Origin of the sequence: Flavobacterium sp. TMP13, assembly GCF_050847115.1 — a bacterium.
GTDB lineage: Bacteria > Bacteroidota > Bacteroidia > Flavobacteriales > Flavobacteriaceae > Flavobacterium.
Genome location: NZ_CP193656.1, coordinates 2,842,916 through 3,187,500 on the forward strand (window position 1 = coordinate 2,842,916; position 344,585 = coordinate 3,187,500).

The 344,585-nt window shown below is 33.9% G+C and carries 275 protein-coding genes, 4 tRNA genes, 2 rRNA genes, 2 pseudogenes and 1 riboswitch (1 of these 284 cut by a window edge); of the genes and pseudogenes, 151 read left to right on the top strand and 132 right to left on the bottom strand.

The features are described 5' to 3' along the window. Both ACRASX_RS12375 and rrf read left to right on the top strand, forming a co-directional pair. Window positions 1-1,829, top strand: a 23S ribosomal RNA gene (locus ACRASX_RS12375) (it extends 1,057 nt beyond the left edge of the window). A 173-nt stretch (window positions 1,830-2,002) separates the two neighbouring features. Further along, a 5S ribosomal RNA gene (gene rrf / locus ACRASX_RS12380) occupies window positions 2,003-2,112 on the top strand. A 96-nt stretch (window positions 2,113-2,208) separates the two neighbouring features. On the opposite strand, the gene ACRASX_RS12385 is transcribed toward rrf, so the two are convergent. The 9 genes from ACRASX_RS12385 to ACRASX_RS12425 form a co-directional block, all read right to left on the bottom strand. Further along, window positions 2,209-3,675, bottom strand: a complete 1,467-nt coding sequence (locus ACRASX_RS12385; RefSeq protein ID WP_432221445.1) for a glycoside hydrolase family 130 protein — start codon at window positions 3,673-3,675, stop codon at window positions 2,209-2,211. A gap of 324 nt (window positions 3,676-3,999) precedes the next feature. Then, on the bottom strand, window positions 4,000-4,719 hold the full coding sequence (gene pgl / locus ACRASX_RS12390) for a 6-phosphogluconolactonase (RefSeq protein WP_432221446.1): 720 nt from the start codon (window positions 4,717-4,719) through the stop codon (window positions 4,000-4,002). A gap of 6 nt (window positions 4,720-4,725) precedes the next feature. After that, the gene (gene zwf / locus ACRASX_RS12395) at window positions 4,726-6,234 is read right to left on the bottom strand and encodes a glucose-6-phosphate dehydrogenase (protein ID WP_432221447.1); all 1,509 of its coding nucleotides are present in this window, start codon (window positions 6,232-6,234) and stop codon (window positions 4,726-4,728) included. Window positions 6,235-6,241: 7 nt separating this feature from the next. After that, window positions 6,242-7,672: an NADP-dependent phosphogluconate dehydrogenase gene (gndA, locus tag ACRASX_RS12400; RefSeq protein WP_432221448.1), complete on the bottom strand. Its 1,431-nt coding sequence runs from the start codon at window positions 7,670-7,672 to the stop codon at window positions 6,242-6,244. 55 nt (window positions 7,673-7,727) lie between these two features. Beyond that, window positions 7,728-8,825 (bottom strand): transaldolase, encoded by a 1,098-nt coding sequence (tal, locus tag ACRASX_RS12405; protein ID WP_432221449.1) that lies wholly within the window; start codon window positions 8,823-8,825, stop codon window positions 7,728-7,730. Window positions 8,826-8,837: 12 nt separating this feature from the next. Next, window positions 8,838-9,320, bottom strand: coding sequence for an RpiB/LacA/LacB family sugar-phosphate isomerase (locus ACRASX_RS12410; protein WP_231739467.1), 483 nt, complete (start codon window positions 9,318-9,320; stop codon window positions 8,838-8,840). Window positions 9,321-9,425: 105 nt separating this feature from the next. After that, complete coding sequence (locus tag ACRASX_RS12415; protein ID WP_157492578.1) at window positions 9,426-9,578, bottom strand: hypothetical protein; 153 nt, start codon at window positions 9,576-9,578, stop codon at window positions 9,426-9,428. A gap of 51 nt (window positions 9,579-9,629) precedes the next feature. Further along, window positions 9,630-11,636, bottom strand: a complete 2,007-nt coding sequence (tkt, locus tag ACRASX_RS12420) for a transketolase (RefSeq protein WP_432221450.1) — start codon at window positions 11,634-11,636, stop codon at window positions 9,630-9,632. A gap of 59 nt (window positions 11,637-11,695) precedes the next feature. Next, window positions 11,696-12,409, bottom strand: a complete 714-nt coding sequence (locus tag ACRASX_RS12425) for an ROK family protein (RefSeq protein WP_432221451.1) — start codon at window positions 12,407-12,409, stop codon at window positions 11,696-11,698. A gap of 473 nt (window positions 12,410-12,882) precedes the next feature. On the opposite strand from ACRASX_RS12425, the gene pnuC reads away from it, so the two are divergent. The 9 genes from pnuC to ACRASX_RS12470 all read left to right on the top strand — a co-directional run bounded on the left by pnuC (window position 12,883) and on the right by ACRASX_RS12470 (window position 23,990). Further along, a complete protein-coding gene (gene pnuC / locus ACRASX_RS12430; protein WP_432221452.1) occupies window positions 12,883-13,461 on the top strand; it encodes a nicotinamide riboside transporter PnuC in 579 nt (192 codons plus the stop codon). Continuing rightward, complete coding sequence (locus ACRASX_RS12435; RefSeq protein WP_432221453.1) at window positions 13,430-14,443, top strand: AAA family ATPase; 1,014 nt, start codon at window positions 13,430-13,432, stop codon at window positions 14,441-14,443. The genes pnuC and ACRASX_RS12435 overlap by 32 nt, the downstream gene beginning before the upstream one ends. A gap of 90 nt (window positions 14,444-14,533) precedes the next feature. Continuing rightward, a complete protein-coding gene (locus ACRASX_RS12440) occupies window positions 14,534-16,126 on the top strand; it encodes an AAA family ATPase (RefSeq protein ID WP_432221454.1) in 1,593 nt (530 codons plus the stop codon). Next, window positions 16,114-17,082 carry a hypothetical protein gene (locus ACRASX_RS12445; protein ID WP_432221455.1) on the top strand — a complete coding sequence of 323 codons (969 nt, stop codon included), beginning with the start codon at window positions 16,114-16,116 and terminating at the stop codon, window positions 17,080-17,082. Before ACRASX_RS12440 ends, ACRASX_RS12445 begins: the two co-directional genes overlap by 13 nt. Further along, complete coding sequence (locus ACRASX_RS12450; protein ID WP_432221456.1) at window positions 17,075-18,823, top strand: hypothetical protein; 1,749 nt, start codon at window positions 17,075-17,077, stop codon at window positions 18,821-18,823. The genes ACRASX_RS12445 and ACRASX_RS12450 overlap by 8 nt, the downstream gene beginning before the upstream one ends. After that, window positions 18,816-19,397, top strand: coding sequence for a hypothetical protein (locus ACRASX_RS12455; protein ID WP_432221457.1), 582 nt, complete (start codon window positions 18,816-18,818; stop codon window positions 19,395-19,397). Before ACRASX_RS12450 ends, ACRASX_RS12455 begins: the two co-directional genes overlap by 8 nt. Then, window positions 19,384-20,742 carry an AMP-binding protein gene (locus ACRASX_RS12460; protein ID WP_432221458.1) on the top strand — a complete coding sequence of 453 codons (1,359 nt, stop codon included), beginning with the start codon at window positions 19,384-19,386 and terminating at the stop codon, window positions 20,740-20,742. Before ACRASX_RS12455 ends, ACRASX_RS12460 begins: the two co-directional genes overlap by 14 nt. Before the next feature lie 209 nt (window positions 20,743-20,951). After that, entirely contained in the window at window positions 20,952-22,871 is a 1,920-nt protein-coding gene (bilR, locus tag ACRASX_RS12465) for a bilirubin reductase, long form (protein WP_432221459.1), read from the top strand. Window positions 22,872-23,069: 198 nt separating this feature from the next. Then, on the top strand, window positions 23,070-23,990 hold the full coding sequence (locus ACRASX_RS12470; RefSeq protein ID WP_432221460.1) for a bestrophin family protein: 921 nt from the start codon (window positions 23,070-23,072) through the stop codon (window positions 23,988-23,990). Between the two features lie 93 nt (window positions 23,991-24,083). Here the strand turns inward: ACRASX_RS12470 and ACRASX_RS12475 are convergent, their stop codons facing one another. Next, window positions 24,084-25,526 (bottom strand): FAD-dependent oxidoreductase, encoded by a 1,443-nt coding sequence (locus tag ACRASX_RS12475; protein ID WP_432221461.1) that lies wholly within the window; start codon window positions 25,524-25,526, stop codon window positions 24,084-24,086. 307 nt (window positions 25,527-25,833) lie between these two features. Here ACRASX_RS12475 and ACRASX_RS12480 point away from each other — a divergent pair, with 307 nt between their 5' ends. The 8 genes from ACRASX_RS12480 to ACRASX_RS12515 all read left to right on the top strand — a co-directional run bounded on the left by ACRASX_RS12480 (window position 25,834) and on the right by ACRASX_RS12515 (window position 37,901). Then, complete coding sequence (locus ACRASX_RS12480; RefSeq protein ID WP_066306079.1) at window positions 25,834-26,028, top strand: hypothetical protein; 195 nt, start codon at window positions 25,834-25,836, stop codon at window positions 26,026-26,028. 281 nt (window positions 26,029-26,309) lie between these two features. After that, complete coding sequence (locus tag ACRASX_RS12485; protein ID WP_432221462.1) at window positions 26,310-27,542, top strand: ROK family protein; 1,233 nt, start codon at window positions 26,310-26,312, stop codon at window positions 27,540-27,542. 452 nt (window positions 27,543-27,994) lie between these two features. After that, window positions 27,995-31,429 carry a SusC/RagA family TonB-linked outer membrane protein gene (locus ACRASX_RS12490; protein WP_432221463.1) on the top strand — a complete coding sequence of 1,145 codons (3,435 nt, stop codon included), beginning with the start codon at window positions 27,995-27,997 and terminating at the stop codon, window positions 31,427-31,429. Window positions 31,430-31,447: 18 nt separating this feature from the next. Further along, a complete protein-coding gene (locus ACRASX_RS12495; protein WP_432221464.1) occupies window positions 31,448-32,899 on the top strand; it encodes a RagB/SusD family nutrient uptake outer membrane protein in 1,452 nt (483 codons plus the stop codon). Window positions 32,900-32,972: 73 nt separating this feature from the next. Continuing rightward, window positions 32,973-33,893: a dihydrodipicolinate synthase family protein gene (locus tag ACRASX_RS12500; protein WP_432221465.1), complete on the top strand. Its 921-nt coding sequence runs from the start codon at window positions 32,973-32,975 to the stop codon at window positions 33,891-33,893. 33 nt (window positions 33,894-33,926) lie between these two features. Beyond that, window positions 33,927-35,102: a galactose oxidase gene (locus ACRASX_RS12505; RefSeq protein ID WP_432221466.1), complete on the top strand. Its 1,176-nt coding sequence runs from the start codon at window positions 33,927-33,929 to the stop codon at window positions 35,100-35,102. A gap of 62 nt (window positions 35,103-35,164) precedes the next feature. Then, window positions 35,165-36,409: an MFS transporter gene (locus ACRASX_RS12510; protein ID WP_066306061.1), complete on the top strand. Its 1,245-nt coding sequence runs from the start codon at window positions 35,165-35,167 to the stop codon at window positions 36,407-36,409. 304 nt (window positions 36,410-36,713) lie between these two features. Further along, complete coding sequence (locus ACRASX_RS12515; RefSeq protein WP_432221467.1) at window positions 36,714-37,901, top strand: AGE family epimerase/isomerase; 1,188 nt, start codon at window positions 36,714-36,716, stop codon at window positions 37,899-37,901. 170 nt (window positions 37,902-38,071) lie between these two features. On the opposite strand, the gene ACRASX_RS12520 is transcribed toward ACRASX_RS12515, so the two are convergent. Then, the gene (locus ACRASX_RS12520; protein WP_066306056.1) at window positions 38,072-39,481 is read right to left on the bottom strand and encodes a glycosyltransferase; all 1,410 of its coding nucleotides are present in this window, start codon (window positions 39,479-39,481) and stop codon (window positions 38,072-38,074) included. A 422-nt stretch (window positions 39,482-39,903) separates the two neighbouring features. Between ACRASX_RS12520 and ACRASX_RS12525 the strand changes: the two genes are divergently transcribed. Beyond that, window positions 39,904-42,918 carry a hypothetical protein gene (locus ACRASX_RS12525; protein WP_432221468.1) on the top strand — a complete coding sequence of 1,005 codons (3,015 nt, stop codon included), beginning with the start codon at window positions 39,904-39,906 and terminating at the stop codon, window positions 42,916-42,918. 64 nt (window positions 42,919-42,982) lie between these two features. Here the strand turns inward: ACRASX_RS12525 and ACRASX_RS12530 are convergent, their stop codons facing one another. Together ACRASX_RS12530 and ACRASX_RS12535 are read right to left on the bottom strand one after the other, a co-directional pair. Further along, entirely contained in the window at window positions 42,983-44,248 is a 1,266-nt protein-coding gene (locus tag ACRASX_RS12530) for a sensor histidine kinase (protein WP_432221469.1), read from the bottom strand. Window positions 44,249-44,318: 70 nt separating this feature from the next. Next, on the bottom strand, window positions 44,319-45,668 hold the full coding sequence (locus tag ACRASX_RS12535; protein ID WP_432221470.1) for a sigma-54-dependent transcriptional regulator: 1,350 nt from the start codon (window positions 45,666-45,668) through the stop codon (window positions 44,319-44,321). Window positions 45,669-45,861: 193 nt separating this feature from the next. Between ACRASX_RS12535 and ACRASX_RS12540 the strand changes: the two genes are divergently transcribed. The 16 genes from ACRASX_RS12540 (at window position 45,862) to ACRASX_RS12615 (ending at window position 65,865) form a co-directional block, all read left to right on the top strand. Next, on the top strand, window positions 45,862-47,100 hold the full coding sequence (locus ACRASX_RS12540) for an efflux RND transporter periplasmic adaptor subunit (RefSeq protein WP_432221471.1): 1,239 nt from the start codon (window positions 45,862-45,864) through the stop codon (window positions 47,098-47,100). Window positions 47,101-47,168: 68 nt separating this feature from the next. Continuing rightward, entirely contained in the window at window positions 47,169-47,873 is a 705-nt protein-coding gene (locus tag ACRASX_RS12545; protein ID WP_432221472.1) for an ABC transporter ATP-binding protein, read from the top strand. An 11-nt stretch (window positions 47,874-47,884) separates the two neighbouring features. Then, window positions 47,885-50,314 (top strand): ABC transporter permease, encoded by a 2,430-nt coding sequence (locus tag ACRASX_RS12550; RefSeq protein WP_432221473.1) that lies wholly within the window; start codon window positions 47,885-47,887, stop codon window positions 50,312-50,314. Window positions 50,315-50,316: 2 nt separating this feature from the next. After that, on the top strand, window positions 50,317-52,734 hold the full coding sequence (locus ACRASX_RS12555; RefSeq protein WP_432221474.1) for an ABC transporter permease: 2,418 nt from the start codon (window positions 50,317-50,319) through the stop codon (window positions 52,732-52,734). Beyond that, window positions 52,727-54,022: a TolC family protein gene (locus tag ACRASX_RS12560; RefSeq protein ID WP_432221475.1), complete on the top strand. Its 1,296-nt coding sequence runs from the start codon at window positions 52,727-52,729 to the stop codon at window positions 54,020-54,022. Before ACRASX_RS12555 ends, ACRASX_RS12560 begins: the two co-directional genes overlap by 8 nt. 124 nt (window positions 54,023-54,146) lie before the next feature. Then, on the top strand, window positions 54,147-55,490 hold the full coding sequence (locus ACRASX_RS12565) for a sigma-54-dependent transcriptional regulator (RefSeq protein ID WP_432223092.1): 1,344 nt from the start codon (window positions 54,147-54,149) through the stop codon (window positions 55,488-55,490). 159 nt (window positions 55,491-55,649) lie between these two features. Then, window positions 55,650-55,922, top strand: coding sequence for a DUF7674 family protein (locus tag ACRASX_RS12570; protein ID WP_066309530.1), 273 nt, complete (start codon window positions 55,650-55,652; stop codon window positions 55,920-55,922). Between the two features lie 157 nt (window positions 55,923-56,079). Beyond that, window positions 56,080-56,439 carry a DUF7674 family protein gene (locus ACRASX_RS12575; protein ID WP_066309528.1) on the top strand — a complete coding sequence of 120 codons (360 nt, stop codon included), beginning with the start codon at window positions 56,080-56,082 and terminating at the stop codon, window positions 56,437-56,439. Window positions 56,440-56,445: 6 nt separating this feature from the next. Then, complete coding sequence (kdpF, locus tag ACRASX_RS12580; protein ID WP_072992107.1) at window positions 56,446-56,523, top strand: K(+)-transporting ATPase subunit F; 78 nt, start codon at window positions 56,446-56,448, stop codon at window positions 56,521-56,523. Between the two features lie 35 nt (window positions 56,524-56,558). Next, window positions 56,559-58,247: a potassium-transporting ATPase subunit KdpA gene (gene kdpA / locus ACRASX_RS12585; RefSeq protein ID WP_432221476.1), complete on the top strand. Its 1,689-nt coding sequence runs from the start codon at window positions 56,559-56,561 to the stop codon at window positions 58,245-58,247. 12 nt (window positions 58,248-58,259) lie between these two features. Next, window positions 58,260-60,269 carry a potassium-transporting ATPase subunit KdpB gene (gene kdpB, locus ACRASX_RS12590; RefSeq protein ID WP_432221477.1) on the top strand — a complete coding sequence of 670 codons (2,010 nt, stop codon included), beginning with the start codon at window positions 58,260-58,262 and terminating at the stop codon, window positions 60,267-60,269. Window positions 60,270-60,481: 212 nt separating this feature from the next. Further along, the gene (locus ACRASX_RS12595; RefSeq protein ID WP_432221478.1) at window positions 60,482-61,042 is read left to right on the top strand and encodes a K(+)-transporting ATPase subunit C; all 561 of its coding nucleotides are present in this window, start codon (window positions 60,482-60,484) and stop codon (window positions 61,040-61,042) included. Window positions 61,043-61,108: 66 nt separating this feature from the next. Then, window positions 61,109-62,191 (top strand): porin, encoded by a 1,083-nt coding sequence (locus ACRASX_RS12600; protein ID WP_432221479.1) that lies wholly within the window; start codon window positions 61,109-61,111, stop codon window positions 62,189-62,191. A gap of 126 nt (window positions 62,192-62,317) precedes the next feature. Continuing rightward, on the top strand, window positions 62,318-62,869 hold the full coding sequence (locus tag ACRASX_RS12605; RefSeq protein ID WP_432221480.1) for a potassium-transporting ATPase subunit C: 552 nt from the start codon (window positions 62,318-62,320) through the stop codon (window positions 62,867-62,869). Window positions 62,870-62,998: 129 nt separating this feature from the next. After that, the gene (locus ACRASX_RS12610) at window positions 62,999-64,126 is read left to right on the top strand and encodes a sensor protein KdpD (protein ID WP_432221481.1); all 1,128 of its coding nucleotides are present in this window, start codon (window positions 62,999-63,001) and stop codon (window positions 64,124-64,126) included. Further along, window positions 64,126-65,865 (top strand): ATP-binding protein, encoded by a 1,740-nt coding sequence (locus ACRASX_RS12615; protein WP_432221482.1) that lies wholly within the window; start codon window positions 64,126-64,128, stop codon window positions 65,863-65,865. The genes ACRASX_RS12610 and ACRASX_RS12615 overlap by 1 nt, the downstream gene beginning before the upstream one ends. Before the next feature lie 319 nt (window positions 65,866-66,184). Here the strand turns inward: ACRASX_RS12615 and ACRASX_RS12620 are convergent, their stop codons facing one another. The 3 genes from ACRASX_RS12620 to ACRASX_RS12630 all read right to left on the bottom strand — a co-directional run bounded on the left by ACRASX_RS12620 (window position 66,185) and on the right by ACRASX_RS12630 (window position 68,018). Further along, on the bottom strand, window positions 66,185-66,673 hold the full coding sequence (locus tag ACRASX_RS12620; RefSeq protein ID WP_066309502.1) for a hypothetical protein: 489 nt from the start codon (window positions 66,671-66,673) through the stop codon (window positions 66,185-66,187). Window positions 66,674-66,715: 42 nt separating this feature from the next. Next, complete coding sequence (locus ACRASX_RS12625; RefSeq protein WP_082706618.1) at window positions 66,716-67,207, bottom strand: BON domain-containing protein; 492 nt, start codon at window positions 67,205-67,207, stop codon at window positions 66,716-66,718. 232 nt (window positions 67,208-67,439) lie between these two features. Then, window positions 67,440-68,018 (bottom strand): hypothetical protein, encoded by a 579-nt coding sequence (locus ACRASX_RS12630; RefSeq protein ID WP_066309500.1) that lies wholly within the window; start codon window positions 68,016-68,018, stop codon window positions 67,440-67,442. Between the two features lie 331 nt (window positions 68,019-68,349). Between ACRASX_RS12630 and ACRASX_RS12635 the strand changes: the two genes are divergently transcribed. Next, window positions 68,350-69,534 carry a PAS domain-containing sensor histidine kinase gene (locus tag ACRASX_RS12635; RefSeq protein WP_432221483.1) on the top strand — a complete coding sequence of 395 codons (1,185 nt, stop codon included), beginning with the start codon at window positions 68,350-68,352 and terminating at the stop codon, window positions 69,532-69,534. Continuing rightward, window positions 69,531-70,580 (top strand): response regulator, encoded by a 1,050-nt coding sequence (locus ACRASX_RS12640; RefSeq protein WP_432221484.1) that lies wholly within the window; start codon window positions 69,531-69,533, stop codon window positions 70,578-70,580. Before ACRASX_RS12635 ends, ACRASX_RS12640 begins: the two co-directional genes overlap by 4 nt. Window positions 70,581-71,134: 554 nt before the next feature. Here the strand turns inward: ACRASX_RS12640 and ACRASX_RS12645 are convergent. The 4 genes from ACRASX_RS12645 to ACRASX_RS12660 all read right to left on the bottom strand — a co-directional run bounded on the left by ACRASX_RS12645 (window position 71,135) and on the right by ACRASX_RS12660 (window position 76,745). Further along, window positions 71,135-72,295, bottom strand: coding sequence for a glycoside hydrolase 100 family protein (locus tag ACRASX_RS12645; protein WP_432221485.1), 1,161 nt, complete (start codon window positions 72,293-72,295; stop codon window positions 71,135-71,137). A 12-nt stretch (window positions 72,296-72,307) separates the two neighbouring features. Next, complete coding sequence (locus ACRASX_RS12650) at window positions 72,308-73,450, bottom strand: glycosyltransferase family 4 protein (protein ID WP_432221486.1); 1,143 nt, start codon at window positions 73,448-73,450, stop codon at window positions 72,308-72,310. After that, window positions 73,447-74,079, bottom strand: a complete 633-nt coding sequence (locus ACRASX_RS12655) for a PIG-L deacetylase family protein (protein WP_432221487.1) — start codon at window positions 74,077-74,079, stop codon at window positions 73,447-73,449. The genes ACRASX_RS12650 and ACRASX_RS12655 overlap by 4 nt, the downstream gene beginning before the upstream one ends. Window positions 74,080-74,222: 143 nt before the next feature. Next, window positions 74,223-76,745: a cation-translocating P-type ATPase gene (locus ACRASX_RS12660; protein WP_432221488.1), complete on the bottom strand. Its 2,523-nt coding sequence runs from the start codon at window positions 76,743-76,745 to the stop codon at window positions 74,223-74,225. A 179-nt stretch (window positions 76,746-76,924) separates the two neighbouring features. On the opposite strand from ACRASX_RS12660, the gene ACRASX_RS12665 reads away from it, so the two are divergent. Beyond that, window positions 76,925-77,530, top strand: coding sequence for a 2,3-bisphosphoglycerate-dependent phosphoglycerate mutase (locus tag ACRASX_RS12665; RefSeq protein ID WP_432221490.1), 606 nt, complete (start codon window positions 76,925-76,927; stop codon window positions 77,528-77,530). Window positions 77,531-77,628: 98 nt separating this feature from the next. Here ACRASX_RS12665 and ACRASX_RS12670 read toward each other — a convergent pair whose 3' ends face one another. Together ACRASX_RS12670 and ACRASX_RS12675 are read right to left on the bottom strand one after the other, a co-directional pair. Beyond that, window positions 77,629-81,003, bottom strand: a complete 3,375-nt coding sequence (locus ACRASX_RS12670; protein WP_432221491.1) for a CheR family methyltransferase — start codon at window positions 81,001-81,003, stop codon at window positions 77,629-77,631. Window positions 81,004-81,073: 70 nt separating this feature from the next. Then, a complete protein-coding gene (locus ACRASX_RS12675; RefSeq protein WP_066309461.1) occupies window positions 81,074-81,526 on the bottom strand; it encodes a response regulator in 453 nt (150 codons plus the stop codon). A gap of 593 nt (window positions 81,527-82,119) precedes the next feature. On the opposite strand from ACRASX_RS12675, the gene ACRASX_RS12680 reads away from it, so the two are divergent. The 9 genes from ACRASX_RS12680 (at window position 82,120) to ACRASX_RS12720 (ending at window position 96,734) form a co-directional block, all read left to right on the top strand. Further along, entirely contained in the window at window positions 82,120-82,494 is a 375-nt protein-coding gene (locus ACRASX_RS12680; protein ID WP_432221492.1) for a hypothetical protein, read from the top strand. A gap of 682 nt (window positions 82,495-83,176) precedes the next feature. Then, window positions 83,177-86,350, top strand: coding sequence for a SusC/RagA family TonB-linked outer membrane protein (locus ACRASX_RS12685; protein ID WP_432221493.1), 3,174 nt, complete (start codon window positions 83,177-83,179; stop codon window positions 86,348-86,350). Window positions 86,351-86,362: 12 nt separating this feature from the next. Next, the gene (locus tag ACRASX_RS12690; protein WP_432221494.1) at window positions 86,363-87,958 is read left to right on the top strand and encodes a RagB/SusD family nutrient uptake outer membrane protein; all 1,596 of its coding nucleotides are present in this window, start codon (window positions 86,363-86,365) and stop codon (window positions 87,956-87,958) included. A 258-nt stretch (window positions 87,959-88,216) separates the two neighbouring features. Then, window positions 88,217-88,783 carry a hypothetical protein gene (locus ACRASX_RS12695; RefSeq protein ID WP_082706616.1) on the top strand — a complete coding sequence of 189 codons (567 nt, stop codon included), beginning with the start codon at window positions 88,217-88,219 and terminating at the stop codon, window positions 88,781-88,783. A gap of 514 nt (window positions 88,784-89,297) precedes the next feature. Beyond that, window positions 89,298-89,675 carry a GreA/GreB family elongation factor gene (locus ACRASX_RS12700; RefSeq protein WP_066309613.1) on the top strand — a complete coding sequence of 126 codons (378 nt, stop codon included), beginning with the start codon at window positions 89,298-89,300 and terminating at the stop codon, window positions 89,673-89,675. Between the two features lie 385 nt (window positions 89,676-90,060). Further along, window positions 90,061-91,125: a pesticidal protein Cry7Aa gene (locus tag ACRASX_RS12705; RefSeq protein ID WP_432221495.1), complete on the top strand. Its 1,065-nt coding sequence runs from the start codon at window positions 90,061-90,063 to the stop codon at window positions 91,123-91,125. Then, window positions 91,106-93,508: a glycosyltransferase gene (locus tag ACRASX_RS12710; RefSeq protein WP_432221496.1), complete on the top strand. Its 2,403-nt coding sequence runs from the start codon at window positions 91,106-91,108 to the stop codon at window positions 93,506-93,508. The genes ACRASX_RS12705 and ACRASX_RS12710 overlap by 20 nt, the downstream gene beginning before the upstream one ends. A 270-nt stretch (window positions 93,509-93,778) precedes the next feature. Next, window positions 93,779-96,040: an acyl-CoA dehydrogenase gene (locus ACRASX_RS12715; protein ID WP_432221497.1), complete on the top strand. Its 2,262-nt coding sequence runs from the start codon at window positions 93,779-93,781 to the stop codon at window positions 96,038-96,040. 34 nt (window positions 96,041-96,074) lie between these two features. Continuing rightward, complete coding sequence (locus ACRASX_RS12720; RefSeq protein WP_432221498.1) at window positions 96,075-96,734, top strand: M15 family metallopeptidase; 660 nt, start codon at window positions 96,075-96,077, stop codon at window positions 96,732-96,734. Here ACRASX_RS12720 and ACRASX_RS12725 read toward each other — a convergent pair. From ACRASX_RS12725 to tsaD, 7 genes are all read right to left on the bottom strand, one after another. Continuing rightward, window positions 96,717-97,283, bottom strand: coding sequence for a hypothetical protein (locus ACRASX_RS12725; RefSeq protein WP_432221499.1), 567 nt, complete (start codon window positions 97,281-97,283; stop codon window positions 96,717-96,719). The two genes, ACRASX_RS12720 and ACRASX_RS12725, sit on opposite strands and share 18 nt — an antisense overlap. A 5-nt stretch (window positions 97,284-97,288) precedes the next feature. Next, a complete protein-coding gene (locus ACRASX_RS12730) occupies window positions 97,289-98,467 on the bottom strand; it encodes a THUMP-like domain-containing protein (protein WP_432221500.1) in 1,179 nt (392 codons plus the stop codon). A gap of 2 nt (window positions 98,468-98,469) precedes the next feature. Beyond that, window positions 98,470-99,561: an AI-2E family transporter gene (locus ACRASX_RS12735; RefSeq protein WP_432221501.1), complete on the bottom strand. Its 1,092-nt coding sequence runs from the start codon at window positions 99,559-99,561 to the stop codon at window positions 98,470-98,472. A 63-nt stretch (window positions 99,562-99,624) separates the two neighbouring features. Next, complete coding sequence (locus tag ACRASX_RS12740; protein WP_432221502.1) at window positions 99,625-100,137, bottom strand: TrmH family RNA methyltransferase; 513 nt, start codon at window positions 100,135-100,137, stop codon at window positions 99,625-99,627. Between the two features lie 3 nt (window positions 100,138-100,140). Further along, window positions 100,141-100,779, bottom strand: a complete 639-nt coding sequence (locus ACRASX_RS12745) for a DUF4159 domain-containing protein (protein WP_066309436.1) — start codon at window positions 100,777-100,779, stop codon at window positions 100,141-100,143. 23 nt (window positions 100,780-100,802) lie between these two features. Further along, window positions 100,803-101,513 carry a 16S rRNA (uracil(1498)-N(3))-methyltransferase gene (locus ACRASX_RS12750; protein WP_432221503.1) on the bottom strand — a complete coding sequence of 237 codons (711 nt, stop codon included), beginning with the start codon at window positions 101,511-101,513 and terminating at the stop codon, window positions 100,803-100,805. Between the two features lie 2 nt (window positions 101,514-101,515). After that, the gene (tsaD, locus tag ACRASX_RS12755) at window positions 101,516-102,538 is read right to left on the bottom strand and encodes a tRNA (adenosine(37)-N6)-threonylcarbamoyltransferase complex transferase subunit TsaD (protein ID WP_066309427.1); all 1,023 of its coding nucleotides are present in this window, start codon (window positions 102,536-102,538) and stop codon (window positions 101,516-101,518) included. A 204-nt stretch (window positions 102,539-102,742) separates the two neighbouring features. Here tsaD and ACRASX_RS12760 point away from each other — a divergent pair, with 204 nt between their 5' ends. The 4 genes from ACRASX_RS12760 (at window position 102,743) to ACRASX_RS12775 (ending at window position 110,548) form a co-directional block, all read left to right on the top strand. Beyond that, a complete protein-coding gene (locus tag ACRASX_RS12760; protein WP_432221504.1) occupies window positions 102,743-107,218 on the top strand; it encodes a translocation/assembly module TamB domain-containing protein in 4,476 nt (1,491 codons plus the stop codon). Window positions 107,219-107,496: 278 nt separating this feature from the next. Beyond that, window positions 107,497-108,483, top strand: coding sequence for a 6-phosphofructokinase (gene pfkA, locus ACRASX_RS12765; RefSeq protein WP_066309423.1), 987 nt, complete (start codon window positions 107,497-107,499; stop codon window positions 108,481-108,483). An 82-nt stretch (window positions 108,484-108,565) separates the two neighbouring features. Then, window positions 108,566-109,570 (top strand): type I glyceraldehyde-3-phosphate dehydrogenase, encoded by a 1,005-nt coding sequence (gene gap, locus ACRASX_RS12770; RefSeq protein ID WP_066309421.1) that lies wholly within the window; start codon window positions 108,566-108,568, stop codon window positions 109,568-109,570. Between the two features lie 126 nt (window positions 109,571-109,696). Then, window positions 109,697-110,548, top strand: a complete 852-nt coding sequence (locus tag ACRASX_RS12775; protein WP_066309419.1) for an N-acetylglucosamine kinase — start codon at window positions 109,697-109,699, stop codon at window positions 110,546-110,548. 107 nt (window positions 110,549-110,655) lie between these two features. Here the strand turns inward: ACRASX_RS12775 and ACRASX_RS12780 are convergent, their stop codons facing one another. Both ACRASX_RS12780 and ACRASX_RS12785 read right to left on the bottom strand, forming a co-directional pair. Next, on the bottom strand, window positions 110,656-111,036 hold the full coding sequence (locus tag ACRASX_RS12780) for a RidA family protein (protein ID WP_432221505.1): 381 nt from the start codon (window positions 111,034-111,036) through the stop codon (window positions 110,656-110,658). Window positions 111,037-111,064: 28 nt separating this feature from the next. Continuing rightward, window positions 111,065-113,704 (bottom strand): putative LPS assembly protein LptD, encoded by a 2,640-nt coding sequence (locus tag ACRASX_RS12785; RefSeq protein ID WP_432221506.1) that lies wholly within the window; start codon window positions 113,702-113,704, stop codon window positions 111,065-111,067. Window positions 113,705-113,832: 128 nt separating this feature from the next. On the opposite strand from ACRASX_RS12785, the gene ACRASX_RS12790 reads away from it, so the two are divergent. The 6 genes from ACRASX_RS12790 to ACRASX_RS12815 all read left to right on the top strand — a co-directional run bounded on the left by ACRASX_RS12790 (window position 113,833) and on the right by ACRASX_RS12815 (window position 119,888). Continuing rightward, complete coding sequence (locus tag ACRASX_RS12790) at window positions 113,833-114,921, top strand: N-acetylmuramoyl-L-alanine amidase family protein (protein WP_432221507.1); 1,089 nt, start codon at window positions 113,833-113,835, stop codon at window positions 114,919-114,921. Window positions 114,922-114,995: 74 nt separating this feature from the next. Next, window positions 114,996-116,105: an N-acetylmuramoyl-L-alanine amidase family protein gene (locus tag ACRASX_RS12795; protein WP_432221508.1), complete on the top strand. Its 1,110-nt coding sequence runs from the start codon at window positions 114,996-114,998 to the stop codon at window positions 116,103-116,105. A 50-nt stretch (window positions 116,106-116,155) separates the two neighbouring features. Next, window positions 116,156-117,118 carry an MlaD family protein gene (locus ACRASX_RS12800; protein ID WP_066309406.1) on the top strand — a complete coding sequence of 321 codons (963 nt, stop codon included), beginning with the start codon at window positions 116,156-116,158 and terminating at the stop codon, window positions 117,116-117,118. Between the two features lie 12 nt (window positions 117,119-117,130). Further along, window positions 117,131-118,465 (top strand): 4Fe-4S dicluster domain-containing protein, encoded by a 1,335-nt coding sequence (locus ACRASX_RS12805; protein WP_432221509.1) that lies wholly within the window; start codon window positions 117,131-117,133, stop codon window positions 118,463-118,465. A gap of 105 nt (window positions 118,466-118,570) precedes the next feature. After that, a complete protein-coding gene (locus tag ACRASX_RS12810) occupies window positions 118,571-119,362 on the top strand; it encodes a (Fe-S)-binding protein (protein ID WP_066309395.1) in 792 nt (263 codons plus the stop codon). A gap of 43 nt (window positions 119,363-119,405) precedes the next feature. Next, window positions 119,406-119,888 carry an ABC transporter ATPase gene (locus tag ACRASX_RS12815; protein ID WP_066309392.1) on the top strand — a complete coding sequence of 161 codons (483 nt, stop codon included), beginning with the start codon at window positions 119,406-119,408 and terminating at the stop codon, window positions 119,886-119,888. A 65-nt stretch (window positions 119,889-119,953) separates the two neighbouring features. Here ACRASX_RS12815 and ACRASX_RS12820 read toward each other — a convergent pair whose 3' ends face one another. Further along, window positions 119,954-120,652 (bottom strand): carbohydrate-binding family 9-like protein, encoded by a 699-nt coding sequence (locus ACRASX_RS12820; RefSeq protein WP_432221510.1) that lies wholly within the window; start codon window positions 120,650-120,652, stop codon window positions 119,954-119,956. A gap of 155 nt (window positions 120,653-120,807) precedes the next feature. On the opposite strand from ACRASX_RS12820, the gene ACRASX_RS12825 reads away from it, so the two are divergent. Next, window positions 120,808-122,463: a M1 family metallopeptidase gene (locus ACRASX_RS12825; protein WP_432221511.1), complete on the top strand. Its 1,656-nt coding sequence runs from the start codon at window positions 120,808-120,810 to the stop codon at window positions 122,461-122,463. Window positions 122,464-122,744: 281 nt separating this feature from the next. On the opposite strand, the gene ACRASX_RS12830 is transcribed toward ACRASX_RS12825, so the two are convergent. Next, complete coding sequence (locus ACRASX_RS12830) at window positions 122,745-123,998, bottom strand: OmpA family protein (protein ID WP_432221512.1); 1,254 nt, start codon at window positions 123,996-123,998, stop codon at window positions 122,745-122,747. A 607-nt stretch (window positions 123,999-124,605) separates the two neighbouring features. On the opposite strand from ACRASX_RS12830, the gene ACRASX_RS12835 reads away from it, so the two are divergent. Then, window positions 124,606-125,646: an agmatine deiminase family protein gene (locus tag ACRASX_RS12835; protein ID WP_432221513.1), complete on the top strand. Its 1,041-nt coding sequence runs from the start codon at window positions 124,606-124,608 to the stop codon at window positions 125,644-125,646. A gap of 77 nt (window positions 125,647-125,723) precedes the next feature. On the opposite strand, the gene ACRASX_RS12840 is transcribed toward ACRASX_RS12835, so the two are convergent. From ACRASX_RS12840 to ACRASX_RS12850, 3 genes are all read right to left on the bottom strand, one after another. Next, a complete protein-coding gene (locus ACRASX_RS12840; protein ID WP_066309375.1) occupies window positions 125,724-126,995 on the bottom strand; it encodes a DUF2130 domain-containing protein in 1,272 nt (423 codons plus the stop codon). Window positions 126,996-127,239: 244 nt separating this feature from the next. Beyond that, on the bottom strand, window positions 127,240-128,001 hold the full coding sequence (locus tag ACRASX_RS12845; RefSeq protein WP_432221515.1) for an NlpC/P60 family protein: 762 nt from the start codon (window positions 127,999-128,001) through the stop codon (window positions 127,240-127,242). A 66-nt stretch (window positions 128,002-128,067) separates the two neighbouring features. Further along, complete coding sequence (locus tag ACRASX_RS12850; RefSeq protein ID WP_432221516.1) at window positions 128,068-129,246, bottom strand: acetyl-CoA C-acyltransferase; 1,179 nt, start codon at window positions 129,244-129,246, stop codon at window positions 128,068-128,070. Window positions 129,247-129,485: 239 nt separating this feature from the next. On the opposite strand from ACRASX_RS12850, the gene ACRASX_RS12855 reads away from it, so the two are divergent. From ACRASX_RS12855 to ACRASX_RS12865, 3 genes are all read left to right on the top strand, one after another. Then, a tRNA-Ser gene (locus ACRASX_RS12855) sits at window positions 129,486-129,572 on the top strand. A gap of 19 nt (window positions 129,573-129,591) precedes the next feature. Then, a tRNA-Pro gene (locus tag ACRASX_RS12860) sits at window positions 129,592-129,666 on the top strand. A gap of 40 nt (window positions 129,667-129,706) precedes the next feature. Next, a tRNA-Arg gene (locus ACRASX_RS12865) sits at window positions 129,707-129,780 on the top strand. A gap of 434 nt (window positions 129,781-130,214) precedes the next feature. Here ACRASX_RS12865 and ACRASX_RS12870 read toward each other — a convergent pair. Continuing rightward, on the bottom strand, window positions 130,215-131,759 hold the full coding sequence (locus ACRASX_RS12870) for a hypothetical protein (protein WP_432221517.1): 1,545 nt from the start codon (window positions 131,757-131,759) through the stop codon (window positions 130,215-130,217). A 155-nt stretch (window positions 131,760-131,914) separates the two neighbouring features. On the opposite strand from ACRASX_RS12870, the gene ACRASX_RS12875 reads away from it, so the two are divergent. From ACRASX_RS12875 to ACRASX_RS12910, 8 genes are all read left to right on the top strand, one after another. Beyond that, a complete protein-coding gene (locus tag ACRASX_RS12875) occupies window positions 131,915-133,081 on the top strand; it encodes a 2-isopropylmalate synthase (RefSeq protein ID WP_082706621.1) in 1,167 nt (388 codons plus the stop codon). A 23-nt stretch (window positions 133,082-133,104) separates the two neighbouring features. After that, the gene (gene leuB, locus ACRASX_RS12880; RefSeq protein WP_432221518.1) at window positions 133,105-134,223 is read left to right on the top strand and encodes a 3-isopropylmalate dehydrogenase; all 1,119 of its coding nucleotides are present in this window, start codon (window positions 133,105-133,107) and stop codon (window positions 134,221-134,223) included. A gap of 273 nt (window positions 134,224-134,496) precedes the next feature. Continuing rightward, the gene (gene ilvD, locus ACRASX_RS12885) at window positions 134,497-136,170 is read left to right on the top strand and encodes a dihydroxy-acid dehydratase (RefSeq protein ID WP_432221519.1); all 1,674 of its coding nucleotides are present in this window, start codon (window positions 134,497-134,499) and stop codon (window positions 136,168-136,170) included. Window positions 136,171-136,240: 70 nt separating this feature from the next. Next, window positions 136,241-137,938: a biosynthetic-type acetolactate synthase large subunit gene (gene ilvB, locus ACRASX_RS12890; RefSeq protein WP_432221520.1), complete on the top strand. Its 1,698-nt coding sequence runs from the start codon at window positions 136,241-136,243 to the stop codon at window positions 137,936-137,938. A gap of 5 nt (window positions 137,939-137,943) precedes the next feature. Continuing rightward, complete coding sequence (ilvN, locus tag ACRASX_RS12895) at window positions 137,944-138,471, top strand: acetolactate synthase small subunit (RefSeq protein ID WP_066309360.1); 528 nt, start codon at window positions 137,944-137,946, stop codon at window positions 138,469-138,471. A 39-nt stretch (window positions 138,472-138,510) separates the two neighbouring features. Further along, the gene (gene ilvC, locus ACRASX_RS12900) at window positions 138,511-139,980 is read left to right on the top strand and encodes a ketol-acid reductoisomerase (protein WP_432221521.1); all 1,470 of its coding nucleotides are present in this window, start codon (window positions 138,511-138,513) and stop codon (window positions 139,978-139,980) included. A 461-nt stretch (window positions 139,981-140,441) separates the two neighbouring features. Then, window positions 140,442-142,349 (top strand): acetate--CoA ligase, encoded by a 1,908-nt coding sequence (gene acs, locus ACRASX_RS12905; RefSeq protein ID WP_432221522.1) that lies wholly within the window; start codon window positions 140,442-140,444, stop codon window positions 142,347-142,349. A gap of 61 nt (window positions 142,350-142,410) precedes the next feature. Beyond that, window positions 142,411-142,731: a 2Fe-2S iron-sulfur cluster-binding protein gene (locus ACRASX_RS12910; protein WP_432221523.1), complete on the top strand. Its 321-nt coding sequence runs from the start codon at window positions 142,411-142,413 to the stop codon at window positions 142,729-142,731. Window positions 142,732-142,780: 49 nt separating this feature from the next. Here ACRASX_RS12910 and ACRASX_RS12915 read toward each other — a convergent pair whose 3' ends face one another. Beyond that, complete coding sequence (locus ACRASX_RS12915; RefSeq protein ID WP_066309348.1) at window positions 142,781-143,194, bottom strand: thiol-disulfide oxidoreductase DCC family protein; 414 nt, start codon at window positions 143,192-143,194, stop codon at window positions 142,781-142,783. A 99-nt stretch (window positions 143,195-143,293) separates the two neighbouring features. Next, on the bottom strand, window positions 143,294-145,459 hold the full coding sequence (locus ACRASX_RS12920) for an endonuclease MutS2 (protein WP_432221524.1): 2,166 nt from the start codon (window positions 145,457-145,459) through the stop codon (window positions 143,294-143,296). A 113-nt stretch (window positions 145,460-145,572) separates the two neighbouring features. Between ACRASX_RS12920 and ung the strand changes: the two genes are divergently transcribed. Further along, on the top strand, window positions 145,573-146,244 hold the full coding sequence (ung, locus tag ACRASX_RS12925) for a uracil-DNA glycosylase (RefSeq protein ID WP_432221525.1): 672 nt from the start codon (window positions 145,573-145,575) through the stop codon (window positions 146,242-146,244). On the opposite strand, the gene ACRASX_RS12930 is transcribed toward ung, so the two are convergent. From ACRASX_RS12930 to ACRASX_RS12945, 4 genes are all read right to left on the bottom strand, one after another. Continuing rightward, on the bottom strand, window positions 146,241-146,618 hold the full coding sequence (locus ACRASX_RS12930; protein ID WP_066309339.1) for a DUF4258 domain-containing protein: 378 nt from the start codon (window positions 146,616-146,618) through the stop codon (window positions 146,241-146,243). The two genes, ung and ACRASX_RS12930, sit on opposite strands and share 4 nt — an antisense overlap. 36 nt (window positions 146,619-146,654) lie before the next feature. After that, window positions 146,655-147,854: an alanine dehydrogenase gene (locus tag ACRASX_RS12935; protein ID WP_066309336.1), complete on the bottom strand. Its 1,200-nt coding sequence runs from the start codon at window positions 147,852-147,854 to the stop codon at window positions 146,655-146,657. Between the two features lie 79 nt (window positions 147,855-147,933). Next, entirely contained in the window at window positions 147,934-148,350 is a 417-nt protein-coding gene (gene tsaE, locus ACRASX_RS12940; RefSeq protein WP_432221526.1) for a tRNA (adenosine(37)-N6)-threonylcarbamoyltransferase complex ATPase subunit type 1 TsaE, read from the bottom strand. Between the two features lie 76 nt (window positions 148,351-148,426). Further along, window positions 148,427-149,980, bottom strand: coding sequence for a bifunctional response regulator/alkaline phosphatase family protein (locus ACRASX_RS12945; protein ID WP_066309331.1), 1,554 nt, complete (start codon window positions 149,978-149,980; stop codon window positions 148,427-148,429). A gap of 294 nt (window positions 149,981-150,274) precedes the next feature. Between ACRASX_RS12945 and blaOXA the strand changes: the two genes are divergently transcribed. From blaOXA to ACRASX_RS12960, 3 genes are all read left to right on the top strand, one after another. Beyond that, a complete protein-coding gene (gene blaOXA, locus ACRASX_RS12950; protein ID WP_432221527.1) occupies window positions 150,275-151,099 on the top strand; it encodes a class D beta-lactamase in 825 nt (274 codons plus the stop codon). A gap of 291 nt (window positions 151,100-151,390) precedes the next feature. Further along, the gene (locus ACRASX_RS12955) at window positions 151,391-151,810 is read left to right on the top strand and encodes a MarR family winged helix-turn-helix transcriptional regulator (protein ID WP_432221528.1); all 420 of its coding nucleotides are present in this window, start codon (window positions 151,391-151,393) and stop codon (window positions 151,808-151,810) included. A gap of 9 nt (window positions 151,811-151,819) precedes the next feature. Continuing rightward, window positions 151,820-152,455, top strand: a complete 636-nt coding sequence (locus ACRASX_RS12960; protein WP_066309323.1) for a nitroreductase family protein — start codon at window positions 151,820-151,822, stop codon at window positions 152,453-152,455. Window positions 152,456-152,703: 248 nt separating this feature from the next. On the opposite strand, the gene ACRASX_RS12965 is transcribed toward ACRASX_RS12960, so the two are convergent. From ACRASX_RS12965 to ACRASX_RS12980, 4 genes are read right to left on the bottom strand one after another with little or no spacing between them, the layout of a single operon-like run. Continuing rightward, window positions 152,704-154,104, bottom strand: coding sequence for an efflux transporter outer membrane subunit (locus ACRASX_RS12965; RefSeq protein ID WP_432221529.1), 1,401 nt, complete (start codon window positions 154,102-154,104; stop codon window positions 152,704-152,706). Further along, on the bottom strand, window positions 154,094-157,264 hold the full coding sequence (locus ACRASX_RS12970; RefSeq protein ID WP_432221530.1) for an efflux RND transporter permease subunit: 3,171 nt from the start codon (window positions 157,262-157,264) through the stop codon (window positions 154,094-154,096). Before ACRASX_RS12970 ends, ACRASX_RS12965 begins: the two co-directional genes overlap by 11 nt. Window positions 157,265-157,303: 39 nt before the next feature. Then, complete coding sequence (locus ACRASX_RS12975) at window positions 157,304-158,404, bottom strand: efflux RND transporter periplasmic adaptor subunit (protein ID WP_066309318.1); 1,101 nt, start codon at window positions 158,402-158,404, stop codon at window positions 157,304-157,306. A 15-nt stretch (window positions 158,405-158,419) separates the two neighbouring features. Next, on the bottom strand, window positions 158,420-158,905 hold the full coding sequence (locus tag ACRASX_RS12980; RefSeq protein WP_066309315.1) for a GbsR/MarR family transcriptional regulator: 486 nt from the start codon (window positions 158,903-158,905) through the stop codon (window positions 158,420-158,422). A 237-nt stretch (window positions 158,906-159,142) separates the two neighbouring features. Between ACRASX_RS12980 and ACRASX_RS12985 the strand changes: the two genes are divergently transcribed. From ACRASX_RS12985 to ACRASX_RS13030, 10 genes are all read left to right on the top strand, one after another. Further along, window positions 159,143-160,372, top strand: a complete 1,230-nt coding sequence (locus ACRASX_RS12985) for an HD domain-containing protein (protein WP_082706620.1) — start codon at window positions 159,143-159,145, stop codon at window positions 160,370-160,372. 134 nt (window positions 160,373-160,506) lie between these two features. Then, complete coding sequence (gene lpxD / locus ACRASX_RS12990) at window positions 160,507-161,550, top strand: UDP-3-O-(3-hydroxymyristoyl)glucosamine N-acyltransferase (protein WP_432221531.1); 1,044 nt, start codon at window positions 160,507-160,509, stop codon at window positions 161,548-161,550. After that, a complete protein-coding gene (locus ACRASX_RS12995) occupies window positions 161,543-162,931 on the top strand; it encodes a bifunctional UDP-3-O-[3-hydroxymyristoyl] N-acetylglucosamine deacetylase/3-hydroxyacyl-ACP dehydratase (protein WP_066309601.1) in 1,389 nt (462 codons plus the stop codon). The genes lpxD and ACRASX_RS12995 overlap by 8 nt, the downstream gene beginning before the upstream one ends. 71 nt (window positions 162,932-163,002) lie before the next feature. Then, window positions 163,003-163,788 (top strand): acyl-ACP--UDP-N-acetylglucosamine O-acyltransferase, encoded by a 786-nt coding sequence (gene lpxA, locus ACRASX_RS13000; protein ID WP_066309309.1) that lies wholly within the window; start codon window positions 163,003-163,005, stop codon window positions 163,786-163,788. Between the two features lie 104 nt (window positions 163,789-163,892). Then, on the top strand, window positions 163,893-164,459 hold the full coding sequence (gene efp / locus ACRASX_RS13005; RefSeq protein ID WP_432221532.1) for an elongation factor P: 567 nt from the start codon (window positions 163,893-163,895) through the stop codon (window positions 164,457-164,459). A 102-nt stretch (window positions 164,460-164,561) separates the two neighbouring features. Next, window positions 164,562-165,491, top strand: a complete 930-nt coding sequence (locus tag ACRASX_RS13010; protein ID WP_432221533.1) for a UDP-3-O-(3-hydroxymyristoyl)glucosamine N-acyltransferase — start codon at window positions 164,562-164,564, stop codon at window positions 165,489-165,491. 2 nt (window positions 165,492-165,493) lie between these two features. After that, entirely contained in the window at window positions 165,494-165,856 is a 363-nt protein-coding gene (locus ACRASX_RS13015; protein WP_066309295.1) for a nuclear transport factor 2 family protein, read from the top strand. Window positions 165,857-165,943: 87 nt separating this feature from the next. Further along, window positions 165,944-166,816 carry a succinate--CoA ligase subunit alpha gene (gene sucD, locus ACRASX_RS13020; RefSeq protein ID WP_066309294.1) on the top strand — a complete coding sequence of 291 codons (873 nt, stop codon included), beginning with the start codon at window positions 165,944-165,946 and terminating at the stop codon, window positions 166,814-166,816. Between the two features lie 68 nt (window positions 166,817-166,884). Beyond that, the gene (locus ACRASX_RS13025; RefSeq protein ID WP_066309598.1) at window positions 166,885-167,313 is read left to right on the top strand and encodes a hypothetical protein; all 429 of its coding nucleotides are present in this window, start codon (window positions 166,885-166,887) and stop codon (window positions 167,311-167,313) included. A gap of 112 nt (window positions 167,314-167,425) precedes the next feature. Further along, a riboswitch (SAM-I-IV-variant riboswitch) is annotated at window positions 167,426-167,522 on the top strand. 57 nt (window positions 167,523-167,579) lie between these two features. After that, window positions 167,580-168,896: a Na+/H+ antiporter NhaC family protein gene (locus tag ACRASX_RS13030; protein ID WP_432221534.1), complete on the top strand. Its 1,317-nt coding sequence runs from the start codon at window positions 167,580-167,582 to the stop codon at window positions 168,894-168,896. A 92-nt stretch (window positions 168,897-168,988) separates the two neighbouring features. Here ACRASX_RS13030 and ACRASX_RS13035 read toward each other — a convergent pair whose 3' ends face one another. After that, entirely contained in the window at window positions 168,989-169,723 is a 735-nt protein-coding gene (locus ACRASX_RS13035; protein WP_432221535.1) for a diphthine--ammonia ligase, read from the bottom strand. A 93-nt stretch (window positions 169,724-169,816) separates the two neighbouring features. Here ACRASX_RS13035 and ACRASX_RS13040 point away from each other — a divergent pair, with 93 nt between their 5' ends. Together ACRASX_RS13040 and ACRASX_RS13045 are read left to right on the top strand one after the other, a co-directional pair. Further along, on the top strand, window positions 169,817-171,880 hold the full coding sequence (locus ACRASX_RS13040; protein ID WP_432221536.1) for a M1 family metallopeptidase: 2,064 nt from the start codon (window positions 169,817-169,819) through the stop codon (window positions 171,878-171,880). A gap of 103 nt (window positions 171,881-171,983) precedes the next feature. Next, the gene (locus ACRASX_RS13045; protein ID WP_432221537.1) at window positions 171,984-172,889 is read left to right on the top strand and encodes a patatin-like phospholipase family protein; all 906 of its coding nucleotides are present in this window, start codon (window positions 171,984-171,986) and stop codon (window positions 172,887-172,889) included. A gap of 59 nt (window positions 172,890-172,948) precedes the next feature. On the opposite strand, the gene ACRASX_RS13050 is transcribed toward ACRASX_RS13045, so the two are convergent. Further along, window positions 172,949-173,470 carry a hypothetical protein gene (locus ACRASX_RS13050; protein WP_432221538.1) on the bottom strand — a complete coding sequence of 174 codons (522 nt, stop codon included), beginning with the start codon at window positions 173,468-173,470 and terminating at the stop codon, window positions 172,949-172,951. Window positions 173,471-173,593: 123 nt separating this feature from the next. On the opposite strand from ACRASX_RS13050, the gene ACRASX_RS13055 reads away from it, so the two are divergent. The 3 genes from ACRASX_RS13055 to ACRASX_RS13065 all read left to right on the top strand — a co-directional run bounded on the left by ACRASX_RS13055 (window position 173,594) and on the right by ACRASX_RS13065 (window position 177,549). Continuing rightward, window positions 173,594-174,361: a sulfite exporter TauE/SafE family protein gene (locus tag ACRASX_RS13055; protein WP_432221539.1), complete on the top strand. Its 768-nt coding sequence runs from the start codon at window positions 173,594-173,596 to the stop codon at window positions 174,359-174,361. Between the two features lie 91 nt (window positions 174,362-174,452). After that, window positions 174,453-176,786 carry an ATP-dependent helicase gene (locus tag ACRASX_RS13060; protein WP_432221540.1) on the top strand — a complete coding sequence of 778 codons (2,334 nt, stop codon included), beginning with the start codon at window positions 174,453-174,455 and terminating at the stop codon, window positions 176,784-176,786. Between the two features lie 142 nt (window positions 176,787-176,928). Beyond that, the gene (locus ACRASX_RS13065) at window positions 176,929-177,549 is read left to right on the top strand and encodes an L-threonylcarbamoyladenylate synthase (RefSeq protein WP_066309270.1); all 621 of its coding nucleotides are present in this window, start codon (window positions 176,929-176,931) and stop codon (window positions 177,547-177,549) included. A 105-nt stretch (window positions 177,550-177,654) separates the two neighbouring features. Here the strand turns inward: ACRASX_RS13065 and ACRASX_RS13070 are convergent, their stop codons facing one another. The 3 genes from ACRASX_RS13070 to ACRASX_RS13080 are packed head-to-tail and all read right to left on the bottom strand — an operon-like array spanning window position 177,655 to window position 180,013. Further along, window positions 177,655-178,488, bottom strand: a complete 834-nt coding sequence (locus ACRASX_RS13070) for an OmpA/MotB family protein (RefSeq protein ID WP_432221541.1) — start codon at window positions 178,486-178,488, stop codon at window positions 177,655-177,657. Between the two features lie 38 nt (window positions 178,489-178,526). After that, window positions 178,527-179,546 (bottom strand): glycosyltransferase family 2 protein, encoded by a 1,020-nt coding sequence (locus ACRASX_RS13075; protein ID WP_432221542.1) that lies wholly within the window; start codon window positions 179,544-179,546, stop codon window positions 178,527-178,529. Window positions 179,547-179,563: 17 nt separating this feature from the next. Further along, window positions 179,564-180,013: a type I restriction enzyme HsdR N-terminal domain-containing protein gene (locus tag ACRASX_RS13080; RefSeq protein WP_066309262.1), complete on the bottom strand. Its 450-nt coding sequence runs from the start codon at window positions 180,011-180,013 to the stop codon at window positions 179,564-179,566. A 94-nt stretch (window positions 180,014-180,107) separates the two neighbouring features. Between ACRASX_RS13080 and holA the strand changes: the two genes are divergently transcribed. From holA to ettA, 3 genes are read left to right on the top strand one after another with little or no spacing between them, the layout of a single operon-like run. Further along, complete coding sequence (gene holA, locus ACRASX_RS13085) at window positions 180,108-181,112, top strand: DNA polymerase III subunit delta (RefSeq protein WP_432221543.1); 1,005 nt, start codon at window positions 180,108-180,110, stop codon at window positions 181,110-181,112. Between the two features lie 45 nt (window positions 181,113-181,157). Continuing rightward, a complete protein-coding gene (locus tag ACRASX_RS13090; protein WP_432221544.1) occupies window positions 181,158-181,340 on the top strand; it encodes a CAL67264 family membrane protein in 183 nt (60 codons plus the stop codon). A gap of 36 nt (window positions 181,341-181,376) precedes the next feature. Further along, window positions 181,377-183,071: an energy-dependent translational throttle protein EttA gene (gene ettA, locus ACRASX_RS13095; protein ID WP_432221545.1), complete on the top strand. Its 1,695-nt coding sequence runs from the start codon at window positions 181,377-181,379 to the stop codon at window positions 183,069-183,071. A gap of 252 nt (window positions 183,072-183,323) precedes the next feature. Here the strand turns inward: ettA and ACRASX_RS13100 are convergent, their stop codons facing one another. The 3 genes from ACRASX_RS13100 to ACRASX_RS13110 are packed head-to-tail and all read right to left on the bottom strand — an operon-like array spanning window position 183,324 to window position 185,155. Continuing rightward, window positions 183,324-183,806, bottom strand: coding sequence for a hypothetical protein (locus ACRASX_RS13100; protein ID WP_066309255.1), 483 nt, complete (start codon window positions 183,804-183,806; stop codon window positions 183,324-183,326). Between the two features lie 4 nt (window positions 183,807-183,810). Next, entirely contained in the window at window positions 183,811-184,482 is a 672-nt protein-coding gene (locus ACRASX_RS13105) for a peptidoglycan DD-metalloendopeptidase family protein (protein WP_066309253.1), read from the bottom strand. Window positions 184,483-184,489: 7 nt separating this feature from the next. Next, window positions 184,490-185,155, bottom strand: a complete 666-nt coding sequence (locus tag ACRASX_RS13110; protein WP_066309250.1) for a spermidine synthase — start codon at window positions 185,153-185,155, stop codon at window positions 184,490-184,492. 62 nt (window positions 185,156-185,217) lie between these two features. On the opposite strand from ACRASX_RS13110, the gene ACRASX_RS13115 reads away from it, so the two are divergent. Beyond that, window positions 185,218-185,769, top strand: a complete 552-nt coding sequence (locus ACRASX_RS13115; protein ID WP_432221546.1) for a 1-acyl-sn-glycerol-3-phosphate acyltransferase — start codon at window positions 185,218-185,220, stop codon at window positions 185,767-185,769. An 85-nt stretch (window positions 185,770-185,854) separates the two neighbouring features. Here the strand turns inward: ACRASX_RS13115 and ACRASX_RS13120 are convergent, their stop codons facing one another. Beyond that, window positions 185,855-186,325: a helix-turn-helix transcriptional regulator gene (locus ACRASX_RS13120; RefSeq protein WP_432221547.1), complete on the bottom strand. Its 471-nt coding sequence runs from the start codon at window positions 186,323-186,325 to the stop codon at window positions 185,855-185,857. Between the two features lie 311 nt (window positions 186,326-186,636). Here ACRASX_RS13120 and ACRASX_RS13125 point away from each other — a divergent pair, with 311 nt between their 5' ends. The 4 genes from ACRASX_RS13125 (at window position 186,637) to ACRASX_RS13140 (ending at window position 191,556) form a co-directional block, all read left to right on the top strand. Beyond that, window positions 186,637-187,791, top strand: a complete 1,155-nt coding sequence (locus tag ACRASX_RS13125; RefSeq protein ID WP_432221548.1) for a M14 family metallopeptidase — start codon at window positions 186,637-186,639, stop codon at window positions 187,789-187,791. 77 nt (window positions 187,792-187,868) lie between these two features. Beyond that, window positions 187,869-188,348 (top strand): Lrp/AsnC family transcriptional regulator, encoded by a 480-nt coding sequence (locus tag ACRASX_RS13130; protein WP_007805990.1) that lies wholly within the window; start codon window positions 187,869-187,871, stop codon window positions 188,346-188,348. Window positions 188,349-188,444: 96 nt separating this feature from the next. Continuing rightward, complete coding sequence (locus tag ACRASX_RS13135; protein WP_432221549.1) at window positions 188,445-191,030, top strand: phosphoenolpyruvate carboxylase; 2,586 nt, start codon at window positions 188,445-188,447, stop codon at window positions 191,028-191,030. A gap of 10 nt (window positions 191,031-191,040) precedes the next feature. After that, on the top strand, window positions 191,041-191,556 hold the full coding sequence (locus ACRASX_RS13140; protein WP_432221550.1) for a DinB family protein: 516 nt from the start codon (window positions 191,041-191,043) through the stop codon (window positions 191,554-191,556). 50 nt (window positions 191,557-191,606) lie between these two features. Here the strand turns inward: ACRASX_RS13140 and recQ are convergent, their stop codons facing one another. From recQ to ACRASX_RS13190, 10 genes are all read right to left on the bottom strand, one after another. Beyond that, window positions 191,607-193,916 carry a DNA helicase RecQ gene (gene recQ / locus ACRASX_RS13145; RefSeq protein WP_432221551.1) on the bottom strand — a complete coding sequence of 770 codons (2,310 nt, stop codon included), beginning with the start codon at window positions 193,914-193,916 and terminating at the stop codon, window positions 191,607-191,609. Window positions 193,917-194,011: 95 nt separating this feature from the next. After that, the gene (locus ACRASX_RS13150) at window positions 194,012-194,944 is read right to left on the bottom strand and encodes a transglutaminase (protein WP_066309235.1); all 933 of its coding nucleotides are present in this window, start codon (window positions 194,942-194,944) and stop codon (window positions 194,012-194,014) included. An 18-nt stretch (window positions 194,945-194,962) separates the two neighbouring features. After that, entirely contained in the window at window positions 194,963-195,814 is an 852-nt protein-coding gene (locus ACRASX_RS13155) for a substrate-binding domain-containing protein (RefSeq protein ID WP_432221552.1), read from the bottom strand. 14 nt (window positions 195,815-195,828) lie between these two features. Beyond that, entirely contained in the window at window positions 195,829-196,302 is a 474-nt protein-coding gene (locus tag ACRASX_RS13160; RefSeq protein ID WP_432221553.1) for a DUF4265 domain-containing protein, read from the bottom strand. A 3-nt stretch (window positions 196,303-196,305) separates the two neighbouring features. Next, a complete protein-coding gene (locus ACRASX_RS13165) occupies window positions 196,306-197,175 on the bottom strand; it encodes a nucleoside phosphorylase (protein WP_432221554.1) in 870 nt (289 codons plus the stop codon). A 131-nt stretch (window positions 197,176-197,306) separates the two neighbouring features. Continuing rightward, window positions 197,307-197,636, bottom strand: coding sequence for a translation initiation factor (locus ACRASX_RS13170; RefSeq protein ID WP_432221555.1), 330 nt, complete (start codon window positions 197,634-197,636; stop codon window positions 197,307-197,309). Between the two features lie 86 nt (window positions 197,637-197,722). Then, complete coding sequence (locus tag ACRASX_RS13175) at window positions 197,723-198,673, bottom strand: isopenicillin N synthase family dioxygenase (protein WP_066309225.1); 951 nt, start codon at window positions 198,671-198,673, stop codon at window positions 197,723-197,725. Between the two features lie 102 nt (window positions 198,674-198,775). Beyond that, window positions 198,776-199,177: a glyoxalase gene (locus ACRASX_RS13180; protein ID WP_066309222.1), complete on the bottom strand. Its 402-nt coding sequence runs from the start codon at window positions 199,175-199,177 to the stop codon at window positions 198,776-198,778. Between the two features lie 183 nt (window positions 199,178-199,360). Then, a complete protein-coding gene (locus tag ACRASX_RS13185) occupies window positions 199,361-200,566 on the bottom strand; it encodes a mechanosensitive ion channel family protein (protein WP_066309592.1) in 1,206 nt (401 codons plus the stop codon). A gap of 52 nt (window positions 200,567-200,618) precedes the next feature. After that, the gene (locus ACRASX_RS13190) at window positions 200,619-200,903 is read right to left on the bottom strand and encodes a DUF3817 domain-containing protein (protein WP_066309220.1); all 285 of its coding nucleotides are present in this window, start codon (window positions 200,901-200,903) and stop codon (window positions 200,619-200,621) included. Between the two features lie 101 nt (window positions 200,904-201,004). Between ACRASX_RS13190 and ACRASX_RS13195 the strand changes: the two genes are divergently transcribed. The 4 genes from ACRASX_RS13195 to ACRASX_RS13210 all read left to right on the top strand — a co-directional run bounded on the left by ACRASX_RS13195 (window position 201,005) and on the right by ACRASX_RS13210 (window position 206,146). Beyond that, window positions 201,005-201,529, top strand: coding sequence for a DUF6155 family protein (locus ACRASX_RS13195; RefSeq protein WP_432221556.1), 525 nt, complete (start codon window positions 201,005-201,007; stop codon window positions 201,527-201,529). Window positions 201,530-201,635: 106 nt separating this feature from the next. Next, entirely contained in the window at window positions 201,636-203,180 is a 1,545-nt protein-coding gene (locus ACRASX_RS13200; RefSeq protein WP_066309214.1) for a DEAD/DEAH box helicase, read from the top strand. A 207-nt stretch (window positions 203,181-203,387) separates the two neighbouring features. Next, the gene (locus ACRASX_RS13205; RefSeq protein WP_432221557.1) at window positions 203,388-204,725 is read left to right on the top strand and encodes a DEAD/DEAH box helicase; all 1,338 of its coding nucleotides are present in this window, start codon (window positions 203,388-203,390) and stop codon (window positions 204,723-204,725) included. A 152-nt stretch (window positions 204,726-204,877) separates the two neighbouring features. Further along, a complete protein-coding gene (locus ACRASX_RS13210; protein WP_066309212.1) occupies window positions 204,878-206,146 on the top strand; it encodes an NAD(P)/FAD-dependent oxidoreductase in 1,269 nt (422 codons plus the stop codon). A 77-nt stretch (window positions 206,147-206,223) separates the two neighbouring features. Here ACRASX_RS13210 and ACRASX_RS13215 read toward each other — a convergent pair whose 3' ends face one another. Further along, complete coding sequence (locus ACRASX_RS13215) at window positions 206,224-207,417, bottom strand: multidrug effflux MFS transporter (RefSeq protein ID WP_066309207.1); 1,194 nt, start codon at window positions 207,415-207,417, stop codon at window positions 206,224-206,226. 125 nt (window positions 207,418-207,542) lie between these two features. Between ACRASX_RS13215 and ACRASX_RS13220 the strand changes: the two genes are divergently transcribed. From ACRASX_RS13220 to ACRASX_RS13230, 3 genes are all read left to right on the top strand, one after another. After that, window positions 207,543-207,947 (top strand): hypothetical protein, encoded by a 405-nt coding sequence (locus ACRASX_RS13220; protein WP_432221558.1) that lies wholly within the window; start codon window positions 207,543-207,545, stop codon window positions 207,945-207,947. Between the two features lie 378 nt (window positions 207,948-208,325). Further along, window positions 208,326-210,242, top strand: a complete 1,917-nt coding sequence (locus tag ACRASX_RS13225) for a DUF294 nucleotidyltransferase-like domain-containing protein (RefSeq protein WP_432221559.1) — start codon at window positions 208,326-208,328, stop codon at window positions 210,240-210,242. Window position 210,243: 1 nt separating this feature from the next. Continuing rightward, complete coding sequence (locus ACRASX_RS13230; protein ID WP_066309201.1) at window positions 210,244-210,840, top strand: 3'-5' exonuclease; 597 nt, start codon at window positions 210,244-210,246, stop codon at window positions 210,838-210,840. 81 nt (window positions 210,841-210,921) lie between these two features. Here ACRASX_RS13230 and ACRASX_RS13235 read toward each other — a convergent pair whose 3' ends face one another. Continuing rightward, window positions 210,922-211,797, bottom strand: a complete 876-nt coding sequence (locus ACRASX_RS13235) for a hypothetical protein (protein WP_432221560.1) — start codon at window positions 211,795-211,797, stop codon at window positions 210,922-210,924. 94 nt (window positions 211,798-211,891) lie between these two features. On the opposite strand from ACRASX_RS13235, the gene ACRASX_RS13240 reads away from it, so the two are divergent. Further along, entirely contained in the window at window positions 211,892-212,923 is a 1,032-nt protein-coding gene (locus tag ACRASX_RS13240) for a formimidoylglutamase (RefSeq protein ID WP_066309197.1), read from the top strand. Window positions 212,924-213,017: 94 nt separating this feature from the next. Further along, window positions 213,018-214,265 carry a DEAD/DEAH box helicase gene (locus ACRASX_RS13245; protein WP_432221561.1) on the top strand — a complete coding sequence of 416 codons (1,248 nt, stop codon included), beginning with the start codon at window positions 213,018-213,020 and terminating at the stop codon, window positions 214,263-214,265. Window positions 214,266-214,587: 322 nt separating this feature from the next. Here ACRASX_RS13245 and rpsA read toward each other — a convergent pair whose 3' ends face one another. The 5 genes from rpsA to lon all read right to left on the bottom strand — a co-directional run bounded on the left by rpsA (window position 214,588) and on the right by lon (window position 222,555). After that, a complete protein-coding gene (rpsA, locus tag ACRASX_RS13250; protein WP_066309190.1) occupies window positions 214,588-216,366 on the bottom strand; it encodes a 30S ribosomal protein S1 in 1,779 nt (592 codons plus the stop codon). A 400-nt stretch (window positions 216,367-216,766) separates the two neighbouring features. Beyond that, on the bottom strand, window positions 216,767-218,143 hold the full coding sequence (locus ACRASX_RS13255; RefSeq protein WP_432221562.1) for a nucleoside permease: 1,377 nt from the start codon (window positions 218,141-218,143) through the stop codon (window positions 216,767-216,769). A gap of 68 nt (window positions 218,144-218,211) precedes the next feature. Then, entirely contained in the window at window positions 218,212-218,904 is a 693-nt protein-coding gene (gene cmk, locus ACRASX_RS13260) for a (d)CMP kinase (RefSeq protein WP_066309183.1), read from the bottom strand. Window positions 218,905-218,930: 26 nt separating this feature from the next. Next, window positions 218,931-219,950, bottom strand: coding sequence for a type IX secretion system protein PorQ (porQ, locus tag ACRASX_RS13265; protein ID WP_432221563.1), 1,020 nt, complete (start codon window positions 219,948-219,950; stop codon window positions 218,931-218,933). A 151-nt stretch (window positions 219,951-220,101) separates the two neighbouring features. Next, window positions 220,102-222,555, bottom strand: coding sequence for an endopeptidase La (lon, locus tag ACRASX_RS13270; protein ID WP_432221564.1), 2,454 nt, complete (start codon window positions 222,553-222,555; stop codon window positions 220,102-220,104). Window positions 222,556-222,870: 315 nt separating this feature from the next. Here lon and ACRASX_RS13275 point away from each other — a divergent pair, with 315 nt between their 5' ends. The 4 genes from ACRASX_RS13275 (at window position 222,871) to ACRASX_RS13290 (ending at window position 225,845) form a co-directional block, all read left to right on the top strand. Continuing rightward, window positions 222,871-223,449 (top strand): RNA polymerase sigma factor, encoded by a 579-nt coding sequence (locus ACRASX_RS13275; RefSeq protein WP_432221565.1) that lies wholly within the window; start codon window positions 222,871-222,873, stop codon window positions 223,447-223,449. A 64-nt stretch (window positions 223,450-223,513) separates the two neighbouring features. Continuing rightward, window positions 223,514-224,050: an anti-sigma factor gene (locus tag ACRASX_RS13280; protein ID WP_432221566.1), complete on the top strand. Its 537-nt coding sequence runs from the start codon at window positions 223,514-223,516 to the stop codon at window positions 224,048-224,050. Beyond that, window positions 224,034-225,095, top strand: a complete 1,062-nt coding sequence (locus tag ACRASX_RS13285) for a hypothetical protein (RefSeq protein ID WP_432221567.1) — start codon at window positions 224,034-224,036, stop codon at window positions 225,093-225,095. The genes ACRASX_RS13280 and ACRASX_RS13285 overlap by 17 nt, the downstream gene beginning before the upstream one ends. Window positions 225,096-225,110: 15 nt before the next feature. Then, window positions 225,111-225,845: a head GIN domain-containing protein gene (locus ACRASX_RS13290; protein ID WP_432221568.1), complete on the top strand. Its 735-nt coding sequence runs from the start codon at window positions 225,111-225,113 to the stop codon at window positions 225,843-225,845. A 32-nt stretch (window positions 225,846-225,877) separates the two neighbouring features. On the opposite strand, the gene ACRASX_RS13295 is transcribed toward ACRASX_RS13290, so the two are convergent. The 3 genes from ACRASX_RS13295 to gyrA form a co-directional block, all read right to left on the bottom strand. Then, complete coding sequence (locus tag ACRASX_RS13295; RefSeq protein ID WP_432221569.1) at window positions 225,878-227,203, bottom strand: MFS transporter; 1,326 nt, start codon at window positions 227,201-227,203, stop codon at window positions 225,878-225,880. A gap of 110 nt (window positions 227,204-227,313) precedes the next feature. Continuing rightward, entirely contained in the window at window positions 227,314-228,585 is a 1,272-nt protein-coding gene (locus ACRASX_RS13300; protein WP_432221570.1) for a tetratricopeptide repeat protein, read from the bottom strand. A gap of 36 nt (window positions 228,586-228,621) precedes the next feature. Then, window positions 228,622-231,204, bottom strand: coding sequence for a DNA gyrase subunit A (gene gyrA / locus ACRASX_RS13305; RefSeq protein ID WP_432221571.1), 2,583 nt, complete (start codon window positions 231,202-231,204; stop codon window positions 228,622-228,624). 257 nt (window positions 231,205-231,461) lie between these two features. Between gyrA and ACRASX_RS13310 the strand changes: the two genes are divergently transcribed. From ACRASX_RS13310 to ACRASX_RS13340, 7 genes are all read left to right on the top strand, one after another. Beyond that, entirely contained in the window at window positions 231,462-234,008 is a 2,547-nt protein-coding gene (locus ACRASX_RS13310) for an ATP-dependent Clp protease ATP-binding subunit (protein WP_432221572.1), read from the top strand. Between the two features lie 139 nt (window positions 234,009-234,147). Next, window positions 234,148-235,518 carry a 30S ribosomal protein S6--L-glutamate ligase gene (gene rimK, locus ACRASX_RS13315; protein WP_066309155.1) on the top strand — a complete coding sequence of 457 codons (1,371 nt, stop codon included), beginning with the start codon at window positions 234,148-234,150 and terminating at the stop codon, window positions 235,516-235,518. Window positions 235,519-235,606: 88 nt separating this feature from the next. Continuing rightward, on the top strand, window positions 235,607-236,131 hold the full coding sequence (locus ACRASX_RS13320) for a hypothetical protein (protein WP_432221573.1): 525 nt from the start codon (window positions 235,607-235,609) through the stop codon (window positions 236,129-236,131). A gap of 43 nt (window positions 236,132-236,174) precedes the next feature. Beyond that, entirely contained in the window at window positions 236,175-236,645 is a 471-nt protein-coding gene (locus ACRASX_RS13325; protein ID WP_432221574.1) for a nuclear transport factor 2 family protein, read from the top strand. 267 nt (window positions 236,646-236,912) lie between these two features. Beyond that, window positions 236,913-238,655, top strand: a complete 1,743-nt coding sequence (locus tag ACRASX_RS13330; protein ID WP_432221575.1) for an APC family permease — start codon at window positions 236,913-236,915, stop codon at window positions 238,653-238,655. A gap of 47 nt (window positions 238,656-238,702) precedes the next feature. Further along, window positions 238,703-239,599 carry a mechanosensitive ion channel family protein gene (locus ACRASX_RS13335; protein WP_432221576.1) on the top strand — a complete coding sequence of 299 codons (897 nt, stop codon included), beginning with the start codon at window positions 238,703-238,705 and terminating at the stop codon, window positions 239,597-239,599. Window positions 239,600-239,604: 5 nt separating this feature from the next. Continuing rightward, on the top strand, window positions 239,605-240,837 hold the full coding sequence (locus ACRASX_RS13340; RefSeq protein WP_432221577.1) for a cation:proton antiporter: 1,233 nt from the start codon (window positions 239,605-239,607) through the stop codon (window positions 240,835-240,837). A 60-nt stretch (window positions 240,838-240,897) separates the two neighbouring features. Here the strand turns inward: ACRASX_RS13340 and ACRASX_RS13345 are convergent, their stop codons facing one another. After that, the gene (locus ACRASX_RS13345; protein ID WP_432221578.1) at window positions 240,898-242,385 is read right to left on the bottom strand and encodes an aminotransferase class V-fold PLP-dependent enzyme; all 1,488 of its coding nucleotides are present in this window, start codon (window positions 242,383-242,385) and stop codon (window positions 240,898-240,900) included. 409 nt (window positions 242,386-242,794) lie between these two features. On the opposite strand from ACRASX_RS13345, the gene msrA reads away from it, so the two are divergent. Both msrA and ACRASX_RS13355 read left to right on the top strand, forming a co-directional pair. Next, window positions 242,795-243,325, top strand: a complete 531-nt coding sequence (gene msrA / locus ACRASX_RS13350; RefSeq protein ID WP_066309140.1) for a peptide-methionine (S)-S-oxide reductase MsrA — start codon at window positions 242,795-242,797, stop codon at window positions 243,323-243,325. Window positions 243,326-243,330: 5 nt separating this feature from the next. After that, window positions 243,331-244,899, top strand: a complete 1,569-nt coding sequence (locus ACRASX_RS13355) for a protein adenylyltransferase SelO (protein ID WP_432221579.1) — start codon at window positions 243,331-243,333, stop codon at window positions 244,897-244,899. 61 nt (window positions 244,900-244,960) lie between these two features. Here ACRASX_RS13355 and ACRASX_RS13360 read toward each other — a convergent pair whose 3' ends face one another. The 6 genes from ACRASX_RS13360 to ACRASX_RS13385 all read right to left on the bottom strand — a co-directional run bounded on the left by ACRASX_RS13360 (window position 244,961) and on the right by ACRASX_RS13385 (window position 249,054). Further along, on the bottom strand, window positions 244,961-246,424 hold the full coding sequence (locus tag ACRASX_RS13360) for a magnesium chelatase (RefSeq protein ID WP_432221580.1): 1,464 nt from the start codon (window positions 246,422-246,424) through the stop codon (window positions 244,961-244,963). Window positions 246,425-246,535: 111 nt separating this feature from the next. Beyond that, window positions 246,536-247,654 (bottom strand): vWA domain-containing protein, encoded by a 1,119-nt coding sequence (locus tag ACRASX_RS13365; RefSeq protein WP_432221581.1) that lies wholly within the window; start codon window positions 247,652-247,654, stop codon window positions 246,536-246,538. 94 nt (window positions 247,655-247,748) lie between these two features. Next, window positions 247,749-248,141, bottom strand: a complete 393-nt coding sequence (locus ACRASX_RS13370) for a YchJ family protein (protein WP_432221582.1) — start codon at window positions 248,139-248,141, stop codon at window positions 247,749-247,751. Beyond that, on the bottom strand, window positions 248,128-248,349 hold the full coding sequence (locus ACRASX_RS13375; RefSeq protein ID WP_432221583.1) for a hypothetical protein: 222 nt from the start codon (window positions 248,347-248,349) through the stop codon (window positions 248,128-248,130). The genes ACRASX_RS13370 and ACRASX_RS13375 overlap by 14 nt, the downstream gene beginning before the upstream one ends. A 10-nt stretch (window positions 248,350-248,359) precedes the next feature. Further along, a complete protein-coding gene (locus ACRASX_RS13380; protein ID WP_157492658.1) occupies window positions 248,360-248,512 on the bottom strand; it encodes a hypothetical protein in 153 nt (50 codons plus the stop codon). Further along, window positions 248,512-249,054, bottom strand: a complete 543-nt coding sequence (locus ACRASX_RS13385) for a hypothetical protein (protein ID WP_432221584.1) — start codon at window positions 249,052-249,054, stop codon at window positions 248,512-248,514. The genes ACRASX_RS13380 and ACRASX_RS13385 overlap by 1 nt, the downstream gene beginning before the upstream one ends. An 85-nt stretch (window positions 249,055-249,139) precedes the next feature. On the opposite strand from ACRASX_RS13385, the gene ACRASX_RS13390 reads away from it, so the two are divergent. The 5 genes and pseudogenes from ACRASX_RS13390 to ACRASX_RS13410 all read left to right on the top strand — a co-directional run bounded on the left by ACRASX_RS13390 (window position 249,140) and on the right by ACRASX_RS13410 (window position 252,049). Then, on the top strand, window positions 249,140-249,388 hold the full coding sequence (locus ACRASX_RS13390) for a hypothetical protein (protein ID WP_066309124.1): 249 nt from the start codon (window positions 249,140-249,142) through the stop codon (window positions 249,386-249,388). Window positions 249,389-249,541: 153 nt separating this feature from the next. Beyond that, the gene (locus tag ACRASX_RS13395; protein WP_066309123.1) at window positions 249,542-249,982 is read left to right on the top strand and encodes a KTSC domain-containing protein; all 441 of its coding nucleotides are present in this window, start codon (window positions 249,542-249,544) and stop codon (window positions 249,980-249,982) included. A 246-nt stretch (window positions 249,983-250,228) separates the two neighbouring features. Continuing rightward, window positions 250,229-250,990 (top strand): DUF4369 domain-containing protein, encoded by a 762-nt coding sequence (locus ACRASX_RS13400; protein WP_066309122.1) that lies wholly within the window; start codon window positions 250,229-250,231, stop codon window positions 250,988-250,990. Between the two features lie 18 nt (window positions 250,991-251,008). Beyond that, window positions 251,009-251,395: pseudogene (locus ACRASX_RS13405) on the top strand (peroxiredoxin family protein); the annotation flags it as partial. Between the two features lie 84 nt (window positions 251,396-251,479). Then, the gene (locus tag ACRASX_RS13410) at window positions 251,480-252,049 is read left to right on the top strand and encodes a pentapeptide repeat-containing protein (RefSeq protein ID WP_432221585.1); all 570 of its coding nucleotides are present in this window, start codon (window positions 251,480-251,482) and stop codon (window positions 252,047-252,049) included. Here the strand turns inward: ACRASX_RS13410 and ACRASX_RS13415 are convergent. The 9 genes from ACRASX_RS13415 to dnaK form a co-directional block, all read right to left on the bottom strand. Beyond that, window positions 252,046-252,585, bottom strand: a complete 540-nt coding sequence (locus tag ACRASX_RS13415) for a chemotaxis protein CheB (protein WP_432221586.1) — start codon at window positions 252,583-252,585, stop codon at window positions 252,046-252,048. The genes ACRASX_RS13410 and ACRASX_RS13415 overlap by 4 nt on opposite strands. 23 nt (window positions 252,586-252,608) lie before the next feature. Next, entirely contained in the window at window positions 252,609-253,418 is an 810-nt protein-coding gene (locus tag ACRASX_RS13420) for a CheR family methyltransferase (RefSeq protein ID WP_432221587.1), read from the bottom strand. A gap of 1 nt (window position 253,419) precedes the next feature. Then, window positions 253,420-253,785, bottom strand: a complete 366-nt coding sequence (locus tag ACRASX_RS13425; protein WP_432221588.1) for a response regulator — start codon at window positions 253,783-253,785, stop codon at window positions 253,420-253,422. 14 nt (window positions 253,786-253,799) lie between these two features. Next, on the bottom strand, window positions 253,800-257,360 hold the full coding sequence (locus ACRASX_RS13430; protein WP_432221589.1) for a response regulator: 3,561 nt from the start codon (window positions 257,358-257,360) through the stop codon (window positions 253,800-253,802). Between the two features lie 21 nt (window positions 257,361-257,381). After that, window positions 257,382-258,605, bottom strand: coding sequence for a sensor histidine kinase (locus tag ACRASX_RS13435; protein ID WP_066309109.1), 1,224 nt, complete (start codon window positions 258,603-258,605; stop codon window positions 257,382-257,384). A gap of 355 nt (window positions 258,606-258,960) precedes the next feature. After that, window positions 258,961-259,992, bottom strand: a complete 1,032-nt coding sequence (locus ACRASX_RS13440) for a helix-turn-helix domain-containing protein (protein WP_432221590.1) — start codon at window positions 259,990-259,992, stop codon at window positions 258,961-258,963. A 223-nt stretch (window positions 259,993-260,215) separates the two neighbouring features. Then, complete coding sequence (locus ACRASX_RS13445; protein WP_432221591.1) at window positions 260,216-260,770, bottom strand: fasciclin domain-containing protein; 555 nt, start codon at window positions 260,768-260,770, stop codon at window positions 260,216-260,218. A gap of 207 nt (window positions 260,771-260,977) precedes the next feature. Further along, window positions 260,978-261,493 (bottom strand): adenine phosphoribosyltransferase, encoded by a 516-nt coding sequence (locus ACRASX_RS13450; RefSeq protein ID WP_432221592.1) that lies wholly within the window; start codon window positions 261,491-261,493, stop codon window positions 260,978-260,980. Between the two features lie 78 nt (window positions 261,494-261,571). After that, window positions 261,572-263,458 (bottom strand): molecular chaperone DnaK, encoded by a 1,887-nt coding sequence (gene dnaK / locus ACRASX_RS13455; RefSeq protein ID WP_066309095.1) that lies wholly within the window; start codon window positions 263,456-263,458, stop codon window positions 261,572-261,574. A gap of 367 nt (window positions 263,459-263,825) precedes the next feature. On the opposite strand from dnaK, the gene ACRASX_RS13460 reads away from it, so the two are divergent. The 3 genes from ACRASX_RS13460 (at window position 263,826) to ACRASX_RS13470 (ending at window position 266,138) form a co-directional block, all read left to right on the top strand. Beyond that, entirely contained in the window at window positions 263,826-264,260 is a 435-nt protein-coding gene (locus ACRASX_RS13460) for an acyl-CoA thioesterase (RefSeq protein ID WP_432221593.1), read from the top strand. A gap of 241 nt (window positions 264,261-264,501) precedes the next feature. After that, window positions 264,502-264,891, top strand: a complete 390-nt coding sequence (locus ACRASX_RS13465) for a DUF1398 domain-containing protein (RefSeq protein WP_432221594.1) — start codon at window positions 264,502-264,504, stop codon at window positions 264,889-264,891. A gap of 14 nt (window positions 264,892-264,905) precedes the next feature. After that, window positions 264,906-266,138, top strand: coding sequence for an ATP-binding cassette domain-containing protein (locus ACRASX_RS13470; RefSeq protein WP_432221595.1), 1,233 nt, complete (start codon window positions 264,906-264,908; stop codon window positions 266,136-266,138). A 36-nt stretch (window positions 266,139-266,174) separates the two neighbouring features. Here the strand turns inward: ACRASX_RS13470 and ACRASX_RS13475 are convergent, their stop codons facing one another. After that, the gene (locus ACRASX_RS13475) at window positions 266,175-267,707 is read right to left on the bottom strand and encodes a SulP family inorganic anion transporter (RefSeq protein ID WP_432221596.1); all 1,533 of its coding nucleotides are present in this window, start codon (window positions 267,705-267,707) and stop codon (window positions 266,175-266,177) included. Window positions 267,708-268,021: 314 nt separating this feature from the next. On the opposite strand from ACRASX_RS13475, the gene ACRASX_RS13480 reads away from it, so the two are divergent. The 4 genes from ACRASX_RS13480 to rlmH all read left to right on the top strand — a co-directional run bounded on the left by ACRASX_RS13480 (window position 268,022) and on the right by rlmH (window position 271,755). Next, window positions 268,022-269,248 carry a cation:proton antiporter gene (locus ACRASX_RS13480; RefSeq protein WP_432221597.1) on the top strand — a complete coding sequence of 409 codons (1,227 nt, stop codon included), beginning with the start codon at window positions 268,022-268,024 and terminating at the stop codon, window positions 269,246-269,248. A gap of 305 nt (window positions 269,249-269,553) precedes the next feature. Continuing rightward, on the top strand, window positions 269,554-270,969 hold the full coding sequence (locus ACRASX_RS13485; RefSeq protein ID WP_432221598.1) for an adenosine deaminase: 1,416 nt from the start codon (window positions 269,554-269,556) through the stop codon (window positions 270,967-270,969). Window positions 270,970-270,972: 3 nt separating this feature from the next. Beyond that, window positions 270,973-271,275 (top strand): antibiotic biosynthesis monooxygenase family protein, encoded by a 303-nt coding sequence (locus ACRASX_RS13490; protein WP_432221599.1) that lies wholly within the window; start codon window positions 270,973-270,975, stop codon window positions 271,273-271,275. Window positions 271,276-271,281: 6 nt separating this feature from the next. After that, window positions 271,282-271,755: a 23S rRNA (pseudouridine(1915)-N(3))-methyltransferase RlmH gene (gene rlmH, locus ACRASX_RS13495; RefSeq protein ID WP_432221600.1), complete on the top strand. Its 474-nt coding sequence runs from the start codon at window positions 271,282-271,284 to the stop codon at window positions 271,753-271,755. A gap of 109 nt (window positions 271,756-271,864) precedes the next feature. Here the strand turns inward: rlmH and clpB are convergent, their stop codons facing one another. After that, window positions 271,865-274,465 carry an ATP-dependent chaperone ClpB gene (clpB, locus tag ACRASX_RS13500; protein WP_432221601.1) on the bottom strand — a complete coding sequence of 867 codons (2,601 nt, stop codon included), beginning with the start codon at window positions 274,463-274,465 and terminating at the stop codon, window positions 271,865-271,867. Between the two features lie 154 nt (window positions 274,466-274,619). On the opposite strand from clpB, the gene ytxJ reads away from it, so the two are divergent. Then, on the top strand, window positions 274,620-275,009 hold the full coding sequence (gene ytxJ / locus ACRASX_RS13505; RefSeq protein ID WP_066309062.1) for a bacillithiol system redox-active protein YtxJ: 390 nt from the start codon (window positions 274,620-274,622) through the stop codon (window positions 275,007-275,009). A gap of 67 nt (window positions 275,010-275,076) precedes the next feature. Here ytxJ and ACRASX_RS13510 read toward each other — a convergent pair whose 3' ends face one another. From ACRASX_RS13510 to ACRASX_RS13570, 13 genes are all read right to left on the bottom strand, one after another. Beyond that, window positions 275,077-276,237 (bottom strand): hypothetical protein, encoded by a 1,161-nt coding sequence (locus ACRASX_RS13510; RefSeq protein ID WP_432221602.1) that lies wholly within the window; start codon window positions 276,235-276,237, stop codon window positions 275,077-275,079. Beyond that, window positions 276,237-277,229, bottom strand: coding sequence for a DUF2157 domain-containing protein (locus ACRASX_RS13515; RefSeq protein ID WP_432221603.1), 993 nt, complete (start codon window positions 277,227-277,229; stop codon window positions 276,237-276,239). The genes ACRASX_RS13510 and ACRASX_RS13515 overlap by 1 nt, the downstream gene beginning before the upstream one ends. A gap of 116 nt (window positions 277,230-277,345) precedes the next feature. After that, window positions 277,346-278,626: an argininosuccinate lyase gene (argH, locus tag ACRASX_RS13520; protein WP_432221604.1), complete on the bottom strand. Its 1,281-nt coding sequence runs from the start codon at window positions 278,624-278,626 to the stop codon at window positions 277,346-277,348. A gap of 184 nt (window positions 278,627-278,810) precedes the next feature. Next, window positions 278,811-279,881, bottom strand: coding sequence for a M20 family metallo-hydrolase (locus ACRASX_RS13525; protein ID WP_432221605.1), 1,071 nt, complete (start codon window positions 279,879-279,881; stop codon window positions 278,811-278,813). A gap of 46 nt (window positions 279,882-279,927) precedes the next feature. Further along, window positions 279,928-280,704, bottom strand: coding sequence for an acetylglutamate kinase (gene argB / locus ACRASX_RS13530; RefSeq protein WP_432221606.1), 777 nt, complete (start codon window positions 280,702-280,704; stop codon window positions 279,928-279,930). A 100-nt stretch (window positions 280,705-280,804) separates the two neighbouring features. After that, entirely contained in the window at window positions 280,805-281,752 is a 948-nt protein-coding gene (locus ACRASX_RS13535; protein WP_432221607.1) for an N-acetylornithine carbamoyltransferase, read from the bottom strand. A 2-nt stretch (window positions 281,753-281,754) separates the two neighbouring features. Beyond that, complete coding sequence (gene proB, locus ACRASX_RS13540; RefSeq protein WP_432221608.1) at window positions 281,755-282,516, bottom strand: glutamate 5-kinase; 762 nt, start codon at window positions 282,514-282,516, stop codon at window positions 281,755-281,757. 95 nt (window positions 282,517-282,611) lie between these two features. Next, window positions 282,612-283,808 carry a glutamate-5-semialdehyde dehydrogenase gene (locus ACRASX_RS13545; RefSeq protein WP_432221609.1) on the bottom strand — a complete coding sequence of 399 codons (1,197 nt, stop codon included), beginning with the start codon at window positions 283,806-283,808 and terminating at the stop codon, window positions 282,612-282,614. A gap of 232 nt (window positions 283,809-284,040) precedes the next feature. Next, the gene (locus tag ACRASX_RS13550) at window positions 284,041-285,177 is read right to left on the bottom strand and encodes an aspartate aminotransferase family protein (RefSeq protein ID WP_432221610.1); all 1,137 of its coding nucleotides are present in this window, start codon (window positions 285,175-285,177) and stop codon (window positions 284,041-284,043) included. Window positions 285,178-285,315: 138 nt separating this feature from the next. Beyond that, complete coding sequence (gene argC, locus ACRASX_RS13555) at window positions 285,316-286,293, bottom strand: N-acetyl-gamma-glutamyl-phosphate reductase (protein WP_432221611.1); 978 nt, start codon at window positions 286,291-286,293, stop codon at window positions 285,316-285,318. 98 nt (window positions 286,294-286,391) lie between these two features. Further along, a complete protein-coding gene (locus tag ACRASX_RS13560) occupies window positions 286,392-287,585 on the bottom strand; it encodes an argininosuccinate synthase (protein ID WP_432221612.1) in 1,194 nt (397 codons plus the stop codon). A gap of 64 nt (window positions 287,586-287,649) precedes the next feature. After that, a complete protein-coding gene (locus ACRASX_RS13565) occupies window positions 287,650-288,291 on the bottom strand; it encodes a GNAT family N-acetyltransferase (RefSeq protein WP_432221613.1) in 642 nt (213 codons plus the stop codon). Window positions 288,292-288,746: 455 nt separating this feature from the next. Then, the gene (locus ACRASX_RS13570; protein WP_432221614.1) at window positions 288,747-291,014 is read right to left on the bottom strand and encodes a M1 family metallopeptidase; all 2,268 of its coding nucleotides are present in this window, start codon (window positions 291,012-291,014) and stop codon (window positions 288,747-288,749) included. A gap of 176 nt (window positions 291,015-291,190) precedes the next feature. On the opposite strand from ACRASX_RS13570, the gene ACRASX_RS13575 reads away from it, so the two are divergent. The 3 genes from ACRASX_RS13575 to ACRASX_RS13585 all read left to right on the top strand — a co-directional run bounded on the left by ACRASX_RS13575 (window position 291,191) and on the right by ACRASX_RS13585 (window position 293,281). Beyond that, complete coding sequence (locus ACRASX_RS13575; RefSeq protein ID WP_432221615.1) at window positions 291,191-292,042, top strand: aldose 1-epimerase family protein; 852 nt, start codon at window positions 291,191-291,193, stop codon at window positions 292,040-292,042. A 1-nt stretch (window position 292,043) separates the two neighbouring features. Continuing rightward, complete coding sequence (locus ACRASX_RS13580) at window positions 292,044-292,592, top strand: GNAT family N-acetyltransferase (RefSeq protein ID WP_432221616.1); 549 nt, start codon at window positions 292,044-292,046, stop codon at window positions 292,590-292,592. 131 nt (window positions 292,593-292,723) lie between these two features. Further along, window positions 292,724-293,281, top strand: coding sequence for a DUF3575 domain-containing protein (locus ACRASX_RS13585; protein ID WP_432221617.1), 558 nt, complete (start codon window positions 292,724-292,726; stop codon window positions 293,279-293,281). Here ACRASX_RS13585 and ACRASX_RS13590 read toward each other — a convergent pair. Beyond that, window positions 293,278-293,502, bottom strand: a complete 225-nt coding sequence (locus tag ACRASX_RS13590; protein ID WP_432221618.1) for a VF530 family DNA-binding protein — start codon at window positions 293,500-293,502, stop codon at window positions 293,278-293,280. The genes ACRASX_RS13585 and ACRASX_RS13590 overlap by 4 nt on opposite strands. Window positions 293,503-293,572: 70 nt before the next feature. Here ACRASX_RS13590 and smpB point away from each other — a divergent pair, with 70 nt between their 5' ends. Next, on the top strand, window positions 293,573-294,028 hold the full coding sequence (gene smpB, locus ACRASX_RS13595) for an SsrA-binding protein SmpB (RefSeq protein WP_066309003.1): 456 nt from the start codon (window positions 293,573-293,575) through the stop codon (window positions 294,026-294,028). 107 nt (window positions 294,029-294,135) lie between these two features. Continuing rightward, window positions 294,136-295,137: a helix-turn-helix domain-containing protein gene (locus ACRASX_RS13600; RefSeq protein WP_432221619.1), complete on the top strand. Its 1,002-nt coding sequence runs from the start codon at window positions 294,136-294,138 to the stop codon at window positions 295,135-295,137. Window positions 295,138-295,365: 228 nt separating this feature from the next. Here ACRASX_RS13600 and ACRASX_RS13605 read toward each other — a convergent pair whose 3' ends face one another. Next, the gene (locus ACRASX_RS13605; RefSeq protein WP_432221620.1) at window positions 295,366-296,010 is read right to left on the bottom strand and encodes a protein-L-isoaspartate(D-aspartate) O-methyltransferase; all 645 of its coding nucleotides are present in this window, start codon (window positions 296,008-296,010) and stop codon (window positions 295,366-295,368) included. A 122-nt stretch (window positions 296,011-296,132) separates the two neighbouring features. Here ACRASX_RS13605 and ACRASX_RS13610 point away from each other — a divergent pair, with 122 nt between their 5' ends. The 8 genes from ACRASX_RS13610 to ACRASX_RS13645 all read left to right on the top strand — a co-directional run bounded on the left by ACRASX_RS13610 (window position 296,133) and on the right by ACRASX_RS13645 (window position 303,270). Further along, the gene (locus ACRASX_RS13610; protein WP_066309000.1) at window positions 296,133-297,098 is read left to right on the top strand and encodes a Gfo/Idh/MocA family protein; all 966 of its coding nucleotides are present in this window, start codon (window positions 296,133-296,135) and stop codon (window positions 297,096-297,098) included. An 87-nt stretch (window positions 297,099-297,185) separates the two neighbouring features. After that, the gene (locus ACRASX_RS13615) at window positions 297,186-298,079 is read left to right on the top strand and encodes a 3-hydroxyacyl-CoA dehydrogenase family protein (protein ID WP_432221621.1); all 894 of its coding nucleotides are present in this window, start codon (window positions 297,186-297,188) and stop codon (window positions 298,077-298,079) included. An 11-nt stretch (window positions 298,080-298,090) separates the two neighbouring features. Next, window positions 298,091-298,753 carry a YggS family pyridoxal phosphate-dependent enzyme gene (locus tag ACRASX_RS13620; RefSeq protein ID WP_432221622.1) on the top strand — a complete coding sequence of 221 codons (663 nt, stop codon included), beginning with the start codon at window positions 298,091-298,093 and terminating at the stop codon, window positions 298,751-298,753. A 55-nt stretch (window positions 298,754-298,808) separates the two neighbouring features. Continuing rightward, window positions 298,809-300,170 carry an exonuclease domain-containing protein gene (locus ACRASX_RS13625; RefSeq protein WP_066308990.1) on the top strand — a complete coding sequence of 454 codons (1,362 nt, stop codon included), beginning with the start codon at window positions 298,809-298,811 and terminating at the stop codon, window positions 300,168-300,170. Between the two features lie 25 nt (window positions 300,171-300,195). Continuing rightward, on the top strand, window positions 300,196-301,035 hold the full coding sequence (locus ACRASX_RS13630) for an ion transporter (RefSeq protein ID WP_066308984.1): 840 nt from the start codon (window positions 300,196-300,198) through the stop codon (window positions 301,033-301,035). Between the two features lie 183 nt (window positions 301,036-301,218). Further along, window positions 301,219-302,142 carry a tRNA (adenosine(37)-N6)-dimethylallyltransferase MiaA gene (miaA, locus tag ACRASX_RS13635; protein ID WP_432221623.1) on the top strand — a complete coding sequence of 308 codons (924 nt, stop codon included), beginning with the start codon at window positions 301,219-301,221 and terminating at the stop codon, window positions 302,140-302,142. 124 nt (window positions 302,143-302,266) lie between these two features. Beyond that, window positions 302,267-303,010: an acyl-[acyl-carrier-protein] thioesterase gene (locus ACRASX_RS13640; protein WP_432221624.1), complete on the top strand. Its 744-nt coding sequence runs from the start codon at window positions 302,267-302,269 to the stop codon at window positions 303,008-303,010. Window positions 303,011-303,188: 178 nt separating this feature from the next. Beyond that, window positions 303,189-303,270, top strand: a tRNA-Tyr gene (locus ACRASX_RS13645). A gap of 1,166 nt (window positions 303,271-304,436) precedes the next feature. On the opposite strand, the gene ACRASX_RS13650 is transcribed toward ACRASX_RS13645, so the two are convergent. The 3 genes from ACRASX_RS13650 to ACRASX_RS13660 all read right to left on the bottom strand — a co-directional run bounded on the left by ACRASX_RS13650 (window position 304,437) and on the right by ACRASX_RS13660 (window position 309,338). Then, window positions 304,437-304,649 (bottom strand): hypothetical protein, encoded by a 213-nt coding sequence (locus ACRASX_RS13650; RefSeq protein WP_432221625.1) that lies wholly within the window; start codon window positions 304,647-304,649, stop codon window positions 304,437-304,439. 133 nt (window positions 304,650-304,782) lie between these two features. Next, window positions 304,783-306,495, bottom strand: a complete 1,713-nt coding sequence (locus ACRASX_RS13655; RefSeq protein WP_432221626.1) for a beta-N-acetylhexosaminidase — start codon at window positions 306,493-306,495, stop codon at window positions 304,783-304,785. Between the two features lie 263 nt (window positions 306,496-306,758). Beyond that, window positions 306,759-309,338, bottom strand: a complete 2,580-nt coding sequence (locus tag ACRASX_RS13660) for a LamG-like jellyroll fold domain-containing protein (RefSeq protein WP_432221627.1) — start codon at window positions 309,336-309,338, stop codon at window positions 306,759-306,761. 878 nt (window positions 309,339-310,216) lie between these two features. Here ACRASX_RS13660 and ACRASX_RS13665 point away from each other — a divergent pair. Further along, window positions 310,217-311,869, top strand: a complete 1,653-nt coding sequence (locus ACRASX_RS13665; protein ID WP_432221628.1) for a beta-N-acetylhexosaminidase — start codon at window positions 310,217-310,219, stop codon at window positions 311,867-311,869. A gap of 124 nt (window positions 311,870-311,993) precedes the next feature. Here the strand turns inward: ACRASX_RS13665 and ACRASX_RS13670 are convergent, their stop codons facing one another. Then, a complete protein-coding gene (locus ACRASX_RS13670; protein WP_432221629.1) occupies window positions 311,994-314,993 on the bottom strand; it encodes a ligand-binding sensor domain-containing protein in 3,000 nt (999 codons plus the stop codon). Window positions 314,994-315,492: 499 nt separating this feature from the next. Between ACRASX_RS13670 and ACRASX_RS13675 the strand changes: the two genes are divergently transcribed. Beyond that, complete coding sequence (locus tag ACRASX_RS13675; RefSeq protein ID WP_432221630.1) at window positions 315,493-318,651, top strand: SusC/RagA family TonB-linked outer membrane protein; 3,159 nt, start codon at window positions 315,493-315,495, stop codon at window positions 318,649-318,651. A 9-nt stretch (window positions 318,652-318,660) separates the two neighbouring features. Next, window positions 318,661-320,418 carry a RagB/SusD family nutrient uptake outer membrane protein gene (locus ACRASX_RS13680; protein ID WP_432221631.1) on the top strand — a complete coding sequence of 586 codons (1,758 nt, stop codon included), beginning with the start codon at window positions 318,661-318,663 and terminating at the stop codon, window positions 320,416-320,418. Window positions 320,419-320,838: 420 nt separating this feature from the next. Here the strand turns inward: ACRASX_RS13680 and ACRASX_RS13685 are convergent, their stop codons facing one another. The 17 genes and pseudogenes from ACRASX_RS13685 to fucP all read right to left on the bottom strand — a co-directional run bounded on the left by ACRASX_RS13685 (window position 320,839) and on the right by fucP (window position 340,086). Beyond that, complete coding sequence (locus ACRASX_RS13685; RefSeq protein ID WP_432221632.1) at window positions 320,839-322,278, bottom strand: dihydrolipoyl dehydrogenase family protein; 1,440 nt, start codon at window positions 322,276-322,278, stop codon at window positions 320,839-320,841. Between the two features lie 274 nt (window positions 322,279-322,552). Continuing rightward, window positions 322,553-323,332 (bottom strand): glucose 1-dehydrogenase, encoded by a 780-nt coding sequence (locus tag ACRASX_RS13690; RefSeq protein ID WP_066305666.1) that lies wholly within the window; start codon window positions 323,330-323,332, stop codon window positions 322,553-322,555. Between the two features lie 255 nt (window positions 323,333-323,587). Continuing rightward, on the bottom strand, window positions 323,588-324,046 hold the full coding sequence (locus ACRASX_RS13695; protein WP_432221633.1) for a hypothetical protein: 459 nt from the start codon (window positions 324,044-324,046) through the stop codon (window positions 323,588-323,590). 540 nt (window positions 324,047-324,586) lie between these two features. Further along, on the bottom strand, window positions 324,587-325,381 hold the full coding sequence (locus ACRASX_RS13700; RefSeq protein WP_432221634.1) for an SDR family NAD(P)-dependent oxidoreductase: 795 nt from the start codon (window positions 325,379-325,381) through the stop codon (window positions 324,587-324,589). Between the two features lie 624 nt (window positions 325,382-326,005). Then, window positions 326,006-328,003, bottom strand: coding sequence for a BCCT family transporter (locus ACRASX_RS13705; protein WP_432221635.1), 1,998 nt, complete (start codon window positions 328,001-328,003; stop codon window positions 326,006-326,008). A gap of 279 nt (window positions 328,004-328,282) precedes the next feature. Continuing rightward, window positions 328,283-328,762: pseudogene (locus ACRASX_RS13710) on the bottom strand (zinc-binding dehydrogenase). A gap of 255 nt (window positions 328,763-329,017) precedes the next feature. Beyond that, the gene (locus ACRASX_RS13715; protein WP_066305661.1) at window positions 329,018-329,797 is read right to left on the bottom strand and encodes an SDR family oxidoreductase; all 780 of its coding nucleotides are present in this window, start codon (window positions 329,795-329,797) and stop codon (window positions 329,018-329,020) included. Between the two features lie 12 nt (window positions 329,798-329,809). Further along, window positions 329,810-330,637 (bottom strand): amidohydrolase family protein, encoded by an 828-nt coding sequence (locus ACRASX_RS13720; protein WP_066305660.1) that lies wholly within the window; start codon window positions 330,635-330,637, stop codon window positions 329,810-329,812. Further along, window positions 330,634-330,972 (bottom strand): L-rhamnose mutarotase, encoded by a 339-nt coding sequence (locus ACRASX_RS13725; protein ID WP_066305657.1) that lies wholly within the window; start codon window positions 330,970-330,972, stop codon window positions 330,634-330,636. The genes ACRASX_RS13720 and ACRASX_RS13725 overlap by 4 nt, the downstream gene beginning before the upstream one ends. Before the next feature lie 3 nt (window positions 330,973-330,975). Beyond that, on the bottom strand, window positions 330,976-331,830 hold the full coding sequence (locus ACRASX_RS13730) for a fumarylacetoacetate hydrolase family protein (protein WP_432221636.1): 855 nt from the start codon (window positions 331,828-331,830) through the stop codon (window positions 330,976-330,978). Between the two features lie 80 nt (window positions 331,831-331,910). Beyond that, entirely contained in the window at window positions 331,911-333,434 is a 1,524-nt protein-coding gene (locus tag ACRASX_RS13735) for an alpha-L-fucosidase (protein WP_432221637.1), read from the bottom strand. A gap of 112 nt (window positions 333,435-333,546) precedes the next feature. Beyond that, the gene (locus ACRASX_RS13740) at window positions 333,547-334,128 is read right to left on the bottom strand and encodes a LutC/YkgG family protein (RefSeq protein ID WP_432221638.1); all 582 of its coding nucleotides are present in this window, start codon (window positions 334,126-334,128) and stop codon (window positions 333,547-333,549) included. A gap of 4 nt (window positions 334,129-334,132) precedes the next feature. After that, a complete protein-coding gene (locus ACRASX_RS13745) occupies window positions 334,133-335,509 on the bottom strand; it encodes a lactate utilization protein B (RefSeq protein ID WP_432221639.1) in 1,377 nt (458 codons plus the stop codon). Between the two features lie 4 nt (window positions 335,510-335,513). Beyond that, on the bottom strand, window positions 335,514-336,251 hold the full coding sequence (locus tag ACRASX_RS13750) for a (Fe-S)-binding protein (protein WP_432221640.1): 738 nt from the start codon (window positions 336,249-336,251) through the stop codon (window positions 335,514-335,516). Beyond that, window positions 336,251-337,015 (bottom strand): SDR family NAD(P)-dependent oxidoreductase, encoded by a 765-nt coding sequence (locus ACRASX_RS13755; protein ID WP_432221641.1) that lies wholly within the window; start codon window positions 337,013-337,015, stop codon window positions 336,251-336,253. The genes ACRASX_RS13750 and ACRASX_RS13755 overlap by 1 nt, the downstream gene beginning before the upstream one ends. 45 nt (window positions 337,016-337,060) lie before the next feature. Then, window positions 337,061-338,716, bottom strand: a complete 1,656-nt coding sequence (locus ACRASX_RS13760; RefSeq protein WP_432221642.1) for a UxaA family hydrolase — start codon at window positions 338,714-338,716, stop codon at window positions 337,061-337,063. A 17-nt stretch (window positions 338,717-338,733) separates the two neighbouring features. Further along, window positions 338,734-340,086 carry an L-fucose:H+ symporter permease gene (gene fucP, locus ACRASX_RS13765; protein ID WP_432221643.1) on the bottom strand — a complete coding sequence of 451 codons (1,353 nt, stop codon included), beginning with the start codon at window positions 340,084-340,086 and terminating at the stop codon, window positions 338,734-338,736. 114 nt (window positions 340,087-340,200) lie between these two features. Here fucP and ACRASX_RS13770 point away from each other — a divergent pair, with 114 nt between their 5' ends. Beyond that, the gene (locus ACRASX_RS13770; protein WP_432221644.1) at window positions 340,201-341,067 is read left to right on the top strand and encodes an AraC family transcriptional regulator; all 867 of its coding nucleotides are present in this window, start codon (window positions 340,201-340,203) and stop codon (window positions 341,065-341,067) included. A gap of 284 nt (window positions 341,068-341,351) precedes the next feature. After that, window positions 341,352-342,731: an exonuclease domain-containing protein gene (locus tag ACRASX_RS13775; RefSeq protein ID WP_432221645.1), complete on the top strand. Its 1,380-nt coding sequence runs from the start codon at window positions 341,352-341,354 to the stop codon at window positions 342,729-342,731. 585 nt (window positions 342,732-343,316) lie between these two features. Here ACRASX_RS13775 and ACRASX_RS13780 read toward each other — a convergent pair. Next, the gene (locus ACRASX_RS13780; protein ID WP_432221646.1) at window positions 343,317-343,652 is read right to left on the bottom strand and encodes a DUF3891 family protein; all 336 of its coding nucleotides are present in this window, start codon (window positions 343,650-343,652) and stop codon (window positions 343,317-343,319) included. Window positions 343,653-344,137: 485 nt separating this feature from the next. Then, the gene (locus ACRASX_RS13785) at window positions 344,138-344,395 is read right to left on the bottom strand and encodes a hypothetical protein (protein WP_066305623.1); all 258 of its coding nucleotides are present in this window, start codon (window positions 344,393-344,395) and stop codon (window positions 344,138-344,140) included. Window positions 344,396-344,585: the final 190 nt, after the last annotated feature.

The window sequence follows — 344,585 nt, forward strand, 5'->3', positions numbered from 1 at the left end:
AGAACGAGGTTCGTCTGCCCAGACAGCTAGGATGTTGGCTTGGAAGCAGCCATTCATTTAAAGAGTGCGTAACAGCTCACTAGTCGAGCGGACGAGCATGGATAATAATCGGGCATAAGTATATTACCGAAGCTATGGATTTACAATTTATTGTAAGTGGTAGGGGAGCATTCTAACAGGGTTGAAGGTGTGTCGTTAGGCATGCTGGACTGGTTAGAAAAGAAAATGTAGGCATAAGTAACGATAATGCGGGCGAGAAACCCGCACACCGAAAGACTAAGGTTTCCACAGCTATGCTAATCAGCTGTGGGTTAGTCGGGACCTAAGGCGAACCCGAAAGGGACAGTCGATGGCCAACGGGTTAATATTCCCGTACTACTGATTACTGTGATGGGGTGACGGAGTGATGAAAGCGCCGCGAACTGACGGAATAGTTCGTTGAAGTACCTACCTATAAGCTGCGCAGGCAAATCCACGCGGCTTGGGGAAATACGATAGTACTAGGAGTCTTCGGACAAATAGATAGTGCGCCTAAGGGCTTCCAAGAAAAACCTCTAAACTTCAGGTAATTAGTACCCGTACCGCAAACCGACACAGGTAGTCGAGGAGAGAATCCTAAGGTGCTCGAGAGATTCATGGCTAAGGAATTAGGCAAAATAGACCTGTAACTTCGGGAGAAAGGTCGCCAGCAGCAATGCTGGCCGCAGTGAAGAGGTCCAGGCGACTGTTTATCAAAAACACAGGGCTCTGCAAAATCGTAAGATGAAGTATAGGGCCTGACACCTGCCCGGTGCTGGAAGGTTAAGTGGAGATGTTATTCGCAAGAAGAAGCATTGAAATGAAGCCCCAGTAAACGGCGGCCGTAACTATAACGGTCCTAAGGTAGCGAAATTCCTTGTCGGGTAAGTTCCGACCTGCACGAATGGTGTAACGATCTGGACACTGTCTCAGCCATGAGCTCGGTGAAATTGTAGTAACGGTGAAGATGCCGTTTACCCGCAGTGGGACGAAAAGACCCTGTGCACCTTTACTATAGCTTAGTATTGACCTTGGACAAATGATGTGTAGGATAGGTTGGAGACTGTGAAGTGGCGTCGCTAGGCGTTGTGGAGTCATTGTTGAAATACAACCCTTTGTTTGTCTGAGGCCTAACCCCGTAATACGGGGGACATTGCTTGGTGGGTAGTTTGACTGGGGTGGTCGCCTCCAAAAGAGTAACGGAGGCTTCTAAAGGTTCCCTCAGTACGCTTGGTAACCGTGCGTAGAGTGCAATGGCATAAGGGAGCTTGACTGAGAGACATACAGGTCGATCAGGTACGAAAGTAGAGCATAGTGATCCGGTGGTTCCGCATGGAAGGGCCATCGCTCAAAGGATAAAAGGTACGCCGGGGATAACAGGCTGATCTCCCCCAAGAGCTCATATCGACGGGGGGGTTTGGCACCTCGATGTCGGCTCGTCACATCCTGGGGCTGGAGAAGGTCCCAAGGGTTGGGCTGTTCGCCCATTAAAGTGGCACGCGAGCTGGGTTCAGAACGTCGTGAGACAGTTCGGTCTCTATCTACTGTGGGCGCAAGAAATTTGAGTGGATCTGATTCTAGTACGAGAGGACCGAATTGGACAAACCTCTAGTGTATCTGTTGTTCCGCCAGGAGCATCGCAGAGTAGCTACGTTTGGAAGGGATAAGCGCTGAAAGCATATAAGCGCGAAACCCACCACAAGATGAGATTTCTTTTAAGGATCGTGGGAGATGACCACGTTGATAGGCTATAGATGTAAAGGCAGTAATGTCATAGTCGAGTAGTACTAATAATCCGTAAGCTTATGTACACTTTTCCCCCGATGCAAGTCGGGGGAGGAACCTTTCTAATACTATTTACGTTTCTTTATCTCAGTATGTTAAGATATTGTTTAATTGATAATTAACAATTTATAATTGATAATTAACAATTTATAATTGATAATTAATAATTAAGTTATTGCCCAAAGCAATTATAACTCCTTAAGGTGGTTATTGCGGCGGGGCTCACCTCTTCCCTTCCCGAACAGAGTAGTTAAGCCCGCCTGCGCAGATGGTACTGCAGTTATGTGGGAGAGTATGTCGTCGCCTTTCTTTTTAAAACCCTAATTCTAACGAATTAGGGTTTTTTCGTTTCTAAAGGTCATACTATTTATGAGATAATGATTGTGTTTGGTTATAAAAAACAACTTACTTGCTTCTACGCAAAGCATCCAGTAGCTCAATCATATCTACTACACCGTAGGTAGAAGAGTAATCCGACACCGCATAAGGTAGTATAAGACTATTGTTATGTACAATTGAACCGCAGGAGTACACCACATTTGGTACATATCCTTCGCGTTCACCTTCTAGGGGAGAAAGCAAAGGCTCTTTTAATCTTCCTATTTCTTTTGTAGGATGATCCAAATCAAAGAGCGAAGCACCAATGCAATATCGTCGCATGGCACCTACACCGTGTGTTATTACCAACCAACCTTCTTCAGTCCATATTGGAGATCCACAATTTCCAATTTGCGTAAATTCCCATGGATATTTCGGTTCCTGTATGCGAATAGGGTTGTCCCATTGCGTTTGTCTATCAGAAAACATAACGTAATTATTTACACCATCTATTCTAGACAGCATCGCATATTTACCATTGATTTTTCTAGGAAAGAGCGCTAAATTTTTATTTTGTGCACCGATCCCATATAAAGGCATTACGCGAAAATTATAAAAATCCTCTGTAGATATAAGTTTTGGAATAATAGCATGACCATTGTAAGCAGTATACGTACCGAGGATTTTTTCAGATTGATCGTCATCTGTAAAGCGGACAAAACGAGCATCTTCGATACCACGGCTTTCTGAATCTGAGATAGGAAAGATTACTCGTTCAGCGATATCGGAATCATGCTTGAATTGTAGATCATAGAAAGAGTCTGCTAACCACATAACTTCTTCTAGAGCAGTCCTTCTTTCTTGACGGATAGTGTCATCACTCAAAGCTTTATTAATTAAGTTTTTTAAAGCATAGTACTCAAAGTGATCGGGTAATTCCTGCATTATTTCTGAAGCATATTTGTCAGAAGTATGCATTTCTGATAATTTCGTGAGAAATCTTACTTTATTGTAGAGGGTTTTATGAACAATTTCGGCTTTGTCAATGTTTTTTCCAATTTTCATTACCTGAAGATCATTATTTTTGTCCAAAATAGCTCTTCTAAAAACAATTGAAGAAATATGACCTTCTCCAGTAGCCCGAAAAGAAATAATTATTCGCTTTTCTCCCACTTCAAGATCAGATTGGTCAAAATCTTCCACCATCGAAGGGTTAAAAAATGCAGCTGATTCGATCGAATATTCCATTGTACAATAGGAACCGATTAGCATTTTTCGTTCGTAAGAGAGACCATCGTAATTGATTTGCATTGCCTCAATTAATCCTTTAATTTTTTCACAATGCTTAAAAAATATTTTCGATATATTTCGATGGCGTCTTGCAAATTCACGTAGAGTTTGTTCTAATGTGTTATACACTTGCTTTTCGTCTAGCATCATTATATTACTGACCATTTTCTGTGTGCGTTCATCGCCATTCATAAAATAGCGGGCAACAACTCTACTTGAATCGGGAGAAAATATTATATTTTTTCGAACTACGGTAACTTTCATAGTGGTATTTAAATTAGTGAAGGGGTTAGAATTATCTGTAGTTTAAATCATATCATAATCAAGTTCTTCTAACTGTTTAGAAAAAGGTCAATTTGTGGTACTTAAATTTAATAAACTTTATTTTAAAATTACATTGTTGTTCAAAAAAGTAAGGCAAATTCCTTTTTAAAAATTTGGAAAGTTAAAGAGCGGAATTTTAATATTGTAACAATTAATAGTATTGGTCTTTCTTGACTAAAAATATTTGGGAATTATTTAGTACGGAAAAATGGTGATGTTCAATTATCCGAATGCTACTTATAGATCAAATTTTAGTAAATTTGTTTAGAGTAAAGCTGCAGATTCAACATCTAGAAACCACTGTGTTTCTCCGTTCTCGAGCTGAATAAGTTGTGCAGGATACTTTTCGATATCCTGCTCTCCTTTCAATACATTATAAATGGCTTTTCGTTTACTTTCTCCATAGACAAGAAAGGCAACATTCTTAGCTTTATTAATTAGTGGAGCGGTCATTGTTATGCGATGTCTATTTTCATTTTCTAAATAGACTTCTTTAACTATAGAATTTTTTTCCGTTAGCACTTCATTGTAAGGAAAAAGTGACGCTGTGTGCGAATTTTCGCCAAGTCCCAAAATTATTAAGTCAAAGCTGGGCAAATTTCTTTGAAAATGATTTTTTATTTGCTCAGAATATTTTGCTGCGGCCTCACTTGGACCTACGGAAGTGTCAATTTTAAAGATTTTGGTTGATGAGATTTTTAACGGACTGAAAAATAGTTTTTGTACCATCAGTCCATTGTTTGCATCATCATCAGCGGGAACGCATCTTTCATCTCCAAAGAAAAAAAACAATTTTTCCCATTCAATTTTGTCCTTGAATAGAGGAGATGCAAGTAATTCGTACAGTTTTTTTGGAGAGGTACCTCCTGCTAAAACCAAATTAAATACGCCGTTTTTTGAAATATACTTTTGTGCTATTTCGATAAAATATTTAGCAAAAGCAGTTAAGAGAGCTTCTTCTGTTTTATAAATATTAGTTTTCATTATAGTTTATAATTTATTTTTGATAGGAAGTGTGAACCAATGAAATCCGTCTTGGGCGATTAAGGCTTCTGCAATTTCAGGTCCTTGGGAATCGGCTGAGTAATTTGGAAAACTTAAACTTTTCTTAGAATCCCAAGAATTCAACAAAGGCATCAATAATTCCCAAGCAAATCCTACCTGATCCGCTCTCATAAATAGTGTTTGATCGCCTGTAATAATATCAAGCAAAAGTGTTTCATAAGCTTCAGGAGTTTCAGTAGCTTCCTCATACTTAAATATCATATCTACGGGATTAAGCACCATTTCTAAACCTGGGCGTTTTGCCTGTACTTGCAATCGTATACTCATCTCGGGCTGAATGCTAATTATGAGTCTATTTTGCTGCCAGTTATCGGTAGAATCAGCTTGAAAAACACAATGTGGAACATCGCGAAATTGGATGGAGATAACCGAGGCTGTTTGATGCATTCTCTTGCCTGTTCGTACATAAAATGGTACGTCATGCCATCTCCAATTATCGACGAAAAATTTTATAGCTGCAAATGTTTCGGTATTTGAGTTGGGATCAACATCATTTTCGTTACGATAACCTGGAACTTGCTTTCCTTCAACCCAGCCCGGACCGTATTGTCCGCGCACCGCGACTTTTTTTATTTCTTCTGGCTTAAATCTTCTCATCGCTCGCAGCACATCGACTTTTCTATTTCGCACTTCGTCAGCACTAAAATTAATTGGTGTTTCCATTGCAATAAGGCAGACCAATTGTAGCAGGTGATTTTGAATCATATCTCTTAAGGCACCAGCAGTTTCATAGTATTCACCTCGCTCTTCTACGCCTAATTTCTCTGAAACTGAAATCTGCACGTGATCAATATAATTTCGGTTCCAAATAGGTTCAAGTATCGCATTAGAGAATCGAAACGCCAAGATGTTTTGCACCGCTTCTTTTCCCAAATAATGGTCAATTCGATAAATTTGCTTTTCATCAAAAATGGTAGCTAATAATTCATTTAATGATTTCGCAGACTCAAGATCGTGACCAAATGGTTTTTCAATAACAATTCGGGTATAATCGCTTTCTTCCGCCAAGTTGTTCTTAGCAATATGTTCCCCTATAATTGGAAATAAATTGGGCGAGACAGCCAAGTAATAAATAATTACCGGTTTCTGTTTCCATTCCGTCTCATACTTTTCAATCGTTTCTTTAAAATGCTTATAGCTCTTGTCATCGCTCACATTAGCACTTTGATAAAATATCTTGGAAGCAAATTCATCCCATTGCTTTTTTACCACTTTCCCCTTCCGCGAGAATTCGTTGGTACCTTCTAATAATTTTTTTCTATATGCTGTATCGGTCAATTCTGAACGCCCGTTTCCTATAATTGCAAATTTTTCAGGCAACCAATTATCTAAAAATAAGTTATAAAGTGCGGGCGTTATTTTTCGTTTGTTCAGGTCTCCTGTTCCTCCGAAAATAAAAAAGAGTACTGGTTGTGATTTTATACTTGAATCCATTTTAAAATTATTTGTTAGTTTGAGTAAGCCAATCTGTGTGAAAAATTCCTTCAGTTGCAATGCGTTCGTACGTATGCGCGCCAAAATAATCCCGCTGAGCCTGAATCAGATTGGCCGGCATATTGTCATTTCGTAGTCCATCAAAATAGCTTAAAGATGCAGAGAACGCAGGGACAGCAATACCGTTTTGTACAGCATCTGATACGATTGTTCGAATGGCTGGAATGCTTTTTGTAAGACTTTCTTTAATTGAATTATCTAGAAACAAATGTTCTAATTTCGGATTCTTTTTATAAGCAGCATAAATATCCTTTAAAAATACAGCTCTTATAATGCAGCCGCCACGCCATATTTTTGCAATCAACTCTAAGTTTAATTCATATTTATAAGTAATGTTCGCTTGGTACAGCAGATGCATTCCTTGAGAATAGGCCGAAACCATCGAGAAGTAAAAAGCTTCTTCTAGGTGAGAAAGATATTCCTGCGCGATACCCGGATATTTTACTTCTTTTAAATTAGGATACAATTTTGATGTTTCTATTCGTAACGACTTGTACTTTGATAAATCGCGAAATGCAACAGCTATGTCTATTATAGGTATGGGAACAGTTAAGTCCATAGCAGTTTGGGAAGTCCATTTACCAGTACCTTTAGCTTTAGCTTCATCTTTAATATCGTTAAGAAGCAGCGTAGATTCTCCTGTACTTTTAAATGCAAAAATATCTGTTGTAATTTCTAGTAAGTACGATTGCAACCTTCCTTCATTCCAGTTTTTAAACACATTATGAATTTCGTCATCATGAAGCTGCAGTCCTTTTTTTAAAAGTTCATAGGTTTCAGATATAAGTTGCATCATGGCATATTCTATTCCATTATGCACCATTTTAACAAAATGTCCAGCAGATCCTAAGCCCATAAAAGCAACTGTAGGTTCAGCATTTACGTGTGCAGCAATTTTTCTCAAAATCGGAGCAATCGTTTCATAAGCTTTTTTATCGCCACCTGGCATCATACTTGGTCCTTTTCGAGCACCTTCTTCGCCACCCGAAACACCCATTCCAATAAAATGAAAACCTTTTTGTTCTAAGTCTTTGTACCGACGTTCGGTATCAGTAAAATGCGAATTTCCTCCATCAATGATTATGTCACCTTTATTTAAGAGCGGAAGCAATTCTGATAAAACAGCATCGACTATTTTTCCAGCAGGCACTAAAAGCATTATAGTTCGAATACCTGAAAAACTTTGAGTAAACGCTGTAATATTACTGAAACCTTTTGTTAACCCAGTTAAATCTTCTTGGTAAAGTGCCTGAACCTGCTTGGTGTTTTTGTCATAACCCGCAACAGCAAATTCATGATCTGCCATATTAAGAAGCATATTTCTCCCCATTGTACCTAATCCAATTATTCCGAATGAAAGTTGTTTATCACTTATCATGTTCTTTTTTTTTAATTCTTATTTTTAATTCTGATCATCGCTCTCTACTAAAATATCAATTCGTTTTTTTCTTTTGTCTCTCAATGGCATCGAGTAATTTATCGTAAGGCTTGTTGAATTTTTCGATGCCTTCGTCTTCTAGCTTTTGGGTTATCTTGTCAATGTCAATTCCGCTTTCTTTTAGTTGATCCAACTCACTTATTGCTCGATCTAGATTTTTTTCCAACTGATTTTCCACTTTTCCATGATCTCGAAATGCATCTATAGTATCTAATGGAACGGTATTTATAGTTTCTGGTCCGATCAAAGCTTCGACATATTTAGTGTCACTAAAAGAAGGGTCTTTACTGCTGGTACTGGCCCACAAAACCCGCTGCTTTTTTGCTCCTTTTTCTTCAAGCTTTTTAAAACGATCACTATAGAAAACTTCTTTATAGATTTGATAAGCTTTTTTTGCAGAAGCAATTGCTATTTCACCTTTCAATTTTCCTAGTCCCTTTTCTTCTAACATTGGATCTATCATAACATCAATTCGACTTAAAAAAAAGCTCGCAACCGAAACAACAGTATCAATAGGAAGGTCTAATTGTACTCGGTCTTCTAGCCCAGAAACATAAGCTTCGGTCACTTCTTTGTATCTTGGTAAACCAAATAATAAGGTAACATTAACATTAATTCCTTCAGCAGTGCATTTGCGAATTGCTGTCAGTCCTTCGACAGTTCCAGGAATTTTAATCATTACGTTTTTCCGATCTACGGCTTTCCATAATTCCTTTGCTTGCCTAATCGTTTCTTCACTATCGCGCGCTAGGTGGGGAGAGACTTCGAGACTTACGAAACCGTCTTCGGCATTACTCTTTTCATAGATTTTTTTAAAAAAATCCGTAGCTCTTTGTATGTCTTTAACAGCAAGACCATAAAAAATAGCATCGTTGGATTTTTCATTTTTAGAAAAGGCAGTAATGTCTTCATTATAATCAGAACTGCTGCTAATTGCTTTTTCAAAAATTGCAGGGTTAGAAGTGACACCTGTAATACCATCTTCATCAATCAGCTTTTGTAATTCTCCATTATTCATGATTTTTCTGTCAAAAAAATCAAGCCAAATGCTTTGACCTAAACCGTGACTTTGCTTTACTTTATTTGTTTCCATGATGTGTTTTATTTATCTTTTTTCTACTGCTTTAACTTTTTCTAATCTTCGTAAGTGTCTTTCTGCACCAGAGAATTCGGCTCTTAAAAACGCATTGACATATTCTTGTGCTACCGCAAAACCCGTGATTCGACCGCCAAGACAAATTAAATTCATATCATCATCTTCAACTCCTTGGTGCGCAGAAAAACAATCATTAACTAATGCAGCCCGTACACCCACAATTTTGTTGGAAACAATTGCAGCGCCAACACCGCTGCCGCATATTGCGATGCCACGATTTACTGTATTTGTAGCAATTGCTCTCGCAAGCGGAATTATGAAGTCAGGATAGTCGTCGTTTTCATCTAAATGACTGTTACCAAAATCAACTACTTCATAATTCGATTCCAGCAGCATTTTTACTATTGTTTTTTTTAATTTAAATCCGCCATGGTCAGCTGCTATGCCTACTGTCATTTTTCTAGGAGTTATTGTTTTCTGATTAATAATCATTATAATTTAATTTGAAAAATTAAAATCTTAAAGCTTCACTAGTAGTGGGAAATTTGAATACAATTTTGCTAAATTCTATTTACTCATTTACGAGCTTCAATAACGTTAGCTTTTCTTATCTTTTTCAAGAGGTTGTGATTTCATGCGAAGAGCACTGTTTTCTTGTTCTTCATATTCCTGTGGAAAATCTGGATTGCTACTTTTTAACTTTGTAGGTTGATTTTTTTTAAGCGTTTTGTCGTTGCATTCATTTTTCATCGTACTGTATTTTAAATAAACTTTTTCTTAACAATTCAATTTTAAATAGTGTCAAAGCATTGCTTTTGCTCTCTTCACTATATTTTCTACTGTAAAGCCATATTCGGCCATTACCTCATCGCCAGGTGCAGATTCTCCAAACGTATTAATGCCAATGGAATCTCCTTGATCGGTCACATATTTCAACCAACCTATAGTCGATCCTGCTTCTACGGATAAACGTTTTCTGATTGATTTTGGAAGTATTTTCTCCTTATACGCATCACTTTGCTTGTCAAATAAACTCCATGAAGGCATACTTACAACTCGGGCTTCAATGTCTTTTTCTTTTAGTTTGACTTGTGCTTCTAAGATTAAATGAACTTCAGAACCCGTAGCCATTAGTATAAGATCAGGCACTCCTTCAGCATCTGAAAGAATATAAGCTCCTCTTTCAACTTCGGTCGCTTTGGTATATTTTTCTTGATCGATAATCGTAATTCCTTGACGCGTTAAGACCAGTATTACTGGTCCATCACTATGCTCCAGTGCAACGCGCCACGCTTGAGCCGTTTCATTGGCATCAGCTGGGCGTATCAATGTCACATTCGGAATAGCACGTAAGCAAATCAATTGCTCTACAGGTTGATGGGTTGTACCATCTTCACCCAGTGCAATACTGTCATGTGTATAAATAAAAATGGGGCGAATTTTCATTATAGCCGCCAGACGAATAGGCTGCCGCATGTATTCTGAAAAAATTAAAAATGTCGCACCATAAGAAGTAATTCCTTTGGTAAGTGCCATTCCGTTTAAGACAGCACCCATCGCATGTTCTCGTACTCCAAAATGAAAATTACGTCCGTCATGTCTATTGGGAGAAAAATAATCATACTTGGTAAGTTCGGTATCTGTAGAGGGAGACAAATCAGCAGACCCTCCCATTAAATTCGGCAGGTAATCAGCAATTGCGTTAAGCACTTTTCCTGACGCTTTTCGGGTTGCCATTTTTTCATCTCCTGCTTTAAAAATCGGTAAATTATCTTTCCAACCTTCGGGTAAGTTTCCATTGGTTGCCAGTTCATATTCAGAAGCAAGCTCTGGATATTTTTCTTTGTATGTATTATATAAGCTATTCCATTTCTCTTCTTTTACACTCCCTTTGCGTCCTGCTTCAGTGTACAATTTTGCTACCTCATCGGGAACCACAAATGATTTTTCAGGATCAAAGCCAAAGAACTTTTTAACTAACTTCAATTCTTCTTCACCAAGAGGGGAACCATGTGCAGCAGCAGTATCAACTTTATTAGGGCTGCCGTAACCAATATGTGTTCTCACTTTTATAAGTGAAGGCTTATTTTTTTCTGCTTTGGCGTTTTTAATTGCCTTTAAAATAGCGTTAATGTCATTACCATCGTCTACATTTTGTACATGCCAATTATATGATTCAAAACGTTTTGCAACATCTTCTGTAAAAGAAATGTCGGTATCTCCTTCAATAGAGATATGATTGTCATCATACAAATAAATCATGTTACCTAATTGTAAATGACCAGCAAGCGAAGCAGCTTCTGCAGTTACGCCTTCCATCATATCACCATCGCTGCAAATAGCATAAATTGTGTAGTCAAAGAGATAAAAATCAGGCTTATTGTAACGGGCTGCCATATGTTTTTGCGCAATGGCAAATCCGACACCGTTTGCAAAACCTTGACCCAGCGGACCAGTAGTTACCTCGATGCCTGGCATAAGTCCGTACTCTGGATGTCCCGCTGCTTTACTGTGTAATTGTCTGAAATCTTTAAGATCATCTAACGAGACATCATAGCCGGTTAAATGCAAAAAACTATATTGTAGCATGCACGCATGACCGTTGGAAAGTATAAATCGGTCTCGATTAGCCCATTTCGGATTTTTTGGATTATACTGCATAATTGCTGTCCATAAAGCATGTCCGATTGGCGCTAATGCCATTGGAGTGCCAGGATGTCCAGAATTCGCTTTTTGTACCGCGTCAGCAGCGAGTATTCTGACCGTATTTATTGCAGTTTGTTCTAATTTATTTATTGGAATACTCATTTTAATTAAGATTTATCTAAAAGAGTTTAATGTGAATTCTTATGTTTGAAAAGGGTAGTCTAGTTCTGTTGCCATAATTTAGCACCACCATCTATTCCGTCTTTGTTCGTCACTACTTTAATATTAGCATCAAGTTCAAAGTTTATGTGCTTTGCATTTCCGCCACCTATGTATAGAGTATCATAATTAAATACTGTTTTTAAAATAGAAATAATTTTTTTCAATCGTATATTCCATTTTTTTTTACCCACATCATCGTAGGCATTATCACCAATATATTCGTCATACGATTTCTTAGTTGTGATTGGATGATGCGCGAGCTCTAAGTGCGGTAGAAGTTTACCATCTAGCGCAAATGCGGTTCCAAATCCAGTACCAAGAGTAACCATCATTTCCAGCCCACTTCCGCTGATCACGCCTAGTGCTAACATATCTGCGTCATTAATTACTTTAGCAGGTTTACCAAGCAGTTTACTTAACTGTTCGCTAAAATTAATATTAGACCACGTTTCTTGGTCAAGATTGGGAGCGGTACGTACTATGCCATTTTTGATGTATCCTGGAAAACCAACTGAAATTTTATCAAAACCTTTAAAGTTTTGTACTAAAGTTTGAATGGCTTCTAGTGACGCAGAAAGAGTAGCGGGTTGCGGCGTTTTAATGGATTGAAAATCAGTTAATAGCTTGCCTTCTTCATTTAAAATTGCTGTTTTAATATGCGAGCCGCCAAAATCGATAGAAAGTATTTTTTCTGTTGTTTTAGTATGATCCATGTTTACTTCTTTGCTTTTAGAATTTATATAATTTAATCCTTTTGTTCATCAGGGGGATGATGCATTAATACAGCAGTTGCTCTTTAAAGCTATTTTTAAGTGTAGGAATTATTTCAAATGAATGAAAATATTTTTTAGAAGTTCTAACTGACTTTTCTAAAACTGCTGAATCTCAAATTTCGCGATTATTCACTAAAAGTGTATTATACAATTACAGGTAAATTTTTCATAATTCGTTAAATTTCAATTGGTTCAATGAATTATTTAAAAATTACAGCATCTTAGTCGGAACATAAACATATTATTGATCTATCATATTTAGCATAGAAAACTGCAATTAAAAAGAAGGGTTAATTTTTGAGTTAAGCAAATAGTTTCAATAAAGACTAGAAAATACTACTACTAATCATTCAAAACTTACTTCTTAATGATTTTAAAGTTTCACACATTATCCTATCTTTAGCATCGAAATTATGGATACAACTATAGAGGTTTTCGGCTCAATTTTCGGTTTTTTGGCCGTCTATTTTACAATTAAGCAAAATATTTGGTGTTGGTATTTTGGATTAATTCAAGTGATATTATTTTGTTTTGTCTTTTATACCTCAAAATTATATTCAGATCTTATTTTGCATATGATTTATATATTTTTACAAGCATTTGGTTGGTATAATTGGAAGTACGGTGGAGAAAATCAAACAAATTTACGGGTCACATTGATTACAAAAGTAAGTGTATGGCTTAGCGTAACGATTTTTGCAACGGTGCTTTTAGGATATACGATGCAAAACAATACCGATGCATCCTATCCTTACGCAGATGCTTTTACTACGGTTGCAAGCTTAGTGGCGCAATACTTAATGATTAAAAAAGTGTTGGGATCTTGGCTATTTTGGATCGTAGTTGACGTGGTCGCAATAGGTATCTATTTTTATAAAGGCTTATATTTTACAACGGGCTTGTATGTGCTTTTTTTGATTATGGCAATAATTGGTTACTTGGAATGGAAAAAAGCATACAATGAAGAATTTGCATACAGAATACAAATATAAGGCTGGCCTGACCTTGGGCAAATTTGCTCCTTTTCACAAAGGACATCAACTACTTATTGAAACTGCGATGAAGGAGGTTGACGAATTAATAGTGCTCATTTATGATGATCCTATTAGTACTATTCCTTTGAAAATTAGAGCCAATTGGATACGAGAATTATATCCGAGCATTACGGTTATTGAAGGAGTGAATTCTCCTAACGATTCGGGTTATACAGCTGAAATTATGAAAATTCAGGAAGATTATGTATCTAGTGTTTTAGGTGACAGAAGAATTTCACATTTTTATTCGAGTGAGCCTTATGGAGTACACATGAGTTCGTCCTTAAATGCTATTAATAGACAAGTGGATGAGCGTCGAAATACCATCCCTATTTCTGCAACAAAAATAAGAAACGAACCCTTTAAATACAAAGATTTTGTTCATCCAACGGTGTATACAGACCTAATTACCAAAGTAGTTTTACTTGGTGCGCCTTCTACAGGAAAAACTACTTTAGCGGAACAATTGGCAATTCACTTTGATACACAATGGATGCCAGAATATGGTAGAGAATACTGGGAGAAGCATCACATAAACAAAAGACTAACACTAGAAGATCTCTTAAAAATAGCCGAAATTCATATAGAAAGAGAAGACGCTTTGGTATTGCAATCCAATCAATTTTTGTTTTCCGATACCAATGCGATCACTACGTATTTATTTTCATTGGATTATCACGGAGAAGCTCTTGCCGAATTAGAGAAACTGGCAAAATTGGCTGAAAGTAGACACGATATTATTTTTGTTTGTGATACCGACATTCCTTACGATGATACTTGGGATCGATCTGGCGATGTAAAAAGAAAAGAATTTCAACAAAAAATAATTGATGACTTACGAGCTAGAAATCTTACGTACTACATGCTTAAAGGCACTATAAATGAGCGAGTTGAACAAGTTTCAAATATTTTAGGAGAGAGCGAGAACAGTAAGTTTTAAGCGAATTAATGCTATTTTAACAATAGAAACACACCCGAATGCAATAAGCAATAAATTAATTTTTAAGTATCTTAGAAACAAAATAAAACCATGTCTGACTTAATAAATAAAACGATGGGATTTTTTAAAAAAGTTCCAGAATCGCCTACCAATCCGCAAGATACCTCAAACAATAGTAAATTCAAAATAGAAGATCTGTACTCAAGTGAAACTGTGCAAACTGACTCGAACACTGCAATTGCATTAGACGAAAAATTGCGTCAGGCGTATTTTTGGATCACCAACACGGCTATCATTAGTCCGTATTATGATATCGAATTCAATGATGGTGATCCTAAAAAGTTTTTGTTTGGAGACAGTAAGGTACCTGTTACTTTACCCACCGATCAAAGTTATTCTAGTTTCGTATTAATGCCGCTATTGAACTTAGCCGCAAGAGGTAAATGCCTCATAGTTGGCGGACCAGGTCGCGGAAAAACAGCAACATCAGTATTGATGGGTTTGTTGGCGGGATATGACAAAAAAGATGTGATGCGCGCCATTCAACACGGACAACCGCAAATGACAATTTCTGATTTATTAGGTCATCCATTACCTTCAGATCTGGTGAAGGCAGAAAAAACATCAGATATTCGAATTGCTTGGCGGAAGTGGTTGGGCATGCGTGTAAAAATTATAGATGAATACAATCGAATTCCGACTCGAACACAGTCGGCCTTATTAACCGTTTTGGCTGATAATTATGCTGAAATTTTCGATCAAATTTATGAGTGTCCAGAAGGGGCTTGGTACTTAACTGCTAATGATGATGCGGGCGGAGGAACCTATCAAGTAATTGAAGCTTTAAAAGACAGAATTGATATTGTGATTAGAGCAATGCATTTTAATACGCGATTTATTGACGACTTATTACAGCGTATTGAACTCAATTTTAAACCGGAAGCCATTATCCCTGAAGAAATTATCTTTACAGAAGAAGAACTGGATACGGTTAATAAACAGATTAGAGGTATTACGATAGAACCCGAATTGCGCAAGCGTATTGAGTTTTTTTGCCGACAATTTGAGTTTTTCGAACCTGCGTCCAATCGGTTGGAGTACATGACCAAAGACACGGCAAAATTATCGGGCATGGACATGCGTTCTCTTTTTAGAAAAGAAACAGGAAAGGATCCGATTAAAGATTTAGGTTCTCAAGCAAAAAATGGCTTATCGGTTCGCAAAATCATGACCTTATTGATGTTTTCTAAGTCATTGGCCTATTTTAGAGGAAATAAAAAAGTAGAATTAGAAGATATAAGACAAGTTTTACCCTTTGTTTTGCATGACAGTTTAACACCACATTTAGAATCACCATTTTTTGATCAAGTAGGTAATGAAGTTTATCGAGTCGATCGAATTGTATGGTTGCGAAACCTCTTCGATTTATCTTGTGATGAATATGTAATTCAAGATTTAGATCGAAATGATCCAGTCGATCAGTTTGAAGTCGAGTTTAAAAAAGGACTTGAAAACATATCCTCTAAAGAAATTGACAACCGTCTTTTGAATATTGAAAAACAGTTAAAGAAGTGGTCTGAGGAGAAAAAACTTTATGGCTATCGAGCCGATGATATTTTAAAATTGAAATATTTGCACCAACGCTATACTAATTACAAAAGATGGCTGCAATGGAAAAAATAAACTTTCCTCCACTTATCGCCGAATTAACTGCTAATAGCGCTTTGTACAATCAATGGTACAATGATGCCGAATTGAAGTACGGTCCTTTATCGACTCTAATTCTCATGAGCTGGATGGTGGAAGTGGTACAGCCTATTGTCCTAGAGACTTCTGCATTAAATTCGGCTCCCGAAAAAGTGCATGAAGTCGTAAAGGCACTTTATCTCGAATCATTAAAATTAATTGGAAGTGGTCTAGCCATGCGCTATAAAGAGGAGTACAAAAGTGCTTGGCTGTTACTAATGCAATTGCCCCATTTAGTATTAAAATTTCCAGTAAAAATAAGTTCACTATTGCACGATGTTCTCAGTAATCTTCATACGTACGCACCAGCAAAAACAGTAGTATGGTGTCAACTCATGAAAAACAGTAGTTTTGACATTAAAACCATTGAAGATTTTAAAATTGCAGGAAGGATATATGCGTGGAAGTGCGGTTTGGCACATTTAAGAGGTCGTTTAAAAGAGGATTTTCAAACGCTTTCTGAAGAACTTAAACATACGATTTTAAAGAATCTGAGTGAAGAGGCTACTGGTCAAGTATTTGAATTTCGATGGTCTACCCATACGATCAAATTTGAAGGCATGCATGGTGGTTTTAAGGGATCTGAAGGTTTTTTTGAACATCCACCAAAGCTGGCGCAAATCGATGAATATCTATTTGCAACCGATTCCATAAACAATTACGCTCTTTTTGCAGACCAATTTGGTAAAGTGCTACTTCCAGCTAATACGGTAGATTCCAACTATATTTTATCCAATTCGAAGCCATTCGATTCTGTAGAAAAATGGCTGGGAAAAGGTAAGGAACAAATTGATGCTCATAAGATATCATCTATAGTGACAACCAAAGACACGCTTGCTTTTACGCTTCAAAACTCCTATTTCATATATTTATTCAGTATTGCAAATGAGTAATCAATTCGAAATAGAAAAAACGTTAGCTTTATGGAAATCACATTGGCAACAGGCAAAGTTAGAATGGAATCCATTTTTACGATTGCAAGAACCTATTTATTGTTTGTCGCATCAAGCCGCGCAAAAGGAAGGACTTACAGGCAGTTTTGCAATGATTCGACTAAACGATCATCGCATTGTGATTAATTTACAAGAAATTGTAGAACGTGGACTTACGAAATATGCGGTCGAAATATTAGCGCATGAAATTGGACACCATATTTTCACACCAGCCAATTTATACGACAATGCCATTTTATTAAATAGAATTCGGTTTGCGCTGCCAGGTATTGAGGATAGAGCACCGATGGTTTCTAATTTATATGCCGATTTCTTGATTAATGATAAGTTGCAACGCATTACTAAATTAAGAATGTCAGAAGTGTACCAAGCTATTAATTCAGAAGATAATTTTTCTGAGTTTTGGACTTTAATGATGCGTACTTATGAATATTTGTGGCGTTTAAATCGGGGTGACTTAGCTACTAATTTATCTTTTCATAATAAAAAAATAGATGCCGATGCATCATTATTAGCCTCTCTGTTAAGAAGTTATTCAAAAAACTGGATCCATGGTGGTGGTCGCTTTGCCGTATTGCTCTATCCGTATTTAATGGAGGACAACACTTTTGAAGATGCCCGAAAAAAGATCCTCATACTGTTAGATGCAGAAGATGCAGGTTTGGGGGCTATTGCCATCTCAGGTATGACCGAACTCGATTTAGAGGGCTATGATCAAGTAATTGACATGCGAAAAGAAGCTCTCGGTTTAAAAGAGCAGGAGAAAGATGGTTTACAGACAGACAGAAATAAATTAGGAGGACAAGGACCAAGAAATGGATATATGGGACCTGGAAATTACATTGATTTGATGAAGCAAGTCAATTCCAAAGCAAACGAACAACTTTTAGTAAACACGTATTATAAAGAAATTGCTTTGCCTTATTTAATTGATTTTCCGGTAGAAATTTCTGAAAACATAACTTTAGATTTACCTGAAGGATTAGAAACTTGGGATATTGGCGACGCTATAGAAGAGGTAGACTGGTTGCAATCGGCCATTTTATCACCCACAGTTATTCCGGGATTGACCACTCAAAAGAGAACGTACGGATCCGATTCTGATAACGAGGTAAAAGAAAATCCGTTAAATGTATACATTGGTATCGACTGTTCGGGTTCGATGGTGAATCCAATACAAAATTTTTCATGGCCTGTATTAGCAGCGACAATCATTAGTTTGTCTGCTCTGCGAGCTGGAGCTTCTGTTATGGGATGTCTTTCTGGTGAGCCCGGAGAGTATTTAGAAACGAAGGGCTTTATTACTGACGAAGTAGATCTATTGACTACTTTAACTTCGTATTTAGGTACGGGATATGCGTATGGAATTGAGCGATTGCGAAAACCATTTGAAGAAAAGCCAAGTGTAAAGTCACACATCATTATTGTTACCGACAATGATATTTTTAGTATGCTAGATGCGGACACACAAACATCTCAAACCTATTGGGAGCTAGCCGAAATAGCATTAAAAAATGCAGGCGGTCACGGGACAATGGTGCTACATTCGCAGCCCGATTACAATAAAGACTTAGTTATTCGATTGCAAAAAATGGGATGGAACGTGTACTATGTAACAAATGAAGATGAACTTTTAAAATTTGCCTTAGAATTTTCACAACAAAATTATGCTTATGTCTAAATATGATGTTTTTGAGCTGGTTACGCATTTAAGAAAATGTCCAGAAATATATTTAGAACCTTCTTTTTTTTTGAAGCTTGAAGGATTAAATTCGGTTGCGTTGATTTGTGACACCTATAGAATTGTGTGCAATGATTTTTTAAAGACGGAATTTAAGATACCCAGTGATTATACGCTAGCACATCTCGAAGATGATCATTGGAGAGCAATTCATATTTCAATTTGGTTACTGAGTCACCCTAATTTTATAAATAATTCTGCTATAGAAGACAAACTCTATAATTTTTGGTTTGAGGAATTGAGTGAAGCTTCACTATACGTAAAATTCAAAGAGTGGATTAGTGAAGATGAACGTGCTGAAGAAATGGTACGATTGTTATTGAAGTGGTGTGAAATTACACCAAATGGCGAAAACCGTGATGAAGCCGCTGATAAATTATCATCGTTAAGTAGCGCAGATCGGCATAAAGTTCTGCAGGAATCGTACCATGCACATGAAAGAATAATGAAAATTAAAAGAGAAATGGCAGAAAAAAAAGCCCGTGAAGCGGCAAATACCTATGGACGCGAGTAGTGACCCACAAATAGCTTTAACAGATGCAGAACGTTTTCCTTTGCTTAAAGATTTAAGTTTTTTAAATGAACTTCGACAGGATGAGTTTGCCCCAAAATTTAATTTTAAAAGCGGCGATCGGCTCAACGCGGCTCAACTCTTAAAAGTGAAGTCATACCAAAAGAAACAGTACGGTAAAAAGTTATTCTGGACAGAAATGCAACCTCCAATGTGGCTAAATGATTATCTAAAATGGTGTGTTACGACAGTGCCATTTTATCGAAAGCAGGGAGCTACTATAGCTGATTTTTCAACTATCTGCCGAGACGATATTAGAAAATACCCTCATTTATTTGTTTCTGATTCTGCCAATTTAGACGAGCTTTTGGTCTATTATACTTCTGGCTCTACAGGAGCAAAATTAGATGTACTGTTTGATGCTGTTTCTCAGGCCAACTGGTTGCCACAAATAGAATCTGTACTTGAAGATTTTAATGTTTCTATAACAAGAGGCGCGACTTCGACAGCAATTGCGTTGATATGTGCACAAGAAAAAACAGTAACCTATGCCTCTTTATCAACCTATTTGGAAGGAGCTGGCATATTAAAAATTAATTTAAATCCGACAGATTGGAATAAAAGCGGTGATGCTCAAAAATACTTAGAAAAGTACAATCCAGAAATTCTTACTGGTGATCCACTCGCGTTTATGACATTACTAGATTTGAAAGTTGAATTAACGCCCAAAGCATTAATTTCTTCTGCCATGAAGCTCACAGATGGCACGAAACAAAAGTTAGAAAATTATTTTAAATGTCCAGTAATCGATCTTTATTCGATGACGGAATGTCGAAATATAGCCTACGCTACTGCAATCGGTCACCAAGTAATTCGACCCGATTTGTATTTAGAGATTTTTGACCCATACAAAGATATGGCGCTACCTTATGGAGAAAGAGGTGAATTAGTAGTCACAGGCGGTAGCAATCCTTTTCTGCCGTTAATTCGGTATCGAACAGGCGATTTTTGCAGTTTAAAAATAGAAAATGGTATTCCGTTTTTAGTTGGATTGGAAGCAAGAAAGCCAGTTCTTTTTTTTACAAAATCAGGCGAGAAAATCAATACTATAGATATCTCTAATCGGTTGTCTCATTTGCCTTTGGCAGGTTTTAAAATCCATCAAACAAAAGCTAAACGAATTGAGTTTGTTGGTTATTGTAATGAAATTGATACTAAAATAATTACCGAACTATTACTAATTATTTTTAAAAATGACATTGATTTACAAGTTGATATTCAGAAAATATCTCAAAACAATACCGTAGAAAAAACGCAATACTCTTCGGAATTGCAATCATTTCAGTAGTTGCTACAATACTTTCGTTTTAAATCAGATCCTTTTCCAAGTGATTTTATAACTTTCAATTTTTGTTTTTAAGATTAAATCAGGAACTATAAAGTTCTTGTTAAACTTAGTATTCGATCAAAGTATTTAAAGAGCATTTAAGATGATTAATATCATTTATCGATCTAAAAATTAAAGGTATTTTTACTGTTAATTCTAAATTAGTTGTCTTGAAAATATTGGAACCAATCACCATTCGTACAATGACTTTCAAAAACCGAATTATGTTTCCACCCTTAACTACAGGGTACGAAGCAAAGGACGGTAGTATCAGCAGTCAAAGTCGAGCATTTTACACCCGTTTGGCTAAAGGAGGTGTTGGCTATATTGTTCTTGGTGATGTAGCACCAATTCGCAGTTTTGCGCCAACGCCTAAGTTATTTGATGACAGTCAAATTGAAAGTTTTCGTGAGCTTGCGGATAGTGTGCATGCGTACGGGGCAAAATTAGGAATTCAGATATTTCATCCAGAATACGACTGCGATGCAATTAATACGTTATTCGACAATGGAGAAATGGATAAAGTACGCAGTAGACTTCATCATGACATGCAGTTTTTTGTCAATGAAGTAACGGAAGAAAGCTTAGTTGAAATTATAGAAAAAATGTGTTCTTGTGCGGTACGCGGGCAAAAAGCAGGAGTAGACGTAATTCAAATACACGGTGACCGATTAGTGGGAGCATTGTGCAGCACGAAAATGAATACTCGAACCGATAAATTTGGCGGTTCACTTGAAAATCGAACGCGATTTGCACTCATGCTAGTTCGTGCACTTAAAGAGAAAGTGCCTGAAATGATCTTAGAATATAAATTTCCGGTGGTTACTGCAATTCGTGGAAAGGGAGGTATTGATGAGGTTGACGCTCCAAAATTTGCTAAATGGTTAGAGGACGCTGGCGTGGATATGTTGCATGTCGCACAGGCAAACCATACGGGGAATTTAGCAGATACTATTCCACCAATGGGTGTCCAGCCCTATTGCTTTTTTGTAGATATTGCTGCCGCTGTCAAACAAGCAGTTTCTATTCCTGTGAGTACTGTAGGCCGCATCATCGATCCAGATATGGCGGAACAGGTTTTAGAAAGTGGAAAAGCAGATATGATTGGTTTAGGAAGACCCTTACTTGCAGATCCCGATTGGATAAATAAAACAATTGCAGGTCGGGCTTGTGACATTCGTCGCTGCATATCTTGCAATAGAGGCTGTACGGATAACATTCAAAATCGTGCCTTTGTTGCTTGTGTACTTAACGCTGAGAACGGATTTGAAGAAACTCGAGATATTACTTTAGCTGAGGTCAAAAAAAATGTTGTGGTTATTGGTGGTGGTCCAGCAGGTCTGGAAGCCGCACGCGTAGCTGCAAAAAAAGGACACCGAGTTACTTTGTTTGAAAAAGAAGGTCGTCTTGGAGGTCAGTTGAATATAGCCGACGTACCTCCGCGAAAGAGAGAAATGTACCGCGCAGTACAAGATCTTGTTCATGCTATAACAGTGGAAGGAGTGGTAGTTCGAATGGGAGAAACAGCAACTAACGAGAAAATCGTAGCACTAAATCCCCACACTGTAATCGTGGCAGTTGGTGCTTTAAGTTTCACTCCGACAATTAAAGGTGTAGATGGACCGAACGTTTGCGACGCTTGGAAAATACTTTCTGGAGAACAAAAAGTATATGGTAGTATAGCGGTTATTGGTGGAGGATTGGTAGGTTGTGAGACAGCCGAATATCTTGCTGAGCAAGGTTGTAATGTTGCTATTATAGAAAAAAGAGATAAGATTGCAGAAGGAATTAGCAATACTGTTTTACCTACATTGCTAGAGAATTTTAGAACCTATGGTGTTGGACAATTCACAGAGCATGAAGTAAAAAGCATTTCTATTAGTGGATTAGATTGTGAAGATAAACAAGGGATTAGCGTAAAAATTCCATGTGACCATGTTGTTATGGCAATTGGTTCTCGGTCTGCAACATTCGAAACTGTAGCACTTACCGATAATGAAATTAACGTAGTTAGAGTGGGAGATTGCATTGAAGTTTCTGATATTTCGCATGCTATTAAAACGGGATACGATGCTGCGAATAGTATTTAAAACAAAATTGTTTGCGTTAATTGACTTTAAGATCGCTACTAAGTAATTTAAGCGAAAAATGGTTTGTAAAAATGGTTTCAATTTGGCTACGATATTCTCACGAAAAGACTACAGAATTCAGGTAAGTAAAATGTTTTTTCTCATTTAAATCAAAGCAAGATACAGTGGTTGTGTAAATAAAAATATTAATTTTACTTTATGATTATAAAGCAAAAAACAAACTGGTTCAGCATGCTGTTTGAATGGGATGGTTCGGTTCTTCCTAAATTAATACCACGATTAACTATACTTTTTCTATACACAATTGCTATTGTTTACTTTAGAAATTATTTGAGCGACTATCAGCTTTACGTTAATCCGTCCATTTTTACTTTATTTGGAATAGCGTTAGCCATTTTTCTAGGATTTAGAAATACAGTGAGTTACGATCGTTTTTGGGAAGGCAGAAAACTATGGGGCGCGCTTTTAAACGATACGCGCTCCCTCGCGCGCCAGTCGCATACGCTTATAGATGGAACGGATTACGCCGAACAACGCACTCATTTTATACAAATGCTAAAGGCTGTTGTTCATGCCTTAAAACATCAATTGAGAGAAACTAATCCAGATTACGACATGCAACGATTGTTAGCGAATTCGTATAATCAGCAATTACAAACGGCTGTTTTTAAACCTATTATTATTTTAAAAGAATTGGGTTTATGGATTAATAGAGCAAAACAAGATGGTAAATTAGACAGCATCACTCAAGTTGCTTTTGATGAAAATCTTAATAAATTATCAGATATTATAGGAGGTTGCGAACGAATCGCTAGTACACCTATTCCGTACACGTATAGTGTTTTATTACATAGAACGGTTTACCTCTATTGCTTTCTACTTCCGTTTGGTTTTGGCGAAAGTATGTTGTGGACATTACCTTTTATCATCGTTTTTATTGCGTATACTTTTGTAGCGCTCGAGGCCATTGCAGACGAACTCGAGGATCCATTTGGAATTGAACCAAACGATTTGGCACTAAATGCTATGTCAGAAATGATTGAGAACACGCTAGCTGAACTTGACAATCAATACATTGAAACTGCCAAAATTGATAAAGGATATTATTATATTACTTAGTTTTTTGGCGAAACGGCACGAGCTAAACAATAAAATAGAACGTAAGTAGTAATTAGGTATAATTGTAAAAAACTAAAAGTAAAGTAGATTTGTTTATTCTTTATGTAGAGAACTTCCTCTGGGCGAATCTCGTTCATCAAGCACAATTTTAGAATGTAAGAATTGCGCAGCTGCGGCCGAATCTTTTACTTTTGTAGCACTTCGTTCGAGCATTTCTAACTCAAAAACATTCAATATACGTTCTCTAATATCAAAAGAATTAAAATTTGATTCAGAGTTACATTCACTGTAGATAGTTCGTGCTAGTGCAATTGCATCCAACAAGGCTTGATTTGCTCCTTGGCCTTTAAATGGACTCATTGGGTGAGCCGCGTCTCCAAGCAATGTGACTTGCCCACTTTTTTTAAGCAATTCAAAATCGAGTAGCTCTCGGTCATAAACAGGATAACCCGAAATTTGATTTTCTAATGTAGCTGCTAAAATTTGCGGAATCGGATCGTGCCATTGGGTTCTAAGACACGCTTCTTGCTTTAGGGCCTGCGTTCCTTTTACACTTAATTCTTTGGCTTCTTGCTCCGTCATAGGAAAGCTAAGCTGCCACATCACCGATTCAGAATCGTACGGCATAATATAAATGCGCTCAGTGCCATTTGCGGTTTGAAAAACAGTAGCAGAATCTAGTAATGTACTATTTAATTCCTCTAAAGCTTTCAAGGAACAAATGCCTAATATTACAATGCAACCTAGATACTTTAGTGGAGTAACATTTTCGCCAACTAGCAATCTTCGTACTGAACTACGGATGCCATCAGCTCCTACCACAAGATCTGCTTTGGTACTTTTTACTTTGCCTTCAACTATAAATTTTAGCGTAAATTTTTTATTTTCATCTTCCTTTAAATCCACCAATTGATGGTCCCATTGCACGTTTGTGGTTCCACCAAGTTGTTCCAATAAAGCAAAGCGCAACGATTGTCTTGCGATATGTATGTTAGAATTTTTATTGGTGTTTTTTAAATCGGATGGAATCCATTTTCTCATTCCCCATTCGCCGATCATCTTTCCATCTGTAGTATGCACTACATGTCTTGTTGACACAATACCTGCATCTAATGATAAAATACCAAGTGCTTTCATTGCCTTATTGGCCTGCTGTAAAGTTAGGCCGTACCCTTGAGAGCGAGCATCGAAATTGAGATCGCGTTCATAAAGAGTAAAAGGAATTGCTCGATGTAAACAAGCTACTGCTAAAGCCACTCCACCGATACCACCGCCAATAATAGCAACATGTGGATATTTTTCTTGATCTGGAAGTGGTGGAATATTCGAATGAACTAACCCAGATCCCGAACACTTTAAACAAGAGTGTAAGTGAGCTTTAGGAAGTGTAGGAACAATGATTTTATCGCTCGTCTGTTCAAATACGGCCAACGCCATTTGATACTGAAGTCGTACTTTCTTGCTCAAACCTTTGCTCTTTTTTCCTCGACCTTTACATTCGGGACAAACAACCCAGCTTGATTTTCCGTTTTTCACTTTTTTTGAATTCTTTTTGATTAAGCGGCAATTTGATTACTTAATAAAATAAGAAACTGATAGTAGACAATTAATAGAATAAATTTTTCTAGTGCTGTAGCTTATAGTATTGGTGCAAATTTAAATCAAAAGAATTTCAGTACAAAACCACTGTTGGATTTTCCTGAAGCAATAACATTAATAAATGGAATACTGATAGAATAAACTTTTTACTTCGATTTAGAATCTTATAACTTTTGCAAAAAATTCTATAACGAAAAATACGGCTGCTGTCTGTACTTTTATTAAAACTTTAAAATTTATAATTATGAGCACAAATAATCAAACTCCGCAAAACAATAAAAACAGTGGATCAGACAATAGAAGTGACATGAGAAAACATCAATATAAAGATCATGATCAAGTTTTAACGAATGATGAAAATTATGATGTCGATACGCAGAAATTTAAAGGAGAGAAACCTGATTTCGATGATAAACTGAATAACGAAGAAAAAAAATAATAATTAGCTAAACGTCTCAAATTAAATTTTGAGGCGTTTTTTTTTTTAACATTATTTTCCAATAAAAGTTGGTTGCTACTTTTTCTGCAAACTATATCTACACATAAAAGAAGAAGTCAAATAAATAAATAGCGATCTTACTTTCTGAAAATTTCGAAATAAAACTGCAACTTTACATCCTATAATTTCAAAACTTTTTAACCTTCCAAATTAAATGTCTTTCGATATTTAAAAAATACAGTAAGTTTGTGTAGACTTTTTCCACTTAATATAGCATTATTATGAGTTTAAAAAATTTATTAGACACCAGTACAGACAGTAGCCTTTCTGGACAAAAATGGCATATATTAAGACAATCTATTGTAAAACATTTATTATCTAGTGGCAATGCAACCATTGCAGAGTTAAGTGCAGAGCTACAATCTAGCATTCCTACTGTTACCAAAGCGGTAAACGAATTACTTTCGGAGGCGTATGTGGTAGATATGGGAAAAATTACCAACAGTAGCGGAAGACGCCCTTCCTTATATAGTGTAAATCCAACGTCTGCTTATTTCCTAGGAGTCAATGTCAATCGATCAAGTATGTCTATCGGATTGCAAAATATTAAAAATGAATTTGTAAGTATAGAACTTGACTCGTCTTTTAAACTTGAGAATACGCCAGAATCACTTCAAGAATTATGCAATTTAATTAATTCTTTTATAGAAGATACTTCAGTAGAAAAAAAGATGATCGTGGGTGTTTGCATCAACTTGTCTGGTCGTATCAATTCGATGGAAGGATTTAGTTATAATTATTTCTTCACGGAGAACAGACCATTAGCCGAAATTATTTCAGAACAATTGGGACTACCAGTACATCTAGAAAATGATACTAGAGCAATGACTTTTGGTGAGTATAGAGAAGGTGTGGTCGATGGAGAACAAAACATTATCTTTTTAAACTACAGTTGGGGTGTCGCTATTGGTATGATTACCGATGGGAAGTTGTATTACGGTAAGTCGGGGTACGCTGGAGAATTTGGACACAGTACAATTTTTAATAATGAAATTATGTGTCAATGCGGTAAATTAGGTTGTTTAGAAACTGAAATATCAGGCTGGGCGTTAATTGATCAATTTAAAAGTGCGATAAAAGAAGGAAAACAGTCTAAAGTAACATTGGATGAAAAAGGTGTCGCTACACAACACAACGCGATAATAAATGGGGCAGTAAATTTAGAAGATACACTTTGCATCGATCTTATTACAAAACAAAGTGAGCAAATGGGTCGATACTTGTCGATTATACTCAACATCTTTAATCCAGATCTTTTGGTAATTGGTGGTGATTTTGCTCAACTAGGTGATTACGCATTATTACCAATTCAAGCCGCCTTAAAAAAATATTCTTTAGGACTGGTAAACAGAGATATGAAACTTAAAAAATCTGTTTTAGGTCGTCGTGCCGGAGTCATCGGGGCTTGCTGCGTGATTAAAGAAAAAATGCTGTCCCCTTTAATGAACGTCTAGTTTCTTTTTTTTGCTTAATTAATAAAATATTTTAATAAATAGATATTGTATATTAAATTAATTTATATATTTACAACGTAATAGTAAAACAATTGAGCTAGAATGCGTTTTTCATCAGTAAAAATACTGCTAAAAAATTTATAAAAAATAGATTGAATTCCAGAGAAATTAAAAATTTGTCTGTAGAGCATCGCAACTAAAATATATATTACTGTTGTTTAGAGTACAGATCTTTAGGTAAGAATAATAACCACATCACTAGAGGTTTTAATAATAAAATTTTATATGCCTACTATATAGTACGCAGCTTAAATAAAAAGATTGATTTGTTAAATAAAAAAAACCAGCAGTTTTTGAAGAAGTAGCTGGTTTAATTTTCTTCTTAGAAGAAAAATTTAGTTAGCAAATAAATAACCATGAATGAAGTATTAATAACTAACCATTACAAAAGTATGAATTTATTAACAAAATCCAAACCAACAAATCTTTGGTTAACAGCGAAGGTATTAGATGTTATGAAATTAACATCGGTATGTTTATTGGCATTGGCAACGCACGAAGCTTCTGCTGCGACAACTGAAAATCCCTCAAAAAGGTCAGAGAAAAATGTTACTTCAAAAAACTATTTTCAAAGAACTATTACAGGAGTAGTAAAAAATGAGCAAGGCGAAGTTTTACCAGGAGTAAATATTCTTGCAAAAGGATCTAAAATTACAGCACAAACCGATTTTGATGGTAATTTTAGTATTGACGTTCCCGACAATGTTACAACATTGGTTGTATCTTATATCGGTCTTGAGGAGCAAGAAGTGCTTATCGGTAAATCACCGCTTACTATTGTTTTAAAAGAGGTAGGTCAACAAATGAACGAAGTTATTGTTGTGGGTTACGGACAACAAAACAGAAGAACTTTAAGTACATCAGTATCTAAACTAGATAAAAAAGTTTTAGAAAATGTACCGTATTCTAACGTAACGCAGGCATTGCAAGGAAACGTAACTGGTTTAGTGGTACGCACTGCATCAGGACAACCAGGTAAAGCATCTAATATCTTAGTTCGTGGAGGAACATCTATCGACAATCCTTCGGGAGCAACTCCTATGTATATAGTTGATGGCGTAATTCGTACTCAAATTGACGATATTAACTCGGCGGATATTGCATCGCTTCAGGTTTTAAAAGATGCTGCAGCTACCTCTATATACGGAGCGCGTGCTTCTAACGGAGTTATTATCATTACAACTTCTACTGGAAAAGCAGGAAAAACAAAAATTACGTACAATGTTTCTACGCAAAACAGTCAAGTAGGTAAAAAATACGATTTCTTAGAAGGTGGAGATTACATTAGACTACAGCGTTTAGGTCTGTATAATGCTGCAGAAATTGCAGGTCTTTCTACTACTACAGGTATCGCTAGACTAGGACAATTAACCGGCGCGAGTCCAGCAGGAACAGGAAATAACTTACTATCAAACACCCCTTTTGCTACTTTATTAAAATCAAACTTATCACCAACAACGATTGGAGAGTTGCAAGCTAAAGGATGGCAAGAAATGGCAGATCCGTTAAATGCTGCTAATACTATTATGTACAAAAGTACAGACTGGAATGACGTTTTGTTTCAATCGGCAATTACTCAAAACCATACTTTAGGATTTAGTGGTGGTAGTGATAAAGGTGTTTTCGATTTAAGTCTTGGATATTTAAAAGGAGATGGTATTACTATATTTACTGGTTACGAGCGTTTTACAAGTAAATTTAATGCTTCATTAAAAGTGGCTGATAATTTTACCTTAAACGGTCGCGTGTTATACAGTAAAGCTAGCAACAATCAGGTTGTGGCCAATAGCGTGGTTTTTAACCGTTATTTAGGAAATTCACCTACTACAAAATTGTACTTAGAAGATGGTACACTAGCTCCAGGACAAAACAACATTAATGGAAATCCTTTATACCAAATGGGTAAAGTGAAAGGAATTAATGAAAATAATAAATTGCAAATGAGTGTTGACGGTGATTTAAAACTTACTGATGCATTTACATTTACACCTTCGCTTTCTCTTTATAATGAAAATGAAAATGGCAACACTTTTCAACAAGCTTTTTTAAGCGGAAGTAATGGTTTGGTAGATAATACAAGAACTGCTACTCGTTTAAGCAATCAAATTACGCAGTACCAATATGAAGGAGTTTTCACGTATGTGAAAAACTTAGAAAGCATTGGTGATTTTGAAGCAAAATTAGGAGCTTCAAAATTTGATAAAACAATCAATACATTCAATGCATCTGGAAAAGGAAGTCCGTCCGATCTTGCACAAACGTTAGATTCATCTCCAATACCAGTTTCAGTATTTAGTAATAACACCAAATTAGTTCTAAATAGTGTTTTTGGACGTGTAAATTACGATTACAAAAGCAAGTATTTTGCAACAGCATCTTTTAGATATGATGGAGCTTCTAGCTTAGGACCAGATAATAAATATGGTTTTTTTCCAGGTGTATCTGTAGGGTGGAATATCCAAGAAGAAAACTTTTGGACGGTAATGCCAGAAATGGTTTCTTCATTAAAACTTCGTGGAAGCTTTGGTGTTAACGGGAACTTAGGTACTTTGGGAGATTTTCAAGCTGGAGGTTTATATGCAGGTTCTTCAAACGGATTTGCTAATAGCTACAACGGACAGTCTGCCATTATCAATTCGCAAATTGCTAATCCAGGTTTAAAATGGGAGCAATCACAAACGTATAATGCTGGTTTCGACTTAGGATTTAATGGGGATAGAATTAGATTAATCGGAGATTTCTACAATAAATTAACTTCAGATTTATTAACAAACTTGACACTTCCTTCCAATAGTGGTTTCTCTACTGTACTGACCAACTTAGGTGGATTGAGAAGCAAAGGTTTCGAATTAGAACTGAATGCCAATGTGTACAATCAAAATGACTTTAAACTTAATATTGGTGCCAATGTTTCTCATAACAGTAATGTGATCGAAAAACTTCCATTTAACGGAAATGTAAACAACAGAATTGGTGGAACTGAAATTTGGGATGCTGCATCTGGCGCGTACAAATTTGTTGGAGGATTGCAAGAAGGTCAAAAAATTGGTGATTTTTATGCACACAAACAATTATACATTCTTTCTACTCAAGCAGAAGCAGATGCGTATAATTTGACTACAAAAGATAATTATGTTTCAAAAACAGCTGCAGATGGTGGAAACCCAACAGGAAAGAAATTTGCGGGAGATGCAGTATTTGAAGATACCGATAACAATGGTGTAATTGACAGTAGAGATAGAACTTTTATGGGAAATATGTTTCCTAAATTTACAGGAGGTTTTAGTTTAAATGCTGATTATAAAGGATTTGCATTGGCTGTTAGAACTGATTATTCTCTTGGTGCAACAGTTTACAACGAAGCAAGAGCTCGTTTTGTAGGTCAATTTCAAGGAAACTATGGCTTATTGGCTGAAAGTTTACAATCTTGGCAAAAAGAAGGAGACATTACTGATGTACCTCGCTACCGTTGGGCAGATCAAACCAATCAAAATAATTTATTTAGATCTGAAGCAGGTGGTGCAGCGTATAATACAAATATGTTTCAAGGAAATAGCCGTTATTACGAAAGTGGAGATTACTTGTGTTTAAGAGAAATTACAGTTAGCTATACTATTCCAAAATCAATGATCGAAAGAGTACGATTGACTAATGTACGTGTGTACGTTACTGGAAGCAATTTATATTACTTTACTAATTACAAAGGTTTAAGTCCAGAAGTACAAGGTATAGATGGTGGTTCAAGTCTAGGATTAAATGATGCTGGTGCAAAAGGAACGTATCCTGTGCCTAGAAACATTACCCTTGGTTTAAATATTGGTTTGTAAATTTTAATAAAAAACATCATGAAAAAGAAAATTCTCTTATATACAATACTTTTTGCAAGTTTCTCAGTACTGAACTCGTGTCAGGATGAACTAAATGTAACATCAGACAGTGTAATCACATCGGCCAGCTTTTGGAAAACGGAAGATGACGCGAAAGCAGGTGTAAACGGTATGTACTTTAATTTTAGAACCCAAACCCAACAAAATTATTATTTGTTGGGCGGAGCAAGAAGTGCAGAAATTAGAAGTGGCGTTCAGTCACCACTTAATTTAGCCAACTATTACAACAATAACTTAACGGTACAAAATATAGACGTAGATTGGGCTGGTTTATTTACAGTAGTACATCAAGCTAATTTAATTTTAAAATATGTTCCTACTATTCAGTTCAGTCCAACAACTGTAAATGAGCAAAAGAGATATTTGGCTCAAGCCTATTCGATGCGTGCTTTATCGTATTTTATTATGGCGCGTTCTTGGGGCGGCGTACCAATTGTTACTACACCTACAGAAAACACGAATCAATCAGAATACATTGTTCCTAGAAATACAATCGAAGAAGTTTTTACGTTTATCAAATCAGATATTGAGTTAGCTCTGGCTAATTTTCCTGATGCAAATAATAATAAAACGCAACTATCAGTGGCCTCTGTAAATGCATTAAAAGCAGATGTAAATTTGTGGACTGCAAAACAATTGGGTGGAGGAGCAACAGACTTAAATGCGGCTTTGGCTGCGATTAACGCCATTCCTGCTGGACCAGCTTTGTTGCCTAATTTTAAAGATGCATTTAGCTATGCAAATAAAGGAAATAACGAAGTTCTTTTTGCAGTTCGATATTCTCTAGCAGATGTTCCTTCTTCTTTGTCAGACAACTGGAACTCGTTTATGTTTGTAGGACCAAGTGATTTTGCACCCTTAACTGCTGCTACCGCTACGGCGACATTTGGTACTATTGGAGTTGGTACAGGAAATGCGGGAATTTCTAGAGCGCAACCAGACATTACACGATTTAATTACGCGGCTACAGATACTAGAAAAGAGGCAACCTATTTAACATTAATGAATGGTTCTACGCCTGTAGTTACAGGATTAGTAAAATATAACGGAACAGTAGACGGAACGACGAGACGTTTTGTAAGCGACATAATTATTTACCGTTGGGCAGATATTTTATTAATGAAAGCTGAAATTAAAAATGCGTTAATGCAAGATCCAACTACAGAAATGAACTTGGTGATGCAAAGAGCAGATGCAACGGCTTCGTTTATAAATGGTTCTCAAGCCGCAAACGATGACGCAATTTTAAGAGAGCGTTTGCATGAGTTGGCATTTGAAGGAAAAGCATGGTGGGATTTAGTTCGTTTTGGAAAAACGGCAAATGTACCGTCAATGGCTGGTAAAAAGATTTTGTTTCCAATATCTCAAAACACCATTAACTTCAATCCTAAAATTACTCAGAATCCATAAATTAAAGGTTTAAAAGTACTAAGCCGGAATCACTATAAATTTCCGGCTTATTTAATAATATAAAAAAGATCGTATGAAAATTGAACATTTACAAGGACTTATTGCAGCTCCATTTACACCATTTGATAGCAATGGCAAATTAGATGTGAGTTTGATTCCCCCTTATTATACTTTTCTAAAGCAAAACGGAATAACGGGTGCTTTTATTAATGGATCTACAGGTGAAGGTGTTTCGACAACCGTAGCAGAAAAGAAAGCAGTTGCTCAAGCTTGGGCTGATTGTAGTAATCATGATGCCGATTTTAAAGTGATGGCATTTTTGGCAGGAACTTGTTTGGCTGATTGTATTGAATTAGCAAAACATGCACAGGAAATAGGATTGTATGCGGTTTCTTTAACCGGACCTTTTTATTTTAAACCAGCGAATGTTGAGGTTTTAGCTCAAATATGTATTGAGGTAGGAAAAGAAGTGCCGACCATGCCTTTTTATTATTACCATATTCCCGTATTGACCGGTGTAAACTTACCGATGTTTGATTTAGTTAAAGCATTGGATGGAAAATTATCCAATTTTGCTGGAGTAAAATATACGCATGAAGATTTTATGGACTTTCAAAGTTGCATGAGTTATGAAAATGGAAAATACGATATGCTTTGGGGACGTGACGAGAATATGTTGTCTGCTTTAGTTTTAGGTGCTAAAGGTGCTGTAGGAAGTACATTTAATTATGCCGCTCCTTTATATTATGATTTGATTGATGCATTCAACAACAATGATTTAGTAAAAGCACGAGTTTTACAACAAAAATCAATAAACATGATTCGCCTTTTAGGTAAATATGGCGGGATTTCAGTAGGTAAAGCCTATATGAAAGTAGTTGGTCATGATTTAGGACAATTTAGATTGCCTGTCAAAAACATGAGTGACGAACAATTTGAATTATTCAAAAAAGATGTAGCGAGTTTAAATTTTGACGAATTTAAATCAAAATAATGCAATCGGCCGTTTTATTATAAAATAATAACGATGAACAAATCTATTTTTCCTTTTCTTTTTATATCTCTAATTATGGCAACAACTGAAACATTTTCTCAAAAAAATGAGGTAAGTCAAGTAAATTGGTCGACAGCTGCACAAGTACAAAATAACGACGGTAGTCTTTCGTTAGGCTTTGCAGGAGTCATTAATGGCATCAGCAATGACGTTCTAATTGTAACTGGTGGAGCCAATTTTCCGGATAAAATGCCTTGGGAAGGAGGGAAAAAAGAGTATTCAAAAACCATTCATGTGTTGCAAAAATGCAAAGATCAATTTAATTGGATTGCAGCAGTAAAAAGTGAATTGCCAGAAGCAATTGCGTACTCAGGGTCTACCTCTACAAAACTTGGTGTAGTATATGTGGGAGGAGAAAATGAAAATGGACTTTCTAATAAATCGTACCTATTAAAATGGAATGCTGATACAAAAGAAGTAGAGACAAAATCCTTACCCGATTTTCCTATAGCTATTGCAAACATTGCTTTAACTCACATTGATACTGTCGTTTATGCAGTTGGTGGCGATGAAGCAGGACAATCTTCTGACTTTTTTGCAAGTCTTGATTTAAACGACGCGAATGCAAAGTGGATACTTTTACCAAAATTACCAATTGCCTTAGCGAACTCGGTAGTAATCGCTCAAAAAGGAAAAGATGGCACTAATATATATGTCGTTGGTGGAAGAACCAAAACAGCTTCTGGTATAAGCGATTTACACAACACCACTTTGGTCTTTAACCTGCAAAAGCAGAAGTGGGAAACTGCCGCTACCATATCTGATGGAAAAAATACCACAAATTTTTCAGCAGGTACAGGAGTTGCTTTCGGATCACATTCTATTTTAATTCTTGGAGGAGATAATGGTGTTATTTTTCATCAAATTGAAACCTTTTTGTCCCAAATTGCTCAAGCAGAATCTCCAGAAAAGAAAACTGATCTCATCACCCAAAAAAATAAATTGGTAACCAATCATCCCGGATTTTATAATGGAATTTTACTGTATAATACGCTAACTGATCAGTGGTCAAAAATAGGAGAGTTGCCCTTTTTACCTCATGTTACTACGCCAGCCGTAGTATGGAATAAAAAAATAATACTATCCAACGGAGAAATTAAACCAGGTATTCGCACGCCTAATGTAATGTTGGGAACAATCAAAAAATAAATAGTTTTAATCGAGGCCGCACTTAAATAGCAGATTTAAAACTAAAAAAAATAGACCATAATATGAAAGAATCAAAATATTATCCGTGGATAGTAGTAGCATTGCTATGGATTGTCGCTTTGTTGAACTACATGGATAGACAAATGTTGGCGACAATGCGTCCATCGATGGAAACCGATATTCCAGAATTATTATCGGGAGAAAATTTTGGTCGATTAATGGCTATATTCCTGTGGATTTATGCTTTAATGAGTCCGGTGTCGGGCATTATTGCCGACAAAATGAATAGAAAATGGTTAATTGTTGGTAGCCTTTTTGTTTGGTCTGCAGTGACTTATGCCATGGGATTAGCTACAACATACAATCAGTTGTATTGGTTAAGAGCACTTATGGGAGTTAGTGAGGCATTATACATTCCGGCAGGATTGTCACTAATTGCTGATTACCATCAAAAAAAGACACGATCATTGGCCATTGGTATTCACATGACTGGATTGTATATGGGTTCGGCCATCGGGGGTTTTGGAGCTACAATAGCTGCTTCATTTTCATGGCATACTACTTTTCATTATTTTGGTTTAATCGGAATTGTATATTCTATAGTTTTAGTTTTTCTGTTAAAAGAATTTAAACATCAAAACGTAGAACCGCAAATTACAGCTGCTGCTCCAAAAAAGGAAAAAGAAAGTGTACTAAAGGGACTGAGTATATTGTTTACAAATATGTCATTTTGGATTATTTTATTTTATTTTGCGATTCCTAGTTTACCGGGTTGGGCCACCAAAAACTGGCTGCCAACTTTGTTTTCTCAAAATCTAAATATCCCTATGGAACAAGCGGGACCGTTAGCCACAATTACCATTTCGGTATCTGCTTTTATAGGTGTTATTTTTGGCGGAATTTTATCAGATAAATGGGTTCAAAAAAATATAAAAGGTCGCGTCTACACTAGTGCCATTGGTATTGCCTTAACTATTCCTGCCTTATTACTTATTGGTTTTGGACATTCTTTATTCAATGTAGTAGGAGCGGCGCTTTGTTTTGGTGTTGGTTACGGTATGTTTGATGCAAATAATATGCCTATACTGTGCCAATTTGTATCTTCAAAATACAGAGCAACTGCTTATGGCGTGTTAAATATGACTGGAGTGGGTTGTGGCGCATTAGTAACTTCTTTATTAGGTAAATATTCAGACAGCGGAACTCTGGGTAATGGATTTGCTTTTATGGCAGGCATTGTCTTGATTGCTTTAATAGTTCAAATTACTTTTCTACGTCCAAAAGTAAATGATTTTGTAGACGATTAATATTTGAATGTGCAATCAAATGTTCGCTACAGATTCAATAATTGATTTTTCATTAATTTTTTTTTTGTTTTTATTTATTTGTTGAGGTGAATTTAACTTTCACCTCAGCATTTATTTATGATGGTTTAAGAAAAATGTTTTAATTATAAATTTTGTACGTCTTTTAAAAAATAAAACGCAGCTGTAAAGCAATTTTTGATAATCAATGCATTCTAACAATAGATTAGTGGATGATTTCGAAAACATAAAAAAATTAAATCAAGCAGATGGGTTTCAAAAATCCAACTAAAAATACTTTTAAAAGATGAATTACTCAACGACAGATCTACGAGATTTAAAAGATTTTTATCAGAATCAGTTACTAAATGACACCGTTCCATTTTGGTTTCCACGCTCTTTAGACACTGAATTTGGTGGCTATTTGCTAATGCGAGATCAAGACGGCAGTTTATTAGATGATGATAAAGCAGTATGGATTCAAGGTCGCGCTGCTTGGCTTTTGGCTACCTTGTATAATACAATTGAGCCCAAGCAAGAATGGCTTGATGGAGCTAAGTCTGGAATTGATTTTTTAAACAAGCATTGTTTCGACACGGATGGACAAATGTTTTTTCACGTAACTCGTGAAGGGCAACCCATTCGCAAGCGACGTTATTATTTTTCAGAAACTTTTGCAGTTATTGCAATGGCTTCGTACGCAAAAGCAAGCGGAGATGAAGCTGTGGCCGAAAAAGCACGTCATTTATTTGGGAAATGTATTGAATATTCAAGCACACCCGGTTTATTAGAACCTAAATTCACATCCACTCGTCCCAGTAAAGGTATCGGAGTGCCGATGATTATGATGAATACCGCACAGCAATTGAGAGAAACTATTGGCGATCCTCGGTGTGACGCATACATTGATAAATGGATCAATGAAATAGAGATTGATTTTGTAAAAGACGACATTAAATGTGTCATGGAACAAGTCGCGCCAGACGGATCAATTATCGATCATATTGACGGACGTACTTTAAATCCTGGCCATGCGATTGAAGGCGCTTGGTTTATTTTGCACGAAGCAAAGTATAGAAATAATGATGCGAGGTTAATTGCTCTAGGCTGCAAAATGCTAGATTACATGTGGGAACGCGGCTGGGACAAAGAACATGGCGGAATTTTATATTACCGTGATGTTTATGATAAACCTGTACAAGAATATTGGCAAGACATGAAGTTTTGGTGGCCTCATAATGAGGTAATCATAGCCACTCTTTTGGCTTATACCATGACCGGTGACGAAAAATATGCTAAATGGCACAAAATGGTCCACGAGTATGCGTATAGTAAATTTCACGATGCAGCAAACGGAGAATGGTTCGGCTATTTGCATAAAGATGGTACGATTGCACAAACTGCCAAAGGAAATATGTTTAAAGGTCCCTTTCATTTACCAAGACAAGAATGGTATTGCATGCAAATATTAAAGGATCACTTAGCAAAAATATAGCCGGTAAAGAATGAGATTATAAAGCTACAGTACTAAGCATAACACAAGAAAATAAATCAAACAACAAGCGTCTCCAATTAATTTTTGAGACGTTTTTTTATAGCTTATTGCAAAATTCAAGAGCCACTTAAAAAAGTGGCTCTTGAGGGAAATATAGTTAGTTTGTAGTTTTATTTCTGAGGTAGTTCGCGGGTTAACCAACCACTACGTCCTGCAGTTGCAATCGCATAAGGCGGAATCCAGAACAATCCAAAAGTGTATAGAACACTATAAGCGTATGCCCATAAAGATTCGGAAGCACTGTATCTTTTGGCATAAAACAATACTGGAAAACTAGATACAATTAAAATTCCTAATAGGGTAGAACTTAAAAATAGCAATGGATGCACGACAATAAAGTACAACATAAAAAGTAAGAAAGGATACGTCATTAAAATGCTTAAAAACTGATTTGTAAACAATAGTCTCGTGCCAACTTTAGACTCTTTCTTGAAATCTGTGAATACATATTTGGCCATAACCAAATTTTCACGAACGTTACTTCTTCCCCAACGGATGAACATTTTGTACAATCCCTTATATTTTTCTGGCACGTCAGTTAAAACTAAAGCATTTCTTTGAAAAAGCACTTTTTTACCTTGTTTTAAAATCATATTGGTCATTGCTCGATCTTCACCAATGTCTGAAGCTTCTCCCATAAAGGTTTGATTAATCCAATCTGGAAGACATTTAAATACAGAAGAACTTCTGTATGCTGCCAAAGCACCAGGCGTGCACAATACACTTCCTAATTGGCTTTCAACTGATCTTACAAATTCAAAACTCATTACAAAACTTACGTTTAACATTTTAGGTAAAATAGCAGTCTTGTTGTTTAATACACGAACATTTCCTGCTACAGCACCACAATTTTTATCAGTCACAAACGGACTTACTAAGTTTCTTAATGTGTCTGGTTTAATAATAGAATCACTGTCGATGGTTACAAAAACTTCACCAGTTCCTAAATTAAAACCACGGTAAAGTGCATGTCTTTTTCCTTTGTTTTCAGGTTGTTGAAAAACCACTATTTGGTCACCTAATTCTTGTTTGGCTTTATTCATCCAATACCAAGTGTCATCTTTACTTCCATCATCAATTGCTAAAATTTGTAATTTATGTTTTGGAAAATCACTATTGGCAATACTCAATAAGGTGTCATATACTAAATTTCCTTCGTTGTACGCGGGAACGATTATCGTACAAGTTGGCAACAATTCATCGGTTACAGATGCAATTGGTTTGTATTGAAAGTATAAATAAACATTGTACAATAAAAACGAAACTTTAAATAGTAGCAACGCTGATGTTACTGCAAGAAAAGTTAAGCCAATTGGCGAATTGATCCTGCTTTCGTTAAAATTGTAAAAATGAGGTTGCAAAAAATATACTAGTGCAGCACCACCAAATAACAATAACATCGTTGCTGTTAAAACGATTCGGTTAGCAATAACGCTTTTAGAATGATCTGTTGCGTTTATAGGACCTGTTTGTTCAGTATCCAATAAAATGTCTGTAGGAGTGAGGGTTTGTGTTTTCATATAAAGAACTAAAAATGATGTGTAATTGTTTTCAAACAACTAAGCAAGTTTTGTTCCGAAGTTAGTTCTAGCTGTAAATCAGATCTTTGTGTTTGGTGCCAGATTTTTAAAGTGTGTAAAAATTACCCACTTTGTACCAATTACCCACTTTTAGAGTATTTTTATTGCCCTAAAAATTTTAAATTTTGGCCGTAGAATTTTCTGAGTTTTAAGTTCTGCCAAATTAATTATTATTTGAATTTTAAAAATTATTTTTTATGCCACCGCTTCAAGTCGATCTGCGTCAACGAAATAAAAAGATTTGTTACGCTTTTGCTGAAAATAGTGTTGACCAGCATTTGTTTTATCAAAAACATTAAGACAAATTTTTAAATGTATTTCGACAAAGAATTATATTTTTATAATAATAGAATAAAAAAACAATGAAGGAAGCGGGAAAATTAAGGGGTTGGAAGAAGTGGCTAAAAATAGCTGTATGTACCGTTTTTAGTATATTTCTAATAGTAATTTTGGCTATTGGAGCGCTTGTTAACTTTGTCTTTACTCCAGAAAAACTGACTCCAGAGTTAGTTAAAATTGTCAACGAAAATATCGAAGGGAAGTTTTACTGTGAAAGTGCCGAATTTACTTTTTTCTCTTCTTTTCCTAATTTTGGAGTCGAAATAAAAAAGGGAAAACTAACTAATAAGCAGGATACTTTACTGCTTTTAAATTCTTGTAATGCCGAGTTTAACGTTAGAAAGCTGTTGCTAAATAAAATTATAGACATCAAAAACATAGCACTTCGCCAAGCATCTGTCAACGTGTTAATTGATAAAAACGGCAAACTCAACTGGGATATACTGAAAACAAAAAATATAGAGGACAAAAAAGTAGAGAACCCGGAGTCAGATTTTAAAATTAACGAGCTCTATATTAAAAAATTAAATCTCAATCGAATACAAGTTAAATATGCCAATCAAGTAACCAACGATTTACTTAGTATTGATAGCCTTTCTACCAATTTTAAAATGAGTTATGAGAAAGAAAAGATAGCTTGCACGTTAAATGCAGATATAAAGAAAATTAAATTTGTAAAAGAAGGTTTCAAGCTCTTACAAAATTCTAAAGGCGGAATTAATACCGAATTGACGTTTTTGCGAAAAGAACACAAGCTTTTATTTACCAAGGGAGGAATCAATATTAATGGTGTCGATTTATTGGTAAATGGCTTTATTAAGAGGGACATGGTGGGTAAAAAATTCGCCACAGATTTAACTTTGCGACTAAAAGTTCCCGATTTGAAATCGGTATTAGATTTGATTCCTGAAAAAATTGTTCAGAAAGAAAAAATAAACGTGAAAGGCGAAGTAACTTTTCTTGCTACAATAAAGGGGTTTTATGGCAAAAATGTTTATCCGCTTACCCAACTTCATGCGAGTATTAAAAACGGAGAATTTCAGTATGTCGATTATCCAGGATCCATCAATCATATTGCCACCGATGTAAAGTTGAGGCTTGACTTTAAAGACAAAAAAAGTTCTCATCTTACTATTAGCAACCTAGACTTAAAAGGTTTTGGGATTAATTTGCAAGGAAATTTAGCAGTCGAAAATTTAATGGTAAATCCGTTTCTAAAAACTATCTTAAAAGGAAACGTAGACATTACAAAACTCAATAAAGTAATCCCGTTTAGTCCTGATGTGACCGCTCAAGGAAACATAAATATTGATATGCAAACCTCTTTTAATATCAATGATATTAAGGAACAAGACATCAGTTCACTGCAAATAAAAGGGAAAGCTTTAGTAAATAATCTTACTATAACCATTCGCAAAGATTCGCTTTCGCTGAAAGTAAAACAACTCGATTTTAACAGTGCATTAAAAAGCGAGCAAGTACTTTCTGGCTTTATTGGTATCAAAGCAATGGAGTTGAAAAAATCAGCAAATCACTATGTAAAGGCCGATCAACTTAAAATGAATTTTAGTATAGATCGTACGCTCGCTGACAAATCAGTACTTAAAGCAGATGTACAAACAGGAACAATTACATTTCAGGCAGGTTTGAATAAAAAAGCAGAACTAAAAGGCGGAAAAATAGCAGTAAACGTACAAGGGAATCGCACCGATAAATCCAAAGCCTCTATAAGTTCTAATTTTAAATTAGACAGTTTGGGTATTTACGTCGATAAACATTTTGCAGGTATCAAAGGCGGAAAGTACACCGTAAAATTACAACGCAACAGTCAGAAAAAATGGATTCCATACGGAATTGTTCAGTTTGAACAAATGATGGCTTACGCACCAGGTTTGGGAATGCCCATAAAAATAGAAAACACCACGCTTACGCTGAAAGAAAAATTGCTGGAATTAAGAAATGCCAAGTTAACTTTTGGTAAATCAGATGTAACTCTTACAGGGTCTATTGACAATGTAAAAGGGCTACTGTCAGACAAATATAAAGACGAAAAAGTAACGGCTCGATTGTCTCTCTATTCAAAATTTATTGATACCAATCAATTGATGACCGCTTTCAATCAAGCATCACAAAAAGTAGTAAAAGACGAAAAAGAACCAATAGCATCTTCGCCAGCTGAAATTTTAAATGCGCCAGTGCCGCAAACTTCAGAAGAGAAAAAGATTATTCAAATTCCTAAAAATATTGATTTTGTTTTTGACAGCCACATTAACAAGTTGAAGTTTGGAACAATGGACATTGACGATATTCGGGGAAATATAATAGTAAAAGAAGGAAAGGTAAAACTCTCTAATGCCAAAATGAAAACGCTCGCTGCTGAATTGTCCACTAATGTAAGCTACACTTATCTCAACGAAAAAGAGGCAAATGTAAACCTTGATTTTAATTTGAATAAAGTAGAAATGTCACGTTTGGCCGAAATGCTTCCGGTGTTGGACTCGCTATTTCCAGTGATCAAATCTTTTGAAGGTTTGGTCGATTTTAGAATTAAAGGACTCGCAAAAGTAGACAAGAATATGGAAATGAAAAGCGAGACTATAAAAGGTGTCGCTGGATTACAAGCCACTAATATAATGGCTTTTGACAGTGAGACGTTTAGGGAATTGGCGAAGACATTTATGTTTAAGTCAAAAGAGAAAAACCCAATAGAATCGCTACATGCCGAAATGATTATTAGTGACAGCAAGTTAGAATTATTGCCTTCGCTTATTGCAATCGATCGATACGAATTTGCAATTGGCGGAATTCAGAACTTAGATTTGAGTTATAATTATCATATTTCTGTACTCAAATCACCGATTCCGTTTAAAACAGGAGTAGATGTAAAAGGGAGTAATTTTGATGATTTTAAGATCAAACTATCAAAAGCGAAATATAAATTCTATTTTACAGACTACGAACGCCTACAGAAAAAATCGGATAGTACTGTGATCAAAAAGAAAGCCGCAATATTAAAATTACTTGATTTTAAAGAGTAGCAAAATATAAATTATAAAATTTTAAAACCTTCAAAAGTATCCGATTTTGCTGTTTTTTTTAATGTTACAAATCAACTAAGCAAATTACAAAAGTAGTTTTGTTGTTCTCATTTCGATAAGCCAAATATCCGCCGTGTGACTCGATTATGTTTTTGGATAAAGTCAAGCCAATTCCAGCTCCCTCTTTACGAGTAGTAAAAAAAGGTAAGAATATTTTATTTTCAATTTCTTTTTCGATACCGTTTCCATTATCTGAAATGTATATAAAAACTCTATTTTCTTTAGCTTCAGCCGAAATATAGATTTGCTTGTGTGCTACTTCTTTTAACGCGTACCTACAATTGGTAAATAAATTAATTAAAACTTGTTCTATCTGCTGGAGATCAACATTCAAGTTCTGGTTTAAAGAAATGGTGTTGATTACTTCAATTTGTTCTTGTTTAAAAAGTGGTGCCATCAACTGCAGACTATTGTCCATCAGTTGCTGAAGCTTAATTTTTTCTTTCTTAGGCGACGGCAACATCGCTAATTTGCGATAACTTTCTACAAACTGCTGCAAATGATCACTTCGTCTAAGCATCGCCGCGACGCTATTTTTCATGTCGTCTAAATCTTCTGTAGAAATAGTTTCTTGCTGTACTACATCTTGTAAATTTTGCGAAAGCGATCGAATTGGCGTAATGGAATTTAAAAGTTCATGCGAAATCACTTTCATCAAATTAATCCACGCTTCTTTTTCTTTTTTCTCAATTACATTCTGTATGGAGTCCAATAAAACAATGAAATAATCTTGATTGTAAATTTCATTTCTTGCCGTTTGCAACGCAAAAGTTTGGTTCTCTTGCTGATTGACACGAATTTCTAATGAAGTTTTAAGTTCCTGAAAATGATGATCTTCGATGATCTGGCATAAAGACGGCAATTGATTTTTAAGGTATTTCCATTTGGATACTTTAGGAACTTGAAAATGTTTAGAAAAGTAATCATTCATCAAAAATATTTTCCAATCGGTTTCTTCTTTTTGCAGAATAATTATACCACTTTCTATATTATTTAAAATCGAGCGATACACGATGTCTTTGGAAGTTTCTTCCTTTTCCTTGCTTTTTAAACGTTCATATAATTGAAACAATTCTACATAGTTTTTATAGCCGCTATAGGTTGAATAGTCAGCAGTAAAATCATTTTTTAAGATGGAAGTAATAGTTCTGTCGTAAATAGAAAATACATTTTTAACATGAAAATAAAGTTCTACAATAAGCAGAAACACTACAAAAGCTATAAAAATAGAAGTAAAAATAAGCTCTTTCTCAATTAAAAAAATAGACATTGAACTGATTAAAAGAATCAGAATCAATCTAGCAAAAAGCAAATTGTAAATTTTGAAAGATGTTAACATATTAAGTGTTACTAATATTATGTTTCTCTAAACGGCGGTACAATGCACCTCTTGATAATCCTAAGTCTTCTGCCGTTTTACTGATATTATTATTGTTTTTTAGGAGCGCTTTTTCAACGGTGTTTTTTTCAATTGACCAAAGTTGATGATCCGTTGCATTTATTTCGTAAGTGATTAGTTGTTCTAAATCTAAGTCAGAAACAGTAATTGTATTGTTCTCACATAAAATTACTGCACGTTCTATTCTGTTTTCCATTTCTCGAATATTACCATTCCAGGCGTGTTTTTCGATTGCTGCGAATACTTTTTCGTCAAAAGTAATGGCTTCTCGCTGGTATTTAATACTCATTTTTTGCAGAAGATAGTCAGCTAATGGTATTTTGTCAGCCTCTCTTTCTCGCAAAGGCGGTAAGATAATTTCCATCGTGTTAATGCGGTAATACAAATCTTCTCTGAAATTTTTTTGGGCTACTTCTTCCTTCAAATTCAAATTTGTCGCAGTAATAATCCTTACATTCAAAGGTCTAGGTTTCGCTTCGCCCAATCGAGTGACTGTTTTGGTTTGAATAACTTGCAGCAATTTTGATTGTAAATGAAGCGGCACATTTCCGATTTCGTCTAAAAAAATCGTTCCATTTTGCGCCATTTCAAAACGTCCGGGTGTATCTACTTTAGCATCCGTAAAAGCGCCTTTGGCATAACCAAATAGTTCACTTTCAAAAATAGAACTGTTTAAAGAACCTAAATCAACATGAATGAATGGACTTTCCTTTCGTTCGGATTGACTGAAAATATAATGAGATAAAACAAACTTTCCTGTTCCGTTTTCGCCTAAAATTAAAACGTTTGCATCGGTTTTGGCTACTTTATCTGCCACAGCATAAACTTTTTTTATTTCGTCTGAAGTTCCTGTAAAAAAATCAAGAGCGGGGTTATTAGTATCGCATTTTTTTTGCTCTTTGCGGGATTTGTGTACGGCTTGCTTGACCACTTCGAGCAATTTTTCATTTTCCCACGGTTTCAAAATATAATCAAATGCGCCCGATTTTAAGCCTTCGACAGCGGTTTCTACTTTACCAAAAGCCGTCATTAAAATAACTACTGTTCGTGGCGAAAGTGTTTTTATCTCTTTCAATAAATACAAACCTTCTTTACCATCTTCAAAACCTATGCGATAATTCATGTCTAATAAAACCACATCAATCGTATTTTGAGCTAATAAATCGACTACATTTTTTGGATTGCTGAGTGTAAAAATAGTTTCAAAATATTTTTTCAAGAACATTTTTGAAGCAAAAAGTATGTCTTCTTGGTCGTCGATTATTAAAATGGAGGCATTTGTTTTTTTCATTTTAGGCTGATATTTTATTTTCTGAAGCGTTAATTAAAACACATGCTAATGTATAGTGTTCGGTTCCGATCAAAAGGTGTTCATTAATGAACAGTTAAAAAAATTAATTTATTTTAATTTACTCATAATCAGTTAGTTGTTGTTTTTAAATCAGTGGCACGAAAATCCCTTTATACACAACAAATAAGTAGCAATGGACACCGTCATTAAAAGTAAAAGTAACAAAAATAAGTACGTATTAATCGCATTAGCAATTATCTTGATTTTAGGATATGTCGTTTTTACATCGGCAACAAAAAAGAGAAGTCTTACCATAAAAAGAAATGAAATTTCGATAAAATCAGTCGAAGGTAATTATTTTGAAGATTTTATGTCTTTTCAAGCAAAGGCAGTTCCGCTAAACTCGATGTTGATTAATATTATTGAAGGCGGATCTGTTCAGGAAATTTTTGTCGAAAATGGTGATGAAGTAAGCAAAGGACAACCGTTAGCAAAATTGTACAATCCTAATTCAGAATTGGCCTACATGCAACAAGAAACCGCTATTATTGAGCAAATTAATAATTTGAATAAAGCGAAACTCGATTTGAGAAACCAAGAATTAAATCTTAGTAAAGATTTGATTGCAATAGAACACGATTATCTAGACGCCAAAAATTTATTTGATTTGAATAAAAATTTATTTGAACAAGAAATTTTAGCTAAAAGTGAGTGGAACAAAACCAAAGAAAATTTTCGTTTTCAACAAGAGCGAATGGGAATTATAAAACAGAGTGTAAGTAAAGAAAAGCAAGCCAATTTAGTACAAATTGCACAATTCAATCAAGCAATTGGAGTAATGAATAAAAGTCTTGAAATTTTAAGAACTAACAAAAAAAACTTTCTGGTTACGGCGCCACTTACCGGAAGATTGTCTTCATTTGAACCTATTCTTGGAAAAAATTATTCTCAAAATTCTACGATCGGAATTATAGATGACCGTAAAGGGTACAAATTGGTAGCAGATGTGGATGAGTTTTATTTGGATCGTATTTCCGAGCAGCAAAAAGGAACGGTTATTTTTGACAATAAAAACATAGCAGTTCAAATAACTAAAGTAATTCCAGAAATAAAAAACGGAAGATTTTTAGTCGAACTGGATTTCATATCAAAAGAAAAATTGGATTTAAAGCAAGGATTGAGTTTTGGTGTAAAACTAAATTTATCTGAAAAATCGAAAACAATTGTCGTTTCAAAGGGAAGTTTTAATGAAGAAACGGGAGGAAAATGGATTTTTGTGCTTAAAGGAAACAAAGCAGAAAGAAGAGCCATTAAATTAGGAAGAGAAAATCCGTTGTATTATGAAGTTTTGGAAGGGTTAAAACCGGGAGAAAAAGTCATTACATCCTCTTATAAAGATTACAAGCAAGTTGAAGTTTTAAATTTAGAATAAGCAGAAGTAAGTAGTACTTAGTTCTTAGTGAATATTAAAAAAATAACAGCAATCAAAAAACGAATAGTATGATCAAAATCAAAAACCTTTCAAAAGTATTTAGAACCGAAGAAATTGAAACCAAAGCTTTAAGCGACGTATCATTAACCATTAATCAAGGTGATTTTATTTCGATTATGGGCGCTTCAGGAAGTGGAAAGTCGACTTTGCTGAATATTGTGGGATTATTAGATAGCGCCTCTAGCGGAAGTTACCAATTACTCGATCAGGAAATGGTGGGTTTGAAAGAAAAGCAAAAATCGAAGGTGAGAAAAGAAAATATCGGATTTATTTTTCAAAACTTCAATTTAATCGATGAATTATCAGTGTATGATAATATTGAATTACCGTTGATTTATAGCAAAATTCCTTCAGCAGAAAGAAAACAAAAAGTAGCAGCAATTGCCGAAAAACTAAATATTTCGCACCGGTTGAAACATTATCCGCAACAACTTTCTGGAGGACAACAGCAGCGCGTTGCAGTAGCAAGAGCATTAATTAATGATCCGAAAATTATTCTTGCCGATGAACCTACAGGAAATCTTGATAGTAAAAACGGAAATGAAGTAATGGAATTATTGACCGATTTGCATGCCAATGGCGCTACCATTTTGATGGTTACACACTCTGATTATGATGCTTCTTTTTCGCAAAAAACAATTTTGATGAAAGACGGAATTGTACTTTCTGAAAAAACGAATAGTCGTAATGTTGATGTACTAATCACTCCATAAATTTGAGAATCATGCTAAAAAATTGGACAAATATATTTTTCTATCACATCAAAAACAATAAGCTTTTTACAGTCTTAAATGTTTTGGGTTTAGCAATAGGAATAGCAGGATTAATTTTTGCCACGCTCTATTGGAACGACGAGCAAAGTTATAACGAATGGAACCCGAATAAAGATACTGTTTTTCAAGTCTTAGTAGATATGGAAGACGGCAAAGTATGGAACAATATTCCAGTTACAATGGCACCATTTGTAAAAGATGATTCCAACATCGAAGAAATGATGTACTCTGAAAACTGGTACCAATCACTACTTTACAAATACAATGGCAAGAAAATATTTGTTGACAAAGTCTTTAATGCCGAAAATAATTTTTTTAATTTTTTCCCTTTTGAGTTTATTAAAGGAAATCAAAAAACGGCTTTACAAAATGAGAACAGCATCGCACTAACACAAAAAACGGCAGCACTTTTTTTTGGCACAGAAAACCCAATTGGCAAACTAATTCAGTACGAAGATCAAATTCTTACGGTAACAGCAGTTTACAAAGTTAATGGCAATTCCGCAGTTGCTCCAGATGCGGTGGTCAATAGAATGAAAGCTAAAATAAATGCTGATAAAGACGAATGGGGAAATTTTAATAATGGTTGGTATATCAAATTAAAAGATCCATCAAAAAAGGGGGATCTTGAAGCAAAAATTAAAACGATTTTTTATAAAAATAAAATAGCAAAAGAAGCCAAAGAAGAAGGGATTACCATAAAGCAATATGAAGCACAATACGGAGCTTTTAATTTTTCTTTAGAATCTCTAGCTATGTCTCGAATGGATACCAAAGGACCAGGGTCTCCAGAGGGAAAAGGCAACAATCAATTTTTATTGATCATGATAGGTTTGTCTGTTTTAATTTTGATTTTATCCATTGTTAATTACGTAAATCTAGCCACAGCAAATGCATTACGTAGAGCAAAAGAAGTGGGTGTTAGAAAAATTGTGGGCGCATCAAAATCTAATATTGTAAAGCAATTTTTGTTTGAAACTATAATGACAGTGATCGTTGCAATTTCGCTAGCATTAGTTATAGTCGAACTTTCATTGCCCTATTATAATGAATTTTTAGACAAGCAATTAATTATTTATGGAAGTCAATTTTTCCTGGAAATCATAGTGATTTTTGTGGTGACCGTAATTTTTGCAGGTATTTTTCCCGCTTTTTATGTATCTAATTTTGAGACTTTAAAAGTGTTAAAAGGAAATTTTGGAAGAAACAAAAGCGGCGTTTGGCTGCGAAATACGATGCTAATTTTGCAGTTTGCAATTGCTTCTTTCTTTATTATTGGTTCTTATATCGTTTTTCAACAGGTACAGTATTTAGGAAATAAAGATCTAGGATTTTCCGGTGAGCAAGTTTTAGAAATTTTTTACTTTAAACCAGATGCGATTCGGAATGATAAAAATTCAGTACAACTCATATTTGATCGGTACACAACGACTAAAAATGAAGTTTCAAAAATAAAAGGAGTAGAGCAAGTAGCTACAGCAGCCTTACGATTTGGTGGCGGTAACGACTCTTCTTCGAGTTTTAATTATAAAGGCTCCAACATTCAAGGGCAGAATATTGCTGTTGATTTTGGTTTTCTAGAGATGATGAAAATAGAGATGATTCAAGGGCGTTATTTGGATCCTAAAATTGCATCAGACACCATAAATTCTATGATGGTTAATGAAACTGCTTTAAAAATGATGAAGGAGAAAGATCCCATTGGTAAAACTGTAGATTGGAACGGTAATAAACTTAAAATTGTAGGAGTAGTAAAGGATTTTAGTCTTTTTAGCCCACAAGGAAAAGTGCCTCCAATGGTTTTCTTTCACTTTAAAACCATCGACTGGACGATTGGTAATTTAAATTATCTCTATGTAAAAGTAAATACCGAAAATACAGCGCAAACCATTGCAGATATTGAAAAATTTTGGATGAAAAATGTCGATTCCGATTATCCATTTCAGTATGATTTTATAGATAAAAGTTACAAGAGAACCTATCAAACGTATGTGAAACAAAAAAATCTCTTCTCTTTATTAAACGTAGTTGTTATTGTCATTGCGCTGTTTGGTTTATTCGCTCTGGCATCCTACTCGATAGAAAGGCGCATGAAAGAGATTGCCATTAGAAAAACGCTTGGTGCCGAAACCAATGTTTTACTATTAGAACTCTCGAAACAATACATTCTTTTTTGCATTATTGGGTTTTTAATCGCCTTATTTCCCGTGTATTATTTATTGAATAAATGGCTGGAAAATTTTGCTAACCGAATCGAAATTTCAGTGTATCCATTTATAATAGGATTTGTTGCTTTGCTATTTCTAACGCTAATAGTAGTGCTATCAAGAGCGTATCAAGCCACTAGAGTTGATGTGTTAAAATATTTAAAATACGAATAACAATGCTTAAAAACTATATAAAAATATTCATTTATCATTTAAATCAAAACAAACTGTTTTCATTTCTGAATGTTTTCGGATTGGCCATTGGAATTGCGGGCTTAATTTTTTCGTTATTGTATTGGAATGACGAACAAAGTTATAATGACTGGAATCCTGAAAAAGACAAGGTGTATCAGGTTTTAGTGCAGTTAACAGGAATGCCTGTTTTTTCTGATTGTTCTTTATTTCTAAGACCTGTTCTAGCTAAGGATCCCAATGTAGAAAATGTAGTTTATGCTGACAGCTGGTATCAAAAGGATAAAATTGTCTATAAAGACAAGAAAATACTAGTCGATAAAATTATAAATGTTGAAACTGATTTCTTTGCTCTTTTTCCATTCAAAATTATCAAAGGCGATGCTATTTCGGCACTAAAAGATGATGCAAGTATTGCTATATCCGATGCTATTGCTAAACGCGTTTTTGGTGAAGAAAATCCAATTGGTAAACAAATAACATGCTTTGATCAAATGTTTGTAGTGCGCGCTGTGTATCAAACTCCAACAAACTCTTCGATTGCTCCAGATGTTGTAATGAATAAAATGAAAGAATTGATAAGAGATAATGCGACAGGGCTTTTTGTTTTTAAATTACTTCTGAAAGTTAAAGACCCTTCAAAAATTGAGACCACACGTGCGAGCTTAGAACAAGTATATAATATTGATTTCATTAAAAGAGAGGCCCAGCAAGAAGGTTTTACTTTCGAAGATATGGCTAATAAAATAGGTCATTTTGAGGTTTTTATTGAGCCACTTTCAAAAGCAAGATTGCACTCTGTTGCAGATGGATATCCAGAGGGGAGAGGTAATTATCAGTTTTTGTTGATTATGGTAGGGTTATCCGTTTTAATACTCATTCTTTCGATTGTAAACTATATCAATTTGGCTACAGCTAATGCGGTTAAACGCGCTAAAGAAGTGGGTGTTCGTAAAGTTGTGGGTGCTTCAAAAAGTACTATTGTTATTCAATTTATTTTAGAAACGGTTCTAATAAGTTTATTATCTATTTTGCTGGCATTAGTAATTGTCGAAATAACATTACCGTATTACAATGATTTTTTAAACAAGAGTTTGCGGATAATGGGTAGTCAGTTTTACCTTCAATTAATTCTGATTGTAGTTTTAATTGTTTTGTTTGCAGGAATACTTCCAGCCATTTATGTGGCTAATTTTGAAACACTAAAAGTGTTGAAAGGAAATTTTTCTAGAAGTAAAAGTGGAATTTGGCTGCGCAACGGAATGCTGATTTTTCAGTTTACAATAGCTACTTTTTTTATTGTTGGTTCTTATATTGTCTACCAGCAAATTGATTATCTATCAAATAAAGATTTAGGTTTTAAAGGAGATCAAGTGATTGCAATTAATTTAAATTTTCCTAAATCAGATTATGAGGTTGCAAACGTTGGACAAAATATCTACAAGAAATACAGTACAATTAAACAAGAACTCTCTAAAATAAAAGGTGTTGATCAGGTTTCTACAGGCTTGCTTTCATTTGACGGTTTTGATAACTCATTAGGCGGCGTATTGTATAATGGTGAACTTTTTAAAGAACGAACAATTGCAGTTGATTTTGGTCTGTTCGAAATGATGAAAATAGAAGTAGTTCAAGGAAGGTCTCTTAACCAAAAATATGCCTCGGATACTATTAATTCTGTGGTGATTAATGAAAAAGCACAAAAATTGATGAACATGAAAGAACCGATAGGAAAAGAATTAATCATCAAACAACGAAAATTAAAAATTATAGGAGTTGTTAAAGATTTTAACCTGTTGAGTCCCGAAGTTGATGTCTCTGGCATGTATTTTTATCATTTTAAAACTGTTGATATTGCACAGAATATAGGTACCGTTTTTGTGAAATTAAAATCCGATAATATTGAAAATACTGTTGCAGATATTGAAAAATTATGGGCGAAACTGGATACTGAGTATCCTTTTAAATATGATTTTATTAATAAACAATATGCCAGGAGCTATGAGTCGTATGTCAAGCAAAAAAATCTATTTTCACTGTTAAATGTCGTGGTAATTCTAATTGCTCTTTTCGGATTGTTCGCGTTGGCCTCGTATTCCATTCAAAGACGAATGAAAGAAATTGCAATCAGAAAAACCCTTGGAGCCGGAACAAATTTTTTATTGATCGAACTGTCTAAACAATATATTTTGTACTGCATAATAGGTTTTTTAATCGCCTTGTTTCCAATATATTATTTACTTAATAGATGGCTAGAAAATTTTGCTTACAGAATTGAAATTTCTATTTTTCCATTTATAATTGGATTTGCTGCATTACTGTCTTTAACGCTATTAGTAGTGCTTTCAAGAGCGTATCAAGCGACCAAAGTTGACGTTTTAAAATACCTTAAATATGAATAATAAACTCTTTTTAACGGTCCTTTTTGTTGCTTTTACAGCAGTAGTAAATGGTCAAGAAAATTCTTGGTCGGTTACCAAATGTATTTCGGTAGGTTTACAAAATAACATCGAAATTAAAATAAGACAATTAGAAATAAAGCGCACTGAAAAATTACAAAACTCCGTTTTAAACCGAATGTTGCCCGCTGTTACTTTGTATGGAGATCAAAGTTATAATTTTGGTTCTACGATCGATCCTTCTACCAACGGGAGAGTGAGTTCTAACATTCAAAATGATAATTTTTATTTGAATGCAAAAATGAATCTAATTGATTTTAGTGCTTTTGCAAATGCTCAAAAAGATAAAATAAATATTGAGTTGGCGAAAGCAGATGCAGCAGTGATCGAAAATGAGTATAAACTTCAGATTTTAGAAAGTTATTACCAATCGCTTTACACCCAAGAATTAGTAAAAATTCAGAAAGCGCAATTCAAACAAAGTGAATTCAACTTAGAGCGAATAACCAAAGAAGTAAATATTGGTAGCAAACCGCAAAGCGACTTATACGACATGCAATTAAGTTTTTCTGAAGATGAAATTCGGAACATGCAAACCGAACAATTGTACGGAATTCAAAAAATACAGTTATTTCAGTTGTTAAATTTCAATGACGTTGCAATAGATCAAATTGAATTGGAACCTGAGGTTTTATCAGGAAAAGATCAAACTACGCTTTACAATCCAAAAGTAAAAAGAGCAGAACTTCAATTTGCAAATAGTTTAAAAACGATAAATCTAGAACGAGCTGCAAATTTACCGATAGTATCTGCCTTTTATGGGTATGCTACTTTTTACTATAAAAATTTAAAATTGGAAGATCCGAATGCTCCTGTTTTTTTTAGTCAGTTGCAAGACAATAAAAGTCAGCAAGCAGGATTACAGTTGGCTGTTCCTGTTTTTAATGGATTTCGCACTACTAAAAAGATTAGCGCAGCTAAAATAGAGCGTGAAAAAACGAAGCAATTTATTCAGCAAGAGGAAGAAGACTTAGAAAAACAAATTGTTCTAGAAGAACAAAATACTCAAAATTATCTAAAACTTCAGCAGAAATTAGTCGAAAAGCAGCGCTACGCAAGAGCTTCGTTAGCCACGACACAGGCCAAATTTGATAACGGAAAAATAGAAGCTATTTTATATTCTACAATAAAAAACCAATTGCTTATGGCCGAATATGAAGTATTGAAAAATAAACTTCAAATACAATTTACAGGTTTAAAGATTGATTTGCTAAAATTTAACAGCTTCTAGAATACTACAGGATTATATTTTTAAAGCCTTCAAAAGTATTCTATTTTGAAGGCTTTTTTGTTTCATAAAAAACTATCGGAGCAAACGGTAATAAACCTAAATTTGCATTTATATAAACAGCACTATTTTGAGAAAAGTTTTAATTATAGACGACGAAGAAAAATTAAGAAGCCTTATGGCTCGAATTATAACTTTAGAAGGATTCGAAGTTTTTCAGGAGGCAGACTGCAAGTCGGCTTTAAAAAAATTAGAACAAACTGAAATTGATGTAGTTTTTTGTGATGTAAAATTACCAGATGGCAATGGCGTTGCACTTTCTAAAAAAATAAAAGAACACAGTCCTTACACTGAAATAATTTTGCTAACGGCTTACGGAAATATTCCAGACGGCGTTCAAGCCATCAAAAACGGTGCTTTTGATTATATTACTAAGGGCGACGACAACAATAAGATTATTCCGCTATTGTATCGCGCCATCGAAAAAGTAGACTTGACTCAAAAAGTGTCTTCTCTCGAGAAACGAATTAAAGACAAGTATTCTTTTGAAGCTATTATCGGAAAATCAAAAGCGTTATTGCAAGTCATTGATTTGGCAAAAAAAGTAGCCAAAACCGATTCAACCGTTTTATTAACTGGAGAAACGGGTACAGGAAAAGAAGTTTTTGCGCAAGCAATTCACGAAAATAGCAATCGTACAGGAAAATCTTTTGTAGCGCTAAACTGCAGTACTTTTAGTGCCGCAATTCTTGAAAGCGAACTTTTTGGACACAAGCAAGGTGCGTTTACAGGAGCTGTAAAGGATAAAAAAGGTTTTATAGAAGAGGCCAATGGCGGTACTTTATTTTTGGATGAAATTGGAGAAATGCCAATTGAATTGCAAGCTAAATTGTTACGCGTTTTAGAAACCAGCGAGTACATTCCTATTGGTGATACTTGTCCTAAAAAATCAAATTTCCGATTAATTGCCGCCACCAATCGTAATTTGAAAATTGAAAGTGAAGAACATCGTTTTCGTTCTGACTTGTATTTTCGATTGAATATTTTCGAAATTAACATCCCACCGCTGAGAGAAAGACTGAAAGATATTGCGCCATTAACAATTTCATTTGTAAATCAGTTTTCTGAAAAAATGAATAAAAAAAGCTTAGTAATTTCAGATGAATTTCTTCAAAAATTAGAAAATTATTCCTGGCCGGGAAACATTCGAGAATTAAAGAATATTATTGAGCGTTCGATTATCTTAAGCAATGATGCTGTTTTGACTGCCGATGTCCTGCCTTATGAAATGCAACATCAGAGCGAGAAATCCACCAAAACGATGTCTGCCTTTTCAATGCAAAGTATAGAGAAGCTTCATATTCAAAAAGTTTTAAATTACACGAAAGGAAATAAAGCAGAAACCGCACGTTTGCTAGAAATTGGAATTGCAACTTTATATCGAAAATTAGAAGAATACAGCATTCAGTAAAAACCTATCATTTCAATAAAAGCCTATCATTATGATAGGCTTTTTTTATGCCTTTTTTTTATAGATAACATTTAAAGTAAACAGCAGCAGCACTTTACGAAGATCGATACTTATTGGAACATATTTTGGCATAAGGCAAACAAACAAAATAGAATTCTAATGAAAAATAAAGTCAATAGCCTATACAATCGCGCTGAACGTTTTGCTGAAATTACTAAAAAAGCGCTAATTGCTGGAAATGTAGTACGCGCCAAAAATTGCTTAAACCTAGCCGAACGTTTATTTATTAACGGCAGCACAGAAACAAAGGGAATGATCGCCAATGTTTATCTCTATTCGCTCTGTTCCTTTATGAAATTAAAAAACTGTACTATTTCCAATCTTTTTCCTCAAAATTTAAAATTGGAGTACAACAGACAGCTCATTCTTTAAACGTATGATAACCTTTTTGCCTCCGTTTAAATCTAAAATCTAAATTTTATTAACCTTTAAATCAATTTGTTATGCTAACAATTATGCTCTTCGTACTCGGTTTATTATGTTTTTGGTTGCTCTACAGCGCTATTAATTTTTTTGACAACATCTAAAAATGAAAACAAAAATCTACGAGGCCATCCAGCAATGGATTCCCGATTCAAAAAACTGGTTTGATTTTCCATCTACAAACGATGAGACCATTAATCAATATGCACTTTTAAAAAGCGTCGCTAGATTTTGTAACGAGAAAATGGATTCGACGGATGAAGAAGAAGCTGAATCAGCGAAAGAAGTTATCAGAGTAATTAATATGCTATATGAAAGTGGCAATCAATATACTCGAAATGCAATCGAGAATGAATTTTTTACTGAATTGAGTACTCAAGAAAATCCTGCAAGTTTAAAGAAGCATTTGAGTCTTCTTTCGAAAGAATCAAAACAAGGATATTTAAAAACCTTATTAGAAAACTAACAAATTATGACCGCACTTTTTATAATAGCAATTGCAGTATTTATCTACATCTGCTACGTACTGCTAAAACCTGAAAAATTCTAAAACAAAAAGAATTAATAAACCCTTAATACAAAAAAATGAATACAGAAATATTAGGAATTGTAGCAATGTTCTTGCTGACTTTAGCCCTCGCTATTCCGTTAGGAAAATATATTTCCAAGGTTTACGGAATGGAGAAAACGTGGCTGGATTTTATATTTAATCCGCTTGAAAAGTTATTTTTCAAATTGAGTGGTGTCAATCCAGCTGTAGAAATGAACTGGAAGCAACACATGAAAGCTTTACTAACCATAAACATTATATGGTTTGTGTTGGGAATGATTATCATGATGACTATGGGAAGTTTACCGTTGAATCCGGATGGAAATCCAAGTATGTCCGCAGATTTAGCTTTTAATACAGTGATTTCTTTTGTTGTAAACTGCAATTTGCAGCATTATTCGGGCGAGACAGGAATTAGTTATTTAGGTCAGTTTTATTTGATGTTCTTACAATTCGTAAGTGCAGCAACAGGAATGGCCGCGGCAGTGGTTGTATTTAGAGCTTTTCGAGATAAAACAACTACTGAGTTAGGTAACTTTTACACGTACTTCATGAAATCTTGCACGCGCATCTTGTTACCACTTTCTCTAGTTGTAGCGGCTCTTTTGGCATTCCAAGGTACACCAATGACATTTGAAGGAAAAGACAGCATTACTACACTACAAGGAGATGTACAAGAGGTTTCTCGCGGACCTGCAGCTGGATTTGTTGCCATAAAACATATTGGTACAAACGGTGGAGGATTTTTTGGTACAAACGGTGCGCATCCTCTAGAGAATCCGACTTACTTCACTAATATGTTAGAGATGTGGGCTCAAATGATTATTCCTTTTGCAATGATATTTGCGTTTGGATATTTTATTAAAAGAAAAAAATTCTCTTGGATGATCTTCGGGGTAATGACCATTGGATTCTTGGCATTAGCCATTCCTAATATTATAGGAGAAATGCACGGAAACCCAATGATCGAGAAAATGGGAATTGATACTTCGCTTGGCGCGATGGAAGGCAAAGAAACAAGAATTGGTGCAGCAGCAACGGGTTATTGGAGTATTGCTACTACGGTAATTTCAACTGGATCTGTAAACTCCATGCACGATAGTACGATGCCACTTTCGGGTATGAACGAATTGCTTGCCATGATGATTAACAGTTTCTATGGAGGTGTTGGCGTTGGAATTCTGAACTTTTTCATCTTTATCATTTTGGCTGTTTTCATTAGTGGACTAATGGTAGGAAGAACACCCGAATTTTTTGGTAAGAAGGTCGAAGCTCGAGAAATGAAAATAGCGATGATTATCGCCTTGCTGCACCCTTTTTTAATATTAGTTGGTACTGCATTAACAGCTGCAATGCCAGAATATGGAACAGCAACCTTAAATAATCCTGGATATCATGGTCTTAGCGAAATGTTATATGAATTTACGTCGGCATCAGCAAATAATGGAAGTGGATTTGAAGGTTTAGGAGACAATACGGTTTGGTGGAATATTTCGACAGGAATAGTATTGATTCTTGCACGTTTCCTTCCAATCATAGGACCTGTAGCTATTGCTGGATTATTAGCAGCAAAGAAATTTATACCAGAAGGCGATGGAACGTTAAAAACGGATACAGCAACCTTTGGTTTAGTAACCTTGACTGTGATTATAATTATAGCTGCATTAGCTTTCTTCCCAGTACTAGCTTTAGGACCGATAGCTGAATATTTTACCATTTACTAAAAAGAATCTAAAATGAATAAAGATCAATCATTATTTCAAAAAGACATTATGAAGCCAGCTTTGCTGCAGTCTTTTGTGAAATTGAATCCGAAATTAATGTTTAAAAATCCCGTAATGTTTACGGTAGAGATCGGAACAATCGTGATGCTGTTTGTCTCTATTTGGACATTGACAGGCGAAACGTCACAAGGTAGTTTTGGGTATAATTTTGTTGTATTCATCGTATTATTATTTACGCTGCTGTTTGCTAATTTTGCCGAAGCCATTGCCGAAGCAAGAGGAAAAGCACAAGCGGACAGTTTGAGAAAAACGAGAGAAGAAACACCTGCAACTTTAAAAAGTGGAGCGCAAGTTTCTTCATCTCAACTCAAAAAAGGAGATTTATTTGTTTGCGAAGCTGGTGACACGATTCCAACTGATGGAGAAATTGTAGAAGGTTTAGCAACTATAGATGAAAGCGCAATTACAGGGGAATCAGCACCAGTAATCAGAGAATCAGGTGGAGACAAAAGTTCGGTTACCGGTGGTACAAAAGTATTGTCAGACCGAATTGTAGTTGAAGTTACAAATGAACCAGGCGAAAGTTTTTTAGATAAAATGATTGCTTTGGTAGAAGGTGCTTCACGCCAAAAAACACCAAACGAAATTGCCTTAACCATATTACTTGCTGGATTTACTTTAGTATTTATAATTGTTTGTGTGACCTTAAAACCATTTGCTGATTATTCGAATGTTAACATTACAATAGCTTCTTTTATTGCCTTATTTGTTTGTTTGATTCCAACGACCATTGGAGGATTATTATCCGCCATTGGAATTGCAGGAATGGACAGGGCTTTGAGAGCCAATGTAATTACGAAAAGTGGTAGAGCAGTTGAAACAGCTGGAGACATTGATGTATTGTTATTGGATAAAACGGGAACCATTACTATTGGTAATAGAAAAGCAACTCATTTTTATCCAGCTCCTGGAATTTCAGAAGCACAACTAATTAAAGCTGCGGTTTTAAGCTCTATGTCTGATGAAACACCAGAAGGGAAGTCTATCGTTGAATTAGCAAAAATAGATCCTCTTAGCTTTCAAGTAAATAATGCACAATTTATAAAGTTTACAGCCGAAACGAGAAGTTCGGGAATCAATTTTGACAACACGCGAATTAGAAAAGGAGCTACAGATGCTATAAAAAACATCGTTATAAATGCAGGAAATCCTTTTCCAGCAGAATTATTAAAGCAAGTGACGACTATTGCTGAAAATGGTGGAACTCCTTTAGTAGTTTCTGAAAACGAAGTGGCATTGGGAGTCATCGAACTGCAAGATATTATTAAAGCGGGAATGTTTGAACGTTTTGAACGCCTTCGCAAAATGGGTATCAAAACCGTAATGGTGACTGGTGACAACCCATTGACTGCCAAATTTATAGCTGAAAAAGCAGGCGTTGATGACTTTATTGCCGAAGCCAAACCTGAGGATAAAATGAACTACATCAAGCAAGAACAAATGGCAGGTCGTTTGGTTGCCATGATGGGAGATGGTACGAATGACGCACCGGCCTTGGCGCAAGCAGATGTTGGTGTAGCAATGAACAGCGGAACGCAAGCTGCAAAAGAAGCTGGAAACATGGTCGATTTAGACAATGATCCAACCAAGTTAATAGAGATTGTTGAAATTGGAAAACAATTATTAATGACTCGCGGAACGCTTACCACGTTTAGTATCGCGAACGATGTTGCTAAATATTTTGCCATCATTCCTGCCTTGTTCATCACAGCCATTCCTGCGCTTCAAGGTTTAAATATTATGAATTTACACAGTCCAGAAAGCGCGATTCTTTCAGCAGTAATCTTCAACGCGATTATTATTCCGTTCTTGATTCCACTCGCTTTAAAAGGAGTGAGTTACAAACCAATTGGTGCAAGTGCTTTATTGAGAAGAAACCTGTTACTTTTTGGTGTAGGTGGAATTATAGTTCCTTTTATTGGTATCAAAGTGATTGATATTGTAGTTGCGTTGTTTATGTAATCCCCACCCCAACCCTCCCCAAAGGGGAGGGAGATGATTGCAGGAAAATAAGGCACACATTAAAATAGGAGAACGACGAAAGAGAAAAGAATAGGCAATTTAAATTTTACGATTAAGATTTTAATGCAAATATAAAAACAAACAAATTCCAAGCTCTGCTTGCCCTCTCCTTTGGAGAGGGGTCAGAGGTAAGGATAAAATAAATAGAAATTATGAAAAATAATTTAATAAAAGGTATTAGAATGACCATCGTGTTACTAGTGCTTTTCATGGTGATTTATCCACTATCAGTTTGGGCAATTGCTCAGTTAGCACCAAACAATGGTAAAGGTGACGTGGTATCTTACAATCAGAATAAAGGATATGCGAACATTGGTCAAAGCTTTACGGATGACAAGTTTTTTTGGGGAAGACCGTCTGCTGTTGATTACAACGCTGCTGGATCGGGAGCAAGTAACAAAGGAGCTTCTAATGACGAATATTTGGCGGTAGTTCAAGGCCGAATTGATACGTTCCTCCTTAAAAATCCAACAGTACAAAAATCACAAATACCAGTTGATTTAGTGACGGCAAGCGGAAGTGGTTTGGATCCGAATATATCTGTTACCAGCGCAAAAGTACAAATTGCAAGAGTTCAAAAAGCGAGAAATGTAAGCGAAGAAAAATTGAATTCGTTAATCGATTCGAATACAGAACAGCCTTTCCTAGGTGTATTTGGACCTACAAAAGTGAATGTTTTAAAATTAAATATTGCCCTAGATCAACTTAAATAACTTGTAGAAAAATTTGGGAGGTTGACCACTACCTCCCTTTTTGAATAAACATTAACTACTATCAAAATGAATACAAAAATAATAACAGCTGCATTATCACTCGCTTTTTCAGGTGCAGCATTTGCACAGGAAGTAGAAAAAAAGCCATTAACGTTTTCTGGTTATGCAGAAACTTATATTCAATATGATGCTAATAATCCAGACAATAATATGCGTCCAGGATTTATTTACAGTCACAGCCGCAACAATGAGGTTAGTTTAAACTTAGGATTTGTAAAAGCAAGCTATGAAACTGAAAATGTACGTGCCAATTTAGCTTTGGCAGCAGGATCGTACATGAACGCAAATTATGCAGCTGAACCAGGTGTTTTTAAAAATATTTATGAAGCAAACGTAGGATTTAAAGTGACTAAGAATCAAAATCTTTGGATATCAGCTGGAATCTTACCTTCGCATATTGGTTATGAAAGTGCTGTTGGAGCAGATTGCTTCACCTTGACAAGAAGTATCATGGCCGAAAATTCTCCCTATTTTGAAGCTGGAGCCAAAATAACGTACATTTCTCCAAGCGGACAATGGGAATTAACAGGGTTGTATTTAAACGGATGGCAACGCATACAGCGTGTTGATGGCAATACAACACCAGGTTTTGGTCATCAAATTGTTTACAGACCATCAGCACAATTCTCATTGAACAGCAGTTCCTTTATAGGAAATGACAAGCCAGACAATGTCCGTCAAAAACGTTATTTCCATGACCTTTATGCTGCTTTTGAAGTGACAACAAAAGTGAAATTTTTAGCAGGTTTTGATATGGGTTGGGAACAAGAAGCACCGGAAAGCGATAAGTACAATAAGTGGTATGGCGTATCCGTAATGGCACAATTGATGGCAACTGAAAAATTGAATTTTGCAATAAGAGGTGAATATTATCAAGATAAAAGTGGAGTAATAATAGCCTCAGGAACGCCAAATGGATTTGAAACTTATGGTGTTTCGGTGAATGCTGATTATAAAATTACACCCAACTTAGTTTGGAGAACGGAAATTAAAAATTACAGTAGCAGAGATGCAGTATTCGCAAAAAATACAGCTGAAACGTCTGACAATAGTTTATCAGTAGTTACTTCGTTGGCTATAAAATTTTAAGATTTTAACTATTTAAGGACACAAAGTTTTCTATTTAAATTGATAGATGATTTTGTGTCTTTAATAGTTTTGATTAGTTGCTACTTAAATTTTTGTATTCTTCTAAAAAACTAAAATGAAACTGAAATGAAAAAAATAATTCTCATAGTAGTTTGTACGTTTTTTATCGGAATTTTATTTGGAATTCGATATCCATTTATACTTTCGGTATTTGATGCATTTAATTCAGATCAAAAACTAGACACAGTAGTTTTACAAGAAGGAAAATCAGCTAAGCAAATTGCCGATAATTCAAACTTTAATCAAGACATATATTTTTGGAAACATCCATCTTTAAGTGATTGTAGATCAGTTAACTTAGAAAATAATACTATTTACTTAGTTAAGACAGACTCATTAGAAGAAGTAGATTCTAGAATAAAGGCTGCTTTACTAAACAGAACGACACAAAAGATACAACATAATGCACTTACAAAATCTCAAAATAAATTAGATTGTGACATTTCAATTGAAGATGCAATGATACAAGTCCCAAGAATTGCAAAAACTAGAAATATAAATGTAAATCGAATTGATTCGTTAGTTCTTGAATATTCCAGAACCAGAATAATAGGGATTTTGGGACCAAAACAAATAAATATGATGTTTTTAAATACAGAATTGGATAAATTGAAATGATGCAGCAAAGGTACTTTTTAGAGTCAAAAAATTTATTAAAAAGCCTGAATTATTAAATACAAATTAATTTCGCAAAACAATAATTGCTATAGTAGTACATAAATTGGCTCTGAAACAAATTCAGCATAAATGGATCAAGAAAAACAAAACAACGCGCAACATTTTCTAGACTTAATTCAGAAATCTCGCAGAGGTAAATTTAAAATTTACATCGGTATGAGCGCTGGTGTCGGTAAAACGTATCGCATGCTGCAAGAAACACAGACCTTATTAAAAAAAGGAATTGATGTTAAGATTGGTTATATTGAAACGCACAACCGCAAAGAAACACATGAACTAGTAAACGGTTTACCCGTTATTCCGCGTCGTTCTATTTTTTATAAAGGCAAAAATCTCGAGGAGATGGATGTTCAAGCCATTATTAATTTGCGTCCTGAAGTGGTTATTGTAGATGAACTGGCACACACCAATATTGAAGGAAGTAAGAATGAAAAACGATGGCAAGATGTTTTAGAGATTTTAGATGCGGGAATTAATGTGATTTCGGCAGTAAATATTCAACATATTGAGAGTTTAAATGAAGATGTAAAACGCATTACAGGTATTGATGTTAAAGAGCGAATTCCTGATAATGTATTGCGTTTGGCAGATGAGGTTGTAAATATTGACTTAACTTCCGAAGAACTGATCAATCGATTAAAGGAAGGTAAAATTTATACTGAAGATAAAATTCAGCGCGCGCTCAATAATTTTTTTAAGGCAGATCAAATATTACAATTAAGAGAGCTAGCTTTAAAAGAAGTGGCTAGTCAAGTTTTTCGAAAAGTAGAAAATGAAGTACCTAAGAACCCCAATGCGCGACATGAAAAACTGTTGGCCTGCATTAGCAGTAACGATAAAACCGCAAAAATAGTTATCAGAAAAACGGCAAGACTGGCGAGTTATTATAACAGTGTTTGGTTCGTTTTGTATGTGGAAACGCCAAAGGAAAGTAATACCAAAATTCCGTTGGACAAACAGCGCCATTTAATTAATAATTTTAAATTGGCTACACAGTTGGGTGCCGAAGTCATCAAGAAAAAAGAAAGTAAAATTACAGAGGCCATTTTAGAGTTAGTGGAGCAAAAACAAATTACCACGGTTTGCATCGGAAAACCACATTTAAATTTATTTAAGGTAATTTTGTCAACCACTATTTTCAATAAATTATTAAACAAATTGTCATCTTCAAAAGTTGACCTTATCATTTTATCCTAATGAGAATTAAAACCAAATTAAATCTGGGTGTAGGTTTGCTATTTGTGCTGATAATTGTCCTTTCAATTGTGAGCGTTTATTGTATCAATTCAATTAAAAAAGACACTCAAAACATTCTAAACGCTAATTACGATTCTTTAGAATATACGCGAAATATGCTGTTGGCTTTGGACATTTATGAAGATGATGAAATTAAATCTATTACTCTTTTCGAAAAAAATTTAAACAAACAATTAAAAAACATTACTGAAGTTGGCGAAAACAAAGCGACTTACACACTGCTATCTAATTTTAAGTTATTAAAAGAAAATAAAGTTACCGATAGTTTGCAGTCTCATATTCATCAGAACATTTTTGAGATTATGAAACACAACATGAACGCGATTAAGTTAAAAAGTGATGTGGCCAAGCAGACTGCAGAAAATACTAGCTTTTCGATTATGATTTTAGGAAGCTTGTGTTTTTTAATAGCATTTAACTTGTTGGTTAATTTACCAAACAACATCGCCAATCCGATTAAGGAATTGACGGCAAGTATTCAAGAAATTGCAAATAAAAACTATTCAGAACGTGTTCATTTTTTAAGTCATAATGAGTATGGCGATTTGGCGCGCTCTTTTAATACGATGGCCGAAAAGCTACAAGAATACCACAGCAGCAATTTGTACAAATTATCATTTGAGAAAAAGCGACTGGAAACGTTAATCAATAAAATGCACGATCCAATAATTGGTCTGGACAGCGAAAATATTATATTATTTGCCAACGATGAAACCTTAAAAATTGTTGGTTTAAAGAAGGAAGAAGTAATTGGTAAATTGGCTAATTCTTTAGCAGAAAAAAACGATTTGATCAAGTGCTTGATTGATGTAAATCAAACTACAAAGTCGGAACCGATGAAGATCTTCGCAGATGGCAAAGAAAGTTATTTTGAAAAAGAAGTAGTAGAAATTACCATAATACCTACTGGAGAAGATAAAGTTATTGCTATTGGCGATGTAATTATTCTTAGAAATATAACTGTATTTAAAGAATTGGATTTTGCGAAAACGAATTTTATAGCGACAGTTTCGCATGAGCTAAAAACACCAATTGCTTCTATTAAATTTAGTTTGCAATTGCTAGAACGAGCAGAAACTGGAAGCATTAATGACGATCAAAAACAACTGATGGAAAGTATAAAAGAAGACAGCCAGCGCCTTTTGAAAATAACAGGCGAATTGCTGGATCTTTCTCAACTGGAAACGGGAAAAATTCAATTGCAAATAGAAAAAACAAGTCCGTACAAAATTGTGTATCAAGCAGTAGAAGCTGTAAAAATGCAATCCGAAAACAAAAATATTGAAATTTCTGTCGACGCTGAAGAAGATTTACCAGAGATCATAGCTGACAGCGAAAAAACAGCTTGGGTTTTAATAAATTTTTTAACCAATGCAATCGCTTATTCTTCAGAGCAGAGCAAAATTATAATTCGTGTCAAAAGAGATGTAGAGCAAATTGTGTTTGAAGTAATTGATAACGGCAAAGGAATCGACTCAAGATATAAGAATAAAGTTTTTGATAAATATTTTCAAATTCCTGGTAGCAGCAAATCAGGTACTGGTTTGGGACTGGCAATTAGTAAAGAGTTTATCGAAGCACAAAATGGAAAAATTGCTTTAGAAAGTGAGCTCGGTTTTGGAAGTACGTTTAGTATAAGAATGAATGTTTTTGATAGTACCAAGAACTTTAGCTCGTAACGCAAAAGTTGAATTGTTTTTTTAAGCGCCGTAATTTCGCCAATATAATTGAAGAGAATAACTTTAAAACCTCATCACTTACCGTTTTGTAGTTGTATCAGCTAAAACTCAAGAAAGTGGTTACAATAATGGGGCTTGTAACATTTACTTTGATTTACTAGCTGTGCTAGACGAGCTGCCTGTATTTACAACTCCAAATTTTTTTACAGGTAAAACGCAGTTGCTGAATATAAGCTTTTACAGCTCATCTGTTTCCGTAATTAGTTCTTCTTTTAAATTTAATTTTTTAGCTTTTTTGTTTGCTTTTTTCTCTCATTTTTTATTCAAAGTTGGACTGCGGTAAGTTCATTTCATTAATGTTGAGGTCTACTTTTTGCCATTTTGTTTGATCAAGGTTTGAAGTGTCAATATCAGTTGTCCAATCAATAAGAGGCATTACTTTTAAGCGTTCGATGATGCGTTTTCTATATCCGAAAGCGAACCTACTAGCTTTAAGTTGCTGCTCAATAGTATTGTTTCCATTTTGCATATTCTTATAAACAACAGTTTGTGTTTTCCAGTCGCCTTCCCAAGTAAAAAAAGCTTTTCCAAAACAAAGAATTCCGATGATTAAAAAAGTAAGTAGAATTGATTTGTTGCTTTTAAGTTTTCCTAACAAGTGGCCCACAATTATGACAAAAGAACTTGCGGCAATAAATAATACGATAAAATGGAGCACCGAATTATTAATGTAAAGAGGCGTGTAGCGATTTAGTAACACTAATGTAGCGGTTAAGACAAATAGAATGTAGATTATGCTGTTTTTCATGGTAGTAGTTTCGTACGAAAGTAGGTTTTTTTTATTTAAAATTTATTTAGATGAAACTATATCTGTATCGACAGTTAATTGATTGTCTACTTTTAAAACTCCTGGAGTGCTCCATGCAATTCGAGTTGGTTCTTCTTTTTGGTGCAAAGAATCGAACATATCAATTAACGTGATCTTATTGGCAGGAGCAACCGTTATCGTAATATCATTATGATCAATGGTCACGTTCCGCCAGAGTGCCCGTTCTATATTTTTAATGGTACAGGCAGCTTTCTTTAGCTTTTGTAAAATAGTAATGTTGTTTGCAATTTCTTTTACACCTAAAAAATTACTAACAGTTAATTTTGCAGCTTGTTTTTGTTTGTTCCATTCAATTTCGCTCGTTACTATTAAGCAGCCATTTTTAGCGTGTAGTTTTATATTTTCATCGGGAATGTCCCAGTGCCATTTGAATGCGTGCCGAATTTCCGCAGCAATTTCAGTATCGTTTTTTTTATCAATACTCTCAAAACAGCCTTCAATATTTGGTACCACTGCTTTTACACGACGTTACAAATTTTACCGCTTCTTCTGCTTTTTCCTTCCTGATCTAACTATCCAACTGTTCCCAAAAGAGTAATCATTCCTTCTAGATCCGTTACAGCAATGTTTGCATTAAAAAGAATAGGCTCCCATTTTAAGACACTTTTACATCTTTATGCAATTCTTTATTACTTTTCATTTCGGTTGTGCTTTGCAATACATTAAAAATACCTACTGAAACACTTCAGTCAAAATCGTTTTTTACTTTGTTCATGCTTTTACGACCCGGTAAATAAATTTGAAAACCAAAAGAAAGATTTAAGTTATTTTGATAGGGAGTGCTTCCAAAACCCACCAATCCATTGTATTTCAGCAAGGCTTCTAAGCCAATATTTGGTGTTATAAAATAGGAGAAACCTGGGCCGACACTTAAATTTAGTCCGTTAGTATTATCAGCATCACTCACATTTACACCACCTAGACCTACGGTCGCTTCTGCAAAAAACCGACTGTGTTTTACCAGTTCTCCTTCAGCTCCTGCATAATAGCGGCCCAATGCGCCAATTCCGTAATTGGTAGTGGTATTCGAATGTTTTGCCGTTTCAATACCAAAGTTTAAATAACCTCCCAATGCAATATTGTCTTTAATAAACCAGGCCACTTTTGGGCTGATGTCGATACTTATGACATTCGGATCATTTAGTCCTAAACTAATATTGGCAAGATTACCTCCAATAAGCACATTACCTTTTTCGATTTGTGCATTTGCAATAAAACCAAGGGTAAGTAGTGCTACCAGTGTTAATTTTTTTTTTGTTTTCATTGTATTGGTTTTAAGTTATTTTATGTTTTAAACAAAGTTGCTGTATAAGCTAAAGTCACGAAATGATTCAGGTCACTTATAAAAATGTTCCGCATCAGTTTATTTACACTTTGCTGATAGTTTAATATTGATACCTCAAATTTAAATGGATTGAATAAGTAGTAAAAATTGTAAAATGCTGTATAAAAATTAGAGTTTTATGATACTTTTAAGTAAGAAAAGTATTTATTTTTTGTTTCTATTGTATTGTTTTTAAATGAGTTAAATTATTATTTGAAATTTAATTTGGTATATTTGTTATGGTGATTGCTATACGATCATTGCAACGCGCATGGAGAATAGTGCCTTACTTAAAGCCGTAATACAAAATGCTATTGATGGTATTTTAACGATTGATGAGTATGGTACCATTGAATCGATCAATCCATCAGCTTGTGCCTTATTTGGTTATTTAGAGCAGCAATTGATCGGTAAAAATATCTCGATATTAATTCCTTCCTCTTGTAAAAAAGAGTCCCATATGTATATTAACAGTTATAACAAAAGCTTTAAATCTAGTATAGGTACTGGACGGCAATCGATTGGTGTTCGTAAAAACGGCAATTTGTTTCCGTTGCATTTGGAAGTGAGTGAAGTACAGTTTTTAGACAGAAGCATATACTGCGGATTTATACACGATTTAAGTCAGCAAAAAGAAGCGGAAGACCGCCTGCAGCAATATGCGTCTCATCTGGAAGAATTGGTTGAGGATCGAACGGAATCGCTAAACAGTACAATTGCCGATTTGCAGCTGGCAAAAGAAAAAATTAGTCAATCGCTAGTAAAAGAGAAACAACTTAATAAGTTAAAAAGCCAATTTTTATCGATGGCTTCGCATGAATTTAGAACGCCATTAAGTAACATACAGTTGTCGGCATCTTTGATCAGTAAGTATGCGCAAGAGTACAGCAATCCTAATATAGAAAAACATGTAAAAAAAATTAAATGCGCGGTAAGCAATCTCACCTCCATTTTAAATGATTTTTTATATACCGAAAAGAAGGGCATCAATAATGTAAAACCAGTTTATACTATTTTCAATCTTGTAGAATTGGGAACAGAGATTGCGGAAGAACTGCAACTTCTTGTAAAACAAGGACAATTTATAAAGTACAGTCATTACGGAGCTAGTGTAACAGTTAGTCTAGATAAAAATCTCATTAAAAACAGTATTATAAATTTGATTGTAAATGCCATAAAATATTCAGAAGAATGTACTGTAATTGAATTTAAAACAAGCATTGATGAAAGCCAATGCATCATTAGTATAAAAGACGATGGCATCGGAATTCCCGAGCAAGATCAGAAGCATTTATTTGAACCTTTCTTTAGAGCACAAAATGCAGGGAATGTATCTGGTACGGGTTTAGGACTTACTATTGTAGCCCGTTATACCAGCTTAATGAATGGAACAATTTCCTTTAAGAGTACGCCACATCAGGGTACAGTATTCACTCTTTTATTTCCCATGCAATGAGCAAAGTTTTAGTAATTGAAGATAATAATACTGTTCGTGACAACATTGTTGAAATTTTAGAATTAGCAAAGTACACTGTGTCTGAGGCAGCTAATGGAAAGGCTGGAATTGAATTAGCTTTAAAAATCATACCCGACATTATTCTATGTGACATTATGATGGCAGAACTGGATGGTTATGGTGTTCTATATGTGCTTAAAAAACATTTAGAAACCAGTACCATTCCATTTATATTTATAACAGCGAAAGCCGATAGAATGGATGTAAGGAGAGGAATGGATATGGGAGCAGATGATTACCTCACCAAGCCTTTTGATGACTTAGAGCTTCTAAATGCTATCGAAAGCCGCCTAAAAAAGAAAGATGTGCAAAATGCGTTTTATGGTAGCGCTCTAGATAAATTAGATCAACAGCTTTCTAATATCGAAAGTTTGACTGAATTTAAGAAAATTATAGAGCAGCAAAAATGCCGACACTACAAAAAAAAGCAAGTCATTCATCATGAAGGCGACAAAGCTTTAGGCATATACATGGTCATTAGCGGAAAGATTAAAACGATTAGATTAGCAGAAGATGGTCGTGAATTAATGACAGGAATATTTGAAGCCGATGATTTTCTGGACATTAATGTGATGTTGTCTACCGAAACGTACACGAATACAGCAACTGCAATCGACGATAGCACGTTGTGCTTTATGCCAAAAGAACAGTTAGACGAACTGTTATACCAATATCCTGATCTTGCAGCAAAATTTATCAGTATACTGTGTCAAGACATCAGAGAAAAAGAAGAGCATTTATTACAACTGGCCTATCAAAGTGTACGAAAGCGTATTGCCAAAGCTATTATTAGATTGTTTAAAATACATCATGCAGACGGTGATTGTCTTAAAATTACCCGAAATGATCTTGCTGCGATGTCGGGAACTGCATCAGAAACGGTGAGTCGTACTTTAACTGATTTTAAAAATGAAGGTTTAATTGAAAAAACAGAAAAAGGCATCAAGATGCTCGATATAAGTCGATTGATTAATCTTAAAAATTAATCGAATGAAGATTAAGAAGTTTCTAAATTGCACTCAAATTCTGTGTACTTAAAATATTGATAGCGTTTGTCTATTGTTTTCAAATTCCTTAGATTAGTTAGAAATCACATTTTCTTTGTAGCGTTTATTTTAAAGCTAAAAGATGAGAAATAGTATGCTCGAACAAAATATGAATATAGTAACACAATGTTTTAGCTCTTTATTTTAGCAATGCTACTAGATTTTAGTAACTGCACAGTAACGCATAAACAGGTATGTAAGGAACCACGCGATCATTGCAGCAATTTGCATTGATCGAAATACTAACGGACGTAGTATTTTTGAAAATAAATATTGTCTTTTTACCTGCGAAAATTGCTTCAGCCATTATGTGACTTTATATTACTTCCTACTTATCAGTTGTTGCTTACCGATTCGAGAGGCATTATAATACCTGAGTTTGCTGTTATGTTTTTTTTGTATTGATGCGTCAAGCCATTTAGAAATAAAAAATAAATATCTGATAAAAGAAGCAGATTAATTTATTTCTCAAGATAATCAAATTACTGATGAACTTAAAAATCGAAAAAATGCGGTTTTTTATCTGCTACGCATTGCGCAGCGTACAAGTACATTGCAGCCGACCACGTTTGCCAATCCTGTCCCATAGGCATTGCATCTTGTGCCTTGTACCACTCGTTAAAACCATATTCTAACTCTTTATTGTGCGAAATTTTTACCAGATTGGTTAGTGTATCCAATTTCTCTCTAGCCAACTTATGCTTTCCTGCGGCCGTCAGTGCAGCAATTTGAAAACCAGAAACAAAAGGCCAAATACCGCCGTTATGATAATCTCCCGGTTTATTGAAGGTTTCGTATCTTGGCAACCAATCCGAATCTTCAGGTAATATAAACGGAAATAGATTGGGAGCAATAGGTAATGCTAGGTCTCCATTCTCCATCATTTTATGGCATTGGTCTTCAATCCAAGCGATCATATGTTCGGCTCGATCGGGAGCAGCTAGTCCAGATAGTATTGCAATACTATTTCCCAAAAGATCAAAGCGTTCGCTGCTGTATATTTTATACGACCATAAAGCATAATACGGTTTTTTTTTCACCACCATTCCTTCATGTAAATGGGTGTCGTTAGAGTTGCTTGTAATTGTAAAATGCTGCATTGCGCTTTGTAGTTTTTGCGCACGCTCATCATAACCAAGCATTTTTAAATAACTGTAAGTTAGTGTGTTTACAAAAAGTCCGAATCCGAGAACCCATTGCTCGTCTCGCCAATCACTGGTAGGCAACTGGGCGATTAGGTATTCATCAGAAGGACTTTGGTATTCCATCCACTTAAGCGCTTTTTGAACTGCTTCTTCTAGAAAATCGGCTCTGCCAGTATACTTTCTAAAAATACCAACGGCGAGTAGAAAAAGTGGTGTGGTGTCGCTCGCGCCTCGGTTGCCACTATCATGAACAAACGAAGGTATGTGTCCTCTTTCAGATTGATTTTTAGAAAGGATTTGCAATGTTTTTTCCATAGCGACAGTCAACTTTTCATTTCCAGAAACAGCTATACCTAATATCGAAATCATTAAATCTCGAGTGTAGGGTTCGGGATAGCCCCATGCGGCCGTTCTTGGCAGACCGTGAAACGGACCTTTTGCATTGTGCAAGAGTACTTCTAAAGCGGCATTTTTTGCTTTGTCAATTTCTTGCCAGTTTCTATTATCCATAATTTCTTGACTTTAATATATTCCTAAGCGTTCATTAATGATGCGTACAAATTGTGCTGCCACAACTCTATAATCAAAATGCTCTATCACTCTCTTTCTTGCTGCTTTTCCCATTTTATTTCGTAATTCTTCGCTACTCATCAGTTGTACTAAAGCCTCTTTTATATCGGTCACATCGGCACGATAATCTACGGTTCTCGGTTTTTCAAATACAATTCTTCTATTCTCTTCGTATCCAGATTCGGTACCAAGCGTCACTTCATTAACCACTATTTTTTGTCCTATTCCTGCCAAAAGAGACGTTTCTCCTTGCACTAAGGTGTCTAACATTCCCATCGCGTTGATACCAATAACGGGCTTTTCGCAAGCGCCAGCTTCTACCTGTGGCATTCCAAAACCTTCAAGCCTGGATGGGGCAGCATAAATGTCACAAGCATTAATTAAATACGGTACAAAATCTCTTGAGATTATACTAGTTTGAAAAGCAACTTTCCGACTGATCCCTAATTGCTCAGCGAGCTTTAAGTCGAGATTATTTTGCAATGATGTTCTAGGCTGTGGCCAAACTTTGCAAATGTATTTCCAGGGCGGTAACTCCTTGCCCGCCAAAGCAAGTGCTTCCATTACTTCTCTTGCTCCTTTACTAGCGGCGTCTCCACCAATAGTCAAAATCATTAGTTCCTCTGCGCTAATTCCCAATGCCTTTCGTACCGCTAGTATTTTTTCATCGTTTTTTGCAAAAGGTTTAAAACTATCGGTATCACAACCTACAGGCAATACTTCAATATTGTCTGCGCTAATACCATCTCGAACATACATTTCTTTTACCCAATGCGAGGTAACCAAGATAAGAGGGAGGTCGTTTAGTACTTTTTGGTAGTTGGCAATATATCCATCGGCTACAAGCCAAGGGATACCGCGCATGCCAAACTTTTGCGGATGCAATACCAGTTGAGGTGTGTTTCCCCAATAACCCGTACCCACAACAACGTCTGGTTTAAACCAGTTGTAGTACCATTCTTTTTCCATGGCCGATTCAATGTGTGCTGCATGCGCATCTACGCCGTTGGCTAATAAACCTTTGTAGAGCAGATCACCTTGAGTAGCTAGTCCACCTGGAGTTGGCGGATAATCGTATAGCACTAAAACCTTCATATGTTTAATTTTTCGTCAAGCCATGTAACGGCCTGCTGTTTGTTCGTTAATCTCCAAAAAGCTTCAATTTTAGGGGTTACTCGTGCTTCCCAGCTGTCTGTAGCAAATTCGTAGATTGTAGTAATGAGCTGATATTTTCTCAGCCATAGATTCTCCGGAAGTATAAAATAGAGATCTGCGGAAGTAATGGCTTTTGGATAACATTTTTTGTTATCGTCTTCGTAAGCAAATAGCAAAAGTTCCGTAGCTGTTATTTTATTTTGTATCCAAAGATCTAGCACGGCTTTGCTCACCTCTTCGTGACGTAAATGTCTGGTATATTCGCCTGCAGGACTGTGAGTTATTATTAAGTCGAAGTGGAGGAGAGGCAATAAATTTAGCAATAATTGCTGTACGTTTTCTTTTTTTTGCGGTTTTTGATCAGGACCATCGTCCAAATTTCCCATAAGCCCGTTGGCATTTAAAGCCTCTACTGTTTTGTAAAACTTAGGTGCTCTATCGAGATCATGCTTACGGCATAAGGATACAATTATACATTTCCACTGGGGATTGTCCAATACAATTCCTGCAGCCCATAAAGTTTCATCGTCGGGGTGTGCTACTATAATAGCGACAATTTTCTTATTCATACTTTTTAGTAGAAAGGTTATTGCCAATTTACTATTTAGTTTACTGAATTATAATGATGTAGGTTATTTAAAAATGTGATGAGAATCACGTTTCAGAAAACATGTATAGCAAAATTATTAGTGTAAAGACACAAATTTCAACTTTACTGTTCACTTTCAGATTTGCGACGTTTGGCTATTTTAACAAATTCGTACCAAAGAACGCTGACGCAGCCTACACTAATTGGAAGTAACAATTGTTTAAGATCTAATTGTTCGAATCTAAAAAAAGCAGTAATTGGTGGTACATATAATAGTAAAGCGGTCAAGAATACAGTGACCATTATAATGACTAAGACCAAATTATTTTTATACCTCAAAGTAGTTAATATTGAATAATAGAACGAACGATTAATTAATGTTAGCAGAATATTTGCGGTTACCAAAACCAAAAAAACCATCGTTCTCGTGAGGGATTCATTATAGTCTTGTGCAATGGCATACTGATAAACGGCTAAAGTCCCGGCAGTTATTACCACTCCTTGCACTATGCTTGTAGACAATTCTTTCCAACTAAAAAACGAAGTAGTGTACGATCTTGGTTTTAAATTCATTGTGTTTTTTTCCAACGGTTCATTTTCATAAACAATAGAACAAGTAGGAGCCATAATGAGTTCGAGAAAAATAATATGAATAGGAGAGAAGATGTTGGGATACGTCCAGCCCAGAGCAAGTGGTAAAAAAACCGTAAGTATTATTGGAATATGAATTGAAATGATAAATTGAATTGCTTTTTTAAGGTTGGCATAAATTTTTCTTCCCATGGCAATGGCATGGACCATTTTTGAAAGATCATCATCTATTAAGATTAATGAAGCTGCTTGTTTAGCAATTTCAGTTCCTTTTTTGCCCATCGCTATACCAATGTGAGCAGCCTTTAAAGCTGGACCGTCGTTTACGCCGTCGCCCGTCATGGCAACAATTTCATTATTTGATTTTAGTGCATTGATAATTCTGAGTTTCGCTTCGGGAAACATGCGCGTAAATAAATTAATTTCTGAAACTACTTTTTTCAATTCCTCTTCCGACAAGAGCACTAATTCTTTTCCAGACATACTTTTATCATATCCACTAAAACCAATTTGTTTTGCTATAGATGAAGTAGTTTCGGCATTGTCTCCCGTAATAATTTTCACTTCAATTCCTGCCGTGTAAAAATGTTCTAATACGGTACGGATATTTTCTTTGGGAGGGTCGTAGAAAGCCAATAATCCTATAAATTGAAAAAGGAACTCTTGCTGTGTTTTGGGATAAGTGGTTGCTTCAAAATGACTCTCACCAACCGCAAGCACGCGATAACCTTGAGAAGATAAAGTCTTAATGGTATTTTCGATTTCTACCTTTTCATCTGTCGTTACATTAGAAACTGCTATAATGGCTTCGGCCGCACCTTTTGCAGCTATGATTCTGGTACCCAAATTATTTTCGAAAATGTGCGTCATCATCGGCGGAGTACCAGACAGCGGATATTCATGTACCATTTTAAAATTAGAACGTTCGTCTTTTCCTGAAATAGTCATATATTCTTGATGGAGCGCAATTTCCATGGGGTCAAATGGTATTGGTTCGCTCGCCCACATCGATAGTTTAATCAGTTCTTTTTCGTCTGACGTTAGCTTCTCATCTAAAGCCGTTAAATTGGTAATCTGTCTTGATTTTAAAGAGTAAATTTTGGCTAAACTCATTTCGTTCTTGGTAATTGTACCAGTTTTGTCAATACAAATTACCGTCGCACTGCCCAGTGTTTCGACCGTCTTCATCTGCTTTACAATTATCCCTTCTTTCATCATGCGCCAAGCCCCAAGTGCCATAAACGTCGTAAAAGCAATCGGAATTTCTTCCGGTAAAATACTCATTGCCAAAGTAAGTGCTTGTAACAAACTGTCTAAAAGGTTATAGGACATAAAATAATTGATCATCCAGACGATCAAGAATATTATGAAACCTGCAATGGCCATTTTTTTGACAAAATTGCCAATCTGAATTTCTAATGGCGTTTTCTCTTCTTTGATGGCCTCCAAACTTTTACCAATTTTTCCTAATTGGGTTTTTGCTCCAATCTGGGTAACGGTTGCAATTGCCAATCCGCCAACTACATTTGTGCCTTGATAAATCATTTTATCTACGGCTGTTTTGTCTTTACTTACGGCCATAGATTCTCCGGTCAATATCGATTCATTTACCGAAAAATCATTGGAGTGAATTATAATTCCGTCTGCCGAGATAAAAGCACCTTCTTCTACTAATAAACAGTCGCCTAATACAATATCTTCGGTCTTAATTTCAACCACAACACCATTTCTAATGACTTTACAATGTGGTTTTGTAAAGTTTTTTAGTTTTTTTAATGCGTTCCGACTTCTGTTATTTTGAAAAGTTGAAATCAAAGAAATCAGAAGTATCGCTGATGCTAGAAAAATTCCGTCGGCAGTTTTTCCGCTAATAAAGTAAATGGTAGAAGCCACCAACAATAAAATTGTCATGGGTTCCTTAATAATACCGACTATTAGATCAAGGTAGCTATCCTTTTTATAGTCCATTCTATTTGAACCATTTTTTGCCCTAGACGCAATTACTTGGGCATCATTCAATCCGTTAGTTTCCGCATCAAATCCGGTTAGTTGCATTCCTCTAAGTTATCTAAAAGGATTGTAAAAACTCTTTTTTATTTTGTAAGTTTTTAAGTAAAGATGTTTTATTGTAAAAGCGTCAAAAATGACTGCAAACATCTGATTTTGTGATCACGGTCATTTTTTATAATAGTTTTTATTCTTACCTTTTCTACTATTCGTTAATTTAAAAAATTATGTCAATTTTAATCGTGGTTCGCCACGGACAATCTGTTTACAATTTAGAAAATCGTTTTACAGGAAATCTCGATATCGAATTGACTTCGTTGGGTAGAGAAGAAGCACGAAAAAGCGGCGTGAAATTAAAAGGCTATCATTTTGATATGGCCTTCACTTCTAAACTAAAAAGAGCTTGTGAAAGTTTGACTATTATTCTAAAAGTAATAAACCAAAGTGAAATTCCGATTCATGAAAGTAGTGCTTTAAATGAGCGCATGTACGGAAGTTTACAAGGTCTAAACAAGGCAGAAACCGCAGTAAAATACGGAGCTGATCAAGTTGAGGTTTGGAGAAGAAGCTACGACATTTGTCCGCCAGAAGGCGAAAGTTTAGCAGCAACTTTTAAAAGAGCGGTTCACTATTATAAAACAGAAATCGAGCCTTTGCTGCGAGCGGATAAAAATGTTTTAATTGTAGCGCACGGTAATAGTCTAAGAGCGCTAATGATGTATTTAGAACATATAAGTCCTGCAGATATTGCCCAGGTTACTATTCCGACAGGAATCACTAAAATTTATGTTTTAGATAAGCACGTAAAGATTCTTGAAACTAAATACTTATAGTACAGAATACTCTTAATTTTATTCAAATTAGTGTGCTCCATAAATTTAAAGCTATGAATAGAAAAGCATTAATTTGCTATTCATAGCTTCACATAACCTTAAAAAGAATTAACGGGTAAGATGACATGAAATTCGGCACCACTATTTTCTTGCGATTTAGAAAAAATAAGACCTTTATGGTTTTCTACAATTTTTTTACCAATAGTTAAACCAATTCCAGTTCCAGAATACACGTCGTTGTTATGTAGTCGTTGAAAAATGGTAAAAATTTTACTTTCATAAATTTGGTTAAAACCAATTCCATTGTCTTTTATTATAATTTCATAATACGTTAAATTTATATTTAATGTAGCATGTTTTTTTACTTGATTGAGAGTCATTTTGCGCGAACTGATCTGTAGTTTTGGCATTGATCCGTCATTTTTATGAAACTTTAGCGCATTGCTTATTAAATTATAAAATAGCTGATTCATTTGTAAGGGAACCGCCTGAATAATGGGCAATTTTCCTAATTTAATTTCAGGTTTATTTTCGTCGATAAGCAATTCAAAATCAACCAAAATGTTATTAATAATTACATTTAAATCAGTGCTTTCTACTTTTCTCTCAGTGTTATTCAGATAAGAGTACGCAAGCAAATCTCTAATTAACGTATTCATTCGGGTAGATGATTTACTAATTTTTTCAAGTAAAACCAAGGCTTCGGCAGAAATATTTTCTTGCATACCTAAAAGTCTGCTAATGAACATTAATATTTTTCGCAACGGCTCTTGCAAGTCATGACTGGCAACATAAGCGTATTCTTGCAGCTGAAGATTTGCAGTGTATAAATTTTTCACTGTACTTTCTAATTCGGTATTCGAGGTTAGTAAATCTTTGGTGCGTTCTTGGACTTTACTTTCAAAACCATCAGATAAAACTTGAAGTCTTTTTTCGATAATGCGACGTTCGGTAATGTCTTCGATAGCAAGCAAAATGAGCTGTTCTTTACTAGTTTCATTCGTAACCTGTCGGGCATTTAGCAGCATAATACTTTCGCCGTAAGGCATCAGATTAACTGAAATTTGATAGTCGTCGAGCTGCGTTTTCTCTGGCAGTACTTTTTCAAGCATGGCGCGCATCGAATTATTGTCAAAAAGATGATTTTGAATTTCATAAATCAATTTTCCAGCTGCTTCGTCTTTAGCAATATTATATTTTTTAGCAAAAGCTCTGTTTACATTCTTTATTCTTAAATTAGTATCTAGTACCACAATTGGCTCTCTAAGAGTCGCCACGATTGCTTCGGTATAATTTTTAGAAATATTAATTTCTTGCTGTTTTGTTAAAAGTTCCTGATTGATTTGCAAAAGCTCTTCGTTGGTCGATTGCAGCTCTTCTTTTGAAGTTTCTAATTCTTCGTTTAGACTTTGAAGTTCTTCGCTACCACTTAGTAATTCCTCATTTGCACTTTGCAACTCTTCGTTGGATGCATCTTGTTCTTCGTTTATGGCATTGACGTCAACATGAATTTTTGCTAATTCTCTTTCTAGCTGGGTAACTCGCTTTAAATTGATATTGTCTCGAACTTCTTCAGCCGAAAGATCGCTTTCAGAAACATCTATTTTTTTTAAGATCGTTTGATAAAATACTATTAAAAAATGGGGTTGGACGGTGTTTAATAAAGGTTGTATTTCGATGGTTACTTCACTTACAATTCCTTTTTTTACAATCTGAATTCCGTCTTTTACAATGAGTAATCCCGTTTCCTTGGCCTTATGGTACGCGTTACGCAGTTCAAAAGCCAACCCATTGCGAGCCATTTTTAGCAAATTAAAGGTAGGTTTACCAGTTGCGAGTTCGATAAATTCGGCAATCGTTCCGTTAATATGCACAATATCCATTTGCTCGTTTACGATTACACTTGCTGGCGTATATCTCGAAAGAAGAACTGCTTCGGCACTTATTCTAAAATCGTCTTTGCTGCTTTCTTGTCGTGCTATAGCATCTTTTGGAGTGGTAGATGTGGCGTTATTGGTCATTGCGGAATGTACAAATCTGCCAGAAATTTGTTTGCGCGTATACACTTTGCCTGCTTTGTCAAACGGTTGAAAAAGATCGCCTGCAGGCACATTTGTTTCTGATTTTCCTAATAGTAAAAAGCCGTTTTCTTTTAATGCATAATGAAAAGTGGTAAGCGATTTTTTTTGCAGAAACGAATCCATATATATAAATACATTTCTACAAGAAATTAAATCCATTTTGGCAAAAGGTGGATCGATTAAAAAATTATGAACTGCAAAAACGCACATATTCCTAATTCTAGTTTTAATTTTATAACCATTAGTGTTGGAGGTAAAATATTTGGCCAATAAAGCTTTTGGAACATTCTTAAGTTGCGATTTTCGGTAAAAACCAATTCTTGCTTTCGCAATAGCTAGTTCAGAAATATCAGAGGCAAAAATTTGAATTTCTTTCCCATCCAAATTTTCTCCCAAATAATCATGAAGCAAAATAGCTAAGGTATACGCTTCCTCTCCAGTAGAACATCCCGCTATCCAAAAACGTATTGTATTTTCTTCGCTCGCTTTTGTGCAAATTAGGGGCAATACTTTTTCTCGAATAGTTTGAAATATTTTTACATCTCTAAAAAATTCCGTTACTGGAATGAGCATGTCGTTGAACAAATCTTCAGTTGCCAGTTTATCTCCTTGCAGAATTCGTAGATAATCTTTTAACGTTATAATTTTATTTAAGGCCATCCTTCTGGCAATACGGCGGCGTATCGTAGTTTGTTTATAAGAGGTAAAATCTACTCCGCTATGGTGACGTAAAACCTTAATTATTTCCTGAAATAAGATTTCTTCACTGGCATTGTTCTGGGTATTAATTGCTTCTTTAACTTTAAAAAGCTCAATAAGTTTTGCTACAATTTTTTCAGGTGGAAATACATAATCAACAACTCCCGCATTAATTGCATTTTGTGGCATTTCAGTAAAAGACGCATTGGAATCTTGTGCAAAAGTAGTTCCGCCATGTTTTTTAATAACTTCTAGACCAATTGTTCCATCAGATCCAGTGCCCGATAGTAAAACGCCATACGCAAGGTCAAGATGAACTTCGGCAAGCGAGCTAAAGAATATATCTATAGCTTGATTTCTGGTGTTTTTTAATCGCGGGTCTAATTTTAAAACACCGTCAAAAGAGGTAAGAATTTTATTTTCGGGAATTACATAAATGTTATTGGGTGCCAGATGAATGTCATCGGTAATTTCATTAATTGGAATTTTGGCAACGCGCGACAGCAGTTCTGTAAGCATACTGTCGTGCTGCGGATGCAGGTGCTGCACAAAAACATAAGCCATGCCAGAATCAGCGGGAATTGCATCAATAAATTGTGTAAAAGCTTCTAGACCTCCTGCCGAAGCACCAATACCAATTATTGGAAAGTCTTGGCGCGATGCCAGAGGTAACTTGTTTTGCGTTGTCTGCATGATTTCTATTGTTAATTCAATTTAGGTAATAAGAAGTATAAATCAGTGCCACAAATACAATTCTCTTAATTTAAAGCTTGATGATAAAAGATTTGATTTCTGAAGATTTTACTTGTTCTTCCCAATCCATACTGATTACTTTTTTTAATAATTTTTTTAAATCATCAAATCCGTCTGGTTTTACAATGTAAGCGTTCGCTCCTAATCCAAATGTAAGCTTGATACAGTCTTCGGATGTCGATGTGGAATAAATAGCTATCACTGGAATATCTTTGAAGTTAGAGTTGTCTCTAATTTTTTCTAACGTTTCAAAACCCGAAAGAATAGGCATATTTAGATCTAAAAAAATAATGTCTGGAGTTTCACAATTTTCGTCGTTCAAGCGACTAATTAACTCAACACCATTTTTACAATATTCAATAGGATAATTAAGATCGAAATCTTCTGTTGCTTCAGCAAAAAAGTAACGGTCATCTTCATCATCATCAGTAAGTATAATTCTTAAATTTTTTTTAGTAGGCATGGGCTGAATTAATTTAATCAAATGTAGTGTTTAAATATATTGTAAGAATTTATTTGGAGGCATTTGATTCGTATTTTATCCATAAATCGTGATCAATATTAGATAAGTACTATGGAAAAGCCACTTTCAGTAGTTTGTATGAACTTACTTTTTTTATAGATATTAAGATTTAGTAATCGTTTAACTACTTTTTAATGAAGCAAATTATATAATCTTAAATTATAATTGTGTAACCAGAAAATAAGAAAAAAATTTAAACTTTAGAGCTTTAACAAATCTTAGGCAACGTTATGATGAAGGTGCTTTCATTAACAAGACCTATTTACTTTTTGATAAAGAATTAAAGGTACAAACGCTACAGAAAAGTAATTGCTGTAAAAACATCAAAATGCTAAACGAACTAGGCTACTCAGAGTCTATCTAAAAAATGCCATACGTGGCAGTACATTTTCAAAAAATCTATTATATTATTCATATTATCAATGGAATATGGTTTGAATTGCTGGAAAAAGTCCAATACTGTTTTTTAGAAGCCACTAAAATAGGACTTTCCAAAAAGCCAGAAGTTTTAGAACGAATTAAATACAACAATAATGGAAACACACAAAAATTTAGGAATATGGATGGATCATGTTGCAGCCGATCTTATTGATATAAGCAGCGGAACAAACGACCACATTATAGTATCCGATTTTACTTTTGAGCACAAGGATGAAGCTTTAAATAAGAGCGAAAAAATCATGCACAATAAGCAAAGACAAATGCAAGAGCAGTATTATAAAAAAATTGCAGATGTAGTGTTAAAGTATCAACACATACTTTTATTCGGACCCACAGATGCAAAAATAGAATTACATAATTATTTGAAGTCTGATGTGCATTTTAAGGATATTAAAATGGATGTAAAAGAAACGGATAAAATGACTGATCCTGAAAAAGAAGCTTACGTAAAAAATCATTTTAAATAATTTGTCGCGCACTGCTCGCAGATTTATTAACACTCGTTAGCACTAAAAAAACCTCCAGACTCATTTGCCTTTGGAGGTTTTTTTATGCGTACTTATCAACGAATATAACCGTTCTTAAATTTGAAAATAATTCGATCTAAATAAGGATGAATTTTATCAACTTAATACTGTTAAATTTAGAACGAGTGTAAGAACAACAGTTAAGCAATTTACAGTTAATTTAAAAATACAGTTTAGCCTACTTTTTACTTTATTCTTTTAAAGCAACGTACTAAATTGATATTCAGTATGTAATGATTTGTTCTGTATTTTATTATAGATCTATAAATTTTAAATTCCTTTTACCAACGATAAAAAGGATTTAAAATTATTTGAATAATAGTGCAAAATTTAGCAGAATAAAAGTACTCTCTCTATTTTTATGTGCTCGAAAACAAATTAAATATGTGTTCGTGCACATTTTCATTGCATTTTCTTTGTTTTTTAAAATTAAATTTATAGTTTAGTAAAGAATTAAGAAATTACATCTGTAAGTTATGTTAAATGGATTTTGTTTCTAGTCTATTTTTATAGAAGAAAATACTTTCAAAAACTACAATTGCCTCAATTATCAATGAGCAATTAATTTAAGAATAATACAAACTAAATAACACTTTTTATTAACTACTAACCAAACGAACTTATGAAACAAAGTTTATACTCGCTAGAGTTTAAAATGTTTAATGATAAGAACAGATTGCTTCCGCGAATTTTAAAAAGTTCAACGATGCTAGGCGTTGTATTCTGTTCTTTATCTGCTTTTGCAAACACAGACGGCTTTGACCCTGCTTCTTTAAGAGGTGCAACTAACAAAATCTATTACAATTTTAATCTGCAACAAAATCAAGTAAAAGGTACGGTTACCGATAGCAATGGTGCGCCAATACCAGGAGCGAATATTTTAGAAAAAGGTACTACAAATGGCGTGCAAACTGATTTTGATGGAAACTTTGTTCTTTCGGTAAGCAACAATAATGCTGTTTTGGTAGTCTCTTATGTTGGCTTTACGAGCAAAGAAATTTCTGTTAACGGACAAACATCCATAAACGTGCAGCTGCAAGAAGATGCTGCTCGATTAGAGGAAGTAGTTGTTGTAGGATTTGGGGTTCAGAAAAAAGTAAACCTTACAGGATCTGTTGCTACAGTTAGTGGTGAAATGCTCGAAAGCAGACCAATAACGAGTGTATCTGCGGGACTTTCGGGTTTGTTGCCAGGTGTAGCGGTAAATCAATCTTCGGGTCAACCTGGATCTGATGGCGGATCCATTAGAATTCGTGGTACAGGCACCTTAAATCAAGCTTCGCCAATGGTATTGATCGATGGGGTAGAAGGATCATTAAACGATGTACAAGCAAACGATATTGCTAGTATTTCTGTTCTTAAAGATGCTGCATCGGCTGCAATTTACGGTTCGAAAGCGGCTAATGGAGTCATTTTAATTACAACCAAATCAGGTAAGTCTGGCGAACCTGTGGTTAGCATTACCAGCGATGTAGGCTGGCAATCGCCGACAACGTTGCCTGAATATCTAGGGTCTTATGACTATGCAACTTTGTATAATGAAGCATTAGGGAACATGGGTAAAGCACCAAAGTTTACCGCCAATGATTTAGAGCTGTTTCGTAACGGTTCTGATCCTTATGGACATCCGGATACAGATTGGCAAGATTTGCTTTATCAAGGTTCGGGATTTGTAATGACAAATAATGTTGGTATTTCTGGAGGATCAGAGACTACTAAATATAGAGGTTCTGTGAATCATCAAAAACAGGATGGAATTATTAAGCATACGGGGAAAAATGAGTACAACGGCCGATTGAATCTTACGGTTACTCCTCGTAAATGGTTAACTACCAACATGAACTTATCGTATACGCAAATGGATCGCATTGCTCCAAACAATGCGTACACAGGAGGGGGAGACGAGCACGACGGTTTGGATCAAATTATCAGACAAACTAACAGAATTGCGCCATGGATTCCATACAAAAATGAAGACGGCACATATGGAACAATCTCAGATGGTAACCCAATCGCATGGTTGGATATGGGACCTCAAATTAATTACCAACGTAAAACATTTGTAGGAATTGGTTCGGTACAAGTTGATTTGTTTAAAGGATTTAATGTAAAAGCCTTGGTTTCGCACAGAAATATCCAAGAAGGCTTTTCAGAAATGAATAAAGAAATTCAATACAATGCGTCAAAATACCAAGGTCCTACAAAATTAACCGAAGATTTAAGATCAAGTACACGTAATACATTTGATTTAACGGCAAATTACTTCAATACCTTCAATGAGGTTCACAATGTATCTGCTTTAGCAGGCTATCATACTGAAGCTTATGACTATAAAAAAACGACAGCGTATCGCGAAAATTTCCCAAGTACAGAACTTCCTAATTTAGATGCGGGATCTACGAACGGAATGAAAAACACTGGATTTACAAGAGAACTAAATATGGTTTCTTGGTTCGGACGTATTAATTACGATTACATGGGCCGTTATTTGTTTGAAGCTAATTTAAGATCAGATGCTTCGTCTCGTTTTGCAAAAGAAAACAGAGTAGGTACGTTCCCGTCGTTTTCAGCAGGATGGCGTATCTCTGAAGAGGCGTTCTTTGAAGGTGCTAAAAATTCGGTAAATGATTTGAAAGTTAGAGTTTCATGGGGACAATTGGGTAACCAAGATGCATTATCAAATGATGGTCAAGATTCTTATTATCCTACTATTCCAACTTTAGGACTCGGTCAAGATTATCCGTTTAATAGCATCATAAATTCTGGAGCAGCGATTGTAAATGCTAAAAATGGAGCATTAATTTGGGAAAAAACAACAAGTTATGGTGTCGGTTTAGATGCTAGATTTTTCCGCAAGTTAGATTTAACTGTTGACTGGTATAAAAAAAGTACCGAAGGTATTATCATGCAAGTACCAGCGCCCAATGAGTTTGCTTTAGAGAAATTCTACGACAACGTTGGTAAACTAGATAATCAAGGTATTGAAGTGAGTCTTAATTATTCAGATAAATTTGGCGAAGTAGATTTTGGCTTTGGTGGAAATATCGCATATAATAAAAATGAATTAGTAGAACTTGCAGGAACAGACATGATTATTGCTGGGCGTAAAATTCGTCAATTAGGACAATCTGTTGACTCTTGGTACGGTTATAAAACAGATGGTTTGCATCAAAGTCAAGCTGATATTGATGCGTATCCGACCAACACATTATATGGCAATCAAATTAAACCAGGAGATTTACGTTATGTAGATTCAAACGGTGACGGTAAAGTTGATGCTGATGATCGAGTTTTATTAGGCAATTCAATACCTTCTTTAAATTTCGGTTTTAATTTAACGGCTGGCTATAAAAACTTTGACTTCATGGCTCTTTTTCAAGGTGCAACGGGAGGTTATGGATATATGGATTTTGATGCAGTGGGTGCGGTAAATGGAGACGGTCAGAAACCATCAGCATTATGGATGAATCGTTGGACTCCAGAAAATCCAAATACAAGTGTGCCAAGGCTTATTGACAACAATTATGGTCCAAGTATGCCACAGAATTCAACAACAAGCTACTGGTTAAGAAGTACCGATTATTTGAGAATGAAAAATCTGCAAATTGGATACAATGTTCCATCAGAAATATTAAGTAACTGGAAAATTGCGCGCCTTAGAGTGTACTATAGTGCCGATAATTTATTTACCGTTACAGATTATTTAAAAGGATGGGATCCAGAAGCTCCTTCGGGACGTGGTAGCGGTTATCCAGTTGTAATGACAAATTCAATCGGACTTAATTTAACTTTTTAATTTACATAAAAGATGAAAAAATTAATATACTTATTAGCAATAGTTTTTATATTCAGCGCTTGCAGTGAGTCTTTTTTAGAAACAGCACCAGACGATGCTCTTTCTCCTTCTACTTTCTGGAAAAGCAAGAAAGATTTAGATTTAGCACTAACAGGATGCTACAGCGGCTTTGAAGATGGAGGTACATTGATGTACCGTGATTGTGGTTCAGACAATGGTTATAATAATTTTCCGTGGGAAGGATGGACTGCTGTAGGAAATGGTAATTTGTCACCAGCAGATCCCGGAGCTTCTTATTACGGTTTTGGCACAATTAACAGATGTAACGAATTTCTTTTAAATGCTGATAATGCTACTACAGTTCCAGAAGGAGATAGAGCAATTTACAAAGCTCAAGCTCGTTTTATTCGCGCTTATAAGTATTATTCGTTAACTACAAATTATGGTGATGTGCCGTTAATTACAGAAAATTTTTCAACGCCAGAAGATGCGAAAGTTCCAAGAGATTCGCAAGAGGTGATTCGCAAATTTATTGAAGATGAATTGACAGCTGTGATTGCTATTTTACCAGCATCTTATTCGGGAGCAGAATATGGCAAAGCAACAAAAGGAGCGGCTCAAGCACTTTTGATGCGATACTATTTGTATTTTAAAGATTATCCAAAGGCATTAGCGACTGCAAACAGTATTAGCGGGTATTCTTTAAATCCAACATTTACAGGACTTTTTGATCCAGCCAATGAACAAAACAGTGAGATTATCTTATCAGTGCAACAAACAGCCGATTTGTCTGCAATTGATTTTACTCCATTTTTACCAAACGGTATCGGTGGATGGTCCTCTGTTGTGCCAACACAATCTTTAGTTGATGCTTTTGAAATGGCAAACGGAAAGACAATTCAAGAAGCAGAAAGTGCAGGCGAATATGATCCTGCAAATCCATTTGTAAACAGAGATCCACGTTTAAGAGCAACTGTAGTTTATCCAGGCCAAGTTTTTGGAGATAAAATATACCGCTCAGTAGAAGTGGGTAGTAATGATTATTACAACAAAGCGGACAATGCGTCTAAAACAGGTTATAATTTTAAAAAGTACACTTCATTTATGGAGTTAGATTCTGGAGCTCCGTATTGGAATATGGGTAGCGACATCTTTATTTTCCGTTATGCAGAAGTACTGTTAACAATTGCTGAAGCTAAAATCGAATTGGCTCAAATAGATGCAGCACTTTATACTGCTTTAAATACCGTACGTCTTAGAGCAGGAATGCCTGCTGTAGATCAAACAAAGTATGCAGACCAATCCAGTTTAAGAAAACTACTAAGAAACGAGCGCAGAGTAGAATTTGCTATGGAAGGTTTACGTCGAGATGATATTATTCGTTGGAATATCGCGACTGATGTGCTTAATGGTAATTTAATGGGAGCAAAGAGAGGAACTGTTTTGGCGACAACGCAACCAAACGGAGACTACAATGTGTCAATGACCTTGCCAGCCAACTTAATTGAAAGCAGATCATTTGTAGCGCCTAAAAACAATCTTTTGCCTATTCCACAAAATGCGATCGATAAAAATCCAAAACTTTCGCCAAACAATCAAGGCTATTAGGTAGAGGATAAAATAATGGAATTATTAAAGTTAGTTTGGTTTTTATATTGAAACTAAAAGTCCCGTCAAGTCATTTAAAGACTGACGGGATTTTTTTATGGTAATATTTACGATATTCCAACGCCTAATAATTTTAAATTTATCAGTAAAATATATTATTAAATGTAAATTTCAAAAATAGAAGAAAACCGTAAATTTGTTTCTTTCAAAAGCAACTTGAAACGCAATTGATCTCACGAAATCTGAAATCGAAGTTCTATGTATAACTATCAATCTAAAACGAGCATGCAAAAAGATAAAAAAGAAAGAGTACTTATAGTATCTGATTTGTGGGGCAAAGAAAAATCAAATTGGATTAACTTTTACCTTTCAGTTTTAGAAGATCAATTTGACGTTCAGTATTATGACAGTTGTGTTTTAGGCGAAATCGATACCAGTGAGTACGCTAAAGATAAATTGCACGCTCAATTTATTAATGGAGGTATTGACAAAGCAGTCGAAAATCTTTTGCTTCAAGAGAATGAAAACTGCATGGTGCTAGGTTTCAGTATCGGTGGCTGTATTGCTTGGAAAGCGGCTAATTTGGGATTAAAAGTTGAAAGTTTAATAGCTGTATCTTCGACAAGATTGCGATACGAAATTAAAAAGCCAGCGGTAAAAATTAAATTAATTTACGGGCAGGAAGACGCAAATAAGCCAGATGGAAATTGGTTTTCAAACATGCAAATTAGCGCAAATTTTTATCAAAACGAAGATCACGAATTATACAGGAAAAAAGAATGTGCAGATAAAATTTGTAAAACCATTATAGATCACAAATTTTAATTGGACTTATTTATAGGCGCACTTAAATTATCTTTTAGAAAGAAACATTTTAGTAGTTAAAAAGCATTTAGAGCAATGGATAGGTAAAAGTTATCCCTATTAAACGTCAATTGTTAATTCTTTTTTAAAAAAAGCTGCTACAGCAGCTTCTATAGTTAGAATTTGTTAAAAGCTTTTGAAGGTTGTTATATTTTTGTATCTTGTCACTTTATGTAGAAAAACAATGACAATCCATTTATTTTTTCTTGTGAATACCGTTGCGCTAGGTCTTTTATTCTTACTGACCTACTTGCACGACGACTCGTTTTTAAACTGCTCGAAAGACTTTATAAATTAATCCCTGTCAAACCCATGACAGGGAAATCTTCTGATTCCTTTATATACAATTTAAACCGTCAATCGTTTATTGATGCCGATTTTTCATTAAACCTCATTTGCACAAAGGTAATGAGTTTTAATGTGTGGGTATTTTATAAAAAAAGCATCAAAGCAATTGGTACAAAACACAGAAAAAATGGAGCAAGAAATCACATTAACAACAGGAATTTACGACTTAATTAAAGATCATATTAGAAGAAAGAAATCAACTCCAGAGGAGGAAGAAATCTTAAAATTACAGTTAAAAAGAGCCAAACAAGTTAACCGTAAATTACTACCGTTAGATGTTGTAACGGTTGATGCAAAAGTGACAATTAAAGATTTGACAAGTCAAGAAGAGCATGTTCATACATTTGTTGCGCCAGACAAAGCAAAGCAAAGAAACAAAACCGAATCGATTTTAAGTACTATGGGTCTTGCTTTGGTAGGATGTAAAATAGGAGACATCATCAATTGGAGTTTTGACGAAGAGCCAAAGCAGTTCGAAATTATGAACGTAGAAAGACTAGCATAATAAATGCGATAAAAACACAGTATTTCGTTAGCAGAATGCTGATTTTTAATTATCTATTAGGCGTTTGACTCAAAATTTAGTAGATACAAGTAATAGATCAAACCATAATATAAAACCTTCAAAGTCATTGATTTTGAAGGTTTTTTTTGTATCTAGGAGTCATGCAAGCTTGCATTTATTTAGTGTGAATTGTTTACTATTTCAGTATTCAATGCCCTTATGTTAAAAAGTTTTAATGGCTTTCTTTCAAAACAGTTTCAAAAACAAGTAAAACATCCCTGTATGCTTCTTTCAAGTTAACTGCAACATATTGAGCTAATCAAAATTTCGATTGAGTTAAGTTTTTCGTCTTTAGAGGAGTAACTTTATAAATAAATTGATTGATATGGATTCTCTTGTTAAACATGGCGTTATTTTAAAACCAACAGACTTAGAATTTGAAAATTTAGGCGTGTTAAATCCCGCAGTTTATCAAGAAGGAAATACAGTCCATATGTTTTATCGTGCCGCACACGTTGGTAATTTTTCGAGCATCGGGTACTGTCAATTTAATGGTCCGTTAGATCTGGTTCAGAGAGATAAAAAACCCATTATTTTTCCTGAATTTATTTATGAGTGTCACGGAGTCGAAGATCCAAGATTGACTAAAATAGAAGATACCTATTATTTGTCGTATGTGGCGTACGATGGAGTTAACGCATTTGGCGCTTTAGCGGTATCTAAAGATTTAAAAAAGTGGAAGAAAAAAGGGATTATTACACCAAGGTTTTCGGCTTTGGCTTATAATAATTTATTACATGAAAAAAAGATAAAAGAATCCGATCCAAACGCGCTATATGTGAAGCACAATAATGAGAGTAAGCATCACTTTAATCCTATTACCAAAGACGACGCTTATGTTTGGGATAAAAATGTAGTTTTTTTTCCGAGAAAAATAAATGGTAAGTATGCGTTTTTGCATCGTTTATTACCCGCAATTCAATTTGCCAGTTATGAAAACTTATCCGATTTGAATGCGGAATTCTGGTCAAATTACATACGAAGCCTAGACCAGCACACAGTTTTGTGTCCAAAATATAAACATGAATCGAGTCATATTGGTTCTGGTTGTCCACCGATAGAAACAGCCGATGGTTGGCTACTTATTTACCATGCTACCGAAAAGAGCGAAAAAGGGTTAATATATCATGCTTGTGCGGCTTTATTAGATTTAGAAAATCCTTTGAAAGTGATTGCACGTTTAAAGGAACCAATAGTTTCTCCAAGTGAGACTTACGAAAAGCAAGGCTATGTTAATTTTGTAGTATTCCCAACCGGAACTGCGATTTTTGACGGTCGATTATATATTTATTATGGCGCTGCCGATGACGAGATTGCAGTAGCTTCTGTGGATTTTAATGAATTAATGAACAATTTAAAAAATCAGAGTGATGAAAACGATATCTCCTAAATCGAAAATAATTTTTATGTCAACGTATCCGCCGACACAGTGCGGAATAGCTACGTTTACAGAAGACACTGTTAATGCAATTCAAAAAATATATGGTAAAAGTATCAGCTGTGAAATTTGCGAAATTACTTTTAAAGGAGAGACAGATAAAAGCTCAACTTATCATTTACCATCTAAAAATAGAGAAGCTTATGCTGCAGTAGCCAATGCTATTAATAAGGACGATGCTGTTAAACTAGTTCATATTCAGCACGAATTCGGTTTATTTGGTGGTGAGTTTGGCAATTATTTGTTGGATTTTTTAGAGGTAATAAAAAAGCCAATTGCTTATACTTTTCATAGCGTAATTCCGAATCCAGATAAAAAATTAAAAGCTATTGTACGTTTGCTGTGCAGTTATAGTGAAGCCATTTTTGTAATGACCAATCAGTCCAAAAAAATCTTGATGGAAGAGTACGGTATCAATGAAAAGGATATTGCATTGGTGGAACACGGAACACATTTGGTTCGTTACGAAAGTACTGATCAAGCAAAGAAGAAATTAGCATTAGAGGACCGATTGATACTTTCTACTTTTGGATTATTAGGAGAAGGAAAAAGTATTGAAACAGGTTTGAAAGCGCTTCCTCAAATTGTAGCACAATTTCCGAATGTTCTGTATTTAATTCTAGGTAAAACACATCCAAACACTATCGTCGATAATGTAGATCACTACCGCAATTCGTTGGAAGCAATTGTTAAAGAATTACATCTCGAAAAAAATGTTCGCTTTGTCAATGAGTATTTGGAAGTACATGAATTATTGGATTATCTTAAAGCAACGGATGTGTATTTGTTTACGTCCAAAGATCCAAATCAAGCAGTAAGTGGAACTTTTTCATATGCAATGAGCTGTTCTTGTCCAATTGTGGCAAGTAAGATTCCGCACACTTTAGAAAGCTTGACTTCTGATATTGGTATTTTAGCTGATATTCAGGATTCAGATCAGTTTGCAAAAGCGACTTTGAAACTTTTAAGCGATTCTGAATTAAGAACGCATATGGCACTGAATGCTTACGCAAAAACGACTAAAACATCTTGGGAAAATACCGCTCTTAAACACATTAAGACGTACCAGAAAATTGCAACGGATTTATCGAAAATAAAAATAAATTATCCTGAGATCAACATGGACCATCAAAAAGCGATGACTTCGGATCTTGGAATCTTTCAGTTCTGTAAAATTTCAGAGCCCGATTTAGATGCTGGATATACCATAGATGACAACGCAAGAGCATTAATTGCGATGTGCAAGCACTATAAGTTAAAAGGAGAAGAAACGGACATTCCGTACATTAAAATTTATCTTGATTTTATTGTAAGATGTCAGTTGAAAAAAGGAAACTTTATAAACTACGTCGATCAATTTAATGTAGTAGAGCCAAAAAATAGCAACGAAAACTTAGAAGATTCTAACGGTCGTGCAATTTGGGCGTTGGGTTATTTGCTAAGTTTAGAAAATGGAACATTGCCAGCATCAATTGTTTATAAAGCTACTTTAAGCATTAATAAAACGCTGACTTTTGCCAAAGCGTTGCATTCGCCTAGAGCGATTGCGTTTGCTGTAAAGGGATTGTATCAGCTTTATTTAGTAACACCAACCGAGCGAGTATTAAATCTACTCAATCATTTGTCAAAGAAATTAGAAAAAACGTACCTTAATACAGCATCAAAAAACTGGAATTGGTTTGAAGAAAAACTGACTTACGCAAATAGTGTTTTACCCGAAGCGTTGCTAATTTCTTTTGTTGTAACTGGAAATGAAGCTCATAAAAAAATAGCATTGGAGTCGATGGATTTTCTAATATCCAAAATGTTTTTTAATGACAAATTTAAAATCATTAGCAACCAAGGGTGGCATGAAAAAGGAGCAATTCCTCATGAATACGGAGAGCAACCAATTGAAGCATGCTACATGATGTACGGTTTGGACTTATTTTATCAAACATTTGGTGACCCGATGTATAAAAAGAATTTGAAGTTAGCATTTGATTGGTTTTTAGGAAAGAACCACTTAAATCACATCATTTACAATCCCATTACAGGAGGTTGCTATGATGGTTTAGAGAAAGGAAATGTAAATTTAAACCAAGGAGCAGAGTCTACTGTTTGTTATTTATCTGCACGACTTTTAGTTGAAAGCTATACATCAAAAGGAAAAATTATAGAGTTGCCAACGGGTAAAAAAATCAATGCAAAAAACGCTGCTTTTCTACGTTTTAATGAAGCTAAGTCGGCTACAGGAACCGATAATTCAGTAAACGAATCATTAGGTTTTAATTTCAAAAAGAAAGATATTACTTTGACGACTCTCGGAAAAAAGAGAGAAGTTACATTAAAATAGATATAAAGGTTTTTTGAGTGTATTTTAGGCTATAAAAAAAGAGAGTTTGTACGTGCAAGCTCTCTTTTTGCATTTCATAAATTTACTGTAGAGGACGAAAAACACATAAAGATACTTTCTGATTTCCTTCGACACTATTTGAATTACAGAGTATTTTTCCACATACTAAAGAAATTAAGGATTTAACTTTTTAGGAGTAAGAGAACTTAAAATTTTTGAGTACTTTACAGTATCATTAAATTTCATGCCCAACTTTATTATAATTTTATTATGAATAATGCCAAACTGCAAGCTTTTACACCGCTTTTTTACTTAGTATGGTCTGATGACCTTTTAACACAGAAAGAGTTTCAAACATTACAAGATTTTATAACTGCTCAAACTTGGCTTTTGCCAGAAGAACAGCAATTTTTACTTTCAAAAATAACAATATCAAATCCACCATCACGTCAAAATTTGTACGAATGGAAATCGGAATTAGAAAAAATTGTACAAGCTAATCCCTCCATTAATTCTATTTTTGATATTGTAAAAGCGCTTTCAAATAACGATGCGAATATTAACGGCTTGGAACCATATTTTACTAAATTAGAAAATGATTTAGGCTATTTAGGAGAAGAGGTCATTAGTACTTTCAAAACAACTGTAAATTCAATTACTTCAAGAACGCATACCGATAGTAGCTTTGATATTTCAAAATTAACTGCGCTATTGGATGGCGACCAAGCAGATATAATCAATAAGGTAAAAGCGGTTATTTCTAAACCAGAATTTGCTTACGAAACATCCACAGACACTACAGTTTATAGAACTAAAGTGTATGAATGGTGTCGCATTTTAGCCAAAGAAAATTTTGGAAATATGGCCTATCCAAAAGAATATGGCGGCGGCGAGAATATTGCGGATTATTTTGCCATTATGGAAACATTAAGTTACCACGATCTAAGTTTGGTAATTAAATTTGGGGTGCAATTTGGTTTGTGGGGAATGAGTGTGCAGTTGTTAGGGACAGCCAAACACCACGAGAAATACTTGCAAGCAATTGGCTCTTTGCAGCTGCCAGGCTGTTTTGCCATGACAGAGACCAATCACGGCTCGAATGTAAAAGGACTGGAAACGACAGCGACTTATAATCATGAAAACAAGACTTTTACGATTCAAACACCAAACAAAAATGCACAAAAAGAATACATTGGTAATGCTGCAATGCACGGACAAATGGCGACCGTTTTTGCCAAATTAATTATAGACGATCACGATTACGGAGTCAACGCCTTTATTGTTCCTTTAAGAGATGCTGATGCTACTGTTTTAAACGGAATTACAATTGGTGATTGCGGATTAAAGATGGGACTAAATGGTGTAGATAACGGAACAATTAGTTTTAATAATGTGGTTATTCCGAAAGAAAATATGTTAGATCGATTTGCTTCGGTAAATGAAAATGGAGAATTTGAAAGTCCAATTCCGAGCGACAACAGACGTTTTTTTACGATGTTAGGAACCTTGGTAGGTGGACGAATCGGAATTCCTCGTTCTGCCTTGGCTGCAGCTAAATCAGGTTTAACTATTGCAATTAAATATGGAGATCAACGCCGTCAATTTGGTCCAGACGGAGGATCTGAAGTTCCCGTTTTAAACTATAGAATCCATCAACGACGCTTACTTCCTCACGTGGCTAAAACCTATGCAATGCATTTTGGTTTACAATATCTTACCAATCGATTTTTAGCACGAACCGACGAAGAAATGCAAGAAATTGAAGCCTTGGCTGCAGGAATGAAATCGTATTCAACTTGGAGTACCAGAGATATTTTGCAAGAATGTAGAGAAGCGTGTGGCGGTAAAGGATATATGTCAGAAAACAGAATTGATGCATTGAAAAATGACACCGAAGTCTATACTACTTTTGAAGGAGACAATACCGTTTTGATGCAATTGGTCGCCAAGAACAGACTATCTGAATTTAGAAAGTCGTTTGGTGAAATGGGATCGATGGGAATCATTAATTACGTTTATGAGAATGCAAGAACAGCAATAGCAGAAAAAAATCCGATTGTAACCAGAAAAACTGATGCCGATCATTTACTAGACCGTCAGTTTCATTTACAAGCTTTTGAGCATAGAGAAAAAAGTATTCTAGCTTCTGCTGCTAAGCGAATCAAAAAATTAATTGACAGTGGTTTAGAGCCTTATGATGCTTTTAATGTCGTGCAGCATCAAATGATAGATGTGGCACAAGCCTATTTGGAACGTGTGACCTTAGAACAATTTCAGATTGCCGTAGCAACAGTAAAAGACGAATCGGTAAAAGCAATTCTAAATAAATTAGAGCAATTGTATGCGCTTTCACTAATTGAAAAAAATAAAGGATGGTTTTTAGAAGATGGCTACATGGAAGCAGTGAAGACGAAAGCAATTCGGAAAATGGTCAATCAATTGTGTTGGGATATTCGTCCAGATGCAGTTCCTTTGATGGATGCATTTAACATTCCAGACAGCTGTTTGGCAGCCCCAATTATATTTCAATAAACTTTAATTTGACTTCTAATCTAATTTTATTTCAATGAAACTTGTAAAAAATATTTGCTCTATTGCCATTACAGTTATTTTTAGCGCGTCTGTTTTTGGACAAATACAAGCTGAAAATCAAATGGTTGCAGATACTACATTTGTGAATTTAAAAGACTACAGTTCTGATTTTATTTATGATATGAAATATGCTACTGACGACAATTTCTTAAAAGCTAAAGTGTACGATTGCGATGAATGTTATTTGCGACTACAAACCGTAAGAGCTCTGGTAGAAGCAAACAGAGAATTTGTAAAAAAGGGATATAAAATAAAATTATTCGATTGTTATAGACCACTTTCTATTCAGAAAAAAATGTGGAAAATAGTTTCTAATCCAAAATATGTAGCTGATCCTAAAAAAGGCTCCATCCACAATAGAGGAGGAGCCGTTGATATTACTTTGGTAGATGAAAATTGTATTGAATTGCTAATGGGAACTCAGTTCGACCATTTTGGAATTGAAGCGAGTCACAAATATACTAAGTTGTCCAAAGAGATTTTAAACAACAGAAAATTGCTAAAAACAGTGATGCAAAAGCACGGTTTCAATGCTTTTGATTCGGAATGGTGGCACTACAATTTAAAAGCAGGTTTAAATGAAAAAGTGTCTAACACTAATTGGAATTGCAATTTGTTACTCGATGCATTTTAGCGTATTAATAAAAAATGTATCTGGTTCGTATTTTTGACCATCCATTTCAGAAATTAATTCGTTTCCTACCACAAAATCTTCAGAACCATTTAGGTACTTAATACGCATCATTGTAACAGGAGATTTTTTCAGCTCTTCGATGCTTCCTTTTATGAACATAAAAATGCCAGTATTGATGCGATTGTTTGAACTGTTTTCGCCGCGAATTAACGTTCCGCAACTTTCTTGATCGATGTGATACATAGTCACTATTTTTCCATTAGCCAGTTGCAAAATCAAACGAGAATTCTTGTCAAAACAGTTGGCACTAATAAAATTTTTACTCTTTTTAATCAATTGTAAGTTTAAGGTAGGCATATCATCGGTAGAAATCAACGAAAAGAAAACGTAACTGGAACTGCTGTCCATACTCTTTTCGCTCATAATATAGCCTTTGGTTGCTTTATAAGTTCCAATAGAATCGGTAACGTTCGCACTATATTCGCAAGGTTTTTGTGAAAATGAATTAAAAGTAAAAAGTAAAAAAGTAAGTAGAAATAGATTTTTCATCGCAATTATAATTTTGTGCAAATTAATACAATTTTGTTATCATTTACATCCGTTGTAAAAAAACAATAACTAGTTCCTCCGTCTTTTATTTTCCATTTTTTTCGAATGATTTCGACCGTATCCGGAAAATTTCTAGTAGTAATGTTGGCTTTTTTATTAGACAAATGAAGTTTCATTTCCGTTTTATTGTAAGGAATTGCGTTTTGTATTTCAAAACGTCTCCCGGGAAATTCAATTGCTTCTTCTGAAGTATATAAATGAGAATGTTTATGTAATTTATTGATTTTAAATTGTGAACTAACGGATTCGAAACCTCCAGATTTCATTATCGCACTATTAGCTTCATATAAATATTTTTGTGGCAAATGGTACGTTGCAAATTCGTTGTTGGTGTTTAAAACATATTCAAAAGTTTGATTTTTCTCCTTCGAAATATTTACTGTTTTAATAGTAATTACATCCGTATAGTCATGGTGAATTTCCCAGAGTACTTCTTTTACTTCATTTTCTAGCGCAACGATATGGACGTTTTTTACATTTTTAAGTTCGTCCAATCCTGCAGCAATATCTAGCAATGGCGCTGTTTTTAATAGTATGCAGTTAGAATACTTAAAATAAGAGTCTAAATTTTCAGGTACATTTGGCAAGCAATCGGTCAGCATGAATACTTTTCCTTTAGCATCATTTCTGCGAGACGGATCAATATATATCCAATCAAAATGTTGCTTTAATTCTTTTAAAATAAGTGTACTATCACCTGCATAACATTTGATGTTTGAAGCATTCATTTGCTCAAAATTATGCGCTACAATTTCAGAAAGAGAAGCATCAAGTTCGCAATGAACTACCGTCTTAAAAATGGTTGAAAAAAAATAATCATCTATACCAAAACCGCCAGTTAAATCTATTATTGAATTTCCAGAAAGTAAGGAAGTTTTGTAGGCTGCCGTTTTTTCTGAAGAAGTTTGTTCAACAGAAATCTTGCTCGGATAAATGATGCTATTGGTCTTAAACCAAGTGGGTAATTTGTCTTTTGCTTTACTTTTTGCTTCAATTTGATTCAAAATAGAAATCCATTCTACATTTGGAAACGGATTTTTTTGCAAAGCCAATCGTGCTATTGGTTTACCTATTTGTTTATTGATAAAGTCTTGAATTTCAGCTTGTAAAATGGGGATTTTCAATATTATATTCTTTCGGTTAAAACCATTACAATTTTATTATTCGGAAAAAATTCTTTTAAAATTACTTTGATCATTGTAAAGACTGGAATTGCAACAATCATTCCGACAATACCAAAAGAAATTCCACTAATAAGAATGACTAAAAATATTTCTAAAGGATGAGAGTTCACACTTTTAGACGATATAATTGGCTGACTGATGTTGTTGTCTATGGCTTGAACCAAGAAAAAACCAATAACAATGTAAATCGTAGTGGGTAAGATTTCACTTTGAAAATCTTGGCCAATTAAACTTAACATCGTTAATAGTGCTGCTAAAACGGTTCCAATAATTGGTCCGATGTACGGAATAATATTGAGGAGCGCGCACAAAAACGCAATTATAAAAGCATTCTGACTTCCAAAAATTAATAAAACAATTAAGTAGAGAATAAAAACTACGGTTAGTTGCATGAGCAGACCCACAAAATAACGAGTCAATAAATAATTTATTTTTGAAACGGAATTTATAATTTTATCTTCATTATTATCTGGTAAAAGGCGTCTCGCATTTTCTTTAAATAATAATTGATCTTTAACAAAGAAAAAAGTGATAAAGAAGACCGACGCTACTCCCATTCCAAAATTTGCGAGGAAATTTAGAACTGCGTTAATAAAGTTAGTAAAAAAGCCAAAATTTATTTTAGAAGTTAGATCGGCATTTTGTGCTAAAGTACTAAAATCCAAATGCTCGAGGTTAAAATATTTTTCGACGGACTTTTCGATGGTCATAAATTGAGTTTGCAAACTATCTGTATCTAAAAGTGCCAAATTGTTTGCTTGTGAGATGATTAATGGAACAAACAGTAATATAAATCCCGCAACAGCCAACGAAAATAAAATTAGTGTCACTATAGCAGCAAACGTCGGACTGAATTTAAGTTTATTTTCTAAAAATTGTACCATCGGATTCGCAATAAGCGTCAAAATTAAAGCAACTATTAGGTATACAATTACAGTTTGAATCACGTACAAAAAGTACAAAACCAGACCTATAATTAGGATAGTTGCAAGTGCTCGCAAAAGGCCGTTAGAAATTATTTTAGATGTTATCATTGTAGTTTTATTTAAAGGATAAATATAGAAAAATACTGCTTAAATAATTAAAGTAAATTAATTTTACTTTAACTGCAGCAATTGATTAGTTATTTCATACAAACATATACTTGCGGCTTGTGCTACGTTCATGCTACTATTGGCTCCGAACATATCGATGTGCACGACTTGATTTGCAATTTCTAACAAAGATTCAGAAACGCCATTAATTTCGCTACCGATAAGCAAAGCTATTTTTTTATTTCTTTCGATACTCACTTTTTGAAGAGCCTGACTATTATGCGCAATTTCTAAAGCAATTATTTCATACTTATTTGCTAGTAAATATTCTTTAATTTCTAATTCGGTTTCTACAATCGTATAAGGAACGTGCAAATGCGTGCTTCTAGACGTTTTATTAATTTTTCGTGGTGTTAAAGGGATGTCTTTGCCTAAAAAAATTATAGCTTCGACACCAAAAGCTTCCGATATACGGAATATCGAGCCAATGTTTTGCTGAAAATAGATATGATCGCAAATTATAGTAATTGGAAAAGTTTTGCGTTCAAACTGCGTTTCTTCGTGTGAAAGTTGCATTTTTTAATTCGTAAATATGTAATTAATAATATTTGCGCCCATTTTTAACGCTTTTTCACGTACAGCAAGAGGATCATTGTGCACTTCGGCATCTTCCCAACCGTTTCCTAGATCACATTGATAAGTGTATAACAAAACCAATTTGTTGTCAATAAAAATTCCAAAAGCTTGCGGTCTTTTATTATCGTGTTCGTGAATTTTGGGCAAACCCGCAGGAAAAGAAAATGGCTTTTGAAAAATAGCGTGACTTGCGGGTAATTCTACTAACTCGCTAGCAGGAAATATTTTTTTAATTTGAGGACGAATGTAGGGGTCCATTCCGTAATTGTCATCAATATGTAAAAAACCACCGCCGTTCATATAATTACGCAGATTTGCAATATCAGCTTCACTAAAAACAACATTTCCATGTCCAGTCATGTGCGCAAATGGATACGATAGTAAATAGGGATCACTTGGCGTTACAGTAACTGGTTTTGCTATAATTTTTGTATTTATATTGGCGTTGCAAAATAAAATAAGATTGGGTAAAGAGGTTGGATTTGCATACCAATCGCCACCGCCACTGTATTTTAAAAGTGCGAATTCTTGCGAAAAAACAAAACTAGAAAACAAAAGAAATAGAAAAGTTATTTTTTTCATATTGTTATTTTCAAAAGAGTGTACTAACTTTCATTAAAAAACGCAACACTATGGCACGCTACAACAGCGGCTGTTTCTGTTCTCAAACGCGTGTTACCTAAAGATACCGGTTGAAACTTATTATCAAAAGCCAGATCAATTTCTTTTTCAGAAAAATCACCTTCAGGACCAATTAAAATAGTGACATCGGTACTCGGTTCTAAAACAGATTTCAAGGTCTTTTTATCGGTTTCCTCGCAATGTGCGATCAGTTGTAAACCGCTGTTTTTATTTTGTTTAACAAATTCTTTAAAAGAAATCGCAGGATTTAATTTGGGTAAATAAACTTCATTGGATTGTTTTAAAGCCGATAAAATTATTTTTTCGTACCGATCAACATTAATAACTTTTCGTTCGGAACGATCACAAATGATAGGCGTAATTTCATAAACTCCAATTTCAGTAGCTTTCTCTAAAAACCATTCGTAACGATCGTTCATTTTGGTAGGAGAAACTGCCAAATGCAATTTGAAATTTGGTAGTGGTTTTTTCTCGAACGAAAGAATTTTAACCGTACATTTTGTATCTGAAGCCAAAACAACTTGCGTTTCAAATAATAAACCTTGACCGTTGGTCACATGTAAAATATCTCCGTCGTTTTTGCGTAGCACTTTTATAATGTGACGACTTTCTTCTTTGTCAAAAGAAAATTCTTGTACATTTTCGTCAATAGATGGATTGTAAAATAATTGCATAATTAAAATTGGATTCTTGCTTTTGAAACAACAGCTGAAGTTTCAAATTGTTCTGATAAATATTTTTGATAACCCACAATGCCAATCATAGCAGCATTATCGGTAGTGTATTCAAATTTTGGAATGTAGGTTTTCCAACCGTATTTTTCTTCCGTCTCTTTTAGTCGAGCTCTAATTCCTGAATTGGCAGAAACTCCGCCACCAATAGCAATTCTATTAATTTTGGTTTCTTTAACGGCTAATTTTAATTTGTCCATTAAAATTTCTATAATCGTATGCTGTATCGAAGCACAAATATCATCTATATTTTCACCTACGAAATTCGGATTTTCTACTTTTTTCTTTTGAATGAAATATAAAATAGCTGTTTTTAATCCTGAAAAGCTAAAGTTTAATCCAGGTACTCTAGGTTTAGTAAATGCAAATGCTTTTGGGTTTCCCAGTTGCGCATGTTTGTCGACCAAAGGTCCGCCAGGATAGGGAAGTCCCAAAATTTTGGCACTTTTATCAAAAGCTTCACCAACGGCATCATCGGTCGTTTCGCCAATTATTTCCATTTCAAAAAAACTACTCACTTTTACAATTTGCGTATGTCCGCCACTAATTGTTAATGCCAAGAACGGAAAAATGGGTTTGTCGTATCCCTCTTCATCTATAAAATGAGCCAAAATATGAGCGTGCATGTGGTTTACAGCAATTAAAGGAATGTCTAACGCCAAGGCCAACGATTTACTAAAAGAGCTGCCAACCAAAAGTGAACCCATAAGTCCGGGTCCTTGGGTAAAAGCAATTGCAGTTAGTTGTTCTTTTTGTACATTTGCCTTACGAAGCGCGGCATCAATCACTGGAACAATATTTTGTTGGTGCGCTCTCGAAGCTAATTCAGGAACAACGCCGCCGTATTGGTTGTGAATAAGCTGATTGGCTACAACATTTGAGAGTACTTTGTCGTTATGTAAGACAGCAGCTGCTGTATCGTCACAAGAACTTTCAATGGCAAGTATAAAAACCTCAGATTTTTGCATATAAAAGCACGAATTTTGAATTATATTTGACCAAAATTATGGTTCAATTAAGTGTTTAGAACGAGTTGCCAAAATTAAAGAATTTTTATCAAAAGAACTTTGATTTGAACCATCAATATTAAAATTAAAAAGTAAAGTAAACCTATCAAAAAGTTTAGCAAAATATTTCTTCGATCGATACTCGGATTAATCCTTCTTTTGTTGGTGTTGGCAACTCTATTGGCGGTACCTACGGTGCAAACCAAAATAGCTAATTATTACACCGAAAAAATTAACAAAAATTTTAAAATAGACATTCACGTAAGTAAAGTCGCTGTGAGTGTTTTTGGTGGTGTAAAATTAAAAGACGTTCTTATTAGAGACCATCATAAAGACACTTTAATTTATTCGGCTATTTTACAAACGAATATCTTAGGCGGAAAAAGAATTTTAGATGGTGATTTAATGTTTGGCGACATTAGATTGACCAAATTACTTTTTAATCTAAAAACATATAAAAACGAGAAAGAAAACAACTTAGACGTTTTTATTCGTGCTTTCGACTCTGACAAACCGCCTACAAAACAAAGCAGACCTTTTTTAATGACTACAAAGAATGCCTATATCAATAAAGGTCATTTTATTTTAACAGATGAAAACCGAGCTGTCCCAAAAGATGTAGACTTTACGAATTTAAATGCTTTTATAAGCGATTTTAAAATCTCAGGTCCAAATGTAAATACCAAAATTCATCGTTTGTCTTTTAAGGACCATCGTGGTTTGTATGTCACTAATTTTACTTCTGTTTTTAGCTACAGCAAAGAGCAAATTAAATTGGATAAATTGGGAATTACAACCCGTGAATCGCAGTTAAATGGTGCCGCTTCATTAAATTATAAAATTGAAGATTTTGCTTCATTTACTGATAAAGTTCGTTTTGATGTAACAATTGATTCCGCTTCTTTAGCTTCCAATGACGTTCGTTATTTTTATACTGAAATGGGTAAAAACATAAAGTTTAAACTACGTTCGACGATTAAAGGAACATTAAATAATTTGACTTTATCTAAATTAAAATTAATCGATAGTAATCAATCAGAAATTGTCGGTAAAATAAATTTTAAAAATTTATTTGGTAAAGACGATCAAGAATTTGCAATGATCGGAGACTTTAAATTGCTGTCGACATCGCACGCAAATTTGGTTAAAGTATTGCCCAACGTCTTAGGAAAAAGTTTGCCCAAAGAAATTGAACGTCTAGGACGTGTAAATTTAATTGGAAATGCACGGGTTTCTAAAAAGGAACTGCAAACTAACTTTACGATAGTCACCGATATTGGAAATGGAAATGCTGATTTGCAAATTTCTGATTTGGATTTTATCGATCGTGCCTCTTATAGTGGAGCTGTAGTTTTACAAGATTTTAATATTGGAACGTTGTTAGACTTAAAAAGTCTCGGAAAAACTACTGCAAACTTAACGATAGATGGTAAGGGTTTTACGCAAAAATACTTGAATACTGCCGTAAAAGGAACGATTAGTAATTTATTTTACAATAATTACAATTACCAAAATATTACAGTGGACGGAAATTTTAAACTTCCCAATTATAAAGGAGAGATTAAAATAAAAGATCCAAACTTGATTTTAAATTTTGATGGATTAGTCGATTTAAGTAAAAGAGAAAACAAATACGATTTTCACATTAATGTCGAAAAAGCCGATTTGCACAAATTGAAGATTGTACATGATACGCTGTCAACTTTCCAGGGCGACGCAATTGTTGCTGTTACGGGTAATAATATTGAAAATTTATACGGGACTATTTATTTGAGCAATGCCGTTTATGTCAATTCAAAATCAATCTATCCATTTGATGAAGTAACTATTAATTCTGAATTTGATGCCAATCGCGTGCGAACCATTACTATAAATTCGAGTGATGTGGTCGAAGGTCAAATTGTTGGAAAATTTAGATTTGATCAGTTGTATGATTTAGCAGCCAACTCTGTACTAAGTTTATATGCAAATTACAAACCAACAAAAGTCACCAAAGGACAATTTTTAAAGTTCAATTTTAATATATATAATAAAGTAGTGGAGCTCTTTTATCCAGAAATTAATATTGGCACGAATACGATGATGCGTGGCCAGATTGATTCTGATAAAAAAGAATTCAAGTTCCGTTTAAATTCAGAAAAAATAACACTTGGAACGAATACATTAGACAATATAAATTTTCGTCTAGATAATAAAAATCCGCTATACAATGCTTATGTAGAAGTAGATAGTATTAAAACGAAGTACTATAAAGTGAGTGATTTCAGTTTGATTAATGTGACGATGAAAGACACTCTTTTTGTTCGTTCAGAATTTAAAGGAGGTAAAAAAGCCGAAGATTATTTTAATTTAAATTTATATCACACGATAAATAAAGACAAAAAGAATGTTATTGGATTTCATAAATCAGAAATGAGATTTAAGGAAAACATGTGGTATTTGAATGAAAAAGGAGAAAGCAACAACCAAGTTGTTTTTGACAAAGAATTAAAAAATTTCACCATTGATAATTTTATTTTATCGCACGAAGATCAAAAAATCGATCTATTTGGAGAAATAAAAGGAGATTCTTATAAAGATATTAATCTGAAGTTTAACAATGTTGATATTAATAAAGTCACGCCCGAAAACGATAAATTCACCTTTAAAGGAAATTTAGTGGGAGGTGTTCATTTTAAACAGAATAAGAATGTTTATCAACCAACTGCATCGATAAAAATTAACGACTTAAATATTAATGACACTGAACTTGGCGTCTTAAATTTTGATATTGCTGGAGATGAAAATTTTAAAAAATTTACTATAGATTCTTCGGTAAAAAATAATTTTGCAGAATCCTTTAGTGCCACAGGAGATTTTGAAATTGTAAATAAAGAAACCGTTTTAGACATGAATCTAAAAATGGAAGATTTTAACTTGGGAATTTTAAGAAACTTAGGAGGCGATGTGTTGTCAAACATTAGAGGTTTTGTTTCGGGAAATGCTTCTATAGCTGGAAATTTAAAAACGCCAGATGTAAATGGCCGATTGTATGTAAGCAAGGCTGGACTGACAATTCCGTACTTAAATGTCGATTACGCTTTAAGCGAACGTACGATTATTGATGTCACCGATGAGAAATTTTTGTTAAGAAATAACAGTTTAACAGACACGAAATACGATACAAAAGGTTCTTTAAACGGAACGATAGAACATCAGAATTTTGGAGATTGGAAATTAAATTTAGATATAAATACAAAGAAATTATTGGTTCTTGATACAAAAGATAGCGATGATGCGGGTTATTTTGGAACCGCATTTATCAATGGTTCAGCATCAATTAAAGGTCCAGTTGAATCACTTTTTATTAAAGTAGCCGCAAAATCTGAGAAAGGAACAGCTATTAAAATTCCGATTAATTATGCTGAAAGTGTGGGTGAAAGCAGCTTTATCCATTTTGTAACTCCGAAAGAAAAATACAATTTAGCTAACGGAATTGTTGAGAATACCCGAAATTATAATGGTTTAGAATTGGAATTCGATTTTGATATAACACCAGATGCAGAAGTAGAGGTGATTTTAGATCGTAGTTCCGGTCACGGAATTAAAGGAAAAGGATATGGTTCGTTATTATTTAAGATTAATACTTTAGGTAAATTTAATATGTGGGGCGATTTTCAGGCCTACGAAGGAACCTATAATTTTAAATATGGTGGTTTAATTGACAAAAAATTTGCAGTAAAAAAAGGAGGACAAATTATTTGGGAAGGAAACCCAATGAAAGCACAATTAAATATCGAAGCAGTATATCGAACTACTGCTAATCCATCGGTATTGTTAGAAAGTTCCTCATTTAATAAAAAAGTACCTGTGGACGTGGTTATCGGTTTACGCGGTGATTTGGCAAGTCCAGAACCTGTTTTTAATATCGAATTCCCTACGGTCAGCAGTGTCATGAAATCTGAAATTCAGTATAAATTAGATGACAAAGATGTACGACAAACCCAAGCTTTGTATCTACTTTCTTCAGGCGCATTTTTAAGTCCAGAAGGAGTAAATCAGTCTGATTTCTCGGGTAGTTTGTTTGAAACAGCGACTAATTTATTGGGTAATATTATTAAGACAGACAATGATAAATTTGCTGTAAACTTAAATTATATTGCAGCCGATCGAAGAGTGGGACAAGAGGCAGACGGTCAGTTTGTAGCAAATATTTCGTCTCAAGTAAATGAGAGGATAACTATAAACGGTAAGGTTGGTGTGCCAGTTGGCGGGATCAACGAATCTGCGATTGTAGGCGACGTAGAAGTACAATATAGAGTTAGCGAAGACGGTTCGCTTAATTTGCGCTTGTTTAATCGTGAAAATGACATTAATTATGTAGGTCAAGGGATTGGTTATACACAAGGAGTCGGTGTGAGTTACGAGGTCGATTTTGATACCTTTAAAGAATTGGTCAATAAAATTTTTAAAGATCAGAAACTAGAACGTGCTATAAAATCTAATGATGATTTTCAAGATTCTTCTTTGAATCCAGATTACATTCGTTTTAACGAAGCCAAAAAGAAAGAGGACAAAAAGAAGGAAGAAGAAAAGAAAAATGCAGAGCGTCCCCCTTCAGAAAAGCAAAATAATCAAGGGAGAATTCCAGAGGAAGATTAAAGCTATGTCAATTTATAATCAAAAATAAAATTATATACTTCATTTATTTTTGGTTTGATCCTTCAATTTTATGTATCATTTTATAACTTTTGCTTCTATTATTGTTGCGATTTACGCGATTTAATGAAAATAGATCGCATTAATTTTCTTTTATTTTCAGGGCTTTCCGAAAACTTATTAACGAAAACGTTTGAATTTAACACAATTCTTTATTTAATAATAATATTGGTCGCTTAAGTGGTTCGCGTTTGCTAATTTTACGCTTTAATACTTAAATAATGCCAAAAACAATAAAAAAAGTGGGTGTTCTTACCTCTGGAGGAGATTCACCTGGAATGAATGCAGCCATTCGATCTGTAGTTCGAACGTGTGCTTATCATAATATTGAATGTATCGGAATTTATAGAGGATATCAAGGAATGATTGAAGGTGACTTCAAGGAAATGGGACCTCGTTCTGTAAATAATATTGTAAACAAGGGAGGAACAATTTTAAAATCAGCGCGTTCTGCAGACTTTAAAACTCCTGAAGGAAGAAAAAAAGCACACGAAAACCTTATAAAATCAGGTATTGATGCTTTGGTTGTTATTGGTGGTGATGGAAGTTTTACAGGAGGATTGCTTTTTAATTCTGAATATAATTTCCCAATTATGGGAATTCCAGGAACAATCGATAATGATATTTTTGGTACAAGCTATACTTTAGGCTACGATACCGCTTTAAATACAGTTGTAGATTGTATTGATAAAATTCGCGATACAGCAAGTTCACACAACCGCCTGTTTTTTGTAGAGGTTATGGGTAGAGATGCTGGTCATATCGCTTTGAATGCAGGTATTGGAGCTGGAGCGGAAGAAATTCTTATTCCAGAAGAAGATTTGGGTTTAGAACGCTTATTAGAATCATTGCAAAAAAGTAAAGCTTCAGGAAAATCATCTAGTATAGTTGTAATTGCTGAAGGAGATAAAATTGGTAAAAACGTTTTTGAATTGAAAGATTACGTGGAAACTAATTTACCAGAATATGATGTGCGTGTATCGGTTTTAGGACACATGCAAAGAGGAGGATCACCGTCTTGTTTTGATCGCGTATTAGCAAGTAGATTAGGAGTGAAAGCCGTTGAATCTTTATTAGAAGGTAAATCTAACTATATGGTTGGCTTATTGGCAGATAAGGTAACATTAACGCCATTAGAGCAAGCGATCAAAGGTAAATCGGTGATTGATAGAGATTTATTACGTGTTTCTGAAATAATGTCGACGTAAAGGAATAAAATTTTGAAGTTTATTGTGAGGAAATTAAACTTTATAGAAGTTAAATAAAAAACAAAAACAAAAATCAAGTAAAATGTCAAAAGTTAAATTAGGAATAAACGGATTTGGAAGAATTGGAAGAATAGTTTTTAGAGAATCATTTAACCGCGATAATGTTGAAGTTGTAGCAATTAATGATTTGTTAGATGTAGACCATTTAGCTTACTTATTAAAATATGATTCTGTACACGGACGTTTCAACGGTACTGTTGAAGTGAAAGAAGGAAAACTATATGTAAACGGAAAAAACATTCGTATTACTGCCGAAAGAAACCCAGCCGATTTAAAATGGAATGAAGTTGACGTTGATGTTGTTGCTGAATGTACTGGTTTCTTCACTACTCTTGAAACTGCAAACGAACACATTAAAGGTGGCGCAAAAAAAGTAATTATTTCTGCACCATCTGCTGATGCACCAATGTTTGTAATGGGAGTAAACCATGAAACTGCAAAAGCTTCAGATTTGATCGTATCTAATGCATCTTGTACGACAAACTGTTTAGCACCATTAGCTAAAGTTATCAATGATAATTTTGGAATTGTTGAAGCGTTAATGACTACTGTTCATGCAACGACTTCTACTCAAATGACGACTGATGGACCTTCAAGAAAAGACTGGAGAGGTGGACGTGCTGCATCATGTAACATTATTCCTTCTTCTACGGGAGCTGCTAAAGCTGTTGGTAAAGTAATTCCTGAATTGAATGGAAAATTAACTGGTATGGCTTTCCGTGTTCCTACAACAGATGTATCTGCAGTAGATTTAACGGTAAAAGTAGCTAAAGAGACTTCTTACGAAGAAATAATGGCTGTCTTGAAAAAAGCGTCTGAAACTACAATGAAAGGTGTCTTAGGATTTACAGAAGATTTAGTAGTATCTCAAGATTTCGTTTCTGATTCAAGAACTTCAATCATTGATGCTAATGCAGGAATTGGATTAAACTCTACATTCTTCAAAATCATCTCTTGGTATGATAATGAATATGGATATTCTAGTAAATTAATCGATTTATCGGTTCACATTTCTAGTTTAAAATAATAAAATACTTTGTAAAATCCCGTTATTGCATAATAGCGGGATTTTATTTTTTAGAATTCAATAGGACTTAGGTTTTTAAAACTACTTTTGAATCTTAAAACGATATTTAACTAACACACCAAAAAAATGAAATTAATAGTTGATAGTGGATCTACAAAAGCAGATTGGATTGCGATTGATGATAATGGTAAAGTATTATTTACAACTCAAACTTTAGGTTTAAATCCAGAAATTTTGAATGGTAACGAAATTCTGGCCCGTTTAAATGATCGTTTTGATATCTTACAAAATAAAACTAATGCTACTCATTTGTTCTTTTATGGAGCAGGTTGTGGAACAGATCGAATGAGATTATCGTTATCTCAGATATTTCAAGATTACTTTACAAATGCAATTGTAGAAGTACACGAAGACACGTATGCAGCAGTTTATGCAACAACGCCTCCAGGGCAACAAGCAATTGTAAGTATTCTAGGAACAGGCTCAAATTGCAGTTACTTTGATGGAAAGGTATTGCATCAAAAAGTACAATCTTTGGGTTATATTGTAATGGATGACTGTAGTGGAAATGTGTTTGGAAAAGAGTTAATTCGCAAATATTATTTCAATAAAATGCCTCAAGAATTGGCAATTGAGTTCGAAAAGGAATACAATGTAGATCCTGATTTTATTAAAAGTAAATTATACAAAGAGCCCAATCCAAATGCTTATTTGGCAACTTTTGCAAAGTTTTTAATCAAGCATAAAGATTCTGAATTTTGTAGAAAAATAATTTTTAAAGGAATGAAATCTTTTGTGAAAAATTATATTAAGCAATTTGATAATTGTAAAGAAGTACCTAATCATTTTGTAGGTTCTATCGCTTTTTATCTAAAAGACGAATTGCAAGAAACTTTTGACAAGTACGATTTACAGTTAGGTAATGTTTTAAGAAGACCAATTGATGGCTTAATTGCTTATCACGTTGCTAACAAATAAAATGCTATAGAAATAGTTGTTTTAGCGCAATGATCAAAAAGTGTTTGTTAAAGCATACGATGTGCCAATAACTACAAATGAAGTATTGGCACTATTGCTACTGAATGCTATTGTACGGCAATTATAGAAATTTCTACATTAACGTTTTTTGGCAAACAAGCCACTTGAACCGTTTCACGAGCTGGAGCGGTTTTTTCGTTAAAATAAGAACCGTAAACAGTATTGATGGCACCAAAATCATTCATGTCCATAATGAAAATCGAAGTTTTTACTACATTTTCAAAGGTCATATTTGCTGATTCTAAAACTGCCTGAATGTTTTGCATTACTTGTTTGGTTTCGTCAGAGATGTTGGCTGTAACGAGCTCTCCGCTTGCCGGATTAATAGCAATTTGTCCAGAAGCATATAGCGTGTTTCCAGAAAGAACGGCTTGGTTATAAGGTCCGATCGGAGCAGGCGCTTTCTCGGTAAAGATTATTTTTTTCATAGTGAAAACAATTTATATAAGGTTATTTTTAGAAATTGGTATTGCTTCTTTTATTGTACTTAATGTCGCTTAAAATTCCAGATTTTATTCCAATAAAGAAATTCCAGTTTGAATATTCTCCAAGTGGCGTCCAATTAAAATCCATTCTCCAACTCAATAAATCTCTTTCAAAACGCAATTGCGTAAAGGTAATTCCCTTCTGAACAAAATCATAGCCGCTCGAGATTCCACCTTTCCATTTAGGAGTAATATCTGTGTTTATAGATATCATAACTGAATTTCCAATAATCTCATTTTCACGACGTGCATTTCCATAGGTTAATGAATAAGCTAGCGTCATGTCCCAAGGAAGTTTGGCTCTAAAAAACTCCGAAATCACATCAGTAGAGTCATCTTCTTCATCAAACTGACTTCTACGAGAATCAGTTAAGTCTACATTACTTCCAAACAAATCATCTTCACGACCACCATTTCGTTCGCTTTGTTTATTGTCTTTTTCGCCAAATTCTTTACTAGAAATAGAATAATTCATCGTTAAATTTGCGCTTGTCAATCGAAATAAGCTTCCTCCGTTATTAATATTAAAGACATCAATAACATTCCCAGAATTGTCAATTGCATACGGATTTAAAGTTGCTCCGAAATTGACACTCATTTTATTATCTAAAATTTGCGTTCCACCACTAACTCGAACTGGTTGCCAAGCTAGTGTGTTTTTCCCGTCTGCATCAAAGTTATAACTGGTCGAAAAGTTAAGATTATTCAAAAGCATCATCTTTTTCGGATCTGTTTTTGTACTGTCTTTATCGGTCACTTTCGCTTCAAAAGTGTTACTCAAATCAAAACCTACGATGTTGGAATTTGTTTTTCCTGGTGAACCGTAAATTCCGTTTTCAAAACGGGTGTAGTCTCCTAATTTTCCAGTAGCATCAATGGCGTAGGTATCGTAATATTTTTCGAAACTAGGCGTATAGCTGTAGCTTACAGATGGACGCATAACGTGGCGAATGGCTTGAATTTTTTTAGTTTCACCAAAGTTAAAAGTTCCGTAAACTGTTGTACCCAAACTAGATGATAACGAATAGGTTCTGTAGGCATCAAAGCCATTAACCACTTCATCAATTACTGCACTTTCTTCTGGATCGTAGTATTTTTTTCTAGTTTTATTATACCAAATTTCATCGTAATTCGCACTTGCACTCGCACTAAAATATTTAAAAACTTTAAAGTTAGTACTAATCGGAATGCTGTGTTTGAAGCCTAACTGCGCATCGTCGAACATCGCTGATTTAAAAAACAATGAATCTGTTGTTTTAATACTGTTTTTACCGCTTAAATTATACTGTAGATTGATATTTTTAATCAATCCGCGCTTCACACCATCTTTACCAACAAAAGGATAAATTCGGTCCACACTGGCTTCTAGTGACGGCAAAGTCATGTTTATTTCTTCTGTTTGTGTATTTTGCGAATGTGTAGCAGTCAATGCTGTGCGTATTTGCGGAACTGTATTGAATGTTTTACTATACGAAACCGAAGAACTCAATGTGTTGTTCAAATTTGATCCAACATTCACTTGGTTGATCGATTGTTGAAAGTACTTACTGCTTCCCATATTTACCGAAGCAGAGAAATTAGAATTCGGACTTGATTTGGTATCTCTAGAATGCGACCATTGAATATTATAAATGGATTGTTTAGAGTAATCTGGGTACCCTCTTTCACTTTGAATTAAATTCTCGTAACGCAAATTTAAGTTTCCGCGGTAGCGATATCTCTTGGCATACGATGACTCAAAACGCATTGCATAACTACCATTAGTATAATAATCGGCTAAGGCAGTTAAGTCGTAATTGTCACTTAAGGCAAAATAGTAACCTAAATTTTGTAATGAAAAGCCACGAGTATTGGAGTCATTATAACTCGGAATAATAATTCCAGAATGGCTTTCTTCGGTCATCGGAAAGTAAGCAAAAGGAAGTGCTAAAGGAGTAGGTACGTCAGCAATTACCATATTGGTAAAGCCAACGATTACTTTTTTTCCTGGAATAAATTTTACCTTATTGGTCTGAAAATAATATTCAGGATTGTCAATGTCTTTCGATGTTGTAAATCGTGCTCCCTTTAAAAAGTACACCGAATCATTTTCTTTTTTTGTAATGGCCGCTTTAATTCTAAAATCGCTTTGCTCAGTTCTAGAATTCCAGATTAGAGCCTTTTTTGTTTTAAAATTAAATCGAATAGAGTCTGGTTGTACTACGTTTGCACCTTGTTTAAAATTTGGATATTGAATAAAGGCTCCAGTAGAATCTTTAATACGTCCGGCATACACTTCATCTTTACCATAATCTAGCACTATTAAGCCAGATTTTAATTCGATATCATTATAATACAATTCGGCTTCATTATATAAAGTGATTTGTTTTTTTTTCTGATCGATTCGCGCGTAATCTTTGGCAACATAGCGCACTTTTCCATCTAAAAATGTTTTCTTAGTTTTTACAGTATCTAGCTTTATAGTGTCTGTAACAGATTTACTTAAGCTATCTTCCTGTACAACAGCAGGAATGCTAACTTTTTTTTTCTTTATATCCTGCGAATAAATAGAACCACCTCCTAAAGTAAGGAAAAATGATGCTAAAACGATATTAAATAAGTTTGTATGCAAAGGTTTTAATGCTATTTTTGTAAAAATGTGGCTTATTTTTTGAAGTGTCAGACTTACAAATTATTTTTTGTCAAAAATAGGCAAATAAAAATTATAGCTACAGTGTTTAATTAAATTAACTTTTAAAAATGAAATTCAATTCTAAGAAATTTATTTTAATTGCGATAGTATTATTGTTTTCAAATAGTTATCTCTTTTCTCAAAACAAGCATACATTTACTATTGTACTTGATGCGGGACATGGCGGTAAAGACCCAGGAAATTCCTATCATGGTTTTGTAGAAAAAGAAATTGCACTTAAAACTACTTTAAAAGTAGGGCAATTATTAGAAAAAGATAAAGATGTCAAAATAATTTACACACGTACTTCGGATGTATTTATTGAATTAGCAAATAGACCAAAGGTTGCTAATAAGGAGAATGCAAATCTATTTGTTTCTATTCACTGCAATTCAGTTAAAAATTTAGCTCCTTTTGGTACCGAAACTTTTGTAATGGGATTGTCGCGACATGATATGAATCTGGAAGTGGCTAAAAGTGAGAACTCTGTGATTTTATTAGAAGACAATTACAAGCAAAAATACCAAGGTTTTGATCCCAACAAACCAGAGTCATTAATTGGACTTACGATGATGCAAGAGGAAAATTTAAACAGCAGTATTAATTTAGCAACTAATATTCAGGATAATTTTACCAATAATCTAAAAAGAAATTCGAGAGGTGTAAAACAACAGCCTTTATGGGTATTAGATGCTGCTTACATGCCAAGTGTTTTAATTGAGTTAGGCTTTTTATCAAATAAAGAAGAAGGTAAGTTTTTAAATTCCGATGATGGACAAAATAAAATGGCAAAACAAATTGCCGATGCTATTTTAAATTATAAAAGTAAATATTACGGTGAAAAGTTTATTGCTGCTTTAGAGCCTTCATCAAGAGAAGAGGTAACCAAAAGTAAAAAAGTAGACGAGTATTCAACCGTGAAACAAGTTAGTTCTCCGGGTGGTGTTATTTATAAAGTGCAACTTGCTGCAAGTTCTCAGAAATTAGCCTTGAAACCAGAAAATTTTAAAGGATTAAAAAACATATCTTGTTTGGTTTCTAATAAATTGTATAAATACATGTACGGTGAGACTTCAAATATCGATGAAGCACGAAAAATGCAACAAGAAGCTAGAAAAGCTGGATTTGCCCAAGCGTATGTAGTTGAATTTAACTAATACAAACTAACGTATTAAAGAGGTAGTTGGTTACTACGTGAAAAATAAAAAGGAACTATAAAATTTTAATATTGATGAATAAAATTAAAAAGTATTTTTTTAACTCATTATTGTTTGTACTGTTGCTAGCTTACAGTTCTGCTTATAGTCAAAACAATAGTTTCAAAGTAACTTTAGACGCAGGTCACGGCGCTCACGATTTTGGAGCTGTCTATAGTGGTCGAATCGAGAAAAATATAGCTTTGGCCATCGTTTTAAAAGTAGGAGTACTATTAGAATCGTATGCTAATGTAGACGTTTCGTACACACGTAAAACAGATGTATTTATAGATTTGGTTGAGCGAGCAAACATAGCCAATCGGGCCAATGCTAATATTTTTGTATCCATACATTGCAATGCGAGCAAAAATACCACTGCCTTTGGTACAGAAACCTATGTAATGGGATTAAGTAAAACGGCATCAAACTTAGAAGCAGCAAAAAAGGAAAACTCTGTTATTACTTTAGAGCAAGATTACAAACGTAAATATGAAGGTTTTGATCCTAATTCGCCAGAATCAATGATCGGAATGACTTTAATGCAAGAGGAATATTTAGAGTATAGTATTTCTTTGGCTAGTAAAGTAGAGAATGAATTTGATAAATTAGGAAAAAAATTGCGCGGTGGTGGAGTAAAACAAGCGCCATTTATGGTTTTGCATAAAGCTTACATGCCTAGAGTATTAATAGAAACAGGCTTTATTTCTAATCCTGAGGAAGGAGATTTATTAAACTCTGAACATGGACAAAATGAAGTAGCAAAGGCGATTGCAGACGCAATTATTAGTTATAAAAAAGAATATTTTGGCAGTGGAACTGCTGAAAATATTGAAATTAAACCAGTTGTAAGAGAAAATGCTCCAGCACCTCTTCCAGCGGTGACGGTTGTTGATGGCGTCTTTTTTAAAGTTCAGTTGATGGCGAGCACAAAAAAGTCGGCCTTGAATCCTAAGAATTTCAATGGATTAAGTCCAGTTTCTGTAGTATACGAATCTAATGTTTACAAGTATACGTACCAGCAAACTGCTGATTATGAAAAAGCAAAGTCATTTTTGAATGAGGCAAAAAGCAAAGGATACCCTTCAGCGTTCTTGGTTGCGTTTAAGAATGGTCAGCGAATCAACATCCAAGATGCGATTAAATAATCGCATAAATTCGATTAATTTATATTAAATTTGTACAAAATTCAGATATTTTGAAAGTAACAAGAGAGATCAAAACGGCAGTTTTAGTAATTGCATCAATATTATTATTTATTTGGGGTTATAGTTTTTTAAAAGGAAAAGAATTATTTACTAGCTACACTACTTTGTACGTTGTTTACGATAATGTAGAAGGCCTTTCTGCGTCAGCACCAGTAACATTAAATGGGTTAACGATTGGTAAAATAAGTGGAATAACAATCGACGAAACTACAGGCAAGCTGAAAGTAAGCATGCAAATTAAAACAGACTTTCCAATTTCGAGAACAAGTACTGCTACTATGTACTCACCAAGTCTGATCAGCGGCAAGCAAATCGCAATTCATCCTAATTTTGAAGATAAAGAATTAATAGAAGACAATCAGTTTTTAGCTAGTTCTGTAGAGTTAGGTTTGACAGATTCATTAGGAGAAAAGATCGAACCGATACAAAAAAAGCTGCAAAAATTAATGTCTAATATCGATTCACTTGTCACAGGTTTAAATAATGTTCTAGATAAAGATGGACAAGACCATTTAAAGAGAAGCTTAGCAGAATTGAGTCATACTGTACAGCAATTTCACAGAGCATCGACTAGTATTAATTCGTTGTTGGACCAAAACAAGTCTCAGATTAATGGAATGGTAACGAACTTCAATAAAGTGTCAAGTAACTTTTCTAAGATTTCAGATTCTATAAATAAAGCAGATTTAGGAAAAACAGTCAGAAACTTAAACTATACTTTAGGAAAAGTTGACGTTTTAATGGGTAATTTACAATCTGGTAAAGGAACTGCTGGCAAATTATTAAATGATGAAGCTTTGTATAATAATCTCAATTCGACTTCGCAAGAATTAGAGTTACTTTTACAAGACCTTAGGTTAAACCCAACCCGTTATGTAAATGTTTCTTTATTCGGAAAGAAAAATAAACCGTATGTTGCTCCAGTTACAGATTCAATTTCTACAAACAATTAATTTTATTTAAATATGAATTACCTAGATAATATTTTGTTTGCTATTTTATTAATTATTGGTTTTGGTTATTTTGCTTTTAACGTAAAAAAACTAATCAGAAATATTAATTTGGGAGCAGCTGTCGATCGAAAAGATAATCCCAAAGCAAGATGGGCCAACATGGCTCTGATTGCATTAGGCCAATCGAAAATGGTCAAAAAGCCAATTGCAGGCGCATTGCATATTATAGTTTACGTTGGTTTTGTAATTATTAATATCGAATTATTAGAAATTATTATTGACGGACTGTTTGACACACATCGTGTTTTTGCTCCGTTAGGAGTTGTTTACGATGTTTTAATTGCCTCGTTCGAAATACTAGCATTTTTAGTGTTAGTGGCTGTAATAGTTTTTTGGATTAGAAGAAATATCATTAAAATCAAAAGATTATTCAATAAAGATTTAGAAGGATTTCCAAAAAATGATGCCAATTATATTTTATACTTTGAAATTGTTTTGATGTCATTGTTTTTATTAATGAATGCATCCGATTATCACTTGCAAAATCTTCCCGAACAATTTTCTCATTTTATCAAAGCAGGAAGTTTTCCAATAAGTCAGTTTATTACTCCAATTTTTAACGGAATGAGTAACGAATCTGTGCTGATGTTAACTGAATTATTTTGGTGGATGCACATTATTGGTATTTTAATTTTTCTGAACTACTTGTATTTTTCTAAACACTTACACATTTTATTAGCTTTTCCCAATACATATTTTGCAAATTTAAAACCGATGGGACAGTTTGATAATTTAGAATCTGTAACCAAGGAAGTAAAGTTAATGATGGACCCAAATGCAGATCCTTTTGCTGCGGCAGCGCCGGTTGAAGGTGAAGCGCCAGCTAAATTTGGTGCAAGCGATGTTCAAGATTTAAATTGGGTACAGTTAATGAATGCATACACATGTACCGAATGTGGACGTTGTACATCAGCTTGTCCTGCTAATCAAACGGGTAAAAAATTGTCTCCTCGAAAAATTATGATGGATACTAGAGATCGATTAGAAGAGGTAGGTAAAAATATAGATACTAATAAAGGTGTTTTTGTGCCAGATAATAAAGCGTTATTAAACGATTATATTACTCCAGAGGAACTATGGGCGTGTACGTCTTGTAACGCTTGTGTTGAAGAATGTCCAGTAAATATCAATCCACTTTCTATTATTATAGATATGCGTAGATATTTAGTAATGGAGCAAAGTGCTGCTCCAATGCCATTAAACACAATGATGAGCAATATTGAAAATAACGGTGCACCTTGGCAGTACAATCAGCAGGACCGATTGAACTGGAAAGACGAAAATTAGATAGCGTAATCTCAATCAAAGTTAATTTTCAAATTGAAATGAATTTCTAAAAGAGAATTATTTTTTTATTTTAAACAAATAGCCCTAACCTATAAATATCACACCATGTCAGAAAATTTAGTAGTACCCACAATGGCAGAAATGCTGGCTCAAGGCAAACAACCAGACGTATTGTTTTGGGTAGGATGTGCGGGAAGTTTTGATGATAGAGCAAAAAAAATAACGAAAGCATTTGTAAAGATTTTAAATCATGCTAATGTATCATTCGCCGTTTTAGGAACAGAGGAAAGCTGTACAGGTGATCCTGCAAAAAGAGCCGGTAATGAATTTTTGTTTCAAATGCAAGCCATGATGAACATTGAAGTTCTGAACGGCTACGAAGCTAAGAAAATTGTTACTGCTTGTCCGCATTGCTTTAATACGATAAAAAATGAATATCCAGAATTAGGCGGAACTTACGAAGTGGTTCACCATACGGAGTTTCTTAAATCGCTTTTAGATGAGGGAAAATTAACAATCGAAGGTGGACAATTTAAAGGTAAAAAGATAACTTTTCATGATCCTTGTTATTTGGGTAGAGCAAATAATATTTATGAAGCACCGAGAGATTTAATTCAGAAATTGGACGCCGAGTTATTAGAAATGAAACGTTCTAAAGCTAATGGTCTTTGTTGTGGAGCAGGAGGAGCGCAAATGTTTAAGGATGCAGAACCTGGTACGAAAGAAATAAATATTGAAAGAACTGAAGATGCTTTAGAAGTTCAACCAGATATTATTGCTGCTGGCTGTCCGTTTTGCAACACCATGTTGACCGATGGTATAAAAAATAAAGAAAGAGAAAGTGATGTAAAAGTGATGGACATCGCTGAATTAATTGCTACAGCAAACGATTTGTAATTGTATTATAAACCGTGGAATTTCAATTTTAAAACAATAAGTTATGTACGTACCTTTTGACGATTTACCCGAGGATTCTAGAATTTGGATTTACCAATCGAATAGAAAATTTTCTGATGAAGAATTTTCAGCTATTGAACTAGATTTACAAGATTTTTTGAAGGACTGGGCCGCACACGGAACAAGTTTAGAATCGTCCTATTTATTAAAGTACAATCGATTTATAATTATTGCTGTAAATCAAGAGGTTCAAGCTGCTACAGGTTGTTCAATTGACAGTTCGGTAGAATTTATACAAAGTTTAGAGCGAAAGTATGAAGTTGATTTGTTGGATAAAATGAATGTAACTTTTAAACAAGGCGAACACATCGCACACAAACCTTTAATTGATTTCAAGAAAATGGTCAAAGATAAGTCGGTTACTGCAAACACAATTGTCTTTAACAATTTAGTTAATTCTATACAGGAATTTAATGAATCATGGGAAGTTCTTGCCGAAGATAGTTGGCACAGTCGCTTTTTTTAGGATTAATAAACACCTATATGCAAACCGTCTTCATTATAAAGACGGTTTTTTTTGTATTTATAAATTTATTCAACAAATTCTAAAGTGGCAAATTCTTTTGGTTGATGAAAACCGTAGGTTTTACTGTCATAACTTTTTAGCGATTGGTATTCTGTTTTCATCCCGAAGTCAATTCTAAACAAATTTGCTTTCCATTTCGTTCCAATTTTAGGGGTTCTAAAATTAGTAGAGACAATGGATTTTAAACTTTCGAACGGAATTTCAATTTCAACGGTATAATCATCTTTTACAATTTTTGAAATAGTTTTACTATTTTTTAAGTTCATCGATATATCAGTTTTCCATCCGCCACAATCTTTAGAAATACAGTGAACTATCAAATCATATTGACTAGAATAGGCATTAACTCCTAATTCTAGGTACTGCCTTCCATCACCATCTGGATCAATAAAAACTTCAACTAAATCATCAGTACTAAAAATGTAGGCATCGTTAGTGCGCTCTTTTCCAATTATTTTTGTGTCCATGCATTTAAATGCAATAAATAAACTGATTTTATTCCACGAAAGTGCAGCATAAGTTAATTGCGTTGATTTTTGCCCTGAGTTATGAATGGCAAACGGACCTAAAAAAGGAGTTTCCCAATCAGACAAATCACCATCAATCTTTATGTTCTTTTTTAATTGTGGCACCAGGACATTTTGTGCAGAAGCTTCCATTGAAGTAAAAATAAGAACTAGGTAATAAAATAACTTTAGTTTCATAATAGGTTGGTCACTTTGGGATTTCAAATATAAGATTAAACTGTTAAACATTACCAGTTGGTAATTCAAATAGATTTATCTTTTACTTTGATTGGTTACATTTGTCTCAAATTTTAGCAGCATTCACTGCTAGCCATTTAATAATATAAAATTTTATGAAACAATACATAGCTTCTTTAATTGTCGCATTTTGCGCTGTCGACGTTGCCAATGCGCAGGGTCTTTTGGATAAAGCTCCAACTCAATTTACACATCAAGATACTTTACGTGGCAGTATTACACCCGAAAGAGTTTGGTGGGATTTAAAATACTATCATTTAAATGTAAAAGTAAATCCAAAAGACAGTACAATTGTAGGTTCAAATAAGATACGATATACTGTTTTGAAGGAATATAAAACAATCCAAATCGATTTACAGGAGCCAATGCATATTGATAAAGTAGTTCAGGATGGAAAAGAATTAACTTTTAAAAGAGATGGAAATGCTTTTTTTATCGATTTAAAAGCAAGTCAAATTATAGGACAGTCCAAAGAACTTATTGTGTTTTTTGGTGGAAAGCCGAAGGTAGCCGTTCGCCCGCCTTGGGATGGTGGAATTACATGGAGAAAAGATGCTAATGGTCTTGATTTTATTGCATCCTCCTGTCAAGGTTTGGGGGCTAGCGTTTGGTGGCCCAACAAAGACCATATGTACGATGAAGTAGAGAAGATGTTGATTAGCGTGAACGTACCTGGTAATTTAACGAATGTTTCAAACGGTCGACTACAAAGTGTAAAAAAAGAAAAAGATGGTACAAGAACCTTCAACTGGTATGTTTCTAATCCTATTAATAATTACGGTGTAAATATAAACGTCGGTGATTATGTGAATTTTTCGGAAAAGTACAAAGGAGAAAAAGGCAATTTGGACTGCAGTTACTATGTTTTAAGAGATAATTTAGGAAAAGCGAAAGAGCAATTTAAGGACGTACCGAGAATGATTGAAGCTTTTGAGCATTGGTTTGGTCCTTATCCATTTTATGAAGACAGCTATAAATTGGTTGAAGCTCCTTACTTGGGCATGGAACACCAAAGCTCTGTTACTTATGGTAATGGTTTTAAAAACGGTTATTTAGGTCGTGACTTAAGCCATTCTGGCTGGGGATTAAAGTTTGACTTTATTATAATTCACGAATCAGGACACGAATGGTTTGCTAATAATATTACATACAAAGATATCGCTGACATGTGGATTCATGAAAGCTTTACCAATTATGGCGAGAGTCTTTTTGTAGAGTACTTTTATGGAAAAAAAGCAGGATATGAATATGTACGTGGAGTTAGAAAGAATATTGCCAACGACATTCCAATTATTGGAAAGTACAATGTCAACAGTGAAGGTTCAGGCGATATGTATTATAAAGGAGCGAATATGTTGCACACTTTGCGACAGTTGGTTAACGACGACGAAAAATGGCGTTCTATTTTACGGGGTTTAAACAATACTTTTTATCATCAGACGGTTACGACTGAGCAAATTGAAAAATATCTTAGTATTCAAAGCGGTATAGAATTGCAAAATTTTTTCGATCAGTACTTGCGAACTACGATGGTGCCAACTTTAGAATATTATTTTACCGAAAATCACTTGAGTTACCGCTGGATTAATTGTGTTACAGGTTTTAATATGTCTGTAAAGATTAACTTGAATGGAGTAGAAGCGCTGTTACATCCGACCACAGAAATACAAGATTTAAAAACTACAACTTATCAAAATAATTTAGTTATCGATGAGAATTTTTATGTAGCTGCAATGGATCTTTCAAAATAACATAAAGACTACCTATTTAAAAACCAGTCTAGAGACTGGTTTTTTTTTTATTAAAAAATAATTACAATTTTTTCATAGAATAGAACGCCATAGAAAGCTGTTTATTTTACTGCTGCAATAATTACATTACTTTGCAGATTGTAATAAAAGTTTAATAACTATGCTACTATTTTTATTCCTGACTATGTACAAAAAAAATGGGTTCGACTTTAATTAAAAAGTCAAACCCAAATTTTTTAAAGTGACACTATGTTTAAGACAGTATCAGTATTTCGATTGTATTATTTTACTTTAAAAGTAACTCTTCTTACAATTTGTCTAGCTTCTGCTGAGTTTTTGTTTACTGAAGAATCTTCACCGTTAGCAATAACGTTTAATCTTGAAGCATCAATTCCTGCACTTGTAACTACATTTTTAACCGCTTCTGCTCTTCTTAGAGACAATTGTTGGTTATAATCAGAGTTTCCAATTTCGTCAGAGTATCCAATGATGTCTGCAGATTTAGAAGGATTGTTTTTCATATATTTTACTAAGAAATCAACACCTGATAATGAAGCATTTGTTGGTTTTGACGAATTAAAGTCAAAATATACATTTACATAACCATCATTAATTAATTGCTCTACAGTTCCATTTGTAGCAACACTACCTTTTTGACCGTAAGTTGCTTCTAAATAGCTTTCTAATTCGTCTGGAACACCGTTTTGATTAGTATCAATAGCTTGTCCTTTAGTATTAACAGCAACTCCAGCAATAGTGTTTGGCTCTAAATCATATAGATCAGCAACACCATCTTTATCAGAATCAACAAGACCTGTTTCGATCAAACCTACTCTATATTCTAATTCACTAGTTTTATCTTCTATGAACCAATCTGCATGTTTCTCGTTTTTACCTAAGTAAAATGTTAAACCAACAGAACCGTTCAATAAAACTCCGTCAAAAGAACTAGAAGTTGTTTGGCCCATTCCGTCAAAATTGTTTTGTTGTTGACCGTGAACGATTCCAGTAATGTCTCCTGTTAAAACAACACTGTTGCTTAATTTGATTTGACCTGTCATTCCCATTATTCCATGGCTCATGTAGTCTTTTCCATTAAAACCATTTTCTGATTGTAATTGAGATACTCCAAATCCACCGTGAGCTAATAAACCTAATGTATTAGTCCATGTTTCAAAATCTAAAACTCTACCTAAGTTTACAACCCCTTGTAAACTTGTTCTCATGTATTTTGAGTCGAAAGAAGCAGTATTGTCTCTTTCTTGAAATTCATCATATCCAAAGTCTAATTTTAAACCTACTTTTGGATTAAACATATATCTAACACCTAAATCTGCATGAAAAGGGCTAAGTGTTGAAGTTGAGTAACCAGGAGTCATTGCTCTAGTTGGTTTGTTTAAACCACCATTAAGTTCGATAGACCATCTGTCGTACGATTTTTCTGGAGCCATGTTAATTGCAACCGGTGTAGCTTCTTGCGCATTAGCCGCAAAAGACATAAGTATAATTGATAATGATGCTAACTGTTTTTTCATGATATTAATTTTAATTTGATTTTTGTAAGTGTTTCTGTTTTTAAAATGTTTGACAAATATAGGCAATGAGTTCAATTGATAGTTGTATATCTGATTACATAATTCCCATGTTTACGGGACTTCAGTGTTAATCTTATCGTAATTTTAACAATATTTTACTTTGTTTTTTACTCTTTTAATTTATGTAATTGGTTTTATATTAGTAGGGTACGAGCTAATTAGACTAATAATAAACAAGATTTGTTGTTAATCGAAATTGTTAAAAACTGATTTTTACTTTAACAAAAAATAATACAATTTTTTTGAATTTGTAGGTTTAAACTTATTATAAAATAAAGGTTTTTAAACGCAAAATCAGAGATTTTATTGTTGCGATTTTGCTTTTTTTCAAATGTAGTCTTGAAATCGACCATAGAGTACAGTATAAAACGCAATTACAACAGTCCTTTCCAATTTTATTGTAATTTTTCTAAATTAGATTTTTTTTACAGCTATTCCTTTTGCTTTTATTAACTTAACATAAGTATCAAAGATGACCTATCGTTATCGCTTTTAAATCTCATACGAATGCATATCTTTGTACACTTTATAATTTTATCACCTATATATGACATCAAATACAAGAAGGTTTCCGGCAGAGTGGGAAAAACAACAAGGAATCGTTTTATGTTTTCCTTATAATGGTACCGATTGGCCAGGAAAATACGAGACGGTACAGTGGGCTTTTGTAGAGTTTATAAAAAAGGTTGCGAGTTATGAAACGGTATTTTTGGTTGTTGTCGATCAAAAGCAACAAGATAAAGTAACTGATATGTTAGAAAGAGCACATGTAGCTTTATCAAATGTTGAGTTTGTAATTCATAAAACCAATAGAAGTTGGATGCGTGATTCGGGGCCAATTGTGGTTTACAACGGAAAAGAAAGAGAAGCACTCAATTTTAATTTTAATGGTTGGGCAAAATATAAAAATTATCAGTTGGATAGGGGAGTGCCTTTAAAAATTGCTACACATCTTGATATCCCATTAACGCAAGTTATTTATAAGGGAAAACCAGTTATTGTAGAAGGTGGAGCTATTGATGTAAATGGTAGAGGAACATTATTAACATCGGAAGAATGTTTGATGGATCCAGCAATTCAGGTTCGTAATCCTAATTTTACCAAAGAAGACTACGAAGCAGTTTTTAAAGAATATTTAGGTATAACCAATGTGATATGGTTAGGAGACGGAGTAAAAGGCGACGACACCCACGGGCATATTGACGACTTATGCCGTTTTATAAATGAAGATACCATTGTTACCATTATAGAAACCGACAAAAATGATCCGAATTATGCACCATTGCAAGATAATTTAAAGCGTTTGCAAAATGCAAAGTTAGAAAACGGAAAATCACCTGTAATTGTGGCGCTGCCAATGCCAAAACCTATTGAATTTGAGGAATTAATATTACCAGCGAGTTATGCTAACTTTTTAATTTTGAATAAATGCGTTTTGGTTCCCACTTTCAATGATGCTAATGATAGAGTGGCTCTAAATATTTTAGCAGAATGTTTTCCAGATAGAGAAGTAATCGGGATTAGTGCAATAGATTTAATATGGGGATTTGGTACCTTACATTGCTTGAGCCAGCAAATTCCAGAATAATAAAATTTTTGAAAACTCATAAAAAAAAACTCTTACTTATTTAAAAGTAAGAGTTTTTTTGTTTTAATTTTTAGCTCTTACTCTAATTCGGGAACCGGTTCATCTTCAATAAAATCCAATTCTAATGCCCGAACGGTTTGCACTGCATTTCCTGCAATACCTCGAATAGAGCCGTACATTCCTAATGTATTACTCACCACTTTTTCAATTTGTTTTTCTCTTTGTTTCCAAATGCGTTGCATTGCTCTTTTTTCAGAATCTAGATCCGATTGCATCTGAGTAAATCCTTCGACAATTCCTTCAATTTGCAAACGAAATTCGTTACTGGTTAAGAAGTCATATAGCATTGCCATTTTATCTCCTTTATTTTCTTGCGCTTGCACTGCTTGACTGACCTGAATTAATGATTGTCGCAAGACATTACTCAAACCTTTAAATTCGTCGTAAGTACAAATCCAAATACCATCGCGCATTCCCATTCGATCCATTCCGCTTGGCATAACTTCGGTGACTAAAACGCCAATGTTTGCTTTTTTATCGCGAATATCATTTTTGAATTTTTCAATCCAAGCTGGTTGAAAGGCTTTGGTTCGTTTACTCTCATAATAAATAGAACCACAATTTTGAAGTTCACGAGTATTTACAATCTGCAAGCAATCGGCGCCATTAGCTCCTTTTTTTATCTCGTCAATACTATCCAAAGGGAAGTTATTCGCCAACCATTCTTCAATTGCAAGCTCCATTATTTCGCCTTGCAGTTGCATTGAACCTTGCTCTTGCTTGCGTTTCATTTCTTCGGTTAACTTTTTCTGTTCTTCAAGCTGCTTTTGTAGTTCCTTAAATTTTAGTTCGTTTTTATCGTCTTCTTGTTTTCTAATTTTTTCGCGTTCTAAAACTAAAGTCAAATTCAGTTGTTTTTCTGCTTCTGCCTGGATTGCATCTTTCATTTCCAACTTTTCACGTTGCAGCTTAGCAATTTCGCCTTCCATTTTATTAAGCTCTCTGATTTTTGCTGATTTTTCCGAAAGTTCTTTTTCCATCAATGACAAAAGGTCTTTATTTTCGTCATTGAGTTTTGTTTTTATTTTTTCGGTAATCTCTTTTTCTGCCAATTTTTTTTCACGCTCTAAGCGTTCTGCAAAAAGTTCGTTTTCGTGCTTCTTTTTGGCTTCAAATTCCAATTTAGCTTTTTCAAATTGCTCGTTTTTATGTGCTAATTCTTTGGCTTGAATAGTTGCTTTTTGCTGGTACTCTTTTCGGATACTATCTTCAAGCTGGTGCTTTAAAATATCATTAACATCGATTGTTGTTCCGCAATTAGGACATTGAATTGAAGACTGCTCTGCCATTTTGAAAAAGATTATTTAGTAAAAGAAGGTTTTTGCGCTAAGGTATTTAAAAGATAGTTTAAAATTGCTAAATTTTTAAAATTGATAAGTTTTGAAGTAGTAGAAATTACTACTTTTAGCACTACTTATTTTTTATTCGACGACGGTCGTATTGATAGGAATAAAAAAACAACATAATCAAGTAGTTAAAAAGTAAAATAGATTCTGATAGTATAAATTGTTAGAATTTCACTTTAAGTCAGAATTAAATTATTTTTTTAATTACTCTTAATTTGTGCGTGTGCTTATTAATTTCCGGATTGTAAATACCTAAATGATCCAAGCGGTCAATACGAACTTTACCACTGGCATGAATGATGTAATTATTATCCATTATAATACCCACATGGACAATATTTCCTTCATCATTATCAAAAAAAGCTAAATCACCTGCTTCACTTTCTTCAATAAAACTCAAAGGTTCTCCTTCACGTGCTTGTTGCGAGGCATCGCGCTGTAATTTGTATCCATTTAGCTTGTAAACCATTTGTGTAAAACCAGAACAGTCAATACCAAAAGGTGTTTTTCCGCCCCAAAGATAAGGCGCGTTTAAATACATAAACGCAGTATTAATTAAGTTGCTTTTTGCTTTTATTCCGCTTGTTCGTGTTCCTTCAAATTCAAAATTAGCGGTATTAATTTCACTATTATTTAAAAAAGATAGAGAAGCTCCTAACGGAATGGGTAATAATAAATTATCTGGAGCAGTAATATAGTCAATTAAATCAGCATTTAAAATAATTGATTCTTCACTTAATTGCTTAAAGTTTTCTTCGGAAATAATTTGAAATTGCTTCGAATCTACCCAACCCTCGTAACCATCAAACTGAATTTTTATTCGCGCCCATTGCTTGTCTCGCTCTAAAATTTCTATATGTTCACCAAATAAAAGCTGTGTAATTATTTCGCTTCTATCACTAGGTTCAAATCGTACGGGCACTATGGCAAGGTTGCAAATTCCGAACATTTATGTAATTTATTAGTTAAAAAATTTAGCGCTATGTACATTGTCTACATAACGCTAAAAAGTAATTTAAGCTCTTTCTATGACAATTGCCGAAGCACCACCACCACCATTGCAAATGGCCGCTGCTCCAATTTTTGCGTTATTTTGTTCTAAAACATTTATTAAGGTAACAATAATTCTCGCTCCTGAACATCCAAGTGGATGACCTAAAGAAACTGCTCCACCGTTAACATTAACTTTGTTGTTCTCTAATTCAAGTATTTTTGAATTTGCTAAACCAACTACTGCAAAAGCTTCGTTAAATTCGAAATAATCTACGTCACTAATTGAAATTCCTGCTTTATCCAATGCTTTTGGAAGCGCTTTTGCTGGACTTGTTGTAAACCATTTTGGTTCTTGAGCAGCATCTGCATAGCCATTAATATAGGCTAGTGGTCTTAGGCCTAAAGATTTTGCTTTTTCTTCACTCATTAAAACCAAAGCAGCAGCACCATCATTTATGGTAGACGCATTTGCAGCAGTTACTGTTCCGTCTTTAGTGAATACAGCATTTAATGAAGGTATTTTGTCTAATTTAACATTGGTATATTCTTCGTCTTTTGAAATAATAATTGGTTCTCCACGTCTTTGAGGTACTTCAACAGGTGTAATTTCGTTATCAAATTTACCATCTTCCCAAGCTTTAGCACTTCTCTCGTAAGACTGAATAGCGTAATTATCTTGGTCTTCTCTAGATATTTGATATTCGCTAGCACACATATCAGCGCAAACTCCCATTGCGTTGTTGTCGTAAGCATCTGTTAAGCCATCTTTTTGCATTCCGTCAACCATAGTTGCAGGACCAAACTTTGTTCCGTGACGAAGGTGTAGATAATGCGGAATTTGGCTCATGTTCTCCATTCCCCCAGCAATCACAATTTCGGCATCACCGCAAGCAATCGCTTGAGCGCCTAACATCACTGACTTCATTCCAGAGGCACAAACTTTATTAATAGTAGTACAAGCAACGTTTTCAGGCAAACCGGCGTAAATGGCAGCTTGGCGCGCTGGTGCTTGACCAACTCCAGCTTGTACCACATTACCCATGTATACTTCGTCGACTAATTTTGGATCTAATTTTATTTTGTCTAATGCGCCTTTAATGGCAGCAGCTCCTAATTTTGGTGCTGAAACTGTAGATAAACTTCCCATGAAACTTCCGATAGGTGTTCTAACGGCAGAAACGATAACAACTCTTTTGTTCATTTTCTGTGTATTTGATTAGTATAGCAAATTTACTGTTTATTTGTAGATATTCAAATTTTGGAGGTTTCTATTCGATTTTAAAATTTTATTTTAAAATAATATAAATTCTATTCATTTGATAGTGAAGTCTTTTAGATCTAAACTCAAAATAATATAAAAAAAAGCATCAAAATACTTGTCAGTTCTCTAATGATGTCATACCTTTGCCACCGCAAAACAGGACAAGTTTCCTTGAGCTTGGAGAGTTGCCTGAGTGGCCGAAAGGACTTGTTTGCTAAACAAGCGTATGGGAAACTGTACCAAGGGTTCGAATCCCTTACTCTCCGCTTCAAGTTTTTTGCCTTACGGGGTGTAGCGTAGCCCGGTTATCGCGCCTGCTTTGGGAGCAGGAGGCCGCAGGTTCGAATCCTGCCACCCCGACTACAATAATTAGTTGATACTAATTAATATTTGAAATATTGGACGCATAGCTCAGTTGGATAGAGCACCTGCCTTCTAAGCAGGCGGTCGAAGGTTCGAATCCTTCTGCGTTCACTATAATAATTAAGCCTTTACAGAAATGTAAGGGCTTTTTTTATGACTTTTTACGAAAGTTTAAAAAATAATTTTGATCTTTTTTAGATTTTTTCTTCAAAATTTTGGAAAAAAAGATAAAAAGTCGCTCTATTTGCTGAAGTTACATCCGTTTTACTGTCTAAGTAATTGTTTTGAGTAAATGATCAGTAGACTGATTACTGGCAATTTTCTTAGTATAAACGGAAAATTCATAATAATTATCCGTACTAGAGGTGGTACTCTAATTTACGGCGTAGATTAACTGAAACGTAAAATCAGTGGCCAGCTTTAGTTGTTCTGATTAGTAAAACTGAAGGTGCTAAATTTAAATAGTGAATTGATCCAAAAAAAAATGATTGTCTAAATTTAATAGACAATCATTTATTTAAAATTGAGTCCTTTAGACTGAAAAATTAGCGGCTATTTAATTTACCTTTTTCTCTAATTATGTCAGCAATTTTACGATTATCTATTTTGCTTTCTAACCACGAAATAATATCTAAGTATAAAAACGCCCGCTTTTCGTAAGTGTTTTTCTCGAGTTCAATAAATCGCTCTCTCATTTTAATGAATTCTTTTTTAATATCACTTGGATAAAAGTTATTCAAGTTCTTTAAAAACTTTATAATTTCTTTTTGAACTTCATGTAAGTCGTTCATCTTTAGTAGAAATTTATACGTATTTTTTAACTGATTTTCTAAGTAGTAATCTTTTCCTAACTCATAATGGACAATTAGACACAATATTCGAGAGAAACACATTAAATCTTCTCTCATCGAAAGATTCTTGTTGTTTATGATTTTCTCCAAATAAAAAATAGACTCATTGTATTTTTCATTTCCAAAATAGATGCAAGCAATTTTATAGTAGAACATCATTTCGTGATGCTCGTCTAAGTGCTCGTTGTGAATTTTAATTTTTTCTAAAATTTCAGGAATCAAATATTCACTTTCTTCGAAAGATGCTTCTAAAATATGAAGATTCAATTTGTTGTTGTATAAATACAGAAAGGACAAAGAAGCGACATTATCATTGACTGGAAATTTTGGATCGTTAATGGTTTCCTCCAGTAAATTCAAGTATTTTTTAAAGTTCGACTTGTATTTTAACATATATAATGATTCCAAAAAGTAATGATTTCCCTTTAAGAAAAACACTGGGTTTTGATAAATCATATTCGGATTGTCATAAAATAAATTTACCCATTTGTAGGCATATTTATAACTAGCCAAAAAATCTTGAACTAAAAAGCTGCGCCACAAATTGGCATTATAAAACCAATATTTCTCTCTAAATCCGAATTTATTCTCGTCAAATTTAGAAATGTGTTTTTGAAAATAATCATCTATATAACGGTATTCTTCGTCATTTTTTACGTAACCTGTTTTCAGCATTATGCCGTACAATTGCAAAGACAAATTCGACAATTTACTAGAAATGGTATTGCGATAATTCAATTCTTTGGCTTGAACTACCAATTCATCAGCTCGTCCTTGAATACTTCGAGTAATATATTGTGATTCAATCAGCTTTTCAAATTCAACAATTTCATAAGCCATGTATTTCTCATCGTGCTCCATAGCTTGTATTTTAGTCTTATCTAAAATTTTCAAACTCTGTTTGTAAAGTCCTTTATTGTATAAGATTCCTGCAAAATCCATCTGCTCGCGCAATTGATATCGAACATTTTGACTTGGTATATTCAATCGGATACTTACTAAAACTTGTTTGTATAAGTATGATTTTAAGTTAGATAGCTGTACTTTTTTTATACTTCCACTTTTTAAAATCAACTTTTCATCATAGTTTTCTGACTTGTCTAAAATATTAAACAATTCAATAAATTTTGTATTCGAACTTGTTTCTAATCGGCTTGCAAAAATTTTGAATTGTCTTTTTTCAGATTTCGAGAGGGATTTTATCAATACAAATAAAAAATCTTTTTGATGGTTAGCCATTGTAAAATATAATAATGTAAATAACTGATTTTCATTTAGTTATATGATTATAACTAGTCGTATCAACAGTATATTTTGGATTAAATGAATTTCTTACTTGAGTATAAGATTATATGTTTGTTATCAAGATGTGAAATTACATTAAATAAATGAAAATGAATAGAGAGAAAGTTCAAATTTTTGATACCACTTTGAGAGATGGTGAACAGGTCCCTGGATGTAAATTAGATACAAAACAAAAATTAGTAATTGCAGAACGCCTCGACCAAATGGGTGTTGATGTCATTGAAGCTGGTTTTCCTGTTTCTAGTCCTGGTGATTTTTTGTCTGTTTCTGAGATTTGTAAAATTGTAGAAAATGCTACGGTTTGCGGACTAACACGAGCGGTTAAAAATGATATTGATGTTGCAGCAGCAGCTCTTAAACATGCCAAGAGACCGAGAATACATACCGGAATTGGGACTTCAGATTCTCACATCATTCACAAGTTAAACACGACAAGAGAAGATATTATTGCAAGAGCAAAATTTGCTGTTGCTCATGCGAAAACTTATGTGGAAGATGTAGAGTTTTATGCTGAAGATGCTGGACGAACAGATAATGCTTTCTTAGCGCAAGTTTGCGAAGAAGTTATTAAAGCTGGAGCGACAGTTCTTAATATTCCTGATACTACCGGCTACTGTTTACCAGAAGAATACGGTGCAAAAATTAAATACTTAAAAGAAAACGTAAAAGGTATAGAAAATGTAATTATTTCATGTCACTGTCATAATGATTTAGGAATGGCAACTGCTAATTCTATTGCAGGAGCGGTTAATGGTGCAAGACAAATTGAATGTACTATTAATGGTATTGGAGAAAGAGCAGGAAATACGGCTTTGGAAGAAGTGGTGATGATTTTTAAACAACATCCCTATCTTAATTTAGATACCAATATTAATACTCGACAATTGAACGAAATGAGTCGTTTAGTATCAGAAAGTATGGGAATGATGGTGCAGCCTAATAAAGCGATTGTTGGTGCGAATGCTTTTGCGCACAGTTCGGGTATTCACCAAGACGGTGTTATTAAAAACAGAGCGACCTACGAAATTATGGATCCATTAGATGTTGGAGTAAATGAATCGTCCATAATTCTTACCGCTCGTAGTGGTAGAGCAGCTTTGGCTTATCGTGCTAAGAAAGTAGGTTATGAACTTACAAAAGTGCAATTGGACTTAGTTTATATTGAGTTTTTAAAATTTGCAGATATTAAAAAAGAAGTAATCGATGAAGACATTCATCAAATCGTTGAAGCTTGTCGATTGGAAGTTTGCTTGTAAAAGAACTAAAAAAGTAGCACAAAATGGAATTAAAAATTGCAGTTTTAGCAGGAGATGGAGTGGGACCAGAAGTTGTTTTGCAGGCTAAAAAAGCTTTGCATGCAATTGCAGACGTTTTTGAGCATACTTTTATTTTTGAAGATGCGCTCATGGGAGCTGTCGCAATCGAGCGAACAGGAAGCCCATTGCCAGAGCAGACTCTAAATTTATGTTTAAATACCGATGCTGTTTTGCTTGGTGCAATTGGCGATCCTAAATTTGATAACAATCCGTTAGCAAAAGTACGTCCAGAACAAGGATTGTTAAAACTACGGAAATCACTAGGGTTGTTCACAAATATTCGTCCGATCAAACCCTATCGACCATTGCTAAATGCATCTCCTTTAAAAAGAGTTATTATAGAAGGAGTTGATTTTGTAATTTTTAGAGAATTAACGGGTGGTGCTTATTTTGGAGAAAAAAAAATAAACGAGGCGGGAACTTATGCGTCTGATTTATGCGAATATTCAAAAGAAGAAATTACGAGAATAACACATTTGGCCTTTCAGGCGGCTCAGAAAAGACGCAATAAAGTAACATTGGTTGATAAGGCAAATGTTTTAGAAACGTCTAGACTTTGGCGAAGAGTAGTAAAGGAGATTGCTGCACAGTATCCTTCTGTAGACTTAAACTTTCTCTTTATCGATAATGCTGCAATGCAAATTATAGTAAATCCAAAACAGTTCGATGTTATTTTGACAGAAAATTTGTTTGGAGATATTTTGTCGGATGAAGCAAGTGTAATTACAGGTTCAATTGGATTGCTAGCATCGGCATCTTTAGGCGAAAAAAATGCATTGTTTGAACCGGTTCACGGATCGTATTCTAAAGGAAAAGGAAAAAACATTGCGAATCCAATTGCCTCGATTTTATCTGCAGCGATGCTTTTAGAACATTTTGGTTTACAAGACGAAGCAGGCAAAGTATATGAAGCAGTTGAAAAAGCTATAGAATATCAGGTAGTTACTAAAGATTTAAAGCCTGATTCTAACTTTGGAACACATGATGTAGGAGATTTTGTAGCAAATTATATTTTAAGCAAAGATGATTTGCTTTATTTCAATAATGATAACGTTCATATCGGTCAATCAACAATAGTCTAGTTGATTATGTTAAATATTTAAAAATAATAACAAGAAGAATGTGAAATGTTGATTTTTTATTTTTTTAGGTCTAATGCTTTTTATACATTTGTCCTATCCAAAAGTAAAAATGAAAAATTCAATTATTATTTCTTCTATTATTAATGTCATTGTGATAATCACAACGGATTAGGGAAGCGTATAAATATAATTGAAAAATAATATTATAAACCTTCCAGTAAATTGGAAGGTTTTTTTTATATAAAAAAATTAAAATTACACAAACAAACTATAATGGAATTAAATAAGTACAGCAAAACCATAACGCAAGACGAGACGCAACCCGCTTCTCAAGCCATGTTCTATGGCATTGGATTAACGGAGGAAGATCTTAAAAAAGCGCAGGTAGGAATTGTCAGTATGGGTTACGACGGAAATCCGTGTAACATGCACTTAAACGATTTAGCAAAAGATATAAAGACAGGTGTTTGGAAAGAAGATTTAGTAGGACTAATTTTTAACACGATCGGAGTAAGTGACGGTATTTCAAATGGAAATGATGGAATGCGTTTTTCTTTGGTTTCTCGTGATGTCATTGCAGACTCAATTGAGACGGTAATGGGAGCACAGTGGTACGATGGTTTAATTGCTGTTCCTGGTTGTGATAAAAACATGCCTGGGGCGTTAATAGCTATGGGAAGAGTAAATCGTCCCTCTATCATGGTTTATGGAGGATCGATCCATCCAGGAAAATGGAAAGGAGAGGACTTAAATATTGTTTCTGCTTTTGAAGCTTTAGGAAAAAAATTCAGTAATTCTATTTCTCCAGAAGATTTTAAAGGTGTGATTCAAAATGCTTGTCCGGGTGCAGGTGCATGTGGCGGAATGTATACGGCAAATACAATGTCTTCAGCAATTGAAGCATTAGGAATGAGTTTACCTTACAGTTCTTCAAATCCAGCTTTAAGTCCAGAAAAAAAACAAGAATGTATTGATGCCGGTAAAGCAATTAAAATATTATTAGAAAAAGATATCAAACCGAGAGACATCATGACTCGTAAAGCATTTGAAAATGCAATTACAATGGTAGCTGTTTTGGGAGGATCCACTAATGCAGTGATGCATTTGATTGCAATGGCCCATTCTGTTGGTATCGAATTGACGTTGAAAGATTTTCAGGACATTAGTGATAAAACGCCATTACTAGCAGACTTAAAGCCTAGTGGTAAATATTTAATGGAAGATTTACATAATGTAGGTGGTGTTCCTGCAGTAATGAAATATTTATTGAAAGAAGGTTTCTTGCACGGGGAATGTATGACTGTCACAGGTAAGACTATCGCTGAGAATTTAGAGTCAATTCCTGCTTTACATGATGGTCAAGAAGTAATCTTTGAAATTCAGAAAGCATTAAAAGCTACTGGGAATATTCAAATTTTATACGGTAATATAGCTTCAGAAGGTTGTGTAGCTAAAATTAGCGGTAAAGAAGGGGAGTTTTTTGAAGGAACAGCAGTTGTTTATGAAAATGAGAAAGATGTAATTCGAGGAATACAAGCTGGTGAAGTTAAACCAGGAAATGTCGTCATTATTCGATATTGTGGTCCAAAAGGTGGTCCAGGAATGTCTGAAATGTTAAAGCCAACCTCTGCGATTATGGGTGCTGGTTTAGGCAGTAGTGTTGCACTAATTACAGACGGGCGTTTCTCTGGAGGTTCTCATGGTTTTGTAGTAGGGCATGTTACACCAGAAGCGTATGAAGGTGGCGGAATTGCATTGATTGAGAGTGGAGATTTGATCACAATTGATGCTGTCAAAAACACAATTAATATGAATATTTCTGACGAAGAATTTGCGAACCGTAGAGCCAATTGGAAACAACCAGAATCACCTATTAAACAAGGTGTTTTACTCAAGTACATGCGTTCGGTCTCTAGCGCTTCTGAGGGATGTGTAACTGATAAATAATGTACAGATAACTGAAAAGTAAAAGAATTTTAAAATATTTTTTTTCAGTTTTTTAATAATATTCAAAAGGATGGAAACAACAAGAATATCTGGCGCAGAAGCCGTTATTAAATGTTTATTAGCAGAAGGTGTAGATTTGATATACGGCTACCCAGGTGGAGCTATTATGCCAGTTTACGATGAATTATATAAATTTAGAGATCAACTGCATCACGTTTTAGTGCGTCACGAACAAGGCGCTACGCACGCCGCTCAAGGATATGCAAGAGCTACAGGAAAAGTGGGTGTAGCAATTGCAACGTCGGGACCTGGAGCTACAAATTTAGTGACGGGAATTGCAGATGCACAAATTGACTCGACTCCTTTAGTATGCATAACAGGGCAAGTGGGTAAACACTTACTAGGATCAGATGCATTTCAAGAAACCGATATTATTGGAATTTCTACTCCAGTTACGAAATGGAATTACCAAGTTACAGAAGCTAGTGAAATACCAGAAATTATTGCAAAAGCTTTTTACATTGCACGTTCGGGTAGACCAGGTCCAGTCTTGATTGATATTACAAAAAATGCGCAGTTCGATTTACTTGACTTTAAGTATGAAAAATGCACTAGTATAAGAAGTTACAATCCTGTACCTAAACTTAAAATTGAATCAGTACAGAAAGCAGCAGATATAATCAATTCGGCAAAAAAACCTTTTATTGTTTTCGGACAAGGTGTTATATTGAGCAGAGCAGAAGAAGAGTTGAAAACGTTAATTGAAAAAACAGGAATTCCAGCAGGATGGACTATTTTAGGATTATCTGCCTTACCAACCGAACATCCTTTGAATGTTGGAATGTTAGGAATGCATGGTAATTATGGACCAAATGTATTGACTAATGAATGCGATGTTCTTATTGCTTTAGGAATGCGTTTTGATGATCGTGTGACAGGAGATTTGAAAACTTATGCTAAACAAGCAAAAGTAATTCATTTTGAAATTGATCCTGCAGAAGTTGATAAAAACGTAAAAACAGAAGTAGCTGTTTTAGCTGATTTAAAAGAGGCATTGACTGCTTTGCTTCCTTTATTGAATGATAATAAACACGAAGATTGGCACAATGAATTTAAAGAGAAAGCTAAAATTGAATTTGAGGCTGTCATCGATGAAGAATTAAAGCCAACTAATGGAAAAGGAATTTCAATGGGTGAAGCTGTTGAAATGATTAACAAACATTCAAAAGGTGATGCCATTATCGTTTCCGATGTAGGTCAACATCAAATGTTTGCTTGTCGTTATGCAAAATTTAATTCAACTAAAAGTAACATTACTTCGGGAGGTTTAGGAACAATGGGATTTGCACTTCCAGCTGCAATTGGAGCGAAGATGGGAATGCCAGAGAGAGAAGTTGTTGCTATTATTGGCGATGGTGGATTTCAAATGAATATTCAAGAATTAGGAACTATTTTTCAATCTAAAGTACCTGTTAAAATAGTTGTTTTAAACAATGAGTTTTTAGGAATGGTGCGTCAATGGCAAGAATTATTCTTCGATTACCGTTATGCTTCAACTGAAATGGTAAATCCAAATTTTGTGGCTATAGCCGAAGGATATTACATTAAAGCAAAGAAAGTTACAAAACGAGAAGAACTAGATGCTGCAGTTGCCGAAATGCTCGCTTCCAAAGATTCGTACTTTTTAGAAGTAATGGTAGAAAAAGAAAATAATGTATTTCCAATGATTCCAACAGGAGCCTCAGTTTCTGACATCAGATTAAGATAATAGTTATGGAAGATAATAAAACATTCACCATCTCGGTGTATTCAGAAAATAATGTGGGTTTATTAAATAGAATATCTGGAATATTCTTAAAAAGACACATCAATATATTGAGCTTAAACGTTTCAGAATCGGAAATTGAAAATGTTTCGCGCTTTATTATTGTAGTGGATACTACAGAAAAATGGGTTCGAAATATTGTAGGTCAAATCGAAAAACAAATCGAAGTGATAAAAGCATTTTACCACGTTGATGACGAAACTATTTTCTTAGAAAATGCATTGTTCAAAATAAATTCTAGGTTGGCAGAAAATCAGGACATTAAGGATATTATAGCTAACAGTAATTCGGTAGTTATGACTACAGAGCATGATTTTTTTGTAATTTCAAAAGCTGGAAAGCGTGCGGATATAAATGAGTTACATGCACAATTAAAACCGCATGGTATCATGCAATTTGTTCGTTCGGGTCGAATTTCTGTATCAAAAGAAAAAATGGAAATTTCGCAACTGTTGCAAGAATTCAAACAAAATTAAAAACAAAATAAATTTAAGACTAATAATTAAGAGTAGAAAATGGCAAATTATTTCAACACATTACCGTTACGATTACAATTAGAGCAACTAGGAGTTTGCGAATTCATGGAGCAGTCAGAATTTGCTGATGGAATTACAGCTTTAAAAGGTAAAAAAGTAGTTATCGTAGGTTGTGGTGCTCAAGGTTTAAACCAAGGTTTGAACATGAGAGATTCTGGATTAGACATATCATATGCTTTGCGTCCTGATGCAATTGCAGAAAAAAGAGCTTCATTTAAAAATGCTAGTGAAAACGGATTTAAAGTAGGAACTTACGAAGAGTTAATACCAACTGCCGATTTAGTTTGTAACTTAACGCCAGATAAGCAACATACTGCAGTAGTTACTGCAATTATGCCTTTAATGAAAAAAGGGTCTACATTAGCTTACTCTCACGGTTTTAATATTGTGGAAGAAGGAATGCAAATTCGTAAAGATATTACGGTTATTATGTGTGCACCAAAATGTCCAGGATCTGAGGTTCGTGAAGAATACAAAAGAGGATTTGGAGTTCCAACACTAATCGCTGTTCATCCAGAAAATGATCCAAATAATATTGGTTTAGATCAAGCAAAAGCATACGCCGTAGCAACTGGAGGTCATAAAGCAGGAGTTTTAAGATCATCTTTCGTTGCTGAAGTAAAATCAGATTTAATGGGAGAGCAGACTATTCTTTGTGGTTTGTTACAAACAGGATCTATTTTATGTTTTGATAAAATGGTAGAAAAGGGAATTGATTCAGCATATGCTTCAAAATTAATTCAGTACGGATGGGAAACCATTACTGAAGCTCTTAAACATGGAGGCATTACAAACATGATGGACCGTTTGTCTAATCCTGCAAAAATTAAGGCATTTGAAATTGCTGAAGAATTGAAAGACATTATGCGTCCGTTGTTTCAAAAACACCAGGACGATATTATATCTGGAGAATTTTCTAAAAATATGATGATCGACTGGGCAAATGACGATAAAAATTTATTGACTTGGAGAGCTGCTACAGAAGAAACTAATTTTGAAAAAACGGCTCCACAAGAAGCTGCAATTTCAGAACAAGAGTATTTTGATAACGGCCTTTTAATGGTTGCAATGGTTAAAGCAGGAGTTGAATTGGCTTTTGAAACAATGACTGAAGCAGGTATCATTGAAGAATCAGCATATTATGAATCATTACATGAATTACCTTTAATTGCAAATACAATTGCAAGAAAAAAATTATTCGAAATGAATCGTGTCATTTCTGACACTGCAGAATATGGTTGTTATTTATTTGATCATGCTTGTAAACCATTATTAGTTGATTTTATGAAAACAGTTGATACAAATGTAATTGGAAAATCTTTTTCAGTATCAAATAGCGCAGATAATGCAGTTTTAATTGCAGTAAACAAGCAAATTCGTCAGCATCCTATTGAAGAAGTAGGAGAGTGGTTGAGAGAGTCAATGACTGCAATGAAAAAAATTGGTTAATTAAAATTTTGGAATTACCGCACCAAGAGTGTGTCGGAATTTGCAATGTATTCTTTTATATAATATTTTGAATTAGTAAGCACTTATTAAAAATTAAGGATATACTTGTAAATTGCTTTCACTTAACTTCAAAGGGAGTTAAGTGAAGTAATTCCTATTACTATTTAGGTTGTAAAATATAGCTCTAGATTTTGATAAAGTTGCTTCTAATTCTGATGTTTTAAGAATGGAATTTATAAACAGAATTTGGGTTAAACAAAAGAGAAAGAAGGCATGATATAATTATATTATGCCTTTTTTATTTGACATAAATAAGAGGAAAATATTTAATAATTAAATTTTTACCTTAAAAAAGTAATTTAAATTACACAAAATATAATTTTTAGTTAAAATTTATAAATTAAATAATTATTAGAATCGAAGTAGTTTTAATACATTTATAAAAAAAAAATTGAGCAAACATGAGTTATTTTAAAATTGAAAATTTAGAACAATATTTTAAACATTATAATAAGTCAGTTCGTGAACCAAGGAAGTTTTGGGGAAAAATTGCCGAAGAAAATTTCACTTGGTATCAACATTGGGATAAAGTAGTTGACTTTAACATGGTTGATGCTGAAATCAGTTGGTTTTCGGGAGCTAAAGTTAATATTACAAAAAACTGTATTGACAGACATTTAAATAAAAGAGGCGAGAAAACGGCTATCATTTTTGAACCTAATGATCCTTCAGAAGAAGCATTGCATATTACATATAATGATTTATACGAGCGAGTTTGTAAAATGGCTAACGTTTTACTGGAGCAAGGAATCAAAAAAGGAGATCGTGTGTGTATTTATTTACCGATGATTCCAGAATTGGCTGTATCTGTCTTGGCTTGCGCTAGAATTGGAGCGATTCATTCTGTTGTTTTTGCAGGATTTTCTTCTTCTGCAGTAGCAGCAAGAATTAACGACAGCGAATGTAAAATGGTTATTACATCGGATGGTGGTTTTAGAGGAAATAAATCGATTGAATTAAAATCGATTATCGATGAAGCATTAGAAGCTTGCACTTGCGTTGAAAAAGTATTAGTTGTAAAACGTACCAATACACAAGTAAAAATGAAAGAAGGACGCGACCAGTGGTTGCAACCGTTATTAGATACTGCTTCTGCAAGTAATGTTGCAGAAATTATGGACGCTGAAGATCCTTTATTTATCTTATATACTTCAGGATCTACTGGTAAGCCAAAAGGAATGGTGCATACCACTGCAGGTTACATGGTTTATACTTCTTATACTTTTAAAAACGTATTCAATCACGAAGAGAATGATATTTTTTGGTGTACGGCAGATATCGGTTGGATCACAGGACACTCTTATATTGTATATGGTCCATTATTAAATGGTGGAACTACAGTTATTTTTGAAGGCGTACCTTCTTACCCAGATTTTAGTCGTTTCTGGGAAACAATTGAAAAACATAAAGTTACTCAGTTTTACACGGCACCAACTGCCATCCGTTCTTTAGCAAAAGAAAGTTTAGATTACGTTTTAGGTTTTCCTTTAAAATCATTAAAAGTAATTGGATCTGTCGGTGAACCTATAAACGAAGAAGCATGGCACTGGTACAACGATCACGTGGGAGCTAAAAGATGCCCAGTTGTTGATACGTGGTGGCAAACAGAAACTGGAGGTATCATGCTTTCGCCAATTGCATTTGTTACTCCAACAAAACCAACTTACGCTACCTTACCTTTACCAGGAATTCAACCTGTGCTAATGGATGATAAAAGAAACGAAATTGAGTCCAATCAAGTAGACGGAAGTTTATGTATTAAATTTCCGTGGCCCGGAATTGCAAGAACAATTTGGGGCGATCACCAAAGATATAAAGACACTTATTTTTCTGCTTTTCCAGGTAAATATTTTACGGGAGATTCAGCATTAAGAGACGAAGTTGGTTACTACAGAATTACCGGTCGTGTTGATGATGTAGTAATTGTATCTGGACATAATCTAGGAACTGCGCCAATTGAAGATGCAATTAATGAGCACCCTGCTGTCGCAGAATCTGCTATTGTCGGTTTCCCACATGATATTAAAGGAAATGCTTTATACGGTTTTGTAATCTTGAAAGAAGCAGGTGAGTACCGAGATAGAGAGAATTTAACTAAAGAAATCAATCAATATATTGCGGACCATATCGGACCAATAGCAAAATTAGATAAGATTCAGTTTGTTTCTGGTTTGCCAAAAACACGTTCTGGAAAAATTATGCGTAGAATTCTTCGAAAAATTGCAGAAGGAGATTTTTCTAATTTCGGTGATATTTCTACCTTATTGAATCCAGAAATTGTAGATGAAATAAAAGACGGAAAAAAATAATACTTACAAAAGCTGCTTTTCATCTAAAAGCAGCTTTTTTTTTATTTGAAAAATTAAAAATGTGGATAAAATTATACTGAACATACAATCTGAAGGTGTTGAATATAGGGTAACAACTTATCAAAATGAATACAGAAGCTTAATGCAATTGATTCGAGATAATTCGTTCTTAGAAGATTTTGGTGACTGTGGAGGAGTGGGACGTTGCTGCACCTGTGTAGTAGAAATTATCTCAAAAGAAATACCATTAACACCGTTTGACGGAAATGAAAGAGCGACTATTCAAAAGCACGATTTAGATGCAGAAAAGTTTCGTTTGGCATGCCAGATTATGATTGATAAAAGTATCGACGGATTAGTCGTAAAAGTATTTCAAGAGTAAATTAATACTTAAAACTATTAGAAAGCGATAAATCTTGCATTGTGTTTTATTACAAGAATTTTGATTTTAACTCAGGAGTTGGAATTAGACAAGATTCCTTTTTGCCATACAAACGATATCTGTTTTTTGCAACATAATCATAAAAAGCATCTCCGATGAAAATAGGAACAATTCGCATAAAGGCTGACATATTCCAAATACCACCAAATTCTTTTGCAATGGCTAGTATGGCCGATGACTTGTAGTAATAAGCAACGCCTGGCTCATATAAAATGATACTATCCATCTTAGCATAACTAATTCCTATTGTCTTGCAAATTTCAATGCCAAGATCCGATTGTAAAGCTACAAATCGGAAACAATCTTTTTCATCGTGTTTGATAATATATTGAACCGCAGAATTGCAAAGATTACAAACGCCATCAAATAATATTATTTTTTTATTTTGAGGTAGATTTAGCATGAATTTTCTTGATTTTGGGAATCAACTAATAAATTTATAACAAACGTACTAATAGAAACTCGAACTTGCGACTATTAGTATGCGTTTAACAAAAACAAATTACTTTTTAACAGCTTCAACTAATTCTAATTCGTCTAAACTCACTTTTGAAGTGAATATTCCGTAATTAACTGTTGCTTTATTTCTTTCTATATTGTCGATGCTGCCAACCGATCGACCATCGATCATGCGAACGCGATCGCCTACTTTTAAAATTGGCTTGGCTTTTTCCACGACAGGTTTCAGTTTTTTAGCCTTCTTTTCTTCTCTAATTTCTTCAACTTGTACTTCTACTTCTTTAGCAATTTCTTTTTTCTTCTCCGCAATCACTTTAATTTCTTTTGGAGTGGCTTTTATACGTTTAGAATTTTCGATTTCAACAATTTTCAAAAGATCTCCAATTAATTCCTTCTTATTGCTATTGTTAAAATACTTCTGTGAAATATCATCTACTTTTTGACCAATGTAAATTAATTTTTGGTTGCTGTCATACAGTTCTTGATAGCTTTCTAACTTTTGTTTGATTTTTACGTTGATGTTTTCCATCTTTTTACCTTCTTCGCGTGCTCTAGTTTCTTCTTCTTTTAAATTTATCGAAGTTTTCTCAAGCTTCGAACGCTCTTTCTGTAAAGTGGCAATAGTTTTATCAAAACGCACTTTTCCGACCTCTATTTTCTTTTTAGCACGGTTGATCAATCCAAAAGGGATTCCGTTTTTAAGTGCAACTTCAAACGTAAAGGAGCTTCCTGCTTGTCCTAAAACCAATTGGTACAAGGGTTCTAAAGATTTTTCGTCAAACAGCATATTGGCATTGGTTGCAAAAGGCAATTCGTTGGCCAATATTTTTAAGTTAGAATAATGCGTAGTTATAATTCCGAATGCTTCACGATGGTAAAATTCTTCTAAGAAGATTTCTGCCAAAGCACCTCCTAATTCTGGATCAGAACCGGTACCGAATTCATCAATTAAAAACAGGGTCTTCTTGTTACACTTTTTCAAAAAGTAGTTCATGTTTTTTAAACGGTAACTGTAGGTGCTTAAATGATTTTCAATAGATTGATTGTCTCCGATATCAGTCAATATTCGATCAAAAAGAAACGTTTCACTTCGTTCATGTACCGGAATTAACATTCCAGACTGCAACATCAATTGCAATAAACCTACTGTTTTTAGGGAGATCGTTTTACCTCCTGCATTCGGTCCAGATATTACGATAATTCGATTTTCCTGTTTTAATTCAATCGTTTGTGGATGCGTAATTTCGTTTTTAGACTTATTGTTTAAGTATAAAATAGGGTGAAAAGCATCTCTAAAATACAAACGACGTTCTTCTGTAATAGCAGGCAAGATTCCGTTAATTTTATTAGCATATTTCGCTTTTGCGGCAATGACATCGATCTCACTTAGAAACTCTTGATATTCTTTCAATAAGGGTAAAAAAGGACGAACAGCATTGGACAATTGCTTTAGTATTCGGGTAATTTCTTCCTTCTCTTCATATTCTAAATTACTTAATTCTCGGGAATATTTCAAAGTTTGTTCAGGCTCAATGTAAGCGATACTTCCAGTTTTACTAGTACCTAAAATAGTCCCTTTAATTTTGCGTCGGTACATCGCCAAAACGGCTAATACGCGGCGGTTTTGAACAAAGCTTTCCTTGATGTCATCTAAATATCCAAGAGTGTTGTATTGCGTTAATGCCGATCCAAAACTTTGGTTAACCTTTCCCCGCACGACGTTCATGTCGCGACGAATATTTAATAGTTCGGGCGATGCATTGTCTTTTATCTCACCATATTTGTCTACCACAACATCAACCAGTGCGATTATATCTTTAGTCAATTCTACTTGCGAAGAACGCGCGTTTAAATTGGGATAGTAATCTTCAAATTTCCTTAAAAAAGTTAATAAAACATTGACAGTTGCCGAAAGCGTAGCAATTTTTCTGAAACTACCTACTTCTAGAAAACTATCTTCAATCGCTAGAAATTTAATTTCATGAGTGATCGCATCAAAGCCATGATTAGGAATCGCGTTATTGTTATCAAAAGAAGAAACATACTCAGAAGTTTGTTTTAGCGCTTGCAGCAAGCTTTCTTTATCACTGAAAGGTTTAATTGTAAGTGCCTTTTCTTTACCTATCTCTGTATTACAGATAGCTGAAATGGTTTCTAGTATAGTTGGAAATTGTAAATCTTGTTGTGTCTTATCGGTAATGGATATCATATTGGTCCTAAAGTTGTCAAGAAGCAAAGTTACAAAGTTACGCACTGTAAATAAGCAACAGCTCGGGGAGTTTTTAGTAAAAGTTGTCTAAGTTTGTAAAAAATTTGACGCTTATGATTGCCGATCTCAATTCAAACTGGAAAAAAGTCTTAAAGGATGAATTACAAAAGCCCTATTTTGTAGCATTAAATACTGTTTTGGAAGAAGAATACCAAACGCATACCTGTTATCCGCCAGCTGAATTAATTTTTTCTGCGTTTAACAGCTGTGATTTCGCTGATTTAAAAGTAGTTATTATTGGTCAAGATCCCTATCATGGAGAGGGCGAGGCTAATGGTTTATGTTTTTCGGTAAATGATTGCGTTAAAATTCCACCGTCATTGCGTAATATTTATAAGGAAATTCATAGCGATTTGGAGGCTGTTTTTATCCCAGAATCTGGTAATTTAAAACATTGGGCACAACAAGGCGTTTTATTATTGAACGCGTCGCTAACAGTGCAAAAAGATAGCGCAAATAGCCACAAACACCTAAAGTGGAATCTATTCACAGACGCTGTCATTAAAACAATTTCTGAACAGAAAGAAGGTGTTGTGTTTTTATTGTGGGGTGCTTTTGCACATAAAAAAGGTGCGAAAATTAATCGAAATAAGCATTTAGTTTTAGAATCGGGACATCCTTCGCCAATGAGCGCCAATCAAGGAAAATGGTTTGGAAATAAGCATTTTAGCCAAACCAATGCTTTTCTTTTATCAAAAAATAAATCTGAAATTAATTGGTTTTAGTTAATTTTTGTAATCGATTCTAAAACAGCTTTCTTTTCATAATTGACCACTTTTAAAATAATTTCTTGATTTTTAACGGTCTTACCTTCAATTATATAAATCTTACCATTTTTATATTTGATATTACTTTGATCAAAATCAACATCACCATGTTTTAGCGTATTTTTCACGTCTACGGTATCGATCCATCCTTCAGCTAGAACTTGAGAAGCTGCATCAGAATAATGAAAAGGTTTAGTTCGTAAATCACTTAAAACTCGCGAATTAGGGAAATAATTACAGCTGGTATCTTTTCCGCCTAAAATAAAAGCTACAAAAAAAGCTCCAATCATTAAACCGAATAAATAATATGCTAAGCGTTGCGGAAATTTCATAAAATATTTTTCGAGCAAAGATAGTCCAAAAATGTACTAAAAAACAAGTAAATTAATATCGTTATGAGGCAAGTCAAACCAATCACTAATAGCTCTGTTGGTTACAATTCCGTGGTACAAATAGATTCCGTTTAAAAGACCTTTATTGCAACGAATCGCACTTTCAATTCCGCCATCTTCGGCAATTTGCAACAAATAAGGCGTAATAATATTACTGATAGAAAGAGAGGCGGTCTTAGAATAACGCGATGGAATATTAGGAACACAATAATGCAAAACATTGCTTTTTAAGAAAGTCGGTTTTTCATGCGTCGTAACTTCTGAAGTTTCAAAACAACCGCCAGTGTCGATACTAACATCTACAATTACAGCTCCTTTTTTCATGTGTTCCACCATAGTTTCGGTAACCACAATCGGACATCGTTCTTTGCCGCGCATAGCTCCAATAGCAACATCGCAACGACGCAAAGCCTTAAGTAAAGTTTTAGGCTGAATGGTCGAGGTAAAAACACGCTGATTTAAATTATTTTGTAGGCGACGTAATTTAGTAATTGAATTGTCAAAAACCTTGATACTTGCACCTAAACCCAAAGCAGTTTTAGCTGCAAATTCACCAACTGTTCCTGCTCCTAAAATAACAACTTCGGTCGGTGGAACACCCGTAATATTGCCAAATAAAAGTCCTTTTCCTAAATCATCGGTAATCATTAATTCGGCAGCAATTAATATCGACGCCGTTCCTGCAATCTCACTCAACGATTTTACTGCAGGATAGGAGCCGTCTTCGTCTTTAATATATTCAAAAGCCAGTGCGGTAATTTTCTTTTGAGTCAACGCTTCAAAATAAGCTTTCTTTTTAGTCTTTAGCTGAATGGCAGAAATTAAGATCGTTTCGGGATTCATTAATTTGATTTCAGCAATTGTTGGAGGTTCGACTTTAAGTAGCATTGGGCAGCCAAATACCTTTTTGGTGTCTTTAGTAACTTCTGCACCCGCATCACTGTATTCTTTGTCTGTGTAACTTGAACTTTCTCCTGCGCCAGCTTCTATCATCACGCGGTGTCCTTGATACACTAGTGAAGTGACGGCATCTGGAGTTAGACAAATACGACGTTCTTGATAACTTGTTTCTTTAGGAATACCAATAAAAAGTTCTCTTTTATGTCTACCTATTTCAAGCATTTCTTCCTGAGGTAACAATTGTTGTTTCGTAAATGGAGTTATTGTAATTGGCATTGGTTCGGCAAAATTAAGGATTCAAATTACGTAAAAATTTTGGAATAAAATAATGCTTAACATATTAAAGCATATTATGTTAACGGCTGTGACTTAAAGTTAGTAATCGCCGCCCATCGGGTTGCAAATCAATAGTAATAACAGAATGATTCTCTGGAATAAGATTCGGTATTTTCTCAGACCACTCAATAAAACACCAATTATTAGAATACAAATAATCTTCGACACCCATATCGAGCGCTTCGGTTTCCTGTTTTAAACGGTAAAAGTCAAAATGGTATACGGTCTTTTTATCATCGGTTTGATATTCATTTACTAGAGAAAATGTCGGACTACTAGTTGCTTCACTAACGCCTAATGTTTTGCAAAATTGTTTTATAAATGTTGTTTTTCCAGCGCCCATTTCGCCATTAAAAAGAATTATTTTTTCAGGATATTGGTCTAAAACTTGTTGAACAACCGATGCTATTTGGTCTAACGAAAACTTAATTTCCATATGTTTGATAAATGATTGGTAATTGCAAAGTACTGAATTGTAAAATTACTCGGCACTACTTATTAATCGCTTGAGACTATTTTGGGTTAAAAACTAAAAACGGAATAATCATCTCTTCTAATGAAATTCCCCCGTGTTGGTACGTATTTCTATAATAACTTACATAGTGATTGTAATTGTTTACGTAAGCCAAAAATAAATCGTTTTTCGCAAAAATAAACGAACTACTCATATTTATTGCAGGTAAACCAATTTTTTTAGGATCTTTAATGTCGTAAACGTCTTTGCTCTCGTACGTTAAGCTTCTTCCTGTTTTATATCTCAAATTTAAACTTGTGTTTTTGTCGCCCACAACTTTAGAAGGATGTTTGACATTAATGGTTCCGTGGTCGGTGGTTAAAATTAGCTTGAAGCCCATCGTTTGTGCTTGTTGAATAATTTCTAAAAGCGGAGAATTTTTGAACCAACTAAGGGTTAACGAACGGTAGGCCTTGTCGTCTGAAGCTAATTCTTTTACTACATCTAATTCTGTTTTCGCATGCGAAAGCATATCAACAAAATTATAAACTACAGTAACCAAATCGTTGTTTTTTAAACCTTTAAAGTTTTCTGATAATTTTTTACCACTTGCTAAATTCGTGATTTTAAAATAATCTTGAACAATATTTAATCCCAATCGCTTTAGTTGCGCGGTTAAAAATTCGGCTTCGTATAAGTTTTTACCACCATCTTCAACATCATTTTTCCAATATTCAGGATGCTTTTTCTCCATTTCCAAAGGCATCATTCCAGAAAAAATTGCATTTCTAGCATATTGAGTTGCTGTGGGAAGTATAGAAAAATAAGGAACTTCTTTCTCGAGTTTGTAATAATTTTGAACAACAGATTCAAAAGCTTTCCATTGATCGTATCTTAAATTATCAATGACAACAAACAAAATTGGCTTGTCTTTCTTTTTAATTTCCGGAACGACCAATTCTTTGAATAAATTATCTGATTGAATCGGACGATCTGCTTTTGGTGCAAACCAATCTTCGTAATTGCGTTCGATAAATTTACCGAATTGCGAATTCGCTTCTACTTTTTGGGATTCGAGAATTTCAATCATTCCTTGATCATTAATATTCTCTAATTCTAATTCCCAGAAAATTAATTTTTTGTATAACTCAACCCAGTCTTCATAAGTGTTGACCATGGCTAATTCCATCGATATTTTACGAAATTCTTTCTGATAATCCATACTAGTTTTTTCAGAAATCAATCGTGAATGGTCTAAATTCTTCTTTAAACTTAGTAATATTTGATTCGGATTAACGGGCTTAATCAAGTAATCGGCAATTTTAGAACCAATTGCCTCTTCCATAATATACTCTTCTTCGCTTTTGGTAATCATAATCATCGGAATAGACGATTTTTTTTCCTTCATTTCCGCAAGCGTTTCTAAGCCGCTCATTCCGGGCATATTTTCGTCTAAAAAAACAATATCAAAATTGTTCTCATCAAAAATAGTGAGGGCATCTAAACCGTTATTGCAAGTAGTAACCTCGTAGTTTTTCTTTTCTAAAAATAGTATGTGTGGCTTTAATAGGTCGATCTCATCATCTACCCAAAGTATTTTTATCTTGCTCATTATATCCCTTTTTTACGCAATTTAAACCTTTATAGCACGAATAAGTACTAAAATTATTATAAATTTATTGAGTAAAATTAGCTTTAAATGGTACTACTTTGATTGTTTATTTCAAAAAATCAAAAAAATTTTTAAATAACTGAATTTTAAAGTACGCACTTAGTATTAAAGAAGATAAAAAAACTGAATTCTAGCTTCGCTGGTTCGAACTATTAAAAAAAAAAATGTATATTTTAGGGCATTATGTTTCTATTAAACGCATTACAGCCTTAGTCTACCAAAGACAAAATAAAAATGAGATACTTATTCAAATTAACAGTTTTAATGATTTTAATGAGTTTTAGAGGGAATTCTCAAATAAAGATTCATAAAATTAAAGAAGTTGTAAAATTAGATTTTGGAGTTGCTTTAGATAGTTTAGGAGTAAAAGGTTCTGTCTTAATTTATGATGTTAAAAATAAAACGAATTATTCTAACAATTTCGCTTGGACAAAAATAGGCGTAATTCCTGCTTCGACATTTAAAATTCCCAATTCTATTATTGCTTTAGAAAGTGGTGTAGTTGACAATGATTCAGCAATTTTTAAATGGGATGGACAAAAGCGCAGATTTAAAAAATGGGAAGAAGATTTATCTTTTAAAAAAGCATTTCAAGTTTCTTGCGTGCCTTGTTATCAAGAAATTGCTAGGAAAGTTGGTGTGCAACGCATGAAACTGTATTTGAAAAACTTACAATATCCAGGAATGGTGTTTGATAGTTTAACAGTAGATGAATTTTGGCTTAAAGGTGAATCTAAAATTTCACAATTACAGCAAATAGAATTTTTAGAGCGATTTTATTTTTCAAAATTACCAATTTCTACAAAGACGGAAACTATCATGAAAGATATCATGATAATAGAAAAGACTGAAAATTATATTTTAAGTGGGAAAAGCGGATGGGGAATGAGGGGAGACTTGGATAACGGTTGGTTAATAGGATATTTAGAAAAGAATAATTTGGTTTATTTTTTTGCTACAAATATCGAAATGAAAGATGCTAAGATGGAATCTTTTCCAGCAATTAGAATGCATGTAACGAAAGAAGCTTTTAAAAAATTAGAATTGATTAAAAATTGATAGCAGTTATAAATTGAAAGATTTATAGTTGGTGCATTATATAAAAGACAAAATTATAAATTAAGTTTTAATGTTCATCTTTTAATACGGGACGAGCATCAAATGTAAATATTAATTCTATCACTTTATTCAATCATTAAGATTCCCTGAAACAATGGGTAATTAGATAATATAAATTAATTCAGGAATTTGACTTTCTTAGATTTAAAATTGTTAAACAAATAATAATGTTTTACAATTACATTGTGCGCAATTTAATTGTGTGATATATTTGCAGTTGAAATGAGTAGTATGAAAGATCAATTACAAATTAGCCAGCAAGTTTGTTTTCCTGTTTATGTTTTCGCCAAGGAAATTATTAGTCACTATAGACCTTTACTGGAAGAACTCAAACTCACTTATCCTCAATATTTGGTGATGATGATATTATGGGAATACGAGACGCAAACTGTCAATCAATTGGGAGAAAAATTGAAACTTGATAGCGGTACATTAACTCCGCTGCTTAAGCGCATGGAACAAAAAGATTTTGTTTCTCGCGTAAGAAGTAAGGTGGATGAACGTTCAGTTAATATTTCGCTGACTGAAAAAGGAGAAGCCTTAAAAAATAAAGCAGCTTGTATTCCAAATCAATTAATGGAATCAATGGAAGTTTCAACTGAAGATTTACTTGTTTTAAAAAACATTATTACAAAAATATTAAATAAATAAATACAGAAAATGGCATTATTAGAAGATTTGAATTGGAGGCATGCTGTAAAAGCATACGATTCTACAAAAAAAGTAAGTACAGAAAATATTGATAAAATTATAGAAGCAGCTCGTTTAGCACCAACTTCTTCGGGCTTGCAACCTTTTAACCTAATTGTTGTTGAAAATCAAGAATTAAAAGAAAAGTTAGTGAAAGGAGCTTTGAATCCAGAATGTATGAGAGACTGTTCTCATGTGGTAATTTTTGCTGCATGGGATCGCTACACAGCCGAACGAATTGACAAAGTATACGATCATACTACAGACGAACGCGGTTTAGAAAGAGGGCGATTTGGTAGCTATACCGATATGCTAAAGAAAATTTATCTTGAACAACCTGGCGAAGAAAATTTTGCTCACATTGCAAGACAAACTTATATTGCATTAGGACTTGCGTTAGCGCAAGCGGCAGAATTAAAAATTGACAGCACACCTGTAGAAGGTTTTGACACTAATGTGGTTGATGAAATATTAGAATTAAAAAAGCTTGGTTTAAAAAGTGTTTCGTTAATGTATGTTGGTTACGCTGATACACCAAACGACTGGATTGCGCCGATGAAAAAAGTGAGAACACCGAGAGAAGAATTTTTAATTGAATTTAAATAAGCCGCAAATTGCAGTAGCTTTTATAAAGCGTAAACACTCATAAGTTTAAAAAAGCCTAGCGCAATATTATTTTGCGCTAGGCTTTTTTGATTTCTCTTTTAAGTATTGTTTTTAAGAACTGTATTTCTTTAGTTGTAGTTTATAAATGTGAAAGAGATACCTTTTCATAAAAAGTAAAAGCCATTAAACATTGCTATTTAATGGCTTTTTGAATTAAAATTACCTAATACATTTTGGTTAAAGATAACCTATTGCCATCCGCCTCCAAGTGCTTTATACAATTGGATAATAGCATTATACTGTTGAAATTTATTGTCTATTAAGCTTAACTCAGCATTTAGCGCATCATTTTTAGAAGTTAAAACCTCTAAATAATTTACCATTCCGTAAGTAAGTAATTCATCAGAATAACTGCTAGCCAAAAGCAAAGCATCTACTTGTTGTGTTCGCACTGCAATTTTATGAGTTTCATTGTTGTATTGTGCCAACGCATTTGAAACTTCATTTCCAGCATTTAATAAGGACTGTTGAAATTGTAATAAAGCTGCTTCTTGGTTGGCTTGTGCCACTTCGTACTGCGTTCTTATTTGTCTTTTGTTAAAAATAGGTTGTGTTAAACCGGTGATTACATTAGCAAACAAAGAATTAGCACTAAACCATTCTTTTAAATCGATACTTTGCAAGCCACCCGAAGCGGTTACGGTTAGGCTAGGGTAGAAGCTGCTTTTTGCCACATTAGTTTGCTCAAAATTAACGATCAAGTTGTATTCTGCAGCAATAACGTCAGGTCTGTTTCTTAATAATACAGCAGGAACACCCAAAGCAATTTGCGGATTAACATTTTGATTTTCTAATGTACCACGCGCTATGCTTTTAGGATTTTCACCTAATAATAAATTAAGCTTGTTTTCTAGAAATTTTACATTGTTTCTCAAATCGGCTAGAATCAATTCTGTAGCATATTTTTGAGCTTCCGTCTGTTTTACTCCAACCTCATTAACATTTCCTGCGTTTTTAAGTGCTTGAATTGTCTCTATGCTTTGCTCTCTGTTGAGCAATGTTTTTTCGGTAACCTTAATTTGAGCATCTACCGAAAGCAATTCGAAATAAGTCGAAGAAATTAGTGCAATAAGCTCTGATTTTACAGCTTGATTAGCCGCATGAGTTTGCAAATAGGCAGCATTCGCAGCACGTTGATTACTACGAATTTTTCCCCAAATGTCTGCTTCCCAAGATAAATTTCCTGCCAATTGGTATTGGTCAGAACTTCTATTTTGAAGTACCGATCCAAACTGACTATTTTTAGAAAGCTCAGAATGCGTCCAATCTGCTCCAATAGCAAATGTTGGTAAATATCCCGCTTTTCCTTGCTTCATCATTGCTTCAGAGGCAGCTAATGTTTGCATTGCAATTCTAATATCAAGGTTGTTATCTAACCCTTTTTGAATGTATTGCTGTAAGATAGGATCTGTAAAAATATTTTCCCACTTCATATTTGCAAACGAAATACTATCTGTACTTGTTTCTTCAGTTCTAAAAAGATTGTCCGTTATCACTTCGGGTCTTTTATAATCTTTTGCCACAAAACAGGATTGCAGAAGCAATGCAGTGGCAAGAAGAAGTGTTATTTTGATTTTTCTATTTTTCATTTTCTTCATTTAATAGTGGTGTTTCTTCTTCTGTCGCTGCTACTGGTTTTCCAGAAATGCGCTCTTGTAATCCTTGAAAAATTACAAACAAAATCGGAATAAAAAATACTCCAATAATAGTACCGACCAACATTCCTCCAACAGCACCCATTCCGATAGAACGGTTACCTACAGCTCCAACTCCAGATGCTAATGCTAATGGCATCAAACCAAAGATAAAAGCTAACGAAGTCATTAAAATTGGTCTCAAACGTGCTTGAGCACCTTCAACAGCAGCTTGAACTAAAGGCATACCTTGTCGTCTTCTTTGAATCGCAAACTCAACGATCAAAATCGCATTCTTGGCGAGTAATCCGATAAGCATAATCAGGGCAACTTGAAAATAAATATTGTTTTCCAGTCCTGCTAGTTTTACGAAACCAATCGCTCCAGCTAAACCAACTGGTAATGAAAGAAGTACAGCCAAAGGCACTAAATAACTTTCATATTGTGCACTAAGTAAAAAGAAAACAAATATCAAACTCAATAAGAATACGCCTGCAGCTTGACTTCCGGCAAGGATCTCTTCACGAGTCATTCCAGAGAATTCATAAGAGTACGTTTTTGGTAAATGCTCTTCCGCTACTTCTTGAATTGCTTTAATAGCATCTCCCGAGCTGTAACCTGGCTTTGCTTTACCGTTTACGTTAACCGCTTTAAGCATGTTGAAACGTGCTACAGCTTCTGGACCGTAAATGCGTTTAAAGTCGATAAATTGACTGATAGCAACTTGTTGTCCGCTCGCATTTTTAACGTAAATATTATTGATAGATTCAAGATTTTCTCTATCTGATGGCTTAGCCTGAATCATTACACGGTATTGTTTACCGAATTTGTTGAAATCTGTAGTATATAATCCACCGTAATATCCTTGCATTGTATTGAAGATATCAGTGATAGAAACGCCAGCATTTTTGGCTCTTTCTACTTTAATATCCATTTCATACTGCGGGAAGTTTGGATTAAAGTTAGTAATCGCGTACTGAATTTCAGGTCTTTTCATTAATTCACCTAAAAATTCATTCGACACTTTACTTACCGTTTGCCAGTCATCGTCACCTTTATCTTGAATTTTTAATTCAAAACCATCTGCACTACCAAATCCAGAAACACTTGGAGGCGTAAAGAATAACGCTTTCGCATCTTTAAAGTGTGCTGTTTTCGCAAATAATTGTCCAACAACTGCTTCAACTGATTGATCGTCGCCTTTACGGTCTTTCCAATCTTTTAATCTAATAATGGTAAAGGCATATGAACCACCATTTACACTGTTTAATAAACTAAAACCAACCACACTCATACGTGCTTCTACAATATCCATCGAAGCAATGATTGAATCTAATTCCATTACTGCTTGTTGGGTTTTCTCTAATGTTGTTCCTGGAGGAAGCGTTAAATCTCCCATAATTATTCCTCTATCTTCATTCGGAATAAATCCAGAAGGAGTAGTTTGGAATAATAAAAATGTAATACCAGAGAACACAATTAACGCTACTACTGTTATCCATTTTCTAGCGGCTAAAAAACGCAACGATTGAACGTATTTGTTATTCATGCGGTCAAAACCTGCGTTGAATGCTACGAAGAAGCGATCTTTAAAATTTTTATTGTGATGCTCTGAATCTACATGTGGTTTTAAAAACAACGCACACAATGCTGGACTCAAAGTCAATGCATTTACTGCTGAAATTAGAATAGCAATTGCTAATGTGATCGCAAACTGTTGGTAGAAAACTCCTGATGGTCCACTTAAAAATGAAACCGGAATAAATACTGCCGACATAACCAAGGTAATCGAAATAATAGCACCTGTAATTTCGCTCATCGCAGAAACCGTTGCTTCTTTTCCAGATTTTGCTCCTTGATCTAGTTTGGCGTGCACCGCCTCGACGACGACAATTGCATCATCGACGACAATACCAATGGCCAAAATCATTGCAAATAATGTTAACATATTAATGGAGAAACCAAGAATCTGCAAGAAGAAAAACGTACCGATAATTGCTACTGGAACTGCAATAGCAGGAATTAATGTCGATCTAAAATCTTGCAAGAAGATATAAACCACAATAAATACTAATATAAAAGCTTCTATTAAGGTATGAATCACATTATCAATAGAGGCATCCAAAAACGTTTTTGTATTAAAAGGAATTACATAATCAACTCCTTTTGGAAAATCAGGTTTAGCATCGTCCAAAATTTGAACAATTTCGGTAATAATATCCTGAGCGTTGGAACCTGAAGTTTGAAAAACTCCAACTGCAACACCTTGTTTACCCATCGCAATATTTTTAGTTCCGTAATTGAAACCTCCTAATTCGACAGTAGCAACATCTTTTAAGTGAAGAAAATTACCGTTACCCGTTGATTTGATTACAATATTTTCGTAATCCTTAATTTCAGATAAACGACCTTTATATTTAATTACATATTCATAAACACCTTCGGCATTTTCACCAAATTTACCAGGAGCTGCTTCTACGTTTTGCTCTTGTAACGCGGCTTGAATCTCTTTTGGACTCACATTGTAAGCAGCCATTTTTTCTGGATCAATCCAGATTCTCATGGAGTAATCTTTTGCTCCAAATACGTTTACTTGTCCAACACCTTTTACACGTTGCAGCTTTGGAACCAAGTTAATTTTTGCATAATTCTGAACATATGTTTCATCAAAATTATCGTTATCAGAGTACAAAGCAAAAAACATCAAAGCACTGGTTTGACTTTTTAAAGTTGTAACTCCCGTTTGCACTACTGCTTGCGGTAATTTACTGGTCGCACGAGCCACACGGTTTTGAACGTTTACGGCGGCGATATCTGGATCTACACCCAATTCAAAATAAACAGATATTTTGGCAGAACCATCATTAGCAGCAGAAGAGGTCATGTAAGTCATTCCTTCTACTCCATTAATTTCTTCTTCCAAAGGAATTACGACACTATTTAGTACAGTTTCGGCATTTGCTCCAGTATAGGTAGCAGTTACCTGGACAGTTGGTGGAGCAATCTCGGGGTATTGCTCGACAGGCAATGACATTAATCCTAATACCCCTAAAATGGTAATTAAGATTGAAATAACGGTCGACAGAACCGGTCTTTCTATAAAAGTTTTTAACATCTTACTATAATTAATTTTGTCCAAAGCAGGACTGTTATTTTATTTTGTTGGAGTTGTAGTAGCAGCTTGACCTTTTGGCTGAGGAACGATTTCTGTGTTCTCTTTCAATTTCGAAGCACCTTCAACAACAATTACTTCGCCAGTTTCTAATCCGTCGGTAACAATAAAATTCAATTCCGATGTACCACTAGTTTGAATAATTCTAGATTCTACTTTATTGTCTTTTTTAACTACGTAGATGGTTTGTTTTCCTTGTACTTCAAAAACAGCATTTTGCGGAACTAAAATCACTTCTTTCTGTTCAATTGGCAAGCGAACAATTGCAGTCCCACCACTTCTTAAAATAGCATTTGGATTTGCAAATTCAGCTCTAAATTGAGTGGTACCGGTTGTTGGATTTACTAATCCGTTCATGGTAGCCAATTTTCCTTTTTCGCTGTATTCTGAGTCGTCAATTAAAACTAGTGAAACCAGTGGAGCGTTTTTAAGTTTTTCGGCAGTAGTTTGTCCTTTAAATGTTTTATTAAAAAACAACAACTGCTTTTCATTCATAGAAAAATAAGCACGCACTATTTTTGTATCAGAAACAGTTGTTAATGGTGTTTCACTTGTAGAGTTTACTAAACTTCCTTCTCGGTAAGGCAAACTTCCAATTACACCATTTACAGGAGATACAATTGTTCCAAAACCAATACTAGCCGCAATACTTCCATAATTACTTTTTGCTTGTGCTAATTTTGCTTTAGCGGTTTCTAGTTGAACCACACTAATTATATTACGCTCTACTAACGGAACCAAACGATCAGTTTCAACTTGAGCTGCATGCACTGCTGCTTTTGCTGCCGATGCATCTTGATTTAAAGTTTGTGTTTCTAGTTTAAAAAGTAATTGTCCTTTTTTAACTATTTGTCCTTCATCAACGTATATTTTTTGAATGAAACCATTAACTTTCGGTCTGATTTCTACATTTTGCTGCCCTTCAAGATTAGCACTGTAATCTTGATAAGTAACCGCATCTTGTTTTTCTACGGTTTGCACAGGAAAAGGAGCAGGCCCTTGAGCTGGTGCTTGTTGTTCTTTTTTTCCGCAAGAAGCGAAAATAAGGAAAGCAGCGACTATCGATAATTTGATGTTCTTCATTTTTTTTAAGGTTGATTATCTATTATTGTTTTCTAATTCTTTAAATTCTTGTATTGATTCTAAAAGTAACTTTTCCACTTTTTGAACGTAAGCTTGATATGATCTTGAATGTTTTAAACTGTTGCTTTCCTGCTCACACAAAACCGTTTTTTCTCGGTAAGCATGCAGTTTATCGATGATCTTTTTTTCATACTCAATAACTTTTACATAATGTATCAAGCGATCGCTAAAAGGAGCAGCTTTAAAGTGCTTTTTTCGATCTCCCGAAATCGTGTAGTATTGAATTTTATCCATTTTTAAGAGTAAATTCAAATTGGTCGAAACCGAACTCTTACTAGCGTGCATCGTTTCTACAATTGATTCAAACGTCAAACCTTCTTTGCAACCATCCAGAATCAATAAGGCAAGTATTCTTGCGCCTAACGGAGATAAATGATAGATGGATTCGAAGTGAATACCAAACATTTCAATCAGCTCTTCTTTTTCAGACTGTAAATCCATTTTAGTTTATTTTTATGCAAAATTAATGTTAGTTCGCTAATTACCGAACCAAACGAACTATAATCTTTTGTTAAAAAATTAAACACCCACTTCTACAACTTAAAAACATCGAACTTTTACCTAAAACAAATCCCACTTCTAGCATTGACGATTACTAGTGATAAATATTTAAAAATATTATCCAAAATAAGTAGTAGTTAATTATATATATTTGTCGGGCAAAAAATTGAGTAAATGGTGAACCAAATTAATAAATTAAAAATTTTCAATGATCCAATTTATGGTTTCATTACCATTCCGAGTGCACTCATTTACGATTTAGTTCAGCATCCGTATTTTCAGCGTTTGCGTCGAATTTCACAAATGGGTTTGTCATATTTAGTTTATCCTGGCGCCAATCATACTCGTTTTCATCATGCTTTAGGATGCATGCATTTGATGCAAAAAGCAATAGAAACCTTGCGTTTTAAAGAAGTTGAAATTTCTGCTGAAGAAGAAAGTGCGCTTTTAGTTGCTATTTTATTGCATGACATTGGTCACGGTCCGTTTTCGCATGCCATGGAAAAAAGCATTGTGGAAGATGTGAATCATGAAGCTATTTCGCTATTATTCATGAATCAGTTAAATGACGAATTTGACGGAAAGTTAAGTTTAGCCATTCAGGTTTTTAAAGGAGAGTACCACAGAAAGTTTATGTTGCAATTGATTTCAAGTCAGTTGGATATGGATCGAATGGATTATTTAAAACGAGATAGCTTTTACACTGGTGTTGCCGAAGGAAATGTCAATTCTGAGCGTTTAATTCAGATGATGACTGTAGTTGACGACGTTTTAGTTATTGAGGAAAAAGGAATTTACTCGGTCGAAAAATTTTTACTTTCTAGAAGATTGATGTATTGGCAAGCCTACTTGCATAAAACCAGTTTAGTAGCCGAATTAATTTTAATGAAAGTACTAAAAAGAGCTAAGGAATTGACGTTAAAAGGAGAAATATTACCGTGCAGCGTTCCTTTTCAGTTTTTTTTACAAAATAAGGTTACTTTTGAATCATTTGATTCTAAAACATTAGATTTATTTTCTCAAATGGATGATTTTGATATCATTAGCGCATTAAAAGCGTGGCAGACTTACGATGATTTCATCTTGTCTACCTTGAGTAAAATGATAATTAATAGAGATTTATTAAAAATAAAATTAAGCGCCGAAAAAATTTCTGCCGAAGAGGTACAAGCTTTAAAAGAAGAATACGCTGCTTTAAATAACATATCAGTACACGATGCTAGTTACTTTATTTATAGAGGTAAGATAAAAAATCAAGCATACAGTAAAGAAGCAGAACCCATTCGAATATTAAAAAAAGATAGAACAATTGAAGATGTCGTAGAAGCATCTGATCAATTGAATTTGAAATCATTATCTAAATTAGTAACTAAATATTATTGTTGCTTTCCAAAACAACTGATTTAAAATTAACATTTAAAACCTATTTTTTATATTTTTGCCGGAATACAAATGCGCCATGACATTATTTTTGAATAGAAGTAGAGCACTAATACAAGAGTTCCATCTTATTCCTAAATTAAAAATGTAATCAGATTAAGATGAAATTTACAGCAGAACAAATAGCAGGAATTTTAGAAGGTCAAGTTGTCGGCAACCCAAATGTCGAAGTCAGCCGCCTGTCTAAAATTGAAGAAGGAACAGATGGTTCTCTCACTTTTTTAGCAAATCCTAAATACAACAACTTTATATACACAACAAAAGCATCGGTTACCATTGTAAATGAGTCCTTTAATCCAGAATCGGAAGTTAGCACTACTTTAATAAAGGTCGAAGATGCCTACGCGTCTTTTTCTAAATTATTAGAATTTTACAATCAAGTAAAATTAAATAAAAACGGGATAGAAGCAAGCACTCACATTTCAGACAGTACAAAATATGGAGAAAACTTGTATTTAGGAAGCTTTAGTTACATTGGAGATAATGTCGTTTTAGGGAGTAATGTGAAAATTTATCCAAACAGTTTTATCGGCGATAATGTCGTTATTGGTGATAATGTTTATATTTTTGCGGGGTCCAAAATTTATTCGGAAACCGTAATTGGAAACAATTGTACTATTCATTCCGGAACAATAATAGGAGCAGATGGTTTTGGTTTTGCCCCAACCGAAGAAGGCACTTATAATAAAGTACCGCAAATTGGAAATGTTATAATCGAAGATAATGTCGATATTGGCGCCAATACAACGATAGACAGAGCGACTTTAGGATCTACCATTATTAGAAAAGGAGTAAAATTAGACAATCAAATTCAGATTGCGCATAATGTCGAGATTGGTGAAAATACCGTAATTGCAGCGCAAACAGGAGTAGCAGGATCTACCAAAATTGGTAAAAATTGCATGATTGGCGGACAAGTGGGTATTGCAGGTCATTTGGTTATTGGGAACAACGTACGAGTACAAGCCCAATCTGGAATTGGAAGAAATATAAAAGACGATGAAGTTTTACAAGGTAGTCCTACATTTGGATATACTGATTTTAGTAAATCGTATGTTCATTTTAAAAATTTACCCAAAATTGTTGCCGAGTTAGAAGATTTAAAGAAACAAATATTAAACCAAAAAAATGGAAATAATGGTTAAACAGAAGACCATCAAAAATGAAATTTCACTAACTGGTGTAGGATTACATACTGGAAAAGAAGTTACAATGACTTTTAAACCAGCTCCAATTAATAATGGATTTACTTTTGTAAGAGTTGATCTTGAAGGGCAACCTATTATTGAGGCAGATGCTAACTATGTAGTAAATACCCAAAGAGGAACTAATTTAGAAAAATTAGGAGTTAAAATTCAAACTTCAGAGCACGTTTTAGCTGCCTTTGTTGGCTGTGATGTTGATAATGTTATTATCGAACTAAACGCTCCTGAACCGCCAATAATGGACGGGTCTTCAAAATTTTTCGTAGAGGCAATTGAAAAAGCAGGTGTTGAAGAACAAAATGCCGAACGAAAAGTATATGTTGTAAAAGAAGTTATTTCGTTTACAGATGAAGCTTCGGGTAGTGAGATTTTAGTAATGCCGTCAGATGATTACCAAGTTACGGCTATGGTCGATTTTGGCACAAAAGTTTTAGGAACTCAAAACGCAACTTTAAAGAATATTTCTGATTTTAAAAAGGAAATTTCAAATTCTAGAACGTTTAGTTTTCTTCACGAATTAGAGTCATTACTAGAAAATGGATTAATTAAAGGAGGCGATTTAAATAATGCTATTGTGTATGTCGACAAAGAAATTTCGGAGACAACAATGGCGAATTTAAAGAAAGCCTTTGGTAAAGAAGAGATTTCAGTTAAACCAAATGGTATTTTAGACAACCTAACGTTACATTATCCTAACGAAGCGGCACGTCATAAATTATTAGATGTAATAGGAGATTTAGCTCTAATTGGTATTCGTATTCAAGGAAAAGTTATTGCTAACAAACCCGGACATTTTGTAAATACACAATTTGCAAAGAAAATGGCAAAAATCATTAAAATTGAACAGAGAAATCAAGTTCCAGTTTATGATTTGAATCAAGAGCCATTGATGGATATTCATCAAATTATGGCAATGCTGCCACACAGACCTCCATTTTTATTTATCGATAGAATTATAGAAATGTCTGATAGTCATGTAGTTGGTTTGAAAAATGTAACGATGAACGAGAATTTCTTCGTAGGACATTTTCCTGAAGCACCCGTAATGCCTGGAGTTATAATTGTGGAAGCAATGGCGCAAACAGGAGGAATCTTGGTTCTAAGCACCGTTCCAGATCCAGAAAATTACCTAACCTATTTCATGAAAATCGACAATGTAAAATTTAAACAAAAAGTTTTACCTGGAGATACGTTAATTTTCAAATGTGATTTAATCACGCCGATACGCAGAGGTATTTGCCACATGCAAGCCAATGCTTATGCTAACGGTCGATTAGTTGCCCAAGCAGAATTGATGGCGCAAATTGCTAGAAAACCGTAAATAAAAAATCAAGTTTTTAAGAGGTAATTCTTTTAGAAACTTTTTTAAAATATAAATATAAAAAAACACAGATGAATCAACCGTTAGCTTATGTTCATCCTGGCGCTAAAATCGCTAAAAATGTTGTTATTGAACCTTTTACTACCATTCATAATAATGTTATAATTGGTGAAGGAACGTGGATTGGTTCCAACGTGACAATTATGGAAGGAGCTCGTATTGGTAAAAATTGTAATATTTTTCCAGGAGCGGTGATTTCAGCAGTTCCTCAAGATTTAAAATTTGGAGGTGAAGATTCACTGGCAATAATTGGGGACAATTGTACTATTAGAGAATGTGTTACCATTAACAGAGGAACTATTGCTTCTGGTCAGACATTATTAGGTAATAACTGTTTGGTTATGGCTTACGCACACATTGCGCACGATTGTGAAATTGGAAACAATGCGATTATAGTAAATGGAGTTGCTTTGGCAGGTCACGTAATTATTGGTAATTACGCCGTAATTGGTGGTTTGGCTGCAATTCATCAGTTTATTCATGTTGGAGATCATGCCATGGTTTCTGGAGGTTCTTTGGTTCGTAAAGACGTTCCGCCTTACACTAAGGCCGCAAAAGAGCCGTTATCTTATGTAGGAATTAATTCCGTTGGTTTAAGAAGAAGAGGTTTTAGCACCGATAAAATAAGAGAAATTCAAGATATTTATAGAATCTTATATCAAAAAAATTACAATACAACTCAAGCTTTAAGTATTATTGAAGCAGAGATGGAAGCAACTCCAGAGCGCGATGAAATTTTAGATTTTATTCGAAAATCATCAAGAGGAATCATGAAAGGATACTCAGGAAATTATTAAAGGAAAAAACGCTATTGGCTTTTGGCAAGTTGCCTTTAGCCTAAAAAAATAATCAAACATCAATCGCTATCAGCCACAAGTTGCTAGCCAAAAGTAAATTATATATGGCATCTACATCAGATATTAGAAACGGACTTTGTATTAAATACAATCACGACATTTATAAAATCATTGAATTTTTACACGTAAAACCAGGAAAAGGACCTGCCTTTGTAAGAACTAAATTAAAAAGTTTAACATCAGGTAAGGTTTTAGATAACACTTTTTCAGCAGGACATAAAATTGAAGATGTTCGTGTAGAAACGCATACTTATCAGTTTTTATATGCAGAAGGAGATGATTTTCATTTTATGAATACCGAATCATTTGAACAAATTACGTTGCAAAAAAACATTTTGGATAACCCAGATTTGTTAAAAGAAGGAACAAACGTAATGGTTCAAGTAAATACTGAAACTGATTTACCGTTATCGGTTGATATGCCAGCTTCTATTATTTTAGAAGTAATGTATGCAGAACCAGGTATTAAAGGAAACACAGCTACAAACGCAACTAAATCAGCTACGGTTGAAACAGGTGCAACTGTAAATGTTCCGTTGTTTATAAATGAAGGTGATAAAATTAAGATTGACACTGCTTCAGGAAATTACATGGAGCGCGTAAAAGAATAAATAAACTATAAAATGAGAATTTGTCTGAATAGAAACTAGTTTGTTTTTTTACTAGATTACACTCTCATTTTTTTGATTATCTCATGGTCCGAATTATAAAATATGAAATTTCAAAGAGAATATTCTTTACAAGAAATTGCAGACTTGTTAAATTGTGAGTTTGTTGGTAGTGCAAATTTTAAAGTTTTAGGAATGAACGAAATACATGTAGTCGAAAGTGGCGATATTGTATTTGTAGATCATCCAAAGTACTATGATAAAGCATTGCAATCTGCCGCTACAATTGTTTTAATAAATAAAAAAGTAGACTGTCCTGATGGAAAAGCACTTTTAATTTCAGACGATCCTTTTCGAGATTTTAACATACTGACGCGTCATTTTCGACCCTTTCAATTTGCCAATGTAGCAATTGCCACATCTGCAAAAATTGGAGAAGGAACGGTTATTCAACCAAATTCTTTTATCGGAAATAATGTTGTTATTGGTACAAATTGCTTGATTCATTCCAATGTTTCTATTTATGACAACACTGTAATTGGTAATAATGTCATCATACATGCCGGAAGTGTTTTAGGAGCTGACGCTTTTTATTATAAGAAAAGAGAGGCAGGTTTTGATCAGTTGTTTTCGGGTGGAAGGGTAGTAATTGAAGATAATGTTGGTATTGGTGCGCTTTGTACAATTGACAAAGGAGTCACTGGAGATACTACAATAAAAGAAGGAACAAAATTAGACAATCAAGTGCATGTTGGTCATGATTCGGTCATTGGAAGAAAATGTCTGATCGCTTCTCAAACAGGTATTGCAGGTTGTGTAATTATTGAAGATGAAGTAACTATTTGGGGACAAGTAGGTACGACAAGCGGAATTACAATAGGAACCAAAGCGGTGATTATGGGGCAAACGGGTGTAACCAAATCAGTGGAAGGCGGAAAATCTTATTTTGGAACTCCAATAGAAGAATCAAGAGAAAAATTGAAGCAGTTGGCTTATATCAAAAAGATTCCCGAAATTTTAAATAAATTGAAGTAACTATGTCTACTAAAGAACTTGTTGAGAAATTTTATAAATCGGATGCCCTAATTGATAGCGAAGTTTTAAAAGACTTTTTGCATCCAGAAATTGCTTTTGAATGGCAAAGCAGTAATGGTTTGATTCAGATGAATTACGATTCTATGTTGGAGTATGCAAAAGGTCTAAGTAAAGCTTATGTGAGGTCTAAAGTTCGCGTAAGTCACATTATTTCTGATGGCGATACCGTAGCAATACGTCATGCGCACTATGTAAAAACGATTGAAAACCCGAGAGAAGAAATATTATTGGCGCATTTTATGGTAATGTGGCAAATCAAAGACAATAAATTGTATCGTGGATATCAAATGAGTCAATTATCTTAGCAATTTTATCAAGAAAAAGAGCTTAAAATTTACATAAAAAGCGTTACTTTTGCATCAGAATTTATAAAATCACATAAAAAATATATCATGAGTGTTTTAGTTAATAAAGATTCCAAAATAATTGTTCAAGGATTTACAGGTAGCGAAGGTACTTTCCACGCTTCACAAATGATTGAATACGGTACAAATGTTGTAGGTGGTGTAACTCCAGGAAAAGGTGGAACAACTCATTTAGAGCGTCCGGTATTTAACACTGTTAAAGACGCTGTAGAACAAGTAGGTGCTGATACTTCAATTATTTTTGTACCGCCAGCTTTTGCTGCTGATGCAATTATGGAAGCTGCAGATGCTGGAATTAAAGTTATCATTGCAATTACAGAAGGAATTCCAGTTGCAGATATGATTCACGCTAATAAATATGTTAAAGAACGAAATGCAAGATTAATTGGGCCTAACTGTCCAGGTGTTATTACTCCAGGAGAAGCTAAAGTTGGTATTATGCCAGGTTTTGTTTTCAAAAAAGGAACAGTTGGTATCGTTTCTAAATCAGGAACTTTAACGTACGAGGCTGCTGACCAAGTAGTAAAGCAAGGTTTAGGAATTACAACTGCAATCGGTATTGGTGGAGATCCAATTATTGGAACAACTACAAAAGAAGCAGTTGAATTATTAATGAACGATCCAGAAACGGAATGTATCGTTATGATCGGTGAAATTGGTGGTCAATTAGAAGCTGATGCTGCTAAATGGATTAAAGCTGATGGTAACCGCAAGCCAGTTGTTGGTTTTATTGCAGGAGTTACTGCTCCAGCTGGTAGAACAATGGGTCATGCAGGTGCAATTGTTGGAGGTTCTGACGATACAGCTGAAGCTAAAAAAGAAATCATGAGACAATGTGGAATACACGTTGTTGATTCTCCTGCTGAGATTGGTAAAAAAGTAAAAGAAGTTTTAGGTTAATCTAAAATTTAAAAATAAATTCCAAAATGCCTCACGAATTTGTGAGGCATTTTTTTAATTAAAGGATGATGTATAAAGAGTTAGAAAAATTTGATCAAACTAATAGTTTTAGTTTTTCAATAGAAGATAGTTTAGAAGCGGTGTGTAATGCACCAGAATCTGGTTCAGGTGTTTTTGTTGTTTATGAAATAGATGGCGAAAACAAAGAGTTAATCATGGTGGGTTCTACTGGAACTGTTCAGAATGACGGAACTTTAAAAATTAAAAATGGTGGTTTGCATGATAAAATCGTAAACGGACATCAATTTGCAAAAACAGGACGTAAATATTCTTGGCCAGCACAAATGAAAATTGAAAACATTTCGCTTCTAGAAGTAGTTTGGTATGAAACATTTAATGAAACTGTAAAAGCAATTCCAACAGCAGTGGAAGGGCAAATTTTGCAAGATTTCTTAGATGAAAAAGGAACTTTACCAAGATGGAATGTAGCTTTTTAATACATTTTATCAAATAATAAATGAAAGCTTTACTTCGGTAAGGCTTTTTCTGCAAATAGTAGTAGTGAATGGACAATCGTTGACTGTTCTTCAAAATATATAGTATATTTGCAGCCGTTATCACGAATCTCGCAATGAGATAGCAACCTGCAGCAACAAGCAAGGTGCTAAAACGATAAGCCAAATCCTTTGGAAAAAATGTTGTTATCACAGCCCTTTTCAGATTTATTTGTCGTTTAAATCGTTTTATATTTAAAATTAAACTTATGACAAATCAATTACGAACAAAAGGGAATCCTTGGGCTTTACTACCTTTATTATTATTTATTTTTACATTTCTTGGAGCTGGAATTTTTTTGGAAGATTTTTATGCTTTGCCTTCACCAGTGGCAGTTTTAGTCGGAATTGTTGCTGCTTTTTTATTATTGCAACAAAATACTGAGCAAAAAATAACGACTTTAATTGCGGGTTGTGGCGAAAGTAAAATCATAACGATGTGCATTATATATTTACTTGCTGGTGCTTTTGCGGTAGTGAGTAAAGCTACGGGTGGAGTCGATGCGGTGGTAAATTTGGGAATCAGTACTATTGATGTAGCGTATTTTCCTTTAGGCATTTTTTTAATCGCAGCCTTTTTATCTACGGCAACTGGAACTTCGGTAGGCGCTATTGTAGCTATTGGCCCAATTGCAGTTACTTTGGCAGAAACAAGTGGTGCTTCGTTGCCGCTTATTGCGGGTGCGTTATTAGGTGGTTCTATGTTGGGCGATAATTTGTCTATGATTTCAGATACAACTATTGCAGCGACACAATCGCTAGGTTGTAAATTAAAAGATAAGTTTAAAATCAACTTATTTATTGCGTTTCCAGCAGCTATAATCACCTTACTTGTTTTTTTTTATTTGGGGTTGAATTCGGAAATTAAAGCAGTTAATATTGCACAACAATCATTTGAATTGTGGGTGATTCTACCTTATCTAGTTGTGATTGCTTTAGCTCTTTTGGGAGTAAATGTGTTTTCAACTTTACTTTTGGGAACAGTGTTAGCCGGAATAATAGGATTTTTAGGAAGTCATTTTACAGTATTAGAATTTGCACAAAAAATATACGAGGGTTTTACTAGCATGACAGACATCTTTTTATTGTCGATGTTAACGGGTGGCCTAGCTGCCATGGTTGATAAAGCAGGTGGAATTGATTACGTATTGTACCATATAAAAAAAGCAATCAAAAGCAAAAAATCTGCTCAAATGGGAGTTGGTACTTTGGTGGGTTTTGCTAATTTGGCGATTGCAAACAATACAGTATCTATTGTAATCACAGGCGGAATTGCAAAAGAAATCAATGATGAATATGGATTGGATGCTAGAAAAACTGCTACGATTTTGGATATTTTCTCTTGTATAATTCAGGGAATTTTGCCGTATGGTGCACAAGTATTATTGATTTTGAGTTTCGCGAACGGCAAATTAAATTTCTTTGATTTACTAGAAAATGCGTGGTATCATTTATTTCTTTTTATTTTCACCATTATCGCAATTTATAGCTCATTTTGGGATAGATGGATTCAAAAATGGATTTAATTTTTTTGGCGTTATAAATTATTTCACGTTTTTCATTTCTAGGAATGAGAGATTTATGCACTTAACTCAAAAGAGATTGAAACAGGTAACAACTACTGTTCAATCAAATCACAATACCAAAATCCATAATCAAAGACGGTATCGTCTTTTGTGTCGCAGACTTCTTCTGAAGAATCTGTTTTTGGTTTTTCATATTTTCGGTATACAATCTCTCCAATTTCAAAAGAAACTGGTTTTGCGAAAATTGGACCATCAAAAGTAAACGTATGAAACTCGCCATTTTCGCCACAAACATCTACGTTTTCAGGTAAATCATCTATAAATTGTTGATCAATTACTCGACCGACAAAACTTTTATTTAGAAATTTTTCGTTGACGCAAACGACAATGGTTTTAAATCCGAGTTGAATAAAATCTTGAATTAATTGCTCGGTCGGAATCTTCCACAAAGGAAAAACGGCTTCAAAACCAACTAAGTGCAATTGATCTTCACGATATTTTCGCAAATCTTCTAAAAAAATATCACCAAAAATAGAATGTGTAACTCCCTTGTCTTTTAGTTTTAAGAGGGTTTTTGTTAATACCTCTTCGTAAACTTCCATAGACGGCATTTCTGGAATACTCATTATTTCAAGAGGTAAACCAATACTTTCTGCTTGTTTTTGTACTAATTCTACACGAATCCCGTGCATAGATACGCGTTGAAACTGTTCACTAATACTTGTAAGCAGGCATTGTACTTCAAATTTATCGTCTTGCATTATTTTGTACAAAGCAAACGCCGAATCTTTTCCGCTACTCCAATTAAAAAGGGCTTTTTTCTTCAATTTTATTGATTTTTAAAATGTAAACTTACAAATTAACTTCGGTTCTTGTCCTAATTCATGTAACTTTGGAACTCTAGTTTTTATTTTTTTGAAATGAAATATATCCTGCTATTTTTTACTTTTTTTAGCTTTGCGCAACAAACTCAATTTGTAGATTTTAAGACTGTAGATGCGAGATTGACGATTAATTCTGATCAAAAAATGATTTCAGGAACAGTAGAATATATTTTTGATGTTCTAAAACCGGTGGATACTGTTAAAATTGATGCGCAGCAAATGATTTTTTCTCAGGTTAAACTAAATGGAAACTTAGTCCGATTTGATGTTAATGAGAAGCAGCTGCTGCTAATAGCTCCCTTTCAGAAAGGTAAAAATAGTATTGAGTTTTATTACCAAGCACATCCTAAAAAAGCATTGTATTTTGTCGGAAGTAAAGCAGCAAATAACTTGCAAATTTGGACGCAGGGACAAGGAAAATATACTAGCAATTGGTTTCCAAGTTTTGATGATGTAAACGAAAAATTGACCTTTAATTTGGCTATTTCTTTCGATAACAAGTACGACGTTATTTCGAATGGAGTTTTAAAAAGTAAAAGGACTTCAAAAGATCAAATAGTTTGGGAATACCAAATGAAAGAACCAATGAGCTCTTATTTATTGATGGTAGCTATTGGAAATTTTGAAAAAAAGCAATTAGTTTCTAAAAATAAGATTTCTTTAGAATATTATATTGAACCAAAAGATGCCTCTAAGATTGAACCAACCTATCGGAACTCTAAACTAATTTTTGATTTTTTAGAAAAAGAGATTGGAGTAAAGTATCCATGGGAAATCTACAGGCAAGTTCCCGTCCGTGAGTTTTTATATGCCGGTATGGAAAACACTACCGCTACTTTATTTTCGACGAGCTATGTGGTTGATAGCATTGGAGTCGTAGATAGACCCTATTCTAACGTGAATGCACATGAATTAGCGCATCAATGGTTTGGTAATATGATTACCGCTACCGAAAGCAAACAGCATTGGTTACAAGAAGGTTTTGCAACCTATTTTGCTTTGTTGGCCGAAAAAGAGATATACGGTGCAGATTACTTTTACTTTAAACTATACGAAACGGCGCAGCAATTAAAATTTGCTTCGCGAACAGATTCTATTCCGGTATTGAATGCTAAAGCAAGTTCCCTTACTTTTTACGAAAAAGGAGCGTGGGCTTTGTTTGTAATACATCAAGAATTAGGAGATAAGAAATTTAAAAAAGTAATAAAAAATTATCTCAAAAAACATGCATTTCAGAGCGTAACAACAACTGATTTTTTTAATGAAATCAAGAAAGTTTCTACTTTTGATACGACAAAATTTAGTAAAGTATGGCTTGAATCAGTAGCTTTTGATACTCACAAAGCCAATGAGTTACTTATAAAAAATATAAATATTAAAAAGTTGCTTGAAGTTGAAAAAATGAGGAGTAAACAACTTTTAGAAAAAGAAGTTCTATTTTCGAAACTGCTACAATCAGACGTGTTCTTTAAGCTAAAAGAGTATATCGTGAATCAATTAAAAAATGAAAAATACGAAGCTAAAAAGCAACTATTAAAGGAAGCTTTGCGTACCAATAATGTTTATGTCAGACAAGTAGTTGCAGCCAGTTTACCGATAATTTCTGAAGATTTTCGACTGGAATATGAGACGCTGTTGAATGACAAATCCTATCAAACACAAGAAATTGCATTATTGTATTTATGGCTAAATTTTCCTAATGAAAGACATCGTTATTTAGATCAATCAAAAACCTGGATTGGTTTTAATGATTTTAATTTGAGAACAATGTGGTTGTCTCTCGCTTTATCAACCGAAGATTTTAGTGAAGATTCTTCTGCATTGATTACGGAATTAATTGAATACTCATCCACCAATTATGAAGCTACTACACGACAAAATGCTTTAGAAAAACTTATTGCTTTCGAAATAATTACTGACGAAGTTTTAATAAACTTAGTGAATGCAACCACTCATCACATGTGGCAATTTTCGAAATTCGGTAGAGAGTCTATTCGAAAATTACTAAAAAATAAAGACAAGCGTGTTTCATTTGAACGAATTTTAACTAATTTGAACCCCGAAGAACAGTTTCAATTGGAGCGCCTATTAAAGGAATGATTAGTAAGGTTCGAGCATTCAGTCATAGTTAATGAATTCGTAATTTTTTAGTATTAATTATAAGTAGAACTCAATCTTGATTCAAAAAAAATAAAATTTATATATGAAGGCATTGGTTATATCTGGCGGTGGTAGTAAAGGTGCTTTTGCAGGCGGTGTTGCACAATATTTAATTCAAGAAAAAAAACACCAATACGATTTGTTTCTAGGTACATCAACGGGAAGTTTATTATTGCCGCATTTGGCTTTGGGTGAAATTTCTAAAATTCAATCTATTTATACCAATGTCAATGCTAAAACCATTTTTAATATTAGTCCATTTATAGTAAAAATTAAAAATAACATTCCCATTGTAACCATCAACCACTTTAATGTATTACGCCAGTTTATCAAAGGGAAACGGACTTTTGGCGAAAGTCATCGTCTTTTTTCATACATACAATCCAATTTTACTATTTCTGAATTTAACACTTTAAAAGCGGCGAAAACGGATGTTGTAATTACTGTGACAAACCTCACAAAGAACGAACCCGAATACAAATCGATCAAGAATTGCAATTATCAAGAATTTTGTGAATGGATATGGATTTCGAGTAACTATATTCCGTTCATGAGTTTGGTGACCAAAGACAAGTGTGAATATGGTGACGGTGGTTTTTCGAGTTTGGTTCCTATTCGGGAAGCCATTAATCGCGGTGCAACTGAAATTGATGTTGTGATTTTAGAAACAGAGGTGAATACAAGCAAAGCCGTTATTGGTAAGAACCCGTTTTCGCTAATGATTGATATGTTTAGAATAGCTTTAGATCAAGTAGAACGTCATGACATTACCATTGGTAAATTAATGGCGAATAACAGAAATGTAAAACTAAATCTATATTACACGCCTACAAAATTGACAGATAATGCACTTATTTTTAATAAAATTGAAATGAAAAAGTGGTGGGACGATGGATTTGAATACGCTCAAAATAAAAGCGAGTTGATGAGTGATCACAGACAAGTTTAGTAAGTAATCAAAGATTTCCAATGTAATTATTTGAAATTATATTGGAAATCTTATTGAAATTATAAAATCTCTGCAACTTCATTTTTAATATATGCTAATGCAGCGTTACTGGGAGACTGTTTTTCTAGTAAATCATTCAAAATAACTTCTCTTAATTTAGCAGCAGAATCAACTTGGCTACTCATAGCAGTTTTACGAATTATTTGAATTGTTGCATTCTTTGCTGTTGCGATAATGGTCCAACACTCGTCGGTCATATAAATTTGCTGAGTCAGATTGTGTTCAAATTCTTGCTCAATATGATCAATAATGTAATTTTCGTAATCATTTTTATTGGGAGAAATTGGCCCAACTCGAATTAATAGTTTATTTAAATTAATGCGCTCCAAAAATAAAGTCATGCGTTCGTACGCTTGCAAACGAATAGGTAATCCTTGATCTTTGGTCTTATCCAATAGCAACATTCGACTTTTTTTATTTTCATTTTTAACTTGCAATTGAAAAAACGAATAGGCCACAACGCCAGTAACAATAGCAGGGATGGTATAACTTAGAAGCTCAATAATTTTTGGAATGTCCATTGAATGTAAATTTTCAACAAAAATATACTTTTTAATGCGAATGAAGCAAAGATTATTGCATTGTACTCCATGATAAATTACTTTTGTGAGGTAATCGACTTGTGATTTCTTAAATTATTTGCAATGGAAACCTACGTTATTGTTTTACTTTGTTTAGTTGCGTTTGCCGCTGGTTTTATCGATGCAATTGTAGGCGGCGGCGGATTAATTCAAACCCCAATGGGATTAATATTATTGCCAACTCTAGCAGTTTCTACAGTTGTTGGAACGCTTAAAATACCTGCGTTTTCTGGAACTTCCTTTGCTGCTTATCAATATCTCAAAAAAGTAGATATGAATTGGCGTTTACTTTTTATAATGATGGCTTTGGCAATACCATCTGCTTTTTTAGGGTCTACCTTATTGACTTATGTAAGCAATTCATTTATGAAACCTTTACTTTTGGTTGTTTTGTCCATTTTGGCGGTCTATACGTATGCCAAAAAAAATTTTGGTCAGCACATAGCGAAAACACATTCGGCAAAAGAACAAATGGTATATGCAATTGTAATTAGTGTAGTAGTTGGCTTTTACGATGGTTTTATAGGTCCAGGAACAGGCAGTTTTTTTGTCGTAGCTTTTATTGCGTTATTGGGATTTGATTTTTTACATGCTTCGGCAAATGCAAAAATGGTCAATTTAGCCACTAATTTTGGATCGATTGTTTTGTTTACGCTCAAAGGAAAAATTATCTGGAGTATTGCTTTACCAATGGCTGCTTGCAATGCTTTAGGCGGTTGGCTAGGTGCAAAGTTGGCAATTAATAAAGGAAATAGTTTTATTAGAGTGTTCTTTTTGGTAGTAGTTATAGGCACACTTTTACGATTTGCCTATGATGTTTTTTACGCCTAGACACTACTATTCTTTTAAAAAGCAGCCTCTTTTTTAGTTTCATTTAAAATCAAGTTTTTAATTCTTATTTTTGCATAAATAGAAATTTTTCATGCAAAAATATATAGATCAACTTAACGAAGCACAACGCGAACCTGTTTTACAAAAAGACGGACCAATGATTATTATTGCGGGTGCCGGTTCAGGGAAAACAAGGGTTTTAACCATTCGTATTGCGTATTTAATGAGTTTGGGAGTAGATGCTTTTAGTATCTTATCGCTCACATTTACCAATAAAGCAGCTCGCGAAATGAAGCAGCGTATTTCGAGTATTGTGGGTGCAGCCGAAGCTAAAAACCTTTGGATGGGTACTTTTCACTCTGTTTTTGCTAGAATTTTGCGTTCTGAAGCCGATTTGTTAGGTTATCCTTCCAATTTTACTATTTACGATTCACAAGATTCTGCGCGCTTACTTTCTTCTATAATTAAAGAAATGCAGTTGGATCGAGATGTGTATAAGCCCAAACAAGTTTTGAGCAAAATTTCGAGTTATAAAAACAGTTTAATTACCGTTAAAGCTTATTTTAATAATCCAGAGTTGCAGGAAGCTGATGCCATGGCGAAAAAGCCACGAATGGGTGAAATTTACCAGGAATACGTAAATCGTTGTTTTAAAGCAGGTGCAATGGATTTTGACGATTTACTTTTAAAAACAAATGAATTACTGAATTTGTTTCCTGAAGTTCTGGCCAAATATCAAAATCGTTTTCGCTATATTTTGGTCGATGAGTACCAAGATACCAATCACTCTCAATATTTAATTGTTAGAGCCTTATCGGACAAATTTCAAAACATTTGCGTGGTAGGAGACGATGCGCAAAGTATTTATGCATTTCGTGGGGCAAACATTAATAATATTTTAAACTTTCAGAAAGATTATGAAGGTGTAAAAATGTTTCGATTAGAGCAAAATTATCGTTCAACAAAAAATATCGTTGAAGCAGCTAATACAATCATAGAAAAGAATAAAACCAAACTGGATAAAATTGTTTGGACGGCCAATGATTTTGGACCCAAAATTAAAGTGCACCGCAGTTTGACCGATGCCGAAGAAGGTCGTTTTGTGGCAAGTACCATTTTCGAACAAAAAATGCAAAATCAACTGCCTAATGGTGCTTTTGCGATTTTATACCGAACCAATGCACAATCTCGCGCGATGGAAGATGCGCTGCGCAAACGCGATATTCCGTACCGAATTTATGGTGGTTTGTCTTTTTATCAAAGAAAAGAAATCAAAGATGTTTTGTGCTATTTGCGTTTGGTGATTAACCCAAAAGATGAAGAAGCATTAATTCGTGTTATTAATTATCCCGCTCGTGGAATTGGAGATACAACTGTCGAAAAGTTAACAATTGCCGCCAATCATTACAAAAGATCGATTTGGGAAGTAATGCAGAATATTGATAAAATCGATTTAAAATTAAATTCTGGTACCAAAAATAAATTGAATGATTTTGTAACGATGATTCAGAGTTTTCAGGTAATTAACGAAAATCAAGATGCTTTTTATATCACGGATCATGTTGCTAAAAAAACAGGATTAGTTCAAGAATTAAAAAAAGATGCCACGCCTGAAGGAATGGCAAAAGTCCAAAATATAGAAGAATTACTAAACGGTATTAAAGATTTTACCGAAGGTCAAAAGGAAATTGATGGTGCGCGTGGTGCGTTGGCCGAATTTATGGAAGATGTAGCCTTAGCAACCGATTTAGACAAAGATACTTCAGATGAAGATCGAGTGGCGCTGATGACCATTCACTTGGCAAAAGGATTAGAATTTCCGCAGGTTTTTGTGGTGGGAATGGAAGAAGATTTGTTCCCGAGTGCAATGAGCATGAGCACCCGAAGCGAATTAGAAGAAGAGCGTCGCTTGTTTTACGTTGCTTTGACCAGAGCCGAACATCAGGCCTATTTAACGTATGCGCAATCGCGTTACCGCTGGGGAAAATTGACAGACAGTGAACCTTCGCGTTTTATTGAAGAGATTGACGGACAATATTTAGAATATTTAACCCCTTCTGAAAGTAATTATCGCTTTAAACCAATGATCGATAAAGATATTTTTGGTGATGTTGACAAGTCAAAATTTAGATTGATGAAACCTGTTGGAGGCACTCCACCAAAAACGTTTTCCGATAGTGATCCTAAATCAGAAATTAATATTCGCAAATTGAAACCAGTTTCAAGTGGTGCAGCTTCGGCGAACCCCAATTTATTTGACAGTAAATTACTTTCTGGAAATATAGTGATGCACGAACGATTTGGAAAAGGTGAAATTATAAATATTGAAGGAGTGGGAGCAGACAAGAAAGCAGAAATTAAATTTGAAGTAGGAGGAATTAAAAAGCTTCTGCTGCGTTTTGCAAAATTAGATGTAATTGGCTAACAAATAGCTATGTAAAATCATATAAAGTTTCCAATCTTCCAATTATTTTAACAATTGTTGCAATATTCTCTTAAACATGTAAACAGTTTGGATTGAAAAGAGTAACTTTAGTTTAATATTTAATACGTTATATAAAAATACAATGGCAGAATTTATAAAAATATACCCAGACAAACCCAGTGAAGCTGCAATTGAAAAAGTAGTGAAGGTTTTAAAAAACGGAGGTTTGGTAATTTACCCTACAGATACCGTTTACGGTTTGGGTTGTGATATTACAAACTCACGAGCTTTAGAAAAAATTGCTAGAATAAAGGGAGTAAAACTTGATAAGGCTAAGTTTTCATTTATTTGTCACGATTTAAGTAATCTCTCAGATTATGTAAGACAAATTGATACGTCTACTTTTAAAATTCTTAAAAGAGCGTTGCCTGGGCCTTACACGTTTATTTTGCCAGGAAATAATAATTTGCCGAAAGAGTTTAAAAAGAAGACAACCGTTGGTATTCGTGTGCCCGATAACGCAATTGTGTTACAAATCGTAAAATTGTTAGGTAATCCAATTGTTTCCACTTCTATTCGTGATGAAGACGATGTAATCGAATATACCACTGATCCAGAATTAATATTTGAAAAATGGCAAAGTATAGTAGATTTGGTAATCGATGGTGGGTATGGAGATAACGTGGCTTCGACAATTATCGATTTATCAGAAAATGAGCCTGTTATTATAAGGGAAGGTAAAGGGAGTATCGATATCTTATAAAAAAATTAAATCTAATTGATTTGAGTCAACAATTAAAATAATAAGCATAAAAAAAGCAGGTCAATTGACCTGCTTTTTTTCTATAATCCTATAAAAAATAATCTTTTATTTTGATTGGTTTTTCATTTCTTTTTCAATCATTTCGTAGAATTGATCAATTTTAGGCATCACAACAATACGAGTTCTTCTGTTACGCGCTTTATTTTCTGCAGAATCGTTAGCTACTAAAGGAACGTATGAACTTCTTCCTGCAGCAATTAATTTCGCTGGATTAACTCCCAATTCATTCGTTAAAACTCTAACAATAGAGGTAGAACGTTTAACACTTAAATCCCAGTTGTCTAACAAAATTCCATTACTTCTAAAAGGTACGTCATCAGTATGACCTTCAACCATACATTCAAAATCAGGTTTGTCGTTAACTACTTTTGCTACTTTTGCTAAAACAGATTTTGCTTTATCAGTAACTTCATATTTACCACTTTTAAATAATAATTTATCAGCGATTGAGATGAAAACTACTCCTTTTTCAACATTAATTTCAATATCTGGATCATTGATACCTACTACACTTTTCAAACTAGTTACTAAAGCCAATGTAACACTGTCTTTTTTAGTTAACGCGTCTTGAAGTCTAGTGATTCTTAAATCTTTTTCTTTTAAACTTTCTAAAGATTTTTCAAGATTTTGAGCTCCTTTCGAGGTTAACATTGTTAAATCTTTTGAGCTGCTGATTAAATCTTTATTTTGATCTTTCAAACTAGCTGCTGTTGCAGCATACGCTGCTCTCTCTTCTAGACAAGTATTTAATTTTACAGTAGCACTGTTTAATAAATCTTGAGTTTCTTTGTTTTTAGATTCTAAATCCGTGTACTTCTTTTTAGAAACACATGAACTCAAAACCATAAGTACCGATAGAGCTGTTATTACTTTTTTCATAAATTTTTCAAATTTTTAATTAAACATAGATTACAAAGTTAGTTTTTAAAATAGGTATTACTGTTAAAGATATCTTTAAATGTGACCATTTTTTTAAAATAATAGAGAAAAACAATGCTCTTTACGGCAAAATAGTCTCTGTTTTGAGGTTGTTCGCGTTTTGTATAATACAAGCCAAAATTACCAAACAACGAGTAATGCGCTCTTACAATTGCCCAAATGTGTTTGAATTTTCCTTGAGTTAAAAAGCGAATTCCTGCTATTCCATCTAAAACCAAACGAGCAAAAAGAATGCCATAAAAGTGTTTCTTTGGCAAGTTTTTAACTAACATGTATAAAGAATTCCTAAAGTTTAAAAACGTTTTATGTGGATTGCCTTGTTGCAACGTTGCGCCACCAACATGGTAAACTATTGACTTTGAATTGTATTTTATGGTATATCCACGATTCTTAATTCTCCAGCACAAATCAATTTCTTCTTGATGGGCAAAAAAAGTGGCATCAAAACCGCCTAATTCACGGTACACATTTTTTCTTATAAAAAAACATGCACCCGATGCCCAAAAAATTTCAGTAGAATCATTGTACTGGCTCTCATCTTTTTCTATAGTTTCAAAAATGCGACCACGACAAAATGGATAACCGTATTTATCAATGAAACCTCCCGCAGCCCCTGCATATTCAAAATAACCCCTATTCTTAAAATCTAAAATCTTAGGCTGAATGGCAGCTGTGTTTGGCGCTCTTTCAAATGTTTTTAAAATAGGTATTAACCAATTTTCGGTTACTTCAATGTCAGAGTTTACCAAAGCGTAAAACTCTTCTTCAACACTTTGTAGTGCGTCGTTATAGCCTTTAGCATAGCCATAATTTCCTGTATTTCGAATAATTTTGACCGACGGAAAACTATCTTTCACGAACGTGATTGAATCATCTGTCGATGCATTATCTGCCACATAAATAGTCGCTTCTGGCGAAAACTGAATTATCGAAGGCAAAAATTGCTCTAATAATTTTTTACCATTCCAATTTAAAATGACAACTGCTATTGCTTTCAATTTTGATTTTTTTAAAATTACTGTGGACTGTAAGTTGGAATCTCTTTTAAAAAATGATACTTCTCATTTTCAAAATCCATTTGACAAAAATAGTGACTCAAACCGTTTGTCACGGTCAAAAATCGAGAATTTAACGTCATATTATATTGTGCAATTTGGTCAAAAGTGGCTTGAGAAATCGTGATTTCAGGTGCTTTACATTCAACCAAAATACAAATCGAACCGTCTGAGTTGTAGACAACAATATCATATCTTTTACGCAAACCGTTGACAAATAACACTTTTTCGACATTGATTAATGACTTTGGGTATTTTTTTTCAAGAATCAAAAACTGAATCATGTGCTGTCGAACCCATTCTTCAGGAGTTAAAATGATAAACTTTTTCCTGATTTCATCAAAAATCGCCAATTTATTTTCGCTATTTTTGAATCGAAATGGATACGAAGGAAAATTAAGTGGTTGCATGCCGCAAAATTAATTAAATTGTTTAAAGTTTAAGGTTAAATCAAGTGTATTATACTTTCGTTTTAATTTTAGAATTTAAGCTTGAATAAATAAGATGGACGAAGTTTTAAAAATTGTTAACGATATAAAGGCAGGAAATATAAAGCCTATTTATTTTTTAATGGGCGAGGAGTCCTATTATATAGATAAATTGGCAGAATATATTGAAAAAAATATTTTATCTGAAGAAGAAAAAGGCTTTAATCAAACTGTTTTATACGGAAGAGATGTTTCGATTGAAGATATAATTTCAACTGCAAAACGATATCCAATGATGGCAGAACGCCAAGTGGTCATTGTAAAAGAAGCACAAGAATTATCACGAACTATTGACAAGTTAGAATCCTACGCCGCTAAACCAATGGAAACTACTGTTTTAGTGATTTGTTACAAATATAAAACCTTAGACAAACGTAAAAAAGTAACCAAAGAGCTTTCTAAAAATGGACTAGTTTATGAAAGTAAAAAACTCTATGAAAATCAAGTCGGAGAGTGGATCAAAAGAGTTTTAGCAGGTAAAAAATATAATATAGAACCTAAGGCGAATGCGATGTTAGTCGAATTTTTAGGTACTAATTTAAGTAAGATAAATAATGAGTTAGAAAAACTCCAGATTATTTTGCCGCAAGGAACCATGATCACTCCACATCATATCGAAGAAAATATTGGTTTTAGTAAAGATTACAATGTTTTTGAACTTCGAAAAGCAATTGGAGAACGCAATCAACTTAAAGCGTATAAAATTGCAGATAACTTTGCTCAAAATCCAAAGGAATATCCTCTGGTCATGACTACAGCATTAATTTTTGGTTTCTTTATTCAATTGCTAAAATACCACGGACTGAAAGATAAAAATCCAAAAACCGTGGCAGCTGCAATTGGAGTAAATCCTTATTTTTTGAAAGAATATGATGTGGCGCTCAAAAATTATCCTATGAAAAAAGTGAGCCAAGTCATTGCTGCACTTCGAGACATTGACGTAAAAAGCAAAGGGGTCGGTGCGAATGCTTTGCCGCAATCTGATTTACTAAAAGAAATGCTCTGGAAAATATTTAATTAAGCGGTTAAAATTACCGACCTTTGCAGTTAAATAATTTTTGAATATATGGGAATGAATAAAAACACCATTTTAGGATGGGCAACTTTTATAATGATCTGTATGGGTTTTCTGTTAATTGGACTTGGAGTTTTTAAATACCGTGAAGTCTCAGGCTGGGGATTCGCAGCGGTGGGTGTTGGTTTTTTAGCTAATGCTTGGGTTTTTAATGCCTTAAAAGGTAGAGTTTAAAGTAAAATAGTAAGTAAATAATTTAATTTATAACGAATGTCAGACGATAAAAAAGTAATTTTCTCAATGCAAAAATTGAGTAAAACCTATCAAGGTGCAGATAAACCTGTTCTTAAAAATATTTATTTGAGTTTCTTTTACGGAGCGAAAATTGGTATTCTTGGTTTAAATGGTTCTGGTAAATCTTCTCTTTTAAAGATTATTGCAGGAGTTGATAAAAATTATCAGGGAGATGTAGTTTTTCAACCTGGATATACTGTTGGTTATTTAGAGCAAGAACCGCAATTGGATGAAACCAAAACGGTTCTTGAAATCGTGCAAGAAGGTGTGGCAGAAACCATGGCAGTTCTAGACGAATACAATAAAATAAACGACTTATTTGGTCTTCCAGAAAATTACGAAGACGCAGATAAAATGGATAAATTGATGGATCGTCAAGCGGCATTGCAAGATAAGATTGATGCATTGGGCGCTTGGGAAATCGATACGAAACTAGAAATTGCGATGGATGCTTTGCGTACTCCAGAAGGCGATACACCGATCAAAAATCTTTCGGGTGGTGAGCGCCGTCGTGTAGCTTTATGTCGTTTGTTGTTGCAACAACCTGATGTTTTGCTTTTAGATGAGCCTACCAACCACTTGGATGCAGAAAGCGTACTTTGGTTGGAGCAGCACTTGGCACAATATGCAGGAACTGTAATTGCGGTAACACACGACAGGTATTTCTTGGACAACGTAGCAGGTTGGATTTTAGAGCTGGATAGAGGAGAAGGGATTCCTTGGAAAGGAAATTACTCTTCTTGGTTGGATCAAAAATCGAGTCGCATGGCTTTGGAAGAAAAAGTAGCTTCTAAACGTCGTAAAAACTTAGAAAGAGAGTTGGACTGGGTGCGTCAAGGAGCCAAAGGACGCCAAACCAAACAAAAAGCACGTTTACAGAATTACGATAAATTGCTAAACGAAGATCAAAAACAATTGGATGAGAAATTAGAAATCTACATTCCAAATGGACCGCGTTTAGGAACAAATGTTATTGAAGCAAAAAATGTAGCCAAAGCTTTTGGAGACAAATTATTATACGACAACTTAAATTTCACACTTCCTCAAGCCGGAATTGTTGGTATTATTGGACCTAATGGTGCTGGTAAATCAACTATTTTCAGAATGATTATGGGCGAGCAAGAAACCGATAGCGGAGAATTCTCTGTGGGTGAAACGGTAAAAATCGCTTATGTCGATCAGTCGCACTCGAATATTGATCCTGAAAAATCAATTTGGGAAAATTTTGCCGACGGACAAGAATTAATAATGATGGGCGGACGTCAAGTCAATTCTCGTGCTTATTTGAGTCGTTTTAACTTTGGTGGTGGCGAGCAAAATAAAAAAGTATCGACTCTATCTGGTGGAGAACGCAACCGTTTGCACTTGGCTATGACGTTGAAAGAGGAAGGAAACGTACTGTTATTAGATGAGCCGACCAACGACTTGGACGTCAATACCTTGCGTGCTTTAGAAGAAGGTTTGGATAGTTTTGCCGGTTGTGCGGTTGTAATTTCGCATGACAGATGGTTCTTAGACCGTATTTGTACGCACATTTTAGCATTCGAAGGCGATTCAGAAGTATATTTCTTCGAAGGAAGTTTCTCTGAATATGAAGAAAGCAAAAAGAAACGTTTGGGCGGTGATTTAACACCAAAACGTTTGAAATATAGAAAATTAATTAGAGGATAATCTTCTAATAAATAGTAAAACAAAAGCCTCAAGTTAATTTTTAACTTGAGGCTTTTGTTTTTTTAGGAGCTATTCCTGCCATCCGCTGTATCTTTTATGCCGAACCCCTGCAAAAAACGATGGCGCTGCTGTCAGGGCTAGAATTTATATTTTTAAAATCAAATAATTTTGGAAACTAGTTGAATTTATTTCGTCTTTTATTTCGTATAAATTAGCCAAATTAGTGTATGAATTTTAATAAAAAAACAATTTTTATTTATTTAATTTACTTTCAAAAGAATTATCCCAATCTAAAGACTTAATCCCCGAAACTAAATTATTTTCATTTACAGTTACGCGCAATTCTTTATTAGCAACTTTTTTAGTGTATAAAGCACGAAAACGATATACGGTTTCTCCGTTAATTTTGTAAACACCATCAAGTTTTAAATCGATAAAAGTACCGTACCATTGTCTAAATTTACTACAGGTTTTAGAGATGCGCTCAATAGTGGTGTTGTCCATTACTTCTTTTGTAACTTCAGTCGCGTCAAAAGCTTTAAATTTTGAAGTATTACAAGTCAACAAAACGCGACTTCCTAAATCATAGGCTTTATTTTGTTGATTTCTATTGATCTCTGCTGCTGGAATAGCAACAATTTTAGCTACTTCTGGAGCTGCGGGTTCGTTTACTTTTTTTGACTTACAACCTACAAATAATGTAACTGCTAAAAGTATAAATACAATTTTCTTCATGTTTTTAAATGTTTAAAATTAAATTGGGATTTGGACAGTTTTCCATGTAGAAATCTAAATCTTGTTTGCTACAAACGCCAGGATAATCTCCCCAATAGTTTTCGATAGTGTTAATAATTTGAAAATGTAAATGGGGTGCGTAATTCCCATTTACGTCCTTGTTTCCTAATGTTGCCAAGGGTTCGCCCTTTTTAAAAAGCTTGCCAACTTTAAGATCTGCTATGCTTTCTAGCGATAAATGACCGTACAAAGTATAAAATTGAAGATTTTCTATTTGATGTTCTAAAATAATTGTCGGTCCGTAATCACCCAAACCAATATTGTTTTTAAAACTGTGTACTGTTCCTTCAATCGGAGCATTAATCACACTTCCTGCTTTAATCCATAAATCTAAGCCAATGTGCATGTTGCGCTCTGAACTGTTTGAATCATTAAAAATTGAGCTGCGCTTGTATAATTTTCGTTCTTCCAAATAGCCGCCATACGCAACTTTAGCATTGTTGCTTTCCAAAAAATCTTCAACATACGCTTCGAATTCTTCCGCAGCTTCTAATTTATTTTCGGTCAATTCAGTATTAGAGACCGATAAATTAATCTTAGCATATTTGTTATAATCAATAGCGTTTATTATCGGGGCAGGCTCGAAGGAATTGAAAAGCATTTCAAAATTTTTCATATTAGCATTAATTATTTTTCTGAATCAAAATAAGTTCGTTGTGTACTTCGACTCGCTTTAAAGCTTGTACCGAAAATAGAACTTTATCTATTTCTCTAATAAATTTTTTATTTCGATCGGAATGAATTGGTTCAAGCAACATCGTGTTAAATAAAATAAATCCATTGTTTTTTAACATGGTAACAACTCTTTTGCTAAAATAATTTTCGAATAAAAAATTAGGCATCTTCGTATCCTCAAAAATATCAATAATAATCAAATCAAACAAAGTATTCGTTTTTAAAACGTATTCAAAAGCATCATCAATTACTATTTCCAGATTGGGTACTGCTTTCAAATTAAAATAAGTGTTCGCAATGGCAATGATTTCAGGATCGATTTCAACCCCAGTTATTTTTCCTTTGAACTGAATTTCATCGGCTAAAGTTTTAATGACACTTCCGCCAGCAACGCCAAGGACTAATATGCGATCCATTTCACGTATTTTGCTAAAACCAATTTTTAGTAGGCCATAACGCAAAATACGCTGCAAACTTCCGTACGAATAATTGGTGTTTTTGGTATCCAATACCATTTCGCCATTCGCCCAAGTAATCTCAATTGTTTTACTTCTTTGCGATTTCGTCTTATAGATGTTGATCGGTATTAAATAACTCAAAAATTTCACAATCATTTACGGTCGTTTTACTCAAATTTACCAATTTTATTATTTATTTTGCCAGTTAAATCAAAATAATGAAGAAACAATTATACAAGTGGATCTTTTTCAGACTGATGGGATGGAAGATAGTGGGAAGTATAAATGCTGACCTGAAAAAATGCGTCATGATGGTATTGCCGCACACAAGTAATCATGATTTTTACTTGGGAGTCTTTACTCGAGGTATTACTGAATTAGAAATGAACTGGGTTGGTAAAAAAGAGCTGTTTCGCTTTCCAATTAATTATTATTTTAAATGGCTTGGCGGAGCTCCTTTAGATCGATCTGGTGGTTTGAACAAAGTAGAGGCTATTGCTAAAATATTTGAAGAGAAAAAAGTGTTTCGATTGGCAGTTGCTCCCGAAGGAACTCGTAAAAAAGTTAAAGAGATAAAAAGCGGTTTTTATTATATAGCACTAAAAGCCGATGTACCCATAGTTCCTGTTGCATTTGATTGGGGTAAAAAAGAAGTTAATTTAGGAAAGTCACTAAAGCCTACAGGAAATTACGAACAAGACTTAGCAATTTTAAAAATGCATTTTAAGGGAGTTTTAGGTAAGATTCCCGAAAATGGACTTCAACTCTAAAAATTCAGTCTCACTTTTAAATTGACGATGAGCACGTAAAACAGAAAATAAGTTTAAATTTTTGAAATACGCAATAAAATAACTTTTATGAATTATAAATCTTGAAAGTTCCATTCTTATAAAAGAATACAATTTTATCAACTTCACCATTATTATTAAAATTTTGAAGTTGCTTGCTAGTATCTGAAGTCTCGATTTTTTTATTTTCAACTGGAGAAGATTCCATTTTTGAAAATAAATCTTCGGGACTATTTTTTTTTTCAAAAACAGTTTCTGTTACTATTTTACTTTCAAGAGGAGCAACTGTTTTTTGTTCCATTTTTCTATCACCTTTAGGAAAAGTACCTTCACCATTTAATATCCAATATAAATCTACTTCGGGGAAAACCTCTGAAATTTTGAGGACAAAATCTAAACTAGGTTTATTTCGACCCGAGAGCAGATGAGATAAACTGGATCGCTGTACACCAATTTTATCAGCAAATGAGGAGGCATTTAGATTGTAATAATCTAGTATTTTTTCGAGCCTTTTAATGAATTCTTCGATGTTTACCATTGTAAATTTATTTTCAAATACACTTGTTTACAAATGTAATAAAACATATTGATTTATCCTATTTTACAGTTGTAAATTGTAAAGAAAGCGCAATTAACTATGAACTTAAGCTTGATATAAAATGCATTAAATAACTGATAAACAATAATATAACTATATTTTAAATAAATGATTACATTTGTATCAACTAAAACTAATAATATCCTGCCACCAACTAAAATTCGCGTTTACAATTCTAAATTTCCTATTAGTTTACTTGTTTACAAATGTAAATATAAAGATGTTTACTTTTGTAAATTAAAATTTAAGCAATGAATTTACAGATACTTTTTAAAGAAAATAAAGAAGAATTACTGTTTGGTAGGTATATTACTTTAGAGCAAGTCGAGCCTCTATTATTAAAATTAAACACCAATAATCAGCTAAAAAAAGTTGGTAAATCTGTTCTTGGTAAACCACTATACAGTTATACTATAGGAACGGGTTCCGTTAAAATCTATTTGTGGTCGCAAATGCACGGCAACGAAGGAACCACAACCAAAGCATTATTTGACTTTTTTAATGTACTGCACAGCGGTTCGTCTTATGCAACACAAATGCTTGAGAAATTTACATTTTGTGCTTTACCATTATTAAACCCTGACGGTGCTGCGGCTTATACGCGTGTAAATGCTAATGAAGTGGACTTGAATAGAGATTCCCAAAATCTTACGCAGCCAGAAAGTAAAATCTTAAGAGCAATTTTTGAAGAATTTCAGCCAGATTACTGTTTCAATTTACACGATCAACGTACCATATTTGGTGCAGGCACCGACGGAAAGCCGGCTACTGCTTCGTTTTTAGCTCCTGCTTATAATGAAGATCGAGAGATTAATGAATCTCGCTTAAAAGCTATTAATGTGATTGCTGCAATTAATGAAACACTTCAGCATTATATTCCTGGACAAGTGGGGCGTTTTGATGATTCTTTTAATATTAATTGTATCGGCGATATGTTTCAAAATCTTGGAGTACCAACAATTTTATTTGAAGCAGGACATTTTCAAAATGATTATCTGAGAGAAGAAACTAGAAAATTTATATTTTTCGCATTAATTTCAAGTTTTTCGTACTTAAACGAAAACGATATAGTTATCGACAAAACTGATAATTATTTGAATATTTCACAAAATAACACGATTTTTTATGATTTTATATATAAAAATATTAAAATAAATTATGATGGTATAGAAATAATCACGAATTTTGCTGCTCAATACAAAGAGGAATTAATCGACAATCAGATCGTTTTTAAGGCTTATTTTTCAGAAATCAGCAATTTAGAATCAAAATTTGGACATGTCGAGTTTGATGGAAAAGGAGCAGCGTACAGTGATGATTTTGGAAAAACTCCAAGACTAAATGAAATTGCGAATTTTAAATTAGACAATTCTATAGAATTTGTTAATGGTTTGATAAAAATTTAATATAATTATCATTTTATTGCTTTTTTTATATATTTTTATCCTTTGTTGTGACAAATAATAATATTAATAAAGAATTTATGAGTAAGTTTCGTTTAGATGAAGTAGATCACCAGATTTTAGATATGTTGATCGATAATACTAGAGTTCCTTTTACGGACATCGCAAAAAAATTATTGATTTCTGCAGGAACTGTACATGTTCGTGTAAAAAAAATGGAAGATGCTGGAATCATAATGGGTTCTTCATTAGCATTGGACTATGACAAATTAGGCTATTCATTTATTGCTTACGTTGGTGTATTTTTAAACAATACGTCACAAACAAAATTTGTTTTAGAACGTATTAACCAAATTCCTTTTGTAACTGTTGCGTCAGTAACGACAGGAAAATTTAATATTTTTTGCAAAATACGTGCAAAAGACACTAAACATGCCAAGGAGGTTATCTTTATGATTGATGACATCGAGGGTGTTTACAGAACTGAAACTATGATTTCATTAGAAGAAAGCATTAATGATAAGAAACGTTTGATGCATACTATTTTTAAAAATATGTAAGCAATTCATCTTGAACGGAAAATATTAATTACCTCAAGGATCGCTTCTTGAGGTTTTTTTTCAACTATTAATTACCAACACAACCAACTATAATTTATGTATACTTTACCAAAAATCGAACGTTTTAATCAAGATGTTCTTTCAAAATATCATATTTACAACAGTGTTTTTATAACACTCCCTTTTGATTCTATTGACAATACAGGCGTTCTATTGCCTTTGTTTACAGATGTTTGCGAATCAGGTTTTAAAAAACAAGAGAATCCGAAAGAAATTGTTAACTCGTTTACTGAAAAGTATTTAACTTCAGCTACTGAAGAAGAGAAAATTGATATCATGTTCCGTTTCATTCAGTACATAGAAAGACAAATTGTTCTTTTTGATGCAATTGAGGACGCTGCTTTTCCTGCAATTAACAACATGGAAGGTCGCGGTACACTTCGTGATATAAAAGAGAAGGCGAACGCTAAAGAAAAAGACGAAGAATTAGTTGAATTTTTCGAAAATTTTAATGTCCGTACGGTTCTAACGGCGCATCCAACACAATTTTATCCAGGTGCAGTGCTCGGAATTATTAATGATTTGATCGATGCAATTCGTACAAATGATTTATTAGAAATCAAACGTTTATTGGCGCAACTGGGTAAAACACCTTTCATTCAGGCAGAAAAACCAAATCCTTATGATGAAGCGGTAAGCTTAATATGGTTTTTAGAGAACGTATTTTATGAAACTTCTGGCGAAATTGTTCAGTATTTGCAAAAAAATATCTTCCATAACAATCCAATTCAGAATCAAATTATTAAACTTGGATTTTGGCCAGGCGGGGATCGCGATGGAAATCCGTTTGTAACAACAGAAATCACGTTGAAGGTGGCAGAACGTTTACGAACTTCTATTTTAAAATGTTATTACGTTGAGATTAGAAAATTAAAACGAAAACTGACTTTTTCTGGAGTAGATGGTTTAGTTGCTGAGTTAGAACATAAATTATACCGTTCTGTTTTTTATTCAAGAGGCGAAATGTACATCACTTTGGATGAGTTTAAAGAACGCTTAAATGCAATTAGAACAATTATTATAGACAAACATCAGTCTCTTTATCTAGACGAATTGGAATCGTTGCAAGTAAAAGTTAATTTGTTTGGATTTCATTTTGCAACTCTTGATATCAGGCAAAATAGTAGAGTGCATAACGCTGTTTTTAAAGACATTGTTACGTATTACTTAAAGTCAGAGAGCGATATGTTTCCTTCTAATTATTATGATTTATCAGAAGACGAAAAGATTGAAATTGTAGCGAAAGTTACGGGCAATTTAGATTCAGCTGATTTTGAAAATGAAATTACCAAATCAACAATAGAGTCGATACAAATTATCAAAACAATTCAAGAAAATAATGGAGAGCAAGGTGCCAATCGTTATATTATCAGTAATAACGAAAGCGCGTTGAATGTAATGGAAACTTTTGCAATGATTCGTTTAAATAATTGGGAAGCACCAACTGTAGATATTATTCCGTTATTTGAATCGATCGAGGATTTACAAAAAGCACATTTGGTTATGGAGCAATTGTACACTAATCCAGAATACGCTATTCATCTGGCTTCACGAGGAAACAAACAAACTATTATGCTTGGTTTTTCTGACGGAACTAAAGATGGTGGTTACTTAATGGCAAATTGGAGTATTTATAAAGCCAAACAAACTTTGACAGAGATGTCAAGAAAGTATGAGGTTGATGTGGTATTTTTTGATGGACGTGGCGGACCACCAGCACGTGGGGGTGGTAAAACACATAAATTCTACGCTTCGTTGGGACCAACAATCGAGAATAATGAAATTCAGATCACCGTGCAAGGACAAACTATTAGTTCTAATTTTGGAACATTAGATTCTTGTCGTTTCAACCTAGAGAATTTATTGAGTGCAGGAGTGACGAATCAGGTATTTAATAAGTCAAAAAATGAATTATCTCCTGATGAAAAAGATATTCTGGAAGAATTAGCAGAACTTGGTTATTCAAAATATTTAAGTTTTAAAAACCATCCGAAGTTTATACCTTACTTAGAGAAAATGAGTACTTTAAAATACTACTCAAAAACAAATATTGGAAGTCGTCCGACAAAGAGAAGTAAATCAGATCAATTGGATTTTGCTGATTTAAGAGCAATTCCGTTTGTGGGATCATGGAGTCAATTGAAGCAAAACGTACCTGGATTTTTCGGAGTAGGATCTGCTTTGAAGCATTTCGAAACGACAGGACAATGGGATAAAGTAACCGAATTATATCACAATTCATTGTTTTTTAAAACGCTTTTGGAAAACAGTGCAATGTCCTTGGCTAAATCATTTTTGCCACTAACTGCTTACATGAAGGAAGATCCTGAGTTTGGTGAATTTTGGCAAATTATCTCAGATGAATTTTCAGAAACAGAACGCTTACTATTGAAAATTGCAGGGCATACCACTTTGATGGAAAACTATCCTGACGGTAAAGCTTCTATTGATATTAGAGAACGTATCGTGTTGCCACTGTTGACGATACAACAATATGCATTGCTTAGAATTAATGAATTAAATAAAGCTGAAGTTGTCGATAGCGAATTGGTGAAAGTATATGAGAAAATTGTAACGCGTTCTCTTTTTGGCAATACTAATGCTAGTAGAAATTCGGCATAAAAGATAAAAAATGAAGGCAGATCAATTATTAGAGAATGAGTACGGTAGTGCATTTCATACTTATATTGAACAAGCTGGTGAAGGCAATTTGATTGAAGAACTGGAAATTTCGTTGCATGATTTTATAAAATTCGTTCAAAATATTCCGATGGATAAATTTGATTTTCGTTATGCGGAAGCAAAATGGACGATTAAGGAAATTATACAGCATGTAATTGATACCGAAAGAATTTTTGCTTATCGTGCGTTGCGAATTTCTAGAAACGACAAAACACCATTATCAGGTTTCGATGAGAATGAGTATGTAGTTAATACAGATGCCAATCAGAGAAATATTCAAAGTTTGCTTACCGAATTATCAGCAGTGCGGCATTCTAACTTATTTCTGTACAAAAGTTTTTCAGTAGAGCAATTGAAAAGAATTGGAACGGCTTCCAACAATGAAATTTCGGTTCGTGCTTTGGGTTTTGTGACAATTGGTCATCAAAAGCACCACCAACGCATTTTTGAAGAACGTTATTTATAAAATTTTAAAACCATATAAGTTATTCTACCTTGAATACTTATATGGTTTTTTTACTTTAGTTCTAATTTCTTCAATCTAGAAACTATAGCACCGCTGTTTCTACCCAATATACTGGCAATTTCTGCATTAGCTTTGCCTTCTTTAAAGAAATTAGTAAGCTGTAAATCTTCTTCAGAATTCCACTTTTTATATGCTTCTGCATGAGAAATTCGAATTTCATCAACAGAATATGCTTTTTTATTTAGCGTCTGAGATAATTCTTTCGATTTTTCAATAACCGCTAAGCCTAAGCGAATTTTATCATATGCCATTCTTTCTTCCAAATAATCAAAATATGGTTTTAAAACTGTCGTACTTTTTATTTCCTTGTGTGCTTTCTTTAATTGCTCGACTTCTTCTTGCGTTACAAAATCGCTTAAATCAGTGATGTGATCATCAATATATAATTTCGCAATGTGTGAAATTACAGTAGAAATTCCGAGTTTTCTTTGTTTCGAAATTTCATCAGTAGACATATCTTTTTGATAAAGCTCTAACGTTGTTTTGTACGTGCTACTTTCTTTTTTAGCAGTTGTTTTTTTGTTTTTTTGAAATTCTACAATTGCCGAGATAAACTCCGCACCGTACTTTTCGAGCTTTGCTTTTCCGACACCATCTATAGCGATTAATTCTTCTGCGGTCATTGGTCTAACGCTTTCAAATTGACGAAGAGTAGCGTCGTTAAAGATTACGTAAGCAGGAACTTCTTCTTCCTTTGAAATGTCATAACGCAATTTTCGTAAAATTTCAAAAAGTGAGTTCTTGGTTGTTTTTGTTTTGACTTCTTTGGCCTCTTTAGTTTCAGCTACTTTTTTAACAACAGTATTTAATTGGACTTTCTCTCCATAGAATAAAACTTTTCGAGCGAGTGATGTTAATAAGATTCTATTGTTTTGATGAAAAGCAATTTCAAGGTACCCTAGATTAATTAATTGAATTAAATATTGATTCCAATCGTACCAAGAAACATCTGCACCAATTCCGTACGTTTTTAGGTTTTGATATTCTTTTTCGTAAATATGTGCATTTTTAGAACCTCTTAAAAAATCAACTATTACCGCCAAAGTTTCTTTTTCTTGTAAGCGAGTCACGGCCGAAAGTGCTTTTTGTGCTAAAATAGTTCCGTTAAAAAAAACCGGAGGATTTTTACAGATGTCACAATTACCACAATTTTCAGTGACTAATTCCCCAAAATAAGAAAGTAAAATTTTTCTGCGGCAGCTTAAAGCGTCCGCATATTGTTTCATTCGTTCTAATTTAGCCAATTGCAAATCCGCATTCAAACCTTCTGATGCAAATTTTTGTAGCTGAATAACATCTGCATAACTTTCAAATAGAACTGTTTCTGAAGGCAATCCGTCACGACCAGCACGACCAATTTCTTGGTAATAACCTTCGATATTTTTAGGTAAATTATAATGAATTACCCAGCGCACATTTGATTTGTCAATTCCCATTCCAAAGGCAATAGTTGCACAGACAATTTGACAATCGTCATTTATAAAATCATCTTGTGTTTTTGCTCTTAATTTTGCTTCTAAACCCGCATGATATGCTTTGGCATTAATTCCTTTTTGCTGCAATTTTTTCGCTAATTCTTCGGTAGTTTTTCGGCTTAAGCAATAAACAATTCCAGATTCATTGGGTTTGGTCGCAATAAAATCTATTATTTGTTTCACACGGTCTAAAGCGGGTCGCACTTCTAAACTTAAATTTTTGCGATCAAAAGAAGAAACAAATATGGCAGGATTTGTAAGGTTTAATTGTTGTGCAATATCGGTTCGCGTAGCTTTATCGGCAGTTGCTGTTAAGGCCAAAATTGGAGTAGAAGGGAAGCGGTTTTTAAGGTAACCTAAATTAGTGTAGGCAGGTCTAAAATCATGTCCCCAGGCAGAAATACAATGTGCTTCGTCGATGGCAATCAAGCTGACTTCTAGAGAATTAAAAACATTTTCTAAATAAGACAAACTTTCGGGAGCGACGTATACTAATTTGATGGTATTGTTGCGCAATGAATCCAAATAAAATTGCTGCTCTTGGTCAGATTGTGTACTATTGATAAAGCAAGCCGCAATTCCGTTAGCTTTTAAACTGTCTACTTGATCTTTCATCAAAGCAATAAGCGGAGAAACTACTACTGTAATTCCAGAAAAAAGTAGCGCTGGTAATTGAAAACAGATTGATTTTCCCCCACCTGTTGGCATGATAGCTAAGGCATCTTTTTTAGAAAGAATAGTTTCAATAATTATTTCTTGATTGGGTCTGAATTTTTCAAAACCAAAATGTTCTTTTAATTTGGCGTGTAATATCTCGGAATTCATTTGGCGTATATTTTTTTTACAGTGAAAGTGTTGTTTGTTAAGCGAAAAAATAAAAAACGATTTCGCGCAGAATGAAGTATTACTAGCATAGGAATTTAGTTTAGAGTAAGCGCTCCTAAAATTTCTTCAGACATAAAAGGTCCTCCTGGATATTTAGCAGTATAGTCTAAGTTCAACCATATTTGATCTCTTTCATCAATGTGATAATGCAAAGATTTTCCATAGCTTTCTTTCTCAAAAAGAATGTTTTTTATTAAATAATTGACCGCTTCTAAGTCACTTCTGTTCCCAATTAAGATTTCAGGGTAAATATGTCCTTTGGTGTGAATTAATCGTGGTGTTCCCCCAATAGAACGGACAGCCGCAGCCATCAGTATCGAGTGATCGTCGCAGTCACCAGAAAAGTACTCCAAAGATTCGCTTGCTGTTGCAATATAATCGCCATCCTTCGGATCATTAACGTAATTCCAGCGGGCATTAATTTCTTTGAAAGCAGCAAAACATTGAATTAAAGTGCGGTACTCTGAATAACCTTTTACATTTCTAAAATGTTTGGTCGTGGCCATCACCGCAAAATTTCTAACCTTTGGATTCTGATATTCTATAGCCTTTAAAATCAATGATTTATTTGGAAAAGGAAGAAGTTTGGATACAATTAAATCTTGAGGATACGGATTGTATGTCATGGTATAGATCATGGAATCGTAATCTTCGTAGATTTGATTGAAACCATAATTCCCAATTACGGTTCCGTAAAACAAAACCAATAGATAGAGCGCGACGCAAATAATTATTATGGTCCGTAGTTGAAATAAAATTAAATAAACACCCCCTAATACGCCGATAAACAGCAAAATACGGTCCAGATTAAAACTCCAATTAAGCTCAATAAGGTTTTGATGTAAAATAATGAAGAGCGGAATTGTGATAAAAATACTCAAAAACAAAATAATGACCCTGTCCCAAGGTTTTTTAACCCGCAACTTGGCTTTTATTTTTTGTATGTCAATTTTTGTTATTTCGATCATAGGAGTTATAAAGCAAATTTACAGTGCTTTAATAATTTCAGCAAAAGTACTTTTTTTATTAATAATACGTAGTTCTAGAAGTTGGTTTTGAAGTGTGTTAAATTTGGTTTCACTAAAATTTTCTTGCGACCATTCTGTTAGTTTCAGCCAAGCTTGAATATCTTCTAATTTTTGACCAAATGTTTCAGCTAAGGTTCTGTCGATACTCGGAATCGATTTAAAATCTTCTGTAGTTGTGTTAATGATTTCTAATATTGTAGCGACTGCTTCTGCATTTTTTTCTAAAAATTCCTCTCTAACAGCAATGACAAAACTAGGCCATGGCGTAGGACAATCTCCAATTCGTCTAAAAATTCCTTGGTCAACTAGTGGTTTTGTCATAAAATGCTCCCACATAAAATAGTCTGCAGTTTCATTGGTCAATGCTTCGACGGCACCGTCGATAGTATTTATAATTTCGAATTTCAAACTGTCACTGTTCCAATTTTGATTGGCAGCATTTACATAGGCCATTAATTGTGAACCAGATCCAATTCTAGAAATAGCAATCGTACTATCTTTTACATCTTCAATGGTTTGATATTTTGATTTTGATGCAACATGAATTCCCCAAATTAAAGGTGACTTTACATAAATCTGAACAATTTTGCTCGGATTACCAGCTGCAATATCTTTTATAATCCCTTCGGTTAATATTACGGCAATATCAGTGGAACCGTCTCGCAGCATTTGGCATAATTTCCCCGTTCCTTCAGGAACATCAGTCCATTCTAAATCAATATTTTCGGCTTCAAATTCGCCATTATCAATACATAATTGCCAAGGTAAATTAAAATGTTCTGGAACTCCTGCTATTTTTATAGTTGTCATAATTGTTTTAAATTTTAATTTTTCAATAAATCAGTTCTGTGCTTTTCTGAAAGACAAGGTTCTGCAAATTGCAGTATAGAAAGTGTTTCAAATTCTGTTAATATAGTTTTCACGATAGAATAATCTACTTCTTTAGTGATTTCTACAGCAAAAAAGATTTCATTTAAAACTTCTGAAACACATTGAACTACTTGAAGTTTTTCTCTAATAACTTCTGTATCAAAATCTTTTTCTAAAATTATGACTTGCACAATTGAATTTCCAGAATTTTGGATCGTCTTTTTGTACACAAAGCGATCGTCATCTGCTTCTTTCTCTGCATAAAATAAATCTCCTGTCGCAATGAGCGGGCCAAAAAACGGAATATTATCTAATTTAAAATGTCCTTTTTCTAAATCTATTATTTCTGCCCACATGGTTTCTGTAATAGTATCTTGTAAGTAATCGCTGTAATATTTAAATATAATTTTTTTATGTGTAGCTGTCATTTTTTAACTATTTGCCAGTTTATCTAATGTATATGCTATTAGCTCATCGACTGCCTTATACGGATCTTCGCTAAAATCGCCTGTAGCTCGGTTGGCAATTATTGCATTTAGCGATAAAGCGTGATGCCCTAATAAAGCCGAAAGCCCATAAATTGCAGCAGTTTCCATTTCTAAATTGGTAATTCTATTTTCATTAAAGTCAAAACTATCCATTTTACTATTCAACTTCTCATCTTGGATATTTAGTCGTAAAATTCTTCCTTGTGGACCGTAAAATCCGCCAGCGGTAGCTGTAATTCCTTTAAAGATTTGATCACTTTCTATTATTTTTTCCAATTTATTAGAACAAGCAATTACATATGGTTTTCCTTTTCGGATGTCCCAATTAGTATGAATAAAAAAAGCTTCTTCGAGTGCCGCATTTGAAACTTCATCGATTAAATAGGAGCGAAGCATATTGTCTAACCCTAGTCCGAAAGTAGACATTACAAAACTATCTACTGGGATATCTGCATGTAGTGAGCCCGAAGTTCCTACTCGAATAATATTTAAAGAAGTAATTTCTTTTTTTATTTTTCTCGTTTTTAAATCAATATTTACTAAAGCATCCAGTTCGTTGATTACGATGTCAATATTATCAGGACCGATTCCGGTTGAAATGACCGTCATTCGTTTGCCTTTGTACATTCCGGTTTGAGTCTTAAATTCTCTTTTTTGAGTTGAGAATTCAATGGAATCAAAATGTTGAGTAATTTTTTCTACGCGATTTTGATCGCCTACAAAAATAATATCGTGTGCTATATTTTCAGGAAGTAAATTTAAGTGATAGACACTTCCGTCTGGATTTAAAATCAATTCTGAAGATTTAATCATGTTTTAGTTTTTAAGGTACTACGTTGCTGCGAAGCAAAATTCAAATTTTTTCAAAGAAAAGAAGGTTTATTACTTAAAAGGTCTTTTTTCTATTAAAAACATTTACTTATTAATTTGTATTCTAACGCATTTTATCCGCCAACACGTTTAACTTTAAATCCTTTCTCTTTTAAAATTGCCATAATTTTATCACGGTAATCACCTTGAATGATAATGGATTCGTCTTTGTAACTTCCACCAACACTTAACTTAGTTTTAATTTCTTTAGCTAATATTTTAAAGTCTTCTTGATCGCCGGTGTAGCCTTCAATTATAGTTGTCGGTTTTCCTTTTCTCTTTTCAAATTTGCAAATCATTGGCTCGTCCTGAATCCACAATTCTTTTACTTCAGCAATAATTTCTTCTTCTGGAGCTGCTTGGTGATCGGGAAATAAATTTTTTAATTGGTCTTGTAAATCCATTGTATCTGAAATTTTGAAAAATTAAATTCCAAATTCCAAAGTAATACAACCTTGGAATTTGGAATTTATAACTTGATTGTAATTTATTATTTTTTTATCAATCCTAAATCAACCAAACGTTCGTGCAAATAGTCTCCTGCAGTAATATCATCGAATTTTTTCGGATTTTCACTATTTATACAATTCGCTAAACAATCTAGTTTCATATCACTAACAGGGTGCATAAAAAACGGAATAGAATAACGAGAAGTTCCCCATAATTCTCTCGGCGGATTTACTACTTGATGAATGGTGGATTTTAGTTTATTATTGGTGTGTCGTGACAACATATCACCCACATTAATAACTAATTCATCCTCTGCAGCAATTGCATCAAGCCATTCTCCGTTGTGGTTTTGCACTTGCAATCCTTTTCCTTGAGCCCCCATCAATAATGTAATTAGATTGATATCACCATGAGCTGCTGCTCGAATCGCATTTTCTGGCTCAGATGTAATAGGAGGATAGTGAATTGGTCTCAAAATTGAATTTCCTTCGTGCGCATATTGGTCGAAATAAAATTCATCTAAACCTAAATGCAACGCTAAAGCGCGCAACACATAAACGCCCGTTTTTTCGAGCATTTGATACGCTTGTTTACCCACTACATTAAAACGAGGCAACTCACTTACTTGTACATTATCTGGGTATTCTGCAGCATACTTTGAACTTGAATCTACATATTGTCCAAAATGCCAAAACTCTTTTAAATCCCCTTCTTTTCTGCCTTTAGCATGTTCTTTTCCAAAAGACACGTACCCCCTTTGACCGCCAATTTCGGGAATTTCGTAGCCGTGCTTAGTCGCTAGTGGCAAGGCAAAAAACTTTCTAATTTCACCATACAGCTCGTTTACCAATTGGTCTTCTAAAAAATGACCTTTTAAGGCAACGAAGCCTATGTTTTCAAATGCATTTCCGATTTCATTTACAAATTTTTGTTTACGTTCCGGGTCGTCCGAAAGGAAATCACGTAAGTCTACACTAGGAATGTTTTGCATACTTTACATATTAATTTTAAAAAGTTGAAAAGCATAAGAAATGCTGATCACAAACAAAGATAAATATAATTTGGTAGTCGTTTGGGTCTTTAAGAAAACTTTTTAATTCGGTTGAATTTCTAGCAATTGTACTTGACTTCGCAATCTCTCAATAATTAATGTCATCATTCGTTTATTTAAACTAGACGAATTTTGAATGTAGTTTTGGTATTCTTCTAATGAAAAAAGTCCGATTACTATTCCTTTTAATGTGTTTCGAAATTTAATATCCTTCTGAATGGAATTTTCAATCGCATGTAACTTTTTATCTACCGAAAAAGTAAAGAAATCAACTTTGTTTTTTTGTACATAATATACAAAAACTGAAATAAGTAAATCGTTCTGAAGTTTTAGAATCGGCCGAAGTACTTGGTTTTGAAAAACTTCATCTGGAGATGACTGTGAACTAGTGGTTCCTAAAACTTCTCCTCTAAATTCTTTTAAAAATGAATCTCTATTGGCCATTGTTTTTCTTTAAAATTAAAAAAAATTAATGACAGTAGCAGTCTATTATAAAAAATAAACTCTCAGTTTTACAGAAACATTCAACGTGCTTTACTTGTAAAATTAGTATTCATAAAAAAATCCACAAACTAACACGTTGCAATTGCTATTAATTTGTGGAAATTTTATTTATTTAAAAGTTTATTACCTGTTATTATCGGTAATTTGTAATTTAGATGGCATTTCGAAAATCTCTAAATCAAATAACGGAACTGCCGCAAATATATGATCAAAAAGATCAGACATAATATACTCGTAGTTTGCCCAACGTTTGTCTTTAGAAAAAGCGTAAATCTCCAACGGAACACCAAATTCTGTCGATTGCAACTGACGGCACATCATAACCATATTCTCGTTTAAACCGCTTTGGTTGGCCATATACACAGAGATGTACTTGCGAAACAATCCTAAATTGGTCATGTTACGGCCATTAACATGCAGTTCTTTATTTATGTTGTGATTGGTATTGTATTTTTCAATCTCCACTTGTCTCGAATCGATATAAGCGGTAATCAACTCGACAGAACGCAGACGAGCTAAATCGTCATTGTTTAAAAACCGAATCGTACTGCTTTTTATCAACACATGACGCTTAATTCGTCTTCCATCACCCTTTAACATCCCACGCCAGTTCTGAAAAGACTCAGAACTTAATGCGTAAGTTGGAATAGTAGTAATGGTTTTGTCAAAATTCTGCACTTTTACAGTAGTTAGGTTAATCTCGATCACATCACCATCGGCGCCAAACTTGTCCATAGTAATCCAGTCGCCAATACGAACCATATCATTTATAGAAACTTGCACACTGGAAACAAATCCTAAAATCGTATCTCTAAAAATCAAGATAATAATTGCCGACAAGGTTCCTAGAATAGTAAGCAGTTCAGTTTGTTTGATTCCGAACAACTTGGAAATCATTACTGTAACTCCAAATATCCAAAGCACAATCATAATGACTTGAATAAAGCTATCGATTGGTTTGTCGCTGTATTCTGGTTTGTTTTTTAGGTAATCTTTAAGCGAATTAAAAACGGTACGAATTATCCACAACATTAAGAAAATGATGTAAATACCAAATATTTTCTCAAAGGTTAATTGCCAATAATCATATTTGTCTAAAATTATAGGAACTGCCGCATAAATAAAAAATGCAGGAATAAGATACGCCGTGTATTTTGCTGTTTTGTTTGAAATCAAAAAATCATCGAACTTGGTTTTGGTGCGTTGTGCAAAAACGGCCATTAAAGTCACCAAAAAAAGTCGTGCGATGTAGTAAATACCGAACGCCATTATTATTAAAACCACGATATTTACGACTAAGCTTAAGTACGACGCAGAAATCCTGCTCATGCCTAAATCACGTAAAATAGGGTATAATATATTAAATAATTTTTCTAACAAACTAAGCGTTTTTTAAGTATTTCTGTTCAATATAAAAAGTAGCGAAAGGAAGTAAAGAAGCTAATAAGATAAATCCAAAAACCGGAATACTCCATTTTTGACTTCTTTTAAGTAAAACAGCTAATAATACGTAGGCAATAAATAAAACACCGTGACTCATTCCAATTGGATATAGTAAAGTTTTATACAATTCTAAATTTGTTGGTTTTATAAAAAGCATGTTTGCGAACAAAACTAAATAGGAAATCCCCTCTAAAATCGCGGTAATCTTAAAAATCTTAAGCATTTGAATGTTGTTTAAAAATAAAGCGTAAAATTAGGTATTCTCTTTGGTTTTCTAGGTATCTAAACTCAAACAAATTACTTTTGTACTTTTACCTATTGATTATGAGTAAACGCGATTTAAAAAAATATTTAACCGAGCTTTCGCAAGAGCAATTACAAGATCAAATAATTGAATTGTATGAAAAATTTGCGCCCGTAAAAGTATTCTACGACTTTGTTTTTAATCCAAAAGAAGAAACACTTTTGCACGAAGCAAAAATTAAAATTTCGAACGAATATTTTCCTGTAAAAGTAACTCGAAGAGGCAAAGCGAAGATGCGCCGATCTGTGGCTCAAAAAATCGTAAAACATTTTATTGTTTTGGGAGTTGATCCGTTCGTAATTGCAGATGTTATGCTTTATAATATTGAAATCGCACAAACGTATGCCGCTGGAAACTTGATAAAGCAGGAACTTTTTTACAAGAGCATGTTCAATTCTTTCGAACAGGCAGTCACTTTTAGTATTTCAAACGGAATTTTTGAAGAGTTTAATGAGCGAATTACCGCCATTGCTGAGGAAGCAAAAAGAAGAAAATGGAAGAACAGGTCTGATTTTGAAGCTATTTTAGAGAAAATCACTTTATAAAAACGGTAAGATAATTCAATCTTTAGGATTTATTTGATTTAATTTAAGCAAAATCACAAGGAATAACTGTTTTTTAGGTGTATTTTTGCAAAAACCAATAAAAAGCATGTCTCAAAATATTTTAGAAGTAGAAAAGGAAGAACGGAAAGAACTTTATGCCTATCAGCAAAAAGATATTGATGCCATTTTTGAACGATTAGACGGTACTCCAGAGAAATATCACTTGCTGTATCAGTTGCCCACAGGAGGTGGAAAAACAGTAGTTTTTTCTGAAATCGTTCGTCGTTATTTATCGCATAATGACAAAAAAGTAGTAGTGTTAACACACCGTATCGAGCTTTGTAAACAGACTTCAAAAATGCTGAAGGGCTTTGGTGTCAAAAACAAAATTATTAATAGTAAGGTAAAAGAATTGCCAGACCAAAACGATTATTCATGTTTTGTGGCAATGGTCGAAACGCTTAAAAATCGTATCAACGACGAAAAATTACACTTAGACAATATTGGATTAGTAATTATTGATGAGGCGCATTACAATTCCTTCCGAAAATTATTAAATTCTTTTAAAAATGCTTTCATATTAGGCGTTACAGCGACACCACTAAGTTCTAATATCAAGTTACCCATGCACCAAAGTTATGATGAACTAATCGTAGGAGACACGATTGCATCGCTTATTGGTAAAGGATTCTTAGCAAAAGCAACGACCTACAGTTACGATGTTGGTTTGACCTCCTTGAAGGTCGGAATCAACGGTGATTATACGGTAAAATCTTCAGACGATTTATATACCAATTCGGTGATGCAGGAAAAATTATTGCATGCCTATACCGAGAAATCTTTGGGCAAAAAGACTTTGATTTTTAATAATGGTATTCATACTTCCTTATACGTCTACGAAACTTTTCGCGAAGCAGGCTACGAGATTCGTCACTTAGACAACACTTGCGGTACCGAAGAGCGTAAGGATATATTGCAATGGTTCAAAAAAACACCAGATGCCATTTTAACCTCAGTCGGAATTTTAACTACTGGTTTTGATGAACCAACTGTAGATACAATTATCCTTAATCGTGCTACCAAGTCCTTGACTTTATATTTTCAGATGATTGGTCGTGGTTCTCGAAAATTACCAGGTAAAAGCGATTTTAATGTAATCGATTTAGGTAACAATGCAGCTCGTTTTGGACTGTGGAGTGATGCGGTCAATTGGCAGCATATTTTTAAATCACCAGAGTTTTACTTAGAGAATTTGCGCGATGACACCGAAATTGAATTGTTTTTCAAATATACGATGCCACCAGAATTAAGGGCTAAATTTAGTAAAACAGCCGAAGTTAATTTTGATGTAGATGAAGAGCATAAATTAGCGATAGCGCAAAATGAACGCTCGAAGGTCGTATTAGAAAAATCGCTGGAACAACACGCAGCGATGTGCGTTGATAATACCGAAACATTGCAAGAAGCAAAATCATTAGGTCGCGAATTAGATGACGATATCGACTGCCGCATCAAGCGCTACTCTAAGTGTTTAAGCCAATGCAGTAAAAATTACCGCGAATGGTTGGTCGACGATTATAAACTAAAAATGGTCTTATTAATAGGTAAAAAATACCGTGAAAAAATAATGAATGAGCCTGACGAAGATTAATTTTTGTTAGGAGCTATTCCCGCTGTACACTGTATCTTTTTCGGGCGAACCCCGCCCAAAAAAGGATGCCGCTTTCATCGGGGCTAAAAAATTCAGCATTCATAACACATTTATCTTATGCAAAATCCCACAAGTGCGCAGCAAACTTGTGGGATTTTAAGTTTTACAGCGTACCTTTACACTCGAATAAATTCAAAAAAACAAACAATGTCAGAAGATTTTAAAAAATTAGGAATTACAGCACCGATTCTCAAAGCCTTAACCGAATTGGACATTGTTTCTCCAACCGAAATTCAGCAGCAGATAATTCCGTTACTTCTTAAAAATGAAACCGATGTTGTTGGTTTAGCTAAAACAGGAACAGGAAAAACAGCCGCTTTCGCACTGCCCTTGTTGCAACTTGTAAGCACAGAGCAAGAACAGGTTCAGGCTGTTATATTAGTGCCAACGAGAGAATTAGGACAACAGATTTTTGCTAATTTAGAATCTTTTTCGAAATACCAAACTAAAATTTCTATTGCAGCAATCTGTGGTGGAACACCTATAAAACCTCAAATCGAATTGCTCAAAGCACCTACACATATTGTAGTGGCTACTCCAGGCCGTTTAATTGATTTATTGCAGCGCAAAGCAATTGATTTATCACAAACACAATTTTTAGTTTTAGATGAAGCCGACGAAATGGTTTCGATCCTAAAAGAAAGCTTAGACGAGATTATCGCCGAATTGCCTAAAACGCATCGCACTTATTTGTTTTCGGCAACACTGCCAGGAACAATCAAACAATTAATTCAGAACTACTTGCATAAAAACGTGATTCAGATCGCTTCTAATATGGAAACGGTTGGTAATCAAGAAATTGAACACCAATATATTGTAGTTGATCCAATTGAGAAGCTCGATGTTTTGATGCATTTTTTAAATTCGAGAGAAGGCGAGAGGGGAATCATCTTTTGTAAAACAAAAGCAGCCGTTAATAAGTTAGCTAAAAATTTAGCAATAAACCGTTTTTCTTCTGGTGCCTTGCACGGTAGTTTGTCGCAAGGAATTAGAGATCGAATTATGGATCAATTTAGAGAAAGTCACATCAATTTGTTAGTTGCAACTGACCTTGCTGCTCGTGGTATTGATGTTTCTGGACTTTCTTTCGTAGTCAATTACCATCTTCCCGACACATACGAAAACTATGTACATAGAAGTGGTAGAACGGCTAGAGCAGGAGCAAGCGGATTAGCCTTGACTGTTTTACAGCCAGAAGAAGTACCCGAGATTGCTGAGTTTGAGAAAGAGTTGGGCATTAGTTTTTCTGAATTCAAAAAACCTTCAGCGATTAGCTTAGAAGAAAACAACACACTTTTGTGGGCAAAACAAATCTTCAAAACAAAACCAAATCACGAAATTGCTGCAGATCTTAAAAATAAAGTAAAAACTGTTTTTCATCATTTAACCAAAGAAGAATTGATAGAAAAAGTGCTGGCTAATTATGTTCTTCAAAACAAAACAGAGGTGGCAGAAAAGCCAATTAAAAAACTTAAAAAGAAATAGTAAATTTCTATATTGACAATATAATTTGTAAATTTATAATTCATACGAATCAAACATCCAACTTAGAACTAATTCTTATTATGTGCTAAGTTGGATGTTTATATAGGCGCATTACGTTTGATTCGCATAACATAAATTAATATAAAACTTATATGAAAATAGTTATCATAGGAGGAGGATTTGCTGGAATAAATCTAGCGAAAGAACTGCTCAATCAAAAAGATATAGAAGTTATACTGGTAGATAAAAACAATTATAACTTCTTTCCGCCGCTAATTTATCAGGTAGGAACTGCGTTTCTAGAACCTTCAAGTATTAGTTATCCTTTTAGAAAATTTTTTGCAGGAAAGAAAAACTTACAATTTCGATTAGGCGAATTAGTAGAAGTTGTTCCTGCCGAAAATAAAATTATTCTCAACAATGGTGAGTTAAATTATGATAAATTGGTTTTTGCAACTGGAGCAGAAACAAATTATTTCGGAATGGAAAACGTAAAAAAGAACGCTATCCCAATGAAAACGTTGAGCGATGCAATTGTGATGCGTAATACCTTGCTGAAAAATCTGGAAAAAGCTGCTATTTGCAAAGACATTCGTAAAAGAAGAGAATATTTGACAATTGTTGTGGCCGGTGGTGGACCAACAGGAGTTGAAGTTTCTGGAATGTTTGCCGAAATGCGTAAAAGTATTCTAATTAAAGAATATCCAGAATTAGCCACTAGTGCTAGTAATATATATTTGGTAGATGGTGGCGATGCCTTATTATCGCCAATGAGCAAAGCCTCACAAGAAGATACTCTAGAAGCCTTGCAGAAAATGGGAGTTATTGTGAAATTGAATGCACGAGTAACTGATTATATTGACAATACCGTCCATTTTGCTGATGGCGAAACAATTGTAACCAAAAATTTAATATGGGCAGCGGGAGTTTCTGCTAAAGTTTTTGCTGGAATTCCAACCGAAAGTTATGGTCGTGGCCGACGATTAGCAACCGATGCCTATAGTAAGGTTAACGGAATGGAAAATGTTTATGCGATTGGAGATACCGCTATTTTAGAAGGTGATCCAAAATTTCCTGGGGGACATCCGCAAGTTGCTCAAGTCGCGATTCAGCAAGCTTTAAATTTAGCAAAAAACTTTAAAGCAGCTAAACAAAACAAAGAATTACGTCCTTTTGAATATAAAGACAAAGGATCGATGGCTATTATTGGTAAAAACAAAGCTGTAGTTGATTTACCTAAACCAGAATGGCACTTTAAAGGCTTTTTTGCTTGGTTCATCTGGCTATTTGTGCATTTATTCTCTTTGATTACCTATAGAAATCGGTTCCAGACTTTTTACAATTGGACCGTCGCTTATTTTGCTAAAGATCAATCACTTCGAATGATTATTCGTCCAGACAAAAAAAATAATATAACCTAACTTGGTTTAGCATAGCTCAAAACAAAAAAAGCTGATTCTGTTAGGAATCAGCTTTTTTGTTTAAAGTTAAAATCTAATTAGTGAATCTCTATTATATTTTTTCTGCCAATATTTAAAATAAGAAAAGCTAGTAACGTGCTAACAACCATGATTGCAACCATTGGAACAATTGAATTGATCACAAATAGGCCAACAAAAAAAGAGGCTAAAGCTCCTAAGCCTAACTGAATTGCTCCCATTAAAGCTGAGGCACTTCCTGCATTTTTGGTAAATGGAGCCATAGTTAAACCTGCAGTATTGGGATTTGAAATTCCCAAACATGCCAAAAATAGAAATAACATACCTATTGTCTCATACATTCCTAACCAACCATTTAAGGCCACTATCAAAAACACAATACTTACAATTGATTGACAGAATAATGCACCAAAAATCAATTGTTGACTCGAATATTTTCGTAATAATAATGAGTTTAGTTGACTAGAGCCAATGAAACTTAAAGACATGAAGGCAAAGATCCATCCGTACACTTTTGGACCAACTTCAAAAATTTTCATAAAAACAATAGGAGAGGCGGCAACATATGTAAACAGTCCAGAAAAAGCCATAGCACCCGTCAAAGCATAGGTGTAAAATTGAGGTTCTTGAAGTACTTCTTTGAAATTACGAAGAATTGGTTTTGGTTTTAGCGACATTGTAGTGTCTGGAACCGAAGTATTGGGTAAACCAAATTGAGCGGCAAGTAAAATTACAATTCCCATGCACATCAAAATGAAGAATACAGTATGCCAGCCGTAATCAGCAGTGATATATCCACCTATAGTTGGCGCCAGCATTGGCGATAAACCAACTACCAACATCAACATAGAAAATACTTTTGGTATGTCCTTCACAGGAAATAAATCGCGAACCATAGCTACAGATGCAACTGTAGCAGCACAACTACCAATGGCTTGTATAAATCGTAATCCTATAAAAGTATCAATGTTGGTAACGTAAACACAGCCTAACGAAGCTAAAATATAAACCATTAAGCCAATGAACAGTGGCTTTTTTCGCCCGAAGCGATCTAGTAAAGGGCCATATAATAATTGCCCTGCAGAGATACCGATAAAATAACTAGATAAACTCATGGCCACTTTGGCAACAGTTGTATTCAGATCAGTCGCTATTCCTTCGAAACCGGGTAAATACATGTCGATAGAAAACGGACCCAAAGCCGTTAATGAACCCAAAATAAGAATAAGCTTATAATATTTGCTTTTTGTCATTGTAAAATAATGTAATTAATGCGACGCAAAGGTAAATATTTACTACCTTAGAGTATTAGCATTTGATTTTTAAAATAATACAATAACTGTATTTAACACAATCAACATTAATAAAATTAGAAATTATGAAAAAAATTATAGTATTACTCTTAATTACGTCATTTACGTATGCCCAGAAAATTCAGAACAAGATAGAAAATGTGAGTCCACAGCAAGCGGATTTTATACAAAAAGTAAATTCATTTTATCCAGACATCACAGTAAGCAATTCAGTAACTAATTATTATGCAGATGGCAGTGTTATTGATTCAAAGCAAGAGTTTGATTTGAGAGGTACGAAATTTTCAAGCTATAAACTCGGTATTGAACCTGGAAGTAAAAAAATGCTTTATGAATATGAGACTGCTGATGCAGGTAAAGTTTGGGGAGATATCAGAATCTTTAATGGTAAATATGTTCGAACTCAATTTTCTGAAAAAACAGATAAAGTAGAACTACTTATAGACGGGAAAGCTGTTTATATGAACTAACAATATAAGCTTTTACTTAAAAACACCTTTTAAAAAGGTGTTTTTTCGTTTATATAAGATTGAAGTGCTAGAATTTATTAACATATAATTTGAACTATAATTTATATTATGTAAAATAGGATTTATTGTAATTGTCTTATTCTATTAAAAATAGTAATTATCTTTATTGAGATACACTAACAAAACTTATTCTAATTCTGCTGTTATGTCATGGATAATGATTGCTTTTATACAACAGAGTAAGACCAGATATTTTAAAAATTACTTTATGTTCTACAGCTATCTTAAAAAAAAAAGTTATTCTACTTATCCACCTAGTTTCTAAGCCTTTTATTTGTTATTTTTACATTCAAAATTTTTATATTCCCGCGACTACAGATGAATACAATTGCAGAGCACATTGCTGACTTTTTAAAGGAACACGCACCATTCGATAATTTGACTTTTCAAGAATTGTCACAGATTGCTTTAAGCATTCGCGTGATGAATTTAGAAAAGAATGCTATGTTATTTAAAAACAATGATGAACTGCATGATTGTTTTTATGTGGTAGCTAGTGGTACCATTAATTTATCGGTCATTGCAGATGCTGAAGAGACATTATTAAATAAGTGTCATGTGGGAGATATTTTTGGTTTACGTCCGTTTTTTGCCAAAAACAATTACACAATGACTGCAAAAGCTCGTGAAGAATCTATTCTGTACGCGATTCCAATTGCGGTTTTTAGGCCGTTTGTTGCTAATAATTCTGACGTATTAAACTTTCTTTTAGAAAATTTCGCAGCCAATACCCGCCATACTAGAGACAATAACTACAAAAATAAAACGACACCAGATAATGCATTCTATACTGATCCTCAGTCAGAAATGCAGTACATACAAAATTTAACGTACAACACAGCGCCAATAACGGCAGCAAGTACGATCTCGGTAAAAGATGCTGCTTTCTTAATGGTTGAATCTATTGTGAATAATGTGTTGTTGTGCGATGATGCTGGTTTTCCGATCGGTATTGTTACGGAAGCCGATATGGCTACCAAAATAGCAACGGGTCGCATTCCTATAACTGCAGCTGTTACAAACATTATGTCTTCGCCGGTTGTAACAGTTATTGAAAATGTTTCGTTAGCAGAAGCACAATTGCTAATGATAAAACATGATGTAACGCATTTGTGTGTAACTAAAGATGGTACAAATAAATCGGTTGTGAAAGGTGTTATTTCAGAACATGATTTAATTGCGGCTCAAGCGAGTAATCCTGGAGTTTTAATTAAAGAAATAAAACGTTCTCAAGTTGCTAAAGATTTAAAACAAATAAGAGATCGATTATCTGATTTAATTCAGAATTCGATTCAAAAGAATATTCCACTTTCGCACATAACTAATATTGCAAACGAAATTAATTTAGCAATAATCAGACGTGCGGTCGAATTGTCAATTTTAGATTTAGGCTCCCCTCCTGCCCGTTTTGCGTGGCTGAGTATTGGAAGTCAAGGACGAAAAGAACAATTATTATTGACCGATCAAGATAGCATACTTATATTTGAAGATGTTGCTGCAGATAAGTACAGAGATGTTAAAGATTACTTTTTAAACCTTGCTAAAAAAACCACAGGGATTTTAGAAAAAGTGGGGTACGAATATTGTCCTAATGGTCATATGGGGAGTAATATGCTATGGTGTAAGTCATTGACAGACTGGACAAAACAATACAACAGTTGGATGAATACTCCAGGTGAAAGTAGTAATGATTTAAGTAGTATTTTCTTTGATTATCAAATTGTTTTTGGAGAACCTAAAATACAAGAAGCACTAGAAAATATTATATATAAAAATGCTTTAAACAATACTTTGTTTTTTGATTTCTTAGGGAATGATGCGTTGAAGAAAAACTCTCCATTGAGCTTTTTTAAGAAATTTATTTTAGAAGAAGAAGGAGAAAATAAAGAGAAATTTGATATTAAAACTAGAGCGCTAATGCCGTTAATCGATGGTGCCCGTCTCTTAATTTTGAGTAATGAAATTAAAGGAATAAACAATACGTATTTGAGATTTAAACAATTGGCAATAACAGATATAAAAAATGCCGATATTTATTTAAATTGTGCAGAAGCTTTCCTAACCCTTTCGAAATATCGAACTTTGGAAGGCATTAAAAATGATGATTCTGGTCAGTTCATTAATATCCAAGAATTATCAAAAATAGACCGAGAAAAACTAAAAAATGCACTCGCTCCCATGCGCGAATTAGAAGAATTAATTAAAAGTAAATTTCAATTGACTCAATTTTCATAATATGTTTGATTGGCTTAAAAATATCAATAAAGAACATCCTGAATTCTGGAAAGAGTACATGTCTAAATTCGAAAATAAATCGGATCGATTTGTTGTGATTTCTACCGAAACTTCTGGCTTAAGTCCGACAAGAGACGTAATTCTCTCTTTAGGCTCTTTTGCCATAGTTAACAATGCTATTATGATTAATGACAGTTTTGAAGCTGTTATTTTACAATATAAATATTTGCATGATAATGGGCTTTCGAATGAGTTTATTGTAGAAAGCAAAATGAAAAAACTGGCAGAGGCCGAAGCGATTCAATTATTGATCGATTATATTGGTAATGGAGTTTTAGTGGGCCATCATGTTAATTTTGATGTGGAAATGATCAATGCTGCATTAGAAAGACAGGAATGCGGTAAACTTAAGAATGAAGCTTTAGATATTGATGTAATGTATCGAAAGTTGAATGACATCAATGACAAACAGTTTTCTTTAAATGAACTGTGCGAAATTTATAAAATTCCTAAAAGCGATCGAAACTCTTCCTCTGAAGATGCTTATAAAATAGCTTTACTTTTCTTAAAGTTAAAATCAAGACTGAATATTCAATAGATAGGGAATTTATAGTAAAAAAAAAAATGAGGCCTTGAAGCCTCATTTTTTAATAGTAATTAGTTTAAAACTAATTCTGAATTATCTCAATGTAAAACTGGTTTTAGAAACTAACTGATCGTTATCAAAAATATTGATAAAGTACGATCCTTTTGCAAAGTCTTTTCCAGGTAGATCTTCAGATACATTTACTGTTTTGTTCTCATATTTTACTTTTGTAGTAAAGCTATAAGTCAAGGTATTTTCTCCAAAAGTTTCTGTTTTTTTGTCTCCTAAAACATTATTTTTGCTGTCGATTACTTGTACGTAATATGTCTTGTCTCCTGATTTTGCTACTTGATTTTCGGCAATTGTAAAGCTTACTTTTAATACGTTTGCTCTACTTGCTTTGTCAGTTTCGATTTGTTTACCAGAACTTCTCATTTTATAAGCAGAAGTTTTAGTGTTTAAAATTGTAAGTTTTGAAGCTTTTTCAACTGTTTTTGATAACTCTTCATTTTGACCAACTAATACTTCATTGTATTTTTTTGATTCGCCTAAAACAGTTACGGTACTATCACGCTGCACAGTTAAGACTCCGTTTTGTTTTTTTAACTCGTCATTTTCTGCAATTAAAGTATTCATTTTAGATTGAAGAGAACTTGCTTGTTTACGGTATTTTGACACATCTCCTTTTGATCTATTCAATTCGTCCATCAAATTTACAACTTTGTCTCTCTCTTGAATTAATTCATCAGACATTGAAGTATTTTCTGCAATTGCTGCATCGTACGTTGTTTTTAATTCTTGCAAATCCTTCATAACAGATTCTTTCTCTGTCATACTTGAAGTTAGTTCTGTTTTAACAACTTCTGTATCAGAGGTCATTTTAAAAATGTAAACTAAAGCGCCTACTAATAATACGGCTAAAACAGCAATAATCGCTTTTAGACTTGAATTTTTTTGTTGATTTTCCATACTGAAATATAATTTTTTAACAAATTTAATAATTAATATGAGGTAATAACGTAAGTTAACACATTTATAGTATTTTTGACTAATACTTTTTTACATGGAAAAACTTATACCTTTTACAATCAGTGATTTAGCTAAAATAACCGACCACAGAAGCGGTGAGATAAAGTTTGGCGAAAAGATGTTAACCGTTCCTAGAGGTGCTGATTTGCTTGATTTTCTTACAAATTGTGAGGCGCAATATATACTTTTTGGTATTCCCGAAGATATTGGTGTTCGCGCAAATTTCGGTCGACCAGGAGCGGCATCAGCTTGGGAAAGTGCCGTAAAAAGTATTGCTAATATTCAGCACAATCGTTTTTGCAAAGGAAATCAAATTGCTGTTTTGGGGCAACTGAACGTCAAAGAAGAAATGCTGGAAGTTCAAAATCTAGATTTCAAAGACATTGATGACCGTTTGAAATTAAGTCAATTGGTCGCAAAAATCGATAAAGACGTTTCTAATATTGTTTTTAATATTGTTAAAGCAGGTAAAACACCAATTGTAATTGGCGGTGGACACAACAATTCGTACGGAAACATAAAGGGATGTGCTTTAGCAAAAGGAAAACCTATTAATGCAATTAATTTTGATGCTCACTCTGATTTCAGAATACTGGAGGGACGTCACAGTGGCAATGGTTTCTCTTATGCATATGAAGAAGGCTTTCTTAAAAAATACTTTATTTTCGGTCTGCACGAAAACTATACTTCTAAAAGCGTGCTTGATATTATAAAAAAGAAAGAAGATCGGGTTCGATTTAATACCTACGACGCTATAAAAATTAGAAAAGAAAAAGAATTTGAAAGTGAGATGCAACACGCACTTGACTTTGTTAAAACAGATGCTTTTGGAATTGAAGTTGATTTAGATGCGCTTCCTAACATCGCCAGTAGTGCCATGACTTTGAGCGGATTTTCTATCGAAGAATTGCGTCAATTTATTTCGTACTTTGGAAAACATAAAAATGCTACCTATTTGCATATTTGCGAAGGAGCACCAGATTTAGGGGAAGAAAAAAACAACCATTTGATAGGAAAGCTTATTGGTTATCTCGTTACTGATTTTATTAAAACAACACACCTATAAACATATAATTGATTGCAACTGCATAAAAAATAATAACACTATCTTTGCAGCCGTACTTCTCGATTTGAATTAGAAGTATTTTAATTAGAAATATATGTTATTCGAAGATTTATCATTATCAAAAAGTATACAGAAGGCCGTTTTTGAAGAAGGCTATTTAAACCCTACTCCTATTCAAGAACAATCAATTCCGATTGTTTTGTCGGGCCGAGATTTAATTGGTTGCGCACAAACAGGAACAGGAAAAACTGCTGCATTTGCTATTCCTATTATTCACCAATTGCATAGAATTGTTGGTTCTACTAAAAAACCAAAAGTAATTCGTGCGCTAATTGTAACTCCAACACGTGAGCTGGCCGTTCAAATTGGACAAAATTTTGACACCTACGGCAAGTATACCAATTTAACCCAATTAACCATTTTTGGAGGTGTATCTCAAAATCCGCAAGTAGATACTTTAAAGAAAGGTGTTGATGTTTTAGTGGCCACACCTGGTCGGTTATTAGATTTACACAAACAAGGTTTTATTGATTTGGATCATCTACATACGTTAGTTTTAGATGAAGCTGATCAAATGCTGGACATGGGTTTTATTAATGACGTTAAAAAAATCGTCAAATTAACGCCTAAAAATAGACAAACCTTATTGTTCTCTGCAACTATGCCTGTTGCTATTCGCGAATTAGCCGAGATGTTCTTACAAGATCCTGCAACAGTTACAGTTTCTCCCGTTTCCTCTACAGCAGAGAATGTAGAGCAACGCGTTTATTTTGTTGAAAAAGGTGAAAAAAGAAACTTACTATATCATTTAATAAAAAATGAAAATTTATCGAATATTTTAGTTTTTTCAAGAACTAAACATGGTGCAGATAATGTCGTCAAAGCGCTTCGCAAAAAAGATATCGCTGCTGAAGCGATTCACGGAGATAAATCTCAAAATGCAAGACAACGTGTTCTAGAAGCGTTTAAAAATAAAGAAGTGGGTGTTTTGGTTGCAACTGATATTGCGGCACGTGGTATTGACATTGATCAATTACCATTTGTGATCAATTTTGACTTGCCTAATATTCCAGAAACGTATGTACACCGAATTGGTCGTACTGGTCGTGCTGGAAATGGTGGAATTGCGATTTCATTTTGTGGCAAAGACGAGCACCAATATTGGAAAGACATTCAAAAGTTAATAAAAGTGGATGTTCAGACCATAAACGATCATCCTTTTCCGTGGCATTCTGGTAGTCCAGAGGAAGCACCAAAAGCGGCCAACTCAAATAGAAGCGATGGCGCTCACAAATCTAGAAAGTCAAGTGCTAGTAAACAAAATAAAAAACGTTGGTATTAACCAACGTTTTTTTTACGCTATAATTAAAAGAGTTGCGCTGCAAGTAAACTTTCTTGTTGTCATCATATCCTACAATTAAATCAAAAGCTTTTGGTGTCTCTATTATGGTTGAACCTAGCATTTTTAATTATTTGTTGTTTGTAGCCTAAGAATATGATTTTACAGACTTCACTCATTGTTTTACACTAAAGAATTCTTCTAAAAATATAGTCCATAGCCCAGATTCATCCTTCGATTTTCTTTTGCATCAAGTTTATTAAAAAAAGCACATAAAAAAAGCCTCGCAATTTGCGAGGCTTTATTATTTAGATAAACTGGAGAATTATTTTTTCTCAGTTTTTTCCATTTTAGCTTTCAATGCAGCTAATACATCATTGCTATCTCCTAAAGTCGCAGCTGGTGCGTTTGAAGATGAGTTAGATGAATTATTGTCAGATGCACTTTTCACATTTTTTTCTTCTTCTTCACGGAAGATAGCAGTGTGAGATGCAACTACTCTTTTGAATTCTTTATTGAATTCGATTACTTTGAAATCAGCAGCTTCACCTTTTTTCAATTTCTTTCCGTCTTCTTTTTCAAGGTGACGAGTAGGAATGAATGCAACGATATCATCACCGAATTCTACAGTAGCTCCTTTGTCAACAATTTCAGAAATTTCACCGTTGTGGATAGTTCCTACAGCGAAAGAATCTTCGTATTGATCCCAAGGATTAGGAGTAGTTTGTTTATGACCCAAAGATAATTTACGTCCGTCAACATCTAATTCTAATACAACTACATCTAATTTTTCACCAACATTTACAAATTCAGATGGGTGTTTGATTTTCTTAGTCCAAGAAAGGTCAGAAATGTAGATTAATCCATCAATTCCTTCTTCTAATTCTACGAAAATACCAAAGTTTGTAAAGTTTCTAACGATACCAGAATGTTTAGAACCTACTGGATATTTAGTTGTAATATCTGTCCATGGATCTTGAGATAATTGTTTGATACCTAATGACATCTTACGATCGTCTCTGTCTAATGTTAAAATTTGAGCTTCAACAATATCACCTACTTTTACGAAATCTTGAGCAGAACGTAAATGAGTTGACCATGACATTTCTGAAACGTGAATTAAACCTTCAACACCTTCAGCAACTTCGATAAATGCACCGTAATCAGCGATTACAACTACTTTACCTTTAACTTTATCTCCAACAGCTAAGTTAGCATCTAAAGCATCCCATGGGTGAGCGTTTAATTGTTTCAATCCTAATTGAATTCTTGTTTTTTCGTCATCGAAATCAAGAATTACAACGTTTAATTTTTGGTCTAATTCAAGAACTTCAGATGGGTGGTTAATTCTTGACCAAGAAAGGTCAGTAATGTGAATCAATCCATCAACACCACCTAAATCAATAAAGACACCATAAGAAGTAATGTTTTTAACAACACCTTCTAATACTTGTCCTTTTTGTAATTGACCAATGATTTCTTTTTTCTGTACTTCAATATCAGCTTCGATAAGCGCTTTGTGAGATACAACAACGTTTTTGAATTCGTGGTTAATTTTTACCACTTTAAATTCCATCATTTTGTTCACATAAACATCGTAGTCTCTAATTGGCTTAACGTCAATTTGAGAACCTGGTAAGAAAGCTTCAATACCGAAAACGTCAACGATCATACCACCTTTAGTTCTGCATTTTACAAAACCATTAACGATTTCTCCTGTTTCGTTTGCAGCAATAACTCTATCCCAAGACTTAATAGTACGTGCTTTTCTGTGAGATAATACTAATTGACCTGTTTTATCCTCACGGATGTCAATTAATACTTCAACAGTATCACCAACTTTTAAATTTGGGTTGTAACGGAATTCGTTTAGAGAAATAACACCTTCAGATTTAGCATTGATATCAACGATAACGTCTCTATCAGTAATTCTAATAACAGTACCATCTACTACTTCTTCTTGATCAGTAGCGATGAATGTTTTTGATACTAATTCTTCAAACTCTTTTAAGTTTTGTGCATCTACAGCATCAATTCCTTCTTCGAAATTGTGCCAGTTAAAATTTGCTAAAAACTCTTCTTGTGATTTTACTTGTTCAGACATGCTGATAAAAAATTTGTATTCTGTTTTCTCTCGTGTTTCTTAATGCGGCAGAAAAATACAGAAGTTGTTTACATAAATTGTTGATTCCTAATAGAAACGCTATCCGCTAAAAGGACTGCAAAAGTAATTCATTTTCATGAAACTACAAAACATTTACACAATGTTAATAGTCTGTAAATCAACAATTAATTACATTTTTATGTTTTATTGGTATAAGAAAGCTAATTAGGAGCAGTAGATCAGCGTTTTATCTTTTAATACCAGTTCGCTTTAAACTTTTTCTTTGAGCTACGTTTCAAGGATATTGGCTCTAACGGGACTAAAGACTAGTAATAATTTGTATTTACAAGCAAAAAAAAACCGACACATAAAGGATCGGTTTATAATTTATAGGTAGCAATCAGTGACTTAAATTTTCAATCTCTTTAGGGTCGTGTTCATGTTTAAATAAAATTGCAAACGCTATAGCAATAACCAAAGCGTAAGCTGCAAAAGACAACCAGATAGTATGCCAATCTTTCATTAAGATTTCTTTACTAAAAATACCGTCGGCAGAAATAGTATTTCCTTGACTTTTTATAAATGCTACCATTTTAGAATTGGTAGATTCCGTTTCTAAAAATCTTGCTAATTCAGTGGTATTCGAAAATGATTTTGTAAAAAAACGATCGATCGCCCAACCAGAAGTAAAACTTCCTAAAATTGCACCTACTCCATTGGTCATCATCATAAATAATCCTTGTGCAGACGAGCGAATTTTAGAGTCCGTGTTGGTTTCTACAAATAAAGAACCCGAAATATTAAAGAAATCAAATGCCATACCGTACACAATACACGATAAAACGATCATCCAAAGCCCACCAACGGGATCTCCGTATGCAAATAATCCAAAGCGCAAAACCCAAGCCAACATACTAATTAGCATAACATGTTTTATTCCGAATCGTTTTAAGAAAAATGGAATTGCCAATATAAACAAGGTTTCAGAAACTTGAGAAATTGACATTATGATAGTCGAATACTCAATTACAAAAGAATCAGCATATTTAGGAAAGTGCTTGAATTCATCTAAAAATACGTCACCATATGCATTTGTCAATTGTAAAGCACCTCCTAAAAACATTGAAAAAACAAAAAACAAAGCCATTTTGTAATTTCCAAACAATTTAAATGCTTCTAAACCTAAGGTTTCAGTTAGTGTTGCATTTTCTTTGGTTAATCGTTGTGGTTTACATTTGGGTAATGTAAAAGAGTAGATTCCTAAAATTAAAGCACCGATTCCAGCGATATAAAACTGAAATTCAGTTGACTTGCTTCCTGATAAATTGGTAATCCACATGGCTACAATAAACCCTATTGTTCCCCAAACTCGAATAGGTGGAAAATCTTTTACGACATCTTTATTACTTAATTTTAAAGAAGTGTAGGAAATTGAATTACTTAATGCAATAGTTGGCATGTAAAAACACATGGCCAATAACATAATATAAATGAAGTTTTCGGGCGTGGTTACCGTCGGAATGTAAAATAAAACCCCTGCGTACAAGATGTGCAATACACCATATAATTTTTCGGCATTAACCCATCGGTCTGCTAAAATTCCTGTTAGCGTCGGCATGAATAAGGAAGCAATTCCCATGGTACTAAAAACCAATCCGAATTGTGTCCCATCCCAATTTTTTGTTCCAAACCAATAATTTGCAATTGTTATAAGCCAAGCTCCCCAAACAAAAAATTGCAGAAAACTCATTATGGTTAATCTATTTTTAATCCCCATCTGTTGAATTATTGATTTTGAAAAATAAGGTTGTAAAACTACTCTTTTATAAAATAGTTATAAAAATTTTAATCTGTTTTAACAGTATCTTTTATTATTTCTAAGACAGTTTGAAATTGTTCTTCTCTAGTAAGATACGAATTGTCAATTTCAATAGCATCATCTGCAATAATCAATGGCGAATCTTCGCGGTGTGTATCAATATGATCCCGTTCTACTACATTTTGTAACACTTCTTCATAAGAGACTTCATCTCCTTTTTGCATTAATTCATCGTAACGACGCTGTGCACGAGTATCAGCACTTGCGGTCATGAATATTTTCACTTCGGCATCCGGAAAAACGACTGTACCTATATCACGTCCGTCCATTACTATCGCTTTGCTTTTTCCCATTTCCTGCTGTTGCTCCACTAATTTTGCTCTAACTTCAGAAACTTCAGCGACTTTACTTACATAACTTGAAACTTCAATAGTACGAATTGCTGTTTCAACATTGATTCCGTTTAAATACATTTCGGCATAGCCTAAATCAGAATTAAACTGAAATTCTAATTTAATTTCTGGCAAACTATCAATTAGTAATTCTTTATCAAAATGAGTAGCGTTTATAAACTCCTTTTGCATAGCAAATAAAGCTACAGCGCGGTACATCGCGCCTGTATCAACATATACATAAGACAATTCTTTAGCGAGTTGTTTGGCTAAAGTACTTTTACCGGTAGACGAAAAACCGTCTATTGCAATGGTTATTTTTTTCAAAATGAAATGATTTATTTTTTATTTATTTATTGAAAATTCATAGTTAAACCAAACAAACTTGTGTTAGCTGCTAATGTATAGCGAGAATAAGAATAATTGAATTTTAGTTTGTTTAATTTTAGTCCAAAACCCAAAGAAACGCCAGAAAAATTACGTTGATCGACTATTTTTAACTCTTCTGACCTCCTAAAGTTATAGCCAACCCTTAAATTTATGGCTTTCTTAGGAAACAATTCTACACCTATAATGGTATGACGAATGACATTGCTTAAAAAGCCGACTTTTTCATCGGTTGAAGTTCCGTCCAAATTATTTACGGATCGATTGGGATTCGAAAAAGCAATGTTCCATTGTTGTAAGTTCTCGAAGGTTAAATGCCAACGAATAGGAACGTGTTCTAATTCTTGTGAAACTCCAGCAACAATTTCTAGTGGTAATTTTTCGTGAATTCCAGAATAGGTTTTAAATTGAGTTCCTAAATTACGTATGACTACTCCCCAATTGATATCGTTTTTTGTATCAATATAAATTAGTCCTAAATCTACCGCACCACCAATTGAGTTATAACTTTCTAATGTAGATGTAATTATTTTTGCACTTGCACCGAGGTATAAGTCTGTGTAAGGTAGGTTGTAAGCGTAACCTACCGAAAGCGCGGCTTCACTTCCTGTAAAATTTGCTGTGGCTTGGCCAGTTTCATCATAGCCTTCAAAATTACCATAATTAACGTAAGTCACACCAGCCTGAAAAGTTTGTAAATGACGGTCGTATGTGTACGCATAAGACGCAGTTCCGTACGTTACTTCTCCGTAATAATTACTATAATTAATCGCAAAATTATTATCCATTTCTGCGTTTAAAGTAGCGGGATTAAAGAGAACCTCATTGACATCATCATCATAAAGCGTAATGACTTTACCGCCCATTGCCGCTTGTCGCGGAGAAGTCATTAGGTTTAAAAACTGATAGGTATATTTCCCTCCTATTTGTCCGTAAGAAATCGAACAAAAAAGCAGTGTAAGAAACAATACCGTTTTTTTAACCATATTTTTTATGACTTTAAAAGCATTAAAATGCAGTTGCGAAGATAAAATTATTAAATGAAAAATGACTACAACCAAAACACAAATAAAAAACCAAATTCCGAACTAAATGAATCTTGAGCTCGGAATTTGGATTACAGAAAAGCAATTAATTTTACTTTAATTCTTTTGCATTTTTTACTTTTTGGTTGGTCAATGCCAAAGTCAGCACTTCACTCATTTCCTTCACATAATGAAATGTAAGGCCTTCTAAATATTCGGGTTTAATTTCATCAATATCACTTTTATTTTCATGACATAAAATTAACTCTTTGATGTTAGCACGTTTCGCAGCTAAGATTTTCTCCTTAATTCCGCCAACTGGTAAAACTTTCCCGCGTAGGGTAATTTCTCCTGTCATGGCAATGTGTTTCTTAACTTTAGTTTGCGTTAGCAGCGATACTAAGCATGTTAACATTGCAATACCTGCGCTTGGTCCATCTTTTGGCGTTGCTCCTTCTGGAACGTGAATATGAATGTTGTATTTTTGAAATAATTCAATATTCAAACCTAACGATTTCGCATTAGCTTTAATATATTCTAGTGCAATAGTAGCCGACTCTTTCATTACATTTCCAAGGTTTCCGGTCACGCTCAGTGTTCCTTTTCCTTCAGAAATTAAAGATTCAATAAACAAAATATCACCACCTACGCTTGTCCAAGCCAAACCGGTAACTACTCCCGCAACGTCATTGCTTTCGTATTTATCACGCTCTAATCTTGGTACGCCAAGGACTTTGATAATATCTTCGTCTGTAACTTTTTTATTGTATTCCTCCTCCATCGCTACCGACTTTGCAGCATTACGAATAACTTGAGCCAACTTATTTTCTAAATTACGAACTCCAGATTCACGTGTATATCCTTCGACAATTTTCTCCAATTGTTTTTTACCAATTGTCAAATCTTTATTTGTCAAACCATGAGCCGCTAAAACTTTAGGAAATAAATGTCTTTTAGCGATCTCAATCTTTTCTTCAATCGTGTAGCCCGACATTTTAATCACTTCCATTCTATCTTTCAATGCAGGCTGAATATTGGCCATATTGTTAGAAGTAGCAATAAACATCACCTTAGATAAATCGTATCCCATTTCAAGGAAATTATCATAAAAAGCATTGTTTTGTTCTGGATCCAAGACCTCCAGTAAAGCAGATGATGGATCACCATTATGACTGCTTGACAACTTATCAATTTCATCTAAAACAAAAACAGGATTCGATGTTCCTGCTTTTTTCAAGCTCTGAATAATTCTTCCTGGCATCGCTCCGATATAGGTTTTTCTATGTCCACGAATTTCGGCTTCATCACGCAAACCACCCAGTGAAATACGAACATATTCACGACCTAATGCTTCGGCAACTGAACGTCCTATTGACGTTTTACCAACTCCAGGAGGTCCTGTTAAACAAATAATTGGCGATTTCATGTCATTTCGCAATTTTAAAACTGCTAAATGCTCAATCATTCTTTTTTTAACTTCTTCTAATCCAAAATGATCTTTATCTAAAACCTTTTGGGCGTATTTCAAGTCAAATTTATCTTTAGAATATTCTCCCCACGGCAGTTCTAAAAATAATTCTAAATAATTGCGTTGAATTCCATAATCCGGAGATTGTGGGTTCATACGACGAATTTTAGACAATTCTTTTTCGAAGTGTTTTTCCGTTTTTTCGTCCCATTTTTTAGATTTAGCCTTGATTCCCATTTCATCAATTTCCTCTTCTTGCGAAACGCCACCCAATTCTTCTTGAATGGTTTTCATTTGCTGATGTAAGAAGTACTCTCTTTGCTGTTGGTCTAAATCAAAACGGACTTTAGATTGAATATCATTTTTAAGTTCCAGTTTCTGCAACTCAATATTCATGTAACGCAAAGTTTCAAAAGCTCTTTCTTTCAAGTCATTTATAGACAATAAACCTTGCTTGTCTTTTACAGACAGATTCATGTTAGAAGAAATGAAATTGATTAAAAACGATTTGCTTTCAATATTTTTTATAGCAAAAGTTGCCTCAGAAGGAATACTCGGACTTTCTTTTATAATTTGAATGGCCAGCTCTTTAACTGATTCTAAAACAGCAGTAAATTCAGTATCTGTTTCTTCCGGACGTGTTTCAACCACATTTTTCACATTTGCAGTGATGTACGGTTCTTCCGTAAGAACTTCCGAAATTTCAAAACGTTTTTTTCCTTGCAGAATCACTGTGATGTTTCCGTCAGGCATTTTTAGAACGCGTAAAATACGAGCTACAGTTCCAACTTTATGGATATCATTTTTGGTTGGATCCTCGACATCTTCATCAATTTGTGAAACCACACCGATAATTTTATCACCGGCATTAGCATCATTAATTAATTGAATTGATTTGTCTCTTCCAGCAGAAATCGGAATTACAACACCAGGAAAAAGAACCGTATTGCGCAAAGGCAAAATAGGCAAAGTAACCGGTAATTCTTCGTTGTTCATTTCCTCCTCGTCTTCTGGAGTTAATAACGGTATTAATTCGGCTTCAGAATCAAATTCCTGAAGTGACAGATTGTCAATGGTAAGTATTTTATGATTTGACATAGTATAATAAAGGTCGTTTTGTCATTAAAAGTTATAAAAGCAAGTGATAAAAGATAAGATTTAATCGTGCTTTACTGAAAACACGAACTTAAGCTAATTTTTTTATACAGCCTTTAAAAGAGACAATCATTATGCCAAAAGAGTCGATTTAATTTTATAGTTAGGAATGAAAATAGTACCAAATGAGTATTTAAATTTTATACTTTGCAGTTAAAAAAGAACTACTGAATTTTAAATTGATAATTAAAAAAATATTTTCAGTAATACTGTAACATTAAAAAAAAATAACGGTCTATATAATAAACCAATCATCGTTTGAGCATAAACAGTCAAAATATTGAAGATTTAATCATTCTTTGTAAACAGAAAAATCAAAAGGCACAATTTGAAGTGTATAATCGATATTCTAAAGCAATGTATAATGTTGCATATCGCATTGTAAAAGATGAACATTTTGCACAGGATGTAATGCAAGAAGCTTTTTTAAAGGCATTTACCAAAATTGATACATTTAAAGAGGAGGTAACTTTTGGAGCTTGGTTAAAGAAAATTGTAATTAATTATAGTATCGATTTTTACAAGAAAAACAATCGTTTTCAATTAGCAGATTTAGGCACCACAGTTCAAAAGGTTGAAGATGACGCATCATTCTTCATTGACAACTTAGATCTAGACAGCTTGAAAATAAGTAATGTTTTTGATAGTATTTTAAATTTAAAGGACAATTATAGAATGGTTTTGACTTTGTTTTATATAGAAGGTTATGATCATGAAGAAATTAGCGAGATTCTTAAAATTACCAATGCAAACTGTCGAACGACCTTAAATAGAGCTAAAAATACTTTGCGGAAAAAATTAGAGGAATTAGATAGAATAACTAAACCTTGTTTTTAAAGAAGAAAATAATCCATTATAATACCGAAATTAAAAATGAATTCTAAAAATAAATTTTAGATATATGAAAAAGGAAAAAATAAATTTAGAACAGGTTTTTGAGAAATTTGAATCGCAGTGGGATTTTAAGGAACTGAATAAGGAACATGATTTAGATTTTATGAATCGATTGAGTTCTAAGTCCAAGAAGAAAAGCTATACGTTTTCTTTTGCCATTGCCGCGTCTATCGCGATTTTAATTGGCTTTTCATTGTTTTACCAACCTGTCGAAAAACAAAATGACTTGCAATTTGCTTCTAATGAAACCAAACGAACCGATTCTATTTTTACAGTTTTAATAGAAAATCAATTGATTGTATTGAAAGAAAAAAAATCAAATGAAAATCAGAAAATTGTTGCAGATGCACTGAAGCAGATGAAAGTTTTGGATGCAGATTATGAGAAAATAGTTGTTGAATTACAAAAAAATGGTGAGAGCAAACAAATAATTTATGCACTAATTAGCAATTTTCAAATTCGAATTTCTTTTTTACAGGAAGTTTTGAAACGAATTGATGAAAATGAAAAACTTAATGAAGAACTCCATGAGAAGACAATTTAACCTAGTTTTTATAACCATACTTCTTCCCTTTTTTGCCATAGCCAACACTGGTAATTGGGCGATTACCAAGCAAAAAATTATAAAAAAAACCTATTTAGTTAATTCCGATGCAGGAATCACAATTGATAATAAATACGGTAATATTTCGGTAACCACTTGGAATGAAGATAAGATTGATTTGGATATAATTATTAAAGTAAGCGGAAACAAAGAAAGTTGGGTAAACGAACGCATTAATACTATTGATGTTACGATTAACGCTTTAAAGTCGATGGTTTCTGCTCAAACCGAATTCGGAAATTTAAACAATAATAGTAGTCGTACTAATAGTTTTGAGATCAATTATGTGATCAAAATTCCAAAAAACGGATCGATTAAGCTCAATAATAAATATGGCAACATTACGATCTCAAATGCTGAATCGAGCACAGACATTTTCTGTAAATATGGAAAAATTAATTTAGGAAAATTGAATGGAACTAAAAATACAATTCAAATTGAATACTGTAACGATTCTAAAATTGACTATATAAAATCAGGGGCGATAATTGCTAAATATTCGGACTTTCAAATTACGACAAGTGATAAGTTAGAACTACTTTCTGATTATACCGATGTGAACATTCAAAATGTAGATAATTTAAGATACACAAGTAAATACGGTACAATCAAAATCAATTCGGTACGAAATCTGGATGCAATTAGCAATTACCTTACTTTAAGAGTTGACGAGTTAAGAGATCAATTTAAAATTACTGCAAAGTATAGTGAAATCAAAGTTGGAATCATAAATGCCATTGCATCAAATGTTACTATTAATGCTGCTTACACTGATATTTCTTTAGGTTTTCAATCTAATTATCCATTTGATTTTGCTGTAAATACAAAGTACAGCAACTTTAAGTATGGATCTGAATTAAAATTTAATTCGAAAGATGAAACTAATAATTCTAAGTCTTATCAAGGTTTTTATAAAAAAAAGGGGATCAATAAACTTAGCATTGCATCCAGTTACGGAAATGTATCATTAATCAAAAAACAATAATTTAAATAAATCAACATGAAAAAGTTAACACTATTAATTGCAGTTTGCACGTTATTTTTAGCAATGAATGCTCAGGCACAATGGTCTTCAAAAAATAAAATTAAGGGAAATGGAAATTTGATTACTGAAACGCGAAAGACTGCAACCTATGATCAAGTAAAAGTAGCAGGATTTTTTGATGTCGATTTAGTTTCTGGAAAAGAAGGAGTTATACTTTTAGAAGGGGAAGATAATTTATTGCCACATGTTAAAATTGAAGTTGAGGGAAATGTGTTGAAAATTTTTACCGATAAGAATAGCAATATTAGTACAAGTAACGGAAAAACAATTCGCATCACAGTACCTTTTGAGGTTATTTCAGCAGTAGAATTGGTAGGTTCGGGAGATGTGGTATCACAACACACAATTAAAGCAGAGTCTTTTACAGCGAAATTAACGGGTTCCGGTGATTTAAAACTAGCTGTAGATGCACAAAGTACAGCCATTATCTTGGCAGGTTCCGGCGATATAGCTATTACAGGAACAACTGAATCTTTAATGAGCAAATTATCTGGATCTGGAGACCTAACTACCACTAATTTAAAGGCAAAAATTGCACAAGTCACTGTTGCTGGCTCAGGAGATTTAACGCTTTTTTGTTCTGAAAATTTAACTGCAAGAGTCACAGGTTCTGGTTCAATAAAATACAAAGGTAATCCCGAAAAAAGAGATACGAGTGTCTCTGGATCTGGAAGTATTTCAAAAATTTAATAAGCAAACTATTTATTCGTGAAGGTGTTTTATTAATTTAAAACGCCTTTTTTTGGCACTCGTCTCAATAAAATAATCGCTATCAGAAAAAACACTCCTAAGAAAACAATAGCTAATCGTGGACTTCCTGTAATTTGATCGATGATACCGTAGACTGACATTCCAATCACGATTCCTATTTTTTCTGCGACATCATAAAAGCTAAAAAACGAAGTTGTATCTTTTGTTTCGGGTAATAGCTTTGAATACGTGGAACGTGATAAAGACTGAATTCCGCCCATTACAAAACCAGCGACGGAGGCCATGATGTAAAAATGAATTGGCAAACTAATAAAAAAAGCGAAACCACAAAACACCAGCCAAATGCAGTTGATAACAATTAAAGTTGGAATATTTCCAAACTTCTCTGAAGCTCTAGAAGTCAGTAGCGCACCTAGAACTGCTACAAATTGAATCAACAAAATACAAATTATTAAACCGGTGGTTCCTTCTTCTTTAGATGACCATTCAATTTCTTGTGCGCCAAAATAAGTAGCAACAAGCATTACGGTTTGTACCGCCATACTGGATACAAAAAAACCGCCCAAGTATCGTTTTAAAGCAATATTTTCTTTTAGTAGAGCCCAAACTTTTTTAAGCTCTTTAAATCCATTAAAGATAAATGCTTTGGATAATTTTTCATCACTTTTTCTATTTCCGTTAGGCAGATAATAATATGTGTATTGACTAAATAAAATCCACCAAATTCCGACCATAATAAAAGAGTAACGCATTGCTTTCATTGCTGCTTCTCCTTTAGTACCTGTAATTCCAAAAGTGTCGGGCATCATAATCATCGCTAAATTGACAATTAGTAATAAAACACTTCCTATATAGCCTAGAGAATATCCTTTGGCACTAATGCGATCTTGTTGCTCTGGAAACGCAATATCGGGTAAATACGAGTTGTAAAAAACTAAACTTCCCCAGTAGCCAATTAAACCTAAAAAATAAAATAGTAGGCCGATGTAAATATTGTCTAGACTAAACCAAAATAAACCGATACAGGAAAAAGCTCCTAAGTAGCAGAAAAATTTTAAAAAAGACTTCTTATTACCGACATAATCTGCAATTCCAGACAGTAGAGGCGAAATAAAAGCGACCATCAAAAAGGCGAATGCGGTTACAAAACTTATTAAAGCGGAGTTTTTTAAGCTCAACCCAAAGACGGATATGTAGTGCGATCGATCTGAAAATAAAGCCTCGTAAAAAATTGGAAAAACTGCTGAAGCAATTGTCAAAGTGTAAACCGAATTTGCCCAATCATAAAAAGCCCATGCGTTTAGTAATTTTTTATCTCCTTTAGGTAACTCAGCCATAATAGTTTTAGGTTTGTGAAATTAGATGTCATATCGAATTTAAAAATAAATAAAAAAGGTTAAGAAATGCGAACATAACTTAACCTTTTTAATATTTTTTAAAATAATTCTTATTCTAGTTTTGCTTTCAAAGCAGTAGCTTCTGCTTTCATTTCTAAAGCTCTATAAACGCTTAATAAAGTTTCAGATGCTCCAGCATTTTTAGGATCTAAATCAACTGCTTTTTTAAGGAAAGGAATGGTACTTTTAAAGATTGCTTCTCTTTTCTTCTTTAGCACATCGTAACGAGCCATATCTTTAGATGAAGTTCCCAATTTATTCATTTCATCAATAATTGGTTTTTCGTCTTCCAATTTAAGTGCTGCCAAATTTACATATGCATTGGCATAATTTGGATCAATTTCCATTGCTTTCAAATAGTATTTTTCAGCATCCGGAAAATTTTTCGCATTATAACTAATTACTCCTAAGTTATAAACCAAATCAGCATTGTTAGGATCAGCTACTAAAGCCTCACCAACTAATTTTTTGTATGTTTCGAAGTCCTTAGTTTCTAAGTATAGATTTGCTTCTGTTAAAATTAAAGAGCTGTCTTCTGGGTTTGCTTTTCTAGCATCAACAATTTCTTTTTTAGCTTCTTCAATCTTTCCTTTTTGAACTAAAATAAGAGCAATATTTTTATAAATTTCTCCTCTTTTTGAAGGTACTTTTTCAGTGGTAGGTTTTTCGTGCGTACCCAATTTAATTGCCATATCGCGTTGGTTTGCAGTAGTAAAACCATCCTCAGTTCCAGATACTTTATTTACTGCTAAGTAAGAAGTTCCTTTACCCGAATAATTCAACCTTTTTAACTCCTCATACATCGTCAAAGCAGTATCATAATCGCCTGCATTAATAAAAGTAGATGCAGCATAATACAAATTGATAGTATCTTTTTTATCTAATAAATAAGCATCATTTAATTTTTTTGCTCCCTCTTTGCTTTTGTTTGACTGTGTATCAGCAATTGCACTATTGATCAATTTACCTTTAATTTCGGTAATTGAAGCCGCTGCTTGATTACTATACTTCAACTTACCAGATGTTTTTTCAACTTCTAATAGTTTTTTATACGCATCTGCAGATAACGAAAGATACTTCCCTTCTTCTACACCTTTATTAGCTACATCCAAGTATGCATTTCCTTTTACAAAATAATACTGTGCCTGCTCTGTGTCTTTAGCGTTTACTATCATGTTTTCAGCATCATTTAAAATAGAAATAGCTCCTTGAGCATCTCCATTTTTCAATGATTTTTCAGCGCTTTTAATTTGATCTTTTTGAGCAAAACTAGCTACTGAAATTAGTAAGGCTGACGCCATTATTGCAACTTTATTTTTCATACTTTTTAATTTATGTTCAACGTTTATTTAAAAATTTTATTCTTCAGATGACTCCGCTTCAGGAGTTTCATTAGATTCATCTCCTAATTCTTCTGATTCTGATGCTTCATTTATTTCTTGACCTTCAGTTAGTTCGGCAATAAGTTCTTCTTCATCATCTTTCATTACTTTTGCTACAGCTGCAATCGAATCGTTTCCTTTAATGTTAATTAAACGAACTCCTTGAGTTGCACGCCCCATAACTCGTAAGTCATCTACTGCCATACGAATGGTTAATCCTGATTTATTGATAATCATTAGGTCATCAACATCAGTAACCGCATTAATTGAAATTAAGGCGCCAGTTTTATCAGTGATGTTAAGTGTTTTAACTCCTTTACCACCGCGGTTAGTAATTCTGTACACATCTACGCCATCTTCATCTACAATCTTGCTACGTTTTCCGTACCCTTTTTCTGTAACTACTAAAAGTTGTGTGTTATTGATATCGTCTTTATTAACAGAAACCATACCAATCACTTCATCTTTATCGTCCTGCAACGTAATTCCGCGAACTCCAGAGGCTGTTCTTCCCATCGGACGTGTTTTACTTTCTTCAAAACGAACCAATTTACCAGATTTAACGGCAATTAAAATTTGACTTTCTCCGTTGGTTAATTTTGCTCCTAATAATTCATCGTCTTCTTTAATTGTAATTGCAGCAACTCCATTGACTCTTGGACGAGAATACTGTTCTAATGACGTCTTTTTTACTTGACCTTTTTTGGTCACCATAATTACGTTATGAGAATTGATGTATTCTTGATCTTTAAGATCTTGTGTACAAATAAATGCTTTCACTTTATCATCACTTTCAATGTTGATTAAGTTTTGAATGGCTCTTCCTTTTGCAGTTTTACTTCCTTCTGGAATTTCATAAACACGCATCCAGAAACATTTTCCTTTTTGAGTAAAGAACATCATGTATTGGTGGTTGGTAGCCACAAACATATGTTCTAAGAAGTCTTGATCACGAGTACCAGCACTTTTTTGACCAACTCCTCCTCTGTTTTGGGTTTTGTATTCGCTTAAGTTGGTACGTTTGATGTATCCCGCGTGTGAAATCGTAATCACTACATTTTCATCAGCAATTAAATCTTCAATACTAACATCGCCTCCGGCGTACTCTATAGTCGAGCGGCGTTCATCTCCGTATTTATCACGAATTTCAATTAATTCTTCCTTAATTAAAGCCGTTCTTAAATTTACATCTGCTAGCAAAGCTTTCAAATGCTCGATCAACTTCATTAACTCTTCGTATTCTGTTCTTAACTTGTCTTGTTCTAGACCTGTTAATTGACGCAAACGCATTTCTACAATTGCTCTAGCTTGAATGTCAGAAAGTTTAAATCTTTCGATTAATTTCTCACGTGCTTCTTCTGTGTTTTTAGAACTACGAATTAACGCAATTACTTCGTCTATATTGTCTGAAGCAATAATTAAACCTTCTAAAATATGCGCTCTTTCCTCGGCTTTACGTAATTCAAATTGTGTTCTACGAACTACAACATCATGACGGTGCTCGATAAAATAGTGAATCATGTCTTTTAGATTCAACATCTGTGGACGCCCTTTAACCAGCGCAATGTTGTTGACACTAAAAGAAGATTGTAATTGTGTGTATTTATATAAAGTATTTAAAACAACATTTGGCGTTGCGTCACGTTTTAAGATGTAAACAATACGCATTCCATTTCTATCCGATTCGTCACGGATGTTGGCAATACCCTCTATTTTTTTCTCATTTACCAAGTCTGCAGTACGCTTAATCATGTCTGCTTTATTCACTTGATACGGAATTTCGGTTGCAATGATGCATTCTCTTCCGTCTACTTCTTCAAAACCAACTTTCGCACGCATTACAATACGTCCTCTACCCGTTTTAAAAGCTTCACGAACACCATCATAACCATATATTACACCTCCAGTAGGAAAATCAGGTGCTTTGATAAAGTTCATTAACTCATCAATTTCGATGTCATTATTATCTAAAAACGCTAACGTTCCATCAATCACTTCCGTGAGGTTGTGTGGTGGCATATTGGTCGCCATTCCAACAGCAATACCTGTTGCTCCATTTATCAATAAGGTAGGGACACGCGTTGGCATTACCTTTGGCTCATATAAAGTATCATCAAAGTTCAATTGAAAATCAACTGTTTCTTTTTCTATATCTGCCATTATTTCTTCCGAAATTTTACGCATTCTAGCTTCAGTATAACGCATTGCTGCAGGACTATCGCCATCGACAGAACCAAAGTTACCTTGGCCATCCACTAACAAATAACGTAAACTCCATTCTTGTGCCATACGAACCATGGCATCATAAACAGAAGTATCTCCGTGTGGGTGATACTTACCTAATACTTCTCCAACAATTCTAGCAGATTTTTTATGGGCTTTATTTGAAAAAACTCCTAAATCGTACATCCCGTATAAAACTCTACGATGCACCGGTTTTAAGCCATCTCTAACATCAGGAAGTGCTCGTGATACAATTACAGACATCGAATAATCGATGTACGCTGATTTCATTTCATCTTCTATGTTAATAGGAATTAACTTTTCTCCTTCAGACATAAGTTGTTATATTAAATAATTATTTTAGTTTCAAAACGTGCCAATATACGGATTTTTAAAATTTTTAGGCCTATTTTACTACACTTATTTAAATGTTTTATCAACAACTTTTCTTTGGCTACTCGTTAATAAATTAAGTACTGTTTAACGTAGATTTTGCCTTTTTTTTCGTCTATTAGCTGACAGCGTTTCCTGACGGGTACGGTTTTTGTTTTTGAAACAGTAATTCACTAAATTTACAATACCAACAATATATTATGGACGACAATTTTTCACCAAGAGTAAAAGACGTTATTACGTATAGTAAAGAAGAAGCTTTGCGTTTGGGTCACGACTTTATAGGTACCGAACACTTAATGCTAGGCATTTTACGAGACGGTAACGGAAAAGCAATTAGTATCCTAAATAACCTTGATGTTGATTTGGACCATTTGCGTAGAAAAGTCGAAATACTAAGTCCTGCCAACGTAACCGCCGAACCTAGCGTCGAGAAGAAAAACTTACACTTAACACGCCAAGCTGAAAGAGCGCTAAAAACAACTTTTCTAGAAGCAAAAGTATTTCAAAGCACCTCTATAAGCACTGCGCATTTGTTGTTGTGTATTTTAAGAAATGAAAACGATCCCACAACCAAGTTGCTTCATAAACTAAAAATAGATTATGATGTAGCTAAAGAACAATACTTAAATATGACTCCAAACGAAGAAGAATTTTTAGAAAACTTGCCTCGAAATGAATCGTATAACGATGATGCAGGACAAGATGACAGTCTTAAAGAAGGTAATTTTAATAATCCAGCCAATAAGTCTAACAAGAAATCTAAAACACCGGTTTTAGATAACTTTGGGAGAGATTTAACAGAAATGGCCGAAGAAGGAAAATTAGATCCTGTGGTAGGACGTGAGAAAGAAATTGAACGTGTTTCTCAAATTTTAAGTCGTAGAAAGAAAAACAATCCTTTGCTTATTGGTGAACCGGGTGTTGGAAAATCTGCTATTGCTGAAGGTTTGGCTTTGCGTATCATTCAGAAAAAAGTTTCACGTATTTTATTTAACAAACGCGTGGTAACTTTAGATTTAGCAAGTTTAGTAGCTGGAACTAAATACAGAGGACAGTTTGAAGAGCGAATGAAAGCGGTAATGAATGAATTGGAAAAGAATGATGATATTATCCTTTTTATTGACGAAATTCATACCATTGTTGGCGCTGGTGGCGCAACAGGTTCTTTAGATGCATCCAACATGTTTAAACCGGCACTATCTAGGGGAGAGATTCAATGTATTGGAGCGACTACCTTAGACGAATACCGTCAGTATATTGAAAAAGACGGTGCTTTAGAAAGACGTTTCCAAAAAGTAATTGTTGAACCTACTTCGGTAGAAGAAACTATTACTATTTTGAATAATATTAAAGAGAAATATGAAGATCACCATAATGTGATTTATACGCCAGAAGCTATTGAGGCTTGTGTAAAATTGACTAATCGTTACATGTCGGAACGTTTCTTGCCAGACAAAGCTATTGATGCATTAGACGAAGCTGGATCACGTGTACACATTACAAATATTGATGTTCCAAAGCAAATTGTAGATTTAGAGCGTCAGTTAGAAGATGTTCGCGAATTGAAAAATGTAGTAGTCAAAAAGCAAAAATATGAGGAAGCAGCCAAACTTAGAGATGATGAAAAACGCATCGAAAAAGAATTAGCAATTGCTCAAGAACAATGGGAAGAAGATTCTAAAAATAATAGAATTGAAGTTACCGAAGATAATGTTGCCGATGTAGTTTCTATGATGACCGGTATTCCGGTAAATCGTATTGCACAAACAGAAAGTAACAAGTTGGCAAAATTACCAGAACTAATACAAGCTAAGGTTATTGGGCAAAATGAAGCGGTGTTAAAAATTGCCCGATCTATTCAAAGAAATAGAGCGGGTCTTAAAGATCCTAATAAACCAATTGGTTCGTTTATTTTCTTGGGTCAAACGGGTGTTGGTAAAACACAATTGGCAAAAGTTCTAGCTAGAGAATTATTTGATTCTGAAGATGCATTAGTTCGTATTGACATGAGCGAATACATGGAGAAATTTGCAATTTCTCGCTTAGTTGGAGCACCTCCAGGATATGTTGGTTATGAAGAAGGTGGTCAGTTAACCGAAAAAGTTCGAAGAAAACCGTACAGTGTAGTGCTTTTGGATGAGATTGAAAAAGCACATCCAGACGTATTTAATATGATGTTACAAGTTTTAGATGACGGTTATTTGACTGATAGTTTAGGAAGAAAAATTGATTTTAAGAATACTATTATCATTATGACATCTAATGTTGGAGCGCGTCAGCTGAAAGATTTTGGACAAGGAGTTGGTTTTGGAACTTCTGCAAGGGCAGCCCAAGCGGATGAGAATTCAAAAAGTATTATCGAAAATGCTTTGAAAAAAACGTTTGCTCCTGAGTTCTTGAATAGAATTGACGATGTTATTGTATTTAATGCTTTAGAGAAACATGATATTGATTTGATTATTGAAATCGAATTGAAAAAATTATATTCTCGTGTTGCAGAATTGGGGTACAAATTAAATTTAACCGATACCGCAAAAGCTTTTATTGCAGACAAAGGATTTGATAAACAATTTGGAGCAAGACCCTTAAAAAGAGCGATTCAGAAATATGTTGAAGATATTTTGGCCGAAGAAATTATCACTTCAAAAATTGGAGTTGGTGATGAAATCTTAATCGATTTGAATGAAGAGGACAAAGAACTTACTGTAAACGTAAAAAAAGCTGAAGAGCCTTCTAATCAATAAATATAAATTGTTTTATAACAGAGCCTAGGCCCCCGTTGTGTTTTTATAACATAACGGGGGTTTTCTTTCATCAAAAACTGTTATTTATTAAAAAGTAATAGCTACTTTTGATATAAAAACTAAGTAAAATATATAGCTTATGCTACAAAATAAAGTTATCGTTGGTAGTGAAGAATGGTGTTCGTTTCCTGATTTAGGAATTCCTACGATAAAAGCTCGTGTAGATTCGGGAGCTAAAACATCGGCTTTACACGCAGTTAACATTGCGCCTTTTATAAAAAATGATGCTAATTGGGTGAAATTTGACATCAATCCAATTCAAAATAATAGTAAAACAATCATTCATTGCGAAGCTCCATTGGTAGACAAAAGGATCGTTAAAAGTTCTAGTGGTTACCGTGAGCAAAGATATGTAATACAAACTATTGTAGAAATTGGCAGCACCAAATGGCCTATTGAAATGACGCTTACCAATCGAGATTCTATGGGATTTCGAATGCTTTTAGGTAGAGAAGCCATGAGCGGAAGAATTTTGGTTGATCCTGAACAAAAATATCTTTTGGGACAACCGACGACCGAAAGTCTAAAAGAATTATATAAAAATTCTGAAAAAGCAAAATCTGGTTTACGAATCGGTTTGTTAGCGAGTAATCCGGAGTTATACAGCAATAAACGCATCATGGAAGCGGGCGAAATGCGCGGACACGAAATGCATTTTTTGAATATCAAAGAATGTTACATGAAGTTAGATGCTAAAAAACCGGAGATACATTATCGTGGCGGAATTATCTTGAATCAATTTGATGCTATTATCCCACGCATTCGACCAAGTATGACCTTTTACGGCTGCGCTTTAACAAGACAGTTTGAAGCATTAAAGGTATTTTGTTTGAACTCCGCTTCAGCAATCACACAGTCTAGAGATAAATTATACTCTTTACAATTATTACTAAATCACGGTGTTGAAATTCCAACTACAGGATTTGCTAATTCTCCTTTGGATACTGATAATTTAATAAAAATGGTTGGCGGCTCTCCACTGATTGTAAAATTATTAGAGGGAACACAAGGCAAAGGTGTGGTTTTGGCAGAGACAAAAAAAGCAGCAGAAAGCGTTATTAACGCATTTAAAAGTTTAAATGCGAATATATTAGTGCAAGAATTCATTAAAGAAGCCAACGGAAAAGATATTCGTTGTTTTGTAATTGATGGAAAAGTTGTTGCTGCTATTCAGCGAGAAGCGATGCCTGGCGAATTTAGAGCAAATATTCACCTCGGTGGAACAGCTTCTATTATTAAAGTAACGGCTGAAGAAAAGCGTATTGCGATAAAAGCTACCAAAGCAATGGATTTAAAAGTAGCAGGTGTTGATATTATTCGTTCGGCAAAAGGTCCATTGTTATTAGAGGTAAACTCCTCTCCTGGTCTAGAAGGAATTGAGGGAGCCACTAATAAGGATGTGGCGGGAGAAATGATAAAAGCGATAGAAAAGAATTTTAAGCTGATATAATTAAATACTACAAAAGCCAGTTAAACCTAAAAATTTAACTGGCTTTCTTATTTTCAAAAAACACTATCAACCTATAAATATTTATATCATGATCTCAAAAAATCATACAGTTCTTCTCCTGTTTTTTATTGTACTTTTTTGCAATGCACAAGAATCTATTAAATATAAAAGCAATAGTTACAGCGCAACTCCAAATTGGGAATTCATTTGTAACAGTTATGTATTAAGTGGTGCAATAAATATTCAAATTGCAAGTACAGAAACTGGTGGTATTTTAAAATTAGCTGTAAAAACTACTGACGAAAACTTTATTATTTCTGGAAATGTTTATGTGGACTTAAAAGACGTGTCGTTTATTCTTTGTACAGACAAAAATTATCGAGAATATACGAATGGACAAGCAATCACTTACTATAATTTTACTGTTGCAGAGATGAAACGTCTGAAAACTACTAATATTCAGGACATTCGTTTTAATATTAGCGGCAAGAAAAACACGTTCAGTAATCAAGTTGGAAATTTTACAGCAATTAATAAATCGACGTATTTTTCGACGATATATGACAATACTAATAAAATTTTTGAAACCGCTGCCGCAATCAGTTTATTGTAAAAAATAGATAAAGAAAATTCAACGAAATAAATTAAGCTTAGATATGAATGCTAACGAAAATACAATTAGCGATTTTTACCATGCTTTTAAAAATGGAGATGCTGCAAAGATGGCTTCATTTTACCATCCAGAAATTCAATTTAGAGATCCCGTTTTTGGACTGTTAAAAGCAGAAGAAGTTTTAAAGATGTGGCAAATGCTTTTCTCAAAAAATGGAGGAACAGTAAAGATTGAGGTATCAAAAATTAAAGCCGATGACTTTTTAGGTACGGCTCGTTGGGTAACTACTTATAATTTTAAGAAAAGCAATCGAAAAGTTGTGAACATAGTATCTGCAGAATTTCTTTTTAAAGATGGCCTTATCATCAAGCATACCGATTCATTTGATATGTGGCATTGGGCTCAACAAGCTTTTGGCTTTAAAGGTTTTATGTTAGGATGGACTGGTTTTTTTCAAAAAAAGGTTCAAGAAGAAGCTTTGCGATTACTGCATAATTACAAGCAAAATTGCTGAGATAAAAAACATAATAGTAAATAGTCTTAAATTCACGGTTAGAAACTGATTGTTTACGAATTCTTCTTCCCCATTATTAGATCTAACTCTACAGCTGTATTTGCTATAAATTATTTTTAAATAGTGCTTTAAAGTTTTTTACGATTTTTTGTTAAAGCCAATAAATAAAAGTAAATTTATAATACAGCTAAAAAAAAGAACTTCAATAAGAGCTATTTTTTTTTACAATTAATCTCGACATCAACAAAATCTCAACTGTCTTTCTAAATGAAAAAAGTTTTACACAAAAAATTAAACGAACTGCAATCTACTGCAATTTCTGGAAATGACATTAGTTCTTCTTGTTTATACGTCTCATCATTAACAATATTATATGCTGGGCAGTATGCTTGGATTTCATTGTTGGTAGTTGGTATTGTTTTATTTATGTTCAGAAAAATCTATGGAGAAGTTGTTGGTGCTATTCCGCTAAACGGTGGAGCTTACAATGTACTTTTAAATACATCTACAAAAAGATTAGCTTCTATGGCGGCTACTCTTACAGTACTTTCCTATATGGCGACAGCAGTAATTTCGGCTTCAGAAGGAATGCATTATTTACACGGAATATTTGAAGGACTGAACGTCACGGTAGCCACAATTATAGTATTGATTGTTTTTACATTGTTAACTATTTTAGGAATTGGAGAGTCGGCGATAGTGGCGGTAGTTATCTTTATCACACATTTAGCGTCCTTAACGCTGTTAGTATTAGCATCTGTTTGGTTTATTTTTAATTCTGGTTTAGATACTTTTCACATCAATTGGGCCATGCCAGTTAGTTCTGGTTCCATTATGTCTGCGTTATTTTTAGGTTTTTCTGCAGCAATGTTAGGAATATCTGGTTTTGAAAGTTCTGCCAATTTTGTAGAAGAGCAAGAACAAGGTGTTTTCCCGAAGACCTTGCGTAATATGTGGGCCATTGTAAGTTTCTTTAATCCCGTTATAGCATTATTATTAATCTGTATTATTCCGCTTGCTGAAGTTGGCGAACATAAAGAATCGTTATTGGCTTACTTAGGACATATGACAGGTGGTTCGTGGTTAGCAGGTCTAATTGCTGTCGATGCTGCTCTTGTTTTATGTGGCGCTGTTTTAACCTCTTTTGTTGGAGTTTCAGGTTTGCTAAATCGCATGACTTTGGACCGTATTCTGCCCAATTATTTTTTAAAGCAAAATAAACGTGGCTCCAATTACCGTATTATTATAAGTTTTTTAGTGTTGTGTTTATCCGTTTTATTCGCAACAAACGGACATATTGAGTCGTTAGCAGGTGTTTATACATTTTCCTTTTTAGCCGTAATGATCTTGTTTGGTCTCGGAAATTTGTTGTTGAAATTTAAACGTAAAAGGTTGCCAAGACCAGAAAGAGCAAGAGGCATTGTGGTCGTAATTGCTGTAAGTTTCATTGCTGCAGCATTTCTTGGTAATATGGAACTGAATATTGATTCCTTCTATATCTTTATAAAATACCTTATCCCAGCCTTAGTATTTGTATCTATTATGCTTAACCGTACCATTCTTATTCAGTTTTTAATTGATGCGTTACAATATTTTTATCAGCCTTTGCGAAAAATGGTGGTTTTAAGCAATCGATACTTATCAAAAATGCATCTTAAAATTAACTCTCAAGAATTTGTTTTCTTTACCAAAGGAGACGATATCGCAGTGTTGAATAAAGTAATGCAATATGTTCAAGGAAATGAAACTACTAAAAAATTAAAAGTTGTTAATGTAAATACAGATGGTGTTTCAAATACTTTATTAATAGCTGATATAAAGGTCTTAGACAGAGCTTATCCTGAAATTGATATTGAGTTCATCGAAATGCAAGGTGTTTTTGGACCAGAAATTATCACTGAACTATCGGAGAAATGGGGAATTCCTAAAAACTTTATGTTTATTGGTTCACCTGGAGACAAGTTCTCTTACCGTGTATCAGAATTAGGTGGAGTTCGTTTAATTATGTAAGTAGATACAACTAACTACGAACTATTAATTTATATTAATCAACTATTATGGAAAAGGAAATTAATGATTTTTTATACGATCCAACAGTTGGTAAAATAGTAACCTTTTGTATTGGAGTCGGTTTGATCTGGATTTTGATAAAGTGGTTGCAAAACCGTTTGTTCACAAAAATTAAAGACAACGATAATAAGTATCGTGCAAATAAACTTAGTAGTTTTATTGGTTACTTTTTAACTATTGTTTTACTGACGGTTATTTTTAGTGATAGACTTGGAGGTCTAACTGTCGCTTTTGGAGTTGCTGGAGCTGGAATAGCTTTCGCGCTGCAAGAAGTAATTGCTTCTTTTGCCGGTTGGTTAGCCATTCTTTTTGGCAACTTTTACAAATCGGGTGATCGCGTGCAACTAGGCGGAATAAAAGGAGACGTAATGGATATCGGTGTGTTACGAACAACATTAATGGAAACTGGCGAATGGGTTGACGGCGATTTATATAACGGTCGTATCGTTTTGATCGCTAATAGTTACGTTTTTAAAGAGCCTGTTTTTAACTACTCTGGTGATTTTCCTTTTTTATGGGATGAAATTAAAATCCCAGTTCAGTTTGGAAGCAATTATGATAGAGCTGAAAGTATTATTCTTAATTCAGGTAAAACCGTTGCTGGTGACTTGTCTCAAGCGTCAAAAGACAACTGGAAAAAGCTTCAGAATATTTATAGATTAGAAGATGCACAGACAGAATCCATGGTTTCTTTAATTTTTAATGACAATTGGGTAGAATATACCTTACGCTATGTTGTAGAATATAAAAAACGTCGAGTGACCAAGACGCAATTATTCAAAAAAATATTGATTGATATTGAAGCTACGAATGGTGAAATAAAATTAGCGTCAGCTACTTTCCAATTAGTAGAAGGTTCAGAGCTTAAAGTGAAAAACACCTAAGCGCCATGGATTTATTTCACTTATTTTCAGTGCTCATTGTCCTATCTGCATTATTCTCTTTCATCAATTTCAGATATTTAAAGTTGCCCAACGCTATAGGTTTAATGTTGGTCTCTTTACTTTTTTCTTTTGTTATTTTAATCGCTGGAAATTATTTTCCTGTCTTTAAAAATGATATTGTGGAAAGGATGAACAGCATTAATTTTAGCGAATTAGTATTAGAAGGAATGTTGAGTTTTTTACTATTTGCAGGTGCTATTCACATCAAAATTGAAGATCTTAGAAACGAAAAACTAACTGTTTTATTATTTTCGACCATTAGTGTTTTAATAAGTACGATGGTTATTGGAATAAGTGCGTATTATGTACTCAACTTAATGGGAATTGAAGTGACATTAGTACATTCAATGCTATTTGGTTCTCTAATTTCACCTACAGATCCTATTGCAGTTTTAAGCATATTAAAAAGTGCTGGAGTTTCTAAATCATTAGAAACAAAAATTGCAGGAGAGTCATTATTTAATGATGGTGTTGCTGTAGTTATTTTTCTAACAATTTTAAATATTGCTAAACCAGGAGCAACTGTTACTTTTGAAAGTGTTGCCCAACTGTTTGTTCACGAAGCAATTGGTGGTCTGATTTTAGGAGCAATTATTGGTTATGCCGGTTACAAATTAATTGCCAGTATTGATAATTATCAAGTCGAAGTTTTATTGACTCTAGCTATAGTAATGGGTGGCTATACTTTGGCTAATTTTACACATGTGTCTGGCCCTTTGGCCATGGTTGTTGCGGGCTTAATTACAGGAAATAAAAGTAAAAAGAAAGGAATGTCAGATACCACTGCTGAATATGTGGATAAATTTTGGGAACTTATCGACGCCATTTTAAACGCAGTTTTATTTGTTTTAATTGGCTTGGAATTATTGGTAATTCAAATTAATAAGTTGGTATTAATTGCGGCTTTATTTATATTGGTAATTACGCTAATCACAAGATATATTTCGGTTTATATTCCTTCAATTGCCGTTCGCTTTAAAGAAAAAATGGACAACAATACTTTAATGATTTTAACTTGGGGCGGACTGCGAGGCGGCATATCAATTGCCTTAGCGCTTTCCATCGCACCAGAGTATGATAAAGATGTTTGGGTAACCATTACATACGTAATCGTGTGTTTCTCCATACTAATACAAGGAACAACTATTGGCTCTTTCGCGAAGAAAATTCAAAATTGATGAAGTATAAAAAAAGAGCATTTTTAAGGTGCTCTTTTTTATATCAATACTTTAAAATTCTTAAGAATTAAACCATCCTGCAACTAAATTTTCTTCAAAATCAGTCGCTCTTTTATGAATAAATTCATTAGTATTTTTGTTATATAAATAATCTAGTGTCCATTCTTTGTGGTTAGCAGCCATAGATTGGATACTTTCACAAACATAAGCGATCTCTGCATTTGTAGTAGTTGGATGAATAGACATACGAATCCACCCTGGCTTTTTAAGCAAATCGCCTATCCCAATTTCATCAACTAATTTATTCGAAGTTTCTTGATCCACATGCAATAAAAAGTGGCCATAAGTACCTGCGCAACTGCATCCGCCTCTGGTTTGAATTCCGAACTTATCGTTTAATAATTTTACGCCTAAATTAAAATGTAAATCATCTACAAAGAAAGAAATTACTCCCAAGCGCTCTTGATGTTGTGCCGCTAAAATCTTAATATTCTCTACCGATTTTAATTCATCAAAAACATAATTAACAATTTCATGTTCTCTTTCTAAAATGTTCTCGATTCCCATTTCTTCTTTCAGCTCAATAGCCAAAGCTGTTTTGATCACTTGTAAGAATCCAGGAGTTCCGCCATCTTCACGTTCTTCGATATTATCAATATACTTGTGTGCGCCCCACGGATTGGTCCAACTTACGGTTCCTCCACCTGGACAATCGGGAATCATATTTTTATATAATTTTTTATTAAATATTAATACGCCAGAAGTACCAGGACCACCTAAAAATTTATGCGGAGAAAAGAAAATAGCATCCAAATAAGCTTCCGGATCTTCAGGGTGCATATTCATTTCAACATAAGGTCCAGAACAGGCAAAATCTACAAAACAAATGCCGTTGTGCTGGTGCATTAATTTGGCAACTTCATGAAAGGGAGTTTGTAAGCCCGTTACATTTGAACATGCGGTAACAGACGCGATTTTGAAAGGGCGCTCTTTATGCTTTTCTAATAATATTTTGAGATTCTCTAAGTTAAATAAACCTTGGGCACACGAAGGAATAATTTCGACATCGGCGATCGTCTCTAACCACGTAGTTTGATTGGAGTGATGTTCCATGTGAGAAATAAAAACAATTGGTCTAATTTCTTCGGGAACAGTAGTATATTTCTTTAAATTTTCTGGAACTTTTAATCCTAAAATTCGTTGAAATTTATTAACCACGCCCGTCATACCAGATCCATCTGTAATTAAAACATCATCTTGGTTAGCGTTAGCATGTCTTTTAATGATAGTTCTTGCATGATTATATGCCTTGGTCATCGCGGTTCCAGAGACCGTTGTTTCAGTATGTGTATTTGCAACAAAAGGACCAAATTGATTCAATAATTTTTCTTCAATGGGTCTGTACAATCGTCCACTAGCTGTCCAGTCGGTATAAATTATTTGCTTTTTTCCGTACGGAGAAACAAATTCTTGATCAATACCTATTATATTGGTACGAAATTTTTTGAAATAGGTTTCTAAATTGGTATCTATAGCTGTATTGTTCATGTTGTAGTGCTCTTAGAGTACAAATATATCTCTTTTTTACAAAATTGTGAATTTATCAATTATAAACTTTAAATACTTTGATTCATTTTTAATTTATTAAAGAAAATCATGTTTTATGAATAATATAATAATTTACCCTATAAAATTTATAGGGTGATTCTAATTAAAGCTAGTTTCTTCTAATTCTCATCTTAGTCGACTTTAAAGCTTTTGCAATCTAAATAGTAAACTTACATTTTTGGTTATTTCCCTACAGGATATTAGTATTTGATTATTCAGTTTAGTATATAAACAACTTGCCTTTAATAAATTAACTTTTATAATTCAATTAACGTAATTTATGGCTAATTCCGATCAAATAGTTTTAAATTTGAAGTAGCAGTAGTTTAAAATACTTAAAAAATATCTTATGAAAAATCAAGAAGTTGCTACTTTTGGCGGCGGTTGTTTTTGGTGTATCGAAGCAATTATCCAACGTCTAAAAGGCATAATATCAATACAATCAGGTTACGCAGGAGGATTTATTAAGAATCCTCCTTATCGAGAAGTGTGTAGTGGTCGAACGGGACACGCAGAAGTAATTCAAGTTACATTTGATCCAGAAATTATTTCTTACAAAGAAATAATTTTTGTCTTTTTAACCTCGCACGATCCAACAACATTGAACCAACAAGGCGCCGATCGAGGAACGCAGTACCGTTCTATAATTTTGTATCATGATAAAGAACAACAGCAAATTGTAAACGAATTGTTTGACACACTTAAACCTATTTTTGAACAACCAATTGTGACTGAATTAACGCCACTAGAGGTTTTTTATGAAGCCGAAGAAGAACATCAAAACTACTACAATAACAATAGAGAAGCTGGTTATTGTACTATGGTTATCGACCCTAAGATTCAGAAATTAAAGAAAATGTACATTGATAAACTAGCATAATAATCATGATACATTTAAAAACTCATAATCGTTTTACAGCTGAATTACCTGCAGATCCCGAAGACACAAATGAAACGAGACGAGTAAAAAACACTTGCTTCTCGTACGTTTTACCTAGAATTCCGTCAAATCCAACTTTAGTTCATGCTTCTGAAGAAGTAAGCAGTTTAATTGGGTTAGATTTAGCGGACTTACAATCGCAGGAATTTTTAAATATTTTTTCTGGTAAAGAGGTTTTATCTCACGCTAAGTCGTATGCGATGTGTTACGCTGGTCATCAATTTGGAAACTGGGCCGGACAATTGGGTGACGGAAGAGCAATAAACTTGACTGAAGTTGAGCATGACAACAAATCCTTTACGCTGCAACTTAAGGGTGCAGGTAAAACACCCTATTCACGAACTGCAGATGGATTGGCAGTTTTACGCTCTTCTGTTAGAGAATATCTATGTGCCGAGGCAATGTTTCATTTGGGTGTTCCAACAACTCGTTCGCTTTCGCTAATGCTTTCTGGTGATTCTGTTTTGAGAGATATGTTGTACGATGGAAATGCAGAATATGAAAAAGGTGCTATTGTTTCTCGTGTTGCACCGTCGTTTATTAGATTTGGAAATTTTGAAATGTTAGCAGCTCGAAATGAGTTGACAAATTTAAAGCAGTTAACCGATTTCACTATTAAATATTATTTTCCTGAAATAAAAGGAGATTCAAAGCAAAGTTACATTCAGTTCTTTCAATTCGTTGCAGATAGCACTCGAAAAATGATTTTAGAATGGCAGCGTGTCGGCTTTGTTCATGGAGTTATGAATACCGATAACATGTCCATTCATGGAATAACAATTGATTATGGACCATATGGATGGTTGGAAGATTACGATCCAAATTGGACTCCAAACACTACCGATCGTCAAAATAAACGGTATCGTTTTGGAAATCAACCTAGCGTAGCACAATGGAATTTATACCAGTTGGCAAATTCTTTATTTCCGTTAATTAATGATGCGGCTACTCTAGAAAAAATATTAGAGTCGTTCTTAGAAGATTATCAGTCCGAATACAAAGTAATGATGTTTAGTAAATTAGGTTTATTTACATCAAGTGAGGATTCTTCTAAATTTATAAAAAATTTAGAGGATAATTTACAGTTATCAGAAACGGATATGACGATTTTTTTCAGAAATTTAAATCGGATTAGCAAAACGGATTCGGTTAATGAATGTTTTGAAGTCATAAGAGATTCTTTTTACAAACCAGAAGAAATAAAAGAAAGGATTCTCGAATCTTGGTTGAGCTGGTTTGCTGAATATTTAACTTTCCTACAATCTGAAACCCTTTCTGATGCGGAAAGGATTTTAAAAATGAATCTAATCAATCCGAAATATGTGTTACGCAATTACATGTCGCAATTGAGTATTGATGCTGCAGATCAAGGCGATTACTCATTAATTGCTGAATTATTTAACGTATTGAGAAAACCGTATGAAGAACAACCCGAATTTGAAAAATGGTTTGCCAAACGTCCCGATTGGGCACGATCTAAAGTAGGATGCTCGATGTTGTCTTGCAGCTCTTAAAAATAACATAAAAAAAAGCGAGGAATTTGACTCCCTCGCTTTTTTTATAAATTCTAAAGTATTACAATTTACTAATGTAACTTCCGTACATGTCTTTGAACTCGTATCCCTGCGCAAAACGATCTTTGCTCAATTTTTTATATTCTACTAATGCCCATAGTACAAATTCCTTCATAAAATATAATTCTTTTTCATCCAATTTTGATTGATATTTTTTAAGTAGAGCAGATAAAGGCGAAACGTCGTCCAATACTTTTTGATACTCTTCATCTGTAGCATCATCTAAAAGCTCAAATCCACTTTCTGTAAAAAACCATTCTACAATATCAGTATACGGTGTTTTTGCATCTGGTCGTTCTAGTTTTTCAATTTTTGGAAAGTACACTGGAAAAAGTGTTTGAATAGCAGAACCAATTAAGTGCTGTGCTACCGTGGCTGCTCCCTCCTGCTCTCCTTCATAAACTAATTCTACTTTTCCTGTTATTGCTGGAATTATTCCCATAAAATCAGACAATCGCAATGTAGTATGATCTGCACCTGCTTTTAACGCTCGACGTTCAGCAGTACTTAATAAATTTTCAAAAGCAGTAATACTCAAACGGGCACTTACGCCGCTTTTATTATCAATGTATTCGCTATCTCTAGCTTCAAAACTAATTTGCTCTAATAAATCTTTAGCTAGATTTGGAACATATACTAATTCGCTTTGGTGTTTGTCTAATTTAGCCTCTTGTTCTGTAATGGTCCGTGCAATTGCAATACTTTCAGGATAATGGGTCAAAATTTGAGACCCAATTCTATCTTTCAACGGTGTTACTATACTTCCTCTATTGGTGTAATCTTCTGGGTTAGCTGTAAACACAAACTGCATGTCCAGAGGCATGCGCAATTTAAAACCACGAATTTGAATATCTCCTTCTTGTAAAATATTAAACAAAGCCACTTGAATTCGCGCTTGTAAATCGGGTAGCTCATTAATTACAAAGATGCAACGATTGGCACGCGGAATCATTCCGAAGTGAATCACGCGGTCATCTGCATATGATAGTTTAAGATTGGCTGCTTTAATAGGATCGACATCCCCAATTAAATCAGCAACAGTTACATCTGGAGTAGCTAATTTTTCAGAAAAACGTTCTGAGCGATGCAGCCACTTAATAGGAGTCTCATCCCCTTTTTCTTCAATTAAATTTTTAGCAAATCTCGAAATTGGATGAAACGGATCGTCGTTTATTTCTGAACCCTCAACATAAGGTATGTATTCATCTAACAAGTCAATCATTTTTCGAGCTAACCGTGTCTTTGCTTGGCCGCGAAGTCCTAATAAGTTAATGTTATGCCTTGATAAAATAGCGCGTTCCAGTTCTGGAATAACAGTATTTTCAAAGCCATGAACTCCTTCAAAAGCTGATTTACCAGTTTTGATTTTTTCACGCAAGTTGTAACGCAATTCATCTTTAATAGATTGGCTTTTATATCCTGATTGTTTTAGTTCGCCGAATGTATTTATGTTTTCTATTTTCATGTTTTACTTTATATTAAAGATTGAAAAATTTGATAAATTTAAGATTTCAATATTTATTTTTATTTACAATTATTTTATCCTAACTTTTGTATTTAAGTAAGTTAAGTAACATTACTTAATCTTTTTCTTTCTATTGGTTTCGTAATCTTCAAATATCATTTCTCCCAAACCTTTTAATCCGGTGTAAAATGCTTTTCCTTGGTTTGCTTCTGTAAAATGATTCACAAAACGTTGCAAGTATGGATCTTGAGCGATCATAAAAGTGGTAATCGGTATATGTAATTTTCGAGCTTGTTGCGCCTGATTGTAGCATTTGTCAACAATGTATTCATCTAAACCATTACTGTTCATATAATACGAACCATCGCGTTCTCTTACGCAACTTGGTTTACCATCAGTAATCATAAAAATTTGTTTATTTGTATTTCTTTTACGACGCAAAATATCCATTGCCAACTGCAAACCTGCAACAGTATTGGTGTGATACGGTCCCACTTTTAAATACGGTAAATCTTTAATAGCAATAGTCCACGCATCGTTACCGAAAACGAGAATATCTAAGGTGTCTTTGGGATAACGAGTCGTAATTAATTCGGCCAGTGCCATCGCTACCTTTTTGGCAGGGGTAATTCGATCTTCACCATATAAAATCATGCTGTGCGAAATATCAATCATGAGTACGGTACTCATTTGCGATTTATACTGCGCATCTTCAACCACGAGATCATTTTCAGTTAGTTTAAAACCGTCCATACCATTATTGATCTGGGCATTTTTCAAACTTTCAGTTAAAGAAATTCGCTCTAAACCATCACCAAAATGAAATTCTCTAAATTCGCCCGTATGTTCGTCTCCACTTCCCGAATATTTCGTTTTGTGGTTTCCAGATCCAGAACGTTTTAGATTACCAAAAATTTGATCTAAAGCTTGTTGTCTAATAGCGCGTTCCGTTTTAGCGGTGATTCCAATTCCGCTTGTTCCGTCCTCTTTCAGTTCGTCTTTGATGTAGCCTTTTTTCTTCAAATCTTCAATAAAATCATTGATAGTATAATTCTCATCGGTCAATTTATATTCGACATCCAGTTCGCGAAGCCAACTAATTGCTTCGTCAAAATCACCCGAAGTATGGGTAATTAACTCCTTGAAAATACCAAAAAGCTTTTCAAACGGAGACTGGAAAGGTGCCTCATATGTTTTAAAATAAAAACCTTTTTTGTGTTCGTTTTTCATACTTCTAAAATTACTTCATTTAGATTGAGTTAAAAAAGAACGTTTACTAATTTTTAGTTAAAAGAAAAGCAATTTTGAATTACAATAAAATCGTTTATTCGCCTTTTAAAAAGTACCATTGTGCGTTTTCCATTATAAAAGTAGAAAATTCATGGTGGATTTGCTTTACCTGATTTTCATCAGTGTAGAAGGCTTTAAATTCTACTGTATTTTCGGTGAATTTTATGATCTCCAACAAAATCCATTCATTGGCAGTTGACCATTCTAAAATAGCTTCCTTTGAATAATTTTTTCTTTCAGAGCCATATGTAGTTTCCATAAGATAATCTGCATTATGAGAGGCAAATGCAGAATACCTCGAACGCATTAATGCTAAAGCAGTAGGAGCTTTTTTATTAGTATGGTACAAGCCGCAACATTGTTCATATAATAAACCGGTGTCGCAGTAACATATTTTCTGTCGCGTAAATAGATTATTCGGCTGCATTTATTTTTTGGTGCAATTGATTGAGTAAAACTTGATATTTACTAATTTCTCTTAGATCTTCATCTTCTTCAGCAAAATCAAGTAATTCGTCTAACTCTTCACTTACTTCGACCAATTTATTATTCGCCGTCTTTAAATCTTTGGTAGCAATTAAGTCAATAATTTCTTGTACTGTTTCTTTTAAGGCTGAGAATTTATCGCTTTCCATATATTTATAATTAATTTTCTGTTGTGTTAGTGTCTTCGTTGTGCTTTTTAACAATCTGTTTCAGCATTTCTTTACGATCTGCTGCTGCTTTTTTGACTTTATCTTGCGCTTTGTGCAGTTTGTCGTTGTGTTTTTTAATATTTCTTTCGTTATTTCTACCCATTATATTTCTCGTTTTATATCTTCTAAAGTTTTTTGTGTAAAAATAAGCTCGTTTATTATTTGGGTACGCAATTCTTGAATGTCATCATAGTCAAAATATTTTGCCCAAGAAGTCAATTGCTGTAAGTTCCGAATTTGTTTGATTCGCTTAGTGGTTTCAAAAGTGGTTCGTAAAATTGCTTTATTATCATAAGCTGGGTTATTTTTATGCTGATACGTGACCGTATTATTTAGCAGATCAGCTTCGATATAATAGAGTCTATCTTCGTTGTTATCAGGAAAAAAAGAAGTCCATTTGGCAAAACCAATTTTATATTTAAAATCTGTTTCTGGATCTAAAGCGATTAACCTCCATTTACTATTGGCTAATCGTCCCCAATGATTTGATTGCCGATACATTCCTTCTTCGGTGTAATAATAAGCACTTCCTGCTTTACTTTCAAACTGAATTTTTAGACCGTTTATTTCGTCAATTAAAACTTCATTAAAAATACAAAAGGTATTTTTGAAGGAGTTTGGACTGGGTCTGAAATTTTTTTGCATGTGCAAATATAATTAGAATGCTTTAAAACAAACGTGCAATCTCAAAATGATTACCTTTGCTCCTTCATATTAAAATACAAAAACAATGTCGAAAGAGATAGATCCAAAAATGCTAAAAAAAGGAATTTACACTGGAATTCTAGAGCAAGATGAAAATAATAATTTTTTTTGTGGCGAATTCTTATTGGATTATAAAGTGGCAGCATCAAATTTTAAATTAGGTGATGTAATTACAATTAAGACCGTTATAGAGAACCCAAGCGACATTAGCTATAATAAATACCCAAAAAAATCTAGAAATTTTGATAAGGCTAATATGAAGCCAGAGCAATAAAACGTAGTACTTAAAGTTTTAAGTGATAGAAATAACCGAATATATTTTGGCTCTATTCTGAAAAGTTAAAAAAAAGTGTACCTTTGCAAAAAATTTGTCGATTTGAACTAAATCAGTTCATTTTTAAATACAGACAAGTAGTTATCTTTATTTATGAAAAAAATTGTTGAATACCGCAAGTTACTAAACGTAGAAAAAACGGCTGAATTAAAAGATTTAAAAAAGATCTATCGTGATGCGATGAAAGAATCTCATCCTGATAAATTTCAAGGAGACGCTGCAGGTTTAAAAGATGCAGAAGATAAAAGTAAAGCTATTATCGAAGCATACCACTTTTTGGTAAGTATTAATCCTGAAACGATTAAAGCAAATTTACCAGAATATACAGAGACGATTGCAACGGCAACAATTAAAGATTATAAATTTGTTGAAGGTCGTTTAATTATTGATTTTTCTAACGGAAGTGTTTACGAATACATCAGTGTTCCAAAAGCAACGTACGTAAAAATGGTCAATGCAGATTCGCCAGGTCGTTTTGCTAAAAGACACATTTTGAATAGCTTTACTTGGAGAAAAAAGATCAACCAAGACTAAAGTTTAGTTCGTATAATCATACAAGAAACACTCATTTTATGGGTGTTTTTTTTTGAATGACAATTTAAATTATACATTTTCGCTTGCCGTATAAGCAAAAAATGACTTTAAACCTTTGTTAAGTTATTCAAAAACAAATACTTAAAAAGTACTGAAACTATAACAAAAATTTAGGTTTCAAAAATTTTTCTACTTTGTATTTTTAGATACATTTGCTCTATAAAATCAATTAACTAATTTATTATAATGAAAAAAACTATTTTATTCTTATCGCTTGTCCTAGCCGTTGTTTCTTGCAGCAAAGTTGGTAAAGGCGAATACATAATTTCAGGTACTGCTACAGGAGTAGAAAACGGAAAAACAGTTATTTTACAAACACAAGATCCGGTTACGAAAGCAATTTTAAACTTAGATACTGTAAAAGTTGAAAATGGTAAATTTGAGATTAAAGGTAAAGTTACAGAACCAGCTTTTCACGTTTTAAATTTTGAAAGTTTAAACGGACAAGTACCTTTTATCCTTGAAAGTGGTGAAATTAACATCGTAGTTAATAAAGACAGCATTCATAAATCTAAAATTTCTGGTACTTACAACAATGATGAGTATGTAAAATTTAATGATGAGATGATGGTGCTTCAAAAGAAAGCCAATGATTTTCAAAAGAAAAACATGGAAGTAATGCAAAAAGCACAACAATCTCAAGATACTGCGACTATCAACGGATTGATGAAAGACTTCATGAAAATACAAGAAGAATCAGCTACACAATCTAAAGCAAAATATGCTGGATATGCTGAGTCTCATCCAAAATCATTTATCAGTGTATTAATTATTCAAAGTATGTTAAACGATCCATCAGCTGACGTTGCTACTATTGAGAAATTATACAATGGATTGGATGAATCTATTAAAAACACTAAACCAGGTACTGCTGTTAAAACAAGTATCGGTCAAATGAAAATGCCTGCTGTTGGTGCTTCTGCTCCAGCTGTTGGTAGCCCTCAATGAAGAGCAGATTTTTCTGCTCCTAATCCGGAGGGAAAAACAGTATCTCTTAAAGAAAGTTTAGGTAAAGTAACAATTGTTGATTTTTGGGCATCATGGTGTGGACCATGCAGACAAGAAAATCCTAATGTTGTTGCAATATATAACGATTTGCATAAAAAGGGTCTTAACATTATCGGTGTTTCTTTAGATAAAGATGCTGCAAAATGGAAAGAAGCTATTGCAAAAGACAAACTTACTTGGACACACGTTTCAAATTTAAAGTTTTGGGATGAACCAATTGCTGCTCAATATGGTGTACAATCTATTCCTGCAACTTTTATATTAGATGCATCAGGAAAGGTAGTTGCAACAGATTTACGAGGCGATGCTCTTAGAGCTAAAATTGAAGAATTGTTAGCAAAGTAATTTTTTAAGATTTTATATAAAAATGTTGGAGCGAAAGTTCCAACATTTTTTTTATGCAAATTTCAGTATACAAAAACAAAAGCCATGTCTGAATATATTGTTGACCAAAACTATAGCGATATTACTTATAACGAGGAAGATTTAAATTTTAAAGAATTTGAAGGCTGTACATTCCATAATTGTAATTTTTCTTCTTGTAGTTTTAAAGCTTTAAGCTTTATTGATTGTGTCTTTGATCGGTGCGTTTTTAATGAAGCCAGAGTGAATCACGTTTCATTTAGAACGGTTACTTTTAAAAATTGTCATATTGTAGATGTTAATTTTGCTATGTGTGATCGCATTATTTTTGAAGTACATTTTGAAAATTCTACTCTAGATTTTTCGAAATTTTATAGTTTAAACCTAAGTAATGCCACTTTTTTTAAGTGTAGCTTAGTTGCAGTCGATTTTATGGATACTAATTTATCCAGTTTAGCATTTAACCACTGTGATTTGTATCGCGCCGAATTTAGAAAAGCAAATGCCTCGAAAGCAGATTTTAGCACGAGTTACAACTTTACAATTGATCCAGGAAAGACAAAGCTTAAGAAAGCATTATTTGCGAGAAGTGAAGTAAAAGGATTGCTTTTTAAGCACGATATTATTGTTAGTTAAAGATTTGAATTTAAAAAATTAATAATCTCATCTTCGTCGAAGACAAAGTCGGGATCAGAATTTTTCATTGCAAAATCTGGCATATAAGGTATTTCGGCAGTTTCTGGTTTTTGCACGATAGTGATACCTCCTTGTTTTTGGATAATTTGTAAACCAATAGTACCATCTGCGTTCGCTCCAGAAAGTAAAATGCCTACTAATTCTTGTTTGAACATATAAGCCGCCGATTCAAAAGAAACATCAATACTTGGACGACTGTAATTTACTTTTTCTGAAGCGTCTAATGCAATTGTATTTTTATCTTCAAACAACAAGTGATAATCAGAAGGTGCTACATAAATGACGCCAGGTTCAATTAGTAATTTATCTTCAACATACTGTAATGGAATAAACGTTTTAAAAGCGATTAAGTCTTCTAAAATTGTATCAGCTGTATTTTTACGATGTACAACAATTACGATAGCAAATGGAATAGGAAGCTGTATCTGCGGAAGTATTTTAATCAATACTTGCAAACTACCTGCAGAACCTCCCATTATTAACAATTTACATCGTGATCTCATTGTGTTTTTTTCCAAATTTTCTCTTTCCGGAGCTGTTGAAATTTACTATCTCCTAAAGTATATTTAATAGTTTCTTTAGAACCTAAAGCCAAATAACCTAAAACTGCTAGGCTATCATCAAACAATTTTATAGCTCTTGATTGCAAATTGTTATCAAAATAAATCAACACGTTTCTACATAAAATCAAATCAAATTCGTTGAACGAGTTGTCTGAAACCAAACTGTGTTGCGAGAAAACCATTTTTTCTGACAAATCAGAATCAAATTTTGCAATATTAAAATTAGCACTGTAGTACGAAGAAAAATCTTCTTGACCTCCAGAGGCTAAATAATTCTCCGAATATTGTTTCATCATTCGCAAAGGAAAAACACCTTTCTTTGCGGTTTCTAAGACACTTGCGTTGATGTCTGTTGCGTATAAAAGTGATTTATGCAACAAGCCTGCTTCTTTAAGCAGTATAGCCATCGAAAAAACTTCTTCTCCCGTCGAACAGCCCGCATGCCAAACTCTAATAAACGGTTTGGTTGCCAGCAACGGAATTACTTCTTTTCTTAAAACAGAAAAAAAAGAAGGATCGCGAAACATTTCAGTAACATTTACCGTAATTTCTTCGACCATTCGTTTATAATAATTCTCATCTGAGCGAATTCTGTATAAAAATTCATGAAAGTGACTGAAGCCATCCATTTGATAAAGCCTGTCCACACGTCTTTTTAAGGAAGCTTTTGAGTAGCTTCCAAAGTCAAATCCGTAATGTTCATACACGTCATTAATGAGTGCTTCTAACTCTATATCTTCTATCATTTTAAATCGTATCTAAGGCAGCGAGCATTTTATCTACATCAATTGGTTTCGAAATATAGTCGTCTGCTCCTGCTGCTAAACATTTTTCTTTGTCACCAACCATTGCTTGAGCCGTTACTGCTATAAGCAAAACATCTTTTCTAGCCGGTATTTTTTTGATTAATGGAATTGCTTCATAACCGTCCATTTCGGGCATCATCATGTCAATTAATATCGCATCAAATACATCTTCTGATTCTAATATTTTCAATGCTTCTTCTGCACTTAAACAAGAAATACATTCGAATGATTTCGCACGTAATGTAGCCGTCAATGCGAATATGTTTCTTGGGTCGTCATCAATAATTAAAATTCTCTTTTTAGTCATTTTGTAACAAATAGTTAGTTAATTTTATCGTATAACCATACTCTCAATAACGAAAGCAATTGATCGATGTCTACAGGTTTTGTTATGTAATCTGAAGCGCCCGATTTAATGCATTTTTCTCGATCTCCTTGCATTGCCTTTGCTGTCACAGCAATTACAGGCAGTTTTTTGAAGTGCGATTTCTTACGAATTTGTTCTGCTGTTTCGTAGCCATCCATATTTGGCATCATCATATCAAGTAATACAATATCAACGTCTGGATGTTCTTCTAACATTTGTAAAGCTTCTTTGCCGTCGATTGCGCTAATACAATTCATTTTAAAAACCTCCAGCGATTTAGTTAATGAATAAATATTTCGCACATCGTCATCAACGATTAATACTTTTTTACCATTCAGAATATTATTCAATAAATTTAATTTTTTAGCAACTTTCGAGCTGTCTTTATTTTCTTCTACCAAATGCAAGAATAAAGACACTTCATCTAGCATTCTTTGGTACGAATGGGCTGTTTTTACAATAATAGAATCCGCATATTTTTTAATTTTCACTTCTTCCTTCATCGACAAACTCTTTCCTGTAAAAACAATAACAGGTAAATTTTCTAATCCAGGTGTTTTCTTCAAACCTTCTAAAATATCGTAGGCCTGCTTATCCGGTATTCCCATGTCTAGAATTACACATTCTACTTCTGGATCTTTTAAAGCGTTCACTCCATCTCCTATTTCACTTTTAATCTCGGAGTTGATGTTGTATGTTTCTAAGAAATAAGCCAATGCTTGCGCATGCTGCGGATTATCTTCAATAATTAAAACTTTTTGAAATTCTTTATTGATAATTTGCTCTATTTTTTCAAAAACCGAAGGAATACTTTCAAATGCAACCGGTTTGTGCAAGAAATTAACAGCGCCTTTTAGTAAACTTTCCTGCTTCAATTTATGTGAAGACATAATATGAACTGGAATCGGACGGGTTTGCACATTTCCTTTTAATTCTTCCATCACTTCCCAACCGCTTTTCATAGGTAATTCTACGTCTAACAAAATTCCGATTGGTCGATAAATTAATGCATAATTAAGAGCGTAATCACCTCGAACAGCTACAACTCCTTTATAACCTTGATCGCGTGTAAATTTTAATAACGATTTAGCAAAATTAATATCGTCTTCGACAATTAATATTACCTTGTCTGTTGGAATTAAGTTTTCTCTGTCATCTGCTATTTCACTTGGAATTACGGTACTTAAGTACTTTCTTTCAAAGGGCTTATCAGCTGTTGAAATAACTATCTCTTTTTCAGTTAGTTTAACTTTTTTCTTCTTTTTTGGTCCTTTATCTCCATAAACTGGTAAACACAAAGTAAATTCACTTCCTTGATTAACAGTACTTTTTAGTTTAATTTCTCCTTTTAATAGTTTAGTCAATTCACGGCTAATCGATAATCCTAAACCAGTTCCTCCGTATTTACGTTTGGTAGAGCCATCTGCTTGTTGAAAAGCCTCAAAAATCAAAGGTTGTTTGGCAAGCGGAATTCCAATTCCACTATCGGTAACAACAAAGCAAATTGTTTTTTTATTAGTTGGATCTACTTTAATTTCAAATGTAACCAGACCTTTTGCGGTAAACTTGATAGCATTTGAAATTAAGTTTTTAAGAATTTGCTCTAAACGCATTTTGTCAGTTCTAATAACAGCAGGCGCTTCGTCAACATTAATCTCAAAACCTATACTTTTTTCTTTGGCTACTTCAGAAAATAAGTTCTTCATGGTGTTCGCAATTTCTTGAGTAGAAACTTCTAAGAACTCCAGTTCCATTTTACCAGCTTCAATTTTAGAAAGATCTAAAATCTCGTCAATCAAGCCCAGCAATCCATCTCCTGAGCTTTGAATCACTTTTGCAAATTCAATTTGTTCCTCATTCATATTGTCATCATTATTTTCAGACAACAAACGACTCAGTAATAATATTGAATTTAAAGGAGTACGCAACTCATGAGACATATTTGCTAGAAACTCCGACTTGTAACGTGTGGTAATCTCTAAATCCTCTGATTTTTTTTGAATTTCACTGTTTTTCTCTTCTAATAAAACACTTCTTTCTGCCAACTCTTCATTGGTTTGTTGCAGCTCTTCTTGTTGCACGCGCAATTCTTCTTCAGACGCTTGTAACTTTTCAGTTTGTGCTTCTAATTCTGCATTTATAGCTTCCATTTCGCTATGCTGAATGCGCAATTCTTCCGATTGTGCTTGAGTTTCCTCTAATAGATCACTTAAGCGCTTACGATTCATTGTAGATCGCAACCCAATACCAATATTGTTGGCTACTTCATTTAAAAATTCGATTTCTATATCAGTATATCCATTAATACTTGCTAATTCAATAACTCCTTCAATTTTGTTATCTCTAACAGGAAAAGCAACAATATGTTTTGGTTTAATTTTACCCAACGCATATGAAATTTGAATGGCACTATCGTCAATCACTTTAAGTTCAAGCAATTTATTTGATACGGCAGCTTGACCAATCAATCCTTCGCCTACTTTAAATTTTTGACGCTCTGGAGTTGCGATATGACTGTAACCTGAAGTTGCATGCAAAACATTTCCTTCTAATAAATATAATACGCCAGCGCTGCTATTGGTATAAACGGCAAGAAATTTAATAATATCATCAGACAACGGATCAATTAATTTTTCTCCCAGCATCACCATATTTAATTCGGCCATACCAGCTTGCAACCATTCTTTATCACCTAATAACTTAAAGGAGGTAGCTAAAGATTTACCCATATTATTAAGAGAAGTGCTTACGCTACCTAACGTATCGCTTTTACTCTCTTCTACTTCAATTTCATAATCTCCTTCGGCAATTTGTGTCGCTACTTTGCTAATTGTTTCAATTCGCAACGCAGTTTCTTCTTCTTTTTTCTGAAGTTCTTTTTGCAATTCAAGTCTTTGCTCGTAATCTTTTAAAATACGAATTAAAAATATAACACTAATAAAAAGTGCAATAGCAAACGCGATAATAATTAATAATGAACTGTATTTCCCATATTCTTCAGAATTTTCGATTCGATCAATTAAAAGACCTTGTTCTTCGCTCTCGATGCGCTTTACGAATCCTTTAATTTTAGCCATTAATTCTTGACCAGCATCCAGATCGTAAGCTAAAAACTCTGCTCCATTTTTTTTCTCTATAATCTTTCGATTTAAAAAGCGGAAATACTGGTCTCTTAATGGTTTCAACTGCAGTAAACGTTTCTGTTGTGCAGGATTGTCTAGCGTTAATTCTTCAACAACGTTAAAAAACGAGTCTACCTTACTCTCATTTAACTCGTAGTTCTTTAAAAAAGAAGTTTTACCTGAAACCAAGTAACCTCGCATGCTGGTTTGTGATTCGAGCATTAGCGAATTTCCCTCATTCAAGTTGTAAATTATATCTTGAGTGCGATTGACTAGATTATTACTATTTAATAGGCTTCGAATACTAATAAACGAAGCAGTTGAACTAATCAATAATATAAGTACTGATACTGCCGAGCTTATTAAAACGTTTCTTCTAAAATTTCCGTTCATGAATTTTGGGGATAAGTGGTATTATAAAACTATTTCGTCATTCAAAGGTAAAATAATTACAAAAGTTGCTCCTTCGTCTAACGCACTTTTTGCAGTTATGAGACCGTTGTGTTTTTCAATTATTTTTTTTGCAATCGCTAATCCAATTCCAGTTCCTTCGTAGGCGCTACGATCGTTTAAACTCTGAAAAATCATAAAAATACGATCAATATAACTTTCGTCAAAACCAATGCCGTTGTCTTTTACTTCTAATCTGCAATACCTTCCATTTTCAGAAACGGCACTTTCAAAAGATTTTTCCGCAATGATTTCAGCAGTTATTGTAATTAAAGGAGCTTGATCTTTCTTTGCGAATTTTAGAGAGTTACCGATAAGGTTTTGAAAAACTTGTCGCATTTGACTCGGAATTACCGTAAGTGTTGGCAAGTCGTCAATTTGAAGCACCGCTTGTTTAGAATCAATTAAATAGTCAAAGTCTGTAACCACTTCATCTACAATTGAGTTAAGATCGGTTTCTTCTGGAGGAACGTTGGAGGATAAGCGCGAATATTCTAGTAAATCAGTAATTAAGTTTTGCATTCTTTCAGCAGATCGAATGGTTCTGTCAATGTAATCAAGTGATTTTTCCTCCTTAACTAAAAATTTTTCTTTTATTATTTTAATGAAAATCTGAATTTTTCGAACGGGCTCTTTTAAATCATGCGAAACAACCCAAGAAAATTGCTGCAATTCATGATTACGCATCTCTAATTCTTCATTTTTTAAAACTAGTTCTTTGGTTCTCGCACTCACCATTTTCTCTAGATTTGCTTGGTCTTTTTTACGAATTTCAATTTCTTTTGACAGCAAATCACGGACTATTTTTAGTTCATTTTGTTGGTTGTAAATTTTCAAAAAAGTTTTGACTTTCAAGATCAATAAGTCCGGATCAACGGGTTTAGTTATATATTCTACTCCACCGGTTTCATATCCTTTTGATATGAATTTTTTTTGCTTGTTGACTGCAGATAAAAATATGACGGGAATATCTTTGGTTTTTTGATTTCCCGCCAAAATTTCTGCTACTTCAAAACCGTCCATAGTTGGCATTTGCACATCCATAATTATTACAGAATACTCGGTTTTTAAAATTTTTCTCAACGCTTCCTCTCCTGATGTAGCCGTTTCGACTTCAAGATTGTTCAGTTCAAGAATTTTTTTTAGGGCGATTATGTTTGCCTCTATATCGTCAACAATTAAAATCATAATTAGATGGGAGCTGTTTTCAGATGAATGATGTAACTCAGTAATTACCTACTTCGTAAAAAATGAAAAAATTTTTGACTGAAATAGGGTGTTTTTTAACTTTTTATAAGAAACTCTTCAAAAATAAAAAAAAGAACTTATAAACGACTCTTTATAAAATCTATTTTTAAATTTTTATTTAAAAATTTTCTACCATTTTTAATTTTTTTCTTTTGAGTTAAAATATAAATTTTTCAGGTTATTTAGTAGGCTTTACGATTGCTATTAAATTTTACTTTTTTTATATGAAACCAAATGATACTAAAAAAACAGCTTTCCAATAAAAGCTGTTTTTGATCGAAAATTCAGAGGTATGTTAGGCTGTGATAGCTAGCGAATTTTGACTGTATCTGTAGTCTTTTGGACTACAGTTGTATTTTTCCTTAAATATTTTAGAAAAATAACTTCTGCTACTAAAACCAATGCTATAAACGATCTCAGAAATATTTAAATCTGAATTGCGCATTAAGCTTTCGGCTTTCTCAATACGGGTATTTGTGATAAAATCATTTACTGTTCGATTGTGAACCAATTTAAAACCTTCTTGCAATTTATTAGCTGATAAGCCCGATTTCTGACATAAAAATTTAATTGAAAATGATTCGTCCGGTTGTTGCTTAATCAGTTGAGACAACTCTTTAATTGCATCAATATCTCTTAAACTCAAACAAGTAGACTCGCTAAAAATATTTTTGTTGCCCAATTGAGAGTGTTGTTCAATTTCTAACGCTAATATGATTTTAAAAATACCTTCTTTCAACAAATTACGAACTAATCCTGTTTGTTTCACCGCGTTCAATTGCTCAATTTTTTCGGCTATTCTAAAATTAGGTGCGCCCAAATGAATAAAATTTCCATTATCAGATAGTGGCTCAGCAAAAGTTTGTGTTAATATTTCATGCAATGCATTTGTTGAAACTGCTTTTTCATCTTTAGTATCCACTAAAATTAATAACACTTTTGTTTTTTTATCTTTGGCAAAATACAATTCATTTTCCTCTACATTGTTAGTAGTTAAAATTGCTGTTTCGTATTTTGATACGGTATTTATTTGTTCTTGCTTGTCAAAACGATGATTTAAAGCGCCTTCAGAGCAATAGGTAAAAATAATTGGAGAAGTTTTAGACGAATTAATATGAAATGAAATTGCTTCGTTAAACCTTATATCAAACTGCACGTATGAAATTCCTTCTTCATAAGTCATCCCTTCTATTTTTCCTTCGCATAAAGGAGAAGAAAGATCTAATGAATATTCTTTTTCATCGGAAGACAAAACGCCTCCAAAACTTGTTTGTAGCCCATTAAACAAGGCTTCCATTTTTGCTGTTTTAAGATTGATATTTTTCATTTTATCCGATTTAAAATTATATTTATAAAGCAGTTTGCAATACTTCGATTTTGATAATTCAAAGTTCTTCTTTTTGTCCATTGACTTAGTTATACAATTTTTTGTATATGTTTCATAATTACATTTTTAGATGTTTTTTAAATAAAAAAAAGCTGTAACATGTACTGTTACAGCTTTTTGGAATTAAAAATAGTTTTGGAATTATTTTGTATTCAAACTCAAATTAACTTTTAGGTAACAAAACCGCATCAATTACATGAATGACACCATTTGACTGATTGACATCTGCAATTGTTACTTTAGCTTTGTTTCCGCTTTCGTCACTAATATATAATTCTTTTCCATCCATCCAGGCAGTTAAAGTACCGCCACTTACTGTTGACAACATAGCTTTACCTTTACCCATTTTGATTGCTTTAGCAATATCCAGCGCATTCATTTTTCCAGATACTACATGATAAGTCAAAATTCCTTGTAGCATTTTTTTATTTTCTGGCTGTAGTAAAGTAGATACTGTTCCGTCAGGTAATTTTTCGAAAGCTGCGTTTGTTGGAGCAAAAACCGTAAAAGGCCCTTTTCCTTGTAATGTCTCTACTAAATCAGCTGCTTGTACTGCTGCAACTAGCGTAGTATGATCTTTAGAATTTACTGCATTTTCGATAATGTTTTTAGTTGGGTACATTGCTGCTCCTCCAACCATTACTGTTTTTTGAGCAAATGAACTTACTCCGAATACCAATGTAAATACTGCTGCTGTTAAAATGTTTCTAGTTTTCATAATTAAATTTTTAAGTTATACAGACATTTACGGCATTAAGTGTATTTTGGTTTTATTAAAAGAGAATTTTTTTTAAAATAAATCTTAAAACACTATTAGTCAGTTTTTTAAATTTTTTTATTATATAAATATTACACATAATGTGTGTGTGAACTTTTCTATTTCATTAAAATGAAAAACGGTAATAACTTTAAAATCCTATATCATTTAATAGGTAAAAGCCGAAAAAATCGGGTAATCCTTTATCTTTTCTCTTCCATTCAAAAAAGAAAGTTCCATTAAAAAATTAAACTGAACAATTTCGCCTCCCAATTTTTCAATTAATTCACACATTGCTTTTGCAGTTCCGCCTGTGGCTAAAACATCATCGTGAATCAGTACTTTATCACCCTTTTGAATTGCATCGGTATGAATTTCCAGATGATCCGAACCATATTCTAGTTCGTACGATGCAGATAATGTTTGATACGGTAATTTATTGGGTTTCCTAATGGGAACAAAACCTGCATTAAGTTCTTGCGCCAATAGTATTCCGAATAAAAAACCACGACTTTCTGCTCCTACTACTTTGTCAATACGTTGTCCTTTTAAAGAATTTGCTAGAATATGCAAACATTCTCTTCTGGCTTTGGCATTACTTAATAGTGGCGTAATGTCTTTAAACAAGATTCCTTTTTTGGGAAAATCTGGAACGTCACGAATATAATCTTTAAGTTGTATCATAAGAATAGAATTTCACTAAAGGTCATAAAAAAAGCCGAGTTATTGCTAACTCGGCTTTCTATTTATAAATCTAAGAAATTATTTAACTTCTTCGAATTCAACGTCTTCAACATTATCACCTTGTGGTGCATCTCCTTGTGGTTGAGCAGCTCCTTGACCTTGGTCACCTTGCGCATACATTGCTTCTGTAGCTGTTTTCCAAGCTGCATTAACATTGTCTAAACCTTTTTGGATCGCTTCAAGATCTTGAGATTGGTGCGCCATTCTCAATTCAGTTAAAGCAAATTCGATAGCTGTTTTGTGGTCAGCAGTAATTTTATCTCCTAACTCTTTCAATTGAGTTTCAGTTTGGAAAATAGTACTATCTGCTTCGTTTAATTTCTCAGCTCTTTCTCTTAAGATTTTGTCTGAATCAGCATTAGCTTCAGCATCTTTTTTCATTTTTTCGATTTCTTCAGAAGTTAATCCAGAAGAAGCTTCGATACGAATGTCATGAGATTTTCCTGTTCCTTTGTCAGTTGCAGAAACTTTAATGATACCATTAGCATCAATATCAAAAGTTACTTCAATTTGTGGAACACCTCTTGGAGCTGGTGGAATACCATCTAAATGGAAACGACCGATCGTTTTGTTATCAGCAGCCATTGCTCTATCTCCTTGCAATACGTGAATTTCAACTGTTGGTTGAGAATCTGCTGCAGTAGAGAAAACTTGAGATTTTTTAGTTGGAATAGTAGTATTAGACTCAATTAATTTAGTCAATACACCACCCATTGTTTCGATACCTAAAGATAAAGGTGTAACGTCTAATAACAATACATCTTTTACATCTCCAGAAAGAACTCCACCTTGAATAGCTGCTCCAATTGCAACAACTTCATCAGGGTTAACTCCTTTTGATGCTTTTTTACCAAAGAATTTCTCCACTTCTTCTACAATTCTTGGCATACGAGTAGAACCTCCTACAAGGATCACTTCGTCAATATCAGATGTAGATAAACCTGCATCTTTTAATGCTTTAGCAACTGGTTCCATAGAACGTTTAACTAAAGTAGCTGCTAATTGCTCAAATTTAGAACGAGATAGTTTTTTAACTAAGTGTTTTGGTCCTGAAGCGGTAGCCGTAACGTATGGCAAGTTGATTTCAGTTTCTGTAGAAGAAGACAATTCAATTTTTGCTTTCTCTGCAGCTTCTTTCAAACGTTGCAATGACATTGGGTCCAAACGCAAGTCAATTCCTTCTTCCGATTTGAATTCGTCAGCTAACCAGTCAATAATAACTTGGTCAAAATCATCTCCACCTAAGTGTGTATCACCATTTGTAGACAATACTTCAAAAACTCCATCTCCTAATTCAAGAACAGAGATGTCAAAAGTACCTCCACCTAAATCGTAAACAGCAATTTTTTGATCAGTTCCTTTTTTATCCAATCCGTAAGCTAATGCCGCAGCAGTTGGCTCGTTAATGATACGCATAACTTTAAGACCTGCAATTTCTCCAGCTTCTTTCGTAGCTTGACGTTGTGCATCATTAAAGTAAGCAGGAACAGTAATAACTGCTTCAGTAACTGTTTGACCTAAATAGTCTTCAGCAGTTTTTTTCATTTTTTGAAGTGTCATTGCTGACAATTCTTGTGCAGTGTATAAACGACCATCAATATCCACACGTGGCGTATTGTTGTCTCCTTTTACAACACTGTAAGGAACTTTACCTAATTCTGATTGAACTTCAGAAAAACTATGTCCCATAAAACGTTTAATAGAAGCAATTGTTTTAGTAGGATTTGTTACCGCTTGTCTTTTTGCAGGATCTCCTACTTTAATTTCTCCACCTTCAACAAAAGCGATGATAGATGGTGTAGTTCTTTTTCCTTCAGCATTAGGAATAACCACTGCCTCATTTCCTTCCATTACAGAAACACAAGAGTTTGTCGTACCTAAATCAATTCCGATTATTTTACCCATTTTTTATATATTTAATTTTGATAATAATTTTTGATCTCTTCTTGCCTAAGTCAATCTTTGTGCCAATATAAAAAACATTAATAAATTGTCAGTTTTGAATGGTAGCAAAGCTTCCCAAATACTGACAGACTGACATTTTTGCATTTTGTCAGTAATTTTTAGAGCTGTCAGAAGTGAACGATCCTATTTCTAACTACTTTATGAAATTGAATCTTTCATTCCGATCGATACATTTTTATTAATTAAAGTACATACTAATTTTATATTAAAATCGGGATTGCATAAAGTATCTTCGGTACAATTTCTTAGTTTTGCGGCGATATTTACTTTTAAAAATATCGCGACTTAACTAATTTAAATACGACAAATGACATCTTTCAGCAAACAATTATCTTTTCGTTGGTCCGATTTAGACCCTAATTTTCATTTACGCCATAGTGCTTATTATGACTTTGGAGCACAACATCGTGTAGAAATATTAGAACAATTAGGACTGACATTACGCGTCATGCAAACGCAACATTTTGGACCAATTTTGTTTCGTGAAGAATGTGTTTTTAGAAAAGAAATTAACCTTTCGGATGTTATTGTCATGAAAACCAAAATGTCTAAAATGAAAGCAGACGCTTCTCGTTGGTCTATTGTACATGAATTTTACAATGATGAAAAATTATGTGCCGTAATTACGGTTGATGGTGCTTGGATGGATACTAAATTGAGAAAAATAGCGACACCAACTCCTGAAATTATAATTGAAGCCTTGAGCGTTTTTCCTAAAACAGACGATTTTATCGCGCTTTAAAGTAATTAAGTAACTGCAAAATAGTCAATTCTCTTTTTGAGTTATTGGTACGATTTTGATCCTAAAGATTATAGCAAAAATAAAGTCTAATACATGTAAATTTTAATCTTTGCTTAAAGAGTATTTCACGTCTTGAAGTAGTATACTTAATATTGATATCTAATTAAGATTTTCTTACCAATCTAAAATATCGAAAAATGAAAAATTTACTTACTTTTATAGGTCAACAAAAAAGAAATTTATGTTTACAATAGATCAAATCAAAGAGTCGCATGCTAAAGTAAAGACAGGCGCAGATTTTCCAAATTACATTCAAGATTTAATAATTTTAGGAGTTAAAGGCTATGACACTTTCGTTAAAGATGGTTGTACCGAATATTATGGCGTAAATAACTTTACCGCTTCTACCGAAGAGAAATATAATGAAATAGCCATTAGTTCGACAGTAAATAAGGAACGCTTTATTCAGTTTTTAGTTATGCATCAGGATGGTGAGACCGATTACTTCTCTTTTTGCAATCAAGCAGCACAATGTGGAATAAATAAATGGCGTATCGATATTGTCGAAATGACTTGTACATATTTTGATCTTGAAGACAATGCCGTTGTAATCGAAAAAATTCCGAATTAAAAAATCAAACACAAATGCTTTATAATTCTCATTGGGAATTGCTACTCTCCAATCAAGTCGACAAGAAGAGTTTTATTGATGAAATTGTAAAAGGAGAATCTATTGCAGAACTTTACTTTTTAAAAAATTTAAAAGGTTTGTTATTTTCTGACTTAGCAATCGAAAAGTTTATTAAAAGAGAATATCAGTATGATAGTATCGCCTCGACAACTTCTGCACGAAAATTGCGCACCTTTTCATCTGGAGAACGCAAAAAAGAATTTTTAAAACACTGCATCGCGCAGAAACCAGATTTTATAATATTTGATAATCCTTTAGATCACTTAGATCAACTATCTAGAAAAAATTTAGAAGAAGCGATAACCAAATTAGCGCAGCATACTATCATTATTCAAATTGTAAATCGCAAAAGTGATTTGTTTTCTTTTACATCGAACAAAGCGCAAATAATCGATAATTCATTCACGTTCCATCCTATTGATTCTTCCGAGATAAAAGAATCTTCTATTTCCAAGACGCTTCTTCCTGAGTCCTTGGACGTTGGTGAACCCATGTCAAATCCATTAGTAAAACTAAACCATGTTTCGGTCAGTTACGAAGATCGAAAAATTATAAATAGTATTTCGTGGGAAATTAATAAAGGTGATTTTTGGCAGTTAATTGGTCCAAATGGTTCCGGAAAGAGCACTATTTTGTCACTTATAAATGGTGACAATGCCAAGGGTTACGGTCAAGATTTACATTTGTTCGGAACAAAAAAAGGAAGCGGTGAAAGTGTTTGGGATATCAAAAAAAACATTGGTTTTTTCTCTACAGCGATGATGGATTTATTTCAAAAAAATCATACTTTGGAACAAATGATTCTCTCTGGATTCTTTGATTCAATTGGTTTATACATCGAACCAACAACGCACCAAAAAATTGTGGTTTCGCAATGGCTTGAGGTTATTAAAATGAGTCATTTGAAAAATAAAATATTTACTCGGCTTTCCATCGGGCAACAACGTGTGGCTCTTATCGTACGAGCCGTTTTAAAACACCCACCACTGGTAATTTTAGACGAGCCCGTTGAAGGTTTAGATGATTCAAATACAGCGCTTGTTACGCAATTAATTAACTTATTAGTTAAAGAAAGCAGTATGGCGATAATTTACGTTTCTCATAGAATCGAGCCCAATTTAATTCCAAAATTTATTTTTGAATTAATTCCCAACGAAAATGGGTCCATTGGTCAAATTAAAAACTAAAAAAAGAGCTTGAAATTTCAAGCTCTTTTTTTAAAACTAATCTATTGCTACTTTATAGGTTGGATCTTCTACTATATTGACCTCAATAATGCTTCCTGCATTGCGTAATAGCAAACGGCAGTCTTCGCTTAAATGTCGCAGATGTACTGTTTTATTCTCTTTTGCATAGCGTTCGGTAATTTTATGAACGGCATCTATAGCGCTCATGTCTGCGATTTTACTTTCTGCAAAATCTATGATAACTTCATTGGGATCTCCAACTACATCAAACTTTTCTGCGAAAGCAGTTGTAGATGCAAAAAACAATGGACCGTAAATTTCGTAATGCTTCACTCCTTTTTCATCAATATACTTTTTAGCTCTAATGCGTTTGGCACTTTCCCAAGCAAAAACTAAAGCCGAAATAATTACTCCTATTAAAACTGCTAAAGCTAAATTATGCAGAAATACAGTCACGATGGCAACCAAAACCCCAACAAAAATATCGTGTTTTGGCATTTTATTGATAACTCTAAAACTAATCCATTCAAAAGTTCCAATTGCTACCATAATCATCACACCCACTAATGCAGCCATGGGTAAAAGCTCGATTATAGGAGCTCCAAATAAAATAATAATTAAGATAGTGAGAGCAGCAATAATTCCCGACAAGCGAGCTCGTGAACCTGCTGAAAGATTAACTAGTGTTTGGGCAATCATTGGACAACCTCCCATTCCAAAAAAGAAACCATTTAAAATATTAGCACTTCCTTGAGCGATACATTCTTTGTTTCCATTTCCTTTAGTTTTTGTAATTTCATCAACCAAATTCAATGTTAACAATCCTTCGGTTAAACCAACAGAAGCCATAATTAAAGCGTACGGAAAAACAACTTGTAAAGTTTCTAACGTAAATGGAATATTAGGGATGTGGAAAGGTGGAAAACCGCCACTTATTGAAGCGATATCGGCAACAGTTTTAGTTTCGATGCCAAAACCTAATACGATGCCAAATACTACTAAAATCGCCACTAAAGACGCAGGAATTACTTTTGTTATCTTAGGTAAAAAGAAAACGATGCCGATTGTTAAAGCAACTAAGCCGACCATAATATAAAGCGGATTGCCACTTAACCATACACTTTGACCGTTAACAATAGTTTTAAATTGCTCTAATTGTGACATAAAAATAATTATTGCCAAACCATTTACGAAACCAAACATCACGGGTTGCGGTACTAATCTTATAAATTTACCCCACTTAAATAATCCGACTAAAATCTGGATAATTCCCGCCAATGCTACAGCGGCAAAAACAAACTCTAAACCGTGTGATTTCATTAATGCAATTAAAACAATAACCGTAGCTCCTGCTCCACCAGAAACCAAACCTGGACGACCACCAAAAATTGCAGTTACCAATCCCATTATAAAAGCAGCGTATAAACCAACAAGTGGAGGAAAACCAGCTAGAATAGCAAAAGACAACGATTCGGGAATCATAGTCATTGCAACCGTTAAACCTGCTAAAATCTCGATTTTATAGTCTACTTTCTGAGTAAAATCAAATAACTTAAAGTATTGCTTCATTCGTTTTAATTCTGGAAGATTTTATTATTATTAATTGCAATTTTCAGGCAATTGTAAGAAAGAGAGTTCTTTCAATTTTAGAAAGGCAAAAGTAAAATTTTTAAAAGAAATGACAAGTATAAAGTGATAACTATAAAATAAATACGAGTAAAATAGCGGTCAAACAATCATTTGCAAAGGGAATTACAAGCAAAATATTTAGTCCAAAATGATGAAAAAGTATTATATTAAGTTTCAAATGTATTATATTACATGCTTTTTTAAACTTTTTTTTGAATAAGAAAAGTGAACCACTCAAATTTTAAATTTCATTTATGACTATTATAATTACTTTTTGCGTTTTATTACTTGTCGCTTATCTCTTTGATTTGACGTCTTCTAAAACTAAAATTCCATCAGTTATATTATTGCTTTTATTAGGATGGGTTGTTCGTCAAGTAACTGATTTACTATTTATTGATCTTCCTGATTTTTCTATGGTATTACCCATTTTAGGAACTATCGGTCTGATTTTAATTGTTTTAGAAGGATCTTTGGAATTAGAGTTAAACGAATCAAAAATTAGTTTGATTAAAAAATCATCCTTGGGAGCATTTTTACCCGTAGTAACGATGGCTATTATTTTGGCGTACCTTTTTCACTATTATGGTGGCTATGATTTTAAAGCATCTCTATGTAGTGCTATTCCGTTTTGTGTGATTAGTAGTTCAATAGCAATCCCTAGTGTTCGAAATTTAAGCTCAGAAAAACGGGAATTTGTTACTTATGAGAGTAGTTTATCTGATATTTTTGGTGTGATTTTTTTTAACTTCGTTTTGTATAATACTGATTTTGGTGCAGCTACTTTCGGATTTTTCCTATTGCAGATGCTAATTATCATTGTAGTTTCGTTTTTAGCAACTCTACTGCTTTCGTTTTTATTGAATAAAATTGACCATCATATTAAGTTTGTTCCAATTATTTTGTTGATTATTTTAATTTACGAGATATCAAAAATGTATCACTTACCAGCTTTACTATTTATCCTTATTTTTGGACTCTCAATTAATAATTTTGATGAGTTGAAGCGTTTCAAGTGGAGCGAAAGATTCCGTCCTGATTCATTAACGAAAGAGGTCGAAAAATTTAAGGAATTAAATATAGAAGCTGCTTTTGTAGTACGCTCTTTATTCTTTTTACTATTTGGTTATTTGCTAGAAACCTCTGAAATATTAAATCCAGACACGGTTATTTGGGCATTGGTCATTGTATTAATTATTTACTCTCTTCGTGCCATACAGTTGTATTTATCAAAAATTCCATTGATGCCATTATTGTTTGTCGCACCTCGTGGATTAATTACGATATTATTGTTTTTAAGTTTAGATCCCATTCTAAAAATTCCTTTGGTGAATAAATCTTTAATAATTCAAGTCATTGTCTTAAGTACTGTTTTTATGATGTTAGGAAGTTTACTGACCACTAAAAAACAAGAACTTCAAAAGGAAAAAGAAGAAAAAAAAGCTAAAGAAGCCAATGAAATTGAAGTTTCTAAACTGTAGTCTTGATGTTGATTTTAGAACTATCTTGGTCTTTCTAGGAACGATAAATTTCTCCGATAATGGTAAAGCCTATCACCAAATTTCGATTAATTTGGTGAATTTTTGTTGGATACTTCTCAGCTGCAGCAAGAAGAAGATTGCATATTTTTGAATCTTAAATTTTATATTGAATGACAAGATTGATAAAATAAATAGCGATATTCTATCAAACTAAAACGCCAACAACCGAGCTTCTTTTAAAATTGCGCGAAATAAAGTACTTTTGCTAACTGTAAATATTTTTTATTTACTTTTAAACGTGCTATATGAAATTAATTGCTACTCTATTTTTTTCTATTTTTTTTCAATTTACATTCGCTCAATCGACTGCTGACTATTTAACTAAAATTAGGACTAAAGAAGTCGAATTAACTGCATTTTTTCAGCAAATGCCAAAGGGAGGTGACCTACACCATCATTTTTCGGGTTCTATTTATGCAGAGCCTTTATTAGCAAAAGCAATTAAAGAAGATTTTTATGTAAATTTAGAAACGATGGACGTTTCTAAATCAAAAGGAATTAGAGGTAATTGGTCTTTATTTTCTTCTTTAGAAAAAGAAGGAAAACTTAAAGCATATCAGCAAAAAATTCTAGAAACGTGGTCGGTAAAAGATTACAACGGATCAGTTCCATCCGATGATTTATTTTTTGATTCCTTTGATAAATTTTTTACAACTCTCGACGGTAGCTTTCCGAATGGTTTACTGGAATTAAAAAATAGAGCTATTGCAGAAAATTTGAGTTACATCGAAACACAATTGTCTACAATTCCGCACGATCTAGATTTAGCTGATCTCAAGCTCTACGATAAACAACTTCGAGAAGCTGCAGTTTCGAAGGACGAAAAGAAAGTTTTTAAACTTTTAGAAGAGATATTCAATTCTATTGAAAAAAAGAACGCTCAATCGTATGCAAAAGATTTTAATCAGAATTTCGTAGCCAAATTACACCATGACCTAAAAATTGACGACAAGCAATTTACCATGCGTTATCAAAATTTCGTGTTGCGTTTTATGGAACCTGTCGATTTATTTACCAACTTGGTGATCGCATTTATCTCAGCCGATTCTAGCGATCTTATTGCTGGAGTGAACATTGTTTCGCCAGAAGATGGCGCTACTTCGATGCAAGATTATTGGTTACACATGGTTTTCTTTAAATATTGTCACACAAAATTTCCAAACGTAAAATACACTTTGCATGCCGGCGAATTAACGCTTGGCTTAGTGCAGCCTGAAGATTTAACGTGGCACATTAATGCTGCGGTTCATATTGCGGGAGCAAATCGAATTGGGCATGGTGTTGCTATTGCGTATGAGAAGAATTCATACGAATTATTACGATATATGTCTAAAAATGACATTCCAATTGAAATAAATTTAGTCAGTAATGAATTCATATTAAAAGTAAAAGAAAACCGTCATCCGTTTTCGCTTTACAAACAATTTGATGTTCCAATTGTAATCAGTACCGACGATGCTGGAATTTTAAGAACAAACATAACAGAGCAATTTGTTTTACTCGCAAAACGCTATCCTGAAGTGAGTTATGAAGATATTAAAAAATACGTATACAACAGCATCAACTATAGTTTCATCAAAGAAAAATCAGTCAAAAAACAATTAATAAAAGATTTAGATCAACGCTTCAAAACTTTTGAAGATTCCATTTCAAAACTATAATTTATGATTTTAGAAGGCGTCGTACTTTTTGTAAAAAAAGGTAAAACAAAAGATTTTGAATTGGATTTTATAAAAGCAAGTCAATATATTAGTGCTGTCGAAGGATATTTAAGTCATACTTTACAAAAATGTTTAGAGATAGATAATAAGTATCTTTTACTAGTTGAATGGAATACTTTAGAATCTCATACCATAGGATTTAGAGAATCATCAGCTTATTTACAATGGAAAGAATTGTTGCATCATTATTACGAACCTTTTCCTACTGTAGAACATTTTAAAACTGTCTATTCCAATAAAAAATAAAATTTAATGAACATTAAGCTTCTTGCCATTGGTAAAACCGATAATAAAGCGTTGCAAACTTTAATCGATGATTACAGCAAACGATTGTCTTTTTATATCAAATTTGATCTTGATATTATTCCAGATATTAAAAATGTAAAAAACTTGTCTGAAAGCCAACAAAAAGAGAAAGAAGGCGAACTAATCTTGTCCAAATTAGCGGCAACTGATCAGTTGATTTTATTAGATGAAAACGGTAAAAATTTTTCGAGCGTTGGATTTTCTGACGAATTGCAAAAGAAAATGAATTCTGGAGTAAAAACTCTGGTTTTTGTAATTGGCGGTCCGTACGGATTTTCAGAAGCAGTTTACAATAAAGCCCAAGGAAAAATATCACTGTCTTTAATGACGTTCTCGCATCAAATGGTACGTTTGTTCTTTATAGAACAATTGTATCGTGGATTTACAATTTTAAAAAACGAACCGTACCACCATCAATAGATAAAACAATTCTTTAACAAAAAGCTACGATGAATTTATATAAAAAAAAGGTGCAAAAATTAAATTTTGCACCTTTTTTCAATTTACTACTGAGTACTTAAAATTAATTTCAAACTGTATGCGTTTGGTTTCTAAAAACCAATTGACCATCAAAAGCATCTAGCAAAATAATACTATCGGTGGTAATGGCGCCCGAAAGAATTTCTTTAGACAATTGATTTAAAACTTCACGTTGCACTACACGTTTTACAGGTCTGGCTCCAAATTGCGGATCGTATCCTTTGTCGGCCAAATAGGCAACTGCTTGTGGAGTTGAATCCATCGTTATGCCTTGCAACGCTAACATTTTGGTCACGCTTTTTAATTGTAAACCGACAATTTTTGTAATATTGGCGACGGTCAATGGTGTAAACAAAACAATTTCATCAATACGGTTGATAAACTCCGGACGAACCGTCTGTTTTAGTAAAGCTAAAACCTCCACTTTTGCCGCTTCAGATGCAGCTTCAACATTACCCTTACTATTATCAAATTTATCTTGTATAATTTGACTACCCATATTAGACGTCATGATGATAATGGTATTTTTAAAATCAGCCAAACGCCCTTTGTTATCCGTTAAACGACCTTCATCTAAAACTTGTAATAAAATATTAAAAGTATCTGGATGCGCTTTTTCAATCTCATCTAACAAGATTACAGAATACGGTTTTCTACGAACAGCTTCTGTCAATTGTCCGCCTTCATCATAACCAACATATCCTGGAGGCGCACCAACTAAACGGCTTACACTATGACGTTCTTGGTACTCGCTCATATCAATACGAGTCATCGCATTATCATCATCAAAAAGATATTCTGCCAAAGCTTTGGCAAGCTCGGTTTTACCCACTCCAGTAGTTCCTAAAAATAAAAACGTCCCAACTGGTTTTTTCATGTCTTGCAATCCCGCTCTACTTCTGCGTACAGCATCACTTACCGCTTCAATTGCTTCTTCTTGACCCACCACACGTTTGTGTAATTCATCTTCTAAATGCAATAATTTTTCGCGTTCGGTTTGTAGCATTTTCATAACTGGAATACCGGTCCATTTAGCCACAACTTCTGCTATATCTTCGCGAGTTACTTCTTCTTTTATTAAAGAACTACCTTGTTGAAATTCTTGTAATTGTTTTTGCAATGCTTCCAAACGTTCTTGTGTTTCCTTGATTTTTCCATAACGAATTTCAGCTACTTTTCCGTAGTCACCGTCACGTTCTGCACGTTCCGCTTCGTATTTAAAATCTTCGATCTCATGTTTTACCTGCTGAATACCATCCACGATGTCTTTTTCAGATTTCCATTTGGCATAAATCTCGTTTCGGTCTTCTTTTACATTGGCTAAATCCAATCGAAGTCCTTTTAGTTTTGACTCATCATTTTCGCGTTTAATGGCTTCAATTTCAATTTCCAATTGCATCACTTTACGATCCAAAACATCCAATTCTTCGGGTTTTGAATTAATTTCCATACGCAATTTCGAGGCAGCTTCATCCATCAAGTCAATCGCTTTATCTGGTAAAAATCGATTCGTTATGTACCGTTGCGATAATTCGACAGCAGCAATGATCGCTTCATCTTTAATCTGAACTTTGTGATGCGTTTCGTATTTTTCTTTAATTCCACGTAAAATTGAAATCGCACTTTCAGTATCTGGCTCATCGATCAATACTTTCTGAAACCGACGTTCTAACGCTTTGTCTTTCTCAAAATATTTTTGATATTCATCTAAAGTAGTCGCACCAATAGCTCTTAACTCTCCGCGAGCCAGAGCTGGTTTTAAGATGTTAGCTGCATCCATAGCGCCATCTCCACCGCCTGCTCCCACTAAAGTGTGAATTTCATCAATAAATAAAACAATGTCGCCTTCGGCAGCAGTAACTTCTTTTACTACTGATTTTAACCGTTCTTCAAATTCTCCCTTGTACTTTGCTCCTGCGATCAAAGCACCCATATCTAGTGAGAAAACAATTTTATCTTTTAAATTTTCAGGAACATCTCCATCAACAATTCTGTGCGCCAAACCTTCAGCGATCGCAGTTTTACCAACTCCTGGCTCTCCAATTAACATGGGGTTATTTTTAGTTCTACGAGTCAAAATTTGCAATACGCGTCGAATCTCTTCATCACGGCCGATCACAGGATCTAATTTTCCAGTACGAGCCAATTCGTTTAAGTTTTTTGCAAATTTATTTAATGAATTATAATTCTCTTCAGCCGAAGACGACGTTACTCGTTCACCTTTTCGCAATTCTTCGATTGCAGCTTTTAATCCTTTTCCTGTAACGCCTTGGTCTTTTAAAATTTGTGAAACTTTACTTTTAGAATCAAAAATAGCTAAAATTAAATGTTCGATCGAAACGTATTCATCGTTCATTTTTTGAGCAATAATTTCAGCTTCGTTCAAAGTGGTATTTGCAATTCTAGAAAACATTAGCTCTCCGCCAGAAACTTTAGGAAAACTCTTAATTTGACTGTCTAAAAGTTGCAGAAATAAAGGCACATTTACATTTAATTTTTTCAATAAAAAAGGTGCTACATTTTCATCAACTTCAAAAATTGCTTTGAGAATATGTTCATTTTCAATTTGTTGTTGCTCATTACGCTGCGCCAATTGTTGCGAAAGCTGAATGGCTTCCTGAGATTTTATGGTAAATTTATTTATATTCATCTTTATTAATTTTTTAGTTACTATTATTTATAAGAATAATTAACTTTGCTAGACAATGGTCAAATTACATTCCATTACATATAAACAGACAAAATGACGTTTATTTTGAAAAAAAATTAAAATATTATGTCAAAAGGTCATAAATCAAGACAAAATGAGTTTTTTATCTAATATTTTCGGAAGTTCTGATGCAGAAAAACAATCAGATTCAAAAGTGAACTGGATTCCTCTTACAAATTTAACACAGTTAGCTGATATTGAGTCTAATTCTAGTGTTAAGCCTATTGTAATTTTTAAACACAGCACTCGTTGTAGCATTAGCCGAATGGCACTGAAACAATTTGAAAGAGAATACGATTTAAATGAAGTAGTTGATGCTTATTTTTTAGACTTAATTTCATATCGAGATGTGTCAAATGAAATAGCGAATCGTTTTGGTGTTCAACATCAATCGCCTCAACTTATTTTAATTAAGAATAAAAAAGCCACTTACAATGCCTCTCATAGCGATATCAATGCAGAGACATTAAAAAGTAAAATTTAGTATACGTATTAAATTATAGGAAATCATATAATACCCAAACCTCATTTATGGTTTGGGTATTATTTTTTTAAAAGCTTCCTCCAGCTCCTCCTCCACTAAAATCTCCACCTCCAAATTCCATCGAAGATTCTGAAGATACTTCTGGGCTCATTCCAAAAGTCGAAGCTACAATTAATGCTTCTGCATTTAGGAATTGATTTGAATTAGTAATTCTATCTGGTTTAAAGGTAATTCCTATGTCATTATGTTTTAATTTTTTTATCGTAAAGAAAGCAATTCCAAACAATACTAATCCTGCGATCGTTAATTCAATCTCTCCTGATAGAGCAGAAAAATAAATCTCAAAAGAATACATAGAAAATGCAACTGCTAAAAAACTAATCCACAGCATAATTTTGTCTTTCGTTTTTAGTGCTTGAATAAAATATAAAATTGGGACGATTATCGTAAAGCAGTAAAAAAATAAAGCAAAGGATATATCCGTACCTGGAAGAATTTCATTTTCTAGCAGTACTACAGAAAGTTCTCTAACTACAAAATAATTACACGAAAGATAAAATAGAATTAAACAGAAAGTATTGGCAAGTAAAATCCCTTCGCGATAATATTGTTTTATTAAATTACCTTTTAATTTTTTTGTCCAGAAATAAAAGCCTGCTGAAAACAAAAGTGAAACAAAAGGTAAAATGCTCTTTCCTAAATTTCCGAACTCCAACATTGCTAAAAATAGAAAGACGGAAAGCGCCACGCAAAAAATAAGCATGGACAGTATGTGTAAGTATCTGGTATACATTAAAATAGCGACAGCTGCCACAACAATAGCAGTAAGTAAATCAGATTCAAATACTTCACTAATGGCCACGCCTAAAGCCAATTGAGATCCCAATAGAAAAGCTTCTTCTAAACCATGTTTAAAATAATTTTGAGCACAGAGAAATTCAGCACCTGCAACTCCGATAATAGCATATAAGTACAGAAAGACTTCCCAATTATTATCAATTCCGGAAATTCCAAAAAGTGAAAATGCACCGCATATTGATACATATAATAATAGACCCAACAAAACGAAACCCAAACGAACAAGAATATTAGTATTTGTCTTAGGCGTGTCCAACTCTTTTTTAATGTATTCTATTTGTTCCTTGCCAATAAAACCAGCATTTTGCAATGACTTTGCTTCCTCGACCAAAATAAGGTTTTCTAGTTTAGTACTGTTGATTGCTTGCATTAGTTTTTAAGTTTATTAAATTTTTTAATCAATTTGATAAAAATTACGATGGAGGTTACAAAATAAAAAGGCAAGAGTACAATTAGCAATTCCCAGATATCATCAAAATCAATTATAGTAAAGAGTTGTGCAATGACCAAATTTAAGCCTATGTAGGCATAAATTATTGTAAAAACATACAATGAAATTGATTTGATTTCGTAACTAATTTTATAAAAATAAAAGCAGGCTAAGCCGAGTATTATCAAGAAAAGCAACCAAATAGCAGAGTTAAAGTGCACCAAATTAGTAAGGGATACAAGACCAATAAGATGTAATGCGAAAGTAAAAAAGATCAATGAAAAATGCGTTTTTAAAATAGTTCGTTTGCTGTAGATTGTCCAAGCTATAAGAGCAATCCCAAGAGCAATTGCAGAAAAACTTAAACCCTCAGTCGCGTAAAATTCTTCGCTTAAGAGTGCACGGGGCGTGACCGTCAATCCAATGTAGGCTGCAAGACCAGTTATTGCTATGCTTAAGACGCTTTTATTATCAAAATAATAAGCAGAAAAAAAACAAATTATCGTGGGTATTAGCATTGCCAAACCATAATGTGTACCGAAAGCATTGTACTGAAATTGCAAATAACCAATAAAGGTGCAGGTTAAAATATTTGCGGCTAATACAACATAATCTAAAACTGGATTTTCGAATTGTGATTCTGTACGACTAAAACCATTGGAGTTTTTAAAACTATAATAAAAGCAAACTGCGATTGTAATCACTAATAGAGATAATATCGCAACGTGCCCGATAGTATCAATGTTGTTATAAATTAAAATTCCAACACCAGAGGTAAATAGTAAAACAGAAAGATAAAGCGCCAGTTTTAGTTCTGCATGCAAGGAGAAAATACCAAGACCACGGTAATCCTTTATTTGATCGAACTGGTTTTCTGTAATGAATTTTTTTTCAAAAAGTTTTAAAGTAGATTTTTCTTCAAATGATGACATACATTTTTTCTGCAAGGTAGTAATTTCAACTATATGTAATTAACATGATTTTTCTGTTTTTGCTATTAATATTAGGTCAAAAAAAATGCGCTATGATTAATAGCGCATTTTATATTTTAATAGGAAGCTTTCATCTTCTCTTTAATCTCTGTTAAACAAAGATTGTTGATACTTCCTTCGTGCGTATGCTTTGTTGCTTTTGGTGATTCGTATGTACCACTTTCCAGCTGCTCAGCAACGGCCTTGTATGCATCTCTAAAAGGCATTCCGGCAACTACCATTTCGTTTAACGTATCAACAGTAAAAAGATAATCGTACTTTTTATCGTTTAGTATTCCTTCTTTAACTGTAATGTCTTTGATTGAAAAAATTGCAATATCCAAGCAGGCTTTCAGGTTTTGAAGCGCTGGGAACAATCCTTCTTTTAATAACTGCAAGTCGCGGTGATAGCCACTTGGAAGGTTATTGGTGATTAATGTAATTTCATAAGGTAATGCCTGAATCTTGTTGCATTTTCCGCGAATTAACTCAAACACATCTGGATTCTTTTTGTGCGGCATGATGCTCGAACCGGTCGTTAGATGCGCGGGTAAGCCAATGAAACTGAAGTTCTGACTCATGTATAAACAAACGTCCATAGAAAATTTAGACAAAGTTGCTGCGACGCTACTCATTGCGAACGCCACTGTTTTCTCTGCCTTTCCACGACTCATTTGAGCCGCAACAGCATTGTACTTCATAGTTTCAAAACCCAATTCTTGCGTGGTAAAGGTTCTATTGATAGGAAATGAACTGCCATAACCTGCAGCAGAACCCAACGGATTTTGATCTACAATTTTTAACGCAGCATTCAACATCGTTACATCATCAATTAAACTTTCGGCGTAAGCTGAAAACCACATTCCGAAGGACGATGGCATGGCAATTTGCAAATGCGTATACCCTGGTAACAAAACATTTTGGTGCTTTTCGGCGGATTCCATCATCAGATCAAACAACGTTTTTACTTGCTCCTTAATGGCTTTTAATTCGTCTTTTAAATACAAATGCACATCGACTAAAACTTGGTCGTTGCGAGAACGCGCGGTATGAATTTTTTTCCCAGCATCGCCCAACTTAATAGTTAACAAATATTCGATTTTAGAATGAACGTCTTCGAAAGTATCTTCGATTTCAAAGTTTCCTTTTTCGACATCGGCAATAATTTCATCTAAAGCAGCTACTAACGAACTGGTTTCTTCGGAAGTTAACAGTCCGATTTGGCCTAACATTTTGGCATGCGCAATAGAACCCAAAGCATCATATTTGGCCAAAACCAAATCTAAATCTCTATCATTTCCAACCGTAAATTGCTCAATTTTTTTGTCGGTTGGTATTCCTTTTTCCCAAAGTTTCATAATTATTACTTTTTTGTTTCGCAAAGAGGCTCAGAGATTGCTCAGAGATTTGCGAAGTTTCTTATTTAAGAAAAAACTTGAATTAAAATTTAAGTCCCTAGCCCCGATAGCAGCGGCATCCTTTGCTTGCCTTCTTTAGGCAAGTAAAGATATAGCGAATAGCGGGAAATAGCTCCTAATCATTTTAAAGCTTAAAAAAATCGGTTAAGATCTTAATGTATAAATCTATTCCTTCTTCGATTTCATTCAAAAATATAAACTCATTTGCAGAGTGTGACCGCAAGGTCTCGCCTGGTCCCAATTTAAGCGATTGACAGCTCAAAACCGACTGATCTGAAAGCGTTGGTGAGCCATAAGTGGTTCTGCCAAGCGCAATGCCCGCTTGAACCAACCCATGATTTACGGGAATTGAAGACGCGTTTAGGTGCATGGAACGTGGCGTGACCTCAGCATTTATATTGTTCTTTACAACTTCTAGAATTTCGGTATTAGAATAGCAATCGTTTACACGAATATCGACCACCAAATCACATTCTGACGGTACCACATTGTGCTGTTTTCCAGCATTTATTTGAGTAACAGTCATTTTTACGGGACCCAATTGTTCTGAAATTTTATCGTATTTGAAAGTCTTGAACCAATCGATGATTTGCATGGTGCTGTAAATGCAATTGTCGTCATTTTGATGCGCTGCATGACTGGCAGTACCTTTTATTTTGACATCTAAAACCAGTAAACCTTTTTCGGCAACTGCCAATTGCATCAAAGTTGGCTCACCAACAATGGCACAATCTAGTGCTGGTAAATGTTGTAAAACGCTGTTTAAACCATTTTTGCCACTACTCTCCTCTTCTGCCGATGCTACCACAACCAAATTGTGTGATAAATTCTCATTTTCGTAGAAATATACGAAAGTCGCCAATAGCGAAACCAAGCAACCGCCGGCGTCATTGCTGCCTAAACCAAATAATTTTCCGTCTTGGACAATGGCTTTAAATGGGTCATTGGTGTAAGCTTGATTGGGTCTTACGGTATCGTGATGTGAATTTAATAATAAGGTTGGTTTGCTCTTGTCGAAAAATTTATTGAAAGCCCAAACGTTGTTTTTTTCTCTTTTAAACGGAATTTGATTTTGTATAAACCAACTTTCTATTAAAAGTGCCGTTTGGTCTTCTTCGCTTGAAAATGAAGGCGTTTCTATTAATTTTTTTAGTAAAGCGATGGCTTCCTGCGTCAATAGTTCTATGGTTTTCATATAACTGTTTTAAGATTTTTGTTTCAAATAATATAATTTAAAACGGTTAGAGGGTAATTAATGTATGCACGATTTGATCGTTTTTTAACATTTGATGGTGCCCTATTTTTATTTGTTGCACCCCTTTTGACAAACTATTGAAACAGTTGTCTAATTTAGGAATCATGCCCGAATGAATTACTTTTTCGGCCTTGAGTTGTGCGTATAATTTGGAATTAATTTGTGGAATTACCGAATCATCATCTTCAGAATCGGACAGAACACCTTGTTTTTCGAAGCAATAATTTAAAGTTACTTCGTAAACTTCAGAAAGTGCAATTGCGAGTTCACTTGCAATGGTATCGGCGTTTGTGTTTAGCAATTGTCCGTTTTTGTCGTGCGTAATGGCACAAAAAACGGGAACAATTTTATGAGATAGTAAAGTTTGTAATAAATTGGTATTTACCGCTTTTACGTCACCAACAAAACCGTAGTCGATAGTAGGATGATTTCTCTTGGTTGATTGAATCAAATTTCCATCTGCACCCGAAAAGCCAATTGCATTATTGTCTTTAAACTGCAGTTCCGCCACGATCGTTTTATTAATCTGACCTGCATAAATCATGACAACAACGTCTAACATTGGGGCATCAGTAACGCGACGGCCTTCAATCATATTTGGCACTAAACCAATACTTTCGGCCATTTTTGTAGCAGATTTTCCACCGCCGTGAACCAGCACTTTATTGCCTTCTATTTTTGAAAAATCAGTAAGGAATTGCTCTAATTCGGCTGCATTGTCAATAATATTGCCTCCTATTTTTATTACGGTAACTTTTTCCATTTATTTTTAGATTCAAAGGAACAAAGCAATAAAGCAGCAGCGGTTTTATATAAGACTTCTAAGCCTTTTTCTCTGAAACTTTATGGCTTTGTAACGCTAATTACATTTTCTTCAATATCTTTTGCAATACCAACTGCGCAGAATAGGTTCTGTTATTGGCTTGCTGAATTACTACCGAATTTTCGCTATCGATCACTTCATCAGCAACAATTACGTTACGACGCACCGGCAAACAGTGCATGAATTTTCCGTTGTTCGTCAACGCCATTTTTTCGGAAGTGACTGTCCAATTTGGATCCATGTTGGTTACAGAACCGTACTCGTTGTAATTACTCCAATTCTTAACATAGACAAAATCAGCATTTTCAAAGGCTTTGTTTTGGTCGTACTCGATTTTGGAATCTTTAGTTATCTCTGGGTTTAATTCGTAACCCTCGGGATGGGTAATTACAAAATCCATTTTTTCTTGCTTTTGCATCATTTCAACAAAAGAATTGGCGACAGCCTGAGGCAAAGCCCTTGGATGTGGCGCCCAAGACAAAACAACTTTCGGCCTGTGCGGGGTTTTAAATTCTTCCATAGTTATGGCATCTGCCAAAGATTGCAGTGGATGTCCCACAGCGCTTTCCATGTTTACAATTGGCACCGTGGCAAATTTTGCAAATCCGCTCAAAACCATTTCGGCATTGTCTTTCTCTTTGTCAATCAAACCCGCAAAAGACCTGATGGCGATAATGTCACAGAACTGAGAAACTACTTCTGCAGCTTCGCGAATGTGCTCCGACGCACCTTGATTCATGATCGTTCCATCTTCGAATTCTAATGTCCAACCTTCGTTGGTAAAATTCATTATCATGACGTTCATGCCTAAGTTCATCGCAGCCTTTTGCGTACTCAATCGCGTTCGCAAACTTGGATTAAAAAATAACATCCCTAAGGTTTTGTTTTTACCAAGCTTTTTGTTTTTAAGTGGATTGCTTTTTATCTTCAAGGCACTTTTTACCCATTTTTCTAATGAGTCGATGTTTTGAATAGAAATATAGTTCATCGTTATACTATTTTTGTAAAAGGGATTTTGTTTTCTAATGCTTGTAAAATAAAGTTGTCGTTTAAACCATTGACAACCCATGTTTCTATATGTGCCGCTTTGGCAATAGCTGCTGCTTCAATTTTTGATTGCATTCCTCCTGTTCCGTGAGATGATTTTGAATCACCTACTTCGTTGGCTAAGCTAGTTAAGTCTTCCACTATTAAAATAGTTTCTGGTACTTCATTGTGTATAGAAGCTTTAGTGTAAATTCCATTAGTATTCGTTGCAATTATTAAAATATCAACCTTTAATAAAACGGCAGCTAAAGCGGCTAATTTATCATTGTCACCAAACTGAATTTCATCGGTTGCCACCGTGTCATTCTCATTGATAATCGGAATATAATTGTTCTCAACCAAAACATTTATAGTATTGACAATATTTACCTTAGATTGTACTTTTTCGAAATCAGAATATGAAAGTAAACATTGTGAAGTAAGCAAACCCAAATCCGAGAAATTTTCGTGAAAAATTCGCATTAGGTGTGGTTGTCCAATGGAGGCAAGTGCTTGTTTTACAACAATTTCTTTGCCTTTACTTTCAAGTTTTACAAACTGTTTTGCTGCAGCAATCGCACCAGAACTTACAATTATAAATTCATACTCATCGCCTAAAGCAGCAATTTGCACACCAATATCTTCCACCTTTCCTCTGGATATATGATTGGTTTCCTTGGTTAAAGTATTACTTCCAATTTTTAATAGTATTCTTTTTTTAGCCATTTTTATAAAGTCTCTAAGACGCTAATTTAATACGGTTCTATGTTTTATTAAATCTATAACCAGTTTATTATCGACTGCACATTAAAATCTGCACACTATCTTATTTGTCCATCGCCATAAATGTACCATTTATTAGTCACCAAGTGTTGCAAACCAATTGGTCCACGCTGGTGCAATTTGTCGGTACTTATGGCTAACTCGCCACCCAAACCAAACTGTCCGCCATCGGTAAAACGAGTCGAAGCATTGTGATAAACCGACGATGCATCTACGTTTTCCATAAATTGCTGTGCTGAAGCATCACTTCTGGTTATTATTGATGCCGAATGTCCGCCGCAATATTTATTGATTTTTGAAATAGCTTCCGGATTTCCGTCTACAGTTCCAATTACAATTTTATAATCTAAAAACTCTTCATACCAAATCAAATCACTTTCAATCGCTTTAACGCCGGTTACTCTCGCAATGGATTCATCACCCAAAACTGTCACATCGAATAATTGTAATTCAGTAACTAATTGTTTAGCAAAAATTTCCCAATTCGGTACATTAGTGTCAATTAATACTTTGTCTAAAGCATTGCAAACAGATATATTTGATGTTTTACCATTAATTATAATGGCCAATGCTTTTTGTAAATCTGCATCTGCATTGACATACACAAAATTATTTCCTCGACCGCTAACGATTACTGGACAAGTTGCGTGTTTTTTGGTAAATTCAATTAATTTTTCACCACCGCGAGGTACAATTAAATCTACCTTTTGCGTTGGATTTTCTAAAAATTCTTGCGTTTGCGCTCTGTCGTAATTCAAATACTCTACCCATTCTGTAGATATAACAGTAGTCTTTAGCGCTTCATGCCAAAGGCTGACAATCTTTTGATTCGATAAAATAGATTCCTTTCCGCCTTTTAATAAAATTTTATTTCCTGACTTAAATGCAATTCCCCCAGCTTCAACAGTAACGTCTGGTCTAGATTCATATATAATTAGAATCGTCCCAAATGCAGCCGTTTTATTGCTGATCTTCATTCCGTTTTCATGGGTAAAATTAAAACGAACTTGACCAACAGGATCTTCTTGACTTGCCAATTGTTGCAATGAAAGTATCATACCATCAACTTTGGCGTCATCGACCAACAGCCGTTTTTCCATAGCCAAATCGGCACCAGAATAATTGGCTAAATCCTGCTGATTGATACTTTTCAAAACAGCCCTTTCTTGCTCTAATAAATCTGCCATTTTAAGTAAAACCGCATTTCTTTTTTCAATTGGAAGTATTGTATTCATTGTTTTTTAGTTAATTAATTTTGGGCGTGTCCCGCCGAAAAAGGCGGGCCGGGCTATTCGTTCCCGCTTTTTTATAATTAGCAAAAAATGCTAATTATAAAAAGAGCTCCACTGCTATCCCTCACGCAAACCAATCTTTGTCAAAACCATGACGTCGATTAATTTTTTAATAATTACAAAATCTTTTTATATTCGTGTACAAACAATAGCCGCTATGCTACAAATTTCAACACTATTTCAACTCAGCCAAGGACTCTTGCAACGCTACAATAAATGTATCAATAGCTTGAGTAGTTATCGTCAAAGGAGGAAGAATTCTCAATAAGTTTTTATTGTTCGCGCCACCTGTAAAAATATGTTTTTCGATAATCATTTTCTTTCTCAAAGCACTCACGTCAAAGTCAAATTCAACCCCAAGCATCAGTCCTCTTCCTTTTACTTTTATAATTTCAGGAACTACTTTGATCGCTTCCATAAAATAATCTGAAACTTTAATGGCATTCGCCATCAAATTTTGTTCTGCCATCACATCCAAAACTGCAATTCCAGCTGCGCAAGCCAAATGACTTCCGCCAAAAGTAGTTCCTAACAAACCATAACTTGCTTCAAATTTTGGAGAAATCAGAACGCCTCCGATCGGAAAACCATTCCCCATTCCTTTGGCAGTGGTTACAATATCAGGATTGATTCCATGGTGTTGAAATGCAAAAAACTTTCCGCTTCTTCCGTAACCCGATTGTACTTCATCTAAAATCAAGACCACAGCATTGGCTTTACAAACTTTTTCTAATGCCTGAAAAAACTCGGTTGTTCCTTGGTCTAATCCACCAACGCCTTGAATTGGCTCGATGATCACACAACAGACATCTCCTTTTTTTAGCTCTGCTTCTACCAAATCAATTTGATTCAATGGTAAAAAAGTAACTACTTGCTGTGCATTAATTGGCGCAACTATTTTCTTATTATCTGTTACTGCAACTGCTGCCGAAGTTCTTCCGTGGAAAGAATTTTGAAAAGCAATAACTCTTGATTTTCCAGTATGAAAAGAAGCGACTTTCAATGCATTTTCGTTCGCCTCTGCGCCAGAGCTACAAAGAAATAAGCTAAAATCAGTCAAGCCTGAAGCTTTTCCTAATTTTTCAGCCAGTTCTACTTGCAATGGATTTTGGATCGCATTAGAGTAAAAACTTAAATTATCCAGTTGTTCTTTTACTTTTGCAACATAGTAAGGTTGCGTATGTCCGATAGAAATTACACCATGTCCGGAGTACAAATCTAAATATTCAATTCCTTTGTCATCTGTAATCGTACAATCTAGCGCTTTTACAGGCGTAATAGGATATAATGGGTAAACGTCGAATAAGTTCATGTTTTCCTCCCCCTAACCCCCTCCAAAGGAGGGGGAAATAATTTGCAACGGGGGGTGTTGATTTTAAAATTAGATATAATTTTTATAAACTAGTTTTATTGATACTGTTTAATGTTCCCCCTTCGGGGGTTAGGGGGATTAAAACCCACTTGGTTTCAAATGCAATCCTGTTGTTTCATCTAGTCCAAACATTAAATTCATGTTTTGTACGGCTTGACCAGAAGCGCCTTTGCTTAAGTTATCAATAATTGATGTAATTAAGACCCGGTTCCCTTTTTTCATTAAACTTATAATACACTTGTTCGTTTGCACCACTTGCTTCATGTTGATGTTTGTAGTGGTAACGGTTACAAATGGTTGGTCTTTATAAAATGCTTCATATTTTTCAACTAAATCTTCTAAACTTTCTTCACTTTTTGTGTATAAAGTAGCAAAAATTCCTCTTGGAAAATCACCTCTATTTGGCACAAAAATTAATTCACTTGAATATGATTCTTGCAATTGATTGATACTTTGGTTGATTTCGCCCAAATGCTGGTGCTCAAAAGCTTTGTAATGTGAGAAATTATTGTTTCTCCAGCTGAAATGAGAGGTAGCCGATAGTCCAACTCCAGCTCCAGTGCTTCCTGTAGTTGCATTAATGTGTACATCTTCAGAAAGTAGATTGTCTTTTGCCAAAGGCAATAAAGCCAATTGAATTGCAGTTGCAAAACAACCGGGATTAGCGATATAATTTGCATTTTTAATGGCCTCTTTATTCAATTCAGGCAATCCGTAAACAAAAGATTTTCCATTAAACTCTTTGTCTTTTAGTAAACGAAAATCATTTCCTAAATCTATAATTCTAGTTGCATCAGAAAATTTATTATGCTCTAAGAAAGAAATCGATTTTCCATGACCTAAACACAAGAAAAGAACGTTTACATTTGGGTTTATTTTATCGGTAAAGTTCATTTCAATGTCGCCCATCAAATCTTGATGCGCTACAGAGAGTGGTTTTCCTGCATTTGTTGTGCTGTATACAAAATCTAATTTGGCATTTGGGTGAAACATCAGAATTCGAATTAACTCTCCTGCTGTGTAACCCGAACCACCAATTATTCCAATATTAATCATAATCTTAATTTTTAAAAATTTATAGCCACAGATTACATGGATTAAAAAGATTTACGCTTTATATGAACGTAATCTGTGGCTAATTTTTTCATTTAATATTATTCGTAAGTTTCATTGTTTACTGATGAAAATATATTTTGTGCGTTTCCAAGAATTTTAATAAATCCTTTTGCATCATCAGATGTCCAAGCATTGTTCATTTCTCCGTATTGACCAAAGCTATTTGTCATCAAATCGTTTTCAGATTCAATTCCGTCTAGCGAAAAGTGATACGGTTTCAAGGATACAATTACATTTCCGTTTACTGTCTTTTGGGTATCTTCTAAAAACGTCTCGATGTTTCTCATTACAGGATCCAAAAATTGACCTTCATGAAATAACATTCCGTACCAGTTTCCTAGTTGTTCTTTCCAATATTGTTGCCATTTCCCTAACGTATGTTTTTCTAGTAAATGGTGTGCTTTAATTATGATTAAAGGAGCAGCTGCTTCAAAGCCAACTCGACCTTTAATACCGATAATGGTATCTCCAACGTGAGTATCTCTACCAATTGCGTAAGCATTAGCCAATTTTTCTAAAGTTACAATGTTGTTTGAAGGTTTATCAGCCACACCGTTTACTGCTACTAATTGCCCTTTTTCAAATTGCAAAGTCACTTTTTCTTCACCTTCTTTTTGCAATTGTGATGGATAAGCTTCGCTTGGTAACGATTGGTTTGAGGTAAGTGTTTCTTTTCCACCAACGCTTGTTCCCCAAAGTCCTTTGTTTATAGAATATTGCGCTTTTTCCCAAGAATAGTGAACACCATTTTTAGATAGATAATCTACCTCTTCTTGTCTTGATAATTTTAAATCTCTAATTGGAGTGATGATTTCGATTTCGGGAGCAATGGTTTGAAAAATTAAATCAAAACGAATTTGATCATTTCCAGCACCAGTACTTCCGTGGGCAATCGCGCTTGCTCCAACAGATTTTGCATATTTAATGGCTTCAATTGCCTGAAAAACGCGCTCTGCACTTACAGATAAAGGGTAAGTATTATTTTTTAATACATTTCCAAAAATTAAATATTTAATCGCTTTATCGTAGTACTTATCTATGATGTTTAAACTTGCATGCTTGGCGCTTCCTAATTCGTAGGCTCTTTCTTCAATAGCTGTTAATTCTTCATCATCAAAACCACCGGTATTTACAAGTACAGTGTGTACTTCATATCCTTTTTCATTCTTCAGATATTTCAAGCAATATGAAGTGTCTAAACCTCCGCTATAAGCCAATACAACTTTTTTCATTTTTTATAATTTAAGGCTACGCTATCATGTGTAGCAAGTTTAAAATTTATTTTAATGTTTCTACTTAGGATAAAAAATTAAATGCTAGTATTTTATCTAAAAACAAAGCTTGTTTAATTTTTTTTAATCTACTCAAAACTGCTTCATTAAAAGGATGTCTTGGTGGATTTTTTGGTTTTTCATTTGGATCATAAAGCATACCGGTGCACAAACACATTTTGTAGTCTTTACTTTTTAATATTTCGAAATTAGTGCACGTTTGACAACCTGCCCAAAAAGTAGGATCGCTTGTAAGTTCTGAATACGGAACTGGCTTGTATCCTAAATCTGAATTGATTTTCATAACTGCCAAGCCAGTTGTGATGCCAAATACCTTTGCTCCAGGATATTTTTTTAACGAATATTCAAATACCTTCGTTTTAATTTTTTTCGCTAGTCCTAACTTTCTAAAATCTGGGTGCACAATTAAACCAGAATGTGCTACGAACTTGCCATGCTCCCAGCTTTCGATATAACAAAAACCAGCAAATTTTTCTCCATTTAAAGCAATTACGGCATCGCCATTAGCCATTTTCTTTTGTATGTATTCAGGAGTACGTTTAGCAATCCCTGTACCTCTCAACAAAGCAGACGATTCTATGGTATCGCATATTTCTTGTGCGTATGTATAATGTTCTTCTTGTGTAACAACAATAGAGATCTTCATTTCAATAGTTGAAGTTAAAGGTTAAAAAATTTAAAAAATATTTATGAGAAATTCCGAAGGCAAAATCAATAGAAACGAAAAATTTAAACACAAAGTATTCTAGATCAAAAAGTTGACTTTTTGATTTTAAAAAACAAATGATGCTTTTGGGATACATTAATCCAGAGAATAACTGAGGGAATTTCAAAATGAAAATGAATATAAGTAAATACAAAACGAAAACTCTAATGAATACTATACTAATAGCATCCGTACTTCGGGTGAAGTTGCAGAAAAGTTTGTCCGTGACGTAAAAGTTATATGTAAACTTATTTTATTCATTGATGCAAATGTACAATATTTATTTAAACCAACTATTTAATGAAGTGTTTGTAACAATTTTTTAATGCAATGTTATAAAAAAAGCCTCAAACAATGTTTGAGGCTTTTCGGTTTAATTTAATCGGTAAAAGAGTCTATTCTTTTGCAAAGGAAATGGATTGTCCGTCGCTTGTAATCATATTTAATGCTGTTTTAGTACTATTAAATTCAAACTTCAAACCTGCTCTTTTCGATTCAAAGGTATCTTTTTGATCGTTTACTGGGGCAGCTGTGAAACTAGGATAATCGGTTATGCTTACATTTAAAGTACTATTTTTATCTGAAAATGTAATTTTTATTGGTGCTTTTTTACTAGAATATACGCCCAAATAATCGTCTAAAATTAGATCTTTTTCTATTTTTCCTGTTCCTACTTTCCAAACGTTATTTGAATCATTGTAGTCTGGAAAAGCGTGATCTGGATCTACAGTAATACTTTCAATTTCTTCAGTAGATTCATGTTTAAATGACCATTCGTTGTTGCGTTGCCAAACTTCAATAGGTAATTTAATTCTTGACAGTTTTCCGCTTTTTGTTTTTACTTCTAAAACAAAAGGCATCACCATTTTATCATTATTTTCAATATCAATAATAACCCCTTGGCTTGGATCATTTTTTACATATTTAATACCAGTAATACCTTGATCTAAACGCCAATTATTAAGAAACCAACCCCTCCAAAACCATCCTAAATCTTCGCCTGCAACATTTTCCATAGTTCTGAAAAAATCATCAGGAGTTGGGTGTTTGTACGCCCAACGTTTGATGTATTCTCTAAAAGCAGTATCAAAACGCTCTTCGCCTAAAATTTGTTCTCTTAAAATAGAAAGGCCGGTGCTTGGCTTGTAGTACAATAACATTCCGATGTTCGCTTCCTTCATATTATCAGGGGAGCTAAAAACGGTTTCTAAGGTTGAACCTGTAAATGCTTCTGCCATTTTATGATTGTCTCTTGGCGTTTCTTTGTATTCTCCATTATTAAAGTCAGCTGAACTTATAGAGTTGATGAATGTATTAAAACCTTCATCCATCCAGCCAAATAAGCGTTCATTCGAACCGACAATCATCGGAAACCAAATGTGCCCAAATTCATGATCAGTTACTCCCCATAAATCTTCTCCTTTTGACTCCCAGCTGCAAAACACAATACCAGGATATTCCATTCCGCCCTCATTTCCAGCTACATTTATTGCAGTTGCATACGGATATTCGAACCAACGTTTAGAATAATTTTCAATTGACCCTTTGGTATATTCTGTAGAACGTCCCCATGCTTCTTGACCTTCACTTTCTATAGGATAAACAGATAAGGCTAACGATTTTTTACCGCTTGGTAAATTAATTCGTGCTCCATCAAATATAAAAGCAGCAGAAGACGCCCATGAAAAATCACGAGAATTTTTTATCTGAAACTTCCACGTTTTCTCGCCAGAAATTTTAGCGCTAGCATTAGCAGTAACTTCGGCAGCAGAGCGAATCAGTACCGTTTTATCACTTTGTTTTGCTTGATTGTATCGTTTTTGTTCTTCTGAAGAAAGTACTTCAGAGGCATTAAGCAGCTCGCCAGAACCTACTACAATATGGTTGGCTGGTGCTGTAATTTCTACATCAAAAGTTCCATATTCCAAGTAAAATTCAGACGCTCCCAAGTAAGGAATCGTGTTCCAACCTCTTACGTCATCGTATACACACATGCGTGGATACCACTGCGCCATGGTGAATATTTTTCCGTTCTTAGTTTCTAAAACTCCCATTCTATCTGAACCTTCGTTTGGAGAAATAAAAGAATACTCGATCTTAATTTTTACCACTCCACCTTTAGATGCCAATTCTTGTGGTAAAAAAACTTGCATTCTGGTGTCAGAAACAACAAATTTTGCTTCTTGTTCTGAAGATCGTTTTTTAGTGCCACTAATTACTTTTACTGACTTAATTTTAAATCCACCATCAAAAAGCTGACCCTGAGCGCCATTGCGACTACCCGTAAGTGGCACAATTGCATTTCCGCGAGAATCTTCTTTAAATAAGTTTTGTTCTAAATTCATCCAAACAAAAGACAATGCGTCTGGACTATTATTGGTATAAGTAATTTCATCTGTAGCAACCAATTCGTTTGTTGCTCCATTTAATCTTACTTTTATTTTATAATCGGCACTATTTTGCCAATATTCTGGCCCCGGTTTTCCGCTCGCAGAACGTGTTGAAGTACCATTTTTAGTATAAAAATCAGGAGCAAAAGCATCGTGATAATTGTATTTTGATTCGGATGCTTTTCCGTCTTTAGATTCCTGTTGCGCCCAAGTCATGGAAAATGCAAACAATAAGGCCATCGTTAAAAGACCTTTACAACTGTAATTTTTCATTTGATAAAGAGGTTTAACTAGCAAATTAATGAAAAAAAATAGTGTTTAAGAAATTTTATTCAAAAGAATCAGTCAATTTTAGGATAATTTTATAGATTAGATATTTTACTCTATGGCTTTAAAAACTACTAGATTATCAAATATCTTTACAGTATTAAAATTAAAAAACAATTATTGTGATAACCGTTTTATCTAATTCTACTATTTCCGCAACTATAAAACATTTGGGTGCCGAACTTATTTCACTTAAAAATTCTCTTAATAAAGAATACATATGGGAAGGAAATCCAGTTTTTTGGGGTAAACATTCGCCTGTTTTATTTCCGATAGTTGGTGCTTTACAAAATGATACCTATTCGTATAAAGACAAAGAGCATTCGTTATCGAGACACGGTTTTGCTCGTGAAATGGAATTTAAATTGGTCTCCTCATCCAGCGAAAGTGCAACTTTTTCTATCGAATCAAATTTAAAAACTTTGGAAGTTTTTCCTTTTCAATTCGAATTTCAAATTATCTATACTTTAACAGCGTCTACAATTAAAATTGCCTACAAAGTGATCAACAGAAATGACTCTGAACTGTTTTTTTCGGTGGGAGCACATCCTGCAATTGCCCTTTCAGAAAATTTTGAAAACTATGCAATTGCATTTGAAAAACCAGAAATTTTGAATCATTATTTATTAGAAAATAATTTAATTTCAAATAAGACAAAGCAAATCGACGTTACTACAAATCCTTTAGATCTAAATTACGAATTGTTTAAAAATGACGCTTTAATTTTTAAACAACTAGCGTCTAAATCGATTACGATTTTAGAAGATGAAAGACCGTATGTAAAAGTATGTTTTAACGATTTTCCAAGCCTAGGTATTTGGACTGTAGACAAAGCGCCCTTTCTTTGCATTGAGCCCTGGCTGGGATATGCTGACACCATCAATAATTCAGGACAATTGGATAAAAAAGAAGGAATTATTAAACTGAATTCAAGAGCTAAATTTCTTGCACAATTTTCAATCGAAATTTTATAAAATGCTACAACTTAATTTTGAACCTTTTCCAGAATTTGAATCCGAACGACTGATTTTTACGCGTACTGTTTCTAGTGATTTCCCAGAAGTTATTCGGTTGCGTTCCGATCCAGAAACGATGAAATTTATTCCAAGACCTTATATACTAACCGAGCAAGATGCTTTAGATCACATTGCAAATATTGATGAAAAAATTAATGCACTTGAAGGGATTAATTGGGCAATCAGAATTAAAAACTCTACCAAATTAATTGGTTTAGCTGGACATTATCGCATACAGCCAGAACATTTTCGGGCGGAAATTGGCTATATGTTGTTGCCTGAATATCATGGTAACGGATTCATGACAGAAGCGTTACAAAGGTTAGTTACTTATGGTTTTGAAGAAATGAAATTACATTCCATTGAAGCTGTGATTGACCCTAGAAACGATGCTTCTGAAAAAGTCCTTATAAAAAATGGATTTGTAAAGGAAGCACATTTTAAAGAAAATGAGTATTATAATGGAGAGTTTATTGATTCGGTAGTTTATTCGATATTAAATAAATAAAAAAGATTGCTATAGATTTAACTTGTTAAAATTTCATTATTGTAATTCTGTAAGTAACCTCACTTGACTTTTATGTTATATTTGCAGTCCAATCCTAAAAATTTGTTTTTATAAAAAACATCAAAATTCTTATGAAGAAAATCTTACTTCTTTTACTGCTACTTTTTGCAGTTAACTTACAAAGTCAAACTTACATAAAAGCAAATGCTTTTACTGCTGCAGTTTTAATCCCGAATGTTGCGATAGAAACTAGCATTGGCGAAAAAACAACTTTTCAGTTTGATGTTATGGCTTCTTTTTGGAAATCTTTCGACGGACACCATCCCATGAAATTTTATACATTTACACCTGAAATCCGCTACCATTTTAAGGAAAAATATGATGGTTTATATGTTGGAGTTCATACAGGATTTGACACCTACGAAATTCAAAAATGGAATTATTGGGGTACAAATTTATATGAAGATGGTTTTGGATATAGACTTGGCGCTACAGTGGGTTATAATGTTAAACTGAACGACAAATTTAATTTAGATTGCTTTTTTGGTGGCGGTTGGCATCAAGGTTTTTATCACGGGTATTATAATGATGGAACACCTGGCAGATATGAAAGAACTAAGAATTGGAATAAAAGTGGCGAATGGCTTCCGTACCGAGGAGGTATAATGATTTCTTATAAATTAAATTAAAACTTAGACAGCGCTTGAATATATAATTCTTCTACTTTTTTACGTGCCCAATCGGTTTTGCGCAAAAATGTCAAACTCGATTTTACAGAAGGATTTGTTGCAAAGCATTTAACTGGAATTATTTCAGCTAATGTATCAAAACCATAAAAGCCGACTAATTGTTCTACTATTTTTTGTAGCGTAATACCGTGCAACGGATCTTTAGACTGATTATTTTTCATTCGGCAAATTTATATCATTTCATCTAAAACAATTGCGGTTTCATTATTTTGTTATTAAATTTGTTGGACTATGCAAAAAACTGTTAACATATTAAATAAAAGAGCTCGATTTGATTATGAAATCATCGATACTTATACTGCTGGAATTGTTTTAGCTGGAACCGAAATTAAATCGATACGATTAGGTAAAGCAAACATAACCGAAAGTTTTTGCGAATTTAGCAATAGCGAACTATTTGCAATCAACACATATATAGAGGAATATGCTTTCGGAAATCAGTTCAATCATAAATCAAGAAGTGAGCGAAAATTGCTTTTAAAGAAAAAAGAATTAAAGTCTTTGGAAAAAAGTGTTCAAGCCAAAGGACTTACCATCGTGCCTTTAAAGCTTTTTACTAACGAAAAAGGTTTAGCCAAACTTCAAATTGGTCTTTGTCGAGGGAAGAAAACGTACGATAAAAGAGAATCTTTAAAAGAGCAAGATACTAAGAGAGACTTAGATCGAATTAAAAAAGCTTATAATTAAGACTTTTTTAATTGTTTTAAATCATATAAAATGCAGCTTCTTTAAAGAACTGCATTTTTTTTATTTAAATTTATGACAAAATAAGTCAAGACTAAACATTGCAGCATATGAATTTACTTTTAAAAAATGCACGCGAACAAAAAGGGTTAAAAACACGGGAAGTGGCACAGATTTCAAAAATTGATCAAGCACTGATAAGTAAATTTGAAAGTGGCACTAGAAAACCAACTAAAGACCAAATTATAAAGTTATCCAATCTACTCGAAATAAATACAGATGATCTATTGGTTTTATGGCTTAAGGATAAAATTTTAAACGAAATAAAAAGCGAACCACTAGGTTTAAAAGCTTTAAAATTAGCAGAAGCAGAACTCCTTACAATTAGTGTTATCCAGCCAAAATCAAATTTTGCATTGCAAATTATCTTTGATGAAATTGCTGTTTTACAAGATCAATTTAAAAAAATCACTCCATTTGATTTGCGACGAATTACTAAACAAACCGAGTTAGAATTTACGTTTGAATGCAATAGAATAAATGGAAACTCCTTAAATTTTGAAGAAACTAAATTAGTTATAAACGACGGAATAACGATTGGCGGAAAACCCATGCAAGAACATTTAGAGGTGATCAATTTCTACGAAGCAGTTCAGTTTTGCAAAGACATTGTTCAGAGGAAAATCGCTTTTACCGAGAAAGAGTTGCTGCAATTAAAGGGACTTGTTAGTCGCGGTCTTCAAACAGATCAAACTGAAAAATATGTGGATAAAGTAGCGTGTCAGGAAATGGAAGTATTTTTTAAATGGTTTGAAAGTAATAAAAACCTACTATCAATTATAGAACTTGCTGTAGAATCACATTTAAAGTTAATGACTATTCTACCTTTTCACAATGGAAACAATCAAATCGCATTGTTGGTAATGAATTTAATTTTACTTCAAAATCAACTTAACCTTGCAATTATTAAGGGAGATTCCTTAAACAAAGAAAAATACATTGCCATTTTAGAGCAAAGTTTACTTTCAAATAATAACGCTCAATTTACAGAATACTTCGCACAACAGCTAAAAGAAACGCTAACATACAGTTTGTCTTTGCAAAATAATTAAAAGCACGAACTGGATTAAAATTACTTTTAATACACAGAAAAAGAGACTTCTATAAGATTTAAAATAGGAGTTCCTTTTTTTAAAGGCGAATTACTATAGCAAAAAAAAAAAAATGTTTTTCAATTTCCTTTCTAAAATAAAATCGATCTTTATATGCGTTTACACAAAGTACCGTACCATCTTAGAAAATTAATTCGTTTAAGCCGAGAAAATTAGCAAAATTTCGATCTAATTTCGATCTTCTAATAAAGGGACAAAACGAAACTCTCCAAACTCATGTTTTTCGAACTGGGTTTCATTCTTACGAATTAAAAGCGTCATAATTTGCACATCTTCTCCTAAAGGAATAACAAGCCTTCCTCCTATTTTTAATTGTGCCATTAAAGGTTTTGGTACAAATGGAGCGCCAGCAGTAACAATAATACTATCAAAAGGTGCATGTAGCGGCAAACCTTTATAACCGTCTCCATAAGAAAGGTGTTTAGGACGAATTCCTAACTTAGGAAGCAATACCGAAGTAGTTTTAAAGAGCTCATTTTGGCGTTCTACACTATATACTTTTGCTCCCAATGTGTACAAAATAGCCGTTTGATAACCAGAACCAGTTCCTATTTCCAGGACCTTGTGGTCTTTTTTAACTTGCAGTAATTCCGATTGAAAAGCGACGGTGTAAGGCTGTGAAATAGTTTGACCTGCAGCAATCTGAAAAGCAATATCTTGATACGCATAATCATCGAAGCTAGAGTTCACAAAAAAAAGGTGTCTTGGTATTTTTCGAATCGCTTCTAACACCGCTTTATCTGTAATTCCTTTTAGTTGTAAAGTCTTTACTAATTGATTTCTTAATCCTTGGTGTTTGGCGGTATCTTTCAATGCTGGAGGTTTAAATTTTGGTAAAAATAGCGGTAATAAAATCAAAAAGCAAAAGCCAAAATCCAATTCAATTTTTCTATATTTTAATTTGAATTCCCTATTTTTGTTAAAAATATACTATCATGCTAAAAGTAGGAGTGTTAGGTGCGGGTCATCTTGGTAAAATACATTTGCGTTTGTTACAACAATCTGATCAATACGAATTAGTTGGTTTTTACGACGAAAATCAAGAGTATGCCGAAAAAATATCTAAAGAATTTGGTTACACTAATTTTACTACCATTGCCAAACTAATACACGCTGTTGATGTTATAGACATTGTAACTCCCACTCTTTCGCATTATAAATGTGCTAAAGTTGCGATAAAATCAGGAAAACATATTTTTATAGAAAAACCAATTTCAAACACGCTTGAAGAAGCTCAAGAAATTATAGCTCTATCCAAAGAATACAATGTAAAAGGTCAAGTTGGTCATGTAGAGCGCTTTAATCCTGCTTTTATGGCCACTAAAGAAATGATCGATAACCCGATGTTTATTGAAACCCACCGTTTGGCCGAATTTAATCCGCGCGGTACCGATGTTCCTGTCGTTTTAGATTTAATGATTCACGATATTGATGCTATTTTAAGTGTTATTCCGTCAAAAGTTAAAAATATTTATGCCAGTGGTGTTTCGGTTATCAGCGATACTCCAGATATTGCAAATGCTCGAATCGAGTTCGAAAATGGCTGTGTTGCTAACTTAACTGCTAGTAGAATATCGATGAAAAATATGCGTAAAACTCGCTTTTTTCAGAGAGACGCCTATATCTCAGTTGATTTCTTAGAAAAAAAATGTGAAGTGGTTCGAATGAAAGATGCACCCGAGAGTCCAGGCGATTTCGATATGATTTTGCAAAATGCTGAAGGAATCAAAAAACAAATTTACTTTACCAATCCAGATGTAATGCAAAACAATGCGATTTTGGATGAGTTAGAATCTTTTGCAAACGCAATTAATACAGATACAACGCCAGTAGTAACATTAGAGCAGGCGACAGAAGCTTTAAAAGTGGCGTATCAAATTATCGATTGCTTTAAAAAATAATTCCTAAAATAATTTAAAGTTTAAGGCTTGAAGTTCTTTTTGCGAGGCTTTAATCTTTAAACTTTTTAATTTTAAATAAAATATACAATGAAAACAATAGCAGTAATTGGAGCAGGAACAATGGGAAATGGAATTGCACATACTTTCGCGCAAAGCGGTTTTGTGGTCAAGTTAATTGATGTTTCCGAAAAATCATTAGATAAAGGAATGGATACGATAGCTGCTAATCTCGATCGAATGATTGCAAAAGGTACTATTACGCAACAAGATAAAATTAACACCATTACCAATATTATTACCTATACTGATATTAAAGATGGTGTTGTTGGCGTTGATTTAGTGGTAGAAGCTGCAACAGAAAACGTTGATTTAAAGTTGAAAATTTTTAAAGAATTAAACGAAAGTTGCTCACACAATACGATATTAGCAACTAATACTTCGTCAATTTCGATTACTCAAATAGGCGCAGTAGTCTCGCATCCTGAGCGCGTAATTGGAATGCATTTTATGAACCCAGTTCCTGTTATGAAATTGGTCGAAATTATTCGTGGTTACAATACTAGCGATGAAGTGACACAAATTGTCATGGAATTAGCTGAGAAACTAGGAAAAACGCCAGTAGAAGTAAATGATTATCCGGGTTTTGTTGCCAACAGAATTTTAATGCCGATGTTAAATGAAGCAATTGAAACTGTATATAACAAGGTGGCAGGAGTTTACGAAATTGACACGGTTATGAAACTCGGAATGGGACATCCGATGGGCCCTTTACAATTGGCCGATTTTATAGGTTTAGATGTATGCTTAGCCATTTTAAATGTGATGTACGACGGATTCAAAAACCCAAAATATGCACCTTGTCCCTTATTAGTAAATATGGTTCGTGCAGGTAAGCTTGGCGTTAAATCCGGAGAAGGATTCTACGATTATACGGAAGGAAAAAAAGCGGAAAAAATCGCCAGACAATTTCAAAATTTATAAAACACAGTGCTATGTCAATAGTTGAGAATTTAGATAAAATAAAGAATTCATTACCTGAAAATGTTACTTTGGTGGCTGTTTCTAAAACCAAACCTGTGACTGATTTAATGGAAGCTTACAATGCAGGTCAACGCATTTTTGGCGAGAACAAAATTCAGGAAATGGTCGACAAGTTCGAACAAATGCCAAAAGACATTCAATGGCATATGATTGGACACGTCCAAAGCAATAAGGTGAAATTTATGGCTCCTTTTGTAAGTTTAATTCACGGCGTTGATAGCTTAAAATTATTGCAGGAAATCAATAAGCAAGCGCTGAAAAATAATAAAATTATCGACTGCTTGCTCCAAATTTTTATCGCAAAAGAAGATACAAAATTTGGTTTGGATGAAGAAGAATTGAAATCTTTATTGGAATCTGAAGAATTTAAACAACTGAAAAATATTCGCATTACAGGCTTAATGGGAATGGCTACTTTTACCGAAAATCAAAGTCAAATCGAAAAAGAATTCAGGTATTTAAAAGAAATTTTTGATACTTACAAAATAGTCTCTGCTGATAATTGTCAAATTGTAACGCTTTCTATGGGAATGTCTGGCGATTATCAATTGGCCACAGAATGCGGCAGTACTATGGTTCGCATTGGTAGCAGTATTTTTGGAGGACGATCATAATTTTACTCTATTTTTAAAGACTGAACATTAATTATTATACAACTGAACACTTAATTTGTACGCAATACTCGACATAGAAACTACTGGAGGACAGTTTAATGAAGAAGGAATTACCGAAATTGCCATCTATAAATTTGATGGTTTTGAAGTAGTAGACCAATTCATTAGTTTGGTAAATCCCGAAATTCCGATTCAACCTTTTGTGGTTAAATTGACCGGAATCAATAATGCCATGCTGCGCTCTGCTCCCAAGTTTTTTGAGGTTGCCAAACGCATCATAGAGATCACTTCCGATTGTATAATCGTGGCACACAATGCGTCGTTTGATTACCGAATTCTACGAACAGAGTTTCGACGATTAGGTTATGATTTTGAAGCTAGAACACTTTGTACAGTAGAATTAGCCAAGCAATTAATTCCGGAGCAACCGTCTTATAGTTTAGGCAAATTAGTTCGAGCGCTCGGCATTCCGATGGCAGACAGACATCGTGCCAATGGCGATGCCATGGCGACGGTAAAGTTGTTTAAAATGTTGCTCGAGAAAGACGTCGAAAAAACGATAGTTAAAGAATTTGTCAAGATCGAAGTAGAAAAAGGAATGACTCCAAAATTGCTAGATATCTTACGTGATTTACCAAGTAAAACAGGTGTATATTATGTACACAATCAAAGTGGCAGCATCATTTATATTGGTAAAAGTAGCAATATCAAAAAAAGAGTCAACCAACATTTTACCGGAATCACCAATAAAAGCAAACGCATTCAAAAAGACGTTTTTACAGTTACTTTCGAAGAAACGGGCAGCGAATTAATAGCACTTTTAAAAGAAAGTCAAGAGATAAAAGTTAATGCACCGATTTTGAATCGAGCACAGCGCAAAAATATTTTTATTTATGCAATTTACTCCGAGAAAGACGCTAATGGATACCTTACTTTAAAATTGCAAAAAACAGACGGCCGTAAAAGAGAAATTATGTCCTTTGTATCTGCGCAAGAAGGTAAAAATTTTCTATTTAGAATTACCGAAAAGTACAAGTTGTGTCAAAAACTAAACGGACTATATGAATGTAAAGATGAATGCTTTCAGTACAAAATAAAAGAATGCGATGGCGCTTGTATTGCAAAAGTATCAGCTCAAGTTTATAACGCACGCGCTCAAGATTTTATCAGCACCTACTCCTTTGAGAATAAAAGTATGATCGTTATTGACAAAGGAAGAACGATAAGCGAAAGAAGCGCTGTTTTAATTGAAAATGGTATTTACAAAGGTTACGCTTTTTACGATTTAAATTATCAAATTACAAATCCAGAAATCCTTAAAAATATTCTGATCTCGATGGAGAATAATCGCGATGTTAGAAGTATTATTCAAAATTTTATTCGAAAAAGTAAATCATTAAAAGTAATAAATTTTTAAATTTTAGCTTTTAAAAAAAATAAAAATGGCAAGAAGTATCTCTAAATACGAACACTTAAAAAATAGAATTTACACCATCATTTACAAAAGTGATACGGTGACAGGACGGCTGTTCGATTTAATTTTGTTAGGTATTATAGTGATTAGTGTGATCATTATAATGCTCGAAACCGTCGAAGGTTTTAGTTTAAAATACCATTCTACACTTATTATTATAGAGTGGGTTATCACTATTCTTTTTACTTTTGAATACATATTGCGAATTTTATGCATCAGTAGACCGTGGCGTTACGTGTTTAGTTTTTATGGAATTATTGATTTAATGGCAATTTTGCCCATGTTTTTATCCATTATTTTTCCCGCAACGACCATCTTTGTTATCGTGCGTTCATTGCGATTGTTTAGATTATTCAAAATTTTACACATTCCACAAATCAATCATCAGTACCTACAATTGCAATCGGCGATGAAATCTAGTAAGGAGAAAATTTTAGTTTTTATTTACTTCGTTTTGGTTTCCACTATTATTATAGGTAGTATTATGTATTTAATTGAAGGAAAAGAAAGTGGATTTACTAGTATTCCCGTCGGAATTTATTGGACAATAGTAACGTTAACAACCGTTGGTTATGGTGACATTACGCCAATTACAGGTTTAGGACAATTCGTTTCCTCTCTAGTTATGATTTTGGGATACGGAATTATTGCGGTTCCAACTGGAATTGTAACTGCAGAATTTGCCAAAAACGCCTTAAAAAACACTTTGCATACCAATAAAAACCCATGTCAACAGTGCGGAATTATTGATCAACCAGATAATGCCAAGTTCTGCTATCATTGCGGAAACGAGATAAATATTGTATAATTCTTAACAGAAGCTAATCCAGCTGTACTTTACAATTCCTCCTCGTTAAAACCATTTTTATAGGTCGCAAAAAGAGCTTCTAAAGTCGCTTTTTCGCAACCAAAAAAATTAAGTTTAAACAGGTTCGGGATTTCCATTTCCATCTGGGCTAAAAACCTACACAACTCATAAATTTAGCTTTCAATGAAATATCTTATTACTATTGTCGGACCAACAGCTATTGGTAAAACAGCACTCAGTATTCAGCTAGCAAAACAATTTGGTTGCGAAATTATCTCGTGCGATAGTCGACAATTCTTTAAAGAAATGACCATCGGTACCGCTGTTCCGAATACTGAAGAATTAGCAGCAGTAAAACATCATTTTATTCAAAATAAATCAATCTTTGACTCGTATACCGTAGGTGATTTTGAGAAAGAAGCTTTACAAAAGATCGAACAATTATTTCAAAAAAATGATTATATAGTACTTGTTGGTGGCTCTGGATTATATGTAGATGCTGTATTAAAAGGATTTGATGAATTTCCGGAGATTCCTTCCGCTGTTCGCCAAAATGTTCAAGAAATATATACTTCACAAGGAATCGACGCTTTGCAGGATATTTTAAAAGAAAAAGACAATTCCTATTACAATCAGTTATTGTCCGACAATCCGCAAACCTTGCAAAACCCGCAGCGCATGATGCGTTTTACCGAAGTTTGTTTGGGTAGCCGAAAACCCTATTCGTCTTTTCTAAACAAAAAGAAAAACAACCGCAACTTCACTCCTATTTTAATCGGATTAGATGCTCAAAGAGCTATTATTTACGAACGAATAAATAAACGGGTTGATAGTATGATGAACGAAGGATTGCTGTCTGAAGCAGAAAATCTTTTTCCGAACAAAATATTAAACGCTTTACAAACCGTTGGCTACAGAGAATTGTTTTCTTACTTTGATAGAGAAATTACTTTAAACTTTGCGATCGAGGACATCAAAAAAAATACGCGCCGTTTTTCTAAAAGACAATTGACCTGGTTCAAAAGAAATGAAGAAACGAAATGGTTTGATTATTTAACTCCTAAAGAGATAATAATTAGCTACGTACACAGTTTCAAAAAAAAGTAATCTATTAAATTACTACAATTCATCCTTTAAAGCAAAGCTAAATTTAAACGATTGAGTCGCAAATCATTTTAATATTCATATAAATATTAAAAGCTAGTTTTACATTCTATATAAAATAATACAAATGCCAATAGCACCCAACTTCAGCTCAGAACTCAGTAAAGAATGGGAAATTAATTTTACCCAATGCACGCCAAGTGGTTACCTAAAGTATACGGATTTATGCAATTTATTACAATTAACCGCAGCCGCACATTCTGAAATTGGCGGAATCAGTTTTACAGACATGCAAGAATTCAATCAGGCTTGGGTTTTAAGTCGCATGCGTGTTGAAATAAACGCGCTTCCAAAATCAGGTGATACAGTTGTGGTAAAAACATGGATTAATAGTTTAGAGAATTCCCGTTCAGTTCGCGCCTTAGAAATGTACGTTAACGGGCAAAAAGTAGCCGGTTGTGAATCATTTTGGGCTGTTTTTAACACCAAAATTCGCCGTCCAGAAGCATTGGCTTTACCTTTTGATCATTTCATACTTTACCCTGAAAAAAAAGCGACTAAAGAGTCCTTTTCGAAAATAAATATTCAAAGTGATAGCAAAGTGCTTTCTAACAAAATAGTCTTTCTATCAGACTTAGACATTGTCAATCATGTAAATAATGTCAAGTATTTAGAATGGTGTTTGGATTATGTTGATCCAAGTTTGATACTGACGCAGAAAATAGAAAGCTTCGAAATGAATTTTATGAAAGAACTCTCTTTGCAAGATGAAATAAAAATTCAGGAAAATAATAATGAAAACCGAAGTGTTTTTACTATTTCAAAAGACGAAAAGAATTGTTTTGCACTAGAATTAAATTGGAAAAAGTAGTTTTACTGTCCATTTGATAAGAAGAAAAGAGCACTTGAAAAATATATTTTATTTTTATGTAATTCACTACCAATTAATTAAAAATAATATTAAAATAATGTGCTTTTTTTGTTTGTACAAATCAAAACAGTTCCTATATTTGCAACCGCTTAGCAACATTTAAGCGCCGCAATTAGAAGGGGAGATACTCAAGCGGCCAACGAGGGCAGACTGTAAATCTGCTGACTACGTCTTCGTAGGTTCGAATCCTACTCTCCCCACGATTTGGGCTAAAGATAGAGAAATCAAGGTTTCACAATCTTTTCAAAAACCCACAAAAAAATGTCTTAAGCCTGTAAATCCAACGATTTACAGGCTTTTTGCTTTATAGCCACTATTCATTCTTTTCAAAAGTACTCAAAGTTAAAGGTGCAGAATCGGTGCGCTTTTGAGGCGAAGCAAAAGCGCACCAGAATTAATCAAAAACCTATATTCTATAAGGGGTAAAGGAGGTTAACGACTTGATTTTAAAGTGATATTATTCTACATTTATTAATGTAAAAAGTAGAGCTATGTTAGAGAGCAGTTTTGGAATGGGATTCTTTTTAAAGAGAACCAGCAATGACAGTAAAATTAGAACAGTTTATTTTAAGATAATTTTGCTAAATGCCTAGAATCTTGGTTAATAATTAGGTATAACCATTTCTATATCTTTAATGATGTATAGTCCATAATATTTTTTTTCTTCCTCTGTCCAGTGACCATCGTTTTTGCGTAGTAATTCAACTATTATTTGTTGAGGCAATTCAACTGCTCAATCAATAATTAAAACAAGAGGATCCTTTTTTTCTTTGATTTTAACTTCCTTCTGTGGTTTGTTATAAAAATTTAATATTAAACTGTTCATAAAATGTAAATCCCTGCCAGATAATCCATAATAAGCTTTTACATCAATTTCTAAATCATTAATTAAAATGCTAAGAGGTTTACCTTTATAAAAATCTTTATTTGTTAATAAAAAATTGGTTTATAGGTATTTTAGCGTATCATCTTCAAATTTATGCAAAGCTTCGTAATTTGGATTATTGTATTTCGGACTCTTAGTTGTTTCTTGTTAAGTACTCAAAATTTCTTGTTTTGATTTAAAGAAAACCAAAACAATTAGTAGCATAAAAAATATTTTTTCATTTTTAATTTAGTTACAATCATTTATTATAATAGTAGTATTTCCGTTAGGGTTCTCACCAACTACTTCGATGTCGATTTTTTTAAAATCAATTGTTTGGGCATCTGTTTTTAATAATGATACCTCCGCATCCTTCAACATCAAGGTAGTTGCTCTAGTGCAGGCCTCTGGCTGTGTATAACCTTGTCTTTGTAGATCAAAATGTTTGTGATATTCGAACGGAAGTTCTACCGCCCAGTCATGAGAAACTTTTAATATACGCTACTTACTGTCATCAAATTTTGTTAATAGTGCACCTCCAGCAGCAATGGCAAAATTACGAACAATACTGTAATCGAAATCTTTTGTTGGATTAGTAGCACTTCCTAAATGAGATTTCCAATTTTTATTGAGTGACGTATTTTGCCTTAGTTGCGGAGTGTCATTATTTTGTGCATAAGGAACTTGAAGACAAAGTACTAAAATCCAAAACAAAAATTTAATATTATTTTATAAAGTAATGATCGAGATTAATTAAGAAATAGGTTTAATAAAATGATAAGCGTTCGATAACAGTATTCAATTATTATAAAATCGCAACTGTTTTCTTATTTTTTCTAAGTAGTTATTATTTAGGAATATCAGTTTTTATTTTAAAAACATGTTTTGCATAATTCAAATCCAGAACCTCATAACGGTCTTTCATTTTATTGAGACGAGATTTAAAATCGACCCAGTTTTTTTGCTCTTTTGGAGTCCATACAACTTCTGATAATGCTGTCATTCTTGGTAAAATCATATATTCTATTTGGCTAGTTGTTTTTATATACTCCGTCCAAACATTGCCTTGAGCACCAAGAATATATTTTTTTTCATCATCAGTTAAAACATTTGGTACAGGATCATAACTATACACTTTTTCAACAGAAATAAAGCCTCCTATAGCTATAGGTTCTTTTGACTGATCTTCTTTATCTACTTGGTATTTATCAAAATAACAATGAGTACCTGGTGTCATAATAACGTTATGCTGCTGTTTTGCAGCTTCAATTCCTCCTTTTTCTCCCCTCCATGACATGACAGTAGCGTTGGGAGCTAAACCACCTTCAAGAATTTCATCCCATCCTATAATTTTTTTCCCTTTGGTACTTAAATGTTTCTCTATACGTTGTATAAAATAGCTTTGTAATTCATGCTCGTTGGCTAGATTATTCTCTTTCATTCTCTTTTGACAATCGGGGCAACGTTTCCAATTGGATTTTGGACATTCGTCTCCACCAATATGAATATATTCAGAAGGGAATAATGGAATAATTTCGGCTAGAACATCTTCTAAGAAATCAAAAGTCTTTTCATTTCCTGCACAAAACACATCATCAAATACGCCCCAAGTTTCTTGAACTAATTTTGGATTGCCTTTTTCTTGTGCTTGTTTTCCAGCTTTAGATCCCATATTGTTCGTTATGACCGTAGCTTCTTTTGGAAAACAACTTAAATACGGATAGGAAGCAATAGCGGCACTTGCATGTCCTGGTAACTCTATTTCAGGAATAACAGTAATATGTCTTTGAGTTGCATATTTTACAATATCCTTTACTTCTTCTTGTGTATAAAAACCTCCGTATTCCTGTTCATCATTGCCAGTCTCTTTATGTAAATGTCCTGTTATGGTTCCAAATCTTTTAGAACCTACGTCTGTTAGTTTTGGATACTTCTTAATTTCTATTCTCCATCCTTGATCTTCGGTTAGATGCCAATGCATCACGTTCATTTTATGCATAGCAATTAAATCTATGTATTTTTTGACAAAATTGACAGGAAACAATTGTCTACCAACGTCTAAATGCATTCCTCTATAATAAAATCTTGGATAATCATTAATAATTACTGCAGGTAAAGTTATTTTATCAACTGTTTTTGTGTCTGATTTGACTGAGACGGGCAATAACTGTCTTAAAGTTTGAATACCATAGAAAACTCCTGTTGCTGTTTTTCCAGAAATCATAACTTTATTCGATGTTATCGAAAGTAAATACCCCTCCTTCTCCTTGATGCTATTGTCGATCTTCAATTCAATATTCCCCCCATTTTTAGTGTACAATGGAATGTTAGTTTTTGTTAGTTCACTAAGAAGGGACGATAGATATTGTCCTTCATTTTTTAAATCAGAGGAGGCTGAAATCTTAGTGTTAGAATTTATTAAAAACTTTCCTTTAGAAATTTCTAACGATACTGGCTTTGGAATGATCTGATAATCTGATTCTGAACTTTGAGTAACTTTATAAGGATTGGTGCAGGAAAAAGACACAATGCACGTTAACAATACTAAGTATTTTATCATTTTTTAATTTTTTTTAGTTTCTACCGTAACTTTTTTTGTTGCTGAAGTCATTAGTATACCTATCAATTCTATTTGGACTAGTAACGCAGTTGAAATTTGTATTAGAGCTAAACGTTTTTACTTTGTTTATAGCCAAAATATTTTGCGTAGGTGCACATCAAACCAAAATAAACCATATTATTATATTTTTTTTCTTAAGTAAATCACCATTGTTTGGTTCTAATTAGTCTTTTAAAACTATCAGGATAAACGTTGTAAATGATTTAGTTAATCACAAGTTTAGCAGACTTTCCATTTCCGTCTTGATTTACATATTTAACCAAATAAATACCCGTTTTAAAATTGTTTATATCTATTTTCAAGACTTTTTGGTTATTAAAAACCTGTTGCATTATTATATTTCCTGCCAAGTTAAAAATTTCTATAGTTCCATCTTCTTCCTTTGCTAATTCAATCGTAAAACTGCTTTTGGCAGGATTGGGATACACATTCAAGTTTGAATTTGATTGCAATGTATCCAATTGATTGAAGTGATTCTCAACACTTAGGTTACCCGTACTAAATAAATCAAGATTTGCATTCATTACTTTATTTAATTCCCGTAAAAGTGAAAGCTGATTAGTATAATCTACGTCCGTTCCCATATCCCAGTACATTACTCCAGCCAAATCTTTATCTTGTACATGTTTTGTTTTATTAAAAATAGTTCGCTGTCCATTAAAAGTAAAATTTTTGATACCATTGACATTTAAATCTATCACGTCTAGTGTTGGATCAAGTGTTGGATTGGCAGCAAGAATTGTTTTGTAAGAGGTCGTTACTTTTGTATTATCTGTTGTCACTGCGTAAAAAGGCAATCCCATAACTAGTTTTTGAGCTGGAAAACCATAGTTAAGCATTGCAGTAACATTATTAACAAACTCACCGTAAGGAAATCTATCTGGGCTAGGGCCATAGGATTGTATCGATATAAAATCTAGTGCCGCAATTGCTTGAGACGTTATTTTATAATATAAGGGATGAAGTGTAACGCTGAATTCTGAAGTGGCAGGTAGTGCAGCATCTAAGGCTAGAATGGTAGCACTGTAATCTGTCCAATTTTGAGTTGATGCCGCCCATTCAAAATCGAGATCTACTCCATCAAAACCATTAGTTTGCATAACTGCAGCAATTTTATTTGCAAAGTTAAGTCTATCGACATTTGAATTAATCATATTCAGCCAATCTCCATTAGTAACTCCGAGACGTATCTTAGCACCTTCATATCCGCTAATTGTTTGTTTCAAACTTTCCAATACGCTAACCCACGTTCTTGAATCTTTACCAGGATTGAAAGCATCATCATATTTCCAATAGGCATTTGTTTTGGTTGAATTCCAAGTACTAATCGCGATTGGATTATTCATAATGCTATTTATCTCAGTGCTGCTTAAGCTAAAAAGATTTAAGCTAGTTTCATCTAATTTTCCCGAAAATCCAACTCCTAATTCAAAATCTGACCTAATAAAAGGGCCAGTTGTAGCAAGTAATCCGTTAGCATTTTTAAATGTTAGCGGGACAGAAACTCCATTAATATAAATTTTCGCTTGTTGGTTCGCTCCACTATTGCCAGAATAGGTTACAGCAACATGATGCCATCCCCCAGTTGTAAGACCTGAATTAAGTGCACTTACATTATTATCAGAACCATTGGAAAGATGGAAAATTAGTTCCTTATTAGCTGCAGAACCCAACTGTAAATCGATAGTTTGAGTTGCCGAGTTGTACTTCCTAAAAATAAAACTATTTTCATTCCATTGATCGATATACACCCACGTAGCAAAACTAAAAGCTCCTACTCCGCCATTTGCTTTATTAAGAAGATCTTTTCCTGTATTCATGGAGGAACCAGTCCCCGCAAAACTAATGACTCCGTTTCTCGAACCAAAATTTGATAAGTGAACAGCGTTATTCAATACCCCTGTATTTATTGGGTACTCAAAAAATAGATCGCCATTTTCATAAGGACTAGCAGCCATGTAAACTATATCATTATTATTTCGAATGTACTCTTCGCTGATCTGCCCATTTTCATAAAAATTAGATCTAATGTAACTGCTTACAATTTTATATTTAAAGCTTGGATTATCAGCAACAGCAGTTAGCGATGCAGGTGCTAATATTCCATTATGCTGATTCTTAGCATCAATAACAGTACTACCGATTTGATCCATTTTCCAGTAAGAAATAAGATTTGAATACAAGGGATGATATACATTAATCGTATTTCTCATCTCTAGATCAGAGGCTGCAACGGCAAAATTCCATAATTTAACTTCATCAATGCGTCCATTAAAGTTTTTTCCTAATTCAAAAACAGCATTATTCGAAGGTGTTGTAGTAGGAAGTAATCCGTTACCTGATGAGTAAAAAATGCCTTTTGTAGCCTGCACTCCATTAATGTAAACTCGCATCATATTGTAAGCAGATTTAGTTCCATCGTATGCCATAGCAATATGATTCCACTGTCCAACTTGTATTGAAGAGTTATCTAGAGCTGCATAACTATTTGCGCCGTTTGAAACATGAAAATATAATCTTTTGGATGCAACAGATCCTAATTGAATATCAATTCGACTCTTTACAGACTCTATTTTACTAAATATATAACTGTTTTCATTCCATTGGTTGATGTAAATCCAGGCTTCGAATGAGAACTTGTTTACTCCATTTAACTCAGTAACAGTGCCCATAGCTGCAGCGCTATTTGAACTTCCTGAAAAAGCTGCAGCGCGATTGATAGTTTGGCTTTTTACCACTTGGTTTATAGTGACTAAAAAAACAAAAAGTAGTAATTTTTTCATAATCTTTTTTTTCTTTGGTTTTGGTTGATAGGTGTAACGTAATTTATCGTACGTAATAAAATAAATAAATGGTTGAAAAAAAGAATAAATGTTCTTTCTAATGAGCCTCTGCTTATTTTAGTATTCCATTACGATATAAATTACAGACATTGATAGTCCAAATTTATAGAGGAAAGCCAATTTAACGTTAATATAATGGTTACAATTGCGTTACTTAACACCTACATTTAAGTTACATTGTTGTTTTTTAAACTGTATATAAATTTGATTAGTAAGTAATTATAAAATTATAATGACAAAAACAGCTACTGCCATTAGACACCTATTGACATAAGGAAATAAATTAAAAATATCTTATTCTTTTATCGATACAAAATGTTCTCTTACTCTTTCAAAACTTAAATTTGAATAGTATAAATCGCTTTTAAAGTCAAAGCATAATTATATTTTCATACAAATTCTAAACGTCCGCTAATAAATAAGCGCTGTATTTTAATTTATATACTGAAGCGAATTAGATGTTGCCGAATATAAAATTGCTTTTTTAACAATGAGTAACTATTAGAAAAAAGTATAGTTGTTACTGGAGTATTTACATTGTTATACAATTCAAAAAACTTCAACTAACTGACTTTTAATAACTTTCGTTTTAATTGTACTACTATGTAACCCTTTTGTTACTCAACTGTAACTATAAAGTAGCCCATTGTAATAATAGTAAGAGAGTGTAGATTGGTAACTTTGTATCGTTTGCTATCAGAGCACAGAATTTTATAATCATTTAATCGGAAATTTTTAACTTCAATAACCAGATTGAAAATAAATAAAAGATATAGCTCCAGAACACTTATAAAAATTTAAAGTATTAAATTCAAACCATGAAAAAGACCCTCCTTTTTTTAACCATTTTTTTAAGTAGCATGTTGATAAATGCTCAGCTAATTCCTGCACTAGAAAGTATAACGCTGCAAAAAGGGCACTTTACATTAGATAATTCTGTAGGAATATTTGTTAAGGCTACAAATACAAAAGAACTAGTTAAGCTTGCTACATATCTTAGTGATAAAATTGAATTGGAAACGGGTGTAAAGTTGTCTGCCAAAAAAGAAAAATCCAAAAATATTAGCCTTGAAATATTTAATAAACCTAATGAAAATTTAAAGGAGGAAGGATACATCTTAAATATTAACTCAAACGAAATTCAAATAGCTGCCAATACAAGAGCAGGGATTTTTTACGGAATACAATCGCTATTGCAATACACCATAGCGAACAATAAACAAACACCCGTAAAACTGCCCAATCTTAGTATTTCTGACAAACCTAATGTCGCTTGGAGAGGTATGATTCTAGATGTTAGTAGGCATTTTTTTAATGTAAATACGATTAAAGAGACTTTAGACCTGATGGCCTTTTACAAATTAAACGTTTTCCATTGGCATTTAACTGATAATGAAGGCTGGCGTATTGAAATTAAAAAATATCCTAAACTTACCTCTGTTGGGGCATGGAGAACTGAAATTCCTGGAAGTATAATTTACAAAATAGATTCAACTTACACGCAAAAATTAGAGGGTGAACCTTATCAATATGGAGGCTTTTATACGCAAAACCAAATTAAGGAAATCGTTGCCTATGCAAAAGATAGAAACATTACGGTATTACCCGAAATTGATGTTCCAGGGCATTCGGGTGCAGCTTTAACAGCGTATCCTGAATTTTCTTGTGAAAAGCACCAACAAGAAACTCCAAATTCGACGCTATGGAATGGAGTGGTAAAAGCAGAAAATATAAATTTAAACTACTGTGCGGGACAAGAAGAAACTTTTAGCTTTATAGAGAATGTTTTAACGGAAGTTATGGAGTTGTTTCCTTCAAAATACATTCATATTGGTGGAGACGAGGTTGACATGTCCTATTGGAAGAAATGTGATAAATGCCAAAAAAGAATGAAAGATCTTAATTTAAAAGATGAACATGAATTGCAGAGCTATTTTATAAAGCGCGTCGCAAATATTTTAGAACAGAATGGCCGTAAGCTTATTGGTTGGGACGAAATTTTAGAAGGTGGATTAGCAGAGAATGCTACTGTCATGTCGTGGCGTGGCGAAAAAGGTGGTATTAAGGCTGCAAAAATGAAGAATAACGTTGTTATGTCACCTAGCGATCCTTTTTATTTCAACAGGTATCAGGATAATCCAGAAAACGAACCTTTTGCCGCAGGCTATAGTACGAATACCTTAGAAAGAGTATACCAATACGATATAATTCCTAGTCAGCTAACAAAGGACGAAGAAAAGTATATTTTAGGGGGAGAGTTTGGAGTATGGACAGAATTTATTTCCTCGGTTGAGCATCTTGAATATATTTTGCTTCCTCGATTGCCCGCTTTTTCAGAAAACTTATGGTCCGGTAAGAAACAAAAAAACTATTCTGATTTTACAGCACGTTTAAATAGTATGCATTTTGATTATTGGAAAGCAAATGGAAAAAGGTTTCATCCAAAACTGTATACCAAATCAATTTATTAGTTTTTAACAACTGTAGTATTAAGAATAAATTTAAAAAGTCAAGGCTTCGGTTTTATAATCGATACCTTGACTTTTTACAATTAAATATATTTTATGATAGAGTAACGGAATAGAAATCTATCTTTTAATCTGTGGATATATCCATCATAAACTGTTTTACCGATTTACTATTATCAATATTTATTTTTTTACGTAATCGATGTCTTGCTACTTTTACCGAGGTTAATGAAATTCCAAAAAGTGTAGCAATATGCTGAGAAGAAAAATCAATTAAAATTAAGGCTCCCAATCTAATTTCACGTTCACTTAAAGAAGGATATTGTTGCTTTAAACTTTTAATAAACCGCGGATGCACTTGATTGAAAAGAGTGTAGAAACTTTCCCAGTCTGCATCAAGTATAAAGCTGTCATTTATATGATCGACAATATTCTCCAAATTACTTTTATCAATAATTTTATTTTTTAATTCAACTTTGAGTTTTTCTTTGATATCAATTAATAAATTATTTTTATGCATAGCTCGCAAAGTATTATTAGTAAGCTCATCTATTTTAAAGTGCAACTCGTTTTCTAATTTTTTCTGTTTTAATACTTGATTTTGTTTCTCGATTTCTAATAAAGAAATTTTACTTTGAGATATACTTTGCTCCTGCTCTTGCACTTCAATGGTTTTTAAATCAAGAAGCCTTTGTAATCTTTCTCTATGTTTTTTTGTAGAAGCGGTTCTAAAGCGATATAACATAACAATGAGGAAAATGATACTAAGAAGAAAAAAGGCTTTCACCAATGGATTTTGCCAAAAGGACGGCTTGATAACGATGTTCAATTTTGTATATTCTTTTCCCCATAACTTTGTATTATTGGTAGCCCTAACTCTTAATTGATACTTACCGGGATCTAAATTGGTAAATGATATTTTGTTTTGACTTCCTAAATTCTGCCAAACCTCGCTCAAACCGACAATAAGATATTGGTAATTCACGCTATTTTTTAAATACAATTCTGAAGAAGAAAAATTTATATTCAATAATTTATTGTCTGGTTCAATTACTACGGTATCGTTTGCCAATTCAGCATACGAATAAATTTTTTCAGTTGTTCCATTAACTGCTTTTACTGCAGAAAAGTAAACATTGGGAAAATAATTTATATCCTTAAATGTCTCAAGATTAAAATACGACAATCCAAATACACCTGCCATTAAAATTTTTCCTGATGAATTTAAACTTGCAGCTCCACCGTTAAACGGAAATATACCTTCATTTAATCCATAATTAAATATATTATTTTTAAGATCTATTCTTGTCAGTCCCTCGTTTGTGCTGAGCCACGTATTATTTTGGTGATCTTGCAAAATTCCACGTATTATTCCTCCTTTAATTTTATCACTATTAATAATTTTTTGAAATTTCCCTGTTTTCCTGTCATATTTACTAATTCCATGTCCGTACGTGCCTATTAAAACTGAATAGTCAAAGGTTTCTCCTATTGATGATATATCGCTACTTATTACTGAATTACTGTCACTTTCATCATGCTTGTAACTGCTCATCACAAAGCTACTTCCTTTCTTCTCAAATTTAAAAAGACCGTTGTTTGTTCCTACCCACATGCAATTAGCAACGTCTTTATATAAACAAGCTACATAGTTGGAATTTGATGTAGCTTGTTTAGTAAGATTAATTTTATTTACTATTGCCAGATCTTTGTTATAGATCGTAATACCGTTTCTGTTCCCTACCCAAATATTTTTATCACCATCTTCTGTTATCGCAAAAACACCTTTAAATTCTTTACTTTCAGGCACATCTATAAAACTATTATTAGTTAGATCATAGACATTTAAACCTTCTCTAAGAGTACCAATCCAAAGTCTCTTATTATGATCTTCAAAGAGAGACAGTACGATATTACCTCTAAATTTTGAATTTGGATCCTTACTGGAAAACATAGTAACAGCCTTTGTCGTTGGATTATACCTACGCAAACCAGACCTTCCAGCAGACAACCATATATTCTTATTGCTATCTTCGAGCACTCTTGAGCCTTGCGGATCTTGAGCTAAAAATTTAAAGTTTATAGCAGGTATATTTTTTACCCCATAGCTGTTACGCAATATGGATACGCCTCCATGTACAGTTCCTAATAATATAACATTGTTTTGACCTTGTTGAATATCCGTAATTGAATTGTCAGAAATAGAAAACTCATTGCCGAAGTCGTACATGTAATGGTTGAAGTTGTTTTTATCTTGAACATATAAATTGAGTCCTCCTCCATCTGTACCAAGCCATACATTCTTCCCTTCTGCAAATACCTTTGTTACAACATTATTATTAAGTGATTGCTCTTTAGTATCTTTATAAAAATGCTCAATTGTATTGTTTCTAGTATCGTACCTAAAAAGTCCAGTACCATTTGTTGCTACCCATAAATTACCAAAATCATCAGTTGAAATATCATTTATTAATAGCCTACTCGCCAGTTTTATAAAGCCAGACTCTTTTACAACATCATTTTCAATAGATAATACTTCTCCTCTACTTGTTGCCAACCAAAATCTAGAATCAACCCCTTTTTCTATCTTTATAACATTTCCGTACTTATTGGGAATGTTCAAGATTTTAATTGAACTTTCTACAATTTGTCCTTTCGTATCTACCTTAACTTTAACGAGAAAATCTCCTTGGCCACTTATTAAAAGTTCATTTTTTTTGCTTTCTAATACCGAAGTAACATTAGAATTTAATAATTTATTAGTCTTTTTGTTACTAGAATCAATTTTAAGGAATTTATCCATCTTCTTATCATAAAAATAAAGTCCATACTGCGTAGCAATCCAGATATTTTTATTTGAATCTTCAAAAAATTGATTAATGTTATTATTTCTACCTAAATGATAAACTTTATTGATTTCTCCATCATATCTATTTATAGCAATTTTACTCCCAACCCAAAGTGTTCCACCAGAACCTTGAAATACTGCTGTAACCTTATTTTCTGATAATCCTTGTTGTGAAGTAATACGTTTAAATCTTAAAACATCTTTTTGACAATACAAAATGGTTCCATTTAAAAGGAAATAACAAAAGATAAAACTTAATAACCGTAACTGATTCAACATAATTATACTTTTTATTCTAGATACGAATAAACAAATAAAATCTTTAATTTATAAAGATGTAACCTTAAAGTTATACACATGTAACCTTTATGTATACCTTTAAAATTAACATTAATTTAATACATCTTATAAATTTGCTATAGAGATATCGCAACAACTTTAATTTTTTAAACTTTAATTAATATAAAAAGGAAATGAAGTTGGACTTTAAAATGAAATGCAATAATTACATAATACCAATTGTAACTTACGAATGGTAATAATAAAATCTAAATTATTTAAATGCATAAATCTAATCAACCGATTTCATCGATTATCAATGTCATTTTCTTTAGTTTCATTAAATTGTCAAAAATACACTTGTAGTTATATATAGTAAATAAAGTAGAAACCTATCTAAAAAATAGATCCTTTGGATAAGAAATAAAATATCTGAATTATCATTGAATCGTAAAAAAACCAAACACAAATATTTTTAACTAACTAAAAAACAAATTTTATGAGCAAAAGAAAGCTGATTTTATCATTTCTTTTAATTATTGGAACTAGCAGTACTTTGTTAGCCCAAATAAAAGTAGTAACCGGAAAGGTTACCGATGACAAAGGAATACCTATACCAGGAGTTAATATTGTAATTAAAAAAACTAACAAATCAACAACAGGAGACTTTGACGGAAACTATCGAATGGAGGCCCAAAAAGGTGATGTGTTGGTTTTTGCGTTTTTAGGTTTCAATAACCGAGAACTAACGGTTGGCACAGAAGCAATTATGAACGCCACTCTTACCGAAAATACCGAAAAATTAAATGAAGTTGTTGTAGTAGGTTATGGTTCAATGCGCAAAAAAGATCTGACCGGTGCAATTGTTTCAATAAAACCAAGTCAGGATGATGCTGCAATTGCCACTTCAATCTTTGACTTGTTACAAGGAAAAGCGGCTGGTGTTACGGTATCCTCTGGAGGATCGACGCCAGGGTCTGCAGGTTCGGTGACAATACGTGGAGCAAACTCCCTTCAAGGAGATAGCCAACCTTTATACGTAATTGACAATGTACCACAATCTTCCACTGGACAAACAATGGGTAATTCAAGTGGTGACTACCAATCTAATTTAGATCCGTTAGCTGGTATTAATCCAAATGACATTGAAGACATTCAAATATTAAAGGATGCATCTGCAACTGCCATTTATGGCTCTAGAGGAGCAAATGGAGTTATTTTAATTACTACTAAAAAAGGTAAAGAAGGTAAAGCAATTGTTCGAGCAAGTGCAATATATTCTATTGCCGAAGCATCAAAATTTTTAGATGTAATGAATCTTCAGGAATATGGAACATATTGGAATGCTAAATACCCGAACGACCAAAGATTTATTTTTGAAAATAATACAATAAAATATCAATACACCGGTAAAGACGCAAATGGTCAAGATATTTTAAGGGCTGACGCAATTACCGATAAAAACTGGCAAGACATAGTAACAAAACCAGGAGTATCTCAAGAATACAATTTGAATATTAGTGGTGGCTCAAAAGCTACTAAGTATAGTTTTTCTACTTCTTATAAAAATGTAGAAGGAATTGTTAAAAATACGGGTTTAAAACATGGAGATATACGATTGAATTTAAATACTGATGTGTCAGAAAAACTATCATTCGGTGTTCAGTTCAGTGGTTTCTTAAGAAAAAATAATATGATGTCAGGAGGAAATACCGTTGGTAGAGTTTCTGGAGCGCTTATTCCTACAGCAGTTAACACTGCGCCTTTTGAAAGACCTACTGATGATATAACTTTCGCAAACGATGTGGATTCGAGAACAACTGTTTTCAGTTGGCTAACAGATTATGATGATATTAGTAACGAATATCGATTCTCTACCTCTTTAAACTTAGACTATAAGATTACCAAAGGTCTTAAATATACATTTAGAACTGGAGGTAATTTAAACAATGTAGAAAGATCAAATTGGTATGACCTAGGAATATATAATGGTTACTTAAACAATGGCTACTTAAATCAGAATCGACTGCAGCGTAACAACTATAACGTTGAAAATCTTTTATTTTACAATACTACCATCGGAATTGCTAGAATAGACGCAACAGCAGGTATAACCTATGATGCTTACCAAACTCTAAATACTGGTGCAATTGGAAAAAACTTTCCTTACAAAAATTTACGCAGTGATGGAATACACACCGCAACGAGTGTACAAATTATAAATCCAGTACAAAATGACTACCAACTATTCTCTTACTTAGCAAGAGTAAATGCTTCACTTTATAATGGAAAATATGTATTAACTGGTAGTATACGTGCCGACGGGACCAGTAAATTTAGTGAAGAAAATAAATGGGGATACTTTCCATCAGTTGCTGTAGCATGGAATGTCAATCAAGAAAGTTTTTTAGCAGACAATGAATGGCTGTCTCAGTTCAAGGTACGCTCAGGATATGGAGCGACGGGAAGTCAAAACATTGCTCCCTATTCAACTCTTTTTGGATACGGCGCTGTAGGACTAGGATATGCAACAGGTTCTGGAGCTCAAATACCAGGCTTGGGGGTTAATGGAATAACAAACCCAAATTTGAAATGGGAAAGCACTGAATCTATAAATGCAGGGGTTGACTTTGGATTTTTAAATGATAGAATTTCTGGAGCAGTAGATTTATATCAAAAAACGACTAAAGATTTACTGGTTGATATTGCTTTGCCTGGTTCCACAGCTTACAGCGTTTTGACTGTTAACAGAGGTGAAATTGAGAATAAGGGAATTGAAGCAGCATTGAACATCGACCTTATTCGTCAAAAAGATTTAAAATGGTCAATTGGAGGAAATATTGCATTCAATCAATCTACGATTAATAAAATAGGTAGTGCTCCAGGTTCATTTGGATCTTTAGGTAAAGTGTCTGCATTTTTAGGTAATACTGCTGGAGATCACTTTGGTGCAGTTAATATTTTTATTGAAGGTGAAGCACCAGGGCTTTTCTACGGTTTTAAAACTGACGGAATTGTACAACAGGATGATACTTATAAAGTAGGAAATCCATTCGGAAATTCTGCCACACCAGGAAATATTAAAGTAGTAGACGTTAATGGAGATGGTACGGTAGACCTAGCAGATAAAACGATTATAGGTGATCCAAATCCAGATTATACTTTTGGATTTCAAACCAGTTTAAATTATAAACAATTTAGATTCAAAACTTCATTTGCTGGTGTAAAGGGAGGTGACATTTTAAATTCTAACAATCGCTATATTAATTTAGCCAATTATCAAAGTGGAGATAGAAACATGAATCCTAACGCTATAGCCAACGCTTGGACAGCAACAAATGCTTCAAATCAATATCCTTCGATTTCTAGTAATGTAGTATCTGGACATATATACGACCGTTATCTTGAAGACGGAAGCTATTTAAGATGTAACGATATTACTTTAGGCTATACTTTCAAAGAAGATATTGTTGGAAATTTTGGACTAAGCAGTTTTGATTTATTTTTATCTGCAACAAATCCTTTTACCATAAGCAACTATAGTGGTTACGACCCAACTAGCCGATCTTTCAACTTTGATCCGCTACGAAGAGGAATGGATCTTTATTCGTTCCCTGCTCAAAGACAAATTATTATAGGTGTAAATTTAACGTTTTAAAAAAAAGTTATGAAAATAAAATTCAGTATACTGAGCTTAATGACTGTTATAATAGCATTAATCAACACATCGTGTTCTTTACAAGAAGAACCTAAATATAGTTTTACTTCTGAAACTGTTTTTAATAATGAAAGTACAGCCGAGGCTGTAATAATGCAAAATTATGGTTGGCTAGGAAACGCTGCTGTCTATGGTCAAACTATTCATGAAGCAACAATTGCGAATGGAATGTATTGGTCAAAAACCGATGGAGACCGATTAGAAAGAACTATTAAATTTAATAATTTTGCAGAAAATCCCAATGTAAATACGTTGTGGACAGGATTATATAGAGTCATCTCAGAGAGTAATTACTTAATAAAAGGTTTAGGAACATCTACTCTTTCTGCAGGTTTTAAAACGAGAGGTCTTGCACATGCTAGATTCTTGAGAGGATTTGCTTATTTTAAATTAGCTAATTTGTATGGTAAAGCTGCTCTAATAACAGAACCGATTACCACAGCTAATCTGCATACCCCTTTAAGTGAAAGAAAAAACATCTATGATCAGGCACTTAGCGACTTACTATTTGCTGCTGAAAATTTACCATTGATAGAGAAAATGGATGGTATGGCGACAAAAGATGTGGCCGATGCATTCCTTGCAAAGTGCTACTGGATAATGGCAAACCATACACAATCAGATGGAAATGATGCTACTGCATTGTATACTTTAGCAAAATCGTATGGAGATAAAGTAATGGGAAAATTTTTATTGGAAGCAAAATTTGCTAATCTTTGGGTTGTTCATTCTAATAATTCGCAAGAATCAATTTTCCAAATTAATTTTACAGATGCTATAGGTAACAATCTACGTACTTCATTTAACTTTGGCCCATCAGGTAGTAGAATTTCTGCATTGCAGCCTTCTTTCGGAAATATCAAATTTGATAGAGCATTCTATGATTTACATAGAGGTACTTATCCAGATGACCCTCGTATGACATCTACCTACTTGTCAAGATGGGTTAATGCGTCAAATGCAGCTCAAACCTATTTTGCATATCCACTATATAATACCGGTACTGCAACTGCACCAGTTGTTTACGATATGTATGCGTCAGCTCCACGAGGAGATGGAAACTCAGCAACTAATCCTGTTTATAACTTAACAGATCCTGCAGTTCCGACAGTTGTCAAAAACACTTGGAATAGTAAAGGAACTGGAGACAATCAATTGCAACCATTGAATAATAAAATGCTCTCTACAACAATAGCTAACGCGCAGTATGATCCTAAAAACTTAATTGTTTTTCGCTATGCTGATTTACTACTTCTAATGGCTGATGTTGAAAATGAACTAGGAAATAGTGCTACGTCGCTTGCCTACTTAAACAGAGTATTAGATCGTGCCAGAACGTCAGGCGTAGCGGGAACTTTGTATCCAAAATCTCAAACGGCATTAAGTCAAGATGCTATGCGTGATAGAATCTTTTTTGAAAGAATGTTTGAATTAGCGGGTGAGCCAACTATGTTTGAAGATATTCGACGTAGAGGAACTACTTATCTTCAAAAGGTGTTAAATATACATAACAGTAGTAACGATATTCAATATAGAACGAATTTTGAGGTTGCTAACAACGTGGGAGGGTTATTTAGAGATCACATCATTAATAACGGTACTCTTACTGAAGATTTCTTAAAAAAGAATTTGCTACTTCCAATACCAGCAGATGAAATAAATAGAAATGAAAATATAAATCAAGCAGATCAAAACTTCGGATACTAATACAATCCTATTACCTTATTATAATCATATTATTACAACAAGAGACCGTTCTAAAAGGACGGTCTCTTGTTGTAATAATATGTTATAAATAAAAATTAGAAAGATTTTTAATTAATATAGGACTATTTGATTTTTTTTTTAATGTCAAATAAGTGAAAGTCCTTTTCTTAATTTGCAATTCAGCAGTACATAACATAAATCTATCCTGTATTATAAACCCACAAAATTTACTAAATGCTTTTAAAGTAAATGAAACGTAATGTGTAATCAGTGTTACTAGACTAAATTCTTTCTTACTGAGTTTCGAGTCTTTGAGATTAATGATCTCACAAATGCTTAAAGGACACATAAGGGCTTTTAAATTTGATTCTACTTCTCTTTTTAAATCTAAAAATCACGACTTAAAAATCATGCTCGTCATCAAAGAATTGACTTATTTTCTTTTTCCAGTAATCTCAATTTTTTACTAATTCGCTGAGCAGTCATACCAATTGCTTCGGTAAATGTTGGAAACGCCAGTTCCAATTCTGCAATTTCATGAATTTCCATCTTCGCAACAATGCAAGTGGCGGCGACTTGAATCACCTCTGCGGAATAGGATCCTAAGACGTGTGCTCCTAAAAGTAATTTACTCTTTCTATCAACAATCAGTTTGCAAAATCCATCCGTTCTTCCATCCATCACTGCTCTTGGTAGCCCTGTATAATCTACAGTTTCTATTATGCAATCGTGGTCTATTTTGGCTTGATCTTCGGTCATGCCTACCGATCCGTATTCTGGTTCTGTAAAACTACCCGTTGCAATGGCTTGCGGATTGTAAATTCTTTTCGCACCCATAACTGCATTTTCAGCAGCGACCCTGGCCTGATGTGCTGCACTTTGTACAAACATACTTACTCCATTTGCATCACCAGCAACCAATATTTCTGGCACATTCGTTTGTAAATATTCATCTACCTTAATGTATGGTCCGTTCATTTCCAACCCTGCAACCTCAAGCTTTAATCCTGAAACATTTGCCGGCCAACCTACCATAAGGAATACTGCATCTGTTTCCAGCGCGTCTCTCTGTCCGTTTTTAGTGAAAGAAACTTTCAGCTTGCCATTTTCTTTTTCGATAGAATCGCACCCAGTTTCTGTCAATACATTCATTCCTCTTTTTAAAAACGCGGCTTCCAGTCGTCTGGAAATATCTTTATCACTTGGTGGAGAAAGGCGGTCGGCAAATTCTACAATGTCAACTTCAGCACCAAAATCAATGAGTATTGAGGCCAATTGACAACCTGTAGCAGAGCCACCAACAACTGTTACTCGTTTAGGTAACTCTTTCATTTGCCACAAATCATGGAATGAAAGCGCCAATTCATTACCAGGAATAGATAATTTTCGTGGCTTACCACCAACGGCTAGAATAATTTTATCTCCGGTAAATTGTCTTCCATCTGAAATCTCTACCGTATTTCTATTGACAAAATAGGCGGGGCCTACTTCATCAATAACTGTTATTCCCTGTTCTTTAACGATTGAAGTCAGATGCCACACTTCATTAGCGTGCGCTGCGACACGATTTGCGCTTGCTATTGCCTCTCCAAAATTCACCGTGGGAAGATTGCCTTCCAATCCGAATTGTGAATATAATTTTGCGTCTGAACGTAAGCGTGCTGCTCTCGCCAGAGTTCTAACAGGAGCTGGACCTTCATTAAAGGCAGTTCCACCTAATTTATTACTTTCTATAATGGTTACCTCTGCCCCAAGTTCTTGAGCTCGTAAGGCAGCCTGTACTCCAGCTGGTCCTCCACCTACGACAATAATTTTCTGTCTGCGATCTGAATTATTTAAGTTTTCACCTTCTTCCATCATTATATTTTTATAAATTATTTCTAAATTGATTACAAAAGCACATAAAATTTTTAGTAAAAATCAAAGCAGTATAACTGTTATTAGACCGATAACTACATGCGTGCTTGCAATAAGCGCTTCATTTATTAAAAATGTATAATTAAGGACAAAATAAGCCTCTGCAGAATTTCTGGCAGAGGCTTAAAATTTGAAAAAATTACTTTAAAAAAAATAATATTTTTATCTATTTTAAAGATAAGATTTATCAAGTAAATTAAAATTATTACATTCTCATTTACATATCTAAAGTCTGTTCTCCACCTCCATTAATAAAGATAACTTGTCCGCTCGTCCAACTGGAAATAGGCGATGCGAAATATAAAACTGCTCCCGCAATGTCTTCCGCCTCGCCTAATCTGTGAATTGGCGTATGTTTCAGCATTGCTTTTTCTAATTCTGGCGTTAGTACCGTACTTAAAGCAGCAGTTCTTGTTGCTCCAGGACCAATTGCATTTACGCGAATATTATTTGGACCGTAATCATAAGCCAAATTTCTGGTCATATGATTAATTGCTGCTTTAGACGAAGCGTACGCACTAATTGCTGGACTCTTATTAATAGATGCCATTGATGACATGTTAATAATGCTTCCGTATCCTGCTTTTCCCATGTGTGGTGCAACCAATTGGCATAATCTCCACATGCTAAAAACGTTCATATCGAACACTTTTTTAAATTGTGCTACTTCGATATCGTAGGGACTTTCTTTTCCCGCTCCGCCTCCACCAACGTTGTTGACCAAGATTTCAATGCTTCCAAAATGTTCAATCGTTTGGTCTACTAAATTCACTAATGCTTCGTCTTCCAAAACGTTACAATCAATTGCGATTGATTTCCCTCCATTATCATTTATAGATTGAGACGTTTTTTTTGCAGCTTCCAAATTGTAATCCGAAACGACCACGTTGGCACCAAAAGCTGCTAGCATTTCGCAACATGCTTGTCCAATTCCTCCAGCTCCACCAGTAACGATGGCTGTTTTTCCTGTTAAGTCAAATAACTTTTTTGTGTCCATTTTATTGATTTTTGATTAATTAAATATTTTTATATTTTGTATAGTCAGCCACGGCTTTATATGATGGCAAAGAAATACGATCATTAGCTTCATTTCCAGCAATTCAACGAGAAGCCATTTTCACAATTATTATTTTTTAAGCGGAATCGATGTATATGGCTGGTCCATGACCAACTATTGCTCAATAAACATCGCAGCTATTTTTAAAACACGTTGGAAGATCCAAGAAAAATCAAAAACTTAATTTCATTTTTTTTATTTTTTTTCTTCAGAAATGATACTTTCTTTCAATGTCAAATAATTTACAAAACCAGAAACTAATCCAGCAATAACACCGATAATAATGATGCCGACCACCAAAGATACAGCTACGGTTCCCATATATTTTTGCCAGAGAACAGCCAATGAGGTTAAGATTCCGAAAGTTACAAAGCCATTTTTTAAAGCTAGAAGTACTGTATTTGGAAAAAAGGACATTTTCTTTTCTTTAATGCTGAAATAGGCGATAAAAGTTAAAATTACAGAAAGTGTAATTGCAAGCATCACGGCAGTTCCTAAAACTGTTTCTGTCGTATTGGTAATGGAATCGACCGAAATTGGAATAGTAGCTTTTCCTCTTAAAAGAAAATATTGTATTACAATATTAATGATAGCATTGATCACGCCCGTTTTTACAGCGCCTTTCCTTAATTTAGATTTCATTTCTGTATTCATAAATTATTTTTTAATGGTTGAAGAATAAAGCCGCTTAAACCGCTATGTAACTGATTAAATAGTATAAGAAGCACCTTTTAATCCCTTATCGCGAATTGTATAAGAGATAATTATCAAGTATTATAAAACAATCTTATTTTAAAAAATAAGGTAAGCCGTACTTCCCAACAAATAGAAATTATCGATATTTCTTCCAGTAAGAACAGAAGCTACTTATACGTAAGCATAAAGATTAAAGTTGTCTAATTTAGATATCGCACTCATTCCGGGCTTTACTAATCGCTACCTCGGTAATTCGAAAACAACTGTTGTTCCTGTTGTTATGGAAAACGTCTTATAACAATCTTCCAACTGCTTTTCATCTAGCAGTTTCTTTTGATTTTTTTAATTATTAGAGATTGCTACTTCTTCTATAAAACTGCCATTGTTACGTTGCAGATTGAACCGCTCTCGTTTTTTAAGTATACAAGAGTGCAAACATGAGAAGATGGAACGAAAAAAATTCATGCTACTACATTAAAATTCGTTTTTTTAGATTTATTATGAAGTTGGCATTTTCGATTTATATACACCGCCACCATTTACCGTCAATTCTATTCCAGTGATCCAACTTGCAGCTTCGCTCAGTAAAAAGGCCATCGCGTTGGCAATATCCTCTGGCAAACCACGTCTTCCCAAAACGATCTGTTTAACTACGTTATCAATCATCGCTGGTGTATATCCTGCTTCTAATGTAGAATCACCATTGTCTACCATTCCAATAATTAAAGAATTGAAACGCACTTCAGGTCCAGATGCCACAGCCATACTTCTCGACATATTCAGTAATCCCGCTTTTGCAGTGCTGTATTCTATAAACTCTGGTGAAGGTGTATTTCCAACCGCAGATCCACTAAAGAGAACTGCTGCATTTTTTTCTTTTACTAAATAAGGCATGGCAAGTCGGGTGAGGTTGTAAGCTCCCAAAGTATTAAGTTTGTAAGAATCGATCATTTTTTGAGAATCTGAACCCCATAAAGGTGTATTGGCCCCCCAACCTACATTGTTAATTACTGCGGAAATTTTACCAAATTTCTCTATGGTTTTAGTAATCATTAGTTCAATCTGCTTTTCGTCAGTTGCATCAATTTTTAATTCCAATGCTTCATTTCCTGTTTCTTTGGTAATTTCATCTGCAATTCTTTTTACACCTTCTTCATTCAAATCTCCAAGAACGACGTTAGCACCCAGCGATCCTAAAAAACGGGAAGCCTCACTACCAATGGCTCCAGCAGCACCAGAAATAAGAATTACTTTTCCTTTAAAATCATACATTTCATTAATTGTTCTCATCATAATTTATTTTAGTAAGGTGACTATATTTTTTAAAATAATTAAATTAAATGATCTCATTCATCTGCAAGTTCGTTGATCTGACTGTGGGGATTTTTCGTTTTACTAAAAATTTTAACCCTAAATGTTTTTTAGTTGTAAAGAACGCTAAGCTTTAAATTGCAAGCCAAAAACGGAATATAAAAGGACGACAGGAATAATGGATGAATTTTTTATTGAACTTAAAAATGGAGTTTTAACAACTAAATTTTGACGAAGAAAATTCATATATCGAGAATTAGATTTCAATTCGAATACAAAAAAAATAAAATATAATAATTAATTATGAAATTAATAAAATTTTGTTAATTATAATATAGATTTATCAAATTTAACACTAAAAAACGGCGTTGTAACTATTAGGCATAATAAGTGGTTTGCAGCCCATGAACGCTGCAGTAGAAATTGTTATTTTGTTACGCTCCATTTGTAAATAATTACACGTTTAAATTTCGATGCTGCACGTCTAAAAAAAAGTAATAAAATAAAAATTTAGAAGTGAGATTGGGGTGCGAACTTGGAGCTAATTTTAAATTTAAAAAATTGCGAAAGACAATAAACTTATGCTAAATTAAAAATAAACCATTATTAAAGCTGTTCGTAAGAATCACTGCTAATAAACATTCCATTATTTTCTTCCGACACTATGCCTAAAAATCGATCATAATGCTTCAGGATGTCTGATATTAATTCTTTTTTTGTAAAATACTGAATATCATAACTTTCACGTGTGTCTCCGAAATAGGCTTTCGGAAAAAATGTACCACTCAATTGAATGCCAGGAAGGTTATCTTCATCAATTAAATAAGTAGCAACCTTTTTTGAGGTCGTTTCTACGCCATAAATAAAGTTGTTAATCACATCATATTTAATTTCCATTTCAATTTTAGATGGATCTGTTTTATAATTTATAGCAGCATCGATACCGTTTTTTGCAAATTCTATCTGTAATTCAGCAAACGCTTCTTTAACCACTGTATTTATAAAAAAGTCTACTGCTGAGCGGTCTTTGGTTGCTACTATTTGTTTTAGTCTATCTTTCCACAATCTTCCTGACCACGGAACTGTAGCTTTAGAGAAATTTCGATCGTAATACGATTGGTCGATGCTAAGTCCTTTTAGTAAACTCACAATAAATAATATCATAATTATAGAAAAGGGCAAGGCTGTAATTAACGTCATACTTTGTAGTGCTTTTAAACCTCCTGCATTAAGAAGTACTAGTGCCAAAACTGCAAGTAATCCTCCCCATAAAATAGTCTGCCATTTTGGAGATTTTAAGGCATTTTTGGTCGCAATGCTATTCATAACAAAAATGCCCGAATCGGCTGATGTTACAAAAAATATAATTACAATAAATATTGTCATGTAGCTTGCGATTTCTGAATATGGTAGATACTCTAAAAACCGAAACATAAGTGCATCTGGATTTCCTGCTAATGCGCTCAAAGCACCCTTGCCAACATTCATGTCAAACCATATAGCACCATTTCCAAAAACAGTCATCCAAATAAAATTGAATAGCGATGGTATAAGTAATACAGCGACTATAAATTCTCTGATCGTTCTTCCTTTGGATATTTTGGCAATAAAAAGTCCAACATATGGAGACCAGGAAATCCACCAAGCCCAGTACAAAATGGTCCAGTCATAAAACCAAGGCAATGTTTCTTGATCATAGACGTGGGTAGCAAAAGTTAGATTAAAAAAGTTGTTAATATAATTACCTAATCCCTCTGTAAAACTTCCAATTAAAAAAACCGTAGGACCCACTGCGAGCACAAACAGTAATAAACAGACCACTAAGATTACATTAATATTACTTAAAAGTTTAATTCCTTTATCTACTCCTGTGAGCGCTGACAGCACTGCTAAAGATACCAGAATAGCCACAATCATGATTTGATAAATAAAATTAGTGTCCGGCACTATATTAAGTATCTGTAAGCCTGAATTTATTTGAACTACTCCAAAACCCAAGGTAGTAGTGATTCCGAAAAAGGTGCTGCACAATGCAAAGACATCAATAACATTTCCCCATTTTCCGTTAATTTTATTTTTTAATAACGGATAAAAACAACTTCTTAACGATAAGGGCAATTTAAAGCGATATGTAAAATAAGAAAGTGATAATCCTACAAGCCCGTATATCGCCCAAGCATGTATACCCCAATGAAAGAATGTGTAAAGCTGAGCATTTTTTGCCTTGTTTACATATTGAGTCAGACCAAAAACTTCAGAAGAGTAGTGTTGCATTGGCTCAGCAACTCCAAAATACATCAATCCAATTCCCATCCCTGCAGAAAATAACATGGCAACCCAAGAGAAAAAACTGTGTTCGGGCCTGCTGTCGTTGTCTCCTAATCTAATATTTCCGTATTTACTAAATAGTAAATAGACCAGAAAAATCACGAAAAGTGTTACTGACCACACATATACCCAATTTAAATTTACAAAGATGAAATTTTTAATCAAATTTAAAATTTGATCGGTAAGTTCTGGATATAGAACTGATGTAATAGAGACAAGAAAAATAAATACCATACTTGGTATAAAAATTCCTTTGCTTAAGGTAGTTTTAAACATAAATTTAGTTTTTTTGGTAATTATTTAAATTACTAAAGGGAAATAATATGCTGCTATTTTATTTGCTGAAAAAAATTTAAGGTATACTGGTAGACTGTAAGACAAATAAACGAAATGAGTATTTTTTTTTTTGCAAGCTACAAATAAATTATTTACAGAATTATAATAGATACCTAAAAATCAAATTTTCAATTTTAACATCTAAATTCTTTAGCGAAATAATCACAAACTGAGTTCATTATTCCAATAACGATACATTAGATCTTGAAAAAGAGATAATTAACTAGTCAACAAAACTTTTCCAAGATAATCTCCTTTTTCCATCAAACGATGGGCTTCTGCGGCCTGTTGTAGTGGAAATGTTTTATAAATAATAGGATGAATTTAGTTTTAATTAAATAAGGGCCAAATATTTTTCTCTACTTCTTTTGCAATCTGGGCTTTAACTTCTACAGATTGGGGCTTTAAAAAACTTCCTGTTACTATCAGATTTTTGCTCATTATTGTGCGCAGATTAATAGTAACGTCCATGCTCTTCATACCATTTATATAAATCAAGCGACCTTGTTCATTTAGAATTTCGAGATTCTTTTGAGTGTAATCTCCGCCAACCATATCTAAAATAACATCTATTTTTTCCCCTTTTAAAAACTGCTCAAAATCTTCTTTTTTATAATTGGAAATTACACTTATAAATTTCGTCCGCAAAAATGACTTGCTATTACTAATGTCAAACTTTACTCTGACATTTATTTGCAAAACCTAATAATCTAAAATTGTATTAATACCTTAAATAGCAATATGTATTTCTTAAAATAGAAATTTTTTAATAGTTTTATTTAGAACTATGCGCCAAATGCATCTTTTTTAGTTCAAAAAATCTACTATCTAATTTAAAGACTAATTTTCCTTTAAATCGTACAAAGATTAACAACCCTGTCATAAAAATTGATTGACAATTTTGCTACTAAAATGTAGCATTATATCTCTCGATTTTTTTTGATATTCCAATTTCTACAAACTTCTGTCCAAATGTGTGTACCCACCATCAACATAAATTAACTGTCCTGTAGTATGACTTGATTTTTTGGATAATAGGAAAACAACCATATTCGCTATTTCTTCCGCAGTTGTCATTCGATTTTCAAACGGAATTTTATCTGTAATTTGTTTTAATTTTTCTTTCGGATTGTCAAAAGTTTGGATCCACGTATTATACAAAGGCGTGTAACATTCTGCAACAATTACTGCATTGACACGTATGCCGTATTTCAACAATTCTACTGCCCATTCTCTAGTTAAAGCATTGCGTCCTCCATTAGAAGCCGCATAGGCAGAAGTCCCTCCCTGTCCTGTATCAGCAGTTTTAGAACCAATGTTTACAATACTTCCCTTCGACTTTTTCAATTCTGGCAACGCATGGTGCGCCATTAAGTAATAATGCACTAAATTTTTATGTAAAGAGCTAACGAATGAATTGTAATCGCCATTTTCTAATCCTACACTATCATTTACACCTGCATTGTTCACAAGTCCATCGATGTGACCAAACTCAGCTACAATTTGTTGTACTGCATTTTCACAATCTTCAGGTTTTGTCAATTCAGCCACAACAGCTCTTGCCTTTCCACCAGCAGCTTCAATTTCTTTTATGGCAAGCTGATTGTCACTTTCTTTTCGTCCTATGATAACCGGAATTGCGCCTTCTGCAGCAAGAACTTTACAAATTCCCAATCCTATTCCTTTGGCTCCACCTGTTACAATGATTATTTTATTTTCTAAATGTAAATTCATTTCTGTTTTATTTTATAAGTGATAGAATTTTATAGCGTTACCGCTCCAAATTTTGTCCTGCTCTTCTTTGGGAAATGTGGAAAAATAGCTTTCGACAATACCACAGGTTTGCTCATAAGTAGCTGCTAATAAAGTGACCGGCCAATCACTCCCAAAAAGCAAACGGTCTACTCCAAAATTTGCAACTAGTACATCCAAGCAGTAGCTAAAATCGTCTTGTTTCCAATTGTTCCAATCCGCTTCGGTAACCATTCCAGAAAGCTTGCACACTACATTTTTGTAGGTTGCTAATTCTGCAATTCCTTTTTCCCATTGTGTAAAATCACCTTCTTTAAAATTCGGCTTGGCCAAATGGTCAATAACAAAACTCTGTTTCGGAAAACGTTTTACAAAAGCAATGGCATATTTTAAATGTTGAGGTGCAATCAATAAATCGTATGTAAAATTATGTTGCTCCAATTGTGCTATACCGTTACAAAAGTCTTCTTGAAGTAAAAAATCATCTGCTGCTTCTCCTTGAATGATGTGTCGAAAACCTTTCAGTTTTTTGAATTGAGAAAAATACTTCAATCGCTGTTTTATATTTTCAGCTCTAAAATCGACCCAACCCACAACTCCTTTAATGAAATCATGTTCTTCAGCAAGCTGCAGTAAAAAATGAGTTTCCGCTTCACTTTGATCTGCTTGAACAGCTATGCAACCATCAATATTATTTTCTCGCAATAAAGGAAGTAGATCAGCAGGTAAAAAATCCTGCTGAATTACTTTCATGTCGTCGCTAATCCAGGCGTCTTTCACTAGATCATATCTCCAAAAATGTTGGTGACTGTCTATTCTCATTTTAATTCAAATATCTTTTCCATAACCATCCATTTCTCTCCAGACTTAGCCCAAGGTAACGCTTGTTGAAATTTCCACATTAAATCTTCCCACTCTTGCACTCTAGCATTATTAGCATCCATTTGTGATTTTTGGTCGAATGAAAATACTTCATTGGCTTCAATAATCATAAAGAGTCTATTGCCCACAAGATAAATATCCAAGACTTCAATACCAGAATCCTTGATACTTTTTGTAATCTCTGGCCAAATATTTTGATGAAAGGCTTTGTATTCTGCAACTAACTTCTCATCATCAATTAAATCTAACGCCAAACAGTATTTTTGCGCTGCCATAACTTACTTAGTATATGCTTTTGCAACTTGTTTGCTAGAGCCTAAACCGTCCATTCCTAATTCAATTACATCTCCGGCTTTGATATAAATTGGATCTGGTTTAATTCCTAATCCTACGCCTGGAGGCGTTCCTGTACTGATAATATCGCCTGGAAGCAAAGTCATAAATTGACTCAAATAATGTAGCAAAAATGGGATTTTGAAGACCAAGTTAGAGGTATTACTATTTTGGAATTTCTTACCATTTACAGTCAACCACATTGGAATATTATTAACATCAGCAATTTCGTCTTGCGTTGCTAAAAATGGCCCAAGTGGAGCAAATGTATCGCAACCTTTTCCTTTTGCCCATTGTCCTCCCATTTCAATTTGAAACGCTCTTTCGCTGTAATCATTTAACAACGCATAACCAGCGACATAGTCTAGTGCATCTGCCTCTTCGACATAACTTGCTTTTTTTCCAACAACAAAAGCCAATTCAACTTCCCAGTCTGTTTTAGTGCTGTTTTTTGGAATGATCAAATCATCGTCTGGGCCACATAAAGAGGTAGTCGATTTAAAAAATATGATGGGCTCTGCTGGAATTGGAGCTCCTGTTTCTTTGCAATGATCTACATAGTTTAACCCAATGCAAATTATTTTTGAAGGTCGCGCTACAGGAGATCCTAGTCTCACGTTTTGGTCAACCTCTGGCAAAACTGGATTGCTCTGCAAGGCTGCTTTTAAAGTTTCTAATCCGTCATTTTGAAAGAAAGATTCATTATAATCTGAAACAATCGAAGACACATCGTATCTTTTTTCGTCGATTATAACTCCTGGTTTTTCTTTTCCTTCTGCTCCAAATCGTATAAGTTTCATATTTTATATGTTTTATTCTTAAATTTAATTATTATCTCGTTAAACTATATTTATTTAGATAATCAATACCTTATTTTATGTTACTTTTTTTCAAAATACAATCCAATTTCTGCTAAAGCCGGTTGTAATCTGGCAGACAAAATACGCAGTCGTACTTTAGAAGCAGTTACGGTTGGAAACTCTAATAAACGTTTAAAACCAATGGTAGTTCCTTCGGTTGCTTTTTTCCATTGTCCATTTTCCCAATATTCGAAAACAAACTTTTCTACTCTTTGTCCTTTGCTAATATTTTCCTGCAGTAATAGTACATTGAATGTTTTTTCTTCTTTTAAATTCATTTCGACCGAATTACCATTTTTTTTCATAGAAAATACAACATCTGTCGCATCGTTCCCATCTAATAAAGTATTTATCTTTTTTACCGCACCGGTAGCTTTTGCATTTTTTAAAAGATTGACTTTAAATATTTCATCCAATTTTGCTTTCCAACCTTTTAATGCAGCAACATCATAATCGGTAATTAAGCCTCTTTTATCTGGTGGGATATTCAATAGTAAAACGCCATTTCTTCCTACCGAATGAAAGTAAATTTCTTTTAAATATTCTGGTGTTTTTACTTTTTCATCTTCTGATTCATGGTAAAACCATCCCGGACGAATAGATACATCTGTTTCGGCAGGGTACCATTTTAAAGCATCACCGTCCTTCAACTGACTGCGACTCCCCAAAACGCTACCTCGCATATCTCCCGTTGGAGGTGTATCTACTTTGGTTTGAGAACCATCATCTGTTTTTTTCTTTTTTCCAACTGGCACTACACTCCATTCTTCCTCACGTCCATGCCCAGTTTCGGTTCCTACCCAACGAACATCAGGACCCGAAACAGCAATTACGGCCTGAGGTTGTAATTTTCTGATCTGTGCATACCATCTTTCAAAATCATATACTTGCTTTTTTCCATTCGGACCTTCTCCATTAGCTCCATCAAACCATACCTCGTCTACTTGCCCATATTGAGTCAATAATTCCGTCAATTGAGCGATCATAACATCATTATATGCCTCGGTGCCATAACTAGCATGGTTCCTATCCCAAGGTGACACATAGACTCCAAATCCTACTCCAAGTTCTCGACAAGCATCAGCAACTTCTTTGACTACGTCACCTTTACCGTCTTTCCAAGGGCTATTTTTCAAAGAATATTCTGTTGTTTTTGTTGGCCATAAGCAAAAACCATCATGGTGTTTTGCGGTTATAATAACTTGTTTTATACCGGCATCTTTGCAAGCTTTAACCCATTGTCTAGCATCTAATTCTGTAGGATTAAACAACTTTGGATCATCCTTTCCTTCACCCCATTCCCGTCCGGTAAACGTGTTGATTCCGAAATGGAGAAAGCCCGTTAACTCTAAACGTTGCCAACGCAATTGCTGTGGTGAAGGGACAATGTTAGCAGCAATGTGTACTAACTCCTGCTCTGACATTGAAGCATTAATTGTTACAAAGTTTTTTTGCTGAGCATAGCTAGAAAATGCAATCGATGAAAAAGCCAATCCTAATAATGTATGCTTTAGACGATTCTTACCAACGTAATCTATTTTCATTTCTTACTGTTTTTTTAAAACTGATTCTTACTATTGAACTTAATTTTTTCTCTTGAAAATCGTATTGAAATTGTCAGTGCTTTTAACTTTTACCATTAAAATTACTTTTATATTATTCTATAACATATACTGTGGTACTTCTGGCTCCATGTGCTCCAATGACTAAAGATTGCTCAATATCTGCCGTTTTTGAAGGTCCAGCGATAAATACTCCAAAACCTTCAGTGCCTACTTTTATGGTATCATACGCATCGTGTAGGGTTGATACAATATCTTTTTTGTCCACTATCAAAACCAAATGCTGACAAATAAATGGCAGTAATCTATTTTTCATTTGACTTTCGTACACCCAGACTGCTCCATTTTCAGCGACTGCAACAGTTCCTCTGATATACGCTCTTTCTACTTTTTCTAATTCGAAAGCGGACAATGAAATCTGTTTTTCATTATTTGCTTCTCCTGTAATGGTATCTACTATAAAAGTATCAGTTGCTCTATCTAACCGAATTTTTTCATTGACAAGCTCTAAATTCGGAATCAATTCTGCCGTGCCTCCAATGCTTTCCAACACGGTTTTAAATTGGGCATAACGATCTTCATAATCAATTATAGCATTGCGTTCAATCTCAGGAAGCGCCACCAAACTCGGTTGATTGTTTGCTATGGCATTCAATATATTTTCTCTTGCACTCATGAAACTACTTTTTATTGCTTTTTCCGTTTTTCAAATACCAATCTCTAAAGGACTCTTTTGGTGGCTCTGGCATTTCTCTTTGCTTGTACCACGCATTCCATTTATTGTTCGTAATAAATGGAAAAGCTTTCATCGTTCCTCTTCCAATTTTTCCAACAAAGCGGTATACACTTGGTTTTGAAAATAAAAATGCCATTGCGTCCATTCCTATTTTTTTGCTTGTGTCAACATAACCTTCGGCCACGATTACCTGTCTCCATTTATACAATTGCTCATGAATATTGATTTTAACCGGACAGACATTGGTACAACTGCCACATAAAGTAGACGCAAATGGCAAATCAGCATTCGCCTTCATATCTAAATTTGGACTCAAAATAGACCCAATCGGCCCAGCCACAGCAGTGTGATAACTGTGCCCGCCACTGCGGCGGTAGACTGGACAAGTATTGAAACAGGCTGCACAACGAATGCATTTTAGTGAATTTCTAAAATCTTCGCGCCCCAATTGTTTGCTTCGGCCATTATCGACAATCACCAAGTGCATTTCTTGTCCTGGTCTTGGTTTTTGATAATGACTCGAATATGTGGTTATTGGCTGTCCTGTTGCACTTCTTGCCAATAATCGTAGAAATATAGCTAAATGTTCTGCTTTTGGAATAATTTTTTCAAAACCCATACACGCAATGTGCACGTTGGCAGTATGTGCGCCCATATCGGCATTTCCTTCATTGGTACAAACTACAAAACCACCCGTTTCTGCTACCGCAAAATTTACTCCTGTAATCGCTAACTCTGATTGAATAAACTTATTTCTTAGGTGTATTCTGGCAGCTTCTGTTAAATATTGTGGATCATTATTTCCTTTTTCTGTTTGCAAATGCTCATGAAAAGTCTCGCTAACGTCTTCTCTTTTTAAATGAATTGCTGGCAATACTATATGGCTTGGTGTTTCTTTTCTGAACTGAACAATACGCTCGCCTAAATCAGTATCAACCACTTCTATTCCGTTCTCTTGTAAATATTCATTTAAATGACATTCTTCAGTAAGCATACTTTTGCTCTTTACAATCTTTTCGATCTTGTGCTGCTGAATAATGGTATGAATTATTTTATTATGCTCTACTCCATCAGCAGCCCAATGCACAAAGATTCCATTGGCTTTTGCCTTTTCTTCAAATTCAGTTAAATAATTAGAAAGATTAGAAAGCGTATGATCTTTTATTTGCGAACCCCATTCTCTCAATTGTTCCCATTCGGGCAGACCATGAGCGGCTTTGTCTCGTTTCTCACGAACAAACCATAAGGTCTCGTCGTGCCAATCGGTTCTGGGCTCGTCGGCTATAAATTTTTCCGCTAATGCTGCATGTGTTATTTTCATCTTATTATAATGAGCTATTCAATATCTCAGCAATATGAATGGTTTTTACAGTACTTCCTTGTCTTTTTAAAATTCCTTCTAAATGCATCAAACAACTTGTGTCTCCGCCAGTAATATAATCGACATCATTTGCATCGTGTTCAGCAATTCTATCTTTTCCCATTTTTACACTTACAGCTTCTTCGAACACACAAAAAGTTCCGCCAAAACCGCAACATTCATCACTTCGTTTGGGTGTACTTAATTGAATATCTTGCACCATAGTGAGCAACTGTTCTGGTTTAGAAAAAGAAGGCAACATGATTTCTGTCATTGAAGAAAGATGCAAACCTCTTTGCCCGTGGCAGCTGTTGTGCAAGCCTACTTTAAAAGGAAAACGAGCTTGTAGCTTTTCAATCTTTAATACATCAGTCAAAAATTCGGTCAGTTCATAAACATTCTTTCTAATTTCGGCTGCTTCTTCTGGATGTGTTGCATCTTGTAAATGTTGTTTTACATGCAATACACAACTTCCTGAAGGAGCGACGATATAATCAAAACCTGAAAAATTTTCGACAAAATTGGTATCGCAACCTTTACTTAAACTAGCAAAACCACTATTGGCCATCGGCTGACCACAACAAGTTTGCTGCAAAGGGAATACAACATCACAACCTAGTTTTTCTAATAATTGCAACGTAGCAATACCCACTTGTGGATAAAACTGATCGATGTAACAGGGTATGAATAAGGCGACTTGCACTAGTTATTCAATTTTATAAATCCGCCATCAATAGGATAATCACAGCCTGAAATAAATGACGCTTCATCGCTACATAAATACAAGGCCAAAGCTGCTACTTCGTCTGGTTTCGCCATACGACCTATGGGCTGTGTCTTAGACAATTTTTCAAACATTTCTGCTTCTTGACCTGGATAGGTTTTAGTAATAAATCCGTCTACAAATGGTGTATGTACTCGTGCTGGAGAAATAGAATTGCAACGAATATTTTCGCTTATATAATCTTTGGCAACTGATAAAGTCATCGCCATTACCGCTCCTTTTGCTGTAGAGTATGCAAATCGATCTGGAATTCCTACCCACGAAGCAATCGATGCCATATTCACAATAATTCCACCATTACTTTGTCTTAATTGCGGTATTGCTGCATGCAAACAGTTGTACACTCCTTTGACGTTCACATTCATAATACGATCAAAATCAGCTTCAGAAGTTGTATCTACCTTACCAATATGAGCAATTCCAGCATTATTAACGAGAATATTAATTGCTCCAATTTTTTTGAAAGTCGCTGATACTTCTTTTTGAATCGCCACATTACATGCATGCGCAAATACTTTACCACCATCATTGGTTATTTCTTCGACGGCTACTTTAGAACTTTCTTCTGTTAGTTCAAGAATATGAACCGTTGCTCCTTGCTTGGCAAATAAAGCTGAAATCGCTTTTCCTATTCCGCTACCACCTCCAGTTACTACTGCAATTTTATTTTTTAATGAAAACATACTAGATATGTATTTGATTTTTAATATTTTAGTGAAATTAATTATTTATAAGGAGACGCCTCGCTTCCAGGGAATAAAATCGTCTTGATTCAATTGTACCGCTTTAGGAATAATTTCTCCACCGGCTGCTTTGATGCAATATTCTAAAATATCTTCTCCCATTTCTTCAATAGATTTCTCGCCACTAATAACAGGTCCACAATCGATATCAATAATATCGCTCATTCTTTTGGCTAAAACCGAATTCGTCGCCACCTTAATTACGGGACAAACCGGATTTCCTGTTGGCGTTCCTAAACCCGTTGTAAACAAAATTAATGTTGCTCCAGCCGCGGCCTTTCCAGTGGTTGCTTCGACATCATTTCCAGGTGTACATACTAAGCTTAAACCAGCTTTTGTCGCGGGTTCAGTGTAATCCAATACATCGACTACAGGCGCGGTTCCTCCTTTTTTAGCAGCACCTGCACTTTTGATCGCATCAGTAATTAATCCGTCTTTGATATTTCCTGGAGATGGATTCATGTGAAAACCTGAACCTACTTTGTGTGCTAAGGCATCATACGATTGCATTAAATCAATAAATTTCTCCGCCGATTCTTTAGTTACACATCGATCAATTAAATTTTGCTCTACACCACACAATTCTGGAAATTCTGCTAGTAGTACTTTACCTCCTAATGCTACCAATAAATCAGCAGTATAACCCACTGCAGGATTAGCAGAGACACCACTAAAACCGTCGCTTCCTCCACATTTTACTCCTACAACTAAATCACTTAATGGTGCTGGAGATCTTTCTAATTTATTGATCGTTATTAATCCCTCAAAAGTCTGCCTGATCGCATCAGCAATCAACTGTTCCTCACTGATGGTTTGTTGCTGTTCGAAAATAAGAAGGGGTTTATCAAACGAAGGATTTTGCTTTTTAACATCATTTACAAAATCTTGTACTTGCAAATGCTGGCAACCCAAACTTAAAAGCGTAACTCCTGCTACATTAGGATGATTGGCGTAAGCTGCCAACAATGCGCTCAAAGTAGCCGAATCTTGACGTGTTCCGCCGCATCCACCTTGATGGTTAAGGAATTTTATTCCATCTACATTTTTAAAAACACGATTAACGTGGCTCGTTGCTGCCAGTTCGATAGTAATCGAATCAATATTTTCGCCATTTTGGTATGCTTTCAGCAATTGATTGGTATACTGCGTGTACTTGTCAGTTACCGAATAACCCAATTCGTTTTGCAATGCTTCTTTTATGACATCTAAGTTTCTATTTTCACAGAATACCGTTGGTACAAAAAGCCAATAATTAGCAGTTCCTACACGACCATCTTTTCGTTTGTATCCATTAAAAGTTCTGTTCTTATATTTAGATACATCAGGAGCTTGCCATGCATTCTCGACCTTTCTGTAAGCATACGGTTCTGCAGCATGCTTTAGGTTTTCAATCGTCATTAAGCTCCCTTTTGCCAGATCGCACTGCACTTTTCCAACCAAAACACCATACATGGTGATCTCATCTCCTGTTTTTAAATTAGTTGTATAAAATTTATGCTTCGCCTTAATTGTATGCTGAAGTACAAACGTTTCTCCTTCAAAAGTCACTTCTTCTCCTTGCGGTAAATCTGCTAAAGCAACCAGAACATTGTCTTTTGGGTGCATTTTAATTACCAATCTTTTTACTCCGTTGTTTAACATAGTATATAAATAAAATTTTATGCTTTATTAGCTTTGTGTCCGTTGAAGGCAAATAATAATATAACTGCAAAACAAGCTAGCGGAACACTGTAACCCATTTGAATGCTTCCTGTGGCATCAGAAATCACTCCTAAAACTGGAGGTAGTAAAGCACCACCAACGATTGACATTACAATTAAAGAAGATCCAATTTTAGTGTTATTTCCTAAACCATCTATTCCCATAGAAAAAATAGTAGGAAACATGATACTCATAAAGAACGCAATCGCTATTAAGGTATAAACGACCATCATGCCTGTTCCTGTTATTGCTAAAACTGTCAATATGATATTGATGATTGTATATAATATTAATAGTTTTCGAGGTTGAATGTACTGCATCAAAAAAGTTCCGGCAAAACGTCCTAACATAAATGCTAAACCATAAAAACCTAAGTATTTTGCCGCTGTACCTTCTTCTAATCCGGCGGTTGTAGTTGCCATTTTAATAAAAAAACTACCTACACAAACTTGGGCGCCTACATAAAAAAACTGAGCTACAATGCCCCATCGCAGTTTCATTGATTTTAAAGCGGCACCGAAGCTAGATCCTTCAGCACCCTCACTATTCTCATCCTTGACGTCAGGCATATTCGTAAAATAAAAAACTACGGCCACAACAAAAATAATCAGACCTAAAATTAAATAAGGCATTTTTACGCTTGCCGCTTCTGAAGCCAAATAGGATTCTAAAGCTGCAGTTGACATATTTGCCATCTCCGATTCTGTCAAGTTTTTACCAGATAATATCATGGGCCCAACAACTGTAGGCGCAATGAAAGCAGCCAAACCATTAAACGACTGTGCAAAATTTAAACGCTTGGTAGCGGTTTCTGGCGGCCCTAATACAGTTACATACGGATTTGCGGCAGTTTCTAAAAATGTTAATCCGCAGGCAATTACAAACAAAGCACCCAAAAAATAAATGTATTGTAGCGAATTGGCGGCTGGTACAAATAAAATAGAACCAATACCAAACAAAATTAATCCGATTAGAATTCCAAACTTATACCCATATTTTCGCGTTACATACCCGGCTGGCAATGCCATGGCAAAATAGGCGATAAAAACAGAGGAGTCAATTAAAGACGATTCGAGATCTGTTAGACTAAATGCTTTTCTTAAATGCGGAATCAAAATAGGATCTAGATTGTGTACAAAGCCCCAAAAGAAAAATAAGCTTGTCACTAACATGAATGGAAAAAGCCATTTTTTGTTTGGATTAAAATCAGAAGAATTTCCATTCCCTTTTTTATCAGAAGAACAATCCTTTGTTTGCATTTCTATAGAAATAGCTTTATTTTGTACATCCGACTGAGATTTTAGGGCCATGCGCGATTTTAATTATATTTATACTTATTTAGAATTGGAAAGTTATAGTAATTAAGATCTTTTTATTAATCAGATATTATCTTTGTTTAATCACTAATTATCTTTGTTGCAACAATGAAAATAGAAAAAACTAAAATAAAGTCCTATGTAAACAGTTCAATTTCTGTTATTTGCAGAGAAGAGTCCTTTTTTCAGTCTCCATTTCACTCTCATCCTGAACTCGAATTGGTTTATATAAAGGAAAGTTATGGGAAAAGAATTATTGGAAACTCAGTAGCTCCTTTTGAATCAGGGGATATGGTATTTTTGGGTTCAGACATTCCGCATGTATGGTTGAACGACGAGCTGTATTACCAAGACAATTCTAAATTAAAAGCTAAAGCAATTGTTGTTTATTTTAATAAAGATCTTTTTGGTCCTGCTTTTTATGAATTGAAAGAAGCTCAAAAAATTAATACACTCTTCTCTAATGGTGTGCGTGGATTATTAATTCAAGGAAAAACGAATAAAACGATTGCAAAAAAATTAGAGAAACTGGTAAATAAAAAAGATTTCGAAATTATTATTGGTCTCTTTGAAATACTTTCGATACTCTCTGAAAGTGAAGATCTTACTTTTATAAATAATGAAGTGTATTCGCCCACAAAAGAGCAAACTAAAAATGATCGATTGTCTGATGTATACATTTATATTAAAGAAAATTACAAGCAAGACATCTCTCTTATTGAAATTGCCCAAATTGCTAACCTCACTCCTACTTCTTTTTGTAGAATGTTTAAGATGAAAGCAAAAAAGAACTTTGTAGAATATCTTAACGAAATTAGGGTTGCAAATGCCTGCCGATTTCTAGTTGAAACCGATAAAAGCATGTCTGATATTGCGTATGAATGCGGATATAAAACTTCATCCAATTTTAATAGACTATTTAAAAAAGTTACAGGAACTACACCTAAAGAGTATAGAAAAACCGCGCAAAATTAATTTTGATAAAGATTTTATATTGCCACTTCTACTTAATAAAATCGAGTTAAATAACATCAATCCATAAATTACGCTACTTTATAATCCCTTTCCCCAGTGATTTATTTTATAGTTCTCATAGAGCATGAACTACCATCAAACTCATAATTATAACTCATTATGTCAGTTTACGTGTTTCGTCTATTATTGCAACTTAGTACAGTTTATAACATTTATACGTACCTTTGCTGTTACAAATTATAACAATAAAGTTATTTGTTTAATTTTAGGTAGTAGCAAAATTAATGAAAAAGCAAGAATATGCGATAGTAGATATCGAAACCACTGGTGGAAATGCAACCCATAGCCGAATTACAGAAATTGCTATCGTCATACACGATGGCGAAAAAGTGATTGATCGCTGGGAAACTTTGGTTAATCCACAAAAAGATATTCCGCCAGCTATATTTGCCCTGACTGGCATTACTAACGAGATGGTGCAACATTCACCTGTTTTTGATTTAATATCAGATCAAGTTTTCGAACTGCTTTCGGATCGAATTTTCGTAGCACACAATGTCAACTTTGACTATTCGTTTGTACGACACGAGCTAGAAACGGCAGGTATTAAGTGGACCGCCAGAAAACTTTGTACGGTGCGTGCAGCAAGAAAAATAAAACCAGGACTAGCATCCTACAGTTTGGGTAGACTATGCAAATCGTTAAATATATCTTTAGAAAATGCACATCGCGCTGGTGGAGACGCTGATGCTACTGCCGAATTATTTTCTCGATTACTGGAATGGGATGCAGAAGGAGAAATAAGTAAAATGATCAAGAACACAGCTCAAGATCAACGATTACCACCGAATTTACCACCAGAAGATTTTGACAAACTACCAGAAAAACCAGGAGTATATTATTTTTATAACGATGTAAATAAAGTAATTTATATCGGAAAAGCTGTTAATCTTAAAAAACGAGTAGCATCACATTTTACTGGTCACAAGATTACTCCGCAACGTCAAAATTTTTTAAGAGAGATCTATGCGATTTCTTTTGAAGTTTGTGGAAATGAACTTATGGCTCTGCTTCTAGAGGGGTCAGAGATTAAAAAATTATGGCCAATTCATAACAAAGCACTAAAGCGATTTGAACCAAAATATGGATTGTTCGAATATGAAGCTCGAAATGGCTACCGTTATTTGGCAATTGGAAAAATTGGAAAAAACCAGCTATGCATCGAAGCATTTAATTCTTTAATTGATGGAATTAATAAACTAAGATCTTTAGTAGAACAATTTGAAATAGACCATCGATTTTGTAGCTATGGCAGTTTATCGCAACCAGAATTCTTTTTTGAAAATACTACAAATGCTTTACCAGAAATAGAAGACCACAATGAAAAAGTCGAAAATGCTCTTGACTTTTTTCTAAATAATAGACCAACTTTTGCCATTATTGATAAGGGAAGAACACCCGAAGAAAGAAGTTATATTTGGGTAGAAAACGGACACTTTTATGGAATGGGTTATCTAACGCCAGATAGTAGCATACATGATCTAACGGAAATAAAGGAGCTAGTTACGCGTTACCCATCCAATCAATACATCATGCAGGTTATAAATGCTTTTGCAGTAAAAACACCCTCTAAAATTCGTTTTCCTTACAAGGAATTAGAATGATTTGCCAATTTAAAATTACTAATAAAAATAAGTGACGAATGACTGTTAATACTGAATTATCTAAAAAATTAATTATGGTTTAGTATATTTTACAATTTAAAGTTGAGCAAGTTCGTAAAGTCATAAATTAAATAGTAATTCTAAAGATCTCATATTACTTACCGAATTGAAGTAGTTTAAAGAACGAAAGTTTTAAAAGATATACTATTCATTCTGTGATGTAATTTACTGAAGGTGATTCTAATTTAGAATTAACTATTTTAATAAAGCAAATTCCTGTATTTGCACAGCAGTATTTTTTCAAATATCATCAAACTCTTGAATGGATCTAAACTGTAATTGTTCAATTATTTTATACTCATAAAAAACCTTAAAACGAGCTTCCTTAAATACCCAAGTCTGTACTGAAATTTCCTTTTCCGTTTTATAAAATACCTGATTCATAATTCAATCTGGACTTTTAGATATTTCCATCTTTATTCCTTCATACTGCATTTTATTCATGCATATCAGTAGAGAAAAAGCATCACACCACTCCACAAATTTATACAATCGATCTGGATACTTTTGATCAAAATCTAAATTTTAAAGAGTCGCAATGCGGCTTTTTTTTTGATCTTTTAAAAAGGAAATTACCGTTTCATCTTCAATTTTATTTTTTTCTCCTAAAACAAAATCTAAATGCATGGAACTTAAAATACAATAGAATTGACTTTTTGAATTGACTATTTCCATTACATTACGATATTTTTTTAAATCTACCGTTCTAGACTCAGCAGTTAATACGAAATTTCGAGGAGCACCTGCATTAGTTAAATTTCTATTTTTTCTAGTCTCTGCAATACTATCATCATGCTCTGCAATTGCAATAGGCGTTGGAAAAATAATATCGTTAGTAGATCGATTAATACTGATATGCAATTATAGCATGGGGATGACCGTGCGAGCGTTGGTTCATAATTTTCCAACCTTTTTGACGAGTAATAAAAATTATAACTTACATATTAAATTACTATTGAAGTTGAAAGTTTATTCCAATGCCAAGTAAGCTAAAGCTATAAGAAGTTAGATGTATTGTAAATACAATTTTACGAGACAAACGAATTGCACAAGCTGCTTCTCAAGTATTTTTATGAGCTTTAAATTATTACTATAAAAAGGCAAATTAAAAAGATATTTAGATCTATATTTGAAAATATTATAAACAAAATTCATCTTGTGTACCAACTAAAGATAATTATTAACCGGATGTAGTTTACTTAAATTTATTTACAGTTAATTTATAATCACTTAACAATTCTAACTCAAGAAAATGCCGTATAAACTAAAAATAGAAAAAATAAGTTTTAGATTAAAAATTTCATGAAAAAACCTGCTTGTGCAGGTTTTTTCGAATATTCCAAGATTTAATTTCCACGTTTATTTTTGGAATCAATTCCTTCTACTTTTACAATTTTATTGTAAACCTCTAAAAGCAAAAATGAGGTTGCCCACTGCCCAAAAAATAGTGCTGTTTTTCCTTTTCCCATTACCTTTAATGTTGCAGAACCAGCCATTGAGGCGAAGGCATCCCATAAAAATAAATCTGATGATAATTTTGCTGTTTGCTCTTGAATTTTTTTAGCGACAGGACTTTCTGAATTATGGTTTTGAAGAATGCTCATAATATTTTTTTTTAGTTAATCATACAACTAAAATAACAAAAAATTGATTATCAACATTTTAAATAATTAATCTAACATTTACAAAGTTGAACTTAGTTAAATATAATCACTACAGAAAAAATCGATTTGACTTTAGCACGAATAATCAGCGTGCGCAGAAATGTAGCAATAGTTGCATTGCTAGAAATAA

Excerpts from the sequence above, each read along its gene's own strand:
- ACRASX_RS13045 (WP_432221537.1), top strand. The coding sequence starts at position 171,984 with ATGAAGGCATTGGTTATATCTGGCGGTGGTAGTAAAGGTGCTTTTGCA.
- ACRASX_RS12820 (WP_432221510.1), bottom strand. The coding sequence starts at position 120,652 with ATGAAACTAAAGTTATTTTATTACCTAGTTCTTATTTTTACTTCAATG.
- lpxD (WP_432221531.1), top strand. The coding sequence starts at position 160,507 with ATGAAATTTACAGCAGAACAAATAGCAGGAATTTTAGAAGGTCAAGTT.
- ACRASX_RS13205 (WP_432221557.1), top strand. The coding sequence starts at position 203,388 with ATGTCAGAAGATTTTAAAAAATTAGGAATTACAGCACCGATTCTCAAA.
- ACRASX_RS13580 (WP_432221616.1), top strand. The coding sequence starts at position 292,044 with ATGCTACAACTTAATTTTGAACCTTTTCCAGAATTTGAATCCGAACGA.
- ACRASX_RS12710 (WP_432221496.1), top strand. The coding sequence starts at position 91,106 with ATGAAAACGATATCTCCTAAATCGAAAATAATTTTTATGTCAACGTAT.
- ung (WP_432221525.1), top strand. The coding sequence starts at position 145,573 with ATGATTGCCGATCTCAATTCAAACTGGAAAAAAGTCTTAAAGGATGAA.
- ACRASX_RS13385 (WP_432221584.1), bottom strand. The coding sequence starts at position 249,054 with ATGCAAAAAAATTTCAGACCCAGTCCAAACTCCTTCAAAAATACCTTT.
- ACRASX_RS13545 (WP_432221609.1), bottom strand. The coding sequence starts at position 283,808 with ATGAATACAATACTTCCAATTGAAAAAAGAAATGCGGTTTTACTTAAA.
- gap (WP_066309421.1), top strand. The coding sequence starts at position 108,566 with ATGTCAAAAGTTAAATTAGGAATAAACGGATTTGGAAGAATTGGAAGA.
- ACRASX_RS12840 (WP_066309375.1), bottom strand. The coding sequence starts at position 126,995 with ATGGCAGAGCAGTCTTCAATTCAATGTCCTAATTGCGGAACAACAATC.
- ACRASX_RS12930 (WP_066309339.1), bottom strand. The coding sequence starts at position 146,618 with ATGAAATTTCCGCAACGCTTAGCATATTATTTATTCGGTTTAATGATT.
- ACRASX_RS12605 (WP_432221480.1), top strand. The coding sequence starts at position 62,318 with ATGAAAAAAATAATTCTCATAGTAGTTTGTACGTTTTTTATCGGAATT.
- ACRASX_RS13040 (WP_432221536.1), top strand. The coding sequence starts at position 169,817 with ATGAAATATATCCTGCTATTTTTTACTTTTTTTAGCTTTGCGCAACAA.
- ACRASX_RS12980 (WP_066309315.1), bottom strand. The coding sequence starts at position 158,905 with ATGGATTTACAGTCTGAAAAAGAAGAGCTGATTGAAATGTTTGGTATT.
- ACRASX_RS13340 (WP_432221577.1), top strand. The coding sequence starts at position 239,605 with ATGGATTTATTTCACTTATTTTCAGTGCTCATTGTCCTATCTGCATTA.
- efp (WP_432221532.1), top strand. The coding sequence starts at position 163,893 with ATGGCATCTACATCAGATATTAGAAACGGACTTTGTATTAAATACAAT.
- ACRASX_RS13590 (WP_432221618.1), bottom strand. The coding sequence starts at position 293,502 with ATGAAAAATAATCAGTCTAAAGATCCGTTGCACGGTATTACGCTACAA.
- tsaE (WP_432221526.1), bottom strand. The coding sequence starts at position 148,350 with ATGGAAATTAAGTTTTCGTTAGACCAAATAGCATCGGTTGTTCAACAA.
- ACRASX_RS12535 (WP_432221470.1), bottom strand. The coding sequence starts at position 45,668 with ATGAAAAAAACAAATGCCTCCATTTTAATAATCGACGACCAAGAAGAC.
- tal (WP_432221449.1), bottom strand. The coding sequence starts at position 8,825 with ATGGAAACAAATAAAGTAAAGCAAAGTCACGGTTTAGGTCAAAGCATT.
- ACRASX_RS12970 (WP_432221530.1), bottom strand. The coding sequence starts at position 157,264 with ATGTTAAAAACTTTTATAGAAAGACCGGTTCTGTCGACCGTTATTTCA.
- ACRASX_RS13425 (WP_432221588.1), bottom strand. The coding sequence starts at position 253,785 with ATGACTAAAAAGAGAATTTTAATTATTGATGACGACCCAAGAAACATA.
- ACRASX_RS13760 (WP_432221642.1), bottom strand. The coding sequence starts at position 338,716 with ATGTTAAACAACGGAGTAAAAAGATTGGTAATTAAAATGCACCCAAAA.
- ACRASX_RS13080 (WP_066309262.1), bottom strand. The coding sequence starts at position 180,013 with ATGCAACCACTTAATTTTCCTTCGTATCCATTTCGATTCAAAAATAGC.
- ACRASX_RS13105 (WP_066309253.1), bottom strand. The coding sequence starts at position 184,482 with ATGAAAAATTTTGAAATGCTTTTCAATTCCTTCGAGCCTGCCCCGATA.
- ACRASX_RS12655 (WP_432221487.1), bottom strand. The coding sequence starts at position 74,079 with ATGAATAAGAAAATTGTCGCTATTATAGTAGCACACCCCGACGATGAA.
- ACRASX_RS13775 (WP_432221645.1), top strand. The coding sequence starts at position 341,352 with ATGAAAAAGCAAGAATATGCGATAGTAGATATCGAAACCACTGGTGGA.
- kdpB (WP_432221477.1), top strand. The coding sequence starts at position 58,260 with ATGAATAAAGATCAATCATTATTTCAAAAAGACATTATGAAGCCAGCT.
- ACRASX_RS12595 (WP_432221478.1), top strand. The coding sequence starts at position 60,482 with ATGAAAAATAATTTAATAAAAGGTATTAGAATGACCATCGTGTTACTA.
- gyrA (WP_432221571.1), bottom strand. The coding sequence starts at position 231,204 with ATGTCTGAAGGAGAAAAGTTAATTCCTATTAACATAGAAGATGAAATG.
- ACRASX_RS13175 (WP_066309225.1), bottom strand. The coding sequence starts at position 198,673 with ATGCAAAACATTCCTAGTGTAGACTTACGTGATTTCCTTTCGGACGAC.
- ACRASX_RS13700 (WP_432221634.1), bottom strand. The coding sequence starts at position 325,381 with ATGATGAGAACAATTAATGAAATGTATGATTTTAAAGGAAAAGTAATT.
- ACRASX_RS13190 (WP_066309220.1), bottom strand. The coding sequence starts at position 200,903 with ATGCTTAAGATTTTTAAGATTACCGCGATTTTAGAGGGGATTTCCTAT.
- ACRASX_RS12385 (WP_432221445.1), bottom strand. The coding sequence starts at position 3,675 with ATGAAAGTTACCGTAGTTCGAAAAAATATAATATTTTCTCCCGATTCA.
- ACRASX_RS13050 (WP_432221538.1), bottom strand. The coding sequence starts at position 173,470 with ATGGACATTCCAAAAATTATTGAGCTTCTAAGTTATACCATCCCTGCT.
- ACRASX_RS13290 (WP_432221568.1), top strand. The coding sequence starts at position 225,111 with ATGAAAAAGTTAACACTATTAATTGCAGTTTGCACGTTATTTTTAGCA.
- ACRASX_RS13745 (WP_432221639.1), bottom strand. The coding sequence starts at position 335,509 with ATGAAAATAACACATGCAGCATTAGCGGAAAAATTTATAGCCGACGAG.
- dnaK (WP_066309095.1), bottom strand. The coding sequence starts at position 263,458 with ATGGGTAAAATAATCGGAATTGATTTAGGTACGACAAACTCTTGTGTT.
- ACRASX_RS13335 (WP_432221576.1), top strand. The coding sequence starts at position 238,703 with ATGGAAAAGGAAATTAATGATTTTTTATACGATCCAACAGTTGGTAAA.
- ACRASX_RS13695 (WP_432221633.1), bottom strand. The coding sequence starts at position 324,046 with ATGAATACAGAAATGAAATCTAAATTAAGGAAAGGCGCTGTAAAAACG.
- ACRASX_RS12555 (WP_432221474.1), top strand. The coding sequence starts at position 50,317 with ATGCTTAAAAACTATATAAAAATATTCATTTATCATTTAAATCAAAAC.
- ACRASX_RS12705 (WP_432221495.1), top strand. The coding sequence starts at position 90,061 with ATGGATTCTCTTGTTAAACATGGCGTTATTTTAAAACCAACAGACTTA.
- ACRASX_RS12650 (WP_432221486.1), bottom strand. The coding sequence starts at position 73,450 with ATGAAGGTTTTAGTGCTATACGATTATCCGCCAACTCCAGGTGGACTA.
- tkt (WP_432221450.1), bottom strand. The coding sequence starts at position 11,636 with ATGAGTATTCCAATAAATAAATTAGAACAAACTGCAATAAATACGGTC.
- pfkA (WP_066309423.1), top strand. The coding sequence starts at position 107,497 with ATGCCAAAAACAATAAAAAAAGTGGGTGTTCTTACCTCTGGAGGAGAT.
- ACRASX_RS12445 (WP_432221455.1), top strand. The coding sequence starts at position 16,114 with ATGGAAAAAATAAACTTTCCTCCACTTATCGCCGAATTAACTGCTAAT.
- ACRASX_RS13430 (WP_432221589.1), bottom strand. The coding sequence starts at position 257,360 with ATGAACGGAAATTTTAGAAGAAACGTTTTAATAAGCTCGGCAGTATCA.
- ACRASX_RS12700 (WP_066309613.1), top strand. The coding sequence starts at position 89,298 with ATGGAGCAAGAAATCACATTAACAACAGGAATTTACGACTTAATTAAA.
- ACRASX_RS13525 (WP_432221605.1), bottom strand. The coding sequence starts at position 279,881 with ATGAAAACCATAGAACTATTGACGCAGGAAGCCATCGCTTTACTAAAA.
- ACRASX_RS12450 (WP_432221456.1), top strand. The coding sequence starts at position 17,075 with ATGAGTAATCAATTCGAAATAGAAAAAACGTTAGCTTTATGGAAATCA.
- ACRASX_RS12680 (WP_432221492.1), top strand. The coding sequence starts at position 82,120 with ATGGAAACACACAAAAATTTAGGAATATGGATGGATCATGTTGCAGCC.
- ACRASX_RS12505 (WP_432221466.1), top strand. The coding sequence starts at position 33,927 with ATGAACAAATCTATTTTTCCTTTTCTTTTTATATCTCTAATTATGGCA.
- ACRASX_RS13615 (WP_432221621.1), top strand. The coding sequence starts at position 297,186 with ATGAAAACAATAGCAGTAATTGGAGCAGGAACAATGGGAAATGGAATT.
- lpxA (WP_066309309.1), top strand. The coding sequence starts at position 163,003 with ATGAATCAACCGTTAGCTTATGTTCATCCTGGCGCTAAAATCGCTAAA.
- ACRASX_RS13355 (WP_432221579.1), top strand. The coding sequence starts at position 243,331 with ATGATACATTTAAAAACTCATAATCGTTTTACAGCTGAATTACCTGCA.
- ACRASX_RS13480 (WP_432221597.1), top strand. The coding sequence starts at position 268,022 with ATGACTATTATAATTACTTTTTGCGTTTTATTACTTGTCGCTTATCTC.
- ACRASX_RS12410 (WP_231739467.1), bottom strand. The coding sequence starts at position 9,320 with ATGATTATTAATCAGAAAACAATAACTCCTAGAAAAATGACAGTAGGC.
- ACRASX_RS12510 (WP_066306061.1), top strand. The coding sequence starts at position 35,165 with ATGAAAGAATCAAAATATTATCCGTGGATAGTAGTAGCATTGCTATGG.
- ACRASX_RS13200 (WP_066309214.1), top strand. The coding sequence starts at position 201,636 with ATGTCTCAAAATATTTTAGAAGTAGAAAAGGAAGAACGGAAAGAACTT.
- ACRASX_RS13770 (WP_432221644.1), top strand. The coding sequence starts at position 340,201 with ATGAAAATAGAAAAAACTAAAATAAAGTCCTATGTAAACAGTTCAATT.
- ACRASX_RS13235 (WP_432221560.1), bottom strand. The coding sequence starts at position 211,797 with ATGGAAAATCAACAAAAAAATTCAAGTCTAAAAGCGATTATTGCTGTT.
- ACRASX_RS13415 (WP_432221586.1), bottom strand. The coding sequence starts at position 252,585 with ATGGGAGGTTCTGCAGGTAGTTTGCAAGTATTGATTAAAATACTTCCG.
- ACRASX_RS13130 (WP_007805990.1), top strand. The coding sequence starts at position 187,869 with ATGAGTAAGTTTCGTTTAGATGAAGTAGATCACCAGATTTTAGATATG.
- ACRASX_RS13755 (WP_432221641.1), bottom strand. The coding sequence starts at position 337,015 with ATGTTTTCATTAAAAAATAAAATTGCAGTAGTAACTGGAGGTGGTAGC.
- ACRASX_RS13470 (WP_432221595.1), top strand. The coding sequence starts at position 264,906 with ATGCTTTATAATTCTCATTGGGAATTGCTACTCTCCAATCAAGTCGAC.
- argH (WP_432221604.1), bottom strand. The coding sequence starts at position 278,626 with ATGAAACTTTGGGAAAAAGGAATACCAACCGACAAAAAAATTGAGCAA.
- ACRASX_RS12490 (WP_432221463.1), top strand. The coding sequence starts at position 27,995 with ATGAATTTATTAACAAAATCCAAACCAACAAATCTTTGGTTAACAGCG.
- ACRASX_RS13375 (WP_432221583.1), bottom strand. The coding sequence starts at position 248,349 with ATGGAAAGCGATAAATTCTCAGCCTTAAAAGAAACAGTACAAGAAATT.
- ACRASX_RS13360 (WP_432221580.1), bottom strand. The coding sequence starts at position 246,424 with ATGAAAATAGAAAACATAAATACATTCGGCGAACTAAAACAATCAGGA.
- ACRASX_RS12825 (WP_432221511.1), top strand. The coding sequence starts at position 120,808 with ATGAAACAATACATAGCTTCTTTAATTGTCGCATTTTGCGCTGTCGAC.
- ACRASX_RS12805 (WP_432221509.1), top strand. The coding sequence starts at position 117,131 with ATGAATTACCTAGATAATATTTTGTTTGCTATTTTATTAATTATTGGT.
- ACRASX_RS12635 (WP_432221483.1), top strand. The coding sequence starts at position 68,350 with ATGGAGAATAGTGCCTTACTTAAAGCCGTAATACAAAATGCTATTGAT.
- ettA (WP_432221545.1), top strand. The coding sequence starts at position 181,377 with ATGTCAGACGATAAAAAAGTAATTTTCTCAATGCAAAAATTGAGTAAA.
- ACRASX_RS13010 (WP_432221533.1), top strand. The coding sequence starts at position 164,562 with ATGAAATTTCAAAGAGAATATTCTTTACAAGAAATTGCAGACTTGTTA.
- ACRASX_RS12485 (WP_432221462.1), top strand. The coding sequence starts at position 26,310 with ATGAGTTTAAAAAATTTATTAGACACCAGTACAGACAGTAGCCTTTCT.
- ytxJ (WP_066309062.1), top strand. The coding sequence starts at position 274,620 with ATGAGTTTTTTATCTAATATTTTCGGAAGTTCTGATGCAGAAAAACAA.
- ACRASX_RS13170 (WP_432221555.1), bottom strand. The coding sequence starts at position 197,636 with ATGGATTTACAAGACCAATTAAAAAATTTATTTCCCGATCACCAAGCA.
- ACRASX_RS13610 (WP_066309000.1), top strand. The coding sequence starts at position 296,133 with ATGCTAAAAGTAGGAGTGTTAGGTGCGGGTCATCTTGGTAAAATACAT.
- fucP (WP_432221643.1), bottom strand. The coding sequence starts at position 340,086 with ATGGCCCTAAAATCTCAGTCGGATGTACAAAATAAAGCTATTTCTATA.
- ACRASX_RS13685 (WP_432221632.1), bottom strand. The coding sequence starts at position 322,278 with ATGATGGAAGAAGGTGAAAACTTAAATAATTCAGATCGCAGACAGAAA.
- ACRASX_RS13440 (WP_432221590.1), bottom strand. The coding sequence starts at position 259,992 with ATGAAAAATATCAATCTTAAAACAGCAAAAATGGAAGCCTTGTTTAAT.
- ilvC (WP_432221521.1), top strand. The coding sequence starts at position 138,511 with ATGGCAAATTATTTCAACACATTACCGTTACGATTACAATTAGAGCAA.
- ACRASX_RS12550 (WP_432221473.1), top strand. The coding sequence starts at position 47,885 with ATGCTAAAAAATTGGACAAATATATTTTTCTATCACATCAAAAACAAT.
- ACRASX_RS13465 (WP_432221594.1), top strand. The coding sequence starts at position 264,502 with ATGTTTACAATAGATCAAATCAAAGAGTCGCATGCTAAAGTAAAGACA.
- ACRASX_RS12570 (WP_066309530.1), top strand. The coding sequence starts at position 55,650 with ATGAAAAATAAAGTCAATAGCCTATACAATCGCGCTGAACGTTTTGCT.
- ACRASX_RS12455 (WP_432221457.1), top strand. The coding sequence starts at position 18,816 with ATGTCTAAATATGATGTTTTTGAGCTGGTTACGCATTTAAGAAAATGT.
- ACRASX_RS12735 (WP_432221501.1), bottom strand. The coding sequence starts at position 99,561 with ATGATAACATCTAAAATAATTTCTAACGGCCTTTTGCGAGCACTTGCA.
- ACRASX_RS13255 (WP_432221562.1), bottom strand. The coding sequence starts at position 218,143 with ATGGGGATTAAAAATAGATTAACCATAATGAGTTTTCTGCAATTTTTT.
- clpB (WP_432221601.1), bottom strand. The coding sequence starts at position 274,465 with ATGAATATAAATAAATTTACCATAAAATCTCAGGAAGCCATTCAGCTT.
- ACRASX_RS13280 (WP_432221566.1), top strand. The coding sequence starts at position 223,514 with ATGAAAAAGGAAAAAATAAATTTAGAACAGGTTTTTGAGAAATTTGAA.
- ACRASX_RS12520 (WP_066306056.1), bottom strand. The coding sequence starts at position 39,481 with ATGAAAACACAAACCCTCACTCCTACAGACATTTTATTGGATACTGAA.
- ACRASX_RS12995 (WP_066309601.1), top strand. The coding sequence starts at position 161,543 with ATGGTTAAACAGAAGACCATCAAAAATGAAATTTCACTAACTGGTGTA.
- ACRASX_RS13100 (WP_066309255.1), bottom strand. The coding sequence starts at position 183,806 with ATGAAGAAAATTGTATTTATACTTTTAGCAGTTACATTATTTGTAGGT.
- ACRASX_RS13535 (WP_432221607.1), bottom strand. The coding sequence starts at position 281,752 with ATGAACTATATTTCTATTCAAAACATCGACTCATTAGAAAAATGGGTA.
- ACRASX_RS13445 (WP_432221591.1), bottom strand. The coding sequence starts at position 260,770 with ATGAAAACTAGAAACATTTTAACAGCAGCAGTATTTACATTGGTATTC.
- ACRASX_RS12630 (WP_066309500.1), bottom strand. The coding sequence starts at position 68,018 with ATGAAAACAAAAAAAAAATTAACACTGGTAGCACTACTTACCCTTGGT.
- ACRASX_RS12815 (WP_066309392.1), top strand. The coding sequence starts at position 119,406 with ATGTACGTACCTTTTGACGATTTACCCGAGGATTCTAGAATTTGGATT.
- ACRASX_RS13285 (WP_432221567.1), top strand. The coding sequence starts at position 224,034 with ATGAGAAGACAATTTAACCTAGTTTTTATAACCATACTTCTTCCCTTT.
- ACRASX_RS13510 (WP_432221602.1), bottom strand. The coding sequence starts at position 276,237 with ATGCAAGCAATCAACAGTACTAAACTAGAAAACCTTATTTTGGTCGAG.
- ACRASX_RS13400 (WP_066309122.1), top strand. The coding sequence starts at position 250,229 with ATGAAAAAAACTATTTTATTCTTATCGCTTGTCCTAGCCGTTGTTTCT.
- ACRASX_RS13120 (WP_432221547.1), bottom strand. The coding sequence starts at position 186,325 with ATGGTAAACATCGAAGAATTCATTAAAAGGCTCGAAAAAATACTAGAT.
- ACRASX_RS13675 (WP_432221630.1), top strand. The coding sequence starts at position 315,493 with ATGAGCAAAAGAAAGCTGATTTTATCATTTCTTTTAATTATTGGAACT.
- argC (WP_432221611.1), bottom strand. The coding sequence starts at position 286,293 with ATGATTAATATTGGAATAATTGGTGGTTCGGGTTACACAGCAGGAGAG.
- ACRASX_RS13210 (WP_066309212.1), top strand. The coding sequence starts at position 204,878 with ATGAAAATAGTTATCATAGGAGGAGGATTTGCTGGAATAAATCTAGCG.
- ACRASX_RS13680 (WP_432221631.1), top strand. The coding sequence starts at position 318,661 with ATGAAAATAAAATTCAGTATACTGAGCTTAATGACTGTTATAATAGCA.
- ACRASX_RS12575 (WP_066309528.1), top strand. The coding sequence starts at position 56,080 with ATGAAAACAAAAATCTACGAGGCCATCCAGCAATGGATTCCCGATTCA.
- ACRASX_RS13725 (WP_066305657.1), bottom strand. The coding sequence starts at position 330,972 with ATGGCAGCGCAAAAATACTGTTTGGCGTTAGATTTAATTGATGATGAG.
- pnuC (WP_432221452.1), top strand. The coding sequence starts at position 12,883 with ATGGATACAACTATAGAGGTTTTCGGCTCAATTTTCGGTTTTTTGGCC.
- ACRASX_RS12645 (WP_432221485.1), bottom strand. The coding sequence starts at position 72,295 with ATGGATAATAGAAACTGGCAAGAAATTGACAAAGCAAAAAATGCCGCT.
- ACRASX_RS12560 (WP_432221475.1), top strand. The coding sequence starts at position 52,727 with ATGAATAATAAACTCTTTTTAACGGTCCTTTTTGTTGCTTTTACAGCA.
- ACRASX_RS13030 (WP_432221534.1), top strand. The coding sequence starts at position 167,580 with ATGACAAATCAATTACGAACAAAAGGGAATCCTTGGGCTTTACTACCT.
- ACRASX_RS12955 (WP_432221528.1), top strand. The coding sequence starts at position 151,391 with ATGAAAGATCAATTACAAATTAGCCAGCAAGTTTGTTTTCCTGTTTAT.
- miaA (WP_432221623.1), top strand. The coding sequence starts at position 301,219 with ATGAAATATCTTATTACTATTGTCGGACCAACAGCTATTGGTAAAACA.
- ACRASX_RS12620 (WP_066309502.1), bottom strand. The coding sequence starts at position 66,673 with ATGAAAAACAGCATAATCTACATTCTATTTGTCTTAACCGCTACATTA.
- ACRASX_RS12435 (WP_432221453.1), top strand. The coding sequence starts at position 13,430 with ATGAAGAATTTGCATACAGAATACAAATATAAGGCTGGCCTGACCTTG.
- ACRASX_RS13485 (WP_432221598.1), top strand. The coding sequence starts at position 269,554 with ATGAAATTAATTGCTACTCTATTTTTTTCTATTTTTTTTCAATTTACA.
- ACRASX_RS13320 (WP_432221573.1), top strand. The coding sequence starts at position 235,607 with ATGATCTCAAAAAATCATACAGTTCTTCTCCTGTTTTTTATTGTACTT.
- ACRASX_RS13300 (WP_432221570.1), bottom strand. The coding sequence starts at position 228,585 with ATGAAAAATAAAGTTGCAATAATGGCGTCAGCCTTACTAATTTCAGTA.
- ACRASX_RS12685 (WP_432221493.1), top strand. The coding sequence starts at position 83,177 with ATGAAACAAAGTTTATACTCGCTAGAGTTTAAAATGTTTAATGATAAG.
- ACRASX_RS12690 (WP_432221494.1), top strand. The coding sequence starts at position 86,363 with ATGAAAAAATTAATATACTTATTAGCAATAGTTTTTATATTCAGCGCT.
- ACRASX_RS12870 (WP_432221517.1), bottom strand. The coding sequence starts at position 131,759 with ATGGCTAACCATCAAAAAGATTTTTTATTTGTATTGATAAAATCCCTC.
- ACRASX_RS13640 (WP_432221624.1), top strand. The coding sequence starts at position 302,267 with ATGCCAATAGCACCCAACTTCAGCTCAGAACTCAGTAAAGAATGGGAA.
- ACRASX_RS13330 (WP_432221575.1), top strand. The coding sequence starts at position 236,913 with ATGAAAAAAGTTTTACACAAAAAATTAAACGAACTGCAATCTACTGCA.
- kdpA (WP_432221476.1), top strand. The coding sequence starts at position 56,559 with ATGAATACAGAAATATTAGGAATTGTAGCAATGTTCTTGCTGACTTTA.
- rpsA (WP_066309190.1), bottom strand. The coding sequence starts at position 216,366 with ATGTCTGAACAAGTAAAATCACAAGAAGAGTTTTTAGCAAATTTTAAC.
- pgl (WP_432221446.1), bottom strand. The coding sequence starts at position 4,719 with ATGAAAACTAATATTTATAAAACAGAAGAAGCTCTCTTAACTGCTTTT.
- ACRASX_RS13115 (WP_432221546.1), top strand. The coding sequence starts at position 185,218 with ATGAAGAAACAATTATACAAGTGGATCTTTTTCAGACTGATGGGATGG.
- rimK (WP_066309155.1), top strand. The coding sequence starts at position 234,148 with ATGCTACAAAATAAAGTTATCGTTGGTAGTGAAGAATGGTGTTCGTTT.
- ACRASX_RS13245 (WP_432221561.1), top strand. The coding sequence starts at position 213,018 with ATGTTATTCGAAGATTTATCATTATCAAAAAGTATACAGAAGGCCGTT.
- ACRASX_RS13125 (WP_432221548.1), top strand. The coding sequence starts at position 186,637 with ATGAATTTACAGATACTTTTTAAAGAAAATAAAGAAGAATTACTGTTT.
- ACRASX_RS13740 (WP_432221638.1), bottom strand. The coding sequence starts at position 334,128 with ATGAGTGCAAGAGAAAATATATTGAATGCCATAGCAAACAATCAACCG.
- ACRASX_RS12975 (WP_066309318.1), bottom strand. The coding sequence starts at position 158,404 with ATGAAGAACATCAAATTATCGATAGTCGCTGCTTTCCTTATTTTCGCT.
- ACRASX_RS12540 (WP_432221471.1), top strand. The coding sequence starts at position 45,862 with ATGGACACCGTCATTAAAAGTAAAAGTAACAAAAATAAGTACGTATTA.
- ACRASX_RS13160 (WP_432221553.1), bottom strand. The coding sequence starts at position 196,302 with ATGACAGCTACACATAAAAAAATTATATTTAAATATTACAGCGATTAC.
- ACRASX_RS13325 (WP_432221574.1), top strand. The coding sequence starts at position 236,175 with ATGAATGCTAACGAAAATACAATTAGCGATTTTTACCATGCTTTTAAA.
- ACRASX_RS12915 (WP_066309348.1), bottom strand. The coding sequence starts at position 143,194 with ATGCTAAATCTACCTCAAAATAAAAAAATAATATTATTTGATGGCGTT.
- ACRASX_RS13785 (WP_066305623.1), bottom strand. The coding sequence starts at position 344,395 with ATGAGCATTCTTCAAAACCATAATTCAGAAAGTCCTGTCGCTAAAAAA.
- ACRASX_RS12460 (WP_432221458.1), top strand. The coding sequence starts at position 19,384 with ATGGACGCGAGTAGTGACCCACAAATAGCTTTAACAGATGCAGAACGT.
- ACRASX_RS13215 (WP_066309207.1), bottom strand. The coding sequence starts at position 207,417 with ATGACAAAAAGCAAATATTATAAGCTTATTCTTATTTTGGGTTCATTA.
- ACRASX_RS12675 (WP_066309461.1), bottom strand. The coding sequence starts at position 81,526 with ATGCCTACTAAAAAAAATTTAAGAATTATACTTACTGATGATGATGAA.
- ACRASX_RS13560 (WP_432221612.1), bottom strand. The coding sequence starts at position 287,585 with ATGAAAAAAGTTGTATTGGCTTATAGCGGAGGTTTAGACACTTCATAT.
- ACRASX_RS13345 (WP_432221578.1), bottom strand. The coding sequence starts at position 242,385 with ATGAACAATACAGCTATAGATACCAATTTAGAAACCTATTTCAAAAAA.
- ACRASX_RS12545 (WP_432221472.1), top strand. The coding sequence starts at position 47,169 with ATGATCAAAATCAAAAACCTTTCAAAAGTATTTAGAACCGAAGAAATT.
- ACRASX_RS13630 (WP_066308984.1), top strand. The coding sequence starts at position 300,196 with ATGGCAAGAAGTATCTCTAAATACGAACACTTAAAAAATAGAATTTAC.
- porQ (WP_432221563.1), bottom strand. The coding sequence starts at position 219,950 with ATGGTTAAAAAAACGGTATTGTTTCTTACACTGCTTTTTTGTTCGATT.
- proB (WP_432221608.1), bottom strand. The coding sequence starts at position 282,516 with ATGGCTAAAAAAAGAATACTATTAAAAATTGGAAGTAATACTTTAACC.
- ACRASX_RS13550 (WP_432221610.1), bottom strand. The coding sequence starts at position 285,177 with ATGAACTTATTCGACGTTTACCCATTATATCCTATTACGCCTGTAAAA.
- ilvB (WP_432221520.1), top strand. The coding sequence starts at position 136,241 with ATGGAAACAACAAGAATATCTGGCGCAGAAGCCGTTATTAAATGTTTA.
- ACRASX_RS13365 (WP_432221581.1), bottom strand. The coding sequence starts at position 247,654 with ATGAAAAACGAACACAAAAAAGGTTTTTATTTTAAAACATATGAGGCA.
- ACRASX_RS13055 (WP_432221539.1), top strand. The coding sequence starts at position 173,594 with ATGGAAACCTACGTTATTGTTTTACTTTGTTTAGTTGCGTTTGCCGCT.
- ACRASX_RS12640 (WP_432221484.1), top strand. The coding sequence starts at position 69,531 with ATGAGCAAAGTTTTAGTAATTGAAGATAATAATACTGTTCGTGACAAC.
- ACRASX_RS12795 (WP_432221508.1), top strand. The coding sequence starts at position 114,996 with ATGAATAAAATTAAAAAGTATTTTTTTAACTCATTATTGTTTGTACTG.
- ACRASX_RS12480 (WP_066306079.1), top strand. The coding sequence starts at position 25,834 with ATGAGCACAAATAATCAAACTCCGCAAAACAATAAAAACAGTGGATCA.
- ACRASX_RS13195 (WP_432221556.1), top strand. The coding sequence starts at position 201,005 with ATGAGTAAACGCGATTTAAAAAAATATTTAACCGAGCTTTCGCAAGAG.
- ACRASX_RS12525 (WP_432221468.1), top strand. The coding sequence starts at position 39,904 with ATGAAGGAAGCGGGAAAATTAAGGGGTTGGAAGAAGTGGCTAAAAATA.
- smpB (WP_066309003.1), top strand. The coding sequence starts at position 293,573 with ATGCAAAAAACTGTTAACATATTAAATAAAAGAGCTCGATTTGATTAT.
- ACRASX_RS13185 (WP_066309592.1), bottom strand. The coding sequence starts at position 200,566 with ATGAGCAGGATTTCTGCGTCGTACTTAAGCTTAGTCGTAAATATCGTG.
- ACRASX_RS13295 (WP_432221569.1), bottom strand. The coding sequence starts at position 227,203 with ATGGCTGAGTTACCTAAAGGAGATAAAAAATTACTAAACGCATGGGCT.
- lon (WP_432221564.1), bottom strand. The coding sequence starts at position 222,555 with ATGTCAAATCATAAAATACTTACCATTGACAATCTGTCACTTCAGGAA.
- ACRASX_RS12415 (WP_157492578.1), bottom strand. The coding sequence starts at position 9,578 with ATGAAAAATGAATGCAACGACAAAACGCTTAAAAAAAATCAACCTACA.
- ACRASX_RS13690 (WP_066305666.1), bottom strand. The coding sequence starts at position 323,332 with ATGGACACAAAAAAGTTATTTGACTTAACAGGAAAAACAGCCATCGTT.
- ACRASX_RS13720 (WP_066305660.1), bottom strand. The coding sequence starts at position 330,637 with ATGAGAATAGACAGTCACCAACATTTTTGGAGATATGATCTAGTGAAA.
- ACRASX_RS13390 (WP_066309124.1), top strand. The coding sequence starts at position 249,140 with ATGTCGAAAGAGATAGATCCAAAAATGCTAAAAAAAGGAATTTACACT.
- ACRASX_RS12845 (WP_432221515.1), bottom strand. The coding sequence starts at position 128,001 with ATGTTCGGAATTTGCAACCTTGCCATAGTGCCCGTACGATTTGAACCT.
- ACRASX_RS13150 (WP_066309235.1), bottom strand. The coding sequence starts at position 194,944 with ATGATCGAAATAACAAAAATTGACATACAAAAAATAAAAGCCAAGTTG.
- ACRASX_RS12850 (WP_432221516.1), bottom strand. The coding sequence starts at position 129,246 with ATGAACAAAAGAGTTGTTATCGTTTCTGCCGTTAGAACACCTATCGGA.
- ACRASX_RS13620 (WP_432221622.1), top strand. The coding sequence starts at position 298,091 with ATGTCAATAGTTGAGAATTTAGATAAAATAAAGAATTCATTACCTGAA.
- ACRASX_RS13165 (WP_432221554.1), bottom strand. The coding sequence starts at position 197,175 with ATGATTAAATCTTCAGAATTGATTTTAAATCCAGACGGAAGTGTCTAT.
- ACRASX_RS13395 (WP_066309123.1), top strand. The coding sequence starts at position 249,542 with ATGAAAAAAATTGTTGAATACCGCAAGTTACTAAACGTAGAAAAAACG.
- ACRASX_RS12790 (WP_432221507.1), top strand. The coding sequence starts at position 113,833 with ATGAAATTCAATTCTAAGAAATTTATTTTAATTGCGATAGTATTATTG.
- ilvN (WP_066309360.1), top strand. The coding sequence starts at position 137,944 with ATGGAAGATAATAAAACATTCACCATCTCGGTGTATTCAGAAAATAAT.
- ACRASX_RS13015 (WP_066309295.1), top strand. The coding sequence starts at position 165,494 with ATGTCTACTAAAGAACTTGTTGAGAAATTTTATAAATCGGATGCCCTA.
- gndA (WP_432221448.1), bottom strand. The coding sequence starts at position 7,672 with ATGATAAGTGATAAACAACTTTCATTCGGAATAATTGGATTAGGTACA.
- ACRASX_RS13240 (WP_066309197.1), top strand. The coding sequence starts at position 211,892 with ATGGAAAAACTTATACCTTTTACAATCAGTGATTTAGCTAAAATAACC.
- ACRASX_RS13735 (WP_432221637.1), bottom strand. The coding sequence starts at position 333,434 with ATGAAAATAGATTACGTTGGTAAGAATCGTCTAAAGCATACATTATTA.
- ACRASX_RS13230 (WP_066309201.1), top strand. The coding sequence starts at position 210,244 with ATGTTTGATTGGCTTAAAAATATCAATAAAGAACATCCTGAATTCTGG.
- ACRASX_RS12935 (WP_066309336.1), bottom strand. The coding sequence starts at position 147,854 with ATGCCAATTACAATAACTCCATTTACGAAACAACAATTGTTACCTCAG.
- ACRASX_RS12745 (WP_066309436.1), bottom strand. The coding sequence starts at position 100,779 with ATGAAAAAAATAACTTTTCTATTTCTTTTGTTTTCTAGTTTTGTTTTT.
- ACRASX_RS12920 (WP_432221524.1), bottom strand. The coding sequence starts at position 145,459 with ATGATATCCATTACCGATAAGACACAACAAGATTTACAATTTCCAACT.
- ACRASX_RS12495 (WP_432221464.1), top strand. The coding sequence starts at position 31,448 with ATGAAAAAGAAAATTCTCTTATATACAATACTTTTTGCAAGTTTCTCA.
- ACRASX_RS12810 (WP_066309395.1), top strand. The coding sequence starts at position 118,571 with ATGTCAGAAAATTTAGTAGTACCCACAATGGCAGAAATGCTGGCTCAA.
- ACRASX_RS13570 (WP_432221614.1), bottom strand. The coding sequence starts at position 291,014 with ATGAAAAATTACAGTTGTAAAGGTCTTTTAACGATGGCCTTATTGTTT.
- argB (WP_432221606.1), bottom strand. The coding sequence starts at position 280,704 with ATGGAAAAAGTTACCGTAATAAAAATAGGAGGCAATATTATTGACAAT.
- ACRASX_RS13660 (WP_432221627.1), bottom strand. The coding sequence starts at position 309,338 with ATGAAAAAATTACTACTTTTTGTTTTTTTAGTCACTATAAACCAAGTG.
- blaOXA (WP_432221527.1), top strand. The coding sequence starts at position 150,275 with ATGAGATACTTATTCAAATTAACAGTTTTAATGATTTTAATGAGTTTT.
- ACRASX_RS13180 (WP_066309222.1), bottom strand. The coding sequence starts at position 199,177 with ATGGCCAATAGAGATTCATTTTTAAAAGAATTTAGAGGAGAAGTTTTA.
- ACRASX_RS13600 (WP_432221619.1), top strand. The coding sequence starts at position 294,136 with ATGAATTTACTTTTAAAAAATGCACGCGAACAAAAAGGGTTAAAAACA.
- ACRASX_RS13380 (WP_157492658.1), bottom strand. The coding sequence starts at position 248,512 with ATGGGTAGAAATAACGAAAGAAATATTAAAAAACACAACGACAAACTG.
- ACRASX_RS12530 (WP_432221469.1), bottom strand. The coding sequence starts at position 44,248 with ATGTCTATTTTTTTAATTGAGAAAGAGCTTATTTTTACTTCTATTTTT.
- ACRASX_RS13585 (WP_432221617.1), top strand. The coding sequence starts at position 292,724 with ATGAAGAAAATCTTACTTCTTTTACTGCTACTTTTTGCAGTTAACTTA.
- ilvD (WP_432221519.1), top strand. The coding sequence starts at position 134,497 with ATGGAATTAAATAAGTACAGCAAAACCATAACGCAAGACGAGACGCAA.
- ACRASX_RS12425 (WP_432221451.1), bottom strand. The coding sequence starts at position 12,409 with ATGGATCATACTAAAACAACAGAAAAAATACTTTCTATCGATTTTGGC.
- ACRASX_RS13410 (WP_432221585.1), top strand. The coding sequence starts at position 251,480 with ATGTCTGAATATATTGTTGACCAAAACTATAGCGATATTACTTATAAC.
- ACRASX_RS12500 (WP_432221465.1), top strand. The coding sequence starts at position 32,973 with ATGAAAATTGAACATTTACAAGGACTTATTGCAGCTCCATTTACACCA.
- holA (WP_432221543.1), top strand. The coding sequence starts at position 180,108 with ATGGACGAAGTTTTAAAAATTGTTAACGATATAAAGGCAGGAAATATA.
- ACRASX_RS12665 (WP_432221490.1), top strand. The coding sequence starts at position 76,925 with ATGTCAATTTTAATCGTGGTTCGCCACGGACAATCTGTTTACAATTTA.
- ACRASX_RS12615 (WP_432221482.1), top strand. The coding sequence starts at position 64,126 with ATGAGAATTAAAACCAAATTAAATCTGGGTGTAGGTTTGCTATTTGTG.
- ACRASX_RS13110 (WP_066309250.1), bottom strand. The coding sequence starts at position 185,155 with ATGATTGTGAAATTTTTGAGTTATTTAATACCGATCAACATCTATAAG.
- ACRASX_RS13225 (WP_432221559.1), top strand. The coding sequence starts at position 208,326 with ATGAATACAATTGCAGAGCACATTGCTGACTTTTTAAAGGAACACGCA.
- sucD (WP_066309294.1), top strand. The coding sequence starts at position 165,944 with ATGAGTGTTTTAGTTAATAAAGATTCCAAAATAATTGTTCAAGGATTT.
- ACRASX_RS13655 (WP_432221626.1), bottom strand. The coding sequence starts at position 306,495 with ATGATAAAATACTTAGTATTGTTAACGTGCATTGTGTCTTTTTCCTGC.
- ACRASX_RS13705 (WP_432221635.1), bottom strand. The coding sequence starts at position 328,003 with ATGTTTAAAACTACCTTAAGCAAAGGAATTTTTATACCAAGTATGGTA.
- ACRASX_RS13565 (WP_432221613.1), bottom strand. The coding sequence starts at position 288,291 with ATGAAGATCTCTATTGTTGTTACACAAGAAGAACATTATACATACGCA.
- ACRASX_RS12725 (WP_432221499.1), bottom strand. The coding sequence starts at position 97,283 with ATGAAAAATCTATTTCTACTTACTTTTTTACTTTTTACTTTTAATTCA.
- ACRASX_RS12945 (WP_066309331.1), bottom strand. The coding sequence starts at position 149,980 with ATGAGCAAGATAAAAATACTTTGGGTAGATGATGAGATCGACCTATTA.
- ACRASX_RS13220 (WP_432221558.1), top strand. The coding sequence starts at position 207,543 with ATGAAAAAAATTATAGTATTACTCTTAATTACGTCATTTACGTATGCC.
- ACRASX_RS12750 (WP_432221503.1), bottom strand. The coding sequence starts at position 101,513 with ATGCAATTATTTTACAATCCATCTATTGACGAAAATGTACAAGAATTT.
- ACRASX_RS13025 (WP_066309598.1), top strand. The coding sequence starts at position 166,885 with ATGTATAAAGAGTTAGAAAAATTTGATCAAACTAATAGTTTTAGTTTT.
- ACRASX_RS12965 (WP_432221529.1), bottom strand. The coding sequence starts at position 154,104 with ATGAAAAATAGAAAAATCAAAATAACACTTCTTCTTGCCACTGCATTG.
- ACRASX_RS13070 (WP_432221541.1), bottom strand. The coding sequence starts at position 178,488 with ATGAAAAAAGTAATAACAGCTCTATCGGTACTTATGGTTTTGAGTTCA.
- ACRASX_RS12695 (WP_082706616.1), top strand. The coding sequence starts at position 88,217 with ATGTATAACTATCAATCTAAAACGAGCATGCAAAAAGATAAAAAAGAA.
- ACRASX_RS13155 (WP_432221552.1), bottom strand. The coding sequence starts at position 195,814 with ATGACAACTATAAAAATAGCAGGAGTTCCAGAACATTTTAATTTACCT.
- ACRASX_RS12660 (WP_432221488.1), bottom strand. The coding sequence starts at position 76,745 with ATGCAACTAACCGGATTTGATGCGGAAACTAACGGATTGAATGATGCC.
- ACRASX_RS13420 (WP_432221587.1), bottom strand. The coding sequence starts at position 253,418 with ATGATAGAAGATATAGAGTTAGAAGCACTCATTAATGACGTGTATGAA.
- ACRASX_RS13665 (WP_432221628.1), top strand. The coding sequence starts at position 310,217 with ATGAAAAAGACCCTCCTTTTTTTAACCATTTTTTTAAGTAGCATGTTG.
- ACRASX_RS13670 (WP_432221629.1), bottom strand. The coding sequence starts at position 314,993 with ATGTTGAATCAGTTACGGTTATTAAGTTTTATCTTTTGTTATTTCCTT.
- rlmH (WP_432221600.1), top strand. The coding sequence starts at position 271,282 with ATGAACATTAAGCTTCTTGCCATTGGTAAAACCGATAATAAAGCGTTG.
- ACRASX_RS12440 (WP_432221454.1), top strand. The coding sequence starts at position 14,534 with ATGTCTGACTTAATAAATAAAACGATGGGATTTTTTAAAAAAGTTCCA.
- ACRASX_RS13730 (WP_432221636.1), bottom strand. The coding sequence starts at position 331,830 with ATGAAACTTATACGATTTGGAGCAGAAGGAAAAGAAAAACCAGGAGTT.
- ACRASX_RS13460 (WP_432221593.1), top strand. The coding sequence starts at position 263,826 with ATGACATCTTTCAGCAAACAATTATCTTTTCGTTGGTCCGATTTAGAC.
- ACRASX_RS13715 (WP_066305661.1), bottom strand. The coding sequence starts at position 329,797 with ATGAATTTACATTTAGAAAATAAAATAATCATTGTAACAGGTGGAGCC.
- recQ (WP_432221551.1), bottom strand. The coding sequence starts at position 193,916 with ATGAATTCCGAGATATTACACGCCAAATTAAAAGAACATTTTGGTTTT.
- ACRASX_RS12830 (WP_432221512.1), bottom strand. The coding sequence starts at position 123,998 with ATGAAAAAACAGTTAGCATCATTATCAATTATACTTATGTCTTTTGCG.
- ACRASX_RS13450 (WP_432221592.1), bottom strand. The coding sequence starts at position 261,493 with ATGATACAACTTAAAGATTATATTCGTGACGTTCCAGATTTTCCCAAA.
- ACRASX_RS12670 (WP_432221491.1), bottom strand. The coding sequence starts at position 81,003 with ATGCAGACAACGCAAAACAAGTTACCTCTGGCATCGCGCCAAGACTTT.
- ACRASX_RS13140 (WP_432221550.1), top strand. The coding sequence starts at position 191,041 with ATGAAGGCAGATCAATTATTAGAGAATGAGTACGGTAGTGCATTTCAT.
- kdpF (WP_072992107.1), top strand. The coding sequence starts at position 56,446 with ATGACCGCACTTTTTATAATAGCAATTGCAGTATTTATCTACATCTGC.
- ACRASX_RS12875 (WP_082706621.1), top strand. The coding sequence starts at position 131,915 with ATGAATAGAGAGAAAGTTCAAATTTTTGATACCACTTTGAGAGATGGT.
- ACRASX_RS12715 (WP_432221497.1), top strand. The coding sequence starts at position 93,779 with ATGAATAATGCCAAACTGCAAGCTTTTACACCGCTTTTTTACTTAGTA.
- zwf (WP_432221447.1), bottom strand. The coding sequence starts at position 6,234 with ATGGATTCAAGTATAAAATCACAACCAGTACTCTTTTTTATTTTCGGA.
- ACRASX_RS13370 (WP_432221582.1), bottom strand. The coding sequence starts at position 248,141 with ATGCAGCCGAATAATCTATTTACGCGACAGAAAATATGTTACTGCGAC.
- ACRASX_RS12720 (WP_432221498.1), top strand. The coding sequence starts at position 96,075 with ATGAAACTTGTAAAAAATATTTGCTCTATTGCCATTACAGTTATTTTT.
- ACRASX_RS13135 (WP_432221549.1), top strand. The coding sequence starts at position 188,445 with ATGTATACTTTACCAAAAATCGAACGTTTTAATCAAGATGTTCTTTCA.
- ACRASX_RS13065 (WP_066309270.1), top strand. The coding sequence starts at position 176,929 with ATGGCAGAATTTATAAAAATATACCCAGACAAACCCAGTGAAGCTGCA.
- ACRASX_RS13090 (WP_432221544.1), top strand. The coding sequence starts at position 181,158 with ATGGGAATGAATAAAAACACCATTTTAGGATGGGCAACTTTTATAATG.
- ACRASX_RS13515 (WP_432221603.1), bottom strand. The coding sequence starts at position 277,229 with ATGTCATCATTTGAAGAAAAATCTACTTTAAAACTTTTTGAAAAAAAA.
- ACRASX_RS13490 (WP_432221599.1), top strand. The coding sequence starts at position 270,973 with ATGATTTTAGAAGGCGTCGTACTTTTTGTAAAAAAAGGTAAAACAAAA.
- ACRASX_RS12740 (WP_432221502.1), bottom strand. The coding sequence starts at position 100,137 with ATGCAACTTTCACACGAAGAAACGCAGTTTGAACGCAAAACTTTTCCA.
- ACRASX_RS12600 (WP_432221479.1), top strand. The coding sequence starts at position 61,109 with ATGAATACAAAAATAATAACAGCTGCATTATCACTCGCTTTTTCAGGT.
- ACRASX_RS13435 (WP_066309109.1), bottom strand. The coding sequence starts at position 258,605 with ATGATTTTAATTGTTGACGATATAGAGGCAAACATAATCGCCCTAAAA.
- msrA (WP_066309140.1), top strand. The coding sequence starts at position 242,795 with ATGAAAAATCAAGAAGTTGCTACTTTTGGCGGCGGTTGTTTTTGGTGT.
- ACRASX_RS13310 (WP_432221572.1), top strand. The coding sequence starts at position 231,462 with ATGGACGACAATTTTTCACCAAGAGTAAAAGACGTTATTACGTATAGT.
- ACRASX_RS12780 (WP_432221505.1), bottom strand. The coding sequence starts at position 111,036 with ATGAAAAAAATAATCTTTACCGAGAAAGCGCCTGCTCCGATCGGACCT.
- acs (WP_432221522.1), top strand. The coding sequence starts at position 140,442 with ATGAGTTATTTTAAAATTGAAAATTTAGAACAATATTTTAAACATTAT.
- ACRASX_RS13475 (WP_432221596.1), bottom strand. The coding sequence starts at position 267,707 with ATGAAGCAATACTTTAAGTTATTTGATTTTACTCAGAAAGTAGACTAT.
- ACRASX_RS12960 (WP_066309323.1), top strand. The coding sequence starts at position 151,820 with ATGGCATTATTAGAAGATTTGAATTGGAGGCATGCTGTAAAAGCATAC.
- ACRASX_RS12515 (WP_432221467.1), top strand. The coding sequence starts at position 36,714 with ATGAATTACTCAACGACAGATCTACGAGATTTAAAAGATTTTTATCAG.
- ACRASX_RS12835 (WP_432221513.1), top strand. The coding sequence starts at position 124,606 with ATGACATCAAATACAAGAAGGTTTCCGGCAGAGTGGGAAAAACAACAA.
- ACRASX_RS13060 (WP_432221540.1), top strand. The coding sequence starts at position 174,453 with ATGCAAAAATATATAGATCAACTTAACGAAGCACAACGCGAACCTGTT.
- ACRASX_RS12610 (WP_432221481.1), top strand. The coding sequence starts at position 62,999 with ATGGATCAAGAAAAACAAAACAACGCGCAACATTTTCTAGACTTAATT.
- leuB (WP_432221518.1), top strand. The coding sequence starts at position 133,105 with ATGGAATTAAAAATTGCAGTTTTAGCAGGAGATGGAGTGGGACCAGAA.
- ACRASX_RS12470 (WP_432221460.1), top strand. The coding sequence starts at position 23,070 with ATGATTATAAAGCAAAAAACAAACTGGTTCAGCATGCTGTTTGAATGG.
- ACRASX_RS12775 (WP_066309419.1), top strand. The coding sequence starts at position 109,697 with ATGAAATTAATAGTTGATAGTGGATCTACAAAAGCAGATTGGATTGCG.
- tsaD (WP_066309427.1), bottom strand. The coding sequence starts at position 102,538 with ATGCAAAAATCTGAGGTTTTTATACTTGCCATTGAAAGTTCTTGTGAC.